The 461,373-nt window shown below is 65.2% G+C and carries 393 protein-coding genes, 7 tRNA genes, 3 rRNA genes and 5 pseudogenes (2 of these 408 only partly in view); 302 read left to right on the top strand and 106 right to left on the bottom strand.

Going from position 1 to position 461,373, the window contains the following annotated elements; genetic code table 11:
• On the bottom strand, positions 1–1,201 hold the 5' portion of the coding sequence (locus tag CXR29_RS10930) for an IS1380 family transposase (protein ID WP_127364529.1). It extends 191 nt beyond the left edge of the window; only the first 1,201 of its 1,392 coding nucleotides appear in the window; it begins with the start codon at positions 1,199–1,201; the stop codon falls past the left edge of the window.
• 469 nt (positions 1,202–1,670) lie between these two features.
• Between CXR29_RS10930 and CXR29_RS10925 the strand changes: the two genes are divergently transcribed.
• From CXR29_RS10925 to CXR29_RS10910, 4 genes are read left to right on the top strand one after another with little or no spacing between them, the layout of a single operon-like run.
• A complete protein-coding gene (locus tag CXR29_RS10925; protein WP_478280049.1) occupies positions 1,671–1,844 on the top strand; it encodes a helix-turn-helix domain-containing protein in 174 nt (57 codons plus the stop codon).
• 3 nt (positions 1,845–1,847) lie between these two features.
• Positions 1,848–3,986 carry a site-specific DNA-methyltransferase gene (locus CXR29_RS10920; RefSeq protein ID WP_127364527.1) on the top strand — a complete coding sequence of 713 codons (2,139 nt, stop codon included), beginning with the start codon at positions 1,848–1,850 and terminating at the stop codon, positions 3,984–3,986.
• On the top strand, positions 3,986–6,565 hold the full coding sequence (locus CXR29_RS10915; RefSeq protein WP_127364526.1) for a DEAD/DEAH box helicase: 2,580 nt from the start codon (positions 3,986–3,988) through the stop codon (positions 6,563–6,565). The genes CXR29_RS10920 and CXR29_RS10915 overlap by 1 nt, the downstream gene beginning before the upstream one ends.
• Positions 6,566–6,573: 8 nt before the next feature.
• The gene (locus CXR29_RS10910) at positions 6,574–9,447 is read left to right on the top strand and encodes an SNF2-related protein (RefSeq protein ID WP_127364525.1); all 2,874 of its coding nucleotides are present in this window, start codon (positions 6,574–6,576) and stop codon (positions 9,445–9,447) included.
• Between the two features lie 265 nt (positions 9,448–9,712).
• Here the strand turns inward: CXR29_RS10910 and CXR29_RS10905 are convergent, their stop codons facing one another.
• Together CXR29_RS10905 and CXR29_RS17690 are read right to left on the bottom strand one after the other, a co-directional pair.
• Entirely contained in the window at positions 9,713–10,483 is a 771-nt protein-coding gene (locus tag CXR29_RS10905; RefSeq protein ID WP_127364524.1) for an ATP-binding protein, read from the bottom strand.
• Positions 10,480–11,115 (bottom strand): Mu transposase domain-containing protein, encoded by a 636-nt coding sequence (locus tag CXR29_RS17690; protein ID WP_241241420.1) that lies wholly within the window; start codon positions 11,113–11,115, stop codon positions 10,480–10,482. The genes CXR29_RS10905 and CXR29_RS17690 overlap by 4 nt, the downstream gene beginning before the upstream one ends.
• Between CXR29_RS17690 and CXR29_RS17685 the strand changes: the two genes are divergently transcribed.
• Together CXR29_RS17685 and CXR29_RS10895 are read left to right on the top strand one after the other, a co-directional pair.
• Positions 11,077–11,466 carry a hypothetical protein gene (locus CXR29_RS17685; RefSeq protein WP_241241419.1) on the top strand — a complete coding sequence of 130 codons (390 nt, stop codon included), beginning with the start codon at positions 11,077–11,079 and terminating at the stop codon, positions 11,464–11,466. The genes CXR29_RS17690 and CXR29_RS17685 overlap by 39 nt on opposite strands.
• 195 nt (positions 11,467–11,661) lie before the next feature.
• A complete protein-coding gene (locus tag CXR29_RS10895) occupies positions 11,662–12,963 on the top strand; it encodes an ISL3 family transposase (protein WP_127364523.1) in 1,302 nt (433 codons plus the stop codon).
• Here CXR29_RS10895 and CXR29_RS10890 read toward each other — a convergent pair.
• The 4 genes from CXR29_RS10890 to CXR29_RS10870 form a co-directional block, all read right to left on the bottom strand.
• Entirely contained in the window at positions 12,960–13,535 is a 576-nt protein-coding gene (locus tag CXR29_RS10890; RefSeq protein ID WP_127364522.1) for a hypothetical protein, read from the bottom strand. The two genes, CXR29_RS10895 and CXR29_RS10890, sit on opposite strands and share 4 nt — an antisense overlap.
• A gap of 653 nt (positions 13,536–14,188) precedes the next feature.
• Positions 14,189–14,923, bottom strand: coding sequence for a class I SAM-dependent methyltransferase (locus tag CXR29_RS10880; protein ID WP_127364521.1), 735 nt, complete (start codon positions 14,921–14,923; stop codon positions 14,189–14,191).
• Positions 14,916–15,551 carry a hypothetical protein gene (locus CXR29_RS10875; protein ID WP_127364520.1) on the bottom strand — a complete coding sequence of 212 codons (636 nt, stop codon included), beginning with the start codon at positions 15,549–15,551 and terminating at the stop codon, positions 14,916–14,918. The genes CXR29_RS10880 and CXR29_RS10875 overlap by 8 nt, the downstream gene beginning before the upstream one ends.
• A gap of 212 nt (positions 15,552–15,763) precedes the next feature.
• Entirely contained in the window at positions 15,764–16,738 is a 975-nt protein-coding gene (locus CXR29_RS10870) for a quinone oxidoreductase family protein (protein ID WP_127364519.1), read from the bottom strand.
• Positions 16,739–16,782: 44 nt separating this feature from the next.
• Here CXR29_RS10870 and argC point away from each other — a divergent pair, with 44 nt between their 5' ends.
• From argC to CXR29_RS10830, 8 genes are all read left to right on the top strand, one after another.
• A complete protein-coding gene (argC, locus tag CXR29_RS10865) occupies positions 16,783–17,892 on the top strand; it encodes an N-acetyl-gamma-glutamyl-phosphate reductase (RefSeq protein WP_127364518.1) in 1,110 nt (369 codons plus the stop codon).
• The gene (argJ, locus tag CXR29_RS10860) at positions 17,889–19,067 is read left to right on the top strand and encodes a bifunctional glutamate N-acetyltransferase/amino-acid acetyltransferase ArgJ (RefSeq protein WP_127364517.1); all 1,179 of its coding nucleotides are present in this window, start codon (positions 17,889–17,891) and stop codon (positions 19,065–19,067) included. The genes argC and argJ overlap by 4 nt, the downstream gene beginning before the upstream one ends.
• A 14-nt stretch (positions 19,068–19,081) precedes the next feature.
• Positions 19,082–20,047 (top strand): acetylglutamate kinase, encoded by a 966-nt coding sequence (gene argB, locus CXR29_RS10855; protein ID WP_164742807.1) that lies wholly within the window; start codon positions 19,082–19,084, stop codon positions 20,045–20,047.
• Positions 20,040–21,308, top strand: a complete 1,269-nt coding sequence (locus tag CXR29_RS10850; protein ID WP_127364515.1) for an acetylornithine transaminase — start codon at positions 20,040–20,042, stop codon at positions 21,306–21,308. Before argB ends, CXR29_RS10850 begins: the two co-directional genes overlap by 8 nt.
• A 29-nt stretch (positions 21,309–21,337) precedes the next feature.
• Positions 21,338–22,258 carry an ornithine carbamoyltransferase gene (gene argF / locus CXR29_RS10845; protein ID WP_127364514.1) on the top strand — a complete coding sequence of 307 codons (921 nt, stop codon included), beginning with the start codon at positions 21,338–21,340 and terminating at the stop codon, positions 22,256–22,258.
• Positions 22,258–22,776, top strand: a complete 519-nt coding sequence (locus CXR29_RS10840; protein ID WP_101555908.1) for an arginine repressor — start codon at positions 22,258–22,260, stop codon at positions 22,774–22,776. Before argF ends, CXR29_RS10840 begins: the two co-directional genes overlap by 1 nt.
• A gap of 158 nt (positions 22,777–22,934) precedes the next feature.
• Positions 22,935–24,356: an argininosuccinate lyase gene (gene argH, locus CXR29_RS10835; protein WP_127364513.1), complete on the top strand. Its 1,422-nt coding sequence runs from the start codon at positions 22,935–22,937 to the stop codon at positions 24,354–24,356.
• Positions 24,357–24,468: 112 nt separating this feature from the next.
• Entirely contained in the window at positions 24,469–24,708 is a 240-nt protein-coding gene (locus CXR29_RS10830; RefSeq protein ID WP_127364512.1) for a hypothetical protein, read from the top strand.
• A gap of 13 nt (positions 24,709–24,721) precedes the next feature.
• Here CXR29_RS10830 and CXR29_RS10825 read toward each other — a convergent pair whose 3' ends face one another.
• The 3 genes from CXR29_RS10825 to CXR29_RS10815 form a co-directional block, all read right to left on the bottom strand.
• Positions 24,722–26,428, bottom strand: a complete 1,707-nt coding sequence (locus CXR29_RS10825; protein WP_127364511.1) for an AMP-binding protein — start codon at positions 26,426–26,428, stop codon at positions 24,722–24,724.
• A 123-nt stretch (positions 26,429–26,551) separates the two neighbouring features.
• Positions 26,552–28,057: an aldehyde dehydrogenase family protein gene (locus tag CXR29_RS10820; protein ID WP_127364510.1), complete on the bottom strand. Its 1,506-nt coding sequence runs from the start codon at positions 28,055–28,057 to the stop codon at positions 26,552–26,554.
• Between the two features lie 90 nt (positions 28,058–28,147).
• Positions 28,148–29,239 carry a zinc-binding dehydrogenase gene (locus CXR29_RS10815; protein ID WP_062861863.1) on the bottom strand — a complete coding sequence of 364 codons (1,092 nt, stop codon included), beginning with the start codon at positions 29,237–29,239 and terminating at the stop codon, positions 28,148–28,150.
• Between the two features lie 317 nt (positions 29,240–29,556).
• Here CXR29_RS10815 and CXR29_RS10810 point away from each other — a divergent pair, with 317 nt between their 5' ends.
• The 3 genes from CXR29_RS10810 (at position 29,557) to CXR29_RS10800 (ending at position 33,270) form a co-directional block, all read left to right on the top strand.
• A complete protein-coding gene (locus CXR29_RS10810; protein WP_127364509.1) occupies positions 29,557–31,113 on the top strand; it encodes a sigma-54-dependent Fis family transcriptional regulator in 1,557 nt (518 codons plus the stop codon).
• A 154-nt stretch (positions 31,114–31,267) separates the two neighbouring features.
• Positions 31,268–32,554: a tyrosine--tRNA ligase gene (tyrS, locus tag CXR29_RS10805; RefSeq protein ID WP_127364508.1), complete on the top strand. Its 1,287-nt coding sequence runs from the start codon at positions 31,268–31,270 to the stop codon at positions 32,552–32,554.
• A gap of 314 nt (positions 32,555–32,868) precedes the next feature.
• Complete coding sequence (locus CXR29_RS10800) at positions 32,869–33,270, top strand: YccF domain-containing protein (protein ID WP_025780405.1); 402 nt, start codon at positions 32,869–32,871, stop codon at positions 33,268–33,270.
• Between the two features lie 9 nt (positions 33,271–33,279).
• Here CXR29_RS10800 and CXR29_RS10795 read toward each other — a convergent pair whose 3' ends face one another.
• Entirely contained in the window at positions 33,280–34,122 is an 843-nt protein-coding gene (locus CXR29_RS10795; RefSeq protein ID WP_127364507.1) for a formate/nitrite transporter family protein, read from the bottom strand.
• A 630-nt stretch (positions 34,123–34,752) separates the two neighbouring features.
• On the opposite strand from CXR29_RS10795, the gene CXR29_RS10790 reads away from it, so the two are divergent.
• The 6 genes from CXR29_RS10790 (at position 34,753) to CXR29_RS10765 (ending at position 43,532) form a co-directional block, all read left to right on the top strand.
• A 16S ribosomal RNA gene (locus CXR29_RS10790) occupies positions 34,753–36,284 on the top strand.
• 417 nt (positions 36,285–36,701) lie between these two features.
• Positions 36,702–39,820: ribosomal RNA gene (locus tag CXR29_RS10785) — 23S ribosomal RNA — on the top strand.
• 178 nt (positions 39,821–39,998) lie between these two features.
• A 5S ribosomal RNA gene (gene rrf, locus CXR29_RS10780) occupies positions 39,999–40,117 on the top strand.
• The 16S, 23S and 5S rRNA genes sit together here, the layout of an rRNA operon.
• Positions 40,118–40,176: 59 nt before the next feature.
• Positions 40,177–40,578, top strand: a complete 402-nt coding sequence (locus CXR29_RS10775; protein WP_127364506.1) for a hypothetical protein — start codon at positions 40,177–40,179, stop codon at positions 40,576–40,578.
• A gap of 244 nt (positions 40,579–40,822) precedes the next feature.
• A complete protein-coding gene (locus CXR29_RS10770; RefSeq protein ID WP_127364505.1) occupies positions 40,823–41,431 on the top strand; it encodes a hypothetical protein in 609 nt (202 codons plus the stop codon).
• A gap of 295 nt (positions 41,432–41,726) precedes the next feature.
• Positions 41,727–43,532: a BCCT family transporter gene (locus CXR29_RS10765; RefSeq protein WP_127364504.1), complete on the top strand. Its 1,806-nt coding sequence runs from the start codon at positions 41,727–41,729 to the stop codon at positions 43,530–43,532.
• Between the two features lie 123 nt (positions 43,533–43,655).
• Here the strand turns inward: CXR29_RS10765 and CXR29_RS10760 are convergent, their stop codons facing one another.
• The 3 genes from CXR29_RS10760 to CXR29_RS10750 all read right to left on the bottom strand — a co-directional run bounded on the left by CXR29_RS10760 (position 43,656) and on the right by CXR29_RS10750 (position 48,266).
• A complete protein-coding gene (locus tag CXR29_RS10760) occupies positions 43,656–45,218 on the bottom strand; it encodes a GMC family oxidoreductase (RefSeq protein WP_127364503.1) in 1,563 nt (520 codons plus the stop codon).
• Between the two features lie 46 nt (positions 45,219–45,264).
• Entirely contained in the window at positions 45,265–46,743 is a 1,479-nt protein-coding gene (locus CXR29_RS10755; RefSeq protein WP_101553303.1) for an aldehyde dehydrogenase family protein, read from the bottom strand.
• Between the two features lie 674 nt (positions 46,744–47,417).
• Positions 47,418–48,266, bottom strand: a complete 849-nt coding sequence (locus CXR29_RS10750; protein WP_127364502.1) for a hypothetical protein — start codon at positions 48,264–48,266, stop codon at positions 47,418–47,420.
• On the opposite strand from CXR29_RS10750, the gene CXR29_RS10745 reads away from it, so the two are divergent.
• The 24 genes from CXR29_RS10745 to CXR29_RS10630 all read left to right on the top strand — a co-directional run bounded on the left by CXR29_RS10745 (position 48,198) and on the right by CXR29_RS10630 (position 73,367).
• The gene (locus tag CXR29_RS10745) at positions 48,198–49,214 is read left to right on the top strand and encodes a hypothetical protein (RefSeq protein ID WP_241241418.1); all 1,017 of its coding nucleotides are present in this window, start codon (positions 48,198–48,200) and stop codon (positions 49,212–49,214) included. The two genes, CXR29_RS10750 and CXR29_RS10745, sit on opposite strands and share 69 nt — an antisense overlap.
• Positions 49,211–50,188, top strand: coding sequence for an HAD-IIA family hydrolase (locus CXR29_RS10740; protein ID WP_127364501.1), 978 nt, complete (start codon positions 49,211–49,213; stop codon positions 50,186–50,188). The genes CXR29_RS10745 and CXR29_RS10740 overlap by 4 nt, the downstream gene beginning before the upstream one ends.
• Positions 50,185–50,403 carry a hypothetical protein gene (locus CXR29_RS10735; RefSeq protein ID WP_101553540.1) on the top strand — a complete coding sequence of 73 codons (219 nt, stop codon included), beginning with the start codon at positions 50,185–50,187 and terminating at the stop codon, positions 50,401–50,403. The genes CXR29_RS10740 and CXR29_RS10735 overlap by 4 nt, the downstream gene beginning before the upstream one ends.
• Entirely contained in the window at positions 50,400–51,206 is an 807-nt protein-coding gene (locus CXR29_RS10730; RefSeq protein ID WP_241241417.1) for a TlyA family RNA methyltransferase, read from the top strand. Before CXR29_RS10735 ends, CXR29_RS10730 begins: the two co-directional genes overlap by 4 nt.
• On the top strand, positions 51,203–52,144 hold the full coding sequence (locus CXR29_RS10725; protein ID WP_206516205.1) for an NAD kinase: 942 nt from the start codon (positions 51,203–51,205) through the stop codon (positions 52,142–52,144). The genes CXR29_RS10730 and CXR29_RS10725 overlap by 4 nt, the downstream gene beginning before the upstream one ends.
• Entirely contained in the window at positions 52,145–53,848 is a 1,704-nt protein-coding gene (gene recN / locus CXR29_RS10720) for a DNA repair protein RecN (protein WP_101553306.1), read from the top strand.
• A 15-nt stretch (positions 53,849–53,863) separates the two neighbouring features.
• A complete protein-coding gene (gene steA, locus CXR29_RS10715) occupies positions 53,864–55,099 on the top strand; it encodes a putative cytokinetic ring protein SteA (protein ID WP_101553307.1) in 1,236 nt (411 codons plus the stop codon).
• A complete protein-coding gene (locus CXR29_RS10710; protein ID WP_101553308.1) occupies positions 55,096–56,088 on the top strand; it encodes a copper transporter in 993 nt (330 codons plus the stop codon). The genes steA and CXR29_RS10710 overlap by 4 nt, the downstream gene beginning before the upstream one ends.
• On the top strand, positions 56,085–56,954 hold the full coding sequence (locus CXR29_RS10705) for a hypothetical protein (RefSeq protein WP_101593240.1): 870 nt from the start codon (positions 56,085–56,087) through the stop codon (positions 56,952–56,954). Before CXR29_RS10710 ends, CXR29_RS10705 begins: the two co-directional genes overlap by 4 nt.
• Positions 56,951–58,732 carry a murein biosynthesis integral membrane protein MurJ gene (murJ, locus tag CXR29_RS10700; protein ID WP_127364499.1) on the top strand — a complete coding sequence of 594 codons (1,782 nt, stop codon included), beginning with the start codon at positions 56,951–56,953 and terminating at the stop codon, positions 58,730–58,732. The genes CXR29_RS10705 and murJ overlap by 4 nt, the downstream gene beginning before the upstream one ends.
• On the top strand, positions 58,729–59,877 hold the full coding sequence (locus CXR29_RS10695; protein ID WP_127364498.1) for a glycosyltransferase family 4 protein: 1,149 nt from the start codon (positions 58,729–58,731) through the stop codon (positions 59,875–59,877). The genes murJ and CXR29_RS10695 overlap by 4 nt, the downstream gene beginning before the upstream one ends.
• A 33-nt stretch (positions 59,878–59,910) precedes the next feature.
• Complete coding sequence (locus tag CXR29_RS10690; protein ID WP_101553312.1) at positions 59,911–61,047, top strand: glycosyltransferase family protein; 1,137 nt, start codon at positions 59,911–59,913, stop codon at positions 61,045–61,047.
• The gene (locus CXR29_RS10685) at positions 61,044–62,735 is read left to right on the top strand and encodes a CTP synthase (RefSeq protein ID WP_101593245.1); all 1,692 of its coding nucleotides are present in this window, start codon (positions 61,044–61,046) and stop codon (positions 62,733–62,735) included. Before CXR29_RS10690 ends, CXR29_RS10685 begins: the two co-directional genes overlap by 4 nt.
• Positions 62,736–62,823: 88 nt before the next feature.
• The gene (locus tag CXR29_RS10680) at positions 62,824–63,606 is read left to right on the top strand and encodes an NUDIX domain-containing protein (protein ID WP_241241416.1); all 783 of its coding nucleotides are present in this window, start codon (positions 62,824–62,826) and stop codon (positions 63,604–63,606) included.
• A 6-nt stretch (positions 63,607–63,612) separates the two neighbouring features.
• Entirely contained in the window at positions 63,613–64,563 is a 951-nt protein-coding gene (gene xerD, locus CXR29_RS10675; RefSeq protein ID WP_127364497.1) for a site-specific tyrosine recombinase XerD, read from the top strand.
• Between the two features lie 38 nt (positions 64,564–64,601).
• Complete coding sequence (locus CXR29_RS10670; protein WP_025780119.1) at positions 64,602–65,471, top strand: ParA family protein; 870 nt, start codon at positions 64,602–64,604, stop codon at positions 65,469–65,471.
• Positions 65,472–65,554: 83 nt separating this feature from the next.
• A complete protein-coding gene (locus tag CXR29_RS10665) occupies positions 65,555–66,358 on the top strand; it encodes a segregation and condensation protein A (RefSeq protein WP_127364496.1) in 804 nt (267 codons plus the stop codon).
• Entirely contained in the window at positions 66,355–67,020 is a 666-nt protein-coding gene (gene scpB / locus CXR29_RS10660) for an SMC-Scp complex subunit ScpB (RefSeq protein WP_127364495.1), read from the top strand. Before CXR29_RS10665 ends, scpB begins: the two co-directional genes overlap by 4 nt.
• A 17-nt stretch (positions 67,021–67,037) precedes the next feature.
• Positions 67,038–67,898: a pseudouridine synthase gene (locus CXR29_RS10655; RefSeq protein WP_101553318.1), complete on the top strand. Its 861-nt coding sequence runs from the start codon at positions 67,038–67,040 to the stop codon at positions 67,896–67,898.
• Positions 67,895–68,983, top strand: a complete 1,089-nt coding sequence (locus CXR29_RS10650) for a prephenate dehydrogenase (protein WP_127364494.1) — start codon at positions 67,895–67,897, stop codon at positions 68,981–68,983. Before CXR29_RS10655 ends, CXR29_RS10650 begins: the two co-directional genes overlap by 4 nt.
• Entirely contained in the window at positions 68,980–69,639 is a 660-nt protein-coding gene (gene cmk, locus CXR29_RS10645; RefSeq protein ID WP_101553320.1) for a (d)CMP kinase, read from the top strand. The genes CXR29_RS10650 and cmk overlap by 4 nt, the downstream gene beginning before the upstream one ends.
• On the top strand, positions 69,636–71,147 hold the full coding sequence (der, locus tag CXR29_RS10640) for a ribosome biogenesis GTPase Der (protein ID WP_127364493.1): 1,512 nt from the start codon (positions 69,636–69,638) through the stop codon (positions 71,145–71,147). The genes cmk and der overlap by 4 nt, the downstream gene beginning before the upstream one ends.
• Positions 71,148–72,599, top strand: coding sequence for an AI-2E family transporter (locus tag CXR29_RS10635; RefSeq protein ID WP_241241415.1), 1,452 nt, complete (start codon positions 71,148–71,150; stop codon positions 72,597–72,599).
• Between the two features lie 141 nt (positions 72,600–72,740).
• On the top strand, positions 72,741–73,367 hold the full coding sequence (locus CXR29_RS10630) for an L-threonylcarbamoyladenylate synthase (RefSeq protein WP_025780104.1): 627 nt from the start codon (positions 72,741–72,743) through the stop codon (positions 73,365–73,367).
• 184 nt (positions 73,368–73,551) lie between these two features.
• On the opposite strand, the gene CXR29_RS10625 is transcribed toward CXR29_RS10630, so the two are convergent.
• Positions 73,552–73,899: an ABC transporter ATP-binding protein gene (locus CXR29_RS10625; RefSeq protein ID WP_241241414.1), complete on the bottom strand. Its 348-nt coding sequence runs from the start codon at positions 73,897–73,899 to the stop codon at positions 73,552–73,554.
• A gap of 16 nt (positions 73,900–73,915) precedes the next feature.
• Positions 73,916–75,218 (bottom strand): annotated as a pseudogene (locus CXR29_RS10620) (ISL3 family transposase).
• 116 nt (positions 75,219–75,334) lie between these two features.
• Here CXR29_RS10620 and CXR29_RS10615 point away from each other — a divergent pair.
• From CXR29_RS10615 to CXR29_RS10590, 6 genes are all read left to right on the top strand, one after another.
• Positions 75,335–76,366: a recombinase zinc beta ribbon domain-containing protein gene (locus tag CXR29_RS10615; RefSeq protein WP_101593259.1), complete on the top strand. Its 1,032-nt coding sequence runs from the start codon at positions 75,335–75,337 to the stop codon at positions 76,364–76,366.
• 30 nt (positions 76,367–76,396) lie between these two features.
• On the top strand, positions 76,397–76,771 hold the full coding sequence (locus tag CXR29_RS10610; protein ID WP_127364492.1) for an Lsr2 family DNA-binding protein: 375 nt from the start codon (positions 76,397–76,399) through the stop codon (positions 76,769–76,771).
• Between the two features lie 161 nt (positions 76,772–76,932).
• Entirely contained in the window at positions 76,933–77,454 is a 522-nt protein-coding gene (locus tag CXR29_RS10605) for a phospholipase A2 (protein ID WP_101553325.1), read from the top strand.
• 472 nt (positions 77,455–77,926) lie between these two features.
• Positions 77,927–78,343: a hypothetical protein gene (locus CXR29_RS10600; RefSeq protein ID WP_101553326.1), complete on the top strand. Its 417-nt coding sequence runs from the start codon at positions 77,927–77,929 to the stop codon at positions 78,341–78,343.
• Between the two features lie 263 nt (positions 78,344–78,606).
• Positions 78,607–79,026 (top strand): transposase, encoded by a 420-nt coding sequence (locus CXR29_RS10595; RefSeq protein ID WP_164742806.1) that lies wholly within the window; start codon positions 78,607–78,609, stop codon positions 79,024–79,026.
• Entirely contained in the window at positions 79,023–79,454 is a 432-nt protein-coding gene (locus CXR29_RS10590; RefSeq protein ID WP_101553328.1) for an IS3 family transposase, read from the top strand. Before CXR29_RS10595 ends, CXR29_RS10590 begins: the two co-directional genes overlap by 4 nt.
• Here the strand turns inward: CXR29_RS10590 and CXR29_RS10585 are convergent.
• From CXR29_RS10585 to CXR29_RS10560, 6 genes and pseudogenes are all read right to left on the bottom strand, one after another.
• Positions 79,423–80,732 (bottom strand): annotated as a pseudogene (locus tag CXR29_RS10585) (ISL3 family transposase). The gene CXR29_RS10590 and the pseudogene CXR29_RS10585 overlap by 32 nt on opposite strands.
• 109 nt (positions 80,733–80,841) lie before the next feature.
• Positions 80,842–81,210 (bottom strand): ATP-binding cassette domain-containing protein, encoded by a 369-nt coding sequence (locus CXR29_RS10580; RefSeq protein WP_127364490.1) that lies wholly within the window; start codon positions 81,208–81,210, stop codon positions 80,842–80,844.
• Entirely contained in the window at positions 81,210–81,983 is a 774-nt protein-coding gene (locus CXR29_RS10575; protein WP_206516204.1) for an ABC transporter ATP-binding protein, read from the bottom strand. Before CXR29_RS10575 ends, CXR29_RS10580 begins: the two co-directional genes overlap by 1 nt.
• Positions 81,980–83,086, bottom strand: coding sequence for a branched-chain amino acid ABC transporter permease (locus CXR29_RS10570; RefSeq protein ID WP_241241413.1), 1,107 nt, complete (start codon positions 83,084–83,086; stop codon positions 81,980–81,982). The genes CXR29_RS10575 and CXR29_RS10570 overlap by 4 nt, the downstream gene beginning before the upstream one ends.
• 5 nt (positions 83,087–83,091) lie before the next feature.
• Positions 83,092–83,958: a branched-chain amino acid ABC transporter permease gene (locus tag CXR29_RS10565; RefSeq protein ID WP_025780096.1), complete on the bottom strand. Its 867-nt coding sequence runs from the start codon at positions 83,956–83,958 to the stop codon at positions 83,092–83,094.
• A gap of 87 nt (positions 83,959–84,045) precedes the next feature.
• Positions 84,046–85,212 (bottom strand): ABC transporter substrate-binding protein, encoded by a 1,167-nt coding sequence (locus CXR29_RS10560; protein WP_241241412.1) that lies wholly within the window; start codon positions 85,210–85,212, stop codon positions 84,046–84,048.
• A 498-nt stretch (positions 85,213–85,710) separates the two neighbouring features.
• Between CXR29_RS10560 and CXR29_RS10555 the strand changes: the two genes are divergently transcribed.
• Entirely contained in the window at positions 85,711–86,454 is a 744-nt protein-coding gene (locus tag CXR29_RS10555) for an SDR family oxidoreductase (protein WP_101553332.1), read from the top strand.
• Positions 86,455–86,505: 51 nt separating this feature from the next.
• The gene (locus CXR29_RS10550) at positions 86,506–87,705 is read left to right on the top strand and encodes an acetyl-CoA C-acyltransferase (protein WP_101553333.1); all 1,200 of its coding nucleotides are present in this window, start codon (positions 86,506–86,508) and stop codon (positions 87,703–87,705) included.
• Between the two features lie 200 nt (positions 87,706–87,905).
• Here CXR29_RS10550 and CXR29_RS10545 read toward each other — a convergent pair whose 3' ends face one another.
• Positions 87,906–90,821 carry a hypothetical protein gene (locus CXR29_RS10545; protein ID WP_241241411.1) on the bottom strand — a complete coding sequence of 972 codons (2,916 nt, stop codon included), beginning with the start codon at positions 90,819–90,821 and terminating at the stop codon, positions 87,906–87,908.
• 370 nt (positions 90,822–91,191) lie between these two features.
• On the opposite strand from CXR29_RS10545, the gene CXR29_RS10540 reads away from it, so the two are divergent.
• Both CXR29_RS10540 and CXR29_RS10535 read left to right on the top strand, forming a co-directional pair.
• Entirely contained in the window at positions 91,192–92,508 is a 1,317-nt protein-coding gene (locus tag CXR29_RS10540; RefSeq protein WP_101593271.1) for an MATE family efflux transporter, read from the top strand.
• A complete protein-coding gene (locus CXR29_RS10535) occupies positions 92,505–93,347 on the top strand; it encodes a GNAT family N-acetyltransferase (RefSeq protein WP_127364487.1) in 843 nt (280 codons plus the stop codon). Before CXR29_RS10540 ends, CXR29_RS10535 begins: the two co-directional genes overlap by 4 nt.
• A 45-nt stretch (positions 93,348–93,392) precedes the next feature.
• Here CXR29_RS10535 and CXR29_RS17680 read toward each other — a convergent pair whose 3' ends face one another.
• Together CXR29_RS17680 and CXR29_RS10525 are read right to left on the bottom strand one after the other, a co-directional pair.
• Positions 93,393–94,847 carry a M1 family metallopeptidase gene (locus CXR29_RS17680; protein WP_241241410.1) on the bottom strand — a complete coding sequence of 485 codons (1,455 nt, stop codon included), beginning with the start codon at positions 94,845–94,847 and terminating at the stop codon, positions 93,393–93,395.
• A complete protein-coding gene (locus CXR29_RS10525) occupies positions 94,840–98,778 on the bottom strand; it encodes a Pls/PosA family non-ribosomal peptide synthetase (RefSeq protein ID WP_101553337.1) in 3,939 nt (1,312 codons plus the stop codon). The genes CXR29_RS17680 and CXR29_RS10525 overlap by 8 nt, the downstream gene beginning before the upstream one ends.
• Positions 98,779–99,035: 257 nt before the next feature.
• On the opposite strand from CXR29_RS10525, the gene CXR29_RS10520 reads away from it, so the two are divergent.
• The 4 genes from CXR29_RS10520 to CXR29_RS10505 all read left to right on the top strand — a co-directional run bounded on the left by CXR29_RS10520 (position 99,036) and on the right by CXR29_RS10505 (position 103,864).
• Positions 99,036–100,250 carry a metal-dependent hydrolase family protein gene (locus tag CXR29_RS10520; protein WP_101553338.1) on the top strand — a complete coding sequence of 405 codons (1,215 nt, stop codon included), beginning with the start codon at positions 99,036–99,038 and terminating at the stop codon, positions 100,248–100,250.
• 249 nt (positions 100,251–100,499) lie between these two features.
• The gene (locus tag CXR29_RS10515; protein WP_101553339.1) at positions 100,500–101,003 is read left to right on the top strand and encodes a DedA family protein; all 504 of its coding nucleotides are present in this window, start codon (positions 100,500–100,502) and stop codon (positions 101,001–101,003) included.
• Positions 101,004–101,222: 219 nt separating this feature from the next.
• The gene (locus tag CXR29_RS10510; protein WP_101553340.1) at positions 101,223–102,614 is read left to right on the top strand and encodes a sodium:proton antiporter; all 1,392 of its coding nucleotides are present in this window, start codon (positions 101,223–101,225) and stop codon (positions 102,612–102,614) included.
• Positions 102,611–103,864, top strand: a complete 1,254-nt coding sequence (locus CXR29_RS10505; RefSeq protein ID WP_101593276.1) for an MFS transporter — start codon at positions 102,611–102,613, stop codon at positions 103,862–103,864. Before CXR29_RS10510 ends, CXR29_RS10505 begins: the two co-directional genes overlap by 4 nt.
• A gap of 331 nt (positions 103,865–104,195) precedes the next feature.
• Here the strand turns inward: CXR29_RS10505 and CXR29_RS17855 are convergent.
• The 4 genes and pseudogenes from CXR29_RS17855 to CXR29_RS10485 all read right to left on the bottom strand — a co-directional run bounded on the left by CXR29_RS17855 (position 104,196) and on the right by CXR29_RS10485 (position 107,258).
• Positions 104,196–105,218: pseudogene (locus tag CXR29_RS17855) on the bottom strand (glycoside hydrolase family 66 protein).
• Between the two features lie 2 nt (positions 105,219–105,220).
• Complete coding sequence (locus CXR29_RS10495) at positions 105,221–106,060, bottom strand: carbohydrate ABC transporter permease (RefSeq protein WP_101621227.1); 840 nt, start codon at positions 106,058–106,060, stop codon at positions 105,221–105,223.
• Positions 106,057–107,007: a carbohydrate ABC transporter permease gene (locus CXR29_RS10490; protein WP_127364486.1), complete on the bottom strand. Its 951-nt coding sequence runs from the start codon at positions 107,005–107,007 to the stop codon at positions 106,057–106,059. The genes CXR29_RS10495 and CXR29_RS10490 overlap by 4 nt, the downstream gene beginning before the upstream one ends.
• Complete coding sequence (locus CXR29_RS10485; protein WP_101593281.1) at positions 107,007–107,258, bottom strand: type 2 periplasmic-binding domain-containing protein; 252 nt, start codon at positions 107,256–107,258, stop codon at positions 107,007–107,009. The genes CXR29_RS10490 and CXR29_RS10485 overlap by 1 nt, the downstream gene beginning before the upstream one ends.
• A gap of 178 nt (positions 107,259–107,436) precedes the next feature.
• Between CXR29_RS10485 and gad the strand changes: the two genes are divergently transcribed.
• The 14 genes and pseudogenes from gad to CXR29_RS10415 all read left to right on the top strand — a co-directional run bounded on the left by gad (position 107,437) and on the right by CXR29_RS10415 (position 121,565).
• A complete protein-coding gene (gene gad / locus CXR29_RS10480; protein WP_127364484.1) occupies positions 107,437–108,840 on the top strand; it encodes a glutamate decarboxylase in 1,404 nt (467 codons plus the stop codon).
• A 192-nt stretch (positions 108,841–109,032) separates the two neighbouring features.
• The gene (locus CXR29_RS17675) at positions 109,033–109,503 is read left to right on the top strand and encodes an amino acid permease (protein WP_241241409.1); all 471 of its coding nucleotides are present in this window, start codon (positions 109,033–109,035) and stop codon (positions 109,501–109,503) included.
• Positions 109,419–110,522, top strand: a complete 1,104-nt coding sequence (locus tag CXR29_RS10475) for an APC family permease (RefSeq protein ID WP_241241673.1) — start codon at positions 109,419–109,421, stop codon at positions 110,520–110,522. Before CXR29_RS17675 ends, CXR29_RS10475 begins: the two co-directional genes overlap by 85 nt.
• A 1,170-nt stretch (positions 110,523–111,692) precedes the next feature.
• Positions 111,693–112,979, top strand: a complete 1,287-nt coding sequence (locus CXR29_RS10470; protein WP_101593290.1) for an ISL3 family transposase — start codon at positions 111,693–111,695, stop codon at positions 112,977–112,979.
• Between the two features lie 43 nt (positions 112,980–113,022).
• Positions 113,023–113,364, top strand: a pseudogene (locus CXR29_RS10465) (M23 family metallopeptidase); the annotation flags it as partial.
• Positions 113,365–113,445: 81 nt separating this feature from the next.
• Complete coding sequence (locus CXR29_RS10460; protein ID WP_219618100.1) at positions 113,446–113,745, top strand: DUF6112 family protein; 300 nt, start codon at positions 113,446–113,448, stop codon at positions 113,743–113,745.
• 86 nt (positions 113,746–113,831) lie between these two features.
• Complete coding sequence (locus CXR29_RS10455; protein ID WP_127364483.1) at positions 113,832–114,155, top strand: DUF6112 family protein; 324 nt, start codon at positions 113,832–113,834, stop codon at positions 114,153–114,155.
• Between the two features lie 36 nt (positions 114,156–114,191).
• Complete coding sequence (locus CXR29_RS17300; RefSeq protein WP_164742805.1) at positions 114,192–115,616, top strand: type IV secretion system protein; 1,425 nt, start codon at positions 114,192–114,194, stop codon at positions 115,614–115,616.
• 492 nt (positions 115,617–116,108) lie between these two features.
• Complete coding sequence (locus tag CXR29_RS10440; protein WP_127364480.1) at positions 116,109–116,669, top strand: hypothetical protein; 561 nt, start codon at positions 116,109–116,111, stop codon at positions 116,667–116,669.
• A 50-nt stretch (positions 116,670–116,719) separates the two neighbouring features.
• On the top strand, positions 116,720–118,501 hold the full coding sequence (locus CXR29_RS10435; RefSeq protein ID WP_127364479.1) for a type IV secretory system conjugative DNA transfer family protein: 1,782 nt from the start codon (positions 116,720–116,722) through the stop codon (positions 118,499–118,501).
• A 104-nt stretch (positions 118,502–118,605) separates the two neighbouring features.
• Positions 118,606–119,403: a single-stranded DNA-binding protein gene (locus CXR29_RS17485; RefSeq protein WP_180959300.1), complete on the top strand. Its 798-nt coding sequence runs from the start codon at positions 118,606–118,608 to the stop codon at positions 119,401–119,403.
• A gap of 101 nt (positions 119,404–119,504) precedes the next feature.
• On the top strand, positions 119,505–120,131 hold the full coding sequence (locus tag CXR29_RS10425) for a hypothetical protein (protein WP_127364478.1): 627 nt from the start codon (positions 119,505–119,507) through the stop codon (positions 120,129–120,131).
• Positions 120,128–120,340, top strand: a complete 213-nt coding sequence (locus CXR29_RS10420) for a helix-turn-helix transcriptional regulator (RefSeq protein WP_241241407.1) — start codon at positions 120,128–120,130, stop codon at positions 120,338–120,340. Before CXR29_RS10425 ends, CXR29_RS10420 begins: the two co-directional genes overlap by 4 nt.
• Complete coding sequence (locus CXR29_RS10415; protein WP_127364477.1) at positions 120,327–121,565, top strand: site-specific integrase; 1,239 nt, start codon at positions 120,327–120,329, stop codon at positions 121,563–121,565. Before CXR29_RS10420 ends, CXR29_RS10415 begins: the two co-directional genes overlap by 14 nt.
• A gap of 175 nt (positions 121,566–121,740) precedes the next feature.
• Here the strand turns inward: CXR29_RS10415 and CXR29_RS10410 are convergent.
• Positions 121,741–121,814 (bottom strand) — tRNA-Pro (locus CXR29_RS10410).
• 230 nt (positions 121,815–122,044) lie between these two features.
• Between CXR29_RS10410 and gcvH the strand changes: the two genes are divergently transcribed.
• From gcvH to CXR29_RS10390, 4 genes are read left to right on the top strand one after another with little or no spacing between them, the layout of a single operon-like run.
• Positions 122,045–122,449, top strand: a complete 405-nt coding sequence (gene gcvH / locus CXR29_RS10405) for a glycine cleavage system protein GcvH (RefSeq protein WP_092012993.1) — start codon at positions 122,045–122,047, stop codon at positions 122,447–122,449.
• Positions 122,449–123,432, top strand: coding sequence for an FHA domain-containing protein (locus CXR29_RS17935; RefSeq protein ID WP_127364476.1), 984 nt, complete (start codon positions 122,449–122,451; stop codon positions 123,430–123,432). The genes gcvH and CXR29_RS17935 overlap by 1 nt, the downstream gene beginning before the upstream one ends.
• Positions 123,433–123,439: 7 nt before the next feature.
• Entirely contained in the window at positions 123,440–123,928 is a 489-nt protein-coding gene (locus tag CXR29_RS10395; RefSeq protein ID WP_241241406.1) for a bifunctional nuclease family protein, read from the top strand.
• Positions 123,929–123,938: 10 nt separating this feature from the next.
• Positions 123,939–125,333, top strand: coding sequence for a class II 3-deoxy-7-phosphoheptulonate synthase (locus tag CXR29_RS10390; RefSeq protein ID WP_025780067.1), 1,395 nt, complete (start codon positions 123,939–123,941; stop codon positions 125,331–125,333).
• Positions 125,334–125,468: 135 nt separating this feature from the next.
• Here the strand turns inward: CXR29_RS10390 and CXR29_RS10385 are convergent, their stop codons facing one another.
• Both CXR29_RS10385 and CXR29_RS10380 read right to left on the bottom strand, forming a co-directional pair.
• Positions 125,469–127,571 (bottom strand): protein kinase domain-containing protein, encoded by a 2,103-nt coding sequence (locus CXR29_RS10385; RefSeq protein ID WP_127364475.1) that lies wholly within the window; start codon positions 127,569–127,571, stop codon positions 125,469–125,471.
• Positions 127,568–128,668 carry a lytic transglycosylase gene (locus CXR29_RS10380; protein ID WP_101553345.1) on the bottom strand — a complete coding sequence of 367 codons (1,101 nt, stop codon included), beginning with the start codon at positions 128,666–128,668 and terminating at the stop codon, positions 127,568–127,570. The genes CXR29_RS10385 and CXR29_RS10380 overlap by 4 nt, the downstream gene beginning before the upstream one ends.
• A 130-nt stretch (positions 128,669–128,798) precedes the next feature.
• Here CXR29_RS10380 and CXR29_RS10375 point away from each other — a divergent pair, with 130 nt between their 5' ends.
• Positions 128,799–129,149: an Rv2175c family DNA-binding protein gene (locus CXR29_RS10375; protein WP_025780061.1), complete on the top strand. Its 351-nt coding sequence runs from the start codon at positions 128,799–128,801 to the stop codon at positions 129,147–129,149.
• A gap of 42 nt (positions 129,150–129,191) precedes the next feature.
• Here the strand turns inward: CXR29_RS10375 and CXR29_RS10370 are convergent, their stop codons facing one another.
• The gene (locus tag CXR29_RS10370) at positions 129,192–130,475 is read right to left on the bottom strand and encodes a polyprenyl synthetase family protein (protein WP_101593310.1); all 1,284 of its coding nucleotides are present in this window, start codon (positions 130,473–130,475) and stop codon (positions 129,192–129,194) included.
• Positions 130,475–131,020 (bottom strand): hypothetical protein, encoded by a 546-nt coding sequence (locus CXR29_RS10365; RefSeq protein WP_127364474.1) that lies wholly within the window; start codon positions 131,018–131,020, stop codon positions 130,475–130,477. Before CXR29_RS10365 ends, CXR29_RS10370 begins: the two co-directional genes overlap by 1 nt.
• Positions 131,021–131,101: 81 nt before the next feature.
• On the opposite strand from CXR29_RS10365, the gene dinB reads away from it, so the two are divergent.
• From dinB to CXR29_RS10350, 3 genes are all read left to right on the top strand, one after another.
• On the top strand, positions 131,102–132,337 hold the full coding sequence (gene dinB / locus CXR29_RS10360; protein ID WP_101553348.1) for a DNA polymerase IV: 1,236 nt from the start codon (positions 131,102–131,104) through the stop codon (positions 132,335–132,337).
• A gap of 131 nt (positions 132,338–132,468) precedes the next feature.
• Complete coding sequence (locus tag CXR29_RS10355) at positions 132,469–132,876, top strand: DUF3040 domain-containing protein (RefSeq protein ID WP_101593314.1); 408 nt, start codon at positions 132,469–132,471, stop codon at positions 132,874–132,876.
• A gap of 31 nt (positions 132,877–132,907) precedes the next feature.
• Positions 132,908–133,666, top strand: coding sequence for an ElyC/SanA/YdcF family protein (locus CXR29_RS10350; protein ID WP_241241405.1), 759 nt, complete (start codon positions 132,908–132,910; stop codon positions 133,664–133,666).
• 189 nt (positions 133,667–133,855) lie between these two features.
• Here the strand turns inward: CXR29_RS10350 and CXR29_RS10345 are convergent, their stop codons facing one another.
• From CXR29_RS10345 to CXR29_RS10335, 3 genes are read right to left on the bottom strand one after another with little or no spacing between them, the layout of a single operon-like run.
• Positions 133,856–136,378 carry a transglutaminase TgpA family protein gene (locus CXR29_RS10345; RefSeq protein ID WP_127364473.1) on the bottom strand — a complete coding sequence of 841 codons (2,523 nt, stop codon included), beginning with the start codon at positions 136,376–136,378 and terminating at the stop codon, positions 133,856–133,858.
• The gene (locus CXR29_RS10340) at positions 136,375–137,631 is read right to left on the bottom strand and encodes a DUF58 domain-containing protein (protein WP_127364472.1); all 1,257 of its coding nucleotides are present in this window, start codon (positions 137,629–137,631) and stop codon (positions 136,375–136,377) included. Before CXR29_RS10340 ends, CXR29_RS10345 begins: the two co-directional genes overlap by 4 nt.
• Before the next feature lie 4 nt (positions 137,632–137,635).
• On the bottom strand, positions 137,636–138,625 hold the full coding sequence (locus CXR29_RS10335) for an AAA family ATPase (RefSeq protein WP_101593320.1): 990 nt from the start codon (positions 138,623–138,625) through the stop codon (positions 137,636–137,638).
• Between the two features lie 462 nt (positions 138,626–139,087).
• On the opposite strand from CXR29_RS10335, the gene mraZ reads away from it, so the two are divergent.
• The 22 genes from mraZ (at position 139,088) to nrdR (ending at position 165,066) form a co-directional block, all read left to right on the top strand.
• Positions 139,088–139,519 (top strand): division/cell wall cluster transcriptional repressor MraZ, encoded by a 432-nt coding sequence (mraZ, locus tag CXR29_RS10330; protein ID WP_101553353.1) that lies wholly within the window; start codon positions 139,088–139,090, stop codon positions 139,517–139,519.
• Between the two features lie 172 nt (positions 139,520–139,691).
• Positions 139,692–140,657, top strand: a complete 966-nt coding sequence (gene rsmH, locus CXR29_RS10325; RefSeq protein ID WP_101553354.1) for a 16S rRNA (cytosine(1402)-N(4))-methyltransferase RsmH — start codon at positions 139,692–139,694, stop codon at positions 140,655–140,657.
• Complete coding sequence (gene ftsL, locus CXR29_RS10320; RefSeq protein WP_127364471.1) at positions 140,654–141,220, top strand: cell division protein FtsL; 567 nt, start codon at positions 140,654–140,656, stop codon at positions 141,218–141,220. Before rsmH ends, ftsL begins: the two co-directional genes overlap by 4 nt.
• A gap of 75 nt (positions 141,221–141,295) precedes the next feature.
• Positions 141,296–143,077 (top strand): peptidoglycan D,D-transpeptidase FtsI family protein, encoded by a 1,782-nt coding sequence (locus CXR29_RS10315; protein ID WP_127364470.1) that lies wholly within the window; start codon positions 141,296–141,298, stop codon positions 143,075–143,077.
• A complete protein-coding gene (locus CXR29_RS10310; protein WP_101593322.1) occupies positions 143,077–144,648 on the top strand; it encodes a UDP-N-acetylmuramoyl-L-alanyl-D-glutamate--2,6-diaminopimelate ligase in 1,572 nt (523 codons plus the stop codon). Before CXR29_RS10315 ends, CXR29_RS10310 begins: the two co-directional genes overlap by 1 nt.
• A gap of 1 nt (position 144,649) precedes the next feature.
• A complete protein-coding gene (locus tag CXR29_RS10305) occupies positions 144,650–146,113 on the top strand; it encodes a UDP-N-acetylmuramoyl-tripeptide--D-alanyl-D-alanine ligase (RefSeq protein ID WP_101553357.1) in 1,464 nt (487 codons plus the stop codon).
• Complete coding sequence (gene mraY, locus CXR29_RS10300) at positions 146,113–147,201, top strand: phospho-N-acetylmuramoyl-pentapeptide-transferase (RefSeq protein ID WP_101553358.1); 1,089 nt, start codon at positions 146,113–146,115, stop codon at positions 147,199–147,201. The genes CXR29_RS10305 and mraY overlap by 1 nt, the downstream gene beginning before the upstream one ends.
• Before the next feature lie 10 nt (positions 147,202–147,211).
• Positions 147,212–148,714: a UDP-N-acetylmuramoyl-L-alanine--D-glutamate ligase gene (gene murD / locus CXR29_RS10295; protein ID WP_101553359.1), complete on the top strand. Its 1,503-nt coding sequence runs from the start codon at positions 147,212–147,214 to the stop codon at positions 148,712–148,714.
• A 1-nt stretch (position 148,715) separates the two neighbouring features.
• Positions 148,716–150,296, top strand: a complete 1,581-nt coding sequence (ftsW, locus tag CXR29_RS10290; RefSeq protein ID WP_127364469.1) for a putative lipid II flippase FtsW — start codon at positions 148,716–148,718, stop codon at positions 150,294–150,296.
• Position 150,297: 1 nt separating this feature from the next.
• The gene (murG, locus tag CXR29_RS10285; protein ID WP_101553361.1) at positions 150,298–151,398 is read left to right on the top strand and encodes an undecaprenyldiphospho-muramoylpentapeptide beta-N-acetylglucosaminyltransferase; all 1,101 of its coding nucleotides are present in this window, start codon (positions 150,298–150,300) and stop codon (positions 151,396–151,398) included.
• Positions 151,399–151,400: 2 nt separating this feature from the next.
• Positions 151,401–152,816, top strand: coding sequence for a UDP-N-acetylmuramate--L-alanine ligase (gene murC / locus CXR29_RS10280; protein ID WP_127364468.1), 1,416 nt, complete (start codon positions 151,401–151,403; stop codon positions 152,814–152,816).
• A 5-nt stretch (positions 152,817–152,821) separates the two neighbouring features.
• A complete protein-coding gene (locus CXR29_RS10275; protein WP_127364467.1) occupies positions 152,822–153,577 on the top strand; it encodes a cell division protein FtsQ/DivIB in 756 nt (251 codons plus the stop codon).
• Positions 153,578–153,812: 235 nt separating this feature from the next.
• Positions 153,813–155,000: a cell division protein FtsZ gene (gene ftsZ / locus CXR29_RS10270; RefSeq protein WP_101553363.1), complete on the top strand. Its 1,188-nt coding sequence runs from the start codon at positions 153,813–153,815 to the stop codon at positions 154,998–155,000.
• A gap of 1 nt (position 155,001) precedes the next feature.
• Positions 155,002–155,760: a peptidoglycan editing factor PgeF gene (pgeF, locus tag CXR29_RS10265; protein WP_127364466.1), complete on the top strand. Its 759-nt coding sequence runs from the start codon at positions 155,002–155,004 to the stop codon at positions 155,758–155,760.
• A 78-nt stretch (positions 155,761–155,838) separates the two neighbouring features.
• A complete protein-coding gene (locus CXR29_RS10260) occupies positions 155,839–156,360 on the top strand; it encodes a cell division protein SepF (RefSeq protein WP_101553365.1) in 522 nt (173 codons plus the stop codon).
• Positions 156,361–156,455: 95 nt separating this feature from the next.
• Positions 156,456–156,755, top strand: a complete 300-nt coding sequence (locus CXR29_RS10255) for a YggT family protein (protein ID WP_025777960.1) — start codon at positions 156,456–156,458, stop codon at positions 156,753–156,755.
• 304 nt (positions 156,756–157,059) lie between these two features.
• Positions 157,060–157,857, top strand: coding sequence for a DivIVA domain-containing protein (locus CXR29_RS10250; protein ID WP_127364465.1), 798 nt, complete (start codon positions 157,060–157,062; stop codon positions 157,855–157,857).
• Between the two features lie 124 nt (positions 157,858–157,981).
• Positions 157,982–158,518 (top strand): signal peptidase II, encoded by a 537-nt coding sequence (locus tag CXR29_RS10245; RefSeq protein WP_127364464.1) that lies wholly within the window; start codon positions 157,982–157,984, stop codon positions 158,516–158,518.
• Positions 158,511–159,434 carry an RluA family pseudouridine synthase gene (locus CXR29_RS10240; RefSeq protein WP_101553369.1) on the top strand — a complete coding sequence of 308 codons (924 nt, stop codon included), beginning with the start codon at positions 158,511–158,513 and terminating at the stop codon, positions 159,432–159,434. The genes CXR29_RS10245 and CXR29_RS10240 overlap by 8 nt, the downstream gene beginning before the upstream one ends.
• A gap of 240 nt (positions 159,435–159,674) precedes the next feature.
• Positions 159,675–163,184, top strand: coding sequence for a DNA polymerase III subunit alpha (dnaE, locus tag CXR29_RS10235; protein WP_240811962.1), 3,510 nt, complete (start codon positions 159,675–159,677; stop codon positions 163,182–163,184).
• A gap of 71 nt (positions 163,185–163,255) precedes the next feature.
• The gene (gene hisD, locus CXR29_RS10230) at positions 163,256–164,566 is read left to right on the top strand and encodes a histidinol dehydrogenase (protein WP_101553371.1); all 1,311 of its coding nucleotides are present in this window, start codon (positions 163,256–163,258) and stop codon (positions 164,564–164,566) included.
• 2 nt (positions 164,567–164,568) lie between these two features.
• Entirely contained in the window at positions 164,569–165,066 is a 498-nt protein-coding gene (gene nrdR, locus CXR29_RS10225) for a transcriptional regulator NrdR (protein WP_025777954.1), read from the top strand.
• Between the two features lie 251 nt (positions 165,067–165,317).
• On the opposite strand, the gene CXR29_RS10220 is transcribed toward nrdR, so the two are convergent.
• Entirely contained in the window at positions 165,318–167,549 is a 2,232-nt protein-coding gene (locus CXR29_RS10220) for a HelD family protein (protein ID WP_101553372.1), read from the bottom strand.
• Positions 167,550–167,664: 115 nt separating this feature from the next.
• Positions 167,665–168,417 (bottom strand): spermidine synthase, encoded by a 753-nt coding sequence (locus CXR29_RS10215; protein ID WP_241241404.1) that lies wholly within the window; start codon positions 168,415–168,417, stop codon positions 167,665–167,667.
• 293 nt (positions 168,418–168,710) lie between these two features.
• Here CXR29_RS10215 and CXR29_RS10210 point away from each other — a divergent pair, with 293 nt between their 5' ends.
• Positions 168,711–169,883, top strand: a complete 1,173-nt coding sequence (locus tag CXR29_RS10210) for a DUF4192 family protein (protein ID WP_164742803.1) — start codon at positions 168,711–168,713, stop codon at positions 169,881–169,883.
• Between the two features lie 198 nt (positions 169,884–170,081).
• Entirely contained in the window at positions 170,082–171,587 is a 1,506-nt protein-coding gene (locus CXR29_RS10205; protein WP_240811944.1) for an RNA polymerase sigma factor, read from the top strand.
• Positions 171,588–171,659: 72 nt separating this feature from the next.
• Here CXR29_RS10205 and CXR29_RS10200 read toward each other — a convergent pair whose 3' ends face one another.
• Positions 171,660–172,508 carry an N-acetylmuramoyl-L-alanine amidase gene (locus CXR29_RS10200; RefSeq protein ID WP_127364463.1) on the bottom strand — a complete coding sequence of 283 codons (849 nt, stop codon included), beginning with the start codon at positions 172,506–172,508 and terminating at the stop codon, positions 171,660–171,662.
• Positions 172,509–172,634: 126 nt separating this feature from the next.
• Here CXR29_RS10200 and CXR29_RS10195 point away from each other — a divergent pair, with 126 nt between their 5' ends.
• A complete protein-coding gene (locus tag CXR29_RS10195) occupies positions 172,635–174,746 on the top strand; it encodes a DNA gyrase/topoisomerase IV subunit B (protein WP_101553377.1) in 2,112 nt (703 codons plus the stop codon).
• A 59-nt stretch (positions 174,747–174,805) separates the two neighbouring features.
• Here CXR29_RS10195 and CXR29_RS10190 read toward each other — a convergent pair whose 3' ends face one another.
• Together CXR29_RS10190 and CXR29_RS10185 are read right to left on the bottom strand one after the other, a co-directional pair.
• Positions 174,806–175,699, bottom strand: a complete 894-nt coding sequence (locus CXR29_RS10190; RefSeq protein ID WP_127364462.1) for a M56 family metallopeptidase — start codon at positions 175,697–175,699, stop codon at positions 174,806–174,808.
• A gap of 18 nt (positions 175,700–175,717) precedes the next feature.
• The gene (locus CXR29_RS10185; RefSeq protein WP_101553379.1) at positions 175,718–176,080 is read right to left on the bottom strand and encodes a BlaI/MecI/CopY family transcriptional regulator; all 363 of its coding nucleotides are present in this window, start codon (positions 176,078–176,080) and stop codon (positions 175,718–175,720) included.
• A 243-nt stretch (positions 176,081–176,323) separates the two neighbouring features.
• Here CXR29_RS10185 and CXR29_RS10180 point away from each other — a divergent pair, with 243 nt between their 5' ends.
• The 3 genes from CXR29_RS10180 to cydC are packed head-to-tail and all read left to right on the top strand — an operon-like array spanning position 176,324 to position 182,598.
• A complete protein-coding gene (locus tag CXR29_RS10180; protein WP_373270421.1) occupies positions 176,324–177,895 on the top strand; it encodes a cytochrome ubiquinol oxidase subunit I in 1,572 nt (523 codons plus the stop codon).
• Between the two features lie 12 nt (positions 177,896–177,907).
• Entirely contained in the window at positions 177,908–178,930 is a 1,023-nt protein-coding gene (gene cydB / locus CXR29_RS10175; protein ID WP_101593338.1) for a cytochrome d ubiquinol oxidase subunit II, read from the top strand.
• Positions 178,927–182,598 carry a thiol reductant ABC exporter subunit CydC gene (gene cydC / locus CXR29_RS10170; RefSeq protein ID WP_127364461.1) on the top strand — a complete coding sequence of 1,224 codons (3,672 nt, stop codon included), beginning with the start codon at positions 178,927–178,929 and terminating at the stop codon, positions 182,596–182,598. The genes cydB and cydC overlap by 4 nt, the downstream gene beginning before the upstream one ends.
• Before the next feature lie 2 nt (positions 182,599–182,600).
• Here the strand turns inward: cydC and sepH are convergent, their stop codons facing one another.
• Positions 182,601–183,722, bottom strand: a complete 1,122-nt coding sequence (gene sepH, locus CXR29_RS10165) for a septation protein SepH (protein WP_051504960.1) — start codon at positions 183,720–183,722, stop codon at positions 182,601–182,603.
• Between the two features lie 241 nt (positions 183,723–183,963).
• On the opposite strand from sepH, the gene CXR29_RS10160 reads away from it, so the two are divergent.
• Positions 183,964–185,076, top strand: coding sequence for a ferrochelatase (locus CXR29_RS10160; protein WP_101553382.1), 1,113 nt, complete (start codon positions 183,964–183,966; stop codon positions 185,074–185,076).
• 67 nt (positions 185,077–185,143) lie between these two features.
• Here CXR29_RS10160 and CXR29_RS10155 read toward each other — a convergent pair whose 3' ends face one another.
• Positions 185,144–185,371: a hypothetical protein gene (locus CXR29_RS10155; RefSeq protein ID WP_025779696.1), complete on the bottom strand. Its 228-nt coding sequence runs from the start codon at positions 185,369–185,371 to the stop codon at positions 185,144–185,146.
• A 286-nt stretch (positions 185,372–185,657) separates the two neighbouring features.
• Here CXR29_RS10155 and CXR29_RS10150 point away from each other — a divergent pair, with 286 nt between their 5' ends.
• A complete protein-coding gene (locus tag CXR29_RS10150; protein ID WP_025779694.1) occupies positions 185,658–185,957 on the top strand; it encodes a DUF4193 domain-containing protein in 300 nt (99 codons plus the stop codon).
• Between the two features lie 147 nt (positions 185,958–186,104).
• Here CXR29_RS10150 and CXR29_RS10145 read toward each other — a convergent pair whose 3' ends face one another.
• Positions 186,105–186,560 carry a DUF3093 family protein gene (locus tag CXR29_RS10145; protein ID WP_127364460.1) on the bottom strand — a complete coding sequence of 152 codons (456 nt, stop codon included), beginning with the start codon at positions 186,558–186,560 and terminating at the stop codon, positions 186,105–186,107.
• A 64-nt stretch (positions 186,561–186,624) separates the two neighbouring features.
• Between CXR29_RS10145 and dut the strand changes: the two genes are divergently transcribed.
• The 3 genes from dut to CXR29_RS10130 are packed head-to-tail and all read left to right on the top strand — an operon-like array spanning position 186,625 to position 188,340.
• Positions 186,625–187,098, top strand: coding sequence for a dUTP diphosphatase (gene dut, locus CXR29_RS10140; RefSeq protein ID WP_231488757.1), 474 nt, complete (start codon positions 186,625–186,627; stop codon positions 187,096–187,098).
• 6 nt (positions 187,099–187,104) lie between these two features.
• On the top strand, positions 187,105–187,956 hold the full coding sequence (locus CXR29_RS10135) for a DUF3710 domain-containing protein (protein ID WP_127364459.1): 852 nt from the start codon (positions 187,105–187,107) through the stop codon (positions 187,954–187,956).
• 6 nt (positions 187,957–187,962) lie between these two features.
• Positions 187,963–188,340 (top strand): OB-fold nucleic acid binding domain-containing protein, encoded by a 378-nt coding sequence (locus CXR29_RS10130; protein WP_025780737.1) that lies wholly within the window; start codon positions 187,963–187,965, stop codon positions 188,338–188,340.
• A gap of 87 nt (positions 188,341–188,427) precedes the next feature.
• Here the strand turns inward: CXR29_RS10130 and CXR29_RS10125 are convergent, their stop codons facing one another.
• Both CXR29_RS10125 and CXR29_RS10120 read right to left on the bottom strand, forming a co-directional pair.
• Complete coding sequence (locus CXR29_RS10125; protein WP_101553386.1) at positions 188,428–189,114, bottom strand: potassium channel family protein; 687 nt, start codon at positions 189,112–189,114, stop codon at positions 188,428–188,430.
• Positions 189,111–189,785: a potassium channel family protein gene (locus CXR29_RS10120; protein WP_127364458.1), complete on the bottom strand. Its 675-nt coding sequence runs from the start codon at positions 189,783–189,785 to the stop codon at positions 189,111–189,113. Before CXR29_RS10120 ends, CXR29_RS10125 begins: the two co-directional genes overlap by 4 nt.
• A 136-nt stretch (positions 189,786–189,921) precedes the next feature.
• On the opposite strand from CXR29_RS10120, the gene CXR29_RS10115 reads away from it, so the two are divergent.
• The 4 genes from CXR29_RS10115 (at position 189,922) to dxs (ending at position 198,668) form a co-directional block, all read left to right on the top strand.
• Complete coding sequence (locus CXR29_RS10115) at positions 189,922–191,832, top strand: APC family permease (protein WP_025780732.1); 1,911 nt, start codon at positions 189,922–189,924, stop codon at positions 191,830–191,832.
• Between the two features lie 7 nt (positions 191,833–191,839).
• A complete protein-coding gene (locus CXR29_RS10110; protein WP_127364457.1) occupies positions 191,840–193,225 on the top strand; it encodes a class I SAM-dependent RNA methyltransferase in 1,386 nt (461 codons plus the stop codon).
• A gap of 516 nt (positions 193,226–193,741) precedes the next feature.
• Complete coding sequence (acnA, locus tag CXR29_RS10100) at positions 193,742–196,426, top strand: aconitate hydratase AcnA (protein WP_127364456.1); 2,685 nt, start codon at positions 193,742–193,744, stop codon at positions 196,424–196,426.
• Between the two features lie 301 nt (positions 196,427–196,727).
• Complete coding sequence (gene dxs, locus CXR29_RS10095; protein ID WP_127364455.1) at positions 196,728–198,668, top strand: 1-deoxy-D-xylulose-5-phosphate synthase; 1,941 nt, start codon at positions 196,728–196,730, stop codon at positions 198,666–198,668.
• A gap of 60 nt (positions 198,669–198,728) precedes the next feature.
• Here dxs and CXR29_RS10090 read toward each other — a convergent pair whose 3' ends face one another.
• Together CXR29_RS10090 and CXR29_RS10085 are read right to left on the bottom strand one after the other, a co-directional pair.
• Entirely contained in the window at positions 198,729–199,880 is a 1,152-nt protein-coding gene (locus tag CXR29_RS10090) for an HRDC domain-containing protein (RefSeq protein WP_241241403.1), read from the bottom strand.
• A gap of 17 nt (positions 199,881–199,897) precedes the next feature.
• Positions 199,898–200,512: a DUF3000 domain-containing protein gene (locus tag CXR29_RS10085; RefSeq protein ID WP_025780724.1), complete on the bottom strand. Its 615-nt coding sequence runs from the start codon at positions 200,510–200,512 to the stop codon at positions 199,898–199,900.
• Positions 200,513–200,680: 168 nt separating this feature from the next.
• Between CXR29_RS10085 and hemE the strand changes: the two genes are divergently transcribed.
• The 3 genes from hemE to hemQ are packed head-to-tail and all read left to right on the top strand — an operon-like array spanning position 200,681 to position 203,880.
• The gene (gene hemE, locus CXR29_RS10080) at positions 200,681–201,727 is read left to right on the top strand and encodes a uroporphyrinogen decarboxylase (protein ID WP_127364453.1); all 1,047 of its coding nucleotides are present in this window, start codon (positions 200,681–200,683) and stop codon (positions 201,725–201,727) included.
• 4 nt (positions 201,728–201,731) lie between these two features.
• Positions 201,732–203,147: a protoporphyrinogen oxidase gene (gene hemG / locus CXR29_RS10075; protein WP_127364452.1), complete on the top strand. Its 1,416-nt coding sequence runs from the start codon at positions 201,732–201,734 to the stop codon at positions 203,145–203,147.
• Between the two features lie 22 nt (positions 203,148–203,169).
• Entirely contained in the window at positions 203,170–203,880 is a 711-nt protein-coding gene (gene hemQ / locus CXR29_RS10070) for a hydrogen peroxide-dependent heme synthase (protein WP_101553395.1), read from the top strand.
• Between the two features lie 146 nt (positions 203,881–204,026).
• Here hemQ and CXR29_RS10065 read toward each other — a convergent pair whose 3' ends face one another.
• Positions 204,027–204,302 carry a hypothetical protein gene (locus tag CXR29_RS10065; RefSeq protein ID WP_240811947.1) on the bottom strand — a complete coding sequence of 92 codons (276 nt, stop codon included), beginning with the start codon at positions 204,300–204,302 and terminating at the stop codon, positions 204,027–204,029.
• Between the two features lie 142 nt (positions 204,303–204,444).
• Between CXR29_RS10065 and CXR29_RS10060 the strand changes: the two genes are divergently transcribed.
• Entirely contained in the window at positions 204,445–204,921 is a 477-nt protein-coding gene (locus tag CXR29_RS10060; RefSeq protein WP_101553396.1) for a MarR family winged helix-turn-helix transcriptional regulator, read from the top strand.
• Between the two features lie 4 nt (positions 204,922–204,925).
• Here the strand turns inward: CXR29_RS10060 and CXR29_RS10055 are convergent, their stop codons facing one another.
• Positions 204,926–205,468 carry a GNAT family N-acetyltransferase gene (locus CXR29_RS10055; RefSeq protein WP_241241402.1) on the bottom strand — a complete coding sequence of 181 codons (543 nt, stop codon included), beginning with the start codon at positions 205,466–205,468 and terminating at the stop codon, positions 204,926–204,928.
• A gap of 1 nt (position 205,469) precedes the next feature.
• Positions 205,470–205,919, bottom strand: a complete 450-nt coding sequence (gene msrB / locus CXR29_RS10050; RefSeq protein WP_127364450.1) for a peptide-methionine (R)-S-oxide reductase MsrB — start codon at positions 205,917–205,919, stop codon at positions 205,470–205,472.
• 156 nt (positions 205,920–206,075) lie between these two features.
• Between msrB and CXR29_RS10045 the strand changes: the two genes are divergently transcribed.
• Entirely contained in the window at positions 206,076–207,275 is a 1,200-nt protein-coding gene (locus CXR29_RS10045; protein ID WP_101553399.1) for an alpha/beta hydrolase family protein, read from the top strand.
• Between the two features lie 32 nt (positions 207,276–207,307).
• Here CXR29_RS10045 and CXR29_RS10040 read toward each other — a convergent pair whose 3' ends face one another.
• A complete protein-coding gene (locus tag CXR29_RS10040; protein WP_127364449.1) occupies positions 207,308–210,013 on the bottom strand; it encodes a penicillin acylase family protein in 2,706 nt (901 codons plus the stop codon).
• A gap of 34 nt (positions 210,014–210,047) precedes the next feature.
• The gene (locus tag CXR29_RS10035) at positions 210,048–210,926 is read right to left on the bottom strand and encodes a DUF817 domain-containing protein (RefSeq protein WP_101593357.1); all 879 of its coding nucleotides are present in this window, start codon (positions 210,924–210,926) and stop codon (positions 210,048–210,050) included.
• A gap of 137 nt (positions 210,927–211,063) precedes the next feature.
• On the opposite strand from CXR29_RS10035, the gene CXR29_RS10030 reads away from it, so the two are divergent.
• Both CXR29_RS10030 and CXR29_RS10025 read left to right on the top strand, forming a co-directional pair.
• Complete coding sequence (locus tag CXR29_RS10030; RefSeq protein WP_101553402.1) at positions 211,064–212,788, top strand: N-acetylmuramoyl-L-alanine amidase; 1,725 nt, start codon at positions 211,064–211,066, stop codon at positions 212,786–212,788.
• A gap of 73 nt (positions 212,789–212,861) precedes the next feature.
• Complete coding sequence (locus CXR29_RS10025) at positions 212,862–213,536, top strand: NAD(P)-dependent oxidoreductase (RefSeq protein WP_127364448.1); 675 nt, start codon at positions 212,862–212,864, stop codon at positions 213,534–213,536.
• Positions 213,537–213,545: 9 nt separating this feature from the next.
• On the opposite strand, the gene CXR29_RS10020 is transcribed toward CXR29_RS10025, so the two are convergent.
• Both CXR29_RS10020 and CXR29_RS10015 read right to left on the bottom strand, forming a co-directional pair.
• A complete protein-coding gene (locus CXR29_RS10020; RefSeq protein WP_127364447.1) occupies positions 213,546–214,121 on the bottom strand; it encodes a hypothetical protein in 576 nt (191 codons plus the stop codon).
• A 31-nt stretch (positions 214,122–214,152) separates the two neighbouring features.
• The gene (locus CXR29_RS10015) at positions 214,153–214,995 is read right to left on the bottom strand and encodes a L,D-transpeptidase family protein (protein WP_101593362.1); all 843 of its coding nucleotides are present in this window, start codon (positions 214,993–214,995) and stop codon (positions 214,153–214,155) included.
• Between the two features lie 60 nt (positions 214,996–215,055).
• Between CXR29_RS10015 and CXR29_RS10010 the strand changes: the two genes are divergently transcribed.
• From CXR29_RS10010 to CXR29_RS09995, 4 genes are all read left to right on the top strand, one after another.
• Positions 215,056–216,300 carry a DUF6636 domain-containing protein gene (locus tag CXR29_RS10010; RefSeq protein ID WP_127364446.1) on the top strand — a complete coding sequence of 415 codons (1,245 nt, stop codon included), beginning with the start codon at positions 215,056–215,058 and terminating at the stop codon, positions 216,298–216,300.
• Positions 216,301–216,523: 223 nt separating this feature from the next.
• The gene (gene leuA / locus CXR29_RS10005; protein ID WP_127364445.1) at positions 216,524–218,299 is read left to right on the top strand and encodes a 2-isopropylmalate synthase; all 1,776 of its coding nucleotides are present in this window, start codon (positions 216,524–216,526) and stop codon (positions 218,297–218,299) included.
• An 87-nt stretch (positions 218,300–218,386) separates the two neighbouring features.
• Entirely contained in the window at positions 218,387–219,115 is a 729-nt protein-coding gene (gene recO, locus CXR29_RS10000) for a DNA repair protein RecO (RefSeq protein WP_127364444.1), read from the top strand.
• Positions 219,112–219,888, top strand: a complete 777-nt coding sequence (locus CXR29_RS09995) for an isoprenyl transferase (RefSeq protein ID WP_101553409.1) — start codon at positions 219,112–219,114, stop codon at positions 219,886–219,888. The genes recO and CXR29_RS09995 overlap by 4 nt, the downstream gene beginning before the upstream one ends.
• A gap of 190 nt (positions 219,889–220,078) precedes the next feature.
• Here CXR29_RS09995 and CXR29_RS09990 read toward each other — a convergent pair whose 3' ends face one another.
• Positions 220,079–221,875: a DEAD/DEAH box helicase gene (locus tag CXR29_RS09990; RefSeq protein WP_127364443.1), complete on the bottom strand. Its 1,797-nt coding sequence runs from the start codon at positions 221,873–221,875 to the stop codon at positions 220,079–220,081.
• Between the two features lie 383 nt (positions 221,876–222,258).
• On the opposite strand from CXR29_RS09990, the gene CXR29_RS09985 reads away from it, so the two are divergent.
• Positions 222,259–223,641, top strand: coding sequence for a glycine--tRNA ligase (locus CXR29_RS09985; protein ID WP_127364442.1), 1,383 nt, complete (start codon positions 222,259–222,261; stop codon positions 223,639–223,641).
• Positions 223,642–223,741: 100 nt separating this feature from the next.
• Positions 223,742–225,037, top strand: a complete 1,296-nt coding sequence (locus CXR29_RS09980; protein ID WP_127364441.1) for a YibE/F family protein — start codon at positions 223,742–223,744, stop codon at positions 225,035–225,037.
• 82 nt (positions 225,038–225,119) lie between these two features.
• Here the strand turns inward: CXR29_RS09980 and CXR29_RS09975 are convergent, their stop codons facing one another.
• The 3 genes from CXR29_RS09975 to CXR29_RS09965 all read right to left on the bottom strand — a co-directional run bounded on the left by CXR29_RS09975 (position 225,120) and on the right by CXR29_RS09965 (position 228,375).
• Positions 225,120–226,187, bottom strand: coding sequence for an IS110 family RNA-guided transposase (locus tag CXR29_RS09975; RefSeq protein WP_127364440.1), 1,068 nt, complete (start codon positions 226,185–226,187; stop codon positions 225,120–225,122).
• Positions 226,188–226,501: 314 nt separating this feature from the next.
• Complete coding sequence (locus CXR29_RS09970) at positions 226,502–227,893, bottom strand: aspartate aminotransferase family protein (RefSeq protein WP_101593371.1); 1,392 nt, start codon at positions 227,891–227,893, stop codon at positions 226,502–226,504.
• Positions 227,890–228,375 (bottom strand): Lrp/AsnC family transcriptional regulator, encoded by a 486-nt coding sequence (locus CXR29_RS09965; protein ID WP_025780565.1) that lies wholly within the window; start codon positions 228,373–228,375, stop codon positions 227,890–227,892. The genes CXR29_RS09970 and CXR29_RS09965 overlap by 4 nt, the downstream gene beginning before the upstream one ends.
• 427 nt (positions 228,376–228,802) lie before the next feature.
• On the opposite strand from CXR29_RS09965, the gene CXR29_RS09960 reads away from it, so the two are divergent.
• Complete coding sequence (locus CXR29_RS09960; protein ID WP_180956927.1) at positions 228,803–230,131, top strand: M24 family metallopeptidase; 1,329 nt, start codon at positions 228,803–228,805, stop codon at positions 230,129–230,131.
• A 19-nt stretch (positions 230,132–230,150) separates the two neighbouring features.
• Here CXR29_RS09960 and CXR29_RS09955 read toward each other — a convergent pair whose 3' ends face one another.
• Positions 230,151–231,539, bottom strand: a complete 1,389-nt coding sequence (locus CXR29_RS09955) for an L-lactate permease (RefSeq protein ID WP_127364439.1) — start codon at positions 231,537–231,539, stop codon at positions 230,151–230,153.
• Positions 231,540–231,600: 61 nt separating this feature from the next.
• Here CXR29_RS09955 and CXR29_RS09950 point away from each other — a divergent pair, with 61 nt between their 5' ends.
• From CXR29_RS09950 to CXR29_RS09910, 9 genes are all read left to right on the top strand, one after another.
• Positions 231,601–232,149 (top strand): helix-turn-helix domain-containing protein, encoded by a 549-nt coding sequence (locus CXR29_RS09950; RefSeq protein WP_127364438.1) that lies wholly within the window; start codon positions 231,601–231,603, stop codon positions 232,147–232,149.
• Between the two features lie 230 nt (positions 232,150–232,379).
• A complete protein-coding gene (locus tag CXR29_RS09945) occupies positions 232,380–234,053 on the top strand; it encodes an ATP-binding cassette domain-containing protein (RefSeq protein WP_127364437.1) in 1,674 nt (557 codons plus the stop codon).
• A 110-nt stretch (positions 234,054–234,163) separates the two neighbouring features.
• Complete coding sequence (gene dusB / locus CXR29_RS09940; protein WP_101553416.1) at positions 234,164–235,351, top strand: tRNA dihydrouridine synthase DusB; 1,188 nt, start codon at positions 234,164–234,166, stop codon at positions 235,349–235,351.
• 2 nt (positions 235,352–235,353) lie between these two features.
• Positions 235,354–236,661: a deoxyguanosinetriphosphate triphosphohydrolase gene (locus CXR29_RS09935; RefSeq protein WP_101553417.1), complete on the top strand. Its 1,308-nt coding sequence runs from the start codon at positions 235,354–235,356 to the stop codon at positions 236,659–236,661.
• 3 nt (positions 236,662–236,664) lie between these two features.
• Positions 236,665–238,719: a DNA primase gene (gene dnaG / locus CXR29_RS09930; RefSeq protein WP_101553418.1), complete on the top strand. Its 2,055-nt coding sequence runs from the start codon at positions 236,665–236,667 to the stop codon at positions 238,717–238,719.
• Between the two features lie 78 nt (positions 238,720–238,797).
• Positions 238,798–239,442 carry a TetR/AcrR family transcriptional regulator gene (locus tag CXR29_RS09925; RefSeq protein WP_101553419.1) on the top strand — a complete coding sequence of 215 codons (645 nt, stop codon included), beginning with the start codon at positions 238,798–238,800 and terminating at the stop codon, positions 239,440–239,442.
• Positions 239,443–239,453: 11 nt separating this feature from the next.
• Positions 239,454–241,250, top strand: a complete 1,797-nt coding sequence (locus CXR29_RS09920; protein ID WP_240811951.1) for an MDR family MFS transporter — start codon at positions 239,454–239,456, stop codon at positions 241,248–241,250.
• A complete protein-coding gene (locus CXR29_RS09915) occupies positions 241,192–242,157 on the top strand; it encodes a D-2-hydroxyacid dehydrogenase (protein WP_101553420.1) in 966 nt (321 codons plus the stop codon). The genes CXR29_RS09920 and CXR29_RS09915 overlap by 59 nt, the downstream gene beginning before the upstream one ends.
• On the top strand, positions 242,154–242,741 hold the full coding sequence (locus CXR29_RS09910; RefSeq protein ID WP_240811952.1) for a hypothetical protein: 588 nt from the start codon (positions 242,154–242,156) through the stop codon (positions 242,739–242,741). Before CXR29_RS09915 ends, CXR29_RS09910 begins: the two co-directional genes overlap by 4 nt.
• A 287-nt stretch (positions 242,742–243,028) precedes the next feature.
• Here the strand turns inward: CXR29_RS09910 and CXR29_RS09905 are convergent, their stop codons facing one another.
• From CXR29_RS09905 to CXR29_RS09890, 4 genes are all read right to left on the bottom strand, one after another.
• Complete coding sequence (locus tag CXR29_RS09905; RefSeq protein ID WP_127364436.1) at positions 243,029–244,456, bottom strand: glyceraldehyde-3-phosphate dehydrogenase; 1,428 nt, start codon at positions 244,454–244,456, stop codon at positions 243,029–243,031.
• A 55-nt stretch (positions 244,457–244,511) separates the two neighbouring features.
• Complete coding sequence (locus tag CXR29_RS09900; RefSeq protein WP_101553422.1) at positions 244,512–245,549, bottom strand: YhjD/YihY/BrkB family envelope integrity protein; 1,038 nt, start codon at positions 245,547–245,549, stop codon at positions 244,512–244,514.
• Positions 245,550–245,890: 341 nt separating this feature from the next.
• A complete protein-coding gene (locus tag CXR29_RS09895) occupies positions 245,891–246,934 on the bottom strand; it encodes a glutathione S-transferase C-terminal domain-containing protein (RefSeq protein ID WP_101553548.1) in 1,044 nt (347 codons plus the stop codon).
• Between the two features lie 254 nt (positions 246,935–247,188).
• Entirely contained in the window at positions 247,189–248,997 is a 1,809-nt protein-coding gene (locus CXR29_RS09890; protein ID WP_127364435.1) for an AMP-dependent synthetase/ligase, read from the bottom strand.
• A gap of 189 nt (positions 248,998–249,186) precedes the next feature.
• On the opposite strand from CXR29_RS09890, the gene leuS reads away from it, so the two are divergent.
• Both leuS and nadE read left to right on the top strand, forming a co-directional pair.
• Positions 249,187–252,102, top strand: coding sequence for a leucine--tRNA ligase (gene leuS, locus CXR29_RS09885; protein ID WP_127364434.1), 2,916 nt, complete (start codon positions 249,187–249,189; stop codon positions 252,100–252,102).
• Positions 252,103–252,201: 99 nt separating this feature from the next.
• Complete coding sequence (gene nadE / locus CXR29_RS09880) at positions 252,202–253,035, top strand: ammonia-dependent NAD(+) synthetase (protein WP_101553425.1); 834 nt, start codon at positions 252,202–252,204, stop codon at positions 253,033–253,035.
• 65 nt (positions 253,036–253,100) lie between these two features.
• Here the strand turns inward: nadE and CXR29_RS09875 are convergent, their stop codons facing one another.
• The gene (locus tag CXR29_RS09875) at positions 253,101–253,817 is read right to left on the bottom strand and encodes a hypothetical protein (RefSeq protein ID WP_127364433.1); all 717 of its coding nucleotides are present in this window, start codon (positions 253,815–253,817) and stop codon (positions 253,101–253,103) included.
• Between the two features lie 95 nt (positions 253,818–253,912).
• Here CXR29_RS09875 and CXR29_RS09870 point away from each other — a divergent pair, with 95 nt between their 5' ends.
• The 5 genes from CXR29_RS09870 to holA all read left to right on the top strand — a co-directional run bounded on the left by CXR29_RS09870 (position 253,913) and on the right by holA (position 260,429).
• The gene (locus CXR29_RS09870; RefSeq protein ID WP_101553427.1) at positions 253,913–255,220 is read left to right on the top strand and encodes a UDP-glucose dehydrogenase family protein; all 1,308 of its coding nucleotides are present in this window, start codon (positions 253,913–253,915) and stop codon (positions 255,218–255,220) included.
• Positions 255,217–256,092: a DegV family protein gene (locus CXR29_RS09865; protein WP_164742801.1), complete on the top strand. Its 876-nt coding sequence runs from the start codon at positions 255,217–255,219 to the stop codon at positions 256,090–256,092. Before CXR29_RS09870 ends, CXR29_RS09865 begins: the two co-directional genes overlap by 4 nt.
• 139 nt (positions 256,093–256,231) lie before the next feature.
• Positions 256,232–257,068 carry a ComEA family DNA-binding protein gene (locus CXR29_RS09860; RefSeq protein WP_127364431.1) on the top strand — a complete coding sequence of 279 codons (837 nt, stop codon included), beginning with the start codon at positions 256,232–256,234 and terminating at the stop codon, positions 257,066–257,068.
• A gap of 94 nt (positions 257,069–257,162) precedes the next feature.
• Entirely contained in the window at positions 257,163–259,385 is a 2,223-nt protein-coding gene (locus CXR29_RS09855) for a ComEC/Rec2 family competence protein (protein WP_241241401.1), read from the top strand.
• A gap of 60 nt (positions 259,386–259,445) precedes the next feature.
• Positions 259,446–260,429, top strand: a complete 984-nt coding sequence (gene holA / locus CXR29_RS09850; RefSeq protein ID WP_127364430.1) for a DNA polymerase III subunit delta — start codon at positions 259,446–259,448, stop codon at positions 260,427–260,429.
• 130 nt (positions 260,430–260,559) lie between these two features.
• Here the strand turns inward: holA and rpsT are convergent, their stop codons facing one another.
• From rpsT to CXR29_RS09835, 3 genes are all read right to left on the bottom strand, one after another.
• A complete protein-coding gene (rpsT, locus tag CXR29_RS09845; protein WP_025777880.1) occupies positions 260,560–260,820 on the bottom strand; it encodes a 30S ribosomal protein S20 in 261 nt (86 codons plus the stop codon).
• Positions 260,821–261,064: 244 nt separating this feature from the next.
• Complete coding sequence (locus CXR29_RS09840) at positions 261,065–261,670, bottom strand: type II toxin-antitoxin system PemK/MazF family toxin (protein ID WP_101553431.1); 606 nt, start codon at positions 261,668–261,670, stop codon at positions 261,065–261,067.
• 77 nt (positions 261,671–261,747) lie between these two features.
• A complete protein-coding gene (locus CXR29_RS09835) occupies positions 261,748–262,512 on the bottom strand; it encodes an endonuclease/exonuclease/phosphatase family protein (protein WP_127364429.1) in 765 nt (254 codons plus the stop codon).
• Between the two features lie 205 nt (positions 262,513–262,717).
• On the opposite strand from CXR29_RS09835, the gene lepA reads away from it, so the two are divergent.
• Positions 262,718–264,586, top strand: coding sequence for a translation elongation factor 4 (gene lepA / locus CXR29_RS09830; protein ID WP_101553433.1), 1,869 nt, complete (start codon positions 262,718–262,720; stop codon positions 264,584–264,586).
• Positions 264,587–265,816 (top strand): radical SAM family heme chaperone HemW, encoded by a 1,230-nt coding sequence (gene hemW / locus CXR29_RS09825; RefSeq protein ID WP_101593392.1) that lies wholly within the window; start codon positions 264,587–264,589, stop codon positions 265,814–265,816. It abuts the gene before it with no gap.
• Positions 265,817–265,902: 86 nt separating this feature from the next.
• Here the strand turns inward: hemW and CXR29_RS09820 are convergent, their stop codons facing one another.
• From CXR29_RS09820 to CXR29_RS09810, 3 genes are all read right to left on the bottom strand, one after another.
• A complete protein-coding gene (locus tag CXR29_RS09820) occupies positions 265,903–266,691 on the bottom strand; it encodes a DUF4870 domain-containing protein (protein ID WP_127364428.1) in 789 nt (262 codons plus the stop codon).
• A gap of 85 nt (positions 266,692–266,776) precedes the next feature.
• Entirely contained in the window at positions 266,777–267,487 is a 711-nt protein-coding gene (locus CXR29_RS09815) for a DUF4870 domain-containing protein (RefSeq protein ID WP_127364427.1), read from the bottom strand.
• A gap of 149 nt (positions 267,488–267,636) precedes the next feature.
• Positions 267,637–268,500: a DUF3097 family protein gene (locus tag CXR29_RS09810; RefSeq protein WP_127364426.1), complete on the bottom strand. Its 864-nt coding sequence runs from the start codon at positions 268,498–268,500 to the stop codon at positions 267,637–267,639.
• 161 nt (positions 268,501–268,661) lie between these two features.
• Here CXR29_RS09810 and hrcA point away from each other — a divergent pair, with 161 nt between their 5' ends.
• The 8 genes from hrcA (at position 268,662) to zapE (ending at position 276,741) form a co-directional block, all read left to right on the top strand.
• Positions 268,662–269,702, top strand: coding sequence for a heat-inducible transcriptional repressor HrcA (gene hrcA / locus CXR29_RS09805; RefSeq protein ID WP_127364425.1), 1,041 nt, complete (start codon positions 268,662–268,664; stop codon positions 269,700–269,702).
• A 127-nt stretch (positions 269,703–269,829) separates the two neighbouring features.
• Complete coding sequence (gene dnaJ / locus CXR29_RS09800; RefSeq protein ID WP_101553437.1) at positions 269,830–270,945, top strand: molecular chaperone DnaJ; 1,116 nt, start codon at positions 269,830–269,832, stop codon at positions 270,943–270,945.
• Positions 270,942–271,703 carry a 16S rRNA (uracil(1498)-N(3))-methyltransferase gene (locus CXR29_RS09795; protein ID WP_127364424.1) on the top strand — a complete coding sequence of 254 codons (762 nt, stop codon included), beginning with the start codon at positions 270,942–270,944 and terminating at the stop codon, positions 271,701–271,703. Before dnaJ ends, CXR29_RS09795 begins: the two co-directional genes overlap by 4 nt.
• Before the next feature lie 100 nt (positions 271,704–271,803).
• Positions 271,804–272,838 (top strand): PhoH family protein, encoded by a 1,035-nt coding sequence (locus CXR29_RS09790; protein WP_127364423.1) that lies wholly within the window; start codon positions 271,804–271,806, stop codon positions 272,836–272,838.
• Positions 272,835–273,323, top strand: coding sequence for an rRNA maturation RNase YbeY (ybeY, locus tag CXR29_RS09785; RefSeq protein WP_101553440.1), 489 nt, complete (start codon positions 272,835–272,837; stop codon positions 273,321–273,323). Before CXR29_RS09790 ends, ybeY begins: the two co-directional genes overlap by 4 nt.
• A gap of 8 nt (positions 273,324–273,331) precedes the next feature.
• Positions 273,332–274,639, top strand: a complete 1,308-nt coding sequence (locus CXR29_RS09780; protein WP_240811963.1) for a hemolysin family protein — start codon at positions 273,332–273,334, stop codon at positions 274,637–274,639.
• Between the two features lies 1 nt (position 274,640).
• Positions 274,641–275,579: a GTPase Era gene (gene era / locus CXR29_RS09775; RefSeq protein ID WP_025777866.1), complete on the top strand. Its 939-nt coding sequence runs from the start codon at positions 274,641–274,643 to the stop codon at positions 275,577–275,579.
• A 154-nt stretch (positions 275,580–275,733) separates the two neighbouring features.
• Complete coding sequence (gene zapE, locus CXR29_RS09770) at positions 275,734–276,741, top strand: cell division protein ZapE (RefSeq protein WP_035320155.1); 1,008 nt, start codon at positions 275,734–275,736, stop codon at positions 276,739–276,741.
• 97 nt (positions 276,742–276,838) lie between these two features.
• Here the strand turns inward: zapE and CXR29_RS09765 are convergent, their stop codons facing one another.
• On the bottom strand, positions 276,839–277,315 hold the full coding sequence (locus tag CXR29_RS09765) for a TIGR02611 family protein (RefSeq protein ID WP_240811954.1): 477 nt from the start codon (positions 277,313–277,315) through the stop codon (positions 276,839–276,841).
• 136 nt (positions 277,316–277,451) lie between these two features.
• On the opposite strand from CXR29_RS09765, the gene CXR29_RS09760 reads away from it, so the two are divergent.
• The 17 genes from CXR29_RS09760 (at position 277,452) to CXR29_RS09680 (ending at position 294,387) form a co-directional block, all read left to right on the top strand.
• A tRNA-Gly gene (locus CXR29_RS09760) sits at positions 277,452–277,524 on the top strand.
• A gap of 26 nt (positions 277,525–277,550) precedes the next feature.
• Positions 277,551–277,621, top strand: a tRNA-Cys gene (locus CXR29_RS09755).
• 30 nt (positions 277,622–277,651) lie between these two features.
• Positions 277,652–277,723 (top strand) — tRNA-Val (locus CXR29_RS09750).
• 37 nt (positions 277,724–277,760) lie between these two features.
• A tRNA-Val gene (locus CXR29_RS09745) sits at positions 277,761–277,832 on the top strand.
• A 356-nt stretch (positions 277,833–278,188) separates the two neighbouring features.
• Entirely contained in the window at positions 278,189–279,547 is a 1,359-nt protein-coding gene (locus CXR29_RS09740) for a DUF4190 domain-containing protein (protein ID WP_127364422.1), read from the top strand.
• A 195-nt stretch (positions 279,548–279,742) separates the two neighbouring features.
• Positions 279,743–281,749 carry a threonine--tRNA ligase gene (thrS, locus tag CXR29_RS09735; RefSeq protein WP_127364421.1) on the top strand — a complete coding sequence of 669 codons (2,007 nt, stop codon included), beginning with the start codon at positions 279,743–279,745 and terminating at the stop codon, positions 281,747–281,749.
• The gene (locus CXR29_RS09730) at positions 281,746–282,351 is read left to right on the top strand and encodes an HIT family protein (RefSeq protein WP_127364420.1); all 606 of its coding nucleotides are present in this window, start codon (positions 281,746–281,748) and stop codon (positions 282,349–282,351) included. The genes thrS and CXR29_RS09730 overlap by 4 nt, the downstream gene beginning before the upstream one ends.
• A complete protein-coding gene (locus CXR29_RS09725; protein WP_127364419.1) occupies positions 282,348–284,390 on the top strand; it encodes an alpha/beta hydrolase family protein in 2,043 nt (680 codons plus the stop codon). Before CXR29_RS09730 ends, CXR29_RS09725 begins: the two co-directional genes overlap by 4 nt.
• A gap of 130 nt (positions 284,391–284,520) precedes the next feature.
• A complete protein-coding gene (locus CXR29_RS09720) occupies positions 284,521–285,000 on the top strand; it encodes an NUDIX hydrolase (protein ID WP_101553443.1) in 480 nt (159 codons plus the stop codon).
• 137 nt (positions 285,001–285,137) lie between these two features.
• Positions 285,138–285,890 (top strand): YebC/PmpR family DNA-binding transcriptional regulator, encoded by a 753-nt coding sequence (locus CXR29_RS09715; protein ID WP_101553444.1) that lies wholly within the window; start codon positions 285,138–285,140, stop codon positions 285,888–285,890.
• Positions 285,890–286,486: a crossover junction endodeoxyribonuclease RuvC gene (ruvC, locus tag CXR29_RS09710; RefSeq protein WP_039207386.1), complete on the top strand. Its 597-nt coding sequence runs from the start codon at positions 285,890–285,892 to the stop codon at positions 286,484–286,486. The genes CXR29_RS09715 and ruvC overlap by 1 nt, the downstream gene beginning before the upstream one ends.
• A 65-nt stretch (positions 286,487–286,551) precedes the next feature.
• On the top strand, positions 286,552–287,148 hold the full coding sequence (gene ruvA, locus CXR29_RS09705; protein ID WP_127364418.1) for a Holliday junction branch migration protein RuvA: 597 nt from the start codon (positions 286,552–286,554) through the stop codon (positions 287,146–287,148).
• A complete protein-coding gene (gene ruvB, locus CXR29_RS09700; protein WP_083532650.1) occupies positions 287,145–288,242 on the top strand; it encodes a Holliday junction branch migration DNA helicase RuvB in 1,098 nt (365 codons plus the stop codon). The genes ruvA and ruvB overlap by 4 nt, the downstream gene beginning before the upstream one ends.
• A gap of 81 nt (positions 288,243–288,323) precedes the next feature.
• A complete protein-coding gene (gene yajC / locus CXR29_RS09695; RefSeq protein ID WP_241241400.1) occupies positions 288,324–288,881 on the top strand; it encodes a preprotein translocase subunit YajC in 558 nt (185 codons plus the stop codon).
• Between the two features lie 38 nt (positions 288,882–288,919).
• Positions 288,920–291,055 carry a protein translocase subunit SecD gene (secD, locus tag CXR29_RS09690; protein ID WP_241241399.1) on the top strand — a complete coding sequence of 712 codons (2,136 nt, stop codon included), beginning with the start codon at positions 288,920–288,922 and terminating at the stop codon, positions 291,053–291,055.
• The gene (secF, locus tag CXR29_RS09685) at positions 291,052–292,068 is read left to right on the top strand and encodes a protein translocase subunit SecF (protein ID WP_025777853.1); all 1,017 of its coding nucleotides are present in this window, start codon (positions 291,052–291,054) and stop codon (positions 292,066–292,068) included. Before secD ends, secF begins: the two co-directional genes overlap by 4 nt.
• Positions 292,069–292,089: 21 nt before the next feature.
• Positions 292,090–294,387: a RelA/SpoT family protein gene (locus tag CXR29_RS09680; RefSeq protein ID WP_127364417.1), complete on the top strand. Its 2,298-nt coding sequence runs from the start codon at positions 292,090–292,092 to the stop codon at positions 294,385–294,387.
• Here CXR29_RS09680 and CXR29_RS09675 read toward each other — a convergent pair.
• Together CXR29_RS09675 and CXR29_RS09670 are read right to left on the bottom strand one after the other, a co-directional pair.
• Entirely contained in the window at positions 294,366–294,920 is a 555-nt protein-coding gene (locus tag CXR29_RS09675; protein WP_127364416.1) for a hypothetical protein, read from the bottom strand. The genes CXR29_RS09680 and CXR29_RS09675 overlap by 22 nt on opposite strands.
• Positions 294,921–295,023: 103 nt before the next feature.
• A complete protein-coding gene (locus tag CXR29_RS09670) occupies positions 295,024–296,376 on the bottom strand; it encodes a DUF349 domain-containing protein (RefSeq protein ID WP_127364415.1) in 1,353 nt (450 codons plus the stop codon).
• A gap of 119 nt (positions 296,377–296,495) precedes the next feature.
• Between CXR29_RS09670 and CXR29_RS09665 the strand changes: the two genes are divergently transcribed.
• The 52 genes and pseudogenes from CXR29_RS09665 to CXR29_RS18040 all read left to right on the top strand — a co-directional run bounded on the left by CXR29_RS09665 (position 296,496) and on the right by CXR29_RS18040 (position 355,251).
• Entirely contained in the window at positions 296,496–297,140 is a 645-nt protein-coding gene (locus tag CXR29_RS09665) for an MBL fold metallo-hydrolase (RefSeq protein WP_127364414.1), read from the top strand.
• 38 nt (positions 297,141–297,178) lie between these two features.
• The gene (gene hisS, locus CXR29_RS09660) at positions 297,179–298,513 is read left to right on the top strand and encodes a histidine--tRNA ligase (RefSeq protein ID WP_127364413.1); all 1,335 of its coding nucleotides are present in this window, start codon (positions 297,179–297,181) and stop codon (positions 298,511–298,513) included.
• A gap of 58 nt (positions 298,514–298,571) precedes the next feature.
• Positions 298,572–300,356, top strand: a complete 1,785-nt coding sequence (gene aspS, locus CXR29_RS09655) for an aspartate--tRNA ligase (protein ID WP_127364412.1) — start codon at positions 298,572–298,574, stop codon at positions 300,354–300,356.
• Positions 300,356–301,759 (top strand): replication-associated recombination protein A, encoded by a 1,404-nt coding sequence (locus CXR29_RS09650; RefSeq protein WP_127364411.1) that lies wholly within the window; start codon positions 300,356–300,358, stop codon positions 301,757–301,759. Before aspS ends, CXR29_RS09650 begins: the two co-directional genes overlap by 1 nt.
• A gap of 66 nt (positions 301,760–301,825) precedes the next feature.
• Positions 301,826–303,415, top strand: a complete 1,590-nt coding sequence (locus tag CXR29_RS09645) for a cation:proton antiporter family protein (protein ID WP_127364410.1) — start codon at positions 301,826–301,828, stop codon at positions 303,413–303,415.
• A 283-nt stretch (positions 303,416–303,698) separates the two neighbouring features.
• Positions 303,699–304,340, top strand: a complete 642-nt coding sequence (gene rpsD / locus CXR29_RS09640) for a 30S ribosomal protein S4 (RefSeq protein ID WP_373270422.1) — start codon at positions 303,699–303,701, stop codon at positions 304,338–304,340.
• Between the two features lie 353 nt (positions 304,341–304,693).
• Complete coding sequence (gene alaS / locus CXR29_RS09635) at positions 304,694–307,348, top strand: alanine--tRNA ligase (protein WP_127364409.1); 2,655 nt, start codon at positions 304,694–304,696, stop codon at positions 307,346–307,348.
• On the top strand, positions 307,345–307,821 hold the full coding sequence (gene ruvX / locus CXR29_RS09630; protein ID WP_101553459.1) for a Holliday junction resolvase RuvX: 477 nt from the start codon (positions 307,345–307,347) through the stop codon (positions 307,819–307,821). Before alaS ends, ruvX begins: the two co-directional genes overlap by 4 nt.
• Positions 307,818–308,954, top strand: coding sequence for an endolytic transglycosylase MltG (gene mltG / locus CXR29_RS09625; RefSeq protein ID WP_127364408.1), 1,137 nt, complete (start codon positions 307,818–307,820; stop codon positions 308,952–308,954). The genes ruvX and mltG overlap by 4 nt, the downstream gene beginning before the upstream one ends.
• A 3-nt stretch (positions 308,955–308,957) precedes the next feature.
• Complete coding sequence (locus CXR29_RS09620; RefSeq protein WP_127364407.1) at positions 308,958–309,860, top strand: shikimate dehydrogenase family protein; 903 nt, start codon at positions 308,958–308,960, stop codon at positions 309,858–309,860.
• 13 nt (positions 309,861–309,873) lie between these two features.
• On the top strand, positions 309,874–310,653 hold the full coding sequence (locus CXR29_RS09615) for a prepilin peptidase (RefSeq protein ID WP_127364406.1): 780 nt from the start codon (positions 309,874–309,876) through the stop codon (positions 310,651–310,653).
• Positions 310,654–310,663: 10 nt separating this feature from the next.
• Complete coding sequence (gene aroC, locus CXR29_RS09610; RefSeq protein WP_127364405.1) at positions 310,664–311,863, top strand: chorismate synthase; 1,200 nt, start codon at positions 310,664–310,666, stop codon at positions 311,861–311,863.
• On the top strand, positions 311,860–312,498 hold the full coding sequence (locus CXR29_RS09605) for a shikimate kinase (protein WP_101553463.1): 639 nt from the start codon (positions 311,860–311,862) through the stop codon (positions 312,496–312,498). The genes aroC and CXR29_RS09605 overlap by 4 nt, the downstream gene beginning before the upstream one ends.
• 171 nt (positions 312,499–312,669) lie before the next feature.
• Positions 312,670–313,791: a 3-dehydroquinate synthase gene (gene aroB / locus CXR29_RS09600; protein WP_127364404.1), complete on the top strand. Its 1,122-nt coding sequence runs from the start codon at positions 312,670–312,672 to the stop codon at positions 313,789–313,791.
• A 148-nt stretch (positions 313,792–313,939) separates the two neighbouring features.
• A complete protein-coding gene (gene efp / locus CXR29_RS09595; RefSeq protein WP_025777834.1) occupies positions 313,940–314,500 on the top strand; it encodes an elongation factor P in 561 nt (186 codons plus the stop codon).
• The gene (gene nusB / locus CXR29_RS09590) at positions 314,501–314,911 is read left to right on the top strand and encodes a transcription antitermination factor NusB (protein ID WP_101553464.1); all 411 of its coding nucleotides are present in this window, start codon (positions 314,501–314,503) and stop codon (positions 314,909–314,911) included.
• Positions 314,912–315,019: 108 nt separating this feature from the next.
• Positions 315,020–315,571 carry a bifunctional pyr operon transcriptional regulator/uracil phosphoribosyltransferase PyrR gene (gene pyrR, locus CXR29_RS09585; protein ID WP_101553465.1) on the top strand — a complete coding sequence of 184 codons (552 nt, stop codon included), beginning with the start codon at positions 315,020–315,022 and terminating at the stop codon, positions 315,569–315,571.
• Positions 315,568–316,548, top strand: coding sequence for an aspartate carbamoyltransferase catalytic subunit (locus CXR29_RS09580; protein WP_101553466.1), 981 nt, complete (start codon positions 315,568–315,570; stop codon positions 316,546–316,548). Before pyrR ends, CXR29_RS09580 begins: the two co-directional genes overlap by 4 nt.
• The gene (locus CXR29_RS09575) at positions 316,541–317,854 is read left to right on the top strand and encodes a dihydroorotase (protein WP_101593410.1); all 1,314 of its coding nucleotides are present in this window, start codon (positions 316,541–316,543) and stop codon (positions 317,852–317,854) included. The genes CXR29_RS09580 and CXR29_RS09575 overlap by 8 nt, the downstream gene beginning before the upstream one ends.
• Positions 317,839–318,333 carry a PH-like domain-containing protein gene (locus CXR29_RS09570; RefSeq protein ID WP_127364403.1) on the top strand — a complete coding sequence of 165 codons (495 nt, stop codon included), beginning with the start codon at positions 317,839–317,841 and terminating at the stop codon, positions 318,331–318,333. The genes CXR29_RS09575 and CXR29_RS09570 overlap by 16 nt, the downstream gene beginning before the upstream one ends.
• Positions 318,330–319,490, top strand: a complete 1,161-nt coding sequence (gene carA / locus CXR29_RS09565; RefSeq protein ID WP_127364402.1) for a glutamine-hydrolyzing carbamoyl-phosphate synthase small subunit — start codon at positions 318,330–318,332, stop codon at positions 319,488–319,490. Before CXR29_RS09570 ends, carA begins: the two co-directional genes overlap by 4 nt.
• A gap of 12 nt (positions 319,491–319,502) precedes the next feature.
• Positions 319,503–322,778, top strand: a complete 3,276-nt coding sequence (gene carB / locus CXR29_RS09560) for a carbamoyl-phosphate synthase large subunit (RefSeq protein ID WP_127364401.1) — start codon at positions 319,503–319,505, stop codon at positions 322,776–322,778.
• Positions 322,778–323,623: an orotidine-5'-phosphate decarboxylase gene (pyrF, locus tag CXR29_RS09555; protein WP_101593416.1), complete on the top strand. Its 846-nt coding sequence runs from the start codon at positions 322,778–322,780 to the stop codon at positions 323,621–323,623. The genes carB and pyrF overlap by 1 nt, the downstream gene beginning before the upstream one ends.
• A gap of 174 nt (positions 323,624–323,797) precedes the next feature.
• Positions 323,798–324,109, top strand: a complete 312-nt coding sequence (gene mihF / locus CXR29_RS09550; protein ID WP_025777825.1) for an integration host factor, actinobacterial type — start codon at positions 323,798–323,800, stop codon at positions 324,107–324,109.
• 19 nt (positions 324,110–324,128) lie between these two features.
• Positions 324,129–324,692: a guanylate kinase gene (gene gmk, locus CXR29_RS09545; RefSeq protein ID WP_127364400.1), complete on the top strand. Its 564-nt coding sequence runs from the start codon at positions 324,129–324,131 to the stop codon at positions 324,690–324,692.
• Positions 324,693–325,040 carry a DNA-directed RNA polymerase subunit omega gene (gene rpoZ / locus CXR29_RS09540; RefSeq protein WP_101553473.1) on the top strand — a complete coding sequence of 116 codons (348 nt, stop codon included), beginning with the start codon at positions 324,693–324,695 and terminating at the stop codon, positions 325,038–325,040.
• Complete coding sequence (coaBC, locus tag CXR29_RS09535; protein WP_101593422.1) at positions 325,037–326,317, top strand: bifunctional phosphopantothenoylcysteine decarboxylase/phosphopantothenate--cysteine ligase CoaBC; 1,281 nt, start codon at positions 325,037–325,039, stop codon at positions 326,315–326,317. The genes rpoZ and coaBC overlap by 4 nt, the downstream gene beginning before the upstream one ends.
• Positions 326,314–327,519 (top strand): methionine adenosyltransferase, encoded by a 1,206-nt coding sequence (gene metK, locus CXR29_RS09530; protein WP_101593423.1) that lies wholly within the window; start codon positions 326,314–326,316, stop codon positions 327,517–327,519. Before coaBC ends, metK begins: the two co-directional genes overlap by 4 nt.
• Positions 327,520–327,531: 12 nt before the next feature.
• A complete protein-coding gene (locus CXR29_RS09525; protein ID WP_101553476.1) occupies positions 327,532–329,586 on the top strand; it encodes a primosomal protein N' family DNA-binding protein in 2,055 nt (684 codons plus the stop codon).
• A gap of 29 nt (positions 329,587–329,615) precedes the next feature.
• A complete protein-coding gene (fmt, locus tag CXR29_RS09520) occupies positions 329,616–330,548 on the top strand; it encodes a methionyl-tRNA formyltransferase (RefSeq protein ID WP_127364399.1) in 933 nt (310 codons plus the stop codon).
• A 5-nt stretch (positions 330,549–330,553) separates the two neighbouring features.
• A pseudogene (locus tag CXR29_RS09515) lies at positions 330,554–332,067 on the top strand (RsmB/NOP family class I SAM-dependent RNA methyltransferase).
• Between the two features lie 3 nt (positions 332,068–332,070).
• Positions 332,071–332,733, top strand: coding sequence for a ribulose-phosphate 3-epimerase (gene rpe / locus CXR29_RS09510; RefSeq protein ID WP_127364398.1), 663 nt, complete (start codon positions 332,071–332,073; stop codon positions 332,731–332,733).
• 50 nt (positions 332,734–332,783) lie between these two features.
• Positions 332,784–333,449 carry a nicotinamide mononucleotide transporter family protein gene (locus CXR29_RS09505; protein WP_127364397.1) on the top strand — a complete coding sequence of 222 codons (666 nt, stop codon included), beginning with the start codon at positions 332,784–332,786 and terminating at the stop codon, positions 333,447–333,449.
• A gap of 94 nt (positions 333,450–333,543) precedes the next feature.
• Positions 333,544–333,807, top strand: a complete 264-nt coding sequence (locus CXR29_RS09500; RefSeq protein ID WP_127364396.1) for a phosphoribosyl-ATP diphosphatase — start codon at positions 333,544–333,546, stop codon at positions 333,805–333,807.
• 53 nt (positions 333,808–333,860) lie between these two features.
• The gene (gene hisG / locus CXR29_RS09495; RefSeq protein WP_101593429.1) at positions 333,861–334,700 is read left to right on the top strand and encodes an ATP phosphoribosyltransferase; all 840 of its coding nucleotides are present in this window, start codon (positions 333,861–333,863) and stop codon (positions 334,698–334,700) included.
• Between the two features lie 25 nt (positions 334,701–334,725).
• Complete coding sequence (locus CXR29_RS09490) at positions 334,726–335,142, top strand: PH domain-containing protein (RefSeq protein WP_241241398.1); 417 nt, start codon at positions 334,726–334,728, stop codon at positions 335,140–335,142.
• A 2-nt stretch (positions 335,143–335,144) separates the two neighbouring features.
• Positions 335,145–336,350, top strand: a complete 1,206-nt coding sequence (locus tag CXR29_RS09485) for a CaiB/BaiF CoA transferase family protein (protein WP_101553484.1) — start codon at positions 335,145–335,147, stop codon at positions 336,348–336,350.
• 12 nt (positions 336,351–336,362) lie between these two features.
• Positions 336,363–337,865 carry a carboxyl transferase domain-containing protein gene (locus CXR29_RS09480; protein ID WP_101553485.1) on the top strand — a complete coding sequence of 501 codons (1,503 nt, stop codon included), beginning with the start codon at positions 336,363–336,365 and terminating at the stop codon, positions 337,863–337,865.
• A gap of 9 nt (positions 337,866–337,874) precedes the next feature.
• Positions 337,875–338,639: an imidazole glycerol phosphate synthase subunit HisF gene (gene hisF / locus CXR29_RS09475; protein ID WP_101593434.1), complete on the top strand. Its 765-nt coding sequence runs from the start codon at positions 337,875–337,877 to the stop codon at positions 338,637–338,639.
• The gene (hisI, locus tag CXR29_RS09470; RefSeq protein ID WP_101553487.1) at positions 338,636–338,992 is read left to right on the top strand and encodes a phosphoribosyl-AMP cyclohydrolase; all 357 of its coding nucleotides are present in this window, start codon (positions 338,636–338,638) and stop codon (positions 338,990–338,992) included. Before hisF ends, hisI begins: the two co-directional genes overlap by 4 nt.
• Positions 338,982–340,535 (top strand): anthranilate synthase component I, encoded by a 1,554-nt coding sequence (locus CXR29_RS09465; RefSeq protein WP_241241397.1) that lies wholly within the window; start codon positions 338,982–338,984, stop codon positions 340,533–340,535. The genes hisI and CXR29_RS09465 overlap by 11 nt, the downstream gene beginning before the upstream one ends.
• A 4-nt stretch (positions 340,536–340,539) precedes the next feature.
• Complete coding sequence (locus tag CXR29_RS09460; RefSeq protein ID WP_101593437.1) at positions 340,540–341,088, top strand: Trp biosynthesis-associated membrane protein; 549 nt, start codon at positions 340,540–340,542, stop codon at positions 341,086–341,088.
• Between the two features lie 96 nt (positions 341,089–341,184).
• Positions 341,185–341,454, top strand: a complete 270-nt coding sequence (locus CXR29_RS09455; protein ID WP_101553490.1) for an HGxxPAAW family protein — start codon at positions 341,185–341,187, stop codon at positions 341,452–341,454.
• Complete coding sequence (gene trpC / locus CXR29_RS09450; RefSeq protein ID WP_101553491.1) at positions 341,451–342,248, top strand: indole-3-glycerol phosphate synthase TrpC; 798 nt, start codon at positions 341,451–341,453, stop codon at positions 342,246–342,248. The genes CXR29_RS09455 and trpC overlap by 4 nt, the downstream gene beginning before the upstream one ends.
• A 126-nt stretch (positions 342,249–342,374) precedes the next feature.
• Positions 342,375–343,589, top strand: a complete 1,215-nt coding sequence (gene trpB, locus CXR29_RS09445) for a tryptophan synthase subunit beta (RefSeq protein WP_101553492.1) — start codon at positions 342,375–342,377, stop codon at positions 343,587–343,589.
• Positions 343,586–344,377, top strand: a complete 792-nt coding sequence (gene trpA / locus CXR29_RS09440; RefSeq protein ID WP_101553493.1) for a tryptophan synthase subunit alpha — start codon at positions 343,586–343,588, stop codon at positions 344,375–344,377. The genes trpB and trpA overlap by 4 nt, the downstream gene beginning before the upstream one ends.
• A complete protein-coding gene (locus CXR29_RS09435) occupies positions 344,374–345,420 on the top strand; it encodes a prolipoprotein diacylglyceryl transferase (RefSeq protein ID WP_101553494.1) in 1,047 nt (348 codons plus the stop codon). Before trpA ends, CXR29_RS09435 begins: the two co-directional genes overlap by 4 nt.
• A 185-nt stretch (positions 345,421–345,605) precedes the next feature.
• Positions 345,606–350,306, top strand: coding sequence for a glutamate synthase large subunit (gene gltB / locus CXR29_RS09430; protein WP_127364394.1), 4,701 nt, complete (start codon positions 345,606–345,608; stop codon positions 350,304–350,306).
• Positions 350,299–351,762, top strand: a complete 1,464-nt coding sequence (locus CXR29_RS09425) for a glutamate synthase subunit beta (protein ID WP_101553496.1) — start codon at positions 350,299–350,301, stop codon at positions 351,760–351,762. The genes gltB and CXR29_RS09425 overlap by 8 nt, the downstream gene beginning before the upstream one ends.
• A 123-nt stretch (positions 351,763–351,885) precedes the next feature.
• Positions 351,886–353,433: a pyruvate kinase gene (gene pyk, locus CXR29_RS09420; RefSeq protein ID WP_101553497.1), complete on the top strand. Its 1,548-nt coding sequence runs from the start codon at positions 351,886–351,888 to the stop codon at positions 353,431–353,433.
• Between the two features lie 219 nt (positions 353,434–353,652).
• The gene (locus CXR29_RS09415) at positions 353,653–355,026 is read left to right on the top strand and encodes a dicarboxylate/amino acid:cation symporter (RefSeq protein ID WP_101553498.1); all 1,374 of its coding nucleotides are present in this window, start codon (positions 353,653–353,655) and stop codon (positions 355,024–355,026) included.
• A gap of 48 nt (positions 355,027–355,074) precedes the next feature.
• A complete protein-coding gene (locus CXR29_RS18040) occupies positions 355,075–355,251 on the top strand; it encodes a GNAT family N-acetyltransferase (RefSeq protein ID WP_101593445.1) in 177 nt (58 codons plus the stop codon).
• A gap of 158 nt (positions 355,252–355,409) precedes the next feature.
• On the opposite strand, the gene CXR29_RS09405 is transcribed toward CXR29_RS18040, so the two are convergent.
• Positions 355,410–355,491: transfer RNA gene (locus CXR29_RS09405), tRNA-Leu, on the bottom strand.
• A gap of 192 nt (positions 355,492–355,683) precedes the next feature.
• Here CXR29_RS09405 and CXR29_RS09400 point away from each other — a divergent pair.
• Entirely contained in the window at positions 355,684–356,304 is a 621-nt protein-coding gene (locus tag CXR29_RS09400; protein ID WP_035320143.1) for an ANTAR domain-containing response regulator, read from the top strand.
• A gap of 135 nt (positions 356,305–356,439) precedes the next feature.
• On the opposite strand, the gene CXR29_RS09395 is transcribed toward CXR29_RS09400, so the two are convergent.
• Positions 356,440–356,901, bottom strand: coding sequence for a PaaI family thioesterase (locus CXR29_RS09395; protein ID WP_101553499.1), 462 nt, complete (start codon positions 356,899–356,901; stop codon positions 356,440–356,442).
• A gap of 42 nt (positions 356,902–356,943) precedes the next feature.
• Here CXR29_RS09395 and polA point away from each other — a divergent pair, with 42 nt between their 5' ends.
• Complete coding sequence (gene polA / locus CXR29_RS09390) at positions 356,944–359,607, top strand: DNA polymerase I (protein WP_101553500.1); 2,664 nt, start codon at positions 356,944–356,946, stop codon at positions 359,605–359,607.
• A 134-nt stretch (positions 359,608–359,741) separates the two neighbouring features.
• Here polA and CXR29_RS09385 read toward each other — a convergent pair whose 3' ends face one another.
• Positions 359,742–360,581: a class I SAM-dependent methyltransferase gene (locus CXR29_RS09385; protein ID WP_101553501.1), complete on the bottom strand. Its 840-nt coding sequence runs from the start codon at positions 360,579–360,581 to the stop codon at positions 359,742–359,744.
• A gap of 206 nt (positions 360,582–360,787) precedes the next feature.
• Between CXR29_RS09385 and rpsA the strand changes: the two genes are divergently transcribed.
• The 5 genes from rpsA (at position 360,788) to CXR29_RS09360 (ending at position 368,805) form a co-directional block, all read left to right on the top strand.
• Positions 360,788–362,272: a 30S ribosomal protein S1 gene (gene rpsA / locus CXR29_RS09380; protein WP_127364393.1), complete on the top strand. Its 1,485-nt coding sequence runs from the start codon at positions 360,788–360,790 to the stop codon at positions 362,270–362,272.
• A 46-nt stretch (positions 362,273–362,318) separates the two neighbouring features.
• A complete protein-coding gene (locus CXR29_RS09375; RefSeq protein WP_241241396.1) occupies positions 362,319–364,142 on the top strand; it encodes a hypothetical protein in 1,824 nt (607 codons plus the stop codon).
• 9 nt (positions 364,143–364,151) lie between these two features.
• Positions 364,152–365,327, top strand: coding sequence for a dephospho-CoA kinase (coaE, locus tag CXR29_RS09370; RefSeq protein ID WP_127364392.1), 1,176 nt, complete (start codon positions 364,152–364,154; stop codon positions 365,325–365,327).
• A gap of 90 nt (positions 365,328–365,417) precedes the next feature.
• On the top strand, positions 365,418–367,550 hold the full coding sequence (gene uvrB / locus CXR29_RS09365) for an excinuclease ABC subunit UvrB (protein WP_101553505.1): 2,133 nt from the start codon (positions 365,418–365,420) through the stop codon (positions 367,548–367,550).
• Between the two features lie 187 nt (positions 367,551–367,737).
• Entirely contained in the window at positions 367,738–368,805 is a 1,068-nt protein-coding gene (locus CXR29_RS09360) for a TerC family protein (RefSeq protein ID WP_127364391.1), read from the top strand.
• 132 nt (positions 368,806–368,937) lie between these two features.
• Here the strand turns inward: CXR29_RS09360 and CXR29_RS09355 are convergent, their stop codons facing one another.
• The gene (locus CXR29_RS09355) at positions 368,938–369,228 is read right to left on the bottom strand and encodes a YciI family protein (protein ID WP_127364390.1); all 291 of its coding nucleotides are present in this window, start codon (positions 369,226–369,228) and stop codon (positions 368,938–368,940) included.
• Positions 369,229–369,293: 65 nt separating this feature from the next.
• Here CXR29_RS09355 and CXR29_RS09350 point away from each other — a divergent pair, with 65 nt between their 5' ends.
• From CXR29_RS09350 to secG, 10 genes are read left to right on the top strand one after another with little or no spacing between them, the layout of a single operon-like run.
• Positions 369,294–371,789, top strand: a complete 2,496-nt coding sequence (locus CXR29_RS09350; RefSeq protein WP_127364389.1) for a DEAD/DEAH box helicase — start codon at positions 369,294–369,296, stop codon at positions 371,787–371,789.
• A gap of 58 nt (positions 371,790–371,847) precedes the next feature.
• The gene (gene uvrA / locus CXR29_RS09345; protein WP_127365304.1) at positions 371,848–374,718 is read left to right on the top strand and encodes an excinuclease ABC subunit UvrA; all 2,871 of its coding nucleotides are present in this window, start codon (positions 371,848–371,850) and stop codon (positions 374,716–374,718) included.
• A 5-nt stretch (positions 374,719–374,723) separates the two neighbouring features.
• Positions 374,724–376,583: an excinuclease ABC subunit UvrC gene (gene uvrC / locus CXR29_RS09340; protein ID WP_101553510.1), complete on the top strand. Its 1,860-nt coding sequence runs from the start codon at positions 374,724–374,726 to the stop codon at positions 376,581–376,583.
• Between the two features lie 60 nt (positions 376,584–376,643).
• Positions 376,644–377,558, top strand: coding sequence for an RNase adapter RapZ (gene rapZ / locus CXR29_RS09335; RefSeq protein ID WP_206516202.1), 915 nt, complete (start codon positions 376,644–376,646; stop codon positions 377,556–377,558).
• A 1-nt stretch (position 377,559) separates the two neighbouring features.
• On the top strand, positions 377,560–378,555 hold the full coding sequence (locus tag CXR29_RS09330) for a gluconeogenesis factor YvcK family protein (RefSeq protein WP_101553511.1): 996 nt from the start codon (positions 377,560–377,562) through the stop codon (positions 378,553–378,555).
• Positions 378,556–378,580: 25 nt separating this feature from the next.
• Positions 378,581–379,564 carry a DNA-binding protein WhiA gene (gene whiA / locus CXR29_RS09325; RefSeq protein ID WP_025777783.1) on the top strand — a complete coding sequence of 328 codons (984 nt, stop codon included), beginning with the start codon at positions 378,581–378,583 and terminating at the stop codon, positions 379,562–379,564.
• A 9-nt stretch (positions 379,565–379,573) separates the two neighbouring features.
• A complete protein-coding gene (gene gap / locus CXR29_RS09320) occupies positions 379,574–380,575 on the top strand; it encodes a type I glyceraldehyde-3-phosphate dehydrogenase (protein ID WP_101553512.1) in 1,002 nt (333 codons plus the stop codon).
• On the top strand, positions 380,572–381,789 hold the full coding sequence (locus tag CXR29_RS09315) for a phosphoglycerate kinase (protein ID WP_101593455.1): 1,218 nt from the start codon (positions 380,572–380,574) through the stop codon (positions 381,787–381,789). Before gap ends, CXR29_RS09315 begins: the two co-directional genes overlap by 4 nt.
• A 14-nt stretch (positions 381,790–381,803) precedes the next feature.
• Complete coding sequence (gene tpiA / locus CXR29_RS09310) at positions 381,804–382,589, top strand: triose-phosphate isomerase (protein WP_101593457.1); 786 nt, start codon at positions 381,804–381,806, stop codon at positions 382,587–382,589.
• A 55-nt stretch (positions 382,590–382,644) separates the two neighbouring features.
• The gene (secG, locus tag CXR29_RS09305; RefSeq protein WP_025777779.1) at positions 382,645–382,890 is read left to right on the top strand and encodes a preprotein translocase subunit SecG; all 246 of its coding nucleotides are present in this window, start codon (positions 382,645–382,647) and stop codon (positions 382,888–382,890) included.
• A gap of 96 nt (positions 382,891–382,986) precedes the next feature.
• Here secG and CXR29_RS09300 read toward each other — a convergent pair whose 3' ends face one another.
• From CXR29_RS09300 to tkt, 3 genes are read right to left on the bottom strand one after another with little or no spacing between them, the layout of a single operon-like run.
• Positions 382,987–384,618 carry a glucose-6-phosphate isomerase gene (locus CXR29_RS09300; protein ID WP_101593459.1) on the bottom strand — a complete coding sequence of 544 codons (1,632 nt, stop codon included), beginning with the start codon at positions 384,616–384,618 and terminating at the stop codon, positions 382,987–382,989.
• On the bottom strand, positions 384,615–385,718 hold the full coding sequence (gene tal, locus CXR29_RS09295; RefSeq protein WP_127364387.1) for a transaldolase: 1,104 nt from the start codon (positions 385,716–385,718) through the stop codon (positions 384,615–384,617). Before tal ends, CXR29_RS09300 begins: the two co-directional genes overlap by 4 nt.
• The gene (gene tkt / locus CXR29_RS09290) at positions 385,715–387,796 is read right to left on the bottom strand and encodes a transketolase (RefSeq protein ID WP_025778435.1); all 2,082 of its coding nucleotides are present in this window, start codon (positions 387,794–387,796) and stop codon (positions 385,715–385,717) included. Before tkt ends, tal begins: the two co-directional genes overlap by 4 nt.
• A 246-nt stretch (positions 387,797–388,042) precedes the next feature.
• On the opposite strand from tkt, the gene CXR29_RS09285 reads away from it, so the two are divergent.
• Entirely contained in the window at positions 388,043–388,579 is a 537-nt protein-coding gene (locus tag CXR29_RS09285) for a hypothetical protein (protein ID WP_101553517.1), read from the top strand.
• A gap of 10 nt (positions 388,580–388,589) precedes the next feature.
• On the top strand, positions 388,590–389,576 hold the full coding sequence (locus CXR29_RS09280; protein WP_101553518.1) for a heme o synthase: 987 nt from the start codon (positions 388,590–388,592) through the stop codon (positions 389,574–389,576).
• A 130-nt stretch (positions 389,577–389,706) separates the two neighbouring features.
• On the opposite strand, the gene CXR29_RS09275 is transcribed toward CXR29_RS09280, so the two are convergent.
• Genes CXR29_RS09275 through CXR29_RS09260 form a run of 4 tightly spaced genes read right to left on the bottom strand, consistent with a single transcriptional unit; the run spans position 389,707 to position 392,690 of the window.
• Entirely contained in the window at positions 389,707–390,117 is a 411-nt protein-coding gene (locus CXR29_RS09275) for a VOC family protein (protein WP_241241395.1), read from the bottom strand.
• A 16-nt stretch (positions 390,118–390,133) separates the two neighbouring features.
• Positions 390,134–391,036, bottom strand: coding sequence for a COX15/CtaA family protein (locus CXR29_RS09270; protein ID WP_241241394.1), 903 nt, complete (start codon positions 391,034–391,036; stop codon positions 390,134–390,136).
• Between the two features lie 8 nt (positions 391,037–391,044).
• The gene (locus CXR29_RS09265) at positions 391,045–391,776 is read right to left on the bottom strand and encodes an ABC transporter permease (protein WP_101553521.1); all 732 of its coding nucleotides are present in this window, start codon (positions 391,774–391,776) and stop codon (positions 391,045–391,047) included.
• Entirely contained in the window at positions 391,773–392,690 is a 918-nt protein-coding gene (locus CXR29_RS09260) for an ABC transporter ATP-binding protein (RefSeq protein WP_127364385.1), read from the bottom strand. The genes CXR29_RS09265 and CXR29_RS09260 overlap by 4 nt, the downstream gene beginning before the upstream one ends.
• Positions 392,691–392,827: 137 nt before the next feature.
• On the opposite strand from CXR29_RS09260, the gene CXR29_RS09255 reads away from it, so the two are divergent.
• The 10 genes from CXR29_RS09255 (at position 392,828) to CXR29_RS09210 (ending at position 401,837) form a co-directional block, all read left to right on the top strand.
• Positions 392,828–393,547, top strand: coding sequence for a helix-turn-helix transcriptional regulator (locus tag CXR29_RS09255; RefSeq protein WP_127364384.1), 720 nt, complete (start codon positions 392,828–392,830; stop codon positions 393,545–393,547).
• Complete coding sequence (gene sufB, locus CXR29_RS09250; protein WP_127364383.1) at positions 393,544–394,974, top strand: Fe-S cluster assembly protein SufB; 1,431 nt, start codon at positions 393,544–393,546, stop codon at positions 394,972–394,974. The genes CXR29_RS09255 and sufB overlap by 4 nt, the downstream gene beginning before the upstream one ends.
• A gap of 40 nt (positions 394,975–395,014) precedes the next feature.
• Positions 395,015–396,190 (top strand): Fe-S cluster assembly protein SufD, encoded by a 1,176-nt coding sequence (gene sufD / locus CXR29_RS09245; RefSeq protein WP_101553525.1) that lies wholly within the window; start codon positions 395,015–395,017, stop codon positions 396,188–396,190.
• Positions 396,187–396,510 carry a non-heme iron oxygenase ferredoxin subunit gene (locus CXR29_RS09240; RefSeq protein WP_101553526.1) on the top strand — a complete coding sequence of 108 codons (324 nt, stop codon included), beginning with the start codon at positions 396,187–396,189 and terminating at the stop codon, positions 396,508–396,510. The genes sufD and CXR29_RS09240 overlap by 4 nt, the downstream gene beginning before the upstream one ends.
• 27 nt (positions 396,511–396,537) lie before the next feature.
• The gene (sufC, locus tag CXR29_RS09235; protein WP_127364382.1) at positions 396,538–397,293 is read left to right on the top strand and encodes a Fe-S cluster assembly ATPase SufC; all 756 of its coding nucleotides are present in this window, start codon (positions 396,538–396,540) and stop codon (positions 397,291–397,293) included.
• On the top strand, positions 397,293–398,543 hold the full coding sequence (locus tag CXR29_RS09230; RefSeq protein WP_127364381.1) for a SufS family cysteine desulfurase: 1,251 nt from the start codon (positions 397,293–397,295) through the stop codon (positions 398,541–398,543). The genes sufC and CXR29_RS09230 overlap by 1 nt, the downstream gene beginning before the upstream one ends.
• Positions 398,544–398,559: 16 nt before the next feature.
• Positions 398,560–399,039: a Fe-S cluster assembly sulfur transfer protein SufU gene (gene sufU, locus CXR29_RS09225; RefSeq protein ID WP_206516201.1), complete on the top strand. Its 480-nt coding sequence runs from the start codon at positions 398,560–398,562 to the stop codon at positions 399,037–399,039.
• On the top strand, positions 399,032–399,367 hold the full coding sequence (locus tag CXR29_RS09220; protein WP_025778421.1) for a metal-sulfur cluster assembly factor: 336 nt from the start codon (positions 399,032–399,034) through the stop codon (positions 399,365–399,367). Before sufU ends, CXR29_RS09220 begins: the two co-directional genes overlap by 8 nt.
• 176 nt (positions 399,368–399,543) lie before the next feature.
• Positions 399,544–400,242: a ribonuclease H family protein gene (locus CXR29_RS09215; RefSeq protein WP_127364380.1), complete on the top strand. Its 699-nt coding sequence runs from the start codon at positions 399,544–399,546 to the stop codon at positions 400,240–400,242.
• Complete coding sequence (locus CXR29_RS09210) at positions 400,239–401,837, top strand: ABC-F family ATP-binding cassette domain-containing protein (RefSeq protein WP_025778418.1); 1,599 nt, start codon at positions 400,239–400,241, stop codon at positions 401,835–401,837. The genes CXR29_RS09215 and CXR29_RS09210 overlap by 4 nt, the downstream gene beginning before the upstream one ends.
• A 34-nt stretch (positions 401,838–401,871) precedes the next feature.
• Here CXR29_RS09210 and CXR29_RS09205 read toward each other — a convergent pair whose 3' ends face one another.
• The 3 genes from CXR29_RS09205 to CXR29_RS09195 are packed head-to-tail and all read right to left on the bottom strand — an operon-like array spanning position 401,872 to position 403,483.
• Positions 401,872–402,777, bottom strand: coding sequence for an SURF1 family cytochrome oxidase biogenesis protein (locus CXR29_RS09205; protein WP_127364379.1), 906 nt, complete (start codon positions 402,775–402,777; stop codon positions 401,872–401,874).
• Positions 402,774–402,986: a hypothetical protein gene (locus CXR29_RS09200; RefSeq protein ID WP_025778416.1), complete on the bottom strand. Its 213-nt coding sequence runs from the start codon at positions 402,984–402,986 to the stop codon at positions 402,774–402,776. Before CXR29_RS09200 ends, CXR29_RS09205 begins: the two co-directional genes overlap by 4 nt.
• Entirely contained in the window at positions 402,983–403,483 is a 501-nt protein-coding gene (locus CXR29_RS09195) for a DUF3099 domain-containing protein (RefSeq protein ID WP_127364378.1), read from the bottom strand. Before CXR29_RS09195 ends, CXR29_RS09200 begins: the two co-directional genes overlap by 4 nt.
• Positions 403,484–403,613: 130 nt before the next feature.
• Here CXR29_RS09195 and CXR29_RS09190 point away from each other — a divergent pair, with 130 nt between their 5' ends.
• From CXR29_RS09190 to CXR29_RS09180, 3 genes are all read left to right on the top strand, one after another.
• The gene (locus tag CXR29_RS09190; protein ID WP_127364377.1) at positions 403,614–404,324 is read left to right on the top strand and encodes a beta-ketoacyl-ACP reductase; all 711 of its coding nucleotides are present in this window, start codon (positions 403,614–403,616) and stop codon (positions 404,322–404,324) included.
• Between the two features lie 147 nt (positions 404,325–404,471).
• Positions 404,472–405,230, top strand: a complete 759-nt coding sequence (gene fabI / locus CXR29_RS09185) for an enoyl-ACP reductase FabI (protein ID WP_025778413.1) — start codon at positions 404,472–404,474, stop codon at positions 405,228–405,230.
• Between the two features lie 8 nt (positions 405,231–405,238).
• Entirely contained in the window at positions 405,239–405,745 is a 507-nt protein-coding gene (locus tag CXR29_RS09180; RefSeq protein WP_127364376.1) for a SixA phosphatase family protein, read from the top strand.
• 124 nt (positions 405,746–405,869) lie between these two features.
• Here the strand turns inward: CXR29_RS09180 and serB are convergent, their stop codons facing one another.
• Entirely contained in the window at positions 405,870–406,547 is a 678-nt protein-coding gene (serB, locus tag CXR29_RS09175) for a phosphoserine phosphatase SerB (RefSeq protein WP_127364375.1), read from the bottom strand.
• Positions 406,544–407,278, bottom strand: a complete 735-nt coding sequence (locus CXR29_RS09170) for a hypothetical protein (protein ID WP_127364374.1) — start codon at positions 407,276–407,278, stop codon at positions 406,544–406,546. The genes serB and CXR29_RS09170 overlap by 4 nt, the downstream gene beginning before the upstream one ends.
• Positions 407,279–407,322: 44 nt before the next feature.
• On the opposite strand from CXR29_RS09170, the gene CXR29_RS09165 reads away from it, so the two are divergent.
• From CXR29_RS09165 to CXR29_RS09145, 6 genes are all read left to right on the top strand, one after another.
• Complete coding sequence (locus tag CXR29_RS09165; protein WP_025778409.1) at positions 407,323–408,108, top strand: ABC transporter ATP-binding protein; 786 nt, start codon at positions 407,323–407,325, stop codon at positions 408,106–408,108.
• A 2-nt stretch (positions 408,109–408,110) separates the two neighbouring features.
• Positions 408,111–408,947, top strand: coding sequence for a sulfite exporter TauE/SafE family protein (locus CXR29_RS09160; protein WP_025778408.1), 837 nt, complete (start codon positions 408,111–408,113; stop codon positions 408,945–408,947).
• Positions 408,948–408,984: 37 nt separating this feature from the next.
• Entirely contained in the window at positions 408,985–409,890 is a 906-nt protein-coding gene (locus CXR29_RS09155; protein WP_101553536.1) for a TrmH family RNA methyltransferase, read from the top strand.
• Between the two features lie 50 nt (positions 409,891–409,940).
• On the top strand, positions 409,941–410,495 hold the full coding sequence (gene rhuM, locus CXR29_RS17480) for a RhuM family protein (RefSeq protein ID WP_206516199.1): 555 nt from the start codon (positions 409,941–409,943) through the stop codon (positions 410,493–410,495).
• Complete coding sequence (locus tag CXR29_RS17925) at positions 410,496–410,702, top strand: Fic family protein (RefSeq protein ID WP_206516279.1); 207 nt, start codon at positions 410,496–410,498, stop codon at positions 410,700–410,702. It abuts the gene before it with no gap.
• A gap of 169 nt (positions 410,703–410,871) precedes the next feature.
• Positions 410,872–411,642, top strand: coding sequence for a phosphatase (locus tag CXR29_RS09145; protein ID WP_241241393.1), 771 nt, complete (start codon positions 410,872–410,874; stop codon positions 411,640–411,642).
• 81 nt (positions 411,643–411,723) lie between these two features.
• On the opposite strand, the gene CXR29_RS09140 is transcribed toward CXR29_RS09145, so the two are convergent.
• Positions 411,724–412,275: a YbaK/EbsC family protein gene (locus tag CXR29_RS09140; protein WP_025778405.1), complete on the bottom strand. Its 552-nt coding sequence runs from the start codon at positions 412,273–412,275 to the stop codon at positions 411,724–411,726.
• Between the two features lie 177 nt (positions 412,276–412,452).
• Between CXR29_RS09140 and CXR29_RS09135 the strand changes: the two genes are divergently transcribed.
• Entirely contained in the window at positions 412,453–412,707 is a 255-nt protein-coding gene (locus tag CXR29_RS09135; protein WP_009375892.1) for a type B 50S ribosomal protein L31, read from the top strand.
• A gap of 160 nt (positions 412,708–412,867) precedes the next feature.
• On the opposite strand, the gene CXR29_RS09130 is transcribed toward CXR29_RS09135, so the two are convergent.
• From CXR29_RS09130 to CXR29_RS09120, 3 genes are read right to left on the bottom strand one after another with little or no spacing between them, the layout of a single operon-like run.
• Positions 412,868–413,692: a PfkB family carbohydrate kinase gene (locus tag CXR29_RS09130; protein ID WP_127364373.1), complete on the bottom strand. Its 825-nt coding sequence runs from the start codon at positions 413,690–413,692 to the stop codon at positions 412,868–412,870.
• 45 nt (positions 413,693–413,737) lie between these two features.
• A complete protein-coding gene (locus CXR29_RS09125) occupies positions 413,738–414,202 on the bottom strand; it encodes a tRNA (cytidine(34)-2'-O)-methyltransferase (protein ID WP_127364372.1) in 465 nt (154 codons plus the stop codon).
• A gap of 38 nt (positions 414,203–414,240) precedes the next feature.
• Positions 414,241–414,909, bottom strand: a complete 669-nt coding sequence (locus CXR29_RS09120; RefSeq protein ID WP_127364371.1) for a class I SAM-dependent DNA methyltransferase — start codon at positions 414,907–414,909, stop codon at positions 414,241–414,243.
• Between the two features lie 245 nt (positions 414,910–415,154).
• Between CXR29_RS09120 and CXR29_RS09115 the strand changes: the two genes are divergently transcribed.
• The 6 genes from CXR29_RS09115 to metX all read left to right on the top strand — a co-directional run bounded on the left by CXR29_RS09115 (position 415,155) and on the right by metX (position 425,423).
• Positions 415,155–416,828, top strand: coding sequence for an HNH endonuclease signature motif containing protein (locus CXR29_RS09115; RefSeq protein ID WP_127364370.1), 1,674 nt, complete (start codon positions 415,155–415,157; stop codon positions 416,826–416,828).
• A 39-nt stretch (positions 416,829–416,867) separates the two neighbouring features.
• Positions 416,868–417,704, top strand: a complete 837-nt coding sequence (locus CXR29_RS09110) for a DNA recombination/repair protein RecA (protein ID WP_241241392.1) — start codon at positions 416,868–416,870, stop codon at positions 417,702–417,704.
• Positions 417,694–419,319, top strand: a complete 1,626-nt coding sequence (locus tag CXR29_RS09105; RefSeq protein ID WP_101555992.1) for a DNA polymerase Y family protein — start codon at positions 417,694–417,696, stop codon at positions 419,317–419,319. Before CXR29_RS09110 ends, CXR29_RS09105 begins: the two co-directional genes overlap by 11 nt.
• 46 nt (positions 419,320–419,365) lie before the next feature.
• Positions 419,366–422,815 carry an error-prone DNA polymerase gene (locus CXR29_RS09100; RefSeq protein WP_127364369.1) on the top strand — a complete coding sequence of 1,150 codons (3,450 nt, stop codon included), beginning with the start codon at positions 419,366–419,368 and terminating at the stop codon, positions 422,813–422,815.
• A 249-nt stretch (positions 422,816–423,064) separates the two neighbouring features.
• Positions 423,065–424,387, top strand: a complete 1,323-nt coding sequence (locus tag CXR29_RS09095; RefSeq protein WP_127364368.1) for an O-acetylhomoserine aminocarboxypropyltransferase/cysteine synthase family protein — start codon at positions 423,065–423,067, stop codon at positions 424,385–424,387.
• Between the two features lies 1 nt (position 424,388).
• Positions 424,389–425,423 (top strand): homoserine O-acetyltransferase MetX, encoded by a 1,035-nt coding sequence (gene metX / locus CXR29_RS09090; RefSeq protein ID WP_127364367.1) that lies wholly within the window; start codon positions 424,389–424,391, stop codon positions 425,421–425,423.
• A 132-nt stretch (positions 425,424–425,555) separates the two neighbouring features.
• On the opposite strand, the gene CXR29_RS09085 is transcribed toward metX, so the two are convergent.
• Together CXR29_RS09085 and CXR29_RS09080 are read right to left on the bottom strand one after the other, a co-directional pair.
• Positions 425,556–427,595 (bottom strand): acyl-CoA dehydrogenase family protein, encoded by a 2,040-nt coding sequence (locus CXR29_RS09085; protein ID WP_127364366.1) that lies wholly within the window; start codon positions 427,593–427,595, stop codon positions 425,556–425,558.
• Positions 427,592–428,002 (bottom strand): TetR/AcrR family transcriptional regulator, encoded by a 411-nt coding sequence (locus CXR29_RS09080; RefSeq protein ID WP_206516198.1) that lies wholly within the window; start codon positions 428,000–428,002, stop codon positions 427,592–427,594. Before CXR29_RS09080 ends, CXR29_RS09085 begins: the two co-directional genes overlap by 4 nt.
• A 145-nt stretch (positions 428,003–428,147) precedes the next feature.
• Between CXR29_RS09080 and CXR29_RS09075 the strand changes: the two genes are divergently transcribed.
• The gene (locus tag CXR29_RS09075; RefSeq protein WP_009881950.1) at positions 428,148–429,449 is read left to right on the top strand and encodes an ISL3 family transposase; all 1,302 of its coding nucleotides are present in this window, start codon (positions 428,148–428,150) and stop codon (positions 429,447–429,449) included.
• Here CXR29_RS09075 and CXR29_RS09070 read toward each other — a convergent pair.
• Positions 429,427–429,633, bottom strand: coding sequence for a hypothetical protein (locus CXR29_RS09070; RefSeq protein WP_241241391.1), 207 nt, complete (start codon positions 429,631–429,633; stop codon positions 429,427–429,429). The two genes, CXR29_RS09075 and CXR29_RS09070, sit on opposite strands and share 23 nt — an antisense overlap.
• A 58-nt stretch (positions 429,634–429,691) precedes the next feature.
• Between CXR29_RS09070 and CXR29_RS09065 the strand changes: the two genes are divergently transcribed.
• The 5 genes from CXR29_RS09065 to CXR29_RS09045 all read left to right on the top strand — a co-directional run bounded on the left by CXR29_RS09065 (position 429,692) and on the right by CXR29_RS09045 (position 434,961).
• Positions 429,692–430,981 (top strand): acetyl-CoA C-acetyltransferase, encoded by a 1,290-nt coding sequence (locus CXR29_RS09065; protein WP_101555998.1) that lies wholly within the window; start codon positions 429,692–429,694, stop codon positions 430,979–430,981.
• The gene (locus CXR29_RS09060) at positions 430,978–432,330 is read left to right on the top strand and encodes a 3-oxoacyl-ACP reductase (RefSeq protein ID WP_127364365.1); all 1,353 of its coding nucleotides are present in this window, start codon (positions 430,978–430,980) and stop codon (positions 432,328–432,330) included. Before CXR29_RS09065 ends, CXR29_RS09060 begins: the two co-directional genes overlap by 4 nt.
• Positions 432,327–433,178: a MaoC family dehydratase gene (locus tag CXR29_RS09055; RefSeq protein ID WP_127364364.1), complete on the top strand. Its 852-nt coding sequence runs from the start codon at positions 432,327–432,329 to the stop codon at positions 433,176–433,178. The genes CXR29_RS09060 and CXR29_RS09055 overlap by 4 nt, the downstream gene beginning before the upstream one ends.
• An 84-nt stretch (positions 433,179–433,262) precedes the next feature.
• Positions 433,263–433,350: transfer RNA gene (locus CXR29_RS09050), tRNA-Leu, on the top strand.
• Between the two features lie 303 nt (positions 433,351–433,653).
• Complete coding sequence (locus CXR29_RS09045; RefSeq protein WP_127364363.1) at positions 433,654–434,961, top strand: M20/M25/M40 family metallo-hydrolase; 1,308 nt, start codon at positions 433,654–433,656, stop codon at positions 434,959–434,961.
• Here CXR29_RS09045 and CXR29_RS09040 read toward each other — a convergent pair.
• Entirely contained in the window at positions 434,915–435,994 is a 1,080-nt protein-coding gene (locus CXR29_RS09040) for a DMT family transporter (RefSeq protein ID WP_241241390.1), read from the bottom strand. The two genes, CXR29_RS09045 and CXR29_RS09040, sit on opposite strands and share 47 nt — an antisense overlap.
• A 4-nt stretch (positions 435,995–435,998) precedes the next feature.
• The gene (locus CXR29_RS09035; protein WP_051505184.1) at positions 435,999–436,181 is read right to left on the bottom strand and encodes a DUF5703 family protein; all 183 of its coding nucleotides are present in this window, start codon (positions 436,179–436,181) and stop codon (positions 435,999–436,001) included.
• Positions 436,182–436,239: 58 nt separating this feature from the next.
• Between CXR29_RS09035 and CXR29_RS09030 the strand changes: the two genes are divergently transcribed.
• On the top strand, positions 436,240–436,953 hold the full coding sequence (locus CXR29_RS09030; RefSeq protein WP_127364362.1) for a histidine phosphatase family protein: 714 nt from the start codon (positions 436,240–436,242) through the stop codon (positions 436,951–436,953).
• Positions 436,954–437,032: 79 nt separating this feature from the next.
• On the opposite strand, the gene CXR29_RS09025 is transcribed toward CXR29_RS09030, so the two are convergent.
• Positions 437,033–437,869 (bottom strand): undecaprenyl-diphosphate phosphatase, encoded by an 837-nt coding sequence (locus CXR29_RS09025; protein WP_127364361.1) that lies wholly within the window; start codon positions 437,867–437,869, stop codon positions 437,033–437,035.
• A 69-nt stretch (positions 437,870–437,938) separates the two neighbouring features.
• Here CXR29_RS09025 and CXR29_RS09020 point away from each other — a divergent pair, with 69 nt between their 5' ends.
• The gene (locus tag CXR29_RS09020) at positions 437,939–438,853 is read left to right on the top strand and encodes an aldo/keto reductase (protein ID WP_127364360.1); all 915 of its coding nucleotides are present in this window, start codon (positions 437,939–437,941) and stop codon (positions 438,851–438,853) included.
• 80 nt (positions 438,854–438,933) lie between these two features.
• Entirely contained in the window at positions 438,934–439,293 is a 360-nt protein-coding gene (locus tag CXR29_RS09015; protein WP_101556005.1) for a hypothetical protein, read from the top strand.
• A gap of 107 nt (positions 439,294–439,400) precedes the next feature.
• Here the strand turns inward: CXR29_RS09015 and CXR29_RS09010 are convergent, their stop codons facing one another.
• Entirely contained in the window at positions 439,401–439,661 is a 261-nt protein-coding gene (locus CXR29_RS09010) for a hypothetical protein (protein WP_025778383.1), read from the bottom strand.
• 57 nt (positions 439,662–439,718) lie between these two features.
• Between CXR29_RS09010 and CXR29_RS09005 the strand changes: the two genes are divergently transcribed.
• The 3 genes from CXR29_RS09005 to mshC are packed head-to-tail and all read left to right on the top strand — an operon-like array spanning position 439,719 to position 442,421.
• A complete protein-coding gene (locus CXR29_RS09005; RefSeq protein WP_101555186.1) occupies positions 439,719–440,282 on the top strand; it encodes a DUF3090 family protein in 564 nt (187 codons plus the stop codon).
• 6 nt (positions 440,283–440,288) lie between these two features.
• Positions 440,289–441,101: an SCO1664 family protein gene (locus tag CXR29_RS09000; protein ID WP_101555187.1), complete on the top strand. Its 813-nt coding sequence runs from the start codon at positions 440,289–440,291 to the stop codon at positions 441,099–441,101.
• Positions 441,102–441,161: 60 nt separating this feature from the next.
• Positions 441,162–442,421, top strand: coding sequence for a cysteine--1-D-myo-inosityl 2-amino-2-deoxy-alpha-D-glucopyranoside ligase (gene mshC / locus CXR29_RS08995; protein WP_025778380.1), 1,260 nt, complete (start codon positions 441,162–441,164; stop codon positions 442,419–442,421).
• A gap of 56 nt (positions 442,422–442,477) precedes the next feature.
• Here mshC and CXR29_RS08990 read toward each other — a convergent pair whose 3' ends face one another.
• Entirely contained in the window at positions 442,478–443,308 is an 831-nt protein-coding gene (locus CXR29_RS08990; protein ID WP_101555188.1) for a proteasome assembly chaperone family protein, read from the bottom strand.
• A gap of 22 nt (positions 443,309–443,330) precedes the next feature.
• Here CXR29_RS08990 and CXR29_RS08985 point away from each other — a divergent pair, with 22 nt between their 5' ends.
• Entirely contained in the window at positions 443,331–444,005 is a 675-nt protein-coding gene (locus CXR29_RS08985; protein ID WP_127364359.1) for an HAD family hydrolase, read from the top strand.
• Between the two features lie 3 nt (positions 444,006–444,008).
• Here the strand turns inward: CXR29_RS08985 and CXR29_RS08980 are convergent, their stop codons facing one another.
• Positions 444,009–444,818, bottom strand: a complete 810-nt coding sequence (locus CXR29_RS08980) for a RecB family exonuclease (RefSeq protein WP_127364358.1) — start codon at positions 444,816–444,818, stop codon at positions 444,009–444,011.
• Positions 444,819–444,945: 127 nt separating this feature from the next.
• On the opposite strand from CXR29_RS08980, the gene CXR29_RS08975 reads away from it, so the two are divergent.
• Genes CXR29_RS08975 through arc form a run of 3 tightly spaced genes read left to right on the top strand, consistent with a single transcriptional unit; the run spans position 444,946 to position 448,874 of the window.
• Positions 444,946–446,106 carry a site-2 protease family protein gene (locus tag CXR29_RS08975; RefSeq protein ID WP_025778376.1) on the top strand — a complete coding sequence of 387 codons (1,161 nt, stop codon included), beginning with the start codon at positions 444,946–444,948 and terminating at the stop codon, positions 446,104–446,106.
• A gap of 45 nt (positions 446,107–446,151) precedes the next feature.
• Positions 446,152–447,225: a tRNA (adenine-N1)-methyltransferase gene (locus CXR29_RS08970; RefSeq protein WP_127364357.1), complete on the top strand. Its 1,074-nt coding sequence runs from the start codon at positions 446,152–446,154 to the stop codon at positions 447,223–447,225.
• Complete coding sequence (gene arc / locus CXR29_RS08965) at positions 447,222–448,874, top strand: proteasome ATPase (RefSeq protein ID WP_127364356.1); 1,653 nt, start codon at positions 447,222–447,224, stop codon at positions 448,872–448,874. The genes CXR29_RS08970 and arc overlap by 4 nt, the downstream gene beginning before the upstream one ends.
• A gap of 17 nt (positions 448,875–448,891) precedes the next feature.
• Here arc and CXR29_RS08960 read toward each other — a convergent pair whose 3' ends face one another.
• Positions 448,892–449,296: a DUF3054 domain-containing protein gene (locus CXR29_RS08960; RefSeq protein ID WP_127364355.1), complete on the bottom strand. Its 405-nt coding sequence runs from the start codon at positions 449,294–449,296 to the stop codon at positions 448,892–448,894.
• A 32-nt stretch (positions 449,297–449,328) separates the two neighbouring features.
• Here CXR29_RS08960 and dop point away from each other — a divergent pair, with 32 nt between their 5' ends.
• The 7 genes from dop to CXR29_RS08925 all read left to right on the top strand — a co-directional run bounded on the left by dop (position 449,329) and on the right by CXR29_RS08925 (position 455,428).
• On the top strand, positions 449,329–450,858 hold the full coding sequence (dop, locus tag CXR29_RS08955) for a depupylase/deamidase Dop (RefSeq protein WP_127364354.1): 1,530 nt from the start codon (positions 449,329–449,331) through the stop codon (positions 450,856–450,858).
• Between the two features lie 11 nt (positions 450,859–450,869).
• Positions 450,870–451,061, top strand: a complete 192-nt coding sequence (locus tag CXR29_RS08950) for a ubiquitin-like protein Pup (RefSeq protein WP_025778371.1) — start codon at positions 450,870–450,872, stop codon at positions 451,059–451,061.
• Position 451,062: 1 nt separating this feature from the next.
• Positions 451,063–451,860: a proteasome subunit beta gene (gene prcB, locus CXR29_RS08945; RefSeq protein ID WP_127364353.1), complete on the top strand. Its 798-nt coding sequence runs from the start codon at positions 451,063–451,065 to the stop codon at positions 451,858–451,860.
• A 34-nt stretch (positions 451,861–451,894) separates the two neighbouring features.
• The gene (prcA, locus tag CXR29_RS08940; protein WP_127364352.1) at positions 451,895–452,584 is read left to right on the top strand and encodes a proteasome subunit alpha; all 690 of its coding nucleotides are present in this window, start codon (positions 451,895–451,897) and stop codon (positions 452,582–452,584) included.
• Positions 452,585–453,988, top strand: coding sequence for a Pup--protein ligase (pafA, locus tag CXR29_RS08935; RefSeq protein WP_127364351.1), 1,404 nt, complete (start codon positions 452,585–452,587; stop codon positions 453,986–453,988). It abuts the gene before it with no gap.
• Between the two features lie 64 nt (positions 453,989–454,052).
• Entirely contained in the window at positions 454,053–455,009 is a 957-nt protein-coding gene (locus CXR29_RS08930) for an FKBP-type peptidyl-prolyl cis-trans isomerase (RefSeq protein ID WP_241241389.1), read from the top strand.
• 44 nt (positions 455,010–455,053) lie between these two features.
• Positions 455,054–455,428, top strand: a complete 375-nt coding sequence (locus tag CXR29_RS08925) for an FKBP-type peptidyl-prolyl cis-trans isomerase (RefSeq protein ID WP_025778366.1) — start codon at positions 455,054–455,056, stop codon at positions 455,426–455,428.
• Between the two features lie 146 nt (positions 455,429–455,574).
• Here the strand turns inward: CXR29_RS08925 and CXR29_RS08920 are convergent, their stop codons facing one another.
• A complete protein-coding gene (locus CXR29_RS08920) occupies positions 455,575–456,708 on the bottom strand; it encodes a DUF3866 family protein (RefSeq protein ID WP_127364350.1) in 1,134 nt (377 codons plus the stop codon).
• A 40-nt stretch (positions 456,709–456,748) separates the two neighbouring features.
• Between CXR29_RS08920 and CXR29_RS08915 the strand changes: the two genes are divergently transcribed.
• From CXR29_RS08915 to CXR29_RS08895, 5 genes are all read left to right on the top strand, one after another.
• Complete coding sequence (locus CXR29_RS08915) at positions 456,749–457,771, top strand: helix-turn-helix transcriptional regulator (RefSeq protein ID WP_231488558.1); 1,023 nt, start codon at positions 456,749–456,751, stop codon at positions 457,769–457,771.
• On the top strand, positions 457,755–458,642 hold the full coding sequence (locus CXR29_RS08910; protein ID WP_127364349.1) for a WYL domain-containing transcriptional regulator: 888 nt from the start codon (positions 457,755–457,757) through the stop codon (positions 458,640–458,642). Before CXR29_RS08915 ends, CXR29_RS08910 begins: the two co-directional genes overlap by 17 nt.
• An 86-nt stretch (positions 458,643–458,728) precedes the next feature.
• Positions 458,729–459,013 carry a twin-arginine translocase TatA/TatE family subunit gene (tatA, locus tag CXR29_RS08905; protein WP_025778362.1) on the top strand — a complete coding sequence of 95 codons (285 nt, stop codon included), beginning with the start codon at positions 458,729–458,731 and terminating at the stop codon, positions 459,011–459,013.
• Positions 459,010–459,852 carry a twin-arginine translocase subunit TatC gene (gene tatC, locus CXR29_RS08900; RefSeq protein WP_420897580.1) on the top strand — a complete coding sequence of 281 codons (843 nt, stop codon included), beginning with the start codon at positions 459,010–459,012 and terminating at the stop codon, positions 459,850–459,852. The genes tatA and tatC overlap by 4 nt, the downstream gene beginning before the upstream one ends.
• Positions 459,845–461,373: the 5' portion of a DEAD/DEAH box helicase gene (locus CXR29_RS08895; RefSeq protein WP_101555199.1), read on the top strand. Its footprint extends 1,192 nt past the window's final position; only the first 1,529 of its 2,721 coding nucleotides appear in the window; the start codon lies at positions 459,845–459,847; the stop codon falls past the right edge of the window. The genes tatC and CXR29_RS08895 overlap by 8 nt, the downstream gene beginning before the upstream one ends.

The following is a 461,373-nucleotide window of genomic DNA, read 5'->3' as shown; positions in this document are numbered from 1 at the left end:
CGGCCGCAGCCCGCATCAGGTTGTGCGTGATCGCTGCGACTGCTACCCAGGCGGCGTTGGCGTTGAACACCCCAGAGGGCATATGTGCCAGGGCACCGTTCTTCAACTCCGCATTGATCTGCTCGATGATCGCGTGCTTGCGGTGGATGTGATCAGCAGCGACGGTGTCGAAACGGTCTTTGTCCACCGTGGTGAAGAACGCGTGATAGCGGAACAAGTCGAACAATGGGTCCTGCCCGGCAGTGCGTTTGGTCTCGTTGAGTTCAGGGATGCGGCGGACCACCAAGCGGCCGGCGGCGTGCAGGGACTTCTTCTTCGAGGTGAATGCGGTGAACGGGACCTCGGCGACTTCGGCCTTCGAAATCCAGGCCCTGGTCTCTTCGTCGTAGATCGCTTCGGGGTATTCGATGCCAGTCCATGCGCCGTCGCTGATTGTTCCGATCGCTGCTTTGACCTTCTTGTCCATGCGGACCGTGATCGATACTTCAGCCCCGGCATCCCGGGCGGCTTTGGTCACAGTCGAGGAGTAGTACGCCGAATCAGCCCTGACCAGGGCTGGGAGGCCGGAGTTGATTCGGGTCGTGGTGGCCAGAGCGTCGGCGACGAACTTGTCAGCACCCCGGGCTGACGAGGTTGAGCCCTTGCGCAGGCGCTGGCCGACGATGATCTGGCTGGAGTCGCCCGTCGATGCGGTCGCCAACAGTGCGTTGAGGCCACGACTGCCTTGGTAGCCGAATCCAGCTCCCTGCTTCGACGCGGAGTGGACATCGATGACGGTGTCGTCGACATCGACGAACACCATCGCTTGTCCAGTGTCTTCGCTGGCTGGTAGCAGCGGTGTGTGCTCGTTGAGGTTGGTCAGGAAGCGGGAGGAGATCGCGTCGAGTTGCCGGACGTGGCCGAAGGCGAACGAGCGCAGGAACGACCCCAGGGTCGAGGGCGCGTAGACACGATCGAAGAGGTGTGTCATGCCGCCGTGGCGGAGGATGTTCATGTCATCGATCGAGTCAGCCCCGGCGGCAATTCCGCCGACGAGGGTGGCGAGTTTCGCGGCTGGGTTCGCGCCTTTATCAGCGCCGGTGGTCGACACGGTCAACCTGTCGTCGGCGAGGTCTGGCAGGCCGGCTTTCTGGGCGAGGCCCATGATCGGGACCAGCCCGGTGGTCGCGGTGAGGTTCTCATCATCGAAGGAATGAGACACAGCCGCGGGTGTGTGATTGAATAGCACCTGAGAGGTGCCCCTTTCTTGGCCGGGAATGTTGACTTAGAACATCACCATTTTCCCAGCTCAGGAGGGGCATTTCCATTCCACGCGCGGCTTGATCCGGCTATTTACATCGGTGGATCAAGGCTTAATGTAAGCCAGAGGTATACGAGGGGTGTTAAGCGTCCTCTATGTAGCGGATACGTACCAGTCCGACACCCGAACTGCGAAGAACCTGTTTGTGGCAGCTGTGCATCCACACGAATCGCTTTAACTGAGTCACCGCGGTATCGGACTACAATCCTGATCTGACAGGAAAGGCTCAGGGCCCCAGAGTTTGCGCACGAGACGCCTAAACCCGCTTAAGCCTACCAAGTTCCATTTTTCTCGGCCGCAATCCGGTATGATCCGACTTAGTACTGAGTACTCAGTGCCTCTAGTAGGAGCCGCCATGGTTGAGTCTTGGATGTCCGCCGATGAAATCGCTGCGCATCTTGGTGTTTCCAAAGACACCGTTTATGCCTGGATTTCTGCACAGCAGATGCCAGCTCATAAAGTGGGACGGCTGTGGAAATTTCAAGCCAGTGAAGTTGACGAGTGGGTGCGCCGAGGTGGCGCTTCGACGCAGGAGAACGAATAAGATATGTCACGACTCACTGACCTTCTGAAGCAGGTTCGCAGCTCAGACAATCAGCTCGGAGCGGACCTTGAGAAGGAAATTGATGCCCTGACAAAGCGGCGGAGTTTCGGGCTTGTGTTTGAACGCCACCAGCCTGAGGCCGTTGAACTTCCTCACCAAGCCGTGCGACGTGGTGCGAAGGTGCGTGTACTTCCTCCGCGCGGCGCGCTCAATAAGGCTAATAAGCGTTTGTGGCGCGTAGATTCTCTTTATGTAGACGAGTTTGGCAGGGGCGTCGCCAAGCTCATCGAATTGACGAGAGAGCACCCGGAACGGATCGAAGTTGTCGTCGAAGATCTCGTTGTCGTAGCAGAATTTGAGGATAAGATCTATCCGGGTCTCGTTGAAACTGGCCGAATCGAACGTGGCGGAGACAAGCCGTTCCATACTGTGATCAACGCGGAGAATTTCCATGCGTTAGAGATGCTCACCTACACCCATCGCAGCGCCATCGATGCAATCTACATAGATCCCCCTTACAACACTGGCGCGCGTGACTGGAAGTACAACAATGACTATGTTGAAGGCGATGATGATTACAGGCATTCTAAATGGCTGGCCTTCATCGAGCGACGTTTGCTGGTCGCTAAGGAGCTTCTGAATCCGGAAGACTCTGTCCTTGTTGTCACGATTGACGAGAAAGAGTACCTCCGACTGGGGATGTTATTGGAACAGATTTTCCCAGACGCAGATATTCAGATGGTGACTGCAGTAATTGCTCCTCAGGGAAGTGCCCGCGGTAGACTGTTTAAGCGGTCTGAAGAGTATATTTTTTGTGTCTATTTCGGGGAGGCAGCTGTATCTCCGCTCCCGCTTGGTCGCGAGTGGGGCGGAACAAGCACCGCTACCGTTCGCGGTGCAATCCACTGGGCTAGCCTCAAGCGCACGGGAACTGGTGCACAGCGCAGCGACCGCGAAGGCATGTTCTACCCTGTGTTTCTTGATGAGACGGCTAAACACTTCAAAGGCGTAGGCGAGCCTCCCGGTGCGGGTGTATCGAAGGAAAACGTTCCAGTTCCTGACGGGTGCGTGGCAATCTGGCCACTTCGTCGGGATGGATCAGAGGGGCGCTGGCAAGTCGGTCCTGCGGCTCTCAGGAGTCTCATTAGTTCAGGATTCGCTCGCCTTGGTATAGCTAAGGGCGCGGAAACTGCGATCTCCTACCTCAAAGCCGGGGAGCAAAAAAAGGTTGGAGTCGATTACCAGGTAGTTGGCCACCGAGAAGATGGCTCGATTATTACCGGTGAGGGAGATGCCCCAGAGGCGTCTTTCCGCCCGACGACAGTGTGGAATCTGGCAAGACATAGTGCTGGCCATCACGGTAGCAACTTGATCAGGAACCTGTTGCCTGGGCGGTCATTCCCGTTTCCTAAGTCGCTGTACGCCGTCGAGGATGTTCTTAGGTTCTTCGTTGCGAACAAACCATCGGCGACAGTACTTGATTTCTTCTCTGGATCAGGCACAACCGCGCACGCTGTAATGCGATTGAATCGACAGGACCACGGGCGCAGGCAATGTATCTCGATAACCAACAACGAAGTGGCGGCAGAGGTGCAAGCTGACCTAAGATCATCCGGCCTACGCCCAGGTGATGAGGAATGGGAACGCTTGGGCATATGCGACTTCATTACTAAGCCTCGAATTCTTGCGGCAATTACGGGGAGAACTCCAGATGGTATGTCAGTCAAAGGAGATTACAAGTTCACTGACGAGTTTGCGATCTCGGACGGCCTTGACGAGAATGCTGCCTTCTTCACGCTGACGTATGAGACACGGCTGTCGGTGCGGCATAATCGCTCATTCGAGCGTGTAGCGCCCATACTCTGGATGAGAGCTGGATCGACGGGACGGATCATCGACTCCATCGATGAACGAGGCTGGGACTTGTCCGAAGTATACGGTGTCCTGGTGGATCTTGATGCGGCTGACGAATTCCTTGAGTCGTTGAGAATGGCAAGAGCTGTCCGTACGATCTTCGTGGTTACGGATGACGACGCAGCCTTCCAGATGGTCTGCCGCGAGCTCCCGGCTGACCTAAACATGATACGGCTGTACGAGTCGTATCTGCAGAACTTTGAGCTCAACCAAGGACGTAGCCACTGATGCGATACACACTGAAGGATTACCAGGTCGACGCTGTTGCAGGAGTGCTCCGTAATCTCACACAGGCCAAGGATGTTTACCGCAGGTACGGCTCGCTTTCGCAGTTTGCGCTTTCTGCAACCACTGGCGCAGGTAAGACAGTCATGGCGGCGGCCGTAATTGAGGCTCTTATTTTCGGTTCAGATGAGTTCGATTTTCCATCTGACCCGGGCGCTGTTGTGCTGTGGTTCTCGGATGATCCGGCGCTGAACGAGCAGTCGCGTGTACGTATCCACTCTGCGTCTGACGAACTCGGCCCAAGGCTGAAGCTAATCAGTTCTGACTTTCGCGCTGCGGCGTTCACTCCTGGGAACGTCTACTTCTTGAATACGCAGAAGCTCAGCAAAAGTTCGATTCTGGTCAAGGGCTCTGACAAGTATGTATCAGATGACCCACGCTTGTTCGACCTTGGCCCTACGCCTGACAACGCACAGACGAATATTTATGACACGATCATCAATACGATCGAGAACCCCGAACTGACACTCTACCTGGTGCTTGACGAAGCGCACCGCGGTATGAAGCCTCAGCGAGATCGAGCGACCATCGTGCAACGCCTGATTAATGGCCAGGGCAAGGTGCCGCCGATTCCAGTCGTCTTCGGTATCTCCGCAACTGTGGATCGATTCGAGAATACGATGAAGTCTGTCACGGGCAGAACCGGGCTCCCGAGCGTCCAAGTTGATTCAGCGCTGGTACAAGCATCGGGACTATTGAAGGACGACATTGTTCTGACAATTCCAGCTGAAGCCGGTGCATTTGACACGACGTTGCTTCGCCGCGCGGTTGAGAAGATTCGGGCCTCCAGCGACGAATGGGAAACCTACACTCGAGAGCAAGGGGAGCCTGATGCTGTCGTGCCGCTCCTCGTCGTTCAGATGGCGGACAAGCCGGATGACGCAACGATCACGCGCGCTCTCGACTCAATCTACGAAGCCTGGCCCGGGCTCGGACGCGATGCTGTTGCTAACGTATTTGGCGAGCATCAAGCCCTCGATATTGGTGGTTACTTCGTGCCCTACATCGAGCCCCAGCGAGTACAAGACTCGAAGCACATTCGTGTGCTGATCGCAAAGTCCGCGATATCGACTGGGTGGGATTGTCCGCGCGCGGAAGTGCTTGTTTCCTTCCGCCCTGCAACCGACCCGACCAACATCACGCAGCTCCTCGGGCGAATGATTCGCACGCCGCTGGCGCGCCGAATCCCGGGCAATGAGATTCTTAACTCGGTTGACTGCATGCTTCCATACTTCGATCGCGTCACTGCGATGAGAGTCGCCGAAATGCTCATGCACGGCGCAACGTCCAAAGACGATGAAGGCGAGTCTGGCGGTGGCGAGGGAAGGCGTGTGCTGTTCGACCCAGTGCCATTGCATCCGAATGGTGATCTTCCTTCAAGTGTGTGGGAGAAGTTTGAGTCCCTTCCGACAGTCACCATTCCGAGGCACCATACAAAGCCTATTCAGCGGTTCACGGCGCTCGCGTCGGAGCTGACGAAGGACAAAGTTATCCATCAGGCTGTGAGGATAGCTAATGACGAGCTGAACCGCGTAGTCCAGTCTCGTGCCATGCAGTACCAGGAGCAGGTGGATGGTGCGCGTCAAGACGTTCTCACGATGTCCGGAGAAGAGTTGCGAGCACGGTTGGACGGCGGCCTGTGGGTCAACTCGTCTTTTGAGACTGCAGCTGATCCCCGGGCGATCTACGAAGCGTACAAGGTGGCCGAGCGAAATCTGAGCAAGGCGTTATGCTCGTCCTATGTCGACTTCCTAGTGCCCGACGATGCGGTCGAGGACGATCTTTTGGATGCTTATGTCGAGGTTGCTGCCATTGGCCTCGTGCCTGATATTGTCAAAAGTGTTGAGCGTGAGGCTGATCGGTTTGCGCAGGAGTGGCTGACCGACACACGCGTCGATCGCAAGAATCTGTCCGACGAGAAGCAATCCGCGTACGAGCGCTTGGAAAGCATGTCAACGGAACCGGAGCGCATTGCACTCGTTACTCCGAAAACGGGCCAAGCCGAGGCCAAGATCCGTGAAGCTGACGGATCGGAACGTGTACTCCCGCTCTATCGGCAGCACCTGATGGTGGACGAAACGGGCGGCTTCCCTGCAGACCTCAATGCATGGGAGCGCCACGTGCTCGCTGCGGAATCATCGCGCAACGGTTACGTCGGATGGTGGCGAAATCCAGACCGCGGTGTCGAGGAGTCGCTTGCGATCGCATATGCGACGCCATCTCGCGAGTGGAAGGCGATGCGACCTGATTTTATCTTCTTCGCCGAAGGACAGCAGGGCATCACGGCCGACCTCGTCGACCCACACGGGCACCACTTGGCCGATGCGATGCCCAAGTTGCGCGGTCTCGCTGACTTTGTTGAATCCTACGGCGCGGAGTTCCGACGCATCGAGTCCGTCGCCGAAACGAACGGCGTGTACAGGGTCCTTGATCTTAAGCGAGACCAGGTGCGCGACGCGATCCGCAATGTCGAAGACGCGAAGGCACTCTACGAGTCTGACTTGGCGAGTGATTACCGGTAGGAAGAAGGATGACAGCACGGCTGACAGCGCACCAGGCCAAGTTCTATGCGCATCAACTCGAACGCTCCTACGCGTCCGATCACGTTGGAAAACTCGCGGGCCTGCTCTTTGATGCCCAGGTGGATCCCAAACCGCACCAGATCGACGCTGCGCTTTTCGCCCTGCAGACGTCTTCATCGCCGGGCGTAATTCTCGCCGACGAGGTGGGGCTTGGAAAGACGATCGAGGCCGGCATTGTGCTTTGCCAGTACTGGGCAGAGCGCAAACGTAGGATTCTAGTCGTAGCGCCGTCCTCCCTCCGTCAGCAATGGAAGCAAGAACTCGTTGAGAAGTTCGCGATCCCTGCGAAGCTTCTCGATGCGAACAGCAAAGCTGAGCTACTCAAGCCAGCGCAGCTCATGGCTTCCGACGTGCTGATCTGCTCTTACGAGTTCGTACTGCGCAACGTAGAAGACCTGTCTCGGAACTGGGATCTTATCGTCGCAGATGAAGCACATCGGTTGCGGTCGCACTGGAAAGGCGATGCGAAGATCGCCCAGGCGGTATCTGAAGTTATGAGTTCGGCGAGTAAGTCTCTTCTACTTACCGCTACGCCTTTGCAAAACCGGCTCGAGGAGCTATACGGGCTAGTCTCGGTATTCGACCCGGAATTCTTCCACTCTATAGAAGGGTTTAGAGAGAGGTATGTAGATCACCCTGAAGACTTCGGAAACGATGATCTGGCTAGTCGTATCTCGCACCTTGCGAAGCGTACCCTACGAAGCGACGCACAGAGATACATCCGGTTCACAGAGAGAATGCCGCTCACGTTTGGGTTCATGCCTTCGGCAGAGGAACGTGACCTGTATGACAAAGTCAATGATTACCTTCAGCGACCCGAACTCTACGCCTTCGCAAAATCGCAAAGGCACCTTTCGGCGCTGATCCTGCGCAAGCGCCTAGGCTCGTCAACGTATGCTGTTGCTTCTACATTGGAGCGTATTGCGAATCGTCTTGAAAATGAGCTACATGCTGGGATGCGCCGCTCAAACAGTGGTGCGCTCATTGACGATGATCTAACTTACGATGAGATTGAAGCGTCTGAAGCCGCGCAATTAGTCCCGCCTATAGAGGTTCAGGATGAGGTCGCCGCAGATATGCGGCGTGAGGGATTGGCCGAAGTTGACGAACTTCGTGCATATGCAGACCTCGCAAAGTCGATTCAAGTTAACCAGAAAGCAGTTAAGCTGCTGGAGGCCTTGGACCAAGGGTTCGCGAAACTCGCTGAACTCGGAGCACCGCAAAAAGCAATCATTTTTACGGAATCTACTAAGACGCAAGAGTATCTTGCTGCCAACCTTAGAGAAGCCGGCTGGGGAGACGGCCTGGTGCTTTTTAACGGTACAAACAACTCACCTGAGTCAAACGCGATCTATCACGCCTGGCTTCAAACGAACGAAGACTCCGACCTGATCACTGGCATACCTTCGGCAGATCGTCGGAAGTCGCTCGTCGACGAATTTCGCGAACGCGGAACAATCATGATCGCCACAGAAGCAGCTTCCGAGGGTATTAACCTGCAGTTCTGCTCAATGCTCGTCAACTATGATCTTCCCTGGAATCCACAGCGCGTCGAGCAACGTATCGGACGAGTGCACCGTTACGGGCAGCAGCATAATGTAATCGTGGTCAATTTTTCGAACAAGGGAAACGTTGCCGAAGATCGTATACTTGAGCTGCTGTCTGAGAAGTTCAACCTCTTCAAATCAGTGTTCGGAGCATCCGATGAAGTCTTGGGCACGATCGAAGACGGCCTCGACTTCGAAAAGATGATCGCCGGAATCTTGGAACGCTGTAAGACAGCTACAGAGATAAATTGCGCCTTTGATGAGGTCGAGCGTCAATACGAGGCTGAAATTTCTGCTGAGATGCAGTCGGCACGGGCCCGGATTTTCGACAACTTGGACCCAAACGTGCAAGACAAGCTGCGAACCTATGATGCACAGCAAGAGGTTGTTCTCAACAGTTTTGAGCGACTGCTCCTGCAAGTGACTCGTCGAGAGCTTGATGCCTACGCGCAGTTCGAAGACAGCGGACTTAACTTTGTGCTCTGTACAGCACCCGCCGATGGCATTCCTAAAGGCCGGTACTTCTTCAAATCCAAGCCAGTTCAAGGAGCGCACCAGTATCGTTACGGAAGTGAATTGGGCCGCTTTGTCATCAAGAGCGCACTCGGGGCGGAGACACCAGTGCGGACATTGTGCTTCTCGGTGGGGCGGTCCGACCGAGCTGCCGCTGCTGTGAGTAACTTAGTGGGCGAACGCGGTGTTTTGACAGTCGAACTGCTTACCTTCGCTACCCAGGTCGGTGGTGACCTCTCAGAGGAGTCATATCTGCTGGCTGCAGGCGTGACCGAGTCGGGAAAAGAGCTCGACGCGGAACTTGTTGAGCAACTCTTCGACTTGGCCTGCGTGCGGGTTGGTGAGGCGCAAGATATTGATCTGGAAAAGGTCCGACCGCATTTGGATGTCCAAGCAAAACGGTTTAGGAAAGAGGTTCAGGACCGGACGGCTCAATACAGCATCGAGCAGGGCGACCTCGTGGAGTCTCGATTGCGAGATCATACGGCGAAGTACGAAGCCGAGGTGCGGAAGATCAATAAGGACGAGGACGAGGCTAGGTCTCGTGAGCGGCGGGCGCGGGACCTCTCTGAGCGGCTAAGCCTTCGGAAGGAAGCGCAGCGGCTGGCTCGGCGGGCTGAGAGTCTTTACGACGATTATAAGGTTGAACGTGATCGCCTGAGGCAGAAGGCGGATGACTACATCGGCATGATCGAACAGGCACTTATGGCATCGGACCGCCGCGAACATGTGCTCTCGGTTCGCTGGCAGGTGGAATCGTAACCACTTCTTTCAGTGTCTTCGCAGATAGAGATGGCCAACTGGATATGAGATTTTCACCCTTCGAAGGTCTCTGTTTCAACACATCGACTGCGCTACGTCTAAATATTCAGTACTACAAGTTTCCTGATGAAAGTCTGGTTGCTCCCGAAGGTGTTGCGTCGAATTGTAGGGAAGGTGCATTCGGTAGCACCTGTGGACTGAACCGGTAGCAGGAGCGCGGGGACCCGGTAGCACTACTCCGGCACCCCGCGCTCCCAGCTTACGATCACGCAGGACTATCGGCTTCGGATTGTGGTCGAGTCTTCTTCCGCATGTTCGGGCCATCGAGTTGGACGATCTCGCTGACAGATACGAGCCGACTGAGTATCGACTCGGCGATGACGGCATCGTGGAGTGACTTGTACCAGTCCTCGGGGTCGAACTGGGATGTGACGATCGTGGCTCCGCGGCCTTCTCTGCTGGCAAGAATGTTCAGTATCTTCGCCGTCGTGTCCATCGAGATCGGAGTCGTGAGGAAGTCATCGAGAACAAGGACATCGCAGTTGCGCAGACTGTCGAGAAACCGCAATCCTCCAGGATCAGACGGTTGATAGACGGCTAACCTATTCCCCAGATCATCGAGCCGCCAGTAGGCGACGGTGTAGTCCTTCCGGCATGCAGCGTTGACCAGCGCTTGGGCGAGATAGGACTTGCCGACACTGGTCTTGCCGAGGATGACCACGTTCGTGGCATTGTCGATCCAGGCACAGGAGGCGAGGCGGTCGACGATATCGCGGGTCAGCGTCCGGTCGGGCAGGTACCGGATGTCTTCGACACAGGCTGCCGGATTCGGGGTGTGCGAGGCTTTGAGGAGTTTGTGGACGCGGCGTTCGGCCCGGGCAGCGAGCTCGATATCGAGAGCGTGGTGGATCTTGGCTGAGAACGTCCAGTCGTCGTAGTCGGAATCGTTGGCTATATCGATCACGGCTTGTCCGAACGCGGTCATCCGCAGCTGGGTGAACGTCGCCATGTCATCAGTGGTCAGGTGATTACTCATTGGTCGGATCCTTCCTCATCGTTCGTCAGCGCCGTCAGCCGGAATTGATCAACCCCAGTCAGGTGAGCCCGGCTGGTATCCCTGGACACCGTCGGGTCTGGTGCCGGTGATGGTGGTGGTGGTGTGACTGCCGGTCGTTGCTTGGCCTGAGCCCGAACAGCTGTCAGCTGGTGTTTGACCGCGGTGTAGCTGATCGGTCGGCGCTCATCGGCACACAGCGTTTGGCAGGCTTGTTCCAGCAGGGGCCTGTTGTCGCCCTTGCCCAGGGAGAGGATGTTCATGCAGGCTCTGAACCCTTGGGCTTCGATCTTCTTGGCATCAAGCAGCCGAGAGAGCGCTTCGACCGTGTTCGGTCCCGTCTTCGCGGCTTGGCGGAGGAAGTAGCCGCGAGTCCACAACCCAGTCGTTTGGCCTTGAGAGGCTGGGGCGTGGTCGGCGTCGGTGACATACGAGTGCTTCTTCGCAGCCACTCGGTGGTTGGCGATGATGCCGCCGGCGGCGAGGATGTCGAGTCGGGTGCCGATGATGCGCACATCCACAGTGGTGCCGACGAAGGATGCGGGCACGGAGTATTTGATGGTCTCAACCTGGATGTGCCAGTCGCGGGAGACTTTCGCCTTCTTCCAACTCACGTCCTGCCAGGGCTGATCGGGCAGGCCGAGCAGGTCGCCGGCTTCGTCGTCGGCGAACCAGTCCCGCCGGGATCGCGGTCGGCTGCGGAACGGAGTGCGGTCGTTGATCCACTCGACCCGGTCGCCGACAGCTTCATTGAGGTCATCAATATCGGCGAAGTGTCGGTCCGCGAGGTAGTGGATGATCCAGTTCGTGATGATCTTGACACCGGATTCGACGTTGGCTTTCTCCTTCGGTTTATAGGCCCGGGTGGGTACGGCGGCGGTGTTGTAGTGTTCGAGGAACCCGGCGTAGGAGGCGTTGACGTCGCGGGTCTTGTCGTACTTGCTGATCTGGTTCGACGCTGTTGAAGCATTGTCGGGGATGATGACCTGAGCGACACCGCCGAAGTATTCGAAAGCACGCCTGTGGGCATCGCACCAGGCGGAGAGTTTCTCGGCTCTTCGCAGTTGAGGGTGTAGAACCGGTGCGCGTCGCTACACAGAAATAGGTCGAGGCCTTTCGAAGATGGAAGTTCCTACACAAACCATCCGAAAGACCTCGACGTGCACCACCTTACGTTCTCCACCCCTGACCTCACCACGTTCTGCCACCTCGACAAACTCGGCCTGCACTGCACGGGCCAACACGTCACCGATTCAGAAACAGTTCTCCTGTGCACCCCAACCACTGACGATGAGTGGTGCCACCGATGCGGCGGACATGGCCGGCCCCGCGATACTGTGGCCCGGAAATTGGCTCACGAACCCTTCGGGCACCGTCCCACCACCCTGCTCATCCGACTCCGTCGCTACAAGTGCGAACTCTGTGGGCGCGTGTGGCGCCATGACACCGACCAAGCAGCCCCAGCCAGGGCCAAGATCTCGCGCACCGGACTCGCATGGGCTTTGAAAGCACTCGTTGTCGATCACGCCACGATCTCCGTCATCGCGGCCAAGCTCGCTGTATCCTGGCACACCGCTAATGACGCGATCCTGGCCGAAGGACATCGGGCTCTCATCGACGATCCTTCCCGGTTCGATAACGTGAGCGTCATCGGCGTCGACGAACATGTCTGGCGGCACACCAGACGGGGTGACAAGTACGTGACCGTGATCATCGATCTCACCCCGATCCGCGATCAGACAGGCCCAGCGAGATTGCTGGACATGGTTGAGGGACGATCGAAGGCCGTGTTCAAATCGTGGCTGGCCCGGCAGTCGAAGGCCTTCCGCGATGGAATCGAGGTCGTGGCGATGGATGGGTTCACCGGGTTCAAGACGGCTGCTGTCGAAGAGCTGCCGGCCGCGGTGGAAGTGATGGATCCCTTCCATGTCGTCAAGCTCGCCGGGGACAGTCTGGACGAGGTCCGCAGGCGTGTTCAGCAGGAAACGACCGGGCACCGCGGGAAGAAGGGCGACCCGTTGTATCAGGCCCGGCGGACTCTGCACACCGGGTGTCAGTTACTCACCGAGCGGCAGCAGCAACGGATCGTCGCTCTCTTTGCTGATGAGAATCATGCTGATGTGGAGGTGACCTGGAGCGTGTTCCAAGACATCATCACCGCCTACCGCAACCCGGACCGAACCGCGGGGAAGAAGTCGCTGCAGTCGATCATCGACTCCATCTCGTCCGGGGTGCCTGCTGGTCTTGTTGAGCTGCGCCGGCTGGGGCGGACGTTGAAGAAGCGGGCTATGGATGTGTTGGCGTATTTCGATCGGCCGGGGACGTCGAACGGTCCGACGGAAGCATTGAACGGCAGGCTGGAACACCTACGTGGATCGGCGCTGGGGTTCCGGAACCTCACCCACTACATCGCCCGAAGCTTGCTCGAGACGGGAGGATTCAGACCCCGATTACACCCCTAACTGCGAAGAGCCAGTTTCTCATCGAGGCAGCCGTAGGCGAAGATCATTCCCGAATAGGGCAGGGTGGCGACGAAGATCGAGACCTTCGTGACCGCGCGGGTGATCGGGTCGGTGATCCACATCGGGGTGCCGGCCCAATCGACTTGCATCGTGTGCCCCGGGATGTGCGTGATTGGGCTGGTGAGGTCGTGGGTTCGGACGTGTTCGGCGATGATCTGGCAGAACCGTTCATACCTATAGTGCCGTGCCGTCGGGGTCGGTGCTGGGGTGTTGAGGTAGCGGGCCCACAGCACTTTCAACGGTGGCTTCTTCCGCCCTATCCGGGCGTTGATGACGGCATCGATATTGATCGGAACGAAATCCCCGTCGGCGCTTTTGCGTCCGTCGGTGAAGAACCGGTCGAGGTCATCGATGGTGAGAGCATCGACTTGGTCCGTTGTCGTCAATGACTGATTCTTGACGATCGTGTGGGCTTTCGCGATCGCGCGGTGGGAACAGCTGGCCATCGCTTCGATCTGGCGGTAGGAGTAGCCCTGAACGATCAGGGAGAGAATGAGCCGGTAGTCGGCCATGAGCAGGATTCCTTTCACTGATCACGACTTCACTGTCGTGGGTGAAAGCAATCCTGCTCTACTGCTACCGGGTACTTACATAGCTGCTACCACTTCGTTACACAGGTGCTACCGAAAGCCGCTTCCGAACATCGAATTGCGCTTAGCGAAAATGTGGGCGGTAACCGGTCGACCCATACCTGTCGTCGCTTGGAGCCTTCGAAGCGTTGGTATAGAGCTGGGGCGAAGTCGTTCCAATTCAATGCGCGAAACGCGACGTGCATTGTGGAGTGTCGAGTCCGTGCCCATCTCATGGGCTTAGGACCTCACCGTGGGTTTCTGCACCGAGATCAGATAGTCAGCGCAACCACGCCCCTAGCCTCACGGCCTTCCGGTGGTTTGTAAACATCGGCAGCATCGGCCAATGCGAACGTCGCACCCACGTAGAAGGTCAGCCAGTCGTGTTCGATGCCGTTGAAGTGTATCGCGGAGCGTTTCGCCAGCTTCTCCGATGAGCGGACGGACGTACCATGCTGTAGGTAAGCGGTATTCGGTAGCACGCGTGGAACAATCCGGTGGGTAACCTCGCTACATCGTGGACACTGAACCTCACCACTTCGTTGCACGCGTGCTACCGAATACCGTTTCCCTACAATTCGGAGATGAGTGGGAATCTAACCGGCGCTCATGAAGGCTTCAATTCCCAGGAAACGAGGAAATGGGAAGTGCGCAATAGGTTCTGGTCCACGCATCTCTTCTAAGTCGATAATTTTGATTCCATTCTGGCGAAATATATCTAGATATGTTTCGAGCGGCCGATGTACATGGGTAGAAAGTTTTCCAAATTTATGATTGTTGGTCTTGAATGGGGCCTGCACGACTATTTCATTCTTGTAGTTGAATCCTTGATTGTCCGCATAGCCCCAGTACAGTGGCCAAAACGCCGGGTGAGTGATAGTCGCAACGATGCGTCCAGTCGGGGATATACGGGTAATTGCATGGCATATTCCGTTTAGATCGAGTGCGTCCATGAGAACCATATTGGCTACAACGAGATCGGCTTTGTAGTCAGGACTGATGGTCACAAAATGTTCTAAAGTGGTGTTGTGAAATTGAATCGTGCTGTCGTTTTTTCGCGCGATCTCAATGCTTTCTACGCTAGGGTCCACCCCGAGAACGGAAGGCGCGCGACGACCTAGTTGTGAGGTTAGCCTCCCTGTCCCGCACCCTACATCGATGACAGTCCGTGCTTCACGCGTTCGATTCAATATCCAAGGCTCGAGAATTTGTGCGAATGAGGCGTCGGCATTTGAGCTAATCTCCGAATCTCTTTCGTGGGCTATTGCATCCCATTCGCGAGATATTTCATCTTGAGTTATTGAATCTAGGAATTGGACCTCGTCATTCATGCGTCTCCCGCTCCGATTCTTGTTGGCTGTCGGTAGCGGATTGTTTTGCTAGTTCTATCAGGTCCTCGGCCAGATGAAATGCTGGATCGTCCTTGGAGTTGATTTCTCGTATCAAGTGGGCAGTATTTTCCCCATACCCTATAGCCACCCAGGAATCTGCTCGCGATTCGTTTACTAGAGTAAATCGGCTTCGAAATTTGAGTCCAGAAGTCCCGTAATAATATGCGGTTGCGCCTTTTTTGGTGAGGATTTCACTGAGCTCTATAGGTTTGGGCATTACAAGCACAAGGGACTTCAGCCTCGCCTTCTCTTCTAGTGCGTCCCGGGCATCTCCTGTGACCCAGCTTAGGTCATTCGACGATATTACGCAGCGACCGTCATTCTTGACAATATTCGTCATGTATTCGCGTATTTTCTCTTCCCGCTTTTTTCCCTTGAATCTATTCGGGGTGCTTTTCTGCGCCTGTCGAAAGTCCCACACCGCTGTCACTAAGGTCACACCTATTGCTAGAATTATTATCAGTGATTTAACTCCTAATGTTTTTAATGAGTTCATGTCGACCGCAAGGGCGATGGTTAGCCCAATGGTTACTATCGCTGTTGAGTGGGTGAGGGCGATGCGGAGCAAGTTTCACCTTCTATGAGTTTGTGAGTTTAGGTTTTGATCATTTCGATATTTTCATGTTTCTTAAGGCCCTAAGTCTTCGTGATGCTGCGCATTCTTCCGGCTCTGGTGGGGTCCGAGTTTCTCGTTTGTTCGCGAGTGTTCCGGGGCCTAGATGTTAGTTACTACTTCTGAATGGAAGGTTGTTGCCACTCTTGTCACCAGGGTTGACTATGTCACGCTGTCAGCACAACTTTGCCAGTTGTCTCGCGACCCTCCAGCGCCCGATGTGCATTCGCAGCGTCAGCCAGAGCGAACGTCGCGCCCACACGGAAGTTCAGCCAGCCGTGTTCGATGCCGTTGAAGAGCATTGCCGAACGTTTCGCCAGTTCCTCCGAACTGCGGACAAACCAGGCCAGCGATGGACGGGACAGGAAGATCCCGCCCGAGGAGTTCAGGCGCTGAATGTCGAACGGCGGGACCTGGCCCGACGCTCCACCGAAGAGCACCATCGACCCCAGCGGCTTGATCGATGCCAGCGACGCATCGAACGTGTCCTTACCGACCCCGTCATACGCGACATCGACGCCCTCACCGTCGGTGAGCTCCTTGACCTTCGCCGTGATGTCGACGCCCTCACCATAGAGGAACACATCGTCCGCTCCGGCCTTGCGGGAGAGCTCTGCCTTCTCCTCGGTGCTCACCGTCGAGATCACGTTGCCGCCCAAGTGCTTGATGATCTGGGTTAGCAGCAGTCCGACACCGCCGGCTCCGGCGTGAACGAGCGCCGTCTGTCCCGGCTTGATCTCATGCGAACTCGTCGCCAGGTACTGGGCCGTGAGTCCCTGCAGCGGCATCGCGGCAGCCACCTCGGCGCTCACACCCTCCGGCACGCGCAGCAGATTGTCCGTGTTCACGACGACCTGCGTCGCATACGAACCGGGAGCCTCATGCCAGGCAACACGGTCACCGACCTGCCAGGTCTCGACGCCCTCGCCCACCTCGGCGATCCGACCCGTACCCTCGGACCCAACGATGTGCGGGTACTCCATCGGATACACGCCCGAACGACGATATGTATCGATGAAGTTCACGCCCGCTGCCTCGACATCGACGAGCACCTCACCGGCACCCGGCTTCGGGGTCGGAACCTCACCGAACTCGAGGACCTCGGGTCCACCGGCCTGCATCGCACGAACTGCCTGGGTCATGACGCCTCCTGCATATAAATTAATTGCCTGGTATGGTTATACATATGAACGATCTTACGGTTGCCGTCTCCGGTGCCACCGGATACGCCGGGGGAGAGGTCCTCCGGCTGCTGAGCACTCACCCCCACTTGAACGTCACCACGGTGTGCGGACATTCCACCGCGGGTGAGAAGCTCGGCCGACATCAACCCCATCTTCCCCGATTCTCTGATCTCGTGGTCCAGGAGTCCACCGCCGAGGTGCTCGCCGGCCACGACGTCGTCATCCTCGCGCTCCCGCACGGTCAGTCCGGACAGATCGCCGCCGAACTCGAACAGACAAGCCCCGACACCCTCATCGTCGACCTCGCCGCCGACCACCGCCTCATCAGCGCCGCCGCGTGGGAGAGGTTCTACGGCTCCGACCACCAAGGCACCTGGACCTACGGTCTGCCCGAACTCCTCACCGTAGATGGCACGAAGCAGCGCGAAGCACTGAAGTCGACGAAACGCATCGCCGTGCCCGGCTGCAACGTCACTGCGGTGACGCTCGGACTCGCACCGCTCATTCAGGCGGGGCTCGCGGCGCCAGCTGGGCTCAATGCAGTGCTGGCCAATGGTGTCTCCGGGGCGGGAAAGGCACTCAAGCCACACCTCACTGCCGCCGAGATCCTCGGCAACGCGTCGCCCTATGGCACCGGCGGCACCCACCGGCACGTGCCCGAGATCGAACAGAACCTCAACGGAGTCCTCGGCGCCGACGCCGCCGACGGCCCCACCCGCATCTCATTCACCCCGACGCTCGTGCCCATGGCGCGCGGGATCCTAGCCACCATCACCGCCGATGCCGGCGAAGCCGCACCACGCACTGCCGAAGGTCTCCTCGACACCGCGGCGCTGAAGGAGCAGGTTGCCACCGCCTTCGACCAGGCGTATGGCGACGAACCGTTCGTCCGGGTTCTGCCCGAGGGCCAGTGGCCACAGACCGCCGCCACCACCGGGTCGAACGTCGCGCAGATCCAGTTCACCGTCGACGAACGAGCCTCAACAATCCTCGTCGTCGTGGCCCTCGACAACCTGGTCCGCGGCACGGCCGGACAAGCCATCCAATCCATCCACCTGGCCCTCGGTCTCGACGAGACCACCGCCCTTCCCCTCGAAGGAGTCGCCCCATGAGCGTCACCGCCCCACTCGGCTTCACCGCCGCCGGACTCACCGCCGGACTCAAACCCTCCGGTACCAAAGACCTCTCCCTGGTCATCAATAACGGCCCCGACACCGCCGTCGCCGCCGTCTACACCTCCAACCGTTGCAAGGCCAACCCCGTCCTGTGGTCCCAGAAGGCCTCGGCCAATGGGCAAGCCCGAGCCGTCGTTCTCAACTCCGGAGGAGCGAACTGCTACACAGGCGATTTCGGCTACGAGACGACGACGCTGACAGCGCAGACCACCGCCGAACTCCTCACCGAGGCAGGCACCGACATCCCGGCCGAGGACGTGCTCGTCTGCTCAACCGGACTCATCGGCGTCGGCGGTCAGGACTTCCGCGACTCCATCGTGGGCAACCTCGCCCCGCTTGTTGCGGCAGCCGACAACAGCGTCGAATCCGGCCAAGCCGCCGCCGAAGCGATCATGACCACCGACACCGTGGCGAAGGTCGCCACCCGCACCGGCTCCAGTGGGTACACGATCGGCGGCATGGCCAAAGGCGCGGGCATGCTCGCCCCAGGCCTGGCGACGATGCTCGTCGTCATCACGACCGACGCAAAACTCGACCGGACCGTGCTCGACCAGGCATTGCGTGCCTCGACGAGCCAGTCCTTCGACCGCCTCGACACCGACGGGTGCATGTCGACGAACGACACCGTCATCCTCATGTCCTCCGGCGCCCACGACGCCGATGTCGACGCGGGCGAATTCACAACCCTGCTGCGCGAACTCTGCCTCGACCTCATGCACCAACTCCACGTCGACGCCGAAGGCGCCCACCACGACATCGCCATTACCACCCGCGGCGCCGCCAGCGAACAAGACGCCGTCGAAGTCTCCCGCTCCGTGGCCCGGTCGGCCCTGTTCAAGGCCGCGATCTTCGGGGAGGACCCGAACTGGGGTCGCGTCGTCGCTCAGGTGGGGACCACCTCGGCGGAATTCGATCCCACCCTCATTGATGTCGCCATCAACGGCGTCCAAGTGTGCACGGCCTCCGGACCCGACGAAGACCCCGCGAACGTGACGTTCGGCCGCACCGTCGACGTCACCATCGACCTCCACGCAGGCAGTGACACCGCCACCGTGTGGACCTCGGACCTCACCCACGACTACGTCGAAGAGAACAGCGCCTATTCCTCATGAACAGCCCCGTAGACATGTCCACAAAATCCACGGCCGCCCGGCTCGCCGCAGCCCAGGTCAAGGCCGAAGCGCTCACCGAGGCGCTGCCCTGGATCAAGACCTTCGCCGGTGCCACGATCGTCATCAAATACGGCGGCAACGCCATGGTCTCCCCGGAGCTGCAGCAGTCCTTCGCCGATGACATCGCGTTCCTCCGCTTCGCCGGCATACGCCCCGTCGTCGTCCACGGCGGCGGCCCCCAGATATCAGCCATGCTCAGACGCCTGGGCATCGAATCCGAGTTCAAAGCCGGGCAGCGCGTGACCACCGAGGAAGCCGCCGAGGTGATCCGCATGGTGCTGTCCGGCCAGGTCAACCGCGATATCGTCTCCCGGATCAACCAGAACGGCGACGCCGCGATCGGTCTGTCCGGTGAGGACGCGGACCTCCTGCTCGCGAACAAAACCACCGCCGAGGTGGACGGCGAGACAATCGACCTCGGCCGAGTGGGCGAGATCGCCCAGGTCAACACCACCGTGCTCACCGAACTCCTCGACGCCGGACGCGTCCCCGTCATCTGCTCCATTGCCTCCGAGATCGGGGGAGAGGCCGGGAAGCCGCTCAACATCAATGCGGACCTGGCCGCCTCGGCGGTGGCGAAGGCGCTCAAGGCACACAAACTCATCATGCTCACCGATGTGCCCGGCCTTTACGCGAACTGGCCCGACACGTCCTCGCTCATCTCCCGCATCGACCCGGACAAGCTGCGCGAACTCCTGCCCTCGCTCGATTCGGGAATGATCCCGAAGATGACCGCGGCGCTCGAGGCGATCGAGCACGGGGTCAAGCAGGCTCACATCATCGACGGCCGGATGGCGCATTCCCTACTCCTCGAGGTCTTCACCTCGGAGGGCATCGGCACCATGGTCGAAGACACCATCGTCGAACCCGCACCGCTGGGCGACGGGCACAAAGGAACACAGGAGGACGACAATGAGTGAAGCCACGCACCAGCAAGCCACAACGGATCAGGCACAGACCTGGCGCGATGACTTCTCCCGCGTCCTCTCCCCGGTCTTCGGCTCACCCCAGCTCGACCTCGTCCGCGGTGAAGGCTCCTATGTGTGGGATGCCGCGGGCAAGCAGTACCTCGACCTGCTCGCCGGCATCGCCGTCAACGCCCTCGGCCACTGCCACCCCGCCTGGGTCAACGCGATCACCGAGCAGGCCTCGACGCTCGGCCACATCTCGAACTTCTTCACCTCCCCGGCCCAGATCGGCTTGGCCGAGAAACTCCACGAGATCCTCAACCTGCCGGCCGGGTCCGCCGTGTTCTTCTCGAACTCGGGAACCGAAGCCAACGAGGCGGCCTTCAAGATGGCCCGCCGCGCCGCCGGCGGGGGACGCCCCTTCATCATCGCCGTCGAGGGCGCCTTCCACGGCCGCACCATGGGCGCCCTCGCACTGACGGCGAAGGAAGCCTACCGCGAACCCTTCGCCCCGGGCGTCCCCGGAGTCGTTCACGTGCCCTACGGCGATGTCGAAGCGCTCGAAGCGGCGATCAATGAGAACACCGCAGCCGTCTTCATCGAACCGGTCCAAGGCGAGGTCGGCGTGCGGACGCATCCCGCCGGCTACCTCACGGCGGTGCGGGAACTGACGACGAGGGTCGGGGCGCTCATGATCCTGGACGAGGTGCAGTCGGGCATCGGCCGCACCGGCTCGTGGTTCGCTCACCAGGATCCCGAGATCGGTGAGGGCGTCACGCCCGACATCATCACCTCGGCGAAGGGGCTCGGCGGCGGCATGCCTATCGGCGCAACCATCACCGTCGGCGACGCGAATACTGGTCTGCTCGAAGCCGGCCAGCACGGCACGACCTTCGGCGGCAACCCTCTGTCGTGTGCTGCCGGGCTCGCCGTGCTCGAGACCATCGAGAAGGACAACCTGCTCGACCACGTCACCGAGGTCAGCGACTGGCTCAAGGCTCAGCTGGCCGAGGTAGACGGAATCGGCGAGATCACCGGCAAGGGACTGCTGCTCGGGCTCGAACTGACAGCCGGTGCGTCAGATGACAGCGCAACAGGAGCGGCCGACGCTCAGGTTCCGGACTCGAAGGCCGTGGCCGGCCGCGCGCTTGAGGCCGGATTCATCATCAACCCCGTCGCACCGGGACGCGTCCGCCTCGCCCCGCCGCTGACCATCACCACCGACGAACTCACCCCGTTCGTCGAGGCCCTGCCCGGCCTCATCACCGGCTGAGCCGCACCCAGACTTTCGAAGGACACGTTATGACACGCCACTTCCTCAAGGACACGGACCTCAGCCCGGCCGAGCAGGCCGAGGTCCTCGACCTCGCCGTCGAACTCAAGGCCGCCCCCTACTCGCGGACCCCGCTGGCCGGCCCGCAGACCGCCGCCGTCATCTTCGACAAGACCTCGACGCGCACCCGGGTCTCATTCGCCGCCGGCATCGCCGCACTCGGCGGGCAGCCGCTCATCATCAACCCCGGTGAGGCGCAACTCGGACACAAGGAATCGATCGCCGACACCGCGCAGGTGATGTCGCGGATGGTCTCGACGATCATCTGGCGCACCTACGCCCAGGCCGGCCTCGAAGAGATGGCCGAGCATTCCTCCGTGCCCGTCATCAACTCACTGTCCGATGACTTCCACCCCTGCCAGATCCTCGCCGACCTGCTCACCATCCGCGAACACCGCGGCGACGTGAAAGGCCAGACCATGACGTACTTCGGCGATGGGGCGAACAATATGGCCAACTCCTACGCCCTCGGCGGAGTCAACGCCGGAATGCACGTGCGCATCGCAGCACCGGCCGACTACCAGCCCGACGCAGCGATCGTCGCCGAAGCCGAAGCCCTCGCCGCACAGACCGGGGGATCGCTCACCGTCACCGACGACCCGGTGGCCGCCGCCACCGGTGCCGACGTCCTCGTCACCGACACCTGGGTATCCATGGGCCAGGACTCTGCCGGACGCGTCGACGAGGCCTCTCCGTTCACGAAGTTCCAGGTCAACCAGGAACTGATGAGCTTAAGCAACGACGCGATCTTCCTCCACTGCCTGCCCGCCTACCGCGGCAAAGAGGTCACGGCCGAGGTCATCGACGGCCCCGCCTCGGTGGTCTTCGACGAAGCCGAGAACCGCCTCCACGCGCAGAAGGCACTCATGACCTTCCTCCTGGAGCGATGATGGCCGAGAATAACAGCGCACCGCTGACGAAGACCGCCCGACAGCAGAAGATCATCGATCTCATCACCCGCCAGTCCGTGCGGTCCCAGATCGAACTCGCCGAGGCGCTCGCGACGCAGGGCATCACCGTCACCCAGGCGACCCTGTCGCGCGACCTCGCCGAGGTGGGGGCCGTGAAGATCCGATCCACCGCGGGATCCGTCTACGCCGTTCCCGGTGAGGGCGGGGACCGGTCCCTGCAGCAGTCGACGGGGGAGAGCCTCGACGCGAAGCTGCCGCGGATCCTCGAGGAACTGCTCGTCTCCGCAGTCTCCCAGGACAACACGGTCGTGCTGCGCACCCCGCCGGGAGCCGCACAGTATCTGGCCTCGGCGATCGACCGGTCGTCGATGGTCGGCATCTTCGGCACGCTGGCAGGCGATGACACCGTGCTCGTCATCGCCGATGCCGCGGTCGGGGGAGCGGCCCTGGCCGAGACCTTCCTCGAATACGCGGCCGGTGGGCTGGCCGAGGGGTGAGCCTCTGTCGGTGGGCCTTGGAACCGGGCGGGTCGCCTCGGCAGGAATCCACGGGACGGACGGCCGCCTCGGCGAGGGAAAACTGGAACAATGACAACTGAGTTTCATCATTTCAATGAACGGGCCGGCGCATCCGTGCTGGTGGGAAAGGACGATCTGTGAGCGAACGACTGAGCCTGTGGGGCGGACGATTCTCCGACGGTCCGGCCGATGCGCTGGCCGCGCTGAGCAAGTCCACGGACTTCGACTGGCGCCTGGCGAAGTACGACATCGCCGGTTCCAAGGCCCACGCGAAGGTCCTCCACCATGCGGGACTGCTCACCGATGACGAGCTGTCGGGAATGCATTCGGCACTCGACGAGCTGCAGCGTCGGGTGGAAGCGGGCGAATACGTCGCCGCCGAGTCCGACGAGGACGTGCACTCGTCGCTCGAGCGCGGGCTCATCGAGATCGCCGGACCCGAGCTCGGAGGGAAGCTGCGCGCCGGACGGTCCCGCAATGACCAGATCGCGACGATGGGGCGGATGTACCTGCGTGACCATGCCCGTGAGGTCGCCGGTCTCGTGCTCGACACCGTCGAGGTGCTCATCGCTCAGGCCGAAGAGCACCCCGAGGCGCCGATGCCCGGACGCACCCACCTCCAACACGCTCAGCCGGTGCTGCTGGCTCACCATCTGCTCGCTCACGCGTGGCCGCTGCTGCGCGACGTCGCCCGCTTCGTCGATTTCGATTCGCGTGCCGGTGTGTCTGCCTATGGTTCGGGTGCTCTGGCCGGGTCGTCGCTCGGGCTCGACCCGCAGGCTGTGGCCGCGGACCTCGGATTCAACGATTCGGTGGAGAACTCCATCGACGGCACCTCCTCGCGCGATGTCTTCGCCGAGTACCTGTTCATCACGACGATGATCGGCATCGACCTCTCCCGTCTGTCCGAGGAGGTCATCGCGTGGGCGACGAAGGAGTTCTCGTTCGTCACCCTGCATGACGCGTACTCGACGGGGTCGTCGATCATGCCGCAGAAGAAGAACCCCGACGTCGCCGAGCTCACTCGCGGCAAGTCCGGTCGCCTCATCGGTGATCTCACCGGTCTGCTGTCGACGCTCAAGGCGCTGCCGTTGGCGTACAACCGGGATCTGCAGGAGGACAAGGAACCGGTCTTCGACGCCACTGACACTCTCGAGCTGCTGCTGCCGGCATTCACTGGGATGGTAGCGACCCTGAAGTTCGACACCGAGCGAATGGCGTATCTGGCTCCGCGCGGATTCGCCCTGGCTACGGACATCGCCGAATGGCTCGTGCGCCAGGGCGTGCCGTTCCGTGTGGCTCACGAGCTCTCTGGCGCATGCGTGCAGTTGGCGGAGTCGCGGGATGTCGAGCTGTGGGATCTGACCGATGACGATTTTGCGGGGATCTCTTCGCATTTGACCCCGGCCGTTCGTGAAGTGCTCACGACTCTCGGGTCGATCGACTCGCGCAACGCCAAGGGCGGCACGGCCCGTTCGGCCGTCGAGGCACAGATCGCCAACGCGAAGGCCGAGGTCACGCGTCTGCGTGAGTTCGCGGGGTCCGCGCGCAGCGTGTGAGAGGCTGAAGAATAAGACACTGACATGAGGGCCGGTGCCCGGACAGGCGGAGAAAATCCGTTCGTCCGAGCACCGGCCCTTCGCATCAACGATCTCGTCAGGAGGTCTGGACATGCGAAGAAGAACAATACTGCTCATCGGCGGTGTCGCGATCATCCTCCTCGGCGCGGGGCTGTATGGTCTCGGACTGTATTGGAATACTGGATCGGTCGCGGGCGGTGCCAACATCGGAGCCGGTATAGCCGCGATATTCGGAGAGATCTTCGGCGTGCTCGGTTTGCGTGTTCTTGTGGTCTGGGCGATCGCGGCGCTCGTGGTTCGGTTGAGGAATCGCTCCTCTATACGCGGGTGAGAGGAGCCTGCCTTCAGTTCTTGAGGTCGAAGTCCGTGTCCGCGTACTCATTGCCCTCGACAACCGGCTCACCACTGAACGGATGCAGCTGATCCTCCCGGGCACGCAGCTCAACACGACGGATCTTGCCCGAGATCGTCTTCGGCAACTCCGCGAACTCGAGTCGGCGGATCCGCTTGTACGGAGCCAAATGCTCCCGGCAGTAGGCGAGGATCGACCGGGCGGTGTCCGCGTTGGCTTCGAACTTCTCCGACACGACGACGTAGGCTTTCGGCACCGCCAAACGCACCGGGTCCGGTGACGGCACGACAGCCGCCTCGGCAACAGCTTCATGCTCGATGAGCACACTCTCCAACTCGAACGGGGAGAGTCGGTAGTCACTGGCTTTGAACACGTCATCGGCCCGACCGACATACGTGATGTACCCATCCTCGTCCCGGGCAGCCACATCACCGGTGTGATAGACCCCGCCTTCGAAGGCTTCGGCGGTCTTCTCCTCATTCGACCAATACCCGGTAGTCAACCCGATGGGGCGCGGGTCCAGGCGCAGGCAGATTTCACCCTCATCGCTTTCTTCACCGGTGGCGGGATCGATGAGAACAACATCGAAGCCGGGCAGGGCCTTGCCCATCGACCCGTATTTGAGTTCCTGGTCCGGGGAGTTCCCGATCTGCAGAGTCGACTCCGTCTGCCCGAACCCATCCCGGATGAGCACACCCCACTCGTGATGGACCCGATCGATGATCTCCGGGTTCAGCGGTTCACCCGCACCGAGGGCCTTCGTCGGTGGGGTCTTCAAATGCCCCAGGTCGGCTTGGATGAGCATGCGCCACACGGTCGGTGGGGCACAGAAACTCGTCACACCGACTCGGTCCATGGTCTCCATGAGGGCGTTGGCATCGAACCGGGAGTAGTTGTAGAGGAATACGCAGGCCTCGGCGATCCACGGGGTGAAGATATTCGACCACGCGTGCTTGGCCCATCCGGGTGAGGCGACGTTGAGGTGAACGTCTCCTGGGGTCAGTCCCATCCAGTACATGGTTGACAAGTGCCCGACGGGGTAGGACACGTGGGTGTGGGCGACCATCTTCGCCTTCGACGTCGTCCCCGAGGTGAAGTAGAGCAGCAGCAGGTCATCGGCCCGCGACGATCCTTGCGGGTCGAAGTCGGTGCTTTCGTCATCGGCATCGGCGTAGGCGTAGTCCTGTTGGCGGGTGGGTTGGCCGCCGACGATGATGCGCACGACCTCGACATCGACGTCATCGAACTTCGCGGCATCGTCGACTCCGGCGACGACGAAGTCGGCCTGACCGCGTTCGGCACGGTCGGTCAGGTCGATGGGACCCAGCTGGGTGGTGGCGGGCATGAGCACGGCACCGAGTTTGATGCCGGCGAGCATCGTCTCCCACAGCTCGACCTGGTTGTTGAGCATGACCATGACATGGTCACCGCGTTTGATCCCGGCCCGGCGGAAGTGGTTGGCGACCTGGTTCGACCGGGCAGACAGTTCCGCGAAGCTCCACTTGCCCTCCGTGCCGTCCTGCTCGACGATCCACAGAGCGGGGTTGTCATTGTTGACAGCGATTTTGTCGAACCAGTCCAGGGCGAAGTTGAAGTGCGTGAACCGCGGCCACTCGAACGCCTGCCGGGCGGCGTCGTAGTCGCTGCGGAGCTCGATCCGCTGATCCCGGGCTGCTCTGAATTCATCGGTCACCGTCATTGTGGCCTCCTATTGGTTTCGGGGTCTGTTGTCGACCGGGTCCGGCCGCCGCCGATTGCGGACAGCCGGGGAGCGGTGAGGCGAGCGGCTGTCTCCGCCGCTCGCCTCACCGGTTCGGTCGATTCAGATGGCGATGGTGACTGACTTCACCTGGGTGTAGAGTTCGATGCTTTCGGGCCCGAGCTCGCGACCCCATCCGGACTGGTGGAAGCCGCCGAACGGCAGCGCGCTGTCGAGAGCGTGATAAGTGTTGACCCACACGGATCCGGCGTTGAGTCGGCTGGCAACGCGGTGCGCCCTGCTGAGATCCTGCGTCCACAGACCCGCCGCCAGGCCGTATTCGCTGCGGTTAGCTGCGGCAATGACCTCGTCATCACCGGAGAAGGGGATCGAGACCGCCACCGGTCCGAAGATCTCCTCCTGCACGATCGACATGTCCTCGCTTGTGCCAGTGAAGACAGTCGGCTCGACGAAGTAGCCGGTGTCGCCGTGACGGTTGCCGCCGACGAGCGCAACGGCTCCCGCCTGCTTGCCCGCCTCGAGGTAGCCGACAACACGATCCAACTGCTCCTGCGACACGAGCGGCGTTATGACTGATTCGGGATCATTGCCCGGCCCGACAGCCAGCGCCTTCACCTGTTCGGCAAGGGCCGCATTGAACTTGTCGTAGATGGACTCGTGGACGTACACGCGAGTGCCGGCTTCACAGGCCTGACCAGAGTTCAAGGTGAAGCCCTGGATCACGCCGCCGACGGCACTGTCGATGTCGGCATCGGCGAAGACGATGTTCGGAGATTTGCCTCCGAGCTCCAGCGAGACTTTCTTGAGATTCCCAGCAGAGGCGGCGACGATCCGCTTTCCGACTTCCGTGGATCCCGTGAAAGCGACCTTGTCGACATCGGAGTGTTCCGACAGTGCTGCACCGGCCTCACCGTGGCCCGTCACGATGTTCACCACACCGTCGGGAACACCAGCTTCGACGAGGATCTGTCCGAGCAGCAGAGCCGTCAGAGGAGTCTGTTCGGCCGGTTTGAGGACGACAGTGTTTCCGGTCGCCAAGGCCGGGGCGATCTTCCACGCGGCCATGAGCAGGGGGAAGTTCCACGGAATGATCTGTCCGCAGACTCCGACGGGCTCTCTGCGCGTGAAGGAATGGAATTCGGCATCCTCGGGGGCCAGGAGCATCGACGGATTGTTCACCGATCCCTGGATCTTCGAGGGCCATCCGGCGTAGTAGCGGAAGCAGTCAGCAGACGACCTGACGTCGAACGCTGCGGCGATTCCCAGCGGTTTGCCGTTGTCGAGCGATTCGAGCTCTGCGAAATCATCGGCACGGCTGAGGATCAGTTCGGAGATCTTCCAGAGGAGGTTCTCGCGCCGGGCCGGACGCCAACGTGCCCAATCGGTGGTGTCGAAGGCACGACGTGCGGCAGACACCGCCCGATCGATGTCCTCGGCGGCTCCGCGGGGGACCGTGGCGAGGGCTTCACCCGTGGCCGGGTCGTAGGTGGTGAAAGTCTCGCCGGAACCGGCATCGGTCCACTGCCCGTCGATGAGAATCTTCTGAGGCTGTGCGAGGAATTCCTGCAGGCGAGGGGAACGTGCTGGGGATTCTACGGTGGTTGTCATCGTCGACTCCTTGTCGTGATCGGATTCGTCCTGCTGATCGTCGATGGTCAGCGGGAACTGTGGTGAGGGTGAGTTGTCGTCGCGTCGGTTTCAGAACGAGGTGATGACCGATCGGATGACCTCGCCCTTTTTGAGCGCCTCATAGCCGTCATTGATCTCGTTGATGGAGATCTCGCGGCTGACGAGGTGATCGAGTTCGAAGCGTCCCTGCACATAGAGGTCGGCGTAGAGGGCGATATCGCGTTTGACGTTCGACGAGCCCATGAGGACCGCTTGGAGGCGACGCTGCGCGAACAGCGAGTCGAGGGAGGAAGTGAACTCGGTCGTCGTTCCGGGAGGAGCGATGCCGATGAGGTAAGCAGTGCCGCCCGGCTTGGTCAGCTGCTGCACCTGGCGCTGAGTGGCTTCCAGCCCGATGACTTCGAAGGCATGGTCGACTCCGCCCGTGAGTTCCTGGACGGCGGCGACGGGATCGGTCGTCGAGGAGTTGATGAGGTCGGTGGCGCCGAATTTCTTCGCGGCCTCGAGCTTGCTGTCGACGATGTCGATAGCGATGATGTGCTTCGCACCGGCCAGTCGTGCCCCGCTGATCGCATTGAGGCCGATGCCTCCGGTGCCGATGACGGCAACCGTGTCGCCGGGGCGGACGTGCGCAGTGTTGATGGCGGCTCCGGCACCCGTGACGACAGAGCAGCCGAGCAGTGCGGCCTGCGGGAACGGAATCTGATTGTTGACGACCGCCAGCTGGTTCTCGTGGACGAGGACCTGTTCGGCGAATCCGCCGACGTTGACCGACTGTGCGATCTCCTGACCGTCAGGGAACGAGACGCGAGGCTTCTCACCCTCTTTTCTGGCCACTGCCGTCGGGTTGGAGCACAGAGTGGTTTTGCCGGACAGACACTCTGCGCAGGCGCCGCAGAAGGTGATGAGGCAGGCGACGACATGGTCGCCTACGCTCATGCTGGTCACGCCCGGTCCCACCGAACGGACGACGCCGGAGATCTCGTGTCCGCCGACGGCGGGAAGCGGAAGCCCGAAATCGTGATCGATGAGGTGGAGGTCCGAGTGGCACAGGCCGCTCGCCTTCACATCCACCAGTACCTCACGGCCCTGTGGATCATCGATGACGACGTCGTGGACAGTGAACTCTCCGCCGATCGCGGTTGCCAATGAAGCTTTCATCTTCTGTGTCCTTCCAATGTGCGAAATGGAACCGTGGCGCGGCTCCTTCGGTCAGACTATGATCGGCATCACATCTCGAAGTGTGCAGATATGGAACACTGCTCTGTAACACCGCGCAGATGGCCGCGCCGTCCGGAGGGCGAACCGCCTCGTTGTCGTCTTCGGGCAACTGCGGTAACTTCAGGGCGGACAACAGCTGATGGGGTCTGGGTCAATGGAGGTCAAGGGTGCCGCACAGGAGCGAACAGGTTGAGTACGGATGGCTGAGGTCCGAGCTGTCCGGTGTGAACCGCTCTTCGAGCCCTGAGCCGTCGCCGGTGCCCGCGAAGAACAGCGGCAGTGCTCTGCTCAAAGCCGCCGAGGCGGCATTCGACGTGATGACACATGATCTTGCCGGTCTGGATCTCACGCTGCTCCTCGCAGATCGCAGCGGACGGCTGATTCAGTCCGTCGGTGATGTCGACTGCAGAACCGGCATCGAGGCGCAGCGCCGGGGACTTGTCGTCGGCGCCGATCTCAGCGAAGAGAAGGTGGGGTTCAACGGGATCGGCACCGCCTTGGAGATCGGAGGCGAGATCGCCATTGACGGGAATGAACACTTTGTCGAGGCGTTCCGTGAGTTCTCCTGTTTCGGGATACCTGTCATCCACACCGGAAGCAAGCGGCTCGAAGGCGTTCTCAACGTCACCGCACCGACCGCTGCGACAGGGTCCCTTCTCGAAGGCTTCGGCCGGATCGTCGTCCGGCAGATCGAAAAGCAGCTGGCTGAGAACACCTATCGCGACGAATACCGCCTGATGGAGGAGTTCGTCCGGGTATCGCGCGGTTCGACAAGTGCGGTGTGCGCTTTGGGAGAGGATACGGCGTTGAGCAATCGCCTGGCCGAGAGCCTCTTCGACGTCGTCGACTTCAACTCGCTTCGCACAGACATCCTCTCGAGCTTGGGAACGGCCGAGCGTCATCGCACGGTCGACGTCGGGGGAGGCCGCATGCTTGATCTCGACGTCGTTCCGGTTGGGCATGAACAGGCTGTCGTCACCATAAAGCCCCTCTGGCGAGGGCGACGGACAGTGCCGAGAGGAGGGCCCCGTAACAACTCATTCGGGTTGGTATGGAGTTCCCGCCTGCAGAATGCGAAAGGCCGGACCGGAGTCATCTCCATCGTCGGTGATGCGGGTACCGGTCGCACCTCGGCAGCGACTGAGGTCGTTCGGGGTGCGTCCACCGAGCGAGTCGAGGGAATCGAGTTGCTCAGGCGAGAACCTGAGGACTGGCCAGATTGCCTGCAATCCCCATCGGGTTCTCAGGCTGACGCTCTCATCGTCGACGATATCGACCTGCTCTCGGACCGGCAGTTGGGCGTATTGCGTCGTCTGCTCGAGTCGGATCGGAAAGGCACTGTGGTCGTGACGTCGACTCCGGCGGGGAAGTCTGACCAGTCGTTGAGGTCGCTCCTGGCGATGGCTGATTCCACAGTCCACCTGCCCCCACTGCGGGAGAGGACAGCTGAGTTCCCGGCGATCGTCCGCGGACTTGCCCGACAGATCAACGGCGGCAGGCCGGTCGAATTCAGCGAAGCCTGTCTCCAGACACTTGAGCGTGACGACTGGCCCGGCAACCTCACGCAGCTGGGGAAGGTACTGCGTGAGGTTCTGGTCAACCGCGCGAACGCGGTCGTCGGAGTTGCCGATCTTCCCGCCCGGTTCAGGTCGGAGAGCGCTTCGTCGGTGACAGGAATTGAACGGTTGGAACGCGACGCGATCGTCAAGACGCTCGAGTCCTTGGGCGGCAATAAGTATCAGGCTGCGAAGGCTTTGGGAATCAGCCGGACCACGCTGTATCGGCGCTTGCGCGAATTCCGCATCTCCGGGTGACACCGTTCGTTCCTTACGGCGTGATGCTCCTCGCTTCCCACCTGCTCTTCTGTTCGCCGTAGTATTGACCATGTGCCGCTCTCGAAGCGGCACTACCAGTCAAGCATTGGCGGCGCTGCCGCACATGGCAATGCTCAGATTCGAAAGGACCGAAGTGACCGACATCTTCAGCGAACTCAAGGCCCGCGGGCTCGTCGCAGTTTCCACCGACGAGGCCGCCCTGCAGAAAGCCCTGGCCGAGGAGTCGCTGACCTATTATGTCGGTTTCGATCCGACGGCCCCGAGCCTGCACATGGGCAACCTTGTCCAGCTGCTCACCGCCGCCCGCCTCCAGCAGGCCGGACACAACCCGCTGGCCCTCGTCGGCGGCGCCACCGGTCTCATCGGCGACCCGCGCATGTCGGGGGAGCGGACGCTCAACCCGCGTGAAGTCGTCGAGGAATGGGTCGCGAAGATCCGCACCCAGGTCGAGAAGTTCCTCGACTTCGACGGACCCCACGCCGCGCAGATCGTCAACAACCTCGACTGGACCTCGCAGCTGTCGGCCATCGACTTCCTCCGCGACATCGGCAAGCACTTCCCGGTCAACCGGATGCTCGCGAAGGAATCCGTCTCCGCTCGCCTCAACAGCGAAGCCGGCATCTCCTTCACCGAGTTCTCCTACCAGATTCTCCAGGGCAACGACTACCTCGAACTCAACCGCCGCTACGGCTGCTCCCTGCAGACCGGCGGCTCCGACCAGTGGGGCAACCTCACCTCGGGCGTCGACCTCATCCGCCGCGTCGAGCAGAAGTCCGTCCACGCCCTGGCCACCCCGCTGATCACGAAGGCCGACGGAACGAAGTTCGGCAAGACCGAATCCGGCACCGTATGGCTCGACTCGTCGCTGACCAGCCCGTACGCCTTCAGCCAGTTCTGGCTCAACGCCGACGACCGCGACGTGGTGAAGTACCTCAAGGTGTTCTCGCTGCGCCCGCTCGACGAGATCGACGCCATCGAAGCCGAGTTCACCGCAGCCCCGCACACCCGTGTGGCGCAGAAGGCCCTCGCCGAGGATGTCACCACCTTGGTCCACGGTCGCCAGGCGTACGAGCAGGCCATCGCTGCGGCTTCCGCGCTCTTCGGCGGGGGAGAGTTGGCCGGCCTCGACGCCTCGACGTTGGGTGCCGCAACCTCCGAGCTGCCCCGCGGTGAGGTGTCCGCGACTCAGCTGGCCGAAGGGCTGCCGATCGCCGATGCCTTCGTCACTGCCGGCATCGTCAAGTCCAAGGGCGAGGCCCGCCGTGCCATCAAGGACGGCGGCGCTTACATCAACAACGTCAAGGTCGCCGACCAGGAGCAGACCCTGACCTCGGCCGATGTGCTCTCCACGGAAGCCGGGGGAGTCGTCCTCCTGCGCCGCGGCAAGAAGACCCTCGGTGCCGTCGACATCGTCGGCTGAGCAACCTCCGTCATTGATAATGCCGTGTCCTCCGCACCCGGAGGGCGCGGCATTATCGTATTCACCACGGTTGGGGCCGTTCGACAACGGAAAACATTGTCATCGACGAATACAAGAGGTCGCGTTGTAGCGGCGGCTTCAGCGGCAGCTTCGCGGCCAAGAGAATACAGTCAATCAGCGTGTGCTCCGGCAGCCTGCGGTCAACCGGACCGGCGATGTGGGGCCATCACCATGGAAAAGCATGCGGTCATCGAGCAGACTGGCAGATGACGGACTACCGAACGAATACCGACTGACGAACGCACGAGGAGATCATGCGCACCCTGCTCAACATCATCTGGTTCATCTTCTCCGGCCTCTGGCTGGCACTCGGATACTGGGCCGCCGGCATCATCGCCTGCATCTTCATCGTCACCATCCCGTGGGGAATCGCGTCCTTCCGCATCGGCAACTACGCACTCTGGCCCTTCGGCCGCGAGGTCATCGAAACCCGCCCGGCCGGAGTGGCGACCACCTTGGGCAACATCATCTGGCTCATCGTCGCCGGCGTCTGGCTCGCCATCGGACACGTCGTCACCTCGATCCCGCTGTTCATCTCGATCATCGGCATCCCGCTCGGCTGGGCGAACATCAAGCTCATCCCCGTCTCTCTCATGCCGCTGGGCAAACAGATCGTCGACAGCGACCGGCTGATGCCCGGTTACCGCGGAGCCTGACTCAACGACTCAAGCGCTCTGCTCCTCGAGTTCCTCGAGCGAGATGCGGCCTCTGCGCACTGCCCAGAGCACGCGGCGAGTGCGCACGATTCGCGGCAGGGTGATGATCAGCAGTCCACCGAGCATGTTGAACGGGATCACGATCCCGAACCACTGCAGGAAGTCGAGGATCGAAATGTCTGCGCCCGTCATCATGGCGGCAAGGATGAGAATCGCATTGATGGCTCCGTGCAACATGCTGGCTCCGATCACCAATAGGCCGGTGATCATGCAGACGATCGCCTTGACCGTGTCGTTCGATGTTCCCTGCTGCATGCGTGTCGCCAATGTGATCGTCGCGCCGGCGAGAAGTGAGAGAGCGAGCATGACGATGAGCGAAGACTGGTTGATATAGCCGAGCGCCATATCCGCGATCGTCTTGTGATAGTCCGGGAGGGCGATGACGATCAGCCAGGCGAAGACCGCGCCGCCAACCATGTTGGTCACGAGGGTGGTCAACCAGAGGCGGAATACCTGTACCCAATTCGCTTGGCCTGCGATGACGGCGTTGATCGGAAGGAGGAACTCTTCGGTGAATAGCTCCGAATGCGCCAGCCTCAAAGCCAGTAGGCCGATGCCGAACGCCATCCCTGCGAGGATCTCCGACCCGGTTGCTTGCTTGACGAGCACCATGGCCAAGATGCCGAGACCGACATCGACGCCGCCGAAGAGGCCGGTGACTATGAGTTCCGGCCACTTTCGGTTGAGCCGTTTGGCACCCTCCGTGACTGTATTTGCCGCCTCGTCGATGAGGGCGTCTTCGAGATCGAGGTCGTTGCGGCCGAGACGTTCCCGCTGCTCCTTCTGAGTCATTCCGTCAGTGTAGGGGTCGGGACACGCTCAAACGCTGGGAATCACCTGCATGGTGAGGAAAGCGGTTGCCGCCGGCGAGAGCCCGGCGGAAAGCCGGAACCGTGCAGCCGTGCCTTCGGAAGTGGGCGGGAAACAGGGAATTTGCGGCCGGTGACGGGTGTCACAGCGGAATTTCCGCTTTCGAGTTGCACAGGCGGTGCGGGGTGGTCTAGAGTTATATCTCGTTGCCCCGCCGGAAACGAGGTTCACGGAACACCGTTTCTACCGGGTCTGACCAGGACAAACACAGTTTGATCCAAGGGTTCAGGCGATCGGGTGGGTAACCAAAAAATGAAACTGATACCCCCAGTGAACACACTGTCTTTGTGGTGTGGTGATGGGTGTGTGTTTGTGGTTTGAGAATCCAATAGCGTGTTTGTTTGAACAAGTTGTGATGCCAGAACAATTTATTTTCTGGTAAGACAATCACCTGGCCAAACAGTGGTTCACCCTCGTGTGGGTGGTTCTTCGCCGAACCTCCTGCCGTTAAGTGGGGTGGATGGTGTGTTTGGTCAGTAATTTTATGGGTCAACCTTCTCACCCCGTGAGGGGTTGGCTGTCTTGCTGGGATTCATTCGTTACATAAAGTTTTTTATGGAGAGTTTGATCCTGGCTCAGGACGAACGCTGGCTGCGTGCTTAACACATGCAAGTCGAACGCTGAAGCCAGAAGCTTGCTTCTGGTGGATGAGTGGCGAACGGGTGAGTAACACGTGAGTAACCTGCCCCCGATTTCGGGATAAGCCCGGGAAACTGGGTCTAATACCGGATACGACCAATCCTCGCATGAGGGTTGGTGGAAAGTTTTTCGATCGGGGATGGGCTCGCGGCCTATCAGCTTGTTGGTGGGGTAATGGCCTACCAAGGCGACGACGGGTAGCCGGCCTGAGAGGGCGACCGGCCACACTGGGACTGAGACACGGCCCAGACTCCTACGGGAGGCAGCAGTGGGGAATATTGCACAATGGGGGAAACCCTGATGCAGCGACGCAGCGTGCGGGATGACGGCCTTCGGGTTGTAAACCGCTTTCAGCAGGGAAGAAGCCGTAAGGTGACGGTACCTGCAGAAGAAGTACCGGCTAACTACGTGCCAGCAGCCGCGGTAATACGTAGGGTACGAGCGTTGTCCGGAATTATTGGGCGTAAAGAGCTCGTAGGTGGTTGGTCACGTCTGCTGTGGAAACGCAACGCTTAACGTTGCGCGTGCAGTGGGTACGGGCTGACTAGAGTGCAGTAGGGGAGTCTGGAATTCCTGGTGTAGCGGTGAAATGCGCAGATATCAGGAGGAACACCGGTGGCGAAGGCGGGACTCTGGGCTGTAACTGACACTGAGGAGCGAAAGCATGGGGAGCGAACAGGATTAGATACCCTGGTAGTCCATGCCGTAAACGTTGGGCACTAGGTGTGGGGGACATTCCACGTTCTCCGCGCCGTAGCTAACGCATTAAGTGCCCCGCCTGGGGAGTACGGTCGCAAGGCTAAAACTCAAAGGAATTGACGGGGGCCCGCACAAGCGGCGGAGCATGCGGATTAATTCGATGCAACGCGAAGAACCTTACCAAGGCTTGACATACACTGGACCGTTCTGGAAACAGTTCTTCTCTTTGGAGCTGGTGTACAGGTGGTGCATGGTTGTCGTCAGCTCGTGTCGTGAGATGTTGGGTTAAGTCCCGCAACGAGCGCAACCCTCGTTCTATGTTGCCAGCACGTGATGGTGGGAACTCATAGGAGACTGCCGGGGTCAACTCGGAGGAAGGTGGGGATGACGTCAAATCATCATGCCCTTTATGTCTTGGGCTTCACGCATGCTACAATGGCTGGTACAGAGAGAGGCGAACCCGTGAGGGTGAGCGAATCCCTTAAAGCCAGTCTCAGTTCGGATCGTAGTCTGCAATTCGACTACGTGAAGTCGGAGTCGCTAGTAATCGCAGATCAGCAACGCTGCGGTGAATACGTTCCCGGGCCTTGTACACACCGCCCGTCAAGTCACGAAAGTCGGTAACACCCGAAGCCGGTGTCCCAACCCCCTTTGTGGGGAGGGGGCCGTCTAAGGTGGGACTGGTGATTGGGACTAAGTCGTAACAAGGTAGCCGTACCGGAAGGTGCGGCTGGATCACCTCCTTTCTAAGGAGCACACATCAGAACCCCAACGAACCAGCCGTACGTGTTGGTGTTGGGTGCTCAAGGGTGGAACATCACTTCTTTCGCTCATCCAACCAGCGTGGTGTGGCCTGTGTGCCATGACGACGGTGGTGATCGGGTGGGCTAGGACGAACACGTTATTGGGTCCTGGAATCACAAACCCCGCACAGTGTGTGTGGGTGTGGTTTCAACCAACAGGACCAACCCGACGGCCAGACAGCAGCGTGAAGCGGTTGTGTGGTGGTGGGTGTTTGGTAGTGGTTTGAGAATCGTATAGTGGACGCGAGCATCAAACAACACGAAAGTGTTGTTTATGTAATGTGATTTTTCTTGTCATCATCTAGTTGAGGTGAATGAAACAATTTTTCGCGCACACGAAGCCGGCCCTGTTTGGGGGTTGGGTGAGTGTGTAAGAGCGCATGGTGGATGCCTTGGCATCAGGAGCCGATGAAGGACGTGGAAATCTGCGATAAGCCTCGGGGAGCCGATAAACAGGCGTTGATCCGAGGGTCTCCGAATGGGGAAACCCCGCCACTCGTGAGGGTGGTGACCCGTGTCTGAATATATAGGGCATGTGGAGGGAACGCGGGGAAGTGAAACATCTCAGTACCCGCAGGAAGAGAAAATAACAATGATTCCGGGAGTAGTGGCGAGCGAAACTGGATGAGCCTAAACCTTGTCAGTGTCAAGCGTGCTGGTGTTGCTGTCAGGGTGTTGTGGGGTGTGCATGGTCCGGTTCAGCATGACTGGTCCGCGAGCGTGGTTGGTGTAGTCGAACCTGGTGGGAAACAGGACCGGAGTGGGTGAGAGTCCCGTAGACGAAACATCAGCCTGTCGTGGTGTGTGCGTTGCCCGAGTAGCACGGAACTCGTGGAATTTCGTGTGAATCTGCCAGGACCACCTGGTAAGGCTAAATACTTCCTGATGACCGATAGCGGAATGAGTACCGTGAGGGAATGGTGAAAAGTACCCCGGGAGGGGAGTGAAAGAGTACCTGAAACCATGTGCTTACAATCCGTCAGAGCAGTATCTTGATGACTGTGATGGCGTGCCTTTTGAAGAATGAGCCTGCGAGTTAGCGGTACGTGGCGAGGTTAACCCGTGTGGGGTAGCCGTAGCGAAAGCGAGTCCGAATAGGGCGAGTCAGTCGCGTGTCCTAGACCCGAAGCGGAGTGATCTAGCCATGGGCAGGGTGAAGCGTGTGTAAGAGCGCGTGGAGGCCCGCACCCACTTCAGTTGAAAATGGAGGGGATGACCTGTGGTTAGGGGTGAAAGGCCAATCAAACTCTGTGATAGCTGGTTCTCCCCGAAATGCATTTAGGTGCAGCGTTGCGTGGTTCTTGCTGGAGGTAGAGCTACTGGATGGCTGATGGGCCCTACCGGGTTACTGACGTCAACTAAACTCCGAATGCCAGTCAAGGTTCAGCGTGGCAGTGAGACAATGGGGGATAAGCTTCATTGTCGAGAGGGAAACAGCCCAGACCATCAACTAAGGCCCCTAAGCGTGTGCTCAGTGGGAAAGGATGTTCAGTTGCGAAGACAACCAGGAGGTTGGCTTAGAAGCAGCCATCCTTGAAAGAGTGCGTAATAGCTCACTGGTCAAGTGATTGAGCGCCGATAATGTAGCGGGGCTAAGTACACCGCCGAAGTTGTGGCAGCACCACGTATAGCCGTAATGGTGTGGTGTTGGGTAGGGGAGCGTCGAGTTGCTGGTGAAGTCGCCGTGTGAACGAGTGGTGGAAGCGATTCGAGTGAGAATGCAGGCATGAGTAGCGAAAGACGGGTGAGAAACCCGTCCACCGGATGACCAAGGGTTCCAGGGCTAGGCTAATCCGCCCTGGGTAAGTCGGGACCTAAGGCGAGGCCGACAGGCGTAGTCGATGGACAACCAGTTGATATTCTGGTACCGACACACAACCGACAGTACCAAAACACATGAGACTAACCCTGTGATGACCCCGTCAGGCCTTCGGGCCTGTGGTTGGGTTTGAGTGGGGGACCTGAGTGTGGAGTCGGTAAGCGTGAGGTGTGACGCAGAAAGGTAGCCAGGCCGTGCGATGGTAGTCACGGTCTAAGGTTGTAGCACGTGGGGGTAGGTAAATCCGTCCCCGCAAGTGTGTGAGAGCTGATGGGCGCCCCACATTGGTGGGGTGATCTGGTGATCCTCTGCTGCCGAGAAAAGCATCGACGTGAGGGTGTGTGTTGCCCGTACCCTATAACCGACACAGGTGGTCGAGTAGAGAATACTAAGGTGATCGAGAGAATCGTGGTTAAGGAACTCGGCAAAATGCCCCCGTAACTTCGGGAGAAGGGGGACCATCCCGGTGAACCATCCTTGCGGTGGGATGTGCTGGTGGTGGTCGCAGAGGCCAGAGAGAAGCGACTGTTTATTAAAAACACAGGTCCGTGCGAAGATGTAAGTCGATGTATACGGACTGACGCCTGCCCGGTGCTGGAAGGTTAAGAGGACCTGTTAACCCCGTTAGGGGTGAAGCGGAGAATTTAAGCCCCAGTAAACGGCGGTGGTAACTATAACCATCCTAAGGTAGCGAAATTCCTTGTCGGGTAAGTTCCGACCTGCACGAATGGCGTAACGACTTCTCTGCTGTCTCAACCACGAACTCGGCGAAATTGCATTACGAGTAAAGATGCTCGTTACGCGCAGCAGGACGGAAAGACCCCGAGACCTTCACTATAGTTTGGTATTGGGATTCGGTGTGGTTTGTGTAGGATAGGTGGAAGACTGGGAAGCCTCGACGCTAGTTGGGGTGGAGTCGATCGGTGAAATACCACTCTGACCATAGTGGATTCCTTAACTTCGGACCCTGATCGGGTTCAGGGACAGTGCCTGATGGGTAGTTTAACTGGGGCGGTTGCCTCCTAAAGAGTAACGGAGGCGCCCAAAGGTTCCCTCAGCCTGGTTGGCAATCAGGTGTCGAGTGTAAGTGCACAAGGGAGCTTGACTGTGAGACGGACGTGTCGAGCAGGAGCGAAAGCTGGGACTAGTGACCCGGCCATGGCTTGTGGAAGCGTGGTCGCTCAACGGATAAAAGGTACCTCGGGGATAACAGGCTGATCTTGCCCAAGAGTCCATATCGACGGCATGGTTTGGCACCTCGATGTCGGCTCGTCGCATCCTGGGGCTGGAGTCGGTCCCAAGGGTTGGGCTGTTCGCCCATTAAAGCGGTACGCGAGCTGGGTTTAGAACGTCGTGAGACAGTTCGGTCCCTATCCGCTGCGTGCGTAGGAAATTTGTGGAGGTCTGTCCTTAGTACGAGAGGACCGGGACGGACGAACCTCTGGTGTGCCAGTTGTTCCGCCAGGAGCATGGCTGGTTGGCTACGTTCGGGATGGATAACCGCTGAAAGCATCTAAGCGGGAAGCCGGCTCCGAGATGAGATTTCCGACTGACTTTTGTCAGGGGAGGTGTCCTATAGATGATGGGGTTGATAGGCCGGGTATGGAAGCACAGCAATGTGTGGAGTTGACTGGTACTAATACACCGATCACTCATCAACTCTTTTCATGGGGTTGGTGTGTGCGAAAAGATGTTTTGTTTTTTCTAGGATGGCTTGAAGAGTTCACACCTTTTTGGGGTGTGCGTATTACATAGTTTTTGGTGTTCGCGTTCGCTGTGCGGTTCTTGGACCGCTACCACTCAAACGTGGGTTTGGGTGTGTGTGGTCTGTGTGGTTTTGCGGTGGTGATAGTGGTGGGGAAACGCCCGGTTAACCGTTCCGATCCCGGTAGCTAAGCCCATTCGCGCTGATGGTACTGCAACTTGGTGGTTGTGGGAGAGTAAGTGACTGCCGCAATATTTTTTAAGGTGATGGCCTCGTCCAGTGTTTGGGCGGGGCCATCACTGTATTCACGGATGGACACGATGACGATGACAATTGACGCGCTCAAGGCCGAACTTGCTCGCACCGGCGAGGTCGCGATCAGCTTCAACCGCACGAAGCAGTTTCTGCGCAATCCAGCTGGTTTCCTCCGATCGCGTCGGTCCGGCCGTCCCGCACCTCAAGTGATCGTCAATGAGTTCGGGCTGTGGGCTGCTGTCGACGGCTTCCCCGATGGAGGCGTGCCATGGAGTCGGATTCTCGAAGTCCACATCTCCAAGGTGAACGTCAGCGCCTACATCGACGTGAGTATCAGGACACCGGATACTCCCGACCGGCGACGGACGCTGCGCCTGCCGCATATGCTCACGATTGACCCGGAAACCCTCGCCAAATGGATTGTCATGGAACTGATGGAGCGCGGAAACCCGATCTGAGGGCCGGGTGTCGAGTCCACGCTGGACCCACTGAACCAGTTTCCGTGTACTGCTGAGCTCCCGCGTACTGCGGAACGGGCAGCGCCGGAAAGTTGAACGCGCACCGGTCCAGAACGTGCGAAGTGTTCTTCTCCCGAGTCGCAGGTGCTTGTCGACGGGCGTGTGTCGTGTCACGATGAAGCTGTCCGCTGGGCCGGATGCAAGTGAATAGCGACATCCGAATAGACAGCAAGGGAGACACCGCATGAACGCAACAACCATGATCTGGATTGTCGTCGCGATCGTCGTGGTTCTGATCATCGTCGGGATCATCATCGCAGTCAGCCGCAAGGCGGCAGCTAAGAAGCGCGAACACCAGCGGGAACAGGCCACGCAGATTCGGCAGGAGGCTGCCGAGTCCGAACACGATGTTCGTGCCCGAGAGGCCGAAGTCGAGAAGCAGAGAGCTGAGGCCAAACGCGCGAAGGCTGACGCCGACGCACGGGCGGCTGAGGCTGATCGTCAGGCTGCACAAGCCGAACAGCTCGACTCGGAAGCGGCCAAGCGGGAAGAAGCTGTCAGAGCAGAGCGTCTCGAACACGAGCGCCGACTACAACGTGCCGACGAACTGGATCCAGATGCACCAGAGGCCACAGCCGACTCCCGCCGGTCGGAAGATCCTGCTCAACAGCACGACGTCCGTGCCAACGGCTATCCGCCGGAACATGGTGTCCGCCCACGGACTGAAGACTCGGTGGCCGACGAGCACGACCCTCGCATTGACCGTCACAGGGCGCGAGACCCCTACGATGAGAACGACCGCCCGATGGATCCTCTCGACGGCCGCGGAGACACCGACACACCGAAACACTGACTCACCTGCCTGCAGAGGCAGGCAGGCCATCTGAGGCAGCCCATTCGAGGCAGGCCAGTCATCTCAGGCACACGAACAACCGAAGACAGACGAGACGGTGCCCGAACCACCCACGGTTCGGGCACCGTCTCGTTGGTCTCGGACCTCCGGGCACTGCAAGCGATCGTGCTTCGCATGGGCAGGCCGCCTCCGCGCGGGTTCTCCCTCGAGCGCAGCGACACGGATTTGTGACAACCGATTCTGTTGAAAACGTGCGGTGCTAGTGTGTACGGCAAGATCCTAAGGAAGGCACCCTATGCTCGACAAACTGCACGATGCATTGAGACTTCGCACCAACCCGGTCATCTTCTTCTCCTCAGCGGCCGTGATCATCATCTTCGTCCTCGGGACGATCTTCTTCACCGATCAGATCGACGCCGGCGTCTCGGTCGCCTCTGACTGGCTGCTGACGAACCTCGGCTGGTTCTACATCCTCGGCGTCACCGTCTTCGTCGTCTTTCTCATCTCCATCGCAGCCTCCCGATACGGACGCGCGAAGCTCGGTCCTGACGACGAACCACCGGAGCACTCCAACGGAGCCTGGTTCGCCATGCTCTTCGCCGCCGGAATCGGTTCGATCCTCATGTTCTGGGGCGTGGCCGAACCCGTCAGCCACTTCGGCGACCCACCCCGGGCCTCCCTCGGAGTCGAACCGGGCACACCGGCTGCAGCCGTCGATGCCATGAACTTCACGTACTACCACTTCACCCTCCACACGTGGGCGATCTTCACTCTGCCCGCGCTGTGCTTCGCCTACTTCATCCACAAGCGGAACCTGCCGCCGCGCGTGAGCTCGATCTTCCAGCCCATCCTCGGCGAGCGCATCCACGGGCCCATCGGCAAGACGATCGACGTCGTCGCCATCATCGGCACCGTCTTCGGCATCGCCGTCTCGATCGGTCTGGGCACACTGCAGATCAACGGCGGGCTCGCCCAAGTCATCGGCATCCCCGAGAACGCCCTGTGGCAGCTGATCATCATCGGCGTCGTCTGCGGGCTGGCCACGATCTCGGTGTCGCTCGGCCTCGACAAAGGCATCAAGATCCTGTCGAACCTCAACATCGTCGTGGCTGTGCTGCTGCTCGTCTTCATCATCGCCTTCGGACCGACCCTGTTCATGGCCAAAGGCGTCTTCGAATCCCTCGGCACATACATCCAGCAGCTGCCCGAACTCGCACTGTGGAACGACACGTTCGCCGACACCGGATGGCAGAACACCTGGACGGTCTTCTATTGGGCGTGGACGATCACCTGGTCGCCGTTCGTCGGCATCTTCATCGCCCGCATCTCCCGCGGACGCACCATCCGCCAGTTCGTCATCGGCGTCCTCGCCATTCCCTCGGCCTTCTCAATCCTGTGGTTCGGCATCTTCGGCTACGCCTCATTCGACATCGAGCTCAACCAAGGCGGGGGACTGGTCGACCGAGTCGTCGACCAAGGCGACATCCCCGGTGCGCTGTTCGCGTTCCTCGACCACTACCCGCTGGCCGGTCCGACATCGGTGGTTGCGATCATCCTCGTGGTCATCTTCTTCGTCACCTCGGTCGACTCCGCAGCGCTGGTCGTCGACACCATGAACAACGGCCACGAAGACTTCAACCCGCTGCCGCAGCGGATCTTCTGGGCCCTTGCCGTCGCCGTCGTCACGGCGGCACTGCTGGTGTTCTCCGGCACCGGCGGACTCGAAGCCCTGCAGTCGACGATCATCCTCGTCGGGCTGCCGTTCTTCATCATCGCCTACTTCCAGATCTACGCCCTCTTGCGCGCCCTGCGTGAGGACGCCGGCATCCTGCCGCGCGTGCGCATGCGCCGCTGGAAGAAGGTCCTGCCGCCCGAAGAGGTCGAACGCCGACAGGGCGACGACGAACAGTTCGGACACGAATACGACGACGATGAGGAAGTCGTCACCGAACCCGAAGCGGTCGAACCGGCACCGAAGTTCCGGGACCCCTACGTCGAAATCAGTCGAGAGAAGAAAGGTCGGCGCGAGGGGACACTCGCCAGCCGCACCGGCAGCCGCTCGAGCAGTCGCGGACAGGGAAAGGGCGACGACACCGACTGAGGCTGACCGGTCCGAACGCGACTCTGATCGTCGCGGCCGGACATGACGAAGGGGGCGCTGCACTGGCAGCGCCCCCTTCTCGTGGGCCGAGGTCAGGCGACCTGGTCGACCGACCGGCTCAGATCACTGACCGGTCTTGATCATCTCTGCGCACTTCTCACCCATCATCATCACGGTGATGTTGGGGTTGACCGTGGTGATCTCCGGCATCGCCGAAGCGTCGACGACGCGCAGACGGTTCACACCCTTGACCCGCAGCTGCGGATCCAGAGGCGACATCTCGTCATCAGGTGCTCCCATGCGCACCGTGCCGACCGGGTGGTAGACGGTGTTGTGGGTGCGGGTGATGTAATCGGCGATCTGCTCGTCGGTCTGGACGTCCTTGCCGGGGAACAGCTCCTCGCCGGCCCATTCGGACATGGCGTCCTGGGCGACGATCTCACGGGCCTTCTTGATGCCGGCGACCATGACGCGCATGTCGTGGCCCTCCGGATCGGTGAAGTAGCGGGGATCGACCTTCGGCTTGTCACGGAAGTCCTTCGAGCGCAGACGCACGGTGCCGCGCGACTTCGCATGCGTGACATTCGGAGTCAGGCAGAAGGAGTTCTCCGAGGTGTTGTAGCCCTGGCGCAGGGTGTGCATGTCGAAGGGCACCGAACCGTAGTGCATCATCAGATCGGGACGGTCGAGCCCCTCCTCGGTGGGGGAGAAGATGCCGATCTCCCACCACTGCGTGGAGTCCTCGACCATCGGCTTCTTGGCCTCCCACGAGATGACACCCTCCGGGTGATCGCCCAGGTGCTCGCCGACTCCCGGCGAGTCGACGCGGGCCTCGATGCCGACCTCGGTCAGGTGGTCCTTCGGGCCGATGCCCGAGAGCATGAGCAGCTGCGGGGTGTTGATGGCGCCGGAGGAGACGATGACTTCCTTCTTCGCCTCGATCCGGTTGGTCTTGCCGAAGGCATTGTTGACCACGAGCACTGCCGTGCAGTTGTCGTTCTCGTCGAACTCGAGCTCCTTGGCCTGAGTGTCGGTGAGGATCGTGAGGTTCTCACGGTCGAGGATCGGGTGGAGGTAGGACACCGAGGACGACGACCGGGTGCCGTCGTCCTTGCGGTTGACCTGGAAGAAGTTCGCACCGTTGATGACGGTCTGACCCTCGTTGAACTGCACGCGGGGGATGCCGGCCTGCTCGCAGGCGTCGAGGAGAGCGATGCCGCAGGGATCGACCGGGGGCACGTTCATCAGGCTGACCGGGCCGTCGTGGCCGTGGTGGTCGCCGGGCAGCTCATTGTTCTCGAGCTTCTTGTACAGGCCGAAGGTGTCCTTCGAACCCCACCCGGCTGCGCCGTGCTTCTCTTCCCACTCGTCGAGATCCTCGCGCGGGGCCCAGAAGGCGATGCACGAGTTGTGGGAGGAGCAGCCGCCGAGCACCTTGGCGCGGGCGTGGCGCATGTGCGAGTTGCCGTTCTCCTGCTCTTCGATCGGGTAGTCCCAGTCGTAGCCGGACTCGAGGAGCTCCATCCAGCGGTTGAGCTGAAGGACGACGTCCTTGTCCGTGTCGGTGGGGCCGGCTTCGAGGAGTCCCACGGTGACTTCGGGGTCCTCGCTCAGTCGGGCTGCGACCGCGGCACCGGCGGAGCCGCCGCCGACGACGACGTAGTCAAAGCTATGAGTAGTCTTCACTGTTCATCTCTCCTTGTTGAGGTAGGCGTCTTCGGAATGCGACTGATCACTTGGTGTGGTCGGGGAACCAACCGGTGACTGCCGGCTCGAGGTTCTGGTAGATGTGCTTGGCTTCCTGGTACTCGGCGAGACCCGTGGGGCCGAGCTCGCGACCGAACCCGGACTGCTTGTACCCGCCCCATTCGGCCTGCGGCAGGTAGGGGTGGAAGTCGTTGATCCAGATGGTGCCGTGGCGCAGACGCTGAGCGACCAGCTGGGTCTTGCCCGCATCCTGACTCCACACGGCTCCGGCCAGACCGTAGTAGGTGTCGTTGGCGATCTCGACGGCCTCGTCGACGGTGGAGAAGGTCTCGACGGTGACGACCGGACCGAAGGCCTCGTCGGAGACGACGGACATTCCGCGCTTGACCTGGTCGAGCACGGTCGGCAGGTAGTAGAAGCCGTCGGCCAGATCGCCTTCGCCGAACTTGCCGCCGCAGCGCAGACGCGCACCTTCGGCCACACCCTTCTCGACATAGGCATGCACCTTGTCGCGGTGTGCCGCGGAGATCAGGGGACCGGTCTCGGCGTTGTCATCGAAGGGACCGCCGAGGCGGATCTGCTCGGCACGTTCGACGAGGCGGTTGACGAACTCCTCGGCGATGGATTCCTCGACGATGAGTCGAGCTCCGGCCGAGCACACCTGACCGGAGTGGACGAACGCGGCGTTGAGCGCATTGTCCAGGGCCGCCTCGAAGTCGGCGTCGGCGAAGACGACGTTCGGGTTCTTGCCGCCGAGTTCGAGGGCGATCTTCTTGATCGAGTCGGCAGCGTTGCGGAAAAGCAGGCGACCGGTGACGAGTCCGCCGGTGAACGAGACCATGTCGATGTCCTCGTGAGTCGACAGCGGGGCACCGGCATCGGCACCCGCACCGAGGATGAGGTTGCCGACTCCGGCCGGCAGCCCGAGCTCCTCAAGTACCTGCATGGTGAGGATCGCGGTGTGCGGGGTGAGCTCGGCGGGCTTGAGGACGAAGGCGTTGCCGGCGGCAATGGCCGGAGCGATCTTCCATGCCGCCTGCAGCAGCGGGTAGTTCCATGGGGTGATGAGCGCGCAGACGCCGAGGGGTTCGTGCACGATCTTCGAGGCCACGGTGTCGGTTCCGGCGTCGACGACGCGACCGGCATCGTTTGCGGCGAGCTTGCCGAAGTAGTCGAAGCAGTTCGCGATGTCGTCCATGTCGATCTGCGATTCGACGAAGCGCTTGCCGGTGTCCAGGGACTCGGCGCGCGCGAATTCGTCCTTGCGCTCACGCAGCACGGCGGCGAACTTCAGCAGCAGATCGCCGCGTTCGCTGGCGGGAACGGACGACCAGACGCCGGAGTCGAAGGCGCGACGAGCGGCCCTGATCGCCAGCTCGGTATCTTCGGGGCTGGCTTCGTCCACCTCGGCGACGAAGCTGCCGTCGGCCGGGTTGTGGATCTTCCGGGTTCCACCGTTGACGGCTGAAACCCACTGTCCGTCGATGAAGAGTGTGTTTGGCACGATTTCTCCTTTTCCTAGCGGGTGAACGAGTTGCAGTTCTGTGGAGTCGAGTGGTCTGTGCGGTCCGAAGTCACGGCAGCTGCTGCAGAGCCGACAGTTGATGCGCGACGGCCGTCTGACCTGCACGGCGACGGGGTCCTGGGGTGCCGACTCGCATGCTTCCGGCAATCACAATAGGCGAAAACGGGGGTCGAACGCGCAATCCGATGATGCTGGTCACACGGGCCGGTGAGATTGGTCATCGCCGCATGGGAGTCTGCGGGGGACAGTGAAGCATCCAGACCGAAAATTCTGATCGTGGAATCGCGGAGACATCCGTCATCCGCACAATGGGCTTCCACGTCAGGTGTCATTCATCTCCTGGTGTCGAGGCGGCGCGGATCTCCGCTGCCGCCGAACCTCTTCGATTGCCGTCGGCCTTTCCACTGGATTCGCCTTGATTCTAACAGAGTGCTGAGGCGGTGACCTGGGCCTCGGCGCTCACCGCAGCGAGTACGACGATGACGCGACGGCGAGCGTGAACGGAGCGCTGACGTGTTCCCGCCCACACGGCGACGAAGCAGTGAGTGGACTAGACTGGAGCGGAACACCGAAAAGACTTCATAGGGAGAATCGTGGCCCAAGGGGATTCGCGAGACAGCCAGGACAACCGCCGCGCAGATGGCGGTCACCGCTCAGATCGCGACAACAATCGCAACCGTCGACCGGACAACCGGGACGGCCGCGGGCCACGCCATTCCGACCGCCGTGGTGGTTATCAGGGCAACCGCCGGAACGACGATGATCGTCGTGGCGGCTTCAACCGCGATCGCCGCGATGGTGATGACCGCCGTGGTGGTTACCAGGGCAATCGCCGCAACGACGACGACCGTCGAGGCGGAAACAACCGGGACCGTCGCGATGGGGACAACCGTCGTGGAGGCTATGGCCAGAACCGTCGTGATGATGACCGCAGGGGCGGGTTCAATCGTGATCGCCGGGACGATGACCGCCGAGGCGGTTACCAGGGCAACCGTCGGAACGACGATGACCGCCGTGGTGGGTTCACCCGCGATCGTCGCGGTGGCGACGAACGCCGTGGCGGCGACGAACGTCGCGGAGGCCACGGCCAGAACCGCCGGAACGATGATCGCCGAGGCAGCTACCAGGGCAACCGTCGCAACGACGATGACCGCCGGGGCGGCTTCAACCGTGACCGCCGTGACGGTGACGACCGTCGCGGGGGCTACCGCGGAAATCGACGGGACGACAACCGCGGAGGACGCGGCGGCCACGGTCGGGGCGACAATGATCGTCGTGCCTCTCGCAAGACCGACACCGGCGACTACGCACGCGAACAGCGCGCCCGCCGCCCACGGATCCAGGAACCCGAGATTCCCGACGGCGTCACCGGTCGCGAGCTCGACAAAGAGATCTCGTCTCAGCTGCGCACCCTCGACAAAGAGAACGCCGATATGGTCGCCAAGCACCTCGTCGCCGCCGGCGGGCTGCTCGACCTCGACCCGGAACGCGCCCACGAGCATGCCAAGGCCGCCATGGCCCGCGCCGGTCGTGTTGCCGTCGTCCGCGAAGCACTCGGCATCGCCGCGTACTACGTGGAGAACTACGACGAAGCCGTCCGCGAACTGCGCACCCACCGTCGCATCTCCGGCTCGAACGACAACATCGCGCTGATCGCCGACGCAGAACGCGGCCGCGGCAAGCCGGAGAAGGCCCTCGAGCTGCTGAAGACCTCCGCGGAGCTCGACCTCGACACGGACACCCGCACCGAACTCGTCATCGTCGCGGCCGGCGCCAAATCCGACCTCGATGACATCGCCGGTGCGCGCCGACTCATCGAAGCCGAGGACTTCACTCAGAAGCCCAGCGGCGGACTCGTCCGACTCATGGCCGCCTACGCCGAGGTGCTGCGCATCGACGGCGAAGGCGAACTCGCCGACAAGTACGAGGAGCTCTCCCGCCGGACCGCCAAGGCGACCGGCACCCTGTTCGGCGACGAGATGCCGGACCTCAATGCCGGAGTCGAAATCGAAACCGTCGACGAGGTCGACGACGAACCCGCAGCTGCCGAAACCCAGACTCCCGAAGATGCCGACGGTGACGCGGCCGCCTCCGAGGAAGCCGCCGAAGAGGCAGCAGAGGCCGAGACCGCTGAAGCTGCGACCGATTCGACGCCCGAAGCCGATGTGACCGCAGAGGCTGAGACCTCCGAAGTCGCCCACGGTGAAGCCGCTGCCGCGGACGCCGAGCCGGAGACCGACGCTCCGGCAGCAGCACCGAAGTCGAAGACGCATGTCTCGGCGAAGGAGCTGAAGTCGGTCACAGTCACCGACGATGAGATCGAAGACGAACTCGACGAGATCCTCGCCGACGCCGACGCCGACGCCGACGCCGACGCCGACGCCGACGCCGATTCCGACGCAGACACCGCGTCTGAGACAACAGCAGCCGAGGCCGACGGAGACCAGTGACACTGACCGCCGAACAGGACAGCACAGCAGATGGGCGCCCGCCCGAGTCCCCGGGCTCGCCCATCGACTGCGTACTGTTCGACCTCGACGGAGTCGTCTACCACGGCACCCACGCCATCGACGGAGCCGCCGACGGCATCAACTGGCTCCATTCCCAGTCGATCCCGGTCAGCTACGTCACGAACAACGCCACCCGCACCGCCGCCGCCACCGCCGAGAAGATCACCGGAATGGGTGTCGACGCCTCCGCGGACGAGGTGACCACCTCGGCGCAGGTGCTCGCCGAACGCCTGGCCGAACGCTTCGGACCCGGTGCGCGCGTCCACCTCCTCGGCACCACCGGACTGCGCATCGCACTCGAAGACGCCGGCCTCGACATCACGGACTCGCTCGACGCGGACCCCGTCGCCGTCGCCCAAGGACTCGACCCGGAGATCGACTACGCGAAGATCGTCCGCACCTGCGAGATCATCCGCTCCGGCGCCGAATGGTGGGCGAGCAACCCCGACTTCTCCCTCCTCACGGAGACCGGGAAGGTCCCCGGCAACGGTGCCTTCGTCGATCTCATCGCCCGACTCACCGACTCCACCCCCGTCATCGTCGGCAAACCCGCCCCGCACATGATGGACTTCGCGGCCGGCCGCCTCGGTGCGCACCGCCCGCTCATGGTCGGCGACCGCCTCAACACCGACATCGAAGGCGGCTGTGCCGCCGGAATCGACACGGCCCTCGTCCTCACCGGAATCCACGACATCCACGATGCCCTGCGCGCGGGCCCCGAGAGCCGACCGACCTTCATCTTGCCGAATCTGCGCGGCCTCGAAGCCCTCATCACCGGAACCGACCGCGGTGAGTCCGCCCGGATCGAAGCCGAACTCCGGCGTGCCTGGGCAGCCATCGATGCAGGGGAGACCGACGCCGAGGCGGTCCTGGCCGACGGTCGCCTGCCGCGCCGGATCGGTCAGGACTCATGAGCGAAACCCCGCGACCGACCCCGACACCCGGCACGAACTCCGGCCCGAATCCCGGCACGACTTCCGCGCCGACCCCCGCCTCGGTGAGTGGGGACGTCCCGGTGGAGACATGGCGGGCCGGCCTCGCCGCAGCCAGAGAGGCACCGGCAGCCGAGCGCCACGGACAGCTGAACTCCCTGCTCGACGACCTCGACGCCCAGGTGGGCTCCTTGTGAGCAGACTCGACCGGGCACTCGTCGACCGCGGGCTGGTGAACTCCCGCTCCCGCGCCGCCCGCGAAATCGCCGCCGGCCGCGTGACCGTCAACGGCCGCAACGCGACCAAAGCCTCCCAGGACGTGAGAGACACCGACGACGTCACCGTCACCGAACCCGACCCCTGGGTCGCCCGCAGCGCCCACAAACTCCTCGGCGCCCTCGAGGCTTTCGATCTCACCGACCGACTTCAGGGTCTGACGGCCCTCGACGCGGGAGCCTCCACCGGCGGCTTCACCCAAGTCCTCCTCACCCACGAAGTCGCGCACGTCTGGGCCGTCGACGTCGGCCACGACCAACTCGCGCCCATCCTCCGCGACGACCCGCGCGTCCACGTCCGCGAGGGACTCAATCTGCGCGAACTCGCCGACTCCGACGTGCCCACCGTCGACCTCGTCGTCGCCGACGTCTCCTTCATCTCCCTGCGCCTGCTCATCGACCCGCTGCTGGCCGCCACCGCCGCGGGCGGGGAACTCCTCCTCATGGTCAAACCCCAGTTCGAACTCGCCCGTGCGTCGCTGGACAAACACGGCGTCGTCACCAGCCGGGACAGACGCCGCCGCGCCATCGACTCCGTCCTCGAGGCGGTGACCGACAACGGCGCCCGCGTCACCGACATCGCCCCCTCACCGCTGCCGGGCCCGAGCGGGAATCGAGAGTACTTCCTGCGTGTTCGCCCAGGCCGAACACATCACCAGTCCGATAGGCTCGACAAAGCAGACATCCCCGCCCACCTGGACGAAATGATGAGAGGAGAGTCGTGACCAGACACATCATGGTGCTGCTGCACCCCCAACGTGATGAGTCGGCCGTGGCCGCCGTCAGCGTGTTCAAGGCCCTCCTCGACGACGGCGTCACCCCCGTCGTCCTCTCCGACGAGATCGTCGGCATCCGCGCCCGCCAGGCCGAGGCCGTCGACGACGAACCCATCCTCAACCACTGCATCATCATCGATCCCTCCGAGCTGGGGGAGTGGAAGAACGCCTGCGAACTCGTCATCGTCTTAGGCGGCGACGGCACGATCCTGCGCGCCGCCGAACGCTTCCACGGCTCCGGCGCCCCGCTCATGGGCGTCAACCTCGGCCATGTCGGATTCCTCGCCGAAAGCGAGAAGGAAGACCTCGCCGAGGCGGTCCACCGCGCCTCCCAACGTGACTACTCCGTCGAGGAGAGGCTCGCCCTCGACGTGTCCGTGTGGCACGAAGGCGAGAACATCTTCAACGCCTGGGCGCTCAACGAGGCGACCATCGAGAAGACCTCGAAATCCCGGATGATCGACGTCGTCCTCGGCGTCGACGCCCGCCCCGTGTCCTCCTTCGGCTGCGACGGCGTCATCCTCGCCACCCCCACCGGCTCGACCGCGTACTCGTTCTCCGCCGGCGGGCCCATCGTCTGGCCCGAGGTCGAAGCGCTCATCCTCGTGCCGATCTCCGCCCACGCCCTGTTCTCCAAACCGCTCGTCGTCAACCCGACCTCCCGCCTCGGCGTGGAGATCTCCCAGACGAACCCCGAATTCTCCGCCGTGCTGTGGTGCGACGGCCGCCGCGCCCTCGAACTGCCGTCCGGGGCCCGCGTGGAAGCCACCCGGTCGAAGTCACCGATCCGGCTCGCTCGCCTGCACACCGGCCCGTTCACCGACCGACTCGTCGCGAAGTTCCGCCTGCCCGTCTCCGGCTGGCGAGGACCGATCAAGGAGGCCTGAATGATCTCCGAACTGCGCATCTCCCACCTCGGCGTCATCGCCGAAGCCGCCGTCGAACTCGACACCGGCTTCACCGTCGTCACCGGTGAGACCGGTGCGGGCAAGACCATGTTCGTCTCTGCTCTGTCCCTGCTCATGGGCCGCAAGGTCGGCTCCGGAGTCGTGCGCAAAGGCGCGGAGAAGGCCGAGGTCGAAGGCATCTTCACCGGAGTTGCCGAACCCGTGCGCGAGCGCATCGAGGAAGCCGGCGGCAGCGCCGACGACGAGGCGATCATCTCCCGCACCGTGGCGCTGAAAGGCCGCGCCCGGGCGACGGCGGGCGGACGGACCGTGCCGATCTCCGTGCTCACCGACATCTCCTCGGACCTCATCACCCTCCACGGCCAGTCCGAACAGCTGCGCCTCAAGGGAGCCGCCCAACAGCGGCAGCTCCTCGACGCCGCCGGTGGTACAGCTCTGGCCGAGGTGGCCGAGCGTTACCGTGCCGCCTTCGAGACCTGGCGCGAGACCGAAGCCCGCGTCAGCCGCATCAAGGACTCCACGGCCGCCCGCCGCGAACGCATCCTGTGGCTGCGCGGCTGCCTCGAGGCCATCGACAAGGTCCGCCCCGAACCCGGCGAAGACGAGACCCTGGCCGCACAGTCGGCGAAGCTCGGCGCCGCCGCCGAGATCACCCGCGCCGTCGGCGCCGCCCACGACCTGCTGCTCGGTTCGGAGATCGACGATGCCGGAGCCGCCGTCGACCTCGTCCACCAGGCCATCAGCGCGATCACCGATGTCGAAGGCTCCGACAAGGACCTCGTCACCATCCGCGAAGCCCTCGGCGACGCCGTGCTGCGGCTGTCCGACTCCGCCGCGGAACTGTCGAACTACCTCTCCGGATTCGACGAACTCGGCGAGACCTCCCTGGAGGAGACCGAGGCCAGGCGCGCGGAACTCGGGACTCTGGCCCCCTATGGTCAGGACGTCGCCGAAGTCCTCGACTTCGAAACCCGATCGGCCGCGGAACTCGCCGAACTCGAAGCCGAGGACCGTGACCTCGACGGACTCGACGCCGAACTCGATCAGGCCCGCGAGACCATGGAGGCGGCCGCCTCGGCGCTCACCGAGATCCGCAAGTCCACCGCAGACGAATTCTCCGCCGCCGTCAGCGAGGAACTCGCCGCCCTGTCGATGCCGAAAGCATCGGTGGCCTTCGAGATCTCCGAACGCGAACCCACCACCCACGGGGCCGACGAGGTCCGACTGACCTTCGCCGCCCACGAATCCTCCCTCCCCGACGACATCGCGAAGATTGCCAGCGGCGGTGAGCTCTCCCGCGTCATGCTCGCCATCGAAGTCGTCCGCGCCGCCAGCGAATCCATCCCCACCTACGTCTTCGACGAAGTCGACGCCGGAGTCGGCGGCAAGGCGGCCGTGGAGATCGGACGCCGCCTGGCCAAGCTCGCCCGCAATGCCCAGGTCATCGTCGTCACTCACCTGCCGCAGGTCGCAGCGTGGGCCGACACCCATGTGACCATCGTCAAGGACGACGAGGCCGAGACCGTGCGTTCGGGTGTGGCGGAACTGACCGATTCCGAACGCGTCGTCGAGCTCTCCCGCATGCTGGCAGGCATGGACGACTCCGCCTCGGCGAAGGCCCACGCGGCCGAACTGCTCGACAATGCACGGCAGGTCAAGGAGGCCGGCGTTGGCAGCAGATGAGAGAATGAGCGGATCATGAAAGTGCGCAGACACCGTGAGAACCTCCCCGCACCGACCCGGTCCGGGCCCGCCCCTGCCCGTCTGGACCGACGCACAAAGGATCTGACGAAGCGCCTGCAGGCCGGCGACATCGCCGTCATCAAACACTCCGACATCGACCGCATCTCCGCCGAAGCCCTCGTCGCGTGCCGGCCGGCAGCGGTGATCAACGCCGACAAATCGATCTCCGGCCGCTACCCGAACCTGGGACCGGGCATCATCGTCGACGCCGGCATTCCCCTCATCGACGCCGCCGGAGCCGAGATCTTCGACACGGTCGACGAGAACGCCGAGATCTCCATCGACGGTGCCACCGTCTACGCGGGTGAGACCGAGGTGGCCACGGGCGTCCTGCAGACGGCCGAGACGATCGCCGAGGACATGCACGCCGCCGAGGCGGGAATGAACTCCGTGCTCGTGGACTTCATCGACAACACGGTCGAATACATCCGCAAGGACTCCGACCTGCTCTCGGCCGAACTCGTCGTGCCCGAGGTGAAGACGACGTTCACCGACCGGCATGTGCTCATCGTCGTCCGCGGATACCACTACAAGGAGGATCTGGCGATGCTGGCCTCCTATATCCGCGAATACCGGCCGCTGCTCATCGGCGTCGACGGCGGAGCCGACGCCATCATCGAAGCCGGCCACCGGCCGAACATGATCGTCGGCGACATGGACTCCGTGTCCGACACCGCCCTGACCTCGGGCGCCGAGATCGTCGTCCACGCCTACCGTGACGGCACGGCACCGGGCACCGAACGCGTCGACGCCCTCGGAGTCGACTGCGTGGCCTTCGCGGCCTCGGGCACGAGCGAAGACATCGCCATGCTCCTCGCCGATGACAAAGGGGCCGAACTCATCGTCGCCGTCGGCACCCACGACACCGTCATGGAGTTCCTCGACAAGGGCCGCAAGGGCATGGCCTCGACCTTCATCACCCGCCTGCGCGTGGGATCGAAGCTCATCGACGCCAAGGGCGTGTCCCTGCTCTATCGGCAGCGCATCTCCAGCCTGCAGCTGGCCGTGCTCGTCGTCGCCGGGCTCGTCGCCCTCGGAGTGGCGATGACCGCGACCTCGGCCGGGCAGACCTTCCTCGGCCTCATCGGCGCCCAACTCGACGGCCTCTTCGGCTGGATCGGCTCCCTCTTCGGCGGCGACCCCGCAGCATCAACCGACTCCGTCGGCCTCATCCAAGGAATAGACCCGTGATTGATTTCCGCTACCACCTCGTCTCCCTCGTCTCGGTGTTCCTGGCGCTGGCCGTCGGCATCGTCCTCGGCGCGGGACCGCTGAAGGAACCGATCGGGGAGTCCCTGCAGAGCCAGGTCGACGCCCTGCGCACCGACCGCGACAACCTGCGTTCGGACCTCGACGCGGCCAAGGGCAATATCGACAAGCAGAACGAGTTCGTCACGGCCGCGGCCCCGGAACTCATCGGCGGCATCCTCGACGGGCGGGAAGTGAGCATCATCGCCGCCCCCGACGCGGACTCCGAACAGGTCGAAGAGGTCAGCAACCGGGTCAAGGAAGCCGACGGCACCATCGCCGGTGACGTCTCGTTCGTGCCGAACACGCTCAGCCTCGAAGACTCCGCTGCGTTCCTCGAGACGCTGCGGACCCTCGTGCCCAGCCTGCCGAAGGACGATTCGACCGCGATCCGCGCCGCCCTCGTCATCGCCCTGACCGGTGATGCCTCGATGCTCGAGGACGAGGACAACCAGGCGGATGCGGGGAAGCAGGCGGCGAAGCTCTACGACGCCTTCGTCGAAGCCGACCGACTGCGCACCGACACGGACCACAAGACGACCTCGCTGTTCATCGTCATCGACGATGAGAACTCGACCCTGGCCGAGGACACCGAGCCCAGCCCGCAGAACTCCGATGACAAGGGCACCCGCACCCTCGTCACCGACTTCATCACCGCACTCACCGCCGAAGCCACCTCGGTGGTCGTCGCCGGCGACGCCGGATCGGCACAGAACGGACTCGTCAACGTGCTGCGGACGGAGAAGTCCCGCGCCAGCACGGTCGACGGACTCGGCCTCGGCGCCGGCCCCGTCATCACCGTCCGGGCCCTGGCCTCCGGAGAGGCCGGAAGCCACGGACACTTCGGATTCGCCGAGGACGCCGAAGGCATCCTGCCGGCCAAGACCGAAGAAACGTCGTCGAAGGACACGCAGAAGGGAGACGAGGAATGATCCGCTCCATCGTCAGCACCGCCGTCGCCGGGCTCGCCGGCTTCACCGCGACGAAGGCGTTGCTCGGATCGCGGCTGCGCACCCACGACTCCGTGGTGCGCACCAACCACGCCGGACACGACGTCTCACTCGCCGAAGGCCCCGCCGTCGCGACGGGACTGCTGGCCGGCAGCCTGCTCATCGAAGACGCCCGCCAGAAGGCGGCGACCCTGCTGGCCACGGCCGCGGCCGGCGGCCTCGGGGCGGTTGACGACTTCTGCGAATCCGGGTCCTCGAAGGGACTGCGCGGGCACCTGTCCGCGCTGGCCCGCGGTCAGATCACGACCGGGACGATCAAGATCACCGGCATCCCACTCGCCTCGATCGCCGCAGCCGCGATCCTGCGCAGCCGCACCCGCCCGACCGGACTCTTCGGCTCCACCCACTCGACACCCGACCGGCCCTGGTACGCAGCCGCCGCGGACATCGTCGTCACCGGGGGAGTGATCGCGGGTTCGGCGAACCTGTTCAACCTCCTCGATCTGCGTCCCGGACGGGCCCTCAAGGCCGGAGCGCTGACCCTCGCATTGACCGACCACGATCGCCGCGTGTCCTGGGCGCCTGCCGGGGCGATCGCCGGAGCCACGGCTGCCGCCTGGCCAGACGACCTCGCCGGTGATGCGATGCTCGGCGACACCGGCGCCAACGCCCTGGGAGCGGTGATCGGCGTGATCCTCGCCGAAACCGCCACCCCGGCACAGCGACGCCTCATCCTCGCCGTCCTCGCCGGACTCACCCTGGCCAGTGAGAAAGTGTCCTTCACCTCCGTCATCGAATCGACCCCGGGTCTGCGGGAGATCGACTCGTTCGGCCGCGAGGTTCAGTGAACAAGCTCGTTCGAGTCCTCGCCGCCACGGCGCTGCTCGTATCGATCATCACCCTGCTGACCCGACTGGTCGGCTTCCTACGCTGGCTGGTGTTCTCGGCGACCGTCGGCGCCGGCACCGTCGGCACCGCCTACCAGAGCGCCAACCAGGTCCCGAACATCCTCTTCGAGGTCGTCGCCGGCGGGGCCCTGGCCGGAGCGGTCATCCCGCTGCTCGCCGTCCCCCTGGCCAGATCGGACCGAGAGACCGCCGGACGCATCGCCTCCGGCCTGCTGACCTGGGCGATCAGCGTGACCCTGCCGCTGTCGATCCTGCTGGCCGTCTTCGCCCCGCAGATCGCGAGGATCCTCGTCGATGAGCAGACGAGCGCCGCGGGAGTGCAGGCGACCGTCGAGCTGCTGCTCATGTTCTCTCCGCAGCTCGTCCTCTACGGAATCGGCGCCGTGCTCACCGGAGTCCTGCAGGCCCACCGCAAGTTCCTGTGGCCGGCGTTCGCCCCGCTGCTGTCCAGCCTCGTCGTCATCGGCAGCTATATCGCCTACAGCGTCGTGGGCGGCAGCGACGACACCTGGCAGTCCCACCTGGGCTGGCTCGGCTGGGGCACCACCAGCGGCGTCGCCGCCCTCGCCCTGCCGCTGGCCCTGCCGATGGCCTCGACCGGGCTGAAGCTGCGCCCCACCTTCTCCTTCCCACCCGGCGTCGCCCACCGTGCGCTGCGCCTGGCCGGAGCCGGAATGTCCGCCCTGCTCGCCCAGCAGGCCGCGGTGCTCGCGACCCTGAGCCTGGCGAACCATTCGGGCGGGGACGGCACGCTCGTGCTCTTCAGCTACATCAACGCCGTCTACCTCCTGCCCTACGCCGTGCTCGCCGTGACCGTGGCGACCGTGATCTTCCCGACCCTGTCGACCTGGGTGGGACGATCCACCGACCCCGAGGCGTCCGCTGAGCGACGTGGACAGGCCGGGGTGCGTCTGCGCTCGGTGACCTCGACGACGACGGCTCTCATCATCGCCATCGGCGGACTCGGCGCCGTCATCCTGCTCTCGGCGGCAGGGCCGCTGCAGACCTTCTTCATCGCCATCGACGCCGAAAGCGAATCCGCCGCCCCCTTCGACTCGATGGCCACGGCGATCATGGTCATGGCCTTGGCCGTGCCGGGCTGGTCCTTCGTCGCCTGGGGCACTCGCGTCTTCTACGCCCTCGAACGCTCCCGCCACTCGGCCGCCGCCACGACGACGGGGTGGATCCTCGTCATCGTCGGCATGTGTGGCGCCATCCTGGTCGCGGGTGCGAACGGGAACCCCGGGCTGACCCTCATCTGCATCTGCAGCGGCTATGTGCTGGGCATGACCGTGGCCGGAGTGTTCCTGCTCGTGAACATGCGCCGCGTCCTCGGTCCCACCGGACTCGCCTTCGTCGGGCGGCGGTCGCTGCTCGCGCTCGGGGCCGCCGTCGTCGCCGGCACCGCCGGAGTCGTGACCTCGCAGTGGCTCGGGGGACTCTTCGACAACTCCGCGAGCTCGGCCGTCATCGCGGGAATCATCGCCGCCCTCCTCGGCTGCGTGGTCTTCGGACTCATCGTGCTCGTCATCGACCGCGGATTCCTCGGCGAAGTCCGCCGTCTGCTGGCCGACCGCAATCGGGCCGGCGTCAACGACGAGACGACCGCGCACGCGACCGGCACGCTCACCACCGACCACGGACTCAGCAGCAGCGACCATGGATCCAGCCGCAGTGACTGTGGACCCCACGACACCGACAGGGAGGAAGACTCATGAGGATCGTCTTCGCCATCGGCACCTCGACCGGGGGAGTCGGCACCCACGTGCACGCACTCGCCCGTGACCTCGCCGCCGCCGGCCACGAGATCGGCGTCATCGGACCGGCCGCCACCGACGAGCACTTCGGCTTCTCTCTGTTGCCCGGAGTCCGGTTCGGCGTCCTCGAACTCGGCACCGGAATCGGCGCCTCCGACGCCGCCCTCGTCCGCCGGCAGCGCACACTCCTGCGCAGCTTCGCCCCGCAGATCGTCCACGCCCACGGCTTCCGGGCCGGGTTCATCACCCTGCTGACCCTGCGCACGCTGAAGACCCGCCCGAAGTTCGTCCTCAGCCTGCACAACCAGGCCAGCGGACAGGGACTGCGCGGTCGGGTCGAAACCCGGGTCGAGACGATGCTCGCCCGCGGAGCCGACCTCGTCCTCGGCGCCAGCACCGACCTCGTCGACCGCGCCCGCGAACTCGGTGCGCAGACCGCCCGCTTCCTCCCCGCCGCCGCTCCAGAGGTGACTCAGGTGTCCGCCGAGGCGGCCGCCGCCACCCGTGCGGGACTGGCCGAGGAATTCGACTTCGACCCCGGGGCCCTCATCGTCCTCGCCGTCGGTCGCGTCGCCAGACAGAAGAACTACCCGATGCTCGTGCGTGCACTCGCCCGCCTCGGGGCGGGGGACCGGCAGGGTGAGATCGTCGCCCTCATCGCCGGTGCCGCCGACGATCAGGTGCTCGCCGACGTCCGCGCTCAGTACGCCGAGGCGGCAGCCGCCTCGGCGATTCCGGCCCTGCATTTCCTCGGACCCCGCGACAACGTCGCCGAACTCGCGGCCGCCGCGGACATCTACGCGCTCACCAGCGTCTGGGAGGCCCGGGCGCTGGTCCTCCAGGAGGCACTGATGACCGGCAAGGCGATCGTGGCCACCGCCACCGGCGGCACCGCCGAACTCGTCGGCGACGCGGGGATGCTCATCGACGATGATGACGACGCCGCCTTCGCCGCAGCCGTGGCCGAACTCGCTGTCGATCCCGCCCGCCGCGCCGAACTCGGGACGAGAGCCCGGGCACGCGGAGCGGAGCTTCCCGCTGAGAGGGAAGTCGCCGAAGAACTCGCAGGTCTTTACACGGAACTCGTGTCTGCCCAGGTAGGCTAGAACCAGCGTCGAACGAAAGAAGAGGATGAGGAAATGAGCGAATCCGGCGAGGTCAACCCACTGAGCGCAGACACCAGGATTCTGCACGTGCTCGCCGACACCACCGGTCCCGTCGTCGAAGTGGCGAAGCTCGCCGTGCTCGGTCACCTCCGGGCCGGTTTCAAGGTCGCCGTCGCCGCACACCGGTCTCTGCTGGGGACCTTCGGGGTCCCGGAGGAGCTGGCCGGCGAATTCCGCGAGATCGAGCTCACCGCCCGTCGTCGACTCACGACCGCTGACCCCGGTTCCGCATTCACCCTTCACAAGTACTACCAGCACGTCGACATCGTCCACGCACACGGACTGCATGCGGCGACGCTCGCCGGGCTGGCCTTCACCGGTCTGCCGGCACGACTGCACCCGAAGGTCGTCGCCACCGTCGAATCCTTCGACTCCGCGAACGTCATCGAGAAGACCGGAGCCGAGATCGTCGGCCGCACGGCCACCGCGGTCCTCGGCACGACCGAACCCGTCGTCGACTACTACGGCGGCCGCGTTCCGGTCGTCGAACGCGCCGAACTCGTCCACCCGGACATCGACGTCGACCTCACCGTGCGCACACCGCGGGCCGAGGTCCGCCGCGAACTCGGGCTGAGCGAAGGCACCTGGATGGTCGCCAGCCCCATCGCGCTGCGTGACCACACGGCCCTGGCGACCGTCCTCGACGCCGCCGACCAGATCAACCAGCGCCGCCGCGACCGCAAGGTCGTCTTCGTCCTCACCGGCACCGGCAAGGACCGCTCGACGATCTCGCGGGAATTCTCCGATCGCGGAGTCCTCGTGGCGCCGGCCGGCGACCTCGTCGATGTGGCCGCCGCCGCTGATGTCGTCATCGCCAGCGAAACCATGACGGGTCTGTCCCACGAAGACCTCATGCAGCTGTCGAAGCCGGCGGTCTTCATCGGCAGCGAACGCCGCGCCGGCATCTGGGGAGAGGCCGCGCAGGCCGTTCCCGCCGACGACACGGAAGCGCTGCTGCGTGAGATCAATCATCTTCTCGATGACCCGGCCGGACGCGGAACCTCCGCCGTGGCGGCGAAGAAGCGGGTCATCGACGTCAGCAACGGGGCGGCGATCTCGGAGACGCTGCTCGATCTGTACGCCGAGGTCGACGCAGTCTCGGATTCATGAGCCGGACTTTGATAGAATCAAATTCCGTGGTGAATCGAACTGGCCCTGGCGGCACACATACGGCAAAGCACATCTTCGTCACGGGAGGCGTCGCCTCCTCGTTGGGCAAGGGTCTGACGGCATCGAGCCTCGGCCATCTGCTCACTCAGCGCGGCCTCACCGTGGCCATGCAGAAGCTGGATCCCTACCTCAACGTGGATCCCGGCACCATGAACCCCTTCCAGCACGGTGAAGTCTTCGTCACCGAAGACGGCGCCGAGACCGACCTCGACATCGGCCACTACGAGCGCTTCCTCGACAATGACCTCGACGGTGCGGCGAATGTGACCACCGGGCAGGTCTACTCCTCGGTCATCGCGAAGGAACGCCGCGGCGCATACCTCGGCGACACCGTCCAGGTCATCCCGCACATCACCGACGAGATCAAGGCGCGGATGCGTGCTCAGGCCGAACGCCCCGAGGCGGACCGTCCCGATGTCATCATCACCGAGATCGGCGGTACCGTCGGCGATATCGAATCCCAGCCCTTCCTCGAGGCGGCCCGCCAGGTCCGTCACGACATCGGCCGGGACAACGTGTTCTTCATCCATGTTTCCCTCGTGCCCTACCTCGGGCCCTCCGGAGAGCTGAAGACGAAGCCGACCCAGCATTCGGTGGCCACCCTGCGCTCCATCGGCATCCAGCCCGATGCGATCGTGCTCCGCTCCGACCGTGAGCTGCCGGATTCGATCCGGGCGAAGATCGCCGGAGCCTGCGACGTCGAGACCGACGCGGTCGTGTCCTGCGTCGACGCCCCGAGCATCTACGACATCCCGAAGGTCCTCCACGACGGCGGCCTCGACGTGTTCGTCATCCGCAGCCTCAACCTGCCCTTCCGCGACGTCGACTGGACGAAGTGGGACTGGGTACTCGAACGCGTGCACAACCCGTCCCGGGACGTCACCATCGGCATCGTCGGCAAGTACATCGACCTGCCCGACGCCTACCTCTCCGTCACCGAGGCGCTGCGCCACGGCGGCTTCGCCAACGACGCGAAGGTCAGGATCAAGTGGATCCAGTCCGATGACTGCTCCACCGAAGCCGGCGCAGAAGCGGCCCTGTCCGGCCTCGACGCGATCTGCGTGCCCGGCGGCTTCGGCATCCGCGGCATCGAAGGCAAGCTCGGCGCACTCGAGTACACCCGCACCCACGGCATTCCGACCCTGGGCCTGTGCCTGGGTCTGCAGTGCATGGTCATCGAATACGCACGCAATGTCGCCGGACTCGAAGCCGCGTCGTCGTCCGAGTTCGATCCCGAGACCACGGTTCCGGTCATCGCGACCATGGCCGAGCAGCTCTCGATCGTCGAAGGCGAAGGCGACCTGGGCGGCACCATGCGCCTGGGCACCTACGAGGCGAAGCTCACCGAAGGCAGCGTCGTGGCCGGCGTGTACGGGGAGACGACGATCAGCGAACGGCACCGTCACCGCTACGAGGTCAACAACACCTACCGCGAGCAGATCGCCGAGGCGGGGCTCGAGTTCTCCGGAACCTCACCGAACGGTGAGCTCGTCGAATTCGTCGAGCTGCCTTCTGAGCTGCACCCGTTCTACGTCTCCACGCAGGCGCACCCCGAGCTGAAGTCGCGGCCGACCTCACCGCACCCGCTGTTCGCGGGTCTGGTCGCCGCCGCACTCGAGCGTCAGTGACCCTTGTCCATCCTCACAGCGAATGCCGCCGGCGCCAGCGCCGGCGGCATTCGCCGTTCCACCACCGTCGATTTCAGGGAGAGCGCCGATGAGCACAGACCATGAGATGAGCACAGACCATGAACAGCCCCTCGCCGACGAACCGGTGATCCCGCCGATCACCTCCTCCGAGGTCGTCTACGAAGGCGCGGTGTGGGACATCCGCAAGGAGACCTTCGACCTGCCCGAGGCCTCCGGGCTCGTCCGCGATCTCATGGCGCACACCGGGGCCGTCGGCATCGCCGTCGTCGACGACGACCAGCGGATCCTGCTGGCCCAGCAGTACCGGCACCCCGTCCGCGCCCGACTGTGGGAGGTGCCTGCCGGTCTGCTCGACATCCCCGGCGAGGACCCGCTCGACGCGGCGAAGAGGGAACTTATCGAGGAAGCTGACCTCACGGCCGCACACTGGGACGTGCTCAGCGACTCCTGCCTGACCCCGGGCGGCAGCTCCGAGACGATGCGTCTCTACCTCGCCCGCGGGCTGTCCTCCGTGACCGAAGCCGACCGTCACGAACGGGGCGAGGAAGAAGCGGGGTTCCGCTTCGCCTGGGTCGGCATGGACGAGGCACTCGAGGCCGTGGCCGACGGGCGGATCACCAACGCGATCGCCCAACTGGCGATCTTCCAGGTCGACCGCGTGCTGCGCGCCGAAGCAGCGGGAGCACCGGTCAAACGGCGGGCCGTCGATGCGTCGAGGCGACTCGTCGACGGTCGCCCCGACTTCGGCCGCGGTGCCACCGTCGAGACCACCGATTCGGCCACGGCGGAGACGACCGGTACCGGTGACGGGATTTCACCGTCGACACAGACCGGCGCGGGCGAGGACTGAGACCCTATGGCTCGGCACGGCGCCGAACTGCTGCCGGAGGACCTTCCCGAGGACCTGCGGAGCGCATTCGGGTCCTATCTCGCCTCCCTGCGTTTCGAACGGGGACTGTCGATGAACTCGATCGACGCCTACGCCCGTGACCTCGCCCGGTACGGCACCTGGCTGACCGACGACGGGGTGAGCCGCCTCGGCGAGGTCGACCGACAGCAGGTGGAGAACTTCGCCCTCCACCTGCTCGATTCGGGACTGGCACCGCGGACCCGGGCACGCGCACTCGTCGCGGTGCGCCGATTCCACACCTTCGCACTGGGGGAGAACCTCGCGCCCACGGATCCGGCCTCCGAGGTCAGCCCACCGCAGGAAGGACTGCGGCTGCCCAAGGCCCTGGCGCTCGACGAGATCGAAGCGATGATCGCGACCACCGACGGTGACGAACCCGTCCAGATCCGGGCCGCGGCCCTTCTCGAACTCCTCTACGCCACGGGGGCGCGCATCTCCGAAGCCGTGGGCGTCGACCTCGACGATCTCGACCTCGACTCCGGGCTCGTCCGGCTCTACGGAAAGGGCGGGAAGGAGAGGATCGTGCCCGTCGGATCCCACGCCGCCCGAGCCCTGGGGGCCTGGGTGTCGCGGGTGCGGCCGTCGATGGCGGCGAAGGCGAGATCCTCGGCTCCAGCCGGGGCCCTGTTCCTCAACGCCCGAGGCACTCGACTCTCCCGGGTCTCGGCATGGCAGATCGTCAAGGACGCCGGTGAAGCGGCGGCCATCGGCACCGAGGTGTCTCCGCATACCTTCCGGCACTCATTCGCCACGCATCTGCTCGAAGGCGGAGCGGACATCCGCGTCGTCCAGGAGCTGCTCGGCCATGCCTCGGTGACGACGACGCAGATCTATACGAAAGTCTCCGAGGACACACTGCGGGAAGTGTACGCGACCTCGCACCCTCGGGCGCGGTAGGGTTGGACGCAGAGCAACGAAAGGTGGCCATCCGAGAGATGAATACGCAAGAGGCGTTGGATATCCCCCAGCAGAAGTCGGCAGCAGGCGAGCCCCAGGACTTCCCGGAGCCGGCACCCCTGGCGTCGCACGGACCCGCCCGCATCATCGCGATGGTCAACCAGAAGGGCGGGGTCGGCAAGACCACCTCGTCGATCAACCTCGGTGCGGCCCTGGCCGCGTACGGCCGCAAGATGCTGCTCGTCGACTTCGACCCGCAGGGCGCCCTGTCCGTCGGACTGGGACTCAACCCCTATGAACTCGACATCAGCATCTACAACCTGCTGATGAACCCGCGACTGGACCCGCACGAAGTCATCGTCGGAACGGACTTCGACAACATCGACATCCTGCCGGCCAATATCGACCTCTCCGCCGCCGAAGTCCAGCTCGTCGGCGAGGTCGCCCGCGAGCAGGTGCTCGCCCGTGCCCTGTCGAAGGTCGCCGACGAATACGATGTCATCCTCATCGACTGCCAGCCCTCGCTGGGACTGCTCACCGTCAACGCTCTGACCGCCGCCCACGGCGTCGTCATCCCGCTCGAGACCGAGTTCTTCGCCCTGCGCGGTGTCGCCCTGCTCGTCGAGACCATCGAGAAGGTCCAGGACCGACTCAACCCCTCACTCGAGGTCGACGGCATCCTCGCCACGATGTTCGACTCGCGGACCCTGCACTCGAAGGAAGTCATGTCGCGCGTCACCGAAGCCTTCGGCGACAAGGTCTTCGAGACCGTCATCAACCGCACCGTGAAGTTCCCCGACGCCTCCGTGGCCGCCGAACCGATCACGAGCTTCGCCCCGAAGCACGCCGGATCCGAAGCCTACCGTCGACTGGCCCGGGAGCTCATCGCCCGCGGAGGCGCACCCTGAGCGACTCCGCAGTCCACGAGGAGGAGGCGGCCGGCGTACCGACCGAGGCCGACTCCGGCGATGACGCCGCGCAGGGTTTCCAGGTGCGGTTGGAGAACTTCACCGGCCCCTTCGATCTGCTGCTCGGTCTGATCTCGAAACGTCGCCTCGACGTCACGGAGATCGCGCTGGCCGAGGTGACCGATGAGTTCATCGCCTACACCACCGAGCTCAAGGATCAGGCGAACCTCGCCGAGATCTCCCAGTTCCTCCTCGTCGCCGCGACCCTGCTCGACCTCAAGACGGCCCGACTGCTGCCGCACGAAGACGGTGACGAGGTCCTCGACCTCGAGCTGCTCGAGGCCCGAGACCTCCTCTTCGCCCGGCTGCTGCAATACAAGGCATACAAGTCCGTATCCGGGTATCTGGCCGAGGCGATGGCCGCCGGCTCCATCCGCGCCCCCCGCGATGTCGACCTCGAGCCTCAGTTCCAGGACGTGCTGCCGCCGCTGGAGCTGAACATCGGTCCCGGCGAACTGGCCGGAATCTTCGCCACCGTGCTCCAACGCGATCACACCCCGCCCAGCGTCGCCGTCGACCATATCCACTTACCGCTCGTGAGCGTCTCCGAGCAGCGCGGGCATATCCTGTCCCTGCTGCGCGTCGGAGACGTCGACTTCCAGGACCTGCTCGAAACGGCCGAGAACACCCTGGTCGTCATCGCGAGATTCCTCGCCCTGCTCGAACTGTTCAAGGTCGGCCTCTGCGACTTCGACCAGCCCGAACCTCTGGGGCGGCTGCTCATCCACCGGACCGAGATGAACGAAGACGGAGTCGACCTGCGCACCGAAGGCGACTGGAGCGGCGACGAAGAAGAAGTCGAAGAAGAAGAGGGGAGTGCGGAATGATCGATGACGAGATCCTCGCCGGCATCGAGGCCGTGCTCATGATCACCGATTCGGCCGTGACCGCCGAAGACCTCGCCGGCTCCCTCGGCCTCGACGAAGACACCGTCCTCGAAGCCATCCGCATCCTCAAAGCCGACTACGACGGGGATGAGGACCACCGCCAGCGCGGGTTCGAGATCCGTCACGTCGCCGGGGGGTTCCGCATCTTCTCCCGCGGCGACTACCACGAAGTCGTCAAGGACTTCCTCACCGCCGGGCAGAGTGCGAAACTCTCCCAAGCCGCACTCGAGACGCTTGCGGTCATCGCCTACCGGCAGCCGATCTCCCGGCCCCGCATCGCCGCCATCCGCGGAGTCAGCGTCGACGGTGTCATCCGCACTCTGCTGCTGCGCGGACTCATCGTCGAAGCCGGCAAGGAGGCGACCACCTCGGCGCTGCTCTATGCCACCACACGTACGTTCCTCGACACGATGGGCATGAACGCGATCGACGATCTTCCGGACATCGCCCCTTATCTGCCCGAAGACGCCGACGTCGCCGAACTCGGCGCGCAGGACACCGAGGTGCTCGCCGAGATCGACGGCGCCCTCGACGACGATTCCGACGACGATCTCGACGCCGATTCCGATTCGACCGCTGAGATGTCACGAGTCGCTGATTGATTTGAGAGAATGGATGTATGAGTCCCTACCGTGATCACCGCGCCCCCGGCGGGCGCCAGAACCGACCCAGCCGAAAACAACGCGCAGCGACGGCCAATCACGCTTCCAGCAGCGGCGGGTCGGGTGCCGGTCAGACATCGGACGCCCACGTCAGCGGGGGTGTGCGGCTGCAGAAGGTGCTCGCCGAGGCGGGCCTGGGATCACGTCGTGCCTGTGAGCAGCTCATCGTCGACGGCCGCGTCGAGGTCGATGGCAGCATCGTCACCGAGCTGGGCACCCGGATCGACCCGGAAACGCAGTCCGTGTACGTGGACACAGTGAGAATTTCGACACAGACCAAGAAGGTCTACCTCGTGCTCAACAAGCCCGCGGGAGTCGTGTCGACCATGAGCGACCCCGAGGGCCGGCCCTGCCTGGCCGACTATGTGCGCAACAACAACGAGCGCCTCTTCCATGTCGGCCGTCTCGACACGGAGACCGAAGGCATCATCCTGCTCACCAATGACGGGGAGCTGAGCAACCGGCTGGCCCACCCGCGCTACGAGATCCCGAAGACCTACCTCGCGAAGGTCAAGGGCCAGCTGGCGAAGGACGCCGGAGCCATCCTCAAGGCGGGAATCGACCTCGAGGACGGCTTCGTCAAGGTCGATGATTTCAAGCTCGTCGATTCGACCCCCGGCAAGTCCGTCGTCGAACTCACTCTTCACTCCGGCCGCAACCGCGTCGTGCGCCGCCTGCTGGCCGAGATCGGACACCCGGTGGAGCGCCTCGTCCGCCTGAAGTTCGGACCGATCGTCCTCGACGAGCAGAAGCAGGGCAAGATCCGCCCGCTGCGCTCCGATGAGGTCGGCGCACTGTTCGAGGCCGTCGGTCTGTGAGAGTCCATATCATCGGCACCGGCCTGCTCGGTGCCAGCCTGGGGTTGGCGCTGAGCGCGCAGGGCCATCAGGTGAGTCTCGAAGACACGTCGCCGACCGCGCAGCAGCTCGCCGCGGACCTCGGTGCCGGTCAGGTCGGTGCACCCGAACACCCGGACATCGTCGTCGTCGCCACCCCGCCCGACGTCGCCGCCCGCGTCATCGCCGCGGCCCTCGAGGACTTCCCGAACGCCACGGTCACCGACGTCGCCAGCGTCAAGACCCGCCTGCTCGAAGCGGTGCGCGAACTGGTCACGGGCACTCAGCTCGATCGCTACATCGGCTGCCACCCGATGGCCGGACGCGAGAAGTCCGGAGCGATCGCCGCCCAATCGGACCTGTTCACGGCCCGACCCTGGGTGATCTGCTCGGACGAGGACACCCCGGCCGACCGCCTCGGCGAGGTCATCGCCATGGCCGAGGACACGGGCGCCTCCGTGCTCCACCTGGATCCGCGCATCCACGATGCCGCGGTCGCGAAGGTCTCGCACGTGCCGCAGATCGTCTCCTCCCTGGTCGCCTCGCAGCTGCGGCATGCGCCCTTGGAGGAGATCTCGCTGGCCGGGCAGGGACTGCGCGATGTCACGCGCATCGCCGCCTCGGACCCGGGCCTGTGGACGCAGATCCTGACCGGCAACGCCGAGGAGGTCCGTTCCGTGCTCGTCGCTCTGCGCACCGAACTCGACGAGGTCATCGGCGCACTCGAACTCGGACCCGGGTCGACGGGACTGCTCGCCAAGGCGATCGCTTTGGGCAACGAAGGCCACGACCGGATTCCCGGCAAGCACGGGCAGCCGCCGACCACCTATGCTGTTGTCACGATCCTGGTTCCGGATACGCCCGGAATGCTGGCCCGGCTGTTCAAGGACATCGGCGACCTCGGCGTCAATGTCGAGGATTTCCGGATGGATCACGCCTCCGGTCGGAAACTGGGCATGGTCGACGTGTCCGTGGTCCCGGCCATCCAGCAGGAGCTGGAGATCGGATTGCTGTCGAAGGGATGGCAGATCCCCGAATCCGCCATCGAGAAAGAAGGAACTGTATGAGCGTCGTAGCCATTGACGGACCGTCCGGAGTGGGCAAGTCGAGCACCGCCAAGGAGGTGGCGCGTCGGCTGGGCTTCCAGTACCTGGACACCGGTGCGATGTACCGGGCGATGGCGTGGCTGTGCCTCAACCGCGGGGTCACCGACCCCGTCGACGTGCTCGAGCAGGTGCGCGGTGCGGATCTGGAGATCTCGCTGAGCCCCGACGAATTCTTCGTCTCCGTCGACGACATCGATGTCACCGAGGACATCCGCGGTGCGGACGTGTCCGCGAACGTGCAGACGGTCTCCGGCGTCGTCGACGCCCGCGAGGAGCTCATCGACATGCAGCGGGCCTATATCGCCGCCGCGCCCGAGGGCATCGTCGTCGAAGGCCGGGACATCACGACCGTGGTAGCCCCCGACGCCGATGTGCGCATCCTCATGACCGCCCGCGACGAGGTCCGTGTGGCCCGCCGGGCGAAGGAAGTGCACGGCAATGCCGACGCCGAGGCGATCGCCGCCACCCAAGACCTCGTCACGGGCCGTGACGCCAAGGACTCCGCCACGACGAGCTTCCTCGAGGCCGCCGACGGAGTGTACACACTCGATACCAGCGACATCGACTTCGACCAGGTGGTCGAGACGGTGCTGCAGCTGGTGAAGGACTCACAATGAGCGAATCCGAATTCCATGAGACACCCGACGACGACCTCGTCGACCGTGTCGAGAGCATCAGCGACGAGGAGGCCGAGCAGCGGGCGACCGCGCTCGAGGCCGGACTCGAAAGCTATGAGCTCGAAGACGAGGACCGGGCGCTGCTGCGCGCCTACGGCTTCGACGACGACGAAGACGAGGCCCTCGGCGCCGCACCGGTGCTGGCCGTCGTCGGTCGCCCCAACGTCGGCAAGTCGACGCTGGTCAACCGCATCCTCGGCCGCCGCGAAGCCGTCGTCGAGGACGTTCCGGGCGTCACCCGTGACCGGGTGAGCTACCGAGCGGAATGGAACACGAAGGAGTTCACCCTCGTCGACACCGGCGGGTGGGATCAGGACTCGAAGGGTATGGCCTCGCGGATTGCGATCCAGTCCGAGGTCGCCGTGGACATGGCCGATGCCGTCCTCCTCGTCGTCGATGCCACGACCGGTCCGACCTCGACCGATGAGATGGTCGTGAAGATGCTGCGCCGGAAGAAGAAGCCGGTCCTGCTGGCCGCGAACAAGGTCGACGACGAGCGCGGCGAACTCATGGCCGCCGAACTCTGGGGCTTGGGCCTCGGCCAGCCGTGGACCGTCTCGGCTCTGCATGGTCGGGGAGTCGCCGACCTGCTCGACGAAGTGCTGACGATCCTGCCCGAGGTCTCGGCCGTCGACACCCGTGTCGAAGAGGGCGGACCGCGTCGGGTGGCCCTCGTCGGTCGTCCGAATGTCGGCAAGTCCTCCCTGCTCAACCAGCTCATCGGTTCCGACCGGGTGCTCGTGGACAACGTCGCCGGCACCACGCGTGATCCCGTCGACGAGCTCATCGAGCTCGGTGGGAAGCAGTGGCGCTTCGTCGACACCGCCGGTATCCGTCGTCGTGCCCATCAGGCCAGCGGCGCCGACTTCTATGCCGCGCTGCGGACACAGACCGCACTGGAACGCGCCGAGGTGGCCCTCGTCCTCATGGAGGTCCAGGACCCGCTGAGTGAGCAGGACGTCCGCATCGTCACGACCGCCGTCGAGGCGGGACGCGCCGTGGTGCTGGCGTTCAACAAGTGGGATCTGCTCGATGACGAACGTCGCTTCTACCTCGAGCGGGAGATCGAACGGGACCTCGGCCATGTGGCGTGGGCGCCTCGCGTGAACATCTCGGCGAAGACCGGACGTCACGCGGAGAAGCTCGTTCCGGCGATGGAGACCGCTCTCGACGGCTGGGACACTCGCATTCCGACGGGACGGCTCAATGCGTTCCTCGGGGAGCTCGTCGCAGCCAACCCGCACCCGGTGCGCGGTGGTAAGCAGCCGCGCATCCTCTTCGGCACTCAGGCGCAGTCGCGTCCGCCGAAGTTCGTGCTCTTCACCACCGGTTTCCTCGATCCCGGTTATCGTCGGTTCATCATCCGTCGTCTGCGCGAGACCTTCGGCTTCAAGGGCACCCCCATCGAGGTTTCGATGCGCATCCGTGAGAAGCGTCGGGGACGCTGAATGAACGAGGACGAGCAGACGAGTTCGTCGGGCTCCGCTGACGGTGCGGCCGGATCGCCCGGCGATGCCGCACGCCCGGCCGAGTCTGCGCCGTCCTCACGACCGGTGCCCGGCGCGAATTCCGAGCCCGCGGGCCCTGCGGCGACCTCTGCGTCGGCCTCGAAGCCCGCAGGCGCGGACCCTGCGTCGGGGACGGCCGCACCGGCCGCCTCGGTGAGGAACGCTCCCGGTTCGGCCGCCTCGGTGGGGAACGCTCCCGGTTCGGCCGCCTCGGTGGGGAACGCTCCCGGTTCGGCCGCCTCGGTGACGGTGGGACCTGGCTTCGCACCCGGCTCCGAACCCGGCATGGCAGGCGAGCCACGACCCTGGCATGCGCGGCCGCCGGCGCGAGCGCTGATGATCGCGGTGACGCTGGCGGGGCTGGCCTATGCGCTGATGTTCTTCCGCGGACTCCAGGACATCGTGGCCCCGGTGTTCCTCGCCCTGAACTTCTATATCGTCGTCTACCCGGTGCAGCGGCTGCTCACTCGGATCAAGGTGCCGCGGGCGATCGGGGCGTGTATCTCGGTCGTACTCGTGCTGTGCATGATCTTCGCGTTCTTCGGCCTCACCGCGTGGTCGGTCGCCGAGCTCGTCATCCTCATCCCCAGCTACAGCTACGAACTCGCCGCCACGTACCAGAACGCGCTGGCGCTGCTGTCGGACATCGGAGTGACGTCCTCGGTGATCCAGCAGCAGCTCTCCGGTTTCGATGTCCGTTCCGTGCTCGACGCCATCTACCCGCTGCTGACGAATCTGTCGTCGGTGGCAGGCCTGCTGACCACGGTCATCATGGCGGTGTTCTTCGTGGCGATGGATTCGATGGGCATCGACAAGCGGATGGCGATGCTGCTCGACGTCAAGCCGTCACTGTCGGCGTCGATCGGCGACTTCGCCAGCGGCGTCCGCCGCTACTGGGTGGTGGCGACGGTCTTCGGCCTCATCGTCGCATTCCTCGACGTCATCGCCCTGGCGATCATCGACGTCCCGCTCATCTGGGTGTGGGGTGTGCTCGCGTTCCTGACGAACTACATTCCGAACATCGGTTTCGTCATCGGTCTCATCCCGCCCGCTCTGCTGGCGCTGGTCGACAGCGGTTGGCAGTCGGCGCTGTGGGTGGTCATCGCCTACAGTGTGCTCAACTTCGTCATCCAGGCGATCATCCAACCGAAGTTCACCGGCGAGTCGGTGGGTGTGACCCCGCTGATCTCGTTCCTGTCCCTGCTGTTCTGGGTGTGGATCCTCGGCTGGCTCGGCGCCCTGCTGGCGCTGCCGGCGACCCTGCTGATCAAGGCCCTGCTGGTCGACGCTGACCCGAAGGCCAGGTGGGTCAATATCCTTCTCGCCTCCGATCCGGACACCGGACGCGCCGAACTGGTCAAGGGCCTGAAGAAGCATCAGGCTGCGCACTGACGAGTCAGCGGGGGCGGCGGAAGCGCTCGGCGGCTACGGTCTGAGACTGCCCGCGGTCCGGTGAATCCCACATTCTCGCTTTTCCGGCCGTTTGTCGCCTCGAGCCCTCGCACTGTGACGGCAGAGTGGTTAGCATGAAGTATGGCGACACTACTGAATATCCATCCGGAGAACCCGCAGGACCGACTGATCGAGAAGGCCGCTGAGTCACTCAGGAACGGTGGCCTGATCGCCTATCCCACGGATTCCTGTTATGCCCTCGGCTGCGCCTTGGACAACAAGGACGGCATCGAGCGGATCACTCGCATCCGACAACTCGGTTCGAAGCACCATTTCACACTCATGTGCCACGACTTCGCCCAGCTGGGTCAGTTCGTCATCGTCGACAATTCCGACTTCCGTGCCATCAAGTCGATGACGCCGGGACCGTACACGTTCATCATGAAGGCGACGAAGGAAGTTCCGCGCCGGATGATGCACCCGAAGAAGCATTCGGTCGGAGCTCGGATCCCGCAGAACGTCACGGCACTCGCACTCGTCGAGGCGATGGGGGAGCCGATCCTGTCCTCGACGCTGCTGCTGCCCGACGATGAGGATCCGCTGACCCACGCCGAGGATGTCATGGACCAGCTCGGCAATGACCTCGACATCGTCATCGAGTCCGGAGTCCCCGGAGTCGTGCCGACCTCGGTCATCGACTTCACCGGCAAGTACCCAGAGGTGGCTCGCGTCGGAGCCGGGGACGTCTCGCGGTTCCTCGACGAGTGAACCGGCAAGGTCGGTCGCACTGAGCTGGCCGGACTGCCGATTCACGGCTGATCACACGCCGGATCGACAGACCGGAACGAACCGGCAGACGAACTCAGCGAAATCTCGCCGAGGTGGCCGAGCCGCCTCGGCGAGATCTCATCCGCACCGGTGTCCTTCTCAACGGGTGGGCCCCGTGCGCCCGTCAGAGTCCGAGGTAGGCCGCCTGCACGTCAGGATTGTCGAGCAGCCGGGAGGCATCATCGGCGAGGACGATCCGCCCCTCGGCAAGGACGTATCCCCTGTGGGCGATTGCCAGTGATGCCTTCGCGTTCTGCTCACTGAGCAGAACTCCGATGCCGTTGCGATTGATCTGGGCGACCGACTCGAGGACCTGCTCGACGATGATGGGCGCCAGGCCCATCGACGGCTCATCCAGGATCAGCAGACTCGGATCCGACATCAGTGCTCGGCCGATCGCGACCATCTGCTGCTGCCCGCCCGACAGCGAGCCTGCCGGCTGTCTGGCCTTCTCCTTGAGGATCGGAAACATATCGGGCTCTTCGCGTTTAAGGGTGTAGCCGGGGCCTGAATCCTCCGGCTTCGAGCAGGCTCCTGGCGATGTAGTGCGTCAGATTCCGAAACCCCAACGCCGAGCCCCACAGATGCTCCAGACGCCCATTTAAAGCCTCGGTGGGGCCGTTCGAGGTTCCCGGCCGATCGAAGTACGCCACCACATCTCCTACCCTTTTCTTCAACGTGCGGCCCAACTTCCGCAACTCAATCAGACCTGCAGGTACTCCCGACGAGATCGATGCGATTACCGACTCCAGCATCCGTTTGGCCACCGTGCGGTCCGGATTCCGGTAAGCGCTCATGATGTCTTGATACACACTCCACGTCACCTCCACATCGGCATGGTCAGGGTTTGTGAACAATTCAGCGATCCTCTTCTGCTGCTTCTCGGTGAGGAACTCACACCCCGTATGCAAGGTGCGACGGGCTTGATACAACGGGTCACCCTTCTTCCCCCCGATGATCCAGTGTTTCCTGCTGGACTCGGCGGCGCACATCATCCAAACCATCGCCGGCGAGCTTGACGACGTGGAACGGATCCATCACTTCGACTGCGGTCGGCAGCTCCTCGGCGGCCGCGGTTTTGAACCCGGTGAACCCGTCCATCGCCACGACCTCGATCCCGTCCCGCCATTCCTGCGATCGCTCCGCCAGCCAGGTTTTGAACTCCGCTTTCGACCGTCCCTCGATCATGTCGAGCAACCGGGCGGGGCCCGTTTTGTCCCTGACAGGGGTGAGATCGATGATCACGGTGACGTACTTGTCCCCGCGTTGCGTGTGCCGCCACACGTGCTCGTCGACTCCGATGACGGTCACGCCGTCGAACCGGGTGGGGTCGTCGATGAGGACACGGTGACCTTCGGCCAGGATCGCGTCGTTGGCGGTGTGCCAGGACACGGCGAGCTTCTTCGCGATCACGGACACGGTGGCGTGGTCGACGACGAGGGCTCGTAGTGCCCAGGCCAGTCCGGTGCGGGAGATCTTCGCTCGGGCCGGTGCCGCGGCTGCGGTGTCGTGGCGCCAGACGTGCCCGCACTCGAGGCATTTGTAGCGGCGGAGCCGAATGTGGAGGGTGGTGGGTCGGTGGCCGAAGGGTTCGTGGGCCAGGCGGCGGGTGACGGTGTCTCGGGGCGCGCCGTGGCCGCCGCATTTTCGGCACCAGTCGTCGGTGTTCGTCGGTGTGCACAGGAGGAGCGCTTCGTGTTCGGTGAGCTGCTGGCCGACGCAGGAGAGGTTCAGTGTGTCGAGGTGGCAGAAGGTGGTGAGGTCAGGGGCGGAGAAAGTAGGCTGATCCAAGTCGAGGTCTTCCGGTTGGAGAGTGTAGGAACTTCCATCTTCGGAAGACCTCGACCTGTTTCCGGGTAGCGACGCGCACCCGGTTTTACACCCTCAACTGCGAAGAGCCGGATTACGTGGGCGGGAAATCGTTTGGTGCGATTACGGCTGAATGGAATGAGGCCGGTGTTCCGACGATTACAGACCGAACTGATGCCTGGGCATTCCCTACTCTGATCGGTCTCATGCGGAAGAAATTCCAGACCGGAGTTATCGAGTTCAAGGGAGAAGAATTCCCTGGTTCTCATGAACCGATTATCTCCAAGGAGCTATACACAGCTTTTGAGGCGCGGAGGAATCAGAATTCCAAAGCACCGGCTAGGAACAAATACCCTGAGTGGCCGCTCTCGGGTCTCATGGTCTGCGGATCGTGTGGAGGTCCGGTAGGGATGATCCAGCGAAACAAAGACGGAGCTACGCGGTTAGGTTGCCTACATCGGCGCAACAAAGGCACATGCAAACAGAAGGCAATCTATCGGCTCCAAGCGGATCATGCCTTCATGCTGTTTGTCTCTCAGTACATGGACCAGATCGTAGCGGCTCTCCCGGACGCGGAAACACAGTCACAGCTCAAGGAGGACGTAAAAGAAGCTGAGTACGCTCTCACAGCGGCTAAGAGCAAGCTTCAGGAGTTCCTTGAGACGGTCACCGTACTAGGCCTGAGTCTGGAGGAGAGCAAGGAGATTCTTGAGGCTAGACGCGAAGATGTGAAAACCGCTGAGATCAAACTGAGTGAGGCGGAAGGGGAGCTAGCTCTAGCAACTCCTCTGGAAGTCGATCAGCAAGCCTTGGAGCACAAGGAGGACATGTCTCCTTCTGAGTGGGCTTTGTACGTGCGTACCAAGCTTGTAGAGAAGTGCACGCTCAATCCGGATCAGTCCTTCTCCATCATTGGCAAAGCCGGTTACACACTGACTCAGGAAAAAATGAGTTATGACGGTTCTGCAAAGGTGGAGAAGGCAAACACTCAGGGTTTGAGTAGTGAGAAGACCAAACAGGCGAGAGCTTGGCTGAGGGCAAACGGCTATGAGGAGAAGGTCTCCGTAAGAGGAAATATTAAGTTCGAGTACCTGAAGCTTTGGATTAAAGAGGGTAAGCCTGTAGCCTGATCATGTTAGACCCCCTATTAAGGAGTACTCATGGCAATCATCACCAAGACCATTTACGTCTCAGACGTTTCCGGGGACCAGATTGAAGAGAAAGACCTGGCTCGCGCGGAGGTCACTTGGAAGGGCCGTAGCTACAACTTGGCTCTGACCAAGGACGAATACAAGCGCGTTGAAGAGTACCTGGATGATCTCGTGCAAGAGGCCGAGGTGGATGAACCTCAGGTATCGGTCACGCGCCGTTCTCGGGCCGCCAGCTCCTCAGGCTCGGGCCTGTCCTCAGAAGAGCTTGCACAGTGCCGCGCTTGGCTACAGGAGCAGGGTGAGAAGGTTGCGGACCGTGGGCGTATCGCGGCTGACCTGATTAAGAAGTGGACCGATGCCGGTAGGCCTGAAGCTCGCGGCTGAAACCAACCCGGCGAGTTCCCCGTCTCCCAGTAGGAGGCGGGGAATTTCAATTGAAAAAGAAACTACCAAATTTCATCCTTTTGTGGGATGCGGGTTCTTTGGTAGTGATGCAACCCTAGAGAAGCAACTACTTTTGATTCGCCGGAAGGAACCCCATCCCCATGAAAGTTGTAGCCCTGACCACGCGGTATCTGGTCGCACTTGTCGCTGTGTTGACGCTGACGATGACTGTCGGTGTCACCGCGTCATCAGCGACGGAGAGCGAAGACATAGACCGCGAAGCGGTCAGCCGTCTTCACGATGCTCTTGTAAAGGCTAGGGCAGACGGAATCGAAGTCGAAGGCGATATCTCGGAAGAAGCCCTAATCAGTGAGTTTGAGAACAGTGGTCTTACGGCACAGGCCGCACCAAACGGCTGTTCGACACCGAAGGCTCTTAAAAAGGCCGCGAGTAAGTGGAATAAGCTCTTTAAACCAGCTTGTGACAAGCATGATCGGTGTTACAGTAAAGATTCCAAAAAGGATCGTATTCGTTGCGATACTGATTTTCGCGCGAACATGAAGGGAATATGTAAAAAGAAGAAGAGCGGAAAAGCCTCATGCTACACAGTGGCCGTGATCTACTTTGAGGCTGTTCGAGCTGGCGGAAAGAGTCACTACAAAGGGAAAGGAAGCCCCAGGTGATGCCAAGAAATATTTTCGTTAGAGTGCTGTACATCCTACTGGTAGTCATTGCTGTGTTACTGCTGATTGCGTGCATTGGTGCATCAGTATGGGCTGGAACTGCCGAAGATGGTTGGATTACCGTCAATGCGTTCATGCTTATAGGTTGGGTAGTCAGTTCACCCTTCATTCTGGGAGCAATCGCTTGGACGATCATCCTCTTTGTTGGTGGACGCAATTCTTCAACCTCTGACAAGATGAATGTATAAAACCCGTCAATAACCGAAAGGGCCGGTCTCCTACTAAGTAGGGGGCTGGTCCTCATTTCCGGTAGAGCCGGTTAGATTTTGATATAATAGATATAGATGCATTACTTCTCGCCCTCCAGACTGGACACCTGGAGGGTTTTTCTTTGCCAAAATCTTTCAAAACAGATTTATGTTAGAATAGTGTATGTCCGATAAACTTAGCAAAGGAAATGAATGGAGAAATAATGTCAAACGAAGAACTTGATTTCGTGAAGGTGGAATGGCGATACGAATACAAAGGAATGTTCGTCACCGTGCCGAAGAGGAGGGGAGTCTTCTCAGAGGACTACTTCATCAGGCAGACCATGATTGATCACGCCGGATACACCAATCCCCGCGTATTCGTGACCGACAGAGACCGCTTCAATCCAAGATCGTTCATCATCCCTTTTGCGTACTTTGACGTACTCCTGGAGCACTACTTCATCCCTGAGTTCGGGAAGTGCCTACTGATGAAGGAAACCAAGGTGACCGGGAAGAAGTGTACTGAGTCATGTCAGGGAGCCGATATGAGTAGCAAATGCACCTGTGCATGTGGGCGCACCAATCACGGAGGGGCCGTAGATAGGTGGCTCTTCGTAATTGAGAGTGTAGATCGGTGATTCCAGGACACGGCGAGTCGCTGCGCGGATAGACGTCGAGGTCTTCCGATGATGGAAGTTCTCACACAATCCATCCGAAAGACCTCGACGTGGCCAAGCCTACTTTCTCGACCCCTGACCTCACGACATTCTGCCGACTCGACACCCTCGACCTCACCTGCACCGGCCAAGACATCACCGGGCACAAGGCCATCTTGGAATGCTGAATCGCCCCGGGGATAATAGAGGCAGGGAGATTGGAAGAAGGAGATTCTCTCTTGCCAGTGAAATACACCGACGAACTCAAGGCTCGTGCCGTCGAGCTCGTCATCCACGCCCAGGCCGACCCCGACACCGCGAACGGAGCGATCACCCGTGTCGCGAACGAACTCGGTCTGAGCAAAGAGACCTTGCGGGTCTGGGTGCGAAAGCACAAGGATTCCGGCAAAGCCACACCGGCCGAGTCGGTCGACCTGGAAGCGGAGAACCGTCGGCTCCGGGCTGAGTTGGCCGAAGCGAAGCGGGCCAACGAGATTTTGAAGAGAGCGTCGGCTTTCTTCGCGGCGGAGCTCGACCGCCCATCGAAGAGGGGGTACCTCCCGCTTGCGCGGGAATCGTCGCCTTCATCGACGACAATCGCGACGAGTTCGGAGTCGAGCCAATCGTGCGCGCCCTGTCCGGGACTGCGGCACGGATTGCTGTGAGCTCGTATTACGCCTACAAGAAGCGTCAACCATCAGCCCGGGCCCGCCGGGACCAAGCACTGATGGTGGTCATCCAGGATGTCTATGAGGCGAACTATTCCTGCTATGGAGTGCGGAAGATGTGGAAGGCGATCAACCGCGAGTACGCCGATCAATTTGGTCCGGTGGCCCGCTGCACGGTGGAACGGTTGATGCGCCAGTTGGGTATCGACGGAATCCGGCGGAAGCGGAAGCGTCCGAAGACGGCCTCAGCACGTGCTGAGGAATGTCCGGATGATCTCGTCGAACGCGAGTTCGCAGCACCGGCACCCAACTGTTTGTGGGTTGCGGACATCACGTATGTTCCGACGTCTGCTGGGTGGGTGTACACGACGTTCATCCTTGATGTTTTCCGGCTCATCGTAATTGAGAGTGTAGAACCGGCCTGAAGCCACCGGACTCGAGCAGACACCTCGCGATGTAATGCGTGAGGTTGCGGAATCCCAGCGCGGACCCACGTAGATGCTCGAGCCTGCCGTTGATCGCTTCAGTGGGACCGTTCGACGTTCCCGGTCGGGTGAAGAACGCGAGCACATCAACAGCTCGACGCTTCAACGTTCGTCCTAACCGTTTGAGCTCGACAAGTTCGGATGGCAGATTCGTTGTCAGGGCGTCGATGACCGTTTGCAAGAGTCTCTTGCCCTCTTTGCGGTCCGCGGTTCGGTAGGCGCCGACAATGTCTTGGTAGACGGCCCAGGTGACTTCGACTTCGGTGAAGTTCGGGTCAGCGAAGAGGTTCGCGATTCTTTCCTGCTGCTTGGTCGTGAGTAAGCTGCTGCCCGTGTGCAGAGTTCTTCTTGCCCGGTACAACGGGTCCTTTGCTCGTCCGCGATGGCCGGTTGTCTCTTGCTGAACTCGGCGACGTACCTCGTCGAGGGCATCACCGGCGAGTTTGACGACGTGGAAGGGGTCCATGACTTCGACAGCGTCGGGCAGTTCCTCAGCTGAGGCTGTTTTGAAGCCGGAGAATCCGTCCATCGCGACGACGTCGATGCCCTCACGCCAGTCTTTCGGTCGGGCTTTCAACCATTGTTTGAACACCTGCTTCGAACGGCCAGCCACCATGTCGAGCAGGCGTGCCGGGCCTGTTCCCTCGCTGATCGGGGTGAGGTCGATGTGACGGTGACGTACTTGTCACCACGCCGGGTATGCCGCCATACATGCTCGTCGACACCAATGACGCTGACCGCGTCGAAACGAGTCGGGTCGTTGATCAACAACCGCTGACCTTCAGCGAGGACAGCGGAGTTCGCGGTGTGCCAGGACACGGCGAGCTTGCGTGCAATGACGGACACGGTGTCGTGATCGATGACGAGGGCACGCAGCGCCCAGTCGAGGCCGGTTCGCGAGATCTTCGCTCGTGGTGGTGCCGCGGCTGTGGCGTCTTGGCGCCAGACGCGGCCACACTCGATGCATTTGTAACGGCGGAGGCGAAGATGAAGCGTAGTTGGTCGGTGGCCGAAAGGTTCGTGGGCCAGCTGGCGGACGACGGTGTCGCGAATGATCCCGTGGCCACCGCACCGTCGGCACCAGTCATCAGCAGTGTTGGGCTGGCATTCCAAGATGGCCTTGTGCCCGGTGATGTCTTGGCCGATACAGGTCAGATCGAGGGTGTCGAGTCGGCAGAATGTCGTGAGGTCAGGGGTGAAGAAAGTAGGCTTGGCCACGTCGAGGTCTTTCGGATGGATTGTGTGAGAACTTCCATCATCGGAAGACCTCGACGTCTATCCGCGCAGCGACTCGCCGTGTCCTGGAATCACCGATCTACACTCTCAATTACGAAGAGCCACATATCGAGCACGTCAGAGTAGATCTCTTCGGTTCGAGAACCGTTCCGGTGAGGATATGACCCCAGACGCAGATTCTTCTCCACCGACATCTTCCCGAACAGGTGCCCTCGGGGCAGTGCGCGATACCGGCCTTGACGATGGCATTCGCGCGTGCTCGATGCAGCGGCCGTCCCTCATAGGTGATCGAACCGGTACGGACCCGCATCAGTCCGCTGATGGTCTTGAAGAGAGTCGTCTTGCCTGATCCGTTCGCGCCGAGGACCACGGTGAGCTCTCCGGGCCGCGCAGTGATGCTCACGCCGTGGAGCACATCGGCGGCATCGTATCCGGTGCTGACATTGTCGAGAGTGAGCATCAGTCCTCCTCCTGTGCTGTCGAACCGAGATAGGCACGGATGACATCCGGATTCGACTGGATCTCCGCCGGTGCACCGAGCGCCAGCTTCTGCCCGTGATCGAGGACGAGGATCGTGTCCGCGAGGTCCATGATCATCGTCATCTTGTGTTCGACGAGCAGGACGGAGACCCCTCGCTGCGGCAGGGAGCGGATGAGGTTGCCGAAGTCGACGGTCTCCTCTTCGGGGATGCCGCCGGCCGGTTCGTCGAGCAGCAGCAGCTCAGGCTCCGTGGCCAGGGCCATGGCCACTGCGGTGCGCTTCTGCACCTCCTGCGGAACATTGGACGCCAGATCGTGCCGATAGTCCGCGACTCCGCAGAACTCGAGAGCTTCCATCGCCTTGTCCTCGTTGATCCGTGATTCACGACGGTGGCGAGGAGTGTGGAAGACAGCGTCGAAGACAGTGGACTTCGAACGGACGATCCGACCGGCCAGGACGTTCTCCAACAGGGTGCTGTCGTCGAACAGATTCGTCGTCTGGAATGTGCGCGCGATACCGCCGGACACCGTACGGTGCGGGGACGAATGAGTGATGTCGTCACCCTTGAAAGTGATGGTCCCCGCGGTGGGTCGATAGAAGCCATGGACGAGGTTGAACAGCGTCGACTTGCCTGCTCCGTTGGGACCGATGACAGCGGTGATCTGGCCCGCCTCGACGTCCAGGTCGACGTCCTTGACCGCATCGAGTCCGCCGAAGCGCTTACCGAGGTCTCGTATTTCCAGCATTGTCATTTCGTCTCCTCGGACGACGGGGTGCTTCCGGTCCGGCCGACACTCGAGTCGACTCCGTCGGCGACGTTCCGTGCGCGGTGGTCGCCCGTTTCGCCGGAGGTCGAAGCATCTGTCGATTCATGATCATCATCGGCACCGCGGGCAGATTCGGCCCTGCGTCGTCGATTGCGTCTGTCGACGATACCGCCGAGGTAACCGACGATTCCCCGCGGTGCGAAGATCACGAGGGCGACGATGATGGGGCCCAGAACGATGAATCGATACGCCTGGAAGTCCTGGAACAGTTCGAACAGGAATGTCACGATCATGCTCCCGAGCAGGGGACCTGCGACAGTGCCCATTCCTCCGACGAGGATGAACATGAGGAATTCGAAGGTCTTGTCGATCGTCGCCGAATCGGGTCCGATGAAGCCGACCACGGATGCGTAGAGACCTCCGCCCATCCCTCCGAAGACAGCGGATGCCGCGAAGGCGAGCTGTTTGCTGAAGCCGACACGCACACCGATCGCATCCGCGAGATCTTCACTCGTTCTGATGGTCAGCAGCGTGCGGCCCACGCTTGAGCGCCGAATCGCGTACGTCGTGTAGACACAGACGAGCAGAACGGCGAAGACGAGGTAGAACATCGCAGTGGGGGATTCGAAGTCGATGAGTCCTCCGCCTTCGGGGAACTTCACATTGTTGACTCCGGAATGTGCATGAGTGACGGACTCCCAGCGGCTGATGACGAGGAAGATGATGAAGCCGATGGCCATGGTGAAGATGGCGAAGTATTCGTCCTTGGTCCGCAGCGCAATCAGCCCGCAGAGGTAGCCGATGACCGCGGTGCCGATCACGGACACGCAGAAGGCAGCCCAGAAGGACCAGTCGTAGTCGGTGGTGAGCAGCCCCACCCCGTAGGCGCCGATGCCGAAGAATCCGCCTTGAGCCAGATTCAGCTGACCGGTGAAGCCGAGGATGATGTTGAGACCATAGACGGCGATCGCCGCACACATGCCTACGGTGATCACCCGCATCGTGTAGTTCTCCTGCCCGAACGCCAGGGGCGTGAGGCCGAGCAGGATGATGACGGCGATGGTGCCGATGATTCGAGGATTCTTCATGGAGTTCATCGCTGCACCGCCTTCGTGAACAGTCCGTTGGGCTTGATGGCCAGCACCGCCACGAGAACGACGAATGCCACGGCCTCGCCGACCGCTGAGGAGATGTAGGTCGCTGTCATCGTCTCGGCGATCGCGAGTGCGAATCCGCCGACGATGGCCCCCGGAAGAGATCCGAGCCCGCCGAGGATGATGATGGCGAACACCTTGAGGTTGAGTGCGTCTCCCATCGTCGGTGACAGAAGATTGATCGGTGCGACGAGTCCCGCCGCGATGGTCGCGAGCACGGCGGACAGACCCAGCGTCAGCATCGCGACCATCGACGGGTTGATGCCGACGAGCGATGCACCGACGCGATCCTGTTCGATCGCTTCGATCGTCTGACCGTGGATGGATCGTTTGATGAACCACGCCAGCAGCGCCAGCACGATCACAGCGGTGACGATGATGACGATGCGCTGCGCAGAGATCTCGGCGCCGAGTATTCGCAGCTCGCCGGTGATCGGAGTGTCCATGCGGCGGAAGTCGGCGCCCCAGATCGCTTGAGCCAGAGCCTGGAAGAAGAACATCGCACCGACTGCCGCAATCATGTGGTGAGTGTGCGGGGAGTTGCGCAGGGGGTGGAACACGAGACGTTCGAGCCCGACGCCGACGACGAAGAGCACGAGCGCCGCGATGCCGATCGCCGCGATATAGGGAACACCGACAGTTGTGAGGAAGAAGTAGGTGATGTAGGCGCCGAGCATATACAGCGCACCGTGAGCCAGGTTGGGAATGCGCAGCACTCCGAACACCAAGGTCAGACCGATCGCGGCCAGGCAGTAGACGCCGCCCAGCGCAAGGCCGTTGAAGAGCTGTTGGATGAAGAGGGTCATGGTGAATCGGGTCCTCTGCAGGCATGAGTGCGGCCCGGGTGAGGCGCACGGACGCGCCTCACCCCTGGGAGATGCCGCTGACGGAGATTACTTGTCGTCGGATGCCTGTTCGATCGGCACCTTCGTGTATTCGCCGTCCTCATCGAGGAAAGTTGCCTCCAGGTCGGGGTTGAGGAGGTGCCCCTGCTCCGTGATCTCATCGGGGAAGCCATTGACTTTGTATTTGTCATCGACCTCCGGCAGTGCTTCACCGATGGCTTCCCTGATCTTCTCGGGGTCGTCCGTCGTTCCCGCAACCTCCATCGCCTTGGCGATGATCGCTATTCCTTGGTAGTTCAGTGCCGTTTCGCTGGTCGGGACCTTCTTCTCACCGGCCTTCTCGGCGAACTTCTTCAGGAAGTCTTCGGTGCCCGGATCCTGATATTCGGAGACGGGCAGAACTCCGACCGAGTTCTTGAGATTGTCGAGCTCCGTCACCGTCGCCATCTCATCCAGTTTCGCCTGGTCCATGACGAGGAAGCTGCCTTCGAAGCCCTGCTTGCGAGCTTCTTCCATGATCAGAGCGGTCGGTTGGGATGGTCCGCCGACGAAGATCGCGTCGGGCTTCTCGGCCAGGGCTTTCGAGACGGGCCCCGCGAAATCGGACACGGTGGCATAGTCGATGCTGTTGTCTCCGCCGACCTTTCCGCCGGCGTCGCTCCACGCGCTTGTGATCGACTTGGACCACTGCTGCCCGTACTCACTCTGAGTTCCGAGCAGAGCGAGCTTCTTGCCTCCGTGTTCCATGGCGGTTTCGGAGAACTCCGTCGCGTAGGATTCGAAATTCGGGGGAATCATCATCGTCAGAGGATTGTCCGCCTGCACGATCGCCGGATCCGAGGTGTATGCGGAGATGAGGAAGTTCGATCTGCCGCTGTTGATCTGCTGAATCGCCTTGATCGCTCCGGCATTCGGGGAGACGACCACCGGGGCCTTGTCCTGGTCGGCCAGTCGTTGAGCATTGCTGGCGGCAGTCGACGGTGCGTATTTGTCGTCGAGGGACTTCAGCTCCAGAGTCACGGGTTCGCCATCGACCTCGACACCGTCCGCATTGAGATCGGCGATGGCCATTTCGAGGCCGATCTTCACGTTCTCACCGTACGCGGCGCCTCCTCCGCTGAGGGGTCCGGTGTAGCCGATGACGACTGAGTCGCCCTCACCCGAGCCACTACCACCGCCGCCGCACGCGGTGGCGGTCAAGGCGATGGCACCCATGATTGCGGCTGCCGATAGTCTGCGGCGGCGACTTCGCGAGACAGAGTTCATCTTTTCTCCTTTGAAAAGCTCTTGGAACACGTTTGCTCCACACGTTTCCCGAGCCGTCGTCAGTGACCGTGCTCGGAGTCGTCGTCAATCCGTAGTGGACTTCGACTGATGTGAACACTTCCAAATCACTCTGGTGAAGTCAATGGTTTTGAGCTAGATTTTTGAACGTTCGATAATCTTCGGGATCGGATGTGGCCCGGAGGGCATAAGACGAGGTCGGGCGACATGTGCGCAGAAACGTCGGGAGATGTTTCGGGTCGCTGACGCGTTCGAGGCGGCTCTCTGTCTGAAAGGTGAGCAAACAATCGTTCAGTGGCGGATCTGGTCTACAGTGGGCATAACTGCATGCGAGATCTGTGTCACATCAGGTCCGATGCGGACGCGAACCGCAGTTGATGACTCGGTTCCCTTCGGCAATGACGCAACATCATCTTTAGGAGCGTGTTCATGACTCGTACTGCAATCGTCACCGGTGGAGGCCGCGGCATCGGAGCCGCCATCGCCAAGCGGCTCGGAGCCGACGGACTCAAGGTCGCCGTCCTCGATATGGGTCCGACCGACGATACCGTCGCCGCCATCAAGGGCGCCGGCGGCGAAGCTCTCGGACTCGAGGCCGACGTCTCCGACGAGAACTCGGTCGATGCCGCGGTCAAGCAGGTCGCCGAGACCCTCGGTGCGCCGACCGTTCTGGTCAACAACGCCGGTATTCTGCGCGACAACCTCCTGTTCAAGATGACGTACGAGGAGTTCAACAAGGTCCTCTCCGTCCACCTCGGCGGAGCTTTCCTCATGGCGCGGGCCGTCCAGTCCTACATGGTCGACGAGAAGTTCGGCCGCATCATTTCGATGTCGTCGACCTCGGCGCAGGGCAATCGCGGACAGACGAACTACTCCGCCGCCAAGGCCGGTATCCAGGGCATCACGAAGACCTGGGCGATCGAGCTCGGCAAGTTCGGCATCACCGCGAACGCCATTGCCCCCGGCTTCATCGAAACCGACATGACCAAGGCCACTGCCGAGCGCGTGGGGATGGGGTTCGACGACTTCGTCGAAGCTTCGGTCAAGCAGATCCCCGTGGCCCGTTCCGGAAAGCCCGAGGATATCGCTCACACGGCATCGTTCCTCGCCTCCGAAGGCGCCGGTTTCGTCTCCGGTCAGGTCATCTACGTTGCCGGCGGTCCGAAGGACTGATCGCCGCCGTCCTCGCGACGGGTTCACGAACATCTTCGAAAGGTGAGAACTATGAGAGAAGCAGTCATTGTGTCGACGGCCCGCACGCCGATCGGCAAGGCCTACCGTGGTGCCTTCAATGACACCCAGGCTCAGGAGCTGGCCGGCCACGCGATCAAACACGCCGTGGAACGGGCCGGCCTCGAAGGAGGCGAGGTCGAAGACGTCGTCTTCGGTGCCGCTCTGCAGCAGGGCAGCCAAGGTACGAATGTCGCTCGGCAGGCGGCACTGCGAGCCGGACTTCCTGTCACGGTCCCCGGAATGTCGATCGACCGGCAGTGCTCGTCCGGGCTGATGGGCATCACCACCGCGGCGAAGCAGGTGCTCTTCGACGGCCAGGAGATCGCTGTCGGCGGTGGCGTGGAGTCGGTGTCGCTGGTCCAGAACGACAAGATGAACATGTTCCGGGCCAAGGATCCGTGGCTCGAAGAGCGCGTCCCGGGCATCTACTACCCGATGCTGGCGACCGCCGAGGTCGTTGCCGAACGCTACGGTGTCAGCCGTGAGGCTCAGGACGAGTATTCTCTGTCCTCGCAGCAGCGCACCGCCGCCGCTCAGGAAGCCGGTCGGTTCGACGACGAGATCGTGCCTCTGCCGACGACGAAGGTCGTCGTCGACAAGGAGACGAAGGAGACCTCGCGTCAGGATGTGCTGCTCGAAGCCGACGAGGGCAATCGGCCGTCGACGACGCTCGACAGCCTCGCCGGACTCAACCCGGTTCTCGAGCCCGGTGTGGCATCGAAGGTTCCGAGCATCACCGCCGGCAACGCCTCTCAGCTCTCTGATGGAGCCTCCGCTTCGGTGGTCATGTCGAGCGAAGAGGCCAGCCGTCGCGGGCTCGAACCGTTGGGGGTCTATCGCGGCATGGCCGTGGCCGGGTGCGAGCCGGACGAGATGGGCATCGGACCTGTGTTCGCCATTCCGAAGCTGCTGAAGACCCATGGTCTGTCGATCGATGACATCGGGCTGTGGGAGCTCAACGAGGCGTTCGCTGTTCAGGCGCTGTACTGCCGCGACCGGCTCGGCATCGACCCGGAGAAATACAACGTCGACGGCGGCGGCATCTCTGTGGGACACCCCTACGGAATGACCGGTGCCCGGCTTGTCGGGCACGCCCTCATCGAGGGACGTCGCCGCGGAGTGAAGTACGTCGTCGTCACGATGTGCATCGGCGGGGGACAGGGAGCTGCCGGACTGTTCGAAGTCTGCTGAGGCATTCCCTCGGCAGCTGCGCAAGAGCGAAGGGCCGACGATATTCGAGTCGATTCTGACCCGATGTCGTCGGCCCTTTCTGCGTCGACGAGCGGTGTGGATGCCGACTTCTCGCCGGTGGTGTGCCGACAGTGAGCCGTCAGCGGTGATGAAGTCGTCGTAGTCGGACGTCAACGGAGGCTCGTTGCGCAGTACACCTTTCAGAATGGTGGAGGTTCGCCGGAGTCCCAGAACCAATCGCGCAGCTCCGGGCCGTCCTCGTCGTCTGGCAGGGCGCCGGACGGTCCGCCGGTTCTGCTCGGCGAAGACACCGGTGTGAATGCGCAGAGATCCCCGGCAACGAGTTCCCTCCAGCCGGGGGTGCCTTCGGCTGCCGCTGGTTCAGGGCATTCCCGCGCCCGTTTCCGATCGCCGGGAGCCGGGTGCTTCGCATCTGCACCGCCGCTCTGGGCCGTCGATGGCTCAGTGCCAGATCCCCGCTCAATGTCAGAGTCACGCTCGGCGCCAGTATCACTTTCGGGCGCTCGCGCATGGCCGTGGGCGGATGGATCCTCTGTGCTCGACTGCTCCACTGTGACCGCTCGGCACTGTCGTGCGAGGCCACTGCCGAATCGTTCGAGGAACAGCCGGGCATGCTCGACGCTGATGGGGTTGTCCGGTGAGACGACCTCCACGGTCACACCCTTGCGGAAGACATACTCCAAGTGGCCGGGTTCGGTCATCCGCACGTCGAAACTGCCGTTGGTCTTCTGCTGGTGATGCGCCTTGCAGAGACAGTGGAGGTTGCCGAAGCGAGTGAGTCCGCCCTGGGTAGGGTCGGAGTGATTGAACGGGTCAATGTGATCGACCTCTGTCACCTCAGCTGGTTGAGTGCAGCCGGGGAATGTGCACGTCGCAAACTGAGCAACAAGTGTCTTGCGCACGCTGTTGGGAATCGCGTAGGACGCTGCCTTCGCGTCGACAGGTGTCCCGGTCGCCGGGTCGGTGAGCAGCCTGGTCCATGTGGTGGAGTAGCCGGCGACCCGTCGTGCCATGTCGGCAGGGATCGGCGACCCGCTTGGAAGCATACCCGCCAGATCGCACACCTCACTTGAGGTCAGCGGTACGTCAGGGCCTGTGGGCTCTGCTCTTGGAGTGATCGGGGGCGTTGGTGACTCCGTGGGAAGCGGAGGAGCTGAGGCGTCCGTCGTCGGTGGCGGTGCCGCGACGGCTGGCGGAGGAGCTGAGGATTCCCCGGTCAGTGGTAGTGCACCCGGGGGATCCGTGGGCGACAGCGGAGGACTGCCGTCTTCCGACTGGAATTGGCTGAGCAGCGTCAGCAGAGGAACGGTGATGAATGTGCTCGCCTGATTCGCCAGCCAATACTCACTGGTCGGCATATCCAGGAGGAATTCGAAGCTGATGCGGCGCTCGCCGGCATCGAGGATGGGATTGCCGAATGCGTCGACAGCGCCTGCTGATGCCGACTCGGAGCCCTCGGCGGCGGGGCGAGCTCCACTGGCACGCGAGCCGATGAGAGTCGAGAGTGATTCGGCCGCGTCAGGATCGGTCGTGCTGTTGCTGCTGAGGACGGCTTCGAGCAGCTGGGACTCGAACGTGCGTCCTGCCGGAGTGATCGGCGCATTGGGGCGGGATTCGCTCTGTGCTGAGGCTCCCGAATCGGCCGACGCGGCTTGCGTCGGTGCCTCGTAACCATTCTTGTCCATGTCGTCGAATACCCGCTCGATGTAGTCGAGCAGGGCCTCGCCTTCGTGCATCGGGGTGCCGTCGGGGCCGGCGAAGAGGCCGTCGAGAGAGAAATCGGAACTCGTCGACGAGCCGTCTGCGTCATTGGTGCTGATGATGCGCAGCTTCAGCTGAGGACGCGTGCGCGTGAGGATGTCGAACATCAGGGCAGAGATCGACCGTTCCTCATCGAAGCAGTCGCCTGCCTTTAGCTGGCTCGTGAACGCACTCGTATTGTTCTTATGCACTGCCCGGCAGAAGGTATCGAGCCTCCTGAAGCAGGCCTGAAGTTCTGGGGCGGGACCGGTCAGTGTGAGGTAGGCAGTTCCGTCGTCGCCGGTGCTGAAGTCGACCCGACGCCGCAGCGATACGCTCTTCACCGTATCCTCGGCCGGCTGAAGCGCGGCGATCTTCAGCGCGACCGAACGTTTGAACGTCTCGATCGTGATGTCGGCGCGCCTGTGAGCCAGATAGTCGTCGAGCGCAGGCAGATGCTCGAAGTGCAGGTCTCGGCACGCGCGGGTCACACAATCGACATGCTCGATCGTGAAGTCTCCATCCAGACAGCGTTTGAGGAACCGCGGAAGCCCGTGCGCCAGCGTCATCGACGACGTCATGTGCTGGAGCGATCTGCTCGTGGTCGCACCGAGCAGGGTCGAGTACACGCCCGCCTCAGTCGGCTCGATATTGCTGCGCAGCCATGCGAAGAAAGTCATTTCCGGGTCAAAGCCTGGAAAGTCAGGCAGCAGAGCAGGATCGGACAGGAACTCCTCGGCCAACTTCCGGACTCGACGGAGACGGCGACCGGCGGCACGGTCCTTCTTCGGCCCAGCGCTGATGCCGATCTTCGTACCCGATTCGGCTTCGACCTGAGCCACAGCTCGTGTCCACGCCAGATTCTCTCGGTTGGTCCAGGTCCTGCGCGTGGAGAAGAGGTCGTCGGAAGGGAGGTCGACTGCGCAGATCTTCTGGTCGATGGCATCGCAGTCGCGGCTTCGGTGCGAGCCGACGGCACCGTCGGCTGCTTGGGTCTGAGCCTTCTTCTCGCCGAGGCCGGCAAGTGTTCTGCCGGTTTCAGCCGAGGAGTGACGGGTACAGGTCTCGGTGAATGATGCGAATTCATAGACTGCGTCGGGATGGCATCCCAGGAGCCCGAGAGCATAGGCAACATCCTGTGCAACGGCACGACTGGTGGCGACCATGGAGTTGATCTGCGCGAGACTGCTCTGCGTATAGGCATCCAGCAGGTCGACGAGGTCACTGTCTTCGGCCTCTTCCATGCGACGCCCGTGCGCACGACGGAACTGGGACAGGGTCCGACTGTCTGCCTCTGCTGAGGGAGCGGCAGGCAGGAGCGACGTCCGTCCGTCGTTGTCTCCGATGTTCTTCATCGGTGTCTCACCTCTCCACGCCTCTGTGGAAGTCGCTCGTCGGGAAATCGCCTATCTCAATTATATGATCTGCAGGCATATATTAATGTCACAATACGATTACAAATAGAACAAAAGACGATTATTGATCGATCATGACTTATTCATTCTCATCCTCGGCGATGATGCTCTGTTTGTCCTCCGACTCTACAGTTCGGCACTGACACGACAGTGCGATCGAGGTGAGCCCGCCTTCCCGCAGGGGCGCTCCTCGGAACGTGTAGGCCGGCCTTCGCACAGGGGCGGTCCTCGGAACCAGTCGGCCCACCTTCGCGCAGGGGCGATCCGCGGCACTCGGGCCCAGCGAAACCGGTTCGCTAGAATCGGGGACGTGGCAGCGATCGACAAAGACATTCTCCGTTTGGCTCTTCCCGCACTCGGAGCCCTGATCGCCGAACCCATCTTCCTGCTCACGGACACGGCCATGGTCGGCCACCTCGGTGCCGGTGCATTGGGATCGCTGGCGATCGCCTCCACAATCCTGCAGACGGTGCTCGGTCTGATGATCTTCCTCGCCTATGCCACCACACCGCGTGTGGCCAAACGGATGGGATCGGGGGACCGACCGGGCGCGATCACGGCCGGGTTCGACGGAATCTGGCTGGCACTGGGCACGTCCATCCTGCTCATCATCGTCGGGCTGCCCCTGCTGAAAACTGCGATCGAGGCGTTCGACCCGGATCCGGCGATCACGGAGGGCGCACACTCCTACCTGGCGATCTCGTGGTGGGGGCTGCCATTCATGCTCATGGTCATCGCGGCCACCGGACTGCTGCGCGGACTCCAAGACACGAAGACCCCGCTGGTCGTCGCCGCTGCCGGGTGCATCGCCAATATCGGCCTCAACGCCTTCTTCATCTACGGGGTCGGTATGGGGGTCGCGGGATCGGCGATGGGCACGGTTCTTGCGCAGGCCGGAATGTGCGCGGTCTACCTCACCATCTCCGTCCGCGCGGCCCGCCGCCTCCACGCCGGCATCCGCCCCGACTGGACCGGCGTGTTCACTTCGGCGAAGACGTCCGGGTGGCTGCTGGTGCGCAATGCCTCGCTGCGTGCCGCACTCATCCTGCTCGTCTTCCTGGCCACGGCGATGGGCACGACGGACCTCGCGGCGATCCAGGTCGCTCAGAGCATCTTCTTCGCGCTTGCGCTCGCCCTCGACTCGTTGGCCATCGCCGGCCAGGCGATGATCGGCCTCGAGCTGGGCGCCAAGAACACCGAGGCGGTCGCCGCGATCAACCGCCGCCTGTGCCTGTGGGGGATCGTCTTCGGCATCGTCGTCGGCGTCGTCCTGTTCGCCGGCTCCGGAGTCATCCCCCGTGCCTTCGCCTCCGACCCCGCCGTGGTGTCGGCGCTGGCCGCCCTCCTGCCGATCCTGGCACTGAGCATGCCGATCGCGGGCTTTGTCTTCGTCCTCGACGGCGTGCTGATGGGAGCCGAAGACGCGAGATACCTGGCTCTGGCACAATTGGTCGCTGTGATCGGATACGCGATTCTGCTCATTCCGATCATCAGCATCTGGCCGGGAGCACCCGGGCTCTGGGCCGGATTCTGCATCGGATTCGTCGGTTTCCGCGCCCTGACCCTGGGCTGGCGAGTACGCAACCGGGCGTGGATCGATCGCGCCGTCGAGAAAGGAATCTCATGAACGCTGCCCACACTGACGCTCATGATTCGCCGAACACCTCCGCCGAGGCGGCCGGCGCCTTGCTGCGCGGACGGATCCGTCCGCTTCCCGCCGAGACCGATTTCGAGACCTTCCTGCCGTTCCTCGATCTGTGCTTCAACTGGTCGATGGACAGACCCCGGATCGAGCTCGAGGACCTCCGATACCGCAGCGATGCCGTCTTCTACTACCGCGGCTGGGGACGCGAGGGAGATATCGCCGTCGCCGCGCACGCCGAAGCCGATGCGCAGTCGCCGATCGTCGGACTTGCGTGGGTGCGTCTGGCCGATATCGACGACGTCGTCGGCAAAGCCGATGAGCGGGTGGGCGGAGACTTCGCCTCTGCCCTGGACAAGACCGGCACCGAGGTGGTCCGCAGCGAGGTCGTGCCCGACGGTGGTGCCGGGGCGACGGCTGAGGGCCAGCGCGATCCAGAGGCCCAGAACGATGCGGAGGCCGGGGCCGGCCCCGAACCCGGTCAGGGCGGTCAGGCCGACGACTCAACTGCCGAGCCGACTGGCTCCGAGCCGGCAGCCGCCGATTTGACGCCGTCGGATGAACAGACGCCGTTCACCGGCTACGGCTGGGTGGCGGCGGACATCCCCGAACTCTCGATGGCAGTGCTGCCCGACCACCAGGGGCAGGGCATCGGCGGAGCCCTCCTCGACACGGTCTGCGCGCTGGCCCGGATAAGCGGCTTCCCTGCGGTGAGTCTGTCCGTCGAAGACGGCAATGGGGCGGCGAAGCTCTACGCCGACCACGGATTCGAGCCCGTCGGACGCAACGGGGACTCGGACGTGCTCGTCCGCAAGCTCGGCTGAGGCGCAGTCGGCCCCTGACCTTTCTACGGAAGCTCCGGAACCCCTCTACGGAAGCTCGGGAAGTTCGAGCTCCTCGAGCCAAGGACGGACCACCTCGGCGATGTCACGCTCTGTCGACTCGGAGAAGCAGCGGATGAACTCCTCGGTGCTCACCGACGAATGACGGTACCGCTTCGTCCACTCGCCGACGGCGGCGAAGAAGTCCGCATCGCCGAGCTCGCGGCGCAGAGCGTGCAGGCACAGGGCGCCGCGCTTGTACACGCGGTCGTCGAACATGTCCGGCCCGCCCGGGTCGCCGAGCAGAATATCCTGCGGCTGAGCGGACAGCTCCTCCCACCACTGCCTGGCACGTTCATCGGCACTCGCCCGCCCGGACTCCTCCGACCACAGCCATTCCGCGTAGCAGGCGAAGCCCTCGTTGAGCCAGATGTCGCGCCAGCGTGACGGGGTGAGCGAGTTTCCGAACCACTGGTGCGCCATCTCGTGGGCGACGAGGCGCTCGGCCTCCCACTCGGGACCCAGATGATTGGGCCCGAGCACTGACAGGGGCTGCGACTCGAGCGGAATCTCGAGCACGTCATCGGTCACGACCACGTCGTAGACGTCGAACGGGTAGGGGCCGAAGCGTTCGATGAACAGGTTCATCATTCCGTGCTGGACACCGAGGCGCTCGACGGCCACGTCCCAATGATCGTCGGCGTAGACGCCGAGGGGAACGGGGGACTCGGTCCGGCTGTGAGTCGTGCGCCTGCCCGAGGAATCGTGAACGGACACGTCCTTGCCGGCAGCACCGGCGACTCCTCGGGCGGCGCTCGACAGGGCATCGCCGGCCGATCCCGCGACGGCGTCCTTCGCAGCGCCGAGGATTGCGGCGCCGACCCCGGTGGCTCCGGAGCTCAGCGGGATCTGCCCGTACCTGTACCGGCCGATCTGCACCGTCGCCAGGTAGGTCGCCAGGGGAGTCGTCGACTCATACGTCCACCGCGTCCGCCCGGCCTTGCGGGTCTTCTTCGTCAGGGACCCATTGGACACCACCGTGTACTCGGACTCGACGAGCACCGAGATGCGGTACTGGGATTTGTTCGAAGGATGGTCATTGCACGGGAACCATGTCGATGCGCCGACGGGCTGTCCGGCCACGAGCACTCCGTCTTCGAGCTCCTCCCAGCCGATGTCACCCCAGGTGCCGATCGCCGGTTCCGGATTGCCCGTATAGCTGATGTCGATGACCACCGGCTGGTCGCTGCCCAGCGCAGGGGTCGTCAACCGCAGCTTCTTCCCGCGGGCGGAGAAGCGGACCTTCTTGCCGTTGACGCTGGCCTTCGTCACCCGCAGCCCCGTGAGGTCGAGAACGATCGATGAGGTGTCGGAGAGCACCCGGCCCTTGAGCACCGCCCGGGCGGAGAGCCGATTCGGGCCGATGCGGTAGTCGAGGTCGAGATCGTAGTGGTCGATGCGAAGGTCAGCGTTGCCGACGCCCTGGGTATAGGAATCAAGCATGCGATCGGCCTGTCTCTTCGAGTGAGGGAAGTTCTGGGGCATCCACCCAGGGTATGACAGGATTGCCGCTGAAGTAGGCATGCGCCGGCACGAACTCACCGCGCATGACCAGAGACGTCGCTCCCACCGTGGCGTTCTCACCGAGCGTGGATGCCGGGAGGATGACGCTGTTGGGTCCCAAGGTGGCGCCGGGATCGAACTGCACGGCATCGAGGCTCATCACCCGATCATGGAACAGGTGAGTCTGGACCACACAGCCGCGGTTGACCGTCGAGTTGTCCCCGAGTTCGACGAGGTCGGCCTCCGGCAGCCAGTAGCTCTCACACCACACGCCGTGCCCGATGCTGGCGCCCATCGCCCGCAGGTACCACACGATCGCCGGCGTGCCCACGGCGTTCCTGGTGAACCAGGGGGCGGCCACGAGTTCGACGAAGCAGTCGGCGACCTCGTTGCGCCAGATGAATGACGACCACAGCGGATGCTCCCCGGGGCGGATGGGGCCGACGAGGATCCACTTCGCCGCCACGGCCAGTCCCGCCGCCACAGCACCTGCGGCCATCATCACGATGCCCGAGGTGAGCAGGGCCAGCAGCACCGAGGCGAGGAACGTCGTCGACTCTGCAGCCACCCCGCCCGACAGTCCCAGGAAGAACCAGATGGTGAGGACGACTCCGGTGATGAGCAGACCGCCGGCGATGATCGATGAGATCCGCAGCGTCTCCCAGAAGGCACGTGCGGCCCTGACCCCGAAGGTCGGGGCATAGGTGAGCGACTCGTCGGACTCCACGGCCGCGCGGCGCAGCTGCACCGGGGGAGAACCGAGCCACGACGACCCCTTCTTCGCCTTCGCCGGCGCTGCCGAGAGCACCGCGACGAGGGAGTTCTTCGGCACCCTGCGGCCGGGGGAGGCGATCCCCGAGTTGCCGAGGAAGGCGCGTTTACCGACCTTCGCCCGCCCGGCCCGCATCCAGCCGTGGCCGAGTTCGTAGCTGGCGACCATGGTGTCATCGGCGAGGAAGGCGCCGGCGGCGATCGTCGTCATCTTCGGAACGAAGACGACCGTCGAGATCTCCGTGCCCGGCCCGACCTTCGCACCGAGGAGGCGCAGCCACCACGGGGTGAGCATCGACGCGTAGAGGGGGAACAGCAGGTCCCGGGCCATGTCGAGCAGACGCTCGGTCGCCCACACCCGATAACCTCTGGCCGAACGGACGGGGAACTCGCCCTCGTCCATGCCGATCGCCAGAATCCGCACCGCGATGAGGACCAACAGGGCCGTGGTGACGAACCACAGGCACGCGACCACGGGCGACCATGCCGCCAACAGCCAGGGAGACTCGACGACCTCGATCCCGGAGACCCCGAGCATGAGGGCGATGCCCGGCACCACCGCCAGGTACGGCAGGAGCGCATTGATCTGGGAACCGACGGCATAGAACAGGAACGGCAGCCGTCGCCTCGGCGGGGGAGCCGGCCAGGACTTCTTCGCCTTCCCGACGCGCACCACCGGTGAACCCGAGTAGATCTGGTTCTTCCGCACCCGCCCGGTCACCGCCGATCCGGCTTCGACGAGGGCCCCGACCCCCACCTCGGCGCCGGGCATGAGCGTCGACCGGGCACCGATCGTGGCATTGCGACTGATGTCGATGCGTCCGATGCGCAGCAGATCACCGTCGACCCACCAGCCCTTGAGATCGACCTCGGGTTCGATCGCCGCACCCTCGCCGAGGGTGAGGAGACCGGTCACCGGCGGCACCGAATGCAGATCGGCATCGGGCCCGATCCGGTTGCCCAGCAGCTTCGCGTACCAGGTCACCCAGGGAGCGCTCGCCACCGAGACCGCCGCGGCGAGATCCGCGATGTGTTCGGCCAGCCACAGCCGCTTGTGCACCCAGCCCGAGCGCGGATAGACCCCGGGCCGGATCCCGATCATGAGCAGCCGTGCCGCTCCTGCCGAGATGAGCATCCGCCCCCATGCGGTGACGAAGACGAGGAAGAGGACGGCGACGACCGGCCACGGAGTCAGCGGCAGATCCGCGCCCAGACTCACGCCGAGGTTCGCCGCCACCATCGCCAGCACCACCCACCGGACCCCTCCGAGGATGTGCACCGGAATCCCGAGCAGCACCTGGAAGGCCTGCATCCCTCGGGAGGTCCGGGTGATCGTGCGCTTGGGTCCCGTCGGTCCGATCCCGGATCCTTCCTCGCCGAGGCAGAGCCCTGCCAGGGCGCCGAAGCGCGGATGGGCGTAGATATCGCCGACGGTGACGCTGGGATGGCGGGTGCGCAGACGGGACACGAGCTGTGCCGCACCCAGGGAGCCGCCGCCGGCCGTGAAGAAGTCCGTATCGCTGCCCGGACGGGCGCCGAGGACCGCGGCCCACTGCTGCCCCACCCACTCCGTGTCGTGGTCGAAGACCTCATCGGATCCGGCCGCCTCGGTGCCGGCGTCGAGCGGCCAGGGCAGGGCATTGCGGTCGACCTTGCCGGAGGTCTTCGTGGGCAGGTCCGCGACGAGAGCCAGACGGGGAACGAGCGCGGCAGGCAGTTCGTCGCGCAGCCGCGCCTCCCAATCGGGAAGGTCGGCCTCGCCCGCACCGGCACCGGGGGCGAGATAGCCGATGAGGACGTCCGTGCCGGCCGCGGTCTTCTTCACCGCGGCCGCGGCACCTTCGACACCGGGCAGGGCCTGCAGGGCGGCATCGATCTCGCCGAGTTCGATGCGCCTGCCGCCGAGCTTGATCTGCTCATCGGCACGGCCGACGAAGATGAGCCCGGCCGGATCGTTGACGACGAGGTCGCCGGACCGGTACGCCCGGTCCCAGCCGAGGCTCGGCATGGGGGCGAACTTCTCGGCGTCCTTCGCCGGATCGAGGTAGCGGGCCAGTCCGACCCCGCCGATGATGAGTTCGCCGGTCTCGCCTGCGGCGACGGGTACTCCCGCGGCATCGACGACGGCGAGGTCCCAGCCCTTGAGGGGCAGGCCGATGCGCACCGGCTCGGACCCGTCGAGCATGGCCGCACAGGCGACGACGGTCGCCTCGGTGGGGCCATAGGTGTTCCACACCTCGCGGTCGTCGTCGCGCAGCCGGCGGCCGAGCTCGGGCGGGCAGGCCTCTCCGCCGAAGATGAGGAGGCGGACGTTGTCGAGACTCTCTGCCGGCCACAGTGCGGCCAGGGTCGGCACGGTCGAGACGACGGTGATCTGCCGCGATGACAGCCACGGACCCAGATCCATCCCGGACTTCACCAGTGCACGCGGGGCCGGGACCAAGCACGCGCCGTGCCTCCACGCCAGCCACATCTCCTCACAGCTGGCGTCGAAGGCCACGGACAGTCCGGCCAGCACGCGATCGCCGGATCCCAGCGGCTCCTCGACACAGAACAGGGCCGCCTCCGCGTCGACGAAGGCCGCCGCCGAACGGTGAGTGACGGCAACGCCCTTCGGGGTGCCCGTCGATCCGGAGGTGAAGATCACCCAGCAGTCGTCATCGGGAGTGGGCGACCGCAGCTCCGAGCGATCGAGGGGCCCGCGGTCGGTGCGGGATTCGATGTGTGGTCCGGCGGTGATCACCCCGGTCACGGCCGCCTCGGCGAAGACGGTGCGCGCGCGTTCATCCGGGTCGTCGACATCGACGGGAACGTAGGCCGCGCCGAGCATGAGCGTGGACAGGATCGCCAGGTACAGGTCCACCGATCCCGAGGGGACACGGATGCCGACCTTGTCCCCGGGCCCGATTCCGGCAGCGGCCATCTCCAGGGCGAGATCGCGGATCGCGGTGATGAGCTCAGAGTAGCTGAGCACCCGAGCGCCGTCGTCGAGGGCAGGCTGATCGGGATGAGCAGCGGCCGACTCGAGGAGGACGTCGATGAGGGTGCGGTCCTCACGGGGACGTACGGGGGATGGGAACTGCGGTGCGTATTCTCTCACGTGTCTTCCGGGTCGATCGGGAGCTGACTGGTGCCGGGGCGACCGGCACCGCCGGTGAACGTAGCCGACGAAGGTGTCGCGGACGTGAACTCGGGTCGGGACGCCTCATGTGCGCGTTCCGGGTCCACGGCCCCATCGTATCGTCAGCGCTGTCCTGATCAGCGCGCGGATCGTCACGGCGGGGGCGTCCGTGATAGATGTGAGTAGACGACCGTCCACGGTCGACCAGCTGACTTTCAACGATGAGGAGCACGCCCATGGTCACAGTACTCACCCACGCCACAGTCTTCGACGGAACCCGCTTCCTGCCCGGCACCCGGGACGTCGTCGTCGACGGAGGTCGGATCGCCGCGGTGACCGAAGGAGGGCAGGGCTCGCACAACGCCGGAGACAACCACATCGACTGCACGGGACAGACGATCATTCCCGGAGTCATCGACTGCCACGTCCACCTCACGAGCTCCGGCGCGGCAGCCACCTCGAACTTCCACGATCCGTTCTCGCTGCAGTTCTATAACTCGGTGAAGAATATGGAAGCCACCCTCAAGGGCGGAGTGACGACCGTGCGCGACGCCGGCGGCACCGACCTCGGCGCGAAAGTCGCCGTCGAGACCGGTGTGGTGCGCGGTCCGCGACTGACGATCGCCGTGAACATCATGTCCCAGACCGGCGGGCACGGGGACTTCCACCTCGTCTCCGGAGCCGAATCCCCGTTCCTGGCCCCGCACCCGGGCCGGCCGTCGGGAGTCGCCGACGGACTCGAAGAGGTGCAGAAGAAGGCCCGGGAGCTGCTGCGGGCCGGGGCCGACCACATCAAGATCTGTTCGACCGGGGGAGTGCTGTCCCCGCGGGACGACCCGCGGCACTCGCAGTTCACAGAAGCCGAGATCTCCGTCATCGTCGCCGAGGCGGCCGCCCAAGGTGCCCATGTCATGTCCCATGCCCAGGGCGCACCGGGAATCAAGAACGCCGTGCGCGCCGGGGTGCGGTCGATCGAACACGGCATCTACCTCGACGACGAAGCCATCGACCTCATGCGTGAGCACGGCACCTACCTCGTCCCGACCCTGCAGGCTCCGCAGGCCGTCATCAAGGCCGCCGATGCCGGGGCCGGTCTGCCCGCCTCCGTCGTGGACAAGGCCCGGCGCGTCGTCGACGCCCACCAGGAGTCGATCGCCCGGGCCCACGAGGCGGGAGTCCCGATCGCCCTGGGCACCGATGCCGGAGTCGGCCCACACGGGCAGAACCTCGAAGAGATCAGCCTGCTGGCCGAGGTGGGACTGTCCACAACGGAGGCGCTCGCCGCCGGAACTTCCGTGGCCGCCCGGCTGCTCGATGACGATCGGGTTGGGCGGATCAGCGAGGGCGGGCTGGCCGACCTCGTCGTCGTGGACGGTGACCTGCGCACAGCCGACGTCCGCGGAATCGAGGACCGGGTCAACTCCGTCTACCTCGACGGTGCGCTCGTCTGAGCGGTTGACCGACGAGCCACGCCGCCGAGCCACGCCGCCGAGGAACGCCGCCGAGCAACGTCGCCGAGGCGGTACGCCCGGCTCGTCCGTCGGCGAGGGCACAGCCGCCTCGGCGAGTGAGATCGGTCTCGACCGAATGTTCAGTGAGGCAAACCTAACCTCATGAGGCTATGATGGGAGCGACCGATCCATCAGTCCGCAGCGCGCCACTGCGGCGAGAATGCCCGGAGGGAGGAGTGGCCCGCACCGATGAATCCGCTCGACTGGTCGTTCCCGATCGCCGTGACCTGGCTGATCATGTTCGGCATCATCATCTGCCGCGCCGGCGGCACCTTCCTGCTCGGTCGCTTCGCACGCAGGGGAATCCGCCGATTCGCCCGGGTCGAGAGGATCATGGCCGGGCCCAAATACCGCCGCGCCGAGGACACGATCGACCGCTTCGGGGCTCCCGTCGTGGCACTGAGCTTCCTCACCATCGGGCTGCAGACGGTGGTCAACCTCGCGGCCGGAACCACGGGGATGCGTTACCGCCGCTACATCCCGGCGCTCGTCGTGGGCGGATCGCTGTGGGCGCTCATCTACTCGACCGTCGGGTTCCTCGGCTTCACAGCGGTGGCGCGGGCCTACCGGGCCGAACCTGGACTGACCGTCGGGCTGGGACTCGTGTTCGTCATCGCGATCATCGGTCTGCTCATCGGACTGCGCAGGGACCGCGACCCCGCCGAAGAGTCGACCACCGCCTCGGCGAACTGACGGGCCTTCGCCCGCAGCCGGCGGCGAACTGGCAGGCCTTCGCCGGCAGCCGGCGGCCGACCGAAGGCCCTTGGTCCGACTGAAGGTCCGTGGTCCGCAGTTCTCGGTGTCCGTGTGGCAGGCCGTGATCCGAAACAGTGTACGAATTCAGTAAAGTGGGACAGCGTCAGGGTCGATGGGACGAGTCTGCTCGTCGACAGTGAGTGAAGGAGTCCCCGGATGGTCGTGGCCTGGTGGAGCATCATTCCGTTCGTTCTGCTTCTCGGATGCATCGCGGTGCTCCCGCTCATCCCGGCTACGGAGACGATCTGGGACCGCAACCTCGTCAAGCTCATCGTCGCCCTCGTCCTCGGCGTGCCGATCGCCGTGTGGTTCCTGCTCAGCGGGGAGTCGGCGACCGTCATCCACGCGCTGCTCGAGTACTTCCAATTCATCATGCTCATCGGCAGCCTCTTCGTCGCCTCGGGCGGGATCTTCCTCGTCGGCGACATCAAGGCGACACCGCGGAACAACACGATCTTCCTCGCCGTCGGCTGTGTGCTCGCCTCGTTCATCGGCACCACGGGCGCGGCGATGCTGCTCATCCGCCCGATCCTCAACACGAACCAGGACCGCAGGCACCGCACCCACACGGTCATCTTTACGATCTTCATCGTCGCGAACTGCGGTGGTCTGCTCACACCGCTGGGCGATCCGCCGCTGTTCCTCGGCATGCTGCGTGGGGTCCCCTTCGAATGGACGTTCGGGCTGTGGCCGTACTGGCTGTTCGTCAATGCTCTGCTGCTCATCAGCTACTTCGCCCTCGATACGAAGATGTATGCGAAGGAACCGGTCGAGGCCCTGGCCAAGGACGCCGAGCATGCGACGAAAATCGGCCTGCGCGGTGCCAGCGGTCTGCTGTTCCTGGCGATCATCATCGTCGCCGTCGCGTTCATCCCCTCGGTCGACCTGCACGCGATCGACACGGGACATGCGAGTGCTTCGGACTTCGTGCCGTGGCGCGAGCTCGTCATGCTCGTGTCCGCGGCGACATCGTTCCTCGTCGGTGATCGCGGTGCCCGGTTCAACCTCAACAAGTTCACGTGGACGCCGATCCTCGAGGTCGGAGCGCTCTTCATCGGCATCTTCCTCACGATGATGCCGGCCCTGGCCTACCTCGGCCAGGTCGCCCACAAGATCCCGCTGGGCGAGATCTCCCTATTCGTCTTCACCGGCGGTCTCTCCTCCGTCCTCGACAACGCCCCGACCTATGTCACCTTCTTCGAGATGGCCGCTCAGGTGCCGGGCGAACCGCGAGTGGCGGGAGTGTCCGAGACGCTGCTCATCGCGGTCTCGCTCGGTGCCGTCATGGGCGGGGCCATCACCTACATCGGCAACGGGCCGAACTTCATGGTCAAATCCGTCACGGATTCGGCGAACGTGGCGATGCCGAGCTTCGGCGGCTATGTGTGGTGGTCGCTGCGCCGCCTCGTCCCGATCCTCGCCTCGATGGTGCTCGTCTTCATGACCGACTCGCTGTGGTGGAGCCTGCTCGGAGTCCTTCTCGCGCTCGTGATCCTCGGACAGGCCGGGCGAGACCTGCGCGCAGCGACAATCGTCGAGACAGAATGAGGGCCGCGGCCGGAGTCGGGCTCTACTTCACCGGCAACGGGGCCGTCTTCGCGGCTCTCCTGCCGTGGTATCCGCTGCTGGTCGACCGACTCGGGCTGAGTTCCTGGCAGTTCGGCCTTGTCGTCGCCTGCTTCGCCGTCGGGTCGCTGCTGTCCTCGGCCCTGCCTGCCGCGCTCATCACCCGGTTCGGAGCCCATCGAGTCGTCATCGGAGGGACTGTGATGCTCGGTGCGGCCGCCTGCGCGACGGTCTGGTCGGTCAATGGCGTGATGATGGCGATGTGTCTGCTCCTGCTGGGTTGCTGCGATGCGATCGTCGACGTCGCGCAGAACGTCGTCGGCATCTCCGTCCAGGAGAGATCAGGCCGCACGATCCTGTCATCGATGCATGCGCTGTGGAGCCTCGGCGGACTGCTCAGCGGAGCCGCTGCGACCGCGGCCGCCAGCTCCGGCGCCGACATGCGGGCGTGGCTGGCGCTCATCGGCGTCACGACCGTGCTCGTCACCATCGTGGGACGGCGACTCATCGGCGGCTCTGCCTCACCGAGGCGGATCGCCGGCTCCGATCCGAGCTCGATGTCCGATTCCGGGGCCGACTCCGGATCGGAATCCGGATCGGACTCCCGTGCGGCTGATCTGACCGGAGAGGTTGAGCGCGCGAGCCGTGGCGGCGCCGGGGCCGTGGGACGTTCGAAACTTGCGGTTCTCTTGGCGGCGCTGCCCTTGGCGATCGTGGCGATCTGCGGCGCCGTGGTCGAAGACGTCGCGAACAACTGGGCAGGGCTGGCCGCGGTCGATTTCGCTGACGTTCCGGCCGCCTCGGCGGGGATCGCCTTCAGCATCGTCATCGGCAGCCAATGCCTCGGACGATTCAGCGGAGACGTGCTCGTGGCGAAGTTCGGGGCCGGCCGGATCGCGCGCCTCGGGGGCGGACTCATCGCCGTGGGCGGGGTCGGCGTCATCGCGGCCCAGGAGCCGATCCTGCTGCTCATCTCGATGGGAGCGTTCGGATTCGGGTCTGCGACGCTCGTGCCCGGTGCACTCGGCGCTGCCGGTCGACTGCCCGGAGTGGGCCGGGCCGGGGGAGTGACGCTTGTGAACTGGCTGATGCGGGTCGGCTACCTCGGGACGAGCCCGCTGATCGGGGTCGTCGCCACCGGAGCCGGACTGCGCTGGGGCCTCGGCATACTCGTGCTCGTCGGCATCCTGACGATGGTCTTCGCGAACCGCTTGGACGTGCGCCGGACCTGACGCTTGCCGGAGTCGGCGCGGGAGCGGGGTCGAGATTGCGCAATGTATGGGTGGACTCGAGATTACGCAGGGTGCAGAACAGTTCCGGGAACGAAAAATGTGCCGCTACCTCGTCGATGCGAAGCGGCGACACATGTGGTGGTCGGGCTAGCGGGATTTGAACCCACGACCTCTTCACCCCCAGGTAGACGGTTCAGCCCAGATCCTTGATTTTCCGGGCTTTTCTGCCCCTCAGAAGGTCCCTTTTCACGTCATGGATTGCATGATTTGCATGCGTCAGGTCCCGGCCAGGTCCCGGCTCTTGGTAGCCACCGGCAGATCCGTCAGGGGTTTATGTGGGGTTTATGGATGCATTGCCGGGCGCCGCGTCGTAGACGTGCTGGTAGGCGGCGAGGACAACCGGCTTGCCGCCCGCGACGCTCCGGGCCCTCGTGGCGACGTCGGCGAGCGCCCCGAGGGTCAGCACCGGCTTCCACGGCTCGATGTAGACGGCGTCCTGCGGCGAGGCGCCCGTGCCCCAGGTGGGGAAGTCGTTCACGTTGTTGAAGACGAGGCGGCTCTCGGGCAGACGCTCCCGCACCCCCTCGATCAGCGAGACGAAGGATGCCGCGACGTCGACCGGCGCGCCGTCCGGCGTGGCGGCGTGCTTCGGGTAGCCGTACTGGTCGAGATGGAATCCGTCGAAGCCGACGCTCTCGGTCGACGCCGCCAGGTCCTCGGCGAGGTGCGCGAGCTACTCCGGCGCGGCGGGGTCGAGGATGAACAGGAAGTCGCCGAGCGCGTACGGCTCCCCCGTCGGCTTCCGCAGCGCGTGCTGCTGCCAGCGCGGCCATTCCTGCGGTCCCACCGCGTACACCGCCGCATAGCCGTATGACGCAGTGCCGGCATCGCGCAGGGCGTCCACGAGAGCGCGGACGGTCTCGAGAGTGATGGGCTGACCCAGCGCGTCGTCGTACTGCTCGCCACCGCCGAGCAGGTCGGCGTGCCGATAGGCCCAGTCGTAGAACTGGATGCCGTTGAGGTGCAGGGGACGGGCGAGATCCGCGACCGCCTGGACGTCCTTGCCAGGGCGGTAGCTCGCGACGAAGCCGTAGCGGAGGCGCGATCGCGGATCGGCCGTGACCTCGACCGCCGTGCGCACGACCCCCGCGGTCGTCTCCAGCTCGATGCCGTAGCCGCCGGGGAGCAGCGAAGGCGGCGTCTGCAGCGTTCCGGGATGCAGCGGCCTGCGGTGCACGACCTCGCCGAGGCGGCGCACGACGAACTCGCCCGCGGCTGGAACGTCGCCGCGGAGCTCGATCACGACGGGCTCGCCCGGCCGATAGCTTGTGCGGGTGGGGAGAAGAGTGAGCATTTTCATCCTTTGACGGCCCCCGAGGTGAGGCCCTGTACGAAGTGGCGTTGGAAGACGAGGTAAACGATGATCACCGGGATGATCGCAATGATCGAGGCCGCGAACACCAGACCCCACTGCGTCGCATTCTGCCCCTGGAAGAGCTGGATCGCGATCGGCAAGGTGCGGTTCTGCGGGGAGTTGATGATGGTGAGCGCCCACGCGAACTCGTCCCAGCTGGCGAGGAACGTGAAGATCGTCGCGGTCGCGAGCGCCGGCCGCGCGAGCGGCAGCGCGAGGCGCCAGTAGCGGGTCCACGCGTTCGCGCCGTCCATCTGCATGGCGTGGTCGAGCTCGCCCGGAAGGGCCGCGAAGAAGCCGCGCAGCAGGAACGTGTTCAGCGCGAGGGAGCCGGCCACGTAGAACACGACGAGCCCGGCGAGCGAGTCGAGCAGCCCGAAGTACTTGGCCAGCACGAACTGCGGGATGATCAGCATCATCGCCGGAACCATCAGACCAATCAGCAGGATGCGGAAGATCCACTCCCTGCCCGGGAAATCGAACCGGGAGAAGGCGTAGGCCATCATAGAGCTGATGAGCACCGAGAGCGCGGTGGAGATCACCGCCACGATGAACGAGTTCAGGGCGTAGCGCGCGAAGTCCTGCGTGGTCCACGCCTGCACGTAGTTGTCGAAGGTGAACGGGTCGGGGATGAACTGCGGGGGCGTCGTCAGCACGTACGCCTGCGGCTTGAACGACGTCGACAGCATGTAGGCGAACGGCGTCACCATGACGACCGCGCCGACGATGAGCACGACGACGCGCAGGGCGGTGAGCGCCCGGCGGGATGCGACGGGGGTCATCGGTTCTCCTCCTTCTCGCGGAACACCCGCAGCTGGATCGCCGAGGCGAAGAAGACGATGATCGTAAGGATGACGGCGAGCGCCGAGCCGTAGCTGAAATCGAGATCGGAGAAGGCCTGCCGGTACATGTAGGTCAGCAGCACCTCGGACTGCCCTCCTGGCCCGCCGCCGGTCATGAGCAGCACGGAGGTGAACACGTTGAAGCCGCCGATCACGAGCATCACGATGACGAAGATCATGGCCGGCCAGATCGCCGGCAGCGTGACGACGCGGAAGCGCTGCCACCACCCGGCTCCGTCGACCGTCGCCGCCTCCTCGAGCGACTTCGGCACGCCCTGGAGGGCCGCGAGGAAGATCATCATCGACCAGCCGACGCCCTTCCACACGCCGAGGGCGCAGATCGCGATCATCGCGGTCCAGCGCTCGGAGAGCCAGGAGGTGCTCCCGTCGGTGAGGTGTAGGAGGTCGCCGAGCGTGAAGTTGATGAGTCCCTCGTCGGCGAACAGGTATTTGAACAGCAGCGAGACGACGACCCAGCTGGTTACGACGGGCAGGTAGTACAGCACGCGGAAGAGCGGCTGCGCCGGTGCCTTCGAGCGCAGCAGCATCGCGACGGCGAGGCCGAGCACGATCTGCGGGGGCACCGTGAAAAGCATGTAGATGCCGCTGTTGCCGAGGCTCAGCCAGAAGCGGTCGTCCTGCATCGCGCGGAGGTAGTTGTCGAGGCCGATGAACTCGCTGGCGGCGCCGCGCAGGATGTTCCAGTCGTAGAAGCTGATCTGCACGGCCTGCGCGATCGGGTACAGGATGAACAGCCCGAACAGCAGCACGCCGGGGAGCAAGAAGAGGTAGGGGGTGAGGGAGACCCGGCGCCGGCGGCGCGGCGGAGGGGACTGCGGGCGCGGGACGGCCGGAGCTGCCCCGCGCTCATGCTGCAGAAGGGCCATCACTTGTTCTCGGCGAGGAGGGCATCGATCTGCTTCGCGGCGGAGCTCAGCGCCTCCTTGACGCCGACCTTCCCCTCGAACGCGGGCACGAGCTCGGTGCTGAGGATGGCGTCCACTTCGCCGGCCTGCGGGATGGGGAGGCGGGCGCGTGCGGTCTCGAGCTGATCCGAGAACGTCTGGAAGTAGGGGTCGATCTTCGCCTGCGCGTCGGCGAACTCCGGCTTGACCGTCATCTGGCCGACCTTCGCCATGCCCAGCTGGTAGGCCTCGGACTGCGTGAACTCGACGAACTTGAAGGCGGCGTCCGCGTGCTCCGTCGCCTCGGTGAACTACACTGGAATTGGGTGTTGGCAACCCCGCCCTCGGTGAACTACACTGGAATTGGGTGTTGGCAACCCCGCCTGCGCTGCACGGTGAAGGAGGAAAATAATGTCGAACACGCAACGCATCACGCGGCACGAGGATGGACTCGACCGGGTCGAGCTCAACCCGATCTTCTCCAGGCCGGGAGAGGCTACGATGCTGCCGAAGTTTCTCTTCCCCGAGGAGGAATCGCTGCAGGAAACCGCTTATCAGATCGTCCGCGACGAGATGATGCTCGACGGGAATGCCCGACTCAATCTCGCGACTTTCGTCGGCACCTGGATGGACGATCACGCGTCTCGGCTTTATCTCGAAGCCGCCGATAAGAACATGATCGACAAGGACGAGTATCCGCAGACGGCAGCCATCGAGACGCGGTGTTGGCGTATGCTCGCCGATCTCTGGCACGCTCCGGACCCCGCCAATAGCATCGGGACATCCACGATCGGCTCGTCCGAAGCATGCATGCTAGGTGGCCTCGCCCTCAAGCGCCGCTGGCAGCATGCGCGCCGCAGTGCTGGAGAACCCACCGAGAAGCCGAACATCGTGCTCTCCAGCGCGGTGCAAGTGTGCTGGGAGAAATTCTGCAACTACTTCGAGGTCGAACCAAGGTATGTTCCCATCTCCGAGGAACATAAGGTTCTCGACGGTCACGGCCTCGAGAAGTATGTCGACGAGAACACTATCGGCGTTGTGGCGATCCTGGGCGTCACCTACACAGGGATGTACGAGCCCGTCGCGGCCATCGCCGCGGCGCTCGATCGCATCCAGGAGGCCACCGGAATCGACGTGCCCATCCACGTTGACGGCGCGTCTGGTGCCATGATCGCTCCCTTCTTGCAGCCGGATCTGGAATGGGACTTCCGCATCGAGCGCGTCGCCTCGATCAATACATCGGGACACAAGTACGGCCTCGTCTACCCGGGGCTCGGTTGGGTCGTTTGGCGGGACATCACCGCGCTCCCCGACGACCTGATCTTCCGCGTCAGCTATCTCGGCGGCAACATGCCGACATTCGCTCTGAACTTCTCCCGCCCCGGCGCGCAGGTCCTCCTGCAGTACTACCTATTCTTGCGACTGGGACGCACAGGTTTCCACGCCGTGCAGCAGTCGACCCAAGACGTTGCGCTGTACCTCTCGAGCGAGATCGCGAAGATTCCGGCCTTCGAGCTCTGGAACGACGGCTCGGAGATCCCCGTATTCGCGTGGCGCCTACGAGATGGTTACACACAGAACTGGAATCTGTACCACCTGTCGGAACGGCTCCGCATGAAGGGTTGGCTCGTGCCCGCGTACCCGATGCCGGCCGACCTCGTGGACATCACCGTCCAGCGCATCGTCGTCCGCAACGGGTTCAGCCACGACCTCGCCTTCTCGTTCCTCGCAGACCTCCGGGAAGCAGTCGCCTACCTCGATGCCCTCGAAGGCCCGATGCCCGCAGAAGGCCAACACTCCGGATTCCACCACTGACCCAGAGCACAAGGAAGGAACGAGCTGATGTCTCACCACGAGTCCGCAGGACCGGACGAGCGCGCGGACGGCACTCAGGCCCCTACGGCGGAGCACGTCAAACCTCATCCGTACGGCCGATCGGGTAACCGCCGCCCAAGAAACCACACAGGGCCGGCGATTGGTGCCCCCGCGGCAGGAGCGACGGCCTACATGTCGGTCATGCAGCTGTCAATGCTCACGGTGGTAGTGGTGGCGTCGCTGCGATCCCTGCCCGCAATAGCCACCTATGGCCTGGGCTCCATCACGCTCTTCGTCATCCCCGCGATTCTGTTCCTCGTGCCGACCGCGCTCGTGGCAGCGGAGCTGGCAACGGGGTGGAAAGGCGGCATCTTCACCTGGGTGCGTGAGGCCTTCGGCGAACGCGCAGGGTTCGCCGCGATCTGGCTCCAGTGGATTCAGAATGTCGTGTGGTATCCCGCGCAGATCGCCTTCATCGCGGCAAGCTTGTCGTTCGTCGTCGGAAAGCCCGATCTCGTACAGAGCGGGATCTACACCGCCATCGTCATCCTCGTCTCCTCTACTGGGGATCGACTCTCATCACTCTCGCCGGCGGCAACCTCTTCGCCAAAGTCGGCAGCTGGAGCGGGATCTTCGGCACGATCCTCCCCGCGGTTCTCCTGATCGCGCTCGGAGCGCTCTGGCTGGGCACGGGAGAACATTCCGAGACCTCACTACAGCCTTCAGCGGTCATACCGCCCTGGACCGGGATCGCCGCGATCGTCCTCGTGGTCTCGAACGTTCTCGCCTATGCAGGCATGGAAGTCAATGCGGTGCACGCGAACGATCTGAAGAACCCGGGACGCGGCTTTCCCCGATCGATAGCCGTCGCCACGATCCTCATCCTGGGTGTGTTCATCCTCCCCACAATCGCGATGGCCGTGGCCGTGCCGCAAACCGACCTCGGGGTGACCAACGGCATCTTCCTGGCCTTCCAGACCTTCTTCGACCACTGGGGCATCTCGTGGGGCACACCGGTGATCTCGCTGCTCGTCGCACTCGGTGCTTTCGCCTCGGTGGTGACGTGGATTGCCGGGCCCTCACGCGGCCTGCTCGCCGCCGCGCGGACGGGACTGCTTCCGCCGTTGCTCCAGCGCCGGAACAAGGCAGGGGTGCAGGTGGGCATCCTCGCGGTGCAAGGAGTGATCGTGACGTTGCTCGCACTGCTCTTCGTCCTCGTCCCCAATGGCAACACAGCATTCATCGCCCTGGTGGACATGGCAGCAGCGCTCTACCTCATCATGTACATGCTGATGTTCGCCGCCGCGATCCGGCTGCGCCGGACGCAACCAAGGGTTGTTCGTAGCTACCGGACGCCTGTGATGCCCCTGGTGGCAGGCTTGGGTTTCATCTCCTGCGCCGCAGCCTTCATTTTCGCCTTCATCCGCCCTACCGGGTTCTCTGGGCTCTCCGATGCCACCTACCCCCTGGTCGTCGCCGTCGTCGTGCTGCTACTGGGCGGCCCTCCGCTGGTCTTTTACGCCGTGCGGCGCCCAACCTGGGACCGACGGAGCACGGCGGAGAAATCGAGCTCCGACATCGTTCTGGTGAATCCGATAATGGGTGCTGAGGCGGACTCGGGCACGCCCGACAGCGGTAGCGAGCCCACTGGTAGGAAGCCGCAGGAACGTCACGAGGACTGAGCGCCTCCAGGCGCCGCATAATGACATAGCCCGTTGCGGACGACGGACTAGGTGTCGCGGGAGACTGGCTCGAGAGAGTCCACAACTTCGGGCGAGTCCTCCGTATCCCGGGACGCCGCATGGCGATGTCCATCCGCATACTCCCTGAGGAAAGGCGACGCGCGCGATCTCAGCATCTTCGATGTCGCGACGACACTCGCGATCGGACCGCTCATGGCTGCCATACTGATCAACCTGTCGCAATACGCGGCGAACCTGATCATCGCGCGACCGTGCGAAGGCGAGACCACATGCACCCCGAGCGCAGACGTCACCATGCCACTCTCCCTGCATTCGACTGCACGGCGTCCCTTGACAGCGACAGGCCCGCCGGATCGCAAGCATCTTCTGAGCCTGGCGGCTGCCTCCGGAGCGACTGCGCTGCCAGTCGCATCGGACGGCAATGCCCGGCGACGCGCTACGGAAGATGCCTGCGCCAGCTCAGAGCGACGATCCTGAAACTGATGAGCGCAAGAACCGCGCCGATGACGAACATGACCGTGCACGAGAGCCACGCACCCACCAGCGCAAGAACGGCGGGGATGAAGAACCCGATGTAAGTCAGCGAGTAGTACACCGACCGCGACGGCCGCCAGCACCATCCCCATGACGGTGACTGCGAGCGCCAAGCCGACATCGCGGGTCGAACCGGGGTCATCGAAGCGGCCCGCAATCCGCATACTATGCGGGTGCCTGGCAGAGAGTTAAGTGGCCACTTGCCGTCGACGATGTCAAGCAAGCTGTCGATGCGACAGCCGTCCCAGCCACGGCTTCGGCGAGAGAGCGCGTAGCGCTGATCGAGTGTTCTCCGGCTACACCCGCCCGATAGCCGAGAAGCCTACGTACCTTGAGTGGAGATAGACGATACTCGTGTGCTAGCATCAGCGCAGAGTTCAGGCTCTCTCACTTATTCGACGGAGAAGACACATGTACGGAGCGCACGGCGAGAACCGCCAGCGGCGCAATGGGCGCATCGGGGGATCATGCGCCTGCCGTACGACGGTGCTGTGGCAAACGGGCTCTTCCCGGTTCGTGGTGATGGGGAGCGTCGCGTCGCTCACGTAGAACGGCTCGTGGCCCTGCTGTGATGGGTGTTGTCAAGACATCCACATCCCAGAGGACCACGAGCCTGTGCACGAGAATACTGGTTCGCAGCGCGATGCTGCGAGCACGATCTTCAACCTGCCCAACTACCGCGTCATCGACGCCACCGACCTGCCCGACGGGGACCGGCGGGTGGTGATCACCTCGACCGTCACGCCGGGCTGTCCGGTCTGCGGGGTGCTCGCGACGAAGGTTCACTCGCGCCGGTCACAACGGGTCCGGGACGTTCCCGTCGCCGGCGCGACGGTCGTGATGTGGGCCAAGCGGCGCTGGTTCTGCCTCGAGCCGGGCTGTGACAGGGGCACGTTCTGGGAGGCCACCGTGCAGATCCCTCGATACGCCCGCTCGACGACCCGGCTACGGGACCAGGTCGTCTCCGCTGTGATCACCTCCGGCCGGGCAGCCTCGGAAGTCGCCCCGGCCCATGGCGTCTCGTGGTGGCTGGTCCAGGCCGCCCTGGCAGCTGCTGCTGTGGTCCTGACTGATGTCGAGGCGACGCGCGTGAGGCGGCTGGGCATCGATGAGCACCGCTACCGGTCGGTGCGCTGGTTCCGCACCGATCAGGGCTCCTGGAGGCGGTTCGAGCCGTGGATGACGACGCTGGTCGACCTGGACACCGGGCAGGTCCTCGGCATCGTCGACGGCCGCGACAGCGCCGCCGTCGGAGACTGGCTCAGCCAACGCTCTGAGCGGTGGCGGGAGCGGATCGAGATCGTCGCGATCGACCCCTCGGCCGCGTTCCGCAAGGCACTACGGACCTGGCTGCCGCGGGCTGCGGTCTCGGTCGACAAGTTCCACCTGGTCAAGCTCGGAAACGACATGGTCACCACCGTCCGTCAACGCCTGGCCCGCACCCATCGTGGTCGTCGGGGTCGCAAGGACGATCCGGCCTGGGCGTACCGGATGCTACTGCTGCGCGGCGGCGACACCCTCACCCCGCGAGCCTGGGAGCGACTGGAGACAGTCTTCCGCACCGATGACCCCACCGACGAGCTCTCCGCCGCCTGGGGCATCAAAGAGCAGCTCCGACGCCTCCTGGCCACCGACACCCTCGCTCAGGCCTGGCAGGAGCGAATGCGGATGGGCTACTTCGCCCAGATCGCGAACATGCCCGAGACGACGAAGCTCTACGACACCGTCGTGACCTGGTGGGACGCGATCGAGGTCCTCATCGTCACCGGCGCGACCACCGCGAAGGTCGAGGCCGCGAACACCGGCATCAAGAACATCAAACGCACCGGCCGCGGATTCCGCAACCCGGAGAACTACCGGATGCGTATCCTGCTGACCAGCGCCGCGAGAACCGTAGCGTGAACACCCGCCACAGCAGGGTCATTCACCACGAACCGCGACGAGCCTCTTTGCCCTCGCCGACGGCCTGGTCACCTATGCGGGGATGGTCGATGGGTATTCGGGGCAGATCACTATCGAGCACACCATCGGCGGCGAAAAGGTCGCGACGAAGTACATCCACATGTGGGCACACGGCATCCACGTCACCACTGGCGACAGGGTCACCGCCGGCCAACACATCGGCGACGTCGGCAGCAGCGGCCACTCGACCGGCTCGCACCTGCACTTCCAAGTCCACCCCGACGGCGCGAACGCCCCCGCCGTCGACGCAGACCCGTGGCTCGCAGAACGCGGTGTCGAGGGCATCGACGCCCCGGTCGGTGGAGGGCCAGGCTGCACCACCTGACCCGAGCTGAGGGAGGCCTGGCGGGGTGGGTGGCGCACCTGACCGGTGCCCACCCACCCCCGTTGTCGTGAGGAGAACCGTATGCCTGCCATCACCTTGGCCCTGCTACAAGCTGAGAACGTCTACCCCGATCTCTCCAGTGTCAGAGGCCGCTCCACCCTCATCGAGATCGTCAGCGCGCTGCTCACGATCGTGTTGATCGTCTCGGTGCTCATGCTCGTCGTCTCCGGGATCGTGTGGGCAGTGTCCTCCTCCGCCGGGAACCCGCAGACCGCCGCGAAAGGGAAAGTCGGCGTGTTCGTCGCCCTCGGAGCCGCCGCCCTCGCAGGTGCCGGAGTGGCATGGATGAACTTCCTCCTGAACCTCGGAGACACCCTCTGAGCCTGGTCGCACGTTCCGGCATCGCACCTGTCCCAGTGACCCCGCACGACCAAGTACGGGGCGATCGCTTGTGAAGGAGCCCATCCATGCTTGCCGTTCTCGACACTCTCACCACTCTCGCCGCGGTGTTGCCCGCGAATGTGGACATCACCCCGAACGACTCCGGGCTGCCCGGCATCGCCGCTCTGCGCACGGTCGTGGGCGCGGTGATGACGATCGGGCTGATCCTGTCCGTCCTCGCCCTCATCATCTCCGCCGTCATATGGGGATTCGGCTCCAACTCCTCTAACCCACATCTGGCGTCACGGGGGAAGGTCGGGGTGCTGATCTCCTGCGGGGCCGCGATCATCACCGGCGCATCGGTGACGCTGATCAACTTCTTCTGGAACGTCGGCCAGGCCGTCTCCTAACCACCACCATCTCGACCCGTAGAAGGGAGGGGTGTTGTGGCTGGTATCTGTGACGTCCCCATCATCAGCAACGTCTGCGACGCCGTCGGTGAAGGCGCAGCCACCCTCGTCGCTGCACCATTCGACTGGCTCGCCCAAGCGATCGGAGCGGCCGCGTCCTGGATCTTCCAAGGCGTCTGGGCACTGTTCGACTCCACCACCCTGGTCGACATCACCGGGGCCGGCTACATCGGCGTGTACAACGTGATCTTCGGGATTGCGATCTTCGTCATGCTGATCTTCTTCTGCCTGCAACTCATCACCGGCCTCATCAGACGCGACCCCACCGCCCTCTCCCGCGCCGCCCTCGGATTAGCGAAGTCGGTGCTCGGGTCGTTCCTGGTCATCACATTGACCGCGACACTGCTCGAGATCGTCGACCAACTCTCGATCGGGATCATCCAGGCGACCGGGACGACGTTGGAGGAGATGGGCGGGAAGATCGGGGTCCTCGTCGCAGGTCTCACCGCGATCAACCTCACCGCACCCGGAGCCGGCGCGATCATCACCATCTTCCTCAGCTTCCTCGCGATCTGCGCGGCAGCAATCGTCTGGTTCAGCCTCCTGATCCGGAAGGCGCTGATCCTGGTCGCCGTCGTGATGGCACCGATCGCGCTATCGGGAGCGTCGTGGGATGCGACGAAGGGGTGGTTCGGGAAGTGGGCGTCGTTTGTGCTTGCGCTGATCTTCTCCAAACTCGTGATCGTCGTGGTGTTCCTGGTGGCGATCAATCAGGTCAACGCGCCGATCGATATGGACCTCAGTTCGATTGCGGATCCGATCGCGGGGATTGTGCTGATGTTCATCGCCGCGTTCGCGCCCTACATGGTCTACAAGTTCATCTCCTTCGTCGGCTTCGACATGTACCACGTCATGAGTGCGGAGCAAGAGTCGAAGCAGGCCATGAACCGGCCCATGCCCCTCCCCGGCAAGCCCGACGGTGGCGGGCCACAGAAGATCCTCGACGGCGGGGGAGACAGCAAGAACGATGGTGGTGGAGGGAATCCGCCGCCCCCGCCAGGGGGTGGGCCCAAACCCTCGCCGGGCGGCGGAGGTGGTGCCGGAGCGGCGGGGAGCAGCGCAGGTGGTGGCGCTGCCGGAGGCGGTGCAGGAGCGGGAGCCGGGGCGGGTGCTGCAGCGGCAGGTCCGGTCGGGATCGCCGCAGTCGCCGGGGCGAAGATCGCCAAGGGCGCAGCGGAGGCCGGCCCGAAGCTCGGCGACGCGATCGGCCGCACCGCCGACAGCCACGCCGGAGCCGCCAGCGAGGGGCAGGCCACGCCACCACCTGACCGGTCAGTGCCGCCCGCGCACCCCACCACGCCGGCGCCGAGCGCGCCTGCATCGAAGCCGCAGACCCCGCCCGCGAACAACAGCGGTGGTGGGCAGGCTCCGCCGCCGCCGAAGCCCACACCAAAGACCTGACCGGAGAGATCCACCACCGTAAGGAGGCTACGTTCCGTCATCCGGGCGGTGGCCCGTGAACAGCACACCCTGGTGGTCAGCAACGTCTTCGTTTCGATGCCCACGATGAGGCGTGGCTGATCGCGACGATCAACGGCACCCGCATGCCTTGCGCCCCGATACACACCAGCGAGCTCGACGCGGCGATCGACGAGCTCGCAGGCCAGCTGGGCGGGCGCACGCACGTCGAGATCCACCACCTCGACGGCAGAGTCGAACGCCGTCTGACCGCGCCCCAAGCACAGCAGGGAAGTTCTAGTGTCAGCGGGCCTCCGGTGTTCGCCGCCACCGATGCGGACCCAGAGAGTGGCGGCGTGCGGCTCCTGCGCATCGGTGGCGGCATCTGCGCGATCATGGGCGTCCTCCTATTGGGTCTCGCGCTTGCTCGCCTGCTAAGTGCTGTGAACGCACCGTAGAAGCGGACTGGCCGGACAGGCGACATACCTGCCGGATGTGAGATCACGTCAGAAACGCTCCCGCCCTTCCAGCACGTCTACCGGCAGGCACACCGCGGCCCGGGCAGAGGCGATCCCTCCGGTACTGCCGCTGATCGTCGCCGAGGCCCACGAGGACACCCTCGTGGTGACTACCAACGGCGATAAGGCCACCGCGACCACGATCGCCCGCGCTGATTTCTGGACGCATATCGCCGAGCAGGTCAGCGCTCTCGGGGTCGCCACGCGCGTCGAAATGCACGAACCCGGCGGTCGCGTCCTGGCCGACATTCTCGACCCGCCACCACCCGAGCCAGACACCCCAGGCGATGACGACACCGACGGCACCGATGACGGTGCGGAGGAGTCGGGGCTGGTCGAGCTCACCGGTGAGGACTTCACCCCCGGGGAGGAGATCCTCGTCGCCCTCGTCATCCGGCACGCCTCCGCCGATGCCGGTGGCCGGACCCGCGTCCTCATCGACCGAGGCGAGCTCGACATCGACGAGCTGCCCGAGCCTGTCGAGGTGGTACTGGCCGGGCGCCTCTCGCGCACCGTGACGATCCGGCCACTCACCTGAGTGCTGCCCGGCCTCTTCTTCTGGCCGGCTGGCACGAAGGAGACCCGCTCGTGAACAACCGCCCACCCAATGACCAACTCGTTAGCCTCGCCCTCGGCGCTCTGGCCGGATTCGCCACTCTCGCCCTCCTCCTACGCGGTATCGGCTCCGCGACCGCGTTCGTCACCGGCCGGCCGCAACCGACCGGCGGGCCCGCGACCGGCATCGGCGTCTTCGCCTCCCCGTTAGACCCCGGGGCGGCGATGGGCGCAACAGGTCTGAACCCGTTCGTGTTCTGGGCGCTCGTGCTCCTCACCCTCGCCGGTCTCGCGCTGCTGGCCGGGCTGGTCTGGCGGATCGTGCGCCGGTCGAGGCAGAGCAATCAGATCCATCGCCTGGACGGGACGGCGACGGCAGAGGAAGTCGCGCGCGTGGCCTCCCGGAGAGCCCTCATCCAGAAGGCATCGACGCTGCGTCCGTCGTTGACGGGGCGGGTCGATCCCAGCGACGTCGGATATCTGCTGGGCACGACGCGCGGCGGGCAGGTGTGGGCCACGATCGAGGACTCCATGCTGCTGCTCGGCCCGCCGCGCAGCGGGAAGGGACTGAACATCGTGATCAACATGATCCTCGATGCCGCCGGCCCGGTGGTCACGACCTCGACCCGGCCGGACAACCTGACCGTGACGATGAAAGCACGGGAGCGTAAGGGGCCGGTGGCGATCTTCGACCCGCAGCAGCTGGCTCCCGGCCTGCCGGCGGGAATGCGGTGGAGCCCGGTCCGCGGCTGCGCAGACCCGCTGACGGCGATGATCCGGGCCAAGGGCCTGGCGACGGCAGCGAACTTCGGCGGCGTCTCCGATGGGGGCTTCTGGGAGGGCAAGACCACCGCAGCGATCCAGGCCATGCTCCATGCCGCAGCCCTCGACGGGCAAGGCGCACGCACCGTCTACCAGTGGGCGTTCAACCCCACCACTGCTGCCGACGCTGTCCGTATCCTCTCGACCCATCCGGATGCTGCCGATGGGTGGGCCGATTCCCTCGATGCGATGGTCCAGGCCGACCCCCGCACGAGGGACTCGATCTGGCAAGGCGTGTCCCTGGCCTTCGCCGCCTTGGCCGATCCGCGCGTGCTCGATGCCGTGTCACCGGGACCTGACGAAGAGTTCGACCCGGAGGAGTTCCTCACCGCCAACGGAACCCTGTATCTGCTGGCTACTGGCAGCGGATCGGGTGCGGCCGCAGCCCTCGTGGCCGCGTTTATCGAAGACCTCGTCGAGACCGCCCGTAAGCTCGCGGCCCGCTCCGCCGGGGCCCGGATGGACCCGGCCCTGCTGTTGGCATTGGACGAGATTGGGAACTTGGCGCCGCTTCCGGCGCTGCCGGTGCTCATGGCCGAAGGCGGGGGTACCGGGATCACGTGTTTGCCGGTGCTGCAGTCTCTGGCGCAGGCGCGGGAGAAGTGGGGCGAGAACAATGCGAACGCGCTCTGGGATGCCTCGATCGTGAAGATCCTCCTCGGCGGGGCGAGCAACTCCAAGGACCTCCAAGACGTCTCCACCCTCGTCGGAGAACGAGACGAGACCACCGACTCGGTGAGCACCGATGCCTACGGGTCGCATTCGAACCAGCGCTCCATCCGACGGGTACCGATCCTGCCCCCGGACACGCTACGGACGATGCCGTTTGGAACCGGGGTGGTCATGCTGCGCACCGCCCGGCCGATCATCACGAAACTGCGCGCTTGGCCCACCCGTGGTGACGCAGCCCAGCTGCGCACCGATCGCGCCCGGATCGAGGAGCTGTTGCGCGCGGGCACCCAGCCGGGCACCGAGAAGCCCTCGGCTGCATGACTGCCCTGTGACCTGATGGTCGCCGTCGCGGTGTGCCGGGAGAGGCCCATACCTGGTGGACAGCCCCGGTGAGACCGCTGGGGTTCGAAGCGAGAGGAAGCATCATGCCCGTTCCCACCGGCCCCGGCATCTCGGGGTTCATCAAGTCCCGGCCGCAGCTGTCGATGACCGTCAACAACGATGCGAGGTTCTCCGCGTGGGTCGGGATCCCGCAGACCCAGGTCGATGAGAACGGGGTCCTGCAGGAACTCGAGCCACTCGAGACCCGGATGGTCATGTTCGGTGCCTCCGCGCAGCGGGCGCACGAGAAGTTCCGCAGAGGGGATGACATCGTCGCCTTCGGCGCCAACAAGGAATACACCTCCACCCGAGATGGGCAGCAGGTCACGGAGGAGTATTTCCTCGCCTCGCACATCGGCCACGACAACAACGTCACAACCTACACCGTCCACCGCGGCCCCGAGCGGTACCCGGCCGAGCGCGACGGGATGCAGCGCGAGGCCGCCCGGCAGGACGCAGTCGCCCGCGAGAAAGCCCAGCAGCAGCCCGTTGGCCAGCAGGCACCGGCGCAGCAGCAGCCGACCCAGACGGCGCCTGCCCAGCCCGCGCAGCAGGCTCCCCAGCAGCCCGCACAGCAGCAGGCAGCACCGCAACAGGCGGCACCCCAGCAACCGGTCGCCGCGCAGCCGCCCGCTGCACCGCCACAGGCCGCTCCCGTGCAGCAGCAGGCGGCGCCCCCGACACCGAATGCGGGCCCGCCGGACGGGCAGCAGCCCCAGGCGGGGCAGGCCCCGGCGGGCGATCCGGTCGCCGAGGTGCTCGCGCAGCGACAGACCGAGGTCGCCGCTGAGCCCGCCCCGGCCAGGACGGAGCCGCCTGGGCACGAGGCGATGTCTCGGTAAGACCCCCTCAGACCGCGCGCCGGTCAGCACCCCACGCCGCCCTCACCGCTGACCGCCGCGCACCCCTTTCTTCTTCGTGACCCTGCAACCCGGGAGGCATCATGCCGACACCGACGAACCCCGACGAAACCGCTGACATCTCCGATCTGCCCCCGGAAGTGCTCAAGCAGGTCAAGCAGATGGTCTCGCGCGAGTACGCCAAAGACCTCCGCGCGCAGCTCGGCAGCGTCCCGCGGACCATCGACTGGACCCGCCTGAGTCCCGAGGACCTCGAGCACGAGCTCCTCGAGCTCAACCAGTTCGTAGACTGGTTGCGCCACACGTATGGGCTGCCGCCGCAGATCATTCCGCCGATGTGGCATCGACACTGGGAGATGATCTGGGAACTCTCCGCGCTCAGGCAGCAGTGGCTGACCTGCTACGACCAGCAGGCCAAGGGAAACATGGGTGTCGTCTTCCACGCCGAGTTCGCCGCCGCCCGCGAACGCCTCCGCGACTGGGTCACCATCCCCGGCAGCCGGCTCGACCGTGATCGGGCCACCCGCATCACTCCCTGGCCCGGCGGAGAGGCCGAGGGGTTCACCCCGACCGACAGCACCGAGTACCCGGTAGAGAACCGGAACGAGGACTTCGTCTCCTTCGTCGAAGAACAGGTCCTGGAACGCCAGCGTGCCCAGGACGCCGAGGTCCAGGAGATCCTGAACTCCGAGTGGAGCGAGCGGCCGTGACCGAGCCGAGCGGGCAGATCCTCGTCTCCCCGTTGATGGACAGCCGGGAGGTCGCCGCCTACCTGAAAGTCTCCGAGTCGACGCTGTCGCGCTGGCGCGTGGATGAGAAGGGGCCACCGTTCATGCAGATGGGCGGGATCGCCCGCTACCGGTACGAGGCCGTCGAGGCATGGCTGGCTTCCCTGGAACAGACGCATGAGCGCACCTGAGAGTCTGCCGACGTTCCCGCCGATCGGGGTGAAGGTCTCCACTGACGTCGAACAACGTGCCTCCGGGGTCCGTGCCAGGGCCAGGTGGACCGACCCGGCGACGAAGAAGCGCATCACCCGGGCCTTGGTCGTTCCCGACGAGGAAGCGGCCGATGCCTTCTTCGACCAGCTGCAACGCTCGGCGAAGGTCGGGGTGGAGCTGACGATCACGTTGAGCGATTACATCGAGCAGATCGGCGACAGCTGGAAGCGCGGCCTCGACCCGACCTCGACTGCCACCGGCTACTGGGCAGGACTCCGGCTGCGAGTGATTCCGGCGATGGGGCATGTGCCGGTGGCAGGGATCAGTACCGGCATGATCGACCGGACCATCGATGATTGGGAGCTGAAGCTCTCGCCCTCGCTGATCAAGTCCTCGGTCGCCGCACTCGTGCGCGTCCTCGACGAGGCGGTGAGGGATGAGCTAATCGAGAAGAACCCAGCACGCAACCGTTCCCGTCGCTCTTATGGGAAGAGCTCGGTCTTCGACTTCAGCAGCCCCGCCGATACCTCCCCGCGCGCGCACGCCATCAAGGACCTCGAGACGCTGACCAAACTCGCCGAGGCCTGCGGTGGGGCCGGCCAGCCCTACTCCGACTACGTCATGCTGTGTGCGCTCCTTTCGGCGCGCAGTTCCGAGGTCGCGGGTCTCTGGGTCGAGGATGTCAACTGGGACGCGAACATCGTCACCATCCGCAAACAGACATTCCCCTCCTCGAGCGGACTCGTGACAAAGCAGACCAAGGGCAGGGAGGAGCGGCCCGTGCCAATCCTGCGACCGCTCGTGCCCGTCCTCGAACGATTGACGGCCGGGAAGGAACCGACCGACCGGGTGCTCATCGGCGTGCGCGGCGGAGTGATCACGACCGAAAACGTCAGCCGCGCTACGAAGTGGGACGAGCTCGTCAACGAGATGGGGCTGCCGCAGCTGTCCCGGCATGGTCTGCGGCATACAGGAGCGACCTGGATGGCCGATGCCGGCATCCCGCTTCACGTGCTCCAGAAGATCCTCGGCCACAAATCGATCGACACGACCAAGGGCTACCTGCACCCTGATCTGGGGCATATCGCGAAGGCGGGGGAGCTGGCCAACCGGTTCCTCGACGCCCAGGCAGAGGCGCCCGAGCGGCCCTCGGGCAAGAGGCGCGGGAAGCCGAAGCCTGGTCCCGACGAGCGTGGCCTCTGAGGCCGAAAATGGGCTTCTGGTCCCGGTTTGGTCCCGGGTGATCAACTCAGGCTCATCCGGGCCTCGACCGGAGGCAACGCCCGCGGGAGGAGCGGGAGGCTCCAGCGGCGGTCTCAACCAACCCCGGACACGACGAAGCCCAGGCCAGAAACGTGTTCTGACCTGGGCTATTACGTCGGGCTAGCGGGATTCGAACCCACGACCTCCTGACCCCCAGTCAGGCGCGCTACCAAGCTGCGCCATAGCCCGTTACCGTACTCCCTCATGGGCAACGAGAACTAGCTTATACCGATCGGGGGTCAACTGCCAAAACCGCGTTCCGTGACCTTCGAAAAACAGGTATCATCCCAGGTGGATACCGAAGAAGCGGGACATGCAGTGGCCTGTCAGGGTGACTCGGTAACATTTCCGTTTCGTGATTGTTATGAACGTGGCTCAGGCGGCTATGCTTGGTACACCGACAAACTAGAGGAGTCGACATGGCAGATCTGGATTATCCAGTATCTTTGCGGTACTCGCGCGACCATGAGTGGGTCGCGACCACGGATGACAATGCAGTAGTCCGTGTGGGTATCACTGATTTCGCCCAGGAACAGCTGGGTGACGTCGTCTATGTCGACCTGCCTGAAGCCGGGGATTCGGTCACCGCAGGGGAGTCCTGTGGCGAAGTCGAGAGCACGAAGAGCGTCTCTGACCTGATCGCACCTGTGTCGGGGACCGTCACCGAGGTCAACGACTCACTCGACGACTCACCAGAGACCGTGAACTCGTCGCCTTTCGAAGACGGGTGGATGTATCTCGTCGAACTCAGTGACCCCGCACAGCTCGAATCGCTGATGGACAGCGAGGCGTACAAAGAGCTCATTCAGAGCGAGGAGGCGTAATGTCGCAGAATCACGATCAGAATCGTCCGACCCCCTCGCAGCCCTGGTATGACAACGGGCAGGCCCCGCAGTCGAAGAAGTTCCCCTTCGGAGCCGGCAACGGCGGTGACGAGTCGGCGACTCGGATGAACCCTCAGGTCGACCAGAACGGCCAGGGGAACACCCCGCCCGTCACGCAGCAGCTGGCTGACGGAGCCCCGCAGGCGCCGCAGTACGGCAACGGACAGCACTACGGGGGCACCCCGCAGGCCGTGCAGAACTATGGTGCGTCGCAGCCGGCCGACCAGCCCTACGCCGGAAACGGTCAGGGCGGCCAGAGCCAGCAGCAGTATCAGCCTCAGCAGAGTCAGTATCCACCGCAGAACTTCGGCCAGCCGCAATCCGGCCAGCCCCAGGGCAACCAAGGTCAGCAGCAGTACGGAAACCAGCCGCAGCAGGGTGGCCAGCCGCAGTACGGGTCGAACGGCGCCGGCCAGGACGATCAGTTCGATCCCAACCAGCAGCAGGGCAGCCAGCCCGGCCCCGGCCAGTACGGTCAGCCCCAGTCCGGTCAGCCACAGGGTGCGCCGGCGAGCGGCGGTCAGGATCCGATGAATGATTCGGGCAGCCAGCAGTTCCAGGGAATCCTGGACCCGCACACCGGTGAGATCCACCCGGTGCCCGACCTCGAAGGTCTGCAGGACGCCGATGCTCTGCTCGTCGTCGTCTCCGGGCCGGACTCCGGTTCGCAGATCCTGCTCGACACCGACGTGGTCACGGTGGGCCGCAGCCCGAACGCCGACATCTTCCTCGATGACGTCACCGTCTCGCGCAAGCATGCCGAGTTCATCCGTACGCCCAGCGGTTTCACGCTGCGCGACACGGGCTCGCTCAACGGCACCTATGTGGGGCGTCAGCTCATCGACTCCATCGACCTGCAGAACGGAGCCGATGTGCAGATCGGCAAGTTCCGAATGATCTTCCAGCAGCGTCCGCGCTCCTGACCGGGGGATGATGTCAAAAGTCGAAGCCGAGGTTGTCGGCGTCCGCATCGAAATGCCAGCCAACCAACCGATTCTGCTGCTCAAGGCCAGCGAACCTGCCTACTACCTGCCGATCTGGGTCGGTGCGATCGAGGCCAATGCGCTGTCGATCGCGCAGCGGGGGCTGACCCCGCCGCGCCCCATGTCGCATGCTCTGCTGCTCGACGTCCTCGAGAAGTACGACGCCGAGCTGCAGGATGTGAAGATCACCGGCAAGGACGGTCAGATCTTCCTGGCCGAGCTGCACACGAACGACGGGAAGTCGATCTCCGCGCGCCCCTCGGACGCGGTGACTCTGGCGCTGACAGCGCACTGCCCCGTCTTCGTCGAAACACAACTGCTTGAAGAGTCCGGAATCGAAGCCCCCGAGGCCGATGAAGAGGAAGTCGCACAGTTCAGAGACTTCCTCGACAACGTCTCGGCCGAGGATTTCGAGACCGGTACCGAAAACCCATGAAAGTGAAACAGTGAGTCTCCACACCGATCCGGTCCTGTCCAACAGAGAAATCGCCGCTGCCGGCCACGACAATCTCCGCGGTCTCGACGACTGGCGAGAGATGGATCCGAAGCAGCAGCCGACGTATCTCGACAGTGCCGCACTCGACGAGGTGCTCACCGACCTGCGCAGCTCTCCTCCGCTGGTCTTCGCCGGTGAGGCCGATGTGCTCAAGCAGCGTATCGCCGCCGCCTCACGCGGTGAGGCCTTCGTGCTGGCCGGAGGAGACTGCGCCGAATCCTTCGACGGCGCCCAGGCGGACAAGATCCGGGCCCGAGTCCAGACGGTTCTGCAGATGGCGGCCGTGCTCACCTACGGCGGTTCGATGCCCGTGGTGAAGATCGGCCGGATGGCCGGTCAGTTCGCGAAGCCGCGTTCGGCCGATACGGAGACCCGCGAGGGGGTCACCCTGCCGTCGTTCCGCGGCGATATCGTCAACGGCTACGAGTTCACCGAGGAATCCCGCCGTCACGATCCGGAGCGTCTGCTCAAGGCGTACCACATCTCCGCCTCCACGCTGAATCTCATCCGTGCGTTCACCCAGGGCGGCTTCGCCGATCTGCGGTTCGTCCACGATTGGAACCGCGGTTTCCTCGCCTCGAATCCCGGCTACCAGCGCTACGAGCAGACCGCTGCCGAGATCGATCGTGCCATCCGCTTCATGGATGCCTGCGGAGCCGACTTCGACGCGCTCAAGACCACCGAGTTCTACGCCGCCCACGAGGCGCTGCTGCTCGAATACGAACGGGCACTGACCCGCATCGACTCGCGCACCGGTGAAGCCTACGACGTCTCCGGCCACTTCCTGTGGATCGGTGAGCGCACCCGCGAGATCGACGGTGCCCACGTCGACTTCCTGTCGAAGGTGCGCAACCCCATCGGCGTCAAGCTCGGGCCGACGGCCACGGCAGACGACGCTCTGGCGCTGGCGGAGAAGCTCGATCCGGACGCCGAGCCGGGTCGCCTGACCTTCGTCACCCGCATGGGTGCCGGCCAGATCGGTGAGTCGCTTCCGGCTCTGCTGTCGGGAATCGGCGACCGCCTGCCGCACGTGACCTGGGTCTGCGACCCGATGCACGGCAATACGATCACTTCGAACACCGGGTACAAGACCCGTCGCTTCGAAGACGTCATGGCCGAGGTCGAGGGATTCTTCACCGCCCATGCCGATGCGGGCACGATCCCCGGTGGTCTGCACATCGAACTCACCGGTGATGACGTCACCGAGATCATGGGCGGAGCCACGGAGATCGACGACGAAGGTCTGCGTCGCCGCTATGAGACCCTCGTCGACCCGCGTCTCAACCACGATCAGTCGCTGGAGATGGCCTTCCAGGTCGCCGAATACCTGACTCGCCGGAAGTAACGGCCACAGCTGACACAATGCCGGGGGCTGCGCAGAGATTCTGCGCAGCCCCCGGCATCTCTGTGGCCACGCGTTCGGCCGACGGGAATCGTCGTCCGACTGATCGTCGTGCCTGACCGACGAGTCCGATGTGGCTCAGTCGTCCTTCTTCTCGTCCTCGGACTTCGTGTCCGCCGAATCGTCCTTCTTGTCATCCTTCGAATCGGAGTCGTCCGTCTTCTCCTTGCCCTTGGAAACGCGGACGATGATGAGCGAATTCGCCGGCTTCGCCTCGGTGCTCTTCGGGTACTGAGAGACGACCTTGCCCTTGGGCACGTCGTCGGAGAACACCTCGTCCTTGCCGACGCGGAATCCGCGCTTGGCCAAGGTCGCATAGGCGGCGTCGAAGGTCAGCCCCTCGACGTTGGGAACCGGGATCGGAGCGACGCCCTTGGACACGACCAGGTCGATCTTCTCGCCCTTCGACAGCTTCGTCCCGGCTTTCTGCGACGCCGAGATGACGGTGTCCTCGGCGACCGTGTCGCTGTACTCCTCCTCGACCTTGCCGACGGCGAGGTTGACCTTCTGCAGCGCGTCCTCCGCTTCGTCGCGGCTCATGCCTGGGAGCTTCGGCACAGCGAACTTCTCCTCACCTTTGGACACGACGACCGTGACGGATGAGTCGGGGGCGAGCTCTGCACCGCTGACGGGTTCGGTGCCGATGACCGTACCGGCGGGCACCTTGTCGTCGAAGACCTCCTTGGGCTCGGCCCTGAGGTCGTTGTCCTCCAACCGCGAGGTGACCTCGTCCACGGGTTTGCCGGCGAGTTCGCCGGGGACGATGGAGGTCGGTGCCGGCAGGTTCGCGATGACGAACCAGGCGACCAGAGCGAGAACCGCGACGACGGCGACGAGTCCCGTGAGCACGCGACGTCGGCGACGTCGGACAGGGGACTGACTCGCCGAGGCGGCCGCGGAGCCGGCGACGACCGCAGCCGGGCCACGCCGATCGGATTCCGAATCCTCCGATTCCTGCTCGGCCTCGGAGTCGTCTCGATCACCGGAATCGTCCGAGTCGGCAGGCTCGTCGGCAACGGCGGAGTCCGCAGCATCGGAGTCGGGGGAGTCGGCGGTGGCGCCGACTCCGGCTGCTGCCGCTGCGGCACCGCCACCGACGGCTCCGGCCGCAGTCGTGGCAGGCGCTGCGGCGGCATCGTCCGGGTCGTCGTCTCCTTCGTCGGGATCGGTGTCACCGGTGTCCGCCTCGGCGTCGTCCTCTTCTTCGCCTTCGAGATACGGGATCTCGTCGGTGCGGGAGCGCCTCTCCTTCGGCACTTCCTCGCCGAGATCGATGCTCGCGGTGAGCATGGGAGAATGCTCACCGGCCGAGACCTGCGGATCTCCGAGGTCGAGTTCGGCCTCGGTCATCTCCGCACGTGCTTCGGCCAACGCCAGTCGGAACTCGGCGGCATCGGCAGGGCGGTCCTCGGGATCTTTCGACGTCGCCCACAGCACGAGCGCGTCCAGGCGCGGGCTCAGGCGGGCAACGACCTCCGACGGCGGCGGAACCGTGTCGTGGACGTGCCGGTAGGCGACCTGGATCGGCACATCGTCGGTGTAGGGCTGAGCGCCGGTGAGCATCTCGTAGAACATGATGCCGACCGTGTACAGGTCGGTGCGGGCATCGGCTCCGGCCCGGGTGACGAGCTCAGGTGCAACATAGCCGACGGTGCCGATGAGGGTCTTCGTCGTCGTCGCCGTGGTCACGGCGCGCGCCAGACCGAAGTCGGCGAGCTTGACCTGTCCATCGGTGCCCAGCAGCACATTGTCGGGTTTGAGGTCACGGTGGATGATGCCCGTCGAGTGCACAGCCTCGAGTGCGGCGAGGATCGCGTCGAGAACGACGATCGCCTGTCTGGGGGTGAAGCTGCCGCGGTGCTTGAGCTCACGGCGCAGCGTCACCGACGGCAGGTACTCCATGACGAGGTAGACGATATCGCCGTCACGGGCCTGATCATGGATGGCCACGAGGTTCGGGTGGGTGAGACGACCGGCGTTGATGGCCTCCCGGCGGAAGCGTTCGACGAAGGTCTCATCGGAGATGAGGTGTTCGTGCATGACCTTGATCGCGATCTCACGGTCGAGACGCAGGTCGGTGCCGCGGTAGACCATGGCCATGCCGCCGCGGGCGATCTTGGCATCGATGCGGTATCGGTCGTTGAGCACCGTGCCGATGAGGGGATCTCGGCGGGCTGTCACAGGGCCTCCTGCAGACGTGCACGCTGCAGCTGGACACCGCGGACGAAGGCCTTCGTCTCCGGCAGCAGTCCGTCGGCGCGAACCGAGCGCAGGTCCTGGTAGTAGCCGGCGATGGCTTCGTTCTCCGACTCGGCGGTTTCCATCAGCCAGCCGAGGATGACGGTGCCGGCGACGATATTGTCTTCGATGTCGAGCAGATCGAGTCCGCGGCCGACGATATCGGATGCCCAGCGACCGGAACGGGGAGTGATCTGCATGATGCCGATCGCATTGCCGGCCGAGACGGTCGTGTGCTGGAACCCGGATTCGGCAGCGGCGACGGCCTGCATGAGGGCAGGATCGGCACCGAGCTCGGCGGCCAGGGAGGCGACGAGCAGCTTCGCCTGCGCCGGTGCCGGATGGCGACGGTGCAGCAGGGTGTATTTGTTCAGCCGTGCCGCGTGGAGCACCGCGGGGCGGATGCCCTCGACCTGCGCGCCGGCGGCGACGCGTGGGATGTCACGCGGGGCTTCGGGCGCGGTGCGACGCGGGCGGGCCGTCGACGGGCGCAGCAGGAGGAGTTCACCGACCGTGATGAGCGAGTCATCGCCCATGGCGTTTGCCCGCCGCAGGGTCGCCGGAGAGATTCCGTGGCGCGCGGCGATTCCCTGCAGGGTCTCACCGGGGGCGACGATGTGCGAGGGATCATCATCGGGCAGATCGTTCTTCTCCGGCAGAGACAGAACCTGCCCTTGGTGAAGGTTCTGACGCGGCGAGATGCGGTTGAGTTCGGCCAGTGCGGGTACGGAGACGCCGTGTTTGCTGGCCACCGCGTAGAGGGTGTCGCCCTGCTTGACCTTGTAGGTGCGGCCGCCGTGGGTGACGGGCACGGTCGCACTCGCGGTCCCCGAGATCCACTGTGGGCCGGTGCTCGCAGCGGCTGCGTCCTCGTCAGCGGAGTCGTGGTCGGATTCGGTGGTGGGGGCCACCTCGGTGGGGGATTCGTTTTCGGGGTCGACCCGTTCGGCTCCTGGGATCGGACCGGTCGAATTCACCTTCGATGCGGCGCGGATGTCAGGAGCGGCGGTGACGGGCCTGTGCCGTCGCGGTCGTGTCATCTGTCACCTGTTGACTTCATGTCGAATGGGGGAAGCTGCGATTCCCAGCCTAACGAGTGGGCGGGCTCGACCCGAGCATTCGGCACCGCATGGCGGGGTGTTTCTGCCGAATATTGCTACGCTTGGGGGCGTGAATACCGAAGAACTCGTTCAGGACTGGGCCCCGCTGCCCGACATCGCAGAACTCACCGGGCTCGGCATCTCCCAGGTACGGAGGCTGCTCGAAGACGGCGCCATCTGCGGAATCAAGATCGGCGATCCGAAGGTTCTGCGGGTCCCGTTGGCCTTCTTCGTCGACGGTGAGGTCGTCAAACCGCTCAAGGGCACTCTGCATACCCTCTACGACGCCGGATTCGACTACGAGGAAGCCATCGTGTGGCTCTTCACCCACGACGATTCCCTGCCGGGCCGGCCCATCGACCTGCTTCGCGCCGGCAACAAGAAGGAAGTCCGCCGCCGCGCTCAGGCGCTGGCGTTCTGATCTGCGCCGCCCGCTCGAGGTGAGCAGGCCCGTTCGTCGGGTTCAGCTGGAGCGGTAGCTCAGCGCCCTCGCGAATGCCTTGAGCCGCTCCTGTGCGGCCGGACCGATGCGCACTGGCGCCGAGGCGGCCGCCCCGGTCGCTGAATCGGTCGCCGCGCCGTCTCCTGCCCACGTATCGACGATCGTCGCCGCGTGGGCATGTTTGTCCGCGATGAAGGATTCGACGGCGGCGAGACCGCCCGAGTCCGTGATCATGCCGACGCATTCGGCCACCTCGGCGTCGGTGAGATCCGGATCGCCCAACCGTGCGGCGAGGACCTCGAGCCGGTCCGCTGGGATCCGAGAGGCCGTCTCGGCGATGAGCACGGTCCGCTTGCCCTCGCGGATGTCGTCGCCGGCGGGTTTGCCCGTGGCCTCGGGGTCACCGGCGATGCCGAGGACATCGTCGCGCAGCTGGAACGCCTGACCGAGGGGAAGACCGAAAGCGGAGATCTCCGCCAGCTGCCGATCGTCCGCTCCCGCCAGGGCCGCGCCGAGCAGGAGCGGCTGCTCGACCGAATACTTCGCGGACTTGAAGCTGAGCACCTCCCACGCGCGATCGGCGATCCGGGCGTCGCCGAGGGGGATGACCTCGGCGAGCACATCGAGGTACTGGCCGACCATGACGTCGCGGCGCACGATTCCGCGCAGTTCGCGTGCCGAGGCGCTGTCGCCCAGGCACTCCTGCGAGCGTTCGAAGAGCTCCTCGCTCAGGGCCAGGCAGATATCGCCGATGACGATGGAGGCGGAGACCCCGAAGGAGGCGCCGTCGCCGTGGAAGCCGGAGCGCTGATGGCGGGCTTCGAACTGACGGTGCAGGGCGGGCCGGCCGCGCCGGGTATCCGAATTGTCGATGACGTCATCATGGATGAGCGCGGCGGCATGGAGCAGCTCGAGCGACCCTGCCGCCTGGGCCAGGCCCGCGATGACGTCGGCGGAGGGGCCGGTGTCCGCGCCGGCGCGGACGTCTCCGCCGGCGAGCTGGAAGCCCCACCACAGCAGGACGGGACGGATCCTCTTGCCGCCGCGGGTGAACTCGATGAGAGCGTCGCCGATCGCAGCCGCATCGGGTGAGATCGCCTCGAACTCTGCGGCCTTCTCAGCGAGGAAGGCCTCGAGCTGGGCGGACACCTCGGCGGCGATGGATTCCGGAGAGTCGAGAGACTCGACGAGGGCGGGAGGGGCACCCGTCGCCGCGGACGACGAGGGCGCGGCCGTCGACGAGGGCGCAGCGGACGGAGCGGACTCGGGGGAGTCTCCGGGCGTCACAGAACGATGTGAGGTCATCAACCGATGTTTCCGCCGACGGTGACGATCGAATTCGCCTTGTCCTCGGAATCCTCGGCGACCGTGACGACGAGGACGCTGTCATTGTCCTTGTGTTTGAAGTTGACCACACGGGCGCTCTTCGTCTTCACCTCATCCCCGAGGCGTTCGAAGTCGGCCTTGCCGAGCTCCTTCTCGTAGAACGCGAAGACGTCCTTGGCATCGGCCTCGGCGCGGAGGGTGAGGCTGACCTGTTCGGGCAGCTTCTTGTCCTTGTCGTTGTGGGCCTTGACGATCGACGCGGAGAGCACCTCGGAATCCGGGTACGGCTTGATGTACTCGGGCAGATCCTTGACATCGTTCGATGTATCAGGATCCGAACCCGTGGCCTCGGTCGACGCTTCGGCCGAAGCGGTCTCGGACTCGGACTTTGCCGAGGCTGTGGTCTCGGCCGAGGCTGCGGAGGTCGAGGTCTCCGGGGAGGCCGAAGCGGTTGATTCGGCCGTGTCTCCATCGGTTCCCGAACAGCCCGCAAGAGCGAGAGCGGCGACGATGGGCAGTGTCATGACAGAGGTGCGCGATACCATGCTTCAAGAGTACCTGGACTGTTCGGCGGAGCCGAAAGGAACGAACGCGAGGGGCAGGCGATGAGTCGGAAGCAGCTGGCACGATCCGGAGGTGATCTGAGCCGATTGGGCACGGACGACGCCGGTGCCACCATGCTCCACCTCGACATGGACTCGTTCTTCGTCTCCGTCGAGCTGCTCAGCCGTCCGCACCTCGTCGGCCGTCCCGTCATCGTCGGCGGGCGCAGCGGCCGCGGAGTCGTCGTCTCGGCCAGCTATGAAGCGCGCGAGTTCGGGGTGCACGCGGCGATGCCGATGTCGCGGGCCATGAATCTGTGTCCCATCGCCGAGGTGATCCCACCCTCCCACGGCCTGTATTCCTCCTACTCCCGTCAGGTCTTCGATCTCGTCGCCGAGGTCACTCCCGATGTTCGTCAGGTCAGTGTCGACGAAGCCTATATCGACGTCTCCGGAGCTGTGCGACGACTCGGCTCTCCGGTCGAGATCACCACCCAGCTGCGTGCCCGGATCCGGGAGCGGACGGGGCTGAGCGCCTCGGTCGGCATCGCCGTCAGCCGGGTCGTGGCCAAGCTCGCCTCGACCAGGGCGAAGCCGAACGGTCAGCTGCTCGTGCCCGTGGCTGCGACCCGGGAATTCCTCGACCCGATGCCGATCGAAGCTCTGCCGGGAGTGGGGGAGAAGACCCAGGCAGGCTTCTCCCGCTACGGAATCCGTCTCATCGGCGACCTCGCCGCCGTGGACGAGGACTGGGCCGCACGCGTCTTCGGTGCCCACGGCCATCAGCTGTGGCGGGCCGCCCACGGACAGGACTCCTCCGGTTTCGACCAGCAGGCCAGAGAACACTCGATCAGTGCGGAGAACACCTTCGGCGAGGACATCTGGGACATCGCTGTGCTCGAACACGAACTGCTGCGTCTGGCCGACAAGGTCGCCTATCGGGTCCGTGCGGAGGGGAAGGTGGCCACGAGCCTCGGACTGAAGTACCGCCTCGGCGATTTCACCACCCTGTCGAGATCGGTGACCCTGACGGCTCCGACGGATCTGGCCAGGGAGATGTACGAGGCCCTTCGCCCCGCTCTGCGCACGCTGCGCGAGCAGCGCTCTCAGGGCGTCAGACTGCTCGGGGTCAGGGCTGCCGGACTCAGCGATTTCGCCGTCACGGGACGACAGGCCACCTTGGACGAACCAGTTCATTCCGGACGCGACGCCGAGGTCGCCCTCGACGAGGTGAGACGCCGGTTCGGCAGCGAAGCGATCTCCCAGGCTTCGCTTCTGCGCAAGCCTCCCGAGGCCTGAGAGCGGGTGAGCGGGAGCACAGTCTGAAGACCCCGTGGGAATCCGGCTCCTGACAGCCTGCGGAGATGTTTTTTCGGGCCTCAGAGACTATGATTGAGTGAAAGACTTGAGAAGCGAAACGGGGGTTCGAGATGCCACTCTCCGATCACGAACAGCAGCTGTTGGATCAACTGGAGAAGCAGCTGCGCAGTGAAGACCCTCGTTTTGCGCGGAATATCTCGGAAACCCAGGCCGCTGCCACGGGTCCCGGGTTCTCCGCCAAGCGCTTCGTCCTCGGCATCATCGTCGCGCTCGCCGGGCTGGCCGCGACGATCCTCGCGATCTCGCTCGTCTCCAGCTCCGTCTGGTGGATCGCCCTCGGCGTCGTCGGGTTCGGCCTCATGGTCGCCGGGATGTACTGGGCGTTCAGCCGTCCCGGTCATGTGCGCACGACTCAGACGGACTCTCGGAATTCCGGAGGCAAGAGCGGCGCCAAGGGCAACTCCGGGTTCATGAGCCGGATGGAAGACCGGTGGGAGAAGCGCCAGCGCGGCGAATGATCCCGGTCTCGGCGATCAAGGCACTCTCGATATGAGGGTGCCTTTTTCCATGCCGGTCCGCGTGCTCGTGAGTGCCGGTTCAGTCCTCGCCGTCTGTGCCGGTGTCTTCGTCTTCGCCGAGGCGGCCCACTGGCGATCGAGTCACCGCCGACTGGGAGACTGTGACGTCGCCGATCCCCGCAGGCGCCGCAGCAGTCGGTGCGCGAGTCGTCACACAGCGACCATGCGGACGGCGGGCAGCGACCAGATCATCGTGGTCCTCGGATATGCCAACCGCGGGCAGCGGCCGAACGGAATCAATCGATTCCGGGTCCGCGCGGGTCTGCGGTCGAACGGAATCAATCGATTCCGGGTCCGCGCGGGTCTGCGGTCGATCGATCCGAGGGCGCGGTCGAGCCTCCTCATCTTCTGCGGAGGAGTCGTCGCGGGCAGAACGTCGGAGGCGCTCATCGTGGAGAGCTTCGCCCGTGAGGAACTCGGCTTCACCGTTCGAACGGTGCGGGAGGGGCAGAGCACAACGACGTGGGAGAACATCGCCAACGCGATCCCCATCATCGATCGCGAACTCACCCCGGCCACGACGATCAGCATCGTCTCGAACTCCCATCATGCCGAGAAGGCGCGCGACCACCTGTGGCAGATGCGCCCGGACCTGGCACGACGACTGGTCCGCGGGGGAGACTACCGATTCGGAGAACATCCGCTGGTGAAGCCCATCGCCGCCGTGCGCGGACTGCTCGCGTTGCGTGCACTCGATCGAGAGGACGCGAAACACGCGGCAGGGCACTGAGGTGCCACGCTCACGCACTGAGCTCCCAGGCTCTTGGAGCCTGCGACGAGCCGCCTCGCGGGGCGAGCCTGTCGTGGAGGATGCGGAAGCGAAGAGGCGGCCCCGCAGGACCGCCTCTTCGTTCACCGGCCAGGATCGTCAGGTATCGGCCAGGATCGTCAGGTATCGGCCAGGATCGTCAGCTCATCGTCATTTGGGACGACTGAACAAGCTGGCCGGCCAGATCTTCGCGGAGATCCGACCGCCCGGCGTGGCTCGCTCCGACAGGTCCGTCTTCACCTCGTCGACGAGCGCGCGCACCTCGGAGTCGTCGAGAGACTCGGTCGCGGCACCGTAGCGCTGGGCTTCGAGAGCATCGACGAACGCTCCCAGGGCCGAATCATCACGGCCCGTCTCGGTCGGCGTCGACGGAGCCGGACTGCTCAAACGTCGCAGCCGTTCATCCGAACGATCAAACGTCGAGGAGCCGGCGCCTTCTGCGCTCTGGGCGGCGGCACCGGAACCGGCGGCCGCCTCGGCGGCGGACTTTCGCGTCGGTTCGCCGGTGTCCGGATCGACCTCCGGTGCCGTGGTGCCCGCGTCTGCCTCGGGCGAGCTCGTGGCGCCCGCAGTCCCGGAGCCACCGGCAGCACCGGTTGCAGGGACTGCACCGGAGAGCACGAGCTCGTTGAAGCGCAGCGTCCGACTCGAATCCAAACTCTGCCCGTAGTCGGTCGCCAGAGCGCGGACCTCGGTCCACACCGCTTCGAGGTCGTTCGGATCCTTCGTCCGGCGCGAACGCAGGATCGAACGCCAGATCGCCGGCAGTGCGGCGAGCAGCAGCAGGACGAGCACGATCGCTGCGATGCCGAAGACCGTGCCGAGATCCGAACCGGCCGGCTCTGCGGCCTCCGTGCTCGTCTCCTCCTCGGTGGGCCCTTCGGAGCCACCGGTCGGTGAGGCGGACTCGGTCGGCTCTTCGCTCGGGCTCGCTGATTCTGTCTCGTCGCTCTCCTCCTGCTGGTCGGCGCCATTGGCGAGAGTCCACTTCGGCGGATCGCCGGCCGGCCCGCCGGGGGTGGGTTCGAAGCGCACCCAACCGGCGCCTTCGAAGTACAGCTCCGGCCAGGCATGCGAATCCTGCATGCTCACGTCGTAGCCGTCCTCGCCCTCATCCGCCCCGGCGTAGCCGACGCCGATGCGCGCCGGGATGCCCATCGTGCGGGCCATGATCGTCATGGCCGAGGAGAACTGGACGCAGTAGCCCTGTTTATCGGCCAGGAAGTCCGAGATCGCATCGCCGCTGGCGCGTTCGGGAGCATCGAGCGAATACTCGAAATCGCCGCCGCGGAAATACGCCTGCAGCATGACTGCGGCCTCCCACTGATTCTCGGCATCGGCGGTGACTCGCTCCGCCGTCTCCTTCACGCTCGTGGGCAGAGAATCGGGGACTGCGAGTTCGGTCTCGAAATCGCTCTCGGACACCGGAGTCGCCGACTGCAGATCCGCGACATCGGGATTCGGGGACAGATAGTCCATCGAATACTGCAGTCCGCCGGTCTTCTCACCGTTGCCGACGATCGTCAGCGTCTTCTCGTCGAAGATCCACCGGCGACCCAGATCCTTCGGCTGCTGCGGAGCATACGGAGACGGCAGGTACTGCTGATCGTAGTTGTCGCCGACGGCGACGCTGATCGTCTCCTCGTTGAAGTTCTTGTCCCGCGGCATCCCCTCGGGCCACGGCATGCCATCGGTGGCGATCGCGAAGGGATCGAGGCTGAACGGGCTCGGCGCCCAGTTCTCCCCGTCGAAGTCATCGATCGAGGTCAACCGGATCGGATCCGATTCCTCGGCCGTCGTCTGGTAGCGGAACAGCGTCGTGTCATCGCGATCGCCGAGGTTCTGTCGCAGGTTGAGGAACGGGTTCGTCACGGTCAGGTCGCCCTGGCCCTTCGACCCCCGATCCGGCAGGGTCGGCACCGGCGGCAGCAGAAGGGGCAGGCCGATGCCGACCGCCAGAGCCAGAGCTCCGGCCAGGATCGCCGTCATTCCTCCGCGCCACCGGGTCGCGGGCAGATAGGGGCTGAGCATGAGCAGCAGGAATGCCGCGAGGATCGCGACCACATGCCACCACTTCACCTCCTGAGCGGCGAAGTAGACGGGGATCATCCACAGCACGAGCAGCAGCACACCGCCGACCTTCGGCGCCCGCAGATCCGAGACGAGACCGTCGATGAGGATCGTGATGAGGGTGAAGGCGATCGTGAGCATCGCGATGAAGCCCGGTGTGCTCGCCGCCGGGGGAGCGGTCGCATAGAGGTCGCTGACTCCCTCGGAGAGCAGATCGATCACCGCGCCGAAGGCCTCACCGGTCGGGATGAACCCGAGCAGCAGCGAATCCCCGGCACAGACGACGAACACGGTGATGAGACCGGCCACGCACTGGGCGATGACCGCGGTGCCGGTCGACCGCAGCGCCGGAACGGTGCGGAAGACGGCACCGACGATGACGACGACGGCCACGGAGACCAGCACGGGCGACAGCCAGGCGAAGTCCTTGAACACGGCCGACACGGCGACCGCCGTCAGCGCCATGGCCACGAAGACGACGATCGCTTCGAGCCAACCTGTGCTCGGACGCTCATCGTTCGTCGACACCGGTGCCGAATAGTCCTGTTCCGGAGGCCCGGAATCGGCTCCGCGCGGACGGGTGTCAGGGGTATAGAGACTCATCGGCGCACCCCCTGCGGAGTCGAGCTCGCGCTGCCCGGAGCCGCAGAGGCTCCGGCGCCGGCGGTGCCCGGCCCGGGTTCGGCCGAGCTCCGACCGGTGCCGCCGCGGGATCGCTTGGACTCGAAGGTCGTCCACGACTCCGGCAGGTCCTCGCTGAGACCGAACATCGTCAGATCGTCGATCTCGCTGAGGGTGCGCAGAGTCACCGGCACCCGACGGGAGAAGTGCGAGGCGAGTTCCTGTCCCCGCTGATCACCGACGGAGCAGATGACGATGTGGTTCGGGTTGTCGTGCGAGGGCAGTTCGACCCTGCCCGGACGCACAAGGGCGGTCAGCAGACGCAGCTTGTCGATCTCGCGGGCTCCTTTGAATCTGATCTGGTGTCCGGGAGCAACGACATTGACCTCGTAGTCGGACTTGAGGAACGCGGTTCCGGCCGCGGTCGCCGCGGCCAGCAGGAACTCGATCTCGAGATCGCTCGGCTCCTCAGCGCCTTCATCGGCGACGAGGTCGATGAGGATGAGCGCATAGAGCGTCTCCTCATCGGCTTCATGCCGGACCATGAGCTCGCCGGACTTCGCCGTCGAGGGCCAATGCACATGCCGCAGGTCATCGCCGGGCACGTACTCACGTGTGTGGAAGTCTCGGGTGGTGTGACCGGTGCGGACTTTGCCGTCGTCGAGGCGGGCGGGCCGGATCGACGAATCCTGCGGGATGCGGGCGGGCAGAATTGGCACGGACACGGCCACGGGGAAGGCCCCGTGGACCTTCTTCTTCATCTTCACCAGGCCGAAGGGCCCGAATACCGTGATGAGGACAGAGTCGATTCCGGAGACACCACGGCGGTTCGGGGTGAAGGACGTCAGCACCGTCTGCGACGCCCCATGAGCCAGCGCCGGAACATCGCCGGAGGTCGAATCGCCGAACCCCTCGGCCGGAACGAAGTCGATCGTCGCGCCGGGGATCGCGAGCTGGCCGACATTGGTCACGTTTGCCTGAACCTCGACCTCCTTGCCCTCGGCGGCCAGCGGGTAGCGGTCACCAGAGGGAGCCAGCGCCACCTCGTGGAGGTTCGTGCTCATCGCGATCGACACCCGACGGGTGCCCCACAGGATGAGCAGCGCCGAGAGCAGGACCAGGCCGAGCAGCAGCAGGCCGGCCGGCAGCAGGCCGGGCAGCGCGAAGCGGTAGGCCGTGATGATCAGGGCCGCCCCGGCAAGGACGAAGATGATGCCCGAAGTGCTCAGTCGCATGCGGTCACTGGTTCGTCGAGACGGGCACGCGGGAGAGCACCCGACCGATGAGGTCGGCTGCCAGCTCCGCGTCGTCGCCGTCGCGGGGGATGATGCGGTGGGCGAGGATGTACGGAGCCAAGGCCTGCACATCGTCGGGGGTGACGAAGGTGCGCCCGGACAGGGCCGCGCGGGCCTTCGCCGCACGCAGCAGGTGGACGCCGCCGCGCGGGGAGCTGCCGAGCAGGATCGCCTGATCGTTGCGGGTGGCGTGGAGGATCGCCACGATGTACTCGCGCAGCGCCCGGCTCGCGGAGACATGGCGGACGATCGTGCGCGCCTGAGTGATCTGCTCGAGGTTCGTCACCGCGGCGGCGGTCTCGAGGGGATCGTTCTGGATCTGGTTGTCCAGCAGATCGACCTCGTCCGACGTCGCCGGATACCCCAGGGAGATGCGCGTGAGGAAGCGGTCACGCTGCGCCTCGGGCAGAGCGTAGGTGCCCTCCATGTCGATCGGGTTCTGAGTGGCGACGACGATGAACGGCGTGGGCATCGGATAGGTCTGCCCGTCGATCGTCGCCTGTCCCTCGGCCATGCACTCGAGCATCGCCGACTGCGTCTTCGGGGACGCGCGGTTGATCTCGTCGGCGATGACGATGTTCGCGAACACCGGGCCCTGCCGGAACTCGAAGTGACGAGTCTCCTGGTTGAACAGGTTCACGCCCACGACGTCGGTGGGCAGCAGGTCCGGAGTGAACTGGATGCGGCGCACGGAGCCGTCGACGACCTTGCCCATGGCACGGGCCAACAGGGTCTTGCCGACGCCGGGGACGTCTTCTAAGAGGACGTGTCCGCCGGCGAGCAGCGCGATGAGCGAGAGCCCGACGGCCTCATCCTTGCCCTCGAGGACCGAGTTCATCGCTGTGCGTGCCCGCGAGGTCAGATTCTGCACCCACTCGATGTGTTCGGCGCCGATCACGGAATTGGTCTGTGTACCTTCTTGGCTGGTCGACATACCCTCCATTGTCCCTGAAAGCCGGCACCCCAGCCACACGAGTTTCTTTCAGCTTCGTCATTGCCCATCCCTCCGCGCCTCCATCCGCTCCCCGAGGCGACCCCCACTCCACTCCCCACCCTCCTCCCCACTTTCCTCCACGCGGACCCTCCACTTTCCTCCCCATTCGCCTCCACCTCGGTGCGGGGAAGCATCCGTGATCCGCGGATTCTCGCGGATCTCTGCCGCTTTCGCTGCTCTCGCCGAGGCGGACCACCCCTGTGCGTGAACGTACTGATTCCCGTCTGCCCGACACCCCCGCGACGCGCCTGAGGGAAATTTTCCCCACTTTCCTCCACTTATCTGACCTGGGAAAACGTTAGGTTCGACGTATCGCTGGGATCAAAAGCTGGAATCTGTGGAGGGAAGTGGAGTACTGTGGTTGCTATCGGAGCCGATGGGTTTCGAAAGGGGTGAGACGACATGTTCTTGGGCACTCATATGCAGAAGCTCGACGACAAAGGTCGCCTCATCCTGCCCGCAAAGTTCCGCGAGGAGCTGTCGCCCGGACTCGTTCTGACCCGTGGCCAGGAGAACTGCCTCACCCTGTTCCCCACCACGGAGTTCGAAGCCGAGCACGCGCGAATCCAGAACGCGCCGAAGACGAACAAGGAAGCCCGCGATTACCAGCGTGTGTTCCTGTCGGCGGCATTTGCGGACCAGCCGGACAAACAGGGGCGCATCACGGTCCCGAACATATTGCGGCAGTACGCATCACTGACCAGGGAAGTCGCAGTGATCGGCATGGGAAACCGAGTCGAGATCTGGGATGCACCGACCTGGGAGGACTACCTCGTCGGCGCTCAGCAGGCCTTCGCCGAACGCGAAGAGGAGGTGATCCCCGGAGTGATCTGATTCTGCTCGGGTTTGATCCTTGCCCGCCGTGCTCGAGTTTCGGGGAACTTCCCCGTTTCCGAAGCTCGGACGTCCTGACACACTTCCCCGGTGGCAGGGCCTCGGCGGTCAAGGTTCTGGCTCCAGCAGCGCACACGCCCCCGACACTCACACCCACACGAAGGACTCGCGCATGACATCTCAGCAGCACGTACCGGTGCTCCTGGAGCGCGTGGTCGAACTCATCGGCGTCGGCGTCGAAGCCGCTCGGACCGCCGGACTCACCCCGGTCGTCGTCGACGGCACCCTGGGGATGGGCGGGCACGCAGAAGCCGTGCTCACGGCCTTCGACGATGTCCACCTCGTCGGCATCGACCGTGACCTGCAGGCCATCGACATCGCCGGCGAACGTCTGGCCCCCTTCGCCGATCGCACCGATATCGTCCACGCCGTCGACGATGAGCTGCCCGACGTCCTCGCCGACCTCGGCATCGAAGCGATCAGCGCGATCCTGCTCGACCTGGGAGTCTCCTCCCTCCAGCTCGACGAAGACGAACGCGGCTTCTCCTATTCCCGACCGGCACCCCTGGACATGCGCATGGACCGCACTCAGGAACTCACCGCCGCGACGGTGCTGGCGACCTACTCCGAATCCGAGCTGCGCCGGATCCTGCGCGAATACGGCGAGGAGAAGCTGGCCGGCAGGATCGCGAAGATCATCGTCACCGACCGGGCCCACACCCCGTGGGAGACCTCGGACCAGCTCGCGGCCATGCTCTCGCGAGTGATTCCGCAGACGAAGAAGCGCTCCCACCCCGCCAAACGCACCTTCCAGGCCCTGCGCATCGAGGTCAACGACGAACTCGCAGTGCTGCGGACCGCGCTGCCTGCGGCCCTGGAGGCGCTGCACGTCGGGGGAGTGGCCGTCATCGAGTCCTACCAATCGCTGGAGGACACGATCGTGAAGAAGACCTTCCGGGCGGCCACGACCTCCTCGGCGCCGCCGGACCTGCCGGTCGTCCCCGAGGAGCACCAGCCCTGGCTGACAGAGATCATCAGGGGCGCCGAAATGGCCGATGAACACGAAGCAGAGACCAACCCGCGGGCGGCGAGCGTCCGCCTGCGGGCAGTGCAGAAGATCAGGGAGGCACGATCGTGAGGAATTCTCAGGCGACCGCGGGTCAGCCCCACTTCACCGAACGCTTCCGCCGGCTCGAAGAGGCCGGTGGCCAGCAGGGCGGAGCGAAGCTGCGGCTGCTCAAGTTCGAACTGCCGAAGTCCCGTCTGCCCTTCTCGATGCTGTGCGTGGGGATCCTCCTGGCCACCGTCGTGGCCGTGCTGCTGCTCAACATCTTCGTGGCCAACACCTCCTACAAGGTCGACCAGCTGACGAGTCAGAAGGAAGACCTGGCCGAACAGAAGGACCGCCTCGTCGAGGACAACTCGTACCGCGAGTCCCCGCAGAACATCGCCCTGGCCGCCGAGGAACTCGGCCTCGTCAGGGATTCCTCACCGAAATTCCTCGATGCGAAGACCGGAAAGCTCATCGACGCCCCCGGCATCGATGTCAGCGGTGAGAAAGAGCCCGCAGTCGTGCCCGGCCCGCGCGCCGATACACGTGATGACCTCCGACCCAATCTACGATCGGATGAGAAGCTCCCGGTCGTCGGGGGCAGCCCGAGCCAGGACGTGGCGGCTCCGAGCCAGGAGGCACCGAAGTAGTCCGAGCTCACCGGGACCGGGGAACGGCCTGACCGAAACCTTCGCCGACCACACCAAGGACCGAGGACTCAAGCAATGGGCTCAACCACAACCCGACTGAAGAGGAAGCGCAAGGGCGATGGCCCCAATCTGCGTCTGCGGATGGGCTTCATCGCCGCAGTCTCGGTCCTCGTCCTCCTCATCACCTCCGTCCGGCTGGTGTCGATCCAGGGCATGGACTCGATGAAGCTGGCGGAGAAGGCACTGTCGAACCGGCTGGTCACCCGGACGCTGCCGGCCGAACGCGGACAGATCCTGGCCGCCGACGGCACCGTGCTCGCCGACAGCGTCTCCCGCTACCAGCTCGTCGTCGACCAGCAGAACGTCGCCCAGTACGAAGTCGACGGCGAACTCGTCGGGGCGTGGGGAGCGGCCGAAGCCCTGTCGAAACCGCTGAAGACCGATCCCGGTGTGCTCTACCCCAAACTCGTCGGCGACAAACGCTGGAACCCTGTCGCAAAGGGTCTGACCGCAGAGACCTGGCGTGAGGTCAAGAAGCTCGGAGTCCTCGGCATCTCCGCCGAGGAATACGCGGTGCGGTCGTACCCCGCCGGCGGCGTCGCAGGCAACCTCGTCGGCTTCCTCAGCTCCGACGGCACGGCCCAGGCCGGGCTCGAGATGGCCTACGACGAAGAGCTGTCGGGCACGGACGGCCAGCAGCAGTACGAGCGCGGTGCACGGGGAGAGATCATCCCGCTCGGCGACAACAATATGAAGGACGCCGTCGACGGCCAGGGTCTGCAGACGACCATCGATCCGGACCTGCAGTATTACGCACAGCAGGCGATCGAGGAGCAGCGGAAGAAGCACAAGGCCGAATCGGCATCCATCGTGATCAAGGAGGTCAAGACCGGACGCATCATCACCGCCGCGGATGCTCCCACGGTCGACCCGAACTCACCGGGCAAGGTCGACGGCGACGACCGCGGCTCACGTATCTTCACCGACATCTTCGAACCGGGTTCGACCGCGAAGATGGTCACCGCCGCGGCACTGCTCGATCAGGGGCTCGTCACGCCCGAACAGGAATTCACCGTCCCGGACACGTGGGCGGCGCCGAACGACGAAGAGTTCCGCGACTCCCACGACCACCCCGATGAGAAGCTCACCTTCGCCGGGATCCTCGCCGAATCCTCGAACACCGGCACCATCCTCGCCGGAAAAGAGCTCCCCGAGGCCCAGCGCTACGCATACATGAAGAAGTTCGGCTTCGGCTCCAGCTCCGGCATCGGCTTCCCCGCCGAGACCGCAGGCATCCTCCACCCGTACGAGGAATGGGACGGACGCACGAAGTACACCGTGATGTTCGGTCAGGGTGTGGCCGCGAACGCACTGCAGACCACCGACGTCATCTCCACCATCGCCAACGGGGGAGTCCACGTGCCCTCCCGACTCGTCGACGGGATGATCACCCCGAACGGCCGGACCATCTCCACCCCGGCCGGTGAGAAGGAACGGGTCGTGAGCGAGAAGGCCGCCGACGAGACCCTGCGGATGCTCGAAGGCGTCGTCGCCGAAGGCACGGGCAAGTCCGCCCAGGTCTCGGGCTACCGGGTCGCCGGAAAGACCGGTACCGCGCAGGCGCCGGCGGCCGAGGGCGGAGGCTACGACGGGTACACCGCCTCCTTCGTCGGAGTGCTGCCGGCAGAAGACCCCCAGTTGGCGATCTCCGTGACTTTGCAGCGGCCCCGAAAGGGCTACTACGGTGGGCAGGCCGCAGCCCCCGTGTTCTCCGACGTCGCGGGCTTCGCGATGCGGCACCTGAAGATTCCCCCGTCGACCGAGAAACCCGAGCTGCCTGCACGAGAATGGAAATGATGCGTCTTTCACAGCTGCTGCCGATCGCCCCCGGCACCCTCCACGGCGACCCCGAGACAGAGGTCACCGGAGTCTCCCATGACTCGCGAGCGGTCTCACCCGGCCAGCTCTACGCGGCACTGCCGGGCGCGAACGTCCACGGTGCGAAATTCGCCCCCGAACTCATCCGCGGCGGGGTCGACGCCGTCCTCACCGACGACGCGGGGTGGCAGCTCATCACCGAGGCGCTGAGCGCGGACGAGGCCGGCAGGCAGCTGCTCGGAGGCGTCACCGCTCTCATCGTCGAAAACCCTCGCGCCGTGCTCGGGTTCGTCTCCGCCGCCGTCTACGGGACCACCTCGGCGCCCGAGCTCATCGGTGTCACCGGCACGAACGGAAAGACCACGACGACCTACCTCGCCGATGGGATGCTCGAGGCGCTGGGGCACCGCACCGCCGTCATCGGCACCGTCGCCATCCTCATCGCCGGTGACACCGTGCCCAGTGTGCGCACCACACCGGAAGCTCCCGAACTGCACGCCCTGTTTTCGAAGATGCGCGCGGCCGAGGTCGACACCTGTGCGATGGAGGTCTCGTCCCACGCGCTCAGTCAGCATCGCGTCGATGGGGCGCACTTCCGGGTCGCCGGGTTCACGAACCTCTCGCAGGACCACCTCGACTTCCACAACACGATGGAGGAGTACTTCGAGGCCAAAGCGCAGCTGTTCACCCGGACCTTCTCCGATCAGGCCGTGATCGTCGTCGAGGACGAATGGGGTGAGCGGATGGTCGAGGCTGCGCAGGTGCCGGTGCGCACCCTGGGGCGCGACAACCGCAGCCAGTGGCGCATCGAACACACCCCCGGCGTTTCCGACTTCGTGCTCCACCTCGACGACGGCCGGCGCGTCCGGCTGCGCTCACCGCTGCCCGGTGACTTCAACGTCACGAACACGGCCCTGGCCGCTTCGATGCTCATCGAAGCCGGCGTCAGCGCCGCGGACGTCGATGCGATCGGCCGCAGCTTCGCGGCCACGGTGCCGGGACGGATGGAGGTCATCGACGTCTCCGGACCGCGGGCCCAGCGCGAATCCCACCCGGAGCTCCTGCCGCGGGCCATCGTCGACTACTCCCACACCCCTGATGCGATCGCGAAGGCGCTTGCGACCCTGCACGCCGACTCCGACGAACTCATCATCGTCTTCGGCGCCGGAGGCGACCGTGACCGCGGAAAGCGCTTCGGCATGGGACAGGCGGCGGCACGCGAGGCCGATGTGATCGTTCTCACCGACGACAATCCCCGCACCGAGGATCCCGACACGATCCGCGCCGCCATCAGGCAGGGGATCGACGCCGAGGTGGATGCGGGCCGGGCCCGTGTGAAAAAGATCATCGAGGTCCCCGACCGCGGTGCCGCCATCGACGAGGCGATCGCAGGAGCAGACGCCCGCGCGACCGTGCTGATCGCGGGGAAGGGGCACGAGACAGGCCAGACCGTGGGCACCACGGTCACCGATTTCGACGACCGGGCCAGGACACGCTCAGCGCTGTCCATGCGACTGGGCGGCGCACAACCAGGTAAAGTTCACAGATGATATGAAGCGACTGACTGCAGCCGAAATCGCAACCGCCGTGAGCGGCGAGTTGTACGGCATCGACCCCGAGACCCCATTGACCGCCGGCGTGGTGACCGACTCGAGAGAAGTCGGACCCGGCGATATCTACGTCGCCCGCCGAGGCGAGAGCTTCGACGGCATCGAATTCGCCGCCGCCGCCGTCGAGGCGGGAGCGGCCCTGATCATCGGCGAATCCGTCCCCACCATCGATGATGAGCCGCTGCCCGTCGTCGTCGTCGCCGATGCCACCGAGGCGCTTGGCCAGCTGGCCAAGCACAGCATCGAGGGCCTGCGCGCAGACGGCGAGATCACCGTCATCGCGATCACCGGCTCCGTCGGCAAGACCACCGTGAAGGACCTCGCCGCCGATCTTCTCGCGGGCGCCGCCGAGACCGTCTGGCCGCCGAACTCCTACAACAACGAGGTCGGCGTTCCGCTGACAGCTCTGCGGGCAGTCGAATCAACCCGTTTCCTCGTCCTCGAGATGGGAGCCCGGTCGATCGGCAACCTCGCCTATCTGACCAGCCTCATCCGGCCCGATATCGCCGTCGAACTCGCTGTGGGCACTGCGCATTCCGGAGTCTTCGGGTCGATCGAGAACACCGCTCGGGCCAAGGCCGAACTCGTCGAGTCTCTGACGGCCGGATCCACCGCCGTGCTCAACGCCGATGACACCCGCGTGTCCGCGATGCGCGAGGTGCTTGCTCCCGACGTGTCCACCCTGTGGTTCTCACAGCGTGAGTCCCTGCCCGAATGGGTCGGAGCCGACGACCAGGTCGTGCGCGGCACCTCCGTGTCCCCGGATTCCTCCGGCCACCCGACGTTCACCCTCACCCTGCCCGGTGAAGAGCCGCGCGATGTGCGTCTGGCGCTGATCGGCGAACACCACGTCGGCAACGCTCTGGCGGCTGCCGCCATCGCCCACGCCTGCGCAGTGCCGACGAAGTCGATCGTCACGACCCTGGCGACCTCCTCGGCGGCCAGCCGCTGGCGGATGGAGCTCATCGATTCGCCGACGGGCGTGACCGTGCTCAACGACGCCTACAACGCGAACCCCGAATCCATGCGAGCCTCCCTGAAGACCCTGGCCTCGATGGGCCGCGGTGACGAGGAGACGAGTCCGCGTCGCACCTTCGCCGTCCTCGGCGAGATGCTCGAGCTCGGTGACGAATCGGTGTCGGCGCACTCGGACATCGGCGAACTCGTCGTGCGTCTCAACATCACTCGCACCATCGTCGTCGGCGACGGCGCCAAGCCGATCTTCAACGCCGCGAACCTCGAGGGTTCCTGGGGCAACGAGGCGGCCTGGGTCGCGACCGCGGCCGAGGCGAGGGATCTCCTGAACGCCGAACTCGCACCCGGCGACATCGTCCTGTTCAAATCCTCCCGTGACGCCGGTCTGCGCTATCTGGGAGACGAAATCGCCGGAGTATCGGGGACCTGATGATTGCCGTACTGCTCGCAGCCTGCTTGGCTCTCATCTTCGCCCTGGTCGGCACCCCGCTGTTCATCCGGGTGCTCGTGAGAAAGGGGTACGGCCAGTTCGTCCGCGATGACGGTCCGACCTCGCACGCGACGAAGCGCGGGACCCCGACCATGGGCGGCGTCGTCATCATCGGCGCCGCAGTGCTCGCCTACCTGCTCGGGCATCTGTTCACCGGTTCCGTGCCCACGGCGTCGGGTCTGCTCGTGCTGTGGCTGGCTGCGGGACTGGCGGTCGTCGGGTTCCTCGACGACTTCATCAAGATCAAGAGGCAGCGGTCGTTGGGCCTGCGCCCGATGCCGAAGCTCATCGGCCAGGCCTTCGTCGGAATCTCCTTCGCCGTCCTCGCCCTGCAGTTCCCGAACTCCTTCGGCGAGACCCCGGCGTCGACGAAGGTCTCGTTCATCCGCGACACGAACCTCGACCTCGCCTTCGGCTCCGCGATCCTCGGACTCATCCTGTTCGTCATCTGGGCGAACCTCATCGTCACCGCAGTCTCGAACGCGGTCAACCTCACCGACGGTCTCGACGGTCTGGCCGCCGGTGCCTCGGTGGTCGTCTTCGCCGCCTATGTCGTCATCGGCACCTGGCAGTCGACCCAGAACTGCAACCTTATGTCCGAGGCCACGAACGCCTGCTACTACATGCGCGACCCCCGGGACCTCGCGATGGTCGCCGGGGCCATGGCCGCGGCCTGTTTCGGCTTCCTGTGGTTCAACACCTCACCGGCGAAGATCTTCATGGGCGACACCGGTTCGCTGGCCATCGGCGGCGCCTTCGCCGGACTGGCGATCATGTCGCGCACCGAGCTGCTGCTCATCGTGCTCGGCGGACTCTTCGTCATCATCACGCTGTCGGTGATCATCCAGGTCGCTTCCTTCAAGACCACCGGCAAACGTGTGTTCCGCATGGCACCGCTCCAGCACCACTTCGAGCTCAAGGGGTGGGCGGAAGTGACGATCGTGGTGAGATTCTGGATCATCGCAGCCCTGTTCGTCATCGCCGGAATCTGCCTGTTCTACGCTGACTGGGTGGCCCGCATTGGCTGATGAACCCACCATGAAGGCGATCCCGGCCGCGCTGAGCGGTCCGAGCTCATCCCTGGCCGGACTGCGCATCCTCGTCACCGGTCTCGGCGTGACGGGATTCCCCGCCGCCGTCCACCTCGGCGAACGCGGCGCCGACGTCATCGTCATCGACGGCGATGACACGGCCGATGTCAGCGAGAAGGCGCAGATCCTCGAGGTCTTCGACGTCGACATCCGACGGGGACCCGACCATGTCGAGACTCTGCCCGAGGGTGATCTCGACCTCGTCGTCACCTCACCCGGGTGGCGTCCCGACCAGCCCGTGCTGGCAGCCGCAGCCGAGGCCGGCATCCCCGTCATCGGCGAGGTCGAACTCGCCTGGCGGATCCGCGGGACGAACGATGCCAAATGGCTGGCCATCACCGGCACCAACGGCAAGACGACGACCACGACGATGCTCGAATCGATGCTGCTGGCCGCCGGGCTCAAGGCCAAGGCCTGCGGCAACATCGGCACTCCGCTGCTCGAAGCCGTGCTCGAACCCGGACTCGAGGTCCTCGCGATCGAACTCTCGAGCTTCCAGCTGCACTGGCAGGAGTCGATGAGCGCCGACGCCGCGGCCGTGCTCAACATCGCCCCCGACCACCTCGACTGGCACGGCAGCGCCGACGCCTATGCCCGGGACAAAGCGAAGATCTTCCACAATGCGAAGCTCGCCTGCGTCTACAGCTGTGCCGACGAGGCGACCCTGCACATGGTCGAGGACGCCGACGTCATCGAAGGGGCCAAGGCCATCGGCTTCACCACCGGCGTGCCGCGCCCCGGCGAACTCGGGGTCGTCGACGATCTGCTGGTCGACCGGGCCTTCATCCCGCAGCGGTACTCCTCGGCCGCCGAACTCGCCTCCCTCGACGATGTGGCGGCCGCCACCGGAGTCGCGGGGTCGCAGCCTGCCCCGCACCAGATCGCCAACGCCCTGGCCGCCGCCTGCCTGGCCCGCGCCATCGACGTGCCCGGTCAGGCGATCGCCGCGGGACTGCAGAACCATTCGCTCGGAGCTCACCGCATGGTCACCGTCGCCGAAGCGGACGGCATCCGCTGGGTCGACGATTCGAAGGCGACGAACACTCACGCCGCGAATGCCTCACTGGCAGCCTTCGACTCGATCATCTGGATCGCCGGGGGACTGCCCAAAGGTGCGGACTTCACGTCTCTCTTCGCCGACCACCGCGAACGGCTCAAGGCACTCGTGCTCATCGGCTCAGATGATTCGGCCTATCGCGAGGCCATCGCCGCGACCATCCCCGACCTCGACGTCGTCCGGATCGAACCCGCCCTGGCAGTGGACTCGGGAGTCCCGAAGCGCCGCGGCGAGGCCGTCGCCGCTGCCGCCGTCGACGCCGCCGCACGCTTGGCCGAAGCCGGCGACACCGTTCTGTTGGCCCCGGCGGCCGCGAGCATGGACCAGTTCCTCAACTACAACACGCGCGGCGAACTGTTCACCGAGGCCGTCAACACGCACCTGGAGCGCTGAGATGGGACGGCAGGCCACCGCGAAGGCGGATGAACGTCGCCGCCGCAAGCTTGCGAAGACGACTGTTGCCGCCACGGCTCCGCCGACATCGAAGCGGTCCGCAGCGTCGACCGCGACGAAGTCCCCGGACGCGACGTCCGCTGCGAAAGCCCGCGCGGGGAAGTCCGCCGCCGCGAAACCTGCCTCGAAGACCGCTGCGAGGGAAGCCTCCGGTGTGAAGAAGACGGCGAAGGCCGGCACGAAGAAGCCGGCACAGGCCCCCGGCGGGAAGGGACCTGCGAAGGCCGGCGGGAAGAAGCCGGCGCAGGCTGTCGGCGGGAAGAGCTCCGCGAAGACCGCCTCGGCGATCCGGAACGCATGGGATCATGTGCGCGGTGACGTCTCCGGCCTCTCCGCCCATCCGCTGACGACCTACTTCCTCATTCTCGTCTCCGTCGTGCTGCTCACGGGACTGGGCCTGGTCATGGTGCTCTCCGCCTCATCGATCACCTCCTACGACGGGGGAGCAGGCTCATCGTTCGCCTATTTCAACAAGCAGGCGATATTCGCCGGAGTCGGCCTCGTCCTCATGGCCATCGCGAGCCGGATGTCGCTGCAGTTCTGGAAGCGGACGGCCTGGGCCGCGATCATCGGCGGCCTCGCCATGCAGGCAGCCGTCTTCGCCCCGGGCCTCGGCAAGGAGACGAAGGGCAATGCGAACTGGATCGGCTTCAGCGGATTCCAGATCCAGCCCTCGGAGTTCCTCAAGGTCGCCCTCGCCCTGTGGCTCGGCTTCATCCTGGCCCAGAAGACCGGGAAGATGACCACCTTCGGCCACGCCATGATCCCCGTCGTTCCCGGAGTCCTCGCCGCCGCCGGACTCGTCGTCGCCGGCAACGACCTCGGCACCGGGCTGGTCATCATGGCCATGGCGATCGTCTGCCTGTGGGTCGGCGGATTCCCGATGAAGTACTTCCTGCTCCTGGGCAGTGTGCTCGCCGCGGCCGTCACCTTCTTCGTCCTCAGCTCCCAGAACCGCCTCAACCGCATCGAGGCGCTGCTCACCGGACATGCCGATCAGTCCGCAGCGGACACCATGGGACAGGCGTGGCAGTCCAACCACGGACTGTTCTCCCTGGCCTCGGGCGGATGGCTGGGAGTCGGACTCGGCGCCAGCCGTGAGAAATGGTCCTGGCTGCCCGAAGCCCACAACGACTTCATCTTCGCCATCATCGGAGAGGAACTCGGCCTCGTCGGCACCCTCGTCGTCATCCTCATCTTCGCCGTCCTCGGATTCGGGATGGTCCGCGTGGTGATGCGCTCGAACAGCGTCATGGTCCAGGTCGCCACCGCCGGCTTCTTCGCCCTCATCATCGGACAGGCCGGAATCAATATCGGCGTCGTCACCGGAATGCTGCCGGTCATCGGTCTGCCGCTGCCGTTCGTGTCCTACGGCGGCTCCTCGATCATCGCCTCGCTGCTGGCCGTCGGTGTGGTGCTGTCGTTCGCTCGCACCGAGCCGGGCGCCGAGGCGGCCATCGCCGCCAACAGGGATCGCCTGCGATCCTCACTCGCCGTGCTCGTCCGCAAGAAAAGGAAATGAGATGACGAACATCCTCCTCGCCGGTGGAGGCACCACCGGCCATATCTCGCCGATGCTGGCGATCGGCCGTGAGCTGGCCCGGCAGCACCCCGATTGGGATGTCGTGGCGCTGGGCACCCCCGACGGGCTCGAAGCCGAGATCGTTCCCCGCGCCGGATTCGAGCTGCTCACGATCGACAAGGTGCCCATGCCTCGGTCGATCAGTCCCGCCCTGCTGAGATTCCCGTTTCGCTTCCGCGACAACATCTCCGCCGTCAAGCAGATCATCTCCACTCGCGGCATCGACGCCGTCGTCGGCGTCGGGGGCTACGTGTGCCCACCGGCGTTCCTCGCCGCCAAGCAGGCGAAGATCCCGCTGATCGTCCACGAAGCCAATGCGAAACCGGGAATGGCCAACCGCCTCGGCGCCCGACTGACGACCACCGGTCGCGTCGGCATCACGTTCCCCGACACGAAGCTGCCGGGTTCGACTCTCGTCGGCATGCCCATGCCCGCCGAGATCACCGATCTCGACCGCAGCGACGCAGGACAGCGGGCAGGATTCCGTGCCGAACTCGGGCTGCGCGATGACCGTCCTGTCCTCGTCGTGACCGGCGGCTCCTCCGGGGCCCAGAAGATCAACGAGGCCTTCCTCGCCACCGCGACCGCCTGCCAGGAGGCCGGCATCCAGGTCCTCCACATCACGGGAGCCGGAAAGGGCGAGGCTCTGCGCGAGGTCGCAGCCGAACTGAGCGACTACCACGCCGTCGACTATGTCGACGGAATGCATCGGGCCTATGCGGTGGCCGATCTGCTCGTCGCCCGCTCCGGCGCGGCCACGGTCTCCGAAGCCACGGTCGCCGGTGTCCCCGCTCTCTACGTGCCGCTGGCCATCGGCAACGGCGAACAGCGCCTCAACGCCTCCGGCAGCGTGAGCGCCGGTGCCTCCCTCATGGTCGACAATGCCGACTTCTCACCGTCGACGGTCGTCGAGACCATCCTGCCGCTGCTCGCAGACGAATCGCGACTCGCGCAGATGAGCCGAGCGGCGCTGAACCTCAACTACCCCACCGATGCCGCGGCCCGCATGGCCGCCATCGTCAACCGCGCGCTGGAAGGCTGACTATGACCTCTGCGAACACGAGTCCTGCGAACATCGTTCCCGTCGGCGAACTCGGAGCCGTCCACTTCATCGGCATCGGCGGTTCGGGAATGTCCGGAATCGCCCGGATCATGGTCATGAACGGAGTTGACGTCTCCGGCTCCGACGCGAAGGAATCCAACGTCGTCGATGTGCTCCGGACCCTGGGGGCCACGGTCACGATCGGGCACTCGGCCGACAACCTCGGTGAGGCCGACACCCTCGTCATCTCCTCGGCCATCCGCAAGGACAATCCCGAACTCGTCGAAGCACAGCGACGCGGGCTGCGGATCCTCCACCGCTCCGGGGCTCTCGCCTCGCTCATGGTCGACCGGCGAGCGGTGGCCGTGGCGGGCACCCATGGAAAGACCACAACCACCTCGATGACCACCGTGGCTCTGCAGGCGTGCGGAGTCGACCCGTCCTTCGTCATCGGGGGAGTGCTGTCGACGACGGGCACGAACGCCCACCTGGGCACCGGAGACGTCTTCGTGGCCGAGGCCGACGAATCCGACGGGTCGTTCCTCCTCTACGAACCGGCCATCGGCATCCTCACGAACGTCGAAGCCGACCACCTCGACCACTACGGGACTCCGGAGAAGGTGCGCGAAGCCTTCATCGAGTTCTGCGACGGCATCCAGACACGGGGCGGGACGATCATCGCCTGCGCCGACGACCCGGGTTCCCGGGATGTCGCCCTGCACTCCCGCAGCCAAGGCGCCGACGTCATCCTCTACGGCACCTCCGTCGATGCCGATCTCGTGCTGCGCGACCTCGACTCCGGGATCGCCTCGACCTTCGTCCTCGACCTGCCCGGCCGCGACGACGAGCTGCAGGTCGAACTGCGGCAGCCGGGGATGCACAACGCGCTCAACGCCACCGCAGCGATCGCCGTGGCCCTCAGCCTCGGCGCCGATGTCGAACGCGCGGCCGCCGGGCTCGCCGGCTACGGGGGAACCCGCCGGCGCTTCGAAGAACGCGGCATCGCGGCCGGAGTGCGCGTCATCGACGACTACGCCCACCACCCGACCGAGGTCCGCGCGGTGCTCAGCGCCGCCCGCGGAGTCGTCACCGACGGCGGACGGGTGTGGGCGATCTTCCAGCCGCACCTGTATTCGCGGACGATGGAATTCCGGGAGGAGTTCGGACAGGCCCTCGGACTGGCCGATGAGGTCGTCGTCCTCGACGTCTTCCCCGCCCGCGAAGATCCCGTGCCCGGAGTCACAGGCGCGCTCATCGCCGATCGGGTCCCGCACGGGAACGTGACCTTCTTGGAGTCCTTCGCCGAGGCGGTCCCGTTCGTGGCGGCACGTGTGCAGCCCGGTGATCTGGTGCTCACAGTCGGAGCCGGCGACGTGACGATCCTCGGGCCCGAGCTGCTGAGCGCGCTGGAGGGCTGAGGCCCATGGTGCCGCTTCCCCCGGCCCGGTCCGGTGACAACTCCACAGCCGACCTCACCGGAGTCATCCGGGCCCGCCGCCTCAAGACCTGGCGTCGACGCCTCATCGCCATCGGCATCGTGTCCGCGCTGATCGCCCTCGTCGCCGTCGCCTGGTTCTCACCCCTGCTGACACTTAAGAAGGTGCAGGTGAGCGGCAGCGAACTGATCGACACCGACACGGTGAGCGAGTTCGTGCTCGAGCGTCAGGGCGACAGGCCTCTGCCGCAGGTGCGCCCGGGTGCGGTCGAGGACTCGGTGCTGGGGGAGTTCCCGAAGGCCGAAGCGGCCTCCGTCCACTATGCCGGCCCACGCGCGCTGAAGATCGACATCACGGACCGCACCCCCGTCATCGCGATCGAAGACGATTCCGGCTTTCGTCTCTACGACTCCGAGGCCGTTGATCTCGGCACGGTCGACACAGCCCCCAAGAAGCTCACCGTGCTCAACGGAGGCGCACACCAGCCGGACAGAGAGACCGTCGCCGCGGTGATCCGCTTCATGGGCGATCTGCGACCGGAGCTGCGCCGTCAGCTGGTGACGATCGAGGCCGAGGATGCCATGAGCCTCAAGGGTCGACTCGACACCGGCAAGCAGACAGCCACGGTCGTCTTCGGCGATTCGTCCGACTCCAGCCTCAAGGTGCGCACCGCCGCCCAGCTCGCTGCCGAAGGCCGCACGGAGATCGACGTCTCAGTGCCCTCGGTGCCCGTGACCGACTGAGCCGCGGTGCGACCGAGTGCCGGCCCGCGGCGCCGTCGAGCCCCGCACGGGGCAGCCGCTGCGATTGCCTCCGTTTGGCCCCGACACACCGGGTGTGAAGTTTGGCCGAACCCCGACACTCCGGCGAGAATGGTTGCAGTGATATTGCCCCGCCCAATAGCCTCAGGGCAGAGAACACAGACCGAATGCGCACGCAGACCCTGCGGAGCGCAAGCGCTTGAGACGAGGAACCGACTTGGCTGAATTCCCACAATCCGGAGCGGACATCAAAGTTGCCGGAACCGGCGGCGGCGGTGTCAACGCTGTACAGAGGATGATCGACGTCGGCCTGCGCGGCGTGGAGTTCATCGCAATCAACACCGACGCCCAGGCTCTCGTCCTGTCCGACGCCGATGTCAAGCTCGAGATCGGCCGCGACCAGACCCGCGGACTCGGCGCCGGCGCGGATCCGGAGATCGGCAAGAAGGCAGCCGAATCCTCCGAGGACGCCATCCGCGATGCTCTCGAGGGTGCAGACATGGTCTTCGTCACCGCCGGCGAAGGCGGCGGCACGGGAACCGGTGCCGCCCCCGTCGTGGCCCGCGTGGCCCGCTCGCTCGGGGCACTGACGATCGGCGTCGTCACCCGACCGTTCACCTTCGAGGGACGCCGTCGTTCCGCGCAGGCAGAGGCCGGAATCGCGGCCCTGCGCGAAGAGGTCGACACCCTCATCGTCATCCCCAACGACCGACTGCTCTCGATCTCCGATCGCAGCGTCTCCGTCGTCGAAGCCTTCCGGTCGGCCGATGAGGTCCTGCGCTCCGGTGTGCAGGGCATCACCGACCTCATCTCGGTCCCGGGTCTGATCAACCTCGACTTCGCCGACGTCAAGTCGGTCATGCAGGACGCCGGAACCGCGCTCATGGGCATCGGTGCGGCAACCGGCGACGACCGCGCCGTGCAGGCGGCCGAATCAGCCATCGCCTCCCCGCTGCTGGAAGCCAGCATCGACGGAGCACACGGAGTGCTCTTCTGCATCACCGGCGGCGGCGACCTCGGTCTCTTCGAGGTCAACGAAGCCGCACGCCTGGTCCAGGAGGCCGCGCACCCCGAAGCGAATATCATCTTCGGCGCTGTCATCGACGACAACATCGGCGACGAATGCCGCGTGACCGTCATCGCCGCCGGGTTCGACAACACCTCGCCGAACGCGGAGACCGCCGGATCCGACCAGATTCCGACTCCGATCCCAGCGGCCGCACCAGCGGAGACCGAGACCGAGTCGCCCGTCGTCGCCGAACCCGAGACCGAGGCTCCGGAGGCCGATGAGCCGGCCGCCGCACCACGCCGCAGCGAGGAACACCAGATTCCTGCCTCCCTGCCGGGCGAACGGAGCAGCTCGAACGTCGACTCCGACCTCGATATCCCGGATTTCCTCAAGTAATATGCTGCGCTCGAGGTTCGTCATCCCGGGCGGACGCACCGCCCACGTCGCTTTCACCGATCGGCACGGCGGCTATTCGAGCGGGGACTTCTCCTCGTTCAACCTCGCCCGCCACGTCGGAGACGATGACGAACTCGTCGCAGCCAACAGGGCCGCTCTCGCTCAGGTCATCGGCCTGAGCGGAGAGCGGCTCTCGTTCGTCTCCCAAATGCACGGAACCGACGTGCACATCATCAGCGACGAGACGCAGCTGCGGCAGGAACCGGTCGTCGCCGATGCCCAGTTGACGACGGTGGCCGGGGTAGGGCTGGCGATCATGGTCGCCGACTGCACCCCGGTCATGCTCGCCGACGCCGAAGCGGGCGTCATCGCCGCCGTCCATGCGGGACGCCCGGGAATGGCCGCGGGAGTGATCGGCACGACGATCGCCGCAATGCGCGACGCGGGCGCTCGGGACATCCATGCAGTCATCGGACCATCCGTCTGCCCGCGCTGCTACGAGGTCCCACCGGAGCTGAGGAGCGAGGTCGCGGCGATCGAGCCGACCGCCGCCTCGGTGTCGGTGACCGGCACACCGGCCCTCGACGTCGCCGGAGCGGTGGCCGAACAGCTGCGCCGGGCGGACGTGGCCATCGATCATTTCTCACACACCTGCACGAAGGAATCCGAAGACCTCTTCTCCTATCGCCGGCAGAAGCGGACGGGGAGGTTCGCCGGGATCATCTGGCTGCAGCAAGAAAAGACCGCGACACACCCATAGGACTCACCGGCCCGGATGCTCGCGTGCGATAGTTTGGGCGACAGGTGAGCAAGTGCCGAAGTCCGAGGAGCTTTAGACATGTCTGCAATCAAGAAGACGCTGGAATACCTGGGTTTCGTCGAAGAAGAGGACGAGACGACCACCCAGCACACCGACCGCCGTGAACCCGCCCGCCGGGACCGCGAGGTCGTCGAGACCTTCGACGACGCCGACGAGGTCGACGATCGGGCGGCAGTCGAAGAGCGGACTCCGGCCCCGGTGACACCGATCCATCCGTCACCGATCCGTCCCGTAGACACCCCGGCGCCAGGAACTTCAATGAATCGCATCAGGACCATCCACCCCCGCAGCTACAATGACGCCATGGTCATCGGCGCTGCCTTCCGCGAGGGCACCCCTGTGATCATGAATCTCTCTGAGATGGACGAGAACAACTCCAAGCGTCTCGTCGACTTCTCCGCAGGCCTGATCTTCGGCCTGCACGGGTCGATCGAACGGGTCACGAACAAGGTGTTCCTGCTCACTCCCGAGAACATCGAAGTCGCCGGCGAGAACGAAGCCGACTCTGACACCCAGGCCAGCTTCTTCAACCAGAGCTGAACGTCGCAGCGGTTCTCTCAACTCGTCCTCAGCCGGAGCCGGTAGGCTGAAGCCTCAGAACTCTCAAGCAACAACGAAAGGCGCGGGGGACCCACGTGGCCATCATCTTCTACATCCTCGGTACAGCGCTGAGCCTCTATGTGTACGTGCTCCTGGCGCGCGTCGTGCTCGACCTGGTCCAGGTGTTCTCCCGCGACTGGAGGCCCACCGGATTCCTTCTCGTCCTCGCCGAGATCGTGTACACACTCACCGATCCGCCGCTGAAGCTGCTGCGCAGGATCATTCCGCCGCTGCGTCTGGGACAGGTGTCGCTTGACTTGGGGTTCATCGTCCTGCTCATCGGCATCCAGATCATCGCATCGGTGTTCTTCAACCTCTCGCACACCGCCGCCTGAAGCCCTCCGCTGCGGCGATCTCGACTGACGAATCACTGTGGATGGGCACCCGGATCCGCCTCCGGATCTGCTCGGCCGACGATCGTGAATTCCTTTCATGATCACCGAGGGAATGGTGAATGTGCTCACCATAATTGGCCGTTCGTGTGCCCGGCTTGTTAGCCTCTGATGCGGAAAACTTCGTCATTGAATGCGTGACACGCCATTACTGCGGGACAAAACTGCAGGTGTTACGCTAATGTGACGTTGAAGCCGTCCTTCGGGGCGGCAGCGTAATGAATGTAGATCGACTGAAGGTGACCTCATGGCGCTCACGCCTGAAGACGTAGTAAACAAGCGGTTCCAGCATGTGAAGTTCCGCGACGGGTACGACCAGGACGAAGTCGACGATTTCCTTGACGAGGTCGTCGTTGAGATTCGCCGTCTCTACCAGGAGAACGACGAACTGCGTCAGAAGCTCTCCACCGCCGAACAGCGTGTGAAGGAACTCGAAGCAGGCGGCGCCTCGGCAGCTCCTGCAGAGGACATCGACGCTACTCAGGCGATGCCCGCAACCGTTCCTGCAGTCGAAGAGAAGGAAGAGGCTCCGGCTCCGGCCGAAGAGCCTGCCGCTCCGGCACCGGTCGAAGAGGCCCCGGCCCCGGTCGTCAAGGATGCCGCTCCGGCCCCGGCCCCCAAGGACAGCTCTGCTGCACCTGCTGCGGCAGCCGGTGGAGCCGCGGGGGCCGGTCTCGGCGCTGCCGCAGCAGGCGACGGAGACGCTCATGGTCTCATCGCTCTGGCTCAGCGCGTCCACGACGAGCATGTTGCCGAAGGTGAGCGCAAGCGCGACGAGCTCATCAAGGGCGCCGAGAAGGAAGCCGCCGACATCGTCGGCAAAGCCGAGACCAAGCGCGACGAGACGCTCTCGGCCCTCGAATCGCAGAAGGCGGCCCTCGAGCGTTCGATCGACCAGCTCTCGAACTTCGAGCGCCAGTACCGCACTCGCCTCAAGAGCTACCTCAACGATCAGCTGCGTGAACTCGAGAACTCCACGAGCCTGGCTCCGGAGACTCTCGACGGAAACGGCCCGCTGGGCGGTTCCTCGAACCACAAGCTCTGATCTCACAGCTCGATCGACCGAGGTCCGGGAACTCTGCGGAGTGCCCGGGCCTTCGTCGTGTCCGGGCGCTTCATTGCCGGGCGCCTGGACCCTGCAGCGTCGGCAGTGGTCTAGAATGAACCAAATGAACGATCCAGCCTCACGGGTGAAACGACCTCGCGCCGCCATGATGGTCCTGCTGTTCGCAATCGCCGCATCAGTGCTCGTGATCGATCAGTTCACCAAGTTCCTCGCCGTCACCTTGCTCGAAGACCGGACTCCGGTTCCGGTGATCGGCTCCCTGGCCGGATTCACCTTCTACCGCAACCCCGGTGCCGCGCTCGGCCTCGGGTCGAACGTGACGTGGATCTTCCCGATCATCGCCGTCGGCGTCTTCATCGCCATCCTCGTGATCTCTCGCAAGCTCGGGTCGCGGGTCTGGGCGATCGGCCTCGGTCTGCTCTTGGGCGGACTCTTCGGCAACCTCGTCGACAGGCTCTTCCGTGAACCGTCGTTCCTGCACGGCGCGGTCGTCGACTTCATCGATCTGTCGCTGTTCATCTGCAATGTCGCGGACATCGCGATCTCCGCGGCCGCAGTGACCCTCGTCATCGTCAGCCTCCGGGGCATCGACATCGACGGATCGGACTCCACACGTGTGAAAGAAGACTCTCATGACTGAACGTTCCATCCTCGTCCCCGAGGGACTCGACGGCCAGCGCGTGGATGCTGCGATGTCGAAGCTGCTCGGCCTCTCCCGCACCGCGGCCGCCGATATCTGTGCCGACGGGGGAGTGGAGATGTCCGGGCGTCCGGTCATCAAATCCGATCGCGTCGTCGCCGGTGAGCGCCTCGACATCATGATGCCCGAACCGAAGAGGCCGCTCGAGGTCGTGCCCGACCCCGTGCCGGGAATGCGCATCGTCCACGACGAGGACGCGTTCGTCGTCGTCGACAAGCCCGTCGGTGTGGCAGCACACCCGGCTCTCGGCTGGACCGGACGCACCGTCGTCGGCGGTCTCGCCGCAGCGGGATTCCGCATCGCCACCTCCGGTGCACCCGAACGTCAGGGCATAGTCCAGCGCCTCGACGTCGGCACGTCGGGGCTCATGGTCGTGGCGAAGAGCGAATACGCCTACAGCGTGCTCAAACGTGCCTTCAAGGAGCGCACGGTGGCCAAGACCTACCACGCGGTCGTGCAGGGACTGCCCGATCCCGTGCTCGGCACCATCGATGCCCCGATCGCCCGGCATCCCAAGCACGACGGACTCTACGCCGTGCGCAGCGAAGGCAAGAACGCGATCACCCACTACGAGGTGATCGAAGCCCACCGTCGTGCCGCGCTCGTCGAAGTCCATCTGGAGACCGGACGCACCCATCAGATCCGCGTCCACTTCTCCGCCACCAAACATCCCTGCGTCGGCGACCTTCCCTACGGCGCCGATCCGGTGCTGGCGAAGGAACTCGGTCTGGAACGCCAATGGCTGCACGCGGTCAAACTCGGCTTCCACCACCCCGATACGCAGAAGTGGGTCGAATTCGAAAGCGGGTATCCCGAGGACCTGCAGACCGCGCTCGACCGCATCCGTCCGAACTGACGCCGGCGGTCGGCCCGGCCGTGCCCTGACTGGCCCGGAAACCGAGCGCTGAGCGACGCGCCGGCGGGACCTGCGCGAGCAGGAGCCCGGGTGCCGCGTGCCGGGGAACACCGTTCCCGGGAGCCCTCCTCGGAGAGTTCGATGGACTAAGCTGGAACGGCAACACCGGCAACTTCAGGAAGGCGGCGCCCAGTGCCGAACGAGGACTTCGTCCACCTCCACGTCCATACCGAATACTCCATGTTGGACGGTGCGGCGCGCCTCGCCGATCTGATGGCGGCGACGAAGGCATCGGGAATGTCCGCGATCGCCACGACCGACCACGGATACCTGTTCGGCGCCTTCGACTTCTGGTCTCAGGCGACCGCCGCCGGAATCAAACCCATCATCGGCGTCGAAGCCTATGTCACGCCCGGCACCGACCGCCGGGACAAGACGCGCGTGAAGTGGCGCACCGACGAATCGCAGAAGAGCGACGACCTCTCCGGTGGTGGTCTCTACACGCACATGACGCTGCTGTCTCGGAACAATACGGGCATGCGCAACCTGTTCAAGGCGTCGTCCTATGCCTCTCTGGACTCGGTGACCGCGAAATGGCCCCGACTGGACCAGGATCTGCTCGAGAGCTATTCCGACGGACTCATCGCCACCACCGGCTGCCCCTCGGGGGAGGTGCAGGTGCGGCTGCGGCTGGGACAGTACGAAGAGGCCAAAGCGGCTGCCGGGAAATACCGTGAAATCTTCGGCAAGGACAACTACTACGTCGAACTCATGGACCACGGCCTGTCCATCGAGAAAAGAGTGACGAAGGACCTCATCCGGCTGTCGAAGGAACTCGACATTCCGCTGGTCGCCACGAACGACCTCCACTACACGCACGAATCCGATGCGAAGGCGCACGAAGCGCTGCTGGCCATCCAATCCGGTTCCAAACTCATCGAACCGACCTACGATCAGGGCGGATCGCGCTTCGCCTTCTCCGGCTCCGGATACTATCTCAAGACCCCCGCAGAGATGCGGTCCCTGTTCCGGGAATTCCCCGAGGCCTGCGACAACACCCTCGAGATCGCCGAGAAGTGCGAAGTCTCCTTCGACACCTCGGCGAACTACATGCCGAAGTTCCCCTGCCCTCCCGGCGAGGACGAGACCTCGTGGCTGATCAAGGAAGTCGCGAAGGGACTCGACTACCGGTACCCCGACGGTGTTCCCGATGACGTCCGCAGGCAGGCCGACTACGAACTCGACATCATCATCTCGATGGGCTTCCCCGGCTACTTCCTCGTCGTCGCCGACTTCATCAACTGGTCGAAGGACAACGGCATCCGCGTCGGGCCCGGCCGTGGTTCGGGTGCCGGCTCCATGGTCGCCTACGCGATGCGCATCACCGATCTCGATCCGCTCCAGCACGGACTGTTCTTCGAGCGCTTCCTCAACCCGGACCGCGTGTCCATGCCCGACTTCGACGTCGACTTCGATGATCGTCGCCGCAGCGAGGTCATCGACTATGTGACCGAGAAGTACGGCGATGAGCGTGTGGCGATGATCGTCACCTACGGCACGATCAAGACGAAGATGGCGCTGAAGGACTCCGCTCGTGTGCTCGGCAAACCCTTCTCGATGGGTGAGCGGCTGACGAAGGCCCTGCCGCCTGCGGAGATGGCCAAGGACATTCCGCTCAAGGACATCGAGGACCCGGAGTCCAAGCGCTTCAAGGAAGCCGGGGAGTTCCGCGAACTCGTCGACACCGATCCGGAGGCCCGGGAGACCTTCGAGACCGCCAAGGGCCTGGAAGGGCTGAAGCGGCAGTGGGGCGTCCACGCCGCCGGTGTCATCATGTCCTCGGACCCGATCATCGACGTCATCCCGATCATGCGGCGGTTCCAGGACGGGCAGGTCATCACCCAGTTCGACTATCCGACCTCTGAGGGCCTCGGGCTCATCAAGATGGACTTCCTGGGGCTGCGGAATCTCACGATCATCTCCGACGCAGTGGAGAACATCAAAGCCAACCGGGACTACGAGCTCGACCTCGAGCACCTCGCCCTCGACGATCCTGCCGCGTATGAGCTGCTCACCAGGGGCGACACCCTCGGTGTGTTCCAGCTCGATGGCGGCGGCCTGCGTGCGCTGCTGCGGATGATGAAGCCGGACAACTTCGAGGATATCTCCGCGACCCTGGCGCTCTACCGACCCGGTCCGATGGGCGCCGATTCGCATACGAACTATGCCCTGCGCAAGAACGGTCTGCAGGAGGTCACTCCGATCCACCCAGAGCTCGCGGAGCCGCTCAAGGAGATCCTCGACACCACCTACGGTCTCATCATCTACCAGGAGCAGGTGATGGCGATCGCGCAGAAGGTCGCCGGCTACTCGCTGGGACAGGCAGACATCCTCCGCCGTGCGATGGGCAAGAAGAAGAAATCCGAGCTCGACAAGCAGCAGGTCGGATTCTTCGGGGGAATGAAGGAGCGCGGCTACTCCGAGGCCGCCGCTCAGGCGCTGTGGGACATCCTGCTGCCGTTCTCGGACTACGCGTTCAACAAGGCGCACTCGGCCGCCTACGGCGTCGTGTCGTACTGGACCGCCTATCTCAAGGCTCACTACACCGCCGAATACATGGCGGCCCTGCTGACCTCGGTCGGTGACAACAAGGACAAGCTCGCGATCTACCTCAACGAGTGCCGCCGGCTGGGCATCACCGTGCTGCCTCCGGACGTCAATGACTCCGCGCTCCACTTCACGCCGGTCGGCACCGATATCCGCTTCGGCATGGGGGCGGTCCGCAACGTCGGCGCACACGTCGTCGAGGGCATCGTCGAGGCCCGCGGTGAGAAGGGCGCCTACACCTCGTTCACGGACTTCCTCGACAAGGTGCCCAGCCACGTGTGCAACAAGCGCACGATCGAATCGCTCATCAAGGCCGGCGGCTTCGACTCGCTCGGCCACAGCCGTCGCTCACTCGTCGAAGTCCACGAGGAGGCCGTGGACTCGGTCATCGGCGTCAAGAGGCAGGAAGCCAACGGACAGTTCGATCTCTTCGCCGGGCTCGGCGGGGGAGACGACTCGCCGGGCTTCTCCGTGACCATCCCGGACCGTCCGGAGTGGGAGAAGAAGGAGAAGCTGTCCTTCGAGCGCGACATGATCGGCCTCTACGTCTCCGACCACCCGCTCAATGGGCTCGAAGGTGTGCTGGCCGCCGAGTCCGACGCCTCCATCGCCGAGGTGGTCGATCCGGAGTCGCACCGCCACGACGGATCCCAGATCAAGGTCTGCGGAATGATCACCCAGGTCACCCGCAAGGTGTCGAAGAACTCCGGGCGTCCCTATGCGATCGTGACCGTGGAGGATCTCGAAGCCGAGATCGAAGTGATGTTCTTCGGCGACACCTACGAGCCCGTGGCGAGCCTGTTGGCGACCGACCTCGTGATCTCCCTGACCGGTCGCATCCGCACCTCCGATGACCGCCCGACCTCGCTGATGGCGATGTCGATGACGATTCCCGATGTCACCGACCCCAACGATCGGCCGCTCAACCTCATCATGCCGATGGAGAAGGCAACCGAGGAGATGGCGTCGAAGCTCAAGCAGATCCTCGAATCGAACAAGGGGCAGACCGACGTGCACATCACCCTGTCTCAGCCGGGACGGCAGACGGTCATGCGTCTGGACAGGTCGATCCGAGTCGATCCGAATCCGAGCCTCTACGGAGACCTCAAGGCGCTGCTGGGCTCCCGCTGCTTCAGCGTCTGAGGCGCGAACGCGGAGCCTGCCCTCGTCCGCACTGCGGGCCGGGGGCCTGCGGTGCTGCCGTGGAGACTAGAATGGTGCGGGTGAACATTCTGGACTTCCGTGGTGAGACCCTCAACAAGCGATTCCTGGCACAGAAGCTGCCTCGGGCCGCCGAGACCCATGCCGACATCGAACGACGAGTCGCCGAACTGCTCGACACCGTCGCCGGCGGGGGAGCGGCCGTGGTGAAGGACTTCACCGAGCGCTTCGACGGGGTCCGTCCCGAGACGCTGCGCGTGCCGGCCTCGGCGCTGGCCGAAGCCGCAGCCGGCCTCGATCCCGCGGTCAGGGCCGCTCTCGTCGAATCCATCGCCCGAGCCCGGAAGGTCGCGGCCGATCAGCGTCCCGACGACGTCCGCACCGAACTGGCCTCCGGCGCCTACGTCACCACCCGCCACCTGCCGGTCGAACGCGTCGGACTCTACGTCCCCGGCGGACTGGCTGTGTACCCGTCGACGGTGATCATGAACGTCGTGCCCGCGCAGACAGCGGGTGCACACTCACTGGCGATCGCCAGTCCGCCGCAGAGCAATGGCCTGCCGCACCCGATCGTCCTCGCCACCGCACACATCCTCGGCGTCGACGAAGTCTGGGCGATGGGCGGAGCACAGGCGATCGGCGCCCTGGCGTACGGCTTCGACGACGGTGAGGAACTCGAGCCCGTCGATCTCATCACCGGTCCCGGAAACGCCTATGTGGCTGCGGCGAAGTCCCTGGTCCGTTCCCGCGTCGGCATCGACGCGGTCGCCGGCCCGACGGAGATCATCATCCTCGCCGACGACCAGGCCGATCCGCGCTTCGTCGCCGCCGACCTCATCAGCCAGGCCGAACACGACGAACTGGCCGCCTCGGTGCTGGTCACGGACTCCGTCGACCTCGCCGAGGCGGTGCAGAAGGAGCTGGACGTGCAGGTGCCCGACGCCTTGCACACCGAACGGATCGGGACGGCTCTGGCCGGTCGGCAGTCGGCGATCGTCCTCGTCGACGATCTCGACGCCGGGATCACCGTGGTCAACGGCTATGCCGGTGAGCACGTCGAGGTCCACACTGCCGAGGCGGCAGCGGTCGGGTCACGGATCACGAACGGGGGAGCGGTCTTCCTCGGCGATTGGGCACCGGTGTCACTCGGCGACTACTGCGCCGGATCGAACCACGTGCTGCCCACGATGGGCACCGCCGCCCACGGTTCGGGTCTGGGAGTCCATTCATTCATCAAGGTCAGCCAGGTCATCGACTATGATCGACAGGCCCTGTCCGAGGTCGCCGGACACATCGGTGTACTCGCCGACGGCGAACAGCTGCCGGCGCACGGCCGCGCTGTCGACATCAGGTTCGAGGAGTAGAGATGCGCTGTCCGTTCTGCCGCGAGTCCGATTCGCGGGTCGTCGACTCGAGGACCAGCGAAGACGGCGCCGCGATCCGCCGGCGCCGGCAGTGCCGTCACTGCGGTCGCCGCTTCACCACGATGGAGGCCACGAGCCTGTCGGTGATCAAACGCTCCGGAGTCACCGAGGAGTTCTCCCGTCAGAAGATCATGTCGGGTGTGCGCAAGGCCTGCCAGGGACGTCCGGTCAGCGACGATGATCTCGCGAAGCTCGCACAGCGGGTGGAGGAGAACATCCGGTCGCGCGGAATCGCGGAGATCGACGCCGATGAAGTGGGTCTGTCGATCCTCGAACCGCTGCGGGAGCTCGACCAGGTTGCGTACCTGCGCTTCGCCAGCGTCTACCAGGGATTCGACTCGCTCGAAGACTTCGAGGCCGCGATCGACTCGCTGCGTGCCGATGCGCTGCTGCAGTCCGGTCAGACCCGCGAACCCACCCCCGACGACTTCGCCGACTGAGCGACTGACGTCGGCGCGTGACCGGATCCTGAGACTGTTGAGATTTCTGTCGGAAATCTCCGTTTCGAGTACCGCGGTCCAGAAATAGTTGTGTAGTATTGAACGTGCGCGCTACGGCGCGCGGCCGCTTGCGGTTCGGAGGGGAAGCCGAACCCAAGCGGCCTTTCACATTCACCCCTATTGCTACCTGACGGCGGCCCAGCAACCTCGCGCGAGGTTGCTGGGCCGCCGTCAGGTAGCAATAGGGGTGGTCAGCCGGCTCGGCGGACCGCCTCGGCGGAGAGGAGCTCGGTCAGTTCCGTGGACACGGACGCCAGCACACGCAGACGTTCCGTCGTCCGAGTCAACGCCACATAGAGACCGCCGACGCCTTCCTCACCGCCGACCGGGGCGATGCGGCCGGGCTCGACGATGATCACCGCATCGAACTCGAGGCCCTTGGCCTGCCGCGGGGTGATGAGGGCGATCTGATGGTCCAAGCCCGTGACCGACCGTCCGAAATCGAAGTCCGCGAGCGCCTCGGCGATGGGATCGATGAGCGCCTCATCAGCGATGACCGCGATCTTCCCACCTTCGGCGGCGGACACTTCGGCCGCGACCGCGGAAGGGAGGGCGGCAAGCAGCTCGGATTCGTCGGCGAAGGAGTCCAGCTGCGGATCCGAACCTCCCTGCCGCACCGACTCGACGAGCTCGAGCTGCGGGAAGTGCCGATGCAGGTAGCGGTTGGCCAGATCCATCACCGACTGCGGGGTGCGGTAGGAGACCGTGAGCACCTGCAGGGCGAAACGGTCGCCGACGAACTCGGTGAGGATCGATGACCACGTGCGGGCGTTGTCGACCTGCGAAGACTGGGCGAGGTCGCCGACGACGGTGGCCGACTTCGACGGCACGCGGCGGAAGAGGACCCGCCACTGCATCGGGGACAGCTCCTGGGCTTCATCGACGACGAGGTGGCCGTACGTCCACTCCCGGTCCTCGAGGGCGCGTTCGGCCAGGGTCATCGCCGGGCCCTGCTCCTCCCAGCGGGACGCGAGTGTCTCGGCCGAGACCATTCCGCCGGTCTCGGTCATATCGACGACGGCCTCGGCGTATTCGCGAGCCGAGTCATCCCGTGCCTGAGTCTGCTGGGGCGCGGAACCGAGAAGCTCGGCCAGTTCGTCGAGCAGGGGCACATCGTCGACCGTGAACTCGTCCCGACGCTGCTCGAGCAGAATCGACTGTTCGGCGGGTGTGAGGAGCTTGCGAGCCGCGGCCTGGAGCTTGTGCGGTCTGCCCAGCAGTGAACGCAGAGCAGCGGCTGGGCCGATGGGGAACCACGCGAGGTTGAGGGCACGCCGGACGTCGACGGAGGACCGCAGATCCTCAAGCAGTTCGGGCAGCCGCTCGCCGGCCGCATCCATCCCCATCTCACGGGCGAGATCCTCGGCGAGGATCTTCAGCAGTCCGGTGACGAAACCGGTGCGGGCGGCATTGTGCGGATCTCCGCTGCGACGAGCCCGATCGCGCGCCGACTGCACATCCTTGCGACGCAGCACGATCGTATGCGAGCGCACCCGCATCTCGACGTCGTGGTCGGGGATGCGCTGATAGTTCGCAATATGGTTCTTCAGCACCCGAGCCATGACGGAGCGGCCCTTGATCTCGGCTGCTGCCGGTGCATCAGCGGCATCCGTGTCGAGACCCGGATACAGCTGACCCGGGGTGAGCAGGACGGCCCCTGTCTCGCCGAGGCTGGGCAGAACCTTCTCGATGTACTTGAGGAACACCGTCGACGGGCCGACGAGGAGGACACCGGACTTCGCGATGCGCTCCCGATGACGGTAGAGCAGGAACGCGGCACGGTGGAGGGCGACGGCGGTCTTGCCGGTGCCCGGCCCGCCCTGGACGACGAGGACGCCGGAGAGCGGACGGCGGATGATCGCGTCCTGTTCGGCCTGGATGGTCGCGACGATATCGCCCATCCGGCCGGTGCGGTGGGTGGTCAGTGCTGCGAGCAGAGCGCCTTCACCCTGGAGGTTCGACCGCTGAGTGTCATCGAGTGCGTCGATGTCGAGCACATCGTCTTCGATGCCGGTGACCAACCGGTTGGCGGTGACGAGGTGACGGCGGCGGGCGATGCCGTCGGGATTGGCGGCCGTCGACTGGTAGAAGCGTTCGGCGGCCGGAGCCCTCCAGTCGATGAGGATCTGCTGACGCTGATCGTCGGTGAGTCCGATGCGGCCGATATAGGTGGGGTCGTCCTCATCGACGATGTCGAGGCGACCGAAGCACAGTCCCTCCTCGGCGCCGTCGAGACGGATGAGCTGATCTTCGTACAGCGTCGCGAAGGCATCACGTTCGGTGCGGTGCTGGTGATTGCCTCCGACCTCGGAGATCCTCACCGTCCCCAGGCGGGCTGTCGTCTCCTCCCGGAGCGCATCGAGGCGGGCATAGAGCTCGTCGAGCTTGGTCTGCTCGACACGAATTTCTGAAGTTTCGGTCATCTCACCTTCTTGGGTCGGCATTCAATTATGCCGAACTTTGCCCGGTGTCTGTAGTCGCAGCGTCATTTCGGACCGGGGCGTACCTCACATTCGGACCGAGGACACGCGCGCGGCGTCACAGGCCCAGGCGGGAGCGCAGGTCGGTTCCGGCCAGGAAGGTCGCGGAGGAGGCGGCGGTGCGCAGACTCCGGTCTAGGCCGGCCGTGTCGAGTTTGGAGTGGGAGGCGAGGACGACGACGTTTCCGCGTCGACGTCCTTTGAGGATCGCCGGTTCCGTGGCGGCGGCAAGATGGGCGAAGTGCTCGCCGAGGCCGCGGAGTTCGGCCTTGAGAAGTCGGTGGTCGCCGGGGTCGGGCACATTGGCGAGGTAGATGCCGGAGTCCTTGACCGCCGCGGCGCAGGAGGCGAAGAACTTGGTCGTCTGCAGGGTTGTGGGAACCGAGTCGTGGTCGAAGGCATCCCGGACGAGAACGTCGAGGGTGTCGGCTCTGAACTTCCCGATCTCCACAGCTCCGTCGCCGGCGCGCAGGGCCAGGGCGGGGGAGCGGGGCAGATCGAACCAGTCACGGGCGAAGTCGAGCAGCTTGGCGTCGATGTCGATCGCCGTCTGCTTCGACCCCGGTCGTGCGGAGTCCAGCGCTCGGGCGAGAGCGCAGCCGGCGGCACCGATATGTGCGACCCGGAGAGTGCGGTGCGGGAGCTCGACGTCGATCATGCGTCGCATCCAGTCCAGGTACTCGAAGTCCAGACGCTGCGGATCGGACAGCGTGATCGACGACGACGGGACCCCATTGACATGGAGCACATAGGAATCGGCCTCGCCGTCGAGCTTCTCCAGCCGGGCCTGACCCGTCGAGATGTCGACCACTTGAGAACCAGGTGCTGTGTATATCCGTCGCTTCGCCACTCCTCACTTGTATGCCAGTGAGGCGATTGAGGCAATTCGGCGCAGATTCTCGTGGGGACAGCGGTCGTGACTCATCCATCTGCGGCCTGTGGACAGGATCGTCCCGTCCACAGGCGCAGGACGAGACCTGGAGGAACGGCCTCGGGATCGGGTGGAGTGGGGGTCGGACAGGAGGCCCTCTCACGGCATGGGCCTCACCGCAGCCACCGGAACCGCCGCAGCCGGCAGGTTCCGACCCCGTCAAGGAGGACGCAGTGAAGACACCGGCCCGCACGCCCGAGGACATCATCGGGATCATCCCTCACACTCTCGGCTACACCCCGCAACGCAGCCTCGTCGCCGTCATCGTCGGCACCGAGGGCAACGGGTCTCAGACCAGTTCGACGACGCTGCGCATCGACTTCGACCGGGAGAGCGCGGCACAGACGCTGTCCGAAGGCGGCGGCTGGTACGCCGACCTCATCATGCGCGCGGGTACGGTCAGCGGTGTCTTCCTCGTTCTCTACGATGACGACTACCAGCCGGTCAGCGCCTTCGGCCTCGGCGCCGACGCCGAATACGCCGAGGTCCACCGTGGTCTCATACGGGCGGCGATCGACGAGTTGGCCATGACCTTCGCCGCCAGAGGCGTCGACACTCTCAGCGCCTGGTGGGTCAACCAGGAACACTTCGGACGCATCGACGAGGACGGCTTTGACTGCACGCCGCTGATCGACGCAACCACCTCGGCGTGTGCCACGGAGCTCGTCGCCGGCGGATCCAATCCCGTCGCCGATCCGGTGGATCTCGTCATCTCACCCATGCCCGCCGAGGCCTTCGCCGACAGCCGCCGCGGACACGCCGAGGAGTGGATGGGCACGGACGAGGCCTTCGTGGTCCTTGCCGAGGTCTATCCGCGCTTGGACGTGATGCGGTGCGAGGAGGAGGCGATCGACGAGGCGCGCATCCACGAACTGATGGACCTGCCGACCGTGATGGCGCTCGACACTCTGCTCGTCGAGATCTGGTCACGCGACGCCCTGGAGATGATCCTGAGCTTCGACCACCCGGACTTCCCGCCGTCGGTGGTCAACGGTCTCGACGGGGAGGAGCTGTGCACGATGAGTCGCCGCGTCGTCACCCATGCGCAGGCCGCGCAGCAGCTCGTCGGACTCTCCTCGCGTGCGCCGCGGCCGCGAGACATCATGCTCACCATCGCTTTCCTCAAGGACTACCTGCAGGCCGGGCACCCGCAGGCGAGAGCCAACGCCTATGCCGTCATCGCCTGGTTCGAATGGGCGCTGGGCGGGTCGACGATGGCGCTGAACTATGCTCAAGCCGCGATCGAGCTCGAGCCCGAACACGGACTGGCCGAACTCATCCTCGGCGCGGTCGACATGGGGTGCCTGCCTCGTTGGTTGACGGAGACGCAGCGCACGACCACCTGAACGAAGCTGTTTGATCGCCGCGGTCACCGAGTGAACGGCCCGGACGGATCGCCGCGGAGCCTTCGAGGTCCGATTCGCAAAGCAGGGAATAACGTGAGAAAATTAAGCGTTGACCCAGTCATTGCATGATGGGCGAGCTATGCGTGCTCGCCCCGGACCGTACGCGGACCACTTGACTTGGGTCTTCGTACTGTCCGAATGCATGGGGAAGTTTCAACGCTCGCGAAAGGTGAACACGTGCCCAGAGTCGACAAGGAATCCACAACGGTGACGGAGAAGTCGGAGGGAGCGGCCGACACGACCTCGACCGGTGGATCCAAGACCACTGCGGCGTCGAAGTCCACTGCGAAGAAGACGACCGCTGCCGGAGCCAAGAAGTCCGCGACCGCGAAGTCGACGACCGCGAAGTCGGCTGCCGCAAAGACCGAGGCGGCTGCGTCGAAGAAGACGACTGCTGCGAAGAAGACGACTGCTGCGAAATCGACGGCCGCAGCGAAGAAGACGACCGCAGCGAAATCGACGGCCGCGGCGAAGACGACCACGACGGAGTCCACCGCCGCCAAGGAAGCCACGAAGGCGACCAAGGCGAAGAAAGCCGACGACGTCATCGACACCACCGAGGAAGTCGAACCGGCCGCGGACGCTCTGGCCACAGAGGAGAGCCCCGCCGAGGCGACCGAGACGAAGAACTCGGAAGAGAAGGAGAAGAACGCCGCCGTGGCCGAGGCCGGAGGCTTCATCGTCTCCGACGCCGACGAAGAGGATGCACCTGCCCAGCAGGTCGTCTCCGCCGGTGCGACCGCGGACCCGGTCAAGGACTACCTCAAGCAGATCGGCAAGGTGGCGCTGCTCAACGCCGCCGAGGAGGTCGACCTCGCCAAGCGCATCGAGGCCGGAATGTACGCCGAGCACCTGCTCGACGGCGGAGAGGTCACCGACCCGCGCGAGACGATGGACTACAAGTGGATCATCCATGACGGTCGCATCGCGAAGAACCACCTGCTGGAGGCCAACCTCCGCCTCGTCGTGTCCCTGGCCAAGCGCTACACCGGCCGCGGAATGCTCTTCCTCGACCTCATCCAGGAAGGCAACCTCGGCCTCATCCGCGCCGTCGAGAAGTTCGACTACACGAAGGGCTTCAAGTTCTCGACCTACGCCACGTGGTGGATTCGCCAGGCCATCACCCGCGCGATGGCCGACCAGGCTCGAACGATCCGCATCCCGGTGCACATGGTCGAGGTCATCAACAAGCTCGCCCGCGTGCAGCGCCAGATGCTGCAGGACCTCGGTCGCGAACCGGCCCCGGAGGAGCTTGCGAAGGAGCTCGACATGACACCCGAGCGTGTCGTCGAGGTCCAGAAGTACGGTCGCGAGCCCATCTCGCTGCACACCCCGCTGGGTGAAGACGGCGACTCGGAATTCGGCGACCTCATCGAGGACTCCGAGGCAGTTGTGCCCTCGGACTCGGTGAGCTTCACACTCCTCCAAGAGCAGCTGCACTCCGTGCTCGACACGCTCTCGGAGCGTGAGGCGGGAGTGGTGTCCATGCGCTTCGGACTCAATGACGGTCAGCCGAAGACCCTCGACGAGATCGGCAAGGTCTACGGCGTCACCCGTGAGCGCATCCGCCAGATCGAGTCGAAGACGATGGCCAAGCTGCGTCACCCGTCTCGTTCGCAGGTACTGCGCGATTACCTGGACTGAGGCCAGTCTCGAGGTCTGCTCGAGGTGAGAAGAGCGGAACGCCCCTGGGAATTTCCCAGGGGCGTATCCGAGTCAGAACCAGTCGACGACGCCGTCGAACAGGGCATCGGCGTACTTCTCCTGCCCGGATTTCGACTCCATGAGCTTCGCCTCAGACGGGTTGCGCATCTCTCCGCATTCGACGATGACGGCGGGCACCGAAGCATTGTTCAGACCGGCCAGGTCCGGCCTCCGGCTGATCGCGTCCTGTCCATAGGCCCTGTTCGGGGTGAACTCCTCACCCATCGACTTCCCCACCGATTTCGCCAGATCCACGGAAGCCCTCTCTGTCTTCTCGTTCTCACCGGGATCGGCGACGATGATGTGGAAGCCCTTCACCGCACTGGACTCGCTGCCGTTGGCGTGAATGCTCACGAGCAGATCCGCATCGTCGGCGAATGTCCCGCGCTCGTCCACACACGGTCCGACTCCTGTGTTGTCCTCGCGGCTGAGCACGACTTCGGCCCCGGCATCCGTCAGCGACTTCTCCAGCTTCCTCGCCACGGCCCACGTGAAATCGGCTTCCGGATAGTCGGAGCTCGTCGACGTGCCCGTGGTGTTGCACGCCTTCGTGCCTCCGCGACCGTCGGGCACCTGCCGATTGATCGTCTCCGGATGGTCCGCATTGCCGCCGTTGTGTCCCGGATCGATCGCAATGACCTTCCCTTTGAGATCCGCCTCTGCCTCCTTCGCCGAGGCGGTGCCCGACTTCGCGTCGTCGCCTCCGTCCGCACCGTTGCCGGCAGTCGGAGACTCGCCGGTCGTCTCGGCCGCCTGACTCGTTCGTCCGGGGGCACCTGCGCCCTGGGAACAGGCCGCCAGTCCGGGCAGGCTGACAGCGGCGGTGAGAAGGAGACTTGGGACGAGGAGGCAATGCGGCATGACTCCATTGTTTCAGCTCAGGAGTGCCCATGGTCGGGGTCGACCGGATGTATTCCCGACACGGGCCCGAGGGAATAGGGTCCTGCGCGCGCAGCGATTAGAATTTAATCGAACGAGAGGAATTGTGTGGAAGACGAAAGCTACGGCGCCAGGCACCTGTCCGTCCTGTCCGGTCTTGAAGCGGTACGCAAGCGACCCGGCATGTACATCGGCACGACCGACTCCCGCGGTCTCATGCACTGTCTGTGGGAGGTCATCGACAATTCCGTCGACGAGGCCCTCGGCGGATACGGTTCCGAGATCCTCATCGAGCTCGCTGCCGACGGCTCGGTGGCGGTCACCGACAAGGGCCGCGGGATCCCCGTCGACATCGAACCGAAGACCGGACTGACCGGCGTCGAGGTCGTCATGACCAAGCTCCACGCCGGCGGCAAGTTCGGCGGCACGTCCTACGCCGCTTCGGGCGGACTGCACGGAGTCGGCGCCTCGGTCGTCAACGCCCTGTCCGCTCGCCTCGACGTCGAGGTCACCCGCGGATCGAAGGTGCACAAGATGTCCTTCCGCCGAGGCGTGCCCGGACGCTTCGACGACTCCTCCGGCACCCCGAGTCCGGACAACCCCTTCGAAGCCTTCGAGGAACCGACCGGTCTCGACATCGTCGGCAAGGCCAAGCGCGGGGCCACCGGCACCCGTGTCCAGTACTGGGCGGATCCGCAGATCTTCCTGTCCAAGGCCCAGTTCGACTACCCGCACCTGGTCGAACGTGCCCGTCAGACCGCCTTCCTCGTGCCCGGCCTCGAACTGCGCATCGTCGACCGGCGCGGCGTCGTCCGTGACGAGACCGGCGCCGTCATCGCCGAACGCGAAGAGGTCTTCAAGTTCGACGGCGGAATCACCGAATTCGTCGACCATCTCTCCATCGATCCTCCGATCACCGACACCTGGCGTCTGCAGAACACGGGCACCTTCAAGGAGACCGTCCCGGTCCTCAACTCCTCGGGTCACCTCGAATCCAAGGAAGTCGAACGCGAGGTCGGCGTCGATATCGCTCTGCGCTGGGGGACCGGTTACGACACGAAGCTGAAGTCCTTCGTCAACGTGGTCGCCACCCCGCAGGGAGGCACCCACCTCGCCGGGTTCGAGCAGGCCTGCCTGAAGGCGATGCGCAAGGCCGTCGACGCCAACGCGCGCAAACTCAAGGTCGGCAAGGACAAACTCGAGAAGGACGATGTGCTCGCCGGCATCACCGCAGTCGTCACCGTCCAGCTGGCCGAACCCCAGTTCGAGGGGCAGACGAAGGAGGTCCTCGGCACCGCCGCAGTGCGCCAGATCGTGGCGAAGACCGTCGAGACTCAGCTCGGCGAGGTGCTCGCGTCGACCAAGCGCGCGCAGAAGCAGCAGGCAGCCGTGCTCATGGAGAAGGTCGTGGCCGAGATGAAATCGCGCATCTCTGCCCGCACCCACAAGGAGAACCAGCGACGCAAGACCGCGTTGGAAGCCTCCTCGCTGCCGGCGAAACTCTACGACTGCCGCGACAACGGAGTGGAGAACACGGAGCTGTTCATCGTCGAGGGTGACTCGGCGATGGGCACGGCGAAGGCCGCCCGCAACTCCGATCACCAGGCGCTGTTCCCCATCCGAGGGAAGATCCTCAACGTCCAGAAGGCGACCTTGGCCGACATGCTCGCCAACGTCGAATGTTCGGCGCTCATCCAGGTCATCGGCGCCGGTTCGGGTCGCAGCTTCGATATCGACGCCGCCCGCTACGGGCGCGTAGTCATCATGACCGACGCCGATGTCGACGGCGCGCATATCCGCACCCTGCTGCTGACTCTGTTCTTCCGGTATATGAAACCGCTGGTCGAGGCCGGTCGCGTGTTCGCCGCCGTGCCTCCGCTGCACCGGGTCGAGGTCGTGACGAAGCGCGGAACGCCCAACGACATCATCTACACCTACACAGAAGCCGAGCTCCATACTCTGCTGAAGAAGCTCGAGAAGCAGAAGAAGACCTACAAGGAACCGATCCAGCGGTACAAGGGCCTCGGCGAGATGGACGCCGACCAGCTGGCCGAGACGACCATGGATCCGAGCATGCGCACCCTGCGTCGGGTGACGATGGCCGATGCCGAGATGGCGGAGAACACCTTCGAGCTCCTCATGGGATCATCGGTCGGACCGCGCAAGGAGTTCATCGTCTCCGGCGCCGCCGTCCTCGATGCCGAACGCATCGACAGCTGAAAGCGACTGCTGAGTCAGCACCGACTCATCTGAGCCCGGGCCGAGATTCGCGCCCGGGCTCAGATGCCGAATGCCGAGGGTGTGACGATGAGCAGGGTCGGCAGGAGCAGAAGCAGAACGGCCAGGCCGATCGACATCAGGCGCACGGGGATCCGCGCCGGATCCAAGGGGCGTGACAGGCGCAGGATGCGCTGAGCGGACAAATCACTGCGATGCTCGGGGCTGATCGCTGCGGCTGATCCGACCGCCCGGGCCAGGATCTGCGGATCGACATGGTCACGCGCCTGATCATCGGCCATGAGCTCGATGAGTCGATTCACCGAGTTCAGCCCGATGGCCGTGGCCGAGAAGTAGGGCAGGGCCCGATGCCAGGCGGCAAACGGGATGACGAGCACATCGTGCCGGAAATCCAGATGGGCCCGCTCATGGGCGATGACGGCGGTGCGTTCGTCCTCGTCGAGGGCCTTGAGCAGACCGGTGGACAGGACCGCGGTGCCTTTCCGCGGTCCTTTGGGCAGACAGTAGGCGACGGCTTCATCGGTGGTGATGATGCGGGTGTCCGGGTAGGCGATCGACGGTTCGCTGAGCAGATGGAGGATCTCGTCGTGGCGCAGGCGGGTCTTCCGCGCCGAATAGAACGTGAGGACCAGGCAGCCGAGCAGCCGAGCGATGAGGACTACGGCGATGACGAGGAAGATCCACGCCAGGAGCGACAGCTGGGTGTGGTCCTTGCCCCGCATGAGATCGAAGAGTCCCTGGGGGAGGTTCGTCGTGCCCGGGGCGACGGCGAAAGCGAGAGCGGCGCCGATGAGCGACAGTCCTCCCGAGAGTCCGACGGCCTGCCACAGGACGACCTCGGAGATCGGGTCACCGCGGAATCGAGCGAGTGCCGCAGGTACAGGCCATGCCAGCAGAAAAGCCAGCACGGCCAGAATGATTCCCACGATGGTCATTGAGGTGACCGGCCTGGGTCAGGACTGCGTCGAGTGATTGCGCCCGAGCAGGTTGCGCAGCGCCTTGGTGTCGGCCTCCGAGACGGTGCCGAGGAAGCGAGCGAGCACAGCCTGACGGTCCGGTGCCTGAGACAGCATCTCGGTCATCAGCTCCGCCACGTGATCCTCACGGGTCGAGACCGCGATGTAGCGGTGCGGACGGATGCTGCGATCGCGAGTGACGAATCCCTTCTTATCGAGCCGAGAGAGAACCGTATGGACCGTCGTCAGCGCGAGCTCGCGGTCCGAGAGGACTTCGCGGAGTTCGGCGGCACTCAGCCCGTCATCGTGGACCCAGATGGCGTCCATGACGCTGCGTTCGAGTTCACCCAGTGTTCCCACAGTTCTTTCGCCCTCAATTTCTTTGTCGGTCTGATCGCCCCAGTATATCTCTACAGTCTGTCGAATTCCACACAGACACCTGACCTTCGGCCCAGTCGCGGCCCTGGCCAGGTGCGCTTGACCCAGCGCATAATTGGAAGCGGGAGTCTTGAATGATGAAACCGTGACGGCGGCGTTTCTACGACCTGTAGAATTCTACGTGACGTAGAAACACTGCTCGCGTGAAACCTGAATGGAGCACCCATGGAGCTGGACCCGGTCCTCATCGGACGGTGGCAATTCGGAATCACAACGGTCTACCACTTCTGGATGGTGCCGTTGACCCTGGGGCTGGGCATGCTCGTGGCGATCCTGCAGACGATCTACCACCGCACCGGCAACGAGGTGTATCTGCGCAGCACGAAATTCTTCGGCAAGCTCTTCCTCATCAACTTCATCATGGGAGTGGCCACCGGCCTGGTCCAGGAATTCCAGTTCGGCATGGCGTGGAGCGAATACTCCCGCTTCGTCGGCGACGTCTTCGGTGCGCCCCTGGCGTTGGAGGCCCTGCTGGCCTTCTTCCTCGAATCGACGTTCCTCGGCCTGTGGATCTTCGGTTGGGGCCGACTGCCTCGCGCCGTCCACCTCGGTTCACTGTGGTTGGCCGTCATCGGCACATGGATCTCGGCCTACTTCATCATCGTCGCGAACTCCTGGATGCAGCATCCCGTCGGCGTCGAGATGGTCGACGGCCGGCCCGTGATGACCGACGTCTGGGCGGTGCTCGGCAACAACACCGCCATCGCCGCCTTCACGCACACGATCTTCGGCGCCCTGGCCGTCGGCGGTTCCTTCCTCCTCGGCATCTCCTGGTACCACCTCTACCACCGGCGCAAGGACGGAATCGACACCGTCGGAGCCGACGGCAAGGTCATCGTCGGTTCCTCGATGAAGATTCCCGGACGGGACAAGACAGACCATGCGGTGTGGATCAAGTCCCTGCGCATCGGTGCGATCGTCGGCGTCCTCGCCTTCGCCGGCGTCTCGATCACCGGTGACGTCCAAGCCAAGCTGATGTTCGAACAGCAGCCCATGAAGATGGCCTCCGCCGAGGCGGCCTGCCACGACGGCACCCAATTCTCCGTTCTCACAGTCGCCGATCCCTCGTCGAATGACTGCGACGGCGTGGAGAACATCTTCGAGATCCCCGGTCTGCTGTCGTTCCTGGCCAACGGGGACTTCGACACCCCCGTCCACGGTGTGACGACGCTGCTGCCCGAATACCAGGAGCGCTACGGCACCCACATCCCCGACGACCCGCGCTACGGCGAGCACGCCGGTGAACCGATCGACTACCAGCCGATCATGATCGTCACCTACTGGGGCTTCCGGATGATGATCGGCTTCGGCGCCCTGGCCGCCGGGGTCTGCGTCATCGGACTGTGGCTGGCCCGCAAGGGCACGGTGCCCGAGTCGAAATGGCTCAGCCGCGGCTTCGTCCTGGCCATCACGGCACCGTTCCTCGCGAACTCGGCCGGATGGATCTTCACCGAGATGGGCCGTCAGCCCTTCGTCGTCGCCCCGAACCCGGCTCAGCTCGACGGGGTGTATATGTACACCCAAGCGGCGCTGTCACCCGAGGTGACACCGGCCATGCTGCTGTTCTCACTGATCAGCCTGGCTACCGTCTACGGAATCCTGATGGTCGTCGAACTGCGATTGATCACGAAGTACGTCAAGGGCGGAGTCGCCTCGGCGATGCCCGAACTCGACCAGACGAATACGAAACCCACGATCACCGACAACGGCGACGACGTCCTGTCGTTCGCGTACTGAGGGAAGGTCACGATGGAAATCCTCGCCACAATCTGGTTCGTCCTCATCGTCGTGCTCTGGATGGGATACCTCTTCCTCGACGGCTTCGATCTCGGTGTGGGCATGATGATGCCCTTCCTCAGTCGCAGCGAACGCAGCAAACGCGTTCTGCTCAACTCGATCGGCCCGGTCTGGGAGGGCAACGAAGTCTGGCTGATCACCGCGGCCGGAGCGATGTTCGCCGCGTTCCCGCACTGGTACGCCTCACTGTTCTCCGCGCTCTACATTCCCCTGACGATCTGCCTGCTCGCACTGATCTTGCGCGCCGTGGCCATCGAATACCGCGGCAAGGGGCACTCGCAGCGGTGGAAGTCCTTCTGGACCTGGGCCGTGGCCGTGGGCTCGGCCGGAACTGCCGTCTGCATCGGAGCGATGCTGGCGCTGACGACAATCGGGCTGCCGCTCAATGATCACGGCGATATGATCGGCGGACCCTTCGCCTGGATGTCGTGGCCGGCGCTCGTCGGCGGCCTCGGCGGGCTCGGCTTCTCCCTGGCCCACGGGCTCATCTTCCTCGGACTCAAGACCCAGGGCGAAGTCCGGGCGCGGTCGCGGCGCTGGGCCGGGAGGCTCATGCTGCCGGCGGCGGTCCCGTTCCTCATCTGGTTCGCCTCCTCGATCACTCAGCGGACCTGGCTCGTCGTTCCGGTGCTCATTGCGATTGCCGCGCTCATCGCCGCGTACTTCGCGGTGCGCGCCGGAGCCGAGAAGAGAGCGTTCATTCTGCACGGGATCTATCTCATCGCAGGACTGGCAGCGGTCTTCGCCGGTACCTTCCCGAACGTTCTGCCCTCGACGCTCGACCCGTCGAACTCGCTGACGATCGGTGCCGCCTCGTCGTCGGACTACACCCTGAACGTCATGCTCATCGTGACGATCGTGATCCTGCCGATCATCATCGCCTACCAGATCTTCAGCTACCGGATGTTTCTCGGCCGCATCGCCGAGACCCACATCCCCGAAGCGCACAAGCTGCCGGTGGCGATCCGATCGTGAACTCGCCCCTGTCGATCCTGCTCGAACTGCCGACCGGTCGGCGGGGGCTGGCACTCTCGGTGTTCTCCGCCCTGTGCCGGGCGGTGGGGATCGTCCTCATCGCCGAAGCGCTGGTGCGCGCCATCATCGGCCACAGTGCGCCCGGGGTATGGGTGGTCATCGGCGCCCTCGGCGCACTGCTGCGCGGCGGCGGTCTCTGGCTCGACCGCAGTCTGGGCACCTCCTTGGCCGCTGAATCGAAACAGGGGCTGCGTCGCTCGATCCTTTCGGGTCTGCTCCGCGGGCGGGGACGCCCGCGGACGAATGCGGCGGTCACGGTCACCCGCGGAATCGACGATCTCGATGACTACTTCACCACGGTGGTGCCGGCCCTGACTGCGGCCGCCGTGGTGCCCATCGTCCTGCTGGTGCGCATCGTCTTCAGCGACGTCCTCTCCGCGGTCATCATCACGGTATGTCTGCCGCTGGTTCCGGTGTTCATGGTGCTCATCGGCCGCTATACGGCGGAGTCGACCTCGGCGACGCTGGCGGCTCTGGAGCGGCTGTCGGATCATCTGGCCGAACTCGCCGAAGGGCTTCCCGTGCTCATCGGCCTCGGGCGTTCACGTGATCATGCGGCTCGGCTGCGGGAACTGGGGCAGCGCTACCATGCGGCGAACCTGTCGACGCTGCGCATCGCGTTCCTCTCGAGTCTGGCGCTCGAGCTCATCGCCACGATCTCGGTGGCACTCGTCGCCGTGGTCATCGGTCTGCGCCTGGTCAACGGGACGATGGACCTCGCCGACGGCCTGCTGGTCCTGCTCATCGCACCCGAATGCTTCATCCCCCTGCGGGAGCTCGGGGCCGGATACCACGCGAGTGAGAACGGTCGCGAAGCGCGGGGGAGAGCCCAGGCGCTGGTTTCACAGACTCAGCCGGCAGCCGCCGCGCCGACGGCTGCCACCGAGGCGACGGCTGCCACCGCGCCGACGGCTGCCACCGCGCCGACGGCTGCCGCCGGGGCGACGGCTGCCGCCGGGGCGACGGCTGCCGCCGGGGCGACGGCCGCCACCGAGGCGACGGCCGACCGGGGACATGCGCTCAATACTCCCGGTCGGCCGGGTGAGCAGCGCGTTCTCTATGCCGACGGCACGCTCATCACCTGGTCGGGCACCATCGACGCTCGGCCGGGCGTGACGACGATCAGCGGCCGGTCTGGGACAGGCAAGACGACTGTGCTCGGGGCGCTGGTCGGCAGCCTGCCGGCCCATGCGCACTCCACCGTCGCTCCCGTTGCCGCAGCCTATATGCCGCAGGCTCCGCGGATGTTCGCCGAGACCATCGGTGCCGAACTCGCCCTCTTCGGACTCGACGAGGACGGAGCGCGGTCGGCCCTGGCCGCCGCCGGCCTGCCCACCGATCTGCGTGTGCAGACCGCGGCACTGAGCCCCGGCCAGCAGCGCCGGCTGGCGCTGGCGCGTGTGCGGCATCGCCTCGGTGACGGGGGCGGGCTGCTCGTCCTCGACGAACCCACCGCCCACCTCGATGCCGACAATGCCGGCATCGTCATCGCCATGATCGCCGAGGCGGCCGCCACCAACCGTGTGTTCCTCGCCAGCCATGACGAACAGGTTCGTGCCCTGGCCGACACCGAGATCCGCCCGGAGAAGACGCGAATCGACGGGGCCGAGGCCGCGGACATTGCGGCTGCGGCGGAGACCGCAGCCGCGGGTCAGCACTGGAACGACGCGGCCGAGGCTCCCGCCACACGGACCAGGGACGACTCCGGTCCGAAGAGTCTGCTGGGTTCGGGCAGTGGGCAGCGGGATCGGATGCGTGCCGAGCCGCAGTCGCGAGACCGAACCGATGCCGAGTGGCAGTCGGGCACAGAAGCACGGACGGGAACCGCAGCCCGGACAGCCGCACTGCGCCGGCGTTGGTCTGTTCTCAACTCGAGTCTTCCGCTCTTCACTCCGACCATGCTGGTGGCAGCCCTGACCGCGTGCGCGTCCAGTCTCGCGGCCATCGCCTTGACCGCGGTGTCTGCATGGCTCATCGTCGAAGCCTCCTACCAGCCGCCCATCATGCTGCTCATGGTCGCCATCGTCGGCGTGCGCTTCTTCGGGCTCAGCCGGTCCGTGCTCCTCTACGCCAGCCGACTGAAGCTGCACTCGGCGATCTTCGCCGCCCTCACGCGACTGCGCACTCGACTGTGGGAGCACTTCGAGCGTGTGGGGATGAGTGATCGGCGGCTGCTCACCTCGGACTCGGCGCTGCGCGCCATTGTCGCCGACGCCGATGACGTCCGCGACCTGGTGCCCCGGACTCTGTTCCCGCCGCTCGTCTCCGTCCTGGTCGTCATGGGTGTGAGCATCACGGCGGCACTTCTCCATGTGGAGTCTCTGGTCTGGTTCGTCCTGCTGGGCGCTGTCAACCTCATCATCGTCCCGATCCTCGTGATCCGGGCAGAGAGCCGCCTGGCGCACGGAATCCGGGAGGGCCGCAGCCGGATTCTGTCCGTCCTCACCCGCGCTCTCAACGCGAAGGACGATTTGGCCACGAACCGTGTCGACACTGAGGTGATCGGCCTGTTGGCCGGTCTGGAGTCCGACCTCGAGAAGAAGCAGAAGGCGTCGGCCCGCAATTACGGCCTCGCCCAACTGTGGCTGCAACTGAGCACCTTCGCCACCGCAGTGATCCTGGCGGCAACCGCAGACGCTCCGACCGAGATCGTCGCCGTGCTTTCGCTCATGGCCCTGGGGCTGGGAGAGGTGTTCGCCTCGGCACTCGAGGCATTCCGCCAACTGCCGGGTTTGGCAGCGGCACTGGACTGCCTGCCCGATCCAGACAATGCGGAGGACCGCGAAGCCGAGGTGTCGGGACCCGACGCCGAGGAATCGGCTCCTGCCGCCGGAACGACGGTCGAAGAGAACGACGATTCGTCGCGCCATTCTGACCCCGCGGCCGAGCTCGTCGGCGTCGACGCCCTCGAATTCGATGAGATCACCGTCGGATGGGACGACCGGGCGGTCGTGACAGGGCTCGACCTGCGGGCCGAACGCGGACGCTGGACCGTGCTGTGCGGCGACAGCGGAACCGGAAAGACGACGAGCCTGAGCGTGCTCCTGCGGTTCCTCGATCCTTGGTCCGGAAGCTACCACGTCCGTGACCGGACCGGGGTCGGCCACGATATGCTCACGCGCTCACCGGCAGACCTGGTCGGCCGCATCGCCTGGTGCCCTCAGGAGGCACACGTCTTCCGGTCCACCGTGCGCGGCAATCTCGCCCTCGCGAGGCAGACGGTGCCCGGAGACGACGAGATGGTCAGCGCGCTGAGAGCGGCAGGGCTGGGCGACTGGGCCGACATCGCGGGTCTCGACCGGTGGGTCGGAGACCACGGTACGGAGATCTCCGGTGGTCAGCGCCAGCGATTGGCAGTGGCGAGAACTCTGCTGACCGGCGCCGATGTGATCGTCCTCGACGAGCCGACGGCACATTTGGACGATGAGACGGCACGGCTGCTCGTCGACGACCTGCGTGGGAACCTCCGCGATCGCACGGTCGTCATGGTCACTCACGACAGGCGCCTGATCGCGGATGGCGATGAGGTCGTCGACCTCGGCACAGTCCAACCGGGTGCGGCAGACCTCGGCACACAGGTTCCCGAGGGCGCACACTCGGCAGTCTGAGGTCAGTCCCGCTTCGACCCGAACATGATCTCGTCCCAGCTCGGGATCGAGGCTCGCGAATTCTTCTTCGACTTCGGCTTCGAGTCCTTCGCCGACGCGGAGTCCTTGAAATCATCGGAGTGATCGCTCACCCCGGGCTCATTGAGCAGCGAGAGCTGATTCTCATCGTCGAAGACACCGACCTTCTCGGTCGGCTCCTGCGGCTCCTCGGCAGGGGCAGCCGCATCCTCGAAGGCGAAGACCTCGTCATCGGCGGCGGCTTCGGGCCGACCGGGAGCAGTGTGCGCTCCCTGCGGGTGAGTCTCGGGATCCTCGGTGACCGCACGCAGACGGGTCCGCGGCTCCTCTTCGGTGTGGCGACGCTTGCGCAGGTTCTCCAGAATCCGGCCGGTCTCGGCCTGGTGATCGCGGGCCTGCTGCGACGGAGCCGAACCGGCGGTGGGGCGGACCGGTCCGTCCGCGGCGATCGACGCGGACGACCGATCGGTGCGCGGGAGGACATCGACCTCCTCGGTGTTCCTCTGTCGCTCGGCACCGCTGCCGTAGTTCGGGATCGGTCCGGTGTCGGTGGGGCCAGAATCGGCGAGCCACTTCGCCTCGTCATCGATCGGGGTCAGCGAACGGCGGTAGTAGTGCCAGCTGGCGGTGCGAACACGGTCGGCGGCAGTGAAGCTGAGCTGGATGTACCAGTTGCCGTCCTGCTGCTTCCAGGAATCCCATTCCATCGTCTCGATATCGACATCGCGCATCGCCAGACGTTCCTGGCACAGCTCGATGAGCGGAGTCGGCTCACCGTTGGGATCGTGGTCGGAATAGATGGGATGACGGCTGGCGAGGTAAGCGGTGCGTTCGCGTTCGGCCATCGCCGGACCTTCATAGGTGCGCACATATTCGAGATCGGCGCCGGTGGTGGCCACGACCTCCTCGGCGTCCATGCCGCCGCGGATCATGGCCTGGATCTCCTTCGGGCGCACGGGAGCCTCGGACTTGGACTGGGAGCGGTCCCTGCGGACCGCGGCGATGAGCGCCTCATCGAGGCCGACTCGGTACTGAAGCCCGTTCTCGTCGTTCAACAGCAGATGGGTCCCGTCTGCGTTGACTCCGTTCAAGATCAGTTCACGCATTGCCTTAAGCTCCTTTGTCGCGTCTCCTGAAGATCGTGTCACGTTCGGCGCGTCGTGCCGGGCAGATTTCCGCGCGAGTCGCGAAATCACGGGCCGAATCGACCGCCGGCAGAGAGCGACTGTGAGACCGGCCACGGATGCGGCCGGCGCAGCCCGGGCCGATCCGTCTGCACCATGAGTGAGTGCGGCTCACTCTGCGGACAGCGAGCCGAGTCGAGGCGCAGTCTGTAAGATCGAAACCGTGAATACGACTGCACCCATCGACGCCCTGGTCCTCATGTCATTCGGCGGACCGGAGGCTCCAGAAGAAGTGGTTCCATTCCTGCGCAACGTCACCGCCGGACGAGGGATTCCCGAGGAGCGGCTCGAGGAGGTGGGAGAGCACTATTTCGGTTTCGGAGGCAAATCTCCGATCAACGATCAGAACAAAGCGCTGCTGGCCGCGCTGCGCGACGAACTCGATCGTCGCGGGATCGAGACTCCGCTGATCTGGGGCAACCGCAACTGGGACCCCTATCTCACCGATGAGGTCCGCACCCTGGCGGAGGACGGTGCCACACGGTTCCTCTCGATCGACACCTCCGCCTACTCGTCCTACTCGTCGTGCCGCCAATACCGTGAGGACTTCGCGAAGACGATCGACACACTCAAGGACGAAGGCTTCACCGTCGCGATCGACAAGATCCGACAGTACTACAACCACCCCGGCTACGCCGACGCCTGTGCGGACTGTCTGAACGAAGGCCTCACCGACTTCCGGAGCAGGGTCGGACAGATGGACTCGGCCAAGCACCGGATCCTCTTCGTCACCCACTCGATCCCCAACGTCATGCAGGACGCCTCCGAGGCGACGACCAACGGCTACCGTGCCCAGCACGAGGAGCTCATCGACCATCTCATGGGGCGCATCGATGAGGCCGACCGCGTTCCGGCCGAACTCGTGTACTGCTCGCGTTCCGGCTCGCCCGAGGTGCCGTGGCTCGAACCCGATGTCAACGACCGGATGACCGAACTCGCCGAGGAGGGGGTGACCGGTGTCGTGCTCGTGCCCATCGGCTTCATCTCCGATCATATGGAGGTCGCCTTCGACCTCGACACCGAGGCGAAGGAGACCGCAGCAGAGCTCGGCCTCGACTTCACCCGGGTGGCGACTGTGGGCACCCACGACGCGTTCGTCAAGGGCCTCGTCGATCTCGTGGAGGAGCGGGTCGCTCAGCTGCGTGGAGACGACATCGACGCTCCTGCCCTGCCCGGGACGAAGGCCCTGGTGCCCGGCAGCGGAGCGTGCAGCATCGATTGTTGCCGGGGCCGCATCGAGCGGGCGACCCATCCGAACTGGGCCGTGGCGAACTGAGTCCGAGAAACGAAAGAACCCTCCCTCACCGCAGCGGTGAGGGAGGGTTCTTTCTCTCGGTGTTCTCTCAGTTGTCGTCGGGGGCCGGGATGACCGGCAAGGCACCTGTCTCGGCCTGGATCACCTCGGCGATAGGGCCGGTGTCGACATCGTTGCGACCGGCGAGTTCCATGAGGTTCTGCAGGTCGTCGATGAGATTTTCGACGAGGAAGTCGTCACCGGCAGACCGGGCCTCGTGAATGCGATGACGGACATCATCGATTCGGGTGTCGAGCTGATCAGCGAATTCACTCATTGTGGATCCGTCCTTCCTCGGGCCGCCTCCACAGGGGACGAGCCCGGTAATCTACCGACAGGCAGTGCTGTCGGTGCTGTCCATCACAAGCATTCTTGCAGAGCTCTTCGTGAACTCTATGTGTGCTCTGTCCATGCAGACAAGCTGGTGACGAGAATCACCGTATCGGGTCTTCATTCCATCTTGCCAACGGCAAGCATACAGTGCACAATGCTGGGGACACATCTCGGAAGAGGAGAAAAGTTCCTCTTCGGCACCCCCTTCGGACAGAGAGCGATGAGGCCATATGGCAACAGACTACGACGCACCTCGCAAGCAAGACGATGAGATCAAAAGCGATTCGATCGAGCAGCTCAAGGCCCAGCGTTCCCAGGATCAGGCGAGCAAGATCGACGAAGACGAGACTGCGGTAGCCGAAGGCTTCGAACTCCCGGGTGCGGACCTGTCGAACGAAGAGCTCTCCGTTCGGGTTCTGCCCAAGCAGAACGATGAGTTCACCTGCATGGAGTGCTTCTTGGTCCGCCATCGTTCGCAGCTTGCGACGGAAGAGGGCGGGATCCCCATCTGCACGGACTGTGCAGGCTGAATCGCTTCTCTTCGCGAAATCCCGAAAACGGACCGCACCCTCGAAAGGGCTGCGGTCCGCTTTTATCCTCCAATTGCTACCTGACGGCGGCGCAGCAACCTCGCGCGAGGTTGCTGCGCCGCCGTCAGGTAGCAATAAGGGGAGGGGTTAGGGGGTGAGGGCGGATGCGAGTTCGTGGGGGCGGCGTGATGAGACGAGCCAGTACGGGGTGGGGTCCGTATCATCGTCGAGATCGATGCGGACGACGGATTTCGCCCACGGGCGGATCTTGAGGAAAGCGCGCGCATCGAGATCGACACCGCGGGCCCGGCGGGCCTCCTCGCCGTCGAAGGCGACCGCGCCCGGAACGAACCTGCGGTCGATATGCGCTTCGCCCACGAACAGCTGACGTTCGGTGACGATGATCGAGACCGTCAGCGAGTTGAGCCACCAGGCGAAGAGGACGAAGCTGACGACGGGAAGGACGACGGTGCCGAGCTGCCAGACGGGCATGACCATGAGCGCCGTAGATAGAGCGGCCACCACGACGAGGATCCACATGCCGATCGAGGGACGGACCTTCTCCTGAAAGACCACATGGGTTCCGGATTGAGTTGCTGCCATGGGGCCATTGTCCCATAGCGAGAAGATTGGCCACGCTCAGGCTGGAGCGTTAGAGTGCTTCTTTGTGACGGAAACCGTGAAGATCAACCTCCAGCTCCTCGACGCGGGCATGAGCGCACCCACCTACGCGCATGCGGGCGATGCCGGGGCGGACCTGCGTTCGACGATCGACTTCGTCCTCGAACCCTTCGAGCGTCGTGTTGTGCCGACCGGAATCGCGATCGCCCTGCCGGAGGGCTATGCGGCCTTCGTCCACCCGCGTTCGGGGCTGTCGAGCAAGCACGGGGTCACCGTCGTCAACGCTCCTGGCACCATCGACGCCGGATATCGCGGCGAGATCAGGGTGCCGCTGATCAACCTCGATGCGAAGACCCCGCTGCGCGTCGTCCGCGGCGACCGCATCGCCCAACTCGTGATCCAATCGATCGCCCACGCCGACTTCGACATCGTCGAATCCCTTGATGACAGCGCCCGCGGCGCCGGGGGATTCGGATCCACCGGCGGAATCGACGCCGGCCTCAGCGAAAAGGAGAAGTGAGGACTCATGGGACTGTTCTCCCGGTTCAAGAAATCCACACCGACGACCGATGACGACGTCCGCACCGACGACGAACTCACCGACGACGATGAGCTCGACGCCCAGGATGCAGACACCGACACCGAGGCTGCCGAACGCGCAGACGATGACGTCGATATCGACGCGGCCGAGTCCGATGACGAGGCGACCGAGTCCGACGACATCGACGAGGAAGAGGCGCCGCTGGAGAAGTCAGCGCCCTTCGACCGGTCCGACAAGGGCCCGTTCGACATCTCCGAGGAGTATCCCGAACACGACCGCCTCGACCTCGGCGCACTCAAGGTGCCCGTCGTCGACGGAATGCAGGTGCGCCTGGACACGGACGACGATTCCCAGCGCGTGCTGGCAGTGACCCTCATCCACGACGGCGGAGGCATCCAGCTGCAGGCGTTCGCGACCCCACGGTCCGAAGGCCTGTGGAACACGGTGCGCAGCCAGCTCGCCGAATCCGTGACCAAACAGGGCGGGGAATCGACCGAGTTGCACACCTCCCTCGGCAAGGAACTGGCCATCGAAGTTCCGGCGAAGACGGAATCCGGCCGTCCCGGCAAACGCGCCATGCGCTTCGCCGGCATCGACGGACCACGCTGGTTCGTCCGCGCCGTGTTCTCCGGCAAGGCCGTGACCGATGACGAGGTGCGCGCCGAACTCTCCGCACTCTTCCGCGGAGTCGTTGTCGACCGCGGTCAGGAGGCCATGGCTCCGCGCGAACTCATCGCCCTGACCGCCCCGCAGGTCGACCAGAGCAAGACGGAGGAGAAGGACGAGGACGAGCTCAACCCCTTCGAACGCGGGCCCGAGATCACAGAGGTCCGCTGAGCGGCGATGCGGAACCTCATTCCCCGGCTCGTGCGTGAGTTCGGATCCCGTGAGGCCGAGGCACGGGCCGATCTGCGTCTGGTCAGTCAGATTCCCGGGGTCATCCCGGTCGAAGAGCTAGAGGCGCGAAAGACCTCACGCATCGCGGGAGTCGTCTCGGCGACGACCCAGTCGTGCAGCGCCGACAGCCCCAGGCTCGATGTCACCGTGGCCGACGGCACCGGCGAAGCCCGCGCCCAATTCCTCGGACGTCGGGAGATCAGCGGCATCCGTCCCGGATCCCTCATCGTCTTGGAAGGACGATTCTGCGGCAAGGACGGAGTGCTCACCGCACACAATCCCGTCTACGAACTCCTGCAGACGCGCGACGACTCCGAGGACTGACCGGTCCTCAGACACCGGTCAGTCTCCACCGCCGAGTTGCCGAGAGCTGCCGAGTCGTTCCGCACGCCCGCCGATGACTGAGCCGCCTCAGCCCTCGGCGTTTCCGTCGGCCGTCGCGGTCTCCTGCAGCAGTGCGAGCAGCGCCGGCTCCTGATCGGGGGAGGAGAGGAAGAACAGCTCGTCTCCGGCTTCGATGACGTCATCGGCGCTCGGGGCGAACGCCCGCGAATTGCGGATGATCGCCACCAGCACAGTATCGAGCGGGAAGGTGATCCCGCCGACGCGCTCGGCCACGAGCTCGGCATTCTCGTGCACGGTGAACTCGAGCAGCCCTGCCTGACCGCGTTCGAAGCTCATGAGGTGGACCAGACCGCCGACCTCCACGGCTTCCTCCACGAGCGCGGTCATCAGGCGCGGAGTCGACACCGCGACGTCGACGCCCCAGTTATCGTCGAAGAGCCATTCGTTCTTCGGGTTGTTCACGCGCGAGACGGTCCGCGGCACCCCGAATTCGGTCTTCGCCAGCAGCGAGAGCACGAGATTGGTCTTGTCGTCGCCCGTCGCGGCCACGACGACATCGGCCTCCTCCAGCCCAGCCTCGGCGAGACCGGCGAGCTCACACGCATCGGAGAGCAGCCATTCGGCGCCCGGAATGCGCTCATGACCCAGCGCCTCCTTGCTCTGATCGATGAGGAGGACCGTATGGTCCTTGTCCAGCAGCTCCCGGGCTACCGAGCGTCCGACGGAACCGGCACCGGCGATGATGACTCTCATTCTTCTTCCTCCACGGTTCGCACGGGCTGATCGAGGATCCGTTCGATCTCGCCGAGGCGGTCGACCGGAGCCATGAGATGAACGAGATCCCCGTCCTGGAGGAGCAGATCATCATGGGCGACGATGCCCTCTGACAGGCGGGTGACATAGGCGACCCGCGCCTTGGTCCGTGCTTCGATCTCCTTGATCGGCCGCGCCACCCACCCCGGATCCAGATGCACCTCCGCCAGGACGAGTCTGCCCGAGGGCTCACGGTATTTGGTGATCGAGCCCTGCGGGACGAGCTTGCGCATCACCTGCTCGGCCGTCCACCGCACGGTGGGCACGGTGGGGATGCCGAGCCGTTCGAAGACCTGCGCCCGGTTCGGATCGTAGATGCGCGCGGCGACATTGCTCACGCCGAAGGTTTCGCGAGCGACACGCGCGGCGAGGATATTCGAATTGTCACCGCTCGAGACGGCGGCGAAGGCGAAGGCCTCGGCGGTCTTCGCCTGGGACAGGGTCTCCCGGTCGAATCCGACCCCAGTGATCGTCGAGCCGCTGAAATCCCGACCGAGCTTGAGGAACGAGTCGGGATTCCGGTCGACGACTGCGACGGAGTGCCCATTCGCGTCAAGGGTCTTGGCCAGGGACGCCCCGACTCGGCCGCAGCCCATAATCACGAAGTGCATGGGTAATCCTTCCCGCAGTGATCTACCATTGGTTGCCGTGGCCAGCAGTTTTTCTGATGCCGTCAAAAGACTACTCGTTGGACGGCCCTTCCGCAGTGAGGACAGGCGTGCGCCTGCGCTGAAGAAGCGCATCGCGATGCCCGTCTTCGCCTCCGACATGCTCTCATCGGTGGCCTATGCGCCCGATGAGATCCTGCTGGCACTGTCACTGACCTCACTCGTGGCCCTGACCGTGGCCCCCTGGATCGGTGTGGCCGTCGGCATCGTCATCCTCGTGATCGTCGCCTGCTACCGCATCAACGTGCGTGCCTATCCCTCCGGCGGGGGCGACTACGAGGTGGCCTCGAAGAATCTCGGCTCCGGGGCCGGTCTCGTGGTGGCCGCGGCTCTCCTCGTCGACTACGTGCTCACCCTGGCTGTGTCGATGACGGTCTTCGCCGCCTATATCACCACTGCCTTCCCGATGCTCGCGCCCTACCGTGTGCCCGTGGCCATCGTCGGCATCCTGCTCATCTGCTTCGCCGGTCTGCGCGGCTCACGAGCCACTCCGATGCTGCTGGCCGTGCCGACCTACCTGTTCCTGGGCGCGGTGTTCCTGACGATGTCGGTCGGTCTCATCCGGGTCGGACTCGGCGACACCCCACACGCCGAGACCGCGGACTACACGGTCGTGCACAGCAATATCGGCGATCAGGCGACTCTCGGCCTGGCCACCGTCCTCATCGTCCTCCGCGCCTTCTCCTCCGGAGCAGTCGCCCTGGCCGGAGTGCAGACCGTGGCCACAGCGGTACCGGCATTCAAGAAGCCGCGCGGCAAGAATGCCGGCAACACCCTGCTGCTGTCGGGACTGCTCGCGGCTCTCATGCTCACTGGGCTGACCTATCTGGCATCGGTCACCGGCATCAAATACGTCGACGACCCGCATATCTACCTCGTCCGCGCAGACGGCAGCCCGGTCAGCGCCGAATACGAACAGGAACCCGTCCTCGCGCAGCTCGCACACGCGATCTTCGACAACGCGCCGGCGATGTTCTTCATCGTCGTGCTCATCACCGCGCTCGTGCTCATCGCTGCGGCGAACACCGCAGTCGAGGGCTTCCCCGGACTGGCCTCCCGACTGGCCCGCGACGAATTCCTGCCGCGGCAGCTGGCGACGAAGGGCGACCGCCTCACCTTCTCCAACGGCATCCTGCTGCTGGCCGCAGCCGCGATCGTCCTCGTCATCGCCACTTCCGCCTCGGCGACGGTGCTCATCCAGCTCTACCTCGTCGGAGTCTTCGTCAGCTTCGTCCTCGGCCAAGCGGGAATGGTCCTGCACTGGCGCAAACGCCTGCGCCTGGTCATCGACTCGAAGACCCGGATGCGGATGCATGTCAACCGGGTCGTCAACGCCGTCGGCTGTGTGCTCGCCGCCGGTGTCCTCATCGTCGTCATCGTCTCGAAGTTCCTCGCCGGAGCCTGGCTGGCCGTCGCCGCCATGGCCGGGCTCTACCTCGTCATGGGGGCCATCCACCGTCACTATTCGCGAGTGGCCCGCGAGCTCGCCCCCGATGCGGATGTGAACTCACGGACGATCCCGTCGAACACCCACGCCATCGTCGTCGTCAGCGAAATCGACAAACCGACGATGCGGGCCCTGTCCTACGCGCGAGTGACCCGGTCGAGCCAGCTCGAAGCCGTCACCGTGGCCGTGGACGAAGAGGCCGCGGCCGGTCTGCAGAAGAGGTGGAACGAGATGGAGCTGCCGGTGCCGCTGACCGTGCTCGGCTCGCCGTACCGCGAACTCGTCCGCCCGATGCTCGCCCATATCCTCGCCATCCGCCGCAGATCGCCCAGAGACCTCGTCATCGTCTACATCCCGCAGTTCGTCGTCGGCCGCTGGTGGGAGCACATCCTGCACAACCAGGTGGCTCTCAAACTGCGCACCCGACTGCTGCTGGTGCCCAACGTCGTCGTGGTCTCCGTGCCCTGGCGATTGAAATCCTTCTCCCGACAGTACGGCGGAGACGGCCCCGACGCCGACACCCAGCTGTACAGACAGGCATAGAACACGCATGAGCGACACCTCGGTTCCCGCCCGGGAACTCACCCTCGACATCGAGGCACCGGCGGCCGGCGGCGCCACCATCGCCCGACACGACGGCCAGGTCGTCTTCGTCACCGGAGCCCTGCCCGGTGAGAAGGTCCGAGTCCGCACCGAGGCGGGACCGCCCGCCCGATTCCTCCGCGCGACCGTCACCGAGGTGGTCGAGGCCTCTGCCCATCGCGTGCCCGACCGTCGCCTCGACTATGTCTCCACCGGACCGGCCGACGGCTCCGGTGCGGGATCCGCTGGCGGCAACGGTGGACGGCCCGTGCCGGGGCCGGCCGGATTCGGCGGCATGGAATTCGCCCATGTCGACCTCGCCCACTCCCGCACTCTCAAAGCCGAGGTGCTTCGTGACCAGCTCAAGCGCATCGGCCACATCGACGCCGACCCCGAGGTGCTGCCCGCGCCGGGCGAGACCGACGGCACCGACTGGCGCACACGTGTGCAGCTGGCCGTCGACGATGCCGGCCGGGCCGGAATGCTCGCCCCCAGATCCCACGAGGTCATCCCCGTGACCACGCCGCCCCTGGCCGCCGGGCCCCTGCACGAGCTCGACATCGCGGGGCTGCGTGCGCCGGGGGTGCGCCGGCTCGAATTCGCGTGGGCCGGTGACCGCGGTGCGCTCATCGTCCGCGGTCGGCCCACCGCGCAGGTCCTCGACGCAATCGAAGCCTGGTTGCCGACCTCCTTCTCACTCCTCGCCGAGGCACCCGAACCGGAGAACGGCCGTGGCCGTGGCCGCGGTGGCCGTCCCCGTGGGCGCAGGCGCGCCCACGCGTCTGCGCGTCCGCTGCGAGTCCTCCGCGGTGAGCCCACCCTGACCGAAACGGTCGACGGTCGTGACTTCGCCGTCGGCGCAGACGGCTTCTGGCAGGTCCACCGGAGCGCGGCCGCACTGCTCAGCTCGGAGGTCGTCACAGCACTGCCTGCCGATGTCGATGCGATCACCGACCTCTACTGCGGGGTCGGACTCCTCGGCATTGCTGCGGCCCGGGCCACCGGTGCACCCCTGTTCGGGGTCGAAGGGGTGGCCGCGGCCATCGCGCATGCGCGCGAGAACGCCGCCGATCTCGAGGCCCGCTTCCTCGCGCTCGGCGTCGACCGGGCCCGACTGCCCGATTCGGACGTGATCATCCTCGACCCGCCGCGGGCGGGCGCCGGGAGGAAGGTCGCCTCGGCGATCATCGAATCCTCCGCCCGCACCGTCGTCTACGTCTCCTGCGACCCGGCCACGCTGGCCAGGGATCTCGCGGCTCTCACGGATGGGGGATTCGCGATCGAGAGTCTCACCGGATTCGACCTCTTCCCGCTGACCGCGCACCTGGAGACCGTCACAGTCCTCAGGCGGTGACCGGGCGGCGATCTCAGGCGGTGACCGGGCGGCGGGGGAGGAGGACGAGCGCAATGAGGGCGATGAACGTCGTGAGGAAGCCCCACAGCCCCTACCAGCCGCCCGACCGGCCCTTCTCCTTCGCGAACGAGCTGCAGACGACGGCGAAGATGATGCCGACGAGCAGTGCGCCGAAACCGAATCCGGCGCCTAGGGTGAACGGGTCCATGAGAACTCCTCGGTGGTGACACGCTGGTGCGATGCGTTCGACTGTGCGTCTCACGCTAGGCCGTCAGGCCCGGCCGCGGCCCTGGTGATGCCCGCACGAGGACGTGCGGAAAACCCGATCGACGGGCGCCGTTCGTCCGTGTGCCATGGTGGTCAAAGCCCCTCAAATACGATAGAATTTATCTTGACGTCAAGATACTTTTGGAAACATATGTGTCGCGTAAATCGGTGCGCGATGCAAGGGTGCGACCGTCGAGTCGGACGGGCCCGGTTTCGTGGATGAGTATCGGATGAAACAGGAGAATCACGATGAGCAACGTCGATACGTTCAAATCGAAGAGCACCCTGACCGTCGGCGATAAGGATTATGAGATCTATCGCCTGGATCAGGTCAAAGGGTCGGAGAAGCTTCCCTTCAGCCTCAAGGTGCTGTTGGAGAACCTGCTGCGCACGGAAGACGGCGCCAACATCACTTCGGAACATATTGAAGCCCTCGGCAGCTGGGACCCCAATGCCGAACCGGATACGGAGATCCAGTTCACTCCGGCCCGCGTGGTGATGCAGGACTTCACCGGCGTGCCCTGCATCGTCGACCTCGCCACCATGCGTGAGAAGGTCGTCGAGCTCGGCGGCAGCCCGGACCAGGTCAACCCGCTGGCTCCGGCCGAGCTGGTCATCGACCACTCGGTGCAGATCGACCGCTTCGGCACCGCCGACGCCGTCGAACTCAACATGGACATCGAATACCAGCGCAACGGTGAGCGCTACCAGTTCCTGCGCTGGGGCCAGACCGCATTCGAAGACTTCAAGGTCGTGCCTCCGGGCATGGGCATCGTCCACCAGGTCAACATCGAGCACCTGGCTCGCGTGGTCATGCCGCGCGAGGTCGACGGAGTCCTCCGGGCCTACCCGGACACCCTTGTCGGCACCGACTCGCACACCACGATGGTCAACGGCCTCGGTGTGCTCGGTTGGGGCGTCGGCGGCATCGAGGCAGAGGCCGCCATGCTCGGCCAGCCCGTGTCGATGCTCATCCCGCGCGTCGTCGGCTTCAAGCTCACCGGTGAGATCCCCTCCGGTGTCACGGCCACGGATGTTGTGCTCACGATCACCGATATGCTCCGTCAGCACGGCGCCGTCGGCAAGTTCGTCGAGTTCTACGGCAAGGGCGTCGCCGAGGTGCCGCTGGCCAACCGTGCGACCATCGGCAACATGAGCCCCGAGTTCGGTTCGACCGCCGCGATCTTCCCGATCGACGAAGTCACCATCGACTACCTCAAGCTCACCGGCCGCTCGGACGAGCAGATCCAGCTCGTCGAGGACTACGCCAAGACGCAGGGACTCTGGCACGATCCGGACAACGAAGTCGAGTACTCCGAGTACCTCGAACTCGACCTGTCCACCGTGGTGCCCTCGATCTCCGGACCGAAGCGCCCGCAGGACCGCATCGAGCTCTCCGACGCCAAGAACCAGTTCGCCAAGGACATCCACAACTACGCCGCTCCCGGCGAGGAGTCGAAGTCCGTGGACGTCAGCACCGCCGACGGACGCAACTTCGAGCTGGCCAACGGTGCTGTGGCGATCGCCTCGATCACCTCCTGCACCAACACCTCGAACCCCTCGGTGATGATGGCCGCCGGCCTGCTGGCACGCAACGCCCGCAAGCGCGGACTCAACTCGAAGCCGTGGGTCAAGACATCGATCGCACCGGGCTCGAAGGTCGTCACCGAGTACTACAACAAGGCCGGCCTCATCGAGGACCTCGAAGCGCTGAACTTCTACATCGTCGGCTACGGCTGCACCACCTGCATCGGCAACTCCGGTCCGCTGGACGCGGAGATCTCCGACAGCATCCAGGACAACGACCTCTCGGTCACCGCAGTCCTGTCGGGCAACCGCAACTTCGAGGGCCGCATCAGCCCGGACGTGAAGATGAACTACCTCGCTTCGCCTCCGCTGGTCATCGCCTACGCCCTGGCCGGAACCATGGACTTCGACTTCGAGAACCAGCCGCTGGGCAAGGACGCGCAAGGCGTCGACGTCTACCTGGCCGACCTGTGGCCCACGCCCGACGAGGTCGAGTCCGTCATCGCCGATTCGATCTCGACGGACATGTTCGACAACGAATACGGTCGCATCTTCGACGGTGACGAGCGCTGGCAGCAGCTCGACACCCCCGAAGGCAAGGTCTTCGAGTGGGACGACGAGTCGACCTACGTGCGCAAGCCCACCTTCTTCGACGGCATGGGTCTCAAGCCCGAAGCCGTCAAGGACATCAAGGGCGCCCGCGTGCTCGCGAAGCTCGGCGACTCGGTGACCACCGACCACATCTCGCCCGCAGGTTCCTTCAAGGCCGACACCCCGGCCGGCAAGTACCTCGTCGAGCACGGCGTCGAGCGCAAGGACTTCAACTCCTACGGCTCGCGTCGCGGCAACCACGAAGTGATGATCCGCGGAACGTTCGCGAACATCCGTCTGCAGAACCAGCTCCTCGACGGAGTCCAGGGTGGTTTCACCCGCGACTTCTCCCAGGAGGGCGGACCGCAGACGACGATCTACGACGCCTCCGTGAACTACCAGGCCGCCGGCACCCCGCTGGTCGTCCTCGGTGGCAAGGAGTACGGCTCGGGATCCTCACGTGACTGGGCCGCCAAGGGCACGAAGCTGCTCGGCGTCGAGGCCGTCATCACCGAGAGCTTCGAGCGCATCCACCGCTCGAACCTCATCGGCATGGGTGTTCTGCCGCTGCAGTTCCCCGCCGGCGAATCCGCTGATTCGCTCGGACTCGACGGCACCGAGACCTTCTGCATCGAAGGCGTCACGGAGCTCAACGAGGGCACGACCCCGGCGACCGTCAAGGTCACCGCCGAGAAGGAAGACGGCACCAAGGTCGAATTCGACGCCGTCGTCCGCATCGACACCCCGGGCGAAGCCGACTACTACCGCAACGGCGGCATCCTGCAGTACGTTCTGCGTCAGCTCGCAGAAGCCTGATCACAGGAGACGCCGAGGCGCTGTGAGTCCCCGACTCGCGGCAGTCGGTCCGCGCTGAGGCGCTGAACCGGAACACTTCGAAGGCCGGTGGGATACGTCCCACCGGCCTTCGTCGTCCCCGGATGCATCGAGCCTGCCGTTCGCTCGACACCCGGCACCGTCCGCGGGAATCCGTGCGCTGGTGGTCGGTCGCCTCGGCGAGGGTCGGCACGCGCCCAATGGGGTGAGCGACGCGCCTGTGAGCGATAGGATGGGGCGAATGGAATCTGTCCGCCGACGATGACGTCAGAACTGAGGCCGCATGACCTTTCTCGAATCCCTCGGCTCGCCGGCCGATCTGCGTCGACTCGACGCGTCGGAATGCGACGTGCTGGCCAAAGAGATCCGCGACTACCTCATCACGACCGTGTCCGGCACGGGCGGGCATCTGGGCCCCAACCTCGGCGTCGTCGAACTGACCATGGGCATCCACCGCACCTTCGACTCGCCGCGCGACACCATCATCTTCGACGTCGGCCACCAGACATATGTGCACAAGCTGCTCACCGGCCGCCGGGAGGAATTCGCCACCCTGCGGCAGCGTGACGGACTCTCCGGCTATCCGAGCCGGTCCGAGAGCGATCATGACGTCGTCGAGAACTCCCACGCCTCGGCCTCGCTGTCCTGGGCCGACGGCATCGCCAAGGCCCGTCAGCTGAAGGGTGAGGACGACCGCCACGTCGTTGCCGTCATCGGCGACGGAGCCCTGACCGGGGGGATGGCTTGGGAAGCGCTCAACACCATCGCCGCCGACACCTCCACCCCGCCGAGGCGGCTGGTCATCATCGTCAACGACAACGGCCGCTCCTATGCCCCGACCGTCGGTGGATTCGCCGCCCACCTCGACGAACTGCGCACCACCTCGAGCTACGAGAGGCTCCTGACCTGGGGCAAGGAGACACTGCGCCAATCCGGTCGACCCGGCCGCGCCGCCTACAGTGCCATCCACGGCGTCAAACGTGGGCTCAAGGACATGGTCAGCCCACCCGAGACCGGCATGTTCGACGAACTCGGCATCAAATACCTGGGCCCCGTCGACGGACACGATCAGTCCTCGGTCGACAAGGCCCTCCAGCTGGCCAAGCAGTTCGACGGCGGTCCCATCATCGTCCACATGATCACGCAGAAGGGCCACGGATTCGACCCGGCCGTCAACGATGACGCCGACCAATTCCACTCCGTCGGCGTCATCGACCCCGTCACCGGGAGATCGACACCGTCGAAATCGACATCATGGACCTCCGTGTTCGGCACCGAGATCTGCGAACTCGCCGAAGAGCGCGAGGACATCGTCGCCATCACCGCGGCCATGCTCCTGCCCGTGGGACTGGCGAAATTCGCCGAAGAGTTTCCCGACCGCGTCTTCGACGTCGGCATCGCCGAACAGCATGCGGTCGCCTCCGCCGCAGGCCTGTCCCACGGCGGACTCCACCCCGTCGTGTGCATCTACTCCACGTTCCTCTCCCGCGCCTTCGACCAGGTGCTCATGGACGTCGCCCTCCACCGCCAGGGCGTGACCTTCGTCCTCGACCGCGCCGGAATCACCGGCCCCGACGGAGCCAGCCACCACGGAATCTGGGACATCGCGATGCTGCGCGTCGTCCCCGGACTGCGCCTGGCCGCACCCCGCGACGCCGCCCGGCTGACCGAAGAGCTGCGCGAAGCCGTCACCGTCTCGGATGCCCCGACCGTAGTGAGATTTCCCCGCGGCAGCGTCGGGGCCGACATCCCCGCGCTGAGGCGGCTCGACGACGGCGTCGACATCCTCCGTGAAGAGCCGGCCGGGTCGAGGCCCCATGTGCTCATCGTCTCCGTCGGACCCTTCGCCACGTTGGCCGGGGACGTCGCCGACCGTCTGGGCGAGCAGGGACTGAGCGCGACGATCATCGATCCCAGATGGGTGCTGCCCGTGCCCGGATCCGTCGTCGACCTCACCGCCGACCACAGCCTCGTGGCGGTCATCGAAGACGGGGTGAAGATCGGCGGTGTGGGTTCGCAGATCCGGCACGACCTGCGCGACGCCGATTCGCGGATCGGGGTGCTCGAGCTCGGCGTGCCCGATGAGTTCCTGCCGCAGGGAACACGCGACGAGATCCTCACCGAGGTGGGCCTCGACGTCGACACGATCGTGGCCGATATTCTCAGGGCCCTGCCCGCCGAGGTGGCCGATCGAGCCGACCAGAGTTCCCGCCGCGCGGTGTGAGTCCATGCCCTCAGGGGCGACGGAGGCCCGACGCTCGACCCGCGGAACTTGAGCGTGAGTTCAGGACTGGGGGAGTCCGGCCAAGGCCTTCTGCAGCACGGGAGCACTGAGCTCGACCTGCCAGGGCCGTGCCCCCGCCTCGGCGAGGTAATCCTCGACATCGACGTTCGACTCCGCAGCCAGCGATTTCACGATTGCCGGCTGGAGGAGAATATCGTGGGGGATGGTCAGCTCCTCGGAGAGCTGTGACATCTCGGACTTGAGAGCGGCCACCCGCTCCTTGAGTTCCGCCGGATTGAACTCGCTGCGCTTCGACCGTCCGCGCTCTGACCGTCCCGGCAGCTCGTCGGCGCCCAACCGGGATGCCTTGCGGTAGGCACGGAAGAGTCGGGCCGCCTCGGCGCGGGAGAGCCTGCGCCGCTGAGCCAGGATGTCATCGCTGGACTTCACCCCTGACTGAGCGAGGGCGACGAGCTCACGGTCGCGCAGGATCTTCGTGGGAGCCAGATCGGCCTCACGCGCCATGGAATCCCGGGCCTGCCAGAGCTCACGGACCCGGGCGATGTCGCGGCGTGACCTGATCTTCGACAGTCCGTGCGTGCGTCGCCACGGCTCATCGAAATGCTTCGGCGTGAAATCGAGCAGGTGGGTGAACTCCTGCTGCGCAAACTCCCACCGGTCGGAGTCGAGAAGCTGCTGGTGGAGGATATCGCGGATCGGCAGGAGCACTTCGACGTCGAGGGCGGCATAGTTCAGCCACTCCTTCGGCAGCGGACGTGTCGACCAATCGGCGGCCGAATGCTCCTTCGCCAGTCGCACACCCAGGGTGCGTTCGGCGACCGCGGCCAGACCGAACTTCTCCCACCCGAGCAGCCTCGCGGCCAGTTCGGTGTCGAACAGAGCGGCCGGGCGCATCCCGCGCTCCTGCAGGCACGGCAGGTCCTGCGTCACCGAATGGATGACCCACTCATCGGTTCCGAGGGCCGGGTTGAGGCCGCTGAGATCCCCGAGCGTCTCGGAATCGAGGAGGAAGGTGCCCGCACCCTCACGGCGCAGCTGAACGAGGAACGCGCGCTGACCGTATCTGATCCCGGACGCGCGTTCGGCATCGATGGCGACGGGACCCTGACCGGCGGCCAGACCGGCGATCGAGGAGGAGAGGTCCTCTGGGGTGTCGACGACGTCGGGAATGCCGTTCGCGGGTGTTTCCAAAAGCGGTAGTTCAGTTGTCATCGACGGCGCCCGGGCAGGGCTGTGACTCCTTCAGGAAGTGGTGGCAGTCCGGCGACTGTGCTGAGCAGATCGATCCAGGCCTCGAAGTGATTGCCGATCAGATCCGGCTCGTCAATCACGGGTGTCCATGAGGCGCGCAGCTCCAAGTCTATCGTGGCCGGGCGATCGGCCAAGGTGCCGAAGCTCTCGGACAGCACCCGAGTGGTCGTCCCACCGGCGGCGAGCACCTGGCAGTCGTTGGCGTCGAGGGCATCTTCGAGCCAGCTCCACGCGACGTGCCCGAGCATCGTCTCATTGCCGAGTTCGTGTTCGAGCTCGGCGCGGATATAGGAGACCACCCTGAACGACCCTTCCCATTCCTCCGGGGCGGCGGGATCGAAGAGGACGACGATGCGGCCGGTCGCGAGTTCGTCGATGGTCTCGCCGCTGGCCCGCAGGAACGTCTCATCGGCGCTGACCTCGGCCCCGAGAGCATAGGAGTAGGGGGCCAGTCTGGCCGGAGCGGGAATCTCGGAGATCGACACGTTGTTCGTGCTGCGCGCCTGACGCAGCACCGACGTCACGGCGGAGAACTCCGCCGGAATGCGATTGAGAGGTGAGGTATTGACCACAGTCGCCACGATAGATCAGCCATGCGGGCAGGGGAATCATCCACGCCGAGGCGGCCGGGGACAATCCGTCGGCCCGTGTCCTCGGCCGCATGCTGAGACGGCAAGACGAGCCGTCTTGAAACCGCAGCCGAGTGGGCATGAGCGATCGAAGAATGGGAAGATGACCCCATGACATCACCCCTGTTGGCCGCCCTGCGTTCGGAGCCGGTTTCACACACTCCCGTCTGGTTCATGCGGCAGGCCGGCCGCTCCCTGCCCGAGTACCGTAAGCTGCGCGAAGGCACACAGATGCTCGACGCCTGCCGCGACCCCGAGATGGTCTCCGAGATCACTCTCCAGCCGGTCCGCCGCCACGGCGTCGACGCGGCCATCTTCTTCTCCGATATCGTCGTCCCGCTCCAGGCCGCCGGTGTCGATGTGGAGATCGTTCCCGGCGTCGGGCCGGTCATCGCCTCCCCGGTGCGCTCCCGCGCCGATATCGACGCCCTGCCCGAACTCGACGCCGCCGATATCCCCGATATCGCCGAATCGGTCCAGCGGGTGACCGCCGAACTCGGCGAGGCCACCCCGCTCATCGGATTCGCCGGCGCTCCGTTCACGCTGGCCAGCTACCTCATCGAAGGCGGGCCGAGCAAGAACCACGAGAAGACGAAATCACTCATGGTCTCCGACCCCGAGGCGTTCTCGACGCTGCTGAACAAGCTTGCGCAGATGTCGGCGACCTTCATCGACGTGCAGCTGAACGCCGGTGCCAAGGCTTTCCAGCTCTTCGACTCCTGGGCCGGCTACCTCGCTCGGGAGGACTACGAGAACCAGGTCCTCGAACACTCGACCGAGGTCTTCGACGCACTGTCCGGACACGATGTGCCCAGCATCCATTTCGGCGTGCAGACCGGTGAGCTGCTCGGCTCCATGGCTCGTGCCGGGTCCACCGCCGTCGGCGTCGACTTCCGCGTCGACCTCGCCGATGCCGCGACGCGGGTCAACCCCGGTCAGGCGCTCCAGGGCAACCTCGACCCGGCCCTGCTCTTCGCCCCGTGGGAGGCGCTGGCCGCCCGCGTCGAGGCGATCGTGCGCACGGGACTCGAACTCGATCGCGGATTCGTCTTCAACCTCGGCCACGGGGTCCTGCCCGACACCGACCCCGAGGTGCCCGGTCGCGTCGTCGACCTCGTCCACCGCATCTCGGCAGAGATCCTCGGCGGCCGCGTCTGATCCGATGAGTGAGATCACCGTCGTCGGAGGAGGGATCTCCGGCCTCGTCGCCGCCTACCGGCTCTCCGGCGACCACCGAGTCACCGTGCTGGAAGCCGGCGACCGCCTCGGCGGCTGTCTGAAAGCAACCACGCTCGATGGTGCCGTGCCGGTGGGCATCGACACCGGAGCCGAAGCGAGTCTCAACCGTCGTCCGGAGACCAAGGGGCTGGCCGCCGAACTCGGCCTCCACTCCGTGTTCCCCTCGACTCAGCACAGTTCGCAGGTGCTCAGCAGGGGAGACCTGCACGCGATTCCCAAACGCACGATCATGGGAGTGCCCGCCGAGGCGTCCGAGGTCGAAGCCCTCATCGGCGCCGAGGCGGCCGCTCGCTTGGCGGCCGAACGGATCACCCCGCCGATCGAGGGTGATGACGTCTCACTCGGGGACTTCCTGTCCGCGCGCCTCGGCGGCGCCATCGTCGACGCACTCGTCGATCCTCTGCTCGGTGGGGTGTACGCAGGCCGCTGCCGGGACCTGTCCTTGGCCGAAACGGTGCCCGCACTGCTGCCCGCCGCGGTCGAGGGCACCTCGGTGCTCGATCTCGTCGCGCAGCTCCTGAACGCCCGCGGCGCCAAGACCGCGTCGGCCGGGAGCCCGGAACCGGTGTTCATGAGCTTCGAAGGCGGAATCAACAGCCTCATCCCGGCCCTGCATCAGGCGATCGTGCTGGGCGGCGGGACGGTCCGCCTCGGTGCCGGTGTCACCGGGATCGACCGCGACGGTGAGAAGTGGATCGTCCGCGGTGAGGGGGGCGACATCGAATCCGATGGGCTCGTCCTCGCCACGCCCGCGCATGTGACCGCCGGGCTGCTGAGGCCGGTGGCCCCGGAATCGGCGGGTCGCCTCGGCGAGATTCCCTCTGCCTCCACTGCGCTGGTTGCCGCTCTCGTCGACCTCGGGGGAATCGAGCTGGAGGGGTCGGGGTTCCTCGTGCCCGCGACCGAGGGCACATTCATCAAGGCTTCGACATTCGTGTCGAACAAGTGGCCGTGGACGGCTGACCACATCCCCGCGGGGACGGCCCTGGTGCGGATGAGCATCGGACGCTTCGGCGACGGGCCCGAGGTGTGGAGCAGTCTGTCCGATGAGGAGATCATCCAACGAGCCTTCGCCGACTGGCAGACGATCACCTCCCGCCCGGAGTCGCAGCTGCTCGGTTCGGAAGTTCAGCGCTGGGACTCCGCACTGCCGCAGTACCTGCCCGGCCATGCCGGACGCATCGCCGCCGTCGACGCGGAGATCGCGGGCCTGCCCGGCCTCGAACTCGCCGGATCCGCCTTCGGCGGAGTCGGCATTCCCGCCTGCACTGCCCGCGCGGACGCAGCTGCCCAGAGACTGAACCGACCCGCCGATGACGACCGTGACACTTCAGAATGAAGATAAGACAGAAGGAGCAGATATGAGCGAATACACTCAGCCCACCGACGGCCAGATCGACGAAGCGAACGAGCAGACACGGTATATCGCCTACTCCGTCTTCGCCTCAGCGGCAGAGCTCGGCGATGCCGATCGCAGGGAACTCGCCGATGAGCTGCATGCGGCTCTGGCGCCCCTGGCCGAACGCGGCCTCGTCGTGCGCGGAATCTACGACGTCTCGGCTCTGCGCGCCGATGCCGACGTCATGTTCTGGTACCACGCCCCCGAGATCGAGGTCGTCCAGGCCGCGTACTCGGCGATCCGTCGCAGCCTCATCGGCGGAGTGCTCGAACCCGTCTGGTCCGTCGTCGGAATCCACCGTCCTGCGGAGTTCAACAAGGCACACTTGCCGGCTCTGCTGACCGATCCGGAACCCGGCGACTACATCTGCGTGTACCCGTTCGTGCGGTCATACGACTGGTACCTCCTCGACCCCGCCGAACGGGCGACGATGCTGCGCGACCACGGTATGGCCGCCGCCGGCTACAAGGACATCAAGGCGAACACGATCGCGTCCTTCGCTCTCGGCGACTACGAATGGCTGCTGGCCTTCGAAGCCGCCGAGCTCCACCGCATCGTCGACCTCATGCGCGACCTGCGCAACACCGAGGCGCGTCTGCACGTGCGTGAAGAGGTTCCGTTCTACACCGGACCGCGTCGCGAACTCGTCGACATCATCTCCGACTGGCGCTGACCGACCGTCGTTCGCCCCGCCGGGTCCGAGAGCGGGCCTGAGGCCGGCAGAATCTGTGGCAGCGAGAGGGCCGCCGCACCGATCCGGTGCGGCGGCCCTTCGCGTGGTCGGGGAGTGACCGGCGGCTATCTGCTGCCCTTCGTCGGCTACTTGCTGCCCTTCTTGACCACATAGGAGTGACCGTTGGCGTCGGTGCGCATCTGAAGCCCCATGGCATCGAGCTGCTGATGCCGCAGAGTCTCGTCCTCGAAGTATCCGCCCGGACGCGTGTTGTCGACCTGGGCCGGGCCGACGATCTTGCGGAAGAAGTTGTTGAGCCAGCCCACCCCACGCTGAGACCCCGGATACTGACCGCCCTTCCGCGCCGAACGGTCCTGCCTGCGTTCGGAACCATCGGCGGAAGGCTGCGAGGAGGACGACATAGAGGGGATCCTATCGACGTGGTGCCGCATGGGCTCGGACGGTCATACTTCATCAACAGTGTACACTAATCATTAGTGCACTAAGTAATTCCTGAAGAGGGTGCACGCCCTGTTTGCCGAGGCGGAGGATCGACGACGCACGATGCTGGAATCTCAACGTTCGACAGAGCAGCTGGACAATCCGCTCGCGCTCGAGGCCCAGATCTGCTTCGCACTGGCGGTGGCCTCTCGCGGGGTGATCGGTGCCTATCGGTCCGTGCTCGAACCGCTGGGCCTGACCCATCCGCAGTATCTGGTCATGCTCGCGCTGTGGCAGCGCGAGAGGCTGCCGGTGCGTGAGATCGCCCGGCTGCTGCGCCTCGAACCTGCCACTGTGTCTCCGCTGGTCAAACGCCTCGAAGCGCTGGACTATGTGACGAAGACGCGCAGTGGCAGCGACGAGCGGATCGTCGAGGTCACGCTCACCGCCACCGGCCGTGAGCTGCGCAGGACCGCCGAGGCGATTCCCGGGACGATGATGGCCAAGCTCGGCATGGACGTCGACGGAGTGCGCGAACTGCACGCGGTGATGCAGAAGATCATCGCCTCCGTCGACGCTGCGGCCGAGGCCGACGACTGAACGATCAGCCCGCCGGGCGCTCCATCGGGGTGTGTTCGATCCCGTCCTCGTCGAAGCGGGAACCATTCGGGACGAAGCCGAAGGACGAGTACAGCCGGCCGAGGTGCGACTGCGCATTGAGCGTCAGCGGTGTGGCCGACCAGGCGTCGACGATGTCGCCGAGCAGTCGCCGGCCCCAGCCCTGACCGCGGGCGTCGGGGTGGGTGGCAACGCGACTGATGCTGCGCGCCCCGGGCCGGGCGGCCGGTCCGTCGGGAACGTCTGCCGGAAGCAGCCGGGCGTAGGCCCATGGCGAGAGATCGCGTCCGTGCTCGGCACCGTGAGTGTCCGACATCGCTGTGGCCGGTCGCGGGTAGAAGAAGTGCAGCGTCTCCGGCAGGGTGTCGACTCCATCGGCGTCGAGGAAGACGCATTCCTGTTCGACGACGAAGGCGAGGGAGCGCAGATGCAGGATTCCGTAGAGCTCTGCGGGCAGGAGCTGGTCGAAGGTCTTCACGACCGGTTCGGTCGCCTCGGTCGCCTCGGTGATGCGAGGAGCAGCTGTCACCTCAGCTGTCCGCAGCGTCGGTGTTGAGCTTGAGGGAGATCGAGTTGATGCAGTAGCGCTGGTCGGTGGGAGTGCCGTAGCCCTCGCCGGAGAAGACATGGCCCATGTGCGAATCGCAGTTCGCGCAGCGGACCTCGACGCGTTCCATACCCATTGAGGTGTCGCGGATGTAGCGGACCCGGTCTTCGGCCAGAGGCGCGTAGAACGACGGCCAGCCGCAGTGTGAGGCGAACTTCTTCTCCGACGGGAACAGGTCGGCTCCGCAGGCCCGACATTGGTACATCCCCGCTGCCGTCTCATCGTTGTACTCACCGGTGAAGGGGCGTTCGGTTCCGCCCTGGCGCAGCACTGCGAACTCCTCGGGCGTGAGCACGTCCTGCCAGCGGATCTCCTCGGCAGCGGCCTCCTCGTTCGTCGACGTTCCAGCGTTGATATCTGATGACTGAGTCATCGTGACCTCCGGTCTCTGTCAGTGACGGTGATTGCGGTGCGGGGGAGATGGTCTCCGCCCCTGGTGAGTGCAACCGCGAGCAGCACTCGCCCATTCCGCACAACAGCGTTTGGTGCCTGATCATTCCGTAGGCAACAATGAACACAGGAGGTTTTCATGGTCCGCGACACGAAGTTCCCCGCCCGCCTGCTTGCCGCCGGTATCGGCGTCGGCGCAGGACTCGGTGCCCTGATCTCTGTGGCGTCGTCGGGCTTGGCTGCCTACTTCGCCCGGAAGATCATCGTTCCGGAGAATGCGCCCGAAGAACTCGACATCCTGCACATCGACGGTTTCCCGCCGAATATGCGCATCCACCTGCCCGCCGATGAGGAGACCACGGTGCCCGGCACCTATGGGCTCTACTTCAATCAGGGCTCGGGACACGCGGTGATCGGCGACATCGTCGAATACGATCCGCGCTCGCGCACCGTCTCCCGGGAGATCCTGTCCGTCACCCGCGGTGATATCCGCCGGGCCTGGCGGGGACGCTGGACCGGCATCGTCTATCCCGATCCGATCGCGGCCGGCGTGAACTTCGAGGACATCGAGATCCGCTCCGATGCCGGGAGCCTGCCCGCATGGCTGCTGCCGACCGATCACCCGGAGCCGCAGGACACCTGGGCGATCCTCATCCACGGTCGTGGGAGCACCCGCGCCGAAGGCCTGCGTGCCGCCCCCGTGCTCAACACCCTCGGAGTGCCGGCGATCGCCATGTCCTACCGAAACGACGCCGAGGTGCGAGTGGAGACCACATCACGCTACGGACTCGGCGACACCGAATGGATCGACGTCGACGCGGCCATCGACTTCGCCGTCTCACACGGGGCGAAGAACATCGTGCTATTCGGCTGGTCGATGGGCGGTGCCATCGCCCTGCAGGCGGCCTCCCGCGGACGCAACCGCAGATTCGTGACCTCACTGGTCCTCGACGGGCCCGTCGTCGACTGGGTGAATGTGCTCGACGGGCAGGCGAAGAAGAACCTGCTGCCGACGCCGATCGCCAAACTCACACTCGAGATGATCACCCAGCCGTGGGCCCGTCCGATCACCGGGCTGGAGACCCCGCTCGACCTCGATCGCATGGACTGGGTGACCCGCGCCGCCGAACTCGATGTGCCCGTGCTGCTCATCCACTCCGATGACGACGAATTCGTCCCCTCCGGACCGTCTCACGCTCTGGCCGGGGTCAGGCGGGACCTGGTGACGATGCCCGCATACAGCAAGGCTCATCACACGAAGGAATGGAACATCGACCCGGTGCGCTGGGAAGACGATGTCGCGAACTTCCTCGAGGCGAAGATCCTGCCCAAGGACTGAGGCTCTGCCCTCACGGTGCCCTCACGGTGCCCTCACGGTTCGAGCGTGATCGTGTCCTCAGCCGCCGCGGCCACCGCCTGCTTCGAATACGGCCAAGGGCGATTGACATTGGCGGCCCAATCATTCGTCTGATCGTCGTAATGGCGGTGGAAGGCATGCCCGGATGCTCCCGTGAGGTTGATCCAGTTCGACGCGTCGAAGTTCGACAGATCGACCGTCTGACGCATCGACGGCACCCAGTTCGTCTCATAGCCGACCGAGGCGTCCCAGCCGGTGGCATGGACGACTCCCGAGCCGCCCGAGACCTCATAGGGGCCGCGGTTGAACAGCTTCTCCACCGGTGTGATCCCGGATTCGCCGAGGCTGGCGTTGCGGATCGTCAGCCGGTGCAGGATTCCCCACCGCCACGTCACGGGCTCCGGTCCCAGCAGGTCCTCCGTCTCCGCCCACGCCGTCTTCATGGCCTTGCGCAGAGCCTCGTCCCGACCTTCGACGCCCTTGCTCGTCCACCACGTCGAATCCGGATCTTCGAGCAGCTCCGCGAGCACGAGGTGCCACCGTGAACCGCCCGAGGGGGACACCCCGTCGGGCAGCTTCGAGCTGATCGTCTGCTCGAGCAGCGTCTTCGTGAGCACATTGAAGTAGGCGGCGCCCGCGCTGTTCGCGGAGTCGAAGCCGTTCCAGCTCTTCAGCAGCTTCTTCGCCTCGAGGATGTCCTCGTCACCATGGGAGTGGATCTTCACCGCTTCGGGGACGAGTTTCGCGGCGAACGGATTCTGGTCGTCGTCCTGGATCTCCGCCATGTCCATCGGCCGCAGCTTCCGGCCCTCGTCGACCGCGTCCTTGATGCGTTTTGTGATGCGTCGGGCACGATCTCCGTAGTCGAAGTCCCCGCCCAGCTGCACGGTCTCGCCGGGGGCGGCGACCGGGTTGTTCGCGGTGACGATCCATCCGCGATCGGGGTTGTACAGGTGTGGGAGGTCCTCGAAGTCGACCCAGCCCTGCCAATCCTCGTCGGATTTCCACCCGCGGCGGGGCACGGTGCCGTCGGCCTTGCCTCGGCGTGGGATCATCCCGGGGGCCTGATAGCCGATGTTCCCGGCGACATCGGCGTAGACGAGGTTCTGGGAGGGCACGTCGAACAGGGACGCCGCGTGCCGGAATTCCTGCCAGTTCGTGGCCTTGTTGATGGCGAACACCGCCGAGGCGGTCGTGCCCGGACGCAGAGCCGTCCAATCGAGGGCGAGACCATAGTGCTCCTCGGCCGGTCCCGACTTCGGGTCCTGCGAATCCACCCCGGTCGTCGCATCGAGTGCTTTGCGATACGTGCCGTCGAGCTTCGACACGAGTGGGCCGTTGCGGGTGGAGCGGATGGTGATCTCGCGCGGCTCCTCGCCCGCGACCTCGATCGTCTCCTTGCGCACCTGCAGCGGTTCGTCACCGTCGTCGTGGATGACCTTACCGTCGCGGATCTTCTCCACCACGAGGTCGGTGACATCTGCGCCGAGGTTCGTCAGTCCCCAGGCGATCGACTGGTTGTGGCCGATGACGACTCCCGGCAGTCCGGAGAAGGAGAAACCGGTGACGTCGAAGGGGCATTCGTCGGTGACCTTCTTGCATCGCAGTCCCACCTGGTACCACACCGAGGGCATCGCCGGGGCGAGGTGCGGGTCATTGGACAGCAGCGGTCGACCGGTGTTCGTGTGCTCCCCGGAGATCACCCACGAGTTCGACCCGATATCGTCGCTGTTCTGTCCCAGCATCGGCGGCAGCGATATGAGCGTATTCCGCAGTTCGAGGAGAGCAGCGGTCGGGACGGCCGCCTCGGTGGCGGTGTTCCCCGTTCGGGGTGCCTCGGTGACGGTGCCTCCGGCCCGTGTCTCATCGTCCCCCCGTGCACGGTCGCCGACTCGCGGCTTCTGTTCGACGTCGTCGCCGCTGCGGTCTTTCGGTGCCTTGTCGCCGGCTCTGCCGCCGAGGATCGTCGGACGCGTGGCATATGGGTAGTCCGGATAGAGGTCGCTCATCTGCTCGTCGGTGAGCTCCGAGATGAGGATCGACCGGTCGATCTCGTCTTCGAGGTTCGATCGCAGATCCCAGGCCATGGCCTTGAGCCAGGCGACGCTGTCGACCGGGGTCCACTTCTCGACCTCGGTGCTGCCGGTCTCGAGGCCGAGGACGGCGTATTCGAGGGACAGCTCGGTGGGGGATTTGTCCTTGAGGTAGGCGTTGACCCCGTCCGCGTAGGCCTCGTAGTAGCCCAGACTCGTCTTGTCGAGCTTCTTCACCTCCTGCTCGGCGACCTTCCGCCAGCCGAGTGTGCGGATGAAGGTGTCGGTGCCCAGCTGGGATTCGCCGAAGAGTTCGGAGAGTCGTCCCGAGGTGACGTGTCGGCGGAAGTCCATCTCCCAGAACCGGTCCTGAGCGTGGACGAACCCCTGAGCCAGGAACAGGTCATGGGCGGTTTCGGCCTCGATGGTCGGCACACCCGATTCGTCACGGTGGACGGTGACCGGCGCGTCGAGCCCAGGCAGCGAGATCTCGCCGTCGGTGGTCGGGAAGGAGCGGCGGACGAGGAACAGCCCGACGAGGGCGAGGATGACAGCGAGGATCAGGACTCCGGCGATGATGCGCAGCAGCACACGAGCGCTGACCGACAGGATGGATCCACTGGTTGGGCGGAGCACCTTGAGCAATGCGCTCGATTCCTTCTCATCCTGCGCATCGGGTGCCGCCATGAGTCTCCTTCGGCCGTCCTGGAAGTTTCGGTTCTCAGCAAGTATAGGTGTCAGGAGGCTCGGGGCTGTGGACCTCAGGCGGCCCGGGTCTGTGGACGAAGGTCACGAGAACGACGGAGATCATCATGAGCAGGAACCACGCCACCAGCTTCGTCAGCGGCACCAGATGCCAGCCGTCGTCCTGACTCGGGTACAGCCAGGCCCCGGCCGCGGTCCCGATGTTCTCAGCGACCCAGATGAAGAAGGCGACGAGGAGGAAGGCCAGCAGCACGGGCATCGTCAGTGTCCTGCGATGGATATGGAAGTACATGCGGCAGCGGAAGAAGACGATGACGGTGGCCAAGACGAGGAGCAGTCGGAGGTCGACGATGAAGTGGTGGGTGAAGAAGTTGACGTAGACGGCGGCGGCGATGATCACGGTCAGCCACCTCGGCGGGTAATGGCTGAACCGCAAGTCGAAGAGACGGTACACGCGGACGATATAGGAGCCGACGGCGGCGTACATGAACCCGGTGAACAGCGGTACTGCGCCGATGTGGAGGACCCCGCCGGGGGCGTAGTTCCATGAACCCACTGCGGTCTTGAAGATCTCCATGCCGGTGCCGACGATGTGGAAGACGATGATGACGATGAGCTCGCGACCGGTCTCGAGTCGAGCGACGAGCATGCCGATCTGGATGAGCACGGCGAGGACGACGAGGAAGTCGTTGCGGGCGATGGCCGCGTCATCGGGGTAGAGCCACGCGGTGAGGATGATCGCGGCCAGCATGAGAGCACCGAAGAGACACGCCCACGCCTGTTTGATTCCGAAGGCGAGGAACTCCCGTATTCCGGCGGGGACGCGGGGGAGAACGCGGTCGGCGAAGGCGTCGAGGACTGCCTCGAGTCGAGTGAGTTCGCGGCGATCAGTCATCTGCTGAAGTACCCACTTCCGAAAATCTGAGAATAACCTTAAGATAATCCTGCGGTCACACTGGGTGCCCGTAATTCGGCCCCATCCAGTGAGAAGAACGCTCACTTGGTCATGGACGACCTCAAGGACCATAACTGATGAAACCGTTGCCATTCCTCGCCTCGGCACTCACCGGAATTCTCCTCACTGCGACCCTATCGGGACCGGCGCTCGCCGCCACACCGGAAACACACACGAACACGCCCGGCGCTTCTGCCGCCGACGGCACTCCCTCCGAGAGGACCGTCGATGCCCAGACTGATGAGGTCACGACTCTGCCGGTCGATTCCTCCGACGTCACGATCATCGGTGCCACGTGGGAAGGGGAAGATCCCGAACTCGAAATCCGCACTCGTGACGGCAACAGCTGGTCGGCGTGGGAGAGCCTGCCGACCGATGACGAGGGAGGCCCCGACGCCGTTTCCGCAGAGGCCGCTCAGCTTCCCGCTGCCTCACACCAGTCGCAATCCGTTGCCCTTCCGGTGCTCGATTCGGACACTGTCGAGGTGCGCGCCGCAGACAAGCAGGCTGATACCGATGATCTGCAGATCACCCAGGTGTCCACTGCAGTCACCAAGGCTGACGCACAGGTCGCGAAGTCCGCTGGGGGAGTGAGCACGCATTCGGCCACCGGACCGGCAGTCGACGCGCAGATCTCGGCCAAGGATCTGCGGGCCAAGATCGTCACCCGCAAACAGTGGGGTGCCGATGAGAAGCTCGTCCGCTGCGCCACGGACAAGACGTCGTCGGCCAAAGGCGTGTTCATCCACCACACAGCGGGTTCGAACTCGTACTCGAAAGCACAGGCACCGGCGATCATCCGCGGTTACCTCGCCTTCCACACGCAGAACCGCGGGTGGTGCGACCTCGGGTACAACTTCCTCGTCGACAAATACGGCACCATGTACGAGGGCCGTGCCGGCAGCCTGGACAAGGCAGTGACCGGAGCACACGCCTCCGGGTTCAATTCATGGACCATCGGCATCAGCGTGCTCGGCACCTATTCGTCGGCGGCTCCGAGTTCGGCAGCACAGACCTCGGTCAAGCGCCTCGTCGCGTGGAAAGCAGGGCAGTACGGCTTCAACCCCACCGGGAAGATGACCTTGACCTCCGGTGGGGGCGGCACGAGCAAGTACGCCCTCGGCAAGAAGGTCAGCCTCAACGTCGTCGCCGGACACCGGGACACGAGCTACACCGAATGCCCGGGACTCGCGTTCTACAACAAGCTCGGCAGCATCCGCACGGGAGCCAAAGCACTGGTGCCTGAGCTGACCCCGCCACCGACGAAGGCGCCCACCAAGAGTCCGGCACCGAAGCCGAAGACGTACCCGACGAAGGGCGCAATCGGTTCGTACTATCAGAAGAACGCGGGAAAGACCGGCAAACCGGTCGGCTCGGAGAAGAAGCTGAAGAATCCGAACGGTGCCTACCAGTCGTTCGCCAAGGGCACCGTGTATTGGTCGAAATCGACCGGTGCGCACTTCCTCACCAAGGGCCAGATCCGTGTCGCCTACAAGCGAGTGAAGTATGAGAAAGGCGTCCTCGGGTTCCCCAGCAGCGATAAGCAGACCTTCAAATATCGGAAGAGCGCTCGATACCAGAGATTCCACTCCGGAATGATCACCTGGTCACCGCAGACAGGCAGCGATGTCATCTACGGAGGCTTCCTCACGAAGTGGAAGAAGCTGGGCTATGAACGAAGCAAGCTCGGTCTGCCCACCGCTGACCGGACCGTGAAGAACGGTGTCAAACGCCAGAACTTCGAACGCGGCTATATGACCTATACGAAGAAGACCGGCATCAAGGTCCATACCCGCAGATAGCGCTGTCCTCCGTGGAGGCGGCCGGGGGCCGAAGAGGGAGGAACCTGAAGAGCAAGGGACATAGACTCGCCTCATGCACATCCTCCTCTTCGGCGCCTCCGGCCACGTCGGAACCGGACTCGCCCAGCTGCTCGGTCCGCACCACACGGTCACCGGGATCGTCCGCCGCCCTCCGAATACGAAGACGGCCTACACTCCGGTGACCGTGCCGGACTGGGTGGACGAACCGGAGGCGGTCACCTCGGCGCTCGCCTCCGCCGGCCTGCCTCCGGTCGATGCCGTCATCGCCGCCATCGGCGGGTGGTACATCGACGAACCGGTGCTCGACCGAGGTCTGGCGAAATTCGATGCGGACTACGACTCCTATCTGCGCGGGCACTTCACCGCGTGTGCGCTCTCGCAGTCCCTGGCGTCGGCGCGGAGGAGCGGAGACCAGGGTTTCGTCCACCTGGCCCTCAACGGCGTCGCCAGCGTCGAGGCGCTCGCCGGGTCCGGGGCAATCAGCGTCTTCGGTGCCGCGCAGAAGATGCTCATCGAGGTCGCTGCGGCGGAATCGACGGGCGTGGCCTTCCGCGAACTGCGGATCATGGCCCCCATCGGCGGTGATGACCGCAATGACCTGTCCGGGGGAGTCGACACCGTCCCCCTCGCCGAGGTGGCCGAGGGGATCACCGCGATCCTCGACTCACCCGATCGCTTCGACGTGAGCACGGAGATCCGCGCGAACGAGGGAACCTCGGCCGGCTGAGCCTCCGGCTCAGCCGCGTTCGTAGCGGAGGAAGACCTGGTCGTCCTCCGTGCGGACATCGATGAGGTGCAGGTCGATCGCGGCCTCGAGCCCGGAGAAATGGCTGCCGGGAGTGCGCAGATAGCGCGGACTCACGCTCAGATGCAGTTCCGCGCCCGGATAGTGCTCGAGCAGCCGGAACGCGAGATTCGGGCCCGACTCGCACAGCAGCACCGCCTCGTCGGTCGGTGCCGATTCGGCCGACGGTGCCGTCGGCAGCGAGGCAGCCACCTCGGTGATGGTGTCCGGACTGAAATGCCGGGCACGATAGTCGAGACCGCGGGCATCGAGCTCGGCCTGCAGGGACATCGGATCGGACTCGGTGAGCACATGCACGGGCGTGTGCTCCAGGGTTTTGCCGGCGGCGTTGATGACAGGCAGCTGCGGATTGAGCGCAGTGCGCCGGTCGATGATGATCGCGTTCGCGCTGCGGCGCAGGGCGAGGAAACGTCGGAAGTCAGCGTCCGTGGACACCCCGGTCGACCAGCCGTCCTCGGCGAACGACCCGTTGATCGACTGGACGAGAGAGATGATGAGACGGCGCACGGGATCCTGCTCTCCTGCTTCTTCGGCTCTGCTAGTTCTTCAGTTCGGGTGCCGGCCCCATGGCGATGCGCGGATGGGCCTCGGGATCGAGGGTGCGCATGATCCACTTGAGGTCCGCCTCATCGAGGGTGACACAGCCGTTCGTGCCCGAATCGTGGTCGAGGTGCAGCCAGATTCCGCCGCCCTTGTCCCAGCCCATCGGTCGCGTCTTGTCCGTCGGCGGAGTGCCGGGCGTGCGGTTGTAGTCGATGGCGATGATGTAGTCGAAGACCGATGCGTAGTCGGCCCCATAGGCCACCGTCGCCGAGGAGGGCAGCCGATCGTCCTGGGTGTAGGGAAGGTCGGTGCCCGGGTCGGCCTTGAACCCGCCCGCGTCGCTGAGCGTGAACACACCGATCGGAGTGGTCTTATCGCCCTCATGGCGGTCCTTCAGCCACCCGTTCGAACCGTTGTGGGTGTCGAAGGTCTTGAGCTTCTTCCACGTCGTGTCAGTGAGCTCATAGAAGCTCAGGCTCGACGTCTCCGCATCGGCCGTCGGCGAGGTCGCGACGAGGACCTGCGAGGTCTCTGCCGGGATCTGGTCGGTGTACTCCTGCGCCAGACCCGGGACTGGAACGGGATTCACCGGGCCGGTCGCCTCGGCGTCCGACTTGTCGGATGCGGGCGATGTGGGCCCGGTCCCGCTGGGCGAATCCTGGGCCGGGGCTGCGAAATCACCGACGTTCGTCTGCTGCGCGGGAGCGGCGAATCCGGCGGATTCGGCAGCTGCGGAATCGTCCGTGCCGCCGTCGGCATCGGCGCCGCAGGCGGTCACGAGCAGAGCGCAGGCGACAAGCGCGGGAACCGCCGCGCGTCGTAAGGCTCCATCGGACATAAGGCCATCATCTCATGAGGGATGCGAACTCCCCGGCAGCGACTATGCGAAAATGACCTCATGAGCATTCCACCTGTGCCGAACCATCCTCCGCGCCCCGGGCGTCGGAAACCGGCCGAGGAGTCTCCCGAGTCGATCACAACCCAGTTGTTCATCGGCAAGGATGATTCCGCGGCCGATGGCTCCACCCAAGCGCTGACGCCCGCAGAACTTCAGAGGCTGCGGTCGATGGTCGAGTCCGATGGCACCGATGCCACCGAGGTTCTCAGCCTCGAAGAGCTGCGCGGACTCGCCGCCGCCGAAGGGTATGAGACCGGCGGACTGCCCGCCGCGCCGCGCAGAGTGAATTCCGATGACATCGCCGCGGCTGAGGCGCCCTCGGCTCCGAAGCAGTGGAACCCGCAGCCCGCACCCCATCCCCAGCAGGGACAGTGGGGCGGCGAATTCGGTGCCGCAGCGCAGGCCGCAGCGTCGCAGCCGCAGGCCGTCGGGCCGGTGCAGTCGCCGACGGGGTCCGACTCCGCCCGGTCCGGAAACAGCCACCCCGGTGGACCCGGTTACGGGCAGCCCGGCCGCGGTCCCGCGTACGCCGCCGCACCCGCCGGCTATGCCGCCGCACCCGCCGGCTATGCCGCCGGATATGGGCCGGGCGGACCTGCCGGTCCCGGAGGCACCGGGGGACCGGGTGGGCCCGGCGGTCCGAGTGGGCCGGGCGGCCCGGGGAATCCCGGCGGACCGCACGACCCCTATGGTCGGCGCAATGATACGAGGAAAGTTCCCGTATGGCTGTGGGTGCTCGCGGCCATCGCGCTCATCCTCGCCCTCGGCATCGTCGGCTATATCGTCCGGGACTCCACTCAGGGGGAGGACACCATCACGGTCGGGCCCACGGACGAACCCTCGATCGGTCAGACCGATGAGCCCGAGCCGTCCGATTCGGGCAGTTCGACTGCTCCCGTCGCCGAGGAGAGCTTCGTGTCTCCGTCGGGCAACATCGCCTGCACCATCGACTCCGCACGGGCGCGCTGCGTGATCAACAACTACGAGTACTCACCACCGGACAGGCCCGACGACTGCCGACTCGACAACTGGGGCTCCATCGTCGTGGCGAACAAGGACGGTGCGGGATTCTCCTGCGTCGACGCTCCCGAGAGCAACGGCCCGGCACGTGTCCTCGGCTACGGGGACTCGATCTCCGCTGAGGGCATGACCTGCACCTCCAGCAAGGAGGGCATGACCTGCAAGTCCGACGACACCGGAATCGGCTTCAACATCCGCCGCGCCTCGGCCGACTTCCTCAAATAGGGCGGCCTCCACGGTCCGGGCGACGGAGGACCGGGCGGTGCCGCCTCGGCGTTCTCAGGATGTGGACCGGATTCGGACGCAACGGGGGAGGGGGAATACGGTGGCCGTGTGGCTCACAGGATCCTCCTCCTTCCGTGCCGCGACGAGTCCTGAACGGACAGCACGCTCGTCGCGGAGTCTTCGTATGCTGGTCAAGCGCTGAGAAACTCAAGTTAGAGGAACAATGAAACTGCAGAAGCCCACTCCGATGCCGTTCGGCAAGTACAAGTCGTTCCAGGACCGCATCGCGCTGGATATGCGCGATCGCACCTGGCCGGATCAGATCATCAGCAGGGCGCCTCGCTGGCTGAGCACCGACCTGCGCGACGGCAACCAGGCGCTCATCGACCCGATGACCCCCGACCGCAAACGCAAGATGTTCGATCTGCTCGTGCGGCTCGGGTTCAAGGAGATCGAGGTCGGATTCCCGGCGGCCAGCCAGGTCGACTTCGACTTCGTCCGTGAGATCATCGAACAGGATGCGATCCCCGATGACGTCCGCATCTCCGTGCTCACGCAGGCCCGTGAGGATCTCATCGAACGCACCGTCGAATCCCTCGTCGGCGCGAAGATGCCCACCGTGCACCTCTACAACGCGACGGCGCCGGTCTTCCGCAAGGTCGTCTTCGGCTTCGACGGCGACGGCTTCGATCAGACCCGCGATATCGCACTGCAGGGCACTCAGGCCGTGATGAAGCACGCCGAGACGCTGCTGTCCGATGCGGACTTCGGCTACCAGTACTCGCCGGAGATCTTCGTCGACACCGAACCCGAGTTCGCCCTCGACATCGTCGGCAGCGTCCTCGACATGTGGCAGCCGGCCGACGGTCGCGAAACCGTCGTCAACCTGCCTGCCACCGTCGAACGCGGCACCCCGAACACGTATGCGGACCAGATCGAATGGTTCTGCCGCAATATGCCCTACCGCAACGAGGTGGCCGTGTCCCTGCACCCGCACAACGACCGGGGCACCGGCGTGGCCGCGGCGGAGATGGGGATGATGGCCGGCGCCGACCGGATCGAAGGCTGCCTGTTCGGCAACGGTGAGCGCACCGGAAACCTCGACCTCGTCACCGTCGCCCTCAACCTGTACACCCAGGGCATCGATCCGGAGCTCGACTTCTCCGACATCGACGAAGTCATCCACACCGTCACCGAATGCAACCAGATCGGCGTCCACGAACGCCACCCCTACGGCGGCGACCTCGTCTTCACCTCGTTCTCCGGTTCGCACCAGGACGCGATCAACAAGGCCTTCGCCGATCGTGAGAAGAAGGCGAACGCCCAGGGCACCCCGGTCGACCTCATGGAATGGGACATGCCCTACCTGCCCGTCGACCCGAAGGACCTGGGCCGGTCCTACGAGGCGATCATTCGAGTGAACTCGCAGTCCGGCAAGGGCGGGGTGACCTACCTGCTCAAGAGCGAACACGGACTCGACTTGCCGCGTCGCATGCAGGTCGAATTCTCGCGCGCCGTGCAGCAGCACACCGAGGCCGGCGGTGAGGTCACCGCCGAGGAGATCCGCCGCATCTTCAACTACGAATACCTGCCCGCCGACGACCCCGAGAAAGCCTGGGGTCGCTTCCAGATCGTCGGTCTGCGCACCGAGTCGGGCAACGTCGACGGCGCCGGTTCGTCGGCCGAGCGCATCGAGGTCGACCTCATCGTCGACGGTCAGGAACGCACCTACGAAGGACGCGGCAACGGACCGATCGACGCACTCGTGAAGATCCTCATCGACCAGTTCGACGTCGACGTCCGTCTCCAGGACTACTCCGAGCACGCCATCGGCTCCGGCGCCGACACCAACGCCGCCGCCTATGTCGAACTCGCCGTCGAAGATCGCGTCGTCTGGGGCGCCGGACTGCACCCGAACATCACGAAGGCCTCGCTCAAGGCCGTCGTCTCGGCCGTCAACCGCGCCGCCCGTGACCGGGACCGGGACCGCCAGGCCTGAGTTACTGCCGCCTCGGCGGCCGATCTCACAGCAGTCGCCCAAGCGCGGCGGGATGATTCCCCGCCGCGCTTGAGCGATAATGGGCGAGTGCACAACTATCGTGATGAAGGCATCGTGCTCGGCGGGCACAAGCTCGGCGAAGCCGACCGCATCGTCACCGTGCTCACTCGCAGCCACGGCCTCGTCCGTGCCGTTGCGAAGGGGGTGCGACGGACGAAATCACGGTTCGGCTCCCGCCTCGAACCCTTTATGCTCATCGATCTGCAATGCCATGTCGGGCGCAGCCTCGACATCGTCACCCAGGTCGAACTCATCGAACCCTTCGCCCGCGGAATCGCCACGGACTTCGATGTCTATTCGGCCGCCTCGGTGATGGCCGAGACGGCACGCAGCATCACCGAAGCCGAACCCCAGTCGCGCACGCATTTCCTCCTCCTCGTGTCCGCGATCCGCTCGCTGTGCAACCGTGAACACCCGCCGAGGCTGTCGCTGGATGCGTACCTGCTGCGCGCGATGTCCGTGGCCGGGTGGGCACCGAGCCTGCTCGACTGCGCCCAGTGCGGGAGCCCCGGACCCCACCGCGCGTTCTCCGCAGCACTGGGCGGGGCCGTGTGCACGAACTGCCGACCCTCGGGTGCGGCACTGCCCGACACCGATGCGCTCGAACATATGGCCGCGCTTCTGTCCGGAGACTGGGAGCGGGCCGAGGCCTCAGACTTACACGATCAGATCGACGGGTCGAAGCTGGTCTCGGACTGGGTGTCGTGGCACCTCGAACGCAATATCCGATCCTTAAGAGTTCTGGAGAGCACATGAGCTACCCTGCACCACCGGCCCACCCCAGCGGAGCGAGACCTCCGCACATCGACGCGAAGTTCGTGCCCAGGCACGTCGCGATCGTCATGGACGGCAACGGGCGGTGGGCGAACCAGCGGGGGTTGCCGCGCACGGACGGGCACAAGGCCGGTGAGGCGTCGCTGCTCGACGTCATCCACGGCGCGATCGAGATCGGCGTGGACTATCTGTCGGCGTATGCGTTCTCGACCGAGAACTGGAAGCGCTCACCCGAAGAGGTGCGCTTCCTCATGGGCTTCAATCGCGACGTCATCCGTCGCCGACGCGACGAGCTCAACGCACTCGGCGTGCGCATCGTGTGGTCCGGGCGGCGCGGTCGTCTGTGGCGCTCGGTCATCGACGAGCTCGAGACCGCCGCCGAGATGACGAAGCACAACACGGGCCTGGTGCTCCAGTTCTGCGTCAACTACGGCGGACGGTCCGAGATCGTCGATGCGATCAATGAGATCACCGCCGAGGTGGCCGCCGGGAAACTCAAGCCCGGCAAGGTCTCGGAGAAGACCGTCCGCTCCCGCCTCTACGCACCCCTCGTGCCCGACGTCGACCTGTTCATGCGGTCATCGGGGGAGCAGCGGACCTCGAACTTCCTGCTCTGGCAGTCCGCCTATGCCGAGATGGTCTTCCAGGACGTGCTGTGGCCCGATGTCGATCGCCGCACCCTGTGGGCCGCGATCGAGGAGTACGCGCGCCGCGACCGTCGCTTCGGCGGCGCAGTCGACACACCCTCGGCCTGACGCGAAGGCCCGGTCCGTCACGAGGGCCCCGGTCTGTGACGTGGGCCCCAGTCTGTGACGAGGGCCCGGGCCGCCGAAACGTCCGACGGGGACGACAACGGCCCCGCAGCGTCACCGCTGCGGGGCCGTTGTCATGATCTCACTGCTGCGCCGGCGCCTCGGTCGAGTGCGTCAGCGTGACGACCTCCGATCAGTAGCGGTCGCGGGGACGGTCGCCCCGCCCGCCGAACTTCTTGCCACCTCGGCGATCACCGCGGAAGTTGCGGCCGTCACCGGGCTGCTTGTCGAAGTTGCGCTTCTTGAACGGGCGTCCCGGGCGACCCGAATCCGGACGGATGTCGATGGGACGGCCCTGGATCTCGGTGTGGGAGAGCTTGCGCAGCACCGACGGATCGAGGTCCTTGGGCAGGTCGACGAGCGTATGGTTCGAACGGATGTCGATATGGCCGATCTGCTTCGAGGTGATTCCGCCTTCGTTCGCGATTGCTCCGACCACGGCTCCCGGCTGGAGACGCTCGTTGCGGCCCAGGGCCAGTCGGTAGGTCGTCATGTTCTCATCGCGGGCGCGTCCGCCGCGGCCCGGACGGCCGCCGTCCCGACCACCGTCGCGGTCACGGCCCTGACGGCGCGCCGGCTCGGGCATCGGCTCGGCCTTGAGCGTGTTCGACTCGAGGACGAGGGAGGCGAGAGCGGCCGCGATGTTCGAGGCCGGCACGTCGCGGGAGAGCGAGTACGCCTCGATGACCTCGGTGAGTTCGGACAGTTCGGTGGTCGCGAGCACATCGTCGATGCGCTTCGTGAACTTCTCGACGCGAGTGTTCGTCAGCTCCTCGACGCTGGGCAGGGTCAGCGGTTCGACCTTCTGCTTCGTGGCGCGCTCGATCGAGCCGAGCATGCGCTGCTCGCGCGGGGTGACGAAGAGGATCGCCTCACCGGAACGTCCGGCACGGCCGGTGCGGCCGATGCGGTGGACGTAGGACTCGGTGTCGTGCGGGATGTCGTAGTTGACGACCAACGTAATGCGTTCGACGTCGAGACCGCGGGCGGCCACGTCGGTGGCGACGAGGATGTCGATCTTGCCTTCACGCAGCATGTCGATCGTGCGCTCACGTGCCTGCTGGGGGATGTCGCCGTTGATCGCGGCGGTCTTGAAGCCGCGGGCGCGCAGCTTCTCGGCCAGCTCCTCGGTGGCCTGCTTCGTACGCACGAACATGATGATGCCCTCGTACTCCTCGACCTCGAGGATGCGGGTCAGAGCGTCGAGCTTGTGCGAATGCTGGACCATGAAGTAGCGCTGGCGGATATTCGCGCCGGTCTGCGACTTCGCGGCGACCCGAACTTCCTGCGGATCGTCCAGGTACTTGCCGGTGATCCGGTGGATCGAGGTCGGCATGGTGGCCGAGAACAGAGCGACCTGACGGTCCTCACCCACCTGGCTGAAGATCTCTTCGATGTCTTCGGCGAAGCCCATCTTGAGCATCTCGTCGGCCTCGTCGAGGATGAGGTGACGCAGGCTGCCGAGCTTGAGCGACCCCTTCTTCAGGTGGTCGATGACACGACCCGGGGTGCCCACGACGACCTGCGCACCACGGCGCAGACCCGCCAGCTGCGGGCCGTAGGCCTGTCCGCCGTAGATCGGGAGCACGGAGAAGTCGGGAAGTTCAGTGGCATAGGAGGTGAACGCCTCGGCGACCTGGATCGCGAGTTCGCGAGTGGGGGTGAGGACGAGAGCGAACGGGCCGTCGTCGGCGCGCCCTGCCTCGGCGAGGTCGGACAGAGCCGGCAGGGCGAAGGCCGCGGTCTTGCCGGTTCCGGTCTGGGCGAGACCGATGACGTCACGGCCCGACAGGAGGGTCGGGATGGTCTCGGCCTGGATGGGTGTGGGGATCTCGTAACCCTGTGCCTCTACGGCCTTGAGCACGAGCGGGTGGAGTCCCAGTTCGGAGAATCTCGGAGTGGTTTCGTCGTTTGCGGACACATCGGTCATGAGTGATCTCTCTCACGTCGGCACACACTTGATCGCAGATGACTGTAGTGGCGATCTACCCTGCGGCCGCTTGTGCAATCATCGTGAGCAATCCGGGCCGAAACCGTAGAGATCCAAGAACTCGCTTGGACAGACGTGAAGACGTCGGTACGGAGAAAGGTTTGGGTGTACCCCAAGTCTACATGCCGTGCCCTCGCCGAGGCGGCCCCGCAGTGGGAAACCGAGTGTGAGATCAGTCGCCTCCGGCGGTCTCCTTCCGTCGGTGCGGGCGGGTGTCAGGGTGGGGCAGGCCGATGTTGGGGACACGGCGACACGACCGGTTAGGCTGGTACCTGCGAGCCACGGCAGCCGGCCGTCGGCGAACTGAAACAAGGAGAGAACTAGTGGCACAGTCCAAGTTGGATGCCGTCATCGCCCTGGCCAAGCGCAGAGGATTCGTCTTCCAAGCAGGAGAGATCTACGGCGGTTCCCGCTCGGCATGGGACTACGGGCCGTTGGGCGTCGAGCTCAAGGACAACATCAAGGCCCAGTGGTGGCAGCAGTTCGTGCGCGGACGCGAAGACGTCGTCGGCCTCGACTCCTCCATCATCCTGCCCAAGCGGGTCTGGGAAGCCTCCGGCCACGTCGCCACCTTCGTCGATCCGCTCGTCGAATGCCTTAACTGCCACAAGCGCCACCGCGAGGACCACCTCGTCGAGGCGTATGAGGCGAAGAACAAGAAGGCCCCGGAGAACGGAATGGCCGATGTCGTCTGCCCCGACTGCGGCACCCGTGGTCAGTGGACCGAACCGCAGGAGTTCTCCGGTCTCGTCAAGACCTTCCTGGGCCCCGTCGACTCCGAAGCCGGACTCCACTACCTGCGTCCGGAGACCGCGCAGGGCATCTTCGTCAACTTCAACAATGTGCTCACCGCTGCCCGGAAGAAGCCGCCGTTCGGCATCGGCCAGATCGGCAAGGCCTTCCGCAACGAGATCACTCCCGGCAACTTCATCTTCCGCACGCGTGAGTTCGAGCAGATGGAGATCGAGTACTTCGTCCACCCGGACGAGGCCGACGACTACTACAAGCAGTGGGTCGAAGACTGCTGGTCCTGGTTCCTCGACCTCGGCATCTCTGCCGACAACGTCCGCCGCCTCGACGTTCCCGCCGAGGACCGTGCGCACTACTCGGCCGGCACCATCGACATCGAATACCGCTTCGGCTTCCAGGGTTCCGAATGGGGCGAGCTGATGGGTGTGGCCAACCGCACCGACTACGACCTCGGCACTCACACCGAGGTCTCGGGAGCGAAGCTGCAGTACTTCGATCAGGCCAGCGGCGACCGCTACACCCCGTATGTCATCGAACCCTCCTTCGGTCTGACCCGGTCGATGATGGCATTCCTCGTCGAGGCCTACAGCGAGGACGAGGCGCCGAACACGAAGGGCGGAGTCGACAAGCGCGTCGTCCTCAAGCTCGATCCGCGCCTGGCTCCGGTCAAGGCCGCGGTGCTGCCGCTGAGCCGCAACGGGAAGCTCACCCCGGCGGCCAAGGATCTGGCTGCCCGCCTGCGTCGACGCTGGAACATCGACTTCGACGATGCCGGCGCCATCGGACGCCGCTACCGTCGCCAGGACGAGATCGGCACCCCACTGTGCATCACCGTCGACTTCGACACTCTCGATGACCAGGCCGTGACGATCCGCAAGCGTGATGATATGAGCCAGGAACGCGTGAGCATCGACCAGGTGGAGAACTACCTGGCCGAAAACCTCGCCGGTGCCTGACCCCAATTACTACCTGACGGCGGCCCAGCAACCTGGCGCGAGGTTGCTGGGCCGCCGTCAGGTAGTCCTGAGAACGGCCAACCGCGCCTGAAGGACCGCCATGCATATGACGTCCCATCGCGAACCGAAGGCCTCGCCGAGGGTTCGTCTGATCATGCTCGCCTGCCTCATCCCGCTCATCGTGGCCACGATCGCCGGACTGTTCGTGCTGTGGCCATCAGGACCGGACAAGGAGCTGCCCGGAGGTGGGCCGACGACGAACACGGCCGAGGGCACCACCGATACGAAGGTCACCGTCACCGCCGTCGACGCCTCGGACTGCGACCCCGGGGAGACGGACCCGATGGTGCAGGCCGACTGCACGACCTACACCGTCGAAGCGAACGGGCGCCAAGGCAGCCTGTACGTCACCCCCGACGCGGTCGAAGCCGGCGTCGACGTCGGGGACACGATCAAGGTCCTCGACTTCACGCAGTCGCCGGACCGGGAGGAGATGGGCACCGACTACGTGTTCATCGATTTCGACCGCAACGTTCCGATGCTGGCCGTGGCGATCCTCTACGCCGTCGTCGTCCTCCTCGTCGCCGGTCTGCGGGGCCTGCGCGCACTGATCGGACTGGGGTTCGCCGGTGCTGTGCTGTTCGTCTTCATGCTCCCGGCCATGCTCGACGGCAAACCCCCGTTGCTGGTGGCGATGATCTCGGCGAGCCTGATCATGGTCATCGCCCTCTACCTTGCGCACGGAATCTCGACGCGGACATCGACGGCGCTGTTCGGAACGGTGCTCGGCATCGTCATCACGGGCATCCTCGGCGCGTGGATGACGTCGTGGGCGAATCTGGGCATCGCCTATTCGGAGGACGGGTACCTGCTGGTCGACACGACCGATCTGGGGATGACCGACATCATCGTGTGTGCGATCCTCATCACCGGACTCGGGGTGCTCAACGACGTCACGATCACACAGGCCTCGGCGGTGTGGGAGCTGGCAGCCGCCGCTCCTGAGATGAAGCCGGCGCAGCTGTTCGCTCGGGCGATGCGCATCGGCCGGGACCATATCGCCTCGACCGTCTATACGATCACGTTCGCGTATGTGGGTTCGGCGCTGATGACGCTCATCATCGTCTCCGCTCACGATCAGCCGCTGATCGACACGTTCACGCTCGGGGACATGTCGGTGGAGGTGGTGAGCATCCTCGTGTGTTCGATCGGGCTGGTCGTCGCGATTCCACTGACGACCGGTCTCGGCGTCCTCGTCGTGAAATCGGGAGTTCGCCCGCCGAGGCGGCCCACAGGATCCGCTGCCGCGTCCGGCGCGATCACGGCCGACGGCGTCGCGGGGGACCGGCCCCCGCTGACTCGTCGCGAGACCCGTGAGCGCGACCAGAACCGCTGAACTTCGCCCTAGAACTACCTGACGGCGGCTCAGCAACCTCGCGCGAGGTTGCTGAGCCGCCGTCAGGATCCTTCTATGTCTGTCAAGCGGCTTGACCGATCGGGTTCGTGGCCTCGAGAATCCGATACACCGAGCGGGCCAAGGCACGCTTCATACACCGGATCGTCTCCTTCTTCGTCTTCCCCTCACTCAGCCGTCTAGCCATGTACGCCTGGGACTTCTTATGGTGAGAAAGCCGCGTGACTGCCACCATGTACAACGCAGAATTCAACCGACGATCACCACTGCGATTCAGCCGGAACCTCACCACATTCCCCGACGACGCCGGGATCGGACAGACCCCCGCCAGCTTCGCGAACGCAGCCTCGGAACGCACCCGCCCATGATGCGACCACGCCAGGTAGAACACAGCCGCAGTGATCGGACCGATCCCCGGCTCAGCCAGCAACGCCGCCCCCGGACTGGCCTTGACCAAGGCCTCGATCCGGGTGGCGTAGTCCTTGATTTCGGCATCGAGCTCGACGACACGTTTGGCTAACCGGATGGCTTCCCGACGAGCCTCGGTCAGTGCCACAGACTCGTCCCTGATCCGCCACTTCGCCACCGTCTGGATCGTGACCATCGACAATTTCCGACGCGCATCGACACCGAGGTCCTGACCACGCAACAGCGCAGTGAGCGCATTGATCGTCCGGGTCTTCTCCCGAGTCATGGACTCCCGCGCCTTGACCAAGATCCGCAGTCCTTGACGCGGCCCATCAGCCTGCCGGGGAAACCGCAGCCGCGACTCATCCATCGACAGGACCGCGCCAGCGATCCGTCGGGCATCGATCCGGTCGTCCTTGCCCGTGGCATGCCGGTCGCGAGCATTCATGCTCGCGGCCTCGGCGACCGTATAGCCTGCCTCGGCGATATGATCGGCCAGGATCGCTCCGTACGTGCCGATACCCTCGATCACCCACAGGGTCTCAAGGTCCCCGCCGGTACGACGCCCGGCCCACGTCAGGGCTCGTTTGATGCCGGCTTTGGTCGTCGGGAACGTGGCAGTATCGACGTGCTCACCAGACTTGGTGAGCACACTGTAGACGTGGTTCTTCGCGTGGGTGTCGACGCCAACGACAAACGCGTATAAATGCGAGATGATAGTCATGACGGTTCGTGCTTCTCCTGTGTCGGAACGGATGAGGTCCGACCGTCGAACGGTCGGCTCCGGTCCGGGAGATAGTCACGTCGAAACACTACTGTGATGAGTCACGTTCGGTCAGGAACGGACAACCTTCTGATCAAGTTATCGATGTGGGCCGAGCCGGTGCCGACCGCCCACCAATCATCAGACAGATCCCGACGAGGACATCGTTGGAGTCAGTAGCAATTAGAGTCATGATGATCGATGAGACGGTCAGTTCCTACTCTGCCAGCCAGTCCCAGACCAGCCACTATCAATACTCACAGTAGCAATTGGGGTCAGAACATTGTCCAGGCTTCCTGGAGGACGCCGCGGATGATCTGCTCCATCTCGTCGAACTCGTTCTGACCGACGGTCAGCGGAGGCGAGAGCTGGATGACCGGGTCGCCGCGGTCGTCGGCGCGGCAGTACAGACCGCTGTCGTACATCTTCGCCGAGACGAAGTTCTTGAGAATCCGCTCGGACTCCTCCTCGGTGAACGACTCCTTCGTGTCCTTGTCCTTGACGAGTTCGATTCCGTAGAAGAATCCCTCACCGCGGACGTCACCGACGATCGGCAGGTCCTTGAGCTTCTCGAGCGTGAACTTGAACGCCGCAGCGTTCTCGTGCACGTGGTCGCCCAGCTTCTCCTCTTCGAAGACGTCGAAGTTCGCCATCGCGGCGGCACAGGCGACGGGATGACCGCCGAAGGTGTAGCCGTGGTAGAAGGTCTCATCGCCGCCGGGACCGAAGGGCTCGAAGAGACGATCGGAGGCGATCATCGCGCCCAGCGGTGCATAGCCGGAGGTGATGCCCTTGGCCGAGGTGATGATGTCGGGAACATAGCCGAAGTCGTTGCAGGCGAACATGTCGCCGATGCGACCATAGGCGCAGATCGTCTCGTCCGAGACCATCAGCACATCGTACTCGTCGCAGATCTCGCGGACCCGTTCGAAGTATCCGGGAGGCGGCGGGAAGCAGCCGCCGGAGTTCTGCACGGGCTCGAGGAAGACGGCGGCCACGGAGTCGGCACCTTCGAACTCGATGGCCTCACCGATGCGGTCGGCGGCCCAGCGGCCGAAGGCCTTCTCATCGTGGGCGAGGTGCTCCGGTGCCCGGTAGAAGTTCGTGTTCGGCACCTTGTGCGCCCCGGGGACCAGCGGAGCGAACTGCTCACGCAGACCCGGCAGCGAGGTCACCGACAGCGCGCCGTGCGGGGTGCCGTGGTAGGCGGTGGCCCGCGAGATGATCTTGTGCTTGCCGGGCTTGCCGACGAGCTTGAAGTAGTTCTTCGCCAGCTTCATCGCCGACTCGACCGAATCGCCGCCGCCGGAGGTGAGGAAGACCCGGTTGAGATCGCCCGGCGCATAGCTGGCCAAACGCTCCGAGACCTCGATCGCCTGCGGGTGGGCATACGACCACAGCGGCATGAACGGCAGCTTCAGTGTCTGGTCGTACATCGCCTTCGCGATCTGCTCACGACCGTGACCCACCTGGACGGTGAACAGGCCGGCGAGACCGTCGAGGTACTTCTTGCCCTTGTCGTCGAAGATGTGGTGGCCCTCACCGCGTACGATGACCGGCGCCTCACCACCGTTGAACAGTGCTTGGTGTGGTGACATGTGCATCCACACGTTGTTGCGGATGGCATCCTGATAAGGAGTGCCGGCCCTGGTGACATTCTCTGTCATCGCGTCCCCCAGTTGTATTTCTGCTTTTCGAGTGAGAGGTACATGAAGAGCTCCGTATCCACGACGGCATCGATCGAGCGGAGCTCCTCATTGACGAACTCGATCAGATGCCGATCCGATTCACACACGATCTCGACCAGCAGGTCGAACGAACCGGCGGTGACGACGAGGTAGTCGATCTCGTCGTAGTCGTGCAGCTGCTCGGCGACCGCGGAGATGTCCCCGCGGACCTTCAGCCCCACCATCGCCTGCCGGGCGAATCCCAGACTCAGCGGGTCGGTCACGGCGACGATCTCCATGACACCCGACTCGATGAGCCGTGACACCCGCTGGCGCACGGCGGCCTCGGACAGGCCGACGGACTTGCCGATGGCCGAATAGGACTTCCGTCCGTCGTGCTGCAGTTCGACGATGATCGCCTTGGACTTCTCGTCGAGGTTCCCCAGTCGGGAACCGCTGCCGTTCGGCAGGAGCGGGTCCATTCTTCACCTCCGTGATGTGCGTCTCAGGACAATCTATCACCGAATCTGCTGAAATGCGCTGTTTCGCTTGCGAATTCCGTCGAAACTGAAATTGTTTGGTTCTGGATTCGTCAGAGATCGCCGAGGTGGCCGACGGGTATCCGTGCCGAGTGCCGTTTCCGCGGCCGCCCGGATCCGCCGGTGGTGACCGTTCGAATCGGCTGTGCGCCGAGCGCCCGGGTCCGCCGTGCGCGGACCGACCGGGTCGGTCGTTCGGGGATCGCTGGGGCCCGCTGTCGGCGGCCATCCGAATCCCGGTTGAGGAGCACTGCGAATCGTCGTTGCGAGAGCGCGCGGATCCGCGCCGACGCGCGGATCGGCGGACCGTCGGCAACACGCGCGGCGGCAGTGATTGACAGTATGTGAGCGGGGTCACCACACTGGGATCATGAATGAGGGTGAGCTGTTCTACGGCGGCGAGGATAATCGCCCGGATGTGTACGGGATGCGTCCCGGAGCCGAGCAGGGGCAGGCCGGCAAAGAGGTCAAAGCCCGCCCGCAGCCCGTTCCCGGCGAGGTCGACACGATCGGCGCGAACGAACTGTCGTTCAGCGCCGAGGAATACCTCGGTCGGATCGCCTCGGTGCGCAATCGCATGCTCGACCAGGGCCTGGCCGCGCTCATCGTCACCGACCCGGCGAACATCTACTACCTCACCGGATACAACGCGTGGTCCTTCTACACCCCGCAGCTGCTCTTCGTGCCCTCCTCGGGGCCCATGACGCTGTTCATGCGCGATATGGACGCCCGCGGAGCCTCGCACACCTCATGGCTGCCGCCCGAAGACATCGTCGGCTACCCCGAACGCTATGTGCAGAGGCCCCATATCCACCCCTTCGACTGGGTCGCCTTCGCCCTGCGCCAGCGGTGGGAGGTCGCCCGTGCCTCGACCATGCCCGTCGGCGTCGAGATGGACTCGCACTTCTTCTCCCCGCGAGGCTTCCGAGCACTCGTCAACGGGGTGCCCGAATGGCGCCTCGTCGACTGCTTCGAACTCGTCAACTGGATCCGCGCGGTCAAATCCCCGGCCGAGATCGAGCTCATGCGCAAGGCCGCAAAAGTGACCACCGCGGCCATGGATGCGGCGCTGGGCACAATCGGCGTCGGTGTCGGCCAGAACGAGGTGGCCGCGGCGATCTCCGAGGCCCAGACCGGAGGCGGTGACGGAATCTGGGGTGACTATCCCTCGATCGTGCCGCTCATGCCCACCGGCGAAAGTGCGGACACACCGCACCTGAGTTGGACCGACCGGACGTTCGAGCGCGATGAATCGGTGAGCATCGAACTCGCCGGAGTCCACCGCCGCTACCATGTCCCCCTGGCCAGGACGGCTGTGACCGGTAAGCCGAAGCAGGAGCTCGTCCGCCTCGAGGGGGTCGTCGCCGAGGCGTTGTCGGCAGTCCTCGACGCTGCCGCTCCCGAGGTGCCCACCGCGGAACTCGCCCGCACCTGGAATCGGGTGCTGGCTCTGTCAGGGCTCGAAAAACCCAGCCGCCTGGGGTACTCGATCGGGATCGGCTACCCGCCCGACTGGGGCGAGCGGACGATCTCGATCCGCACCGAGGACGACCAGATCCTCGAAGCGGGAATGACCTTCCACCTCATCGGCGGAATGTGGATGAACGGCTACGGAATCGAACTGTCCGAACCGGTGCTCATCACCGACACCGGCTGCGAGCCGTTCACGAACTTCCCCCGTGAGATCATCCGCGTCTGAGACGCGCACCGAACGACCCTCAGGCGAAGAACTGGATCCACAGGCCGAGGGCCAGGGCGTTGATCCCGGCCACCGCGAGCGCCCGGCCCTGCACCCAGGAGATGTCCCGCGCCGAGGCGGCCGCCGACGAATCCGCGATCTGCACGGCCATGGCCACCCGGGGAGGAGCAGCGAGGGCCGCCAATGAACCGGCCGCGTTTCCGGCCGCGACCACCGGCAGTGCCGAGACGTGAGACGAAGCGGCGACGGCGGTCAGGGTGCCGGTGAACATCGAGTTCGCCCCCGTGTTCGACCCGGTGAGCACCGCGCCGATGGAGTTCAGCCACGGAGTGAGCAGAACGAGCCCTGCCGGCAGCAGTCCGCCGATCGCCTCGCTCATTCCCGTCGTCGTCATGATCCAGCCCATGAGCATGAACGCGGCCGTGCCCACCCCGATGGGAACCCAGGAGCGCACGGCCGCGATGGAGACGGTGCGCCTGCCCTCGACAGTGATCGCGACGATGAGGCAGGCGGCCGCCAGCCAGAACGGGGGAGAGGCGATGATCTGCGTGACAGCCGAGGGCAGTGCCGAATGCAGGGTGCGAGCCAACAGCAGTCCGATCGTGAGCACCCCGTAGGGCAGAACCGCCACGCCGAGGCTGCGCGTCAGCCCCGTGGTCCGTTTGCGGATCATGAACAGCGCACCGACGACGAGGATGACGATGAGTGATCCGATGATCCCCGAGGGGGCCATACCGATGACGTAGCTGGAGGCGAGGATCCCCGCCCACATGAGTGCGCCGGCACCGATGATCCCCAGCGCCGAGGCGGCGGACGGTCGCATGATCGCGACCACGGCGATCGCGACGATGATCACCGGAATCGCATTGATCCACGCCGTGGCCAGACCGAGTTCGTCGACGTCGAGTCCGGCCAGCGCCGCGGCGACCGTGGTGCCCGGGCCCAGGGCGCCCCACGGAACGGCGATGAGGCCGAGGAGGCCGAGGATCGCCGACTGCCGCAGAGTGCACCCGAGATGGGTGAGGATCGGCACCCCGACGGTGACGCCGATGCCGAAGCCGGTGACCGACTCCGCGAAGGGCACGATCCCGAACACGACGAGCGCGACCCCGAGCGGTCGCCCCGGCGACAGGGATTCAACCCAGGACGAGATCTGCGACATCGAGCCGGCGGACTCGAGCAGCCGGGCGAGCAGCATGCCGAAGAGCAGGATGAGCGCGACCTCGAAGATGAGCGGAAAGTAGCCGATCCCCGATTCCACCAGCACCGAGGCGGGGGTGGGGAAGACGAAGGCGACGAGAACGGCCGCGAGCACGGCTCCGGCCAGGGCCGCGACCCAGGAACTCTGTTTGAGCAGGAGCAGGACGATGGCAATGAGGATCGGCGTGAGAGCCAGCACTGCCGCCATGGAGATGTGTTTCCTTTGTGAGAGAGGATTCTATGATCCAAGAATAGTTTATGATGCTCCAATGGTGAAAGAAGAGGATCTCGGCGCACGTGTCTTCGGCGCCCGCATCAGAGCACGGCGCAAGTTCAACAACCTCACCCTCAATGAGCTCGCGGTGAGGGCGGGACTGTCCCGCGCCGCTCTGTCGAAGATCGAACGCGGTGAGCAGGACACATCGGTCTCGAATGCCATGGGACTCTCCCGTGCCCTGGGCGTCGACGTCGGCGAACTGCTGGCCGCGCCGGAAGTCACGATCACCCGCAGCGAGGCGATCCCCACGACGTCGACCTTCGGCAAGGGCGTCTGGCGTCGGGACCTGCCGTCGGCGATCGAGAACATGGACGTCGTCCACTACCGTCTCGACCCGCGCAGCGAGACCTCGGCTTTCGCCGCGCACCGCAGCGGATCGCGGGAGAGCTTCTTCGTCCTCAAGGGCAGCATCGAGATCGTCACCATCGACCGTCGTACGACCCTGCATGCCGGCGACTGCGCCCAAGCTCCCGGCGACGTGCCGCATCAATTGGCCAACCCCCACGACGAACCCGCCGAACTCATGCTCATCATCGTCTGACCCGCCCCCCTTCTTACTACCTGACGGCGGCCCAACAACCTCGCGCCAGGTTGCTGGGCCGCCGTCAGGTAGCAAGAAGGGGTGGGGTTGACCGGACGTATCGCCTCGGCGATCATTGTTATGTTCCGTTTCCGTTCAAGGACGTCTCTCAAGTGAAGTGAATCCTCATGCCGTGACTTGCGGGTGCCACGGGCCCGCAGCGCTTCTGCGTACACGAAATGAGGACCCTCATGCCCACAGCCATCACTGTCTCCGAACTGGACTACCGCCTCGGCGACGATACCGAGATCTTCTCCGGACTCACCGCCACCATCCCTGCTGACCTCGTCGGATTGGTCGGCGACAACGGAATCGGCAAATCCACCTTCGCCCGCATCCTCGCCGGTCGACTGCGAGCCTCGTCAGGAACCGTCACGGGTGCCGATGGCGCCGTCTACATCGACCAGCTGCTGCCGCATTCCACGCAGCGGGTCGATTCCGCATTGGACATCGCCTCCGTTCGACAAGCGCTGGGCCGCGCCCTGGCCGGAGAAGCGACTGGCGCCGACTTCGACCTCATCGGCGATGACTGGGACATCGAAGCGCGAGCCCTGGCGGCGCTGTCCGAACTCGGGCTGCAGCTGAATGTGAGCGATCTCGACCGGAGTCTGAGCAGCTTCTCCGGCGGACAGGCCACACGCATCGGACTGACCCGAGCGGCACTGGTCGGCGACGCCTGGCTGATCCTCGACGAACCGAGCAACAACCTCGACGAGGATGGGCGGGCGCTGCTGACGACGCTGCTCACGGAACGCCGCGGACCGACCCTCGTCATCTCCCACGACCGAACTCTGCTGACCCAGATGAACTCGATCATCGAGATGACCGACCGGCTGCGCGTCTACGGAGGGAACTTCGATGACTACGAAGCCATGGTCGCCGCTGAAGAGGAAGCCAAGCAGCAGAAGGTCACCGATGCGAAGAAGTCCCACGAGGTCGAAAAGCTACAGCGGATCGAACTGGAGACGAAGCTCGCACGAGCCGACCGGAAAGCCAAGAGGGATAAGGAGAGCAAACGTCGACCGAAGATCGTCATGAACGGGCTGACGAACTTCGCCGAGAAGTCAGCGGCCAAACGGCGTGGCGACAAAGCCGCCGACGAGGCGGCGGCCTGGGACGAACTCACCGCTGCCAAGGATGCCCTGCGTCGGACATCGAGCGTCCGCCTCGACCTGCCCGACACCCAGGTCCATTCGACCAAGCGGGTCCTCGAGATCTCCACAGCCGCCTCGGCGAAGTCCGAGCGACCACAGACGATCGTCGGGCCGGAACGGATCCGACTGACCGGACCGAACGGGGCCGGGAAATCGACCCTGCTGGCGGCGATCCTGGCGGCCGCGGACGGCCGTGCCTCAGACGGTGGCGCCGCGGATGACCGTGCTGCGGACAGCGGCGGCCCGCCGGTCGCCGAACTCTTCGGCGACCTCGACATCACCGTCGCCGCCCCGACAGCCCACCTCGACCAGCAGTACCGACTGCCGGGAGAGCTGACGGTGATGGAAGCGGTGCGATCGGGCAATCCGCAGCTCGACCCGCACCGCGTCCGCGAAGTGCTCGCGGCCATGGGACTGCGTGCCGGACGCACCGACCAGATCTGTTCGACCCTGTCGGGTGGGGAGCGCTTCCGCGTCGCCTTGGCTTCAGGACTCCTCCAGGATCCGGCGCCGCAGCTGCTCATCCTCGACGAACCGGGCAACAATCTCGACCTGTCATCGCTCGAAGCGCTGGTGACCGCTCTCGAAGGATTCGGCGGTGCGATGGTGATCGTCACCCACGACGACCGACTCGCCTCCGAACTCTCCGTCGACACCGAATGGGACGTGCGGGAATTTCTGCGCTCCGAATCAGTTGATGTGAACATATGAGTCGACGCTACGGGGGAGGAGCGCGTCCGCAGCGGCACGGATTCCGGGCGTGAACAGGTGAGGAGAAGCAGGCGAATGTGCGATTTTGACTTGACTGGGATAATGGTTGCGTGAGTGTCATCAGCCCTGCCCCAGAAACCGCATCCCCGACGCCCGAAACAGCCCTGCGCATCGGGCCGATCGAGCTGTCCTCGCCCGTCGTGCTCGCGCCCATGGCCGGAATCACGAACACCGCCTTCCGCCGCCTGTGCCGCGAATACGGAGCCGGCCTGTACGTGACCGAAATGGTCACCACCCGGGCGCTGGTCGAGCGCAATCCGAAGACGCTGCGCATCATCCACCACGAACCGTATGAGACCCCGCGCTCCGTCCAGCTCTACGGAGTCGACCCGGTGACCATGGGCCAGGCCGTGCGGATGCTCGTCGAGGAGGACCGGGCCGATCACATCGACCTCAACTTCGGCTGCCCCGTGCCCAAGGTCACCCGCAAGGGCGGCGGCTCCGCGCTGCCGTGGAAACAGGACCTATTCACCTCCATCGTCACCACGGCCGTCACCGAGGCGGCCCGCCGGGACGTGCCCGTGACCGTGAAGATGCGCAAGGGCATCGACGCCGACCACACGACCTTCCTCGACGCCGCCGAAACCGCTCGCAACGCCGGCGTCGCCGCCGTCGCCCTGCACGGCCGCACCGCCGCGGACCTCTACTCGGGGACCGCGGACTGGGACGCGATCGCCCGGCTCAAGGACCACCTCGGCGACACCGTACCGGTGCTCGGCAACGGGGATATCTTCGCCGCCGAGGATGCCCTGGACATGATGGCCAAGACCGGCTGCGACGGCGTCGTCATCGGGCGCGGCTGTCAGGGGCGGCCGTGGCTGTTCGGTGACCTCGCGAACGCGCTGAACGGCAGCGACGAACGCCACCGTCCCGGTCTCGCCGAGGTGGCGCGCGCGGTGTACAAACACGGCGAATACCTCGTCGATCACTTCGAGGACGAATTCCTCGGCGTCCGTGACCTGCGCAAACACATCGCCTGGTACTTCAAGGGCTACCCCGTCGGAGGAGAGCTGCGCAGTCAGCTGGCCATGGTCTCCTTCCTCGAGGAACTTGCCGGACTGCTCGACCAGCTCGACAAGGACGCCCCCTATCCGGGAGCAGCCGCCGAAGGGTCCCGCGGCCGCACCACCCGGCCGAAGAAGCCGCACCTGCCCGAAGGCTGGCTGGACTCCCGCATCTTCGATCCCAGCGGGAAGTCGCTGCTGTCGGAGGCCGAACTCGACATCTCAGGAGGATGAGAATGCCCTTCGACACTCACCCGCACACCTCGGTGCGGACGGGTACCGTGGCGGTCTACTCGCCCTGGGACGAGGAGCGGTGGGTGAGCGAACCGGCGAAGAATCCACGACGTTCGGCCTTCCAGCGCGACCGTGCCCGCGTCCTCCATTCCTCGGGCCTGCGCCGCCTCGGCGCGAAGACCCAGGTCGTGTCCCCGGGCACGGACGATTTCGTCCGCACCCGCCTCACCCACTCCCTCGAGGTGGCCCAGGTCGGACGCGAACTCGCCCGCTACCTCGGGTGCGATCCCGATATCGTCGACACCGCCTGCCTGTCCCACGACCTCGGACACCCGCCCTTCGGCCACCACGGAGAGACGATCCTCGATGCCCTGTGCGCCGACATCGGCGGCTTCGAAGGCAACGCCCAGACCCTGCGCCTGGTCACGCGCATCGAACCGAAGGTCATCGCCGACGACGGCCGACCGGCCGGTCTCAACCTGTCCCGCGCCAGCCTCGACGCACTGACGAAGTACCCGTGGCCGCGGGCCGAAGCCACGGCCGGTCGCCGTGACTCCGGAGTGCGCAAATTCGGTGTCTACGATGACGACCGTGCTGTCTTCGACTTCTACCGCGACGGCATCGACAACGGCCAGAGATGCATCGAAGCCCAGGTCATGGACTTGGCCGACGACATCTCGTACTCCGTCCACGACGTCGAGGATGCCATCGTCGCGGGCCACCTCGACCTCGCCTACTTCACCGCCGACGACCGTCGGACCGAACTCTTCGACATCACCCGTCAGTGGTATCTGCCGGAGACCACCGATGCGGAGATGGACAAGGCGCTCGGCCGCCTGCAGGCGGCCGCCTACTGGCCCAAGGAGGCCTTCGACGGATCCCGTCGGGCCCAGGCCGGTCTCAAGCACATGACCAGTCAGCTCATCGGGCGCTTCGTCGGGGCCGCGGAATCCGCGACCCGTGAGGAATTCGGGTGGGAACCCCTCGCCCGGTACTCCGCCTCACTCGTCGTGCCCGAGACGACCACCGTCGAGATCGCCGTGCTCAAGGGCATGGCGACGCTGACGGTGATGGTCGCCGAGGATCGACTGCGACTCCATGACATCCAGGCGGCAGTCATCAACGAACTCGCCGAATGGTACTCGCAGTCACCGGACAAACTCGATCCGATGTTCCGCGCCGACCACGCCGAGGCCGCCGACGACTCCGCACGGCGGCGCGTCATCGTCGACCAGATCGCCTCCCTGACCGACCATTCCGCCTGGGCCCTCTACCATCACCTCAACGCCGGAGCGGGGGATCGGCTCTAGACCATGGCCGGACTCATCAAGCGCGAGGACATCGACGAACTGCGCAGCCGCACCCGCATCGACGAGGTGATCGGGGAATTCGTCACCCTCAAGACCGCAGGCATCGGATCGCTCAAGGGCCTGTGCCCGTTCCACGACGAGAAGACTCCCTCGTTCACGGTGCGCCCCCAGGTCGGGATGTACCACTGCTTCGGCTGCGGTGAATCCGGCGACGTATTCACCTTCCTGCAGAAGGTCGAACAGCTCAGCTTCGTCGAAGCCGTCGAGACCCTGGCCGGCAAGGCCGGAATGCACCTGCGCTACGAGGACGGGAAGGGCCCCGACCGGGAACAGGCCAGCCGCAGGCAGCGACTGCTGGAGATGCACGAAGTCGCCGGGCGCTTCTTCGCCCAGGCGCTGGAATCCGAAGCCGGGCAGATCGGTCGCGAATTCCTCACTGGCCGCGGCTTCCCCGCGGAGTCGAGCCGAGTCTTCGGCATCGGCTTCGCCCCGAAATCCTGGGATGGACTGACGACACACCTGCGCAGGGCCGGATTCACCGATGAGGAGATCCTCGCCGGCGGCCTGGCCAGCGAGGGCGGACGCGGAATCTACGACCGGTTCCGCGGTCGGGTGATCTGGCCGATCAAGGACATGACCGCCCGGACCATCGGCTTCGGCGCCCGCCGACTCTATGACGATGACAAGGGGCCGAAGTACCTCAATACTCCGGAGACCGCGCTGTACCACAAGAACCAGGTCCTCTACGGCCTCGATCTGGCGAAGAAGTCGATCGCGAAGACCAAGCGCGTCGTCGTCGTCGAGGGCTACACCGATGTCATGGCCGCCCACCTCGCCGGAGTCGACCAGGCCGTGGCCACCTGCGGTACGGCCTTCGGCGCCGAACACGTGAAGATCATCCGCCGCCTCCTCGGCGACGACCCGACCGGGCAGGTGATCTTCACCTTCGACGGCGACGCCGCCGGTCAGAAGGCTGCGCTCAAGGCCTTCGAATTCGAGAGCCTGTTCAGCGCCCAGACCTTCGTCGCCGTCGAACCCGACGGCCTCGACCCCTGTGACCTGCGGATGAGGAAGGGCGACGCGGCCCTGCGCGAACTCATCGACGGGTGCAAGCCGCTCTTCGAATTCGTCATCACCACCGCGATCGCCCGCTTCGACCTCGACACCGTCGAAGGTCGGATCTCCGCGGTCCGCGCCGCCGCCGAGGTGCTCACCGACGTCCGCGACCGAAACAGTCTTTCGCATTACTACCGGTTCGTCGCCGGCCGCATCGGCGTCGACATCGATGAGGTGGAGGCGGCGGTCCGCACCGCCGCTCGCCAGCCGAAGCAGAACAGACGGCCCGCCGAGGCGCCCGCCCGTCAGTCGTCATATCGCGACGGTCCGCCGCCGACGCCGACCGCGCCCGCACCCTCGACGTCAGCCGTACCCGGTTCGGGGTCAGGGTCCGGTGCCGGAACCGGACCGGGGCACGCCCCGTCCGGGGGCGCACGCGAGCCCGGGCCCGCCTCGGCGGGCGAGGCCTCCGACGAACGCGGCCTGGAATACGTCTACGAGGAACGCCCCGACGTCTCGAACCTCTCGGCCCCGATCAGCCCTGCCCGGCTGAAGACGGAGAAGGGCGCCCTCATGGTCGCCCTTCAACATCCGGAGGTGGTGAATGCGAAGCTCTTCGACTCGCTGTCCGCGAAGGCCTTCGAACACCCCGGCTACCGGCGGATCCAGGACGCGATCGGACAAGCCGGGGGACTGGGTGCCGCCGGCCCCGCCCAGTCGAAATGGGCCGAGCGCGTCCTCGACGCCGCTGCCGAGGACCTCAGACCCTATGTGGCTCAGCTGCTCGTGACCCCGCTGCCGGTGATCGAAGGGGACGGGATCGACCGGTTCGCCCGCGGCATCGTCGCCCGCCTCTTCGACTACGACCTCGAACGCATCGCCAAGGAACTCCACTCTCGCCTGCAGCGCCAGGACACGGCCGACGGAGCAGGCCAGGCTGCACTGCTCGGCCAGCTGCAGACCCTCGAGCAGCACCGGGCGAGGCTGAGGACGCTGATGTAGAACACTGCACACAGTGAAATAGTGCACAATTGCAGATTTGCATTTGGTGAAAGTTTGCACCTGGTGCAAAATGGACGTATGCCCGTTGATGAATCCCTGCGCTCGAAAAAGGCGCGGCTGACCCGCAGCGCCCTCCACGAGGCGGCGATCACCCGCGTCCTCGAAGACGGCCTGGCCTGTGCCACCGTGGCGACGATCGCCGCCGACGCGGGGGTGTCCACACGCACCTTCTTCAACTACTTCGAGACGAAAGAGGACGCGATCGTCGGCCTCGGATCCGAGGTCAGCGTCGATGAGGGCCTCGCCTTCGACTACGTCCACAGCCCTGCCGGGCTCGACACGCTGGCCGAGGACACGGCGCGCTTCGTCCGCGAAGCGCTGCTCGTCGGCTCCGTCGATCCCAAACTTCCGGCTCGGCGCCGCCGCCTCTTCGCTCTCTACCCGGAACTCGTGAGCAAGAGCTTCGACCGGGCAGAAGAACTCGAAGAGATCGTCACCTCTCACGTGCTTGAGCGACTGCGCCACCTCGGCCAGGAGTTCTCCTCCGAGGAGTCCGCCTGGCGCAGCGCGCGGATGCTCACCCAGCTCTGCCGCGTCCCGCTCAACCATGCGGGACAGACGATCAAAGCCGATCCCGAAGCGGTCGAGGGCAAAGGCGGAACCCAAGCGATCTTCGAAGACTCCCTGAGCCTGTTCCGCAAGGTACTGGACCGACTGCAATGACGAAAGCTGTGATGAGAAGCAACCACGAAACCGATGAGAAGGCGATGACGGCAACCACCTCGAAGAACTCAGCACCCGCGGGACCCGACGCACAGACCGAGCCGATGGCCACCTCGGCGATCATTCTGCTCTTCGTGGGCCTGATGATCGCGATGTTCATGTTCTCCCTCAACCAGACGGTGCTGGCGACCGCGCTGCCGACCATCGTCGGCGAACTCGACGGCGTCGACCAGATGCTGTGGGTCTCCACCGCGTTCATGCTCGCCTCGACGATCATGATGCCCGTCTACGGCAAGGTCGGTGACCTGTTCGGACGCAAACCGCTGTTCATGTTCGCCATCTGCTGCTTCCTGCTGGGATCGGTCTTCGCCCTGATCGCGAACGAGATGTCGACGCTGATCCTCGGCCGCGTGCTCCAGGGCATCGGCGGCGGCGGAATGATGATCCTCTCACAGTCGATCATCGCCTCCGTCGTCCCCGCCCGCGAACGCGGCAAGTACATGGGCATCATGGGCTCGGCCTTCGCCGTGTCGTCCGTGGCCGGACCGCTCATCGGCGGCTGGCTGACCGAAGGACCCGGCTGGCGCTGGGCGTTTGCCATCAACTTCCCTCTGGGCATCATCGCCCTCATCGCCGCCGCCGTGTTCCTCAAGGTGCCCAAGCATGACAAGGGCGCAGGCAAGCGTCCGAAGATCGATGTCATCGGCATGGCGCTCGTGTCCATCGTGACTTCCTGCATCGTGCTCACCTCCGCTTGGGGCGGACACGACTACGAATGGGGATCATGGCAGATCAACGGGCTTATCGTCACCGGAATCATCGCCGCAGTCGCCTTCGTCTTCGTCGAACTCAAGGTCAGCGAGCCGGTCATTCCGATGCACCTGTTCGCCAATCGCGACTTCCTTTTGTGCACGATCGCCGGTCTCTTCGTCGGCATCGGCATGTTCGGTGTGCTCTCCTACATGCCCACCTACCTGCAGATGGTCCACGGCATCGATGCCACCGTCGCGGGACTGATGATGGTGCCGATGATGGGCACCATGCTCGTGTCGTCGACGCTCGTCGGATTCATCGTCTCCCGCACCGGCAAGTACAAGAAGTACCCGCTGACCGGCATCCTCATCATGGCCGCCGCACTCGTCCTGCTCTCCCAGCTCAAGGCCGAGAGCTCGGCCTGGGAGACCATCGGCTGCCTGGCGCTGCTCGGACTCGGACTGGGCTTGAGCATGCAGACTCTCGTCCTCGTCGTCCAGAACGCCTTCCCGGTGTCCATGGTCGGCACCGCGACCGCCTCGAACAACTACTTCCGACAGGTCGGCGCCACCTTGGGCATGGCCTTCATCGGTTCCGTGTTCACCCAGCGGCTGATGGACAACATCAAGTCCGGAATCACGGAGATCGCCAAGGCCTCCCCGCAGGGTCACATGCCCAAGGTCTCCTCGACCGGGCTGACCCCGGAGATCGTGTCGAAGCTGCCGGAGCCGATGCATTCGCTCATCATCACCTCCTACAACGATGCCCTCGTGCCCCTGTTCCTGTGGGTGGCTCCGCTGGCGGTCCTCGGTTTCGTCTTCCTCTGCTTCCTGCCCAACACTCCGCTGGCGCAGACGCTGAAGAACGAACCGGCGAAGCGGGAGAACCTCGACGTCGCAGCAGAGAACGCGGGGGCCGTGTCCGCGTCGGTTTCCACCCCGGTCGAGGCTTCATCGGTTAGTGTGGCAGAAAGCCCACTGTCCAAGGAGCCGAGGAATGACGGTACTGACCATACTCAACGCACCCGGGACCGAGATCCCCGAGCTGATCACTGATCTGGGGGAGCGGGACGGGATCGAACTGCGCATCGCCGAGGCGTCGACCCTGTCCCAGGCGCTGCCCGGCACCGATGTGCTGCTGATGTGGGATTTCTTCTCCACCGCACTCAAGGATGCCTATGCACATGCCGACCGGCTCGACTGGGTCCATGCCGCCGCGGCGGGCGTCGATTCGCTCCTCTTCGATGAGCTCGTCGACTCGCCGGTGACGGTGACGAACGCCCGGGGGATCTTCGACCGCCCGATCGCCGAGTTCGTCCTCAGCTACATCCTCATGCATGCGAAGAGCTCGATCGGCTCGCTGAACGACCAAGCGGAGGGGAAGTGGAACCGCCGGTCGACCCGCGATATCGCCGGCACCAAGGCGCTCATCGTCGGCACCGGTGCGATCGGCCGGGGCATCGCCCGCCTGCTGACGGCCGTCGACATCGAGGTCACCGGAGCCGGGTCGCGCGCCCGCAGCGGCGACCCCGACTTCGGTGAGGTCATCGACTCCGCCGCCCTGCCCCAGCATGTGGCCGGATTCGACTGGGTCATCGACATCGCACCGCTGACGGAGAAGACCGAGAGGCTCATCGGCGCCGAGGCATTCGCCGCCATGGATGACACCGCCGTGTTCATCAATGTCGGACGCGGAGACACCGTCGACACCGACGCGCTCGTCACTGCGTTGCGCGACGGGCAGATCGCCGGGGCCGGGCTCGACGTCTTCGACGAAGAGCCGCTGCCGGCCGACCATCCTCTGTGGGCGATGGACGATGTCATCATCACCCCGCATATGAGCGGAGACACGAACGGGTGGAGAATGCGGCTGGCCGAGCAGTTCCATCGCCTGTTCGAGGCGTATCTGGCCGGAGAGCGGTTCCCGCACACCGTGGACAAGAAGCTCGGGTACGTGCGGTGAGCCTGGCCGACGACCCTGCGGCGCAGCGGGCGTTCCTGGCCAGGGTGATCGCCGAACTCATCGCTGTGCGCCGTGCCCGTCTGCTGAGCATGCTGGTGCTCGCCCTGGCGATGCTCGTCGCCGGACTCGGTGCCGCCGTCCAGGCTCAAGGCGATCACATCGATGCGGTGCTGCTGTTCTCGGCATTCAGCCTCATCATGATCGGCATCGTCTGTGCGCTGGGCGCGATCATCGCCTGGACGCGGATCAACCGGGACGTGCTCGATTCGATCGCGGCCACCCGTCCGGCTCGAGCCAAGGCGCCGCGGACGCGGAACGCCGGACTCGCCGTGGCCCTCGGCTTCGCCATCATCGGGATCCTGTTCGGCATCCTGCTGTGGGCTCAGACGCCGGTCCTGGCCGGCGCCGTCGTCATCGCCTGCCTGCTGCTGTCCTGCCTGGGACCCATCTGGGCGAATGAGCTGGCCAACGCCGATGACCGACTCGCCGTCATCCTCGACAGCGACGACGAACTGGCTGACCGATTCGCCAGTTTCACGCCGATCTGGCTGCATGAAGCCATGGAGTCCGATGCCGCGGAGTGATTGACACTTCCCGCTGCTGACCAGACGTCCCGAAACCGGCAGAACCTCCCGTTCCTGCGGGAGGTTCTGCCGTTCCCACGGGGTTGCGGCACGAAGCGGAGGGCATGCGGCCCAGGGTGCGGGATGGCGCCGAGCATGTGCTGAACCACTGGCGCAAGGCCCGGCGGGGACGGCGACGGACGTGAATGACGAAGGTGCCCGGAGTCGTGAGACTCCGGGCACCTGTCTCAGCCAGTTATCGAACGCTCATCCGAGCGTTGCGGTGGGCCGCCTCGGCGATATCGATATCAGGGAAAAGCCGGGACGTCGACGTCGGCCATCTTGGCCACGCAGCGCACGACCTGGCAGGAGTAGCCGAATTCGTTGTCGTACCAGACGTAGACGACGACGCGGTCCTCGTCGACGATCGTGGCCAGACCGTCGACGACACCGGCTCGCTTGGACCCGACGAGGTCGGTGGACACGAGCTCGGGGGAGGTGACGTAGTCGACCTGGTTGCGCAGCGGCGAATGCATCGACACTTCGCGCAGGAACGTGTTGAGCTCGTCGACCGAGGTGGCCGTGTCCAGGTTGAGGTTGAGGATCGCCATCGACACATTCGGGGTGGGCACGCGGATCGCGTTGCCCGAGAGCTTCCCGGCCAGCTCCGGCAGAGCCTTGGCCACGGCCTTGGCGGCACCGGTCTCGGTCAGCACCATGTTGAGGCCGGCCGCGCGTCCCCGGCGGGAGCCCTTGTGGAAGTTGTCGATGAGGTTCTGATCGTTGGTGAACGAATGGACGGTCTCGACGTGGCCGTTGCGGACACCGAACTTGTCGTTGATGGCCTTGAGCACCGGGGTGATCGCGTTCGTCGTGCACGAGGCAGCCGAGACGATGGTGTCCGAATCGAGGATCGCATCGTCGTTGACTCCGAAGACGATGTTCTTCACATCGCCCTTGCCGGGAGCCGTGAGCAGGACCTTCGACGCACCGGGGCAGGCGAGGTGCTTGGACAGGCCCTCGTCGTCGCGCCACTTTCCGGTGTTGTCGACGATGATGGCATCGTTGATTCCGTAGGCGGTGTAGTCGACCTCGGAGGGGTCATCGGAGTAGATGACCTGGATGAGGGTGCCGTTGGCCTGGATGGTGCTGTTCTCTTCGTCGACGACGATGCTGCCGTCGAAGGCTCCGTGGACCGAGTCGCGGCGCAGCAGGGAGGCGCGCTTGACGATGTCGTTCTCTCCATTGCGGCGCACGACGATGGCACGCAGACGCATACCGGTGCCGCCGGCACGATCGATGAGAATACGGGCGAGGAGACGACCGATGCGACCGAAGCCGTAGAGGACGATATCGCGGACCTCGCCCTTGCCGGACTGAGATTCGACGACATCGGCGAGCTCGGAGGCGAGGAAGGCATCGACATCGGCGTTGGGATCATCGAGCTTCTCGATGAGGCGGCCCAGATCGATGCGGGCCGGTGCCAGGTTGAGCCCCGACAGCGCCTTGACGATGCGGTGGGTGATCTGGATGTCGAGCTCTTCGCCGAGGAAGTGGCGAGCATAGCGGTGCGCCTTGATCATGCCCGTCACCGACTTATTCAGCAGCGACCGCCCGAACAGGGTGAGCAGCACGTCGTTCTCACGGTACAGGCGTCCGACTAGCGGAATGAGTTCTTCGGCGGCGGTCTGCTTCTTCGCCCAATCGTTCAGGCGAGCAGTCGTAGCGTCAGTCAAAGGTCGTGTCCCCTCGGTCAGTTGAAACGGATGCGCCCACAGTCTACCGTCTCGCCTACTCGCGATCGGACCGGCGTTCCTCGAATCGTTTGAAGCCCAGCAGGGTCAGCGCCACGATTCCCGCACCGGTGATGAGCGCGCCGAGGCTCTGCGCCTGCACCTTCGGTTCGACGAACCGGTATTCCGGCTCCTCTTCGCGCGGCCGAGGCGGTTTCGCCGTGCCGATCCAGGCGGCGATGAACAGGATGATGCGGGCGAAGACGTTGAGCGTGAGCATGATCGCGATGATCGATCCGAACACGCCGGCGGCCTTGTTCCCGGAGAAGAGATTGACGAGCACGGTGGAGAAGTTGATGAGGATGAGGAACGCGGTCGCGCCGATGAGGGAGCCGCGGTTCTTCGCCTGCTTGTCGACCGGCTTCTCCGGCAGCATCGTGAACAGGAACCAGAAGATCAGCCAGGCGGCGCCGAAGGTGAGGATGACCGGAACGATGAACAGCAGACTGCCGGCGAATCCGCCGAGCCCGAGGAAGTCGGCGATCATCGAGCGCAGACCGGTGCCGACGACCGTGAGCGCCACGGCCAGGAGGAGGCCGATGATGAGGCCGATGAGGGTGACCACGTTGTTGATGACCTTGCTGACGAAGGACTTCTCCGGCACGGCATCGTCGAAGTCGTCGTGCAGCTGAGCTCTCACCGCGGCACCGAGGTTGCCGATGAATCCCTGACCTGTGTAGAGGCCGGTGAGAATACCGATGATTCCCACTCCCTGCCAGTCGAGGAGGAAGCTCTCGAGCTGCTCGGTCAGCGAGGAGTTGCCGGCGGTGAAGGTCTCGATCTGCTTCGTGACCTCGGGAAGGAGCTCGGGGCGTGCGACGTCGAGGACGAATCCGATGCTCGCGAGGCTGACCATGGCGATGGGCATGACCGCGAGAACGAGGAAGTAGGTGATCGCGGCACCGAACTGATTGCCCAGACGCTGTCCGAAACGCTGGACTGCGCGCACGAGGTGGGCGGGCCCGGGTCTGTTGACGGCATTGTGGCCGACCTCAGCGACGGTGTTGCGTGAGGCCAGTACTTTGGCAGGTGCCACGTGTGTGCTCCTTCGATGAGTATCCGCACGGTGCGTTCGTAATCCGGTCTGAGGTGTTCGTTTCCACACTAACCGCTGTGAGCGCACTGTGAGCGGCGGGCCGCGCCCTTATCCGGACTTTTGGCCATGCCGAACCCTGATCCGGACTCTCTCGCCGCTGCTGTCGCCGCTGCTGTCGCCGCTGTAGCCGCCGCTGTAGCCGCCGCTTTCGCGACCGCTGCCACAGGTGGGCTCACCGGCAGTCTGCCTTCCGGCTCAGCTGTGGCGGATGTCCTCTCGGCCGGGGTGGGCGCCGGGACCAGCAGTGCATCGGCTCCTCGAGGGAGCGGCTCGCCCGTGAGTCAGCTCACCCAAGCAGATGCCGTATAAGCGGGATCGACCTCTTCACCGGGCTTGACCGGTCCGGGAGCCGTCCCGTCGCCGAACGGCGATCCGCCGAACTTCCGGTCACGGCCGTGATCGCTGAGCCAACCCGAGAGATCGGGGCCCTTGGGCACGATCTGTGTCGGGTTCACATCCTGGTGGACGATGTAGTAGTGCTGTTTGATCTGCTCGAAGTCGACCGTGTCTCCGAAGCCCGGGGTCTGATAGAGGTCGCGGGCGTAACCCCACAGGTTCTCGAACGCCGTGAGCGGCTGCCGATTGCACTTGAAGTGACCGAAATAGACGGGATCGAAGCGCACGAGCGTGGTGAACAGTCGGACATCCGCCTCGGTGATGGTCTCACCCATGAGGAACCGTGACCGGCCGAGCCGATCCTCGACGATGTCGAGCGCGTTGAAGAGGCGATCGAAAGCGGCATCGTAGGCGTCCTGGGAACCGGCGAAGCCGCAGCGGTAGACCCCGTTGTTGATCTCCGTATAGATATGGCGCATCACCTTCCCCATCTCCTCCCGGGATTCTTCGGGCCAGAGATTCGGGGCGCCTGCGCGGTGGTAGTCGGTCCACTGAGTGGAGAAGTCCTCCGTGATCTGCGGGAAGTCGTTGGTCACGACGACGCCGGTGGGCACGTCGACGACGGCAGGCACGGTGATTCCGCGCGGATAGTCCGGAAAGCGCGCGAAGAACGCCTGCTGCAGCCGTTCGATGCCGAGCACCGGATCCACCCCGCCCGGATCGAGGTCGAACGTCCATGACCGCGCATCATGGGTGGGACCGGGCATCCCGAGGGAGATGACGTCCTCGAGCCCGAGGAGGCGACGGACGATGATCGTCCGGTTCGCCCAGGGGCAGGCGCGGGCGGCGATGAGGCGATACCGGCCCGGTTCGACGGGCCACTGAGCGTTCGGATCGTTGAGGATGCGATCGTCGATGTAGTTCGTATCGCGGTTGAATTCCGCACCTTCGGTCACGTAGCTGGGGGTGTGATCGGTGGACTCGGACATGACGCTGCCTCCCATGGGATCGACGAGTTCGACTTCTGTCCTCAGCTTACGACGTTGAGGCAAGCCCTCGCCGAGGCGGGACGACGTTCCCGCCCCGCCGTCCTCCCGGACGGCAGGCATTCATCCTCGCCGAGGTGGGACGACGACGGCCCGGGACGGACCGTTCGAGTCCGTGCCCGGGCCGTGCCCGCACGCTGTGCTCAGCGACTGTCCGTTGTCGGCGGCGATCGACCGTCGCCGGCGGCGTGTGTGCCTCAGCCGGCGTAGAGCGCGTCGATCTCGGCGGCGAAGTCTTTATTGATGAAGTGACGCTTGACCGACTGCTTGGCAGAGAGGTAGCCGTTCTCCTCGCTGAGCTCGATCGGCAGGATTGTGAATTTCTTGACTCCTTCGGCCCGCGAGACGGTCCTGTTCATCTGTTCGACGGCTTTGGCCACTTCGGCCTGGACCGCATCGTCCTCGGCGGCTTCGCGCAGATCCATCTGCGGCAGATCGTGGTTCTTCAGCCAGCCCGGCAGCATCTCCGAATCGAGGAAGATCAGCGCCGAGACGAACTTGCGGTTCTCGCCGACGAGCACCGGCTGGCCGATGATCGGGTGGCGACGCAGCACATCCTCGAGCGGAGCCGGGGCGACGTTCTTGCCGCTGGAAGTCACGATGATCTCCTTCTTGCGGCCGTTGATCGTGAGGTAGCCGTCGTCATCGAGTGAGCCGAGGTCACCGGTGCCGAACCAGCCGTCGTGGAACTCCTTGGCCGTGGCCTCGGGGTTGTTCCAGTACTCGCGGAAGACCGGCGCGCCCTTGGCCAGGATCTCACCGTCGGGAGCGATCGCCACAGAGGCGCCCGGCAGCGGAACGCCGACAGTTCCGATCTTCGACTTCTCCGGAATATTGACGGTGATCGGTGCCGTGGTCTCAGTGAGTCCGTAGCCTTCGAGAACGATGATGCCGAGTCCGCGGAAGAAGTGTCCGAGATGAGAGCCGAGTGCGCCACCGCCGGAGACCGCGTGAGTGACGTTGCCGCCCATAACTGCGCGCAGCTTCGAATAGACGAGCTTGTCGAACAAGGCATGCTGGAGCTTGAGGGCGGTCGGCACCTTGCCGGTGTCGAGTGCCTTCGAGTAGGCGACTGCGACCTGCTCGGCACGGCGGAAGATCTTCTCCTTGCCGCCTGTTTGAGCGGTCGCCAGCGCGGAATTGAACACCTTTTCGAAGACACGGGGCACACCGAGGATGAACGAGGGGCGGAAGCTGCCCATGGCGTCGGTGAGCTTCATCAGATCCGACTGATGGGCGAGCAGAGCACCGTTGCTGATGGCCAGGACCTCGATGAACCGGGCGAAGACGTGAGCCTGCGGCAGGAACAGCAGGCAGCGCATATTCGTGTCGAGAACGCTGGGGATCTGGTGGCGAGCGGCCTGGGCGGTCTGCACGAAGTTCGCGTGGGTGAGCACACAGCCCTTGGCCTTTCCGGTGGTGCCGGAAGTGTAGATGATCGTCGCCACGGAATCGGAGCCGACCTGCGAGCGAGCGGCTTCGAGCTCTTCATCGGTGACGGCCTTGCCGGCTTCGGCGAGATCGGCGAAAGCGCCGTCGTCCCAGACCCGCAGCGCTGGCTCGTCGCGTCCGGCGGCCTTGGCTGCAGCACGCACCCGATCGGCATGCTCGCGTGATGCGACGAGCCCACGAGTGACATCGACGTCGGTGAGCATCCAGCTGAGCTGACTCTCCGAAGAGGTGTCGTAGAACGGCACGGAGATTCCGCCGGCGTACCAGATGGCGTAGTCGCTGAGCGTCCACTCATAGGAGGTGGGGCCGAAGATCGCGATCCGGTCACCGACTTCCACGCCCAGAGCGATGAGCCCCTTAGCGACCGCCTTGACCTCTGCGAGGAATTCGGCCGCGGTCAGTTCGTTCCAACCGTCGCCGTCGGGCTTGGCTACCAGAGGACGGCCGGGGTTCTCAGCGACGGTGCTGAGGAAGATATCAATGGTCGACGAGGTGGTATCGACCTCGAAACCGACAACGGGTGTTGACGACTGCGGCATGGTCGTTGAGCTCATGAGTCTCCTTCGAGGACGTAAGTTACTGCTCGGTTATCTTACAGTTCGGCCGGGTCTCAGTGAAATCGATCACGTTTGCCGAGATAACCGGCGTCCGCTGACCTGTGAGCAGTCTAACCAAGTCGAATCAGGGGGCGTTCAGAGTACGATGGTCAGAACCCGCTCACGTCTGTTCTGCGAAGGAAGGTAATGACGACGAACCCTGAGGAGACCGGTTTCCGCTATGATGCGGCGCTGGCCGAAAAGATCGAGAAGTCTTGGCAGCGCACATGGGAGGAATCGGGCACGTTCCACACCCCGAACCCCACCGGAGACCTCGGCGAGCTCGACTCCCAGGATGCTTCGTCGCCCTACGGTCCGCCGGCCGACCTGAGTGAGCGCGAATCCCTGTACATCATGGACATGTTCCCGTACCCCTCCGGTGTGGGACTGCACGTCGGCCACCCGCTGGGCTACCTCGGCACCGACGTCTACGGCCGCTACCAGCGGATGCGCGGACACAACGTCATGCACGCCCTGTCCTACGACGCCTTCGGACTGCCCGCCGATCTCTACGCGGTGCAGACCGGGCAACACCCGCGCATCACCACCGATGCCAATATCGCGAACATGACCGAGCAGCTGCGCCGCCTGGGGCTGGCCCACGATGTGCGCCGTCGCTTCGCCACGACCGACGACAAATTCGTCAAATGGACGCAGTGGATCTTCCTGCAGATCTTCAACTCCTGGTACGACACCGCGGCGACCACCCCCGACGGTGAAGCCAAAGGCGCGGCTCGTCCGATCGACACGCTCATCGAGCAGTTCGCCTCCGGTGCCCGCCCCACACCCGACGGTCGCGCCTGGTCGGAGCTGAGCTCGACGGAGCGCGAGAACGTCCTGCAGGGCTACCGCCTCGCCTACGTCTCCGAATCCCCGGTCAACTGGTGCCCAGGGCTGGGCACCGTGCTGGCCAATGAAGAGGTCACCGCCGAGGGGCTGTCCGAGCGCGGAAACTACCCGGTCTTCACCCGCCGGCTGCGCCAGTGGAACATGCGCATCACGGCCTACGCCGACCGCCTCATCGACGACCTCGACGCACTCGACTGGCCGCATGCCATCCACGCGATGCAGGTCAATTGGATCGGCCGCTCGAAGGGCGCCCTGCTGCGCCTGCCCATCGCCGGTGACGATGCTTCCGACATCGAGGTCTACACCACACGCCCGGACACCCTGTTCGGCGCCACCTACCTCGTCCTCAGCCCCGAACACCCGCAGGTCGCCGACCTGACCGCTGAATCCTGGGATGAGACGACCCCCGAGTCCTGGCGCGGGGGAGAGGCCACCCCCGCCGAGGCGATCGCCGCCTACCAGCGCGCCGCTGCGGCCAAGACCGACGCCGACCGGCAGCAGAGCCGGGAGAAGACCGGCATCTTCACCGGCTCCTATGCGCTCAACCCGGCCACCGGGGCACAGGTTCCGATCTTCATCGCCGACTATGTGCTCATGGGATACGGCACCGGAGCGATCATGGCCGTGCCGGCCGAAGACGCCCGTGACTGGGACTTCGCAAAGGCGTTCGGACTGCCCTATATCCGCACCGTGCAGCCTCCGGCCGACCACGACGAGGACGCGCCGTTCACCGGCACCGGGGTGATGATCAACTCGGCCAATGCCGAGATCGACATCAACGGCCTCGAGATCGACGCGGCGAAGGCCCAGGTCACCGAATGGCTGGCGGGAAAGGGACTGGCCACCGAGTCCACCCAGTACCGCCTGCGCGACTGGCTGTTCTCTCGCCAGCGCTACTGGGGCGAACCGTTCCCGATCGTCTACGACGAGAACGGCACCCCGATCGCTCTGCCCGACGAGATGCTGCCCGTCCAGCTGCCCGAAGTCGACGACTTCGCCCCGCGGACCTACGCGCCCGACGATGCCGACAGCCGTCCCGAACCGGCGCTGAGCCGGAATCAGGAATGGACGAGCATCGAACTCGACCTCGGCGACGGTCCGAAGACCTACCAGCGTGAGACGAACACGATGCCCAACTGGGCCGGATCCTCGTGGTACCAGCTGCGCTACGCGGACCCGCACAACGACGAACGCCTCGTCGACCCCGCCAACGAGAAGTACTGGCTGGGACCGCGGGCCTCGAAACCGCGCGGTGGCGCCGACCTCTACGTCGGCGGACAGGAACACGCTGTGCTCCACCTGCTCTATGCCCGCTTCTGGCACAAGATCCTCTTCGACCTCGGGCACATCTCCTCGTCCGAGCCGTTCCACCGTCTGGTCAACCAGGGATACATCCAGGCCTATGCCTACACCGATTCCCGCGGCGTCTACGTCCCCGCCGCCGAGGTGGAGGAGAAGACCGAATCGAACGGTGAGCTGACGTTCTGGTACAACGGCGAACAGGTCAACCGGGAGTACGGAAAGATCGGCAAATCGCTGAAGAACTCCGTCATGCCCGACGAAATGTACGACGCCTTCGGCGCCGACACCTTCCGCGTCTACGAGATGTCGATGGGCCCGCTGGAACAGGACCGCCCCTGGGACACCCGCGCCGTCGTCGGTGCCCAGCGGTTCCTGCAGCGCGTGTGGCGACTCTTCGTCGACGAGGCCACCGGCGAGTCCGTGGTCGCAGACGGCGAGGCCGACGCCGAATCGCTCAAGGTCCTCCACCAGGTCATCGACGGTGTGCGCGAGGACATGGACCATCTGCGGTTCAACACCGCGATCTCCAAGCTCATCGTGCTCACCAACCACGCCACCAAACAGGGCGGCGCGACCCGGGATGTCCTCGAACCGCTGACGATCATGCTCGCGCCCTTCGCACCGCACCTGGCCGAAGAGCTGTGGTCACGTCTCGGTCACGAGTCGACTCTCACCTACGCGGCCTTCCCCGAGGCGGACCCGAACCACCTCGTCGCCGAGACCGTGACCTGCGTGGTCCAGGTCAAGGGCAAGGTGCGCGCACGGCTCGAAGTCGCCCCGGACATCTCCGCAGAGGAATTGGAGACGCTGGCGCTCGAATCTCCGAACGCCCTCAAGGCCCTCGGCGGTGCCGGAGTGCGCAAGGTGATCGTGCGTGCACCGAAGCTGGTCAACATCGTTCCCGACGCCTGAAGGCACGGCGATACTTTGCCGTAACACAGCATCTGGGAGACTGCATGGGTACGGGCGCCGGACGGCGGCACCCCTTCTTCGACTACGACTGGTGAGAGCATGACGAACGACAGAGTCCAAGACGAGATCCGACACGCCCTCGGCGTGCGACCGCAGATCGACCCGGCGACGGAGATCGCCCGCCGGGTCGAGTTCCTCGTCGACTATGTGCTCACCACCGGGGTCAGAGGACTCGTGCTCGGCATCAGCGGCGGACAGGACTCCACACTGGCCGGCAGGCTCTGCCAACTGGCGGTGGAGGACCTGCGCCGTCGCGGTGCCGAGGCCGAGTTCTGGGCCGTGCGTCTGCCTCATCATGTGCAGACCGATGAGTCTGACGCTCAGGATGCTCTGTCCTTCATTGCCGCCGACCATGAGCTGGCGATCAATATCGGCGCCGCCACGGATGCGGCCGCCGAGGAATACGAGAAGGCCACAGGAGAGCCGATCACCGACTTCGGCAAGGGCAACGTCAAGGCCCGGATGCGGATGATCGCCCAGTTCGAGCTGGCAGGGGAGAAGAAGGCGCTCGTCGTCGGCACCGATCACGCCGCCGAGGCGGTCACCGGGTTCTTCACGAAGTTCGGTGACGGTGCGGCCGACGTCATCCCTCTGGCGGGTCTGAACAAACGGCAGGGACGGGAACTGCTGCGCCACCTCGGTGCTCCCGACCATCTCATCGTCAAGGTTCCGACCGCGGATCTGCTCGATGACGAACCGGGGCAGACGGACGAATCCTCGCTGGGTCTGAGCTACGACCAGATCGATGACTTCCTCGAGGGGAAGGAGATCGAGCCCGCGGCCGCCTCGGCGCTCATCGAGAAGTACCGCCGTTCGGAGCACAAACGGCGGACCCCTGTGGCTCCGACGGATACCTGGTGGATCCGGCACTGAGCCCGACAGACGAAAACAGGTGAGGGCCCTCAATCTCTGAGGGCCCTCACCTGTTGATCGGTACTTCAGTCGTTCAACGGCGGGGTGCCCGAGACGAGTCCGAGTTCGAGAGCCGTCTGGTTGAACTCCCACCGGGAGGAGACGAAATCGTCGCTGAGGCGTTCGCCGCGGCTCTGGGCTTCGGTGTAGCCGCGCCAGCCGTCTTTCCGTGCGTCACCGGGGCGGATCTCACGGATCCCGGAATCATCGGGAGAGACCTGAGTCTCCTCCTTCACCCAGAGCGACAGCCCCTCGGCAGCCCGATAGAGGTTCATGAACGCGGTGTGCGAGCGCGGATTGTCGAAGCTGGCCTTCTTGAACTCGGCACAGAAGGTGGTGAGCGGTTCGAGCTCATCGACGGCGACGGTCGCGAAGGTCGCATCCAGTCGCAGGGACTGGACGAGACCCGACGAGTCCGGGATGAGTTCGAGGATGCGGCGGGCGCGACGCTCATCGGGAAGCAGTTCGACCGCGTCCTCCACCGGGGTCAGCCCGAGCGTGTCCATCCGCCCGCGCTCGACACTGAGCTGCTGCCGCAGCGCATCGATCTGCTGCTGGGCGCGGCGCCATTCGCCGTGGAACATCAGCAGTGCGGCGATCACGCCGAGGCACAGCACGAGTCCGATGATCCAGGCTGCGGAGTGCAGTCCGGGAATGGCGAAGGCGATGATGCCGAGCACGGTGAGCACAGCAAACGTCACGGCGGCCGGTGAGTTGGTGAGGAAATCAAGGAAACGCTTCACAATTCCAAGCCTACTGTTTCAACCTCCACATATCGTGGAACCGGGTGGCATATAGTGTGGTCGAAAACGCATGCCAACTGCCAGGAGAGCTCGGTTTGAAGATTTCAGTCATCGGTTGCGGATATCTGGGCGCGGTCCATGCGGCGGCCATGGCGTCCCTGGGTCATGAGGTCACGGGAGTCGACGTCGACACCGAGAAGGTCGAGGCGCTGATGTCGGGCCGTCCGCCGTTCTTCGAACCGGGGCTGAGTGAACTCCTCGTGAAGGCTCAGGAACGCGGAAAGCTCGAGTTCACCACCGACGTCTCCCGCGCCGCCGATGCGGTGGTGCACTTCGTGTGCGTGGGCACCCCGCAGAAGCCCGGCGAGTTCGCCGCCGATGTCACCTATGTCGATGCGGCCGTGGAATCGCTGCACCCGCACCTGACTGCCACGTCGGTGGTTGTGGGAAAGTCGACCGTTCCCGTGGGCACCGCCGAGCGTCTGGCCGGAATCATCGCCGACACCGGAGCCGCGATGATGTGGAACCCGGAGTTCCTCCGTGAAGGCCATGCCGTCGAAGACACTCTCCACCCGAACCGTCTGGTCTACGGAGTCGCCGACGGGGAGCCCGGGCAGGCTGCGGCCGCGACTCTCGACGAGGTGTACGCGTCGATCCTCGCCGACGACACCCCGCGGATGATCACGGACTTCGCGACCGCCGAGCTCGTCAAGACTGCGGCGAACTCGTTCCTGGCCACGAAGATCTCGTTCATCAATGCCATGGCCGAACTCTGCGAAGCCTCGGGCGCCGATGTCACTCAGCTCGCCGATGCGATCGGCATGGATGACCGGATCGGACGCAAGTTCCTCAACGCCGGACTCGGCTTCGGCGGCGGCTGCCTGCCCAAGGACATCCGCGCCTTCATGGCCCGGGCCGGCGAGCTCGGCGCCGATCAGGCGGTGGCCTTCCTCAAGGAGATCGACTCGATCAATATGCGCCGGCGTGTCCGGATGGTCGACATCGCCCGCGACGCCCTGGGCGGGTCGTTCATCGGCAAGAAGATCACCATCCTCGGTGCCGCTTTCAAGCCCGACAGCGACGATGTCCGTGACTCCCCGGCACTGGCCGTGGCCAGGCTCATCGCCACCCAGGGCGGGCTGGTCACGGTCACCGACCCGCAGGCGATCGGCAATGCGCAGAAGTCGTTCCCCGAACTCGACTACGTCGCTGACACCGCCGAGGCGATCACCGGGGCCGAAGCCGTGCTGCTGCTGACGGAATGGCGCGAATACCGCGACCTCGACCCAGCGGCGGCCGCTGAGCTCGCGACCGGGAAGGTGCTCGTCGACGGTCGCAATGTGCTCACTCCCGAACTGTGGCGTGCAGCGGGCTGGACCTACCGGGCCCTGGGCCGTCCATGAGAATCGGGCTGGTCACCGACTCCACGGCGCAGCTCTCAGCAAGCGAACGCGAAGAGCTGGGCGAGGCCACCGGCGGCCTCTTCGCCGTGGTGCCGCTGACCGTGCTCATCGGCGGAGTCGCTTTCGCCGACGGTGAGGTCGATGCCGGGCATCTGTGCGCGACGATGACCGAGGGTGTCGAGGTCACGACCTCCATGGCCACCCCGACCCAATTCTCCGAGGCCTACGGGCGGCTGCGGGAGGACGGGGCCGATGCCATCATCGTCGTGACGATGTCCGCGGAGCTTTCCGGCACCCGCGATTCCGCGGTCGCAGCCGCAGAGGCCGAGGACATCCTCGTTGATGTCGTCGACTCGAGGACCACCTCGGCGGGATTGGCCGGGGCGCTGTCCGTGGCCGTGGCCGGGATCCGGCAGGGGCACGACGCCGAATCGATCGCCGGAACCATCGCCGACTGGTGCGCGGCAGAGACCCGTACCGTGTTCGCCCCCGGCAACCTCGAATTCCTGCGCCGAGGCGGCCGGATCGGTGCCGCATCATCGCTGCTTGGCAGGGCCCTGCAGATCGTTCCCGTGCTCGGCCTCAACGCCGGAGTCGTCGTTCCGCTCGCTCGGGTGCGCACTCGCGCGAAAGCGCTGAAGAAGATCGTCACTCTCGCCGTTCAGGCCGCCGCCGAGGTGGCCGACCCGGAGGACACCGTGCACGTGGAGGTGCAGAACGCCGAAGGGGAGATGGACGCAGCCGACGCCGAGCTGCTGAGCTCACGGCTCCGCGAACTCGGATTCGAGCCCTCGTTCAGGACGCTGTCGACGATCATCACCGCGCATGTGGGGCCCGGCACGGTCGGAGTGACCGTGCAGACGAAACCCTGACTCACACACCCGGGCCTGCATCCGGGCCTGGGGACGATCGTGTGACTTGATCACCTCAGCCCTGTGGACGCCGAACCCGTGTCCACAGGCCGGGGCGCTGTCATGGCCGTCGTGTGCCAGCAGCGCCTATCGTCGGGTCATGGCTGTGTCTCCGGATGATCGTTTCGCGGGCCTCCTGGGTGCCAGTGCCGAGCGCGGTGGTTGGGTGCCGGGCGACATCTATACCGCCGACACCGCCGGTGACGAGGCACCCGTCGAGCCGCGACGGGTGCGGCTGCCCGTTGTGGTGGCCCTGGGCATCGCCACGGTCGGCATCCTCGTCCTCGCCTTCTTCCTCTTCCGGCCCGCGCCACAGCATTCGCCTGTGGGCAGCGGTGGCGACCCCGGCGACGGTGCAGAAGCCGGTCAGTCGCCTGCTGTGACCGAGGATGGAGCCGAAGCAGGCACAACCGCCTCGGCGACGTCCGGCGAGGCGAACGGGAAGGTGATCGTCCACATCACCGGGGCGGTGAACGATCCCTCCGTGGTCACCTTGAAAGCGGGAGCCCGAGTCCAAGACGCCGTCGAAGCTGCCGGAGGACTGAGCCCCGGCGCCGACGGCGAAGCGGTGAATCTGGCGCGCGTGCTCGCCGACGGTGAGCAGATCCATATCCCGACAGAAGGCGAAGCACCGGCAGCCGGCGTCGATGGTGCGGGGGCGGACGGCGTCGGCGCGGGAGGAGGCAGCGGTTCACCGGGAACCGCGGATTCTTCCGCAGCCGCGAACAGCGGAGCACCCGGGACCGGGAAAGTCGATCTCAACACCGCCGATGCCACGACTCTCGAGACGCTGCCCGGAGTCGGGCCGGTGACCGCACAGGCGATCATCAGCCACCGCAGCCAGCAGCCGTTCGCGAGCGTCGAGGATCTGCTGCTCGTCAAAGGCATCGGGCCGAAGACCTTCGAGAGCCTCAAAGATCTTGTCACCGTCGGCTGAATCGGACCGTCCCGGTTCGCGGTCTCGAGCGCGAGGGTCTGGGACGAGGGCGTGGGAGCGCAGGCGCGCCGGACTGGCACGGAGGTCCGGGGCAGTGGTCGCCTCGATGCGGGAGCACGCGGCGCTGTGGCCGGGCTCCATGCGTCTCCTCTGCTGTGCCGCGGGCCTGTGGGCCTGCGCACTCCTGGCACCGGGACCGTGGGCGCTGTTCGGCATTCCCGTGCTCGGGCTGGCCGGGATCGTGATCCTGCGACGGCACCACCACCTCGGTGTCGGGATCCTCGTCTTCACCTGTCTGCTGACCATCCAGATCACCGCCCTGGCCGCCGCACACGGCCCCGATGAAGAGGTCGAGACCACGGGGCTCGTCGTCGGCCACAGCGAACCCGGAGCGTCCGGATGGACGCGACTGACGCTGGTCACACCCATCGGGTTCACCCACGTGCTCAGCCCCGAAGCCGCCGCGGACGGAGCGAGAGTGCGGATGCGCACGACCCGCCTCGACGACATCCGCGCCACCGATGCAGACCCACACGTGCTGGCAGAACCGAACACACTGTGGCAGTGGCGAGAGACGCTTCGCACCGAACTGCGCGAGGATTCGGTGGCCGCCGGCAACGACGGCGGACGGCTGCTGCCCGGGCTCGTCGTCGGCGACACCTCACCGCAGGACGACCGGATGGTCGACGATATGCGAGTCGTCTCCCTCACCCACGTCTCGGCGGTATCCGGCAGCAACGTCGCGATCGTCAGCCTCGGTGCCGGACTGCTCGCCGGAGCCTGCCGAGCCGGACCGCGGCTGCGAGTGAGCATCGGGGTGCTCACCTGCCTCGGCTACGTCTTCATCGTCGGCTTCGAACCCAGCGCCATCCGCGCCGCCGGAATGGCGATCGCGGCGGCACTCGTGTTCCTGCGCGGCGGCGGGATCTCCCCGGTCGCGGTCATGTGCTCGACAGCGAGCCTGCTTCTGGCCTTCGTCCCCGTCCTGGCCACCTCGGTGGGGTTCGTCCTGTCCGTGGTCTCCACGGCCGCGATCATGTTCGTCGTCCCGGTCCTGCTGCGCCGCCTCGCCGTGCACCTGCCGCTGGCGCCCACGGTGCTCGTGACCGCACTCATCGTGCCCTTCGTCGCCCAACTCGCGTGCACCCCGGTTCTCGTGGCGATCGATCCGCGCATCGGACTCTGGTCGGTCGCCGCGAACGCACTGGCCGCACCCGCGGTCATGCCGGCGACGGTGGCAGGATTTTTCAGCCTCGTGGCCACCGGCATCGCGACGACGGGACTGCCCGGAGGCGACTTCGCCCCGGCCCTGTTGGCCTGGATCGGATCGTTTCCGGCCTGGTGGATCGTTCTCATCGCCCGAATCTGCGCCGCCCTGCCCGGTGCGGGCCTCGACTGGCCGGTGCCGCCGGTCGGAACGCTGTTGGCACTCGGGCTGCTCGGCCTGGCCGTGGTCGGAACCGGGATGCTCGTGCGTCGCAGGCTCTGGGGCCTGCCCGTGCTCGTTCTGTGCTGTGTGCTCACCGCCGCCGTCATCGTTTCGGTGAGGGCGAAGCCGCCGGCCGCGGACTGGCTGGTGCTCGTCTGCGATGTCGGTCAGGGGTCGGCCGCGGTGATCAACCTCGGTGGCGGTCGCGGTCTCGTCGTCGACACGGGGCGCGAGCCGAAACCCATCGACACCTGCCTCGACTCATCCGGGATCGAAGAGTTGGATCTGCTCATCTCCCACTTCGATGCCGACCACTTCGCCGGTTACGCGGGCACGACGTGGGGGCGCAGGGTCGTCCGTCTGTACGTCTCCGCGAATGTCGCTGCCTCGCCCGAATCAGAGCGGGTGAGCGCTGACACCGGCGCGGAGGTGGTCCCCACCCACCGTGGCCAGACGCTCGACTTCGACTCGGCCAGTCTTGAGGTGCTGTGGCCTCCGGTGCGGTCGGTGCCCGCGGCGGAGGATGAAGAGCTGCGCAACGACGACTCCCTGGTGGTGCGGGTCGAGCAGGAGGGGCTGAGCACCCTGCTGCCCGGCGACGTCGGAGCCGAGGAGCAGTACGTGCTGGCCCAGCAGGTCCAGCCGGTCGATGTGCTCGTCGCGCCGCACCACGGCTCCTCCGATCTGGCTCCCGAATTCTTCGCCGCCGCGGCACCCGGTCTCGGTGTCGTCTCTGTGGGGGAGAACAGCTATGGACATCCGAGCGAGAAGTCTCTGCGGGCCTTCGGCCCCATGCCCGTGCTGCGCACCGATCACTGCGGTTCGGTCGCTCTCTACGCGCAGAGTCGCTTCAGCACCGGACACGACTGTCCCGAGGACAAGGGGTGAGCCCGTGAGTGAGGGTCCGTCATGTCGGTCGTGTCGGACGGCCGCGATAGGCTGGGGTCCATGGCAGTGAAGAAGACCCTGATCCCGTGGAGCTCGGCGAAACCGGCCCCTGTCGTCATGATCTCCGGTGGCGAATCGGTGCTCGTGCGCATGGCTAAGGACCGCATCGTATCGGCTGCACGGAAGCAGGATCCCGAGGAGATCGAGTTCGATGCTGCCGGATACCAGGCCGGTGAGCTGGCGATGGCGGCGTCACCGTCCTTGTTCTCCTCCTCGAAGCTCATCGTCGTCGATGCCGTCGAGAAGTGCTCGGAAGATTTCCTCAACGACGCGCTGGCTTATCTCGATGCCCCGAACGATGACGCCGTCGTGGTGCTGCTGCACGCTGGCGGCAACCGGGGAGCGAAACTCGTCAAGAAGATCGACTCCGCAGGCTTCCCACGTATCGACGCGGCTGTGGTGAAGAACGAAAGCGATCGGGCGAAGTTCGCTCAGACCCGGTTCAAGACCGCGAAGCGACGCATCGACGAAGCGGGAATGGCCGCGCTCATGTCGGCGCTGGGCTCCGATCTGGCCGAACTCAATGCCGGGGTCGACCAGCTCATCGAAGACACCGAAGGCACGATCACCGCCGAGGTCGTCGATCAGTACTACGGTGGACGAGTCGAGGCCACCGGCTTCAAGGTCGCCGATGCGGCAGTGGCCGGGGACGCGAAGAACGCGCTGAGTCTGCTCAGGCATGCGCTGTCGACCGGGTCCGATCCGGTCCCGCTCGTGGCGGCAGTGGCGATGAAGCTGCGCGGCATGGCGAAGGTGCAGGGATTCGCCGGCACCAGCGGGGAGCTGGCCTCGGAGCTGAAGATGGCGCCATGGCAGGTCGACCGTGCCCGCCGGGAGGTGAGGCGGTGGAACGAGGTGGCGCTGGGCCAGTCGCTCATCGCCGCGGCCGAAGCCGATGCGGCCGTCAAGGGCGGCGGACGCGACCCCGTCTATGCGGTCGAGTGGTTCGTCTCCGAAGTAGCCCGCCTAGCCCGCCAACGCTAATTGCTACCTGACGGCGGCCCAGCAACCTCGCGCGAGGTTGCTGGGCCGCCGTCAGGTAGCAATAAGGGAAGAGAACGGGGTCCGAACCGTGTGGTTCGGACCCCGTGAAGCTATAGCCTCAGTCGTGCGCTCAGAGAGCGTTGATCTGCGTGGACAGGCGCGACTTGCGGTTCGCAGCGTTGTTCTTGTGCAGAACACCCTTCGAAACAGCTTTGTCGAGCTTGCGGGCAGCCACAGCATAAGCCTGCTGTGCCTCTTCCTTGTTGCCGGCAGCAATGTTCTCGCGAACGACGCGGACGTAGGACCGAACCTCGGACCGGACAGCCTTGTTGCGCTGACGAGCCTTCTCGTTGGTCTTGATCCGCTTGATCTGGGACTTGATATTAGCCAATTTCAACACTCTTTCGTGTTAGTGGTACATGGTCGTGAGGGCGCATCGAACCGACATGATCATCTCCGCGGGGAAACACATCGACGACTTCGAATCCGACGGCATCTTCACCCGACCTCGGCGAGACACACGCCTTGATGAAGACACAATCACCTATGATACAGCCTCGGGTCGCGGGCTGGAAATCCCGTGCAGCCTCGTCGCGCAGTGCACACAATGGTCCGTCCGGGCTGTCAGGCGGGTCTCAGCCGGAGATGTGCTCGGCGACGCGGTCGAAAACGTCGCGGGGGATGACCGCACCTTCCCGGCGGATCGAATCCGGGTCGAGGCGGATGATCCGATCAAGGCGGAGTTCAGAGGGCCTTCCCTGCGAATCCCAGTCCCCGGTGCCGATGTTCATCCACTTGGCGTGCCGGTCCTCGCGGACCTCGCCGACGCCGCCGGGGATGTGATCCTTGCTCGTGAGCATGAGCGCGAGCACCCACCTGCCGTCACGGCCGACGACCAGCGACGGGCGATCCTTTCCCTGTGAGTGATCCTCCTCGAAGGGGACCCACCCCCAGACGACCTCGCCCGGATCGGCATCGCCGTCGAGATCGGGGGAGTAGCTGACCTTGATCGACCCCGTGAAATCACCGGGGTACGAACCCGAACCGCCTGAGCCGGCACGGTCATCAGGCCTCGCCGAGGTGGCACCTCCACCGCCCGGCCGCGGAGGATCCTGCCGGCGGGCATCCGTGGGCTGCGAGGAGCCTCCGGAGTTCTTCTTCGACTGCGACTGTCGCAGGTAGCGCAGTCCCTCACGGACTCCGATTCTCGCGGCCCGATTGACCAGTGATTTCCAATTCATATGTCCAGCCTAAACGAGTCGACTGCCGCAGGTCGCGCAGAACAGCGAACCGACGCAGACATATGAAACCGACACGGTCATGTGAAATCGAGGACAGCCTCGACTGGGAAATGGTCGGAGGGGTACGTCCCGTCGATCTCGAACGTGTCGATGCGCGTGGACACCGTGCGCAGGCCCGGGGTCGTCAGGATCCAGTCGATGCGCGGCTCACCGGCTTTCGGGCCCGTGTAGCGATGGAAGGTGCCGATATCCTCCCCGGGGATCTCCGCGGCGGTGTCGGTGAGGCCGAGTTCGGTGCAGAAGAAGTCGTAGACCGGGGAGCCGGTGGCGACATTGAAGTCACCGGTGACCACGCAGGGATGGGCCGCCTCGGCGATGGACTCGGCCATGATCCGACCGGACTCGAGACGGGCGCGCTCGGACTTGTGGTCGAGGTGGGTGTTGAGCACACGCAGCCGTCGGTCGGAGTCGAGGTCGCGGACATCGACCGTCGTCAGGGTGCGTGCATGCGAGACTCCCCATGACTCCGATGCCACGGTGTCGGGCTGTTCGGACAGCCAGCTGATGTCGACGGCGTCGACGTCGAAGCGCTTCGAATCGAGGATCACGGCCGTGAACTCTCCGGAATTGCCGCCGGAGTGGCCCTCTCCGAGCCAGATGTACTCCTCGGGCAGCAGGCTGATGAGCGTCTCGAGCTGGTCGAATTCGCCCTCCTGGGTGCCGATGAGGTGCGGACGTGCGCGCCGGATGAGCTCGGCGGCGATCGGCAGCCGCTCGGCCACCGGATGTCCGTCCATGGCGGGATAGCGGAGGTTGAAGCTCATGACCCGGAATTCGCTCATGCCACCATCTTCCCCGATCGGCACGGTCCGGCACATGCATCGGCCCCGTTCGGCGCGGACGAATCGCATCCGACAGCTGACGAACCGCGAAAGTCCCCGACGATGACGACGTGCACGTCTGTGGATTCCAGGTCCGTGCACAAGTCATGAAACAATGGGAGATCGGGTCTGACCGGGGACCCGGTCTGTCAACGAAAGGGCGTTCATGTCACCTCAGGTGAATCAGGAAGCTGCACAGCGGATCTCACCGTCTGCCACCTCACCCGAGCTGATTCGCAATTTCTGCATCATCGCTCATATCGACCATGGCAAATCGACCCTGGCCGACCGCATGCTCCAGATGACCGGTGTCGTCGAGAACCGCGATATGCGCGCCCAGTACCTCGACCGGATGGACATCGAACGCGAACGCGGAATCACCATCAAGTCCCAGGCCGTGCGCATGCCGTGGGAACACGGGGACACTCCGTACGCGCTCAACATGATCGACACTCCCGGCCACGTCGACTTCAGCTACGAGGTCTCGCGGTCCCTGGCCGCCTGTGAAGGCGCGCTGCTGCTCGTCGACTCCGCTCAGGGCATCGAAGCCCAGACGCTGGCCAACCTGTACCTGGCCATGGAGAACGATCTGACGATCATCCCCGTGCTCAACAAGATCGACCTGCCGGCCGCACAGCCGGAGAAGTACGCGGACGAGCTCGCCAACCTCATCGGCTGCGAACCCGAGGACTGCCTGCTCGTGTCCGGCAAGACCGGTGAAGGCGTCGAAGAGGTCCTCGACCGCATCATCACCGATATCCCCGCTCCTGTCGGCGACGCCGACGCCCCGGCCCGCGCCATGATCTTCGACTCCGTCTACGACACCTACCGCGGTGTGGTCACCTATGTTCGGCTCGTCGACGGTTCCCTCAAGCCGCGTGAGAAGATCGAGATGATGTCGACCGGCAGCACTCACGAACTGCTCGAGATCGGTGCCTCCTCACCCGAGCCGAAGGCGACGAAGGGCCTCGGCGTCGGTGAGGTCGGCTATCTCATCACCGGGGTGAAAGATGTCCGGCTGTCGAAGGTCGGCGACACCGTCACGCTGGCCGCGTCTCCCGCATCGGAACCGCTCGAGGGGTACAAGGAGCCGCAGCCGATGGTGTATTCGGGCCTGTTCCCGATCGACGGCTCGGACTACCCGGTGCTGCGTGACGCGCTGGACAAGATCAAACTCAACGATGCCTCCCTGGCATACGAGCCCGAGACGTCCACGGCGCTGGGCTTCGGCTTCCGCTGCGGCTTCCTCGGCCTCCTGCACCTCGAGGTCCTCCGCGATCGGCTCGAGCGCGAATACGACCTCGACCTCATCTCGACGGCACCGAGCGTGATCTACGACGTGACCATGGAGGACGGGACCGAGACGACGGTGACGAACCCGAGCGAATTCCCCACGGGCAAGGTCAAGGAAGTCAGAGAACCCATGGTCCGGGCGACGATCCTCACTCCGAGCGACTACATCGGTGCGGTGATGGAGCTGTGCCAGACCCGTCGGGGCAACCTGCAGGGCATGGACTACCTGTCCTCGGACCGCGTGGAGATCCGCTACCGCCTGCCGCTGGCAGAGATCGTCTTCGACTTCTTCGACCAGCTCAAATCACGGACCAAGGGCTATGCGACGCTCGACTATTCCGATGACGGGGAGGATCCGTCGGATCTCGTCAAGGTCGATATCCTGCTGCACGGCGACCAGGTCGATGCGTTCTCGGCGATCGTCCACCGCGACAATGCCTACTCCTACGGTGTGGCGATGGCAGGCAAGCTGCGCAAGCTCATTCCGCGCCAGCAGTTCGAGGTGCCCATCCAGGCGGCCATCGGCTCTCGCATCATCGCCCGTGAGACCATCCGTGCCATCCGCAAGGACGTGCTGTCGAAGTGCTACGGCGGCGATATCAGCCGTAAGCGCAAGCTGCTCGAGAAGCAGAAGGAGGGCAAGAAGAGGATGAAGGTGGTCGGCACCGTCGAGGTCCCGCAGGAAGCCTTCATCGCGGCCCTGTCCTCCGACGAGCCGGAGACGAAGGACAGCAAGAAGTAAGTGCCCGCACAACCGACCGGTGAGGTCCCTCCGCGCGACGGTTCGCTGCCGACTTCGGCGGGGATCGGGGCCGCTGAGCGAGGGCTGAGCCTCTACATCCACGTCCCGTACTGCCGGGTCCGCTGCGGCTACTGCGACTTCAACACCTACACCGCCGACGACCTCGGCCCGGGCGCGTCCCGTGAGGACTACCGCGGAAACCTCGCCCGTGAGCTCGATCTGTCCGTGTCCACCCTCGCCGAGGCTGGGGCGGGCGACCGTGAGGTCTCGACGATCTTCTTCGGCGGGGGCACCCCGACGCTGCTCGCAGCCGACGTGCTCGCCGGGGTGATGGACGATGTCCGCGCCCGCTTCCGCCTGGCCGAGACCGTCGAAGTCACCACCGAAGCCAACCCCGACACCCTGGATCCTGCCTATATCGCGACTCTCGCCGGAGCCGGTGTCAACCGGATCTCCATGGGGATGCAGTCGGCCGTGCCGCATGTGCTCGCGACCTTGGACCGCACCCATGATCCGGAGAAGATCCCTGAGGTGGCTCGCTGGGTCAAGGACGCCGGACTCGAACTCAGCCTCGACCTCATCTACGGCACCCCGGGGGAGTCGATCGACGATTGGCGTCGCTCGCTGGAGGTTGCCCTGTCCAACGAGGTCGATCACATCTCGGCGTATTCCCTCATCGTCGAACCGGGAACGAAGATGGGCGCGATGGTGCGCCGCGGCGAACTGCCGATGCCCGATGAGGACGACTTGGCCGACAAATACGAGATCGCCGACGCCGCGATCTCCGCCGCCGGTCTGCATTGGTACGAGGTGAGCAATTGGTCGACCGGTCCCGATACGCGCTGTGAACACAATCTGGCCTATTGGCGCAATGCCGACTGGTGGGGCTTCGGGCCGGGCGCCCACTCCCATGTCGGGGGTGTGAGGTTCTGGAACGCCAAACATCCGCGTGCCTGGGCCGACCGGCTCGTGGCGGGGCAGTCCCCGTCGATCGGTCGGGAGGTCCTCGATGATCGGACCCGGGAGATCGAGCGGATCATGCTCGCCGCTCGGATCGACCGTGAGCTGCGCCTGGACTCTCTGGCTCCGGGCAGCCAGCAGGCGATCAGGACCTTCGTCGGACAGGGTCTGCTCGACGCGGATGGCGCCGCGGCCGGCTGGTTCCAGCCGACTCTGCAGGGACGTCTCATGGCCGACTATATGGTGCGTATCCTCACCGAATACGTGTGAATGAGTCTCGCCCCGCCATCCGGATCGGGCGGCGGGGCGAGCTGCTCAGCGAATCTGCGCCGGTGGGACTCTCGGGCTGCGTCAGCTCACTTGATCCAGTTCGGAGTCATCGGGATTCGGTAGCCCTCACCGCGGTTGGCTGCCATTCCGGCGATGATCTCGATGACGATCATGTAGATCGAGAGCACCGGCAGGAGCAGCAGGATGAGGAAGCCGATGCCGACGATCGTGAGGATTCCGCCGATCAGTCCGATGCCGAATCCGGCGATGACACCGATGATCAGCAGGTTGAGCGACTGTGCGCCATGATGACGCAGGAACGGCGACTTGTCCTTGTTGATGATGAAGAGGATGAGGGTGACGATCCAGCCGACGCCGACGACGTAGGTGGCGGCGTGTGCGAGGTGTGACCACAGTGCGGTGGTGCGTTCGCTCTGGTCGGAGTTCCAGAATCCGAGTGAGTTCGGACCGTAGGCGGCATCCGGAAGTTCTGCTCCCATGGGAACACCGGCGGCAGCCGACTGCGCCGAGGATGCTCCCTGGAATCCGTATCCCGCCTGCGGCTGTCCCTGGGGAGCGCCGAAAGGCTGCTGGGAGCCGTAGCCGGGCTGTGAGCCGTAGGCCGGATTCTGCTGCGGGGAGCCGTGCCCGGCGTGGGGCTGCTGAGAGCCGAAGCCGGGCTGAGATCCCTGCTGAGGGTTCTGCGGCTGCGAGCCGTACTGGGCCTGACCATTCTGCTGCGGCTGCGAACCCTGCTGCGGCTGCTGCGCTTGCGGCTGCTGCGCTTGCGGCTGCTGTGAGCCCGACTGCGGGGAATAGTTCGGGGGCATCGGCTGTGACTGTCCGTTGTTCGGCTGCTGCGGGTTGTCCGACATGAGAGTCCCTTCAGAGTGTGCGATCACTCCACATTAGCCCAGGGAGTGCGGGCTGTCCCAGAGTGCGCGGGGTGACGGGGGATGGTCACTTCACGAAGTTGATGGTGAGCGGAAACCTATACCCCTCGCCCCTGTTCGCTGCGACGGCGGCAATGATGTAGAGGACGCAGTAGACGAGTGGGACGATGACCGCGGCGTACATGATGATGATGCCGATCCCGAAGGTCACCAATGCGAGGATGAAACCGAGGATGCCGAAGACGAAGAGGGCTGCGAAGGTGACGATCGTGTTCGTGATCATCGCGTTGAGTCCCTGACGCGAATGCTCGCGGACGAACGGCGACTCGTCCTTCTTCACGAGGAACATGATGAGCGGCATGAACCCGAACAGAAGCGCGCCGAGGTGGGTCCACAGAGCCGTGGTCCGGTCGGGTTCGGGGGCCATCCAGAACTGTTCGGAGCCGGGTCCGTACGCCTGCTCGGGCAGGGAGCGGGAGTCGAACATCGCCGGGTTGTGCATCTGCGGCATGCCGTAACCCGGCTGCGCGCCAAATCCAGTCTGCCCACCGTACCCCGGCTGACCGCCGTAACCAGGCTGCGCGCCGTACCCCGGCTGACCGCCGTAACCAGGCTGCGCGCCGAACGACTGTTGTGAGCCGTAGCCCGTCTGACCACTGTGCGTCTGCGGCCGAGAATACTGCTGGCCCTGCGGCGCGTAGGGCTGCTGCGGGCCCGACGCCTGAGAGTAGTTCGGCGGCATCGGTCGGCTGCCCGGCTGCTCGGGGTGGTGCGACATGGGGATCCTTTCGAAGAACGCTTGCCCTCCAGACTAGCCGAGCCCCGTGTCCCGAGGATGTCGGGAAAGCCTCACTCCTGTGACAGTTTCGGCACACGCCGACAGCTCGCCGTGACCACCACGGGCCACCGCCGCACCACCGAAGTCACTCAGCCGACGGTGACGAAATCGATGAGTTCCTCGACCCGACCCGACAGCGTCGGTTCGACATCGGCGATGGTGCTCACCTTCCCGAGGATGCGCACCCACCCGCGAGCGACATCTCGATGGTCGGCGTGCGGCCATCCGATGCGCCGGAGGATTCCCGTCTTCCAGTCCTCACCGCGGGGGACGACCGGCCATTGCCGGATGCCGACGACATGGGGCTTCACCGCCTGCCAGATATCGACGTAGGGGTGGCCGATGATGTGGACGACGTCGCGGTAGCGCGGATCGGCACGGACCGCCTCGGCGATCTTCGATTCCTTCGTCCCACTCACCAGGTGATCGGCGAGGACACCGACCCGATGGTCCCGATCCGGACCGAAGGCTGCGAGCTTGTCGGCGACGTCGTCGAGACCGCCCAGGGGTTCGACGACGACGCCTTCGATGCGCAGATCATCGCCCCAGATCTTCTCGACGAGTTCGGCATCGTGCTTGCCCTCCACCCAGATCCGCGATCCACGAGCCACCCGAGCCTTCGCGCCGACCACGGCGCGAGACCCGGAAGCCGTCCGCCCGGGCTGCTGCGCCTTCTTCTTCGGCAGCTGCACATCGACGGGCTGTCCTTCGAGGAGGAAACCCGGTCCCAAGGGAAAGGCACGGACCTTGCCGACGCGGTCCTCGAGCTTGACGACGACACCGGCCGTGGTCTTCTCCGCGCCGACGACAGCACCGACATAGCCGCTCATCGCATCCTCGAGAACCATGCCCAGGCCGAGCTCGACCTGACGGGACTTCTGCGGACGGTGCGACGACGGCGAGGAACCGGAGAGCACATCGGGGCCATAGCGATCAAAAGCATTCACGGGCACCCACCATAATCAAGGACGGTCCCGCAGGCGCGCAGACCCGCAGGTCACCCCCAGAAATGAATTCCGGGGACGAGAAGCGTAGAATTGGCACTCAGGCTCAAGGAGTGCCAAGTATCGGCACGGGACCGTGATCGGCTGAAGAGACGGAGAGGAGAACCGCGATGAACGACAGCAGACGTGCACAGGTGCTGCGCGCCATCGTCGAGGACTTCGTCGCCACCAACGAACCCGTGGGATCGAAGGCGATCGTCCAGCGCCACACCCTCGGCGTCTCCCCGGCCACGATCCGCAACGATATGGCCCAGCTCGAGCACGAAGGCTATATCGCCCAACCCCACACCTCGGCCGGTCGGATCCCCACCGACCTCGGCTACCGGATGTTCGTCGACCGCATCGACGAGTTCAAACCGCTGACCACCGCCGAGCGCCGCGCGATCTTCCAGCTCATCGACGGCGATGTCGACCTCGACGAGATGCTCGACCGCACCGTCCGCGTGCTCTCCGGCCTCACCCGCCAGGTGGCGCTCATCCAATACCCGACGGTGTCGCGGGCGCGCATCAAACACGTCGAGATCGTCGGCCTCGGCCCCGGCCGGATCCTCGTCGTCCTCATCACCGACGCCGGTCAGGTCGAGCAGAAGTCCGTGATCACCCCGACCCCGCTCGACGAGGATGCCGTCCGCGGGCTGCGCGACCAGATCAATGCCGATTTCGCCGGACGCACGCTCGCGCAGGTCTTCGGTTCGTCCCCCACCGCCGAGGCGGTCGCCGCCGAATCGAGCGAGTCGGCGGGACGTGACGAGTCCGGACTCACACAGGTCAGGGCCGCCGTCGTCGACCTCGTCGCCGCGACCCGCGAAGAGCGCATCATCATGGCCGGGACTGCGAACCTCGCCCGTTCCGGCAGCGAATTCGGAGAGAAGATGGCCCCGATCCTCGAAGCCTTCGAGGAGCAGGTGGTCCTGCTCCGGCTGCCCACCTCGATGGCAGAGGACCATGGGGGGATCAGCGTGCGCATCGGGCGTGAGAATACTCACGAATCGTTCAGTTCGACTTCCGTCGTCGCCGCCGAATATGGTCATGACGCGGGTTCGTCGGCCAGACTGGCGGTGCTCGGCCCGACCCGGATGGACTATCCGACGACGATCTCGGCAGTCCGTGCCGTCGCGAAGTACGTGTCCTCGATCCTCGACCGAGGGTAGGGCCCGTGCAGTGACGACGACCAGGGGTGCCCGCAGTCGGGCAGCACGCAACCGGTGAGTACCGCGCAGGAGCGCAGCCACCACCACGAACAGAGAAGACCACTACGTCAGGGAGAGAGAAGTTTCTGTGGCCGATCACTATGAAACACTCGGAGTGTCCAAAGACGCTTCCGCGGCTGAGATCAAGTCGTCGTACCGGAAGCTGGCACGCAAGTACCACCCGGACGTCAATCCCGGTCACGAAGACGAATTCAAAGCCATCTCACTGGCCTACGACGTGCTCTCGGATCCGGAGAAGCGCCGCAACTACGATATGGGCGGCGGCGAGAACGGTCAGGGCTTCCCCGCCGGCGGCGGCTTCGGCGGATTCGGCGACATCTTCGAGACCTTCTTCGGCGGTGGCGGCGGACAGGCCGGAGGCCCCATCCCGCGCACACAGCGCGGCAAGGACGCCCTCGTCGGCGTCAACATCGACTTGAAGACCGCGGCCTTCGGCGGCACCGTCGATCTCGACGTGACCACTGCGGTCGTCTGCGACACCTGTTCGGGTGCCGGCACGCAGGAGGGCACGAAGATCGAGACCTGCTCGCTGTGCCACGGCGCCGGCAGCGTCCAGCGCATGACGCGGACCCTGCTGGGCCAGATGGTCACGAACCAGACCTGCAACTCCTGCCACGGCTTCGGCACCGTCATCCCCAACCCCTGCCTCAACTGCCAGGGCGACGGACGCGTGCGCAAGCAGCGGACCATGAAGATCCGCATCCCCGCCGGAGTCTCCGACGGCACCCGCATCCAGCTGTCCAGCCAGGGAGAGGTCGGTCCCGGCGGCGGACCCGCCGGTGATCTCTTCGTCGAGGTCATGGTCACCCGCCACGAGGTCTTCCAGCGCGACGGCGACAACCTCCGGGCCGCCGTCTCGGTGCCGATGACCGCAGCGACCCTGGGAGCGACCATCCCGTTCGAGACCTTCGACGGCACCCAGGACCTCACCATCGCCGCCGGCACCCAGTCCGGCACCGTCGTCAAACTCCCCGGACTCGGCGCCTCCCGCCTGCGCTCGGAGACTCGCGGCGACCTGCTCATCACCGTCGACGTCCTCACCCCGGACACCCTCGACGACGAACAGCGCGAACTGCTCGAGAAGCTCGCCGAACTGCGCGGAGAGGAAGCACCGCGGGCCCAGATCTCGACGGAGAACCGCGGAATGTTCTCCCGCATGCGTGAGAGGTTCGCCGGTCGGTGAGTCTTCCCGTCTTCCGCTCCGCCACCGCCGATGAGGCGGTCGTCGGGTCCGCTCTCACCCTCGGTGAGGACGTGGCCGGGCACGCGGTGCGGGTGCGTCGGATCGGTCCCGGCGAGGACATCGACATCGTCGACGGGGACGGCACACGGGTGCGCGGAACCGTCACGGCCGCCTCGACGAGCGAGCTGACGATCGACGTCACCGCGGTGACGCACGAGGACAGCACCGGCCCACGCCTCGTGCTCGTCCAGGCCCTGGCCAAGGGCGACCGAGACCTGCAGGCGATCGAAACGGCCACGGAGATCGGCGTCGACGACGTCATTCCCTGGGCCGCCGAACGTTCGATCGCCGACTGGCCGGCGAAGAAGCGGGAGAAGATGGCCGCGAAATGGGAGAACCTGCTGAATGCGGCCTCCCTGCAGGCCAGACGCTCCCGGTTTCCGGTGCTGCGCGAACTCGTCCGCGGGGCCTCCCTGGCCACAGCCTTCGACGAGTCCGATGCGGTCTTCGTCCTCCACGAGACCGCTCAGCGCAGACTCTCCGCAGCGCTGGCCGATCTGATCGCGGAGGGCAATTCGCCGCTGCCGGAGCGCATCGTCTTCGTCGTCGGGCCCGAAGGCGGCATCAGCGACGGCGAACTCGCAGCCTTGACCGGCCGTGGAGCGAGACCGGTGCTGCTGGGACCGACGATCCTGCGTTCGTCATCGGCAGGACCCGCCGGTCTCGTCCTGGCCCAGAATTCATTGGGCCGTTGGTGAGACACCGGACTAGGATGGAAGCACACTCTGGCGCCGCCGGTGACGGTGCGCCCACTTGCAAAGGAACATTCTGGACATCACTCCACCGAACCCGAACGCCATGAACCCCACCGACTCGGACGCCGCCGCACCCGGCGACGGTGCCGCGGGCAATGATGCCGTGACGGACGCACGCGACGCCGAACGTGACACCGTGCGGCTGGTCATCCCGGACTCCATCGACCTCGTCGCCTTCTTCGGCCCCGGAGAGTCGAATCTGCGCGCCCTGGAGAAGACCTTCGACGACCTCGACATCCACGTCCGGGCCAATCAGGTCCAGGTCACCGGTGACCCCCAGCGTGTCGAAGCCTTCGTCAGCGTCATCGGGGAACTCAAGAAGCTGCACACGGCCGGCCATCGCATCAACGAAGAGACGATCGAGAGGGTCACGACGTTCTCCTCCGAGGGAGCGGCCGCCTCGGCGGTGCTCGGCACGGACATCCTGTCCACCAGGGGAAAGTCGATCCGTCCGAAGACGATGGGCCAGCACGACTACGTCAGGGCCATCCGCAACCACACGATCACCTTCGGCATCGGTCCGTCCGGAACCGGCAAGACCTACCTGGCGATGGCGATGGCCGTCAACGCCCTCCAGCACAAAGAGGTCTCGCGGATCATCCTCACCCGGCCTGCCGTCGAAGCCGGCGAATCCCTGGGCTATCTGCCCGGCACGCTCAACGACAAGATCGACCCGTATGTGCGTCCGCTCTATGACGCCCTCCACGACATGGTCGATCCCGAATCGATCCCGCTGCTCATCGAGACCGGCACGATCGAGGTCGCTCCCTTGGCCTATATGCGCGGGCGCACCCTCAACGACGCGTTCATCATCCTCGACGAAGCCCAGAACACGACGGCCGAGCAGATGAAGATGTTCCTCACCCGCCTCGGCTTCGGATCGCGCATGGTCGTCACCGGTGACATCTCCCAGATCGACCTGCCGGGCAAGACCCGCAGCGGACTCAAGGTCGTCCGCGACATCCTCGACGGGATCGATGACCTGCAGTTCTGCGAACTGGGCAGCAAGGACGTCGTCCGGCATTCGCTGGTGACGAAGATCGTCGAAGCCTACGACCTGTGGGGGAGTGCCGAATGAACACCGAGATCCTCAATGAGACCGACGCCGAGGTGGACCTCGACGAAGTCGTGGCCCTGACCGAATACTTGGGCTCTGCCCTGCACATGCACCCGGGGGCGGAGCTGGCCGTGACGATGGTCGATTCGGCGGCGATGTCCGAACTCCACGTCACCTGGATGGATCTCGAGGGCCCGACCGACGTCATGTCCTTTCCCATGGATCAGCTCCACCGTGGTGAGCCGGGGACGCCGACCGAAGGTCAGATGGGCGATATCATCATCTGCCCCGAGGTCGCCGGGGCTCAGGCTCGGGCGGCCGGTCATTCGACGATGGACGAGATCCTGCTGCTGACCGTCCACGGTTTCCTCCACTTGCTCGGCTACGACCATGGTCAGCCCGAGGAGCGCGAGGAGATGTTCGCCCTCCAGCGGCATCTGCTGCTGACTTTCTTCGCAGCCCGCTACGACGGTCGCACCGACATCCCCACCCCCACCGAGGTCTGATCGTGTTCATGTTCTTCCTCGGTGCGGCGCTGTGCCTCATCATCGCGGCCACCCTGTCTGCCGTGGATGCCGCTCTGCTCAACGTCTCCCACCATGCGGTCGAGGAGGCGAAGGAGGACGGCAAACGCTCTGCTGTGCGGGTGGAGCGGATCCTCGCGGACCTGCCGACGAACATCAACGTCATCATCTTCGTCCGCAACTTCCTCGAAGCACTCGCCACGGTCTTCATCGCGCTGGCCTATGACTCCTACTACTCCGTGGGTCCGCTCATGGTCTTCCTCACGGTGATCACCGCCTCGGTGGCGGTCTTCATCATCGCCGGAGTCTCCCCGCGCACGATCGGCAAACGCCGGTCCCTGGCCGTGAGCCTCAACCTCAGCTGGGTCGTGCGCATCGTCCTCGTCGCGCTCAAACCGCTGGCCCGCATCCTCGTCGTGCTCGGCAATCTGCTCACTCCGGACAAGGTGTACAAGGACGGTCCGTTCGTGACCTCCGAACAGCTGCGCGACCTCGTCGAACGTGCCAGCGAATCCGACATCATCGAAGACGGCGAACGCGAGATGATCCAGTCCGTGTTCAACCTCTCGGACACCTCGGCGAACGAGGTCATGGTGCCGCGCACCGACCTCATCACCGTCGACGCCGACGTCAGCCTGCAGAAGACGATGAATCTGTTCTTCCGCTCCGGCTTCTCCCGGATCCCCGTCTGCGGGGAGGATCTCGACGACGTCCGCGGAGTCGCCTACCTCAAGGACGTCGCCCGGCGCCTCCACCTCCATCCCGAGGAGGCCGAACGGCCCGTGGGCAAGCTGGCCCGCACCGTCCTGTTCGTCCCGGAGACGAAGCCGGCCGATGACCTGCTGCGGCAGATGCAGCTGGACTCGACGCATCTGGCGATCCTCATCGACGAATACGGCGGCACCGCCGGGCTCGTGACCATCGAAGACATCGTCGAGGAGATCGTCGGCGAGATCGAAGACGAATACGACAACGGCGATGACGAACTCGTTGAAGGCGACGATGGATCATTCATCATCAGCACCCGCATGTCGATCTCCGACTTCGCCGACTATTTCGATGTGCGCATCGACGAGGATGACGTCAACAGCGTCGGCGGACTGCTCTCGAAGCTCATCGACCGGGTGCCCATCGACGGCTCGCACGCGTCGATCGAAGGCCTCGAGATCGAAGCCATGGAGGGTCAGGGCCGCCGCCACCGGATCACCCACGTGCGGGTCACCCGCACCCACGAGGACAGCAGAGACGACGCACAGACCGCCGCAGCCGGTGGTTCGGGGACGCAGGAAGAGGACTGAGATGGAATTTCGCACCGACTACCCCGAGGACTACCGGGCGGGCTTCGCCTGCTTCGTGGGACGGCCCAATACGGGCAAATCGACGCTGACGAACGCCCTGGTGGGCGAGAAGGTCGCGATCACCTCGGCCAAACCTCAGACGACCCGTCACACGATCCGCGGAGTCGTTCACAAGGACGATCACCAGCTCATCCTCATCGACACCCCCGGACTGCACAAACCGCGCACCCTCCTCGGGTCACGACTCAATGATCTTGTGGCGTCCACGCTGGGGGAGGTCGACGTCATCGGCTTCTGCCTGCCCGCCGATGAGCCGATCGGTCCCGGTGACCGCTATATCGCCTCCCAGCTGGCGCTGCTGGACGGGCGGACCCCGATCGTGGCGCTCGTGACGAAGGTCGACCGGGTGCCCAAGGACAAGATCGCCGAGGCGCTGCTGGCCGTCGGCGAGCTCGCCGACTTCGCCGATGTCGTGCCCGTCTCCGCCGTCGAGGACTTCCAGGTCGACACCGTCGATTCGGTGCTCGCGGCACACCTGCCGAAATCTCCTCCGCTCTATCCCGACGGTGACCTCACGGATGAGCCGGAGGAGAAGATGATCGCCGAGCTCGTCCGCGAGGCCGCCCTCGAAGGTGTGCGGGACGAACTGCCGCATTCCCTGGCTGTGCAGGTCGAGGAGATGTACCCGCGGGAAGGCCGCAGCGAGGACAATCCGCTGTGGAACGTCCACGTCAACCTCTATGTCGAACGCCCCAGCCAGAAGGCCATCATCATCGGCAAGGGCGGCAGCCGGCTCAAGGCGATCGGCTCGGAGTCCCGCCAGGGCATCGAACGGCTGCTCGGCACGAAGGTCTACCTCGACCTGCACGTCAAGGTGGCCAAGGACTGGCAGCGCGATCCGAAGCAGCTCGGCCGCCTGGGCTTCGACTTCAACAACTGAGCCTGTCAAGCCTGTCGCCGATGGCGGGGTGTACCGCGCGTTGTCCGTCAGTTGTCAGGTGGCGGAATCCGCGCCGATCCGCGCTCTGTGATGGACGCCACCTCGTGTCGGCCGAGTTGAACCGGGTGCTCGAGCCTGCCTTAGACTAGGCCGAGTGAATGCCGAGCAGACTCTGGTCGCACTGAGCGACCGATCCCCACAGGTTGCCCCCGAAGAGCTCATCGCAGGTCTCGTGCCGCCGCCGCAGTTCGAAGACGTGTCCTTCGACAGCTACCGCACCGACCCGGCCGAGCCGTCGCAGGAAGAGGCGAGGAACAAGCTGCGGGAATTCACCGAGCGCTCGACCGGCCAGGGATTCTTCGGCAAGCTGTTCTCGAAGGGCAAGTCCGGCGCCAAGGGCGTCTACCTCGACGGCGGCTACGGCGTCGGCAAGACTCATCTGCTGGCTTCTGCCTGGCACGCCAATGACAAGCCTGCAACCTTCGGCACCTTCGTCGAATACACGAATCTCGTCGGAGCCTTGGGCTTCGCTCGGGCCCGCGACGATCTGTCGACGATGAAGCTCGTCTGCGTCGACGAATTCGAACTCGACGACCCCGGCGACACCGTGCTCATGTCACGGCTGATGCGCGAGCTCACCGACGCCGGGGTGAAGATCATCGCGACGTCGAACACTCTGCCCGGATCTCTGGGGGAGGGGCGCTTCGCCGCTCAGGACTTCCTGCGCGAGATCCAGGCGCTGGCCGATCAGTTCGAGGTCTACCGCATCGACGGCAAGGACTACCGTGCCCGTGAGCTCACCGCTCCGGCCGATCCGCTGTCGGAGTCCGAACTCGACGCGGCTGCGAGCCGGCTCGACGGGGTCGTCGCCCGCGACGACTTCTCTCAGCTGCTCAGCCACCTGTCCACCGTCCATCCCTCGCGCTACGGGCGGATGGTCGACGGCGTCGACGCGGCTGTGTGGGAAAACGTTCGCACCATCGACAACGAGAGCGTGGCACTGCGATTCGTCGCGCTCGTCGACCGGCTCTACGATCGCAATGTGCCGATCCTCAACTCCGGTGCGGCCCTCGACAAGGTCTTCACCGACGAGTCGCTGGCCGGCGGGTACAAGAAGAAGTACATGCGCTGCCTCTCACGCCTGACCGCACTGTCGTCCTGAGCCCGTATCGGGGTCCTTCCCCGAACCGGACCGGGGTCCGGGCCGACGAGCCACGCCCGTGAGACCTCCGAACGAGGTCTCACGGGCGTCGTTGTCATCAGCTCAGGCCGATCACATCGAAGATGCGCAGGTCCGGGACCCAATCGGGCAGACCGGTGAGTCGGAGGGTCAACCACACGACGGCGGTCACGAACGCTGCCGTCACCGCGCCGACGGTCCAGCGCACCCACAGACTCTGCGCCATGATCCAGTGGGTCCACCGTTCGACGTTCACGCGCACGAAGTGCAGCAGCCGCCGAGCCCAGTGGAACTCGCTGGAGATGATGAACAGGCCGATGATGACGATGAGCCAGCCCGGCCCGGGCAGCGGAACGAGAACGAGTCCGATGAGCACGATGAGTGTGCCGAGGCCACCGACGATGCTGCGATACAGCCGTGCCGTGTGCGGATTGGCCAGCACTGTGCGGCGCCACCGGAGGAAGCCCAAACGCAGCTTGCGCCACGGTCGGGGACCTTGCCGGTGGTGGCGTGACAACCAGCCTTTGGGGCGGGTCTGCGGACTCTCTGCGTTCACCCCACCACTATAGGATGGCGACCCTGAAAGCTTGATCGACGGGTGTGACCACGATCACCCGATTCTGATTTTGCGTAAGCCGCCACCTGCGTATAGAGTTATATCTCGTTGCCGGGGAAACCGGGCAGCGAGAAATGCGGATGTGGCTCAGTTGGTAGAGCATCACCTTGCCAAGGTGAGGGTCGCGGGTTCGAGTCCCGTCATCCGCTCGGAGGCGTCATGGCACTGCCTTGGCGGTGGCGTGGCCGAGAGGCGAGGCAGCGGCCTGCAAAGCCGTATACACGGGTTCGAATCCCGTCGCCACCTCGGATGACCGGCAGAAATGTCGGTTGACCAGCGCGATTGGCGCAGCGGTAGCGCGCTTCCTTCACACGGAAGAGGTCACTGGTTCGATCCCAGTATCGCGCACAGGGACCCTCGGGTTCCGGTGCAACAAATGAATAGAGCGCGATTGGCGCAGCGGTAGCGCGCTTCCCTGACACGGAAGAGGTCACTGGTTCGATCCCAGTATCGCGCACAGAAGAAGCCCCGAGTGATCCACTCGGGGCTTCGTGCATTCACGCTCGGGCAGGTGTCTGTCTATGAGGCGCTTTTTCGCAATAGCTCACTTTTGGGTGAATAGCCCATGTTTGAAACAGGGCTGTTCACTCTAAAGTGGGCTGAACCCGCGAGGTATGGCTGCGGCCGCCAGCGGCGGGGAAGCGCGATGGTGGGCACGGCGAGGCAGTGGCTCCCGAGGTTCATGGTGCTGATGTGGATAGTGTGCGTTTCGTTCACCATGTTCCAGGACTGAAACGCGGTCAGCATGCGGTAACAAAGGGGTTTGCTAGTACGCTGGGTGTTGTATTGAACGACGATGACTTCGGAGCACCTATGTCTACTCCTCAGAACCCGTACGGTTCGGGTGACGGTTCGCCCAACGACCCCAACGGGCAGAACCCGAACACCCAGCCGCCGAATGCCCCCAACTACGGCAATGATCAGAATTCCGGCCAGCAGCCGGGCCAGTCGGGCTCGGGGCAGTCCGGGCAGCAGTACGGCTCGGCGGGCAGCCAGCCCTACGGTTCGCAGCCGAACTACGGCCAGGGCGGCAACGACGGCTCGCAGCAGTACGGGCAGCAGGCTCCCCAGTACGGTTCGCAGCCCAACTACGGTGCGTCGAACGACCAGAACCAGTACGACCAGAACCAGTACGACCAGAACCAGTACGGGCAGAACCAATACGGTCAGGACCCGAACAACCAGTACGGCCAGGGTCATGGCGACCAGAACCCGTATGGCGGCAATCAGTACGGGCAGAACCCCTATGACGCCAACGCGCAGTACGATGCCAACCAGTACGGTCAGCAGCCGGCCTACGCGGGTGCAGACGGATCTTCCGATCAGTTCATCCCGGCCAACCCGAACGCCTCCTACGGTCAGTACCCATCTGGCGGCGGCGGGAACACGTCGAAGAACATCTGGGGCATCCTCGCTCTCATCGGCGGCATCGTCGGCGTCCTCGGCGCCTTCGTGTTCGGCGGCGGCGCGCTCTTCGGCATCGCCGCGGTGATCTTCGGCTTCGTCGGACTCTCCGCTGTCAAGAAGGGCCTCGCCAGCAACAAGGGCCTCAACATCACCGGCATCATCCTCGGTGGGCTGTCGATTCTCATCTCCATCGTCGTGGTGATCTTCACCATTCTCGGACTCGGAATGCTCGGCAAAGCCATTGACGAGGCCGCCAGCTCGGCAGCACCCGCCGATCCCAGTCAGGGGGCCGGACAGGATCCCAGCCAGGGGGCCGGACAGGATCCCAGCCAGGGCTCCGATGGCTCGGATGGAGGCGACGCCGCACCCGCTCAGGCCGGAGAGGTCGAGATCGGCACCGACGTCACTGCACAGATCAACGTCCGAGAGGGCACCGCAGGCGAGTACGCTTCAGGCGCTGAATCGACCAATGGTGAGATCGCGATCGTGACGATGACCGTGAAGAACAACTCGAATTCCGACCTGGAAATGACTCTCACGAACCTGTCCGCCAACGACGGCGGCAGCACGGAATACGACGACGTCTTCGACGGCGGAAACTACAAGGGCTCCCTGGCCTTCACCGATCCGGTTCCCGCCGGCGGCGAAACGACCTATGAATTCGCCTTCGCTGTCCCCACGGCCGAAATCGATGGGATGCACCTCAAGCTCGAACTCGTCGACGACCTCGGCAAGGGCAAGGACTTCGAGTTCTACAAGCAGTGACACTCTGTTTCCCGAGGTGACAGGGCCCAGACGGTCCTGAACGCTCGGCTGCAGGGGTCGCCGGACTCAGTATGGGTGGCAGTCTTCGGACTGTCACCCAACTGATTTGTCGCAACCGAATTGGTACTAGAATCTGAGGGTGAGTCGCCCACCGAACGGGCTGCTCGAATGAACACGGAACGAACGGAGAAATCAGTGGCAGACAGCATTGACTGCGCGGGCGAAAGCATTCCTTTCACAGAGGGGCTGACCGGAACGGAGATCTTCTCCACCGACCGCACGGTCGTTGCCATGTGGCTGAACGGCGAACCCGCCGACCTCAGCCGCGAGCTGCAGGCAGGCGATCGGGTCGCCCCGATCACCATCGACTCCGATGCCGGACTCGATATCCTGCGCCACTCGACCGGTCACGTCACCGCTCAGGCCGTTCAGGAGCTCTTCCCGGGAACCAAACTCGGCATCGGTCCCTACATCACCGACGGCTACTACTTCGACTTCGACGTCGCCGAGCCCTTCACCCCTGAGGATCTCAAGGCGATCCAGAAGAAGGCCGCCCAGATCGTCAAGTCCGGCCAGACCTTCAACCGCGTCGTCGTCACCGAGGACGAGGCACGGGAGCGGATGGCGAACGAACCGTTCAAGCTCGAGCTCATCGACGACAAAGGCAAAGGCGGCGACGAAGAGACCTCCGTGGAGGTCGGCGGCGGTGAACTCACCGTCTACGAGAACGTCGACCGCAAGGGGGAAGTCGTGTGGCAGGACCTGTGCCGCGGTCCCCACCTGCCCAACACCAAGCTCATCGGCAACGGCTTCGCCATCACCCGATCCTCGGCCGCCTACTGGCGCGGCGACCAGGCGAATGCGAGCCTGCAGCGCGTCTACGGCACCGCCTGGGCTTCGAAGGACGACCTCAAGGCCTACCAGGACCGCATTGCCGAGGCCGAACGTCGCGACCATCGCAAACTCGGCGCCGAAATGGACCTGTTCTCCTTCCCCGAGGAGCTCGGCTCCGGTCTGCCCGTCTTCCACCCCAAGGGCGGCGTCATCAAACGGGAGATGGAGGACTACGTCCGCGCCCGTCACATCGCTGAGGGCTTCGAATACGTCGGCACCCCGCACATCTCGAAAGAGGCCCTCTACTACACGTCGGGCCACCTGCCTTACTACGGCGAGAACATGTTCCCGGCGATGTCGGTCGACGAGGTCCGCGACGAGTCCGACCAGGTCGTCAAGGAGGGCACACCGTACCGGCTCAAGGCCATGAACTGCCCGATGCACAACCTCATCTACCGGTCCCGCGGCCGGTCCTATCGAGACCTGCCCCTGCGCCTGTTCGAGTTCGGCACCGTCTACCGCGATGAGGCCTCCGGTGTCATCCACGGCCTCACTCGCGTCCGCGCCCTGACCCAGGACGATTCGCACTCCTACGTCGCCCAGGAAGACGCCGGGAAGGAGATCCGCCATCTGCTGGGCTTCGTGCTCAGCCTCCTGCGCGACTTCGGCCTCGACGACTTCTACCTCGAGCTCTCCACCCGCGATGAGGACGGGAAGAAGGCGGATAAGTTCATCGGCTCCGACGAACAGTGGGCCGAAGCCACCAGCGTGCTCGAGGAGGTCGCCCAGGAGACCGGACTCGAACTCGTCCCCGATCCGGGCGGCGCGGCCTTCTACGGCCCGAAGATCTCCGTCCAGGCCCGCGACGCCATCGGCCGCACCTGGCAGATGTCGACCGTCCAGCTCGACTTCAACCAGCCCGAGCGCTTCGGCCTCGAATACGTCGCCGCCGATGGCTCCCGCAAACAGCCGGTGATGATCCACTCCGCGAAGTTCGGGTCCATCGAACGCTTCCTCGGCGTGCTCACCGAACACTACGCCGGAGCCTTCCCCGTGTGGCTGGCGCCCGTGCAGGTGACCTGCATCCCCGTGGCCGATGAGTTCAACGACTACCTCGCCGAGGTGGCCGACCAGCTGCGTGCCGCCGGAGTCCGCGTCGAGATCGACGACAGCGACGACCGGTTCCCGAAGAAGATCCGCAACGCGTCGAAGTCGAAGGTGCCCTTCACTCTCATCGCCGGAGGAGAGGACCGCGACGCCGGTGCCGTGTCCTTCCGCTTCCGCAGCGGTGAACAGGAGAACGGCGTGCCCGTCGCCGAGGCGGTGCGACGGATCCTCGACACGATCGAGACCAAGGCCCAGGTATGAGCGGAGGCGACGAGGACCGAACCGCTCAGGATCACTCGGGCGGCCGCCTCGGTGAGGGAATTCCCTGCGCCGAGGCCGCCGCCGGGTTCCCCGGGGAACCCGACGGATTCCAACGCCTGTGGACCCCGCACCGGATGGTCTACATCGACGGTCAGGACAAACCCAAGAACGATCGAGCCGACGAATGTCCGTTCTGCACGGCACCGTCGAAGACCGACGCGGACGGACTCATCGTCGCCCGCGGTCAGCACGTGTACGCGGTGCTCAACCTCTACCCGTACAACCCGGGCCATCTGCTCATCTGCCCCTACCGTCACGTCGCCGACTACACGGACCTGAGCCAAGACGAGACCGTCGAACTCGCCGGTTTCACGCAGCAGGCGATGCGCGTGATCCGGGCCGTGTCCGGACCCCACGGTTTCAACCTGGGCATGAATCAGGGACCGGTGGCCGGCGCGGGAATCGCCGCCCACCTGCACCAGCACGTCGTCCCGCGCTGGGGCGGAGACGCGAACTTCCTGCCCGTGATCGCTCAGACCAAGGCCCTGCCGCAGGTGCACGCCGATGTGCAGGCACGGCTGCAAAAGGAATGGAACAGATGAATCCTGAAGACCTCGGCACCCTCGCCGAGTACTCCTCGCCCATGCTGCGCGGCAGCGACACCGTCATCACGATCCGGCGACCCGACCTCGAGACCAACAGCTACCTCGCCCAGCTGTTCGCCTTGAGTGGCGACCGCTCCAGACGGCTGACACACTCTTGGTCGGACTCGGACCCGCAGTGCGGCCCGAACTGGTCGGGATATCTGAGCGCGGAGAAGAAAGCCGCCCCGCAGCTCTACGTCGGCGACAGCCTGGAGACGGCACACCAGATCACGGACAACCACCTCGGGGTGTCCGAATTCGCTCTCGACGACTCCAGCGCCAGGGCGCTCTACGTCGCCCGTGTCGCCGAACCCGGCCGCTACGGCCTCGACGAGGCCGTTCCGGCGTCCGAAGAGGCCCCACGCCGGATCACCACGGCGTCCTACCTGGCCAACGGACTCGGCTATACGAACGACCGCCCGGCCCGTGCCTTCCTCGTCGACCTCGCCGAACCCGGACTCGGCACCGTCGGCCTGCGGGGGGCCTCCGAGGTCCCGCTGTCGACGCTGCTGACCACTCCGGACACCGACGTCCACGACCCCCAGTTCTCCCCGGGCGGTCACTGGGCGAGCGTGATCGCGGCAGCCGAACCCGATCGGGGCCGACCCGACCTGCGCAGCACCGTGTGGCTGCTCGGCCGCGAGGAGTCGCACCCGCTCGACCTGCCGCCGATGAGTCTGAGTCTGCACGTGTGGATCGACACCGAACGGGTGCTGCTGCTCGGCAACGCTCTGAGCCGGGACGAACTCGACTTCGTCGGGCAGATGCCCGGACTCTTCCTCCACGACATGACGACCGGCTCCACGAGGCGGCTGACCGACCCGGAGACCGTGGCCCTGGCACCGATCCGGCCGCAGATCCACGGGGGAGCGGTCGTCGCCGCCGTCGACACCGACGGAGCCACCCGGATCGTTCGCATCGGCCTCGACGCCGCACAGGTCGCCCTCGACGACCTCGACTTCCTCACCGACGACACCACCGTCGTCAACGGCTTCGACCTCGACGAGGAGACCCTCGTCTTCACCGGATCGACTCCACGCTCTCCGGCCGTCCTCGGCCGGATCGGTCTCGACGCCCGCGCGGACTCCGGGGCCGCCTCGGTGACGGGTGAGACGGTCATCGTCAAGGAGCATCCGGCACCGGCGAACTCCGTCGAACCCCAGGTGCTGCGGGTGCCAGGCGTTTCCGGGACGATCACCGGCTGGCTGGCCAAACCGCACGGGGAGGGACCCTTCCCCGTCATCCTCAACATCCACGGCGGGCCCTTCGCCCAGTACACGCATTCGTGGTTCGACGAGACCCAGGTGCTCACCTCCGCAGGATATGCCGTCGTGTATTCGAACCCGCGCGGATCCGGCGGCCGCACCCGCAGCTGGGGGACCGCCGTCCAAGGCGATATGGCGGCTCCGGCGATGGCCGATGTGCTCGCCGTCCTCGACCACGCCCTCGAATCCGATCCCACCCTCGACAGCAGCCGGCTGGGCATCCAGGGCGGATCGTATGGGGGATATCTCACAGCCATGACGATCGCCGCGGACCATCGCTTCGACGCAGCCATCGTCGAACGCGGCTACCTCGATCCCGACAGCTTCGTCGGGACCTCCGACATCGGGCGCTTCTTCACCGAGGAGTACACGAGCCGCAGCCGAGAGGCCATCGCGGCCCAATCGCCCCTGGCCCACGCCCCACAGGTCGGCACACCGACTCTGGTGATGCATTCGGAACTCGATCTGCGCTGCCCGCTGGAACAGGCACAGCAGTACTACGCGGCCCTGCAGCGAGCCGGAGTCGACACCGAGATGCTCATCTTCCCCGGCGAGAACCACGAGCTCTCCCGGGCCGGGCAGCCCCGCCACCGCAGGCAGCGTTTCGAAGCCATCCTCGACTGGTGGGACCGGTACCTCAGCGGCGGGGAGCGGACCCGGCCGGAGGGTGAGCGACATCGCTCGGGCGAGGCTGAACCTGGTGCCGTCTCCGCGGCCGACTCCGCCTCGTGAACGTCGAGTTGGTGGGGAACGCGCAGAGCCGATATCGTTCTCAGGGCCGCTGTCGTGCTCTTGCCGAAATCCCCCAGCGTCATTATTCTGCAAACACTTGCCTCCCTTCGCCGCCGACCACTGGAGAAACATGAAACCTCGTAAAGCCTCACGGGTCGTTTTACTCAATGAGCGCGACGAGGTCCTCCTGATCCGGGCCCAAGACCTGCTGACCCCCAGCCACCAGTGGTGGATGACCTGCGGCGGAGGTTCCGAACTCGGCGAATCGGCCGCGCAGACGGCGGCCCGGGAACTGGCCGAGGAGACCGGGATCGAATGCGAACCCCACGAACTCATCGGCCCCTTGGCCACTCGTGACGAGGTCTTCGAATTCACGGAGAAGTCACTGCGCCAGGTCGAAACCTATTTCGCCTTCCGCACCACCGAGGACATCGAACTCGAAGACGCGGTCTGGACGGACATCGAGAAACGCAGCCTGCTCGAATTCCGCTGGTGGACCCGGGAGGAGCTCCTGGCCACGACGGAGACGATCTATCCGAAGAATCTGCTCGGCCTCATCGACCTGTCCACCGCCGGGTCCATTCCCGACGTGCCGCTGGTCATCGACTGAACCCGCGACTGCGCACCGAGGCGAGTCCGCACGGAGTCGCCGACGTGAGGCCGCACGGAATCGCCCACAGCCGTCTGCATGGGTCCCGGCGATCAGCGTATAGACTTGAGAGGCTGTAACTACAGGAAGGAACACCAGTGTCAGGTCATTCCAAATGGGCAACGACTAAACACAAGAAGGCTGCCATCGATGCCAAGCGCGGCAAACTCTTCGCCAAGCTGATCAAGAACATCGAGGTTGCCGCTCGCAACGGTGGACCCGACCCCGACGGCAACCCGACGCTGTTCGACGCGATCCAGAAGGCGAAGAAGAACTCCGTTCCCGCCGACAACATCACCCGCGCGGTCAAGCGCGGCGGCGGCCTTGACGGCTCCGGAGTCAACTACGAGACGATCATGTACGAAGGCTACGCCGCCGGCGGTGTGGCTCTGCTCATCGAGTGTCTCACCGACAACCGCAACCGGGCCGCCTCCGAGGTGCGCGTGGCCGTGACCCGCAACGGCGGGTCGATGGCCGACCCCGGTTCGGTGACGTACAACTTCAACCGCAAGGGCGTCATCACCGTGGGCGCCGAGGAGACCGACGAAGAGGCCATCCTGCTGGCGACCATGGACGCCGGGGCCGAAGAGGTCAAGGAAGTCGGCGAGAAGTTCGAGATCATCTGCGAGGCCACCGACCTCGTGGCCGTGCGCACCGCTCTCGTCGACGCCGGGATCGACTACGATTCGGCCGAAGCCTCTTTCGTACCCGAACTCGAGGTCAGCCTCGACGCAGAGACCGCGCAGAAGGTCTTCACCCTCATCGACGCGCTCGAAGACAGCGACGAGGTCCAGAACGTCTACTCGAACGCCGATGTCAGCGATGAGGTCCTCGCCGAACTCGATGCCTGATGCGCATCCTCGGCGTTGATCCCGGACTGACCCGGTGCGGGCTCGGTGTCATCGACACCCTGCCCGCCCGGAAGGCGAAGATGGTCGCCGTCGACGTCCTGCGGACTCCCTCCGCCGACTCCGTCGACCTGCGCCTCGGTGCCATCGCCGAGGCGTTCGACACATGGTTGGACACGTACCGACCCGATGTCGTGGCCATCGAACGCGTCTTCGCCCGCAATGACGTGTCCACGATCATGGGCACCGCCCAGGCCTCGGGGCTGACCATGGGGCTGGCGGCCCGCCGCGGACTGCCCGTGGCCATGCACACCCCGTCCGAGGTCAAGGCCGCGATCACCGGTTCCGGACGTGCGGACAAGAAGCAGGTCACCTCGATGGTGACGCGGATTCTCGGGCTCGACGCCCCGCCGAAGCCCGCTGATGCCGCCGACGCCCTGGCGATCGCGATCTGCCATTCCTGGCGTGGGGCGCTGTCGGCCCAATCGACGCCGGGGAAGAACAAAGACCTCACCGAACGCAAGGCCGGCGGCCGGCAGGGCAGCGGACTGACGAAGGCCCAACAGCAGTGGGCCGAGGCCATGCGGCGCGCCAGATGAGCATGGGGGAGTGGGCACCTGCTAACCTGGATTCGTACACGTGTTCCCCTTAAGAAAGGCTGCTCGTGATCAGTTTCCTCAGCGGTACGGTGCATCGGATCGCAGCTGACCACCTCGTCGTCCTCACCTACGGTGTCGGCCGCAAGGTCCATGTCACCCCCGACACCCTGGCCGGAACTCGGCACGGAACCGAGATCGAACTGGTCACCAGCCTCGTGGTGCGCGAAGACTCGATGACTCTCTACGGCTTCGGCACCGAGGACGAGAACCACACCTTCGAGGTGCTGCTGTCGATCTCCGGGATCGGTCCGCGCCTGGCGATGGCGATCCTGTCGGTGATGGGACCCGACGAGCTCGCCGCAGCGATCACGAATCAGGACGCCAATGCGCTCACCCGGGTCCCCGGAATCGGGAAGAAGGGCGCCTCGCGCATCATCCTCGAACTCGAGAACAAGCTGCCGAAGCTCACCACTGCCGCTCCCGGACCGACCCTGTCCTTCGGCGGCGGCAACCAACAGGTCGTCGACGCACTCGTGGGACTCGGGTGGAAGGAAGCCCAGGCCGAGGACGTCGTCGCCGAGGTCGTCAAGGAGACCGGTGCTGATGCCGGCACCTCCGTGGTCCTCAAGGCCGCGCTGAAGGTCCTGGGTGCGAAGAGATGACCGAATCGTTCGAACCTGGAACGGGCAGAGACGGGGTCGACTCCTATGAGCTGGAGTTCGGCGATCAGACGATGACCGGTGCCGAACGCGAACGGCTCGTCTCCGGCCGGGCCGAAACGGCCGAACGCGACGACGAGGCGGCCCTGCGCCCGAAAGGGCTTGCCGACTTCATCGGTCAGCCGAAGGTGCGCGAACAGCTTTCGCTCGTGCTCGATGCCGCGAAGGCCAGACAGAAGGCTCCCGACCATGTGCTGCTCTCCGGCCCTCCCGGGCTCGGCAAGACAACTCTGGCGATGATCGTCGCCCATGAGATGAACTCGAGCCTGCGGGTGACCTCCGGCCCGGCGGTCCAGCACGCCGGTGACCTCGCCGCCATCCTGTCCTCCCTCGAGGAGGGCGAAGTCCTCTTCATCGACGAGATCCACCGGATGGCCCGGGCGGCGGAGGAGATGCTGTATGTGGCGATGGAGGACTTCCGGGTCGACGTCATCGTCGGCAAGGGGCCCGGCGCCACGGCCATTCCGCTCGATCTGCCGCAGTTCACCCTCGTCGGAGCGACCACCCGGTCCGGTCTGCTGCCGGCACCGCTGCGCGACCGCTTCGGCTTCACCGCGCTGCTTGACTTCTACTCGAGTGCCGACCTGCTCACGGTGCTGCAGCGCTCGGCCCGGATGCTCGGCATCGACTCCGAACTCGCCGGACTCGAAGAAATCTCCACGCGGTCCCGGGGGACCCCGCGAATCGCGAACCGCCTGCTGCGCCGCGTCCGCGACTGGGCACAGGTGCGGGGGAGCGGAATCATCGACGAGGAGGCCGCCACCAATGCCCTGCGCGTCTACGAAGTCGACGAACTCGGACTCGACCGTCTCGACAGGTCTGTTCTGCAGGTGCTGTGCAAGCGCTTCGGCGGGGGACCGGTCGGTCTGGGAACCCTCGCCGTCTCCGTCGGCGAAGAAGCCGATACGGTCGAAACCGTGTCCGAACCCTACCTCGTGCGAGAGGGACTGATCAGCCGCACCCCACGTGGACGTGTGGCCACGACGGCGGCCTGGAATCACCTGAAAATGCAGATCCCAGCAAATTATGAGTTCTGAACCCCGCATTTGAGTTCGCTATGGGAGGTGAGGACGAACTAAGCTGGTTCACTGATTCATTCATATGAAAGGCTGATATCTGTGGATTTGCTGATCCCTCTTGCGCTTGCCGCGCTGCTGATCTTTTTCCTGTTCAATTCTCGGCGTAAGCAGAAGGCGCGTGCGGAGGAGATCAAATCGGGTCTCGTGCCCGGTGCAAAGGTGATGACTACCTTCGGTGTCTTCGGAACCGTGCTCTCCATCGACGAAGAGAACAACCAGGTGACCATCGAGTCGGGCCCCGGAACGGTCCTGCGCGTCCACCGTCAGGCCATCGGCCAGATCGAGAACAACCAGGCCGCAGCGCCCGTCGACGCCCCCGGCGCCGCCGCTCCTGCCGCTGAGGCCGACGTCGATGCCGCCGCCGACGACGAGAAGCCGGCCATCACCGATGCCGAGCTTGACGCCATGAACGAGCGCAAGCGCGCCGAGAAGGACACCGCGGACGAGGACGCAGCCGAGGACGTCGTCGCTGACGAGTCGGCTGCGAAGGCCGAGGACGCCGACGCCGAGGATGCCGCTGAGACCGATGCCGACTCCGCTGTTGCGGACGACGATGTCACGGACTCCACGGACTCGGATACTGACAAGAAGAACTGATCCGTTCTCGCACTCTGCTCCCGACTGAAAGCTGAAACGTGTCCGATATCGAAGAAAAACCACGCCCTGGTTTGCGCTTCCTGTGGCTGACCATCATCACCGTGGTCCTCGCCGCAATCATCGCCGGAGGAGTCATCTGGTCCAACGCCACGACGACTCCGAAACTCGCGCTCGACCTCGAGGGCGGAACCTCGATCATTCTGGAACCCCAGGTGTCCGAGGGCACGGACATCAGCAAGGAGCAGCTCGATCAGGCCGTGGCGATCATCCGCCAGCGCGTCGACTCGACCGGTGTCTCCGAAGCCGAGATCACGACGCAGGGCGACCGCAACATCGTCGTGAACCTCCCAGGCAACCCCGACGAGGAGACTCGCAACCTCGTCCGCTCGTCCGCTCAGCTGGTCTTCCGTCGTGTGGCGCTGGTCGGTGACCCGCGTTCACAGGAGCAGATCCAGAAGGAGCAGGAGAAGAGCGGCGAGGAATCGGGTGGCGATGACGGGCTGAGTGACGAAGAGCGCAAACGCCTTGAGGACCTCACCGGCGCCGACTCGCAGGGCGACGGACAGAGCGAGGACCAGGCTCCGTCCGGCGGCGGCGATGTCGTCAATGCCGGCGGCGAGACGAAGAAGACGGACGAGTCCTCCGAGCAGTCGACGTCCTCGGAGTCGGAGAGCAAGGACGCGGAGAAGTCCGGAGAAGGCAGCGGATCGAGCGACAGCACGAAGGTCACCGACTCGACGCCGCGGCCCCTCTTCGATCCGGAGAAGGACGCCTCCGACTGGCAGTCCGACAAGATCATCAAGGAGTACACCGAGCTCGACTGCACGAACAAGAAGAACCGGACGGGCGGCCAACAGCAGCCCTCGGACGAACCGGTCGTCTCGTGCTCCGAGGACGGACAGGCGAAGTACATCCTCGGCCCCGTCGAACTCTCCGGCGATCACCTCGCCGATGCAAACGCAGGCTACAAGTCGGGTCCAAATGGGGTACAGACAAATGAACCGGCGGTGAATCTAAAATTTGACAACACCGGCCGTGAAATCTTCAAGCAGATTACCTCGGATATCACCGGCAAACAGCAGCCCTACAACCAGTTCGCGATCGAACTCGACGGTCTCGTGCTCTCGGCGCCGAGCTCTGATGTAGTGATCACCGACGGCAACGCCCAGATCACCGGAAACTTCACCCTCGACCAGGCGCAGACTCTGGCCGACCAGCTCAAGAACGGTTCGCTGCCGCTGAGTTTCCAGGTCCAGAGCGAGGACCAGATCTCGCCTACTCTGGGTTCGAACTACCTCAAGATCGGTCTGCTCACCGGCCTGGTCGGACTCCTCCTCGTCGTCGTCTACTCGCTGCTGCAGTACCGGGTGCTCGGCCTCGTCACCGTTTCGAGCCTCGTCGTCGCCGGTGTGCTCACCTACCTGCTGCTGCTGTTGGCATCGTGGAGATACGGTTACCGACTGTCTCTGGCCGGTGTCGCCGGTATCATCATCGGCATCGGAATGGCCGCGGACTCGTTCATCGTCTACTTCGAACGTGTCCGAGACGAACTGCGCAGCGGTCGCAATCTGCTCTCTGCGGTCGAGGTCGGCTGGGACCGTGCCAAGCGCACGATCTACGCCTCCAAGGCCGTGAACATGCTCGCCGCGGTCATCCTCTACATCCTGGCCGTCGGCTCGGTGCGAGGCTTCGCGTTCACCCTGGGCCTGACCGTGATCATCGACGTGCTCATCGTCTTCCTGTTCACCCACCCGATGCTGCAGTTCCTGGCACGCACGAAGTTCTTCGGCGAGGGGCACCCGATGTCGGGCATGGATCCGCGTCTGCTCGGGGTCAAACCCGCCGCATACCGCGGGGCGCTCAACCTGTCCATCGACGACGAGGACAAGTCGCCCGAAGCCAAACGGCGGGAGAAGGCGCGGCTGCGCAAGGCCGGGATGACGGCCGAAGACGGGTCCGACACAACCGCCGCGGCAGCAGCCGCGTCCGAATCGGAGGAGACCTCGTCCGACACGACGAAGGCCGCCAAGCCGAAGACGGCCAAACCGAAAGCGGCGAAGACCGCGGTGGGCGGGATGACCATCGCCGAGCGGAAGGCCGCGGCTCGACGTGCAGAGGAAGAAGCTGCTGCCGAGGACTCGGCAGCAGCCGACGGCAAGGAGGATGACAAGTGAAACGGTTCTTTGCCTGGGGCAACCGGCTGCACAGCGGCGAATCATCGATCCCCTTCGTCGGCAAGGCGAAGCTGTGGCTGAGCATCGCCGGTGTCCTCGTCCTCCTGTCTCTGCTCGTCCCGCTCATCTTCGGCTTCAACTTCGGAATCGCGTTCAAGGGCGGTTCGCAGTTCCAGGTCGACCACATCACCGACACGTCGGCGGCCAAGGGCGAAGGCATCATCAACGAGGTGGTCTCCGGTTCCGAGCCGCGTCTGACGCCGACCAGTGACACGGCCGTCCAGATCGAGACGAACCAGCTCACCGATCCGCAGATGCAGGACGTCCGCGACGCCCTCGTGTCTGGATACGACGTGAAGGTCGAAGACGTCACCTCGACGTTCGTCGGTCCCGAATGGGGACAGGACGTGACGTCGAAGATGATCCGTGCGCTCGTCATCTTCGTGGCGATCGCGCTGATCGTCATGGCGCTGTACTTTCGCACCTGGAAGATGTCGGTCGCGGCCATCGTCGGACTCTTCGCCGTGATGATCGTGACCATGGGCATCTACTCGGCCACCGGCTTCGAAGTCACTCCGGAAGCCGTCATCGGATTCCTCACCGTGCTCAGCTTCTCGCTCTACGACACGGTGGTCGTCTTCGACAAGATCCGAGAGAACACCACGAGGTTCGAAGAGAGGCGGAACCTCAAGTTCTCCGAACTCGTCAACCTCGGTGTGAATCAGACGACCGTGCGTTCGATCAACACATCGGTGGTGTCCGTGCTCCCAATCGCCTCGATCCTCTTCATCGGCGTGTTCCTGCTCGGTGCCGGAACGCTGGTCGATATCTCGCTGTCCCTGTTCATCGGTACTATAGTGGCAGCCGCTTCGACGCTGTTCGTCGCGAGCCCCCTCTACGCCGTCCTCCGGGCGAACGAACCGGCGGTCAAGGCACAGGAGGAGGCCGTGCGTGAACTACGCTTGAAGAACGGGGGCGCAGACGTCCCACCGGTGATTCACGCCGAAGTCTGATTCGGCGAGAGAGGAGATGGTGTGGCATCGTCGGCTGATTCGCGTCGTCCGCGAGGCATCTCCCGCTTAGCCTGGTGGGCGGCGAGGGCGCAGAACAACCCTGGCTACCCGCGAGTGCTCGGCCCGATGATCCGGGCCCTGCAGTCGAACCATCCGAAGGCGGACATCGACCTCGTCGTCCGGGCCTACAAGGTCGCCGAGGAGGCTCACCGCGGGCAGACCCGGAAGTCCGGTGACGCCTATATCACCCATCCCATCGCAGTCGCGACGATCCTCGCGGAGATCGGGATGCTGCCGGTCACGCTCGCCGCCGCACTGCTGCACGACACGGTCGAAGACACCTCGTATTCGCTCGACGAGCTCACCGCGGAATTCGGGTCCGAGGTCGCAGCCATGGTCGACGGTGTGACGAAGCTCGACAAACTCACCTACGGGCAGGCCGCGCAGTCCGAGACCGTGCGCAAGATGATCGTGGCGATGGCCAAGGACATCCGTGTCCTCGTCATCAAGCTCGCGGACCGCCTGCACAATGCACGCACCTGGCGATTCGTCCCGGCCTCGTCGAGCACGAAGAAGGCCCGCGAGACCCTCGACATCTTCGCCCCGCTGGCACATCGGCTGGGCATGAACACAATCAAATGGGAACTCGAAGACCTGTCCTTCCAGGTCCTCCATCCCAAGGTCTACGACGAAGTGGTCCGGCTCGTCGCCGACAGGGCTCCCGAGCGCGAGAAGTACCTGGCCACGGTCTCCGAGGAGCTCCAGGGCGAACTCAAGGAATCCGGGATCGACGCCTCCATCACGGGGCGGCCCAAGCACTACTACTCGATCTATCAGAAGATGGTCGTGCGCGGACACGAGTTCGCCGACATCTACGATCTCGTCGGCGTCCGCGTCCTCGTCGAATCCGTGCGCGAATGCTATGCCACCCTCGGCATCGTCCACGCCCGTTGGAACCCGGTTCCCGGACGGTTCAAGGACTATATCGCCATGCCGAAGTACAACATGTACCAGAGCCTGCACACCACGGTGATCGGTCCGGCCGGCAAACCCGTCGAGATCCAGATCCGGACCCACGAGATGGACCGGCGCGCGGAATTCGGCGTCGCCGCCCACTGGAAGTACAAGGACCTGAATAAGTCCTCGAAGGCCGTGACCTCGAACACCGCACGGTCGGTCAAGGTCTCCGACGCCGGAGAGGTCGACGACGCCGCCTGGCTGCGACAGCTGCTGGACTGGCAGCGCGAGGTCTCCGATCCCGACGAATTCCTCGACAGCCTCCGCTACGAGGTGAACTCGAAGGAGGTCTACGTCTTCACGCCCAAGGGCGAGGTGATGAGCCTGCCGTCGGGTGCCACCCCCATCGACTTCGCCTATGCCGTGCATACCGAGGTCGGACACAAGACCATGGGCGCCCGGGTCAACGGTCGCCTGGTCGCCTTGGACACGGAGCTGAAGAACGGGGACTCCGTCGAGGTATTCACCTCCAAGGACGAGAACGCCGGCCCCAGCCGTGACTGGCTCGGCTTCGTCAAGAGCCCGCGTGCCCGCAGCAAGATCCGGCAGTGGTTCTCGAAGGAGCGCCGCGAAGAGGCGATCGAGAACGGCCGCGAACAGCTTGCCCGAGCGATGCGACGCCATACGATCTCCGCGGCCTCGCTGATGAGTCAGGAATCCCTCCAGGTCGTCGCCACGGAGATGCGGCTGCCCGATGTCAGCGCCCTCTATGCCGCGATCGGCAACGGAGTGTCCTCGGCCCAGCACGTCGTGGATCTGCTTGCCAAGGAAGTCGGGGAGGACGACGACTCGGCGGTGCTGCCGCCGGAGCCGCGCAACCGGACCGGACAGTCCTCGGGGCATCATTCCTCGTCCGAAGGCGTCATCGTCAAAGGCGTCGACGATGTGCTCGTCAAGCTCGCCCGCTGCTGCACGCCGGTGCCGGGCGATGAGATCCTCGGTTTCGTCACCCGCGGCTCGGGAGTCTCCGTGCATCGAGTCGACTGCCCGAACGTGACCTCCCTCAAACGGGAACCCGAACGTATGGTCGAGGTGTCCTGGGGCGAGAAGACGAGCGGCATCTACCTCGTCCAGATCCAGGTCGAGGCTCTCGACCGGGCCGGTCTGCTCTCCGACATCACGAAGGTGCTCACCGAGACCCATGTGAACATCCTGTCGGCGTCGGTCGGCACCTCCCGGGCCCGGGTGGCCCAGTCGAAGTTCGTCTTCGAGATGAGCGACGCCAGTCATCTGGACACGGTGCTCTCCGCCGTGCGCAAGGTCGAAGGGGTCTTCGACGTCTATCGCATCTCCGGCGGCTGACCCTCCCGGTCCAGGGCCTCGCGCATCTGTGCGACGAACGGCCGTCGGGCCACCTCGGTGAGGTAGTCCCGGAGGCGATGGCGCAGACCGGTGGGGATCTCCGCGATGATTCCCCGCAGCGCGCGCGGCGACTCCGCGGTGCGGTACCGGAAGTGCGGGAAGAGCAGATCGTAGAGCGTGCGCTCCTCCGTGGTGATGGGCAGCCCGTCGATGAGGCACCAATCGTCGTCGGCCAGAGTCGTCTCATGGACGTCGAAACCGTCATCGGCGATCCATCGTCGTCGGGGCAGAGTGATGAAGTTCAGCGGAGCCGGAGCCCGGCCGAGACCGCGATGCACCCACCAGGCGCTGTCGTGCGAGAGTGCGAGGCCGGGCGGGATGAGCGAATGCAGGGCGGCCATGCGTTCCGCAGGGGAGAGGATCGCGCCTTTGCGCACCCAGGTCGATTCGGTCAGTCGGATGAGCAGGCCGTCGAGGGTGAGCTCGGTGAGCTGCTCGTACCCGAAGTCCCGCAGGTGAAACAACGCCTCCATACTCGAACTATCGTCGGGTACGGAGGCGTTGACAAGACTCCGGTGAGCGCCTGTGGACAGGCGCTGACTCGAACGTCAGAAGCTGTGGATGAGGACCGCGGCCTCAGTCGAGCTCTGCGGCGGTCTGTGCGAGCTGATCCCTCCAGGCGCGGCGGGCGTCAAGAGCCTCCTGCGCCTCGGCGACGGCTTTCTCATCGCCGCCGGACTTCGCGGTCTCGAGCTTCTTCTCGAGTTCGACGATCGACTCGTCGAGCTGACTCAGCGCACCCGAGGTGCGGGCCTTCGTCTCCGGGTTGCTGCGCTGCCACGCGGCTTCCTCGGCATCGGCGAGCGCGCGTTCGACATCGCGCAGACCGTTCTCCATCCGCGAGACATCGGCGCGAGGGACCTTGCCGGCTTCCTCCCACTGGTCCTGGATGGTGCGCAGCTCGCGCTTGGCCGCCACCGGGTCGGTGATCGGCAGAAGCGCCTGAGCCTTCTTCAGCAGCTCCTCCTTGACGACGAGGTTGCCCTTGAACTCCTCGTCCAGGGCAGCGTTCTCCGCATCGCGGGCGGAGAAGAACACGTCCTGTGCGGCGCGGAAGCGCGCCCACAGCGCGTCATCGTCCTTGCGGGACGCACGCGGCGCGCGCTTCCACTGGCTCATCAGGTCCTTGTACTTCTGGGACACGGTGCGGAAATCGGTCGAGGCCGACAGCGACTCCGCCTCGGCGACGATCTTCTCCTTGATCCGCTTGCCCTCGGCATTGACCTTGTCGAGCTCGGCGAAGAACTCCTTGCGCTTGTGCTCGAAGGTGTTGCGAGCCTGCGAGAACCGGCCCCACAGCTCCTGATCGACGGCACGCGGCAGACGCGGACCGCTGCGCTGCATGTCCTTCCACTGGGCGAAGAGCTCACGCAGGCGGGCACCCGACTGCTTCCACTGGATCTTCGACGGATCCTGTTTGGCCAGGGTCTCGGCCTCGACGACGAGTGCCTCACGGTCCTCGGCGGCGGCCAGCTTCGCTGCTTGGGCGCGAGCGGCCTGGCGGGACTCCGTGGCCTCGGCATCGGAGATGAGGGTGTCGAGCGTGGCGCTCAGTCCCTTGAGATCACCGACGACATTGGCCTCCGGCAGAGTCTCCTGCAGCGACTTCGCCGCAGAGACGACCTCTCGACCGGGCGCACCGGCGGAGAGGCGATTGCGCAGCAGCACCGCGTTTTCGGCGAGTTCGACGTACTTCTTCGCGAAGTACTCGAGCGCTTCGTCGGGGGTGGCGTCCGGGTACTGACCGACGGCCCGCTCGCCGTCGGGAGTGGTGACGAACACATTGCCGTCCGCATCGGCACGACCATGAGTCACCGCGCGAGCCACCTCGGCGTCGTGGTCGATATGGCTGGCATTGACCACCTGTGCGGCCTGCGGACGCGGCAGTGACGACGGACGGGGGGTCGGCTTCGGTGTCGGGGTCGACATGGTTCTCACCTTGTTTCCATCGGTCGAACCGGCGGGTCATTCCACCCGCCGATCACTCGATTGTGGGATAGACGTTATCCCAGCATAACCATCGGCGAGCGTGTAGATAGACTTTGCACATGGATGTGTTCTCGACCAACGCCGAATTCCTCGACGTCAACTGCTATGCCGTGCGTGCAGACGGACGCACCGACTGCATTCTCATCGACTCCGGATACGACTGTGCCCCCGGCCTCGAGAAGCTGCTGAGCGAGGAAGGATCGGAACCGCGGGCCATCTTCCTCACCCACGGCCACCCCGACCATATTCTGGGCCTGACCAATGTGCTCGCGCGCTGGGACGTGCCCGTCCACCTCGGCGCCGCCGACCGATACCGTCTGGACTCCCCGGCGACGACGCTCACCCCGCAGTTCGCGGCGATGCTGGCTCCGCTCGTTCAGGACTGGACCGCCCCGGTCGCGACCGACATCACCGACGGGCAGAGTGTCGAGATCGCGGGACTGACCATCACTGCGGTCGCCGCACCCGGGCATACGGAAGGGTCTATGCTGCTGCGCGTCGCCGACGGCGAAGACGAGGTCGTCTTCACCGGTGACGTCGTCTTCGCCGGGGCCATCGGCCGCGTCGACCTGCCCGGGGGAGACCCGCAGGCCATGCAGGAGTCGCTGCGGACATTCGCCGCACTCCCGGACGTGCCGATCTATCCTGGACACGGTCCGGCGTCCCGCGTGAGCACAGAACTCGCGACGAACCCGTTCTTCTGAACGCATCAACAACCACCACACCGAAAGCAAGGAGCACCATGGCGAAGTCAGCCCGTCTGTCCGGATTCCCGGAACGGCTTCCGGCCGAACGCGTGATCGAGAAGGCCATCATCGACACGCTGGAACACACCTTCGCCCTGCACGGGTTCTCCGCCCTCAACCACCGCGCCGTCGAACCGATCAGCCAGCTGGCCAAGGACGGAGAGATCGACAAGGAGATCTTCGCCGTCTCCCGCCTCCACTCCGAGGGTGCCGAACGCAACCCGCTCGGACTCCACTTCGACCTCACGGTGCCCCTGGCCCGCTATGTCGCCGACAATGCGAACGACCTGAGCTTCCCGTTCAAGGCCGCCCGCGTCCAGCCCGTCTGGCGCGGCGAACGCCCACAGGCGGGCCGCTACCGGGAGTTCATCCAGGCCGATATCGATGTCATCGCCGACGGTGAGCTGCCCGGACACTTCGAGGTCGAAATCCCCTTGGCCGTGGCCGATGCGTTCTCCCGGCTCGCCCCGCTCGGCGTGCCCGGAATCAGGATCGTCGTCAATGACCGCAGGCTGCTCGAAGGCTTCGCTCGCGGAATCGGACTGACGAACATCCAAGCCGTGCTGCGCTGCCTCGACAAATACGACAAGATCGGTCCCGACGAAGTGGCGAAGCTGCTGGCTGCCGAAGCGGGCGCCGATGAGGAGCAGCAGCGCCTGTGCTTGGAGCTGGCCGCCATCGAATCCGACTCCCCGGACTTCGCCGATGAGGTGCGCGCGCTCGGCGTCGACCACCCGCTGCTGGAGACCGGACTCGAATCGCTGACGACGCTGCTGGCAGCCGCCGCCGTTCGCGCACCCGGAGTCGTCGTCGCCCAGCTCAAGATCGCCCGTGGCCTCGACTACTACACGGGAGCGGTCTATGAGACCCAGCTGATCGGTCACGAAGAGCTCGGCTCCGTGTCCTCCGGTGGCCGCTACGATTCGCTCGTGACCGTGGGCAAGAAGAGCTATCCCGGGGTGGGCATGTCCATCGGCGTCTCCCGCCTCATGGCGTTCATCCTCGGCGAGGAATCCGCCGTCCGTGCCACCCGCGGCACCCCCTCGGCCGTCGTCATCGCCGTCACCGAGGAGGCCCGACGCGGCGAGGCCGACGTCGTGGCCGCGACGCTCCGGTCCAGGGATATTCCCTGCGAGGTGTCGCCGAACGCCGCGAAGTTCGGCAAGCAGATCCGCTATGCCGAGCGCCGCGATATTCCGTTCGTCTGGTTCACCGACGGTGAGTCCGGTCACGAGGTCAAGGACATCCGCTCGGGTGAGCAGACGACAGCGGACCCGGACACCTGGATTCCGGCAGACGAGGACCTCTGGCCCCGCGTGTACCGGAGCTGAGCGCAGGGCGACTATCATTGTTCACGCGCTAGACCACAACATCACAAAGGAGCCCTAGGTGCTGCGAAGCCACGAAGCCGGAAGCCTGCGAGCCGCGAACGCAGGAGAAACCGTCACCCTCACCGGGTGGGTCGATCGTCGTCGCGATCACGGAGGTGTCGCCTTCATCGATCTGCGTGACGCTTCGGGAATCGTGCAGGTCGTCGTCCGGGAGGACGATGCCCACCAGCTGCGCAACGAAACCGTCGTCAAGGCCACGGGCACCGTGTCGGTCCGCCCCGAGGGCAACACGAACCCGAACCTGCCCACCGGCGAGATCGAGGTCATCGACACCACCGTCGAGGTGCTCTCCGAAGCGGCGGCCCTGCCGTTCCAGGTCTCCGACCACGCCGAGGACTCCGGAGCCGTGGGCGAGGAGACCCGCCTGCGCTACCGGTACCTCGACCTGCGCCGTTCGGGCCCGGCCAAGACGATCCGCCTGCGCTCCGATGTCAACAAGGCCGCACGGTCCGTCCTCGACGCCCACAGTTTCGTCGAGGTCGAGACCCCGACCCTGACGAAGTCCACTCCGGAAGGTGCCCGTGACTTCCTCGTCCCAGCTCGGCTGAAGCCGGGCTCCTGGTACGCCCTGCCGCAGTCGCCGCAGCTGTTCAAGCAGCTGCTCCAGGTCGCCGGCATGGAACGCTACTACCAGATCGCGCGCTGCTACCGCGATGAGGACTTCCGCGCCGACCGCCAGCCCGAGTTCACTCAGCTCGACATCGAAGCCTCCTTCGTCGAGCAGGAGGACATCATCGCCCTGGCCGAAGAGATCCTCACCGCGCTGTGGAAGCTCATCGGATACGACATCACCACGCCGATCCCGCACATCACCTACCACGAGGCGATGGAGCGCTACGGTTCGGACAAGCCGGACCTGCGCTTCGGACTCGAACTGCACAACCTCACCGAGTTCTTCCAGGACACGCCGTTCCGCGTCTTCCAGTCGCCTTATGTCGGCTCCGTCGTCTATCCCGGCGGCGGATCGCTGCCGCGTCGTCAGCTCGACGGCTGGCAGGACTGGGCCAAGCAGCGCGGGGCGAAGGGTCTGGCCTACGTGCTCATCGGCGAAGACGGAACCCTGTCCGGTCCGGTGGCCAAGAACATCTCCGATGAGGAGAAGGCAGGACTCGCCGAGGCGGCCGGTGCACAGCCGGGCGACGCGATCTTCTTCGCCGCCGGTGAGGCGAACTCCTCCCGCGCCCTCCTCGGCGCCGCCCGCAACGAGATCGCGGCCCGCACCGGCCTGATCAAGGACGGCGACTGGGCCTTCGTGTGGGTCGTCGACGCGCCCCTGTTCGAGTCGGCCGCCGAGGCTCAGGCAGCCGGCGACGTCGCCGTCGGCGGCGGAGCGTGGACGGCCGTCCACCACGCCTTCACCGCACCGAAGCCCGAATTCCTCGACACCCTCGAAGAGGATCCGGGTGCCGCTCTGGCCTACGCCTACGACATCGTGTGCAACGGCAACGAGATCGGCGGAGGATCGATCCGCATCCACCGCAAGGATGTGCAGGAGCGCGTCTTTTCGATCATGGGCATCTCCGAAGAAGAAGCCGAGGAGAAGTTCGGCTTCCTCCTCGAAGCCTTCAAATTCGGTGCACCTCCGCACGGCGGCATCGCCTTCGGCTGGGACCGCATCGTGTCCCTGCTGGCCGGGGTCGACTCGATCCGTGAGGTCATCGCCTTCCCGAAGTCCGGCGGCGGATTCGATCCGCTGACGCAGGCACCGGCCCCGATCACCGACGCCCAGCGTGCCGAGGCCGGAGTCGACTTCGAACCGGAAGACGACGACGCCGAGGCCTGATGAGCCAAGAACCCAATCTGTTCTCCGACGGCCCGGACCAGGATTCGCCTGGTCCGGGCTTCGCCGGTTCCTCCGGGGCCTCCTCGGGGCGGGCCTTGGATCCGTTGGCCGTGCGGATGCGTCCGCGGACACTGGCCGAGGTCGTCGGCCAGGAGCATCTGACCTTCCCCGGTTCCCCGCTCAACCAGCTCGTCGAAGCCAGCGGGGGAGACCGGGCGGGAGCCTCCTCGGTGATCCTGTGGGGTCCGCCCGGAGTCGGGAAGACCACGCTGGCCCATGTCATCTCCCATGCCCCGGGCCGCACCTTCGTCGAACTCTCCGCGATCACCGCGGGCGTCAAGGACGTGCGCCAGGTGATCGAGAACGCCCGCCGCGAGCGGGAGATGTACTCACGCACGACAGTCCTGTTCCTCGACGAGATCCACCGCTTCTCCAAGGCTCAGCAGGATGCCCTGCTGCCGGCCGTGGAGAATCGGCTCGTCGTGCTCGTGGCCGCAACCACGGAGAACCCGTCGTTCTCCGTCATCTCGCCTCTGCTGTCGCGGTCGCTCATGCTCACCCTGCGTCCTCTCGACGACGAGGCGGTCGGCAATCTGCTCGATCGTGCCGTCGAATCCGATCGTGGGCTGGCCGGACAGTTCACCCTCACCGAGGAGGCCCGGAACTTCATCGTCCGCATCGCCGGAGCCGACGCCCGGCGGTCACTGACCGTCCTCGAAGCCGCCGCCGGAATCGCCGCCGCGCAGTCGGAGGAGTCGGGCGACGAACCGATCTCGATCACCGAATCCGCCTGCGCGGAGGCGAGCAGCGAAACCGTTCTGCGCTATGACAGGAACGGCGACCAGCACTACGACGTGGTCTCCGCGTTCATCAAATCCATCCGCGGCTCCGACGTCGACGCAGCCCTGCACTATCTCGCGCGGATGATCGTCGCCGGTGAGGACCCGCGCTTCATCGCCCGCCGAGTCGTCATCTCCGCGGCCGAAGACATCGGCATGGCCGACCCGCAGGCGCTGCCGATCGCCGTGGCCGCCTCGACCGCGGTTGCCAACATCGGCATGCCCGAAGGACGGATCCCCCTCGCCGAGGCGGTCACCTATTTGGCGCTGGCACCGAAATCGAATGCCAGCTACCGAGCCCTGGATGCTGCGATCGCCGATGTGAAGAACGGACTCGCCGGACAGGTGCCCATGCACCTGCGCGACGCCCACTACCCGGGGGCGAAGGAAATCGGTCACGGCGAAGGCTACAAATACTCGCACGACTATCCGCACGGGGTCGCCGATCAGGAGTATCTGCCGGAGACCCTGCGCGGGAAGCGCTACTACACTCCGACGGGCAACGGGATGGAACGGTCCATGACTGAGAGGCTCGAGAACCTCCGGCGACTCCTGCGGCCCTGATAACTTAGGTGACAGACGCGGTGACGGGCTGAATCATCGCGGGCGGCGCCGAGCGAGGAGGACGGCATGGCAGACATCGTCATCACCATCGCCGCCGCGCTGGCGCTGGGACTCATCGCCCATGAGCTGCGCATCCCGCCGTTGGTCGGATTCCTCGCGGCCGGATTCCTCCTGCACGTCTTCGGCTTCACCGCCTTCGCGGGACTGCAGCAGGTATCGGACATCGGAGTTGTCCTGCTGCTGTTCACGATCGGACTGAAATTCGATCTGCGCTCCCTTCTCCAGCCCGAAGCCCACGGCACTGCCGCGCTGCACATGGTCACGGTGGTCCTCCTCGGTGCCGGGACGATCGGAGCGGCCGCCGCCATCGGCATCGTCAGTGTCGGCGGGGGACTGGGCACCTTGGCTCTGCTCGGATTCGCCCTCTCGTTCTCCTCCACGGTGCTCGTGGTCAAGGTGCTCGAAGACCGCTCCGACGACGGGTCGTACTACGGTCAGATCGCCATCGCGATCCTCGTCCTCCAGGACCTCGCTGCGGTGGCCTTCATCTCGATCGCAGGCGAAGAGCCCCCGAGTCCATGGGCCTTCGCGCTCGTTCTGATCGTCCCGGCCGTCTGGGTGCTGCGACGGATCCTCGACCGCGTCGGACGCGGTGAGCTGCTCGTCCTCTTCGGCGTCGTCATGGCCTTGGGGCCCGGCTATGTCGCCTTCGAATCAGTCGGCATCCACGGCGACCTCGGAGCGCTGGTGCTCGGACTTCTCTTCTCCACCCACCCGCGGGCCGTGGAGTTGTCGAAGTCGCTGTTCAGCGTCAAGGAGCTCTTCCTCGTCGGATTCTTCGTCGTCATCGGGCTCCACGCGGTTCCCACCTGGTCGGATCTGCTCATGGCGCTGGCCCTGTGCGTCGTGCTGCTGCCGTTCAACTTCGTGAGCTTCTACCTCATGGGTCGGCTCTTCGGTCTGCGCAACCGCACCAGCGTGCGTACCAGCCTGGCTCTGAGCAACTTCTCCGAGTTCGCACTCATCGTCGTCGCCGTCGGCGTCGACAGCGGACTCTTCGAAGACAATTGGCTGACCACCATCGCCCTCGCCGTGGCCCTGGGTATGATCGGCTCCTCCCTGGCCAATGCCTACAGCCTTCCGATCGTGGCGAAGCTCGATGCGATTCTGCCGGATGAGAACGAGGCCCGGCTGCGGGCGAGTGACCGGCCGTTGGACACCGGGGACGCGGAAGTCGTCGTCCTCGGCATGGGCCGCATCGGCCGCGGGGCCTACGAGCGCTTCGTCGAACGCGGCGACCGCAGCGTCATCGGCATCGACAACGACCTCACCGTCGTCGAGGCTCTGCGCGCCGACGGGTTCACGGTGCTCGAAGGCGATGCCACCGACCACGAGTTCTGGCACCGCCTCGTCGTCGGCGGCAGCGCACACACCGTCGTTCTGGCCATGGCGCTGCACGATTCGAACACCTTCGCCCTCGAGCAGCTGCGCATCGCCGGGTTCCCCGGGACCATCGCCGCGGTTGTCCAACGCCCCGATCAGGCCGAACATTTCGTTCGTGCCGGGGTCCACGCGGTCATCAACATCTACGGCGGGTCCGGAGCCGCCGTGGCCGATGCCGCCATCGATAGTCACGAAGACGGCTGCCGGCAATGACCGACGGAGAAGGCTGCCGGCAGTGACCGAAGTGAGCGCGGACCGCTCGATCGCCCGGGGCGCGCCGTCCGAATGAAGTCGGGAAGATCACAGCCGGGGAGGCGCCGCTCCGCTTTGCGGCGGTCGACATGGACCCGGTAAGATAGACAGCTGTTGTGCCTGCACCCTAAAGGCGGTCGGTGCGAGCGGATCTCGACGCTCAATCCCTCTTTCCCATCCGGGGAAACAACAGTCGCGTTTCGGGGCGAGAACCCTGCCGGGCCCATCGTGACAGAACTCATTGATGAAAGGTAATACAGTGCCAGCACCAGCACGTAATCGCCGCATGACGCGCCTCTCGCGCGCCCTCGGCATTGCTCTGACACCCAAGGCCGAGAAGTACTTCGAGCGTCGCCCGTACCCTCCAGGTGAGCACGGTCGCGCCCGTCGTCGCAACGACAGCGACTACTCGGTCCGCCTCAAGGAGAAGCAGCGTCTGCGCGCGCAGTACGGCATCCGCGAGGCCCAGATGCTCAAGACCTACAAGGAAGCCAACCGTCTGCCCGGTCTGACCGGTGAGACGATGGTCGAGCTCCTCGAATCGCGCCTCGACGCCCTCGTCCTGCGTTCGGGCTTCGCCCGCACCATGGCCCAGGCCCGTCAGTTCGTCGTCCACCGTCACATCACTGTCGACGGACAGCGCGTGGACCGTCCCTCCTTCCGCGTGAAGGAAGGCCAGACCATCCAGGTGCACGAGCGTTCGGCTTCGATGGATCCGTTCCAGGTCGCCGCCGCCGGTGGTCACAAGGACGTCCTGCCCGCAACGCCGGGCTACCTCAACGTGAACCTCGAGGGCCTGCAGGCAACCTTGCTGCGCACCCCGAAGCGCGAAGAGGTGCCGATCACCTGTGACGTGCAGCTCGTCGTCGAGTTCTACTCGCGCTGATCTGCTGAACACAGCGCATCGCGCCGCCGCGACTGCCCGGGACCGCACGGTTCCGGGCAGTCGTGTATTCACGGCACGCCGCGCCCGCTGATTTGGCTGCGGCCCAGTTTGAGGTGAGCAGCCCAGTTTCAAACATGGGCTATTCATTCTCAAATGGGCTATTCAGCCGAAAGGCGCCGAAGCGGAATGAGGGCGGTGCAGTCCGGGACCGGATTTCACGGCACGCCGCGCCACATCGCATATTGCGATCGACCCATTAAACTAGTCCCTGTTAAGTGCGGGTACGCACGAGTAAGTGTCGCGTCGGGCTCATCCGCCCGGCGATGCACAGGCAATACGCGAAAGGCCTTGGATTGAAGACGGCAGAGATCAAACAACGCTGGTTGGACTACTTCGAAGCGAACGGGCACACCGTGGTCCCCTCGGCGTCGGTGATCAGCTCCGATCCGTCCATCCTGTTCAATATCGCGGGAATGGTCCAGTTCATCCCGTACCTCACCGGTCGTGAGCCTGCCCCGTTCGACCGGGCCACCAGCGTGCAGAAGTGTGTGCGCACCGGAGACATCGAAGAGGTCGGCAAGACGACCCGCCACGGCACCTTCTTCCAGATGAACGGCAACTTCTCCTTCGGCGACTACTTCAAGCGCGACGCCATCAAGTTCGCCTGGGGACTGCTGACGACCCCCGTCGCCGAGGGCGGGCTCGGCTTCGACCCGGAGCTGCTGTGGGCGACGGTGCACGAGGACGATGCAGAGACCATCGACATGTGGCTGGAGGAGACCTCCGTTCCCCGTGAGCGCATCCAGCTGCGCGACAACGAAGACAACTTCTGGCACACCGGCCAGCCCGGCCCCGGCGGCTACTGCTCCGAGATCTACTTCGACCGCGGCCCCGCCTACGGTGTCGACGGCGGACCCGTAGCCGACGAGGACCGCTACATCGAGATCTGGAACCTCGTGTTCATGGAGTTCGAACTCTCCGAGGTCCGTTCGAAGGTCGACTTCGACATCGCCGGCGACCTGCCTGCGAAGAACATCGACACCGGTATGGGACTCGAACGTGTCGCTTTCCTGCTCCAGGGCGTGGAGAACATGTACGAGATCGACGAGGTCTTCCCCGTCATCGAGGCCGCCAGCCGCCTGGCCGGGCGCAGCTATGGCGAGGACGAGCACGCCGATGTGCAGCTGCGCGTCGTCGCCGACCACGTCCGTTCGGCCCTGATCATCATCGGCGACGGAGTCCGTCCCGGCAATGAGGGCCGCGGCTACATCCTCCGCCGGCTGCTGCGCCGCGCCGTGCGCGCCATGCGTCTGCTCGGCGTCAAGGAAGAAGTCCTGCCCGAGCTGCTGCCCGTGTCCATGCAGGCCATGAAGCTGTCCTACCCGGAGCTCGAAACCGACTTCGACCGGATCTCCCGGGTCGCCTTCGCCGAGGAGAAGGCGTTCCTGCGGACCCTCGAATCCGGCACCCAGCTGTTCGCCAATGCCGCACAGTCCCTGGGCGGTGGAGACAAGACCATCAGCGGAGACATCGCCTTCGCCCTTCACGACACCCACGGGTTCCCCATCGACCTCACCCTCGAAATGGCGTCCGAAGCCGGACTCAACGTCGACGAAGCCGGGTTCCGCGAACTGATGAGTGAGCAGCGCACCCGCGCCAAGGCCGATGCCAAGGCGAAGAAGGGCGGCGGCCACACCGACCTGTCGGCCTATTCGGCACTGCTCGACGAAGGCGCCAGCGAATTCGTCGGCTACGACCGTCTCGAAGCCGACTCCCGTGTGCGCGGCATCGTTGTCGACGGAGTCGCCGCCGAGGTGCTCACCACAGGCCAGAGCGGTGACGTCGTTCTCGACCTGACGCCCTTCTACGCCGAGGCCGGCGGCCAGCGCGCCGACGTCGGACTCATCTCCGGCCACGGCTTCACCGCGCGGGTCAGCGATGTGCAGAACCCGGTCAAGGGACTGCCGGCTCACCGGGTCGAGGTCATCGACGGAGAACTGCGCGTCGGCGACGAGGTGCTCGCCGCCGTCGACCACGACCACCGCTTCCAAGGTGCCCAGGCCCACACCGCCACTCACCTCGTCCACGCCGCGCTGCGCGAGATCCTCGGCAGCCATGCCGTGCAGGCCGGTTCGCTCAACCAGCCCGGCTACATGCGCTTCGACTACTCGTTCCCCGAAGCCCCGAGCACGCAGATGCGGTCCGAGATCGAAGAGGTGGCGAACCTTGCGGTGCGCTCGAACTACGACGTCGGCACCGAATACATGTCCTTCGACGATGCGAAGAAGTCCGGTGCCATGGCGCTCTTCGGCGAGAAGTACCCGAACGTCGTGCGCGTCGTCGACATCGGCGGGCCGTTCTCGCGCGAACTCTGCGGCGGCACCCACGTCGGAGCCTCCGCCGAAGTCGGCCCGATCTCCGTGCTCTCCGAAGCCTCCGTCGGCTCCGGAGTCCGGCGCATCGAAGCCGCCGTCGGCATGGACGCCTTCCGGTCCCTGGCCGCCGAGAGGACCATCGTGTCCTCCCTGTCGGAGATGCTCAAGGTCCCCGGCACCGACGTCACCGCGCGCGTGTCCGACCTGATGAGCCGGCTCAAGGACGCAGAGAAGGAGATCGCCCGGCTCAACGCCCAACAGCTGCTCGCCTCTTCGGGCAAGTTCCTCGACGAGGCACAGACCGTGGGCCGGACGCTCTTCGTCCAGGCCGAACTCGGCGATATCGCCAATGCCGGAGACATCCGCACACTGGTCACCGACCTGCGCAACCGGGTCGCCGACCGTCAGGCCGTGATCGTCGGCATCGGCGTCAGCAGCGGCAAGCCCGTCGTCGTCATCGCCACCACCGAGGCGGCCCGCGCCGCCGGCCTGCAGGCCGGCAGACTCGTGTCTCTGGCCTGCGGTGAACTCGGCGGCGGAGGCGGCGGCAAGCCCGACCTCGCCCAGGGCGGCGGCAGCAACCCCGCGGCGATCCCGTCGGCCATCGCGGCGGTCAAGGCAGCCATCCAGTGAGTTTCCGACGAGGTCGCCGGCTGGGTCTCGACATCGGTTCCGTGCGGATCGGCGTCGCCTCCTGCGACCCTGACGGGATCCTGGCCACGCCGCTGACCGTCGTCCGACGCAGCGACGAACCGGCGGCGCTGGGTCAGCTGCGTGCCATCGTCGACGAATACGAACCCATCGAACTTCTGGTGGGGGACCCGAAATCCCTCGACGGCGCCGCCCGGGCCGCAGCCGCCTCGGCGTTGGAGTTCGCCCGTCGGGTCGCCGGGGCCACCGGCACTCCTGTCCGGCTCGTCGATGAGCGCTTCACCACGGTCGAAGCCCACCACGCCCTCGCCGCGGCCGGGAAGTCATCACGCCAGCGACGCGAGATCGTCGACGCCCAGGCCGCCGTGATCATCCTCCAGAACGCCCTCGAGTACGAACACAACACCGGTGTTCCCGCCGGCCGTGAGATGCCCGACGAGGAGTACGACGTATGAGCCCCATCACCGAAGAGTTCTCGTCCGACGAAGGACTGACCCGCGCGGAAGTCCGCGCGAAGAAGCGGCGCAGAATGCTGCGTCGGCGGCGGACGGCGACGATCGTGATCATCTGCATCCTCGTCTTCGGCATCGGAGGATTCTTCGGTGTGCGCGCGGCCGGGGGAGTCGTCGACGACCTGTTCGGCCCCAAGGGCGACTACGAGGGTCAGGGCACGAACGAGGTCTCGATCGAGATCGCTCCCGGCTCCTCCGCCCGCACCGTGGCCAACCAGCTCGTCGAAGCCGGGGTGATCATGAATTCCAAACCCTTCCTCGACGAGATCGAACGCCGTGAGGCGACCATCCAGGCAGGAACCTGGACGATGCGGGAGAAGATGAGTTCGGAGGCCGCGGTCGAAGCGCTCATCAACCCCATAGCCCCGCCGAAGATCACGGTCGCCGAAGGCAAACAGGTCGAAGAGATCAAGGCGATCATGATCGAGTCGGGGATGGACGCCGATGAGGTCGACAAAGCCGTCGACGACAAGACCCCGAAGGAATACGGACTCGATATCGAGGCCCCGAGCCTCGAAGGCTACCTGTACCCGGCGACGTACGACCTGAACAAGCAGAAGACCGCCGAGGACATCGTCCAGGAGATGGTCGACAAGACCGAGACCGAACTCGACGAACTGGGAATCGAGGGCAAGGACGCCAACCGCATCCTCACCCTGGCCAGCCTCGTGGAGAAGGAATCCCCGGGAGATCCCGAGGTGCGATCGAAGGTGGCCAGGACCTTCCTCAACCGCATCTCCGAGAAATCGAAGACCGGGGGGCTGCTCCAATCGGATGCGACCGTGGCCTATATCCACGGCGCCCGCTCCGACCTGACGACGACGGAGGAGGAACGCCAGTCGGACTCGCCGTACAACACGTACAAGAAGAAGGGCCTGCCTCCCGGGCCCATCAACTCGCCGAGCCAGGGAGCGGTCGAAGCTGCGCTCGAACCCGCCGACGGCGATTGGCAGTTCTTCGTCGCGACGAATCCGGACACGGGGGAGACGAAGTTCGCCGACAACTACGAGGATCACAAGAAGAACGTCGAGATCTACCGCAAATGGCTGCGCGAGCACAGGAAGGACAACGGATAGCCGGTGAGGATCCTCGCCGCAGTGCTCGGTTCGCCGATCGCCCATTCGAAGTCCCCGCTGCTCCACCGTGCCGCCTTCGCGGCGCTGAACATGGAGTCCAGCGAATACTCGCGATTCGAACTCGCAGCCGACGAGCTCGAAGGGTTCCTCGACTCCCATCCCGAGCACATCGGGTTCTCGCTGACGATGCCGTTGAAGGACCGTCTCGTCACACTCGCCGCCGTTCGCGGATGGGACATCGACGAAACGGCGGCACTGACAGCGGCCGGCAACACCCTCATCCGGCGCAGCAACCGGGTGCAGGTGGCGAACACCGACGTGCGCGGCATCGTGCGGGCGATCGCCCCACACAGAGAATCGGGACCGGCCGGGGCCGGTGGTGCGGGAGCCGGTCGGGCGACGATCCTCGGCGCCGGGGCCACGGCCGCCTCGGCGCTCGTGGCCTGCCGCGACCTCGGGATCGCACACGTGGACTTCCGCGTCCGCAACCCGGACCGTGCCCGGCGGGTCCTCGATCTGGCCGAACGGATCGGACTGACCGCCTCGGTGGGGGATCTGAGCCGGATCGGTCCCTCGGCGATCGTCATCTCCACCCTGCCCGCCGAGGCGGCTCCCGACCCGGTCTGGGATGATGCCTTCGCCCCCGGTGCCATCGCCCTCGACGTCGCCTACGCCGCCGATTCGACGTTCCTCGCCGCGGCCGCCGCGCACGGCCTGCGCCCCGTCGCCGGAACCGCCATGCTCGTCGAACAGGCGGTCGCCCAGTTCGAGATGTTCCTCGCAGCGGCCAGGGCCGATGACGCATCGACGTCGGACAACCTGCCGGCGGCAGACGACCTGACTGCGCGGGTCGCGTCGGCCATGTACGCAGCACTCGAGAGCCCACCCGCCCGGGTCCGGGACTGAACCGGGGATCGCGATGGACACCGGAGTGCTGCACGCGATGACTGTCGGGCTCACGGTGCTGACCGCTCTGGCCGGCGGGCTCATCCTCGCGGCAACTCCGCAGACCTGGCTCAACGACTCAGCACACCTGCACCGGTGGCACGCCTCCAGATGGGCTCGAGGGCCGGGACCGCTGGTGGTCGGACTCGTCATCGCCGCAGTCGCCGCCGTCGTCTTCACCCTCACGGTGCTCGCACCACCGGAGACGGGGTGGAGCGCATATGCGCCGCTGAGCGGGACGACGTTCACCCCGGCCGAGCCGAACTCGGCCGACCGCATCGTCTCCGCCCTGCTGCTGGGCCTCGTCTCCGGCGCCACACCGTTCCTCGCCACCGCGGATGTCAGCCTACGCAGACTGCCTGATCGGATCGTTATCCCGCTGTCGCTGCTGGCCCTGGGGCTCATCATCACAGGCTCCGTGCTCGGAGACCTGCCGATGTGGTTCTCAGCATTCTTCGCCGGACTCCTCGCCCTCGTCTTCTTCACGGCACTGCACCTGGTGGGGCGTGTGCTGCGGGTTCGGTCGATGGGGCTCGGGGACGTCAAGCTCGCGTTCATCGTCTTCGCCGTGCCCGGTCTCTTCGATCCGTGGGCGCCCGCGCTCGTGCTGGCCGCCATGATGCTCATCAGCGGGATCTGGGCGCTCATCGCTGCGGTCCGAGCCGGTCGGGTCCGCGGGGTGACCATCGCCTTCGGACCGGCGATGCTTTCCGGCATGTGGCTCGGGTGCCTGTTCGCCCCAATACTTTTGTAGAATCGGTGGAATGTTGAGATGGCTGACTGCAGGCGAATCCCACGGCGAAGCGCTGACCGGGATCATTGAAGGGCTTCCCGCCCATGTACCGATCACCAGGGACGATATTCGTGCGAGCTTGGCTCGGCGCCGACTCGGCTATGGCCGCGGTGCACGGATGAAGTTCGAAGCCGACGAGGTGCGTCTCCTCGGCGGTGTCCGACACGGGCAGACCTTGGGCTCGCCCGTGGCCATCGAGGTCGGCAACACCGAATGGCCGAAATGGGAGTCCGTGATGAGCCCGGACCCCGTCGACGCCTCCGAACTCGAAGGACTGGCCCGCAACGCCCCGCTGACCCGGCCGCGTCCGGGGCATGCCGATATCGTCGGGATGCAGAAGTACGGCTTCGATGAGGCCCGTCCCGTGTTGGAGCGCGCCTCGGCACGTGAGACCGCGATGCGTGTGGCGCTGGGCACCGTGGCGGCGAACTTCCTCGCCGAACTGGGCATCACCCTCGTCTCCCACACCGTGGCCATCGGCGGTGCCGAACACTCAGCCGATGCCCTGCCCGCACTGCCGACCGCAGCCGATGTCGACGCCCTGGACGCCGATCCGGTCCGCTGCTTCGACGCAGACCTCTCGGCCGCGATGGTCACCGAGATCGACGCGGCGAAGAAGGCCGGGGACACCCTCGGCGGAGTCGTCGAGGTCCTCGCCTACGACCTGCCTCCGGGGCTGGGCTCCCATGTGCATTGGGACCGTCGTCTCGACTCCCGCCTGGCCGGCGCCCTCATGGGCATCCAGGCGATCAAGGGAGTCGAGGTCGGAGACGGATTCCTCACCACGAAGCGTCCCGGCTCGCGAGCCCATGACGAACTGGACGTCGGACCCGACGGATTCCGCCGCACGAGCAATCGCGCCGGCGGCACCGAAGGCGGCATGTCCACGGGCGGACCGCTGCGCGTGCGGGCGGGAATGAAGCCGATCGCGACAGTTCCGCGCGCCCTGGCGACGGTCGACGTCGAGACCGGTGAAGCCGCGAAGGCGAATCATCAGCGCTCCGACGTCTGCGCGGTGCCCGCCTCCGGCGTCGTCGCCGAAGCCATGGTGGCCCTCGTGCTCGCCGAGGCGGTCGTCGAGAAGTTCGGCGGAGACTCCGTTGCCGAGACGAAGCGGAACCTGGACGCCTATGTCGCGGCCATTCCGGAGAACCTCCGCATCGGACGATGAACCACCCCCCGCTGCCCAAACCGGTCCCGCCCCTGGAACCGGTCCCCGCCGCGCTCTCGCGCATCGTGCTCTCCGGTCCGCCGGCGGCAGGGAAGTCGACGATCGGTCGGCTGCTCGCCGACCGGCTCGGCCTGCCGCTGACGGACACGGACGCGAACATCGTCGACAAGTACGGGGTCATCTCGGAGATCTTCGTCGAACGCGGCGAAGATCACTTCCGACGCATCGAACGCGAAGTCGTGCGCAGAGCACTGCGTCGTCTGCTCGATCGTCCGGGCATCGTCTCCCTGGGCGGAGGAGCGATCCTCAACCCCGGCACCCGTGCCCAGCTGCGACACCCGGCGATCAAAGTCGTGCACATCGATATCGATGTCGACACCGTGGCACAGCGACTGACCGCCCCGCACCGGCCCCTGCTGCGTGGCGCCGGAAGCCCGGTGGAGAACTGGCTGGCCCTGGTCAGCGAACGCGAACCGCTCTACGAACAGGTCGCGACCTTCCGGGTCCAAGCGTCGAACTCACCGCCGTCGACGGTGGTCAACCGAGTCGTCGACGTCCTCACCGGTCTGCAGCGAGCCGAAGAGTACGCGAAGTACGCCGATCCCGACGACGACGGCTCCGGTCAACAGCGCTGAGCACAGCCCCGGCGGTGAGACGTCTGCGACCACATCGGTCACCCGTTTCGCCGCCGGGCACCGGTGAGAGCTAGGCTGGATCCGGGCCACGGAAGCCGTGCCTCGACTCCGAGCACTCACCGGGCGGCCGAGCCTTGAGAGAAGACGATGAACGATCAGGAAGACGGACGAATGAGCCTCACACGCATCAATGTGGACGCCGGCGGGAACTACCCCGTCCTCGTCGGCCAGGGACTGCTCGGCGAACTGCCCGAGCTGCTCGGCAACCGCGTCGAGAAGGTCCTCGTCATCCACCCCCGCGCCCTGCGGACGACCGGTGAGACCGTCCGCGACGACCTCGCCGCCGCCGGCCTCGAAGCCGTGGCCGCGGAGATCCCCGACGCCGAAGAGGCCAAGCACGTCCAGGTCGCCGCATTCTGCTGGCAGGTCCTCGGCCAGTCCGACTTCACCCGCACCGACGCGATCGTCACCGTCGGCGGGGGAGCGGTGAGCGATCTCGGCGGATTCGTCGCCGCCACCTGGCTGCGCGGAATCACGGTCATCCACATCCCCACCACCGTCCTCGGAATGGTCGATGCCTCCGTCGGCGGCAAGACCGGAATCAACACCGCCGAAGGCAAGAACCTCGTCGGCTCCTTCCACGCACCCGCCGGGGTCCTCGTCGACCTCGACACGCTCGGGACCCTGCCGGAGAACGAACTGTTCACCGGACTCGCCGAGGTGGTCAAGACCGGATTCATCGCCGACCCCGCGATCCTCGACCTCTTGGCGAACCATTCCAAGGACGAGATCGCCGATGTGCACGGACCCGTGCTGCGCGAGCTCATCGAACGCTCCATCCGGGTCAAGGCCGAGGTCGTCTCCGGAGACTTCAAGGAATCCGGACGTCGGGAGATACTCAACTACGGTCACACCCTCGGCCATGCGATCGAACACAAGGAGCGCTACCAGTGGCGCCACGGTGCCGCCGTGTCGGTGGGCATGGTCTTCGCCGCCGAGGTGGCGTCGATGATCAAGAGCCTGCCCTACGAAGTCGTCGACCTCCACCGCGAACTGCTCGGCAAGCTCGGGCTGCCCGTGGGGTACCGCTCCGACGTCTGGCCGCAGCTGCTCGAGACGATGAAGAGAGACAAGAAGGCCCGCGGAGCGATGCTGCGGATGGTGCTGCTCAGCGACATCGGCGAACCGAGCACCGTCGAGATCCCCGATGCCTCCATCCTCTTCACCGCCTACCAGGAGATCGGTGAGGATTCGCCGACGGTTCCCCTCGGCATCGGACTCGGCCTCGACTGACCCCGCCCAAATGGAAGCGTCCCGCTGAAGCTTGCTAGACTTGCCCAGTGGCGCATTCGTCGACCCCGAACCGCGGGGCTGGGCGGCGCGCCGTGCCGACTGCGATCACCATTCGGTGATCAGGACTGAACCGAAGAAGGACGAATTAGTGGCGACAACGAACGACCTGAAGAACGGCCTTGTGCTCAACCTCGACAACCAGCTGTGGCAGGTGCTCGAATTCCAGCACGTCAAGCCCGGAAAAGGACCGGCCTTCGTCCGCACCAAGCTGAAGAACGTCATCTCCGGCAAGATCATCGACAAGACCTTCAACGCCGGAACCAAGGTCGAGACCGCGAATGTCGACCGTCGCGATATGCAGTACCTCTACCATGACGGCACCGACTACGTGTTCATGGACGCCAAGGACTACGACCAGGTCAACATCTCCGCAGAGCTCGTCGGCGATGCCGCGAACTACATGCTCGAGAACCAGGATCTGCAGATCTCCTTCCACGAAGGCACCCCGCTGTCGGTGGAGCTGCCGCCCTCGGTCGAGCTGACCATCACCCACACCGAACCCGGACTCCAGGGCGACCGTTCGACCGGCGGATCGAAGCCGGCGACTCTCGAGACCGGCTACGAGATCCAGGTGCCCCTGTTCCTCGAAGAGGGCGTGAAGGTCAAGGTCGACACCCGCAGCGGCGACTACCTCGGTCGCGTCAAGTAAGTGGCCTCCGCACGTACCCGAGCCCGTCGCCGGGCTCTCGAGCTGCTCTTCGAAGCCGGGCAGCGTCGACTGGCCATGGACGAACTCGTCACCCTGCGGTCGAACGATCCCGACTACCCGATGAAGGAATACGCGGTCGAGATCGTCACGGGCATCACCGAGAAGCACGCGGAGATCGATGAGATCATCTCCACCTACTCAGAAGGCTGGACCCTGGACCGGATGCCGGCCGTCGACCGGTCTCTGCTCGAGATCGGAACCTGGGAGATGCTGTTCAACGACGAGGTCCCCGACAAGGTGGCCATCGACGAAGCCGTGTCACTGGCCAGACAGTTCTCCACCGATGACTCTCCCGGTTTCGTCTCGGGGCTGCTCTCCCGCATCCTCGACGTCAAACCGACACTCATCTGACGGCGGGTCCGCACTTCGGACCCGCCCGCCGGTGGGCTTCCCACCGGGTCTACAATCGAATCGAAGCACTCCTTTAACCACCGTCCAGAGAGGCGGAGAAGGGGAAATATGACACAGCGAACAGTGCTGGACGCCCCCGATATCTCGCGGGCGATCACCCGGATCGCCCATGAGATCATCGAATCCAACAAGGGCAGCGACGACCTCGTGCTCCTCGGCATTCCGCGCCGCGGAGTCCCGCTCGCCCACCGACTCGCCGAGGCGATCGCCTCGATCTCCGGGAATCCCGAGGCCGCTGCCGAACTCTCCGGCAGCCTCGACATCACGATGTACCGCGACGATCTGCGAGGCGGCTCCTACCGGGCGCCCGAACCCACCACCATCCCGAGTGCGGGAATCGATGCGAAGACCGTCGTCCTCGTCGACGATGTGCTCTTCTCCGGACGCACCATCCGTGCCGCCCTCGATGCCCTCGCCGATGTCGGCCGGCCCGCCAAGGTCCGGCTCGCCGTCCTCGTCGACCGCGGCCACCGGGACCTGCCGATCCGTGCCGACCATGTCGGCAAGAACCTGCCGACCTCGAGCAGTGAACGCGTCAACGTCTGTCTGACCGAAATCGACGGAGACGACTCCGTGAGCATCTCGGGAGGCCGGGAATGAAGCATCTGCTCGACACCGCGACGCTCAGCCGAGACGACGCCATCGGCATCCTCGACATCGCCGAGGAGATGACGCTGGTCTCCGAACGCGAAGTCAAGAAGCTGCCCGTGCTGCGCGGACGCACGGTGGTCAACCTCTTCTTCGAGGACTCCACACGCACCCGCCTGTCCTTCGAAGCCGCGGCCAAACGGCTTTCGGCCGATGTGCTCAACTTCTCCGCCAAGGGCTCCTCCGTTTCGAAGGGCGAAAGCCTCCAGGACACGATCCAGACGATCTCGGCGATGGGCGCCGATGCCATCGTCGTCCGCCATCCCGGAGCCGGCACGGCCCATCGTCTCGCCCACACCGGGTGGATCGACGTCCCCGTCGTCAACGCCGGCGACGGCACCCACGAACATCCCACCCAGGCGCTGCTCGACGCGTTCACCCTGCGTCGGGCACTGGCCGGAGTCCCCGCCTCGGGGCCGGTGGCCGGGGGACCGCGCGGTCAGGGACTCGACGGAGCGAAGGTCGCCATCGTCGGGGATATCCTGCATTCCCGTGTGGCCCGGTCGAACGTGCACCTGCTCGCCCGCCTCGGCGCGGATGTCCACCTCATCGCCCCGCCCACCCTGCTGCCGTGGGGAGTCGACGACTGGCCGGTGACCGTCCACTTCGACTTCGATTCGGCCCTGAGCGCGGTGGACTTCGCCGCCGTGATGATGCTGCGGGTCCAGCACGAGCGGATGCACGAGTCCTTCTTCCCCAACGAACGCGAATACGCCCGCTTGTGGGGACTGAGCGCGGCCCGGCTGGCCACACTGCCGGCCTCGACCTTCATCATGCACCCGGGTCCCATGAACCGCGGTTTCGAGATCTCCGCTGCCGCAGCGGACTCACCCCGCGCCCTCGTTCTCGACCAGGTCGAGAACGGAGTGAGCGTGCGCATGGCGGTCCTCTACCGTCTGCTGACCGGTCAGGAGGAGACCAATGACTGATTACCTCATCCGCGGCGCCGACGTCCTCGGCCGCGGCGTCGCCGATATCGCGATCCGTCACGGACGCATCGTCGACCCCGAGCTTCTGGGCACAGGCGACCACGAGATCGTCGACGCTGCGGGCCTCGTGGCTCTGCCCGGCCTCGTCGACATGCACACCCACCTGCGCGAACCCGGCAAAGAGGACGCCGAGACCGTGCTCACAGGGTCCCGATCGGCGGCGTCGGGCGGCTACACCTGCGTCCACGCCATGGCCAACACCGCGCCCGTGGCCGACACGGCAGGAGTCGTCGAACAGGTCCACCGCCTCGGCCGCTCGTCCGGATTCACCGAAGTCGTGCCCGTCGGCGCCGTGACCACCGGCCTCGAGGGCCGTCAGCTCGCCGAATTGGGCGCCATGGCACGTTCGGGTGCCCGCGTGCGCATGTTCTCCGATGACGGCATCTGCGTCTCCGATCCGCTGCTCATGCGCCGCGCCCTCGAATACGTCAAGACCTTCGGCGGGATTATCGCCCAGCACGCACAGGAACCGCGCCTGACCGAGGGCGCACAGATGAACGAGGGAACGGTCTCGGCCGAACTCGGACTGCCCGGCTGGCCCGCCGTCGCCGAGGAATCGATCATCGCCCGTGATGTGCTCCTGGCCGAACACGTCGGATCCCGGCTGCACATCTGCCACGTCTCCACCGCCGGCAGCGTCGACCTCGTCCGCTGGGCCAAGGCCCGGGGGATCGCCGTGACCGCCGAGGTGACACCGCACCATCTCATGCTCACCGACGAACTCGTACGCACCTTCGACCCCGTGTACAAGGTCAACCCGCCGCTGCGCACCGACCGTGACGTCCAGGCGCTGCGGACTGCCCTGGCGGACGGCACGATCGACGTCGTCGGCACCGACCACGCCCCGCACACCGCCGAACACAAGTGCAGCGAATGGACCGCCGCGGCCATGGGCATGGTCGGCATGGAATCCGCGCTGTCCATCGTCGTCGCCGCCATGGCCGACCACGACTTCGACTTCGGCGATGTGGCCCGTGTGATGTCGTCGGCCCCGGCTCGGATCACCGGAGCCTCCGGGCACGGCAGCCTCGAAGTCGGGGCGAGCGCGAACATCGTCCTCGTCGACCCGGCCGCACCGCACCGCATCGAACCCGCCGACCACGCCACGAAGGGACGGAACAACCCCTTCGCCGGCGTCGAAGTGACCACGCAGGTCACCGACACCTTCTTCTACGGCCACCGGGTCTTGGCCGCAGGGGCACTGACCACACCCCACCCGGCAGGAGCAACATGGACACAACAGTAGGCACACTCATCGTCGCCGCAGTCATCGTCATCGTGATCGTCGCGATCGCCTGGGGATGGAGCCGACGCAAACAGGCCCAGGCGGAAGTCGTCATCCCGCCGAAGCCCCATATGGGCATCAAAGCCGTCGCCGAACCCGTCGAAGGCTCCTATGTGTCGACGACGAAAGCTGGCCATCCGCTCGAACGCGTCGCCGTCCACGGCCTGGGCATCCGCACCACCGGGGAACTCGTCGTCACCGACGGGGGAGTGATCATGGACCTGGCCGGACGCGAGGACTTCCTCATCCCGCGCCGCGACATCGTCTCCGTGGACACCACGAACGGGATGATCGGCAAATTCGTCGAACGCGGAGGCATCATCCGCATCACCTGGCATCTCGGCGACACCCTCGTCGATACGGGCTTCCGTGCCCGCTACGCCGCATCCACCACCCCCACCGTCGACCGCATCCGAGAAATGATCGAAGAGGCACAATGAGCTTTTCCACCACCCCCGCCGTCCTCGTCCTCGAAGACGGCCGGACCTTCCACGGATCCGCCTACGGACAACTTGGCGAGACCACCGGTGAGGCCGTGTTCGTCACCGCCATGTCCGGCTACCAGGAGACGCTGACCGACCCGTCCTACCACCGGCAGATCATCATCCAGGCCGCTCCGCACATCGGCAACACCGGCGTCAACCGCACCGATGACGAATCCGCCCGGATCTGGGCGGCCGGCTACGTCGTCCGCGACGCCTCCCGGATCTCGTCGAACTGGCGGTCCGAAGGCGACCTCGTCGACTGGCTGACCGAGTCCGGGATCGTCGGCATCTCCGACGTCGACACCCGCGCGCTGACCCGACATCTGCGCGACAAGGGAGCCATGCGCGTGGGCATCTTCTCCGGCCCCGCTGCCGAGGCGCCCGAGTCCGAACTCCTCGCCCGTGTCCAGGCCTCCCCGCAGATGGCCGGAGCCAATCTCGTCGACGAGGTCTCGGTCACCGAACCGACCCTCGTTCCCGCCCGCGGGGAGAAGAGGTTCAGCGTCGCCGCCGTCGACCTCGGCATCAAGTCGATGACCCCCGAGCGACTGTCGGAACGCGGAATCGACGTCCATGTGCTGCCGTCGACGACCAGCTTCGAGCAGATCCGAGCCCTCGGCGTCGACGGAGTCTTCTTCTCCAACGGCCCCGGCGACCCTGCCACCGCAGACGACCAGGTCGAACTGCTGCGCGCCGTGCTCGATGCGGGCATGCCGTTCTTCGGCATCTGCTTCGGCAACCAGCTGCTCGGTCGGGCCCTGGGCTTCGGCACCTATAAGCTGCCCTTCGGCCACCGCGGCATCAACGTGCCCGTGATGGATCGGACCACGGGCAAGGTCGAGATCACCTCGCAGAACCACGGCTTCGCCGTCGACGCTCCGCTGACGGGTGAGACCATCGCCCCGCACAAGGCCGACTACGGCCGGGTCACTGTGTCCCATGTGTGCCTCAACGACGATGTCGTCGAGGGACTCGCCTGCCTCGACATTCCCGCCTTCTCCGTCCAATTCCACCCCGAGGCCGCGGCCGGACCGCACGATTCGAGCTACCTGTTCGATCGCTTCGTCGACCTCATGTCCGCTTCCCAGGCCGATTCGGCTGCCCAGGCCTAAGGAGAACACCCAATGCCACTGAGACACGACCTCACCTCCGTCCTCGTCATCGGCTCCGGCCCCATCGTCATCGGCCAGGCCTGCGAATTCGACTATTCGGGCACCCAAGCCTGCCGCGTGCTGCGCTCCGAGGGGCTGCGCGTCATCCTCATCAACTCGAATCCGGCGACCATCATGACCGACCCGGACATCGCCGATGCCACGTATGTCGAACCGATCGATCCGGACGTCATCGAGACGATCATCGAGAAGGAGCGCCCCGACGCGCTTCTGCCCACCCTGGGCGGACAGACGGCACTCAACGCGGCCATCGCCCTCCACGACGCAGGAGTGCTCGAGAAGTACGGCGTCGAACTCATCGGTGCCGATGTCGATGCCATCCAGCGCGGTGAGGACCGCCAGAAGTTCAAGGACATCGCTGAGGCCTGCGGCGCCGAGGTGGCCCGGTCCGCCATCTGCCACACCCTCGACGAAGCCCTGGCAGCGGCCGAAGAGCTCAACTACCCGGTCGTCGTGCGCCCCTCGTTCACCATGGGCGGCCTCGGTTCGGGCATGGCCTACGACGAAGCCGATCTGCGCCGCATCGCCGGCGCCGGCCTGTCCGACTCCATCACCCACGAGGTGCTGCTCGAGGAATCGATCCTCGGGTGGAAGGAATACGAGCTCGAGCTCATGCGCGACAACAAGGACAACGTCGTCGTCGTGTGCTCGATCGAGAACGTCGACCCCGTCGGCGTGCACACCGGTGACTCGATCACCGTGGCCCCGGCGCTGACCCTGACGGACCGGGAATACCAGTCGATGCGCGATATCGGCATCGCCATCATCCGCGCCGTCGGCGTGGACACCGGCGGCTGCAACATCCAGTTCGCCGTCGACCCCAAGACCGGCCGCATCATCACCATCGAGATGAACCCGCGCGTGTCCCGGTCGTCTGCGCTGGCGTCGAAGGCCACGGGCTTCCCGATAGCGAAGATGGCCGCGAAGCTCGCCGTCGGCTACTCGCTCGACGAGATCCCCAACGACATCACGAAGGTCACCCCGGCCAGCTTCGAACCGACGCTGGATTATGTGGTCGTGAAGATCCCGCGCTTCACCTTCGAGAAGTTCCCGGCCGCGGATCCGACCCTGACGACGACGATGAAATCCGTCGGCGAAGTCATGGCCCTGGGGCGCAACTTCACCACCGCGTTGCAGAAGGCGATGCGCTCACTCGAGCAGAAGGGCTCCTCGTTCAGTTGGACCGACCTGCCCGACGTCTCCGACGACGACGTCCGCGAATCCGTCCTCGAAGCCATCTCGCACGCCACCGCCGACCGCATCCACTCGGTCCAGCGCGGACTCGCCGCCGGGCTGAGCGCGGCAGAGGTCTTCGACGCCTGCGAGATCGACCCCTGGTACCTCGATCAGATCCAGCTCATCAACGAGGTGGCCGCCCATATCCGCGACGCCGCCGAGCTCGACGAGCAGGTCCTGCGGGTCGCGAAGAACCACGGCTTCTCCGACGAGCAGATCGCGGGGCTGCGCAGCCTCGACACGAGTGTCGTCACCGGCATCCGCCACGCGCTGCGCGTGCGTCCGGTGTTCAAGACCGTCGACACCTGCGCCGGAGAATTCGAAGCGAAGACTCCCTACCACTACTCGAGCTACGACTCCGAGACCGAGGTCATGCCGCGCGACCGCCCGGCCGTGATCATCCTCGGCTCGGGACCGAACCGGATCGGCCAGGGCATCGAGTTCGACTACTCGTGCGTGCATGCCACCATGGCGATCGGCTCGGCCGGATACGAGACGATCATGGTCAACTGCAATCCGGAGACCGTGTCGACCGACTACGACACCGCTGATCGTCTGTACTTCGAGCCATTGACGTTCGAAGACGTCATGGAGGTCTACCACGCCGAACTCGCCGCCGGTGAGGTCCTCGGCGTCGTGTGCACCCTCGGCGGGCAGACCCCGTTGGGCCTGGCCGACAAGCTCAAGGCCGCAGGCGTGCCGGTGCTCGGCACGCAGCCCGAAGCCATCGACCTGGCCGAGGATCGCGGAGAGTTCGGAACCGTGCTGGAGAGGGCCGGACTCACCGCTCCCAAGCACGGCACCGCGGTGACCTCTGCGGAAGCGGCAGCGATCGCCGAGAACATCGGCTACCCGGTGCTCGTGCGGCCCTCCTACGTCCTCGGGGGACGCGGAATGCAGATCGTCTACGATCGCACTCAGCTGTTCGACTACATGGCCAGCGCCACGGAGATCTCCACCGATCGTCCGGTCCTGGTCGACCGGTTCCTCGAAGACGCCATCGAGATCGACGTCGATGCCCTCTACGACGGCAACGAGGTCTACATCGGCGGAATCATGGAGCACATCGAAGAAGCCGGAATCCACTCCGGCGACTCCGCCTGCGTACTGCCGTCGCTGACGCTGGGCGAGGACGTGCTCGAGCGCGTCCGCCAGGGGACGAAGGCCATCGCCGAAGGTGTGGGCGTGCGTGGACTACTCAACATCCAGTTCGCCATCGCCGCCGACGTCCTCCACGTCATCGAAGCCAACCCACGGGCCTCGCGCACCGTGCCGTTCGTCTCGAAGGCGACGTCGACCCAGCTTGCCAAGGCCGCGGCGCTCATCGCCGTGGGCCGCACCATCGAGGACCTCCGCGGTGACCTGCTGGCCGCAGAGGGCGATGGCTCGACCCTGCCGCTCGACCATCCGATCGCCGTCAAGGAGGCGGTCCTGCCGTTCCGTCGGTTCACCACCGTCGACGGTAAGATCGTCGACTCGATCCTCGGTCCCGAGATGCGCTCGACCGGTGAGGTCATGGGCATCGACCACAACTTCCCGACCGCGTTTGCGAAGGGACTGCTCGGGGCATCCGTGAAGCTGCCGACCTCGGGCACCGTGTTCGTGTCGGTGGCCGATCGGGACAAACGGGCCATGGTGCTGCCGGTCAAAGAACTCGTCGACATGGGCTTCGACGTCGTCGCGACCACCGGCACCGCGGCCGTGCTCTCCCGCTACGGGATCAAGACCACTCAGGTGCACAAGCACTTCGAGGCCGATGCCGAAGACCGCACAGTCATCGACTACCTCACCGCGGGCACCATCGACATGGTCATCAACGTGCCGTCGGGTCGGCAGGAACGCGCCGACGGCTATGAGATCCGAGCCGCGGCGACCGCGAACTCCGTGCCCCTGATCACCACGCTCGCCGAATTCGCCGCCGCAGTGACCTCCCTCGAAGTGATCCGCGACTCGAAGTTCGACGTGCGCAGTCTGCAGGACTGGAGCGCCTGATGTTCGGCACTCGGCTGGCAGCCGCCATGGAACAACACGGGCCGCTGTGCGTGGGCATCGACCCGCACGAGCATCTGCTGGCCTCCTGGGGGCTGCCGGCCAGTGCTGCAGGCGTCCGCGAGTTCGCCCTTCGTACGGTCGGGCAGCTCAAGGGATCGGTGGCAGCCGTGAAACCGCAGTCCGCGTTCTTCGAACGGTACGGCTCCGCCGGAGTCGCCGCTCTCGAAGAGACCCTGGCCGCGGCCAAGGACGCCGGACTGCTCACCGTCCTCGACATCAAACGCGGTGACATCGGCTCGACCATGGGCGCCTACGCGCAGGCCTACCTCGACCCCGCCTCCGCGCTGGCCGCGGACTCGATCACGGTCTCGCCCTACCTCGGGTTCGGAGCCCTGGAGCCGGCATTCGAGCTCGCGGCCGCTCACGGCAAGGGCATCTTCGTCCTTGCGCTGACCTCGAACCCGGAAGGGGCGGAGGTCCAGCACGCCGTGCGAGACGGCGAATCGGTGGCCGCAGCGATCGTGTCCCGAGTGCGGCAGCGCAATGCTCGGGCATTGGAGTCGGCCGACGAGCTCGGTTCGTTCGGGCTCGTCGTCGGAGCGACCATCGGCACCGCAGCAGCGGACCTGGGATTCGATCCCAGCGACTGCGGGGGACCGATCCTCGCCCCCGGCGTCGGCGCACAGGGCGCAGGTCTGGCCGAACTGCGCGCAGTCTTCGGAGACCGGGCCCTGTCGTCGGGTCAGGTGCTCGCCACCGCGTCCCGGGCAGTCCTCGGCGCCGGTCCCGACGGATTGGCCGACGCCGCAGCCGCACTCAACCGTGACCTGAGGGCAGCGGACTGAACACCGGTGCCCGGATCGCGGGGCGGTCCGGGCACCGGATTCGGCGTCCGGCGGAGGAGTGGATTCCGGCTCGCCGAGGCATAAATTTCGGCTCATATCGCCTCTCGGTAGGGAATGTGTCTTAGACTGAGACAACTTCCCTACCTGCCCGTTCATGGTGACAGAGGAGACAAAGTGGCACTCGAACCGTTGACCCCGCAACAGCGTTCCGCTGCGTTGGACAAAGCGTTCAAGGCACGTCAGGCACGAGCCGAAGTGAAGTCGGCGCTCAAGACCGGCGATACCGATCTCGCGGCCGTGCTCAAGAAGGCAGCAGACGACGAAGCACTGGCGAAGATGCGTGTGCTCGATCTGCTCAGGGCCCTGCCCGGGGTCGGCGATCGGCGAGCCGAAGCCGCCATGGAAGAGGTCGGCATCGCTACCTCCCGGCGGATCAAGGGGCTGGGCGTGCACCAGAAGTCCGCCCTGTTGGAGAAATATTCCTGAGTGTGACAACCTCAGACCTGTGAATAATCGACTCACCGTCCTCGCGGGTCCGACCGCCGTCGGAAAAGGCACCATCAGCACCTATATTCGGCAGAACCACCCCGAGGTCTGGTTCTCCGTATCGGCCACGACCCGGCCCCGGCGTCCCGGTGAGATCGATGGTGTCCATTATCACTTCCTCACCGACGATGCCTTCGACGCTCTCATCGCCGAAGGTCGGCTGCTCGAATATGCCGTCGTCCACGGGCGCCACCGCTACGGCACGCCCTCGGCTCCGGTGGAGGAGAAGCTCGAACAGGGGATTCCCGCACTGCTCGAGATCGACCTGCAGGGAGCCCGCCAGGTCAAAGAGAAGATGCCCGATGCCCGCTTCGTCTTCCTCGCCCCGCCCAGCTGGGAGGAACTCGTCTCCCGACTGACCGGCCGCGGCACCGAAACCGAGGAGGAGCAGGAGCGGCGACTGGCCACCGCGAAACGCGAATTGGCCGCCGAATCGGAGTTCGACGTGACCATTGTCAACGACCACGTTCGCACTGCGGCCGAAGAACTCCTATCATTGATGGGTATATCCACTTCCGATTAGATGGGAATCTCCTTGCCCGCACAGCCTGAAGGCATCACCAACCCTCCGATCGACGATCTGCTGAGCGTGACCGGTTCGAAGTACGAACTGGTCTCGATCGCGGCAAAGCGCGCCCGTCAGATCAACTCGTACTACGCCCAGCTGCAGGAGGGACTGCTCGAGAACGTCGGTCCGCTCGTCACGCCCGGCACCAACGAGAAGCCCCTGTCGATCGCTCTGCGTGAGGTCAACGAGTCGAAGATCGTCGCTCGCGAGGTCTCCGAAGCTGACTTCATCCAGGCCGCACCCGAGGCCGAAGCCACCGCTCCTGTGAGCAACGACGGCGCGATCGACTTCAGCGACCAGTGAGAATCGTACTCGGCGTCGCCGGTGGGATCGCCGCCTACAAGGCGGCACACATCATCCGGCGGCTCCGGGAGCTCGACCACAGCGTCAAGGTCGTTCCGACGGCCAACGCACTGAAATTCATCGGTGCCCCCACTCTTGAGGCCCTGTCCGGCCAGACCGTGACCACCGATGTCTTCGACGAGATCGACACCGTCAACCATGTCCGCATCGGACAGGAAGCCGAACTCGTCATCATCGCCCCGGCGACCGCCGACCTGATCGCGAAGATCGCCGCCGGGCGAGCCGATGATCTGCTCACCGCCTCCGTGCTCACGACGACCGCCGAGGTCGTGGTGGCTCCGGCCATGCACACGGAGATGTGGCTCAATCCCGCCACCGTCGCCAACATCGCGACCCTGCGCTCCCGCGGCGTCCACGTCCTCGATCCTGCAGTCGGGCGACTCACCGGACCCGATTCCGGTCCCGGACGCCTGCCCGAACCCGAAGAGATCGTCGACTTCGCGCTCTCGGTCACGGACGGCACCGCCGGCGACCCGACCGTCGCGCCCACCGACCCCAGCGGAGCTCTGTCCGGTCGCCGCATCGTCATCAGCGCCGGCGGCACGCGGGAAGCACTCGACCCCGTGCGCTTCCTCGGCAACCGCTCCTCGGGCAAACAGGGCGTCGCCCTGGCCAAGGCCGCTCATGCCGCGGGTGCATCAGTCGAACTCGTCGCCGCGAACATCGACACCGGGCTGCTGACGGGACTGCCTGCTGACATCACGGTCACTGCGGTCGAATCCACTCTGGAGCTGCAGAAGGCGATGCATGCCGCTCAGGCCCGCGCCGATGCCATCATCATGGCCGCCGCCGTCGCCGACTACCGACCCGCCGAGACCACGGACTCGAAGATGAAGAAGACCGGAGACGAGGGGCTGACCCTGCGTCTGACGCAGAACCCGGACATCCTGCGCGGACTCGTCGACGAGCGCCGGCGTCCGAGCAGCCTCGGCCGTCAGATCATCGTCGGGTTCGCCGCCGAGACCGGTGACGCCGGAACGACCGCGCTCGACTACGCGCGGGCCAAGTTCGAGCGCAAGGGCGTCGACCTGCTCGTGTTCAACGACGTCTCCGACGACCGTGCCTTCGGCCGCGATGACACCATGGTCCAGATCATCTCCTCCGACCACGGGACCATCGTCGTCGGTGAGGAATTCCACGGATCGAAGGACCATGTTTCACAAAAGGTCATTGCGGCCGTCTCCGACCAATTCACCCACGTAGAATCGACAACGTGACACACACAAACCTGCGCCTCTTCTCTTCCGAGTCCGTCACCGAGGGACATCCCGACAAGATCTGCGACCAGATCAGCGATGCGGTGCTCGACGACCTGCTCCGGCAGGATCCCAACGCCAAAGTGGCCGTGGAGACCATGGTCACCACCGGACTCGTCCACGTCGCCGGTGAGGTGAATACGGCCGCCTACGCCGATGTCGCCGGAATCGTGCGCAGCCTCATCACCGGAATCGGCTACGACTCCTCGGACACCGGCTTCGACGGACACTCCTGCGGAGTCTCCGTGTCGATCGGCAGCCAGTCCACGGACATCCACTCCGGTGTGACGAACCCGCTGGACTTCCGCGAGGCCGTCGAATCCTCCGACCACGGCACGAGCCTCGGTGCCGGAGACCAGGGGCTGATGTTCGGCTATGCCGACAACTCCACCGACGTGCTCATGCCGCTGCCCATCCACCTGGCCTCCCGCATGGCCGAGCAGCTCTCTGCAGTGCGCAAGTCCGGTCGACTCGACTATCTGCGTCCCGACGGGAAGACGCAGCTGACCCTGGGATACGACGGGGACGAAGCCGTGTCGATCGAGAACGTCGTCGTCTCCACCCAGCATTCGGCGCAGGCCAGCCAATCCCAGCTGCACACGGCGATCAGGGAATTCGTCATCGATCCGGTCATCGCCGACTCCGGTCTCGACGCTTCGGGTGCGAACATCCACATCAACCCGGCCGGTCCCTTCGTTACGGGCGGTCCGATGGGCGATGCCGGTCTGACCGGGCGGAAGATCATCGTCGACACGTACGGCGGGTTCTCCCGCCACGGAGGCGGCGCGTTCTCCGGCAAGGATCCTTCGAAGGTCGACCGTTCCGCGGCCTACGCGATGCGCTGGGTGGCGAAGAACGTCGTCGCCGCCGGTCTGGCCGACCGGGCCGAAGTGCAGGTGTCCTATGCGATCGGCCGAGTCGACCCGATGGGCCTGTACGTCGAGACATTCGGAACGGAGAAAGTCGATCCGAACGCGATTTCACGGGCCATCCGCGAGGTCTTCGACCTCCGCCCGGCGATGATCATCGCCGAACTCGATCTGCTGCGCCCGATCTACTCGCAGACCTCGACCTACGGCCACTTCGGACGCGAACTGCCCGACTTCACCTGGGAGGTCACGGACCGCGCCGAGGATCTGCTGCGCGCCGTGTCCTCCAACTAGTCTGCCGTCGGCGTGGACGAACCCCTCCCGATCGACACCGGCACCTCGGCCGAGGGCCAGGTGCCGCTGGCCCCGACCGATCCGGTCGCCCGCGTGCTCATCGACCATCCCGTCCCGCACCTGGCGCGTACCTTCGACTATGCGGTCCCGGACAAGCTCGCCGAGGCGGCCCTGCCCGGAGTGCGCGTGCGCGTGAAGTTCGCCGGGAAGCTGCGCGACGGCTATCTGCTCGAACGCGTCGAATCCTCGGACCACGTCGGGCCGTTGGCGACGATCCAACGCATCAGCGGACCCGTCCGAGTGCTCAGTGAGGATCTGCTCGCCTTGAGCGAAGCGGTCGCGCGTCGCTACGGCGGGACGCTCGCCGATGTGCTGCGTCTGGCCATCCCTCCGCGCCACGCTCGTGGTGAGAAGGCCGTGCTCAAGGCCGAGAAGACCGGGACGGCTGCGAACGAGTCCGATGCGGCGACCGACGATCCTGTACTGGGCCCGAACGAGGGTTCGGCGGATGATCCGCAGCTGCTCGGCCGCCTCGGCGAGTGGGTCCTTGCGGCGGGGGAGGAGCCGAGGGACGACGATGTCTCCGGGTCGCCTCGGCGCAGGGCCGTGGCATGCACACCCGGGTCGACTCCGGGACTCAGTTGGATCCGTGCCGGACTCGATGCTGCGCGGACGGTGCTCGAGGCGGGCAGGTCCGTGCTCTGGCTCGTGCCCGACCATCGTGAGCTCGCCGTGCTCCATTCGGCGCTCACTCACGCCGGGATCGCGGAGGTCTCGGTACTCAGCGCCGAGACGTCACCGGAGCTGCGATGGCAGGCCTGGCTGCGCGGACTGCTCGGACACACGCGGATCACGATCGGCACGCGTGCGGCGGCCTTCGCTCCCGTCGCGGACCTGGGGCTCATCATCTGCACCGACGACGCGAACCTCAACTATCTCGATCAGCACGCCCCGTATCCGCACGCCAGGGAAGTCTGCCTGCTGCGATCGACGATCGAGGACACCGAACTGCTCTTCGCCTCCACCGACCGCAGCGCCGAAGTCCAGCGCCTCGTCGAGATCGGCTGGCTGGCCGACGTCACTCCGGTCGGTCCGGCCAGACGCCATGCCGCCCCGGTCGTCTTCGTCCCCGACGAGGACCGGGACCCCTTCGCCTGGCAACGCATTCCCAGCCGCGCCTGGCAGATCATGCGCACGGCGCTGCGTCCGCGTCCCCGGGACGGGGGAGTGCCCGGTCCGGTGCTCGTACAGGTGCCGCGGTCCGGCTACTATCCGGTCTTCGCGTGTGCTCGCTGCCAGGAAGTCGCCCGCTGCCCGCAATGCCAGGCGACGCTGACCACACAGTCGGAGGTCGGTCCCTTCGCCTGCCGGACCTGCGGCTATCACTCGGAGACCTTCAGCTGCCTGCGCTGCCGCTCGCACCAGGTGCGGTCGATCGTGCGCGGCCGGGCCCGCACCGTCGAAGAGCTCGCCCGTGCACTGCCGGATGTCGAGATCGTCGAATCCGGAGGCGACCACATCTCCACTGTCCTCGACGAGACCCCGCGACTCGTGGTCGCCACGACGGGAGCCGAACCCTATGTGCTCGGCGGCTACGCCGCGGCGATCCTCCTGGACTCGCTGTGGCCGGGACCGTGGATGCGCTCGATCGACGAAAGCGTGGCCCGTCGACTGCGCGGCGCCTCCCTCGTGCGCTCGCGCGATGACGGCGGAGTCGTCTACCTCGGCGACGAAGACGAACTCATCCGGCAGACCCTGACCGCCTTCGACCCGACGACGTTCATGTCACGGCAGCTGAGCGACCGAAAGGTCCTCGGCTTCCCGCCCTACCGACGGATCATCGAACTCACGGGAGCCGGTGCGGACATCGACGAGGTGATCGGCGAGATCGGCGAAGTCGAGGAGCTCCTGCGCGAAGACGCCGAGGACGGGCAGCGCAGCGTCAGCGCCTACCCGTTCTCCGCCGGAGACCGGGTCGGAACGAGAGTGGCCGAGATCATCGCCTCCCGCTCGGCGAAGAAGCAGCCACAGGTGCGAGTGCGCATCGATGATCCCCGGTCGCTGTGACTGACGGTCGAACAAGTAGAATTCCCCGTGTGGATATCGTCTTCGCTGGCACCCCTGATGTCGCAGTTCCCGCCCTCGAGGCCTTAGCCGATTCGGACCATCGGATCCGTGCGGTGCTCACCCGACCCGATGCGCCCGTGGGGCGGAAAAGAGTCCTCACCCCGTCACCGGTGAAGACCCGCGCCCTCGAACTCGGACTGCCCGTCATCGAAGCCGGTCGTCTGCGCGGCGACGTCATCTCCCAGCTGCGGGAACTCGATGTCGACGCCGTCGCCGTCGTCGCCTTCGGCGCCATCGCCGGACCCGCCGCACTGGACACGGCCCGCCTCGGCTGGTTCAACCTCCACTTCTCCCTGCTGCCGGCCCACCGCGGAGCCGCCCCCGTCCAACGCGCGATGATAGGCGGCGAGACCACCAGCGGAATCAGCGTGTTCCGCATCGATACCGGCATGGACACCGGGCCGGTGCTGCGCCGGTTGGAACTGCCGCTCGACCACGCGGACGTCGCCGAGGCCCTCGACGACTATGCCCACTGCGGGGCCCCCGAACTCGTCGCCGCCTTCGACGATCTCGCCGCCGGCACCGCCGTGATGACCCCGCAGACCGGTGAGCCCAGCCATGCGGAGAAGATCACCGTCACCGACGCCCACCTCGACCTGTCCGCATCCACGGCTGAGGTCATCGACCGGGCCCGCGGAACCAGTCCCGCACCGGGGCCGTGGGTGGAACTCGACGGCAAGAGGACGAAGCTCTTCGGACTCACACCCGCACCCGAGGCGACGGCCTCCGGCCCCGTCGGCGAACTGACGACCTGGCAGCAGCGGCCGGTGCTGCGCTGCGGTGACGGCTGGGTCCGTGTCGAGGAGATCCAACCCTTCGGCAAGCCCCGGATGAATGCGGCCGACTTCCTGCGCGGCCGCGGTGACGTGACCTTCGACCCCTATACCGATGAGGAATCATAAGAGCCATGGCTGAGTCAGCAGACAGAGACCGCCGAGGCGGCAGCCGCGGCCGAGGCGGCCACCGAGGCACCGACCGACGCGGCGGCCACGGCCGCGGCAGAGGCGATCGGGACCGGACAGGTCAGGAACGCGGAACACCGCAGGGTGAACGAACGGGCAAGAACCTGCCGCGGCGCATCGCCTGGGAAGTCCTCCTCGATGTGGCGACGAAGGACGCCTATGCGAACCTGCTGCTGCCGGCCAAACTCTCCCGCACGCATATGGGTGCCCAGGATGCGGCCTTCACGACCGAACTCACTTACGGAGCCCTGCGTCGGCAGAAGTTCTACGATGCGGTCATCGAAATCGCCTCCTCCCGCGCCATCGACAAGATCGATCCCGAACCCCTGGCCGCGATGCGCCTCGGCGCCCACCAGCTGCTGTCGATGCGGGTGCCCAACCATGCGGCACTGTCCGAGACCGTGGCCGTGGTCAAACGCTCGGCTGCGAAGACCGCCGGGTTCGTCAACGCCGTTCTCCGCCGCATCTCCGAAGCCGAACCAGACGTGTGGCTCGACCGGGTGACCGCTGAGACCTCGGAGACGACTCGACTGGCGATCGAACATTCCCATCCCGAATGGGTCGTCCGTGCGCTCACCCAGGCGCTCAAGGGGCACGGCCGCGACGCCGCCGAACTCGAAGCGCTGCTGGCCGCCGACAATGCTCCGGCGAAGGTCGGTGTGACCGCCCTGCCCGGACTCATCGACCGCACCGAACTGCCTGGGGACCCGACTCCGCTGTCGCCGATCGGCGTCAGCTTGGACACCGCGGTGCCCCGGGACGTCGCGGCCGTGGCCGACGGACGCGCCCGCGTCCAGGACGAGGGGTCTGCTCTCGTCGCCCTCGCCCTGGCCGAGGTCGACGCACCCGCCGGCACCTGGGCCGACCTGTGCGCCGGCCCCGGAGGCAAGGCCGCCGTCCTCGGAGCCGCAGCCGCCGGCGAAGCGTTGACCCTCGAGGCCTTCGACTCCAGCGAGCACCGCGTCGACCTCGTCCGCGATTCGACGAAGGCACTGAGCAACGTCACCGCGGCCCTCCGCGACGGACGCGACGCCCGCGGCCCCTACTCGAAAATCCTCGTCGACGTGCCCTGCTCCGGACTCGGGGCCCTGCGCCGTCGTCCCGAAGCCCGCTACCGCCGACGGCCCGAGGACATCACGGCCCTGTCCGGACTCCAGCGCGAACTGCTGACCGCAGCCCTCGACGCCTGCGCGCCCGGGGAGTGGTCGCCTACTCGACGTGTTCGCCGCACTACGCGGAGACCGTACTCATCGTCGACGAAGTGCTGCGCCTGCGAGCCAAGTCGGGAAGCGCTGACGTGGAGATCCTCGACACCCCGGCCGTGCTGTCGGCGATCACCGGCACCGAGGCGGAGTCGTTCGCCTCGGTGAGCCGGGCCGGCGGGCGATACGCTCAGCTCTGGCCCCACGTCCACAACAGCGACGGAATGTTCCTGGCCCTCCTGCGAAAGGCGAAATGACCCATGCCCATCGACATCAACCCTTCCATCCTGTCCTCGGACTTCGCCGATCTGCGCGGTGAGCTCGACAAGATCAGCACCGCCGATATGGCCCATATCGACGTCATGGACAACCATTTCGTCCCGAACCTCACCTTCGGCCCGCCCGTCGTCGAACGCATCCAGGCGATCTCGCCGATCCCACTCGACGCCCACCTCATGATCGCCGACGCCGATCGCAACGCTCCCGTGTACGCGGAGATCGGCTGTGCCTCGGTGACCTTCCACGCCGAGGCGGCTGCCGCGCCCGTCCGTCTCGCCCGGGAACTGCGCCGCCTCGGAGCCAAGGCGAGCCTCGCTCTCAAACCGGCCACCCCGATCGAACCCTACATCGACCTCCTCGGCGAGTTCGATCAGGCCCTCATCATGACCGTCGAACCCGGATTCGGCGGGCAGAAGTTCCTCGATGTGTGCCTGCCGAAGATCACCCGGACTCGCGAAGCGATCTCGGCTGCCGGACTCGAGATCCGGCTGCAGGTCGACGGGGGAGTCTCCGCGGCGACGATCGACCGCGTCGTCGACGCCGGCGCCGACGTCCTCGTCGCCGGCTCCGCCGTCTACGGTGCCGACGATGCCGCAGCGGCCATCAGCGAGCTGCGCACTCTCGCCGCCGCACACACCCACTGACCGATCCGGGCCGGATGCTGCCTGCGGCCCACACCTGAAGAGAGCCTGCGATGGACCTGTTCGACTGGTTGAACACCCCGGCATTCGAACTGCTGGGCAAACCCGTGCCGTACTCCGACCTGTTCGGCAACATCTGCGCGCTGGCCACGGTCGTCCTGGCACTGCGGCGGAACATCCTGTCCTGGCCGGTGCAGATCCTCGGCTCCATCCTGCTCTTCTCCGCCAGCATCTCCGCCGGCCTCGGCGGCAACGCCTCCCGACAGGTCGTCATCATCGTCGCCGCGATCTGGGGGTGGACCCAGTGGAAGAAGTCCAAGGCCGCCTCCGGTGAAGTCCTCGTCCGCTGGGCCACCTGGAAAGAGCGGGCGATCCTCCTCGCGGCTCTCGTCATCGGCACCGGAATCTTCGGCTGGGTCCTCGCCCTGGGCGGATGGTCCTGGAACCCGTACCCCGACGCGTACATCTTCATCGGCTCGATCGTGGCCATGTACGCCCAGGGCCGGGCCATCGTTGAATTCTGGTTCGTCTGGCTCGCCGTCGACCTCGTCGGCATCCCGCTGGCGATCTCCGGGGGACTCGTCTTCTCCGGCGCCGTGTACCTGTTCTTCCTCGTCATGGTCATCCTCGGACTCATCGACTGGTCGAAGCGCTCCCGCCAGACGATCTCGGCACCCCACCGACCGGCCACCGACATCGGCCGCGATCCCGAGGACTGAGAGGCGGCGGCCGCAGTGCCGTCGGCTGACTGCCGCGTTTTGGAACATGAGACCCCGAACGCTGCGGTCGAGAGGCATGCATTAGGCTGGAGAGGTGAAGACCTTTGATTCTCTCTACGCCGAACTCCAGCAGAAATCCCTCGATCGACCGGCCGGTTCGAAGACCGTGGCCGAACTCGACGCCGGAGTCCATGCGATCGGCAAGAAGGTCGTGGAAGAGGCCGCCGAAGTGTGGATGGCCGCCGAATACGAAACCAACGACGAGCTCGCCGAGGAGATCTCGCAGCTGCTCTACCACGTGCAGGTGATGATGATCGCCAAGGGGCTCACCCTCGACGACGTCAACACCCACCTGTAAGTGCCTTTCACGAACCTGACCGACCCGCCGCCATCGAACTCCAAAGGGACCCCATGCTGCGTGTAGCCGTGCCCAACAAGGGCGCACTGTCCGAAGCCGCCTCTGACATGCTCAGCGAGGCCGGATACTCCACTCGACGCGGAACCAAGACACTCGTCCATCAGGACGAGGTCAACGGAGTCGAATTCTTCTACCTGCGCCCCCGCGACATCGCCATCTACGTCGGCTCCGGCATCCTCGACGCCGGAATCACCGGCCGTGACCTGCTGCTCGAGTCGCAGGCCGAAGCCGATGAGGTGCTCGGACTCGGATTCGGCGCGTCCCGCTTCTTCTACGCCGGCACCACCGGCTCCTTCACCTCGCCCGACCAGCTGGCCGGTGCCCGCATCGCCACGAGCTTCCCGAATCTCGTGGATGCCGACCTGCAGCGGCGCGGCATCGCCGCAACGACCGTGCAGCTCGACGGAGCGATCGAGGTCTCCATCCAGCTCGGAGTCGCCGACGCCATCGCCGATGTCGTCGAGACCGGTTCCACTCTGCGGGCCGCGGGACTCGAGACCTTCGGCGAGCCGCTGCTCGAATCCGAAGGCGTGCTCATCCAGCGCGCCGGCGCCGAATCCCGCATCGGCGTGCTCAAACGCCGCCTCGAATCGGTCATGGTCGCCCGCCAGTACGTGCTCGTCGACTACAACATCGAACAGCGCCTGGTTCCCGAGGCGATCTCGCTGACCCCGGGGCTCGAATCCCCGACCGTGTCACCGCTGCAGGAGACCGGGTGGGTCGCAGTGCGCGTCATGGTCGAAGCGAAGGAAGTCAACAACGTCATGGACCGTCTCTACGGAGTCGGGGCGCGTGCGATTCTGGTGACGAACATTGGCGCCTGCCGAATCTGATCTTGCCGTGTTCCGGCCTCGGCAGGTGCGCATCATCAGCATCGTCGGTGCCGTTGCCGTGACCGCAGGGTTCGCGGTCCTGTCCGTGGCGCTGTTCGTCGTGGACTGGGAACCGTGGACAGTGCTCGACATGGTATGGATGAACCTGCTGGGCATTCTCTTCGGAGCCGCCCTGCTGCGCATCTCGGACATCCAGGCTCGGCCCACCGAGGAGGGCCTGGTCGTCAAGAACATGGTGCGCACTCGGCGGCTCGACTGGGGGCAGATCCTCGGTGTGACGTTCTCACCCGAGGGCGATGACCCGTGGCCCCTGTTGGATCTCACCGACGGCACCACCTGTGCGGTGATGGCGATCCAGCATGCAGACGGTCGCCGCGCCCATGCGGAGGTCGCACGATTGCGTATGCTCATCAAGAGACGCACCCACTTCAAGGAGGACTAGGAATGGCGAACGAGACACCCGAGACCACGGCGGGACCCCTGACCGGATATACCGTCGTCGACCTTTCCCGAGCCCTCGCAGGCCCTCATGCGGGAATGATGTTCGGCGACCTCGGTGCGCGCGTGATCAAGGTCGAGAACCCCGGCAAGGGCGATGATTCGCGGTCCTGGGGACCTCCCTTCGTCGGGCCTGCGGACAACCCTCAGGCCACCTACTTCTTCTCGTGCAACCGCAACAAGGAATCCATCGCCCTCGACCTCAAATCCGACACGGGCAGAGACACCCTGACCGGACTCATCGCACGCGCCGATGTGCTCATCGAGAACTTCCGCTCCGGTGTCCTCGACCGCCTCGGCTTCTCCACCGCCCGCTGCATGGAGATCAACCCCCGCCTGGTCATCCTCTCCATCACCGGATTCGGCCATGACGGCCCCGAAGCCTCCCGGGCAGGCTACGACCAGATCGCCCAGGGCGAAGCCGGACTGATGTCGCTGACCGGCTCGGGGCCCGATGACATGCAGCGCGTGGGTGTGCCGATCGCCGACCTGCTCGCCGGAATCTACGGCTCGTACGGGGTGCTGGCGGCCCTGCTCGAACGCGAACGCACCGGCAAGGGCAAGGTCGTGCGCACCTCGCTCATCGCCGGAATGGTCGGCGTCCACGCCTTCCAGGGAACCCGTGCCACCGTGGCCGGTCAGGAACCGCAGCCGGGCGGCAACCACCACCCGTCGCTGTCTCCGTACGGACTCTTCACCTGCCGCGACGGCGCCGTGCAGATCTCCGTGGGCAACGAGAACCTGTGGCAGAAGTTCTGTGCGGCCTTCGACATCGATCCCGCCACCGAGGGCTTGGCCGACAACGCCTCACGCGTGGCCAACCGGCCCGCCCTCATCGAACTCATCGAGGACCGCTTCTCCGCCTACGACGCCGCCGATCTGCTGCACAGACTCACCGAGGCGGGAATCCCGTCCGGCACGGTGCGCACCCTGCCCGAGGTCTACCAGTGGGACCAGGCACTCAGCCAGGGACTCAAGGTCTCCGTCGACCACCCGGTGCTCGGCGACATCGACCTGCCCGGACCGCCGCTGCGCTTCTTCGACGCCGACGCCTCCGGTGAGGTCGAAACCACCCGCACCGCTCACGACGCCCCGCCGCTGCTCGACGAAGACGCGGAATCCATCGTGGCGTGGCTCGCCGACGGAAACTGAGGGGGAGACCTCATGCCGCGTCTCAACGCCTTCGAACTCGTCGACATCGTCCTCGACGAAGGCTCCTTCCTGTCCTGGGACTCCGCACCGATCCGACCCGCCGGCGGGATCTCGGCCGCCTACGCGGCTGCACTCGACGCCGCTGCGCAGAAGTCCGGCGTCGACGAATCCATCATCACCGGCGAAGGCACCATCGACGGCCGCCGAGTGGCCGTGATCGCCGGCGAATTCCGGTTCCTCGCCGGCTCGATCGGCGTGGCCGCGGCCGAGCGCCTCGTCGACGCGATCGAACGCGCGACCCTCGAAGGGCTGCCGCTGCTGGCCGGCCCCGCCTCGGGCGGCACCCGCATGCAGGAGGGCACGATCGCCTTCCTGTCGATGGTGAAGATCACCAACGCCGTCATCGCCCACCGCAAGGCCGGACTGCCCTACCTCGTCTACCTGCGCCATCCGACCACAGGCGGCGTCTTCGCCTCCTGGGGATCGCTGGGGCATGTCACCGTGGCTGAGCCCGGATCCCTCATCGGATTCCTCGGCCCCCGAGTGTATGAGGCAATCTACGGGGAGACGTTCCCTCAGAACGTGCAGACCGGGGAGAACCTGCACAAGATGGGCATCGTCGACGCCGTCATCGGTCCCGAACGCATCGCCGGCACCGTCTCCCGCGTCCTCGATGTGCTCATGGGCGCCCAGGAGGTTCCGAGCCAGGTGCCGAATCCGGACACAGCCCCGGCCACCGTCGACCCGAACTCCGATGCCTGGGCCGCGATCACCAGCTCGCGCCGGCCCGAGAGGCCCGGCGTCCGTGACCTGCTGCGGACCGCCGCGAACACCGTGCTGCCGCTCAACGGCACCGGCGAAGGCGAGAAGGATCCCGGACTGCTGCTGGCCCTGGCGAAGTTCGGTTCCGCACCGTGCATCGTCCTCGGCCAGGACCGGTTCCGGCAGGACTCCCGGGCCCCCATGGGACCGGCGGCCCTGCGTGAGGCCAGGCGCGGAATGCGTCTGGCAGCGGAACTGCGCCTGCCGCTCGTCACCGTCATCGACACCCCCGGTGCGGCCCTGTCGAAGGAAGCCGAAGAGGGCGGAATCGCCGGTGAGATCGCCCGCAGCCTCGCCGACCTCGCGAACCTCGACGCCCCCTCCGTCTCGCTCATCCTCGGCGAGGGCTCCGGAGGCGGCGCACTGGCACTCATCCCCACCGACCGGGTGCTCAGCGCCGAGAACGGCTGGCTCTCGCCGCTGCCGCCCGAAGGCGCCTCGGCGATCGTGCACCGCACCACCGAGAAAGCTGCCGAGATGGCTCAGAACCAAGGTGTGCACGCCCCCATGCTGCAGGCCAACGGAGTCGTCGACCGGATCATCGCCGAACACCCCGACGCCAGCGACGAGCCGTTGGACTTCGTCGCCCGGGTCGGTGAGACACTCGAATACGAACTCATCTCGCTCATGCGCGAACCATCGGCCAGACGCCTGGCCCGCCGGATGGATCGCTATCGGGGCCTGGGAATCTAGGAGGACTGCGTGGTAGCTGTCAGAGTCATCCCCTGTCTGGACGTCGACGGCGGACGCGTCGTCAAGGGAGTGAAGTTCGCCGACCTCAAGGATGCCGGCGACCCCGTCGAACTCGCCCGCCGCTACGGCGAGTCCGGAGCCGACGAACTCACCTTCCTCGACGTCACGGCCAGCAGCGGTGACCGGGAGACCGTCCACGACGTCGTCCGCGCCTGCGCCGAAGAGGTCTTCATCCCGCTCACCGTCGGCGGAGGCATCCGCAGCGTCGCCGACGTCGACCGTCTGCTGCGCGACGGGGCCGACAAGGTCTCGGTCAACACTTCGGCGGTGACGAACCCGGAGCTCATCAGTGAGATCTCCCGGCACTTCGGCAACCAAGTCCTCGTCCTCTCCCTCGACGCCCGCCGGACACAGGGGACGACCACGGCATCCGGATTCGAGGTCACCACCCGCGGCGGCCGCGAAGGCACGGGACGCTGCGCCATCGACTGGATCCGGGAAGCCGCCGACCGCGGGGTCGGCGAGATCCTGCTCAACTCCATCGACGCCGACGGCACCCGTGAGGGATTCGATCTCGAGCTCATCCGTGCCGCCCGCGCCGCCGTCGACGTGCCGCTCATCGCCTCGGGCGGAGCCGGCAAGGTCGAACACTTCGCCCCGGCGGTGGAAGCAGGAGCCGATGCTCTGCTGGCCGCCAGCGTCTTCCACTTCGGCACTCTGAGCATCGCCGAGGTCAAGGACGCACTGCGGAAGGAGGGAATCGAGGTCCGATGAGCAGCGATATCGATGCCACCCCGGAGAACTGGCGGGAGATCATCCGGCTGAACGACGACGGACTCGTCCCCGTCATCGTCCAAGAGGCCACGAGCCGCGACGTGCTCATGCTCGCCTGGATGGACGTTGAGGCCGTCTCCCGCACACTCGAGACGAAGCGGGCCACCTACTGGTCCAGGTCCCGGCAGGAATACTGGGTGAAGGGCGAGACCTCCGGCCATGTCCAACATGTCCGTTCACTTGCCCTCGACTGCGATGCCGACGCCCTGCTCATGCTCGTCGACCAGACCGGACCCGCCTGCCATACGAACACCCCGACCTGCTTCACCGGAAGGATCATCAGTGTCGACTGACCCAGCGGCGAACCCGACCGACCTGCCGATCCGACCCAGCCTCGACCAGTTCCGAGCCCTCGGCGCCGAACACCGGCTGGTACCGGTCCACACCCAGGTACTCGCGGACTCGGAGACCCCGCTGAGCCTCTACCGCAAACTCACCGACGGCGGACCGGGAAGCTTCCTCTTCGAATCCGCCGTCGCCGGTTCCTGGGCCCGGTACTCCTTCATCGGATCCGCACCGGTGGCCACCCTCATCTCGACCGATGACGGATTCCACTGGACCGGCACCCCGCCGGTGGGCATCCCCACCGACGGCGACGTCCTCGACGCGGTCACCGCGACTCTCGAGCTCCTCGCCGTGGCCGAGGCGGAATCGGAGCTGCCGCCCATGGTCTCGAGCTTCGTCGGCTATTTCGGGTGGGACATCGTCCGCCGCTTCGAGAAGCTCGGCCCGCCGCGGCCCAACGAACACCACCTGCCGACCGTGCAGCTGATGATCCCCGGCGATATCGCCGTCTTCGACCACTATTCGGGAATGGTCACCCTCGTGGCCAACGTGTTCAACGTCAACGGCGCCGATACCGGCATCGACGACGCCTACGCCTCCGGAGTCGAACGCATCGCCGCGATGTGTGAGCGCCTCCAGCAGCCCAGCCCAGCCGATATCCTGCGCCCCAGGAAGGCCGACCCCGAGGTGGCCACCCGTACCGAACCGCAGGTGTACCTCGACGGTGTGGAGACGGCGAAGCAGAAGATCGTCGACGGAGAGATCTTCCAGGTCGTCGTCGGCCAGCGCTTCGACACCCCCTGCGATGCCGATGCGCTGAGTGTGTACCGGATGCTGAGGCATGCGAACCCGAGCCCATTCATGTACCTGCTCAACCTCCACGACGACGGAGGGGAGCCGGTGAGCATCGTCGGCTCCTCACCGGAAGCGCTCGTCACCGTCCGGTCCGGAGAGGTGGTCACCCACCCGATCGCCGGTTCGCGCCCCCGCGGTGCCACACCGGAAGCTGATGACTCCCTGGCACGGGAGCTCCTGGCCGATGAGAAGGAACGAGCCGAGCACCTCATGCTCGTTGACCTCGCCCGCAATGATCTGGCGAAGGTCTGCGCGGCCGGAACCATAGACGTCAGCGAGTTCATGGACATCGTCCGCTACAGCCACATCATGCACATCAGCTCGACCGTGCGCGGTGAACTCGAGCCCGGAACCACCGCCATCGACGTGCTCCGGGCGACCTTCCCCGCCGGGACGCTCTCGGGTGCGCCCAAACCCCGGGCGCTGCAGATCATCGACGAGCTCGAACCCGTCGGACGCGGAATCTACGGGGGAGTGGTCGGCTACATGTCCTTCACCGGTGACCTCGATCTGGCCATCGCCATCCGCACCGGAGTGCTCCGGGACGGCACGATGAGCGTCTTTGCCGGAGGTGGGCTCGTCGCCGATTCCGTGCCGGAGACCGAATACCAGGAATCCGAGAACAAGGCCGCGGCCGTGCTGCGTGCGGCCGCCGCGGCCGACGCGCTGCGCACGGGCGAAGGAAGCCGGAGGTGAGGCCATGACGAAATCACGCGGAGTCCTCATCGTCCTCGTCATCGCCGCCGCACTGTGGGCGCTGACGATCTCCGCCTGGCAGGCCGGCGCCGGCGGCGACACACTCGGACCCACCGGTGTGGCGAAGGTCACCGAGGATGCGAGTTCGCAGGCCTCGCCCGTGGCCACCGCCTGTGTGGCGATCATCGCCGTCTCGGGTCTGCTCGCCGCAATGCTCGGTCGGATCGGACGCTTCGTCGTCCTCGGTCTGGCCGGGATCGCCGGCATCGGCTACGGGATCACGGCCCTGAGTGCCGCCTCGGCGCCGGGAGCGACTTCCTGGGCGATCATCGCGGCAGTGGCTGCGGGCATCGGCGTCATCGGCATCATCTGGGTCGCCGTCGCCTCGGACGGGTGGACGAACTCCAACCGCTACGCCCGCACCGCCGAATCCGCCGGCGGGGAATTCGACTCGGCCGCGACCTGGGACGCCCTGTCCCGCGGAGACGACGTCGAGGACGCCCCCGACGATGAAGAGCCGAACGGTCCTGATGCCGAGCGGGATTCGAAATGACCTTGTGACCGGGTCGGTGTCCGGTCAGCAGACGAAGCGTGACACAATGGAGGAAAGATTCCACACGCGTGTCACGCACTCACACTAAGGAGCGCCATGTCGCAGTCCATCGCCCGCAACGGGGCCGCAGATCTCGACAAATCCACGATCGACTACGCAGCGATCGCCGATCCCGGTCACGGCAACTCTGTGGCGGGATGGACCGGAGTCATCATCATGCTCATCGGCGTGAGCGTCGGCTGTGTGGGCTTCACGATCCATAACCCCACGATCACCTACATCGCCATCGGCATCGTCGCCCTCGGCGTCGTCGTCGGACTGATCCTGCGTGCCGTCGGGCTGGGCAACAAGCCGAAGAAGAAATGACGGTTCTGGGCGACATCATCTCCGGTGTGCGGGACGACCTGCAGTCACGCCGGAGAGAGGTTCCGTTGAGCGCGATCACGGCTCGGGCCGCAGCGGCCGAACCGGTCCGTCCCTTCGACCTGTCCGCCGACTTCGGCGTCATCGCCGAGGTCAAGCGGAAATCGCCCTCCCGTGGGGACCTCGCCCGGATTCCCGACCCGGGCACTCTCGCGGGCCTCTATGCCGCCGGCGGAGCCCGGGCCATCAGCGTGCTCACCGAGGCCCGCCGCTTCAACGGCAGCCTCGCCGACCTCGACTCCGTGCGGGCGTCCGTGGACATCCCGGTGCTGCGCAAGGACTTCATGGTCGACGAATACCAGTTCCATGAGGCCCGTGCCCACGGCGCCGATATCGTGCTGCTCATCGTCGCGGCCCTCGATCCCATCCAGCTGGGCGACTTCCATGCCCTGGCCACGGAGCTGGGGATGACCGCGCTCGTCGAGACCCACAACCGCGAAGAACTGGAGATCGCTGCCGCGCTCGGTGCCGAACTCATCGGCGTCAACACCCGCAACCTCAAGGATCTCAGCGTCGACACCGACCGGTTCGCACCTCTGGCCGATCTCGCCCCGGCCGGCTGCACCCTCGTCGCGGAGTCCGGCGTCGCCGGTGCCGCCGAGGTGACGAAGTACGCGGATGCCGGCGCCGACCTCGTGCTCGTGGGCGAAGCCCTCGTCACCGGCGGTCGTCCGCAGGCCGCGGTCGACGAGTACACCGCGCTCGGCCGGGAACAGCGCTCCCTGTCCGCATCCTGAACCCGCCCCCCGTCGGCTGCCTGAAGTGGCCGACGATGGGCCGATACCGTACCCATCCGGTCGTCGGGCGCAGCGGGGCCCTCCGCCCCGCTCGACGACACCACGAGGAGATCGAGAAGGATCGCAATGACCGATTTGAGCCAGGAGACAGGACCGTACTTCGGCGAGTTCGGAGGCAGGTTCATCGCCGAAGCGCTGATCCCGGCGCTCGACGAGATCGAAGAGACCTGGCGCAAGTCCCAGGTGGACCCGGCCTTCACCGACGAACTGCTCACCCTGCAGCGCAACTACATCGGCCGTCCCTCTCTGCTCACCGAGGCCACTCGCTTCGCCGAGCACTGCGGTGGGGCGCGCGTGTTCCTCAAACGCGAAGATCTCAACCACACGGGCAGCCACAAGATCAACAACGCACTGGCTCAGGCGCTGCTGGCGAAGCGGATGGGCAAGACCCGTCTCATCGCCGAGACCGGAGCCGGTCAGCACGGAGTCGCGACGGCGACAGCGGCGGCCCTGCTCGACATGTCCTGTGTGGTCTACATGGGTGAGGAGGACACCCAGCGTCAGGCTCTCAACGTCGCGCGCATGCGTCTGCTCGGCGCCACGGTCAACGCCGTGACCAACGGCACGCGCACGCTCAAGGACGCGATGAATGAAGCCCTGCGCGACTGGGTGGCCAACGTCGACGACACCCACTACGTCATCGGCACGGTCGCCGGCCCCCACCCGTTCCCGGCGATGGTCCGCTCGTTCCAGAAGGTCATCGGCATCGAAGCGCGCGAGCAGATCCAGGAGCTGGCCGGCCGTCTGCCCGATGCCGTCTGCGCCTGCGTGGGCGGCGGATCGAACGCGATGGGACTCTTCGCCGCATTCCTGTCCGATGCCGATGTGAAGATCTACGGCTTCGAAGCCGGCGGCGAAGGAGTCGACACCGGCCATCACGCCGCTCGGTTCTCCGGGGGGCGCCCGGGCGTCCTCCACGGCTCGGCCACCTACATCCTCCAGGACTCCGACGGACAGACCCTGGCCTCCCATTCGGTCTCCGCCGGCCTCGACTACCCGTCGGTCGGTCCCGAACACTCCCACCTCCACGACACCGGCCGGGTGACCTACCAACCTGTCGTCGACGACGAGGCGATGGAGGCCATGCGGCTTCTTTCCCGCACCGAAGGCATCATCCCCGCCATCGAATCCGCCCACGCTCTGGCCGGGGCCATGCGCATCGGCCGTGAGCTCGGACCCGATGCGGTCCTGCTGGTCAATCTCTCCGGCCGCGGCGACAAGGACATGACGACCGCCGCGAAATGGTTCGACTACATCGACGAAGGAGCGGTGCAGGTATGACGCACGCAGGCCCACGCACAGGAACCACCCTCGACGCCGTCGCCGAGGCGGGCCGCAAGGCCGCGCTCATCGCCTACCTGCCGGTCGGCTTCCCCACTGTGGCGGGATCGACCGAGGCCATGGTCGAACTCGTCCGCAGCGGCGTCGACATCATCGAGGTCGGCATGCCCTACTCCGATCCCGGAATGGACGGACCCGTCATCCAGCGTGCCGGTGAGACTGCCTTGGCCAACGGAGTGCGCACCGCGGACATCTTCACCGCAATCGAAGCCATTGCCGACGCCGGCGGCACCGCCGTCGTCATGAGCTACTGGAACCTCGTGCTCCAGTACGGCATCGACAGCTTCGCCCGCGATCTCGCCTCGGCCGGCGGCGGCGGCATCGTCACCCCCGACCTCATCCCCGATGAGGCCGGACCGTGGTTGACGGCGTCGGAGAAGCACGGCCTCGACCGCATCTTCCTCGCCGCACCCTCATCGACGCCCGAGCGGCTGGCCCGCATCGTCGAGAACAGCTCCGGTTTCGTCTACGCCGCCTCGACCATGGGTGTCACCGGCGTCCGCTCGGAAGTCGACAACCACGCCCGCGAACTCGTCGCCCGGCTGAAAGAAGCCGGTGCTGAACGCGCCTGCGTCGGCCTGGGCGTGTCGAACCGCGACCAAGCGGCCGAGGTCGCCGAATACGCCGACGGCGTCATCGTCGGTTCCGCCCTCGTCCGCGCACTGGGCTCCGAGGGAGCGGCCGGGGTCGGTCGACTCGCCGGCGAGCTCGCAGAAGGGTGTGCATGAGCTTCAGCCCGGCATGGGTCGTCTTCACCGTCCTCGGCATCGGACTCGCACTGTGGATGACAGGCATCCAATGGCGCTCCCGCGGCGGCCACAAGGGAGACCTGTGGGCCATCACGGTCGTCGGTCTTCCTGCCGCCGTCATCGGCGGGCGGCTCGGCCATCTGATCGCGGCGTCGGACACCTATTTCGGCCCCGCCGGCGATCCGTTGCGGGCGCTGGCCGTCTGGGACGGGGGCTTCAGCTTCTGGGGAGCGACCATCCTCGGCTTCGTCTCCGTGTGGGTGCTCACCCGCTTCCAGGGCATCAGGTTCCGACCGCTGCTCGACTCCGTCGCACCGGGACTCATCCTCGGCCACGTCGCCGGTGCCTTCAGCGACTGGTTCGACGGTCGCCTCGAACTGGTCACGGTCCTCACCGAATCGGTGTGGAACCTCATCGCCTGCATTGTGCTCATCATCGTCTCCAAGCGCCTCCGGCTCGGCTACGGCCAGGTCTTCGCCCTCTACCTGTGCCTGTTCGGCCTCGGCCGCATCCTGCTCGAAGCCCTGCGCGTCGGCAGCCCGGCCGCCGAGGATGCACGGCTCCTCCTGGGACTGCCGTTCAACGTGTGGACGGCCGTCCTCGCCCTGCTCATCGGTCTCTGCTGGCTCGTCGTCTCCCGTCTGCGCCACCGCACCCATGAGACCGGCGTCTACGCGCACGGATCTCGCACCCTGCTGCGTCGACACCGCCGTGGGAAGCACACCTTCGGGATCAATGCGCCCAATATCGCCGAGGCGGCCGAGACCTCCGGAGCTCCGCTGCCGTCCGTGGCGCGGGTGGCCGACCCCGATGACCGCGCGAGCGCGGACGCGCCCGTCGCCGCGACTGACACCGAGGCTGACGAGATGGAGATCGAGCGCGAATCAGACATCGATCTCAGCGGTCGCCACAGCTTCGGTTTCTTCGGAGCCGTGACCTCGGCGATCTCGATCGTGCCCGATGTGCGCGGAAATTCGGCGCCTGCCTCCCACGAAGAGAACCCGCGAAGGTCCAACAAATGAGACGAATTGGTTCGCTGTTCGTTCCTTTGTCTGCTTTTTCTGAAATTGCACATGGTGTAAGTTAGGACTCCGGCTGTGAGAGTGATCTCACAGCCGGGTTCGGAAACGCTGTTTTTCGGACTCGTCCACACCGCAAGGGACAGCGCCGTCTTTTCGGGAAGCACTCAACACCGAGAAGGCAGGATATGAACCACAGCGCTCAGTCGACCCCCAAGACCACGGCCCCACCTGGCCGCATCGGTCTCTACGATCCGGCGCTCGAACACGACAACTGCGGCCTCGCGCTCATCGTCCGCTATCGCGGATCTGCCGACCACGAGGTCGTCGAACAGGCCCTGACCGCTCTGCGCAAGCTCGAGCACCGAGGCGGCATCGGTTCGGACGAGGGCACCGGCGACGGTGCGGGCATCACTCTCCAGGTGCCCCATGACTACTTCGCCGAGGTGCTCGCCGCCGACGGCATCGACCTGCCCGAGCCCGGCGCGTACGCCGTGGGCATCGGATTCTTCGCCCAGGACTACGGCCGCGATCTCAAGGCCGCAACCCCGCCGCTGTCGGAGAACGTGTCCCCGGACTTAGGCGCCGGCTCCGCGGCCGGCGACGAAACCCAGGACGACCTCGTCGCCCGGATCGCCGCCGAGGAGGGCCTGCGCGTCCACGCGGTGCGGGATGTGCCCCACGATGACAGTGTGCTCGGCGACATCGCCCGGTCGACCATGCCGCGGATGCGCCAGGTCTTCCTCACTTGCGACGAGCGCTACCCGGCCCGTGACGACGCGGACCTCACCCGTCGCGCCTACATCGTGCGCAAGCGACTCGACCACGCGGGCATCTACTTTCCCTCGCTGTCCCCGGCGACCATCACCTATAAGGGGATGCTCTCGACCGGTCAGCTCTCTTCGTTCTACACAGAACTCCGCGACGAGCGGCTGACGTCGCGGATCGCACTGGTCCACTCGCGCTTCTCGACGAACACCTTCCCGTCGTGGCAGCTCGCCCAGCCATTCGGCACGATCGCTCACAACGGCGAGATCAACACCGTGCGCGGCAACCGCAACTGGATGCAGGCCAGGGAATCGAAGCTCGCCTCCGAACTCCTCGTCTCTCCCGTGCCCGAGACCGCGCGCAGCCTCGACCGGCTGTGCCCGATCGTGCCGCCCGGTGCCTCCGACTCGGCGTCGTTCAATGCCGTCGTCGAGCTCATGGTCGCCTCCGGACGATCGTTGCCGCAGACGATGCTGATGATGATCCCCGAGGCCTGGGAGAACAATCCGGGCATGGGCGAGGAGCGTCGGGCCTTCTACGAATATCATTCGCTGCTCATGGAGCCCTGGGACGGTCCCGCCTGTGTGGCCTTCACCGACGGCCGGCTCGCCGGCGCCGTCCTCGACCGCAACGGCCTGCGCCCGGCCCGGTACGTGATGACCGAGGACACGGTGGTGCTCGCCAGCGAGGTCGGAGTCGTCGATCTGCCCGAGTCCGAGGTCGTCGCCCGCGGCCGCCTCACCCCGGGCCGCATGTTCCTCGTCGACACCGAGTCCGAGCGCATCATCTCCGACACGGAGATCAAGAACCAGCTCGCCACCGACCACCCCTATTCCGACTGGGTGGACAGTTGCTCGAAGCGATTGAAGGATCTGCCCACCCGCGTCCACGTCACTCACCCGCAGTCCTCGGTCAGGCGCCGCCAGCGCACCTTCGGCTACACCGAGGAGGAGCTGCGAATCCTCATCTCGCCGATGGCCGAGACCGGGGCCGAACCGCTGGGTGCGATGGGCACGGACACCGCGATCGCAGCGCTCAGCCAGCGACCTCGCCTGCTCTTCGACTACTTCCACCAGAACTTCGCTCAGGTGACGAATCCGCCGCTCGACTCGATCCGCGAGGACATCGTGACGAGCATGGCTGCCGGGATCGGCCGAGAGGGCAATCTGCTCGAGTTCTCGAAGCCCGACTCCGCGCACATCCTGCTCGACCAGCCGGTCATCGACAACGACGAGCTCACGGCGATCGCGCACGTCAAGGGCAGCCACCTCGGCGTGGAGAACGCACACCCCTCCGTGATCCTCTCCGGCCTCTACTCGGTCAACGGGGGAGAGGACGCGATGGCCGAGCGTCTCGAGGCGCTGTGCGCCGAGGCGAGCGCGGCGATCGAGGCCGGCGCCGTGTTCATCATCCTCTCCGACCGGGACTCGACGGCCGATCTCGCTCCGATCCCGTCGCTGCTGCTCACCTCGGCGCTGCACCACCACCTCGTGCGCGAACGCTCGCGGACGCGGGCGAGCATCATCGTCGAGGCCGGTGACGTCCGCGAGGTCCACCACGTCGCGACCCTCGTGTCCTTCGGGGCGTCCGCGGTCAATCCGTACCTCGTCATGGAATCCGCCGAGGCGCTCGTCCGCTCGGACCGGATCCGGGGAATCAGCGAAGAGGCCGCAGTTGCCAACGTGCTCACCGCGCTCAACAAGGGACTGCTCAAGATCATGTCGAAGATGGGCATCTCGACTGTGCAGTCCTACCACGGGGCGCAGACCTTCGAGGCTCTGGGACTGTCCGAAGCATTCATCGACAAGTACTTCACCTCGACTCCGCACCAGCTCGGCGGCAGGGGCATCAGGGAGATCGCGGCGGAGACGAGTGCCCGCCACGGGGACTCCTACCGCGATGATCACCCCCGCCCCTCGCACCGGAACCTCAACGTCGGCGGGGAGTACCAGTGGCGTCGCGAAGGGCCGGAGCATCTGTTCAACCCGGAGACGATCTTCAAGCTCCAGCACTCCACCTCCACGGGACGCTTCGACATCTTCGGCCAGTACACGGCACAGATCAACGAACAGTCGCGCGAGCTCATGACGCTGCGCGGTCTCTTCGACCTCGTTCCACGCGAATCGGGCCCGATCGACATCTCCGAGGTCGAACCGGCCGAGGAGATCATGAAGCGGTTCTCGACCGGAGCGATGAGCTACGGTTCGCTGTCCCAGGAGGCCCACGAGACCCTGGCGATCGCGATGAACCGGATCGGCGGCAAGTCGAACACGGGCGAAGGCGGCGAGGACACCGAGCGGCTCATCGACCCCGAGCGCCGTTCGGCGATCAAGCAGATCGCCTCGGGGCGCTTCGGCGTCACGAGCCACTACCTCACCGAGGCCGACGACCTGCAGATCAAGATGGCGCAGGGAGCCAAGCCCGGCGAGGGCGGGCAGCTGCCCGGGACGAAGGTCTACCCGTGGATCGCGAAGACTCGTCACGCGACTCCGGGCGTCGGGCTGATCTCGCCTCCGCCGCACCATGACATCTACTCGATCGAGGACTTGGCCCAGCTCATCCACGACCTCGGCCGCGCCAACGCCAAGGCTCGGGTCCACGTCAAGCTCGTGTCCGCGATCGGCGTGGGCACGGTGGCTGCCGGAGTGGCGAAAGCCGGTGCCGACGTGGTCCTCATCTCCGGGCACGACGGCGGAACCGGAGCGAGTCCGCTCAATTCGCTCAAGCATGCGGGCACTCCCTGGGAGCTCGGCCTCGCCGAGGCTCAGCAGACCCTCGTGCTCAACGGTCTGCGCGAGAAGGTCAGCGTACAGGTCGACGGTCAGCTCAAGACCGGCCGGGATGTCATCATCGCAGCCCTGCTCGGCGCGGAGGAGTTCGGGTTCGCGACCACGGCCCTCGTCGTCTCCGGCTGCATCATGATGCGCGTGTGCCACAAGGACACGTGCCCGGTGGGTGTGGCGACCCAGAACCCGAAGCTGCGCGAGCGCTTCCACGGTCAGGCCGATCACGTCGTCAACTTCTTCACCTTCATCGCCGAGGAGGTCCGCGCCTACCTGGCGGCACTCGGCCTGCGCAGCCTCGATGAGGCCATAGGCGCGGTCGAGCGGCTGAGCATCGACGAGGAGCGGGCGGCCGCAACAGGTCTCGACCTCGATCTCGCCTCGATCCTCAAGGTCCCCGTCGACCTCCACGGCAGCTCCGACGTCGCACGCAAATGCGGCGAACCCGTCGACCGCGACTTCGCCGACGAGCTCGACCTCCGCCTGCTCGAGCAGGCCCGAGACGCCATCTCGGAGGGCACGGAGACGACGATCACCTCGGCGATCGAGAACACCGACCGCTCGGCGGGCACCCTGCTCGGCCATCACGTCACTCTCGCCCACGGGCAAGCGGGACTGCCGGACCACACGATCCGGCTCGAGCTGCGCGGAACTGCCGGACAGTCCCTCGGCGCCTACCTGCCGAAGGGGGTCAGCATCGAACTCCACGGTGATGCGAACGACTATGTCGGCAAGGGCCTGTCCGGAGGAATCGTCAGCGTTCGGCCGCATGCGGCGAACCCCACCCGACCCGAACACAACGTCATCGCCGGCAATGTGCTCGGCTACGGGGCGACGGCCGGCAAGCTGTTCTTCTCGGGACAGGTGGGGGAGCGGTTCCTCGTCCGCAATTCCGGCGCCGAGGCAGTCGTCGAGGGCATCGGCGACCACGGCCTCGAATACATGACTGGAGGTGTGGCAGTCATCCTCGGTGGCACCGGCCGGAACTTCGCCGCAGGCATGTCCGGCGGCACCGCCTATGTGCTCGACTTCAATCCGGCCCGACTCAATCCCAAGGAGCGGGCGGCCGGGGTCTTCCGCTTCACCGGCGTCGGTGTGGACGATATGGAGATCCTCGAGCGGCTGCTGCGTGAGCATGTCGAATGGACTGCCTCACCGCTGGCCGGCGAGCTCCTCGACGGACTGCGCCGAGGACAGGACGTCCTCTCCCGCTTCACGAAGATCATCCCCGTCGCCTACGCGACGGTCAAAGACATCCAGGACGAGTTCGTCGCGGCCGGCAAGGCCGTCGACTCGGACGAGGCCTGGCACACGATTCTGGAGGCGACCAATGGCTGATCCGCACGGATTCCTCACCGTCGAACACCGGGAGCTGCCGAAGCGGCGCCCCGTCCCGATCCGTCTCATGGACTTCAAGGAGGTCTACGAGGCGGGTGATCCCGAGCAGCTGCGACGGCAGGCGTCACGCTGCATGGACTGCGGCATCCCCTTCTGCCATCAGGGCTGCCCGCTGGGCAACCTCATCCCGGAGTTCAACGACGCGATGTACCGCGGCGAGCTCCCGCGCGCCGTCGAACTGCTCCACGCGACGAACAACTTCCCGGAGTTCACCGGGCGTGCCTGTCCGGCCCCGTGCGAGAACGCCTGCGTCCTCGGCATCAACCAGCCGGCAGTGACGATCAAACAGGTCGAGGTCACGATCGTCGATCAGGGCTTCGAGGCCGGTCTCATCCAGCCGATCATCCCCGAGCGGATCACGGGCCACACGGTCGCCGTGATCGGATCCGGTCCCACCGGGCTGGCCGCGGCCCAGCAGCTGACCCGAGCCGGGCATACGGTCGTCGTCTACGAACGCGCCGACCGCCTCGGCGGACTTCTGCGCTACGGCATCCCGGACTTCAAGCTGGAGAAGCACCACATCGATCGTCGACTCGATCAGATGCGTGCGGAGGGCACCCGCTTCAAGACCTCGGTCGAGGTCGGACGCGATGTCACGCTCGAATCCCTGCGTTCGAGCTTCGATGCCGTCATCGTGTGCACGGGTGCGACGGTTCCGCGCGACATGCCGATCCCCGGCCGCGATCTCGACGGGGTCGAATTCGCCATGGACTACCTCGTGCCCTCGAATCGGGATCAGGCGGGCGATCATCGCGGCCCCGAGGCCGACTCGTCGGCGTTCATCGATGCCGCGGGCAAACACGTCATCATCATCGGCGGCGGGGACACGGGCGCCGACTGCTTGGGCACTGCCCTGCGCCAGAAGGCCGCCTCGGTGACGACTCTGGCGATCGGCGCCCAGCCGCCTGCCGAACGCAGTGAGAGCGATCCGTGGCCGACCGTTCCTCGCGTCTTCGAAGTCCAGTCCTCGCACGAGGAGGGCGGAACGCGGAAGTACCTCGCCTCGACCACGCGCTTCGTCGGCGACGACACCGGCCGCGTGAGCGGGATCGAGGTCGCCGAGACCCAATTCGTCGACGGCCGCCGGATTCCGACACCGGGCACCGAACACGTCCTCGAGGCCGATCTCGTGCTGCTGGCACTGGGCTTCTCCGGACCGGAATCGGAATCGTTCGATCTCGACGTCGCGAAGACCGGAGCCTTCACCCGTGATGACTCCTACGCTTCGGAGACCCCCGGAGTCTTCGTCGCCGGCGATGCCGGACGCGGGCAGTCGCTCATCGTGTGGGGCATCGCCGAGGGGCGCGCCGCGGCCGCCGAAGTCGACCGGTTCCTCACCGGGTCGACGAGGTTGCCGGCACCCGTGCAGCCCACCGACGAAGGGTTCAAATGCTAAGATAGGTTATGTCAGAAATTGAGAAAAGGCGGTGGGGCGGCACAGCGCAGTGCCGTCCCACCGTCCGTGACCAGCGCCGATCGGTGAAAACCGTCAGCTGAGACTTTAGGTAGGGTGGAGCGTATGAGGCGTGCAAAGATAGTCGCAACTTTAGGTCCGAACCAGAACTCCTATGAAGAGATCCGCGAGCTCGTCGATGAAGGCGTCGATGTCGCCCGATTCAATCTGAGCCACGGAAAACGAGAAGAGCACGAAGAGAAGTTCGCCTGGGTCCGCCAGGCCGCCCTCGACACCGGACGCCCCGTCGCCGTCCTGCTGGACCTCCAGGGTCCGAAGATCCGCGTGGGCACCTTCGCCAACGGGAAGGAAGAGCTCGTCGAAGGGGCCACCTTCACCATCACCAGCCGTGATGTCCCCGGCACCGCAGAGCTCGTCTCCACGACACTGCCGACCCTGGCAGAAGACGTGTCCGTGGGAGATCCGCTGCTCATCGACGACGGACGCCTGCGCCTGCGCGCCACCGAGGTGACCGCCACCGATGTGGTCACCGAGGTCGAGATCGGCGGAACCATCTCCAACCACAAGGGCATCAACCTGCCCGGAGTCCCGGTCTCCGTTCCCGCTCTGTCGGAGAAGGACGTCGACGACCTCAAGTGGGGTCTGCAGCTCGGCTTCGACTGGGTCGCCCTGTCCTTTGTCCGCAGCCCCGAGGACATGAACGATGTGCGAGCGGTCATGGACGAGGTGGGAATCACCGCTCCGGTCATCGCCAAGCTCGAGAAGCCGCAGGCGGTCGACCAGCTCGATGAGATCATCGACGCCTTCGACGGCATCATGGTCGCCCGCGGCGACCTCGGCGTCGAACTGCCGCTCGAACAGGTCCCGATCGTGCAGAAGCGGGCCGTCGAAATCGCCCGTCAGCAGGCCAAGCCCGTCATCGTGGCCACTCAGATGCTCGAGACGATGATCGACGCACCGCGGCCCACCCGCGCCGAAGCCAGCGACTGCGCGAACGCCGTCCTCGACGGCGCCGATGCGCTCATGCTCTCCGGTGAGACCTCGGTGGGCAGTCACTGGGTCGAAGCGATCCGGACGATGAGCCGGATCATCGGCTCCACCGAAGAGCACGGTCTCGAACGGATTCCCGCGCTGGGCACCGTTCCCCATACGAAGGGCGGAGCCGTCACCGCGGCAGCCGTGCAGATTGCTCAGCAACTGGATATCGACCTTCTGTGCACCTTCTCGCAGACGGGCGATTCGGTGCGGCGCATGTCGCGTCTGCGCCCGGCCTGGCCGATCCTCGGCTTCACCCCCGACCCGCAGGTCCGTCACCAGCTGGCGCTGACCTGGGGAGTCCGGCCGTATCTCGTGAAGACCGTGCGTCACACCGACCAGATGGCACGCCAGGTCGACGCCGTTCTGCTCGCCGACGGCACGGCTCGCGAAGGCGATCAGAGCATCCTCGTGGCCGGTTCGCCTCCCGGGATCCCCGGCTCGACGAACGCCCTGCGCATCCACACCATCGGCGATGCCGCCAAGGGTGTGACGGCCGCCTACCAGGACGCCTCGGACTCGGAGGAGGATCCGCTGGCCGGGTACGGGGTCGTCGCCGAAGCGCCCATCACCCGCGAGGTGCCGATCGTGCGCGAGGGCCACTCGCCCCGCCACTGATCAACTGCGGTCCGACGCGCCGGCGGCGCCTGTCCTGTCATCACAGGGCAGGCGCCGCCGGCGTCTGCGTGCCCGCGGGCGCGTCGCGAGCCGATTCCAGGATGCGAGACAGATCACAGAAGATCGAGGAATTTCAGGGATTGCTCAACAGTTGTGCTCTCTGTTGCCCAATCCTCCCTGCGGATCACAGAGGGGAGGACCCGCTAGGAGAGGAATTCAATGAGACTGCCCGCGTGGAGCAAGTCCTTCGGAGTGCAGGTGACCATCGCACTCATCGCCGGTGTCATCCTCGGGCTCATCGCCCGCTCATGGGGACCGGTCAGCGACAGTGCTGACAACTGGCTCGGCCAGACCCTGGACACCATCGGCTCGTCGTATGTCACCCTGCTCAAGGCCGCCGTCGTACCGCTGGTGATCACTGCGATCATCGCGAGCATCGGCAACCTGCGCAAGGTCACCAATGCCGCCCGGCTTGCGGTGTCGACCCTGCTGTGGTTCGCCCTCACGGCGCTGATCGCCGTCATCCTCGGACTCATCATAGGCGTCGTCATGCAGCCCGGTGCCCATGCCGATGCTGCGTCGCTGAGCACCGGCGCTCCCGAATCCCAGGGCAGCTGGCTGGGCTTCCTGACCGGTCTGATCCCGGTGAACGTCCTCGGACTCGAGGTCGCCACGTCGGCGGATGAGGCCGGAGCGCTGACCTCCGATGTCAACTTCAACATCCTCCAGCTCATCATCGTCTCCGGCGCCATCGGCATCGCCGCGGTCAAGGTGGGCAAGGCCGCAGAGCCGTTCCTCCAGTTCACCGAGGCGGCTCTGGCCGTGGTTCAGAAGGTCGTCTGGTGGATCGTGCGGATCGCTCCGATCGGTACGCTCGGCCTCATCGGCAACGCCGTGAACTCCTACGGCTGGTCGACGATGGGATCGCTGCTGTGGTTCGTCGTCGCCGTCTATGTCGGTCTCGCGATCGTCTTCTTCGTCGTCTACCCGGCCCTGGCTCGTGCCAACGGTCTGTCCGTGCGCCAGTACTTCTCCGGAGTCTGGCCGGCCACGCAGATGGGCTTCGTCTCTCGGTCCTCGATCGGCACCATGCCCGTGACGCAGAAGGTCGCCACCGACAATTTCGGGGTGCCCCATTCCTACGCCGCCTTCGCCGTGCCCTTCGGCGCAACGACGAAGATGGACGGCTGCGCGGCGATCTACCCGGCGATCGCGGCGGTGTTCGTTGCTCAGTTCTTCGGCATCGATCTCTCCCTCATCCAGTATCTGCTCATCGTCTTCGTCGCCGTCATCGGTTCGGCCGCCACGGCCGGCACGACGGGTGCGACCGTGATGCTCACCCTGACGCTGTCGACGCTGGGGCTGCCCCTCGAGGGCGTGGGTCTGCTGCTGGCCATCGAGCCGATCGTCGACATGGGCCGCACCGCGCTCAATGTCTCCGGTCAGGCACTCGTTCCGGCCATCGTGGCCAAGCGGCATGAGATCCTGGATGTCGAACGCTTCGATGCCCCGCGCATCAACGGCTACGTTCTGACCGAGGAGGATGCCGATGTCGACGAGACCCGCACCGAGGAGGCCCACAGCCGGAGTTGATCTCCTCTCAGCCGAGGGACCGGCCGAGCCCGATGTCCTGCAGGTGACATCGTTGCTCGGCCGCCTCGTCGAGGGCCGACCTTCCGACCCCATGTCGACATCGAAGAGGTCGCAGTCGCCCCGCAGGCGCAGGGCAGAGGTGTGGGGAAGGGGCTGCTGGCCGCGCTCGTCCGGGCGGCGCGTGAGAGCGGGACGGAGATCCTCACCCTCGGCCTGCGGCGCTGAATCGGCCGAATGAGCCGAATGGTGTGCACGGGCGGCTTCGAAAATCATAGGTAGTGATCTTGATCAGTGCGTATGCACTTCGAGCCCGCGGGTGCTGACACCCCCGAGGGAATGCAAGAAGGCACTGTCGACAACATGGTCGACAGTGCCTTCGTCTGTACCGGATGCGGGACTCGAACCCGCACGTCTTTCGACAATGCATTTTGAGTGCACCGCGTCTACCGATTCCGCCAATCCGGCTCGTCACGAGCTGTCCTGTCAGGACCGCCTGTGCAACGGGGACGATTCTACTGCGCGCGCGGACCGATTGCACATTCGCCACCCGCCGAGGATGCCCGCCGGTGGCCACCGTCACCGGCCGTGGCCACCCTCACAGAAGAAACTTACCGGTCCGCTGGCCACGACGCTGAGCGCCTGGTCTAGACTGGTGACGTGCTTTCAAACAGCGAAGAATCAACTTCAGATGAGTCCGTGCCGGTCCGCCGCGTAGTCGTGGCCGAAGACGAGGCCGTGATTCGTCTCGATATCGTAGAAATGCTCCGCGAGGTCGGCTATGACGTCGTCGGTGAGGCTGCGGACGGCGAATCCGCCATCCGCCTGGCCGAGGAGCTGCGCCCCGACCTCGTGGTCATGGACATCAAGATGCCGATCCTCGACGGAATCTCCGCGGCTGAGCGCATCGCCCGCGCCCGCATCGCGCCCGTGGTGCTGCTCACCGCCTTCTCGCAGAAGGAGCTCGTCGAGCGTGCCCGCGATGCCGGCGCAATGGCCTATGTCGTCAAGCCGTTCACCTCGGCCGACCTCATCCCGGCATTGGAGATCGCGCTCTCGCGTCACGCCGAGATCAGCTCGCTCGAGTCCGAGATCTCCGATCTCACAGAACGTTTCGAGACCCGCAAGCTCGTCGAACGCGCCAAGAGCCTGCTGCAGACGTCCATGGGGCTGAGCGAACCCGAGGCCTTCCGCTGGATCCAGAAGACCTCGATGGACCGCCGACTGACGATGCGCGAGGTCGCCGAGACCGTGCTCAAGCAGATCGGCAGCAAGAAGTAACCACCTTCCGGACCAGGCAGGTCCGGACCCGGAACTCAAGAAGGCCGGCGGATCCCGAGATGGATTCGCCGGTCTTCTGCGTTCGCTGCGGAAGGTCCTGTCTCGGCCCTTCGCCTCGGCCCTTCGGTTCGGACCTCAGCCCTTCGGCTCGGTTTTCAGGATCATGTTCGTGATCCGCACGATCGAGAGCAGCCGCCCCGCCTCGTCGGTCATCTTCACTTCATGGGAGACGATCGTGCGTCCCTGGTGGAGCACCTCGGCGCGACCGGTGACCACGCCCTCACGTGCGGCACGCAGGTGAGTGGCATTGAGATCGACTCCGACGACGTTCCTACCCCCGGAGAGCAGGTACGAATGCATCGATGCCAGCGACTCGGCGAGGACGACGTGGCCGCCTCCGTGGAAGAGTCCCATCGGCTGCCGATTGCCGGCGACCGGGGCCGTGGCCACGACATGGTCATGGGCGAGCTCGACGAATTCGATTCCCATCCTCTCGGCCAGCTCACCACCGGAGCCCGGACCACGCAGCTGCTCGAGCAGCGTGTCGATCTCCTCAGATGTGGTGTGAGTAGTCAGGGACACGTCGGGATGCAGCATCGGTTCTCCTTCAAGTCAGCTTCGAACGCTAGGCTATGCCATGTGAGTCACTCAAACGAATCCCTCCTGCTCATCGACGGACACTCCCTGGCCTACCGGGCTTTCCATGCCCTGCCGGTCGAGAACTTCTCCACCAGCACCGGTCAGACGACGAACGCCATCTACGGCTTCATCTCGATGCTCATCAACGTCCTCCGCGACGAGGACCCCAGCCATGTGGCCGTGGCCTTCGACCTCGGACGCCAGACCTTCCGCCTCGAAGAGTACCCCGAGTACAAAGCCGGCCGGGCGAAGACTCCGCCCGAGTTCCATCCGCAGATCGACCTCATCAAGGACATCGTCACGGCGATGGGCATCCGGGTCGTGACGAAGGAGGGCTTCGAAGCCGACGACGCCCTGGCGACGATGGCGAAGATGGGCACCGAGGCCGGCTCGTTCGTCGAGGTGATGAGCGGAGACAAGGATTCGTTCCAGCTCGCCTCCGACCGGGTGACGGTCCTCTACCCGAAACGCGGAGTCAGTGATCTCAACCGGATGACTCCTGCCGCGGTCGAGGAGAAGTACGGGGTCAGCCCCGCGAACTATCGGGGGCTGGCCGCGCTCGTCGGTGAGAAGGCCGATAATCTGCCCGGCGTGCCCGGAGTCGGTGACAAGACCGCTGCCAAATGGCTCACCGCCCACGGCGACCTGCCCGGCGTGCTGGACAACGCCGACAAGATCGGCGGCAAGGTCGGCGAGAAGCTGCGCGACCATATCACCGAGGTGGAGCGGAACTACCGACTCAACCGCCTCCTCGACGACGTCGACCTGGGCCTGGAGTTCGACGACCTGGCCTGGGGCGAAGGCGACCCGGCCGAACTGTCGACCCTGTTCGATCAGCTCGAGTTCCAAGCCCTCGGCAAGCGTCTGGCCGCGATCTTCCCGGAGGCCGGAGACGATTCCGAGCCGGCCCCGGCCCGCGAGACCACCGTCGAGACCGTCGACATCGAAACGCTGCTGTCGAAGATCGCCGACCACGATGTGCTCGCGCTCGATTCGGATGCCTCCTTCGAGCTCGGTCACGGTCAGGCCCGGACCCTTGCGGTCTCCGCCGAACCCGGGCAGGCGTGGGTCGTCGACCTCGCCGAGGCGGGGCAGAAAGCCGTCGGCAAGCTCGGTTCCGCCCTGGGCGGGCATGCGCTCATCCTCCACAGCTCGAAGCTTCAGGTCAAGGCGTGGGAGTCGATGGGGCTGTCCGTGACCGATATCGCCGGGGACACGGCTCTGGCCGCCTACCTCCTCGTTCCCGATGCCCGTTCCTACGAGCTCGGGCAGATCGCCGCCGACCGCGCCGGCATCGACCTCAGCGAACCCGAAGCTGATTCAGGACAGCTCGCCCTCGACCTCGATTCGGATGCCGCGGTGACCACGCACGGTCAACGCGCCGCCGCTCTGCTCGAAGTCCACGAGGTGCTCGCCGCCGCCGTCGACGACGCGAACATGACGCAGGTGTACCGCGAGATCGAGCTGCCGCTCGTGCCCGTGCTCGCGCGGATGGAAGCGACCGGAATCGCCGTCGACGAGGATGGACTGTCGAATCTCATCGACGAATTCACGAAACAGGCCGAAGCCAGCGCGCAGGAAGCCTACGACGCGATCGGCCACGAGGTGAATCTCGGTTCTCCCAAGCAGCTGCAGACCGTGCTCTTCGACGAACTCGATATGCCCAAGACCAAGCGGACGAAGACCGGCTATACGACGGATGCCGAAGCCCTGGCCGAACTGTTCGTCAAGACCGAACATCCCTTCCTCCAGCATCTGCTGGCCTACCGGGATTCGACGAAGCTCAAGCAGACCGTGGTCGGACTGCTGAAGACCGTCGCCGACGACGGCCGCATCCACACCACGTACCAGCAGACCGTGGCTGCCACCGGACGGCTCTCCTCGCTGGATCCGAACCTGCAGAACATTCCGGTGCGAACCGAATCGGGCCGACGCATCCGGGAGATCTTCATCGCCGATCCCGAGGTGTCGGGTGGGACTCTGCTCACCGCCGACTACTCGCAGATCGAAATGCGGATCATGGCTCACCTGTCCGGCGACGACGCGCTCATCCAGGCGTTCAAGGACGGCGAGGACCTCCACTCCTATGTCGGCTCGAAGGTCTTCGGCGTCGGTATCGACGAAGTCGACTCCGAGATGCGTTCGAAGGTCAAGGCCATGTCCTACGGGCTGGTGTACGGACTCTCCGCCTACGGGCTCTCCCGGCAGCTGGCGATCGGGGTCGATGAAGCCAAGGGGCTGATGGACCAGTACTTCGAACGGTTCGGGGCCGTCAAGGACTACCTCGACGACATCGTCGAACAGGCCCGCGCCAAGGGGTTCACAGAGACCATCATGGGCCGCCGCCGCTATCTGCCGGCGCTGCACAGTGACCGCCGACAGCTGCGGGACATGGCCGAGCGCGCCGCACTCAACGCACCGATCCAGGGGTCGGCCGCCGACATCATGAAGATCGCCATGCTCAGGGTCGCCGCGCGGCTGCAGGACCTGCACTCGCCGATGCTGCTGCAGGTTCATGACGAGATCATCGTCGACGTCCGCCCTGATGAGATCGACGAGGTGACGACGATCGTCACGGAGGAGATGGGGTCGGCGTTCGAGCTCGATGTGCCCCTCGACGTCAACGTCGGCACCGGCCGCTCCTGGCATGCCGCCGCCCACTGACCACCCGTCGCTCGTTCAGGGCCCGACGCACTCTTCGCGGCGTGCACCTGCCGCGGAGCGTGCTCACACGTGTTCGAGGGCGCCGGGCGCGGGGGACCGGTCGGAGACGTCAGCGTGCTCGGCTGAGCGGCACCTCAGTCTGTGGTCAGTGTGGTGGAGAAGATCACGGTGCCGGGCATGAGCGCTCCGCGCAGCGGTGACCAACCGCCCCAGGCGGTCCGATTCTCTTCCGGCCATTCGGGTTCGGTCACCGAATCGATCGTGAAGCCGGCCTCGACGAGCAGACGGACCCAATCGCTCATCGTGCGATGGTGCTCGGCGTAGACGGGCTGACCGTCGGAGGACAGTTCGACGTACGGTGTGCGGTCGAAATACGAGTACTCGACGGTCAGACCGGCCTCACCCGGAACATCGGGGAACATCCACCGCATCGGGTGAGTTGTCGAGAAGACCCACTGTCCGCCGTTGCGCAGCACTCGGGCCACCTCGGCGAAGACGACCTCGGCGTCTTTGACGAAGGGCAGGGCACCGTAGGAGGAGAACGCGCGATCGAAGCTGTTCGATGCGAACGGCAGCTGTCGGGCATCGGCGAGGAGGAACGTCGGGGGAGTCGCCTCGGCGCTCAGGGGATGCTCGCGCTGCAGACGCGAGGCCTGCTCGAGCATTCCGGCGGAGACGTCGACACCTGTGGTGATCGCGCCCTGCTCGGCCAGCCACCGGGAGCACTGACCGGCACCGCAGCCGACCTCGAGAACCTGCTTCCGGGCGACATCGCCGAGGAGGCGCACATCGGATTCGTGAATTCCTTCCGGACACCAGATGAAATCCGAAGCCCCGAGGAACGTGCCGTGATCGGCGAGATACTCCTCGGCAGAGTTGTCCCAATAGCTGCGATTGGCCCGGACTGAAGCCTCTTCGTCGATCGGGAGATAGCCACCGCTGATGACCTCGGCTCCGTCAGTTCCTTCGCTCATGGTTCCTCCGTGGCCCCAGGTGGTGATGATTCGTCTCTTCGGCGTGCATTCACACCCGAAAAGGTGCTAGCATTGACAACCGTATGCGCCTGTGCATACAAGTCCAAATTCGCAATCGAGACCGGATTCGGTTCTTGCGGCAACTTACACGACCTGTCGCCAGGGTACCGGATCTGGACCAATATTCCATCGGAGTCCCTACCTATATGACCACCACCACGCCGGAATCGGTGCAGCCGAAGCAGGTCGCTGTCAACGACATCGGAACCGCTGAGGATTTCCTCGCCGCCGTCGATGAGACCATCAAGTACTTCAACGATGGCGACATCGTTGAGGGCGAAGTCGTCAAGGTCGACCGTGACGAAGTCCTCGTCGACATCGGATACAAGACGGAAGGCGTCATCCTCGCACGTGAGCTTTCCATCAAGCACGATGTCGATCCCGGCGAAGTCGTCGAGGTCGGGGACGAAATCGAAGCCCTCGTTCTTCAGAAGGAAGACAAAGAGGGTCGTCTCATGCTGTCGAAGAAGCGCGCTCAGTACGAGCGTGCCTGGGGCGACATCGAGAAGATCAAGGAAGACGACGGCGTTGTCACCGGCACCGTCATCGAGGTTGTCAAGGGCGGCCTGATCGTCGACATCGGACTGCGTGGCTTCCTGCCCGCGTCCCTCGTCGAGATGCGCCGCGTCCGCGACCTCGCCCCCTACATCGGCCAGCAGGTCGAAGCCAAGATCATCGAGCTCGACAAGAACCGCAACAACGTGGTCCTGTCGCGCCGTGCCTGGCTCGAGCAGACCCAGTCGGCCGTCCGTCACGACTTCCTGCAGACCCTGCAGAAGGGCCAGGTCCGTCCTGGTGTCGTGTCCTCCATCGTCAACTTCGGTGCGTTCGTCGACCTCGGTGGTGTCGACGGACTCGTCCACGTCTCCGAACTGTCCTGGAAGCACATCGATCACCCGGGTGAGGTCGTCACCGTGGGCGACGAGGTCACTGTCGAGGTTCTCGACGTCGACATGGACCGTGAGCGCGTTTCGCTGTCGCTCAAGGCCACCCAGGAAGATCCGTGGCAGCACTTCGCTCGCACGCACGTCATCGGACAGATCGTGCCGGGCAAGGTCACCAAGCTCGTTCCCTTCGGTGCGTTCGTGCGCGTCGAAGACGGCATCGAAGGCCTCGTCCACATCTCCGAGCTGGCCGTGCGCCACGTGGATCTGCCGGAGCAGGTCGTCTCGGTCGACGAGACCATCTACGTCAAGGTCATCGACATCGACCTCGAACGCCGCCGTATCTCGCTGTCGCTGAAGCAGGCGAACGAAGGCGTCGACCCCGAGGCCGAAGAGTTCCTCGACCCCGCTCTCTACGGCATGCCGCAGGAGTACGACGAGGACGGCAACTACAAGTACCCCGAGGGCTTCGACCCCGAGACCAACGAATGGGTCGAGGGCTACGAGGCTCAGCGCGAGACCTGGGAGCAGCAGTACGCCGCCGCTCAGGAACGCTGGGAAGAGCACAAGAAGCAGGTCGCCAAGGCCATCGCAGCGGACGCCGAGGCCTCCGCAGCCGATGCCGTCGGCTCTGCCGAAGCCGCTCCGGCCACCGGATCGTTCTCCTCCGAAGAGACGAACGACGAGGGCACCCTGGCCAGCGACGAAGCTCTCGCAGCTCTGCGTGAGAAGCTTGCAGGCAGCTGATAACAGCTCCCACAAGGGCTCCCGGTCGGAAGGCCGGGAGCCCTTTGTGTATGCCCCCACTGTCCGAGCGCGCCTGCGCCCCTGGCTGTGGTACAGCCTCATCCTCTGCGTCGGCAGCCTGACCGTCTTCGGCTCCGTCGCCGCCGATCCCGGCGGCAGCGTCGTCGCGTCCAACGACGACACCTCCCTGTTCATCTGGTGGCTCGGCCACGGCGCACACGTGCTCGCCGACGCCCTCGGATTCGGAACCGGTGAGACCGACGGCCTGCTGTACACGGAATCGATGAACGCCCTCGGTGGGGGAGTCAACGGTGCCTGGAACACCTCTTTGGCCGGCTTCGCGATCCTGCTCGCTCCCGTGACGTGGGTGGCCGGCCCCATCGTGAGCTACAACCTGCTCGTCCTCGCCTTCCCGGTGCTGGGCAGCCTGGCCACGGCGGTGCTCTTCCGCCGCTTCCTCGACCGTCTGCCCGCTTTCCTCGCCGCTGCCGGGGTCGGCTTCTCCAGCTATGTCATCGCCCAGCTCGGCGGCCACCCGAACCTCGCCTATATCGTCACCCCGCCCCTGACCGCGTGGGCGATCGTTGCCCTTCTCGACCTCGGGCGGACGACCGCCGCTCATGGCCGTTGCCTTCTCCGCGATCGCCGCCTCTGGGCGCTCGGCGGAGGTTTCGGGCTCCTCCTCGGCTTCCAGTTCTACGTCTCCACCGAAGTTCTGGCCGGAACCTTCCTCGCCGCACTCTGCTTCCTGGCCAGCCTCGTCGTCTTCGGACGCCGCCTCTACCGCGCCCGGTCATGGGGCGCCCTCGGTCTCGGTTCCGCAGTCGCCGGCTGCATCGCCATGCTGTGTGCGATCCCGCTGCTGGTGACCATGTCCGGGCCGAACGCCCCACAGGGCGCCATTCGCCCACACGGAGTATGGAACACCGACCTGCTCGACCCGATTCTGCCTGCGGCCCCGGCCTGGCTGAGCTCCGGGGTCTCCCCGCTGCCCCGGATCATGGAGATCGACCCGGCCGAACTCGGCGCCTACATCGGCGTACCGGCTCTGGTGGCCTCCGTGCTCATCGTCGCCGGCCTCGGCCGCCGCTCCGTGTCTGCGGTGCCGGTGCGCATCGCGGCCGCAACCGGATTCCTCGTCTTCCTGCTGGCGTTGGGTTCCCCGATCCTCCTGGGCGGCCGCGTGCTTGTCGAGACCGGTCCGTTCGCGCTCGTCGAGGCCGTCCCCGTACTCAACAACATCCTGCCCATGCGGCTCGTCTTCCACTCGACGATCGCGCTCTTCGCCGTGCTCGGAATCGGCCTCCAGTGGGCCCTGAGCCACCGGAAGCTGCGTCGCGCCCGCGCCCTCCTCATTCTGCTCGTCCTCGCCGCCGTTGCCATCCTCCCTGCTCCGCAGACCGCCCATGAGGTGACAGTTCCGGACTTCTACGAGCACTCCATCGCCGAGGTGATCCCCGCCGGATCCGTCGTCAAGACTTTCCCCCGCCCCCTCGCATGGGCCGAGCCCCACGCCGACGAGGCCATGGTGTGGCAGTCGGTGAGCGGATTCCGCTACCGCGAGACCGGCGGTTACTTCATCGGTTCGAGCCCGGAATCGCCGGTGACCTATTCCGCCCCCGAGGATGCCCTCGACGAACTCCTGCACGGCTCCGTCTTCGACGGTGAGCCCATGCCGGGCGCGGACAGTCCGGAAGTCGCCTCGGCGATCGCCGAACTGAGGGAGACCGGGGTCGACTTCATCGTCCTCGCGCCCGAAGCTCCGCTGCTGCCGGGAGGCGACGGAGACTATGCGGAATTCCTCGATGCCGCCGTCGGAGATCCGATCTTCGCCGAGGAGGGAGTGCGGGTGTACCGACTGGATCAGTAAGATGATCCCATGCTGAGAATCGGTCTCACCGGCGGAATCGGCGCCGGAAAGTCAACGGTGTCCGCAATGCTCGTCGAACACGGGGCAGTGCTCGTCGACTCCGACAGGATCGCCCGCGAAGTCGTCGAACCCGGACAGCCGTTGCTCGAGAAGCTGGCCGAGGCCTTCGGGCCGCAGGTGCTGCACTCCGACGGTTCGCTCGACCGGCAGGCACTGGCCGCGGAAGCCTTCGTCGACTCCGACCACACAGCACGGCTCAACGGCCTGATGCATCCGGCGATCCGCGACCGCACCGCCGAACACTTCGCCAGACACGCCGACGCCGAGATCGTCGTCCACGACGTTCCGCTGCTCGTCGAGAACGACATGACACCGGCCTACCACCTCAATCTCCTCGTCGACGTGCCCGCCGAGGTGCGCCTTCAGCGGCTCATGGACTCCCGCGGAATGGACCGCGACGACGCCGCCGCACGGATCTCCCGCCAAGCCGATGACGACACCCGCCGAGCAGCCTGCGATGTCACCATCGACAACTCCGGTCCCGTCGACGAGACGAAGGCCGCGGTCGCCCGGCTCATCGAATCCCGGATCCGCCCCTTCGCCGCCAATCTCGCGTCCGGGCAGCGGGCACCGAAGGCAGCCCTCGAACTCGTCGATCCCGCGGATGCCGACTGGATCGGTGACGCGCAGAGAGCGATCAGGAAGCTGCGACACGGCACGGGCGAGAAGTTTGCCATCGAACATATCGGCTCCACCTCTGTGCCGGGACTGCCAGCCAAGGACGTCATCGATCTGCAGCTCCTCGTCCCCGATCTCACCGCCGCCAGGGAGCTGGCACCCCGACTGGCCGAACTCGGTTATCCGGGAGCCGAGATGTGCGACCACCTCGGCGAAGAGTCGACCGAAGGGAAATGGTTCCACGCGAACACGGACCCCGGCCGCGCCGTCAATCTGCATGTGCGCACCGCGGACTCGGTCGGTGTGCGCTTCGCCCGCGCATTACGTGACCTGCTCATCGCGGACCCGGGGGAGCGGGACCGTTACCTCGAGTTGAAGAGAGACCGTGTGGCCGAAGCCAAGGCTGCGGGCGGGACGAACGGGCAGATGATACGAACATATGCGGAATCGAAGGAACCGTACTTCCTGCAGATGCGCCGCCGACTGGTGCCCGACAGCTTCGACTGACACGCTGACACATGTCGGCAGGCACTTCGCCGAGGCTGTCGTTCCGACTCCGATCTGCCCAATGTCAGGGGCGGGGGCTAGGGTTGGACTATGAGCTCAGAACGCCCCCTGCCAGCGATCGGCCACCGCCCCGACGTCACCCGCGAGGTGGCGCCCTTCGAGGTCGTCTCCGAGTACTCTCCCTCCGGTGACCAACCGACGGCGATCCGAGAGATCTCCGACCGGCTCGACGCAGGAGAGCGGGACATCGTCCTCCTCGGTGCCACCGGCACAGGCAAGTCGGCGACGACGGCATGGCTCATCGAGCAGGTGCAGAGACCTACCCTGATCATGGCGCCTAACAAAACTCTCGCCGCGCAGCTGGCGAACGAGTTCCGACAGCTGCTGCCCAACAACGCGGTCGAGTACTTCGTCTCCTACTACGACTACTACCAGCCGGAAGCCTATGTCCCGCAGACGGATACGTTCATCGAGAAGGACTCCTCGATCAACGACGAGGTCGAACGTCTCCGGCACTCGGCCACGAATTCGCTGCTGACCAGGCGTGATGTCGTCGTGGTCTCGACGGTGTCGTGCATCTACGGTCTCGGCACACCCGAGGAGTACGTCGACCGGATGGTCACCCTTCACAAGGGCGACGAATGCGATCGGGACGAACTGCTCAAACGCTTCGTGTCGATGCAGTACGCCCGCAATGATATGGCCTTCACCCGCGGCACTTTCCGTGTGCGCGGAGACACCGTGGAGATCATCCCGCAGTACGAGGAGCTTGCGCTGCGCATCGAGTTCTTCGGCGACGAGATCGAATCGCTGCAGACCCTCCACCCGCTGACGGGTGAGATCGTGCGCGACGAGGAGACCATCCACGTGTTCCCGGCCAGCCACTATGTCGCCGGTGAGAACCGGATGGCGAAGGCCATCAGCGGGATCGAGGACGAGCTGCAGAAGCAGCTGAGCGAATTCGAGTCTCAGAACAAGCTGCTCGAAGCGCAGCGGCTGAAGATGCGCACGACCTATGACCTCGAGATGATGGAATCGATGGGCTTCACCTCCGGCATCGAGAACTACTCCCGGCATATCGACGGTCGCGCACCCGGTTCGGCACCGAACTGCCTGCTCGACTACTTCCCCGAGGACTTCCTGCTCGTCATCGACGAATCGCATGTCACCGTCCCGCAGATCGGCGGCATGTACGAAGGTGATATGTCGCGCAAGCGCACCCTCGTCGAGCACGGTTTCCGTCTGCCCAGTGCCATGGACAACCGGCCGCTGAAGTTCGACGAGTTCCGGGAGCGCGTGGGACAGAGCGTGTACCTGTCGGCCACACCCGGCAACTTCGAACTCGGCAACGCCAACGGATACGTCCAGCAGATCATCCGCCCCACCGGACTCGTCGACCCGGAGATCAAGGTCAAGCCGACGAAGGGGCAGATCGACGACCTGCTCGATGAGATCAAGACACGCGTCGATGCGAATGAGCGTGTGCTCGTGACGACCCTGACGAAGAAGATGGCCGAAGATCTCACCGACTATCTGCTCGAACACGATATCCGCGTCCAGTACCTACACTCCGACGTCGACACCCTGCGACGTGTGGAGCTGCTCACAGAGTTGCGCGCGGGCGAATTCGATGTGCTGGTCGGCATCAACCTCCTGCGTGAGGGCCTCGACCTTCCCGAGGTCTCCCTCGTGGCGATCCTCGATGCCGATAAGGAAGGCTTCCTCCGGTCGTCGACATCGCTCATCCAGACGATCGGTCGTGCCGCACGCAACCTCAACGGCCAGGTGCACATGTACGCCGATACGATCACGGATTCGATGCGCACCGCCATCGACGAGACCGACCGCAGGCGCGCCATCCAGATCGCCTACAACGACGAGCACGGAATCGATCCGGCGCCGCTGGTCAAGCGGATCGCGGACATCACCGAACGACTGCAGCGTGAGGACGAGGACACGCGTGAGCTGCTCACGGAGTTCGACTACGGCAAGGGAAAACGCGGTTACAACTCGACCCTGACCGACGACCAGAGGGAAGCCGCGGGCCAAAGCGGTTCGCTGCGCCCGCCGGCCGCTGACCTCACCGAACTCATCGAATCGCTGACCTCGCAGATGCATTCGGCTGCCGCGGAACTGCAGTTCGAGCTCGCCGCACGTCTGCGCGATGAGCTCTCCGACCTCAAGCAGGAGCTGCGTCAGATGAAGGAGGCCGGGCACGCCTGAGCCGTGCCGGTGACGCGTGAGCGATGCTCGCGTGTTTATACTGGTGTGCTGGCGAAAGGGAGTATCCCGTCCATCCGCGGTCGTCACCACGACTCCACACCGGGGTCCGGACGCGGAGCGCACGCAGATTCACCGCGTGGGAGAGACTTTCGACCTGGATACATCCTATTCACCACGAAAGGCATCCATGGATATCCTGTCCTCCACGCTGGCCGCCGGCGGCAACGCCGCTGCAACGAGCGAATCTCCGATTCCCGTCTGGTTCATGATCACCTCGGGAATCATCGTCGTTGCGATCCTCGTCTTCGACCTCCTCCTCGTCGTCAAACGACCACACACCCCGTCGATGCGCGAAGCGAGCATCTGGGTCGCCTTCTACGTCGCCCTGGCGCTGGTCTTCGCCGGTGCGCTGTTCGCCATCGGCGATGCCCAGCACGGCAGCGAATTCCTCACCGGCTGGCTGCTCGAGTACTCGTTGAGCATCGACAACCTGTTCGTCTTCATCATCATCATGGGCAGCTTCTCGGTACCGCGGAAGTACCAGCAGGAAGTGCTCATGGTCGGCATCATCATCGCCATCGTCTTCCGCGGCATCTTCATTCTCGCGGGTGCGGCGATCATCAGCGCCTTCGTCGAGGTCTTCTTCATCTTCGGCATCTTCCTCCTCATCGTCGCCTACCGGCAGGCCTTCAGCTCCGAAGACGAGGGCGACGGCGAGAACGGCCTCATCCGGTTCCTGCGGAAGCGGATCAACGTCGTCGACGAATTTCACGGCAACAAGCTGCGGGTGACCCTCGACGACAACAAGAAGTACTGGACCCCGATGTTCATCGTGTTCATCGCCATCGGCTCGACCGATGTGATGTTCGCACTCGACTCGATCCCCGCGATCTTCGGCGTCACGCAGAATGCGTTCCTCGTGTTCACCGCGAACGTGTTCGCCCTGATGGGACTGCGTCAGCTGTACTTCCTGCTCGGAGGGCTCGTCGACAAGCTCGTGTACCTCCACTACGGAATCGCTGCGATCCTCGGGTTCATCGGCATCAAGCTCATCATCCACGCTCTGCATTCGAGCGATTGGGAGTTCCTGGCGTGGGGACATTCGATCCCCGAGGTGCCGACGTGGCTGTCCCTGACCGTCATCGTCCTCGCCATGGCGGTCGCCACGATCGCCTCGCTGATGAAGATGAAGAAGGACGGAATCTCCTTCAAGGACGTCAGCGCCGACCAGTCAGACGAGTCCGAAGAGGCCTGAGCCGATCGGATTCGGTCGTGCCGACACCGCCTCGGTGTCGGCACAGAACGAGCGGGGTCCGTCTCGATCTCTCGAGACGGACCCCGCTCGTGTCTGCTCCGTCCGGGCAGACCCGAACCGGAAGGAGGCCGCTCAGCCCAGGGCGAAGGGCCCGAACACGGGGGTCCACTCGCGGATGTCCGTCGACTCGATGACTCCGAGCGACGCATAGGGATCGGCCGCGAGGTGGCCCTCGACCTCTCCACGGTCGGCGGCGCTGAGGATCAGCAGTCCTCCCGGCTGGGGATCGTTGTCCAGGGGACCGGATGCCAGGATCGTCCCGGCCTCATTCATCTCCGCCTGCCAGCGTCGGTGCGCAGGGCGGTGCTCCATCCGCGTATCCGTATCGGGACCATAGTGATAGGTGACGGCGAAGACCGGCATGTGTGACTCCTCGGTGTCGAGCAATAGGATGGAACCAGTCTAATCGGAAAGGTCTGTGCATCAGCGTGGCCAGATTGCAGGAGATCCCAGCGGAATTCGCGGACGACGACACGATCTATGAGTCCTTCGGCGAATACTGCGCAGAGATCGGTGTCGAGCCGTACCCGGCTCAGGACGAGGCGTTCCTCACGATCCTCGCCGGCGACAATACGATCATGGCGACCCCGACCGGTTCGGGGAAGTCACTCGTCGCCCTCTTCGCCCTCTACCAGTCCTTCACCCGCGGGATCCGGTCGTACTACACGGCCCCGCTCAAGGCCCTGGTGAGCGAGAAGTTCTTCTCCCTCATCGACGCCTTCGGAGCCGAGAACGTCGGCATGATCACCGGTGACTCCACCGTCAACCCGGACGCTCCCGTCATCTGCGCCACGGCGGAGATCCTGGCCAATCAGGCGCTGCGCGAAGGCGGAATGCTCGACGCGGGAATGGTCGTCATGGACGAATTCCACTATGTCGCCGACCCCTCGCGCGGATGGGCCTGGCAGGTGCCCCTCCTCGAGATGCCGCAGACCCAGTTCGTCCTCATGTCCGCCACCCTGGGCGACACCGCCGATATCCGGCGAACCATGACGGAGACGACCGGACGGGACTCCTCCGTGGTCACCTCGGCGACCAGACCCGTCCCGCTCGAGTACGAATATTCGACAGAGACGCTCTCGGACACGCTGCGCGGGCTCGTCCGCAACGACAAGGCCCCGGTCTACGTCGTCTCATACTCCCAGAACGGCGCCATCGACCTCGCCACCAATCTGCTCTCGGTCGACCTCGCATCGAAGGAGCAGAAGGCGGCGATCGCCGCCGCCATCAAGGGCTTCACCTTCGGCAAGGGATTCGGGACCAGCCTGCGCAAACTGCTGCTGCACGGCGTCGGCGTCCACCACGCGGGGATGCTGCCGAAGTACCGCCGACTCATCGAACAGCTCGCGCTGAAGGGTCTGCTGCTCGTCATCTCCGGCACGGACACCCTCGGTGTGGGCATCAACGTGCCCATCCGCTCCGTGCTGCTGACCGGACTGACGAAGTTCGACGGGCGGAAGATGCGCAGGCTCAGCGTCCGCGAATTCCAACAGCTCGCCGGGCGTGCCGGTCGCGCCGGATTCGACACCCGCGGCTACGTCATCGCCCAAGCCCCCGAACACGTCATCGACAACCTCAAGGCCGAAGCGAAGGCCGCGAACGATGAGAAGAAGAAAAAGAAGAAGATCAAGAAGAAGTCCGCCCCCGTCGGCTTCGTCGGCTGGTCCGAAGAGACCTTCACGAAACTCATCGAGGGCGAATCCGAGACCCTGCGGCCGCGGATGAAGATCGACCATTCGACGATCCTCAACCTCGTCGCCCGCCCCGGCTCCGACGTCTCGACCATCAGCGACTTCATCGACAAGACGCATGAGAGCAGCGACCGCCGACTCGACCTCAAACTCACCGCGATCAGCATCGGACGCTCCCTCATCGACGCCGGTCTCATCGAGGTCCGCGGCAGCGAGCTCGTCGCCACCCAGGACCTCGGACCGCAGTTCGCGCTCAACCAGCCCCTGGCGCCCTTCGTTCTCGCCGCACTCGACCTTCTCGACGAGGACGACGACACCTACGCCCTCGACGTGGTATCCATCGTCGAGGCGACCACCTCGGTGCCGTTCCAGATACTGAAGGGCCAACTCGACCGGATCAAGGGAGAGACCCTGGCCGAGCTCAAGGCCGAAGGCGTCGAATACGCCGAACGCATGGCGATCCTCGACGAGATCGAAAGCCCCGCACCCCTGGCCGAGTTGCTCGACCCGGCCTTCGACCATTTCGTCGAGACTCATCCCTGGCTCCACCGGGGCGGCTTCGAACCCAAATCCGTCGTCCGCGACATGATCGAGCAGGCTATGGGCTTCACCCAGTTCGTCGGCTACTACAGTCTCGCCCGGGCCGAGGGCAGCCTGCTGCGCTACCTCACCGACGTCTACCGCGCACTGCTCCACAACGTTCCCGCGGAGAACCGGACCGAGGAACTCGAGACCATCATCGAATGGTGTGGTGAGACCATCGCGCGGACTGATTCGTCGCTGCTCGACGAATGGCGCACCCTGCAGGGTCTCGACCCCACTCAAGCTACCGACGATCTGCCGGCCCTCGACCGCCGCTTCTCCGAGAACACGAAGGTCTTCACCGCGGAGATCCGCAATGCTCTGTTCCACCGAGTCCTGCTGGCCGAACGTGCGAACTACACGGAGCTCGGCCGTCTCGACGCCGAATCCGGGTTCGACTCACGGGCCTGGGAGGACGCGATCGAGGACTTCTACGACGAATACGGGGAGCTCATCGTCGACCAGAAGGCCCGCGGACGGGAATATATCGACATCACACCCGGTTCAGACACATGGAGCGTCCGACAGATCCTCGCCGACCCCGACGACAACAGGGACTGGGCCATCGACGCCGAGGTGGACGTGGCCGCCAGCGACGAATCCGGAGACATCGTGCTCCGCATCCTCTCCGTCGGAGAGATCGGCGGATGAGTCTTCGAACCGTTGCGAATACAGCAATGTCAGTGCCGAGTAATACAGTGGTCAGGTGATGAAAACCAATAACGGTGAGCAAGTGACAGGCGTTTCCCATCTCGACACCCTGTGGGTCAAGGGAGCCCGAGCGCACAATCTCAAGAACGTCGAGATCGCGCTGCCGCGCGACTCGATGGTCGTGTTCACCGGCTTGTCCGGTTCCGGCAAATCGTCGCTCGCCTTCGACACGATCTTCGCCGAGGGGCAGCGACGCTACGTCGAATCCCTGTCCTCCTATGCCCGGATGTTCCTCGGACAGATGGACAAACCCGACGTCGACTTCATCGAAGGGCTGTCCCCGGCGGTGTCGATCGACCAGAAGTCGACGTCGCGCAATCCGCGTTCGACCGTCGGCACGATCACCGAGGTCTATGACTTCCTGCGCCTGCTGTGGGCACGGATCGGCACCCCGCACTGCCCCGTCTGCGGTGAGGTCATCACGAAGCAGACACCGCAGCAGATCGTCGACCAGCTGCTCGAACTCGAGGAACGCACGAAGTTCCTCGTCCTCGCTCCCGTCATCCGCTCCCGCAAGGGCGAATTCGTCGACCTCTTCACCGACCTGCAGTCCAAGGGCTTCTCCCGGGCCATCGTCGACGGTGAGCAGATCAGCCTGAGCGAACCGCCGACCCTGGAGAAACAGTACAAGCACACGATCTCCGTGGTCGTCGACCGCCTCGTCGCCAAATCGGGAATGCGCCCGCGCCTGACCGACTCCGTCGAAACCGCGCTGGGGTTGGCCGATGGACGCATCGACGTCGAACTCGTCGACGCAGGCACGACGCGCACATTCTCCGAGCATATGTCCTGCCCGAACGAGCACCCCCTGACGATCGACGAGATCGAACCCCGCTCGTTCTCCTTCAACTCGCCCTTCGGCGCCTGCCCCACCTGCGACGGCATCGGCACCCGCCTGCAGGTCGACGAAGCTCTCGTCGTCCCCGACGAGGACCTCAGCCTCGGCTCCGGGGCCATCGCCCCCTGGTCGGGCGGCAAACAGGTCGCGAAGTACTTCAACCGTCTGCTCAAGGGCCTCGGCGACGAACTCGGCTTCGATATGAAGACGCCGTGGAAGAAGCTGCCGAAGACTGCGAAGACTGCGATACTCACGGGCAAGGACTACAAGGTCCACGTGAAGTACAAGAACCGCTTCGGCCGCGAACGCACATACTCGACGGGCTTCGAGGGCGTCTACCAATACATTCAGCGCAAGCACGAGGAAACCGAATCCGAGTGGTCGCGGGAACGCTACGAGTCCTATATGCGGGAGATCCCGTGCGCCAGCTGCGACGGTACGCGCCTCAAACCGGAGATCCTCGCCGTCAGGGTCGGCGGCAGATCCATCGCCGAGGTCTCCGAACTCGCCCTCGACGAAGCGGCCTCCTTCCTCGGTTCCCTCGAACTGAGCTCCCGGGACGCCGCGGTGGCGGCGCAGGTGATGAAGGAGATCAACGCCCGCCTCGGCTTCCTCCTCGACGTCGGCCTCGACTACCTCAGCCTCAACCGGGCCGCCGGTACGCTCTCCGGCGGTGAGGCCCAGCGCATCCGCCTGGCCACACAGATCGGCTCCGGCCTCGTCGGCGTCCTCTACGTCCTCGACGAGCCCTCGATCGGTCTGCACCAGCGTGACAACCGCCGACTCATCGAAACGCTCAACAAGCTCAAGGATCTCGGCAACACCCTCATCGTCGTCGAACACGATGAGGACACCATCGAATCCGCCGACTGGATCGTCGACATCGGGCCCGGTGCCGGCGAGCACGGGGGAGAGGTCGTCTACTCCGGTCCTGTCACCGGCCTGAAGGATGCCGACGGATCGATCACCGGCGACTATCTCTCCGGTCGACGAGCGATCCAGATCCCGCCGACCCGCCGTCCCGTCGACAAGGACCGGATGGTCACCGTCGAGAAGGCCGTGGAGAACAACCTGCGCGACGTCACGGTGTCCTTCCCCCTCGGCGTACTCACCGCCGTCACCGGCGTCTCCGGGTCGGGCAAGTCGACCCTGGTCAACGAGATCCTCTACACGCAGATGGCGAATGTCCTCAACGGCGCCTCCCGGGTGCCGGGACGGCACAAGCGCGTGACCGGTTTGGACAACCTCGACAAGGTCGTCCACGTCGACCAGTCGCCGATCGGGCGGACCCCGCGGTCGAACCCCGCGACCTACACCGGCGTCTTCGACCATGTGCGCCGACTGTTCGCCGAAACCGAATCGGCGAAGGTCCGCGGCTATCTGCCCGGACGGTTCTCGTTCAACGTCAAGGGCGGACGCTGTGAGAACTGCAGCGGCGACGGCACGATCAAGATCGAGATGAACTTCCTGCCCGACGTCTACGTCCCCTGCGAGGTCTGCCAGGGCGCCCGGTACAACCGCGAGACGCTGGAAGTCACGTTCAAGGGCAAGAACATCGCCGAAGTCCTCGATATGCCCATCGAAGAGGCCAACGACTTCTTCGCCGCGATTCCGGCGATCTCGCGACACCTCAAGACGCTCGTCGAAGTGGGGCTCGGCTATGTCCGACTCGGGCAGCCGGCCACGACTCTCTCCGGCGGTGAGGCCCAGCGTGTCAAACTCGCCGCGGAACTGCAGAAGCGCTCCCGCGGCCGCACCGTCTACGTGCTCGACGAACCGACGACCGGACTGCACTTCGAGGACATCTCGAAGCTGCTCATGGTCCTCCAGGGACTCGTCGACAAGGGCAATACGGTCATCGTCATCGAACACAACCTCGACGTCATCGGCAACGCCGATCACATCATCGACCTCGGACCGGAGGGCGGTCGCGGTGGTGGGCAGATCATCGCCCAGGGCACCCCCGAAGAGGTCGCCGAGGTGGCCGAATCCCATACCGGACGGTTCCTCAAACCGATTCTCAAGTCCTGATCCGAATGCCTGAGCCATCCACCTACCGTCCGGCCACCGGGTCGATCCCCACCTCGGCCGGGGTCTACAAGTTCCGGGACCCCGATCGGCGGGTGATCTACGTCGGGAAGGCGAAGAACCTCCGCAACCGACTCAACTCGTACTTCGCCAATCCCGCCGCGCTGCATCCGCGCACCTCGACGATGGTTCACACCGCGAACTCGGTCGAATGGACCGTCGTCGACACCGAGGTCGAAGCGCTCCAGCTCGAATGGACGTGGATCAACGAGTTCAATCCGCGGTTCAACGTCATGTTCCGCGACGACAAGTCCTATCCGTATCTGGCGATCACGATGAACGACGAGGTGCCTCGTGCCTTCATCACTCGCGGAAAGCGACGCAAGGGCGTGAAGTACTTCGGTCCGTTCGCCCAGGTGTGGGCGATCAAGGACACGCTCGATCTGCTGCTCAGGGCCTTCCCCATGCGGACCTGCACAGCAGGCGTCTACCGCCGGGCCGAACGCAGCGGCAGACCCTGTCTGCTCGGATACATCGACAAATGCGCAGCCCCCTGCGTCGGCCAGATCAGCAAGGGCGATCACAAGGATCTCGCCCGCAGCATCTCAGATTTCATGTCCGGCAACACCGGCCGATTCATCAGCCACCGGCAGAAGGAGATGGCCAGCGCCGCGGCAGAACTCGACTATGAGCGCGCGGCCCGTCTGCGCGACGAGATCTCCGCGCTGCAGAAGGTCCTCGACAAATCGGCTGTGGTCCTGTCCGTGAGCGCCGACTGCGATATCTTCGCCCTCGTCACCGAGGAGCTCGAAGCCTCCGTCCAGGTCTTCCATGTGCGCCAGGGTCGCATCCGCGGTCAGCGCGGCTGGATCATCGAACGCTCCGATGACCACACTCCCGCCGAGCTGACCACCGACTACCTGCGTCAGGCCTACTCCGGCCTCGACGCCGATGCCATCCCGAAGGAGATCCTCGTCGACACTCTGCCGGCGGATCTCGATTCGCTGGAGGCGTGGCTGAGCCAGCAGCGTGGTTCCCGAGTGACCGTGCGGGTGCCCGAACGCGGTGAGAAGAAGGCGGCCTTGGAGACGGTGGGGAAGAACGCGAAGGAAGCGCTCGTCCAGCACAAGCTCAAGCGCTCCTCCGACCTGACGACACGCAGCCAGGCGCTCAAGGAGATCCAGGAGCACCTCGACCTGGCGGAAGCACCGCTGCGCATCGAATGCATCGACATCTCCCACACCCAGGGGTCGAACGTCGTCGCCTCCCTCGTCGTGTTCGAGGACGGCATGGCGAAGAAGCGTGACTACCGACACTTCGCCATCCACGGGGACGCGGCGGCCGACGATACGGCATCGATGTACGACGTCGTCTCACGTCGCTTCAGCCGCTACCTCGAGCAGATGACCTCCGAGGAACCCGACGAGCGCTTCGGCTACCGGCCCAGCCTCCTCGTCGTCGACGGTGCGGGCCCGCAGGTCGCTGCCGCCACGCGAGCACTGACCGATCTCGGCATCGTCGACATCTCGGTCGTCGGTCTGGCCAAACGACTCGAAGAGATCTGGGTTCCCGACGATCCGTTCCCCGTCATCCTCCCACGCAACTCCGAAGGTCTCTTCCTCATGCAGCGCCTGCGTGATGAGGCCCATCGCTTCGCCATCACCTATCACCGGTCCAAACGTGCAAAGGCGATGACGAGCTCGGTGCTCGACGAGATCCCGGGGCTCGGGGAATCGAAGCGCACCGCTCTGCTGCGTCATTTCGGATCCGTGAAGAAGGTCCGCGCCGCCACCGCCGAAGAGATCTGCGAGGTCAAGGGGATCGGTCCCGCTCTCGCCGCGAAGATCGTCGGGGCTCTGACCGACTGAGCTCTGCGATTCTGCCCTAGAGTAGTGCCGAGGGACACTGATCCCGCCGACCGAACGGGCATGAGCAGAGGAGGACGCGTGAGCGTGCAGGCCGAATCGAACGGATCCGACCACCCCATCGAGGTGGTGCTCGTCACCGGCATGTCCGGAGCCGGCCGCACGACCGTGGCCAATGTGCTCGAAGACATGGACTGGTACGTCGTCGACAACCTGCCCCCGCAGATGATGCGTCCGCTCGTCGAGCTCGTCGCTCGAGCCGATGGCGCCCTGCCGAAGATCGCGATCGTCATCGATGCCAAGGGCCGGACGAAGTACACCGAGCTGCAGGAGACGATCAGCGATTTCGTCGATCAGGGGCTGTCCCTGCGCATCGTCTTCCTCGACGCCTCCGACGAAGTCCTCGTCCGACGGTTCGAATCGACGAGGCGACCCCATCCTCTGCAGGGGGAGGGGACCCTGCTCGACGGCATCGAAGCCGAACGTGCCGAGCTCGAGTCCCTCAGACACCGCGCCGATATCATCGTCGACACCTCCGAGCTCAACGTGCACCAGCTGTCTGCCGAGGTGCGCAAGCGCTTCAGCGACGATGACACCCCACCGCTGCGCCTGACGGTGATGAGCTTCGGATTCAAATACGGACTGCCGAAGGACGCCGACCACGTCGCCGACGTCCGCTTCCTGCCCAACCCGTACTGGATTCCCCATCTGCGCGGACACAACGGGCTCGACTCCGATGTCGCCGACTACGTTCTCGAGCAGAACGGCGCCGAGGAATTCATCGAACGCTATGCCGCAACTCTGTCCACGGTCGCCGAAGGGTATCTGCACGAGGGACGCGGATACGCGATGATCGGGATCGGCTGCACCGGCGGCAAACACCGCTCCGTGGCGATCAGCGAACGCGTCGGACGACTGCTCTCGGCTCGGACCGGGATTCCGGTCACCGTACGTCACCGTGATCTGGGAAAAGAATGACATGGAGACCGAAGATCTGCCCGTCATCTCCACGGGCGCACAGAAGGACGGTCCCAATATCGTCTCCTTCGGCGGCGGCCACGGTCTCTATGCGGCGCTGAGGGCGTTCCGCCTGCTCACCGAAGACCTCACTGCGGTCGTCACCGTCGCCGACGACGGCGGCTCATCCGGACGTCTGCGCGACGAACTCGGCGGACTGCCTCCCGGTGATCTGCGGATGGCGCTGGCCGCACTCTGCGATGACGGAACCTGGGGTCAGACGTGGCGTGACGTCATCCAGCACCGCTTCGAATCGGCGGGGGAGCTGGACGGTCACGCAGTGGGCAATCTGCTCATCGCCGCCCTGTGGCAGATCCACGGCGACCATGTGGCCGGCCTGGATTGGATGGCCCGTCTGCTGCGCGCTCACGGCCGTGTGCTGCCGATGTCCTCGGTGCCGCTGACGATCGAAGCCGATGTGAAGTTCCCCGGCTCCTTCCAGGTCGTGCGCGGCCAATCCGTGCTCGCCTCCACAATCGGCCACGTCGAGACCGTACGCCTCGACCCGGCGGCCCCACCGGCCCGCTACGAGACAGTCGACGCGGTGGAGGAAGCCGATGTCCTCAACCTCGGCCCCGGCTCGTGGTACACCTCGGTGATGCCTCACCTGCTCGTGCCCTCCCTCGCGGAGGCGATCGTGGCCTCGAACGCGGTGAAATCCCTCACGCTCAACCTCAGCTCCACCGACGGTGAGACGAAGGATCTGAGCCTCGGCGAACACCTCGTCTCCCTCCACCGACATGCCCGCTCACTGACCTTGGACTATGTCCTCGTCGACGAGGCGGCCACCGAACTCGAACCCGATCTGCCGGACCGGGCCGAAGACATGTTCGGGGCGAAGCTCTGGGAACGTCCCTTGCGCTCACGGAGGCAGGGACAGCATGACAGCCTCAAACTCGCGGCATGCTACCGTGACATGTTGTTGGACGCCGGGATCGGCGTCGCCGAGCAGTGGTAGAACTTCAGGTGCAGGAGGACGAGCTATGGCACTGACCGCTCAGGTCAAGGACGAGTTGGCGCGTGTGACGATCACACGCACCTCCGCCCGCAAGGCCGAAGTGTCCTCGATCTTCCGCTTCTCGTCGGCTCTGCACCTCGTCAACGGCTCGATCGTCCTGGAGGCCGAACTCGACACCGCTCAGGCCGCCAAGCGACTGCGCGCGGAGATCAAGGACCTCTACGGTCAGCATGCCGACATCGTCGTCATCAATGCCGCCGGGATCCGCCGCTCCAACCGCTATCTGCTGCGTGTCACCCGTGACGGGGGAGCGCTGGCCCGCCAGACCGGACTCGTCGACAACCGCGGCAGGCCTGTGCGCGGACTGCCCTCGGCCATCGTCAACGGGTCCGTGGCCGATGCCGAGGCCGCCTGGCGCGGAGCCTTCCTCGCCCACGGCTCCCTGACCGAACCGGGGCGCTCCTCGGCACTCGAGGTCACGTGCCCGGGCCCCGAGGCGGCTCTTGCCCTCGTCGGTGCCGCTCGTCGCCTCGGCCTGAGTGCGAAGGCCCGTGAAGTCCGCGGAGTCGATCGCGTCGTCATCCGCGACGGCGACGATATCGCCGCACTGCTCACCCGCATGGGCTCCCACAGCGCCGTGCTGGTCTGGGAGGAAAGGCGGATGCGCCGGGAGGTCCGCGCGACCGCGAACCGTCTGGCGAACTTCGACGATGCGAACCTGCGCCGCTCCGCACGTGCCGCTGTGGCCGCCGGAGCTCGGGTCGAACGCGCACTGGAGATCCTCGGCGACGAGGTCCCCGAACACCTCCGCTATGCCGGTCAGCTGCGAGTGACTCACAAACAGGCGTCTCTCGAGGAGCTCGGCCAGCTCGCCGACCCGCCGATGACGAAGGACGCGGTCGCCGGCCGGATCCGCAGGCTGCTGTCGACTGCGGACAAGCATGCGGAAGAACTGGGAATTCCCGGTACCGAAGCCAGTCTGACCCCGGAAATGCTCGAGGATCGCTAAGATCGAGGCATGAGACGAATCGCCATCAACGGCTTCGGCCGCATCGGTCGTGCCCTGTTCCGTCTGTCCCTCGAACCCGATGCCGATTTCGAGGTCGTGGCCATCAACGATCTCACCGATACGACGACCCTGGCCCATCTGCTCTCCCACGATTCCGTCTGGCCGCGGTTCAACCATGACGTCGACGCCGCCGACGAGGCGATCATCGTCGACGGACGCGAGATCGCCGTGACCAGCCAAGCCGACCCGGCCGCCATCGACTGGAGCTCGCACAAGGTCGAACTCGTCGTCGAATCCACCGGACGCTTCACGCGTCAGGACCAGGCCGAGGCCCACCTCGGCGGCACCGTGCAGACGGTCGTGCTCTCCGCCCCCGGAAAGGATGTCGACGCCACCCTCGTCATGGGCGTGAACGAAGACGTCTTCGACCCGACCGCGCACTCCGTGGTCTCGAACGCCTCGTGCACGACGAACTGCATGGCCACCGTCGTCAAAGCACTCGACGACGCCCTCGGCGTCGAATCCGGTCTGCTCAACACCGTCCACGCCTACACCGGCGACCAGATGCTCGTCGACGGACCCCACCGGGATCTGCGTCGGGCGCGCGCCGCCGCCGTCAACATCGTGCCCACCACGACCGGCGCCGCTCGCACCGTCGGCCGCGTGATGCCCCACCTCGAGGGCAAGCTCGACGGACTGGCCGTGCGCGTGCCCGTGCCCGCCGGTTCGATCATCGATTTCACCTTCACCACGTCCACGGGCGCCGACCGGGACGAGGTCAACGCAATCCTCGCCTCCGCGGCGGACGGATCACCGTATCTCGACTTCTCCACCGACGAACTCGTCTCCACCGACATCGTCGGCACCACCGCCTCGGCGATCGTCGATTCCAAGCTCACGATAGTTCTGGGAGACCAGATCAAGGTCGTGGCCTGGTACGACAACGAGTGGGGCTACACGAACCGACTCAAAGACATGGTCAGCTACATTCTCAGCGAAAGGGACTCATGAGGACATTCGACGATGCGGGCATCTTCGCCGGCCACACGGTGCTCGTCCGCAGCGATCTCAATGTGCCGATGGACGACGGCACCATCACCGATCGGGGGCGCATCCTGGCTTCGGCCGGAACCATCAGGTCCCTCGCCGAGGCGGGAGCCAAGGTCATCGTGATGTCGCATCTGGGCCGGCCCAAGGGAGAACCGGATCCGCAGTTCTCCTTGGCCCCGATCGTCCCCGAGCTCGCCGACGCCATCGGCCGTCCGGTCGCCTTCGCCGCCGACACCGTCGGTGAGGATGCGCAGACGAAGGCCGCGGCCCTGTCCGACGGCGAGGTGCTGCTGTTGGAGAACCTCCGCTTCAACCCGGGCGAGACGGCGAAAGACGATGCGCAGCGCCAGGAGTTCGCGTCCCGCTTGGCCGGACTGGCCGACGACTTCGTCTCCGACGGTTTCGGCGTCGTCCATCGCAAGCAGGCCTCGGTCTACGACATCGCCGGCCTCCTCCCGCACTATGCCGGTTCGCTGGTGCGTGCGGAAGTCGAAGTCAGCGACCGGCTGCTCAATGATCCCGCCTCACCGTTCACCGTCGTCCTCGGCGGGTCGAAGGTCTCGGACAAACTCGGCGTCATCGACAACCTCATCGACCGTGCCGACAATCTGCTCATCGGCGGGGGAATGGTCTTCACCTTCCTCGCCGCGCTCGGCCACGACATCGGTTCGAGCCTGGTCGAGAAAGACCGCATCGACGACGTCGTGGGCTACCTCGAACGCTCCCGGTCCGGCGGGGCCCGCATCGTCCTGCCCACGGACATCGTCATGGCCGCCTCCTTCGCCGCCGATGCCGAACACTGGGTCCGGCCCGTCGCCGAACTCGAAGACACTCCTGCAGGAGGCGACGGCCTCGGCCTCGACATCGGCCCCGAATCGGCCCGCACCTACGCCGAGATCATTGCGGGCTCGACCACCGTGTTCTGGAACGGGCCGATGGGCGTCTTCGAATTCCCGGCCTTCGCTGCCGGCACCAAAGCCGTCGCCCAGGCACTGACCGATGACGGCAGCGGTCAGGGACAGCGGCTGACCGTGGTCGGCGGCGGTGACTCCGCGGCCGCCGTGCGCAGCCTCGGCTTCGCTGACGACGCTTTCGGCCATATCTCCACCGGCGGTGGTGCCAGCCTCGAATACCTCGAAGGCAAGACCCTGCCCGGACTCGACGCACTCGGATGAGGAAGACAGACACCATGAACGACCGCACCCTGCTGCTGGCAGGCAACTGGAAGATGAACCACGACCACTTGGAGGCGATCTCCGCTGTCCAGAAGCTTGCCTGGGCACTCGAGGACGCCAAACTCGACGACAGTCATTGTGAAGTCGTCGTCGTCCCGCCATTCACCGATATCCGTTCGGTGCAGACCCTCGTCCAAGGCGACAAACTGTGGCTGAAATACGGTGCCCAGGACGTCTCCCAGCACGCTCCCGGAGCGCATACGGGAGAGATCGCCGCTTCGTTCCTCTCCCGACTCGGCTGCAGCTACGTGGTCATCGGCCACAGCGAACGCCGCGCGGACAACCACGAGACCAATGAGGTCGTGGCCACGAAGATCAAGGCCGCACTCTCGGCCGAACTCACGCCGATCCTCTGCGTGGGGGAGTCCCTCGAACAGCGGCAGGAGAAGAGCCACGTCGAGTTCACGCTCGGGCAGATGGATGAATCCCTGGCCGGATTCGACGCCGCCGATCTCTCCGGCCTCGTCATCGCCTACGAGCCCGTGTGGGCGATCGGCACCGGAGAGACCGCCACGGCCGCCGATGCCGCCGAAATGGCGTCGGCCATCCGAGTGCGCCTCGGTGAGAAGTACGGCGACGCTCTGGCCCAGACCACCCGCATCCTCTACGGCGGATCCGTCAAGGCCGACAATGTGGCAGAGATCGTCGCGTCCGCAGACGTCGACGGCGCGTTGGTGGGCGGTGCGAGCCTGAGCGGCCCGGACTTCGCCGCTTTGTGCAAGGCCGCGGTCGCGAAGTAGACTGACAGACGCATCATTCGACGAAACACTCGACGAAACATAGGTTGAATCCGACGTGGAAATCCTCAACATCATTCTCATCGCGCTGCTTGTGCTCACGAGCGTCTTCCTCACCCTGCTGATCCTCATGCACAAGGGCAAGGGCGGTGGCATGTCCGACATGTTCGGCGGCGGAATGTCCTCGTCGCTGGGGTCCTCGGGTGTCGCCGAGCGCAACCTCAACCGGTTCACCACGCTCATGGCGATCATCTGGGCGGCCTGCATCATCCTGCTGGGAGTCCTCACCCGCTTCAACGCCTGAGCAGGCGAATGAGAAGGACCCCGACCATTCCGGTCGGGGTCCTTCTCATTCGTGGTCTGTCCGTCGTGCCGGCGGATCAGTGCCGCTTCGGGCCGATCAGTCGTGGCCGAAGTGGTGGCGGGGGCTGATCGATCCGATCGCCTCTCGCAGCTGCGAGAGGCCGCGAGCACGATCAAGCAGGTGCAGACGCAGCACGGGCCGACCCTTCTCGGTCAGCACTGCTGCATCTCCGGCGGCCTGGGCGCGCTGCAGCTGTGCGAAGCCGAAGTCGCGTCCCGGCACCAGCAGATCCGTGCGAGCCTCACCGGTGATCTGGAGGAACACGCCGTTGGGGTGACCGCCCTTGTGGTACTGACCGGTCGAATGCAGGTAGCGGGGTCCGAAGCCGAAGGTCGTCTGGACTCCGGCGTGTGTGGATACGAGCGGTCGCAGATCCTCGGCCTCGGCATCGGCGATCCGATCGAGGTACGCCTGGATGCCGACATACCCGTACTCGTCGACCCGGGAGAACAGCTCCTCCAGGGCTCCGACGAGATCGGTGGCCTCGTCGACGACCTCGAGGACGTCGATGTCTCCCTCACGGAACTGCGGCTGTCCTGTGGCTGCCGAGTCCGGTCCGTCGAGCAGATGCCTGGCCCGTGCCTTCGCCGCTTCCACATCGGGCTGGTCGAAGGGGTTGACCCCGATGCTGTATCCGGCGATGGCCGTGGCGTATTCCCAGAACAGGAACAGCTCGCCCAGCCCACCCGTGATGCTCGCTTCGAATCCGGACGGTGCACCCAGCTCTGAGCCTTCGGCTGCCGGCCCGAGCAGGCACAGGAGAGCGTCCGCGCGGGCGTCGGAGAACCCGATGTCGGCGGGGGAGTCGACGACGACGGGAAGGATGCCCTGACCGTCCTTGCCGAGGGATTCGGCGATGAGCTGCTCGACCCAGGCTCCGAGCCCGGCCAGCTGCCCGGATGTCTCGGCGAGGACGAGCTTCTCCGTCATCCTGGCGTGCGCGATGCTCAGCCAAGCGCCGAACCGCAGTGCCGGGTTGTCCAGGTTGTCCGCGGACAGTTCCGCGGTTGCCGCAGCGGCTTCTGCGACGATTTCGCGCACATCGGCACCGGCCAGACCTGCGGGAACGAGCCCGAAGGCCGAAAGCGCACTGAAACGTCCGCCGACAGTGGGGTCGGCGAGGAACGTCGCGAGGAAGCCCTGATCGGCGGCCAGAGCCTCGAGCTCCGTCCCCGGATCGGTGATCGCGATCATCCGGGATGCCGCATCGACGCCGATCGATTCGAAAGCCGCGGCGAAGCTGCGTCGGATCGAATCCGTCTCCACCGTGGTTCCGGACTTCGATGCGATGACGAGGACAGTGTGCTCGAGGTCGGTGCCGATCGCCTCGGCGACCTGATTCGGATCCGTCGAATCGACGATCTCGAGTCGGACACCGGCGGTCTGAGCCATCACCTCGGGAGCGAGCGAGGATCCGCCCATTCCGGCCAGGCTGATCGTGCGCAGACCCTGTTCCTGCAGTTCTGCCCGCAGGGACTCGATCTCATCGAGCAGCTCAGCAGCCTGCTGCGGAAGGTCCACCCAGCCCATCCGGTCCGCGGCATCGGCGGCTCCGTCGAACAGTTCGGCATCCTTGTCACTCAGACGGGAGGCCAGACCGGCGTCGATGAGTCGCGCGGCCTCGGCATCGAATTCCTCGCCGACGGGAGCAGAGAGTGAAAGCCTCATGAGCGCTCCAGAGCCGTCCGGATCGTGTCCTGGAGTTCGGTCCAGCTGACATCGAACTTCTCCAGGCCCTGCTCTTCGAGCACGGTCATGACCTCGGCGTAGTCGATGCCCAGTCGAGCCAGGGCGTCGAAGACCTCGTCGGCGGCACGGTAGTGCTCGGACGTGATCCGGCCGGTGACCTCACCGTGGTCGGCGAAGGCCTCCAGGGTGGGTTCGGGCATCGTGTTCACGGTGTTCGGCGCGACGAGCCCGGCCACGTACATCGTGTCGGCATAGTCGGGGTTCTTCACTCCGGTCGAGGCCCACAGCAGACGCTGCGGACGTGCACCGGCGAGTTCGAGGACCCGGAAGCGTTCGGAGGTGAACAGCTGCGAGTGGATCTCATGGGCGAGCACGCAGTTGGCGATGCCCGCCTTGCCCTTGAGCTCGACCGCCTTCGGGTCCTCGACGGAATCGAGACGGGAATCGATCTCCGAATCCACCCGGGAGACGAACACCGAGGCGACCGACCGGATCGTCGAGAGGTCGTGGCCGGCGGCGCGGGCCTTCTCCAGGCCCTGGAGGAAGGCTTCGACGACGTGGCGGTAGCGGGTCAGGGAGAACACGAGGGTGACGTTGACGCTGATCCCGGCGGCGATCGTCTCGGAGATCGCGGTCAGCCCTGCCTCGGTGGCGGGGATCTTGATCATCGCATTCGGTTCGCCGACGCGCTCCCACAGGGCCTTCGCCGAGGCGACGGTCCCTTGCGAATCGTGGGCCAGCGGGGGAGCGACCTCGATGGACACGCGACCGTCCTGACCATCCGTGGATTCGAAGACCGGACGGAACAGGCGCGCCGCCTCGGCGACATCCGCGGTGGTCAGTGCCTCGATGGCCTCATCCACATCGGCACCGGAGGCACCGAGCTCGGCGACCGCGGAATCGTAGTCGTCGGAACTGGCGATCGCGTTCGCGAAGATCGTCGGATTCGTCGTCACACCCGTGACGGAGGATTCCTCGATGAGCCGCGCGAGATCCCCGGATTCGAGTCGGGTGCGGGAGAGGTCGTCGAGCCAGATCGAGACTCCGGCCGCGCTGAGCTGCTGGAGACGTTCACTCATGCTTCCGCCTTTGCTGCGTTGATGGATTCCTTGGCTGCGTCGACGACGGCTGAGGCCGTGATGCCGAACTTCTCGTACAGGGTCTGGTAGTCCGCGGAGGCACCGAAGTGTTCGATGGACACGGCACGTCCGGCATCGCCGAGGTACTTGTGCCAGCTCATCGCCGAGGCGGCTTCGATGCTCACGCGTGCCCTCAGCGTACGCGGCAGCACCGTGGCCCGGTAGTCCTCCGGCTGTGCGTCGAACCATTCCTGGCACGGCATGGAGATCACGCGTGCGGCTGTGCCCGATGCCTGCAGAGACTCGGCGGCTTCGAGGGCGATGGCGACCTCGGAACCGCTGGCGATGATGGCTACCTCGGGCTGGTCGCCGGTATCGGTGAGCACATAGCCGCCGCGTGCGGTTTCGGAGGCGGGAGCATACTTCTCACGGTCGAGGACCGGCACGGCCTGGCGGGTGAGCACGAGTCCGCTGGGCCCGTCAGTGCGGTCGAGGATCGTCCGCCATGCGACCGCGGTTTCGTTCGCATCGGCCGGTCGGACGACGTCGAGGCCGGGGATGGCGCGCAGGGCGGAGAGGTGCTCGATCGGCTGATGGGTCGGTCCGTCCTCGCCGAGGCCGATCGAATCGTGGGTCCACACGAACAGATTCGGCAGCTGCTGGAGGGCGGCCAGACGAACGGCGGGACGCTGGTAGTCGCTGAAGACGAGGAACGTGCCGTTGTACGGGCGGGTTCCGCCGTGGAGGGCGATGCCGTTGCCGATGAGACCGGCGGAGAACTCACGGACGCCGAAGTGGATATTGCGTCCGTACTCATGTCCGGAGAAGGCGCCGGTGGATCGGTGCGCGGGCAGGAAGCTCGGCTCACCCTTGACCAGGGTGTTGTTCGAACCGGCGAGGTCGGCGGAGCCGCCCCAGAGTTCGGGCATGGTCTCGGCGATCGCGTTGAGCACCTGGCCGGAGGCCGCACGTGTGGCGATGCCCTTCTCGCTGGCCTCGAAGACCGGGAAGGCCGCATCGAGTCCGGCGGGCAGTTCGCGCTTGGACAGACGGTCGAAGAGTGCGGCGTTGTCCGGGTTGGCGCTGCGCCAATCGGCGAAGGACTTGTCCCATTCGAGGTGAGCGGCACGACCGCGGTCGAGTGCCTGACGGGTGTGGGCGAGGACCTCGTCGGCGACGGCGAAGGTCGATTCCGGGTCGAAGCCGAGGACCTCCTTGGTCGCCCGGATCTCGTCCTCGCCGAGGGCGGCACCGTGGGATCCGCCGGTGTTCTGGGCGTTGGGCGCCGGCCAGGCGATGATCGTCGACAGGCGGATGAACGACGGACGGGAATCCGCGCGAGCGGCCTCGACGGCGGCGTGGAAGGCTTCGATGTCCTCGTGGTAGTCATCACCGGCGGTGAAGTCGACGTGCTGGACGTGCCAGCCGTAGGCGGCGTAGCGGGCGGCGGTGTCCTCGCCGAAGGCGATCGCGGTGTCGTCTTCGATGGAGATCTTGTTGTCGTCCCAGATCACCAGCAGATTCGACAGCTCCTGTGTGCCGGCCAGCGAGGAGGCCTCACCGGACACGCCCTCTTCGAGGTCGCCGTCGGAGGCGAGCACGACGATGTTGTGGTCGAACGGTGAGGTGCCGGCAGCCGCCTCGGGGTCGAAGAGTCCGCGTTCGCGTCGAGCGGCCATGGCCATGCCCACGGCTGAGGCCAATCCTGAGCCGAGCGGGCCCGTGGTGATCTCGACGCCGGCGGTATGTCCGACCTCCGGATGGCCCGGTGTCAGCGAACCCCAGGTGCGCAGGGCCTTGAGGTCGTCGAGCTCGAGCCCGAATCCGGCGAGGTAGAGCTGGACGTACTGGGTGAGCGAACTGTGACCGCAGGAGAGGACGAAACGATCACGGCCGACCCAAGTCGGGTCGGCCGGGTCGTGAGTGAGTCCGTGCTGATACAGGTAGTGGGCGATGGGAGCCAGGCTCATGGCGGTGCCCGGGTGCCCGTTCCCTGTCTTCTGCACCGCATCCGCGGCGAGGAGGCGGGCAGTGTCGACTGCGCGATTGTCGAGTTCAGTCCAGGACAGAGTTGTCATGTCGTCGAGCGATCCTTCGTTCGTCTGAAGAGCGTGCATTCAAACTCTACCCGTCGGACGCTTGAAGCGCCGCCCCTGTTCACCTGCCGTGCCGACAGGGAGCGAGACATTTCGGCTACCGACGGGTAAAGTGTGGTCTCGCGCACAGCTGTGGTTCGACATTCAACAACTGCGGTGTGCCGAAGAGAGTGAGACCGGGCCGTGCCTGACTGGAGGGATGACAGGGTGAGCAAAGAGGCTGATCCCATGATCGATGCCGCCGTCGCAGACAGCGGAGACCGTCGACCCGGATGGCTGACGGGCAGGCGACCCGACCTCGCCGAGGTGGCCGAACAGACAAGAGGACTCCGTCGGCTGATTTCCCGGATCGGCACGGCGTGCCCGGTGTTCTTCGCCGTGGTGACCGTCGCCGTGTCGTCGGCGATCGCACAGCCGCTTCGTGGCGGCGTCGACATCGGACAGCTCGGGCTGTGGACGCTGGGCACTCTCGTTCTGCTCACACCCTTCGCAGCAGCGCTGGCCGTGATGCTCAATGCGCGGCGCGGCGGTCTGGTGTGGACGACCGCCCTCGTCTTTTCCGTCATCGCCGGAATCATCGGCCTGTGCGTCGATGTGAATCTCCTCCGTGCAGATCCGCAGTCGGCCTCGCTGAGCTTCGTCTCAGTGCTCGTCGTACAGGTCGTCGTGCTTGCTCCCGTGTGTGCCGCAGTGGCCTTCCTCATCCGCATCGTCAGTGACTCGACTCGCCTTCGCGCGACTGGCAAAAACTTCGACAACAGGTAGAATCTAGGGCGTGAGCAAACTTCGTCAGAACCGGGAAGAGCAGAGTGAACGACCTCTGCAGAGGGCCATCGACGAGCAGAACCTCTCCACCCGACCGCGTTCGATCATCAGCGCCTATATCGCGCTGACCAAACCGCGCGTCATCGAGCTGCTCCTCGTCACGACCGCGCCCGTGATGTTCCTGGCCGCTCAGGGAATGCCGAACATCTGGCTCGTCATCAACACGCTCATCGGCGGAGCCGCCGCTGCGGCCTCGGCCTCGGTCTTCAACTGCTACGTCGACCGCGACATCGACGCGAAGATGGAGCGGACGAAGGACCGACCCCTCGTCACCGGTGAGATCAGTCCCCGCTCTGCGCTGACCTTCGCCTTCGTGCTGGGCATCGGCTCGATCTTCTGGCTCGGCGGATTCACGAACTGGGTCACGGCGGGGCTGACCGCCTCGGCGATCCTGCTCTACGCCGTCTTCTACACCCTCGTGCTCAAGCGCCGCACCTCACAGAACATCGTCTGGGGCGGCGCCGCCGGCTGCATGCCCGTGCTCATCGGCTGGTCGGCCGTGACCGGGGGAGTCGCCTGGGAGCCCGTGCTGCTCTTCCTCGTCGTCTTCTTCTGGACCCCGCCGCACTACTGGCCGCTGGCGATCAAGTACAAGGCCGACTACGACGCCGCCGACGTGCCCATGCTGCCGTCGAAGGTTCCGCCGACGTCCGTCGGCCGGCAGATGATCCTCTACACGTGGGCGATGATCGCCTGCTCACTCGCACTCATTCCCATCGCTCCGATGGGTCCGGTCTACACGATCGTGGCCGTGGGCGCCGGAGCCTGGTTCCTGTGGTCGTGCTACTCGCTGGTCTCCCGGGCCAAGCAGGGCAAGGACGGCACGTCTCTCAAGGCGATGAAGGTCTTCCACGGGTCGATCACGTACCTGTCGCTGCTCTTCCTGGCAGTGGCCATCGACCCGTTCGTGCCCACCCTGATCCCCGGGACCTGGTGACTCGCCGAAGAACCCGCTGATCCAATCGGCCCAGTTTGAGCTGGATAGCACAGATTTGAAACAGTGCTATCCAGCTCAAGTTGGGCCGTTGTACGTCTGTGCCTTGCGCTTCGGGTCGGAACGCAAATTCTCAGCCGGCGTTCACGAGGTCGTCGATGACGATCTTCTTCATCTGCATGAGTGCCTGAGTCCGTGCCGGACCGGTCATCAGCTCGCCGAGGTTCGCGGGAATGATCTGCCAGCTGACTCCGTAGCGGTCCTTGAGCCAGCCGCACTGTTCGTGCTCGGGAGAGGCCGACAGATGTGACCAGTCGTGGTCGATCTCGGCCTGGTCGGCGCATTCGACGGTCAGTGAGATCGCTTCGTTGAACGTGAACACCAGTCCGCCGTCGAGGCAGATGAACTCTGTGCCGTCGAGGACGAACCGGCCGTTGATGACCTTCCCGCTCATCCCCGCGAAGTGGTCGTCGAGGGATTCGTCCCGATAGCGTTCGATGGAGAGGATGGAAGAGTCGGGGAAGACGGAGCAGTAGAACTCCATGGCCTCCTCGGCGCAGTCAGGAAACCACAGACACGGAACGATCGGGACTGACATCGGTGCTCCTCGGGTATGCGCTGTCGAGGACGGCAACGCTTGCCGCAATCGTAGCCGACAGGCCGACCATGTGTAGGGCCACGAGCAGCTCGGGAACACCGAGGAAGTACTGGACGTAGCCGATGACCCCCTGGGCGACCTCGACGATGAGGAGCACGGTCAGCGGAGCGACCATCGCCGTCTGCGCCTTCTTGCGCGCGACGACGAGCGCGGAGATCGTGGCGATGACGAGCAGCCATACCGGCGCGGCGTGCAGCCGGGTGACCCAGATGTTGTCGAGGTTGTTGCGGGTCGAGATCGTCGAACCCGAATGGGGCCCGGCCCCGGTGGTGAGCACGCCGAAGATCACGATGACCGCGGTGAGACCGAGGATGATCCAGCCCAAAGTCGGCAGCGGAGCCGGGGCCTTGGTGCCCAGGCGCACGCCGGTGTCGTAGGTGCGGCGGACGAAGTAGGCGGCGACGCCGACGGCGACGGCCGAGGGGACGAAGTGTCCGGCGACGACCCAGGGATTGAGCTTCGTCCATACGGTGATTCCGCCGACGACGGCCTGGACGGGAACGATGGCCAGCAGTCCGATATTGAGCCAGAACAGATCCGGGCGCTGCTTCCGACTCTTCCACAGCATGAGCGCAATGCACACGCCGAGGAGCGCCAACGCCACGGCCAGCAGGCGGTTGCCGAACTCGATGGCGCCGTGGATGCCCATCTCGCTGGTGGCCACGAGCGAATCTGGGGTGCACTTCGGCCAGTCAGAACAGCCGAGGCCCGAGCCGGTGAGCCGGACGATTCCGCCGGTCAGGATGATCCCTGCCTGGGCGATGAGCATGGCCCAAGCGGCGATGCGGATCTTCTTCGTGACCACTTCACTCCTCATTCGAAACGGAACCACCTGCGTGCCGCAAGCGTTCCCACAAGCCCCCATACCAGGAGCACGATGATTGCCTTGATGTCTGTGCCGCCGGCTCCGATGGCGGACCGCATGGCGTCGCCGAGCGCACCGGAGGGCAGGTAGCCCACAACTGTTCCCCATTCTCCCGGATGTGCGATGACGAGGCCACCGACACCAGCCATGAGCACCCAGATGAGGTTCGTGGCCGCCAGGGTCGCCTCGGCGCGGACGGTGCCTGCCATGAGCAGACCGAGCGAGAGCAGCGAGGCGGTGCCCAGCAGTGTGGCCAGGATGAGCCCGAGGACGTCGACGGGACCGCGGAAGCCGAGAACCGCCGCCGTGGCGAAGACGAGCGCGTACTGGATGAGGACGACGACGATGACGGCGCCGAGTTTGCCGAGGATGAGTCCGTTCGTGCCCAGCGGAGTCGTCGCCAGCTGCCGCAGCACTCCGTAACGGCGGTCGAAGGCGGTCGCGATCGCCTGACCGGTGAATGCGCTGGAGGCCAGGCTCAGGCTCAGCGCTCCGGGGACGGCGATCGACAGCGGGTCGGCCCCGGCGTCGATGACTCCGAGGCCGGTGAGCAGGGGAGTCTTCGCGAGGAAGACGAGCAGACCCAGAGGGAAGATGACCGAGAGCAGCAGCTGTTCGCCATTGCGCAGAACGGACAGGGTCTCGAACTTCGCCTGCGAGACGATGCGTGCGGCGGTCATCGCAGCGGCCTCCCGGTCAGCTCGAAGAACACATCGGACAGGGACTGTCTCTGCATGCCGATGTCCGTGATCTGGCCCCCCGCCTCGGCGATGGCTGTGCACGCGGCCGCGATCTGGCTCGCCGTCGGTGCTCCGTCGATGATGATCAGGGAGCCCTGCGCCGAGGCGGGACCGAGCCCGGTGAGTCGATCGACGAGATTCGCGGGGACGGGGGAGTCGAGCCGGATCGTCAGCGCCCGCGACCCGGCGGAGGCGCTGCGCAGCTCCTCGGGCGCTCCCTGGGCGATGATCCGTCCGCGATCGATGACGACGACCTCGTCGGAGAGCTCCTCGGCCTCGGTCAGGTCGTGGGTGGTGAGGACGACAGCGACCCCACTGTCGGCGAGATCTCGGATGAAGCTGTGGACGACCTCACGAGCCTGGGGGTCGAGGCCGGCGCAGGGTTCGTCGAGGAAGACCAGGCGGGGCCGACCGATGAGGGCTGCAGCCAGCGCCACCCGCTGCTTCTGTCCGCCCGAGAGTCGGCGCATCGTGCGACCCGCGAAGTCGTGGAGGCCCAGGGGTTCGGCGAGTTCGTCGACCGGCAGAGGGTTCTCATAGAGGGAGGAGAGATGGCGAAGCACCTGCAGCGGCTTCGAGCTCATCGGCAGTCCGCCGTCTTGGAGCATCACCCCGGCCAGCTGCGAGGTCGTGGCGTGGGCGGTGACGGGGTCGTGGCCGAAGATCTGCACCGTGCCCGCATCGGGACGGCGGGTGCCCACTGCCAGGGAGATGGTCGTGGATTTCCCCGCGCCATTGGGTCCGAGGACGCCGAGAACGGATCCGGACTCGGCCGTGAGGTCGATTCCGTCGACGACACGGTGGGAGCCGTAGGAGTATTGGAGACCGCGGATGGTCAGGGCCGGAGATGACACCAGGCTATTCTACGACGCGTCGAAACGGGTGTCGAAACCGCAGGCGTCCGCGCGCGACGCGAGCGGTGGTTAGGCTCACCTAGTTTTACGAAACAAATTACGCAACAATATTGTTGTGTTAGTCAAGGAGGTGGATTATGGCTGCAAACGACACGGAAGATCGCCGCACCCGGCAGAAGGTCTTCCAGTCGGTGCTCGACGAAGGGCCGATCACTGCTTCGTCTTTGGCCAAAGCCCTTGAGCTGACTCCCGCGGCGATCCGTCGTCACCTGGACGCACTGGAGAGCGAGGGCCTCATCGAGGTCCGTGAACTCGCCGGCAAACAGGCGGGCAGGGGCCGACCGGCCCGGCACTATGTGGTCACGACGGCCGGACACGATTCGGTCAGTCATTCCTACGACGAGTTGGCCGTGAACATCCTGCGCTTCATGGAGGACAAGCACGGCAAGTCGGCTGTGGAGGACTTCACCGAAGACCTCGTCGGCCGTCTGCGGGACCGCCTCGGACCGGAACTCGACAAGCGCGGCGGCACCACAGTGGCGTCACGCTCACGCGCTCTCGCCGCAGCGCTGACACGGGAAGGGTACGCCGCCTCGGCGACACCGGTTGCGGCCGGGACCCCGTTGGAGGCGATGCAGCTGTGCCAGGGGCACTGCCCGATCCAGGCCGTGGCGGCGGAGTACCCGGAGATCTGCGAAGCGGAACTCGCGATGTTCTCCGACTACCTCGGCGTCGACGTACGCCGGCTGTCCTCGTTGGCGCAGGGCGACCATGTGTGCACCACCCACATTCCGACTTCGGAACTGACCAGACCACTCATCCACAGCAATGATCGACCTCAAGGAGGTTCACGATGACTGACACAGGAAATCGGATCATCGATGCGAATCCCGAGCTCAAAGACCTCGGGCAGTACGCATACGGTTGGCACGACGAGAACGACGCCGGCGCGACCGCGACCCGCGGCCTGAGCGAGGAAGTCGTCCGCAACATCTCGAAGCTCAAGGACGAACCGGAGTGGATGCTCAAGCGTCGGCTCAAGGCTCTGCGTCTGTTCGACAAGAAGCCGATGCCGAACTGGGGTGCCGACCTCACCGGAATCGACTTCGCCGACATCAAGTACTTCGTCCGCTCCACCGAGGGCCAGGCGACGTCCTGGGAAGACCTGCCCGAGGACATCCGCAACACCTATGACAAGCTCGGCATCCCCGAGGCGGAGAAGCAGCGCCTCGTCGCCGGTGTCGCCGCACAGTACGAGTCCGAGGTCGTCTACCACCAGATCAACGAAGAGCTCGAGGCTCAGGGCGTCATCTTCATGGACACGGACACCGGCCTGCGCGAGCACCCGGAGATCTTCGAAGAGTACTTCGGGTCGATCATTCCCTCCGGCGACAACAAGTTCGCCGCACTCAACACCGCCGTCTGGTCCGGCGGCTCGTTCGTCTACGTCCCCAAGGGCGTCCACGTCGAGATCCCGCTGCAGGCCTACTTCCGCATCAACACGGAGAACATGGGCCAGTTCGAGCGCACGCTCATCATCGCCGACGAGGGTTCCTCGGTCCACTACGTCGAGGGCTGCACCGCTCCGATCTACAAGACCGACTCGCTGCACTCGGCCGTCGTCGAGATCATCGCGAAGAAGGATGCGAAGGTCCGCTACACGACGATCCAGAACTGGTCGAACAACGTGTACAACCTCGTCACCAAGCGCGCCATTGCCGAAGAGGGCGCCTCCATGGAATGGGTCGACGGCAACATCGGCTCGAAGGTGACCATGAAGTACCCGGCCATCTGGCTCACCGGTGAGCACGCCCGCGGTGAGACGCTGTCCGTGGCCTTCGCCGGCGAGGGACAGCACCAGGACACCGGCGCGAAGATGATCCACGCTGCTCCGCACACCCATTCGTCGATCGTGTCGAAGTCCGTGGCCCGCGGCGGCGGCCGTGCCGGCTACCGCGGACTCGTCCACGTGCACCCGGGCGCCGAAGGCTCGTCGAACAACGTCCTCTGCGACGCCCTGCTCGTCGACAACGTCTCCCGTTCGGACACGTACCCCTACATCGACATCCGCGAAGACGACGTCACACTCGGCCATGAGGCCACCGTGTCGAAGGTCAGTGAGGATCAGCTCTTCTATCTCATGTCCCGCGGAATGGAGGAGACCGAGGCGATGGCGATGATCGTGCGCGGCTTCGTCGAGCCCATCGCACGCGAGCTCCCGATGGAGTACGCCCTCGAACTCAACCGCCTCATCGAACTGCAGATGGAAGGCGCGGTCGGCTGAGACCCGACCCAGCGCCCACTGCACTCAAAGGAGTAAATCTGTGACTGATACCACCAATCCGCTTGGCCTTTCGGAGCACTCGCACGGTTCCGAGGTCCAGGTGCCCGATTCGAAGCGCGATGCGCGCACACGCAGCTTCGATGTCGCCGACTTCCCCGTGCCCACCGGCCGGGAGGAGGAATGGCGCTTCTCTCCCGTCCGCAAGTTCAGCGAGTTCTTCGAGGACACCGCCACCGAGGCGACGCTGAAGTTCGAGTCGGATCTGCCCGCGGGCCTGTCCGTCGAGGAGATCTCGCTCGAGTCGGCTCAGGAACTGGGCATCCTCGAACCCGAGGACCGCGCCGCGGCCGTCGCCGCCAACCGCGCTTCCGCGGTGACGCACTATTCGATCCCCGCGGACACCGAACTCGACCGGGCCGCGATCATCCACGCCGACGGCACCGGTGAGGCACTCGGCCACGGCCATGTCGTCATCACGGTCGGAGCGAACTCGAAGGCGACCATCGTCGTCGAACACGAGGGACTGGCCCGGTACTCCGAGCTCGTCTCCCTCGTCATCGGCGATGGTGCGGACGTGACCTTCGTATCGCTGCAGCTGTGGGACGACGGCTCTCAGCACCTCGGTCAGCACGATGCGATCGTGGGCAAGGACGCGAAGTTCAAGCACATCCACATCACCCTCGGCGGCGACGTGGTGCGCCTGAACACGAACGTGCGCTACTCGGCAGCCGGGGGAGAGGCCGAACTGCTCGGACTCTACTTCGCCGATGCCGGTCAGCACCTCGAGCACCGCACCTACATCGACCACAACACGCCGAAGGCCCAGTCGAACGTCCACTACAAGGGCGCTCTGCAGGGCAAGGACGCGCGCAGCGTGTGGATCGGCGATGTGCTCATCCGTCCCGAAGCTCTCGACATCGACACCTACGAGCTCAACCGGAACCTCATCCTCACCGATGGCGCCCGGGCCGACTCGGTGCCGAACCTCGAGATCGAGACCGGCGACATCGCCGGTGCCGGTCACGCCTCCTCGGTGGGACGCTTCGATGAGGAGCACCTGTTCTACCTGATGAGCCGCGGCATCCCCGAGGACGTCGCCCGTCAGCTCGTGGTCCGCGGATTCTTCAACGAAGTGATCCAGAAGATCCAGGTCCCCGAGATCGAGGACGTGCTCAACGAACGCATCGAAGACGAACTGTCCCGGAGCGTTCTGTGACCATGATCGACGTGGCGGCCACCGACGAGGTGGCTCCCGGCGGCACCATGCGCATCGAGGTCGGCGAGTACGAGATCTGCATCGCTCGCGACTCCGACGGCACGATCCACGCCATCGACGACCTGTGCACCCACGGTGAGGTGTCGTTGGCCGAAGGAGACGTCGAGGACTGCACCATCGAATGCTGGCTGCACGGCTCGCAGTTCGACCTGACGACCGGCAAGCCGGTGAATCCGCCGGCGTTCGAACCCGTCGCGGTCTATGACTGCAAAGAGATCGCCGGCCGCATCCTCGTCGACCCGAACACCACCCTGAACTGACCTCAAGACCGAAGAAGAAGGATCATTATGTCCACTCTCACAATCGAAGACCTGCACGTCGGTGTTAACACCGATACCGGTCTCAAGCCCATCCTCAACGGCATCAACCTCGTCATCAACACGAACGAGACCCACGCCATCATGGGCCCCAACGGCTCCGGCAAGTCGACCCTGGCCTACGCCCTGGCCGGCCACCCCAAGTACGAAGTGACCTCCGGTTCGGTCACCCTCGACGGTGAGGACGTCCTCGAGATGTCCGTCGACGAGCGTGCCAAGGCCGGACTGTTCCTGGCCATGCAGTATCCCGTCGAGGTTCCCGGCGTGACCGTGACGAACTTCCTCCGTTCGGCCAAGACCGCCATCGACGGTGAAGCTCCGAAGCTGCGCAACTGGACCAAGGACCTCAAGCAGGCCATGGAGAACCTCCGCGTCGATCCCGCCTTCGCTTCGCGCAACGTCAACGAAGGCTTCTCCGGCGGTGAGAAGAAGCGGCACGAGATCCTGCAGCTCGAGATGCTCAAGCCCAAGTTCGCCGTCCTCGACGAAACCGACTCCGGCCTCGACGTCGACGCCCTGCGCATCGTGTCCGAAGGCGTCAACCGCGTCAAGGACGTCACCGACGTCGGCATCATGCTCATCACCCACTACACGCGCATCCTCAACTACATCAAGCCCGATCACGTCCACGTGATCATCGAGGGCAAGGTGGCCGAGGAAGGCGGACCGGAACTGGCCGAACGCCTCGAGAACGAAGGCTACGACCGCTTCTTCCAGAAGGCCTGATGTTCTCACGTCTGAGGGGCGACTTCCCGATCCTCGATGTGAGGGTGGGGGAGTCGCCGCTGTCGTATCTCGACTCGGGCGCGACATCGCAGAAGCCGCAGTGCGTCATCGACACCTTCGTCGAGTACTTCGGCCAGCGCAACGCCGCCGTCCACCGGGGCGCACACTCCCTGGCCGTCGAGGCCACGGACGCCTTCGAGAACGGTCGGATCGCGGCTGCCGGACTCGTCGGCGGGACACCGGAGCAGGTGTGCTGGACGAAGAACGCCACCGAGGCGCTCAACATCGTGGCTCTGGGCATGGATCGGGCCAGCCACGGCTTCGGGGGAGACGACGCAGAGCGCTTCGCTCTCGTCCCCGGTGACTCGATCGTCGTCACCGAGATGGAACATCACGCGAATCTCGTGCCGTGGCAGCAGCTGGCCGCCTCCACGGGAGCACAGCTGCGCTGGCTGCCGGTCACCGATTCCGGTGAACTCGATCTGACCGACCTCGACGCGATCGTCGACGAATCGACGAAGGTGCTTGCGTTCACGCACGTCTCCAACGTCCTCGGCACGATCAACCCGGTCGACCGCCTCGTCGAACGGGCCCGCGCCGTCGGAGCCTACGTCGTGCTCGACGCCTGCCAGTCCGTACCGCATATGCCCGTGGACTTCGTCGACCTCGACGTCGATTTCGCCGCGTTCTCCGCGCACAAGGCGCTCGGACCCACTGGTCTGGGTGCGCTGTGGGGCAAGCCGGAGCTGATCGACGCTCTGCCGCCGGTGCTCACTGGCGGATCCATGATCACCACGGTGACTATGGAGGAGACCGAGTTCATGCCCGCTCCGCAGCGGTTCGAGGCCGGCACTCAGCCGGTCGCCGAGGTGGCGGCCTTCGCGACCGCGATCGGCTACCTCACCGAGGTGGGGCTGGACAATGTTCTCGAGCACGAGAAGGAGCTCGCCCGCGTCCTCCTCGACGGGATCGGCCAGATCCCCGGAATCCGCATCCTCGGCGAGGCCGAGGACCGGATCGGGACGGTGGCCTTCGACGTCGACGGCGTGCACGCCCACGATGTCGGACAGTATCTCGACTCGCAGGGCATCGCCGTGCGGGTGGGCCACCACTGCGCCCAGCCGCTGCACCGCCGCTTCGGGGTCACCGCCTCGACGCGGGCGAGCACGTATCTGTACAACAACGTCGAAGACTGCACCCGCTTCCTTTCTGCTCTGGCGGAAGTGCGGCCCTTCTTCGGAGTCGCCTGAGGAGGGGAGCGAACCGATGAGCACACAGATGCAGCAGCTCTACCAGCAGGTCATCCTCGACCAGTCGCGGGCACGCATCGGCAACACCGAACTGCTCCGTGACGCCGCAGCGTCACCGCACGGACATTCGCATCAGGTGAACCCGACGTGCGGCGATGAGATCGAACTCGAAACCGAACTCCTCGACGACGGCACGGTCGCGGTGCGTTGGACCGGCGACGGCTGTTCGATCTCGATGGCCTCGGCCTCGGTGCTGTCCGAACTGGCCGCGGATTCCTCCGTTTCGCAGATGCTCGAGATCGAAGGCGCGTTCCACGAACTCATGCATTCCCGTGGGACAATGGTCGCGGATGAGTCGATTCTCGGGGACGCCGCGGCGTTCACCGGAGTGTCGAAGTTCCCGGCCAGGATCAAATGCGCTCTCCTGGCATGGATGGCGTTCAAGGACGCACTCAACCAAGCACAAGCAGCTCGTGAGGAGAAACACAATGCCTGAAGTCATTGACGCACCGCAGAATGCGAGCGTCGACGAAGTGCGCGAGGCGATGATGGACGTCGTCGATCCCGAGCTCGGTGTCAACATCGTCGATCTCGGCCTCGTGTACGGACTCTCGGTCGAAGACGACGGCACCGCCGTGATCGAGATGACCCTGACCTCGGCGGCCTGCCCGCTGACCGACGTCATCGAGGACCAGACCGCACAGTCGCTCGAGGGAATCGTGCCGGCCTACCGGATCAACTGGGTCTGGATGCCGCCATGGGGTCCGGAGAAGATCACCGAGGACGGCCGCGAACAGATGCGCGCCCTCGGCTTCAACATCTGATCCAAGACTGCACACCATTGCCGAGGCGGGGCGACCTGAGAAGGTCAGCCCCGCCTCGGCGATTGTCGTCCGATCCGGCACTCGTCTCCGGTCAGGGTCGCGGAGATCACCGCCCCGCGGACCGTGAACCAGGCAGCGGCGTGAAAGAATGGAATCCGACTTTCCAAGGAGAACCATTGACGATCATCGCTGCCGCCGACGGATCCGCGCTCGGCAATCCCGGACCCGCCGGGTGGGCCTGGTACATCGACGACACCTCCTGGCACGCCGGCGGGTGGAAGAACGCGACGAACAACCGCGGTGAGCTCATGGCCGTCCTCGACCTGCTCCAGTCGACCGCGGACAGCGACGACGAGCTCAAGATATACTGTGATTCGCAGTACGTCATCAACGCCCTGACCAAATGGATGCCGGGGTGGAAACGCAAAGGGTGGAAGAAAGCCGATGGAAAAGAAGTCCTCAACAAGGACCTCTTAGCGTCTCTCGATGAGGAACTGAGCGGGCGGACGGTCGAGTTCGAGTGGGTCAAAGGACACAACCACCACGAACTCAACGAGGCTGCCGACGTTCGCGCCCGCGCGGCAGCCACCGCCTTCCAGAAGGGCACGCCCGTGCCGGAAGGCCCCGGATACGTCCCCGCGGGGACGTCGACCGCGACGGCGAGCGAACAGGCAGACAACCCGGCGGAACCTGTTGCTCAGGACGACGTTTCCGTCGCGCCCGTGGCCGCAGCAGCCGGGCCGGACACCACTGTCGTGTCCTGCCGTGTGCCGTCCTCAGTCGCAGATGAACTCGTCGCCCGGGCCCAGGCCCGCGGCATCCACCCCCAAGAATTTCTGGCCGAACTCATCGGCCGCAGTTTGGAGACAGAATGATTCAGGCCTCAGGCCTCGAAGTCGCCGTCGGCGCCCGCACCCTCATGTCCGAGGTGTCCTTCCGCGTCGACAAGGGCGACCGGGTCGGTCTCGTCGGCCGCAACGGCGCCGGCAAGACGACTCTGACCAAGGTGATCATGGGCGGACACCCGGCCCAATCCGGATCCGTGTCGATCTCCGGCACCGTCGGCTATCTGCCCCAGGATCCGCGCAGCGGTGACCTCACTGCCACCGGCATGGAACGCATCCTCTCGGTGCGTGACCTCGACGTCCTCGTCAAGCGTCTGCGCAAGGCCGAACGGCAGATGGCCTCACCGGACGAGAAGGTGGCGACGAAGGCCATCGACCGCTACCCGCGCATCGAAGCCGAATTCATCGCCGCCGGCGGGTACGCCGCAGAATCCGAGGCGTTCGCGATCGCTGCGAACCTCGGCCTCGACGAGGCGCTGATCAGCCAGGAGATCGGGACGCTCTCCGGCGGTCAGCGTCGCCGTGTGGAACTCGCCCGGATCCTGTTCTCGGCCCCGGATACGATGATCCTCGACGAGCCGACGAATCACCTCGATGCCGAATCCGTGCTGTGGCTGCGCGACCACCTCAAGGCCTACTCCGGTGGTCTGATCATCATCAGCCACGACCTCGATCTCATCGACGAAGTGGTCAACAAGGTCTTCTTCCTCGACGCCACCCGTCAGACCATCGACATCTATTCGATGGGCTACCGGCTCTACCTCAAACAGCGTGAGGACGATGAGCGGCGTCGCCGCCGCGAACGTGCCAATGCCGAGAAGAAGGCCGCGGCGCTCAACGCTCAGGCGAACAAGATGATGGCGAAGGCGACGAAGACCGTCGCCGCCCAGCAGATGGCCAAGCGCGCCGACCGTCTGCTCGCCGGTCTCGAGGACGAACGCGCCACCGAGAAGGTCGCGAATCTGCGCTTCCCGGCCCCGGCCGACTGCGGACGTGTGCCGCTGACGGCCGAGGGACTCTCTCGCAGCTTCGGTTCGACCGAGGTGTTCACCGGTGTCGATCTCGCCATCGACAAGGGCACACGAGTCGTCGTACTCGGCTACAACGGTGCCGGAAAGACGACGCTGCTGCGACTGCTGGCCGGACTCGACGACCCCGACTCCGGAGAAGTCGTGCCCGGACACGGTCTCAAGCTCGGCTACTACGCACAGGAACATGAGACCCTCGACCTCGAGCGCACAGTGCTGGAGAACATGTCGCGGAACTCCCCGCATCTCGATGACACCGCGGTGCGCAATGTGCTCGGATCGTTCCTGTTCAGCGGTGACGATGTGCACAAGCCTGCCGGAGTGCTCTCCGGCGGAGAGAAGACACGTCTGGCGCTGGCCACGCTCGTGGTCTCGAGTGCGAACGTGCTGCTGCTCGACGAACCGACGAACAACCTCGATCCCGCCTCCCGCGAGGAGATCCTCTCAGCGATCCGCCGCTACGAAGGTGCGATCGTGCTCGTCACCCACGATGAAGGTGCGGTGTCCGCGCTCGATCCCGACCGTGTGCTCCTGCTGCCCGACGGCGACGAGGATCTGTGGAACGACACGTACCTCGACCTCGTCACGCTCGCCTGAGCCGGCTCATCACGCTCGGCTGAGCCGGTCGGCCTCACTGTGAGCGGAAGCGCTCCTCGAACAGGGCATCCTCATCGGCTTCGGCCTGCCCGCGCACGGTGGGCGAGGCCCAGCGGTTGCGGCCATAGCGGCTGCCGGGCTGACTGATCTTCGCACCCGCGTCGAGCGCGGCCTTGTCGATGACGACCATGTCATTCTCGGCGGCAGTGCCGTGTTCGACCGCCTCGGCGGCGGCCTTGCGCTCACGACGGGCAGAGATGATTACGGCGATGATGATCATGATTCCGAAGGCGAACCACTGGAGCATATAGGACAGGTGGTTGCCGGGATCGAGCTCGGGCATCGGCAGCGGGGTCAGTCCCTCTTCCGGGGAGCCGCCGGTCTCGGCCGGTGAGGCCTCGACGTAGACGTGCGAATAGGCATCGTCCATTCCCGGAATGCGCGCGGGATCGATGGCACGGATGAGGCCCTTCGGGTTCTCATCTTCGGATCCGTCTTGAGCGGGACGCAGATGGGCGACCACGGTCTGCTCACCCTGCGGCGCCGGCGGCACGGAATCCTGTTCGGCGGTGAACCCGCGGACAACGGCGATCGTCGAACCGCCGCTGATCTCGAACGGGGTCACCACATAGAAGCCGGGTTCGTCTCCGACTGTGCGGTTGCGCGCGAGGACGGTGTCGGAGTCGGAGAACTCTCCGGTCAGTTCCACCTGAGTCCACTCATCGGTGGTGCCCAGCGTGGAATCCGGTGTCGAGAGCACCGAGGTGATGTCGACGGGGTCGGCGGAGTAGTTCGCGGTGATCGTCGCGATCTCCTGCTCGCGCTGATCGCGGCGGTCCTTCTGCCACAGGGCGAGGAACACGCAGGCGATGATGACGATGATCGCCATGGCGATGTATTTGAGCCAGCGTGCGGAGAAGAGGAAGGAATAGCGGCTCAACCTGCATCCTCTGGAATCTCGTCGACGGAGACGTCGGTGATGAAGAAGTCGCGCAGCGTCAGGAAGTCACGCAGATAGACGAGATGCTCATCACAGGCCAACCACGTCTTCTTCCTCTCCGGGGTGTGGACGCGGGGGTTGTTCCACAGCAGGGCCCGGGTCGCGAACGCCCGGCATTCCTTCGCCGAACACTGCAGCTGCTCGCTCAAACCTGGTCCCTCCTGTCCTCGTCGTTGTCGTCGACGGCCTCACCTCGGACGGTTTCGCCCGGGATGGTCTCGCCCCGGATCGTTTCGTGCTGGTGATCCGCGCCTGGATCGGTCTCGTCAGGGGAGCCGCCTCGGGGATCTGGGTCGTCGACCGTCTCGTCACCGACCTTCTCTCCGCCGAGGGTGTCGCCGGAGATCGTCTCACCGCGCGCCGGCGGCAGCTCCGCCAGCGGGGCCTGATCAAGCAATGCGGAGCGATCATCGCTGGTGCGTTCGCGGCCCGCATTGGCGAAGATCACCGCAGGGTAGGGGAGGACGACCGCACCTGCCACGCAGATCCACATGAGGATGTGCAGGTCGGCGACGAAAGCGAAATAGGCGGCCACGAAGCAGACCGTCCTGATGCCCATGGTGATCGAATACTTGATGATCCGGGACCGCATATCGTCATCAAGGGCGGTATCTGCCGTTGTGATCTGCTGAGCGTGTCTGACCATATCCTTCTTCGATCGATGACTGCCAAACATGATACTCGTCCTTTGTGAGAGTCGTATCCATCGGCCGAAGAACAGGATAGGTTTGTCCACGACAGATGTGAAGAACACAGTCGATCAACAGGAGACCAACGTGTCAGAACCACGCACAGTCCTCGTCACCGGCGGCAACCGCGGAATCGGCCGCACCATCGCCGAGGAATTCCTCGCCCAGGGGGACAAGGTGGCCGTCACCTCCCGCAACGGTCAGGCCCCCGAAGGTGCTCTCGCCGTGGCCGCCGATGTCACCGACAGCGAATCGATCGATCGGGCGTTCACCGAGATCGAGGACAAGCTCGGGCCTGTCGAGGTCGTCGTGGCCAATGCCGGAATCACCGCCGACAATCTGCTCATGCGGATGAACGATGACGAATTCGAATCCGTCATCGACACGAATCTCACCGGTGCCTTCCGCATCGTCAAGCGCGGAATCACCGGGATGATCCGAGCGAAGAAGGGCCGCATCGTCCTCATCTCGTCGGTGTCGGGACTCTACGGCGTCCCCGGCCAGGCGAACTACTCGGCGTCGAAAGCCGGACTCGTCGGCTTCGCCCGCTCCATCACCCGCGAGGTCGGCTCCCGCGGAATCACCGCCAATGTCGTCGCCCCGGGCTTCATCCGCACGGATATGACCGATGAGCTCAGCGAGAAGCAGCAGAAGGAATACCTCTCGACGATTCCGGCCAAGCGCTTCGCCGAGGCCGACGAGGTCGCCAAGGTCGTCCGCTGGGTGGCCTCCGACGAAGCCGCCTACATCTCCGGTGCCGTCATCCCTGTCGACGGCGGGCTGGGAATGGGCCACTGATCCAGACGGCGCCGGGCCGGCCACAACCGGATCCTGGGCCGCAGACGATGCGGCCTGGCCGGGCCACAACCCGTAGACTTCGATACAGAGACACCGCCCGAAGCGGCGTCATGCACACGCAACCACCTTCCTTTCGAAAGGACCACCATGGGAATTCTTGACGGAAAGCGCATTCTCGTCACCGGCGTGCTCACCGAGGCGTCGATCGCCTTCGCCGCTGCTCGCATCGCCCAGGAGCAGGGAGCCGAGGTCATCCTCTCGAGCTTCGGCCGCCAGATGAAGATCACTCAGGTGATCGCCGAACGTCTGCCGCAGACCCCGCAGGTCATCGAACTCGACGCCACGAACGAAGAGGATCTGAACGCCCTGCCCGAGCGCCTCGGCGGCAACATCGACGGAATCGTCCACGCCATCGCCTTCGCCCCGAAGGACGCCCTCGGCGGGGTCTTCCTCGACACCCCGTGGGACTCCGTGTCCGCGGCCATCCACGTCTCCGCGTATTCGCTCAAGGCCATCGCCGTGGCCGCGAAGCCCGTGCTCAACAAGGGCGCCGGAATCGTCGGGCTGACCTTCGATGCGACGATCTCATGGCCGGTCTACGACTGGATGGGTGTGGCCAAGGCCGCCTTCGAATCGACCGCCCGCTACCTCGCGAAGTACGTCGGCGAAGACGGTGTGCGCGTCAACCTCGTCTCGGCGGGACCGCTGAAGACCACCGCCGCCACCTCCATCCCCGGTTTCGGAACGCTCGAAGACATGTGGGGCGACCGCGCACCCCTGGGTTGGGACCAGAAGGACACCACCCCTGCCGGCAAGGCCATCGTCGCTCTGCTCTCCGACTGGTTCCCCGCCACCACCGGCGAGATGATCCACGTCGACGGCGGATTCCACTCCACCGGAGCCTGAGACAGCCCATGCCTGTGCTCATCCTCGCCCGCCACGCCAAGGCGGAAGCGCATGGTCCCACCGACTTCGAACGGTCCCTGGATGCGAAGGGCCTGGCTCAGGCCGTCGAAGCCGGAGCCGAGATCGCCGAGCGCTGGTCACCCGATGTGGCCATCGCCTCGGCAGCCCGGCGCACCGTGCAGACCGGTCAGGCCGTCGTCGAAGCGGTCAACCGCGCTTATGGCCGAAACCTTGACGAACCGGGTGAGCTGACCCTGCGTGAGGATCCCTCGCTCTACGCCGGGTCCGTCGACGACTGGCTGGATGCGATCAATTCGATTCCCGCGGATGCGCAGTGCGCGTATATCGTGGGCCACCAGCCGACCGTCGCCGAGGTGGTCGGTCACCTCAATCCGGTAGGCGGGGTTCCGGATGCGTTCCGTCCCTCCTCGATCGCGGTCTTCGACCTCGAGAGCTGGAACGTGGAGCCGGGACACTACCCTGCCCCGCAGATCCGAGTCTTCCACGGAGTCTGAACACTCCGACTGACCGACGCGATCCAAGACACCTGTGGCGCTGACGAAACATTCGTCAGCGCCACAGGCGTCTTCGGTCAGTCAGCGGTCTATGGCACCGGTGCCACGCCCTCGACGAGATCGCTCACCCGTCTGCACGGGCAGCCACAAGATCGATCACGGCTCGCAGGTCACGTGTCTCCACGGACGCGTCTGCTGCGGCGACGAGAGCCGGCTTCGCACAGAAGGCGACGCCGAGACCGGCGACCTCGATCATGCCGATGTCATTGGCGCCGTCCCCGACCGCCACCGAGGCGGCACGATCGTATCCGCCGGCAGCGAGCAGATCCTCGAAGATCTCGGCCTTGGCGCTCGGGTCGATGACACGGCCGTTCGTCCGCCCGGTCAGCTTCCCGTCATCGATGTCGAGTCCGTTGGCGAAGACGTCGGTGATGCCCAGCTGTGCGGCGACGGGAGCGATGATGGCGGTGAAGCCGCCGGAGACCAAGGCCACCTGACCACCTGAGGTGTGCACCGCCGAGGTCAGGTCGGCGGCCCCCTCGGTGAGGGTGATCTGCTCCCGCACCTCATCGAGCACGGTCTCCGGCAGCCCGGTCAGCAGGGCGACTCGTTCGGCCAGGGATTCGGCGAAGTCGAGCTCACCGGCCATGGCGCGTTCGGTGATGTCGGCGACCTGGTCCCCGACCCCGGCATGGGCGGCGATGAGGTCGATGACCTCTTCGTTGATGAACGTCGAGTCGACGTCCATGACGAGCAGCTGGACGGGAATCTGGGAGGCGGTGGCTTCAGGCGTCTCATTCACCCCTTCATCGTAGCCACAGCCATGATGTAGTCCGCGGCAGCGGGGTGCAGCTGAGACAGCAGCGCCCCGAACTCGGCCGGCGCGACCGTCGCAGGGGCGAGCACGCTGCGCATCCGGTGGTGGATGTCGAGGGCGGCGTAGATCGCTCGGGAATCCGCCTCGGTGGGGATGAGTCGGGAGATCGGATGCAGCGTCGACAGCTCCTCCTGCCAGTCGCGCCACGGTCCCTGCTGCCAGTCCTCGGGGACGTCGATGGTCTCGATGAGGCGCAGCCCTTCCACCACCAGCAGCCGCAGCCGCCGCAGCGCCTCCGGAGCGGTTCCGACCGTGACGGGGCGGAAGACGGTGGGCGCACACGCGAGTATCTCCACGTTCGCCTCGGCGCCGATGAGGGCGATCGCCGCCTGTTCGTCGCCGCGGTGGAGGACGACGGGGGCGGTGTGGCGTCCGACCTTCGTCCGGGCGGCGCGATCGACCGGGGGAGTCGTGTGCGACAGGGATGGGTGGTGGAGCGCCAAGCGCGCATGGGTGATTCCGGCGGCGGCCGCCTCGGCGATGAACAGGAGCAGGCCGGTGGGGACGGACGAGGCGAAGACCTCATCGGCGACGATGAGAGGAACATCACGGTCATCGTCGAGGAAGGCAGAGGTCACCTCGTCAGGGGGCAGGGTCGAGCGCAGTCGGTGGTTGAGTGCCAGGGTCAGCAGCAGTGAGTCGGTCGTCAGGTCCATGTCGAACCAGGATAGACGGCTCGACTGCGATAGAGTCTGAGGATATGAGTGAAGTCCTGAATCTGGATTCTGTGTCCGTGCGCCGGGGGACCAATTTCCTCCTCGATGATTTCTCGCTGACCGTCGCCGAAGGCGAGCACTGGGCGGTGCTCGGACCCAACGGTGCGGGCAAGACGACGCTGCTCGAACTCGCGGCCGGTCGTATGCATCCGACGAAGGGGACCGTCAGCATCCTCGAGGAGCAGCTCGGGCGCGTCGACGTGTTCGAACTGCGGCCGCGCATCGGCTATGCTTCGACGATTCTGGCCAACCGAATTCCCAGTTCAGAAGCGGTCCTCGACACCGTGCTCACCGCCGCGTACGGCGTCACCGGACGCTGGGTGGAGGAATACGAGCAGGACGACATCGACCGCGCCCGCGATCTGCTGGCCGCGTTCCACATCACACATCTAGCCGATCGCACCTTCGGCACACTGTCCGAGGGTGAACGCAAGCGAGTGCAGATCGCGCGTGCGCTCATGACCGACCCGGAGCTGCTGCTGCTCGACGAGCCGGCCTCCGGACTCGACTTCGGCGGGCGTGAGGAGCTGCTCGGTGCGCTCTCGGAGATCCTCTCGTCGAAATGGGCGCCCGCCACGATCATGGTCACCCATCATGTCGAGGAGATCCCGGAGGGCATCACGCATGTGCTCCTGCTGTCCGAGGGCACCGATCTGGCCGCTGGTCCGATCGAGGAGACCCTGACGGCGGAGAACCTTGCGGCGACCTTCGGCATCGACGTCAAGCTCACCCGGGACGGTCAGCGCTACCACGCACGTTCCGCCCTCTGAGCATGGAGTTCCTGGCGAATCTGAGCCTTGAGCCGTGGCAGATCCTCCTGGTCATCGTCGCCGGAATCGCTGCGGGAGGCATCAACGCCGTCGTCGGCTCCGGAACGCTCATCACCTTCCCGGCGCTCGTCGCCTTCGGAGTACCGCCGGTGGTGTCGACGATGAGCAACGCGGTGGGGCTCATCCCCGGCAACATCGCCTCCTCGTTCGGATACCGTGAAGAGCTGCGGGGGCAGTGGAAGCGGATCCTCGGATTCGTTCCCGCCTCTCTGCTCGGGTCTCTGACCGGGGCGTATCTGCTGCTGCACCTGCCCGAGGACGCGTTCGAGACGATCGTGCCGGTCCTCCTCGTCGTGGCTCTGATCATGGTCGTGGGGCAGCCGTATCTCTCCCGCTACCTGAAGAGCCGGTCCCTGCGCCGTGCCGAGGCCTCCGGGGTCGAACATCGGGCCGCCTCGGCGGGGGATCGCCTGTCCACCGGCCGGTACATCGCCGTGCTCACCGTCGTCTTCCTCACCGCAATCTACGGCGGCTACTTCGCGGCCGCCCAGGGCATCATCCTCATCGCCCTGCTCGGTCTGCTGCTGCCCGATGATCTGCAGCGACTCAATGGGCTGAAGAACGTCCTCGTCCTCGTCGTCAATACGGTTTCGGCGAGCACGTACATCATCGTCGGCCACGACCGGATCAACTGGATCGCCGTCGTCTGCATCGCCATCGGCTCCCTCATCGGCGGGTACTACGGCGCCCGTATCGGGCGGAAGTTCTCGCCGGTGCTGCTGCGCGCCGTGATCGTGGCCCTCGGCCTCGTGGCGATCTGGAGGATCCTCACACTGTGAACGGAAGTGCGCTGTGAATACTCCGGCCAAGGCTCCCATGACTCGGCAGCAGATCATCGACCGGTCCGCTGAACTCGGGATCGCCGTCGAACGTCTGCGCTTCTTCGACGAAGCAGATCTGGCCGTCGGCGGCTTGGATGAGATGCGCGACTATACGCAGCTGACCGATGTCGCCCTGCGCAGCGTGCGCGAACCGGCCGAGGGGCTGTTCATCGCCGAATCCTCGAAGATCATCCGCCGCGCTCATGCCGTCGGAATGCCGCCCCGGTCGTTCCTGACCAGCCCGAAATGGCTGTTCGACTTGGCCGACATCATCTCTGAAAGCGATGTGCCGATCTTCATCGGCACGGATTCCGCGGTCGAAACACTGACCGGATTCCACCTCCACCGAGGTGCGCTGGCCGCGATGGCCCGACCTGTCCTTGCCACGGTCGCCTCCCTGATCGCCGATGCCAGGCGCCTCGTCGTCATCGAGGACATCGTCGATCATACGAACGTCGGTGCCATCTTCCGCTCTGCGGCAGCATTCGGCGCCGATGCCGTGCTCGTGACCCCGCGCTGTGCCGATCCGCTCTACCGCCGGTCGATCCGCGTGTCGATGGGCACGGTCTTCCAAGTCCCATGGACCCGCGTCGAGTCCTGGCCCGCCGGGATCGCTGAGCTCCAGGACGCCGGATTCCATGTGGCGGCTCTGGCGCTCGATGATGATTCGGTGAGCCTGCGCGAGTTCGCCGCCACCGCACCCGAGCGCACCGCTGTCGTCTTCGGCACCGAAGGCGACGGACTGAAGAGATCGACGATCGCCGCCTGCGACTCGACCGTGATGATCCCCATGAGCGGGGGAGTGGACTCCCTCAACGTTGCGGCCGCCTCGGCGGTCACCTGCTTCGCCCTGCAGGACGAGCGAATTGTGTCATCAGCGCACTCTAACGTGTCCTTATAAGCAATTCGATTGAGCTGTATACGACCGCTGACGGTGACACCGCGCTCGAGGTGGGCACTGATTCCGATACCGTTTGGCTGACACGGCATCAGCTTTCGCATCTGTTCGGACGTGATGTGAAGACGATCGGCAAACATATCAACAACGCTCTGCGGGAGGAACTCGACGGTGAGCCAACTGTCGCAAAATTTGCGACAGTTCAAAAAGAAGGCGCCCGAACCGTCACACGTATGGTTGAACACTACAGTCTCGACATGGTCCTGTCGGTGGGATTTCGAGTGAAGTCGTCGGAAGGAGTGCGATTTCGCCGTTGGGCAAACGATGTCCTTCATCGCTATGCGATCGAAGGAGCCGCCGTCAACCAACGGCGGTTGTCAGAATTGGGAAAGATTGTCAGCGTGCTGACGAGGTCGCAGGACGAATCGGTTGCGGGGGGGGGTGCCGACGTACTGTCAACGTACCTGCCAAGTCTCACCATGCTCAGAGACTATGACGAAGGAAACTTGTCGTCGAAATCGAGTTCCGTGCCTGGATGGGAATTGACCCTGGAAGAAGCACGCAGAATCATCGGCGGACTGTCATTGGCATTTCCCGACGATAAATAGCTGGGGAGGGAACGAGGCGATGCTCTAGGGGCTGTCATCGGGGCGATCTATCAGGGGTTCGGAGACCACGAACTCTATCCGACCGTCGAAGAGAAGGCGGCCCACTTGCTCTACTTCGTCGTCAAAGACCACCCCCTCTCCGACGGCAACAAAAGCGCAGCGCCGCGGCGCTGTTCGTCACCTTCCTTGACCGCAACGGCGCGCTGATCGACCCCGATGGCAACAGGCGAGTCGACAACAATGCGCTGGCAGCGATGACGCTGCTGGTCGCGATGAGTGAACCTTCCGAGACGGAACTGATGATCGCGCTCATCATCCGTATGATCGTCTCGGAAAGACAGTGATCATTCCCGCAGTCATGACGGAGAGGACCCCAGTGGACCGCAGCACCCTAGCCCATGCTCTTGAAGCCGGACGGATCACCGGAGAGGTTGGCACCCCCAGGGAGAACAACCTCTCTCACATCCACCGGTTCCTCGACCAGGAGCGGCAGTTCGACTTCGGTGTCGAACTCACCCATGACTGGGACTATGACTCGGTGTTCGCGCTCATGGTTGAGCGCTGCGGCCTGCGGCCCGATCCCGAGTTCGTCGAGGGCGTGGACACGATCTCCACCGATGCCTGCATCGACGCGCTCGAGAAGCTCGCCGAGGCGGTCGGCGAGGTCGCGCACGCCCGAGGCCGGATCCTCTTCGCCACCGGCCACCCCGCAGGGCTTCTGCCCGTGCATATGGCAATTGCCGCCGCAGCAAAGGACGCCGGCGCCGTCATCGACACCCGTGATCACTTCATCCCGGTCCCGGAGATCGGCGGGGACGTCCGACAGATCAACAACGTGTGGACCTGGCACCTGCACGGCGGAAGTCCGCACACGCACCTGGCCGAACCGATGCATGCGCTGCTCGACGATTTCGCAGCCCGCGGCGGCAACGCCCCAGACCTCGTCGTTGCCGACCACGGGTGGGCCGGAGCCGCGTCGAGCAGGGGATTGCGGTCCATCGGCTACGCCGACTGCAACGATCCGGCGCTCTTCGTCGCAGAGGCGCAGGGTCAGATCGAAGCGACCATCCCGCTCGACGATGACGTCGTCCCGAACCTCTACGCCCCACTCATCGACTACGTCATCGAGCGTGCGGGACTGAACTGACCGACGGCGCTCGGCAGACGGGGAGCATCGGACCGACAGGCGGTGCTGGACCGACTGTCGATGCCGGACCGAGCGACTCGGTCAGCCGATCTCGGTGGCCAGGTCCTCGATCACCTCGGCGCCGGGCAGGGACGCGAGTGCGGAACCGGAGAGAATCAGCTTGGAACCGCGGATACCGGAACCGATGATGAGCTCCTCGGCCGCGGCGACGCGGGAATCGATGAGCACCCGGTAGTTCTCCGGCAAGCCGATCGGCCCGATGCCGCCGTACTCCATCCCGGATTCGTCTACGGCCCGCTCGAGCGGCAGGAACGAGGCCTTGCGGACATCGAGGAGTTTCTTGACCCGTTTGTTGACGTCGGCGCGGGTGTTCGCCAGCACCATGCATGCGGCGATGCGCTCCTCACCGCCGCGGGAACCGGCAACGAGGACGCAGTTCGCCGAGGTGGCCGGGGGCAGATCCGTGGCATCGAGGAGAGCCGCAGTGTCCGCGATCTGGGGATCGATGGCGAAGACGTCGACCTCGCCGGAGACCGTCGACAGGGCGGCGGCCGTCGATTCGGCCATGAGCTCCGGAGCGGTGGCGGCGGGCTGGAGAGTGAACTGAGCGGAGAGTCGTTGCTTCGTGGTCATGGCCACAGTTTAGGAGATCCGTGTCGAATCGCTTTGTCCGGGCTCATCAGTTAGAATCGAATGTCGCTCCGTGTCCGGTTCCTACGGTTCGGAGCGTGTCCAGCAGACGAATTCGGGCACTGGCAGATGAGTTCAACTCATATCAGGCGCCTGAAAGAATTCAGCAGAGGTAAGAAAATGAAGAAGGACATCCACCCGGAATACGCCCCGATCGTGTTCAACGATCTGGCTTCCGGCACCAAGTTCCTCACCCGCTCCACCGCTAAGAGCGACAAGACCATCGAGTGGGAAGACGGCAACACCTACCCCGTGATCGACGTCGAGATCTCGTCCGCTTCACACCCGTTCTACACGGGCAAGCAGCGCATCCTCGACTCCGCCGGCCGCGTGGAGAAGTTCAAGGACCGCTACAAGGGCTTCGGCAAGCGCTGATCTCGGGCGTTCTCCCAACAGCTTCATACAGATTGCCCCGCACACCGAATCGGTGTGCGGGGCAATCTGCTGTCTGCAGGTCGACTGGCTCTGATGCGACGTCCCGACTGTGACTGGTTGCGTCCCCGCGGGGACGCAACCAGTCACAGCACGGCCATGATCAGTCGACGGTGACTGAGACCTCGGAGGAGGGGCTCACCCGTGACGCCGGGTGGTAGAGCGAGGCGACTCCGGTGGCATTGTCGAGGCAGTTCGCGATTCCGTGTGCGACCTTCTCCTTTGCGGAGACGACGGCGTCCTTGATGTCCAGACCGGTGGCGATGCCCGCCGCGATCGAGGAGGCGAACGAGCAGCCTGCCCCGTTGACGAGCTTGTCATTGACCTTGCGCGAGCGCAGAGTCGTCACGGTCTCACCGTCGAAGAGGATGTCGATGGCATCGTCCCCGGCGAGGCGCGCCCCGCCCTTGACGACGACGTTCTTCGCGCCCTGCCCATGGATGATCTTCGCGGCCTCGGTCATGCCCTCGACGGAGTCGATGGGGTCGACCCCGGCCAGAGTGGCGGCCTCTTCGAGATTCGGGGTGACGACGGTGGCCAGGGGCACGAGGTTCTCGACGAAGAGATCCTTGAGATCGACCATGGTGCCTGCGCCCTTGCACACGAGCACAGGATCGAAGACGTACGGCAGATCATTGGTCTTCAGCTCTTCGGCGAGGACCAGTGCCGAGTCGACGGAGCCGAGCATTCCGGACTTGATGGCGGTGAATTCGTGCACGGCCAACGTCGACTCGAGCTGGCGGTTGACGACCTCGGGTTCGATGAATTCGAGGACGTGGGCGAATCCGTCATTGGGATCGAAAGTGACGATGCAGGTGACGACGGCAGTGCCGAAGGCACCGTATTCGTCGAACATCTTCAGATCGGCTTCGAGTCCGGCTCCTCCGGAGACATCGGATCCGGCGACGGTGAGCACCTTTGCGGTCATAGTGGTCCTTTCAGGTAAAGCGTTCGCGAAGAATTCTACGCGGGTTCAGGCGCCCGTGTAGCCGTGTTGGCGCCAGGCTTCGTAGATGGCGATGGATGCCGAATTCGCCAGGTTGAGCGAACGGCGTGCCGGCAGCATCGGGATCCGCACCGTCATATCCACATGGTCGTCGGTGACGACCTCATCGGGCAGTCCCGTCGACTCGCGTCCGAAGAGGAGGACGTCTCCGTCCTGGTACTCCACCTCGGCGAAGGAATTGTCCGTCTGCGTGCTGAACGCGATCACCCGACGCTCACCGAGGCGGCTCCACAACTCATCGATCGATGGATGGACGGTGACATGAGCGAGGTCGTGGTAGTCGAGACCGGCTCGGCGCAGCTTCGCGTCGGAGAGGTCGAAGCCGAGGGGCTCGACGAGATGGAGATGGGCTCCGGTGACCGCGGCGAGCCGGATGGCGTTTCCGGTGTTGCCGGGGATCTCGGGAGTGTGGAAGACGATGTCGATATTCATATCCCTCTCATCTTCTCACCTCCTTCCAGGGAAGGACCTCATCGGCCGTCCCGGCGAACGAGGACGTAGCCCTGCCTGGTCGCCTCCGGGAAGCGGCCGGCCCGGTCGGGTTCTCGTTCGAGACGGGCGGCAGGGGTGAAACCATGCGGTTCGAGGGCGGTGAGAACGTCATCGATCGAACGGCGGTGGAAGTCGAGGTCGACGTCGAAGCCGGCGAGATCGGAGAAGTGATCGACCCGGCCGCCGAGCTGAAACGCCAGCTGGAACCAGCCGCCCGGACGGAGGACACGGGCCGCCTCGGCGAAGGCGAGGGCAAGCGCGTCCCCGGGGACGTGGATGATCGAGTACCAGGCGACGAGACCGGAGAAGGACTCATCGGCATAGGGCAGAGCGGTCATCGACCCGACATCGAACTGATGCGTCGGATAGAGGCCCTTCGCGAGTTCGATCATGGCAGGGGAGAGGTCGAGTCCGCGCGGTTCCAGCCCGAGGGCGCCGAGGAACGTGGTGATGCGACCGGGCCCGCAGCCGATATCGAGGACCTCCGCCGAGCCGGTGCCGAGGACGAGCTCGGAGAACGCCCCGAGCACGGCTCGGTCATGAGGTTTCGCAGTGAGCTCATCGGCGACCCAGTCCGTGTAGGTCCGGGCGATCGCATCATAGGAATCACGCGTGGCCGCCTCGCGGGTGCGGGGTTCGTCAGTCATGACGTCACCCTACCCGTCGGCACTGACATGGCAGGCAAGAGCCAGTTCGGCAATCTTCGGGACACACGTGATCAGGCTCGGTCACCGCAGAAACGAAAATCAATCGAACCTCAGCGGTGATTCATTTCTGACGATTGCCTTCGCTCGAATTCTCGTGTCAGTGCCGAATCCTAGAGTGGAGGCACGGTTGGTGGTCATGGGGATCGCCGGATCGGAGGGCCGACGGGCCGCGGGAGGGGAGCACCATGAGAGACGATGAGCCGATTGCAGCGGAGGCGGCCGACCTCGCAGGGCTGAGTGTCGATCCGAAGGACTATGGAGGGGCTGACGCCGACGTGGACCCCAGCACCCTCACCTGTGAGCAGATCGTGACGGATATCCGGCGCAACATCTCATGCATCTCCTTCTGCCACGCTCGCGTGATCACCCTCATCGACGAGGTCGAGAGGCGGGGACTGTGGGCGGAGTGGGTCGGTGTGAAGACCCTGACCGAGTGGGTGATGCATGTGGCGTCGGTGAGCATGCACACGGCTCGCGAGTATGTGCGCGTGATGAGGGCGCTGCGGGAGATGCCGAAGGTGAAGAAGAGTCTGGCGGGCGGTGATGTCAGCTTCTCAAAGGTGAGGGAAGTGACCCGACTGGGGGAGCGGATCGGCGACGATGAGGCGCTGCGTCTGGCCACCCTTGCCACCGGCAGCCAGATCAGCCGGATCTCGCAGAACTACCAGCAGCTGGCCGACAAGATCGACAACGGCCCGTTCCCGCTGTACCTGGCTGAGGACAGTGTGAGCATGCGTCAGGTGGCACCCGGTCGGACCCGGATCACGATCGAACTCGAAGAAGACGATGCCGCAGAGGTCGCCGCGATGCTCGACGCCGCCCGCCAGGTTCTCGAACGTCCCGTCCATGACGGCAGTTCCGATGAGGAGGGGGCTGCGGGCGAAGGTGGTAAAGAGGACGAGCCTCCTTATGAGCCGGTCTCCCAGGTCATGTGCCTGATGGAGATCATCCACGCCTTCCCCCGTGCCGAACCCGCGGGTTCGATCGACGCCGATCGTGCCCGACTGCTCGTCCATGCCTCCGCCGAGGTGATCACTCGCAGCGGCGCCACGGTGGAAGCCGCGTCCGCGTTCAAGCCCCCTCTGCTCAGTATCCCCGCAAGGCCAGCAGCCGACACCGGCGTCCCCGCGGGGACGAAAGGCGAACCGGACGGTCCGGCGGAAGAGGGGATTGGGTCGGACCGTCCGGCAGGAGCCGAGGGAAACGTCCCCGCGGGGACGTCGGGCGGACGGGCGGAGGCGACCTGCCGGGCGGATACGACCTGTCGGATCGAAGGGTTCGGCGGCATCACCGCGGCGACGGCGGAGCGCCTGAGCTGTGAGGCGCTGATCAGCGGGGCGATCAAGGACGCCGGAGGCGACGTCCTCATGCTCGGGCGCTCGAAGCGTCTGGTGAGCAGGCGACAGCGAATGGCGCTGAGTGTGCGTGATGTCTGCTGCCAATTCCCCGGCTGCCGAGCCCGCAGGCGATGCGAGGCTCACCATATCCGCCCCTGGTCGCAGGGCGGGAGGACCGATATTGACAATCTCATCCTGCTCTGTCGCCGACATCACACCGTGGTGCACAAATATCAGCTGCGCATCGAACGCACCGGAGCGGACTTCGCCGGAGCGATGCGCGGTCCCGCTGCCTTTGCCTTCTCCCTGCCCGACGGTTCCCAGCTGCTTCCTCTGGAGAGTCGAGCGAGGGGGCGGATGATGTTCAATACAGCGGTTCGCGTCGCCCAGGTCAAGAAGATCACGGAAGCGGCCGATCCCGGCACCGTCGGCGGCGGTTACGGCTTTGACCTCGGCCTCTGTATCGCATGGATGTTCGAAGCCGAATGGCGACACGCCCGGGAGGGCAGAGCTGTTGTCTGAATCTTGCCAATTTAGAACACCAGTTCGATAATGGATGTCATGTCAGCAGCACCGGTCATCGAACAGCTCAGTCGGGAGACGGGGATCTCCACGGCTGCGGCGCTGTTCGATAAGATCCCACCCCATCCGGTGGATCCTGTGCTCTCTCCGCTGTTCCGGCGCGGCGGTCTGCCGCGCGGCGAACTCGTCACCGTCACCGGTGAGCTGTCGCTGAGCTGCGGTCTGGCGACGATCGCTGCGGCGACCCGGGAGCAGAAGTGGTGCGCCGGCATCGGGCTCGGCGAACCGGCCGTGTCCTCGATCGCCGACCTCGGCGTCGACCTCGACCATTTCGTCAACCTCGCGACCCCCGGCGAGGACTGGCTGCGGGTGGCTTCGATCCTCATCGAATCCTTCGACATCGTCCTCGTCGACCCCGGCTTCGCCCCGAGCGCTTCGGAACGGGCCCGACTCCTGGCGAAGATCCGCGAACGGCGGATGAGCCTCATCAGCCTCCGTCCCATGTCCGGCAGCACAGAGCAGATCGAGATCGCCGACACCCGCTGGTCGGGTGCCGAACACGGCCGCGGACGCCTGCAGTCCTGCCTCGTGCGTGCCCGGTCGCAGACGGGAAGCCACCGGTTCCTGCTGCCCGGACCGTCGGGAACTCCCGCCAGCGTCCCCGCAGGGACGCTGGAAGTCGTGACAGGCGGCGTCCCCGCGGGGACTGCGAACGCTGCAGCCGAAGCACACACTGCCCCGGCCACAAGCCCGGACACAGATCCGGACATGGACACGGATCCGGACATGGGGACAGACCCGGGAACGGATACAGCCGACGATCCTCGGTGGTCGACGATCACACAGCTGCGGCAGGTGATCAGCCATGTCGGATGAGTCCGGCCGCACCCTCGTGCTCACCGTGCCCGACTGGCCGGCGGTGGCCGCTGCGGTCGAACACGACATCGCACCGGGCCGCCCTGTCGCGGTCCTCCACGCCGGCAAGGTCATCGCAGCCAATGCTCCGGCCCGTTCCGCCGGCATCACCGCCGGGAACAACAAACGCGCCGTGGGATACCGCTGCCCGGAAGCCCGCGTCGCGGTCTGGGACGAAGAGGCGGACAACCGACATTTCAGTGCCGGGGTCGGTGCCCTCGACAACCTCGTCGCCCGGTTCACCCTGCTCAGCCCGGGAACATTGGCGATTCCTCTTGACTCGCTCAGGCACGGCTACACCGACGAAGCCGATGCCGTCGAGACACTGGTCTCGGCTCTCGTCGATGACACAGGGTGGGAGTTCTTCCCCGGAATCGCCGGCACCGTCTTCGCCGCGGTCCTCGCCGCCGGGCAGGCGCGCCGGGTCGAACCCGGGCAGACCGTGGACTTCCTCTCCGCCCAGCCGATCACCACCCTGGAATACGCCGGCGCCGAGGCGACCGCGCTGATCGAGGTCTTCTGGCAGCTGGGGCTGCGCACCCTCGGTGACCTCGCTCGCCTGCAGACCACAGACGTGAACGCACGCTTCGGTGCCTTCGGTCGACATCTGCACGAGCTGGCCTCCGGGCGGGCAGGAGCCCCGCTCGCCGATCATGTCCGCGGCGAACAGCTCGACGTCGAACTCGATCTCGATGCCCCGACGACCCGCAGCGACACCCTCGGCTTCCTCGCCCGCCAGCTCGGTGCCGATCTGCTGGCCAAGGTGCGCAGACAGGGGCTGGTCTGCACCCAGATCACGATCGAACTCGATGCCGCAGCCGGCCAGTCCTCGTCCCGGACCTGGCGGATCGAGGACATGCAGGAGAACGCGATCGCCGACCGTCTGCGGTGGCAGGCCGAAGGCTGGCTGGCAGGAGTGGGCCGGGGTTCTCGTCCGGGACAGGATCCCCGCACGGCACAGCCCGACCCGCAGGCACTCGACATCGTCGACGAGCCGGCTCCCGACGCCGAGGACTTCTCCGACGACGGCATCATCGCGCTGCGTCTCATCGCAGCCGAACTGACCACCCCGATCGGTGCCACGCGCAGTCTGTTCGACGAGAACACCGGGCAGATCACCCATACGCTCGAGCGTCTGCAGGGGCTGTTCGGTCCCGATGCCGTCCTGGTTCCGGGCCTCCAGGGCGGGTGGGACCCCGCCGAGACGAACCTGTGGACCCCGTGGCAGCAGGCGGCCGTCCCCGAACGCAGCCCTGCCGCACCCTGGCCCGGGGCCCTGCACGCACCCCGTCCGACGACCGTCGAGCACTCCGCCGTCGACGTGCTCGCCGCGGACGGCTCACCGGTGGAGGCTCGCCCCTCGGGGCTGGGGGCGGTGCCGGCGACGATCAGATTCCCCACCGGGCAGACCGAGGCCATCACCGACTACTCCGGTTCCTGGCCCATCGAATCCGGATGGTGGGATCCGAACCGAGCCGTCTACCGCACCCGGCTGCAGGTGGTCACCGATGCCGGCCGTGCCTTCCTGCTGAGCAAAGAGCACGGTCAGTGGTACCTCACCGGCCGTTACCGCTGACCGGCAACCTGCTGACCAACGACCCCACCTGAGAGGAGGAGACCCGATGGGATTCTCGAACCCGCGCACACCGTGGTCGAAGCTGGCGCGCCGCCTCGAAGGCAAGGACACCCCGTCCTCCCCGGCGGACAAACAGCCTGCTGGCGAGAACCCGGCAGGAAAACAGCCTGTCGACAAGCACGCCGACGGCTCCGATGCCCCGGCGTTCTCCCGTCCCGACCGCTACCAGGTCTCGGTCGGCCCCGGCGGTTCGGACGGACGCGGCCGCTATCAGGGCCCGACAGGCGCCGGCAGCGCTCAGGGACCGAACCTCGGACCGCTGCTGCGTCAGAGCAGCGTGGACTGGGCGGAGCTGCATGTGCATTCCCAGTTCAGCTTCCTCGACGGAGCCTCCGACCCCGAGGAGCTCGTCGCCGCCGGTGCCGCCGCCGGGCTGAGCTCCCTGGCGCTGACCGACCACAACGGGCTCTACGGTGCCGTCCGCTTCGCCCATGCCGCCGCCGAGGTGGGGCTGGACACCGTGTTCGGCTCCGAACTGTCCGTGGGGTTGACCGAGAAGATCCCCGGCCAGACCGACCCCGATGCCACCCACCTGCTCGTCCTCGCCCGCAGCGTCGAGGGCTACCACCAGCTCTCTCAGATCATCACCGAGGCGAACCTGCGCGGTGAGAAGAACCGTCCGCTCTTCGACCTCGCCGAACTCGCGGCCGAGGACGGAGACTGGATGATACTGACCGGCTGCCGCAAAGGACCGCTGCGACGAGCGTTGGGCGACGACGACGGCGGGCTCAGCGCTCTGCGCGAACTCACCGCACTCTTCGGACCCGACCGGGTCGCCGTCGAACTCAGCCGGGACGGAACCCCGGATGACGACGAGAGGCTGCGCCACCTCGGCGATCTGGCCCAGCGGACGGGACTGCCGATCGTGGCCAGCAACGCCGTCCACTTCGCCACTCGCGCCCAATGGAAGTCCGCGCAGGTGAGGGCCTCGGTGCGGTCGCGGCTCTCGCTCGATGAACTGGCCGGGTGGCTGCCGGCGACGGCGAGCGCACGCATCCACACCGGCGAGGAGATGCTCGCACGCTTCCCGCGGCAGGCTCTGGACAATGCGGCGCGGATCGGTCGGGACTGCTCCTTCGTCCTCTCCTCGGCCCGACCCGACCTGCCGAAGGCTCCGATGCCCGATGAGACCGAAGGGGAGACCTATCTGCGCGGCCTCATCGCCGAACGCGGCCGGCATCGCTACGGAACGAGAGCCGAGAACCCCCAAGCCTGGGAGCAGCTGGACCGGGAGATGGACATGATCGCGCAGCTGGGATTCTGCGGATACTTCCTCATCGTCTTCGACATCACCGAATTCTGCCGCCATATGGGCATCTTCTGCCAAGGGCGGGGATCGGCGGCGAACTCCGCGGTCTGCTACGTCCTGGGCATCACCGCCGTCGACGCCGTCAAACACGGACTGCTCTTCGACCGGTTCCTGTCCCCGGACCGCAAGGGGTACCCGGACATCGACATCGACATCGAATCCGGCCGCCGCGAAGAGGTCATCCAATACGTCTACGACCACTTCGGCCGCGACCGCGCCGCCCAGGTCGCCAATGTCATCACCTACCGGGCGAAATCGGCCATCCGGGACGCCGCTTTCAGCCTCGGCTACGCCCCCGGCCAGCAGGATGCGTTCTCGAAGTCGAGCAACCGGTGGTCGAGCCTGCCCGATGCCGAGGACTCCCCGGTGCCCGCCCCGGTGCTCAAGGTCGCCGAGGATCTGCTCGGCTCACCGCGCCATCTGGGCATCCACTCCGGTGGGATGATCCTGGCCGACCGTGCCATCGGCGAAGTCGTGCCGATCGAGAAGGCGACGATGGGCCACCGCACCGTCGTCCAATGGGACAAGGACGACTGCGCGGCCATGGACCTGGTCAAGTTCGATCTGCTCGGTCTGGGCATGCTCACCGCCCTGCACGAGATGGTCGGCCTCGTCCACCGCCACACCGGGGTCCTCATCGACCGAGCGGAGATCGATGACGACGACGCAGCCGTCTACGAGATGCTCTGCCGAGCCGATGCGATCGGGGTCTTCCAAGTCGAATCCCGTGCTCAGCTGGCCACTCTGCCCCGACTGCGACCGACGACGTTCTACGACCTGGCCGTTCAAGTCGCTCTCATCCGACCGGGACCGATCCAAGGCGGCTCCGTCCACCCTTATATCCGCAGACGGCAGGGCCTCGACGAGGTCGAATACCTCCACCCGCTGCTCGAGAAGTCCCTGGCCAAGACCTGCGGGGTTCCCCTGTTCCAAGAGCAGCTCATGCAGATGGCCATCGACGTCGGGGGGTTCACCGGGGCCGATGCCGACCGGCTGCGACAGGCCATGGGCTCACGTCGGTCGGAGAAGCGGATGGCCGAACTCGCCGAGAAGTTCCGCACCGGAGCCATGGGCCGTGGAGTGGACGAGGACACCGCCGAGACGATCTTCTCCACCATCGCCGCCTTCGCGAACTACGGATTCCCCGAATCGCATGCCATCAGCTTCGCGAACCTCGTCTATCAGTCCGCCTGGTTCAAATACCACCACCACGCGGCCTTCACCGCCGGACTGCTGCGCAGCCAGCCGATGGGCTTCTACTCCCCGCAGTCCCTCATCGCCGACGCCCGCCGGCACCAAGTGCCGATCCTGCCCGTCGACATCCACCGGTCCCAAGCGGCCACGGACCTCGAACGGGTCGAACCCGGAGAACCGGGGCACACCATCACCGAGGCGGGGGCCGGGGACGGGGGCACCGCCTCGGCGGAGGAGCTGGGGATCCGCTTGGGACTGGACACCGTCGCGCATGTCGGCTCCTTCGCCGAGGTGATCGAGACCGAACGCGACAACGCGCCGTTCACCTCGGTGGCGGACTTGGCCGAACGCACCGGAATCGGCAAACAGGCCCTGGAATCCCTCGCCACAGCCGGAGCCCTGTCCGGATTCGACCTCGACCGACGGCAGGCGCTGTGGCTGGCCGGGGGAGTCGCCGGTGCCCATCCGGGACTGCTGCCGGGAACGGCGAGCGTGGACTCGGCCCCGACCCTGCCGGCCATGGACGCCTTCGATACGACCCTGGCCGAACTCTTCTCCACCGGGATCACCGTCGACGGCTACCCCACGGAGGTCCTGCGCGAGTCGCTGATCGCCCGCGGATACTCATCGACCGCGGATGCGGCGGCGGCCGCGGACGGAACCCGGATGACGGTGGCCGCGATCGTCACCCACCGGCAGCGCCCGGCGACCGCCTCGGGGATCACCTTCATCAACCTCGAAGACGAATTCGGGATGCTCAATGTGGTGGCCACCGCCGGGCTGATGAAGCGCTTCCGCACGGTCGCGACCTCCCGCAACGCACTCGTCGTCACCGGGCTCATCCAACGCGGGGGAGACGTGGTGAGCCTCTACGCGCACAAACTCATCCCCCTCGAAGTGCAGCTGCCGACGAAGGCGCGGAACTTCCGGTGACCCCAGATTTCCGGTGTCCTCGGCATCGCCGGCATCGCCGGCAGCGGCAGACCGCGGCGGACAGCCGGCCAGGTGTGACACACGAGCCGCTGTGTGACACACGAACACGTCCGGGTGTGACGAAAGATGACACATGATGACGCCAACATGACAGACAGGCGGACGCAAGCCGGAGAAGTCGATGACAGTAGACACATCACATCGCCTCAACCAGCGACACCGCCACCGCACTCACAGAGGAGAGTCACCATGACCCAGGCATTCGAAACCCGTCAGATCCATGCCGGACAGGCACCCGACCCGGTCACCGGATCGCGCGCACTGCCCATCCACCAGACCACCTCGTTCGTGTTCAACGACGTCGACCACGCCGCGGCGCGCTTTGCGCTGACCGACGTCGGCCCCGTCTACAGCCGCCTGACGAACCCGACGAACGAAGTCGTCGAGAACCGCATCGCCGATCTCGAAGGCGGCGTCCACGCCGTCCTCACCGCCTCGGGCCAGTCCGCGGCATTCCTCGCGATCACGAACGTCGCCGGAGCCGGTGACCACATCGTGGCCAGCTCCAGCCTCTACGGCGGAACCGTCAACCTCTTCGATGTCACCCTGCGCAAGCTCGGCATCGAAACCACCTTCGTCGACGTCGACGACCACGCCGCCTGGAAGAGCGCGATCCAGGACAACACGAAGCTCCTCTTCGGCGAGGTCGTGTCGAACCCGCGCTCGGACATCCTCGACATCGAGGCGATCTCCGGAATCGCCCACAAAGCCGGTGTGCCGCTCTTCGTCGACAACACACTCGCCAGCCCCTACCTCGTGCGTCCGATCGAATTCGGTGCCGACGTCGTGCTCCACTCCGCTACGAAGTACCTCGGCGGCCACGGCAACTCCGTTGCCGGAGTCCTCGTCGACAGCGGCAACTTCGACTACGGCGCACAGCCGGAGAAGTTCCCCGGCTTCAACGAACCCGACGCTTCCTACAACGGACTCGTCTTCGCCCGTGACCTCGGCGCCGACGGACCCTTCGGAGCCAACGTGTCCTTCGGACTCAAGGCCCGCGTGCAGGGCCTGCGCGACCTCGGACCCTCGCTCAGCCCGACGAACGCGTTCCTGCTGGCCCAGGGCATCGAGACCCTGAGCCTGCGCATCGAACGCCACGTGGAGAATGCGAACAAGGTCGCTTCCTACCTTGAGGCACACAGCCAGGTCGACCGCGTCGCCTACGCCGGACTCGAGTCGAGCCCCTGGAACCATCTGGCCAAGAAGTACCTGCCCAACGGTGTCGGTTCGGTGCTCGCCTTCGACATCGCCGGCGGATACGACGCGGCTGTGGCCTTCGTCGACGCCCTCGAACTGCACTCCCTGGTGGCGAACATCGGTGACGTTCGTTCGCTCGTCATCCACCCGGCTTCGACCACGCACGCTCAGCTCGACGAGGAAGCTCAGAAGGCCGCCGGAGTCAACCCTGCCCTGGTGCGTCTGTCCGTGGGAATCGAAGGCATCGACGACATCATCGGCGACCTCGACAAGGGCTTCGCAGCGGCAGCGGCGAAGGCGTCGGCCGCGGCCTGAGATGACCACCCAGAGCACCTCCGTCGAAAGGATCCTGGGCTTCGGAACGGACTCGGGGCACACCTTCGGCACGGTCGAGATCGCCTATGAGACCTTCGGCACCCTCAACGCCGACCGGTCCAATGCGATCCTCATCGAACACGCTCTGACCGGCGACACCCGCGTCACCGAATGGTGGGCGGGTGTCGTCGGGCCCGGGGAGGCCGTGGACACCGACAAGTACTTCGTGGTGTGCGCGAACTCCCTCGGGGGCTGCTCGGGCACGACCGGGCCGCAGTCGACCTATGATGACGGCCTGGCCTACGGCTCCCGATTCCCTCGGGTCTCGATCCGCGATATGGCACGCCTGGAGCACAACCTCGCTCAGATCCTCGGCATCGACTCCTGGGTCGCCGTCATCGGCGGATCCATGGGAGGTGCCAGAGCGCTGGAGTTCGCTCTGCTGGACAAGCGGAAGGTCCGCAAATGTGCGGTCATCGCCGCACCGGCCTTCTGCGAAGCCGATCAGATCGCCTGGGCGATGATGCAGGAGCGTGCGATCGAACTTGACGCCGACTACTACTCCGGAGACTATTCGGCCGTCGGCAGCTTCCCTGGTCATGGTCTCGGACTGGCCCGGCAGATCGCGCACCTGACGTATCGCAACGATGCCGACCTCAATGAACGCTTCTCCCGTCGGCTGCGTTCGGAGGACTACTACGAGGTGACCTCGTACCTGGATCATCAGGCCAAGAAGCTCACCGCACGGTTCGATCCGCACAGCTATATCGTGCTCACACGTGCCCTGCGCGACCATGATGTGCGCCGAGGTCGCTCCTCCGACCTCACGGTCGCACTGGCCGACGCCTGCACCGACAACCTCGTGGTCTCCGTGTCCTCGGATCGGCTGTTCCCGCCGGAACAGGTGGGCATCCTCGCCGAGGCGCTGCCGGGGAGAGTGCGACACCACATCATCGACTCCCCGGTCGGCCACGACGGGTTCCTCACCGAGACAGAGAAGATCTCCGCGGTGCTCGCCGACTTCCTCGCCGACTGAGACCGTCGGGGCTGGCTGGCGGCGGGCACCGTCGCTGCCAGCCAGCGACCCGAATCTCCCCAAGCACCAGAAGACCCCCGCAGACCGTTCGCTGCGGGGGTCTTCTGGTGTGCCCGGATCACGGGCCTGCGGTCACCGTGCGGCGGCCTTCGCTTTCTTCTTCGCGGCCTTGCGCAGCTGCTTCTCGTCGATTGGGAAGTCCTGGCGAGCTCGCGCCCGGCGGTAGTAGTCGGCGGCCTCGGCCTGACGCTCGGCTTCGACACCGGAGGCGATGGTGGCCCGACGGTGGACATCCGAGTAGCCGAATGCCGAGACGAGGTCGAGGGCGTTGGCCGCGAGCTTCTGGCACAGACGGTTCAGCGTCTCGTTGATCTGGCGTGCACGCGACATCGGCAGGCGACCGTACATGAGGTGCCAGGCCATATGCTTCTCGATCAGTCCGAGACCGTAGGTGTCACGCAGACGACGGAAGGCCTTGGCCTGATCGGCGTCGGTCTGCTCCTTCATCTTCTCGTCCAGCGCCTTCCACTTCTCGAGCTCGACATAGGCGCGTGCCATCTCGATGAGCTCATGCTGGTGGACGTTGAACAGATCGGCCGCCTGCGCGGCCGGCATCTTCGTCGCAGGCCGCAGCGCCTGAGCGACTCCGGCGACCATGACCTCCAGACGCGTTTCGAGCAGGGTCCGCTGCAGGCGTCCCGACCTGATCCGCTTGTCGCCGAGGTTCGGGGTCAGCGCATCCGAGATCGCCCGTCCGGCATTGGCCAGACCGGTGCGGTAGAGCGTATGTTCGGCGGCCTGGGTGCCGATGAAGCGGGCGGCTCCGCCGACGTCGAGGTTCGCGAAGTCCTTGGCATAGTCGCCGAGGAGGCGCTTGGCCACGAGCTGCAGCAGCACCGTATTGTCGCCTTCGAAGGTGACGTAGACGTCGAGGTCGGCGCGCAGCCCCACGAGGCGGTTCTCCGCCATGAATCCGGCACCGCCGCAGGCCTCACGGCATTCCTGGATGACGTCGAGCGCCATCCAGGTCGAGTCGGCCTTGAACGCAGCCGCCCGGGTCTCGAGCAGAGCCCGGTTCTCGTCGGAGTCATCGGCTCCGGCGAAGACCTCTTCGAAGGAGGTCAGCAGCTTCTCGTGCGCGAACGCCGAGGCATAGACGGCGGCGAGGGCCGGCATGAGGCGACGCTGATGCTGGCCGTAGTCGAGCAGAGTCGTCTCGGCGAAGTCGTCGCCGGCCGTGAACTGCTTGCGTTCGAGACCGTAGCGCACGGCGATGTCGAGGGCGATCTTCGATGCGACCACGGAGGCGCCGTCGAGCGAGACCCGGCCCTGGACCAGGGTGCCGAGCATCGTGAAGAAGCGGCGTCCCGGCGATTCGATGGGGGAGGAGTACGTGCCGTCGGCGGTGACGTCTCCATAGCGATTGAGCAGGTTGGTGCGTGGGATCCGCACGGAGTCGAAGGCGAGGCGACCATTGTCGACTCCCTTGAGCCCGCCCTTGTAGCCGTCGTCTTCGATCGAGACTCCCGGCATCGGATCACCGGCCTCGTCGCGGACGGGCACGAAGAAGGCATGCACCCCGTGCTTGACACCCTGGGTGATCAGCTGCGCGAAGACGACGGCGGCCCTGGCATCGCGGGCGGCGTTGCCGATGTACTCCTTCGTTGCGGCCCGGAAGGGGGTCTCGATGACGAACTCTTCGGTTGCCTCATCGTAGGTGGCGGTGGTCGCCACGTTCGCCACATCGGAGCCGTGCCCGATCTCCGTCATCGCGAACGAACCCAGCAGCCGGCCGGACTGAGCGTCGAGCAGCCATTTCTGATGCTGCTCCTTATTCCCGAGGTGGAGGATCGCGCCGCCGAAGAGTCCGAACTGGACGCCGGCCTTGATCTGGAGGCTGGGGTTTGCGGTCACGGTCTCTTCGAACCCGGCGACGTTCGTGGCGTGTTCGTTCTTTCCGCCCATCTCCGGTGACAGCCCTGTCATCGGCAGTCCGGTCTCGGCCATCATCATGACCCCATCGAGGGTCTTCGCCCGTGCGGTGTCGAGATCATCGGCCGGATCGTCATGGGTCGACGACGCTTCGGCCAGGGTCCGCCCGAGTCGGCGAGCTTCTGCCCACTGTCCGTCGAGGACGTCGTTGATGGCTTTCGGGTCAAGAGACAGCTTCATTGTTCTACTCCTCGTTGTTCGGGCAGGGTTGCCCAGAGCCAATGGGTGATGGTGGTGGCGAATTCCTCGGGCCGGTCCGGTCGGGACAGCCACGTCTCAGTGGCGGCGCGCACGAAACCGATCGCTCCGGCCGACCACAGCCGAGCCTGCTCCCCGCTCAGGCCGAGGCGTTCGGCCAGCTGCCCGGCAACGGAATTGAAGAAACCACCGGTCTCCTCGGGCGCGAACCGGTTGACCGCGGTGTCGCAGAAGCGATACACGTTCGGAGAATTCGCGGCGAGCGTGACGAATGCGCGGATCATCGCGGCCAGGGACTCCTGCGCCGCGGCTGAGCCCTCGCCCTTCGCCGAGGAGGCCGCGGCCTCATCGAGAGACCGGACGATGACGCCCATCGCCCATTCGCCCATGGCCGCCTGCAGACCTGCCCGGTCGGTGAAGTATCGGGGCTCTTCGCAGTTGAGGGTGTAGAACCGGTGCGCGTCGCTACACAGAAATAGGTCGAGGCCTTTCGAAGATGGAATTTCCTAGACAAACCATCCGAAAGACCTCGACGTGCACCACCTTACGTTCTCCACCCCTGACCTCACCACGTTCTGCCACCTCGACACACTCGGCCTGCACTGCACGGGCCAACACGTCACCGATTCAGAAACAGTTCTCCTGTGCACCCCAACCACTGACGATGAGTGGTGCCACCGATGCGGCGGACATGGCCGGCCCCGCGATACTGTGACCCGGAAATTGGCTCACGAACCCTTCGGGCACCGTCCCACCACCCTGCTCATCCGACTCCGTCGCTACAAGTGCGAACTCTGTGGGCGCGTGTGGCGCCATGACACCGACCAAGCAGCCCCAGCCAGGGCCAAGATCTCGCGCACCGGACTCGCATGGGCTTTGAAAGCACTCGTTGTCGATCACGCCACGATCTCCGTCATCGCGGCCAAGCTCGCTGTATCCTGGCACACCGCTAATGACGCGATCCTGGCCGAAGGACATCGGGCTCTCATCGACGATCCTTCCCGGTTCGATAACGTGAGCGTCATCGGCGTCGACGAACATGTCTGGCGGCACACCAGACGGGGTGACAAGTACGTGACCGTGATCATCGATCTCACCCCGATCCGCGATCAGACAGGACCAGCGAGATTGCTGGACATGGTTGAGGGACGATCGAAGGCCGTGTTCAAATCGTGGCTGGCCCGGCAGTCGAAGGCCTTCCGCGATGGAATCGAGGTCGTGGCGATGGATGGGTTCACCGGGTTCAAGACCGCTGCTGTCGAAGAGCTGCCGGCCGCGGTGGAAGTGATGGATCCCTTCCATGTCGTCAAGCTCGCCGGGGACAGTCTGGACGAGGTCCGCAGGCGTGTTCAGCAGGAAACGACCGGGCACCGCGGGAAGAAGGGCGACCCGTTGTATCAGGCCCGGCGGACTCTGCACACCGGGTGTCAGTTACTCACCGAGCGGCAGCAGCAACGGATCGTCGCTCTCTTTGCTGATGAGAATCATGCTGATGTGGAGGTGACCTGGAGCGTGTTCCAAGACATCATCACCGCCTACCGCAACCCGGACCGAACCGCGGGGAAGAAGTCGCTGCAGTCGATCATCGACTCCATCTCGTCCGGGGTGCCTGCTGGTCTTGTTGAGCTGCGCCGGCTGGGGCGGACGTTGAAGAAGCGGGCTATGGATGTGTTGGCGTATTTCGATCGGCCGGGGACGTCGAACGGTCCGACGGAAGCATTGAACGGCAGGCTGGAACACCTACGTGGATCGGCGCTGGGGTTCCGGAACCTCACCCACTACATCGCCCGAAGCTTGCTCGAGACGGGAGGATTCAGACCCCGATTACACCCCTAACTGCGAAGAGCCAGTATCGGTAGAGCACCGACTTCGACGTCCCGGTCGCGTCCGAAATCTGCTCCATCGACATATCGTCGCCGTACTCCTCGACGACGAGCCGCACGGAACGCAGAAGTTCGCGACGACGCTCATTGCGATGCTTCTGCCATCTCGTCGAGCGACCGTCTGTGATCGATTTCATGTAACCGACAGTATCAGGTACTGTCGGTATCGGCTAAATCAACCACTCGGAGGTGCACATGTCCGCTCCCAACAACCGCGCCGTCATCCTCGGCGGCAATCGAATTCCCTTCGCCCGCTCGAACAAGCAGTACGCGAAGGCCACGAACCTCGATATGCTCACCTCGACCATCGACGGGCTCGTTGCCCGCTTCGGACTGGCCGGAGAGAACATCGGCGAGGTCGCCGGAGGTGCAGTCCTCAAGCATTCGAAGGACTTCAACCTCACCCGGGAAGCCGTGCTCGGCTCCGCCCTGGCGCCGACGACGCCCGCCTTCGATCTTGGTCAGGCCTGCGCCACCGGCCTCGAAGCCGTGGTCAGCCTCAACAACAAGATCAACGCCGGGCAGATCGAATCCGGAATCGCCTCGGGCGTGGATTCGACGTCCGACGCTCCGATCGTCATCAACGATTCAATGCGCGAGATCCTCCTCGAGCTCACCCGTGCGAAGACGATGGTGCAGAAGGCGAAGATCGCCTCCCAGATCCGCCCCGCCTACCTTGCACCGCAGGCTCCGAGCACGGGCGAACCGCGCACGGGCTTGAGCATGGGCGAGCACCAGGCGATCACCACCGCCGCCTGGGGCATCAGCCGGCAGGCTCAGGACGAACTCGCCGTGGCCTCCCACAAAAACCTCGCCGCGGCATGGGAATCCGGTTTCTTCGATGACCTCACCACCCCGTACCTCGGGGTCAGCCGCGATACGAACATGCGTGCCGACTCGACCGTGGAATCCCTGGCGAAGCTCAACCCCGTCTTCGGCAGGAAGCTCGCCGCCGAGGCGACCATGACCGCCGGCAACTCGACTCCGCTGACCGACGGCGCGTCCTCGGTGCTGCTGGGCAGTGAGGACTGGGCCGCCGAACACGGATTCACCCCGTTGGCGCGCCTTGTCGATGCCGAAGCAGCCGCCGTCGATTTCGTCGACGGCGACGAAGGTCTGCTCATGGCCCCCGCCTACGCAGTTCCGCGGCTGCTGGCCCGCAACGGGCTGACCTTCGACGACTTCGATGTCTTCGAGATCCACGAAGCATTCGCCTCCACTGTGCTCTCGCACCTGGCCGCCTGGGAATCCGAAGAGTTCTGCAAGGACAAGGCCGGACTCGATGCGGCACTGGGCACCATCGACCGCGACAAGCTCAACCCGCTGGGCTCGAGCCTGGCCGCAGGTCACCCCTTCGCCGCCACCGGCGGGCGGATCATCGCCAGCACCGCCAAGCACCTGAAGACCACCGGCAAGAAGCGCTCCCTGGTCTCGATCTGCGCCGCAGGCGGACAGGGACTCACTGCGATTGTGGAGGCAGCATGAAAGACACCTATCTCTCCCTCGTCAACGGACCGCTGAAGCAGGTGGCCAAAACCCTCGGCCTGCCGCAGCCGGTGGAACTCAACCGCTTCGGCTCCACCCCGGCGTCCTATGAGAACAAGCCGGTCCTCGTCCTCGGCACCGGTCCGGGAGCCCAGGGGCTGGCCGATCAGCTGCTGGAGAACGGACTCGAGGTCCGCCGCAACGCCCAGACCGGGGAGAAGCTGCGGGCCGTCATCGCCGTCCTCGACGACGCGCAGTCCCCAGCCGACCTGTCACCGGTCGTCCTCGAGATCGGCGCCGCCCTGCGTTCACTGGCCGCCTGTGGTCGAGTGATCACAATCTCGACGGCACCGGATGCGCAGAGCCAGACACCGGAGCAGGCCGCCACCGCCCAGGGCATCACCGGCTTCACCCGGTCGGTCGCCCATGAGATGCGCGCCGGCGCGACCGCCAACGGAATCCTCCTCGACGGCGTCGACCTCACCGCGCCCTCGGTGACAGCGGCGCTGTGGTTCCTGCTCTCCGGCAAATCCGCCTATGTCTCCGGTCAGTTCCTCACGGTGTCGTCGGACGCCGGGCAGCGGCTGAGCCTAGACGAATTCATGTCCACCGGTGACGCCGGCCCGCTGGCCGGACGCACCGCCGTGGTCACCGGTGCCGCACGCGGAATCGGAGCCGCGATCGCCGAGAACCTCGCCCGCGACGGCGCCTACGTCATCGGCGTGGACATGCCGCAGGCCGGGCAGGCGCTGGCGCAGGTGATGAACCGGATCGGCGGCAAGTCGCTGCAGCTCGACATCACCGCAGCCGATGCCCCGGACAAGATCACCGAGGCGCTCGGGGCACCCGTGGACATCCTCGTCCACAACGCCGGCATCACCCGCGACAAGATGCTGGCGAACATGGACGCGGCCAAATGGGATTCGGTCATCGCCGTCAACATCGCCGCGCAGACGATGATCAATGCGCGCCTCTCGGAGAAGGGACTCTTCGCCGACGGCGCCCAGGTCGTCTCCCTGGCCTCGACCTCGGGAATCGCGGGCAACCGCGGCCAGACGAACTACGCGACTTCGAAGGCCGGAGTCATCGGACTCACGGCCGCCTCGGCGGAGGACTTCGGCGCCCGCGGGGGAGCGATCAACGCGGTGGCGCCCGGGTTCATCGAAACGGATATGACCGCGAAGATGCCCACCCTCACACGCCAGGTCGCGCGCCGGCTCTCCAGCCTGCAGCAGGGCGGTCAGCCGGTCGACGTGGCCGAAGCCATCGGCTTCCTCGCCTCCAGCGGTGCCCGCGGCATCAACGGGCAGACCCTGCGCGTCTGCGGTCAGAACATGGTGGGTGCATGATGGCGGATTCGATGCTTCCCGTCTACGCCCGTGCCCTGCTCAAGACGCTGCCGGTGGGACCGCGCACCGGTCCGGAGCTGCCGGACCATGCGATCGATCGCAGCATTCCGCTCGAATCGGTCGCCTATGCGGGCTTCGCCCATGTCGTCGGTTACGGCTTGAGCGATATCGTCCACCCCGGCTATCTGCACATCCTCGGCTTCCCGCTGAGCATGCAGCTGCTGGCCGACCCCGAAGTGCCGCTGCCGATGATGGGGATGGTCCACATCCACAACCGCGTCGACATGCATTCGCAGGCCCGCCTCGGCGAGGTCGTGGATTTCCACCTCGAGCTGGCCGGTCCCTTCGAGCACACGAAGGGCACGACGATCGAGGTTCGGCTCGAGGCGGAGGTCGACGGTCGTCCCGTGATGGACGAGGTGTCCACGTACCTGGCCAAGGGGCGCAAGCTCTCCGGAGCCAAGCCGAAGGCACAGGTTCCGCACCTCGAGTTCACGGCGCCGCAGCCCAGTGCCCTGTGGCGTCTGGATCCGATCATCGGTCAGCGCTATGCGAAGGTCTCCGGTGACTACAACCCGATCCACCTCAACGGTCTGGCCGCGAAGGGATTCGGATTTCCGCGGCAGATCGCCCATGGGATGTACAGCGCCTCCCGGGCGTTCTCGGCGATGGATCCGCGGCTCGAGTCCTACCGCTGGGATGTGTCCTTTGCGAAGCCGATCCTGCTGCCCGGCACGGTCGGCTATGCGCTGACCGAAGGGCGTCGTCACGAGGCTGCGCAGTCGGCCGTCTTCGACCTGAAGAACGGCAAACCGCACGTCCTCTCGCGGGTGGCACACCTCGACTGATGGCGTGATAAGTGCAGTGCGTCACAAAAGCCGATTTCGATTTTGCGACACCGTTTCGCGCATGTAGAGTTATCTCTGTTGCCAGCGCGAGTGGCGGAATTGGTAGACGCGCTAGCTTGAGGTGCTAGTGCCCAACTTATCGGGCGTGGGGGTTCAAGTCCCCCTTCGCGCACAACGAGGAGACGGCCTCCGGATTTCGATCCGGAGGCCGTTTTCGCATCCAGGAGTCGGTGCCGTCCGCGGCACAGGGGCTTCCGGCTTCCACGGGTCGAAAGTTCATACGCCCTGATCGAGATCACCGCGTATGAATTTCGAACCCGCGGGTACGGGGCGCAGGCCGAAATGTGTGTGCTGGCTGATCCGCTGGTGCACACCGTGTGGTCGGTCAGCAACGCCCGCCGGTGGGATACGGTGGTGGTTGTCAGGCCGATCACAGCACCGCCGCGTGATCGAACCACCATCGAGGGGAGCCCCCGTGTTTGATTTCAGCGCCGCAGAGGACGAAGTCACCGAACTGTGCCGTCAGCTCATCCGCATCGATACCCAGAACTGGGGCGGAAACAAGGCGAACCCGGAGCTGCCGGCGGCCGAACTCATCGCGTCCTGGCTCGCCGAGGTGGACCTGAAGTCCGAAATCGTCGAATCGTCGCGGGGAAGGGCCAACCTCGTCGCCCGTGTGAAAGGCTCCGACCCGAATGCTCCGGCACTCGTCGTCCACGGTCACACGGACGTCGTTCCGGCCGCAGCCGAGGACTGGAGCGTCGACCCCTTCGAAGGTGTCATCAAGGACGGGCTTCTGTGGGGCCGCGGTGCGGTGGACATGAAGGACATGGACGCGATGATCGTCGCCTCCGTCCGTGCCATGCTGGCCCAAGGGCTCACCCCTCGTCGGGACCTCGTGATCGCCTTCTTCGCCGACGAGGAGGCCGGAGGCAATTACGGCGCCCGCCATATGGTGCGCAATCGTCCCGAGCTGTTCTCCGGAGCCACCGAGGCGATCTCGGAGGTCGGAGGCTACTCCGTGGATGTCCGTGGGCAGCGCGTCTACCTCATCCAGACCGCCGAGAAGGGCTTGGCCTGGCTCAACCTCGTCGCCCACGGCACAGCCGGACACGGATCCCAGCGCAATGACGACAACCCGGTCACGCGTCTTGCCGCAGCGATCACCCGGATCGGCAACCACCCGTGGCCCCAGGAGATCCCCCTGGCCACGCGGAAGCTGCTCGAGGGCGTCTCCGAGCTCACGGGAATCGAATTCACGGCAGAGACGATCCCGCAGCTGCTCGCCGAACTCGGTTCGGTCGAGAAGTTCGTGGCACCGACCCTGCAGAACACCTCCAACCCGTCGTTCCTCGACGCCGGTTACAAACACAACGTCATTCCCGGTACCGCGACCGCTTATGTCGACTGCCGCACTCTGCCGGGCCAGCACGAGGACGTCATGCTCACAATCAAGGAACTCGCGGGAGAGGGCATCGACATCTCCGCCGAGGATGAGGGCGAGGCCCTCGAATCGCCGTTCGACACCCCGCTGGTTGAGCAGATGCGCAAGAGCCTCCTCGCCGATGATCCGAGTGCGAACGTCCTGCCCTACACTCTCTCCGGTGGCACGGACAACAAGTCGATGGCCGAACTCGGCATCACCGGCTACGGTTTCGCCCCGCTCCAGCTCACCGGCGACCTCGACTTCCCGGCCATGTTCCACTGCGTCGACGAGAGGGTGCCGATCTCGGCGCTCAAGTTCGGGACGCGGGTCCTCGGCGATTTCCTGATGAAGGCCTGACCGCTGACGACGGCCTGACCGCTGACGACGGCCTGGCCCCTGATGAAGGCCTGACCGCTGACGACGGCCTGGCCCCTGATGAAGGCCTGACCGGCACCGGCAGAATCGTCACGACGATCCCGATGAGCACTCCGACGGCGCTGACCACCGTGATCAGTGTGACCTCGGAGCCGGGAATCGGCAGCAGCGCATCGAGTACCAGTGCCCCGACCAGGTTGCCGAAGAGCGCGAACAGGCTGAGCAGCAGCACGCCCAGCCTGGCCACGGTCACCGTGGTCAGAGCGATGAAGACCACGCCGAAGGCCCCGCCGAGGAGGATCCACCACTGATCCGGTGCGGTCGGGAATCCGCGCCAGGCAACGCCGGTCATGAGCAGGACGACCGTGCCGATGACGAGCGCTGCGAAGCCGACGGTGAAGTTCACCGTGGTCGCGACCACCGCCGATTCGGTGGCGGCGCGGATATGGCCGTTGAAGGCCTGCTGCACACTGGTCAGCGCACCGGAGACGAACGGAAGCAGGGGAGTCCACAGCGGTATGCCCGACTGCAGGCGGTCGCCGGCGGCGAAGGCCAGGGACGCGAGCACGATGAGCACGCCGAGGATGCGCAGCACATTCAGGCGCTGTCGCCCTCCCGGCGGCAGCTCGGTGGAATCGACGATGAGTCCGCCGGTGACCTGACCGGAGACGAAGGCCATCGTGAACATCGCCACTCCCATCAGGGGAATGGTCGTGGCCTGCGCGATGACGACGAGTCCGCCGCTCAGGCCCCCGAGGAGCATCCACCACGGAAGACTGCGGTCACGCAGCAGTCCGACGAGGCGGCGGGCGGAGGTTCGAGAGCGGGCCGAGACAGCCAAGGCGATGCCGACGCAGAGGAGTCCGACGAGGAACGAGATGAGTGCGGCGAAGACGGCGTGGCCGAGCACCAGACCGAGCAGCCCGTTCGCCCGACCCTGCAGGGACATCGCCGCACCCGCAGCGATCGTGACGAGGCCGGCGGTGAGGACGGGGACGAGGGACGGAGACCTCAACCGATCAGCTGCTGACCGCCAGCGGCATGATCTTGCGGCGCAGCCACACGGTGCGGACTCCGCCGACGGAGATGCGGGTGCGGGCGAGCTCCCACTGTCCGTATTCCGCCTGGTCGTTGAGTTCCTGCAGGCTGACCGACCGCGGCACATCCCTGGAGAACGAGACCTTCCGGAACTCGTAGGTCATACGTGGACGCTGACGTTTCATAGCCTCACCCTAGACGATCTGGGCTAATCTTGACGGTATGCCCGTCATCGTTCTGCTGCGGCACGGCCTCTCCAGCGCCAACGTCTCCGGAATCCTGGCCGGACGCGCGCCCGGCGTGTCCCTCACCGAGGAGGGAACCCGAGCGCTGCGGGCCAACCTCGAGCTGCTGCCGCACCGGCACTTCGCCCAGCTTCTGCATTCGCCCCTGCAGCGCTGCGAACAGACCGCGACCATCGCGGCGGAGGCAGCCCGGTTCGAGCGCATCGATGCCGACGATGCCGTCATCGAACTCGACTACGGCGAGTGGACGGGCCGATCGCTCACAGAGTTGGGGGAGGAGCCCCTGTGGGCGACCGTGGTGAAGACGGCCTCGCAGGCCAGGTTCCCCGGAGGGGAATCCATCACCGAGGCGGCCGAGCGTGCGACGGCCCGCGTCCGTGACCTCGTGGCTCAGCTGCGCGAAGAGGAGCGTGCCGATGCGGAACTCGAATCCGCCGCGGATTCCGGAACGGACGCGGGGAAGTCGGCGCCGCCTCGGTGGGCGATGATCGTCTCCCATGGAGACATCATCACGGCGATCATCGCCGACGCCCTGGGGATGCCGCTGGACGACTTCCAACGGCTGAGCGTGGCTCCCGGGTCGTTCACGGTCATCGACTTCTCCGGTGACAAGCCGGTGCTCGCCGCGATGTCGGTGACAGCCGCCGGACTCGCCCAGTCGGCCGCCGTCGGCGGCGGCGGAATGCGCTGATCCCGGCACTCGTGGGCGAATGCCGGGATCAGATGATGCTGGAGTGTCGGACCGTCAGCCCGAAATGAAATGCGCGGGCTCAGATCGCTGCGAGGACTCCCGTGCCGAGCAGGATGTAGAGGACGATGCCCAGGGCCACGCGGTACCAGACGAAGATGGCGAACGACTTCGTCTCCACATACTTGAGGAACCAGTGGATGACGACGAGGCCGAGAGCGAACGAAATCACTGTGGCCAGCATCGTCGGTCCCCAGCCGAGCACCATGGCCTCACTGCGACCAAGCGTCTGCGCCACGCCGTAGAGGCCTGAGCCGACGACGGCGGGAATGGCGAGCAGGAACGAATAACGCGCGGCGGAAGGACGATCGAAGCCCATGAAACGGCCGGCCATGATCGTCCCTCCCGAGCGTGACACGCCGGGAATGACGGCGAGCGCCTGGGCCAAGCCGAACAGGATGCCCTGACCCCAGTTCATATCCTCGAGGGTGCGTTCGCGTTTCCCCGCCCAGTCGGCGATGCCGATGATGAGGCCGAAGACGATGAGCATCGTGGCCGTGATCCACAGGCTGCGCAGAGCACCCTCGATGTAGTCCTGGAAGAGCAGACCGATGATGACGATGGGGATCGAACCGACGATGATGAGCCAACCCAGGCGCACCTCGGGGTCCTGGCGGTCATGCTTGCCGACGAGTGCCTTGCACCATTTCGAGATGATAGTGACGATATCGCGCCAGAAGTAGACGACGACGGCCGCCTCGGTGCCGATCTGGATGATGGCGGTGAAGAACGCGCCCGGATCGGACCCCGGGAGCATGAGCTCGCCGACGATGCGCACATGCGCCGACGACGAGATCGGGAGGAACTCCGTGAGTGCCTGAACGATTCCGAGCACGGCGGCGACCAGCCAGTCGTACATACGACTCCTTGAGATTATGAGGTGGGAACGAAACCACGGTAGTCGCAGCATCAGGTAACCTCAAGAAGCATGAAGCACCAACGCCTCGGCACCACCGGTCTGGAAATCAGCGATGTGGGTCTCGGGACCTTCGAGTGGGGGCACCGGGTCGATGACCAAGTCGCCCAGCTCCTCGTCGATAGCTACAACGACGCAGGTGGCAACCTCATCGAGCTGCCCAGCTCGGCCACAGCCTCCGCAGAGGTGCTCGGGCGGCTGAGACTTCCCGAAGAGATTCTGCTGCTGTCCCGCGTGGGCGTGTCCATGAGTGATCCCGACCACATCGAGGTCGGGCTCGGGCGCTCGAGAATCCTCAGCCAGGTCGACTCGCTCCTGAACACGGTGGGACGCGATCACCTCGACGTGCTCGTCCTCGACGTCTTCGATGCCGAAGTCGGCCGAGCCGAGACCGCCTCGGCCGTTGAGACGCTGCTCACGCTGGGGAAGATCCGTTACGTCGGGGTGTCCCACCACACCGGGTGGCAGCTGGCGGAGATGCGCGGAGCCGGGATTCCGATCGCCTGCGCCGTCGCCGAATACTCGCTGCTCAACCGCGAGGCCGAAGCGGAGCTCATGCCCGCCGCCGACTATGCGGGAGTCTCAGTCATCGCCGGAGCGGGACTGGGCCGCGGAGTGCTCACCGACAAATACCGGAACGCGACTCCGCAGGATTCGCGCCTGGCGGGGGAGCTGAGCGAATACGCCGGTGCCTACCTCGACGAACGCTCGAACCGTGTTCTGGCCGGCGTCCGTCGCGCCGCGACCGCGCTGGGCGTGTCGACAGTCGACATCGCGTTGGCCTTCAATCGCCAGCACGGAATCGCGAGCACCCTGGTCTCGCCCCGCACTCCGGCACAGCTGGCCGAGGTCACCGGCAGCGAGGTCGAACTGGCCGATGAGATCGCCGAGGTGCTCGACCAGATCTCATGGAGCCCGTCTGCCTAGAGCGAATTTCAGAGTGGGGGACAGGTTGCATGATGAGGCGGACGACAGAAGTGACTCCTCCCCGGGCGAATGATCGACCGTTGAACATCGCCGCGCTGCTTTTCGGAACTGCGGCAGTAGTGGCCTGGTTCGCAGGGGCCGTGTTCGAGGTTCTCAACGGACTGTCCGGTCTCGCGGCCACGTCGGAGAACGGACCTCCCTTTGATGACCGGTACTGGCTGCCAGGTCTCGTGCTCACGAGCGTCGTGCCATTCGCGATTGGCGGCCTTGCGTTCGTACTCGGCCTCATCGGCAGACGCCGCGCTCTGCAAGTTGCAGGTGCCTCGAGGATGGCCACGGCCGCGGTGGCGATGGGCGCGATCTCGTCAAGCCTCGGCCTGCTCGGGATTCTCATTGACGTCTATACGGGACAATTCGACAATGCGCTCTCGCTGCTCTGATCGCCTTCACGGGTGTCGCAGGCGGGGCATGTGCCGTCACGGCAACAAGGCGCACTCGTGCCACGCTTTTACGGAAACCTCCGCGAAGTGGTCAGCGCACGAAGCGCTCAGTCGTCCTCGTCGTCATCGTCGAGGAGGAACTCGTCATCGTCCTTGGCATCCTCGACGTCATCGAAGAGCTCGAACGGGGTGACTTCGTCGAACGCGGTGTAGATCGCGTCTTCGTAGATTTCGAAGGCATCGGCCAAAGCCATATAAGCGGCTTCGACTCGGGGGTCTTGGTCACCGTTGCGGTGTGCGGATGCAGCGTAGTGCTCTCTCACTGCTTCGAGGAATGCGTCCAGGGCCTCACGAGGATCAGTGCTCATGACTCAAATGTATCCCAGGCCGGACCGACATGTAAGTCTTTGAACTAGGCTGAAGACATGGCAGCTCTGTACGACCACCCCACACCCGATCGTTTCGTCGTCGGCACAATCGGACTTCCCGGCGAGAGGACGTTCCTCCTCCAAGCGAAGTCCGGCACCGCGCTCACGACGGTGGTCGTCGAGAAGGAACAGGTCGAGATCCTCTCCGACCGGATCACCGAACTGCTCGACATGGTGATGATCAAGGACCCGGCCGCTCGGGTGCCGCAGACGGCGCTCGACGATCTCATCGACAACGCGGGACTCAACGTTCCCATCGAACCGGAGTTCCGTGTCGGCACGATGAGCCTGGGCTGGGATACCGTCAAACACGAACTCGTCATCGAGTGCTTCGAACTCACCGAGGCGGACGCCCAGGCCGGAACCTCTGCCGACCCCGATGACGACGAGGTCGAACGAGAGGTCCTGCGCATCGTCCTCGACGCCGCCGCCGCCCGCGAGTTCGCCCGGCGCGGCGAACAGGTCATCAGTGCCGGACGCGGAGACTGCCCGTTCTGCTCCCTCCCGCTCGAACCCGACGGCCACCTGTGCCCCCGGGCCAACGGGATCCCGCGCGCCTGATCGGTGATGGACCACGGGTTTGTCCTCGACGCACTGGCTGCGGGGGAGTGGACGGAGATGGGCGCGATCCCACGCGCCAGCAATGACACCCGGCTGCTCGTGCTCGAACACGCGGGCCGGGCGATCAAGGCCGTCTACAAACCGATCTCCGGCGAACGGCCCCTGATCGACTTCCCGGAGCAGACCCTGGCTCTGCGCGAGGTCGCTGCCTACCGGCTGTCGTCCGCGCTCGATCTGGGAGTGGTCCCGCCGACGGTGCTGCGCGACGATCTGCCGGCCGGCCGCGGATCCCTGCAGGCCTACGTCGAAGCCTCTGACGATGACGAAGCGGTGACCCTGTCGACGGTCAGCGCGATCCCCGTCGACCACACCCCGATCTTCGCCCTGCGCACCGAAGACGGCCGCGACCTCGTGCTCTCCCACTCCGTCGACGGTGCCCTGCGCACCATCGCCTTCTTCGACCTGCTGGCCAACAACGCCGACCGCAAAGCCGGCCATGTCATCACCGGCAGCACGCTGCCGAGCACCGCCGCGTCCGACATCGGCGTCTTCGGCATCGACAACGGGCTGACCTTCCACCGGGAGGAGAAGCTGCGCACCGTGCTGTGGGGTTTCTCTCGCACCTCGTTCTGCGCCGAAGAGATCGATGCTCTGCAGGAAGTCGCCGCCATGGGCGAAACGCTGCGGACGCAGCTGAACGACTGCCTGTCGGCCGACGAGATCCAGGCCCTGGAAGACCGGGCGAACCGGCTTCTCGCCGCCGAGTTCTTCCCCGAAGCACCTGACGATCGCACCGTCATTCCCTGGCCGCCGATCTGAAAGCGGTATCACGTCAACCCGGAAGTGCCGAACGCCTGCCTCTCGGTTAGGCTGGGTGCCGTGAAGTCATGGCCCGAACCTCAACTGCCCCGTCTGACCAGCACCGGCAAGGTGCCCACGGTGTTCGATACGAGCACCCGCAGCCCGCGCCGACTGCGCGGATCCGAGCAGACCGCTCGACTCTACGTCTGCGGCATCACCCCCTACGATGCGACGCACCTCGGGCACGCCGCCACCTATGTGGCCTTCGATCTGCTCAACCGGATCTGGCGCGACGCGGGCCTCGAGGTCGACTACGCCCAGAACACCACTGATGTCGACGACCCTCTGCTGGAGCGCGCCGACGCCACGGGAGCCGACTGGCGCGAACTCGCTGCCTCCCAGATCCAGCTCTTCCGTGAAGACATGGAAGCCCTGCGGGTGATCCCGCCGGCCAGCTTCATCGGCGTCGTCGAATCCGTCGACGAGATCGCCGCCGGAGTCCGCGACCTCGTGGACAGGGGAGCCGCCTACACCCTCGACAACGGTGACGTCTACTATCGGGTGTCGACACAGATCACTCCGCCGTTCGGCACCGTCAGCCATGATGATGCCGAGACCATGGCCGCACTGTCGGCCGAACGCGGCGGAGACCCCGAGACCCCGGGCAAAGAGGATCCCATCGACCCGCTGCTGTGGAGGGCCGAACGCGAAGGCGAACCGTCCTGGGACGGCGGAGCACTGGGCCGGGGACGTCCGGGTTGGCATATCGAATGCACAGTCATCGCCGATCGGTACCTCGGCTTCCCCGTCGATGTGCAGGGAGGCGGCAGCGACCTCATCTTCCCGCACCACGAGATGAGCGCCGCCCACGCCTCGGCTTGGCGGGACACGCCGATGGCGAAGACCTATATGCACACCGGGATGGTCGGCCTCGACGGCGAGAAGATGAGCAAGTCCAAGGGCAACCTCGTCCTCGTCTCGAAGCTGCGTGAACGCGGAGTCGACCCCATGGCCATCCGCACCGTGATCCTGTCCAACCACTATCGCAGCGACTGGAGCTTCACCGACGAGCAGCTGTCCATCGCCGAGGCGCGCCTGCGATCATGGAGGCATGCGGCTAAATGCGAATCCGAATGTCGCCAGGGTCTGCGCGAGCACATCATCGGTCTGCTGCGGGAAGCACTCACCGATGACCTCGACAGCCCGCGGGCTCTGGGGATCCTCGACGAATGGGCCGAACACTATGCGGACTCCGAACCCTCGGAGACCGCGGCGCTCAGCGGAGACCGCGTCGCCGACGCCGTCGATGCCCTCCTGGGCATCCGCCTGCTGGACTGATATCACTCGACCGACATCGCTCGGCCCTCACCGCCTGACCGCCGAATGAGCGTGGTTCACTTATCGCGGCCGCGTTTGCGCAGATAGCGTTCGAACTCGGCCGCGATGGCGTCTCCGCTGGCCTCCGGCAGGTCCGCCGAATCGTTCTGCTTCTCCAACGCCTTGACGAGCTCTGCCAGCCGCGGGTTGAAGGAGACGAGTTCGTCGGCACCGAGTTCCCAGGCCCGGCTCTCCTCCTCGAGCACATGGATGTCGATCTCGATGCCGACATAGCGTTCGACCGCCTTCGCCAGGGCGAGCTCGGCCTTCGGCGACGGAGACTCTGCGAGATAGTCCGGCACGCCCACCCACAGGTTGATCGCCCTGATTCCGCGCCAGCGGCAGGCGACTGCGAGAAGTCCGAGAATGCCGATGGGCCCCTCATAGCCGTTGACGTCGATGCCGAGCCCGGACGCGAGCTCAGCGTCCTCCGTGTTGGCCACGACTGGCAGGGGCCGCGTATGCGGAACCTCGGCATGGAGCCCACCGAGGAGGACGACGGTATCGTCGTCACCGACGTGCGCGAGAATGAGGGTGAGGAACTCCCGCCATTTCAGCCCCGGTTCGTGCCCCTGGATGACCGTGATCGGCAACTCGCCGAGGCGGCCCCGATGCACCGCGACACCCGGCCAGGCGATCGACGCCGTTCCGGCCTCATCGCGGATGATCTCGGGTTCGGAGAAACGGAATTCGTAGAACCCATCGGTGTCGAGGATTTCGGAATCGTCCAGGTGCCAGACCTCGATGAGATCCTTGGCCAGCGAACTCGCCGCTTCGGAAGCATCGGCATCCTGACCTTCGAAGGCGATGAAGACGAGTGCCCCGGACCCGGATGGAAGAATACTCATGGTTCCAGACTACGCTGGGCCTATGACGAACCACGCATCAGCCGACCCTTTCGCCGTCCTGTGGGACATGGACGGAACCCTCGTCGACACCGAGCCGTACTGGATCCGCGCCGAGACCGAACTCATGAACGCCCACGGGCTGTCCTGGTCGGAGGAGCAGGGGCTCGAATTCGTCGGCAACGAGCTGATCGTCTCCGCCCGAATGATGCGCGAGGCCGGTCTCGACCTGCCCGCCGAGGAGATCGTCGAGACCCTGATGGGCAATGTCATCGGACAGATCCGAGCATCCGTGCCGTTCCGTCCCGGTGCGCTGGAGCTGCTGGCCGAACTCAAGGCCGAGGGCATCCCGAACGTCATGGTCACGATGTCCTACCGACCACTGGCCGAGGCGGTCATCTCCAGCTGTCCGCCGAACAGCTTCGCCGGTCTCGTCTCCGGCGATGAGGTCTCCGCCGGCAAACCGCACCCCGAGCCGTATCTGCGCGGAGCCGCCCTGCTCGGTCTCGACCCGGCCGACTGCGTGGCCCTGGAGGATTCGAAGCCGGGTCTGGCCAGTGCCGAGGCGGCGGGAACCATTGCCATCGGGATCCCGCATTTCGTCGACCTCGAGCCCCGTCCGGGCCGGATCCTGTGGGACAGCCTCGAAGGCCGCGGAGTCGCCGACCTGCGACGCCTGCGTGCTCAGCAGAGCGCCTGAACCCTAAGCCCCGACGATCTTCGTGATCTCCGGGGTCGGGGGAGCGGTATTGCCCCAGGCCGGGCACAGCGGCTTGAACGTGCACCAATTGCACAGCGGTGACTTCTTCGGCCGCCACCGATCCGACTCGGCCGAGGCGATGATGTCGTTCCAGATGGCATCGATCTCGAACTGCGTCTGTTCGACCTCGGCCATCGTCGGGTGGGATTTCAGCACACTGCGCGAACCCAGGTACATCAGCTGCAGAGTGTGGACGAGTTCGCCGGAGAGGCGGTAGACGACGAGAGCGTAGAAGCCCATCTGGAACTTCGCCTCCCGCCCGTACTGAGGCTTCGGCTGCTTGCCCGTCTTGTAGTCGACGAGCCGCCGCTGGCCACCCGGGGCGACGTCGACCCGGTCGATGAAGCCGCGCAGTTCGAGACCGTTGTCGAGTGTCGTCCGCACGAACTTCTCCGTCTCCTCCGGTTCGAGATGTTCCGGATACTCGAGCACGAAGTAGGAATCGATGAGCCGACGCGCCGATGTGAAGAACGTCTCCTTCTCGGCGTCGTCCCCGAAGATCTCGAGCACCTCCGGATCCTTCTCGACGAGTTCCTCCCACGCCGGCACGAGCATCGTCTGCGCGAGTTCGGCCGTGCGTTCGCCTGCCGGTGCGGTGAACAGCTTCTCGAGCACCGAATGGACCACCGTGCCGCGGAACGCGGCCTGAGAGGGCGGCTCCGGCAGCTTGTCGATGCTGCGGAAACGGAACTTCAGAGGGCATTGGATGAAGTCGTTGGCCCGCGAGGGCGAGAGACTGGTGAGCTCGGCCATAACTCCACTGTAACGACCTGCACGGACACGACGTGGCGACCAGCGGTCGGAGCGTCGTCGCTGTTAGGCTGAGTAACCGACCCTCAGTGGTCCGCTGACCACGACATCGACCGGAGGAACCCCTTCAATGGCCGCGAAAAACCACCACCCCGGTGCGTCATCGGGTCTGCGCTTGGGCACCGTCCTCGGCGCTCCGGTGATTCTGGCGTGGTCGTGGTTCCTCGCCGCCATCGTGATCACCATCCTCTTCACACCGTGGCTCAACCAGGTCCGACCGGATCTGGGCATCGGGGCCTGGTTCGTCGCCTTCGCCTATGCCGTGCTCCTCTTCGCCTCCGTCTTCCTCCACGAACTCGCTCACGGCGTCGCCGGCCAGTTCTACGGGCAGAAGGTCGCCGCGATCGAGCTGAACATCTGGGGCGGGTTCACCCGGTTCGAACCGCAGATGGACAACCCGCGTGACAAAGCGGCGATGACGAGCTTCGTCATCTCGATCGTGGGCCCCATCGTCAACATCGTTCTGGCCCTGCTGGGATGGTGGTGCCTCAGTGCCGCCAGCCCCACCTCGGTGCCGTGGCTGCTGCTCATCGCCGTCACCTTCGCCAACGTCGCCCTCGGCGCCATCAACCTGCTGCCGGGCATCCCGCTCGACGGCGGCTGGGCGCTGCAGGCGATCATGTGGCGCATCACCGGGTCACAGTTTCTGGGCACGATCGTGGCCAGCTGGGTCGGCCGCATCATCGCCGTCGGCTTCATCGGCTGGTCGGTCATCACCCCGCTGCTGGCCGGCGAACGACCCGACCCGCTGACCGTCGCCTGGATGTCACTCATCGCGATCATGCTGTGGTTCTCCGCCGGAGATGCCGCGACCCACGCCAAACGGGCCCGGAAGATGGAGACCTACGACCTCTCCCAGGTCATCCAACCGGCGATCGCGGCCACCTGGGACGCCGACCTGGCCGACACCCTCGACTATGCGAACACGCTCGGGAACGCGAAGGAGCGCACACTCATCGTCGTCCTCGACCAGAAGGGCCTGCCGTACGGTCTCGTCGACCGACACGCCGCAGCGGGCCGGCTCGCCGAGACCCTGGACGCCGTTCCCGCCGGTGAGGTCGCCCGGCCCCTGGCCGGATGGATCGGCGTGCCCAAGGACATCACCGCCCCGCACCTGCTCGAATCGCTCACACATCGACCCAAGGCGCAGTTCAGCCTGGTCATGGACGGCAACACCCTGATCGGAGTCATCGACCTGCAGGAGTTCTTCGACGAGCTGCTCGCAGCCTGAACCGGTTGTGTGAGGCAATCCTCACCAGCGTAGAGTGGACACATCATGACTCAGCCACTCCATTCCCGGCCCCCGCGCGTTCTGGACGCCGGAGAGAAGGTCCAACTCACCGACCCCAAGGGGCGGATGCACACCTTCGTGCTCGCCCCGGGTGAGCACTTCCACACGAACAAGGGCCTCATCAGCCACGATGACATCATCGGGCGCACTGAGGGAATCATCGTCGCGAACACCGGGGGAATCGACTTCCAGGTCTTCCGCCCACGCTACGAAGACTTCGTGCTCTCCATGCCCCGTGGCGCCGCAGTCGTCTACCCGAAGGATTCGGGACTCATCGTCACCCTCGGCGATATCTTTCCCGGGGCCACGGTCGTCGAAGCCGGCGTCGGATCCGGAGCCCTGTCGATGGCGCTGCTGCGAGCCGTGGGCCCGAACGGGTCCGTCCACTCGTTCGAACTGCGTGAGGAGTTCGCGACGATCGCGGCCGGCAACATCGCCGACTTCTTCGACGGCGAACCGGACAACTGGGCGGTCACCGTCGGCGATCTCGCGCAGACCCTGCCGCAGACGTTCGGCCCCGGCAGCGTCGACCGCGTCGTCCTCGACATGCTCACCCCCTGGAACACGCTCGAGGCGGTCAGCGAAGCCCTGACACCCGGGGGAATCGTCATCGCCTACGTCGCCACCGTCCCGCAGCTCTCCCGCTTCGTCGAAGCCCTGCGCGCCACCGGCAGGTTCGCCGAACCCGAGTCCATGGAGGCCATGGTCCGCGGTTGGCACGTCGACGGACTCGCCGTCCGCCCCGACCACCGGATGATCGCCCACACCGGGTTCCTCATCATGGCCCGCCGGATGGCCGACGGCATCAGCCCGCTGGAGAAGAAGAAACGTCCTCAGGGGGCCACCGCGGCCGCCGAGGATGTGGCGGCGTGGACGGAACCGGAAGTCACCGAGGCGGCCATCGGCACCCGCACCGCACACGGGAAGAAGCTGCGCCGGGTGATGCGCGAGGCCGGCAGACGCCTGCGCACCGAGCCCGAAGGCTCCGCAGATGCGCAGTCCACAGATGTCACAGACAGCCCGACCGGCACCAGCACAGGGCCGAAGGAGGATCGATGACAGAGACCACGACCGAAGTGAAGAAGCTGCGCGAGGACACCGCGTCCCTGCGTCAGCAGCTCTACACCGCGGGCAAACGCAACGAGGCACTGTCGAAGACTCTGCGCACGGCCCGTGATGAGCTCGGCAGGATCAAGGAGGAGGCCAGGCGCCTGACCGAGCCGCCGAACAACTGGGGCACACTCATCGCGCTCGGCGAGAACGCGGTGACTGCCGATGTCATCGTCGGCGGCCGCCGGATGCGTGTGGCCGTCGCCCCCGAGGTAGAGCCCGAGAGTCTGCGAGCCGGAGCCGACGTTCTGCTGTCCGAAGGTCTCGTCATCATCGGCACCGGCGACTTCCCACCCGTGGGATCGGTCGTCAACGTCCGCGAATTCGTCGATTCCCAGCGGATCCTCGTCGGAGCCCCCGGCGATGACGAACAGGTCTTCACCCTCGCCGCCGATCTCGTCGACGCAGGGCTGCGCGTCGGCGATGCCGTCGTCGTCGACACCCGCACCCATTACGCCCTGCAGGTCGTCGAGAAGCCCGAGGTGTCCTCGCTGCTGCTCGAAGAGGTCCCCGACATCACCTACTCGGACATCGGCGGACTGGCCGACCAGATCGAGCAGATCAAGGATGCCGTCGAACTGCCCTTCGAACATCCCGAGCTCTACACCGAGCACGGACTCAAACCGCCCAAGGGCATCCTGCTCTACGGGCCTCCCGGCTGCGGAAAGACGCTCATCGCGAAGGCAGTGGCGAATTCCCTGGCCGATCGCACGGGGACGGTCCGCACGAGCAAGACCTACTTCCTCAACATCAAAGGCCCGGAGCTGCTGGACAAGTACGTCGGCGAGACCGAACGCCAGCTGCGCCTGATCTTCGCTCGAGCGCGAGAGAAAGCCTCAGCCGGGTTCCCGGTCGTGGTGTTCTTCGATGAGATGGAATCACTGTTCCGCACCCGCGGCACCGGCAAGTCCTCGGACGTGGAGACGACGATCGTCCCGCAGCTGCTCACCGAGATCGACGGCGTCGAACAGCTCGACAACGTCATCGTCATCGGCGCTTCGAACCGTGAAGACCTCATCGACCCCGCGATCCTGCGCCCTGGCCGACTCGATGTGAAGATCCGCATCGAACGCCCCGACGCCGAGGCGGCCCGCGACATCTTCGAGAAGTATCTGACCGCCGAGCTGCCGCTGCACTCGAGCGTGCTCGCCGGCCACGACACCCCCGCCGAGGCAGTCTCGGCACTCATCGACAGCTGCGTCGAACGGATGTTCGCCGAGACCCCGGAGAACGAATTCGTGGAGGTCAGCTACGCCGACGGGGCGAAGGAAGTCCTTCACTTCTCTGCGTTCGCCTCCGGGGCGATGATCCACAACATCGTCGACCGGGCGAAGAAGGCGGCGATCAAGTCGCTGCTCGACACCGGCGAACGCGGTCTGCGCACCGGGCACTTCGAGGATGCGATCGCCGAAGAGTTCAGCGAACACGAAGACCTGCCGAACACGACGAACCCCGACGAATGGGCACGGATCTCCGGGCGAAAGGGAGAGCGCGTCACCCATCTGCGGATGATGCACCTCGACACGACGAGGGGAGCCCCGACCGTGCCGTACGAGACCGAGATCGCCGAGGTGCGGCCGAATTCCGATCTCGTCTGAATCGGGTAGAGCTGCGCTCAGCGGCCGCGTCTGCGGCGGCCGGAATCGCCGGAGACGGCCGTGGCGATGAGACGCCAGCCGACCAGGGTGATGAGATTGAGCGAGGTCGCGACGATCATGAAGCTCACCGGCACCGAACCCGGATCGCCGCCGGCACCGGTGATTCCGCGCAGAACGAGTCCGACGAGGACCGTGATCGCCCAGACGCCGGTGCCCGTGGCCAGCGGAGCGATCGGTCGATCCCAGACGGCCGTGAGCAGCCAGGCGATGACGAGGGCTGCCACGAACGGCCACGCTGTGGTCATCAGCCCCTGCGGATCGAAATTGTGAGAATGTGTGTAATGACCGACGATCGTGAACAGAACCACGAGAACGAGGTCGACGATCAGGGCGATGGGGAGATGAGATTTCTTCGTTGCCACGTCCCCGAGTCTAGACCGTGGAGGAGAAGCAGATGCTCAGAGTCGGACGCGTCATGGGAGCCGAGACGGAGTTCGGCCTCAGCCAGCCGGGCAACCCGCGGGCGAACCCGATGCGGGACTCGGCTCGTGTCGTCGACGCCTATGCCGGTCCGCGCGGACTGAAGTCGTCCCAGAACTTCTGGGACTTCGCCACCGAGTCTCCGCTGGCCGACGCTCGCGGCTTCTTCATGAACATCGCCGATGCGGACGTCTCGCAGCTGACCCATCTCCCGCAGGACGATGTCGAAGCCCAGTACCTGGCCAACGTCGTCACGGAGAACGGCGCCCGCTACTACGTCGACCACGCTCATCCCGAATACTCCTCCCCGGAAGTGCTCACCCCACGCGATATCGTCACCTTCGACCGGGCCGGCGACCTCGTCGCCCTCGAGTCGGTGCGGACCCTGGAGAAGAGCGCGGAACCGGTCAATCTGTACAAGAACAACACTGATTCCAAGGGAGCCTCCTACGGCACCCATGAGAACTACCTCGTCGACCGGTCCACCGACTTCGACGACCTCGTGGCCGGCCTCGTCCCCTTCTTCGTCACCCGGCAGATCCTGTGCGGATCGGGACGGGTCGGCATCGGCCGCGAGGGCGAGGGCAAGGGGTTTCAGATCTCATCCCGTGCGGACTTCTTCGAAGCCGAGGTGGGACTCGAGACGACCCTGCGGCGTCCGATCGTCAACACTCGTGACGAACCGCACGCCGATCCCGCGAAGTACCGTCGGCTGCACGTCATCATCGGCGACGCCACGTTGGCGGAGCCCGCCACGTTCGTCCGCTTCGGCTCGACCTCCCTCGTCCTCGGCCTCATCGAGGCGGGGCTGGCACCGCGGATCGAACTCGCCGATGCCCTGCAGTCGCTGTGGGACGTCAGCCACGACCTCAGCCTGACCACCCCGCTGCCGCTGACCGACGGGACGACGGCAACGGCGCTCGAGATCCAAGAGACCTTCTACTCAGCCTGCCTCGAACACGCAGACCCCGACGATGCCGAGACGAGTCAGGTGCTCGCCGAATGGCGCCGATTCCTCGACGGACTCTCGACCGACCCGAAGACTCTCGCCGACTCCATCGACTGGGTCGCCAAGTGGGTGCTGGTCGAGAGCTACCGAACACGGGAGGACATCGACTGGGACCACCCGAAGCTCGCCCTCATCGACGTCCAATACCACGATGTGCGCCCGGAGAAGGGGCTCTTCCACAAGCTCGAACGAGCCGGACGCATCCGCCGGATGACCACCGACGCCGAGGTCGAAGCCGCCGTGACCAACGCCCCCGACGGGACCCGGGCGTTCCTGCGCTCCGTGGCGGTCAGCCGCCTCGGCGAGGATCTGGTGGCCGCCAGCTGGGATTCCCTCGTACTCAATGCGGGAGCCTTCGGAGTGGTGCGCCTGCCCATGGACGAACCGCTCAAGGGCACTCGCGAACTGCTCGCCGAACGAGTCGAGAGAATCGAGACCGCCGAGGACCTGCTCAAGGCACTCGGAGTGGATAGACTGAGCGTGAAGAACGACTGAAGGAGTGTGAGATGAGCTCGCAGGAACAGGTCCAGAGAGACAAATCGTCCGGTGGGGGAGACGCCCCCGTCGATCCGCCGGAGGCCGTGCAGGGACAGATCAACACTCAGAACGTCGATTCCATCCTCGACGAGATCGACGGCGTGCTCGAATCGAACGCGGAGGAATTCGTCAAGAACTTCGTGCAGAAGGGCGGCCAATGAGATGGCAGGATTCCCTCCTGCATTCTTGAGTTCGACGAGCAACTCGTTCGTCGAACTCGCCCGTTCCCTCGCCCCCGAGGCGCTGCCGCACCCCGGTGCCCGGGATCTGGCCGAACAGTCCCCGGAGGGCACGACGATCATCTGCTTCCGCACCGCCGGCGGAATCCTCATGGCCGGTGACCGGAGGGCGACGATCGGCAACCTCATCGCCTCGCATTCGATGGAGAAGGTCAAAGCCGCCGATGACTACTCCGTCATCGGCATCGCCGGCACTGCCGGTGTCGCCCTCGACCTCATCCGGCTTTTCCAACTCGAACTCGAACACTACGAGAAGATCGAAGGCGCCCGCCTGTCGCTCAACGGCAAAGCCAACCGACTCGCGGCGATGCTGCGCGGAAACCTCGGCCTGGCGATGCGGGGACTGACCGTCGTCCCGCTGTTCGCCGGAGTCGACGAATCGCGACCCCAGGGCCAGATCTTCAGATTCGACGTCACCGGCGGAAAGTACGAAGAGCACCGGTTCCATTCCATCGGCTCCGGTTCCGGCTTCGCCCGCGGGGCACTGAAGAAGCTGTGGAGGGCCGACCTCGACACACCCTCGGCGATCTCCGTGGCCGTCGAAGCTCTCTTCGACGCCTCCGACGACGACTCGGCGACGGGCGGACCGGACTTCGTCCGCCAGATCGCCCCGACGATCGTCACCGTCGACCTCGACAACGGGGTCACCGAAGTCGATTCCGCCACCGTCTTGGACACCGCCACCGAGGTCGTCGCCCGCCGCACGGCCACCGCCCGGTGATGAGTGCGGCACAGCCACCGCGAAAGGATCGTCGATGAGTCAGGCACCGTTCTACGTCTCGCCCGAACAGCTGATGAAGGACCGGGCGGACTTCGCCCGCAAGGGCATCGCCCGCGGTCGGTCCGTCGTCGTCATGCGCTTCGACGCAGGCATCCTGCTGCTGGCGGAGAACCCGTCACCGACGCTGCACAAGATCGCTGAGATCTACGACCGGATCGGTTTCGCCGCCGTCGGCAAATACAACGAATTCGAGACCCTCCGTCAGGCCGGCGTCCGCTACGCCGACCTGCGGGGATACTCCTACGACCGCACCGACGTCACCGCTCGCGGGCTGACGAACGCGTACGCGCAGACCCTGGCAGGAGTCTTCACCACCGAGTCGAAGCCCTTCGAGGTCGAACTGGTCGTCGCCGAACTCGGACTCACCCCCGAGACCGACCAGCTCTACCGGCTCAGCTACGACGGTTCTGTCATCGACGAGACCGAACATGTGGCCATCGGCGGCCAGGCCGATGCGATCACGGCATCCCTGGCCGGGGTGCGCAGCTCGCAGATGGGACTGCGCGAGGTGTTCAACCACGGTGCCGCCGCTTTGGCCGCCGCAACCCAGGCGAGCCTGGCCACCGACGCACTCGAGGCCGCCGTCCTCGACCGCACGACGACGAAGCAGCGGACGTTCCGCCGCCTCGACGATGCGGCGATGAGCGAACTGCGGGAGGACTGAATGGCACGCATCTACGGGCTCGAAACCGAATACGGACTCGCCCACACCGCCGATCCCGAGGGGCGGCGCATCGGCCCCGAGGAGATCGCCCGCTACCTCTTCCGCCCCGTCGTCGAATGGGGTCGGTCGTCGAACGTGTTCCTGCCCAACGGGTCGCGCCTCTACCTCGACGTCGGCTCCCACCCGGAGTACGCGACGGCCGAGTGCGATGACTTGGGCGACCTGCTCGCCCAGGATCGGGCCGGCGAAGGTCTGATGATCGACCTGCTGGACAAGGCGCAGGCCGCACTCGACGCCGACGGCATCGGCGGACGTGTGCACATGGTCAAGAACAACACGGATGCGGCAGGGAACTCCTACGGCTCGCACGAGAACTTCCTCATCCGCCGCACCCTCGACTTCAACCGTCTGACCACGGTGCTGCTGCCCTTCCTCGTCACCCGGCAGCTGCTCGTCGGTGCCGGAGCCGTGATCCCGCGCCGTTCGGCCTTCACCCCCGATGAGGAAGCCGACCGGTCGGAGATGATGTTCGGTCTCTCCGCCCGATCCGATGTCATGTGGGAGGGACTGTCGTCGGCGACGACACGGTCGCGTCCGATCATCAACGCCCGCGACGAACCGCACGCCGATGCGGAGAAGTACCGGCGGCTGCACGTCATCGTCGGTGATTCCTCGATGTCGACAGCCACCTCGGCGCTCAAGATCGGATCCGCCGTTCTCATGCTCGACCTCATCGAACAGGGGGCGCGGATCCCGGAAAACGGGCTGCGCCACCCGGTGCGCGATATCCGCCTCGTCGCCCGCGATCTCACGGGACGGGTCGTGCTCGAACGCACCGACGGAACCACGACGACGCCGCTGGGACTGCTCGCCGACTACCGGGACCGGGCACAGCGGATCGTGGAATCCGGGGAGCACAGCCTCGGCGACGACGAACTCGCCCACTACATCATCGACCTGTGGACGCGGATGCTCACCGCCGTCGAATCGCAGGACTTCTCGACCGTGGACACGGAGATCGACTGGGTGATGAAACGCACCCTCATCGAACGGTCCATGCAGCGCGGAATCACCGATATCACCGATGCACGCATCCATCGCCTCGACATCGCCTTCCACGACATCACACCCGCAACGGGACTGTTTCCCAAGCTCGAAGCCGCCGGAATGGCGAAGATCCTCGTCCCCGCCGAGGCGGTCGAACGGGCGAAGGACACACCGCCTGCGAGCACACGGGCGGCGATCCGCGGCGAATTCGTCCGCGCGGCCCATGCCGCCCGACGCGACTACACCGTCGACTGGGTGCACCTGCGTCTCAACGACGAATCCGGTCGAGCAGTCGCACTCAAGGACCCGTTCGCCACGACGCACCCGCAGGCGGAAACACTCATCGCGGGCCTGTAAGATCGCCCTGTGATCCGGTCTGGCCCCTATCCGGGCACGGCCTCGGCGTGACGAAAGGAAACCAGTGCGCACCAAAGTGCTCAGCGCCATCGCGGCGGGCCTGTTGCTGCTCTCGGCCTGCGGGCAGGGTGATGAGTCCGAGGACTCGACCACACCTCCGCCGTCGGTGGCCGCTCAGGACGCGAAGTCGAGCAGCCTCGACGACATCACCGTCGACGGCAAGATCGGGAAGAAGCCCGAGGTCAGCTTCGAGGCACCGCTGGTCATGGACAAGACCGAGAAGAAGGTGCTCGAACAGGGCACCGGCGACAAGATCGCCGACGGCGAACAGGTCACGGCACAGATGACGCTGGTCTCCGGCACGACCGGCAAAACCGTCGAATCCAGCTACGACTCGGACGCCGCGGCCGGCTTCCCCATGGACAAGTCGCAGATCTCCGAAGACCTCTACAACGCACTCATCGACGTCAAGGTCGGATCACGCGTGATGATGTCGCTCAACGGCAGTGCCCAGCAGGGCGAAGCCTCTCAGACGCTCGTCTACGTCATCGACATCGAGGACGCGAAGAAGCCGTTGACCCGCGCCGAGGGTGAGAAGGCCGATCAGTCGGACAACCCCGTGACCGTGAAGTGGGGCGACGACGGTGCCCCGTCGATCTCGAAGCCGAAAGGCAAGAAACCGACCGAGCTTGAGACCTACACGACGATCGAAGGCAAAGGCGACGAGGTCAAGAAGGGTCAGAGCGTCGCCGTGAAGTACTCCGGCTGGCTCTGGGACGACACCTCGAAGACCTTCGACTCGAACTGGAAGAAGGACGGACAGCCCTTCGTCGTCGCCCCGGTCGGCGAGGCTCAGGTCATCGACGGCTGGAACGAGGGACTCGTCGGTCAGAAGGTCGGCGACCAGGTCGTCCTCGTCGTCCCGCCGGACAAGGGCTACGGCAAACAGGGCAGCGAACCGTCCATCCCGGGGGATGCGACCCTGATCTTCGTCGTCGACATCCTCTCGGCCCAGGGCTGAGACCCGATCCGATCACTCAACAGAACCGACACCAGGAGGAACACATGAGCAAGCAGAAGCCCGAAGTCGACTTCCCCGGCGGAGACGCCCCGACCGAGCTCATCATCACCGATGATGTCATCGGCACCGGCGCCGAGGCGGGGCCCGGCGACACCGTGAGCGTGCACTACGTCGGAGTCGCCCATTCCACGGGCGAGGAATTCGACGCCTCGTACAACCGCGGCACCCCGCTGGAATTCCGTCTCGGCTCCGGAATGGTCATCTCCGGCTGGGACCAGGGCATCCAGGGTATGAAGGTCGGTGGACGCCGCACCCTGCAGATCCCGCCGCACCTGGCGTACGGCGATCAGGGCGCCGGCGGAGTCATCCAGCCCGGAGAGTCGCTCATCTTCGTCTGCGACCTCGAGAACGTGCGCTGAGCATCAGCACGATGATCAGCACGCGCTGATCCTGCCAGACGACTGTGGCCGGGTTCTTCGGACCCCGGCCACATCTGTCTTCTCTGTCTTCGCCGACACGGAGGGGGATTCTGCGGAGATGAGGCGGTGACCTGTGTTCGACGCGGTCAGCGGCGGACGAGCCCGGCGGCGCAGCGTCCCGCGGCGGCCGCGGCGAGGAACGATGCCGCATCGGCCGGCAGCTTCCTGCCCATCGTCGACAGACGCACCGGTGAGGCACGCAGCGCATCCCACAGTCCCATCAGATCGACGTCGACGAGATCATGCATCTCAAGCCGGGACAGCTGCTCGGCCACCGTCGCGGTCACGACTTCGGGATCCGGGTCCATCTCGGTTCGCTCCGCCTCGGTGAGGGTGGAGAAGTCGGGCACCGGCACGGTCATCCCCGGTCGAGCGATCTCACTCAACGGCGTCAGCGAATGATGGGAGATGCCGAAATGACGGCCGCGGGCATCGGCATTCGACATCCGCAGCAGGCCGACAGGACGCCCGTCGAGCAGGGCTGCGGCGTTGAGGTGCTCTCCGGTGACCAGACCCGAATAGCCGTACTTCGTGCCGGTGCCGAGGTTCCCGGGTCCCTGCGCGACGATGGCGATGTCGGCGTCCATCACATGCTTGGCCGCGAGCAGTCCCGTATGGACCGTCACCGCTTCGAGGTCTCCGCCCCAGGCCTGCCCGGTGCTGATCACGCCCTTAAGCCAGCCGGCCTCCTTGAGCCCGGCGACGGCCTGAGAGAACGGGGCCGGCAGAGCCGCGCCGTCACTGAGCACATACGCCACCGACAGCGACGGGTCGACGGCGCGGATTCCGGCGATCGCCGCGGGCAGAGCCGAATGCAGATCGGCGACGATCACGGGCATGCCGTCGAGGTGCTCCGCCTCGGCGAGGGTGGAATGATGCTGCGACTCCTGATCGTCGACGCCGAGGACCATCGTCTGCAACGGGGAATAGCGGTCCTTGACGAGATGGCCGGGACCCTCCGGAGGATCGGTCGGCAGTGCATCGGGCAGGGCGACGATGAGACCGAAGCCGCCGGTGCCCAGCCTCTTCGCCAGAGCCGAGACATTGACGATGACGGTGTCCTGGCTCTGCGGTTGTCCTACGGCATCGGTGTAGGCGATCGCCCGGATGGATCTCACATCGGTTCCCGGCACAGTCTCGTCCAGGTCGACGTCGAGCTCTGTGTATCCTGGCCGGGTGGAGCGAATCGCTGCGACGATTCCTTTGCGCCAATGAATCATGGTCCCAAGACTATCGCCCGGCCTAGGTTACGGTGGAATCGTGAATACACCTCGCACCAGCAGACAGAGACAGCAGACCGAACGGCTGATGAATCTGCTGATCGCCCTGCGCGCTTCCCGCGGCTGGGTGTCGCGCAAGACGCTGATGAGCGCCATCGACGGCTATTCCGGGCTCGATGAGGTCGCCTTCGATCGCAAATTCTCCCGCGACAAGGAGCTGCTGCGACACATGGGCATCACCATCGCAACGCGAGCCGAACACGATGTCTACGGTGATGCGGGGGAGACGGGGTATCGGATCTCCACCGCCGACTATGCGATGGGCGACGTCGACCTCACTCCCGCAGAGGTGGCCGCTGTGACCGTGGCCGCCGCGTTCTGGTCCGAGACCGAGCTCGGGGAGTCCTCGTCTCAGGCGCTGACGAAGCTGCGCGCACTCGGCATCGACCTCGACCAGTCCGCCGACGGGCCGGGAAACGTCGATCCGGGTACCGCCGCACACCGGCTGGCCAGCGCGAACTTCGCCACCGCCCTCCACCACATCAACGCCCGCGAAGCCATCGGCTTCCGGTATCACAAGCCCGGTCAGAGCGTGCGGAAGGTGAAGCTGGAACCCTATGCGCTGCTCAGCCGCGGCGACCGTGTCTACCTCTTCGGCTTCGACCTCGACCGCGAGGCCCGACGCACCTTCCGGCTCTCCCGCGTCGAGGGTGGGATCGCGAAGCTCAGTGGCCGCGAACCCGGAGACTATGAGATCCCCGAGGACTTCTCCCCGCAGCTGGCGCTGCAGTCGAGTTCCGAGATGGCCGTCGTCGCCGAGGCGACGCTGCACATCCGCGCTCACCGGGCCGATCCGCTGCGCCGTCGACGGATCCGCAGCGACGGCGACGAGGTGGTCATCGGCTATTCCGATGTCGATGCCCTCGCCGCCGAGATCGTCGGCTTCGGGGACGCCGTGGACGTGGTCGATCCGCCCGAACTCGTGCGCGCCGTCGACCGCAGACGCGAAACGATTCGCCGATCGCTCAACCGTTTGGGAGGCACCAGTGTCCTCAGCGCGTGAACGCCTCACCCGATTGCTCAGCCTCGTCCCGTACCTCGATGCCCATCCGGGCGCGGATCTCGAAGAGACCGCTGCCTATTTCGGCATCGACTCCGCCACCCTCATCGACGATCTCCAGCTGCTCTTCGTCACCGGTCGACCCGGCCATATGCCCGATGACCTCATCGATGCGTCGTGGGAGGGCGGGCAGATCTTCATCTCCAACGCCGAAGAGGTCTCCATGCCCGTGCGGCTCAGCGCCGAGGAGGCCGGAATCCTCGTGCTCGCTCTCGACATGCTCTCGTCCCTGCCAGGGCTCGATTCCGCGGCGGTGGCCACCGCCGCGGCCAAATTGCGCGCAGCGGCAGGAGAGAACCTGCGCACGGCGGTCGACGTCAGCCCCATCGACGCCGACGAAGAGCTTCTGGCCGCTCTGCGAAAAGCGGTGGAAGACGGCACTGCGCTGCGGATCGACTACTATGTGGGCTCCCGTGACGAACTCACCACGCGGACCATCGCCCCGACCCGGCTGGTCCCCGGTGCTGACTGGTACGTCGATGCGTGGTGCTATTCGGCCGGAGCGCCTCGCCGTTTCGCGCTGGGTCGCATCCGGTCCTGGGAGTCGGCCGCGCATCCGCCGATGGCGGTCAGCGTTGCCACAACGAACTCCTATGAGGTCACCCTCGGCCTCGCAGCCGCGGGAGCATGGCTGGCAGATGAACTCGACGTGACGAATCGGGAGTACCTCGACGATGGAGACACGAGCGTGCGCATCCGCCTGCTCGTGCATTCTGTGGATTGGCTCAGCCGGTTCCTGCTCTGTCATGCCGATGTCATCACCGAGATCGACGACACCGAAGCCGTTGCGGGCGCCATGAACAGGCTCGGCTGAGACGAAGACGCCGTCCGGAAGTGGATGAAAGGCTCAGCCGCAGCGCGTAGACTCTTCCACAGCATCAACAATCCAAGGAGCTCCCCATGAGACCAAGTTTCGTGCAGATCGCGATCGTGATCCTCATCATCGTGATCATCTTCGGCGCACCCAAACTGCCGCAGCTGGCCCGAAGCCTGGGACAGTCGATGAAGATCTTCAAGTCCGAGGTCAAGGATCTGCGCGGCGACGAGGACGAATCCGGCAAGAGCACCGAGCCGGGAGCGCTCAACCAGAACTCCTCGACCGATTCCTCCACGTCCGCCGGTGAGACCACCGGCACCGAGGAGTCGCGGCGAGAGAAGCAGGACCCGCAGTCTCACGAGAAGTGAAAGAGAACAGTCAGCGGAAGCCCTCTCGATCACGGAAGAACAATCCTGAGAAGAAGATGCCCGTCGTCGGGCACCTCGTCGAGTTGCGCAACCGCGTCATCATCTCCGCCATCGCCATCGCTCTGGGTGCGGTGGCAGGCTGGTTCCTCTACGACCCCGTCCTCGACATCCTCCAAGAGCCGATCCGCACGATCCGCGACAACGGCGGACGGATGGCCGAGATCAACTTCGCCGGAGTCGCCTCACCCTTCGATCTGAAGATCAAACTCTCGTTCTTCATCGGGCTCTTCCTTTCCTGCCCGATCTGGCTCTACGAGGTCTGGGCCTTCATCGTCCCGGGGCTGAAGCGCAAGGAGAAGCTGTACTCCCTCGGTTTCCTCGGGGCAGCGATTCCGCTGTTCCTGGCGGGGTCGACGATGGCGTTCTTCGCATTGCCCAATGCCGTGAAGGCTCTGACCTCGTTCACTCCCGAGGGCGGCACGAACATCATCCCGGCGCAGGACTACCTGAGCTTCGTGATGATCATCATCGTGGTCTTCGGGCTCGCCTTCGTCCTGCCGGTGCTCATGGTGGGACTGAACATGCTCGGAATCCTGTCGGCGGAGAGGATCATGAAGTCATGGCGGGTCATCGTCTTGCTCGTGTTCCTGTTCGCCGCGATCGCCACCCCGACTCCGGACGCAATGTCCATGTTCTTCCTCGTCATCCCCATGATGACCCTGTTCTGCCTGGCCTGGGTGATCTGTGTGCTCAATGATCGCCGACGTAAGAAGCGCCTCATCGCGCAGGGTCTGTGGGTCGACGAGGACGAACTGACCGACGAAGAGAAGAATGACTGACCCCACACCGCTTTCGACCGAGACTCCTGCGGCGGAGTCACTGAGTCCCTCCGCCGCCTATGCCGACTTCAAGGCGCGTGCGGATTTCGCCCGCACCCCCTTGGGACAGTTCATGGAGCGCACCGAGTTCGCCCTCGACGACTTCCAGGTCGAAGCCTGCAGTCACCTGCAGGAAGGGGAGGACGTGCTGGTCACGGCGCCGACCGGCGCAGGCAAGACGCTCATCGCGGAGTTCGCCGTGGAACTGGCCCGGGGCGAGGGCAAACGGGTCTTCTACACCACGCCGATCAAGGCGCTGAGCAATCAGAAATTCAACGACCTCGCCGAGGTCCATGGGGCAGACAATGTCGGGCTGCTCACCGGTGACACGTCGATCCGCCGCGATGCGCCGATCATCGTCATGACCACCGAAGTGCTGCGCAATATGCTCTACAACGACGTGGCGGGTCTGTCGGATCTCGGCTTCGTCGTCCTCGACGAAGTTCACTACCTCGCCGACCGGTTCCGTGGGCCGGTGTGGGAGGAGGTCATCATCCATCTTCCCGACCGTGTGCAGATGGTGTCGCTGTCGGCGACGGTGTCCAATGTCGAAGAGTTCGGAGCCTGGCTGCGTGAGGTCAGAGGACCGACGACGATCGTCTCGACGAGTCACCGGCCGGTGCCGCTGGTCAACCATGTCCTGGTCGGCCACCGGATGTACGACCTATTCACGCACAGCGATTCCGACCGGATCGACCCGGCTCTCAACCACGCCACCCGCACGCACGGGGGCCCACGGTCGAAACGGGCACGTGCCACCCGGGCGCGTTTCCGCCGCCCCAGCCGCACCCAGGTGGTGGCATCACTCGCCGAGGCGGCGATGCTGCCGGCGATCATGTTCATCTTCTCCCGCAACGGCTGCGATGAAGCCGTCGAACAGTATCTGAGCACGGGCACCGACCTCAACTCCCGCGAAGAGAAGACGATCGTCAACGCCGCTCTCGAGTCGCTGCGCGATGATCTCGCCGACGAGGATCTCGGCATCCTCGGCTATCACACCTTCCGGGAAGGTCTGCTGCTCGGAGTGGCCGCGCACCATGCGGGGATGATCCCGCAGTTCAAACAACTCGTCGAAGAGCTGTTCTCGCAGGGAATCATCAAGGTCGTCTTCGCCACCGAGACCCTGGCGTTGGGCATCAACATGCCCGCTCGCACCGTCGTGCTCGAGAAGCTCGTGAAATTCAACGGCGAAGCGCATGTGATGATCACTCCGGGGGAGTACACCCAGCTGACCGGACGTGCCGGTCGCCGCGGAATCGACCGCATCGGCCATTCCGTCGTGGTGTGGCACCCGACCATCGAGGTCAGCGAGCTGGCGGCCCTGGCGTCGAACCGTTCCTACGCGCTGAACTCGGCGTTCGGACCGACGTACAACATGACGGCGAATCTGCTGTCGCGGATGAGCTCCGAGGAAGCGGCCAAGGTGCTCGAAACCTCGTTCGCCCAGTTCCAGGCCGATAAGGCCGTGGTCGGCCTGGCGCG

Origin of the sequence: Brevibacterium linens (assembly GCF_003999335.1) — a bacterium.
GTDB lineage: Bacteria > Actinomycetota > Actinomycetes > Actinomycetales > Brevibacteriaceae > Brevibacterium > Brevibacterium linens.
This window is presented reverse-complemented; position numbering and strand designations above follow the sequence as displayed.

Coding starts and splice junctions, on each gene's coding strand:
- CXR29_RS10925 (WP_478280049.1), top strand. CDS start 1,671: ATGTCCGCCGATGAAATCGCTGCGCATCTTGGTGTTTCCAAAGACACC.
- CXR29_RS10920 (WP_127364527.1), top strand. CDS start 1,848: ATGTCACGACTCACTGACCTTCTGAAGCAGGTTCGCAGCTCAGACAAT.
- CXR29_RS10915 (WP_127364526.1), top strand. CDS start 3,986: ATGCGATACACACTGAAGGATTACCAGGTCGACGCTGTTGCAGGAGTG.
- CXR29_RS10910 (WP_127364525.1), top strand. CDS start 6,574: ATGACAGCACGGCTGACAGCGCACCAGGCCAAGTTCTATGCGCATCAA.
- CXR29_RS10905 (WP_127364524.1), bottom strand. CDS start 10,483: ATGAGTAATCACCTGACCACTGATGACATGGCGACGTTCACCCAGCTG.
- CXR29_RS10890 (WP_127364522.1), bottom strand. CDS start 13,535: ATGGCCGACTACCGGCTCATTCTCTCCCTGATCGTTCAGGGCTACTCC.
- CXR29_RS10880 (WP_127364521.1), bottom strand. CDS start 14,923: ATGAATGACGAGGTCCAATTCCTAGATTCAATAACTCAAGATGAAATA.
- CXR29_RS10870 (WP_127364519.1), bottom strand. CDS start 16,738: ATGACCCAGGCAGTTCGTGCGATGCAGGCCGGTGGACCCGAGGTCCTC.
- argC (WP_127364518.1), top strand. CDS start 16,783: ATGAACGATCTTACGGTTGCCGTCTCCGGTGCCACCGGATACGCCGGG.
- argJ (WP_127364517.1), top strand. CDS start 17,889: ATGAGCGTCACCGCCCCACTCGGCTTCACCGCCGCCGGACTCACCGCC.
- argB (WP_164742807.1), top strand. CDS start 19,082: ATGTCCACAAAATCCACGGCCGCCCGGCTCGCCGCAGCCCAGGTCAAG.
- CXR29_RS10850 (WP_127364515.1), top strand. CDS start 20,040: ATGAGTGAAGCCACGCACCAGCAAGCCACAACGGATCAGGCACAGACC.
- argF (WP_127364514.1), top strand. CDS start 21,338: ATGACACGCCACTTCCTCAAGGACACGGACCTCAGCCCGGCCGAGCAG.
- CXR29_RS10840 (WP_101555908.1), top strand. CDS start 22,258: ATGGCCGAGAATAACAGCGCACCGCTGACGAAGACCGCCCGACAGCAG.
- CXR29_RS10830 (WP_127364512.1), top strand. CDS start 24,469: ATGCGAAGAAGAACAATACTGCTCATCGGCGGTGTCGCGATCATCCTC.
- CXR29_RS10825 (WP_127364511.1), bottom strand. CDS start 26,428: ATGACGGTGACCGATGAATTCAGAGCAGCCCGGGATCAGCGGATCGAG.
- CXR29_RS10820 (WP_127364510.1), bottom strand. CDS start 28,057: ATGACAACCACCGTAGAATCCCCAGCACGTTCCCCTCGCCTGCAGGAA.
- CXR29_RS10815 (WP_062861863.1), bottom strand. CDS start 29,239: ATGAAAGCTTCATTGGCAACCGCGATCGGCGGAGAGTTCACTGTCCAC.
- CXR29_RS10800 (WP_025780405.1), top strand. CDS start 32,869: ATGCGCACCCTGCTCAACATCATCTGGTTCATCTTCTCCGGCCTCTGG.
- CXR29_RS10795 (WP_127364507.1), bottom strand. CDS start 34,122: ATGACTCAGAAGGAGCAGCGGGAACGTCTCGGCCGCAACGACCTCGAT.
- CXR29_RS10775 (WP_127364506.1), top strand. CDS start 40,177: ATGGACACGATGACGATGACAATTGACGCGCTCAAGGCCGAACTTGCT.
- CXR29_RS10770 (WP_127364505.1), top strand. CDS start 40,823: ATGAACGCAACAACCATGATCTGGATTGTCGTCGCGATCGTCGTGGTT.
- CXR29_RS10765 (WP_127364504.1), top strand. CDS start 41,727: ATGCTCGACAAACTGCACGATGCATTGAGACTTCGCACCAACCCGGTC.
- CXR29_RS10745 (WP_241241418.1), top strand. CDS start 48,198: ATGGTCGCCAAGCACCTCGTCGCCGCCGGCGGGCTGCTCGACCTCGAC.
- CXR29_RS10750 (WP_127364502.1), bottom strand. CDS start 48,266: ATGCTCGTGGGCGCGTTCCGGGTCGAGGTCGAGCAGCCCGCCGGCGGC.
- CXR29_RS10735 (WP_101553540.1), top strand. CDS start 50,185: ATGAGCGAAACCCCGCGACCGACCCCGACACCCGGCACGAACTCCGGC.
- recN (WP_101553306.1), top strand. CDS start 52,145: ATGATCTCCGAACTGCGCATCTCCCACCTCGGCGTCATCGCCGAAGCC.
- steA (WP_101553307.1), top strand. CDS start 53,864: ATGAAAGTGCGCAGACACCGTGAGAACCTCCCCGCACCGACCCGGTCC.
- CXR29_RS10705 (WP_101593240.1), top strand. CDS start 56,085: ATGATCCGCTCCATCGTCAGCACCGCCGTCGCCGGGCTCGCCGGCTTC.
- CXR29_RS10695 (WP_127364498.1), top strand. CDS start 58,729: ATGAGGATCGTCTTCGCCATCGGCACCTCGACCGGGGGAGTCGGCACC.
- CXR29_RS10690 (WP_101553312.1), top strand. CDS start 59,911: ATGAGCGAATCCGGCGAGGTCAACCCACTGAGCGCAGACACCAGGATT.
- CXR29_RS10685 (WP_101593245.1), top strand. CDS start 61,044: ATGAGCCGGACTTTGATAGAATCAAATTCCGTGGTGAATCGAACTGGC.
- CXR29_RS10680 (WP_241241416.1), top strand. CDS start 62,824: ATGAGCACAGACCATGAGATGAGCACAGACCATGAACAGCCCCTCGCC.
- xerD (WP_127364497.1), top strand. CDS start 63,613: ATGGCTCGGCACGGCGCCGAACTGCTGCCGGAGGACCTTCCCGAGGAC.
- CXR29_RS10670 (WP_025780119.1), top strand. CDS start 64,602: ATGAATACGCAAGAGGCGTTGGATATCCCCCAGCAGAAGTCGGCAGCA.
- scpB (WP_127364495.1), top strand. CDS start 66,355: ATGATCGATGACGAGATCCTCGCCGGCATCGAGGCCGTGCTCATGATC.
- CXR29_RS10655 (WP_101553318.1), top strand. CDS start 67,038: ATGAGTCCCTACCGTGATCACCGCGCCCCCGGCGGGCGCCAGAACCGA.
- cmk (WP_101553320.1), top strand. CDS start 68,980: ATGAGCGTCGTAGCCATTGACGGACCGTCCGGAGTGGGCAAGTCGAGC.
- der (WP_127364493.1), top strand. CDS start 69,636: ATGAGCGAATCCGAATTCCATGAGACACCCGACGACGACCTCGTCGAC.
- CXR29_RS10635 (WP_241241415.1), top strand. CDS start 71,148: ATGAACGAGGACGAGCAGACGAGTTCGTCGGGCTCCGCTGACGGTGCG.
- CXR29_RS10630 (WP_025780104.1), top strand. CDS start 72,741: ATGGCGACACTACTGAATATCCATCCGGAGAACCCGCAGGACCGACTG.
- CXR29_RS10625 (WP_241241414.1), bottom strand. CDS start 73,899: ATGTTTCCGATCCTCAAGGAGAAGGCCAGACAGCCGGCAGGCTCGCTG.
- CXR29_RS10610 (WP_127364492.1), top strand. CDS start 76,397: ATGGCAATCATCACCAAGACCATTTACGTCTCAGACGTTTCCGGGGAC.
- CXR29_RS10605 (WP_101553325.1), top strand. CDS start 76,933: ATGAAAGTTGTAGCCCTGACCACGCGGTATCTGGTCGCACTTGTCGCT.
- CXR29_RS10600 (WP_101553326.1), top strand. CDS start 77,927: ATGTCAAACGAAGAACTTGATTTCGTGAAGGTGGAATGGCGATACGAA.
- CXR29_RS10580 (WP_127364490.1), bottom strand. CDS start 81,210: ATGCTCACTCTCGACAATGTCAGCACCGGATACGATGCCGCCGATGTG.
- CXR29_RS10575 (WP_206516204.1), bottom strand. CDS start 81,983: ATGACAATGCTGGAAATACGAGACCTCGGTAAGCGCTTCGGCGGACTC.
- CXR29_RS10570 (WP_241241413.1), bottom strand. CDS start 83,086: ATGAAGAATCCTCGAATCATCGGCACCATCGCCGTCATCATCCTGCTC.
- CXR29_RS10565 (WP_025780096.1), bottom strand. CDS start 83,958: ATGACCCTCTTCATCCAACAGCTCTTCAACGGCCTTGCGCTGGGCGGC.
- CXR29_RS10560 (WP_241241412.1), bottom strand. CDS start 85,212: ATGGGTGCCATCGCCTTGACCGCCACCGCGTGCGGCGGCGGTGGTAGT.
- CXR29_RS10555 (WP_101553332.1), top strand. CDS start 85,711: ATGACTCGTACTGCAATCGTCACCGGTGGAGGCCGCGGCATCGGAGCC.
- CXR29_RS10550 (WP_101553333.1), top strand. CDS start 86,506: ATGAGAGAAGCAGTCATTGTGTCGACGGCCCGCACGCCGATCGGCAAG.
- CXR29_RS10545 (WP_241241411.1), bottom strand. CDS start 90,821: ATGAAGAACATCGGAGACAACGACGGACGGACGTCGCTCCTGCCTGCC.
- CXR29_RS10535 (WP_127364487.1), top strand. CDS start 92,505: ATGAACGCTGCCCACACTGACGCTCATGATTCGCCGAACACCTCCGCC.
- CXR29_RS17680 (WP_241241410.1), bottom strand. CDS start 94,847: ATGCTTGATTCCTATACCCAGGGCGTCGGCAACGCTGACCTTCGCATC.
- CXR29_RS10520 (WP_101553338.1), top strand. CDS start 99,036: ATGGTCACAGTACTCACCCACGCCACAGTCTTCGACGGAACCCGCTTC.
- CXR29_RS10515 (WP_101553339.1), top strand. CDS start 100,500: ATGAATCCGCTCGACTGGTCGTTCCCGATCGCCGTGACCTGGCTGATC.
- CXR29_RS10510 (WP_101553340.1), top strand. CDS start 101,223: ATGGTCGTGGCCTGGTGGAGCATCATTCCGTTCGTTCTGCTTCTCGGA.
- CXR29_RS10505 (WP_101593276.1), top strand. CDS start 102,611: ATGAGGGCCGCGGCCGGAGTCGGGCTCTACTTCACCGGCAACGGGGCC.
- CXR29_RS10495 (WP_101621227.1), bottom strand. CDS start 106,060: ATGACCCCCGTCGCATCCCGCCGGGCGCTCACCGCCCTGCGCGTCGTC.
- CXR29_RS10490 (WP_127364486.1), bottom strand. CDS start 107,007: ATGGCCCTTCTGCAGCATGAGCGCGGGGCAGCTCCGGCCGTCCCGCGC.
- CXR29_RS10485 (WP_101593281.1), bottom strand. CDS start 107,258: ATGGCGAAGGTCGGCCAGATGACGGTCAAGCCGGAGTTCGCCGACGCG.
- gad (WP_127364484.1), top strand. CDS start 107,437: ATGTCGAACACGCAACGCATCACGCGGCACGAGGATGGACTCGACCGG.
- CXR29_RS17675 (WP_241241409.1), top strand. CDS start 109,033: ATGTCGGTCATGCAGCTGTCAATGCTCACGGTGGTAGTGGTGGCGTCG.
- CXR29_RS10460 (WP_219618100.1), top strand. CDS start 113,446: ATGCCTGCCATCACCTTGGCCCTGCTACAAGCTGAGAACGTCTACCCC.
- CXR29_RS10455 (WP_127364483.1), top strand. CDS start 113,832: ATGCTTGCCGTTCTCGACACTCTCACCACTCTCGCCGCGGTGTTGCCC.
- CXR29_RS17485 (WP_180959300.1), top strand. CDS start 118,606: ATGCCCGTTCCCACCGGCCCCGGCATCTCGGGGTTCATCAAGTCCCGG.
- CXR29_RS10425 (WP_127364478.1), top strand. CDS start 119,505: ATGCCGACACCGACGAACCCCGACGAAACCGCTGACATCTCCGATCTG.
- CXR29_RS10415 (WP_127364477.1), top strand. CDS start 120,327: ATGAGCGCACCTGAGAGTCTGCCGACGTTCCCGCCGATCGGGGTGAAG.
- gcvH (WP_092012993.1), top strand. CDS start 122,045: ATGGCAGATCTGGATTATCCAGTATCTTTGCGGTACTCGCGCGACCAT.
- CXR29_RS17935 (WP_127364476.1), top strand. CDS start 122,449: ATGTCGCAGAATCACGATCAGAATCGTCCGACCCCCTCGCAGCCCTGG.
- CXR29_RS10395 (WP_241241406.1), top strand. CDS start 123,440: ATGATGTCAAAAGTCGAAGCCGAGGTTGTCGGCGTCCGCATCGAAATG.
- CXR29_RS10380 (WP_101553345.1), bottom strand. CDS start 128,668: ATGACACGACCGCGACGGCACAGGCCCGTCACCGCCGCTCCTGACATC.
- CXR29_RS10370 (WP_101593310.1), bottom strand. CDS start 130,475: ATGACCTCACATCGTTCTGTGACGCCCGGAGACTCCCCCGAGTCCGCT.
- CXR29_RS10365 (WP_127364474.1), bottom strand. CDS start 131,020: ATGACACTGCCCATCGTCGCCGCTCTCGCTCTTGCGGGCTGTTCGGGA.
- dinB (WP_101553348.1), top strand. CDS start 131,102: ATGAGTCGGAAGCAGCTGGCACGATCCGGAGGTGATCTGAGCCGATTG.
- CXR29_RS10355 (WP_101593314.1), top strand. CDS start 132,469: ATGCCACTCTCCGATCACGAACAGCAGCTGTTGGATCAACTGGAGAAG.
- CXR29_RS10350 (WP_241241405.1), top strand. CDS start 132,908: ATGAGGGTGCCTTTTTCCATGCCGGTCCGCGTGCTCGTGAGTGCCGGT.
- CXR29_RS10345 (WP_127364473.1), bottom strand. CDS start 136,378: ATGAGTCTCTATACCCCTGACACCCGTCCGCGCGGAGCCGATTCCGGG.
- CXR29_RS10340 (WP_127364472.1), bottom strand. CDS start 137,631: ATGCGACTGAGCACTTCGGGCATCATCTTCGTCCTTGCCGGGGCGGCC.
- CXR29_RS10335 (WP_101593320.1), bottom strand. CDS start 138,625: ATGTCGACCAGCCAAGAAGGTACACAGACCAATTCCGTGATCGGCGCC.
- mraZ (WP_101553353.1), top strand. CDS start 139,088: ATGTTCTTGGGCACTCATATGCAGAAGCTCGACGACAAAGGTCGCCTC.
- rsmH (WP_101553354.1), top strand. CDS start 139,692: ATGACATCTCAGCAGCACGTACCGGTGCTCCTGGAGCGCGTGGTCGAA.
- CXR29_RS10315 (WP_127364470.1), top strand. CDS start 141,296: ATGGGCTCAACCACAACCCGACTGAAGAGGAAGCGCAAGGGCGATGGC.
- CXR29_RS10310 (WP_101593322.1), top strand. CDS start 143,077: ATGCGTCTTTCACAGCTGCTGCCGATCGCCCCCGGCACCCTCCACGGC.
- CXR29_RS10305 (WP_101553357.1), top strand. CDS start 144,650: ATGAAGCGACTGACTGCAGCCGAAATCGCAACCGCCGTGAGCGGCGAG.
- mraY (WP_101553358.1), top strand. CDS start 146,113: ATGATTGCCGTACTGCTCGCAGCCTGCTTGGCTCTCATCTTCGCCCTG.
- murD (WP_101553359.1), top strand. CDS start 147,212: ATGAAGGCGATCCCGGCCGCGCTGAGCGGTCCGAGCTCATCCCTGGCC.
- ftsW (WP_127364469.1), top strand. CDS start 148,716: ATGGGACGGCAGGCCACCGCGAAGGCGGATGAACGTCGCCGCCGCAAG.
- murG (WP_101553361.1), top strand. CDS start 150,298: ATGACGAACATCCTCCTCGCCGGTGGAGGCACCACCGGCCATATCTCG.
- murC (WP_127364468.1), top strand. CDS start 151,401: ATGACCTCTGCGAACACGAGTCCTGCGAACATCGTTCCCGTCGGCGAA.
- CXR29_RS10275 (WP_127364467.1), top strand. CDS start 152,822: ATGGTGCCGCTTCCCCCGGCCCGGTCCGGTGACAACTCCACAGCCGAC.
- pgeF (WP_127364466.1), top strand. CDS start 155,002: ATGCTGCGCTCGAGGTTCGTCATCCCGGGCGGACGCACCGCCCACGTC.
- CXR29_RS10260 (WP_101553365.1), top strand. CDS start 155,839: ATGTCTGCAATCAAGAAGACGCTGGAATACCTGGGTTTCGTCGAAGAA.
- CXR29_RS10250 (WP_127364465.1), top strand. CDS start 157,060: ATGGCGCTCACGCCTGAAGACGTAGTAAACAAGCGGTTCCAGCATGTG.
- CXR29_RS10245 (WP_127364464.1), top strand. CDS start 157,982: ATGAACGATCCAGCCTCACGGGTGAAACGACCTCGCGCCGCCATGATG.
- CXR29_RS10240 (WP_101553369.1), top strand. CDS start 158,511: ATGACTGAACGTTCCATCCTCGTCCCCGAGGGACTCGACGGCCAGCGC.
- dnaE (WP_240811962.1), top strand. CDS start 159,675: ATGTTGGACGGTGCGGCGCGCCTCGCCGATCTGATGGCGGCGACGAAG.
- hisD (WP_101553371.1), top strand. CDS start 163,256: ATGGTGCGGGTGAACATTCTGGACTTCCGTGGTGAGACCCTCAACAAG.
- nrdR (WP_025777954.1), top strand. CDS start 164,569: ATGCGCTGTCCGTTCTGCCGCGAGTCCGATTCGCGGGTCGTCGACTCG.
- CXR29_RS10220 (WP_101553372.1), bottom strand. CDS start 167,549: ATGACCGAAACTTCAGAAATTCGTGTCGAGCAGACCAAGCTCGACGAG.
- CXR29_RS10205 (WP_240811944.1), top strand. CDS start 170,082: ATGCATGGGGAAGTTTCAACGCTCGCGAAAGGTGAACACGTGCCCAGA.
- CXR29_RS10200 (WP_127364463.1), bottom strand. CDS start 172,508: ATGCCGCATTGCCTCCTCGTCCCAAGTCTCCTTCTCACCGCCGCTGTC.
- CXR29_RS10190 (WP_127364462.1), bottom strand. CDS start 175,699: ATGACCATCGTGGGAATCATTCTGGCCGTGCTGGCTTTTCTGCTGGCA.
- CXR29_RS10180 (WP_373270421.1), top strand. CDS start 176,324: ATGGAGCTGGACCCGGTCCTCATCGGACGGTGGCAATTCGGAATCACA.
- cydB (WP_101593338.1), top strand. CDS start 177,908: ATGGAAATCCTCGCCACAATCTGGTTCGTCCTCATCGTCGTGCTCTGG.
- sepH (WP_051504960.1), bottom strand. CDS start 183,722: ATGCGTGAACTGATCTTGAACGGAGTCAACGCAGACGGGACCCATCTG.
- CXR29_RS10155 (WP_025779696.1), bottom strand. CDS start 185,371: ATGAGTGAATTCGCTGATCAGCTCGACACCCGAATCGATGATGTCCGT.
- CXR29_RS10150 (WP_025779694.1), top strand. CDS start 185,658: ATGGCAACAGACTACGACGCACCTCGCAAGCAAGACGATGAGATCAAA.
- CXR29_RS10145 (WP_127364460.1), bottom strand. CDS start 186,560: ATGGCAGCAACTCAATCCGGAACCCATGTGGTCTTTCAGGAGAAGGTC.
- CXR29_RS10135 (WP_127364459.1), top strand. CDS start 187,105: ATGGGACTGTTCTCCCGGTTCAAGAAATCCACACCGACGACCGATGAC.
- CXR29_RS10130 (WP_025780737.1), top strand. CDS start 187,963: ATGCGGAACCTCATTCCCCGGCTCGTGCGTGAGTTCGGATCCCGTGAG.
- CXR29_RS10125 (WP_101553386.1), bottom strand. CDS start 189,114: ATGAGAGTCATCATCGCCGGTGCCGGTTCCGTCGGACGCTCGGTAGCC.
- CXR29_RS10120 (WP_127364458.1), bottom strand. CDS start 189,785: ATGCACTTCGTGATTATGGGCTGCGGCCGAGTCGGGGCGTCCCTGGCC.
- CXR29_RS10115 (WP_025780732.1), top strand. CDS start 189,922: ATGCCCGTCTTCGCCTCCGACATGCTCTCATCGGTGGCCTATGCGCCC.
- CXR29_RS10110 (WP_127364457.1), top strand. CDS start 191,840: ATGAGCGACACCTCGGTTCCCGCCCGGGAACTCACCCTCGACATCGAG.
- acnA (WP_127364456.1), top strand. CDS start 193,742: ATGAGCAACGTCGATACGTTCAAATCGAAGAGCACCCTGACCGTCGGC.
- dxs (WP_127364455.1), top strand. CDS start 196,728: ATGACCTTTCTCGAATCCCTCGGCTCGCCGGCCGATCTGCGTCGACTC.
- hemE (WP_127364453.1), top strand. CDS start 200,681: ATGACATCACCCCTGTTGGCCGCCCTGCGTTCGGAGCCGGTTTCACAC.
- hemG (WP_127364452.1), top strand. CDS start 201,732: ATGAGTGAGATCACCGTCGTCGGAGGAGGGATCTCCGGCCTCGTCGCC.
- hemQ (WP_101553395.1), top strand. CDS start 203,170: ATGAGCGAATACACTCAGCCCACCGACGGCCAGATCGACGAAGCGAAC.
- CXR29_RS10065 (WP_240811947.1), bottom strand. CDS start 204,302: ATGTCGTCCTCCTCGCAGCCTTCCGCCGATGGTTCCGAACGCAGGCAG.
- CXR29_RS10060 (WP_101553396.1), top strand. CDS start 204,445: ATGCTGGAATCTCAACGTTCGACAGAGCAGCTGGACAATCCGCTCGCG.
- msrB (WP_127364450.1), bottom strand. CDS start 205,919: ATGACTCAGTCATCAGATATCAACGCTGGAACGTCGACGAACGAGGAG.
- CXR29_RS10045 (WP_101553399.1), top strand. CDS start 206,076: ATGGTCCGCGACACGAAGTTCCCCGCCCGCCTGCTTGCCGCCGGTATC.
- CXR29_RS10040 (WP_127364449.1), bottom strand. CDS start 210,013: ATGGCGGCACCCGATGCGCAGGATGAGAAGGAATCGAGCGCATTGCTC.
- CXR29_RS10035 (WP_101593357.1), bottom strand. CDS start 210,926: ATGACTGATCGCCGCGAACTCACTCGACTCGAGGCAGTCCTCGACGCC.
- CXR29_RS10030 (WP_101553402.1), top strand. CDS start 211,064: ATGAAACCGTTGCCATTCCTCGCCTCGGCACTCACCGGAATTCTCCTC.
- CXR29_RS10025 (WP_127364448.1), top strand. CDS start 212,862: ATGCACATCCTCCTCTTCGGCGCCTCCGGCCACGTCGGAACCGGACTC.
- CXR29_RS10015 (WP_101593362.1), bottom strand. CDS start 214,995: ATGTCCGATGGAGCCTTACGACGCGCGGCGGTTCCCGCGCTTGTCGCC.
- CXR29_RS10010 (WP_127364446.1), top strand. CDS start 215,056: ATGAGCATTCCACCTGTGCCGAACCATCCTCCGCGCCCCGGGCGTCGG.
- leuA (WP_127364445.1), top strand. CDS start 216,524: ATGAAACTGCAGAAGCCCACTCCGATGCCGTTCGGCAAGTACAAGTCG.
- CXR29_RS09995 (WP_101553409.1), top strand. CDS start 219,112: ATGAGCTACCCTGCACCACCGGCCCACCCCAGCGGAGCGAGACCTCCG.
- CXR29_RS09990 (WP_127364443.1), bottom strand. CDS start 221,875: ATGACCGATGTGTCCGCAAACGACGAAACCACTCCGAGATTCTCCGAA.
- CXR29_RS09980 (WP_127364441.1), top strand. CDS start 223,742: ATGCATATGACGTCCCATCGCGAACCGAAGGCCTCGCCGAGGGTTCGT.
- CXR29_RS09975 (WP_127364440.1), bottom strand. CDS start 226,187: ATGACTATCATCTCGCATTTATACGCGTTTGTCGTTGGCGTCGACACC.
- CXR29_RS09970 (WP_101593371.1), bottom strand. CDS start 227,893: ATGACAGAGAATGTCACCAGGGCCGGCACTCCTTATCAGGATGCCATC.
- CXR29_RS09965 (WP_025780565.1), bottom strand. CDS start 228,375: ATGGACCCGCTCCTGCCGAACGGCAGCGGTTCCCGACTGGGGAACCTC.
- CXR29_RS09960 (WP_180956927.1), top strand. CDS start 228,803: ATGAATGAGGGTGAGCTGTTCTACGGCGGCGAGGATAATCGCCCGGAT.
- CXR29_RS09955 (WP_127364439.1), bottom strand. CDS start 231,539: ATGGCGGCAGTGCTGGCTCTCACGCCGATCCTCATTGCCATCGTCCTG.
- CXR29_RS09950 (WP_127364438.1), top strand. CDS start 231,601: ATGGTGAAAGAAGAGGATCTCGGCGCACGTGTCTTCGGCGCCCGCATC.
- CXR29_RS09945 (WP_127364437.1), top strand. CDS start 232,380: ATGCCCACAGCCATCACTGTCTCCGAACTGGACTACCGCCTCGGCGAC.
- CXR29_RS09935 (WP_101553417.1), top strand. CDS start 235,354: ATGCCCTTCGACACTCACCCGCACACCTCGGTGCGGACGGGTACCGTG.
- dnaG (WP_101553418.1), top strand. CDS start 236,665: ATGGCCGGACTCATCAAGCGCGAGGACATCGACGAACTGCGCAGCCGC.
- CXR29_RS09925 (WP_101553419.1), top strand. CDS start 238,798: ATGCCCGTTGATGAATCCCTGCGCTCGAAAAAGGCGCGGCTGACCCGC.
- CXR29_RS09920 (WP_240811951.1), top strand. CDS start 239,454: ATGAGAAGCAACCACGAAACCGATGAGAAGGCGATGACGGCAACCACC.
- CXR29_RS09915 (WP_101553420.1), top strand. CDS start 241,192: ATGACGGTACTGACCATACTCAACGCACCCGGGACCGAGATCCCCGAG.
- CXR29_RS09895 (WP_101553548.1), bottom strand. CDS start 246,934: ATGTCCGAGTCCACCGATCACACCCCCAGCTACGTGACCGAAGGTGCG.
- CXR29_RS09890 (WP_127364435.1), bottom strand. CDS start 248,997: ATGAGCTCAACGACCATGCCGCAGTCGTCAACACCCGTTGTCGGTTTC.
- leuS (WP_127364434.1), top strand. CDS start 249,187: ATGACGACGAACCCTGAGGAGACCGGTTTCCGCTATGATGCGGCGCTG.
- nadE (WP_101553425.1), top strand. CDS start 252,202: ATGACGAACGACAGAGTCCAAGACGAGATCCGACACGCCCTCGGCGTG.
- CXR29_RS09865 (WP_164742801.1), top strand. CDS start 255,217: ATGAGAATCGGGCTGGTCACCGACTCCACGGCGCAGCTCTCAGCAAGC.
- CXR29_RS09860 (WP_127364431.1), top strand. CDS start 256,232: ATGGCTGTGTCTCCGGATGATCGTTTCGCGGGCCTCCTGGGTGCCAGT.
- holA (WP_127364430.1), top strand. CDS start 259,446: ATGGCAGTGAAGAAGACCCTGATCCCGTGGAGCTCGGCGAAACCGGCC.
- CXR29_RS09840 (WP_101553431.1), bottom strand. CDS start 261,670: ATGAATTGGAAATCACTGGTCAATCGGGCCGCGAGAATCGGAGTCCGT.
- CXR29_RS09835 (WP_127364429.1), bottom strand. CDS start 262,512: ATGAGCGAATTCCGGGTCATGAGCTTCAACCTCCGCTATCCCGCCATG.
- lepA (WP_101553433.1), top strand. CDS start 262,718: ATGTCACCTCAGGTGAATCAGGAAGCTGCACAGCGGATCTCACCGTCT.
- CXR29_RS09820 (WP_127364428.1), bottom strand. CDS start 266,691: ATGTCGGACAACCCGCAGCAGCCGAACAACGGACAGTCACAGCCGATG.
- CXR29_RS09815 (WP_127364427.1), bottom strand. CDS start 267,487: ATGTCGCACCACCCCGAGCAGCCGGGCAGCCGACCGATGCCGCCGAAC.
- hrcA (WP_127364425.1), top strand. CDS start 268,662: ATGAACGACAGCAGACGTGCACAGGTGCTGCGCGCCATCGTCGAGGAC.
- CXR29_RS09790 (WP_127364423.1), top strand. CDS start 271,804: ATGAACCCCACCGACTCGGACGCCGCCGCACCCGGCGACGGTGCCGCG.
- ybeY (WP_101553440.1), top strand. CDS start 272,835: ATGAACACCGAGATCCTCAATGAGACCGACGCCGAGGTGGACCTCGAC.
- CXR29_RS09780 (WP_240811963.1), top strand. CDS start 273,332: ATGTTCTTCCTCGGTGCGGCGCTGTGCCTCATCATCGCGGCCACCCTG.
- era (WP_025777866.1), top strand. CDS start 274,641: ATGGAATTTCGCACCGACTACCCCGAGGACTACCGGGCGGGCTTCGCC.
- CXR29_RS09740 (WP_127364422.1), top strand. CDS start 278,189: ATGTCTACTCCTCAGAACCCGTACGGTTCGGGTGACGGTTCGCCCAAC.
- CXR29_RS09730 (WP_127364420.1), top strand. CDS start 281,746: ATGAGCGGAGGCGACGAGGACCGAACCGCTCAGGATCACTCGGGCGGC.
- CXR29_RS09725 (WP_127364419.1), top strand. CDS start 282,348: ATGAATCCTGAAGACCTCGGCACCCTCGCCGAGTACTCCTCGCCCATG.
- CXR29_RS09720 (WP_101553443.1), top strand. CDS start 284,521: ATGAAACCTCGTAAAGCCTCACGGGTCGTTTTACTCAATGAGCGCGAC.
- ruvC (WP_039207386.1), top strand. CDS start 285,890: ATGCGCATCCTCGGCGTTGATCCCGGACTGACCCGGTGCGGGCTCGGT.
- ruvB (WP_083532650.1), top strand. CDS start 287,145: ATGACCGAATCGTTCGAACCTGGAACGGGCAGAGACGGGGTCGACTCC.
- CXR29_RS09675 (WP_127364416.1), bottom strand. CDS start 294,920: ATGGAGGCGTTGTTTCACCTGCGGGACTTCGGGTACGAGCAGCTCACC.
- CXR29_RS09670 (WP_127364415.1), bottom strand. CDS start 296,376: ATGTCGACCCCGACACCGAAGCCGACCCCCCGTCCGTCGTCACTGCCG.
- CXR29_RS09665 (WP_127364414.1), top strand. CDS start 296,496: ATGGATGTGTTCTCGACCAACGCCGAATTCCTCGACGTCAACTGCTAT.
- hisS (WP_127364413.1), top strand. CDS start 297,179: ATGGCGAAGTCAGCCCGTCTGTCCGGATTCCCGGAACGGCTTCCGGCC.
- CXR29_RS09650 (WP_127364411.1), top strand. CDS start 300,356: ATGAGCCAAGAACCCAATCTGTTCTCCGACGGCCCGGACCAGGATTCG.
- CXR29_RS09645 (WP_127364410.1), top strand. CDS start 301,826: ATGGCAGACATCGTCATCACCATCGCCGCCGCGCTGGCGCTGGGACTC.
- rpsD (WP_373270422.1), top strand. CDS start 303,699: ATGAAAGGTAATACAGTGCCAGCACCAGCACGTAATCGCCGCATGACG.
- mltG (WP_127364408.1), top strand. CDS start 307,818: ATGAGCCCCATCACCGAAGAGTTCTCGTCCGACGAAGGACTGACCCGC.
- CXR29_RS09615 (WP_127364406.1), top strand. CDS start 309,874: ATGGACACCGGAGTGCTGCACGCGATGACTGTCGGGCTCACGGTGCTG.
- aroC (WP_127364405.1), top strand. CDS start 310,664: ATGTTGAGATGGCTGACTGCAGGCGAATCCCACGGCGAAGCGCTGACC.
- CXR29_RS09605 (WP_101553463.1), top strand. CDS start 311,860: ATGAACCACCCCCCGCTGCCCAAACCGGTCCCGCCCCTGGAACCGGTC.
- aroB (WP_127364404.1), top strand. CDS start 312,670: ATGAGCCTCACACGCATCAATGTGGACGCCGGCGGGAACTACCCCGTC.
- pyrR (WP_101553465.1), top strand. CDS start 315,020: ATGACACAGCGAACAGTGCTGGACGCCCCCGATATCTCGCGGGCGATC.
- CXR29_RS09580 (WP_101553466.1), top strand. CDS start 315,568: ATGAAGCATCTGCTCGACACCGCGACGCTCAGCCGAGACGACGCCATC.
- CXR29_RS09575 (WP_101593410.1), top strand. CDS start 316,541: ATGACTGATTACCTCATCCGCGGCGCCGACGTCCTCGGCCGCGGCGTC.
- CXR29_RS09570 (WP_127364403.1), top strand. CDS start 317,839: ATGGACACAACAGTAGGCACACTCATCGTCGCCGCAGTCATCGTCATC.
- carA (WP_127364402.1), top strand. CDS start 318,330: ATGAGCTTTTCCACCACCCCCGCCGTCCTCGTCCTCGAAGACGGCCGG.
- carB (WP_127364401.1), top strand. CDS start 319,503: ATGCCACTGAGACACGACCTCACCTCCGTCCTCGTCATCGGCTCCGGC.
- pyrF (WP_101593416.1), top strand. CDS start 322,778: ATGTTCGGCACTCGGCTGGCAGCCGCCATGGAACAACACGGGCCGCTG.
- rpoZ (WP_101553473.1), top strand. CDS start 324,693: ATGGGAATCTCCTTGCCCGCACAGCCTGAAGGCATCACCAACCCTCCG.
- rpe (WP_127364398.1), top strand. CDS start 332,071: ATGCCCATCGACATCAACCCTTCCATCCTGTCCTCGGACTTCGCCGAT.
- CXR29_RS09505 (WP_127364397.1), top strand. CDS start 332,784: ATGGACCTGTTCGACTGGTTGAACACCCCGGCATTCGAACTGCTGGGC.
- hisG (WP_101593429.1), top strand. CDS start 333,861: ATGCTGCGTGTAGCCGTGCCCAACAAGGGCGCACTGTCCGAAGCCGCC.
- CXR29_RS09485 (WP_101553484.1), top strand. CDS start 335,145: ATGGCGAACGAGACACCCGAGACCACGGCGGGACCCCTGACCGGATAT.
- CXR29_RS09480 (WP_101553485.1), top strand. CDS start 336,363: ATGCCGCGTCTCAACGCCTTCGAACTCGTCGACATCGTCCTCGACGAA.
- hisI (WP_101553487.1), top strand. CDS start 338,636: ATGAGCAGCGATATCGATGCCACCCCGGAGAACTGGCGGGAGATCATC.
- CXR29_RS09460 (WP_101593437.1), top strand. CDS start 340,540: ATGACGAAATCACGCGGAGTCCTCATCGTCCTCGTCATCGCCGCCGCA.
- CXR29_RS09455 (WP_101553490.1), top strand. CDS start 341,185: ATGTCGCAGTCCATCGCCCGCAACGGGGCCGCAGATCTCGACAAATCC.
- trpC (WP_101553491.1), top strand. CDS start 341,451: ATGACGGTTCTGGGCGACATCATCTCCGGTGTGCGGGACGACCTGCAG.
- trpB (WP_101553492.1), top strand. CDS start 342,375: ATGACCGATTTGAGCCAGGAGACAGGACCGTACTTCGGCGAGTTCGGA.
- trpA (WP_101553493.1), top strand. CDS start 343,586: ATGACGCACGCAGGCCCACGCACAGGAACCACCCTCGACGCCGTCGCC.
- CXR29_RS09435 (WP_101553494.1), top strand. CDS start 344,374: ATGAGCTTCAGCCCGGCATGGGTCGTCTTCACCGTCCTCGGCATCGGA.
- gltB (WP_127364394.1), top strand. CDS start 345,606: ATGAACCACAGCGCTCAGTCGACCCCCAAGACCACGGCCCCACCTGGC.
- CXR29_RS09425 (WP_101553496.1), top strand. CDS start 350,299: ATGGCTGATCCGCACGGATTCCTCACCGTCGAACACCGGGAGCTGCCG.
- pyk (WP_101553497.1), top strand. CDS start 351,886: ATGAGGCGTGCAAAGATAGTCGCAACTTTAGGTCCGAACCAGAACTCC.
- CXR29_RS09415 (WP_101553498.1), top strand. CDS start 353,653: ATGAGACTGCCCGCGTGGAGCAAGTCCTTCGGAGTGCAGGTGACCATC.
- CXR29_RS09395 (WP_101553499.1), bottom strand. CDS start 356,901: ATGCTGCATCCCGACGTGTCCCTGACTACTCACACCACATCTGAGGAG.
- CXR29_RS09385 (WP_101553501.1), bottom strand. CDS start 360,581: ATGAGCGAAGGAACTGACGGAGCCGAGGTCATCAGCGGTGGCTATCTC.
- rpsA (WP_127364393.1), top strand. CDS start 360,788: ATGACCACCACCACGCCGGAATCGGTGCAGCCGAAGCAGGTCGCTGTC.
- coaE (WP_127364392.1), top strand. CDS start 364,152: ATGCTGAGAATCGGTCTCACCGGCGGAATCGGCGCCGGAAAGTCAACG.
- uvrB (WP_101553505.1), top strand. CDS start 365,418: ATGAGCTCAGAACGCCCCCTGCCAGCGATCGGCCACCGCCCCGACGTC.
- CXR29_RS09360 (WP_127364391.1), top strand. CDS start 367,738: ATGGATATCCTGTCCTCCACGCTGGCCGCCGGCGGCAACGCCGCTGCA.
- CXR29_RS09355 (WP_127364390.1), bottom strand. CDS start 369,228: ATGCCGGTCTTCGCCGTCACCTATCACTATGGTCCCGATACGGATACG.
- uvrA (WP_127365304.1), top strand. CDS start 371,848: ATGAAAACCAATAACGGTGAGCAAGTGACAGGCGTTTCCCATCTCGAC.
- uvrC (WP_101553510.1), top strand. CDS start 374,724: ATGCCTGAGCCATCCACCTACCGTCCGGCCACCGGGTCGATCCCCACC.
- rapZ (WP_206516202.1), top strand. CDS start 376,644: ATGAGCAGAGGAGGACGCGTGAGCGTGCAGGCCGAATCGAACGGATCC.
- CXR29_RS09330 (WP_101553511.1), top strand. CDS start 377,560: ATGGAGACCGAAGATCTGCCCGTCATCTCCACGGGCGCACAGAAGGAC.
- whiA (WP_025777783.1), top strand. CDS start 378,581: ATGGCACTGACCGCTCAGGTCAAGGACGAGTTGGCGCGTGTGACGATC.
- gap (WP_101553512.1), top strand. CDS start 379,574: ATGAGACGAATCGCCATCAACGGCTTCGGCCGCATCGGTCGTGCCCTG.
- CXR29_RS09315 (WP_101593455.1), top strand. CDS start 380,572: ATGAGGACATTCGACGATGCGGGCATCTTCGCCGGCCACACGGTGCTC.
- tpiA (WP_101593457.1), top strand. CDS start 381,804: ATGAACGACCGCACCCTGCTGCTGGCAGGCAACTGGAAGATGAACCAC.
- CXR29_RS09300 (WP_101593459.1), bottom strand. CDS start 384,618: ATGAGGCTTTCACTCTCTGCTCCCGTCGGCGAGGAATTCGATGCCGAG.
- tal (WP_127364387.1), bottom strand. CDS start 385,718: ATGAGTGAACGTCTCCAGCAGCTCAGCGCGGCCGGAGTCTCGATCTGG.
- tkt (WP_025778435.1), bottom strand. CDS start 387,796: ATGACAACTCTGTCCTGGACTGAACTCGACAATCGCGCAGTCGACACT.
- CXR29_RS09285 (WP_101553517.1), top strand. CDS start 388,043: ATGATCGATGCCGCCGTCGCAGACAGCGGAGACCGTCGACCCGGATGG.
- CXR29_RS09275 (WP_241241395.1), bottom strand. CDS start 390,117: ATGGAGTTCTACTGCTCCGTCTTCCCCGACTCTTCCATCCTCTCCATC.
- CXR29_RS09265 (WP_101553521.1), bottom strand. CDS start 391,776: ATGACCGCCGCACGCATCGTCTCGCAGGCGAAGTTCGAGACCCTGTCC.
- CXR29_RS09255 (WP_127364384.1), top strand. CDS start 392,828: ATGGCTGCAAACGACACGGAAGATCGCCGCACCCGGCAGAAGGTCTTC.
- sufB (WP_127364383.1), top strand. CDS start 393,544: ATGACTGACACAGGAAATCGGATCATCGATGCGAATCCCGAGCTCAAA.
- sufC (WP_127364382.1), top strand. CDS start 396,538: ATGTCCACTCTCACAATCGAAGACCTGCACGTCGGTGTTAACACCGAT.
- CXR29_RS09230 (WP_127364381.1), top strand. CDS start 397,293: ATGTTCTCACGTCTGAGGGGCGACTTCCCGATCCTCGATGTGAGGGTG.
- sufU (WP_206516201.1), top strand. CDS start 398,560: ATGAGCACACAGATGCAGCAGCTCTACCAGCAGGTCATCCTCGACCAG.
- CXR29_RS09220 (WP_025778421.1), top strand. CDS start 399,032: ATGCCTGAAGTCATTGACGCACCGCAGAATGCGAGCGTCGACGAAGTG.
- CXR29_RS09210 (WP_025778418.1), top strand. CDS start 400,239: ATGATTCAGGCCTCAGGCCTCGAAGTCGCCGTCGGCGCCCGCACCCTC.
- CXR29_RS09195 (WP_127364378.1), bottom strand. CDS start 403,483: ATGGTCAGACACGCTCAGCAGATCACAACGGCAGATACCGCCCTTGAT.
- fabI (WP_025778413.1), top strand. CDS start 404,472: ATGGGAATTCTTGACGGAAAGCGCATTCTCGTCACCGGCGTGCTCACC.
- CXR29_RS09180 (WP_127364376.1), top strand. CDS start 405,239: ATGCCTGTGCTCATCCTCGCCCGCCACGCCAAGGCGGAAGCGCATGGT.
- CXR29_RS09170 (WP_127364374.1), bottom strand. CDS start 407,278: ATGGACCTGACGACCGACTCACTGCTGCTGACCCTGGCACTCAACCAC.
- CXR29_RS09165 (WP_025778409.1), top strand. CDS start 407,323: ATGAGTGAAGTCCTGAATCTGGATTCTGTGTCCGTGCGCCGGGGGACC.
- CXR29_RS09160 (WP_025778408.1), top strand. CDS start 408,111: ATGGAGTTCCTGGCGAATCTGAGCCTTGAGCCGTGGCAGATCCTCCTG.
- CXR29_RS09155 (WP_101553536.1), top strand. CDS start 408,985: ATGACTCGGCAGCAGATCATCGACCGGTCCGCTGAACTCGGGATCGCC.
- CXR29_RS09140 (WP_025778405.1), bottom strand. CDS start 412,275: ATGACCACGAAGCAACGACTCTCCGCTCAGTTCACTCTCCAGCCCGCC.
- CXR29_RS09135 (WP_009375892.1), top strand. CDS start 412,453: ATGAAGAAGGACATCCACCCGGAATACGCCCCGATCGTGTTCAACGAT.
- CXR29_RS09130 (WP_127364373.1), bottom strand. CDS start 413,692: ATGACCGCAAAGGTGCTCACCGTCGCCGGATCCGATGTCTCCGGAGGA.
- CXR29_RS09125 (WP_127364372.1), bottom strand. CDS start 414,202: ATGAATATCGACATCGTCTTCCACACTCCCGAGATCCCCGGCAACACC.
- CXR29_RS09120 (WP_127364371.1), bottom strand. CDS start 414,909: ATGACTGACGAACCCCGCACCCGCGAGGCGGCCACGCGTGATTCCTAT.
- CXR29_RS09115 (WP_127364370.1), top strand. CDS start 415,155: ATGAGAGACGATGAGCCGATTGCAGCGGAGGCGGCCGACCTCGCAGGG.
- CXR29_RS09110 (WP_241241392.1), top strand. CDS start 416,868: ATGTCAGCAGCACCGGTCATCGAACAGCTCAGTCGGGAGACGGGGATC.
- CXR29_RS09105 (WP_101555992.1), top strand. CDS start 417,694: ATGTCGGATGAGTCCGGCCGCACCCTCGTGCTCACCGTGCCCGACTGG.
- CXR29_RS09100 (WP_127364369.1), top strand. CDS start 419,366: ATGGGATTCTCGAACCCGCGCACACCGTGGTCGAAGCTGGCGCGCCGC.
- CXR29_RS09095 (WP_127364368.1), top strand. CDS start 423,065: ATGACCCAGGCATTCGAAACCCGTCAGATCCATGCCGGACAGGCACCC.
- metX (WP_127364367.1), top strand. CDS start 424,389: ATGACCACCCAGAGCACCTCCGTCGAAAGGATCCTGGGCTTCGGAACG.
- CXR29_RS09085 (WP_127364366.1), bottom strand. CDS start 427,595: ATGAAGCTGTCTCTTGACCCGAAAGCCATCAACGACGTCCTCGACGGA.
- CXR29_RS09080 (WP_206516198.1), bottom strand. CDS start 428,002: ATGGGCGAATGGGCGATGGGCGTCATCGTCCGGTCTCTCGATGAGGCC.
- CXR29_RS09070 (WP_241241391.1), bottom strand. CDS start 429,633: ATGAAATCGATCACAGACGGTCGCTCGACGAGATGGCAGAAGCATCGC.
- CXR29_RS09065 (WP_101555998.1), top strand. CDS start 429,692: ATGTCCGCTCCCAACAACCGCGCCGTCATCCTCGGCGGCAATCGAATT.
- CXR29_RS09060 (WP_127364365.1), top strand. CDS start 430,978: ATGAAAGACACCTATCTCTCCCTCGTCAACGGACCGCTGAAGCAGGTG.
- CXR29_RS09055 (WP_127364364.1), top strand. CDS start 432,327: ATGATGGCGGATTCGATGCTTCCCGTCTACGCCCGTGCCCTGCTCAAG.
- CXR29_RS09035 (WP_051505184.1), bottom strand. CDS start 436,181: ATGACCTACGAGTTCCGGAAGGTCTCGTTCTCCAGGGATGTGCCGCGG.
- CXR29_RS09030 (WP_127364362.1), top strand. CDS start 436,240: ATGCCCGTCATCGTTCTGCTGCGGCACGGCCTCTCCAGCGCCAACGTC.
- CXR29_RS09025 (WP_127364361.1), bottom strand. CDS start 437,869: ATGTACGACTGGCTGGTCGCCGCCGTGCTCGGAATCGTTCAGGCACTC.
- CXR29_RS09020 (WP_127364360.1), top strand. CDS start 437,939: ATGAAGCACCAACGCCTCGGCACCACCGGTCTGGAAATCAGCGATGTG.
- CXR29_RS09010 (WP_025778383.1), bottom strand. CDS start 439,661: ATGAGCACTGATCCTCGTGAGGCCCTGGACGCATTCCTCGAAGCAGTG.
- CXR29_RS09005 (WP_101555186.1), top strand. CDS start 439,719: ATGGCAGCTCTGTACGACCACCCCACACCCGATCGTTTCGTCGTCGGC.
- CXR29_RS09000 (WP_101555187.1), top strand. CDS start 440,289: ATGGACCACGGGTTTGTCCTCGACGCACTGGCTGCGGGGGAGTGGACG.
- CXR29_RS08990 (WP_101555188.1), bottom strand. CDS start 443,308: ATGAGTATTCTTCCATCCGGGTCCGGGGCACTCGTCTTCATCGCCTTC.
- CXR29_RS08985 (WP_127364359.1), top strand. CDS start 443,331: ATGACGAACCACGCATCAGCCGACCCTTTCGCCGTCCTGTGGGACATG.
- CXR29_RS08980 (WP_127364358.1), bottom strand. CDS start 444,818: ATGGCCGAGCTCACCAGTCTCTCGCCCTCGCGGGCCAACGACTTCATC.
- CXR29_RS08975 (WP_025778376.1), top strand. CDS start 444,946: ATGGCCGCGAAAAACCACCACCCCGGTGCGTCATCGGGTCTGCGCTTG.
- CXR29_RS08970 (WP_127364357.1), top strand. CDS start 446,152: ATGACTCAGCCACTCCATTCCCGGCCCCCGCGCGTTCTGGACGCCGGA.
- arc (WP_127364356.1), top strand. CDS start 447,222: ATGACAGAGACCACGACCGAAGTGAAGAAGCTGCGCGAGGACACCGCG.
- dop (WP_127364354.1), top strand. CDS start 449,329: ATGCTCAGAGTCGGACGCGTCATGGGAGCCGAGACGGAGTTCGGCCTC.
- CXR29_RS08950 (WP_025778371.1), top strand. CDS start 450,870: ATGAGCTCGCAGGAACAGGTCCAGAGAGACAAATCGTCCGGTGGGGGA.
- prcB (WP_127364353.1), top strand. CDS start 451,063: ATGGCAGGATTCCCTCCTGCATTCTTGAGTTCGACGAGCAACTCGTTC.
- prcA (WP_127364352.1), top strand. CDS start 451,895: ATGAGTCAGGCACCGTTCTACGTCTCGCCCGAACAGCTGATGAAGGAC.
- pafA (WP_127364351.1), top strand. CDS start 452,585: ATGGCACGCATCTACGGGCTCGAAACCGAATACGGACTCGCCCACACC.
- CXR29_RS08925 (WP_025778366.1), top strand. CDS start 455,054: ATGAGCAAGCAGAAGCCCGAAGTCGACTTCCCCGGCGGAGACGCCCCG.
- CXR29_RS08920 (WP_127364350.1), bottom strand. CDS start 456,708: ATGATTCATTGGCGCAAAGGAATCGTCGCAGCGATTCGCTCCACCCGG.
- tatA (WP_025778362.1), top strand. CDS start 458,729: ATGAGACCAAGTTTCGTGCAGATCGCGATCGTGATCCTCATCATCGTG.